We start from the raw sequence: 442,895 nt of genomic DNA, 5'->3' as shown, positions 1-442,895 counted from the left end.
CCCCCCCCCCCCCCCCCCCCCCCCCCCCCCCCCCCCCCCCCCCCCCCCCCCCCCCCCCCCCCCCCCCCCCCCCCCCCGCCCCCCGAAGGGGCCCCAGAGGAGGCTTGGGTCGCTGGTGTGGCGCCCGGCAAGGCTGTCTACCAGCCGCCCCGCTCGGCTCGCAAGGCGAATGCCACTGACCTCAATAGCGCTTTTTCAAGAACCCGTAGGAGTCACTTTAGTCGTGAAACGTGACTCTACTCAAGTCTTGCCGCGCTCGCTCAAAAACGATGCAGAAATACTATAGTCAAGGGAATACGCAGGTGCAAGTGCTGGAGCGATATTGATCCGAGCAGGCGCAGATGACCACCGTGCTCGCAGGTCCTCGGCCTTATCCGATGGCGTCAACCCCGGCGTGGCCGACCGCCAGCCAGTCATTTACGAATATAGAGGAGTTCCTGTCGCTGAGACGGCGCAGGCGCGTAAAGTAAAAATGAGCAACACAGATAATATGGGAGCAAAGTCTCCCCTTGAGAAAATCAAGGCAAAATATCCAAATCTTCATTATCAGATTGCTGATAGTCAGATGAAGGCAATGGACTATGCCAATAAGCGTATTGCGCAGATAAAGCTGGGTGGGAAGGTTCGCTTCCTCGATAGAACGGATCGTCAACTGGCGTTCTACTCGTTCCACGATATGGCAACGATCCTCGCTCACGAGACTGTTTTGATCGTCGGCTGGGAAGTCAACGAAGGCAAGAAGGTCCCGGTCGCCAAGCCGGTGCCGCTGTTCCGGTGGTGGGCCTGTCAGTCCGACCGTCGTCAGTACAGCGAGAAGGTGTTCCTGCCGTACCGGCCCAGCGGTCAAGCTGTTGGACTGCCGGATGGCGCCTTCAACACTTTCCAGGGGTTCGCCTACAAGCCCGCTTTCTCCAGCGGCTACGACTTGTTCAAGGAGCACGTCAACGAGAACCTCGCCGGTGGTGATCCTGTCCTGGCGGCGTGGCTTTGGGATTTCATGGCCGACATCTTCAAGAACCCCACGAAGCGTCCGCCTGTTATGCTGATTCTGCGTGGATCAAAAGGCTCCGGAAAGTCCACCTTCTCCAACGTCCTGGCGAAGCTGATCGGCGAGCGTTACTGCCCCGTCATCGATTCCGCCGTGGGCCTGACCGGACGCTTCGCAGGCGAAACCTTCGCTCACGCCATGCTTCTGGTCGTGGAGGAGGCGTACTTTGCCGGTGATCTGGCGTCGGAGGCGCGGCTCAAGTCTCTGGTGACGTCGCCGCGTTTGCCCGTCGAAGAGAAGCATGGCGCCACCACCATGCAGCCCGCGTACTTCCGACTGGTGATGACCGCTAACGCCGAGCACGTAGTGCCCTCCGGCCCCGGCGAACGGCGGTTCGTCGTCGCCGACGTCGCCGACCACCGTAAGGGAGACTCGAAGTTTTTCGCCGACATGTGGGCGGAACTGGAGGCGGGCGGCTTCAAGACGTTGCTCGCCGATCTCTGCGCCCGCGATCTGCGCAACCGAGACTGGTCGAAGCCGCCCAAGACTGCGGCCCTGGCGGATCAAGTCCGCCTGTCGCTGAAGTCGGACGAACGGTGGTGGGCGTCCATCTTGACCACCGGTGTTGTACCTTACGAACGCCTGCCTGAAGGAGCCGTGGCCGACGCTGACGCGGAATGGTCGCTCGATGCGCCGCTGGTCATCGCGCGCGCCCACCTGCTGGCTAGCTATCAACAGAACTGCCGCGCCTACGGCGGTTCGCTGTCGCCCGAGAGCCTAGGCCGCTTCCTGCGCAAGGTCGTGGGTGACAGCCTGAGTTCGGTCAAGGCGACCTTTCCGTTCCGTGGCCGCGTGAACTGTTACCGACTGCCGAGCCGTCGCGAGGCACTGGCGTCCATGCAGGGCGCTTACCCCGGTCTTATGTTGTCGCCGGAAGCCGACGCTGAGGATCTCGATGCGGCTATGCCTCGGGAGGCTCCGGCGCTTTCTGCTGAAATGTACGACGTCGCTGTCCACCGCGCCCCGACCTAGGCAGCCCGGCCGATCCGAAGCAAAAGTGTCCAGGTTCGAATTCTGCCGGACCTGGACACCGGTCTGGGTGTCCTGGCTGTGTCCCGGTTCGGCACCAGCTACGGAGACGCCGCAAACCACTGCCACCACACACATTCCTGTCCAGAGTCCCAGAGTCCAGGTTCTTTCCTGCTTTTCTAGAGAAGAGAGAAATAGAGGTGAAGATGCCGTGACCTCTGAAGAGTGGTGGGAATCGGGTGAGTAAATGTAGGGGTCAGCCAAAATGGTTGGAGAACCTGGACTCCTGGAGTTTAGGTTGGGCGCAGTCGCACTGGTTTCGTCTGTTATGAAGCGTCCTCCCAAAGCGGGCGTGGCTGAAGCCATCACGGAGCAGGAATAGTCCGAAATATAGTACAGTAAGTGTTACGGTTAAGGTGAGTCCGCCTGGACCGCTCGCGTCCAGAGGCGCACCTGAACAACGACACTTGACGACCGACGATTTTCTTGGCCGCCATCAGCCGATGGCAGGCCCCAAAAAGCACCACCGAGTTCCTAAGTCGTATCTGGCCCAGTTCACCGGAGGCGATGACAGGCTTTGGGTTTACGATCCCACGTCTGACGGGCCGCGTAGTAGCCGTCCGCTCAATGAAGCGGTCGAAACCGACCTCTACAGCGTGGTTGCCGCAGACGGGACCCGTGATACGCGCGTGGAGAGCGTCTTAGCGGTGCTAGAGAGCTGCGGCGTCCCTGTCCTTAAGGCGGTCGCGTCGGGCGCTCTCAGTCTCGCCGATCTGTCGGATGAAGACCGGCTCGCCTTCGCAGCCTTGGTCGCGTCGGTCTACCTTCGATCCGATACCTCGCGGCAGCGCTTCGCCGAATTCGAGGGCCGCCTCCTTACCCGCGCCGCTGATTTGCTGCTTGGTCACGACGGGGCGTGGGAGACGTTCGCCCGGCGGCAGGCCGAGGCGGGTAAACCCATTTCGCCAGAGGAACGCGCCCACACGCGCGAATTCATGGCGAACCCATCGCGCTACGAACTGCACATGAGGAAGGACGCCACGATGGCGCCGCTGGCGAACCTCGATACCGCGTCTAAGCTGATGTTTCAGATGCACTGGACACTCATCGCGGCTGCGCCGGGCGAGGTGTTCGTGACCAGTGATAATCCGGTCACTCTGGTCATCGCGAATGCCAGGCCTGGATTCATGCGCGGCGGGCTTGGAAGCCGGGACGCGGAGGTTACGTTGCCGCTGTCGCCATCGGTCGCGCTCTTGATGCACTGGCACCCCGACATGTCTGACTGCATCAAAGCCAACCGCGAGACCACCCGCCACCTGAATCGGATGCGCGCCGGGTTCGCAGAACGATGCATCTACGCAGACCGTCGGTCGGATGGCATATGGCGTCTGGCCAGTAAACACGTCGGAGAGGCAATCGACCGATCCGAAAATGAAGGCGAGGCTCCGGTGAAACTGATCCGACCGGGCAAGTGGCGCGACTGACCGTCTCGCTTGGGTATACCCGGATGGGCTGTCTCGCTGTCCAACCCAACAGCCGCAGTCTCGCGTCTCATAATATGTCTTGAAACCCTGCAAATCAGGGCATAGACCTTTTGAGACAGTGCCGTTCTGGCGCAACGGAGGATCAGATGGCTTTGGTGGGTTACGCGCGTGCGTCCAGTATCTCGCAAGATACTCAGATTCAGATTGAGGCTTTGAAGGCGGCAGGCGTCGAGGACGACCACCTGTTCGTCGAGAAACGTTCGGGGGCTACGACAGAGGGCCGTGACGAACTAGCCGCCTGTCTGAAACACGCGCGGCGCGGCGATACCGTTCTTGTGACTAAACTGGACCGGCTTGGCCGTTCGGTGAACGACCTCAGCCGCATCGTCGCCGACCTTGAGTCGCGCGCCATCGGCTTCCGGGTTCTGGATCAGCATGGGATCGACACGACGACGACAACGGGGAAACTGCTGTTTAACATGCTGTCGGCATTCGCCGAATTCGAGACGGCGTTGCGCGCCGAACGCCAGCGCGCTGGGATCGAAAAGGCCAAGGCCGAGGGGCGCTATACTGGCCGCCCGGCGAAGATCGATCCTATCGAGATTGCTCGCCTCAGAGCTGAAGGCCTGGGCGCAACAGAGATAGCGCGACGGCTGCGCGTGGGGCGCGCGTCTGTTTACCGGGTTATGGGCGGATTAGAAGCGGCGAGATAATCCGGCTTCGATCTTAGCCACCAAGGAATGACAGACGGGGGGGACCCGTCGGCCCCCCTTAACAATCTGTTAAGGTGCCGGCGCCTGGGGCAACGCCAATAAATTGACCGTACGCAGACCACTTTTGTCGTTGCGAAGCTGTTCTTCGTAACAACATCGCCTCAGGAATCCATCTAGGCGTTTCGATTCCAAGATTCGGTTTTCTGAAAAATTTTGAATCGATATTTCGCAGGCGGAGCCATCTCAGTGCGCGGTGACGATGACGTCCTGGACATGGCTCTTCCAGCATGCAATATGGATTGCATGCGACCAATCTGTATTGATCTTTTTGCTGGTTGTGGCGGCCTGTCGCTGGGTCTTGGGGCTGCCGGGTTCTCGACGCTGTTCGCAGTCGAAGCCCATGCGGACGCCTTCGCCACCTACAAAGCCAATCTGCTCGAAAATTCCGAGCGGCAGCACCAGTGGCCGGAGTGGCTCGAACAGCGCGCATGGCAGGCCCAAGACGTCCTCGCGAACCACAAGGGTCAGCTCGTTGAACTACGGGGCAAAGTCGATCTAATTGCTGGCGGCCCCCCTTGCCAAGGCTTCAGCATGAATGGCCTCCGCAAGCCTGATGATCCTCGCAGCCAGATGGTGGAGGTCTATCTGGATTACGTCGATCTTGTTCGGCCGAAACTAGTCCTGCTCGAAAACGTCGTTGGCTTCCGCTCGATGAAGCATCGCACAGGCGGTACCTACAGCGAATACGTCGAACGCAAGTTGCAGGAAATGGGCTACGAGACGTGGGCGGGCGTTCTGCGTGCAGCCGATTGGGGCGTTCCACAACGCAGGCCCCGCTTTGTGCTTGTGGCCGCACGTAAAGGTACCCTGCCTGGTATTGATCCGCTGCAACGCCTGCGGGTCGCAAGAAAGGCCTTCTTGTCGAATCGCGGGCTGGGTCCTGGCCACACCAGCGCCCGCGATGCGATCTCAGATTTCGAATCTGATGAAACAGGACTGTCTTTTGATGAAGACTGGGCCCACCTAGGCTTCAGAAAGCTGGCGCGCTCGCCTGCCGCAAAATCTCGCTATCAAGAGCTGATGAGGGCTGAGAGCAGCGTCGAACCTGGCGACCTAAGACTTCCCCGCCACGCCCCGATGTTGGTCAAACGTATGCAAGACATCTTAGACAACTGCGAAAGGGGAGTGTGCCTTCGGCCCGCCGATCGGGATCGGCTAGGCATCAAGAAGCGTTCGACGACGCCATTGGACCCGAATGCCCCATCTCCAACGATCAGCACGTTGCCGGACGATTTCGTACACTATTCGAAACCACGAGCTATGACCGTTCGGGAACACGCACGACTGCAATCCTTCCCCGACTGGTTTGCGTTTAGTGGTCCCTACACCAGTGGCGGAAGCCGCAGACGCGATGCTTGTCCAAAATTCACGCAAGTTGGTAATGCTGTGCCTCCGCTTCTCGCCGAGGCGCTTGGGGAAATGCTAGTCGGTCTGTTGACCGTCCAGCAGAGTGACCAGACGCATCATATCCCTGAGCGCATCGATATGAGCCGCGAACGTTCGACGGATGTCGGCGAAGTCGCCGATATTGATGTCGTCGCTGCCTTGTAGAACCCAACCGTTCTCGCCTTTTACTTCGACAACGTGCCCGAGAATGTTGCGTTTCGCGAGAACGTTCTGATCGTATTGGGCGCTGGCCTTACGCAACTCACGCAGGCGATCGACCTGTTCCGCACTCAGACCAAACGCTTCCGGCGAGGTTGCCGCAATCTTAGTGAGCCTCCGAAAGTGCTTGAACAACTTGGCACTATCGACAGCTCGCGTTTCCAGTCGCGCTACCAGATCGCCGAGCACGGCCGCTTCGTAGGCATGTTTGACGTCCGCCATGAACTGCAAGACATCCTCGTCTAGATCGGAGGACTTTCCTTCACAGGCTGAGTCACGGGCCGCCATCGACATCACGGCGACCCTCATCAGTTCGTCGCACTCTGCGACCACCCTCATCGCCAACCCTCGCATCCCAGATAGCCTATCGAGCGATCGGGCTGTCTGGTCGATAAGCGCACCTGCCCGGTCGATAAAGCGTTCGCGAGCGCTGCAATATACGCCCTCCACTTCCTTGTCGGCGATCTTACGGCGCAGCTCTCCCTCCTGCGCGCTGCCGGAATAGAAGAGGATCGTCGTCGATGGGAAAAGCCCACGAATTTTGGGCGCGAGCTCATCGCCGTTTTCGTCTTTGAGGCGATAGTCGAGCAAGATTAGATCGTAGAGATGGTACAGTTGATGCCCGCGTGCGAGGGCCTCTATGCCCTCGCTATTGGGTATTGTCTCGATGCGGGCTACAAAACCCGCTTCCTGTACTCTGCGACGCAGAGCTTCTTCTTCCTGTTCGCTGAATGAGTCCTCGATCCATAGGATGCCGAGATCAAGGTTCATGCGTCATCTCCGGGGATCACGATCTCGAAATCCGCGCGCGTACCATCGCCAACCAGCTCGATCGTTGCGTCCATGCCCTCAAGAATTTGGCGCACGCTGTACAGACCGAGTCCCGTGCCGTTGCTCGAACCGCTATAACCCCGTTCGAAAATTTTGGAGGAATCGACCTTTCGGTCATCGATGCCAACACCGTCATCGCTGACCTTGATTAGGACAGAACCCTGTCCCTTGCGGCTCGCCACGAACTCGACTTTCCTCGCCTTTGCCTTCCTGGCGTTATCCAGCAGATTGTCTACGAGCACGGCGATATCAACGGGCGAAAATTCTCGCTCAAGGGTCTGTCCCGCTGCGTCGAATGAGGAGAGGGGCATACCCGGCACGCCTGAAAGACGTACTTCAAAATATTCGGTGAGGAATTGGAGCAAGTCCCCATGAACCTTGTCAGTCTGCAAATCGACACGAATGTTCGGCGCGAACGACAGGACCGTGCGCAGGCGATCGCCAGAAAGGCTCGCTCCGGCGATGGACGCCGAGACACGGCGCGCGGATTGGCGGATGGATGCGAGCACATCCTCTACATCGTCCAGGTCATCCAATCCTTCCGGAAGGACCGCAGCATCGAGAACGTTACGCGCCTCGTGCGCCGCGTTTGCGATCGCCGATCGGACGTGGCCCAGATGGATTGCGGCCTGGTGCATAAGCAATTGAACGCGTTCTACATCGACGTCACGACTGCTCCCGAGGAAGGCTGCCTGCTGTTCGAGCCTGGCGATCCGGGCATCAGCCTGCGCTCTCTCTTCTATCGCGCGCTTGGCGTCTTCGCGGGCTTCCTCGCGAGATGCCTTAAGTTCCTCAACGCGTTGCCTCGCCTCCTCGACTTGCCGGAGCAGTGACGTATCGCCACGACTCTCAGCCAGATCGGATACAGCCTTGAGTGCAGCATCAGTGACCTGATCAGGATCGTCCGAGACGCGGACTATCTCTTTGTCATAGTAGAGGACTTCCACGTCCTTTGAGCGCGCGAGCGCACCCACGATACCAAGAATGCGGTCGCGGGCCCGGTCGGTTTCCAGGCCTTCGGAAGTGTCGCGATCCTGATCGCGCTTGTCCTTCCAGTTGACACCAACGACATAGCGTTCAAGGCGGAAAATCATGTGTCGCCGGATCGCTTCGTACAGCGCACGTGTCCGGGCATCCTCGACAAGTCCTGAGTCTCGGCTGGATACCTCGCGGAACATTTTTGGTCGCGCCGTCACATCCACCCGGCCGATGATGTCACGCGTACCGAGATAGCGCGATTGTCCTTGTTGCTTTCTTCGGTTCAGCCCCAGCGTGTCGTCAAGCTCGTCTCCGATTGGGAATATTCGGAAGCGGTTCAGGAAAAGGAATACGCTTCCGAACTCGACCGGGCGCACCCCCATACGCAGCGTGAAAGTCTGCTTGGCCGATCTGTTTAGGAAATAGACTTGCCCCTCGACTAGGCAGTCAGCAAGTTCTTCATACGGTGAAGGCTCTCTGATCGTATAAATCTTCCGACCCCGATCGAAGAGGGTCGTCTCGATGAAGCCGCCTTCGATCGCGACCTCAATGCGACTTGTCTTCTCGCGCAAGAGGTCTGAAATCTCGTTGCCTACGGGACCATCGACGCCCTCTATCCTCTGGGTCGATCCGTCCAGAAACCATGTGCAGACAGCGACATGACTCGTGGTGCCGAAGGGATCGATCAGCTTAGCGAGGTCGCGCCGCAGTCGGCGTACCGCGTCCTCGTCCCATTCTTGCCGCGTATCCCGAATAACGAGCACAGTCCCGTGGGCTTCGGGCTCATTGGCGTTGTGCACGATTGGGAACGCCGACGCCGAGCCGAGCTTCACATCAACTTCTTGAAACTCTTCGATGCTGTCCCTTTCGAATAGGGTCCAGTCGATATCCAACTTCTCGATCGAGTCCGAACCCTGAGCGCGGCTGTATAGCTCAAGGCGTTTCCCCAGCGTGTCGCATGCGAACCGGCCGATGCCTTTGCTACCTGCAAACTGACCCGCTGGTCTTATCTTGTCGCGATAGTTGTCTGGCGTTGCGAGCGCCTTCTCCGAGTAGGCCACGAACAGCCATTTGTCGCGTATGTCGGATGACGTCATGCCGCGACCGTCATCGACGATCTTTATCGACCTCTCACTTGGGTCGAACTCGATATCGACGCGCGTAGCCCCGGCGTCGAAGGAGTTTTTAACGAGTTCGAAGATCGCGACGAACTCGTTCGTCACCAGGTCTCGCCCGATGATGTCCTTGAGGTGGGAGCTGACTCGGAAGGATTCGGAAGTCGTCATCGCTATCGCATACCGCACTTTCCGGTGGCCACGAACAATCGTCGATTTTCACCAGTCATTCATAAGCGCGCCACGTTTGCTGCTGGAGCCGGGCGGCCGTTTTGGATTTTTGGCAGGTTCGGCCGTCACGGCTTCAGGTCGGGGCGTCGGGCAGAAACGCGTTCCAAATCTCAGCTATTCGCGCGGCAGGAACCACCCGTTCGAGAACCAACGCGGTCGCCAGCGCCGTCACACGATCAAGTGGTATTGCTTCGCTCAAGGCTGCCCCGGAGGCTGCGAACTTAGCGTCGTCGTCTTTCGACCAGCCTCCATCAGGTCCAGCTCGATTTTCGTCGTGAAAGGGAATCTTGTCGGCAGCGGCGTTCTTCCCGAGTGCCTGCTGGATGAACTGCTGTTCGGTGAGGATTACGCCTGACCGATCGGTCAACCGCCCCGCTGCAAATAGGGCCACTTCAACCGCGTACCCAGCGACAGCTATCAGCCTGCGCTCTTGTTGTGAGCTGACACCAGAAATACGATTCCGTCCGTGAAGGGTTGGCTGTTCGATGATCTCCATGAACTCAGGCGCGACCTGAAACACTAGAGATGCTGCTGCGTGCCCGGCCTCGTGCATGGCGACAGAAGCTTCCGAGGGCGGGATAAACTGAATCAAATGCGGGATGGAGGTGGTCATTTAACAACCGTAGCGGGCTTGGCGAGGTCGGGGTAGCGCTTGTCTGTAGCCCGGAAGAACGCGGGGGCATAAAGGGGCATCGGCCGCGTGTAGGCTCGCATTCGCGTTGCAGCTAAAGCATTGTAATTGAACCAATTCAGCCCCACCGGCGTGGGTGCATACCTGAATCGGCTCGCACCCGTCGCCGCCTACCAAACAAAAAGGCCGCCGGATCGCTCCGGCGGCCTTTCGTGTTTCTGGCGCTCGCTTTCGATCAGAAGCGGAAGCTGGCTCGCAGCAGCAGCGAGTATCGGACGTAGTCTTCCAGCAGTTCGGCGTCGCCGGTGACCGACAGCATGCCTAGTTCGTTGCCGAAGTTCAGACGGAAGCCCAGGATCGGTCCGCCGCCCTCGACGGCGTCCGGCGACAGGATGAAGTCGGGGCCGCCGCTGGCGAAGCGGGCGATGGTCTCGCCGGCGTCCACGGAGATGTTCTGGCGATAGCCTATGCGCAGTTCGGGACGGACCCAGCCGTTACGACCGAAGCCGTAGCCGATGTTCATGGCGGCCACCGCCGAGAAGATGTGGCTGTCGCGCGAATCGATGTCGAGGTCGAAGCCGTCGCCGCCGCCGGTCTCGCTGCGGGCGCCTTCGGACAGGCTGAAATACTCGCCGTAGATTTCGGGGCGAACGTTCAGGCGACCGAAGTTGCGCTCATACGAAGCGCCGCCGGCGACCGCCGCTGTCCAGCCATGCCAGTCGGACTTGTTGTTCAGATAGACGCCGCTGGCGACCAGAGAGCGGTCTGCGGTGAAGGAGGCGTAACCGCCGGCTGCACGAGCCCAGGTCGTCCAGTACTGACCTTGGGCGCGCCAGTAGAGGCCCAGTTCCAGCAGGTTGGCCGACAGCACCTCTTCGGCCTCGGCCTCGGGGTCCTTGATGTCGGACGAGGTGAAGGCGGCCGTGATGCCGAAAGCGCCCAGGCTGGAGCCTTTCTCCACACCGCCCGCGACGCCGAAGCCTTCCGAGCGGAAGCCGTAAGAATCGGTCTTGTCCTTGTCGGCGTAGAAGTTGATCTCCTGCACCCAGGCGCTGGTTTCGCCGGGCGCAGCGACGGCGTTGCGACCCGTGAGGGCGCGGGTGACCGCGTCCACGCCGGCCGACAGCGACATCAGCGGACCGCCGGAATGGTCGGGCAGCATCTGCTCATAGGCGTCAACGAAGCCATCGCGCGAGGTCTGCGACAGGAAGAGGTTGCGAAGCGTCTCGTTGGACCCCAGCGCGCCGTACACGGCGTCGTAGGCGGAGGCTTCGACTTGGATCAGGCCGGCTTCCGTTGCGGTGCGGCGGCGCGCATCGACATAGACGGTGTTGCCCGCAACGCCGCCTTCCACAACATAAAGATAAGGCGAGTTGTCGGACAGTAGGGTCTGGTTGATCTGGCCCACATTCAGTGTGCCGGCGGTGATGATGTTGAATCGTTCGGGCCCATCAATGAGCGACGCGAAGCGAACGCCAAGGGTCGAGCCGGTCGCCAGGGTCGCATTGCCGCTGACATTGAAGCCGCCGGCGCGGTCATTCGCTGGGTCCAGATTCACCAGCAAAGTGCCTTCTGCGCCGATGTTCAGGTTGGAGATGGCCGTCGCGCCCGTCTGGGTGGCGGCCAGCGTGCCCTTGGACACGTTGATGTCCAACAGGCCGTCAGCGTTCCCGATGGCGCCCGAGACGACAGCGCCGCCGCTGATGTTCAGACGGTCCGCGCCGGCCCCGAAATCGATATCACCATTGACGACGCCGTTTTCGATGTTGAGCGTATCTGCGCCCGAGCCGAGCTTGATCGCGCCCACGATGGCCGGTTCGGTGGCGTCCGGCACGCCGTCCTTGTCCGTATCGACCGCCGTGCTGTCCGAGGCGGCGAGGACGCCGTACTGGCGCAGCGTGATCCCGGTCGTGTTGGCGGACAGGTCGATCGCCGTGACTGTCCCATCGACGGCGGTCGTGTCCGTGCTGTTAGCCGTCAGTGAGCCGATGATCGATCCGGCGTTGTTGAGCTGGGTCAGCGAACCCGATTGGTCGCGGATGACAGTGGCCGAGCCATGGTTGCCGCCGAACGAGGCCACGAGGTTGCCGGTGTTGGTCAGCGATCCGACGTTCGCGCCGGCGCCGATCAGAATGGCCGTGGCGTTCTCGGTCTTGCTGCCCGAGGCGACGGCCTGGATGGCGCCCGAGTTGTTGATCGTGGGAGCGGTGACACCCGATCCAATCCACACGCCGGTGGAGTTGGCGTCTACGGCGGTCGATGAGATGCCGCCTTCGTTGCGGACACCGCCGACCACGTTGACCGCTTGGCCGCCTGTTACGCCGAGTTGAACCGCGCGGGATTCGACGCCGGAATACAGTCCGGAACCGATGATGGTGCCACGGTTGATCAGGCCATACGCCGCGTCGCCCGTGCCGACGGCGCCCAGGGTCACGGCATTGGTGGTGGAGCCGATCAGCAGGGCCGGCGCGCCGCCCAGCGAGGTGATCGAGGCAGCGGTTTCGCTGGCGTCCGGGATGCCGTCGCCGTCACGGTCCGTGTCGTCGCGGTTCTTGACGCCGTCGCCGTCATCGTCCTCGTCGCCGTTCTTGACGCCGTCCTTGTCGTCGTCGCCCTCGATGCCCGCGTCGGAATAGGCCAGAGCCTTGTCTAGCAGGACGCCGCCGGCGACGTTAGCGCCCACGCGCACGGCCGGCCCGCCTTGGAGCAAGTCATCCGCGTCCAGTTCGTCGAGGAATAGGGTCGTTGCGTTGTCGAAGGTGCCCGTGGTGGGGCGTACGGACGGAGGGGTCGTGTAGCGGTAGCCCGTAGCGACGACCGAAGAATGGATCTTCAGCGCCCCGCCAACGTCGCCCTCGATGGAGACGCCGGTGGCATTGGCGCCGAGCGCCGAAATGGAGCCGGCGAGATCGACATTGCCGGAGACCGGGCCGGTCGTTCGGATGGCGGTGCTGTCATTGCCGGTCGCGCGTACCGTGCCCAGGCTCTGCAGCTTACCGCTCACCGCAGATTCGACCGACAGGCCGTAGGAGTTGTTGCCCTCGACCGCGATCGCTCCAGTGCCTTCAACCAGGATGTTGCCGGTGAAGGGTGACGCGCCGGTCACTCGCACGCCATATCGGTTGGTTCCGGTCGCGAAGGGACCGTCCAGGTCGCCGTCGCCGTCCGTATCCTTGATGTCGGCCGTTTCCTGCGTGTCGTTGACGGTGATGGTTCCGCCGACGATGACCGAGCCGGTGTTGCCGCCGTTGACCAGGATGCCCGTCGAACCGTCGGCCGACTTGTCCATGGTGATCGAGCTGCCGCTGTCCAGATCGACCGTGTTGTTCGAGTTCAAGGTCACTGCCGCGCCGGAGGCGACGGCGACGCTGCCGCCGCTGGCGATGCGGATGTTATCGGCGGCCGTGCCGGTCGCATTGGAGGTCTGGATCGGCGTCGTCCGCGCGGTCGAGATGACGATCTCGGCCTGAGCTCCGGCGGCGGCCATCAAGGGGGCGATCGCTACGGCGGTCGCGAGCAGAATACGCATTCGGTAGAAACCCCTGGTGGTCACGCATCACGGTACGGTCGATCCCTTAGCAGGGTCCGCGCCAGCCTTCCAAGTTTATCGAATTTGAGGCGAATACAAGGCCGCAGTTGCTGGCGACCCTGCCTATGAACGGACCCGTGTTCTGCGGTTCGCGAGCGTTGCGGGGGATACGGAGCGTTTTGCAACGCGTCGCTCTTGAGCTTTGCCGCGACCGGGTTTACGGCCGTCACGAGGTCTAAAGGCCGCGTCCCGGCGACGCATCCAACGAACCCCTTCGGCGTTCGACAGCCCAGACCAGGCGAGAACACCCCATGAGCATGACAGACCTCGACGTTCAGGAAAGCGAACTCCGACTGATTCCGGGGCTGGACGTGGAAGTCGCCGATACCTTGCGGGCCTTGAAGGCGGCGGCGATGGACGAGCGGCCGCGCCTGGTGGACACCACCATGCTGTATGCGCCGCGCTCGGGCGGGGTGAAACGCTACATCCTGTCGAAGAAGACCTGGATCGAATCAAACCGGCCCGGCGTCAGCCATTCGCTGATCGTGCCCGGCGCCCGGCACAAGGCGCGCGCCGACGGCATCGTGCAACTGCGGGCGACCAAGCTGCCGTTCGGGGACGGCTATCGCTGGCCCAGCTCGGTCAAGCGTTGGAGCGCATGGGTGGCGGCGATGAAGCCGTCGATCATCGAGGCGGGCGATCCTTATACGCCAGGGCAGGGCGCCCTGGAGGCCGGCCAGCGGGTCGGATGCCCCGTCGTCGGTTTCTGCCACTCCGATCCTGCGGGTCTGGCGGCTCTGCACTTCGGCGAATGGGCCAAGAAGCCGGTCGAGAAGCGCTGGGCCAAACTGTTTTCGCAGTTCGACCGGGTGGTGTCGCCCAGCCGGTTCATCGCGCGACGGCTTGAGGAGGCCGGGGTCGACAATATCGTCATCCGTCCCTTGGGCGTGGAGATCGACACCTTCCGGCCGGAACGCCGGGACCGCCAATGGCTGCTGAACAAGCTGGGCCTAGGCGAGGACGCCCGGTTGCTTTGCTTCGCCGGACGGCCCGCGAAGGAAAAGAACGTCGATGTGCTGATCGAGGCGGTCCAGAAGCTGGGCGCGCCCTACTATCTGGTGCTGGTCGGCGCGGGCGCCGGGATGCCGGAGGAAGATCGCGTCATCTCCATGCCTTATGAGAGCGATCCCAAGGCGGTCGCCAAGATCATCGCGAGCTGCGACGCCTTCGTCCACGCCAACGACAAGGAGCCGTTCGGCCTGATCGTGCTGGAGGCCATGGCGTGCGGGCGACCCGTGGTGGGGGTCAACGCGGGCGGTGTCGCCGAGACGGTGGACGAGACTGTCGGTCAGTTGGCCGTCAGCGCCGACGCCGACGACTATGCCCAGGCGGTTGAGGCCCTGTTCGCCCGCGACATTGAAGCCATCGGTCGGGCGGCGCGCGAGAAGGCGGTCAGCCAGTTCGCCTGGAACCGCGTGTTCGAGGACCTGTGCATGGTATACGGCGAGCTGACGGGCGAGGCGGCCTTCGTGAACCCGGATACGGCGCTGCCGCTGCATTGACGGGGGGCGTGCAGACGCACGGCGATCAGCGATTGAATTAAGGCGCGTTCCGAAACGGGGGCGCGCCACTTCTTTTTGCAATGTCTGGAAAAGAAGTGGCGCGAGTGACGGGGCTCGAACCCGCGACCTCCGGCGTGACAGGCCGGCACTCTAACCAACTGAGCTACACCCGCGTTTCCCGGCCGAAGCGGCTGTGCGCCCCGGCGAGGGGCGTCGTTTAGGCGGGCTGGCACATCGCGTCAAGCGACCTTTTCGGAGAAACGCGACCCTCAACGCGACGGGGCTGTGGACGGGGTGACGATCGCCGCCTGGGGCGGGCTGTGCGGGCCCGCCAGGCCGCCGCTCAACGGCTCCTGAGCGGCCACGGCCGGGGCGGGCGGCTCATAGTGGACGCCGACGCCCGGCCCCAGCGGCAGGTCGAAGGCGACCCAGGCCGCCACCATGGCGAGGCCTGCGACCAGAAAGGCCCCGGCATAGGGCAGCATGGTCGCCATCAGCGATCCCAGGCCGAATCGCGGATCCCAACGCTGGGCGAAGGTCAGGATCAGCGGGAAGTAGCTCATCAGGGGCGTAGCGATATTGGTGACCGAATCGCCCATCCGATAGGCGGCCGTCGTCATCTCGGGCGAAATGCCCAGCAGCATGAACATGGGCACGACGATGGGCGCCAGGGCCGACCATTTGGCCGAGGCCGAGCCGATGAACAGGTCGAAGAAGCATGAGACGAAGACGACGCAGATCAGCAGCAGCGGAGCGGGCAGGGCCAGGGTCTTCAGTCCGGCGGCCGCGTTCACCGCCAGGATCGGTCCCAGGCCCGACCAGTTGAACATGGCCACGAAGTGGGCGGCGAAGAAGGCCAGCACGATATAGGGCGCCAGCTGGGCGATGCCGTCGCGCATCATCGTCACCATGTCGCGGTGCGACTTGATCGTCCCGGACCCGGCGCCATAGGCCCCACCGGCGACGAAGAAGGTGATTGCGAAGAAGGCGACCAGGGACTTGTAGAGCGGATTGAACTTCTGCTCCGGATCGACCTCGGGATCGACGAACGGCGAGCCGGGCAGGAAGGTCAGCGTGGCCCACAGGGCGATCATGCCCAGAACCGCCAGGCCGGCGAACCGCAGGCCGCGCTTCTCGGCGGCGGTCAGGGGCTGTTTTTCCGTGGCGTTGGGGGCGGCGACGCCCTCAGCCGGCTTCCAGACGCCTAGGCGCGGCTCGATCACGCGATCCGTCAGGAACCAGACGATGGGGGTGAAGACGAACACCACGCCCACGATGAAGAACCAGTTGCCGGCGATGTTCACCGAATAGGACGGGTCGATCAGTTGAGCGGCGGGCTCCGTAATGCCCAGGATCAGCGCATCGCTGGCCCCAGGAAACAGATTGCCGGCGTATCCGCCCGAGACGGCGGCGAAACCGGCTGCGAGGCCGGCCAGTGGGTTGCGGCCCGCCGCGGCGAAGATGACGGCCGCCAGGGGAATGACGACCACATAGGACGCGTCCGACGCGTGGTGGGACACCATGCCGGTGACGACGACGATCGGCGTCAGTATGGCGCGCGGCGCGTTCAGCAGGGCGCCGCGAATGGCCGTGGCGAACAGGCCCGTCCGCTCGGCGACCGATGCGCCATAGATAATGGTGATGACGATCCCCAGCGGCGGGAAGTCGGCCAGGGTGCGCGGCATGCCAATAATCAGCTGGCCCAGGTTCTCAGGCGACAGCAGGCTCTTGGCGACCAACTGATCGCCGGTCACCGGATTGACGGCGGACCACCCCAGGCCCGCGCCGACCATGCTGAGGACGATGAGTCCGGCAATCAGCCAAAGGAACAGGAAGACGGGATCGGGCAGGCGATTCCCGATCCGCTCCACGGCGTTCAGGGCGCGGCTGGCTGCGCTCATTCGGATGACTTTCGGTTACACGATCAGGCCCGCAATAGGGCTTTGCGGACGCCAGCCGCGCAAGCGTCGGGCCTGCGACATATGGCGCAGAAACTTGCGATCCATTCTCAATGAAAAGCCAATGTCCGCAGGGGTTTGAACGGCGACGTTCTTGGGTCTAAGAAGCGCCGAATCCCGCCTCTCCCCGGCGGACGAGGTTCTTCGAATGAACGCATTCCTTCTCGAATATCTTCCGGTGGTCATCTTCGCGGGCGTCGCCGGCCTGATCAGCATCCTGTTCATCGCGCTGCCGCTGCTGCTGGCGCCGAAGAATCCGGATTCCGAAAAGCTTTCGGCCTATGAGTGCGGGTTCAACGCCTTCGACGATGCGCGCATGAAGTTCGACATCCGCTTCTATCTGGTGTCGATCCTGTTCATCATCTTCGACCTGGAAGTCGCCTTCCTGTTCCCGTGGGCGGTGTCGATGTTCGACCTGTCGCACGGCAGCATGATCTTCGCCTTCTGGTCGATGATGGTCTTCCTGAGCGTGCTGACCATCGGCTTTATCTACGAGTGGAAGAAGGGAGCCCTGGAATGGGAGTAGTCGCCACTTCCACGCCGACGACCCTGGTCACGGCTTCCGGCGCGCCGCTGGTTCCGGCCGGCGCCGCCGCGCGTTCGACCGTCGAGGGCTATGACCCCAAGGTCCACGACAAGTTCTTCGAGGCCGTGAACATGGAACTCGGCGAGCGGGGCTATCTGGTCGCCGCCGCCGACGACGTCATCAACTGGGCCCGCACCGGCTCGTTGATGTGGATGACCTTCGGCCTGGCCTGCTGCGCCGTCGAGATGATCCAGATGTCGATGCCGCGTTTCGACGTCGAGCGCTTCGGCATGGCGCCCCGCGCCAGCCCGCGTCAGTCGGACCTGATGATCGTCGCCGGCACCCTGACCAACAAGATGGCCCCGGCCATTCGCAAGGTCTACGACCAGATGCCCGACCCGCGTTACGTCGTGTCGATGGGCAGCTGCGCCAACGGCGGCGGCTACTACCACTATAGTTACAGCGTCGTTCGCGGTTGCGACCGCGTCGTGCCGGTGGACGTCTATGTGCCCGGCTGCCCGCCGACGGCGGAAGCGCTGCTTTACGGCCTACTGCAACTGCAGAAGAAGATCCGTCGCACGGGGACGATCGACCGATGACGTCTCTGGCTGTTCAAGCGCAACACGAAGCCGCCCTGACGCCGCTGGGCGCGGAGATGGTCGGCGCCTTGGGTGTTGAGGCGCAGATCGCATTCGGCGAGCTGACGCTGGTCGCGCCGCGCGAGCGGATCGTCGAGGTGCTGACCGCGCTGCGCGATCAGTTCGGTTTCCAGCAGCTGCTGGACCTCTGCGGCGTGGACTACCCGGATCGCAAGGAGCGGTTCGAGGTCGTCTATCATCTGCTGTCGATGACGCGGAACGCGCGCCTGCGCGTCAAGGTGTCCACCGATGAGAACCAGCCGGTGCCCTCGGTCATTTCGGCCTATCCGGCCGCCAACTGGTTCGAGCGCGAAGCCTACGACATGTACGGCATGCTGTTCTCGGGCCACCCGGATATGCGTCGCCTGCTGACGGACTACGGCTTCGAGGGGCATCCCCTTCGCAAGGACTTCCCGATGACGGGCTATGTCGAGGTCCGCTACGACGAGGAACAGCGCCGCGTGGTCTATGAGCCGGTCAAGCTGACGCAAGAGTTTCGCACGTTCGACTTCCTGTCGCCCTGGGAAGGCGCCGAATACCCCGCGCCGGTCCTGCCGGGCGACGAGAAGGCGGGAGGCCAGGCGTAATGGCTGACGGAAACCCCACCCTGCCGCTGGGCGTCGATGTGTTCGAGGACGAACTCGACACGCGCACCGCCCACGCGCGCGACATGGAAGACCGCAAGTTCACCATCAACTTCGGTCCGCAACACCCGGCCGCGCACGGCGTGCTGCGTCTGGTGCTGGAGCTGGACGGCGAGATCGTCGAACGCGTCGATCCGCACATCGGCCTGCTGCACCGCGGCACCGAGAAGCTGATGGAGGCGCGCACCTATCTGCAGAACGTGCCGTATCTGGATCGCCTCGACTACGTCGCGCCGATGAACCAGGAGCATGCCTTCTGCCTGGCCATCGAAAAGCTGCTGGGCATCGAGGTGCCTTACCGGGCGCAACTGATCCGCGTCCTGTATTCGGAAATCGGCCGCATCCTGTCGCACATGCTGAACGTGACGACCCAGGCCATGGACGTCGGCGCCCTGACGCCGCCGCTCTGGGGCTTCGAGGAGCGCGAAAAGCTGATGGTGTTCTACGAGCGCGCCTGCGGCGCCCGTCTGCACGCCAACTACTTCCGTCCCGGCGGCGTCCACCAGGACCTGCCGATGGACCTGATCGACGACATCGGCCGCTGGTGCCACGAGTTCCCCCCGGCGCTGAAGGACATCGAAAGCCTGGTCACCGAGAACCGCATCTTCAAGCAGCGCAACGTCGACATCGGCGTGGTGTCCAAGCAGCAGGCCCTGGAGTGGGGCTTCACCGGCGTGATGCTGCGTGGGTCGAACATCGCCTGGGACCTGCGCAAGTCGCAGCCGTACGAGTGCTATGCCGAGCTGGAGTTCGACGTCGTCGTCGGCAAGAACGGCGACTGCTGGGACCGCTATCTGGTGCGCATCGAAGAGATGAAGCAGTCGGTGCGGATCATGGAGCAATGCATCCATAAACTGCGCAACTGCCCCGGCGAGCCGGTGATGATCGAGGACAACAAGATCGTTCCGCCGCGCCGTGGCGAGATGAAGCGGTCGATGGAATCTTTGATCCATCACTTCAAGCTGTACACCGAGGGCTTCAAGACGCCCGAGGGCGAGGTCTACGCCTCGGTCGAAGCGCCCAAGGGCGAGTTCGGCATCTATCTGGTGTCGGACGGCACCAACAAACCCTATCGCGTGAAGATCTCGGCGCCGGGCTTCCGCTCGCTGCAGGCGATGGACTGGATGAACCGCGGTCACCAGCTGGCCGACGTGTCCGCCATCCTGGGCTCGCTCGACATCGTTTTCGGAGAAGTGGACCGATGAGCGTTCGTCGTCTCGCCAAGGAACAGCCGGCCTCGTTCTCCTTTTCGGCCGACACGACGGCCAAGGCCGAGTGGTGGATCAGGAAATACCCGGAAAGCCGTCGCCAGTCGGCGGTGATTCCGATCCTGTGGCTGGTGCAGAAGCAGGAAGGCTGGGTCTCCGAACCCGCCATCCGCGCCGTCGGCGAACTGCTGGGCATGCCCTTCATCCGGGTGCTGGAGGTCGCGACCTTCTACACCATGTTCATGCTGGAGCCGGTCGGCAAAACGGCGCTGATCCAGGTGTGCGGCACCACGCCGTGCATGCTGCGCGGCGCCAATGAGCTGATGAAGGTCTGCAAGGACAAGATCGGTCCCAAGGATCACCTGTCCGCCGACGGCCGCTTCACCTGGCAGGAAGTCGAATGCCTGGGCGCATGTTCGAACGCGCCGATGGCCCAGATCAACGACTACTATTTCGAAGACCTGACGCCCGAGACGATCGGCCAGATCATCGACGATTTCGCCGCCGGCAAGACGCCGAAGCCGGGTTCCTATGCCGGTCGCGTCACGTCGGAACCGGCGGGCGGCGCCAAGACGCTGCTGGACGCCAAACTCTATGACGGCTCGGCCGCCAAGCCGATCAAGAAGCTGCCGAACAGCGACCCGGCGCCGGTTGAGAGGGCGCCGGCCTGATGGCGCCGCCTGATCTGAGCACCGACGAAGGCCGTGCGGCCTATCGCAAGGAACTGCGCAATGTCGGGCGTCCGCTGCGCGCGGGCGGACTGGCCATGGTCGTCGGCGCCGCCGTGCTGATCCTGATGTCGCGTCAGGGCGCGGTCGGGCCGTGGGCGGTCAATCTCTCCTACTTCATGCTGGCGGCGGGCTGGGTGATGGTCATCGCGGCCATCTGGATGCGCACCCGCCACCACAAGCGCCGTCTGGCGGAAGGACTCTGAGGGCCATGATCGGCATTCTCGAAGACAAGGATCGCATCTTCACCAACCTGTACGGCTTCCAGGACTGGACGCTGGACGGGGCGAAGAATCGCGGCGCGTGGAACGCCACCAAGGACATGCTGGACCTTGGCCGCGACTGGATCATCAACAACGTCAAGGCCTCGGGTCTGCGCGGCCGTGGCGGCGCGGGCTTCTCGACGGGCCTGAAGTGGTCGTTCATGCCCAAGGAAGTGAAGGACCGTCCTCACTACCTGGTCATCAACGCCGACGAATCCGAGCCCGCGACCTGCAAGGACCGCGAGATCATGCGTCATGATCCGCACCTGCTGATCGAAGGCGCGCTAATCGCCAGCTTCGCGATGCAGGCCCATGCCTGCTACATCTACCTGCGCGGCGAATACGTGCTGGAGCGCGAGCGGATGGAAGCCGCCGTCAAGCAGGCCTACGAAGGCAAGCTGATCGGCAAGGACAACGTCCACGGCTGGGACTTCGACGTCTATATCCACCACGGCGCCGGCGCCTATATCTGCGGCGAAGAGACGGCCCTGCTGGAATCGCTGGAAGGCAAGAAGGGCCAACCGCGTCTGAAGCCGCCGTTCCCGGCCGGTGCGGGCCTGTACGGCTGCCCCACCACGGTGAACAACGTCGAGTCCATTGCCGTCGTCGGCACCATCCTGCGTCGCGGCGCCGACTGGTTCGCCAGCTTCGGTCGTCCGAACAACACCGGCACCAAGCTGATGTCACTGTCGGGGCACGTGAACACGCCGTGTGTCGTCGAAGAGGCCATGTCGATCCCGCTGCGTCAGCTGATCGAGGATCACGGCGGCGGCGTTCGCGGCGGCTGGGGCAATCTGAAAGCCATCATCCCTGGCGGCGCGTCCTGCCCGGTCATCACGCGCGAGCAGGCCGAGACGGTCCTGATGGACTTCGATTCCATGCGCGAGGTTCGCTCATCGCTGGGAACGGCCGGCGTCACCGTCATGGACGAGTCGACCGACATCGTGAAGGCGATCGCCCGCATCAGCTACTTCTTCAAGCACGAGAGCTGCGGCCAGTGCACGCCGTGCCGTGAAGGCACCGGCTGGATGTGGCGCGTGCTGGAGCGGATGGCCGTGGGCGAGGCCGATCCGTCGGAGATCGACCTGCTGCTGGACGTCGCCAGCCAGGTCGAGGGCCATACCATCTGCGCCCTGGGCGACGCCGCCGCCTGGCCGGTGCAGGGCCTGATCCGTCACTTCCGTCACGAGATCGAAGACCGCATCGCCAACTACCGCAGCCGCCGCGCGAACTTCGCCGGCCATGCGATCGCCGCGGAGTAGGAATGCGCCTTTCGCCCGCCATCGTGATCGGAGCCTTCGCTCTCGCCGCCTGCGGCGAGCGTGAAGCTGCGCCCACGCCTGCGGAAAAGGTGTCGGCCGAGGTCAAGGCTTCGGACGCCGTGCAGACGGCGCCCAAGGTTCTGACCGTCGGCGAACTGCGCCGCGTGTGCCAGGCCGGTCTGGCCCAGGTGCATGGCCAGGAGCCGTCGGCGGTCGCCGTCGACGGCGTCGAGAACGGCGTGGTCCACGCCTCGTGGCGCGCGCCGGTCGATGGCGGGCGAATGCGCGCCGACTGCCGTGTGGAAAACGATCTGATCGTGTGGAAACCGCTCGATCTGCCCGATGCAACGCTCGTTCGCTGGATGAACCAGTCGGGCGACCCGGTGATCCGTTACGTCATGGACGGCGACACGATCACCATCACACAGACGCTCCCGGATGGGACCACGGAACAGGCCGAACTGGCCGTTCCCGCTGAAGAAGAGGCCCGCTGATGCCAGTCGCCAAGGTCAACGGCGTCGAAACCGAGTTCGAGCCCGGCATGACCGTGCTCCAGGTCGCCGAGCGCGCGGGACAAGAGATTCCGCGCTTCTGCTACCACGAACGCCTGTCCATCGCCGGCAACTGCCGCATGTGCCTGGTCGAGGTGAAGCCCGGACCGCCGAAGCCGCAGGCGTCGTGCGCGCTTCCGGCCGCCGAGGGCCAAGAAATCTTCACCGACACGCCGATGGTCAAGAAGGCCCGCGAAGGGGTGATGGAGTTCCTGCTCATCAACCACCCGCTGGATTGCCCGATCTGCGACCAGGGCGGCGAGTGCGACCTGCAGGACCAGGCCATGGGCTATGGCCGCGACGGCTCTCGCTATGCCGAGAACAAGCGCGCCGTCGAAGAAAAGGTCATGGGTCCGACCATCAAGACCTTCATGACGCGCTGCATCCAGTGCACGCGCTGCGTCCGCTTCATCACCGAAGTCGCCGGCGTGCCGGACATCGGCATGATCTCGCGCGGCGAGGATGCTGAGATCACGACCTATCTGGAGAAGTCGGTCGCCTCGGAACTGTCGGGCAACGTCAACGACCTGTGCCCGGTCGGCGCCCTGACGCACCGTCCGTGGCAGTACCACTATCGTCCGTGGGAACTGAAGAAGACCGAGACCATCGACGTCATGGACGCCCTGGGCTCGAACATCCGCGCCGACTTCCGTGGCTCCGAGGTGATGCGCGTGCTGCCGCGGGTCAACGAGGGCATCAACGAGGAGTGGCTGTCGGACAAGAGCCGCTATGTCGTCGACGGCCTGACCGCGCGCCGCCTGGACCGCCCGTGGATTCGTGAGAACGGCAAGCTGCGCGCCGCCTCATGGAACGAGGCGCTGGACGCCGTCGCCGCCAAGCTGAAGGCGGCCCCGGCCGACCGGATCGGCGTGATCGCCGGCGACCTGCAGGACGCCGAGTCGATGAAGGCGACGCTGGACCTGTTCCGCGCCCTGGGTTCGAACAACACCGACTGCCGCCAGGACGGCGCCGCCCTGGGCTATGGTCCGCGTGAGGGCTGGCTGTTCAACACCGGCCTGGAAGGCATTGAAAAGGCTGACGCCATCCTGATCGTGGGTGTGAACCCGCGCATCGAGGCGCCGTTGCTGAACGCCCGTCTGCGCAAGAGCTGGATCAAGGGCGACGTCGAGATCGGCCTGATCGGCGAACAGGCCGATCTGACCTTCGACTACGCCTATCTGGGCGCCGGTTCGCAGACCCTGGGCAAGCTGCCCAAGTCGGCGATGGACTTCCTGACCAAGGCCGAGCGTCCGGCGATCATCGTCGGATCCGGCGCGCTGAACGGGGAGGGCGGCCCGGCCGTCCTGAACGCTCTGGGCGCACTGGCCAAGAAGGTCGGCGTCGTGACCGACAGCTGGAACGGCTTCAACGTCCTGCACCACGCCGCATCGCGCGTCGCCGGTCTGGACATGGGCTTTGTGCCGGCTGAAGGCGGCCTGACGGTCGCCGAGATGCTGAAGCCGGGCGCGCTGGACGTGCTGTTCCTGCTGGGCGCCGACGAGGTCGATCCGACCGGTTCGAACGCCTTCCGCGTCTATCTGGGCAGCCACGGCGACCGTGGGGCGCACGGCGCCGATGTGATCCTGCCGGGGGCGGCCTATACCGAAAAGTCGGGCCTGTATGTGAATACCGAGGGCCGGGTGCAGATGGCCGAACGCGTCGTCTTCCCCAAGGGCGAGGCCAAGGAAGACTGGGCCATCATCCGCGCCCTGTCGGCTCGCGTCGATCAGACCCTGCCTTACGACACGCTGGAGCAGCTGCGCGCCAAGCTGATGGGCGATCATCCGACCTTCGGCCGGATCGACTATCTGCCCGCGCCGGCGGCGTTCGACGTGGCGACCCTGGGCGCCAAGGGCGACCTGGGCGACCGGATCTTCGCCTCGGCGATCACCGATCCCTATCTTTCCAATCCGATAGCGCGCGCCAGCGCGACGATGGCCGAGCTGTCCGCCCTGCGGATCGCCCCGGTCGCAATGGCGGCGGAGTAAGCCATGGACCCCGTTTCCTTCTGGGCCACGCCTCTGGGCTGGACGCTGATCACCGTCGGTCAGGTTCTGCTGATCACGGTCGGCGTGCTGATCGCCGTCGCCTTCCTGCTGCTGGCCGACCGCAAGGTCTGGGCGGGCGTGCAGATGCGCAAGGGTCCGAACGTCGTCGGTCCCTTCGGCCTGCTTCAGTCCTTCGCGGACATGATCAAGTTCGTGCTGAAGGAGGTCGTGATCCCGGCCGGTGCGGACAAGGCGGTCTTCATCATCGCCCCGATCATCACCGTCATCCTGGCCTTCATGGCCTGGGCGGTCATTCCGTTCGCGCCCGGCTGGGTGGTGTCGGACCTGAACGTCGGCATCCTGTACATCTTCGCGGTCTCGTCGCTGGGCGTTTACGGCATCATCATGGGCGGCTGGGCTTCGAACTCGAAGTATCCGTTCCTGGGCTCGCTGCGTTCGGCGGCCCAGATGGTGTCCTATGAAGTCTCGCTGGGCCTGATCATCATCAATGTGATCCTGCTGGCCGGCACCATGAACCTGTCGGCCATCGTCGACAGCCAGAAGGGCATGTTCTGGAACTGGTACGGCTTCGGCGGCGGCGCCGACACCTGGCCGCTGGTCGTGATCCTGTTCCCGATGTCGATCATCTTCTTCATCTCGGCCCTGGCCGAGACCAACCGCCCGCCGTTCGACCTGCCCGAGGCCGAGTCCGAACTGGTCGCCGGTTATCAGGTTGAATACAGCTCGACCCCGTACCTGCTGTTCATGATGGGCGAGTACGTCAACATCGTCTTCATGTCGGCGATGATCAGCCTGCTGTTCTTCGGCGGCTGGAACCCCGGCGTGCCGCAGGCCTGGATGGATGGGCTGCCGGCCTGGATCGCCTATGCGATCTATCTGCTGACCTTCATGATCAAGACGGTCTTCTGGTTCGTCTGTATCTCGATGGTGAAGGCCTTTGTGCCGCGCTATCGCTATGACCAACTGATGCGCCTGGGCTGGAAGATCTTCCTGCCGACGTCTCTGGTCGCAGTCGTGATCGTCTCGGCCTGGCGCGTCTTCGTGGTGGGGTCGTGATGAAGGGTCTTGTCATCGCTTTCGGCCTGCTGACGCTGACCGCCGCCTGCGCGCCCGACAATACGCGCATGCCCGAGTCGAGCTATCAGTGGCAGCAACGCCAGGACCGCATCGAACAGGACTGGCGCGCCAGCCAGACCGCCCCCCAGACCGCCCCCAAGACGACGCCCGCCCCCAAGGATAAGCCCTGATGTTCACCCGTATCGTCCAGGCGACCAAGGGCGCGATGATGCTGGACGTCATCGGCGCCATCGGTCTGTCGCTGAAATACATGGCCCGTCCCAAGATGACGGTGAACTACCCGTTCGAGCGCAATCCGCAGTCGCCCCGCTTCCGCGGCGAGCACGCGTTGCGTCGCTATGCGAACGGGGAGGAACGCTGCATCGCCTGCAAGCTGTGCGAGGCCATCTGCCCGGCCCAGGCCATCACCATCGAGGCCGAACCGCGCGCCGACGGCAGCCGCCGCACGACCCGTTACGACATCGACATGGTCAAATGCATCTACTGCGGCCTGTGTCAGGAGGCCTGCCCGGTGGACGCCATCGTCGAGGGGCCCAACTCCGAATTCGCCGTCGAGACGCGCGAGGAGCTGCTCTACGACAAGCAACGTCTGCTCGATAACGGCGACCGCTGGGAACGGCAGATCGCCAAGAATCTGGAACTCGACGCGCCTTACCGCTAAGGCGCATCTCGCTTGAACGGGCCGACGATTCCAAAAAGGGGTCGCGGCCGATACGAAAGGGGCTTCGTCCCGACATGCTGCAAGGCATAGCCTTCTATCTGCTGGCGGCGGTCGCCACGGTTTCCGGCCTTCTGGTCGTGACCGCGCGCAACCCTGTGCACAGCGTGCTGTGGTTGATCCTGGCCTTCTTCTCGTCGGCCGGTCTGTTCGTCCTGCTGGGCGCCGAGTTCCTGGCGATGCTGCTGGTCGTCGTCTATGTCGGCGCGGTCGCGGTGCTGTTCCTGTTCGTCGTCATGATGCTGGACGTGGACTTCCTGAAGCTGCGCGAAGGTTACGCGCGCTATCTGCCGCTGGGGGCGATCATCGCCGCCGTGCTGCTGGTGGAAATGATCATCGTCTCGGTCGCCGTGGTCCAGGGCGGCGCTGCCGCCGGTCTTCCGGCTCCCGGCGCGCCGGACGCCAGCGTCACCAATGTCGAGGCCATCGGTCGCGTGCTCTACACGGACTACGTCTACTTCTTCCAGGCGGCCGGGATCGTGCTGCTGATCGCGATGATCGGCGCCATCACCCTGACGCTGCGCCACAAGCCGCACATCAAACGCCAGAACCCCGGCGATCAGGTGAACCGCGACCGTCGCAAGTCGGTCGAGATCAAGCCTGCCGCGACGGGCGAGGGCGTGAGCGCCGAGGAGCTTCTTTGATGGACATCGGTCTGACCCACTATCTGACGGTCGCCGCGATCCTGTTCACCATCGGGGTGTTCGGCATCTTCGTGAACCGCAAGAACGTCATCATCATCCTGATGTCGATCGAGCTTATCCTGCTGGCGGTGAACATCAACTTCGTCGCCTTCTCGACCTATCTGAACGACATCAGCGGGCAGATCATGGCGATGTTCGTACTGACCGTTGCCGCAGCCGAGGCCGCAGTTGGCCTGGCCATTCTGGTGACCTTCTTCCGTAACCGCGGCGACATCGCCGTCGACGACGCCTCCGTGATGAAGGGTTGAGCGTGACTTTCCATACCCTCGTCATTCTCGGGATCTTCGCCCCGCTGCTGGGTGCGGCCATCGCCGGCTTCTTCGGACGCCGCATAGGCAACATCCCGTCGCAGGCCGTCACGACCGGCCTGCTGTTCTTCTCGTGCGCCGTCGCCTGGACGGTGTTCGGGCAATGGACCTGGGGCCATATGGAACCCTTCACCATTCGCCTGGCGCCCTTCATCAATGTCGGCGACTTCCAGTCGGCCTGGTCGATCCGCATCGACGCCCTGTCGGCGACCATGCTGATCGTGGTCACCAGCGTCTCGTCGCTGGTCCACCTCTATTCCTGGGGCTATATGGCCGAGGACGACAGCCGGCCGCGCTTCTTCGCCTATCTGTCGCTGTTCACCTTCATGATGCTGGCGCTGGTGACGGCCGCAGACTTCATGCAGATCTTCTTCGGCTGGGAAGGCGTGGGTCTGGCGTCCTATCTGCTGATCGGTTTCTGGTTCAAGAAGCCGACGGCCAGCGCCGCCGCCATCAAGGCCTTCGTCGTCAACCGCGTCGGCGACTTCGGCTTCGTCCTGGGGATCATGACGATCTTCTGGATGTACGGCACGATCGAGTTCGCTGAACTGTTCCCGATGATCGCCACCAAGGCGAACACGACGTGGGAGTTCCTGGGCGTCCAATGGTCCGCCCTGGATCTGGCCGGGTTCCTGCTGTTCATCGGCGCCATGGGCAAGTCGGCCCAGTTCTTCCTGCACACTTGGCTGCCGGACGCGATGGAAGGCCCGACGCCCGTGTCGGCCCTGATCCATGCCGCCACCATGGTGACCGCGGGCGTCTACATGGTCTGCCTGCTGTCGCCGATCTATGAGTATGCGCCGGGCGCGTCGCAGATCATCGCCATCATCGGCGCGATCACGGCCCTGTTCGCCGCGACCGTCGGCCTGACCCAGAACGACATCAAGCGAGTCATCGCCTATTCGACCTGTTCGCAGCTGGGCTACATGTTCTTCGCGGCGGGCGTCGGCGCCTATCAGGCCGCCATGTTCCACCTGTTCACGCACGCCTTCTTCAAGGCCCTGCTGTTCCTGGGCGCCGGTTCGGTGATCCACGGCATGCATCACGAGCAGGACATGCGGAAGATGGGCGGACTGTGGAAGCTGCTGCCGGTCACTTATGCGGTGATGACCATCGGCACCATCGCCATCACCGGCCTGGGCATCCCCGGCGTCGGCGGCTTCGCCGGCTTCTATTCCAAGGACTCGATCATCGAGAGCGCCTACGCCTCGGCGGCCTCGGGTCATTCGGCCATCGGTCTGTTCGCCTTCTTCGTCGGCATCATCGCCGCCGGTCTGACGGCCTACTATTCGTGGCGCCTGGTCTTCATGACCTTCCACAACAAGCCGGTGTGGAAGGAAGAGGGCGCGCACCACGCCGACGATCACGCCACGGACGCGCAACTGGAGACGCACTCTGAGCCGCTGCCCGACGCGGACGATCACGGCCACGCCGTCGCGCACGGCGCGCATGACGATCACGCCCACGACGACCACGGTCATCATGGCCCGTTGAAGCCGCACGAGAGCCCGTGGGTGATGCTGGTTCCGCTGATCCTGCTGTCGGTCGGCGCCGTCGCCGCCGGCTTCGTCTTCGCGCCGCACTTCATCGGCCACCACGAGGTCGAGTTCTGGCGCGGAGCGATCTTCACCGGAGAAAACAACCACGTCCTGCACGAGAGCCACGACGTCCCGACCTGGGTGAAGTGGTCGCCGCTGATCCTGACCCTGACCGGCACGGCCTTCGCCTACTGGATCTATGTCGCTCGCGAAGGCATGGGCCGACGCATGGCCGAGCGGAACGGCGTCATCTACCGCTTCCTCTACAACAAGTGGTATTTCGACGAGCTGTACGACTTCGTCTTCGTGCGCGGCTTCAAGGCCATCGGCGACGTCTTCTGGAAGATCTTCGACATGAAGATCATCGATGGTCTCGGTCCGAACGGCGCTGCCTGGGTGTCGCTGAAATCCGCCGCTCGACTGGCCAAGATCCAGTCCGGCTATGTCTATCATTATGCCTTCGTGATGCTGCTGGGGGTCGCCGGTCTGCTCACCTTCGCCATCCTCGCGTGGGGAGCCTGATCTCGTGCCCTACATCCTGAGCCTCGTTACATTCCTGCCCCTGATCGGGGCCCTGGCGCTCTTCGTCGCCCGGCTGACCTTCAAGTCGGCCGACGCCGCCGCTCCGGCCGCGCGCTGGATCGCCCTGGTCACCACCCTGGTCACCCTGGCCGTTTCGGTCGTGCTGGTCGCCAGCTTCGATCCGTCGAACACCGGCTATCAGTTCGTGGAGTTCGTCCCGTGGTTCGCGGGCGCGAGCTATCACCTGGGCGTCGATGGAATCTCGATCCTGTTCGTGATGCTGACCGCCTTCCTGATGCCGATCTGCATCCTGGCCAGCTGGAAGTCGATCGATACGCGTGTCGTCGAATATATGATCGCCTTCCTTGTGCTGGAGACGCTGGTCATCGGCGTGTTCACGTCGCTGGACCTGTTCCTGTTCTACATCTTCTTCGAAGGCACGCTGGTGCCGATGTTCCTGATCATCGGCATCTGGGGCGGGGCGAACCGGATCTACGCCGCCTACAAGTTCTTCCTCTACACCCTGCTGGGGTCCGTCCTGATGCTGCTGGCCATGCTGTGGATGGCCCACGAAGCCGGCACCACCAGCATCCCCGAGCTGAAGCAATACGCCTTCGACCCGGCGGTTCAGCCGCTGCTATGGCTGGCCTTCTTCGCCTCGTTCTCGGTCAAGATGCCGATGTGGCCGGTCCACACCTGGCTTCCCGACGCCCACGTCCAGGCGCCGACGGCGGGCTCGGTTATCCTGGCCGGCATCCTGCTGAAGTTGGGCGGCTACGGCTTCATCCTGTTCAACGTGCCGATGTTCCCGGTTGCGTCCGAGATGTTCCGCCCGCTGGTCTTCACCCTGTCGGTGATCGCCATCGTCTACACCTCGCTGGTCGCCTGGCGTCAGACGGACATCAAGAAGCTGATCGCCTATTCGTCGGTTGCCCACATGGGCTTCGTCACTCTGGGCATCTTCTCGGGCAATGACGTCGGCATGCAGGGCGCCATCTTCCAGATGATCAGCCATGGTCTGATCTCGGGCGCGCTGTTCCTGTGCGTCGGCGTCGTCTACGACCGGATGCACACCCGCGAGATCGCCTTCTACGGCGGCCTGACGTCACGGATGCCCTGGTATGCGGCCATCTTCCTAATGTTCACCATGGCCAACGTCGGCCTGCCGGGCACCTCGGGCTTCGTCGGCGAAGTGCTGACCATGACGGGCGCCTATCAGGCCTCGACCTGGGCGGCTCTGGTGGCGGCCTCGGGTGTGATCTTCTCTGCGGTCTATGCGCTGACCCTTTACCGGGCGGTCATGTTCGGCGAGATCACCAATCCGAAGCTTGAGACCATCACCGACATCGACAAGCGCGAACTGCTGCTGTTCGTGCCCTTGATCATCGGCACCATCTGGCTGGGGGTCTATCCGGCCGCTGTCCTCGATTACACCGGGCCTGCCGTCGAGGCCCTGACCAGCGCCTATCGCGCCGCGATCGGCGGGTGAGACCATAATGCCTGATTTGTCCTCCGCCCTGCATCTCGCCGCCTCGGAAGTCACCCTCGCGGTCGGCGCCCTGGTCCTGCTGATGGTGGGCGCCTTCATCGGCGACAAGAGCGCCCGCCTGGTCTCGATCCTGTCGGTCCTGTTGCTGATCGCCGCGTCGGTCATCGCCATCGTCGGCCCGTGGGGCGTCGCCTTCAACGGCGCCTATGTCGCCGATCCGCTGGCCATCTACGCCAAGAGCCTGATCTATCTGTCGGCCGCCGTGGCGGTCGTGCTGGGTGATGGCTGGATGAAGCGCACGCGCATCGCCAAGTTCGAATATCCGGTCCTGATCGTGCTGGCCTCGGTCGGCATGGGGATGATGGCGTCCTCGGGCGACCTGATCTCCATGTATGTGGGGATCGAGCTGCATTCGTTGGCGCTCTATGTGCTGGCCGCCTTCCACCGCAACGACGTCAAGGCGTCGGAAGCGGGCCTGAAGTATTTCGTTCTGGGCGCCCTGTCGTCGGGCCTGCTGCTCTACGGCTCCAGCCTGATCTATGGCTTCGCCGGTTCGATGCGGTTCGAGGACATCGCCGCCTTTGCCCAGGACAACCCCGGTCCCGGCCTGGTCTTCGGCCTGGTCTTCCTGATCTGCGGTCTGGCGTTCAAGGTTTCGGCTGCGCCGTTCCACATGTGGACGCCCGACGTCTATGAGGGCGCGCCGACGCCCGTCGTGGCCCTGTTCGCCACGGCCCCCAAGGTCGCCGCCATGGTCCTGATCGCGCGCGCGCTGGAGCACGGCTTCGGCGACGCCCACGCCCAATGGTCGCAGGTCCTGATCGCCATCTCCCTGATCAGCTTCGTCGTCGGCGCCTTCGGCGGCCTGGCGCAGAAGGACATCCAGCGTCTGCTGGCCTATTCGTCGATCGCCAACATCGGCTACGCACTGCTGGGCATTGCGGCAGGCACGGCCGAAGGCCTGCAGGCCATGCTGATGTTCATGACCCTGTATGTCATCGACCAACTGGGCTTCTTCGCCATCCTGCTGAGCTTGTCCAAGTCGGGCCGTCCGATCCGTCGCATCGCCGACCTCGCCGGTCTGAAGAAGGATCGTCCCCTGACGGCCGTGGCCCTGACCATCCTGTCGCTGTCGGTTCTGGGCATGCCGCCATTCTCGGGCTTCTGGGGCAAGTACTATGTGTTCGGCGCCGCCGCGGATGCGGGTCTGTGGCCTGTCGCGGCCGCGGGTCTGGTCGCCTCGGTCGTCGCCGCCTTCTACTATCTGCGCATCCTCAAGCTGATGTGGTTCGATGCGCCGCTGGACGACATCGCGACGGATGCCGCGCCGGTCGAGGCCAAGTGGATCGGCTGGGCCTGCGCCGCCTTCGCCTTCCCGCTGGTGATCGTCGGCCTGACCTGGCTGGAGCCGCTGACCAAGGTTGCGAGCGCCGGCTTCGGGAACGGGTAGGGCGTTGTCGCCCGTCCCTCTGGTCATTCTCGACGAGGTCGATTCGACGCTGTCGGAAGCCCGACGGCTGGCTGAGGCCGGCGAGGTCGGCCCCAAGTGGATCATCGCCCGTCGTCAGACGGCGGGTCGGGGGCGCCGTGGACGAGGCTGGATCGACAAGCCGGGTAATCTGGCGGCGACCCTGCTGATCAGGGTTCATGCGACGCCGCGGGAGGCCGCTCAGGCGACCTTCATCGCCGCCCTGGCCGTCGCTGACCTGCTTGACGTCTTCGTTTCGCCCGCTCTGGTCTCGATCAAATGGCCGAACGACGTCCTGCTGGATGGCCGCAAGGCGTGCGGCATCCTGGTCGAAAGCGGAGCGCATGCGTCAGGCGGGCTCTGGCTGGCCATCGGCATCGGCGTGAACCTGACCCACGCGCCCGAGGGCACCGCAAAAGCCTCGGCGGCGATCGCGGAAAAACTGCGAGACGACCTCGCCTTCGCCCCGCCCATCGAGGCCGCCGCCGAGATTCTGGCCGAGACCTTCGCCGTCTGGTGGGGTCGTTGGCAGACGATGGGCTTCGAGCCGGTGCTGGACGCCTGGACCAGCCGCCTGACCGGGCTGAACGGCCCCTGTGTCGCGCGTCTGGACAACGAAACCATCGAGGGCCTGGCCGAGGGCGTGGAGCCGGATGGGGCGCTGCGCCTGCGTCTGGCCGACGGTTCGGTGCGTCTCATCTCCGCCGGCGACGTGTTTTTCGGCCCAGATTCTAAGAACGGCGCCGCCTGATGCTGCTGGCGATCGAGCAGGGCAACACCAATACGCTGTTCGCGGTTCACGACGGCTCGGACTGGATTGCCCAATGGCGCGCCGCGACCGAGGCCAGCCGCACGGCCGACGAGTACGCCGTCTGGCTGAACCAGTTGATGGTCATGAAGGGGCTGGAGTTCGACGCCCTGAGCGGCTGCATCATCTCCAGCGTCGTGCCGCAATCCATCTTCAACCTGCGCAATCTGGCGCGGCGCTACCTGAACATCGAACCGCTGGTGATCGGCGAGAATGCCGAACTGGGCATCGAGGTGCGGATCGCCAAGCCCAGCGAGGCCGGCGCCGACCGGCTGGTCAATGCGGTCGGGGCGTCGCTGATGTATCCCGGCGACCTGCTGCTGATCGACAGCGGCACGGCGACGACCTTCGACATCGTGTCCGCTGACGGCGCCTTCGAAGGCGGTCTGATCGCGCCCGGCATCAATCTGTCGCTGCAGGCGCTTCACGAAGCGGCGGCCAAACTGCCCCGCATCGCCATCCAGAAACCCGAACACGTCATCGGCAAGGGCACGGTCGAGGCCATGCAGTCCGGCGTCTTCTGGGGCTATATTTCGTTGATCGAAGGCCTGGTCCAGCGCATCAAGGCAGAGTGGGCGCGGCCCATGACCGTCATCGGCACCGGCGGCGTCGCCAGCCTGTTCGAAGGCGCGACCGACAGCATCGATCACTTCGATCCCGATTTAACTATTCGCGGCCTCCTCGAAATCTGGCGTCGTAACGCCCATTTGACTGATTGAATGAAAAAGCAAAACCAAGACGAACTCGTTTTCCTGCCTCTGGGCGGCTCCGACGAAGTCGGTATGAACCTCAACGCCTATGGCTTCGGCCCGGCGGATAATCGTGAATGGCTGATCGTCGATGTCGGCGTCACCTTCGGTGACCTGTCCACGCCCGGCGTCGACGTGATCGTGCCCGATCCCGCCTTCCTGGAAGGCGAGAACATCAAGGGCATCATGCTGACCCACGCGCACGAGGATCACATCGGCGCTTTGGGCTGGCTGTGGCCACGCATCAAGGCGCCGGTCTATGCCACCCCCTTCACCGCCTATCTGATCAAGGACAAGCTGCGCGAGCGCGGCATCTTTGACGAGGTTCAGGTGATCGAGGTACCTCTGGGCGGAACTGTGGACGTCGGTTCGTTCGGCGTGACCTTCGTCAACATGAGCCACTCGATCGCCGAGCCCAGCGGCCTGGCCATCGACACCCCCCTGGGCATGGTGTTCCATACCGGCGACTGGAAGATCGACGACCAGCCGATCATCGGCGAAAAGACCGACGCCCCCGCCATCCGCGCCTTGGGCGACGAAGGCGTGCTGGCCATGGTCTGCGACTCGACCAATGTCTTCGTACCGGGCGTCGCCGGGTCCGAAGGCGATGTGGCCGTCGCCATCTCCAAACTGATCGGCAGCCTCAAGGGCCGGGTCGCCGTGGGCTGTTTCGCCTCCAATGTCGCCCGGATGGACAGCGTAATCCGGGCCGCCGAGGCCTGCGGACGTCGCGTGTCGCTGGCCGGTCGCTCGATGCACAAGATCACGGCGGCCGCCAAACACGTCGGCATGTTGCAGGACGTGAAACCCTTCCTGTCGGACGAAGAGGCCCGCGTCTGGCCCGCCGACCAGATCCTGTTTCTGTGCACCGGCAGCCAGGGCGAGGCTAGAGCGGCCCTGTCGCGCGTCGCCGACGGCACCCACCCGGTCGTCAAACTGGGCCTTGGCGACCACTGCATCTTCTCGTCGCGCCAGATCCCCGGCAACGAGCTGGCCATCGGCAATCTGCAGGACCGTCTCGCGGACCGGGGCGTGCGCCTCTACACCGAGAAGGATCACCCCGGTATCCACGTCTCGGGCCACCCGTGCCGGGACGAGCTGAAGCAAATGTATGACTGGGTCCGGCCGCAGATCGCCGTCCCGACCCACGGCGTGCGCCGCTTCCTGCTGGAACACGCCAACCTGGCCAAGGACATCGGCATCAAGGAGACCGTCACGCCTCGCAACGGCGACATGGTCCGCCTGGCGCCCGGACCGGCCAAGATCATCGACGAGGTGCCGAGCGGCCGCCTCTACGTCGACGGCGGCATGCTTGTGACCGAACAGGGCGAGGCCCTGAAGGAGCGTCGCCACGCCTCGACCAACGGCGTGCTGATCGTCAGCTTCGCCCTGGACAAGCGCGGCCGCATCGCCAGCGACATCGACATCCGCAGCGTCGGCCTGCCCGGCGACACCGGAACGCCCCTGGGCGATGCGCTGGACAAGCTGGCCGAGCGGGTCGAACAGGTGATCAAGGGTCTGAAGGGCGACGCCCTGGACGACGAGATGGTCATCGAACAGGCTGTGGCGCGCGTGCTGAAGAAGGCCAGCCAACAGATTTGGGATCGCCGCCCCATCGTCGAGACCGTCGTCCTGCGGGTCTGATGCAACCTTGACCGTTCGGGCGCATTTCCTGCGCCTGAATGGTCGGGGGAACCCATGTCTGACAAACCCACCCGCGCGCGCCACCTGTTGGAACGGGTGCGTCATGCCCGCCATCCGCTGCACGGCTGGCGGCGCTGGGCGGTGATCGTGGGGCAGGGGATGGTCGGCTTCGTCGCCCTGTTCGCCGCCGTCAATCTGGTCCTCAGCCTGTCGACGTTTCGCGGCGAGGATCCGCTGTCCCGCACGGTTCACGAACTGCGCGTATTGTGGTTCAGTCCGCCGGACGGCGCGGCCATGTCGCCGACCGCCTTTCCCACGGTCTATGGCCGCGACCTGGGACCGGCGCCCGACACTGTCGCCATCCACGCCTTCCTGGAGCGCGAGGCCGAGGACGGCGTCTTCCTGCTCGACCATGTGATGGTGGATCGGATCCTGAAGCTGAATGGCCGGATCGATGCGCGCAGCGTGCCGAGCGGCGTCTATGTCGGCGCCCACGCCTTGGGGCCGGACGATATGCCTCTGGTGCCGGTGACCAAGTTCATGGCCCACTATCTACTGTTTCCGCGCCACGCCTATATTCTGGTGGTGCCCGAGAGCGGGCCGGCCATCGCCTTTTCCGCCAGCCAGAACGCCAAGTTCGGCATCGACACCCACCCCGAACGCCTGTCGGCCGAGATCGCGCCGTTCGATCCGAACGCCTATGACTTCCCCAGTTCGGGCGAGGCGCTGCACGAGATGACCCGCATCACCAACGACCCCGCCAGCGTCGCCACGGCCGTCGAAATGCTGAAGGGCGCACAGGCACGACTGGCGGCCGAGGGGCTGACCTATGGTCTCTTGGCGCCGAACTCCAACACGGCCGTCGGGTGCGTGCTGCAGGGGTCGGGGGCGATCACCCAGCAGGCGCGATCGTCCATCCTGTTGGCCCTTCGTGCGCCGGGGTTCGGGGCGGAATGCGAATAGCGGTCGCGACAATCGGCTCAACTCGGATATATCCACGCAAATGGCCGAGCGACTTTTCCTGTTGAACCCCGACTGGCACGACGACCAGGGTGGACCGTGGTTTTGCCCGCCCGGCGCCTATATCGAGGGCGTGCTGGCCTTCTATCCTCAGCTTCGCGACGTGCTGGAGGTCGTCTATCTCGACCACCCCCGTCCGCGTCAGCCGGTCATCGACCAGGTCGGCGAGACACATCAAAGCTGCCCCATCCTGATCCTGGACGATACGCTCGACTGGCCTGACGCACAGGTCAGCGAAACGACCGGCCGTCGCTTCCTTCAGGATCACGCCATCGCCCCCTATCTGGCCGCCCGCTACGGCGTCGGCCGGCCCCATCCCTAGAGGTTCGTCATGCCCATCGGCGTCTTCACCATGGTCGGCATCTACATCATCGCCTGGTGGACGGTGCTGTTCGCCGTGCTGCCGCTGGGCACGTCGCGCGAGACGCACGAGCCGCCGACCGACGGCACGCAATGGGGCGCGCCCACGACCCCGAACCTGAAGAAGAAGTTCCTGACCACCACCTGGGTCTCGGCCCTGGTGTGGGTGTTCGTCATGGTGCTGATCTTCACCGGCTGGCTGCCCTTGCCGAACTTCGCCAACGGCCCGGCCGTCTAAACCGCAACCCGGCCTAGCTTTCGCCCCGGTCCAGCGGCTAAAGCCTTGTTCCGTCTCTACGCCTAGGATTCCCATCATGCGCCTGTCGCGCTTTTTCCTGCCCACGCTGAAGGAAGCCCCTTCGGACGCCCAGATCGTCTCGCACCAGCTGATGCTGCGCGCCGGCATGATCAAGCAGGAGGCCGCCGGCATCTACGCCTGGCTGCCGCTGGGCCTGCGGGTGCTGCGCAAGGTCGAGCAGATCGTCCGTGAGGAGCAGCAGCGGGCCGGGGCGGTCGAACTGCTGATGCCGACCCTGCAACTGGCCGACCTGTGGCGCGAGAGCGGCCGCTACGACGCCTATGGCCCCGAGATGCTGCGCATCACCGACCGGCACGAGCGCGAGCTGCTGTACGGACCGACCAATGAGGAGATGATCACCGACATCTTCCGGGCCTATGTGAAGTCCTACAAGTCGCTGCCCCTGAACCTGTTTCACATCCAGTGGAAGTTCCGCGACGAGCGCCGCCCTCGCTTCGGCGTCATGCGCGGTCGCGAGTTCCTGATGAAGGACGCCTATTCCTTCGACGTGGACGAGGCCTCGGCCCGCAAGGCCTACAACCGCATGTTCGTGGCCTATCTGAACACCTTCGCCCGCATGGGTCTGAAGGCCGTGCCGATGCGCGCCGACACCGGCCCGATCGGCGGCGACCTGAGCCACGAGTTTATTGTTCTGGCCGAGACCGGCGAGAGCGCGGTCTTCTGCGACAAGGCCCTGGTCGAAATGCCGGCGCCCGGCGCGGACGTAGACTGGGACGATCTCCAATCCATCGTCGATGAGCGCACCGCGCTCTATGCCGCGACCGAGGAAATGCATGACGCGGCCCAGTTCGAGACCCAGACTGCCGAGGGCGACCGCCTGTCGGCGCGCGGCATCGAGGTCGGTCACATCTTCTATTTCGGCACGAAATACTCCGCCCCGATGAAGGCCAAGGTCGCAGGACCTGACGGCCAGGACGCCGAGGTCCACATGGGCAGCTATGGCGTGGGCGTATCGCGTCTGCTGGGCGCCATCATCGAGGCGAGCCATGACGCCGGCGGCATCATCTGGCCCGACGCCGTGGCCCCGTTCGACGTGGTCGTGATCAATCTGCGCGCCAATGACGCCGCCGTCTCGGCCGCCTGCGAGGATGCGGTCGCCCAGCTGGAAAAACTCGGCAAGGACGTGCTTTACGACGACACCGACGAACGTCCGGGCGGCAAGTTCGCCACCGCCGACCTGATCGGCGTGCCGTGGCAGCTGACCATCGGTCCCAAGGGCTTGGCCGACGGCGTGGTCGAGCTGAAGCGTCGCGCCACCGGCGAAAAGGTCTCCGTGCCGCTCGCCGAAGCCATCGAAAGGCTGACCGCTTGAGCCTGCCGTCCCGTCCTTCCGGCGCCTTCTCCTCGTGGGAGATAGGCCTGGCCCTTCGCTACCTGCGCGCAAAGCGCAAGGAGGGCGGGGTCGCCACCATCGCCGTCATCAGCTTCATCGGCATCATGCTGGCCGTCGCCGTGCTGATCAGCGTCATGAGCATCATGTCCGGCTTCCGCAGCGAACTGCTGGGCCGGATGCTGGCCTTCAACGGGCACATGTATGTGCAAGGTCCGGTGTTGACCTCGCCGGATCGTGACGCGGTCCTGGCCAAGATCGAGGCGATCCCCGGCGTCTACAGCGTCAACCCGCTGAACGAGGCCCAGAGCCTGATCCGTGTCGGCGGCTATACGACTGGTGTAATGGTAAAGGGCATCCGCCCGCAGGATCTCGCCAAGACGCAATATGTCTTCGATAGCCTGACTCCGCAGGAACGCGCTTCCTTCGGTCAAGGCGCCTATGGCGGGGACCGTGTGTTGATCGGCGCTGCGTTGGCGACTTCGATGGGTTTGCGTGTCGGCGATCCGATCACCGTCTACTCTCCGACTGGCGCTGACAGCGCATTCGGCAATCTGGGCGGATTAGAGAAGACCTATTTCGTCGGAGGTCTGTTCCGCTCGGGAGCAGCCGATTACGACCGCGCCTTCATGTTTATGCCGCTGGAGCAGCAGCAGCTCTTCTTTGGCAAGGAAGGCGTGTGGGACGCCATCGAGATCAAGGTCGACGATCCAGATCAGGTCGGCGCCCTGACCGCCGCCATCCGCGATGCGGCCGGCCCCGGCGCGGTCGTCAGCGACTGGCGCGAGCGCCTCGCCGCCTTCTATGGCGCGCTGAAGGTCGAGCGGGTGGCGATGAGCATCATCCTGGGCCTCGTCGTCGCCATCGCCGCCATGAACATCATCTCGGGCATCGTCATGCTGGTGAAGAACAAGGGCCGCGACATCGCCATCCTGCGCACCATCGGCGCCAGTCCGTCGTCCATCCTGCGCGTCTTCTTCATGGCAGGCGCCATGATCGGCGTGGCGGGCACCATCGCGGGGTTGGTGCTGGGACTGCTGTTCTGCTGGAACATCGGCTCGATCCAGCACTTCCTGGAGTTCGTGCTGCAGACCAAACTGTTCGATTCCGACGTCTATATGCTGGACGCCATTCCGGCGCTGGTCGATCCGATGGATGTGACCTGGGTGGCCTTCTGGTCGCTGTTGATGAGCTGTATCGCCAGCCTGCCGCCGTCCTGGAACGCGTCTCGCATCGATCCCGTGGAGGCGCTCCGCTATGAGTAAGGCTCCGATCCTGTCGGTGCGCGGCCTGACCCGGACCTATGACACCGCCCAGGGCGGTCTGACCGTGCTGAAAGGCGTCGATCTGGACGTGTTTCCGGGCGAACTGGTCGGGCTGATCGGCCCGTCGGGCTCGGGCAAGTCGTCCCTGCTGCACGCCGCAGGCCTGTTGGAAAAGCCGACCAGCGGCACGGTCGCCATCGACGGCGAACAGGTGGGAAATCTGGACGAGCGCGCGCGCACGCGCCTGCGTCTGGGCCGGATCGGCTTCGTCTATCAGTTCCACCATCTGCTGCCCGAGTTCGATGCGCGCGACAACGTCGCCCTGCCGATGCGGATCGCGGGGCTGCCACAGGACGAAGCCCGAAAACGCGCCGAGGTCACCCTGACGGCCCTGGGCCTGGGCGAACGCCTGACGCACCAGCCGGCTCAGTTGTCAGGCGGGGAACAGCAGCGGGTCGCCATAGGCCGGGCCCTGGCCAATGGGCCGCGTCTGCTGCTGGCCGACGAACCGACCGGCAATCTGGATCCGACCACTAGCCAGTCCGTGTTCGAAGCCCTGCGCGACCTGGCCAAGAACACAGGCGTCGCCGCCCTGATCGCCACCCACAATATGGAGCTGGCCGGCCATATGGACCGCGTCTTCGCCCTGAAGGACGGCCATCTGGAAGAGCGCGCGGCCCAAAGCCACGCATATTGAGCCAGGCGTACTGAAATCAGCTGACGGCGGCGTCGCCCCAGATCGCCCTCAGGCGTTCGGGGCGGCGGCAACCGACCCGATAGGCCTGATAGCTGGCGGCGTGTCGCTTGGCATAGTCCTGATGTTCCGCCCCCGCCGGCCAGAAGCGCTGAACGCCGACGACCGGCGTGGTGAAGCTCTTTCTCAAGATACGCATGGCCGCATCGCGTGAGGCGACGGCGTCTGCGCGCTGGGCGCCCGTGGCGAAAACGGCGGCCCGATAGGACGGCCCCTGATCGCAGAACTGACCGTTGGGATCGGTCGGATCGATGGTGCGCCAGTAGCGATCGACCAGGGCGCGATAGCTGACGACCTGCGGATCGAACGTGACCTGCACGGCTTCCATATGACCCGTGCGGCCTCGCACCACCTGTTCGTAGGTCGGATTGGCGGTATGGCCGCCGACGAAGCCGGACACCGCTGAACGCACGCCGGGCAGGTCGTCGAACGCCTTTTCCTCGGACCAGAAACAGCCGCCCGCGAAGATGGCTGTTTGAAGCGCCGGCGTCGTCTGGGCCTCGGCCGGGCGGGGCAGGGGTGCGCCGAGCGCCAGCACCCCGATGGTCAGGGATGCGAGCGCGGCGAGCGTGGTGCGATTAGACATCAGTCGATCTCCCTTTCCACTCACTACGACGGCGTCGGTCGAATGGTTTCAAACACGATTGTTGACGAGAACAAAAAGCCAACATAGAACATTAGCGGAACATATCGGATTGGTGGGAGACAATGTCATGCCGCGTTTGATGAGAGATATGCTGTCGCTGGCGTCGTGCGGGGGCTTCGTGCTGATGGTCTGGACCGTAGCGATCAACGTCACCGGCGCCTGAGGTCAGACGAATTAGACGGATTAGACGGTGTTTTTGCCGATGACCGTCTGAAGTCAGTGATCCACAGCCCATCCGCCCGAGAGCGGGTTTGCGATGGTTGATCGCCGCCCGATATGAGAGTCAGGGCGGACTAGGCCGCGAATGAGCGGGCCGGCGGTCGGAGAAGGCATTGAGCGAGCCGGTGAACAGTCAGGGTTTCGTCCATCTGCGGGTCCGCTCGGCCTATTCGCTGCTGGAGGGCGCGATCAAGGCCGCCAAGGTCGGCAAGCTGGCCGCCGATGCGGGCATGCCGGCGGTCGGGGTTGCGGATCGGGCCAATCTGTTTGGCGCGCTGGAGTTCAGCCAGACGGCCAAGGAGGCGGGCGTCCAGCCTCTCGTGGCGTGCGCCCTGCCGGTGTTCGGCATCGGCGGCCAGATCAAGGCCCGCTGGGCCAAGGTTCCGACCGTGGTGGTGCTGGCTCAGAATGCCGCCGGGTGGCTGAACCTTTGTGCGCTGTCGTCGTCAGCCTATCTGGATGCGGGCGAGATGGCCGAGCCGGGCGTGTCCTGGGAACAGGTCGTCGCGCGTTCCGAAGGATTGATCCTGCTGTCCGGCGGCCCGGACGGCCCGGTCGATCCGCTGTTCGCACAAGGCAACAAGGCTGAAGGCGCCGCGACCCTGGCGACCATGAAGGCGGCCTTCGGCGACCGCTTCTACGTCGAGCTTCAACGCCACGGGCTCGATGACGAGAAGCGGGCCGAGCCGGGCCTGGTCGAATGGGCCTATGCCAACGACACGCCCTTGGTCGCCACCAACGACGTCTATTACGCCAAGGCGGCGCAGGCGAAGTCGCATGACGCTCTTCTGTGCATCGCCGACGGCGCCTTCACCGGCCAGGAGGATCGGCGCCGCATAACCGGTGAGCACTGGTTCAAGCCGGCCGCCGTCATGCGTGAACTGTTCGCCGACCTGCCCGAGGCCTGCGACAACACCATCGACATCGCGCGCCGTTGCGCCTTCCTGGTCAACACCCATGCGCCCATCCTGCCGCGGTTCGACACCGGGGCAGGGCGCTCCGAAGCCGACGAACTGGCGCACCAGGCGCGCGAGGGGCTGAAGGTCCGCCTGACCGAGGTCGCGCCGGCCTTTCCCGAGGCGGAATACTGGAGCCGTCTGGAATGGGAGGTCGGGATCATCCAGCAGATGGGGTTCCCGGGCTACTTCCTCATCGTGGCGGACTTCATCAAATGGGCCAAGACCCACGGCATCCCCGTGGGGCCTGGGCGGGGCTCCGGCGCCGGCTCTTTGGTCGCGTGGTCCCTGACCATCACCGATCTCGACCCTCTGCGGTTCGGCCTGCTGTTCGAGCGGTTCTTGAACCCCGAACGGGTCTCCATGCCCGACTTCGACATCGACTTCTGCCAGGAGCGGCGCGAGGAGGTGATCGACTACGTCCAGGACCGTTACGGCAAGGACCGGGTGGCCCAGATCATCACCTTCGGCACCCTGCAGGCGCGGGCCGTGCTGCGCGACGTGGGCCGGGTGCTGCAGATGCCGCTGGGTCAGGTGGACCGGCTCTGCAAGATGGTGCCGAACAACCCGGCCGCGCCCGTCACCCTGGCCCAGGCCATCGAGCTTGAGCCGCGCCTGAAGGAGGCGAGGGATGCCGAGCCGGCGGTTCGCACCCTGCTGGAAACGGCGCTGGAGCTGGAGGGGCTGTACCGCAACGCCTCGACCCACGCCGCCGGCATCGTCATCGGCGACCGGCCGCTGACGGAGCTGGTGCCGCTGTATCAGGATCCGCGCTCCACCATCCCGGCGTCCCAGTTCAACATGAAATGGGTCGAACCGGCCGGCCTTGTGAAGTTCGACTTCCTGGGCCTGAAGACCCTGACCGTGCTGGACCGTGCGCGCGCCTATCTGGAACGGCGCGGCGCCGCGCGGGATTGGAATACCCTGCCGCTGGACGACGCGCGCACCTATGAGTTGATGGCCTCGGGCCAGACGGTCGGGGTGTTCCAGCTGGAATCCCAGGGCATGCGCGACACCCTGCGCAAGATGCGCTGCGGCTCCATCGAAGAGATCACCGCCCTGATCTCGCTCTATCGGCCGGGGCCGATGGAGATGATCGACACCTATATCGACCGCAAGTTCGGTCGGGCTGAGGTGGATTATCTGCACCCCAGCCTGAAGGAGGTGCTGACCGAGACCTACGGCGTCATCATCTACCAGGAACAGGTGATGAAGATCGCCCAGATCCTGGCGGGCTACAGCCTGGGCGAGGCCGACCTGCTGCGGCGCGCCATGGGCAAGAAGAAGAAGGAGGAGATGGACTTCCAGCGGGCGCGCTTCATCGCAGGTGCGCTTGAAAAGACGGTGCCCGATGCGCAGTCCGGCTCCATCTTCGATCTGGTGGCCAAGTTCGCCGGCTATGGCTTCAACAAGTCGCACGCCGCCGCCTATGCGCTGATCTCCTTCCAAACGGGGTGGCTGAAGGCCAACCAGCCGGTGGAGTTCTTCGCCGCCTCGATGAGCTTGGACCTGTCGAACACCGACAAGCTGGCGGTCTTCTATCAGGACGCGCGACGGTTCGAGGTGCCGGTGCTTTCGCCCGACATCAACCGCTCGTCGGCCGACTTCGACGTGGCCTTCGACGACGACAAGGGGGCGGTGCTCTACGCCTTGGGCGCGATCCGCAACGTCGGCCTGGAGGCGATGAAACACGTCATTGAGGTGCGCGAGAGCGGCGGACGTTTCGCCGACATCTTCGACTTCCTGGAACGCGTCGATCCGCGCAGCGTCAACAAGCGTGCGCTGGAAGGCCTGGCCAAGGCCGGGGCCTTCGACAGCATCCATTCCAACCGTCGCCAACTGGTCGAACAGGCGGATGTGTTGATGGCGTATTGCCAGAGCGTGGCCGCCGAACGCGCCTCGTCGCAGGTCTCGCTATTCGGGGGGGATCAAGCGCACGCCGGCCGTCCGCGCCTGAAGACCGTCGAGCCCTGGGTCGGGCCGGAACGGCTTGATCACGAACTGTCGGCCGTCGGCTTCTATCTGTCCGGCCACCCGCTGGACGAGATGACCTCGGCCCTGAAACGCAAGCGCGTCACCTTCGTCGCCGAGGCCATTCCCCTGGCCGAAGCCGGCCACGAGGCCTTCCAGATGGCGGGCGTCGTGCGTCGCAAACAGGAGCGGGCCAGCGCGCGCACGGGCGAGAAGTTCGCCTTCGTGACCTTCTCGGATCCGACGGGCGAGTTCGAATGCCTGTTCCCGCCCGAACAACTGCGCAAATGCCGCGAAGTGCTGGAGCCCGGCGCGTCGGTCATGGTGCGGGTCCGCGCCAAGTCGTCGGAAGGGGAGGTGCGCTTCTTCGGCGACGACGCCTCGCGAATGGACAACCTTCTGGACGACGCCAACATCGGTCTGCGCATCCACGTTTCGGCGCGCAGCGCGGATGCCGAAGCGCTGAAGGCCCGGCTGGAGCGCGCCCGCTCCGGCGCCATTGGCAAGGGTGGCGAAATCTCCCTGGTCGCCTCGTTGGAAGGCCGCCAGGAGGTCGAGGTCAAACTGCCCGGCCGCTACCGTCTGGACGGCGCCCTGCGCGGCGCGCTGAAGTCCGCGCCGGGCGTAGTGATGCTGGAGGACGCCTAGGTCGCGACAGGCTTTGGTATGGTCAAGCTATTGATATTTCGGAACCTCACGGGGGCGTGATGGGTTTGGTCAGTCCATAGGGAGACTGTTCCAATGAAATATCTCGCCATCGCCAGTGTCGCCTCGCTGGCCCTTCTTGCCGCCTGCAACCAGGGTGGCGACAGCGCCGCCCAGAACACCAGCGAAGCCGTCAACGCGACCCAGGACGCCACCTCCGGCGTCGTCGGCCAGACCTCGGCCATGACCATGGGCGCCAATACGGTCGACGGCTTCGTCACCGGCCTGGGCGCCAGCAACATGTATGAGCTTGAAGCCGCCAAGATCGCCGCCGCCAAATCGACCAACGCCGACGTCAAGGCCCTGGCCGCCATGATCACCAAGGATCACACGGCTGCGGGTGAGAAGCTTGGAACGGCCGCCGCTGCCGCTGCGCCCAACGTCGCCATCCCGACCGCTCTGGACGAGCGTCGCAAGGGTCTGATCGACAATCTGAACGCCGCCACGCCGGGCGATTTCGACAAGGTCTATCTGGACCAGCAGGTCGCCGCTCACAACGAGACCCTGACCCTGCTCAACGGCTTTGACGACAACACAGACGCCCCCGCGCTCGCGACCTTGGCTCGCGAACTGATCGCGCCCGTCACGGCCCATCGTGACCGCGCCCAAGCGCTGCTTGATGCGATGAACTAGCGAAAGCTGTCTATCGATCTTGGAAAGGCGGTCCCGAAAGGGCCGCCTTTCTTGCGTTCGGGAGGGCGACGCTTGCTATTGCGGCCCATCCGGCCTACACGGCCCCCGCATTTCGCAACGCGGGTGAGGCGTGTCTTGGGGAGAAATCCTGAGACGCACCATTCCGAGGGTCGTCAGACCTTTAATCCTCCGCGCCACGTTTGATCGGAAAAAGGACTGAACGATCATGGCTTTGCCAGAATTCTCGATGCGCACCCTGCTTGAAGCAGGCGCTCACTTCGGCCACCAGACGCACCGCTGGAACCCGAAGATGGACCGCTACATCTTCGGCTCACGCTCGAACATCCACATCATCGACTTGTCGCAGACGATGCCGCTGTTCCACCAGGCGCTGGTGGCCGTGCGCGAAGTCGCCGCCAAGGGCGGTCGCGTCCTGTTCGTCGGCACCAAGCGCCAGGCCGCAGAGCCGGTCGCCGAAGCCGCCAAGCGCTGCGCCCAGTACTACATGAACAACCGTTGGCTCGGCGGCACGCTGACCAACTGGCGCACCGTCTCGGGCTCGATCGCTCGTCTGCGCGAACTGGAAGGCATCCTTGAGAACGGCGGCGAAGGCCGCGTCAAGAAGGAGCTGCTGAACCTGGAGCGTGAGAAGGACAAGCTGGAACTGTCGCTGGGCGGCATCAAGGACATGGGTTCGATTCCGGACATCATGTTCGTGATCGACACCAACAAGGAAGCGATCGCGATCCAGGAAGCCCGCAAGCTGAACATCCCGATCATCGCCATCCTGGACACCAACTCGGATCCGGACGGCATCACCTATCCGGTCCCCGGCAACGACGACGCCGCCCGCGCCATCCAGACCTATTGCGACCTGATCGCCGACGCCGTCCTGGACGGCCTGGCCGCCGGCGCTTCGGCCTCGGGCGTGGACCTGGGCGCTGCGATCAATCCGGAAGAGCCCATGCTGCGTGAAGCCTCGACCCCGGTCGAAGCCGACGCCGCTCCGGCCGGTACGGAAGCTGTCGCTGCCGAGCTGGAAGCCGCTGCTGAACCGGCCGTCGCCGATGAAGCCGCCAAGGCCGCCACTTCGGAAGCGAACGACGCCGTCGAAACCGAGAAGGCCGCAGTCTGAGACTGTCCTTGGCCTTCCCGCGTTAAGGTGAAGGCCGTGCGTTGAACTGACACACGGCCGGGCTAAGTCAGCCCGGCCGTTCCCACATACGAAATCCCCCAAGGAGAAGAACATGGCCGAGATCACTGCCGCCCTCGTGAAGGAACTTCGCGAGCGTTCGGGCGTCGGCATGATGGACTGCAAGAAGGCGCTGGTCGAAAACGACGGCAACATCGAAGCATCGATCGACTGGCTGCGCGCCAAGGGCCTGTCCAAGGCCGCCAAGAAGGCCGACCGCGTCGCCGCTGAAGGCCTGGTCGCCGTGGCGTCCAAGGAAGACGGCAAGGGCGAAGTCGCCGCCGCCATCGAGTTCAACGCGGAAACCGACTTCGTCGCCCGCAACGAGCTGTTCCAGAACGCCGCCAAGTCGTTCGCCCAACTGGGTCTGGACCATCACTCGGTCGAAGCCCTGCACGGCGCAGAACTGGAAGCCGGCAAGACGGTCCAGGACGAAGTGACCAACATGATCGCCACCATCGGCGAGAACATGCAACTGCGCCGCGCCGCCCGCCTGTCGGTGTCGGAAGGCGTCGTCTCGACCTACGTCCACAACGCGGTTTCGCCGGGCGTGGGCCGTATCGGCGTGCTGGTGGCTCTGGAAGGCGAGGGCGACAAGACTGCGCTTCGCGAACTGGGCCGCAAGATCGCCATGCACGTTGCAGCGACCGCTCCGCTGTCGCTGAACACCGACGACCTGGACCCGGCCGCGATCGAGAAGGAACGCACCGTTCTGACCGAAAAGGCCAAGGAAGAAGGTCGACCGGAAGCCATGATCGCCAAGATCGTGGAAGGCCAGATCAACAAGTTCCAGAAGGATGTGGTGCTGTCCAAGCAGCCGTTCGTCATGGATCCGGACGTGACCATCGAACAACTGGTCGCCAACTCGGCCAAGGAACTGGGCTCCTCCAACCTGCACCTGGCCGGTTTCGTCCGCCTGGCGCTGGGTGAAGGCGTCGAGAAGGTCGAAGGCCCCGACTTCGCGTCGGAAGTCGCCTCCATGATGGGCGGCAACTAAGAAATCTTCCCCTCATTCGTGAGGGTTTTGTATCAGAAGGGCGCGTTCGGCTTTGATGGCCGGCGCGCCTTTCGTCTATAAGAAGTCGCCTGATTCAATGGCGCCGCAGTCAAACGGACCTTCCCGCATGCCCGACGCCACCTCGACCTTCCGCTACAAACGCGTCCTGCTGAAGGTTTCCGGCGAGGTGCTGATGGGCGATCAGTCGTTCGGCGTCGACATGAAGACGGTCGATGCGGTCGCCAAGGCCGTCGCGGACGTGGCGGCGGAAGGCGTCGAGATCTGCCTGGTGATCGGCGGCGGCAACATCTTCCGCGGCCTGTCAAAGGCGGCGGCGGGCATGGAACGCTCACAGGCCGACTATATGGGCATGCTGGCGACCATTATGAACGCCCTGGCGATGCAGTCGGCGCTGGAGAAGATCGGCGTTTCGACCCGCGTACAGAGCGCAATTCCCATGGCCGCCATCGCCGAACCCTACATCCGCCGGCGCGCCCTGCGTCATCTGGAAAAGGGCCGTGTCGTGATCTTCGCCGCCGGCGTCGGCGCACCCTTCTTCACCACGGACTCGGGTGCGGCCCTTCGCGCCGCCGAAATGGGCTGCGACGCCTTGCTGAAGGGCACCAGCGTGGACGGCGTCTACACCGCCGACCCCAAGAAAGACCCGACCGCCACCCGCTATGAAACCCTGACCTATCAGGACGTCCTGGCCAAGGACCTGCGGGTCATGGATGCCTCGGCCATCGCCATGATGCGCGACACGGGCATCCCGATCGTGGTCTTCTCCATTCGGGAAGAAAACTCGCTGCGCCGGACCCTGACTGGCGAAGGCACGTTCACGGTCATTCAGGACGTCGCTTGAACGTCTGCGTGACCAGGAAAGACAAGAGAGACCAAGACCATGGCAAAGCCTGAACTGAAGACCTATCGCGACCGCATGGAGCGGTCGGTCACCGCCCTGAAGGAAGAGTTCAGCGGCCTGCGCACCGGCCGCGCCAACGCCGGCCTGCTGGAGCCTGTGCGGGTCGAGGCCTATGGCTCCGCTTCGCCGCTGAGCGCCGTCGCCGCCATCAGCGTGCCCGAGCCGCGGATGATCAGCGTCAATGTCTGGGACAAGGGCATGGTCGTCGCCGTCGAAAAGGCGATCCGCAACGCCAACCTGGGCCTGAACCCCATCGTCGATGGCCAGACGCTGCGCATCCCCGTGCCGCCCCTGACCGAGGAACGCCGCAAGGATCTGGTCAAGCTGGCCGGAAAATACACCGAGCAGCAGAAGATTTCGGTCCGCAACGTCCGCCGCGACGCCAACGACGACCTGAAGAAGGCCGAGAAGGCCGGCGAGATCAGCCAGGACGAACAGAAGAAGATGGAGACCGAGGTCCAGAAGGAAACCGACGCGGCCATCAAGCGCATCGACGAGGCCTTGAAGACCAAGGAACAAGAGATCATGCAGGTCTAGGCGAAACGGCTTGGCCCTGAAGGGATCACACCACAGATGACGGCAGACAGCGCCGCGCCTTCAGGCCAAAGCCCAAAGGAACGGGGCCCGGATGGGCCGCGCCATGTCGCCATCATCATGGACGGCAATGGACGCTGGGCGCAGGCGCGCGGCCTGCCGCGGGCGCTGGGCCACCGTGAGGGCGTGCAGGCCTTGAAGCGCACGATCCAGGCGGCGCCGGACCTGGGCATAGACTGTCTGACCGTCTTCGGTTTCTCGACCGAGAACTGGAGCCGACCGGAAGACGAGGTGTCGGACCTGATGGGGCTGGTGCGGACCTATGTCGCCAGCGATCTGGCGCGCCTGACCAAGGCGGGTGTGCGCCTGAAGATCCTGGGCCGTCGCGAAGGCCTGCCTGCAGACATCGCCGCCATCATCGAAAAGGCCGAAAGCCAGACGGCGCATAACGACCGCTTCCTGCTGCAGGTCGCCTTCAACTATGGCGGTCGGGCCGATCTGGTGGACGCCGCCCGTCGCCACATGGAGCGGATTCTGGCCGGCGAAACGGTCGAGCCGATCACCGAGGCGGTGTTGACCTCGGGGCTTGCGACGGCGGGTTCGCCGCCGCTGGACCTGATCGTCCGCACGTCCGGCGAGCAGCGCCTGTCGAACTTCCTCTTGTGGGAAGCCGCCTACGCGGAACTGGTGTTCCAGGACATCCTGTGGCCCGACTATGGACCCAAGGCGCTGGCCGAGGCGATCTCGGCCTTCGGTCAACGCGACCGTCGCTATGGCGGCCGTGTGGTCGCGCCTGAGCGCGCGACGGCCTGATGGCGGTCAAGGGGCGTGACATCGCGTTGAGGGCCGCTTCCGCCGCCGTGCTGGCGCCGGCTGCTGTCGCTGCGACCTGGTTTGGAGGCGTTTGGTTCCTGGCGCTGGTCGTCGCCGCCGCCGTCGTTCTCGCTTTCGAATGGGGCGCAATGAGCGCGCCTAAAGCGCCGCGGCCGATCGGCTTGGCCGTTGCTCTTGCGGTCGTAGCCTCCGTCGTCAGCGCCTACTTCGGCGTCATGTCGGTGGCTTTTGTCACCTTGGTATTTGGCGCCGCGGCCGCAGGCCTCCTCGCCCGCAAGCGTGGACAACAGGCGGTCGATGCCGCCTACGGCGTGCTTTATCTCGGCTGGCCTTCAATCCTGCTGATCTGGCTCCGGGACGGCGAAAGCCCGGTGGGCCTGCACTGGACGGCGCTGGTCTTCGCTGTGACTTGGTCGGCGGACATTTTAGCCTATCTGGCAGGTTCGACGTTCGGCGGTCCCAAGCTTTGGCCGCGCTATTCGCCCAACAAGACTTGGTCGGGCTTCATCGGCGGTATCCTGGCGGGGGCGGTGGCCGGCGCAGCCATGACCGCTTGGTTCGACATGGGCCGGCTGACCATATTCTGGGGTGCGATTCTGGGGCTGGCGGCGGCGCTGGCGACCATGGGCGGCGACCTGTGGGAATCGGGCCTGAAGCGTCGGTTTGGGGTCAAGGACGCGGGCAACACCATTCCCGGCCACGGCGGCCTGTTGGACCGTGTCGACGGCCTCATGTTCGCGGTCGTCATTGTCGCGGCGGGGCGGCTGGTCGTTCTGATGCTGGAGCGCGGCGCGTGATCCGGCGTCGCGTCACGGTCCTTGGCTCGACCGGCTCGGTCGGCGCCTCGACGCTGGACCTCATGGCTCAGGCCGTAGCGACGGGCACGGGCGTTTTCGAGGTCGAGGCGCTGACGGGCGGGGCGAACATCGCCAAACTAGCTGAACAGGCGCGACGCTGGCGTCCGAAAGTGGCGGTCACGGCCGATCCGGCGCGGTTGAGCGAGTTGCGCGACGCCTTGGCCGGCACCGACATCGCGGTCGCCGCCGGCGACGCCGCCATCGTCGAGGCTGCGACGCGACCGGTCGATTGGATCATGGCCGCCATCGTGGGTGCAGCGGGACTGAAGTCAGCCTGGGCGGCTGCGGCCACCGGCGCGACCCTGGCGCTGGCCAACAAGGAAAGCCTAGTCTGCTGCGGCCCTGCGCTGATCGAGCGGGTCAAGCGGGCAGGGGGGCGACTGATCCCGGTCGATTCCGAGCACTCGGCCATCTTCCAGGTCTTTCCCGCCGATGCTCCTGAACGGGTATCCAGGCTGATCTTGACCGCATCGGGCGGGCCTTTCCGGCAAACCCCGCGCGACCAGATGACAGGCATCACGCCCGAACAGGCGGTGGCCCATCCGAACTGGAGCATGGGGGCCAAGATTTCGGTCGATAGCGCCACCATGGCCAACAAGGGCCTGGAGATGATCGAGGCGGCCTATCTGTTCGATATGCCGCAGAACCAAATCGATGTGGTGGTGCACCCCGAATCGATTATCCACAGCCTTGTGGAATATGTGGATGGTTCGACGCTGGCCCAGATGGGGCCGCCGGACATGCGTACGCCCATCGCCTGCGCCCTGGCCTGGCCTGACCGGATCGCCTGGCCGGCGCCCAAGCTGGACCTTGCAGCCCTGGGGCGGCTGACGTTTGAGGCGCCCGACCTGGCGCGTTTCCCGGCCCTGGATCTGGCCCGTCAGGCCTTGAAGGCGGGGGGCGCGACGCCCGCCGTGTTCAATGCGGCGAATGAGGTCGCGGCCTTCGCATTTCTTGACCGCAAGCTGGCCTTTCTCAATATTGCCGCAGTCGTCGCCGAAACCCTTGAGCGTGCGACGAAAGCGGGGATGGCTTTCGGTTCTGGAGACGCCTGCGGCGCGGCCCTGTCGGTCGATGCCGAAACGCGTCGAATGGCCGAAACCGTCATCGCCGGTCTTGCGAACGCGGCCTGATAGCAGGCCAGGGGAGACGATTTTCGAATGCTGGGCGTCCTGGGTCAGGTCCTGATCTCAATCGCCTCGTTCCTGTTGGTGCTGACGTTCATCGTCACCATCCATGAACTGGGTCACTTCCTCGTCGCGCGCGCCTTTGGCGTGAAGGTGGATCGTTTCGCGGTCGGCTTCGGCAAGGCCGTGTTCAGCCGCACCGATCTCCACGGCATCGAATGGCGGCTGGGTTGGCTGCCGCTTGGCGGATATGTGAAGTTCTCCGGCGACCTGGACGCGTCCAGCGTGCCGGACAGGGCAGGGCTGGACGAACTGCGCCAGCGTGTGGTCGCCGAGCGCGGGCCGGGCGCCGAGCGCGATTATTTCCACTTCAAGCCCGTGTGGCAGCGCGCCTTGATCGTCGCCGCCGGACCCATCGCCAACTTCATCCTGGCCATCACCATCTTTGCGGTCGTCTTCATGGCCGTGGGGGTTTCGTTGCGCCCCGCCCGCGTGGCTCAGGTTCAGGCGGGATCGCCCGCCGCCGCCGCGGGCTTCCAGGTCGGCGACCTGATCACCGATGTGAACGGCAAGCCCATCAAGGACGGCAGCGCGGTGACGCGCACCGTCATGCTGTCTACCGGCGATCCCGTGCGCTTCACCGTCGAGCGCGCTGGGCGGCCCGTCGAACTGGTCGCGACGCCCGAACGCCGCGAAGAAAACGATCCTATCGCGGGACGCGTCAAGGTCGGCCGCATTGGCTTGGGCCTTGGGTCATCGGCCGGCGATGTGCGCCATGTCCGCTATGGCCCGGTCGGCGCCGTGGTCGAGGGCGTGCGCCAGACCGGCGACGTGATCGGCTCGACCCTGACCTATCTCGGGCGTCTGGTGACAGGTCGCGAGTCGGGCGATCAGTTCAGCGGACCGTTGGGCATCGCCAAGGCGACAGGGTCGCTAACGACCGCTGCGGTCGAGGCTAATCCGGCGCCGAGCGCCATCGCGATTAACCTCGTGCTGACGCTGACAACCTTGGCCGCCATACTTTCGATCGGAATCGGCTTTCTAAACCTTCTTCCCATCCCGATCCTCGACGGCGGGCATCTGCTTTTCTACGGTTATGAAGCTGTGGCACGGCAGCCTGTGTCGGCGCGGTTCCAGGAGATGGGCTATCGTGCAGGCCTTGCGCTTTTGGCGGGATTTATGTTGTTCGCGACGTGGAACGACCTACAGAAGCTCAACCTCTTCCAATTCCTCGGCGGGCTCGTCTCGTGAGCCGACGCCAGCCCCCGATGGTTTCCCGAATGAATGACATGACCTCTCGCGCCGCCGTTCGACTCAGCGCCCGTTCCAGCCTGCTGGCTCTGGCCGTCGCCGCCGGCCTCGGCGCGCCTGCCCTGGCTCAGACTGCGCCCGCGACGGCCCCCGCTACTCCGGCCCCAGCGCCCGCTCAGACCGCGACGCCTCAAACCTCCGCCGCCGCCGCCGAGCCACGCGTCGAGATCGCTGCGCCGCAGACGATCACGATCAACCGCATCATCGTGCAGGGCGCCCAGCGGATCGACCAGACGACGGTCCTGTCCTATCTGCCGATCCGACCCGGCGACGCGGTGGATGCCTCGGTGCTGGACGTCGCCGTGCGCACCCTGTCGCGCACCGGCCTGTTCGCCGACGTTCAGCTGGGTATCCAGAACGGCGACCTGATCGTGCAGATCGTCGAAAATCCGATCATCAACCAGGTGGTGTTCGAGGGGAACAAGGCGCTTTCCCAGGACAAGCTGACCAAGGAAGTCACCTTGGCGCCGCGCGGCATCTATACCCGCGCCAAGGTGCAGGAAGACGTCGGCGCCATCGTCGAGCTGTATCGCCTGCAAGGCCGGATTTCCGCGACCGTAACGCCCAAGCTGGTTCAGCTTGAGCAAAACCGCGTCGATGTGATCTTCGAGATCAACGAAGGCCCGCAGACCGGCATCAGCGCGATCAACGTCCTGGGCAACGACGCCTTCTCGGATCGCGACGTGCGCGGCGTGATGGTCACTGAGAAGTCCACATGGTGGAAGTTCTTCTCCAACAACGACAACTACGACCCCAACCGCCTGGAATACGATCAGGAGCAATTGCGGAAGTTCTACACCAACCGCGGCTTCTACGATTTCCGTGTCGTCTCGTCGGTCGCCGAGCTGCAGCCGGACGATCAGGCGTTCCAGCTGACGCTGACGTTGAATGAAGGCGACAAATACAACTTCGGCGAGGTCAAGGTCGTCACCCAAAACGACCGTCTGAACGCGGACTTCCTGCAACGTCTGATCCCGATCCGCTCGGGCGATCTGTACGAGAGCGACAAGATCGAGCAGGCGGTCGACGCCCTGACCTTCGCCGCCGGTTCGGCGGGCTACGCCTTCGTCGAGATCAACCCGACCTACAAGGCCAATCCCGAGACGGACACGGTGGACGTGACCTTCAATGTGTCGGAAGGACAGCGGGTCTATATCGACCGCATCAATGTGGTGGGCAACACCCGCACCATCGACCCGGTCATCCGTCGCGAACTGCTGCTGACTGAGGGCGACGCCTTCAACCGCGCCTTGATGGAGCGTTCGCGCAATAATCTGCGCGCGCTGGGCTTCTTCAAGGACGTGACGGTCGAGGAAACGCGCGGCAGCGCGCCGGACCGCTCTGTCATCAATGTCAACGTCCAGGAACAGCCGACCGGTGAACTGTCCGTCGGCGCGGGCTTCAGCTCGGTCGACAGCTTCACCGTCAACCTGGGTATTTCCGAGCGTAACTTCCGGGGACGCGGCCAGAACGTCGTCGCGCGCCTGGAATGGGGTTCGCTGCGCCAGCAGGTGGACTTCCGCTTCACAGAGCCCAAGTTCCTGGGCCGTGACCTGCGGGCCGGTTTCGACGTATTCCACTCGCGTTACGACCTCAGCGAATATTCATCGTACGACTATCGCTCCACCGGCGCGGGCCTGCGTTTGTCCTATCCGCTGAACGGCAATATGCTGCTCAGCACGCGCTACTTCCTGAAGTCGGACGAGATCATCGTGCCGACCGGCTATTGTGACGGCGCGGGTCAGGGGTCGTCGGCGCTGTGCGATCAGGTCGGGAGCTACATCAACTCGTCGGCCGGCTACACGCTGCAGGTTAACTACACCAACGACCCGGTCCGCCCGACGCGCGGCTGGGCGGGCTCGCTGCGTCAGGATCTGGCGGGTCTTGGCGGCGACGTGAACTATGTGAAGACCGAGGCCGACGCCAGCTGGTACTATGGCTTTACGCCGGCCTGGATTGTCAGCGTTCAGGGCTCGACCGGTTATGTCAGCGGCTGGAACGGCGACCCAATCCGCATCAACGACCGCTTCTTCAAGGGCGGCAACAGCTTCCGTGGTTTCGAGACGGCCGGTATGGGGCCGCGCGACCTGACCACGACCGACGCTCTGGGCGGCAACTTCTACGCCATCGGCACGGTCGAGCTGACCCTGCCGAACTATCTGCCCGAGCAGTACGGTATCAAGACCTCGCTGTTCGCGGATGTGGGCACGCTGGGCGTGTTGGACGACCGTTACAAGCTGACGTCTACGGGCACCGTGAACACCAATATCGCCGACGAGCTGTCGTTGCGTGCGTCGGCGGGCATCAGCATTCACTGGAGATCGCCGATGGGGCCGATCCGCTTCGACATCTCCAAGGTTCTGTCCAAGGAAGACTACGACAAGACGGAATCCTTCCGCTTCTCGACCTCCACCCAGTTCTAATCGCGGCTTTTTCGACCGCACGAGGAAACCCTATGAAAACTCTGATCATCGCGGCGACCGCCGCCGCTTCGCTTCTCGCCACCGCCGCTTCGGCGCAACAGGCGCCCGCCAATCCCGGCCCGGTCATCCCCGGCGTCTGCGTCTATTACAACGCCCGTCTGCTGGCCCAGTCGTCGGCCGGTCAGGCTGTCGAAGCCCGCATGCAGCAGCTGGCTCAAGAAGTTCAAGGCGAACTGCAACCTTACGCCACGCAGATCCAGACCGAGGCTCAGCAGCTTCAGACGTCGGGCTCCAGCCTGCCGGCCGACCAGTTGCAACAGCGCCGTCAGGCCTTGCAGCAGCGCGCTCAAGAGGCCCAGCAGCTGGAATCCACTCGCGAAAACGAACTGCGCTACACCCTGGGCATGCAGCGCCAGGCCATCACCGAAGCCGTCTCACCGATCCTGACCGCGCTTTACCAAGAAAAGGGCTGCGGTCTGCTGCTCGACCGCGAGAGCGTCTTCATGATGAACCCGGCCATGGACGTCACCGACCTGGCCATTCAGCGTCTGAACACCGCCCTGCCGACCCTGAGCTTCAACCGCATGCCGGTGCCGGCTCAGACGCAAGCTCAACCGGCGGCCGCCAACTAAGCCGCCGATGCCGGATCCTCGCTTCTTCGAAACCCTGTCGCCCCTCAGCGTCGCCGAACTGGCGGCCCAGACCGGCGGCGAGGTCGAGCGGGGCGGGGATCGCATGATCGCCTCCGTCGCGCCCCTGTCCTCTGCGGACCGGGGCGCGATCGCGTTTTTGAGCGATCGCAAGTTCGCCTCTGCCCTGGCGGCGACGAAGGCCGGCTGCGTGATCGTGCCGGCCGAGGCCAAGGGCGCGACGCCAGTAGACGCCGCCGTGATCGTTTCGCGAACGCCTCAGGCCGCCTGGGCCAAGGCGTCGCTTCTGCTGCACCGTGCTGTTTCGTTCGATACGGCGATCACGCCTGACGACGCGGCCGAGGACGACAGCGTCGTGGTCGAACCGGGCGCGATCCTGGGCAAGGGCGTACGTATCGGTCGCGGGTCCCGCATCGGCGCCAACAGCGTCATTGCGCCCGGCGTGCAGATCGGCCGGGATTGCGTCATCGGCTCGAACGTCACCGTGGGCTTCGCCCTGATCGGCGACCGGGTGAAGCTGTACGCCGGCGCACGTATCGGCGAGGCGGGTTTCGGCGCCACCGGTACGGCCGCCGGCGCCATGGATATTCCCCAACTGGGCCGCGTCATTCTGCAGGACGGCGTTACGGTCGGAGCCAACTCCTGCATCGATCGCGGCGCCTACGACGACACGGTCATCGGCGAGAACACCAAGATCGATAATCTGGTCATGGTGGGCCACAACTGTGTCATCGGCCGCAACAATCTGATGGCCGCCAACACGGGGATTTCCGGGTCGGTCACTAGCGGCGACAACGTCATCTTCGGCGGCAAGGCGGGGATCGGCGACCACATCACCATCGGCGAAGGCGCGCGGGTTGCAGCCGGGGCGGGGGTGCTGGCGAACATTCCGGCCGGCGAGACCTGGTCCGGTTATCCGGCCCGTCCGATCCGACAGTTCTTGCGCGAAACCATCTGGCTCGCCAAACAGGCCTCTTCAAAGAAGGCCCCGAAGGAATCATAGGGATGAGCGAAGACGGCAAGATCGATTACGCCGAGGTGATGCGGCGGCTGCCGCACCGCTATCCCTTCCTGCTGGTGGACAAGGCCGAGGCCTTCGTGCCCCGCACCTCCATCGTCGGCATCAAGAACGTCAGCCACAACGAACCCTTCTTCCAGGGCCATTTCCCGATCGACCCCGTCATGCCCGGCGTGCTGATCGTCGAGGCTATGGCCCAGACCGGGGCTCTGCTGATGTCCAAGACCCTGGACGTGGCCGTGGCGGACAAGGTCATCATGTTCATGTCCATCGACGGCGTGCGGTTCAGGAAGCCCGCACGGCCTGGCGACCAGCTGCGTATGGAGGTCAAGGTGATCAAGGCGCGCGGCGACGCCTACAAGTTCCGCGGCGAGACCTTCATCGACGGCAAGCTGGCGGCCGAGGCGGAGTTCATGGCTATGGTCGTGACCGTGCCCGTTCCAGCGCCAGAGCCCGCCGCTTGATGACCATCCACCCGACCGCCCTGATCGACGCCACGGCGACCCTGGCCGACGGGGTCCAGGTCGGGCCCTGGTGCACCGTGGGGCCGAACGTGGTGCTGGCCGAGGGCGTTCGGCTGGTCAGCCATGTGGTGGTCCAGCAGGATACGACGGTGGGCGCGGGGACGGTAATCCATCCGTTCGCCGTGATCGGCGGCGACCCGCAGCACAACGGCTACAAGGGCGAGCCGGTGCGGCTGGAAATCGGTGAGAACAATCTGATCCGCGAACACTGCACCTTCAACCGGGGCACGCCGCAGGGGACGGGCGTGACCGTGGTCGGGTCCAACAACCTGTTCATGACGGGCGCCCACGTGGGCCATGACTGCGTGGTCGGGAACAATGTCATCATGGCCAACAACGCCACCCTTGGCGGCCATGCCAACGTCGGGGACAAGGTCTTCCTGGGCGGGCTTTGCGCGGTGCACCAGAACGGGCGTGTAGGGCAGGGGGCGATCATCGGCGGTCTGGCGGCCGTGACCCGTGACGTCATCCCCTACGGCTCGGCCTGGGGCAATCATGCGCGGCTTCGCGGGCTGAACCTGATCGGGTTGAAGCGCAAAGGTTACGGTAAAGACCAGGTGCGGCGGTTGCTGGCGGCCTATCGCGACCTGTTTGAAGGCCAGGGCGAGTTTGCGGGTCGGATCGACGGCGTGGCCAAGATCTATACCGACCTGCCGGAGATCATGGAGATCATCGCCTTCATCCGCGACGGCGGACGGCGTCCGCTGTGCCTGCCGAACGCGGAATGAGCACTTCCGGAAAGCTGGGCCTGATCGCCGGCGGCGGCGACCTGCCGGCGACGGTGGCGGCGCGGTGCGATGCGAAGGGGCGGCCTGTCTTCCTGATCCGCTTAGCCGGGTTCGCCGATCCCAACCTGACGCGCTGGCCTGGCGCCGAGTTCGGCATGGCGCAGATCGGGGCGATCCTGAAGGCCCTGAAGGCCGAGGCCTGCACGACCGTCTGTCTGGCGGGCATCGTCAACCGACCCGACTTCAAGACGTTGAAGCCCGATTTCAAGGGCGCGACCCTGCTGCCCGGCATCGTGGCGGCGGCGGCCAAGGGCGACGACGCCCTGTTGCGCAAAATCCTGTCGGTGTTCGAGGCCGAAGGCTTCGCCGTCGAGGGCGCCGACGACATTTTGGGCGGAGAAATGCTGGCTGCTGGGGCGCTGGGCACAGTGTCGCCGACGCCGGAGCAGCTGGCCGACCTGAAGAAGGCGCTCCATGTTGCGGAAAAATCAGGCGAACTGGACATCGGGCAGGGCGCGGTCGTGTGTCACGGACTTGTGTTGGCGGTCGAGGCGCAGGAGGGGACCGACGCCATGCTGGGCCGGGTCGCGGGGCTGCCGGCCGATCTGCGCGGCTCGGCCGGTGATCGCAAGGGCGCGCTGGGCAAGGCGCCCAAGCCGATCCAGGACCTGCGGGTGGACATGCCGGTGATCGGGCCGCGCACCGTCGAGATGGCGGCGGCGGCGGGCCTGGCCGGTATCGGCGGGGTGGCGGGACGGCTGATCCTGATCGACCGTGCGGCCATCATCGCGGCGGCGGACCGGCTGGGCCTGTTCGTGTGGGGCGAAGCGCGATGAGCCGCCCCTTGAAGATCATGCTGGTGGCGGCCGAGGCCTCGGGCGATGCGCTCGGCGCCGGTCTGGCCAGGGCGTTGAAAGCGCGGCTGGGTGCGGACGTCACTTTCGTCGGCGTCGGCGGTCCCCGGATGGCGGTAGAAGGCGTGGTCAGCCCGTTCGACATCGCTGAACTGTCGATCCTGGGCTGGATCGAGGGCCTGCGCGCCTATGGCAAGGTCAAGCGCCGCGTCGAGGAGACTGCAGCGCTGGCCGAGCGAGAAAAGCCCGACGCCGTGGTCCTGATTGACAGCTGGGGCTTCACCATCCGGGTCGCCAAGGCCATCCGCGCCGCGCGGCCGGATCTGCCTCTGATCAAATACGTTGGGCCGCAGGTGTGGGCGTCCCGGCCGGGCCGGGCAAGGACGCTGGCGGGGGCGGTGGATCACCTGCTGGCGCTCTACAGCTTCGACGCCCCCTGGTTCGAGCGGGAAGGTCTGCCGACGACCGTGGTCGGCTCGTCCGCCTTGCATGTCGATATGGCCGGCGCCGACGGCGCAGCCTTCCGTGCGCGACGCGGCATCGCCGCCGACGCCAAGCTGCTGCTGGTGCTTCCGGGCAGCCGCCCCAGCGAGATCACGCGAATGACGCCGGTCTATGAGGCGGCGATCGGCAAGTTGAAGGCCATCGATCCGGCGCTAGAAATCGCCGTCGTCGCCGCCGGGACCGTGGCCAAGGACGTCGCGGGACGGGTCGCCGCCTGGCCGTTCCGGGCGCATCTGGTGGACGAGGCCGAGAAGTACGACGCTATGCGCGCCGCGACGGTCGCCCTGGCCACAAGCGGCACGGTTTCGACAGAGCTGGCCCTGGCCGGCGCGCCGATGGTCATCGCCTACGGGATCGACGGGCTGAGCTATCAGCTGATGAAGCGGATGGTGACGGCGAAACACGTCACCCTGTTCAACGTCGCCGCCGACGACAGGATCGCACCGGAGTTCATCCAGCACGAGGCGACGCCCGCCATCCTGGCGGCGGCGGTCGGTCGGTTGCTGTCCGATCCGGCCATGGCGGACGAACAGGCGCAACGTCAGACAGCGGCCCTAGACTTGATGGGGCGCGGCGGAGCGGACCCGTCGGAGTTGGCGGCGGACGCCGTGTTGAAGGTCATCGCCGCCAAACGGAAGGCCTGACGATGGGGCGGGCCCTCAGTCCTCGGCGCGCCGCCGAGGTTCGGGCCGCGTTGCAGATGGCGGTCGGCGCCATGGCCGCCCTATATCTCGCCACATGGCTGAACCTGCCGCATCCCTACTGGAGCGTGATCTCCGCCATCGTCGTCATCCAGGCCAGCGTCGGGGGCGGGGTGCTGACCGTCGCGCGGGATCGGGCCATCGGCACGGTGACGGGCGCGTTGGTCGGTGCGGTCTTCGCCTTCCTGCGTCCGCCCGGCATGGAAAGCATGGCGCTCAGCATCGCCGCATCCACGGCCTTGCTGGCGTTTTTCGGAACCGGGCGCCCCTGGCTGAAGATCGCGCCGGTGACGGCGACCATCGTCATCGCCGGAGGGACGGGCGCTGAGGGGCCGGCGTCGCTGGCCCTGGATCGCGTGATGGAAATCCTGGTCGGCAGCGGCGTCGGTGTGATGGCGATCTTGGCGCTGTTCCCCCGTCATGCCCATCAGTCGTTTAAGCTGCAGGCGCGCGAGGCGGCGGGGGAGGCGGCGGCGCTGTTGGCCGTGATATCCCAAGGCGATCCGGCGGACGCGTCCGAAATCACCCGACGCCATGCTGATCTGAAACGACGGCTGGATGCGCTGGGTCAAGCGGCGAAGAATGTGATCGATCTGCCGGGGCCCCAGCGCGAGACCGCAGACCGCGCCGCCCTGGCGCGCGCCTTCTGGCGGGTGCGTAGCGACATCGTGATTCTGGGGCGTGGTTTTCAGGCCGAAAGGGCAGGCGCGAGGCTGGATCCCTGGTCACAGGACGCGGCGCGTGCGGTGGAGCGGCTGGAAGCCCTTTCCCAAGGTAAGGCTGCCGCGCCGATGGGACCGATCGACCAGAGCCTGGCACTGTCCATGGCTGTGGAGGGCGACGACATGGCGTTGGGCGCCGCAGCTATCGGCGTGGCCCACATGCACCGCGATTTGGACGATCTGGCCGCGCGGTTCGCCGATCTGCAGCTGGTCTGACGGCAAAGAAAAACGCCGGGGATGGCTCCCCGGCGTTCTGCATTTTCAGACGTGAAGCCGTCGATCAGCCGCGTTGTTCGATCGGCACGTAATCGCGCTCGGTCGGGCCCGTGTAGAGCTGACGCGGGCGGCCGATCTTCTGCGAGGGATCAGCCATCATTTCCTGCCACTGGGCGATCCAGCCCACGGTGCGGGCCAGGGCGAACAGGACGGTGAACATGCTGGTCGGGAAGCCCATCGCCGACAGGGTGATGCCCGAATAGAAGTCGACGTTCGGGAACAGCTTGCGCGAGGTGAAATATTCGTCCGACAGGGCGACCTTCTCCAGTTCCTTGGCGACCAGGAACAGCGGGTCGTTCTCGCGGCCCGTGGCGGCCAGGACTTCATAGGCCGACTGTTGCATGACTTTGGCGCGCGGATCGTAGTTCTTGTACACGCGATGGCCGAAGCCCATCAGCTTGTACTTGCGGTCCTTCACGCCCTGGATGAACTCCGGGATCTTGTCCGGGGTGCCGATTTCCTTGAGCATGGTCAGCGCCTCTTCGTTGGCGCCGCCGTGCGACGGGCCCCACAGGCAGGCGATGCCGGCGGCGATACAGGCGAACGGATTGGCGCCCGACGAGCCAGCCAGGCGCACGGTCGAAGTCGAGGCGTTCTGTTCGTGGTCGGCGTGCAAGGTGAAGATGCGATCCATGGCGCGAACCAGGGCCGGATCGACGTGATAGTCCTCGGCCGGCACGGCGAAGCACATGCGCAGGAAGTTCTCTGCATAGGACAGGTCGTTGCGCGGCGACACGAACGGCTGGCCGATGTGATATTTATAGGCGCGAGCCGCGATGGTCGGCATCTTGGCGATCAGGCGGATGGCCGAGATGTCGCGCTGGACCGGATCATGGATGTCCAGGCTGTCGTGATAGAAGGCCGACAGGGCGCCGACCGTGCCGACCATGATCGCCATCGGGTGGGCGTCGCGGCGGAAACCCTCGAAGAACCGGTCGAACTGGCTGTGCAGCATCGTGTGCATGGTGATGCTGTCTTCGAACTTCTCGAACTGCTCGGCCGTCGGCAGTTCGCCGTGCAGCAGCAGGTGGCAGACTTCGACGAAGTTCGACTTCGACGCCAGCTGATCGATCGGATAGCCGCGGTGCAGCAGCACGCCGGCGTCGCCGTCGATATAGGTCAGGGCCGATTCGCACGCCGCCGTGGAGGTAAAGCCCGGATCGAAGGTGAAGGCGCCCGTTCCCGCATAGAGCTTGCGGATGTCGATGACGTCCGGGCCGGTGGAGCCCGAAAGGACCGGCAACTCGATCGTCTTGTCCTCGAAGGACAGGGTCGCCGAGGTGGCGGTTTTGGCTTGTTCAGTCATGAATGCCCCTTTGCATCACACGTCCAGGCGCGGGGAGGCGTCGGCCGCTTTTTGGTTTGTGGGTGATCACTTAGTCTGTTGCAGCGCATCATCCAAGCGCCCGAGACTTTCGTCGCGCCCAAGAGCCGACAAAGTTCGTGCAATATCGGGTGATGTTGACCCTGCGGTAAGCGCCGCGCGCATCGGCGGACCGATCTTGCCGAAGCCGACGCCCTCGGATTCGGCGAAGGCTTTGAGCTCGGCTTCCAGCGCGAAAACGTCCCAGGACTGGAAAAGGGCCAGCCGGTCACGCAGGCGACCAAGGCGCTCCAGCGTCTCACCGGTCAGCAGGGCCTGGGCCTTTTCGTCGAGGCTTAGTGGACGCGTCTTCAGCACGAAGGTGGTCTGATCGGCCAGCTCCAGCACCGTCTTGGCGCGGTCCTTCACGAAGGGCATTGCGCGTTGAAGCCGAGCCTCGTCCGCCTCCGCAAGAACGTGGCCCTTTTGCAGATGCGCATCCAGCGTCAGCTTGGCTAGGCGCTCGTCGTCGGCGAGACGCAGCCAGTGCGAATTGACGTGAGCCAGCTTGTCGAAGTCCAGACGGGCCGGCGCCTTGCCGATGCCGGCGAGGTCAAACCATTCCACCGCCTGGGCGTCGCTGAACAATTCGTCGTCGCCGTGGGCCCAGCCCAGCCGGGCCAGGTAGTTGCGCATGGCCTCGGGCAGATATCCCATCTCGGCATATTCATGCACCGCCTGGGCCCCGTGCCGTTTCGACAGTTTTGCGCCGTCGGGACCGTGGATCAGGGGGATGTGGGCGAAGGTCGGCCGGGTCCAGCCCAGGGCGTCGTAGATCAGGCTCTGACGGGCGGCGTTGTTCAGATGGTCATCGCCGCGAATGACGTGGGTCACGCCCATGTCGTGGTCGTCCACGACGACGGCGAGATTATAGGTCGGCGCGCCGTCCGAGCGCAGCAGCACCAGGTCGTCGAGATCTTCGGTGGACCAATTGACCGAACCCTGAACCTCGTCGGCGACGGTGACGGTCGTCGCCTTGGGGCGGCGGAAGCGCACGACGTGGGGCAGGGCCAGGTCGTCGACCGTGGGCTCTCGGTCGCGCCAAGGCGATTCGAAGGTGCGTTTCTCGGCCTTGGCTTCGTCGCGCAGACGGCCGGTGTCTTCAGCAGAGGTGAAGTCGCGGTAGGCGTGGCCCGTTTCGAGCAGTTGATCGACCACCTCGCGGTGGCGGTCGGCGCGGCTGTACTGGAACACCGGCTCTTCGTCGGCGAACAGTTCCAGCCAGCTCAGACCGTCGAAGATGGCCTTCACCGCCTCGTCGGTCGAGCGTTCGCGGTCGGTGTCCTCGACCCGGATCAGGAAACGCCCAGCGTGTCTCTTGGCGTACAGCCAGTTGAACAAAGCGGTTCTCGCTCCGCCGATATGCAGATAGCCTGTCGGCGAGGGGGCGAAGCGGGTGACGACAGTCGAGGAGGGTGAGGTCATAGGCGATGGGTCCGTAAGCGAGGCCCTTATACGCCCCGACGCGGCAAAGCCTACCCCCGCCGCGCGATTGCGCGCGTGGTTGGACGAGGAGGTCGCGGCGCAGACGCTGCGATGGCGGTTATGGGCGCCGGTCGCGTTCGGCGCCGGCGCCGCGGTCTATTTCGCCCTGCGGATCGAGCCGCCGTTGTGGCCTCTATTGCTGGGCGCAGTCGTCGCCTTTGCGGCCTGGATCGCGGCGAGGCGGCGGGGATGGGCGCGGCGCCTGACTTGGCCGCTGTTGATGATGGCCTGTGTCGCCGGCGGTTTGGCGGCCGCCAAGGTCCGCACCGAAATGGTCGCCGCACCAATCGCGCCCGTAATGAGCGAGCCGACCGTGATCGAGGCCTGGGTCGTGGACGTCGACAGTCCTGGCCAGAGGGGCGCGCGGATCGTGATCGCGCCGGTCTGGATACGCGGGCTGACGCCCGAACAGACGCCCGTGCGTTTGCGGGCGACGGTGCGGGGCGAACCGCCCCGACCCGGCGAGGCGATCCGACTGTTCGGCATCCTTAATCCGCCACCGGCGCCGCCAGCCCCGGCGCCTATGATTTCGGCCGCAACGCCTTCTTCCAAGGTATGGGCGGTGTGGCCTTCGCCTTGGGTGAGACACGGCTGGCCGATCTCGCGCCGCCCCCATGGCGGCTTCGGTTGGCGATGGCCGTAAATGGCGCGCGTTATGCCTTGGCGGAGCGGATCGTGGCGCGCCTGGGCGAGCGGACGGGCGGAATCGCCGCCGCCATGACCACCAGCCACGAAACCTGGATCAGTCAGGAGGACATGGACGTCATGCGGGATTCCGGCTTGGCGCTCATCCTGTCGGTGTCCGGGCTGCACATGGCCATCGTCGGCGGTTTCGTCTTCTTCGCCGTGCGGCTGGGCGTGGCGGCCTGGCCTTGGTTGGCCCTGCGGGTTCACGGCAAGAAGGTCGCGGCGGTGGCCGGGCTGACGGCGGTGGGCGTCTATCTGGTGGTGTCGGGTGCGCCGCCGCCGGCCGAGCGAGCGGCCATCACTGCCTCTATCGCCTTTCTGGCCATCCTGCTGGATCGGCAGGCGGTGACGATGCACGGCCTGGCCGTCGCGGCCTTCATCGTCCTGGCCATCCAGCCGGAAGCCATCGTCACTCCGGGCTTCCAGATGTCGTTCGCGGCGACCGCCGCCTTGGTCGCCCTGGTTGAGGCCTGGCCCAAGCGGACGCGAGAGATTTCCGCCCCGTGGCCGATCCTGGCGATCCAGCGGTTCGGCGGATGGCTGACGGCGGCCGTCGCGGCCAGCGTCGTGGCGGGGCTAGCAACCGGGCCGTTCGCCATGCAGCATTTCAATCGCACGGCCATGTACGGGCTGTTGGCGAACCTGGGCACTTCGCCAGTCGCAGACTTCATCCTGATGCCGGCCCTGGCCATCGGCGCGGCGCTGGAGCCGATGGGATTGGGCGGGCCGTTCCTGGCGATTGCGGGATGGGGCGTCGATCTGATGCTGGCGATCGGAACCTGGACGGCGGGGCTGCCGGGGGCGGTGAGGACTGTCGCCAGCGCGCCGGACTATGTCCTTCCGATTGCGTTCCTGGGAGTGCTGTTCGTCTGTCTGTGGCAGGGACGATTGAGGTGGTTGGGCCTGCCGCTGGCGGCGGCCATTCTGGTCTGGCCGCGCGCCCCGACGCCGGATCTGTGGATCGGAGACGGGGGGACAAACGCCGCATTTCACCGCGAGAAGGAGGCGGTTGTCGTCAGGCCAGGCGTCCGAGAGTTCGCCGTCGATCTGTGGTCGCGGCGGCGCGGCCTGACCATGACGGATCGGTCTGAGGCGGGCTGGGTCTGCGAGCGCTTTTCTTGTCGGCCAGAAGCTGAGCGGGTCGGTCCGGTCGCGATCTGGTGGGGACGCAAGGCTCCTGGTCCGGACCAGATGGAGGCCCTATGCCGCGCGGCGCCCGTCATCAGCGTGCGCGCGGCCGTCACATCGATTCCAAGCGCTTGTCAGGAACGCCTGGTGCTCGACGGCGTCGATTTCGCCAGAGGCGGCGCGGTCGAGTTATGGCGTGTCAGTCCGCCTGAAACGGGCCGATGGCGCGCCGTCTGGACGGCCGACGTGCGGGGCGACCGCCCCTGGGCACGCCAGCCGAACCCGGACGTCAGTGATAGCGGCGCATGAGGCCGACCAGCTTGCCCTGAACGGCGACCTGATCCGACCCGTAGATCTTGGTTTCGTAGTTGCGGTTGGCGGGCTCAAGCGCGATGGAGGCGCCCTTCTTGCGAAGCCGCTTCAGCGTCGCGTGTTCGCCTTCGACTAGCGCCACGACGATCTCGCCCGAGGAGGCGTTGTCGGTCGATTTGATGACCACCATGTCGCCGTTCAGAATACCCGCCTCGATCATCGAATCGCCTTCGATTTCCAGCAGATAATGTTCGCCCGAACCCAACATGGATTCCGGGACGGGATAGCGCGCCGTCTCGTGCTCTATGGCGTCGATGGGCGTGCCTGCGGCGATCTTGCCCATCAACGGTAGCTCCCGGGTGTCATTGGCTGCGAGCGGCGCCAGGGTGCGGCCGCCGCCACCTTCGATGACATCAGGTTTGAACCCGGCCCGGCCGCGCGGCGCGCCGGCCGTGGCCTGTTCGGGCAGTTTGGTGACTTCCAGGGCGCGGGCGCGGTGGGCGAGGCGGCGGATGAAGCCGCGTTCTTCCAGCGCCGTGATCAGCCGGTGAATGCCCGACTTGGACGCCAGATCCAGCGCCTCCTTCATCTCGTCGAACGAGGGAGACACGCCGGTCTCCTGGATCCGTTCGTGGATGAACATCAGCAGTTCGTGCTGTTTGCGCGTGAGCATCGCCAGGCCCTCATGCGCCCGCCGACGAATCGGAACGGGCCGTGAACATTTGTCGATGTTCTGTAAGTGTTCCTTCCTAATGTCAACTTAACAGCGCCCTTGGGACACCGCGTGACGCGAGGAAGGCGATCAGGCCGCCAGCAGTTGCCGCGTCGCCGCCTCGACATCCGCCTGACGCATCAGGCTCTCCCCGACCAGAATGGCCTGCGCATGGGCGGCCGAGACGCGCTCGACGTCCTCGGGCGTGAAGATGCCGCTTTCGGCGACCAGCAGGGCGCGGACAGGGCTGAGCATCGACAGGCGCTCGGTCACTTCCAGATCGACCTCGAAGGTGCGCAGCGACCGATTATTGACCCCGACCAGATCGCCCCCGAGCGCACAGGCGCGGGCCATCTCTTCTTCGTCATGGGTTTCGATCAGGGCGTCCATGCCGAAGCGTTCGGCCTCGGACAGCAGTTCTGCAGCCAGCCGATCATCGACCATGGCCAGGATGATCAGGATGCAGTCGGCGCCCAAAGCGCGGCTCTCGGCGACCTGCCAGGGATCGACCAGGAAATCCTTGCGCAGGCAGGGCAGGGCGACCGCATCACGAGCCTGGCCCAGGTAGGCGTCATCGCCCTGGAAACTGGGGTCGTCGGTCAGTACCGAGAGGCACGCCGCGCCGCCCGCCTGGTAAGCACGCGCCAGGGCCGGCGGGTCGAAGTCGGGCCGGATCAGCCCTTTGGACGGACTGGCCTTCTTGATCTCGGCGATCAGGGCGGGACGGCCGGTTTCTTCTACCACACGCTCAAGGGCGGCGCGGAAACCACGCGGAGCCGAAGCGGTGCGGGCCAACGCCTCGATCGCGTCCTGCGAGGTCGCGGCCATGCGGGCGGCGACGTCTTGGCGCTTGTAGGCGGCGATACGGTCCAGAACGTCGGTCATGCGGGATCTTGGCTTTCCAGCGGCGTGGAGGTGATGCGGGCCAGACGCTCCAGCGCCTGGGCAGCCCGGCCGTCGTCTATGGCGGCGGCGGCGAGGATAGCGCCTTGGGCAAGGTCGGTCGCCCGGTCCGATACCACGAGGGCGGCGGCGGCGTTCAGCAGCACGATGTCGCGGTACGGACCGGCCGCGCCCGCCAGCAGGGCGCGCAGGGCGACGGCGTTCTCCTCGGCGTCGCCGCCACGGATGTCTTCGATGGAGGCGCGGGGCAGGCCGGCGTCCTCGGGCGTGACCTGGAAACGGTGAACCGCGCCGTCCTTCCATTCCGCGACTTCGGTCGATCCAGAGGTCGCCAGTTCGTCCAGGCCCTGGCCGTGAACGGTCCAGGCTCGCGTCGCGCCAAGGCGGCCCAGCACCTCGGCCAGAGGCTCCAGCAGGCGGGGATCATAGACACCCATGACCTGGCGTTTTGCAGCCGCCGGATTTGAAAGCGGCCCCAAAAGATTGAAAACGGTGCGGAAACCGATCTCGGCCCGCACGGGGCCGACATGCCGCATGGCCCCGTGGTAGGCGGGGGCGAAGAGGAAGCAGATGCCGGCTTCGTCCAGCGCTTTCCTCTGTTGAGCCTGATCCGCCATCAGGTTCACGCCCAGGATCGATAGAACGTCGGAAGACCCTGATTTCGAAGACATCGCCCGGTTGCCGTGCTTGGCGACCTTCAGGCCCGCGCCGGCCAGAACGAGGGCGGCGGCCGTGGAAATGTTGTAGGTGTGCTGACCGTCGCCGCCGGTGCCGCAGGTGTCGATCACCTCGTACGGATGATCCAGCGTCAGCGCCGCCTCCCGCATGGCGCCGGCGAAGGCGGCGATTTCGTCCACCGTCTCGCCGCGCATCCGCATGGCGGTGACGGCGGCGGCGACTTGCGACGGGGTCGGCTCGCCGCGCAGGCAGGCGGCGAAGAAGTCGTGCGCCTGTTGCGATGTCAGCGGATGGCCCTCGACCAGTCGGGCGAGGATCGGCTTGAATCCGTCCCCCACCGTCAGGCGGCCGCGAGGCGTTTCACGCCGGCGATCTCCAGGAAGTTGGCCAGCATGTCGTGACCGTGTTCGGTGGCGATGGATTCCGGGTGGAACTGCACGCCGTGGATAGGGCGGGTGCGATGCTGCAGGCCCATGATCTCGCGATCGGCGGTCCAGGACGTGACCTCCAGACAGTCGGGCAGGGTCTCGCGCTTCACGGCCAGCGAATGATAGCGGGTGGCGGTGAAGGGCGAGGGCAGGCCGGCGAAGACGCTCTGGCCCTCGTGCAGGATCGGCGAGGTCTTGCCGTGCATCAGGGTTTTGGCGCGGATCACGTCGCCGCCGAAGGCCTGGCCTATCGCCTGATGGCCCAGGCAGACGCCCAGGATCGGCATCGACGCCGGCGCGGTCTCGATCAGCGGCAGGCAGATGCCGGCCTGGTCCGGCGCACAGGGGCCGGGCGACAACAGCACGGCGGCGGGGTTCAGCGCCCACGCTTCGTCCACCGTCAGGTCGTCGTTGCGCACCACATGCGTCGGCGCGCCCAACTCCGCGAGGTAGTGGACGAGGTTGTAGGTGAAGCTGTCGTAGTTATCGACGACGAGGATCATGGCTTGGCTTCTAGGCTCGACGGGCGTCCGCGCCAAGCGGGCGCGGCGGTAAAGCGCATTTTAACCCGACCCGGAGATAAATGCGGCTGTGAAACTCGCTGCTGAAAAAGATATCGCCGCCAAGATCGCCGCCGCCAAGGCGAAGCTGGTCGTGGTCGAGACGAAGCCCAACCCGGTCGCCGCCCTCGGCGCCGCTGCATTCGCCGCGACGGCGGCCGTGCTGATGGCGGGCGTTGTCATCGTCGGCCCTGGCGTTCACTTCGACGATCCGACGATGACCGTTACGCGCTAACGATTGCCGGTGCGGAAGCGCCAGGCGTCATCGGCCGCCCGCATCGGCGCGCGTGCCTTGTGCTGGGTTTCGGCATATTCGGCCGCAGGATCGCTGTCTGCGACCACGCCCGCGCCGGCCTGGACGAAAATCCGGTCGTCGGCGAACAGGGCGGTGCGCAGAGTGATGCAGATGTCCGCCTCGCCGCCTGCCGAGATATATCCGACGCCGCCGCCGTAGCCGACGCCGCGCTTTTCGCTCTCCAGCTCGTCGATGACCTCCATGGCCCGAACCTTTGGCGCGCCCGACAGGGTGCCGGCGGGAAGGGCCGCCAGCAGGGTGTCGACGGCGTCCAGCTTCGGATCGGCCTTGCCGCGCACGTTGGAGACGATGTGCATGACCTGGCTGTAGCGTTCGACGACGAAGCTCTCGGTCACCTCGACCGTGCCGGGTGCGGCGACGCGACCGACATCGTTGCGGCCTAGGTCCAGCAGCATCAGATGCTCGGCCCGTTCCTTGGGATCGGCCAGCAGTTCGACTTCCAGCGCCTTGTCCGCCTCTGGCGTCGCGCCCCGCATGCGGGTGCCGGCAAGCGGGCGGATGGTGACCTCGCCGTCCTTCAGCCGAACCAGAATCTCGGGGCTGGAACCGGCCAGCTGAAAGCCCTCGAAGTTCAGATAGAACAGATAGGGCGAGGGGTTCTGGCGACGCAGGGACCGATAGAAGGCGAACGGATCCTCGGTCCAGGGCGCTGAAAACCGGTGGCTGAGCACGACCTGGAAGATGTCGCCCGCGCCGATGTAGTCCTTGGCCTTAGCGACCATCTCGCCGAATGCGGCTTCGTCCACGGCTGAGGTGAAGGTCGGCGCCCGCGTTTCCTGCGGCGCGGCGCGGACGGGCAGGGGCTCGCGCAGCGCGGTTTCGAAGGCGTCCAGTCGCGCGACGGCGGCGTCGAAAGCCTCGCGCACTGCGATGCCGGCGTCGGGATAGGCGGCGGAGACCAGAACGATCTCGTGGCGCACGGAATCGAAGATGGCGACCAGCGACGGACGGGTCAGAACGGCGTCCGGCAGATCCAGCTGATCGGGGTTGGGCGCGCCCAGCGGCTCCAGCAGGCGAACCATGTCGTAACCGAAGACACCGAACAGGCCGGCGGCCATGGGCGGCAGGCCATCGGGCAGGTCGAACTTCGACGCCGCGATAAGCGCGCGCAGCGATTGCAGCGTCGGCAGGGCTTCAGCCGTGAACCGGCCTTCGGCGATGGCCGGCCCGCGCGACAGTTCCGCCGCGTTCGAACGACAGCGCCAGACCACGTCCGGGTCCAAGGTCAGGATCGAATAGCGACCCTTGACCGCGCCGCCTTCGACCGATTCCAGCAGACAGGCGTAGGGCCGGTCGCGACCCAGTTTCAGATAGGCCGAGACGGGTGTTTCCAGGTCGTCGATGATCCGGCGCACCACTACCTGCGGCCGACCCGCCGAAAGGCCGGCGGCGAAGGCGGTGAAGTCTGCTTGCCCAGACGCAGCCTCGGTCATTGCGCCGGGGCTGCGGGCGTCGCGTCGGCCGAGAGGCCCAGGGCCGAGCGCGCCTGAACCGGGTCGTTCTTGGCCTTGGAGCGCTGGGCGCCGGCGGCGAAGGACGTCTCGACCATGGCCTGGACCAGTTCCTGCGTCAGGCGCGGACGAACCTGTTCGGCCAGCGGGCCTGCCACGGCGGGATTGGCGGCAAGGACGTTATCGACGCGACCAACGACGTAGGCGGTCTGCGACGCGGGTTGCGAGAAGGCCTGGCCCTTGGACTGGCCGAACAGACCTTGCAGCACGCCCTGACCCAGCGAGTCCTGCGTCGCCTGGTTGCGAACGACGCCGGTGCGGACCGTCAGGGGCGCATTGACCGAGCGGGCGACTGCGGCGATGTCCTCGCCGTTGCGGACGCGGGTGGTCAGTTCTTCCGCCTTGGTCGAAAGACGAAGCATCGTCTCGCGCTGGATCCATTGGGCCGTCAGGGGCTCGCGCACCTCGGCCAAGGTCGGCAGGGCCGACGGACGGATGTCGTTCACGCGCACGGCGAAATACTGGCCCTGGCCGGCGTCGATCACGTCGCTTTCGCCGCCCTTGGTCAGGCCCCAGGCCGTCTCGAAGATTTGCGGCGGGGCGTTCAGCGCCTGACCGTTCGGCAGCTTGCCGTCCTTGGTGAAGGGCGGCAGATCGACCACGCGACCGCCGGCTTCGCGGGCGGCGTCGGCCAGGTTCTTGCCGGCCGTGCGGGCGGCTTCGTACTTCTCGACCTTGGCGTAGGTCTGGGTCTTCACGTCTTCGGTGCGCAGTTCCTGGATCAGTTCTTCACGTGCGCTCTCCAGCGTCGCAGGCGCTGCGGGCTGGATGGCGGTGACCTTGGCCACGGCGAAGCCGACGCCGGCCTGGACCGGGTCGGAAACCTGGTTGGCTTGCAGACCGAAGACGGCGCCGGCCGTCGCGGCGTCGCCGATGGCCGAACGCGGAGTGGCGTCGAACGTTGCGGGCGTGACGTTGTTGGCGCGACCGGCGTCGACCGGCGACTGGCCGGCGCGCAGGGCGGCGGCGATCTTCTGGGCCGTTTCGCGGTTCGGCGCCGTCAGGGTGACGAAGGTGCGGGTCTCGGGCTTGCCCAGAGTGTCCTTCTTGAACTCGAAACGCTCGCGGACGCGATCGTCCGAAATCGGCGTTGCGGCCGAGGCTTCAGGCGTGAACAGGACGACGGAGACCATGCGGAACTCCGGCGCACGCAGGCGTTCGGCGTTTTCCTGGATGAAGGCGTTCAGCTGGGCGTCGGTCGGCGCGGGGACCTGGCCCGCCATTGCAGACGTGACCTCGAACCAGCGACCGTCGCGGCTTTCGAAGGCCGAGCCGGCCAGCAGCGCGCCATAGATGCGCGGAACGCGGGCGCCGGCGAAGACGGCCGCGCCGAAATGTTCGGTGACGTATTGGTCGCGCAGGTCCTGTTCCAGCATGGCCGGGGTCAGGTTCTGCTGGGCCAGGGCGGCCTCATAGGCCTGTTGGTCGAACTGGCCGGTGACCGAGTTGAAGAAGGCCGGGATTTGGCGGATCTGCTTGACGATCAGTTCCTTGCCGGGGCGGATGCCCGCGTTCCAGGCCCAGTTCAGGAAGCCCAGCTGCTGGGTCTGCTCGGTCAGGAACCGGGTGTGGATGTTCTCTGCGACCAGTTCCTCGTTAGTCAGAGGACGGCCGACCTGCTGCTGCAGGCGTTCACGCACCTGATCGAAGGCCGTGCGGAACTCCAACTCGTTCATCGAACGATCCCCCGCGTCGATGACGTGCTTGGGACCCAGGTTCGAGAACACGTCCATCCGCGCGCCGACGATCACGAAGCTGATCGCGATCAAGACAAGGAGGGCGGCCGCCCATTTGGATCGAGAGAAGGCGCGGAAGGCGGTGAGCATTCGAAAACCCGAGACTGGCCGAGATTGGGGCCGATGTTGGCGTCAGTGGTCGCGTATAGTCGGGCCGGGCACGCTGCTGCAAGGACGGCATCGTGTTCGGATTGCGGCGGCCCCCCTTGGCTTCGCGGTTTTCGCCTTCTAGAGAGGCGGCCATGAAACAATCCGTGAAGTTGATCGTCGGCAATTGGAAGATGAACGGCCTGTCGGCCGCCCTGGCGCAGGCTGAAATGATAAAAGACGCCGTCAGCGCAGCAGGGCAGGGGGCCAGGGTCGTCCTGTGCCCGCCGGCCACGCTGATTGACCGGATGCGTACGGCGCTGGCCGACAGCGGCGTCGCCGTGGGCGGTCAGGACTGCCATGAAAAGCCGGTCGGCGCCTTCACCGGCTCGGTATCGGCGGAAATGCTGGCCGATGCGGGCGCGACCGTCGTGATTCTTGGGCATTCGGAACGCCGCGCCGCCTTTGGCGAGACCGATGCGGATGTCGCCGCCAAGGTCGAGGCTGCCATCGCTGCGGGGCTGGAGCCCATCGTCTGCGTCGGCGAAACCCTGGAGCAACGCGAGGCGGGCAAGGCTGTCGCCGTGGTGTCCGCACAGGTCGAGGCTTCCTTGCCGACGGGCCTGTCCGAGCGCGACTTCGCCGTGGCCTATGAGCCGGTATGGGCCATCGGGACCGGTCTGACGCCGACGCTGGAACAGATCGCCGAAGTCCATGCCGCCATCCGTGCCGCCATGATCAAGCGGCTGGGCGACAGCGCGCGAACCGCGCCGATCCTTTACGGCGGCTCGGTGAAGCCCGAAAACGCCCGAGACATTCTGGCCACGCCGGAAGTCGGCGGCGCCCTGGTCGGCGGGGCGTCGCTGAAGGCCGAAGATTTCATGCCTATCGTCAAAGCGGCCGCCTGACGTTTGCTCCGGGCCGGCTTCGATGATAGAGGCCGCCGCTTGATCGGCGCAGATCCGCGCCCACATGAATGACGCCATGCTCCAGACCATCCTGCTCGTCGCCATCATCATCATCGCCGTGTCCCTGACGGGCGTGGTGCTGCTTCAACGTTCCGAGGGCGGCGCCCTGGGCATGGGCGGCGGACCGTCGGGCTTCATGACGGCGCGTGGCGCAGGCAACCTTCTGACGAAGGTGACCTGGATCCTGGCCTTCCTGCTGTTCGGCCTGACCATCGTCCTGACCGTCGTCGGCAACATGGACCGCGCTTCGGTCTCGGTGATCGACGCCGACGCCGTCGGCTCGCTGGCCACCACGCCGCAGACGCAGCAGCAGGCGCCCGCCCAGCAACAGCCCGCCGCTCCGGCCCAGCCGACGGCTCCGTCACTGGACGATCTGGAAGCCAGCCTGCCGTCGGCGACGACGGCGCCGGCCCAGCAGCCCGCCCAGTAACGGTCAGGCCAACGATCCGACTTCCCGAAAGCGCGCCGCAGGGCGCGCTTTCTTCTTTTGATCAACAGTTCGATTCGCAGCGGGCGATGCGCCGCACGCGAATCATGGAGTAAGGTGTCCGCCCATGGCTCGCTATGTGTTCATCACCGGCGGCGTGGTTTCCTCGCTAGGAAAAGGCCTCGCCTCCGCCGCTCTCGGCGCTCTTCTGCAGGCGCGTGGTTACAAGGTCCGTCTGCGCAAGCTGGACCCCTATCTGAACGTCGATCCGGGCACGATGAGCCCGTACCAGCACGGCGAGGTCTTCGTGACCGACGACGGCGCCGAGACCGACCTGGACCTGGGCCACTACGAGCGGTTCACCGGCGTATCGGCGGCCAAGTCCGACAACATCACCACCGGCCGGATCTATTCGACCATCCTGGAGAAGGAACGGCGCGGCGACTATCTGGGCGCGACCGTCCAGGTCATTCCGCACGTCACCGATCAGATCAAATCCTTCTGCCTGACCAAGGCCCTTACCGATGACGGTGAAGAGGTCGATTTCGTCCTGGTCGAGATCGGCGGCACGGTCGGCGACATCGAGGGCCTGCCCTTCTTCGAAGCCATCCGTCAGCTGGGCCAGGATCTGCCGCGCGGTCAGTCGTGCTTCGTCCACCTGACGCTGCTGCCCTTCATCAAGACCGCCGGCGAGATGAAGACCAAGCCGACGCAGCACTCGGTCAAAGAGCTTCGCTCGATCGGCATCCAGCCGGACATCCTGCTGTGCCGGTGTGAGTTCCCGATCCCGGCGGAAGAGAAGCGCAAGATCGGTCTGTTCTGCAACGTCCGCGAAAGCGGCGTGATTCAGGCGATGGACTCGGCCGACATCTACGCCGTGCCGCTGGATTACCACCGCGAAGGTCTGGACCGCGAAGTCCTGGCCCATTTCGGCATCGACGACGCACCTGAGCCCGACCTGACGATGTGGCAGGAGATCGCGCGCCGACGCCTGCATCCCGACGGCGAAGTCACCATCGCCGTGGTCGGCAAATATACTGTGCTCAAAGACGCATATAAGTCCCTGATCGAGGCCCTGCATCACGGCGGGGTGGCCAACAACGTCAAGGTCAACATCGACTGGGTCGAGGCCGACACCTTCGAAGGCGACCCCGAGGCCTGCGAACAGCGGCTGCAAGGCGCCCACGCCGTTCTGGTGCCGGGCGGATTCGGCGAGCGTGGCTCGGAAGGCAAGATCGAAGCGGCGCGGTTCGCCCGCGAACGCAACATTCCCTATTTCGGCATCTGCTTCGGCATGCAGATGGCGGTGATCGAGGCGGCGCGAAACCTGGCCGGCTATCCCAAGGCCTCGTCCACCGAGTTCGGTCCGACCGCCGAGCCGGTTGTCGGCCTGATGACCGAATGGACCCAGGGCAACCAGCGGGTCCTGCGTCAGCAGGGCGGCGACCTGGGCGGCACCATGCGCCTGGGCGCCTATGATTCGACCTTGATGGCCGGGTCGAAGATCGCCGAGATTTATGGCTCCACCGCCATCAGCGAGCGTCACCGCCACCGCTACGAGGTCAACATCAACTATCGCGAGGCGATCGAGCAGAAGGGCGGGCTTGTCTTCGCCGGCCTGTCGCCCGACGGCGTCCTGCCCGAAACGGTCGAACGCCCGGACCATCCCTGGTTCATCGGCGTCCAGTATCACCCGGAGCTGAAGAGCCGACCGTTCGCGCCTCACCCGCTGTTCGCCAGCTTCATCGGCGCGGCCGTGGTGCAAAGCCGCCTCGTCTGACGGAACGCCGTTCACGGACTCGGTCAGGTCTGCGTTATGCAGTATGATGCCCAGAACGGATCGATTTGACCCAATCCGGGATGTGGCGGGACCGTCGATGATCGGCGAGTTGCTTTATCACCTGCACCAGCATGTCCGCCTGGTGCTGATCGCCGGCGGGCTGATGCTCGTCCTTGGCGTGATTTTGCTCGGCTATGAGGCCGTGCGGCATAGGGGCGAGCCGCCGGCCCGCCCGGCCGAAGCCGGGCAGGCCTGAGCCGTCAGTCGATCTTCAGCCTCATGAAGATCATCGCCCCATCAGGATCGCCGCCGTAAAGCGGCTCCAGAGCCGTCGGCACACGGTTCATTGCATAGAGACCACCGAGGCCGAACCGGACGTGTTCGGCGATCCGCCAGTCACGCACCACGCCGACCGACGCCTTGCCAACCGTGTAGAGCGGACCGTGGCCGCCGCCGACGCCGGGAACCAGCTCATCCGTCTCGATCCGTTCGGCGCGGGCGAAGACCGTCCAGCGGTCGTTGGGGTGGACGGCGGACTCCAGCAGCCAGCCGTCTTTCGACTCGTCGTGATCGTTGGTCTTGCGGCCCCAGGCCAAGGTCGAGGACCACCAGCCGGTCTCGCCCAGTCGCCGGGTATGGATGGCGCTGGCCGACCATTTGGTCTCGTCCTCGTCCGGCTCCAGCTGTTCCGGCGCGGACACATCGGCGTAGGAGGCCTGGAGCGACCATTCGTCGGTCGGGTTCCAGGCCGCCCGCACGGACCAGCTGTCCAGCCGTGGCGAATCGATGCCCCAGCGTTCCTCGTCCGGTTCGCGTCCCTTGAAGGCCGAGGTCTCGATCTTAAACCGATCATGCGCCCAGCCCAGGGTCGTCACGCCGAAGACGATATGGGTCGAGTCCAGCCAGTGGTGGGTGATCGGCGCCTCGGGGCTGTCCATCGCGCTCATGCGGTGCATGAAGGCGGGTGGCCCAAAGGCGGGCTCGCCCGGCAGGCCGATGTAGCCATAGACGCTGTCCTTGTCTGACAGACGCTTCGAATAGCTGGCCGACAGCTCCATGAAGAGATCGTGCGGATGCTGGCGATCGACCAGCGGACTGACCCCGTCCGCCGTCTCGCCTGCCGCAAGCAGCAGCGGATAGCCGGACTTGCCCATCACCGGGTCGGGGCTGAGCATGGCGCGCAGGTTCAGCGTCGAACCGTCGTTGAAGTCGCGCCGCGCCGAGGTCATCAGCATGCCGGAGACGAAGGTCTTGTCGCCCCCGCGCGGGCCGGACTGGGTGTCATAGACCAGGTTGAACATGGCGTGGCTCATCACCATCCAGTCGCCTCGGACGCTGTGTATGCCGCCATGTTCGCCGGCGTCGGGTTGCCAGCCGGTGCCCGAGGCGTCGCGGCTCATGGGCCAGGGGCCATAGGGGCTGGTCATCGCATGACCCATGCTGGCGTGATCAACTGGCGTCGCATCTGACATCGGCATGGGCATGTCGTGGCCAGCGTGCGGGTCCGCCGACGGTGCGGTCGTGGTTGGTTGAGCGTGTTGGGAGTGATCCTGCGCCGCCGCAGCCTGAGCCAGCGCGAGCAGGGATACGCCGGCGCAGGCGCCGACGAGAATGCGGATAGCCATTCAAGGCCTCCTCTGATGATCGTGACGGAATGCGCCCTCGTAAGGCGCGAGCGGTGTCAGACGATCAGGAGGCGTGGCGGGCCGGGTTCGGGCGACAGAAGCCGACCGACAGGCATGTCGATCAGTCCGGCGGCGAGACGCGCGGGTGAGACCTTCAAGCCGGACAGGGGCGCGGGATCCAGTGTCGGCGTCGCCACGCAGGCGACGCAGCAGACCATCGCCTTCATGGCCTTGGGGGCGTGACCGGGGGCCTCGCCCGGCATGGGCTGGCCTGTTTCATGGCAAGGCGCTGCCGCAGCAGGGGACGCGGACTCGCCGACCGTGCCGAGCGCCAGCACCGCCAGGGCGCCGATCAGCAGCAACAGGGATTGAAGGATCTTCACCGCGTCAGGATAGGCGTCGGGGCGATGCGCCGCAATGCGTCAACGGGCCGGCTTCTTGTCCACCAGCGGCAGGCCGGGGGCGTCGGGGGCCGCCGAACCACCTTCGCCCAGCGCCCGCTGCATGAAGACGACATCGCGCCAGTCGTCATGCTTCCATCCTGCGGCCTTGAACAGACCCGCGTCGGTGAAGCCGCGCGTGCGATGCAGGGCGATAGACCCTGTGTTCTCGGAATCGCCGATCACCGCCACCATCTGACGAAGCCCCATCGCCTCGCAGCGCGCGATCAGCGCATCCAGCAGGGCGCCGGCGACGCCGCGTCCCCTGGCCCAGGGCGCGACATAGATCGAGTCCTCGACCATGTAACGATAGGCCTGACGCGTTCGGAAAGGCCCGGCATAGGCGTAGCCTGCGACCGCGCCCTCGATCTCGACCACAAGTCGCGGCAGGACCAAAGCCTCGACCCCGGCCAGCCGCGACGCCATTTCGATCTCGTCAGGCGCCTCCAGCTCGAAAGTCCCGCGACCATTGGCGACGCTCTCGGCGTAGATGGCCGTTATCGCGGCGATGTCGTCGGGACGGGCGTCGCGAACCGTCGGTGCGCTCACGCCTTCTCCCAGCCCTTGTCGATGGCCCAGACGGCGAAGGCGTAGTCGTGGGCGACTTCCTTCAGATAGTCGAACCGGCCGGCGGCGCCGCCGTGTCCGGCCTCCATATTGATCTTCAGCAGCACCGGCTTGCCTGAGGTGGTCGCGGGTCTCAGCTTGGCGACCCACTTCTCCGGCTCCCAATAGGTGACGCGCGGATCGGACAGGCCACCTGTGGCAAGCACCGCCGGATAGGCCTTGGGCTCGACCTGATCGTAGGGGCTGTAGCTCATCATGTAATCGTAGGCGGCCGGGTCTTCGATAGGGTTGCCCCACTCGGGCCATTCCGGCGGCGTCAGCGGCAGGGAGGTGTCGCTCATGGTGTTGATCACATCGACGAAAGGCACCTGGCCGATGATGCCGGCCCACAGGTCGGGACGCATGTTGTTGACCGCGCCCATCAGCAGGCCGCCGGCCGATCCGCCTTGGGCCACGATGTTTCCGGCTGCGGCGTATTTGCGACCGATCAGATGTTCGGCGGCGGCGATGAAGTCGGTGAAGGTGTTCTTCTTCGTCATCTTCCTCGCGTCGAGGAACCAGCCCCAGCCCTTGTCGGACCCGCCGCGAATATGAGCGATGGCGTAGATCCAGCCGCGATCCACCAGCGACAGACGGTTTGTCGAGAAGCTGGCGGGCATCGGGATGCCGTAGGAGCCGTAGCCGTAGAGCAGCAGGGGCGCGGAGCCATCCACCGGGGTGGATTTGCGGCGCAGCACCGTCACCGGCACCAGCTGTCCGTCCGAAGCGGGGGCGTTCAGCCGCTCGACCACATAGTCTCCGATATTGTGGCCCGACGGAATCTCCTGCGTCTTGCGCAGGGTCCGCTCGCGCGTCGCCATGTCGTAGTCGAAGGTCTGGGTCGGGGTTGACGGCGAGTTGTAGGCGTAGCGGGTGGTCGTCGTCTCAAACTCGGATGCGCCGGCCAGCGACAGGGCGAAGGCGGGTTCGTCGACGGCGATCTCGTGCTCGGCGCCGGAGCGGTCGCGGATGATGATGCGCGTGTTGGCGTCGGCGCGTTCCTGGCGCGCCAGGTGGTCGTTCGTCAGGTCCAGGCCTTCGATGAAACGACCGGGCGTGTGGGGGACCAGGTCGGTCCAGTTCGCCTTGGACGGCGTTGCAGTCGGGGCCTGGACGATCTTGAAGTCTATGGCGTCGTCGGCGTTGGTGCGGATCACCCAGCGGTCGCCCCAGTGATCGACATCGTAGCGGATGGCGACCACGCGCGGCTCCAGCACCACGGGTTCGGCCGTCGGCGTGGCGGCGGGGATGTAACGCGCCTCCGACGTTTCCTGGTTCTGGATGCCGATGACGATGAACTGGTCGTCGGCCGTTCGGCCCACACCGATGAACATGCCGTCGTCGGCCTCTTCATAGACCAGAGTGGTCTCGCCGCCCTTGGCCGGACGGCGGAAGATCTTGTCGGGACGGCCGTTGTCGTCGCGGTTGGTCCAGAAGATCCACTGGCTGTCCGGCGAGAAGACGAAGTCGCCGGTGGCGCTGTCGATCACGTCGGGCAGGATCTCGCCGGTCGCCAGATCCTTGACGTAGATCTTGTGGACCTCGGAGCCCTGCGCGTCCTCGGCATAGGCGAACAGGGTGTGATCGGGGCTGTGGCTCGCGGCCGAGACTTCGGAATAGGCCTTGCCCTTGGCCAGTTCGTTGGCGTCCAGCAGCAGTTGGGGCGTGGGGGCCATGACGAAGTTCTTCGTCACCGGCTGACCATCCATCATCCATGTGCCCTGGCGCTCTACGCGCATGTATCGAGGATGCTGATCGCCTGTCTGGTATTCGACGTAGTAGTTCCAGCCGCCATCCGGCGCGGGGACGGAGCTGTCGTCTTCCTTGATGCGACCGCGCATCTCCGCAAACATTGTCTGCTGCAGCGGCAGGGTGGAGGCCATCATGGCCTCGCGATAGGCGTTCTCGGCCGTCAGATGCTCCTTGACCTCGGCCTTGATCAGGGTCGGGTCGCGCAGCACGGCCTGCCAGTTGTCGTCCTTCATCCACTGATAGTCGTCGGTCCGGGTGCGGCCCAGCTGCTCGATGACTACGGGAATCTTCTTGGCGACGGGCGGTTGAGGCATGGGAGATCCGGTGGACTGGCGGGCGAGCGCGGGGGAGGCCGAGGCGGCGACCGCCGTCGCAGCGGTGGACATGATCAGTTGCCGACGATTCATCGGTCGCTCCCCTTGATAGCCGAAGGCGAAGTTTGGGCGCGGCGGGCGTCGAACGTCAAATGAAGAAACGCTGCGGCGCGTCAGCCCGCCAGCGCGTCCACCGTCATCCGTTGCAGCAGTTCGCCCCCTTGGCCGATGGCCGCCAGGCGGCTGGTGACATGGCCCAGCACATTGGCGGCATAGACTTCGTAGAGGTCCAGCTTGCCTTGCAGCCAGGCCGGATCTCCGTCCTGCGCATCCAGCTTCGCCTTGGCCGCCAGCGCGCCCTTGGCCAGCATCCAGCCGCCGACGACGTCGCCCAGCAGTTTCAGATAGGCGTCCGCCGCCGCCAGCACGTCTGCCGCTGCATTCGGATCGGCCTTCTGATCCAGCAGCCAGAGCGTGGCGTCCTGAACCGCCTCGATGGCCGTCGCGAACCGTTCGACAGGCTTGCCGCTGTAAAGGGCGCCGAGATCGATCAGGGTGGCCTTCATGTCCGCGATCAGAGCCTTGGCCGATTCGCCGCCGTCCATCGACAGCTTGCGCCCGACCAGGTCCATCGCCTGGATGCCGTTGGTGCCCTCGTAGATCGGAGCGATGCGTGCGTCGCGATAGTATTGAGCCGCGCCGGTCTCCTCGATGAAGCCCATGCCGCCGTGGATTTGGATCCCCATCGAGGAGACCTCGCAGCCGACATCGGTGGACCAGGCCTTGGCGATGGGGGTGAACAGGTCCTCGCGGCCCTTCCAGCGACGACGCTCTTCTTCGGTCCCGGCGTGCTTGGCCAGATCGGCGGCGACGCCGGTGGCCAGGCAGATGCCGCGCGCGGCCGAAGTCTTGGCCTTCATAACGCTCAACATCCGGCGCACGTCGGGATGGTCGAAGATCGGGGCGTTGGCTTCGCCGGTCCAGACCGAACGGCCCTGGCGGCGGTCCAGCGCATAGGCGAGGGCGTGCTGGTAGGCGCGTTCGGCGATGCCGACGCCCTCGACGCCGACGGCCAGGCGTGCGGCGTTCATCATCACGAACATATGGGCCAGGCCCTGGTTCGGCTGACCGACCAGTTCGGCGGTCGCGCCTTCATAGCTCATGACGCAGGTGGGGGAGGCGTGGATGCCCAGCTTGTGCTCGACCCCGACTGGGCGGAAGGCGTTGCGGTCCCCCAGGGTCCCGTCGTCATTGACCGCGAATTTGGGCGTAAGGAACAGGCTGATGCCCTTGGGGCCCTTGGGCGCATCGGGCAGACGGGCCAGCACCAGATGCACGATATTGTCGGTGGCGTCGTGATCGCCCCAGGTGATGTAGATTTTCTGGCCGTTCAAAGCGTAGGTGCCGTCGCCGTTCGGGGTCGCCGTGGTGATCAGAGAGCCCAGATCGGAGCCAGCACCGGGCTCCGTCAGCACCATGGCCCCGGTCCATTCGCCGCTGACCAGTTTGGTCAGATATTTGGCCTTCTGCTCTTCCGTTCCAACCTGTTCCAGCGCCTCGATGGAGGCCAGGGACAGCATGGGGCAAAGGCCGAAGGCCATATTGGCGGCATGGACGGTCTCGTAAGCCGCGAGTTCAAGCGCCTTGGGCAGGGCCTGACCGCCGGCCTCTGTCGGGGCGGACAAGCCGGTCCATCCCCCAGCCGCAAACTGGCGATAGGCGTCGGCGAAGCCCGGCGCGGCGGTGACCGAGCCGTTGGCGTAGGTCGAACCTTTCTGGTCGCCGATCCGGTTCAACGGCGCCAGCACCTCTTCGGAGAACTGGCCCGCCGCTTCCAGCACGGCAAAAGCGACATCGGCGTCATAGTCGGGAAAGGCGCCGGTCGCCGCCACATCGGCCATGCCGGCCACCGCCTCCAGGGTGAAGGCCAGGTCTCGAACGGGGGCGCGGTAGGTCATGGGTTTCCTCAATCGTCGTTGCGGCCTAAGTGCCGCGTCGGGGCCGGTCGCTGCAAGCGTCTTGGCGACGCGCCCCATCTGAGTGCAAGGTGACGTAGTGCCGTCACGGAAGGGAAGACATGGGCGAGCCCCGCAATCGATATTCGACCGTTTCCCTGCTGTTTCACTGGGGCATCGCCCTGGCGGTTCTGCTCCAGGTGCTGCTGATCACGGCGCATGAGAATACGGAAGGGCCGATTTCGGGCCAGTTCGTGATGCTGCACAAGTCGCTGGGCCTGACGATCCTGACGCTGACCCTGGCGCGGATCGGCTGGCGGCTGGCCCATCCGGCCATCCCTCTGCCGTCCGGTCTGCCGAGCTGGCAACGGATTGCCGCGCGGGTCAGCCATGTGCTGTTCTACCTCGCGCTGATCGTAATCCCCATGACCGGTTGGCTGGCGTCGTCGGCTGGCGGGCGCGCGATCGAATGGTTCGGCCTGTTCGCCTGGCCGCTGCTGCCCATCGGCGGCGGACGCGACGCGGCGCGCAGCCTGATGGGTCTGCATGAGCTGGCGGTGAAGGGCCTCTACGTCCTGATCGCCCTGCATGTCCTGGCGGCGCTGAAGCATCAGTTCATCGACCGGGACAATGTGCTGCACCGGATGATCCCGATCATCCCCCGCCGACCGTGAGCGAGACCCCGGATCAGGCGGCGCAGGCGCTGGCGAACGGCGATCTGATCCTGATGCCGACCGAGACGGTCTATGGGCTGGGCGCCGATGCGGGCAATGCCCAGGCGGTCGCGGCTATCTTCTCCGCCAAGGGAAGACCTAGGTTCAACCCGCTGATTTCCCACGTCGTCGACGCGGATGCGGCGGCGGCCATCGGAGCATTCGGTCCGGCGGCACGCGCATTGGCCGAGGGCTTCTGGCCCGGTCCGTTGACCTTGGTTGTGCCGGTGCGCGATGCGGCGCGGGTCTGCGATCTCGCTCGCGCCGGGTTGGACAGCGTCGCGATCCGGGTGCCGGCCCATCCTTTGGCGAGGAAAGTGCTGTCGGCGTTCGGCGGGCCCGTCGTGGCGCCGTCGGCCAATCGCTCGGGACGGCCAAGCCCCACGACGTTGGTCGATGCGGTGGACGAGACGGGCTTTGCGGTCACCGCCGCCGTCGATGGTGGCCCTTGCCAAGTCGGCCTGGAGAGCACGGTCGTGTCGGTGCTGGACGGACGTGTCGCCCTGCTGCGGCCGGGCGCCGTCACCCGGGTCGAGATCGAGGCGCTCGTCGGCCCGCTGGCGGACAGCGGAGAAGGACATCGGTCGCCCGGGCGGTTGGCTCTGCACTACGCACCGGACGCTCCGGTCAGGATCGAGGCGCTTGGGGTGAAGAGTGGCGAAGTGCTGCTGGGGTTTGGCCCCGGCGTCGGTGATCCGCGCTGGAGTTTGAGCCCGTCTGGCGACCTGCGAGAGGCGGCGGCCAATCTGTTTCGGCTTCTGCGCGAGGCGGACCGGACGCATCCAGTCGGAATCGCCGTTTCGCCGATCCCGATGACCGGATTGGGCGAGGCCATCAATGATCGGTTGAAACGAGCCGCAGGCTTCGTCGGTTAGCCGAACCGGGCCTGGAGATCGACGCTGGACTGACGGCCGACACTGGGCAAGCAGGTCGTGAGCCAGTCGTCCGCAGCGGCGCGACCGCGCGCCTTCAGGTCATTGAGGAAGCCCCATTCGGTATTGAACTTTGACCGCAGCGACAGGTCCGATAGCCAGCCGTCCGCTTCAATGGCGTGCAGGCGGACGTGGCGATAGGGGCCTGATCCGCCGCCCTTCAGCTGGCCTTGGGCGATCAGCTCGCCGGCCAAGGCGATGGCGCGCAGTTCGGCGACCAGCGGCGCGTTGAAGACGATCTCGTTCAGTCGATCCACAATGTCGCCGGCGCTGCGGGGCGTCTCGTCGCGCGCCAGGGGGTTCAGCGTCACCAGCAGCACGTCGTCGGGCGTGTCATCGCCGGTCAGGGGCCAAAGCGGCGGATTGGTCAGATAGCCGCCGTCCCAATAGAGCTCGCCGTCGATCTCGACCGCCTGGAACAGATGGGGCAGGCAGGCGGAGGCCATCAGGACATCGGCATTGATCTCGTGCGTCTCGAAAAGCCGGGTCTTGCCTTGGCGCACGGCCGTGGCGGCGACGAAGAGCTTTATGTCCGAGGCCTGGACCGCGCCGAAATCGACGGCCGCCTTCAGAACCCGGTTCAGAGGATTGTGGTTCAGAGGATTGAATTCATAGGGGCTCATGGACATCGCCAGCGTTTCGCCGGCGCGCCAGAACGGGTTGTCCTTGATCCAGTCGGGTGGTTGGGCGGCGTTCCACATGGCGCTGTCGCCGAAGACGTTTCGACCACCGGACTGGTTCACCTCGCGCCACAGCTTGTCCAGCGCCGCACGGGCGTCGCCGGTCGCGAGGCCGGATACTAGGGCCGCGCCGTTCATGGCCCCGGCCGAGACGCCGGACACCGCGCGGACATCCAGCCGGTCGTCTTCCAGCAGCCGGTCGAGCACGCCCCACTGAAAGGCGCCGTGCGCGCCGCCGCCCTGAAGCGCGAGACAGACGGGGCGACGCCCCGTGGGAGCGGGCAGATCTTCCGCCGGTTGGGCGGTCTTGCGTTTGAAGATCGCCATGTTCGCCCCAGTCTGAATTTATTGAGCGGTCCAACCGCCATCGATGGAGAAACTGGCCCCGTTCGCCGAGGCGCCGAGATCGCTGACCAGATAGAGGAAGATCCCGGTCAGTTCGTCCGTGGTCACGAATCGCTTGGTCGGCTGGGCGGCCAAAATGACGTCGGTCAGCACCTGCTCCTCGGTCATGTTGCGGGTGCGGGCCTGGTCCGCGATCTGTTTCGTCACGATCGGCGTCTCTACAAAGCCGGGGCAGATGGCGTTGCAGGTGATGTTGTCCCGCGCCAGTTCCAGCGCCACCGTCTTGGTGAAGCCGATGACGCCGTGCTTTGCTGCGACATAGGCGGACTTGAACGGACTGGCGACCAGCCCGTGGGCCGAGGCCATGTTGACGATCCGGCCGCGCCCTTGCGCCTTCATGATCGGGATCGCGGCGCGGGTGGCGTAAAAGGCCGAGGACAGGTTGATGGCGATGATCTTCTCCCACTGGTCGGTGGGGAATTTCTCGACCGATTCGACGTGCTGGATGCCGGCGTTGTTGACCAGAATGTCCAGGCGGCCGAGTTCGTTCTGGGCGAAGGCGACCATGTCCGCGATCTCTTCGCCGCGTGTCATGTCGGCGGGATGATAACGCACGCGAACCCCGGACCAGGCCTCCAGGTCGGCGCGCGTGCGCTCGATCTCGGCTGGATCGCCCAGGCCGTTCAGGACGACGTCGCCGCCGCCCGCCGCCACGGCCCGCGCCAAGGCCAGGCCGATGCCGGAGGTCGATCCCGTCACGATCGCAACCTGGCCCTTCAGATCGCCGATCATGCGCAGCGCGGGCGTTTCGCCTTTGACGTCAGAGGATGTTTCGGGCCGTTGCGACATGGATCCGCCTTGGGTTCTTTTGCGGGAGACTAACGGCAGGACAGGGCAGGGATCAAGAATTTCCCGATCTGATGAATATCCATTCGCTTTCGGTCGAGGCGGCCTTGTCGAACTTGTAGCCGTCGCGGTCGAAAGCCTTCAGGTCCGCCACCCGTTCCACGCGCTCGTCGATGGCGAAGCGAGCCATGGCGCCGCGCGCCTTCTTGGCGAAGAAGGAAACGATGCGGCTCTCGCCGTTCTTCTCTTCGCGGAACTGCGGCGTGACGACCGGCAGCTTCAGCGCCTTGGCGTCCACCGCGCCGAAATATTCCTGGCTGGCCAGGTTCACCAGGGTGGGATCGGTCTGGCCTTCGGCGTCTTCGTTCAGTTGTTTGGAAATCCGCTCGCCCCAGAAGTCGTACAGGCTGGTCCCGCGCCGGGTCTTCAAGCGCGTGCCCATTTCCAGGCGATAGGGCTGAATCCGGTCCAGCGGACGCAGCAGGCCATAGAAGCCCGACAGGATGCGCAGATGGTCCTGGGCATAAGCCAATGACTTGGCGTCGAGTTCTCGCGCTTTCAGCCCCTCATAGACGTCGCCGGCGAAGGCGAAGGCGGCTTGGACGCCATCCGTCGATTCATCGTCAAACGCCTTGAAGCGCGCGACGTTCAGGGTCGCCAGGTCGTCTGAAATCCCCATCAGGCGGCGAAGATCGGCCTTGGTCTGACGCCGCGCGGTCGTCGCCAGGCTGGCGGTATCCTCGACGAATCGACGTTCAGTGCCGGGAATCGCTGGATCGGCCTCGGTGAAGTCGAGCCGTTTGGCGGGAGAAAGGACGATCAGCAAAAGACGCAACTCCGTGGTGTGCCCGCCCACATAGGATGCTTCGATGACGATTTGAACCGGTGCGGAGACGCCAGGCCTTACGCCTCCAAGCGCGACCAGCCCAGCTTGCCGAGCACTTCCATCGGGCGGAAGTCGGCCTTGTAGTCCATCTTGGCCGAGCCCTGGACCCAATAGCCCAGATAGACGAAGGGCAGACACACCAGCGCGGCCTGGCGGATGTGGTCCAGGATGGCGAACCGGCCCAGGCTGCGGCGCTCCATCGTCGGGTCGTAGAAGCTGTAGACCATCGACAACCCGTCCTTGAGCAGGTCGGTCAGGGTGACGGCGACCAGATCGCCAGGCCCGCCGTCGGTCGAGGGCAGGCGATATTCGATCAGATGGGTGCGGACGGCCGTGTCCTCGACCATGGCGACATAGTCGAGCCAGCCCATGTCGCTCATGCCGCCGGTCGGGTGGCGGGTGGTCAGATAGCGGCGCAGAAGCTGGAACTGTTCGGTCGTGGCTTCGGCCTCGACCAGGCTGCGCGACAGGTCTTCGTTGCGGGCCAGAACCTTGCGCTGCGAACGGCTGAAGGCGAACTCCGGCACGGGCAGACGCACGGACACACAGGCGTCGCAGGCCTCGCAGGCCGGGCGATAGGCGATGTTCTGGCTACGGCGGAAGCCGGCGATGGTCAGTTCGTCGTTGACGTGGGCGCCGTCGGAGAAGGGCAGATTGGCGAAGACCTTTCGCTCGGTCTTGCCCGGCAGATAGGGGCAGGGCGCGACCGAGGTCATGAAGAAGCGGAGCTGTCGGGTCGGTACGTGCTGGGTCACGGCCTCAGGTCCGCATCCGATCTTGCCAATATTGCGACAGGTGAACGCCCATCGCGCAATTTGGCGTCATTCGTGGCCGGGCTGCAAGCGTGTTCGCGTCGCAGCCGAGCGGGGATCACAGAGAGGTGTCCATCGGCAGGACAGGCGCCTCGCGCAGCAGGACAATGGCGATGCGGCGGTTGCCGGCCAGGGTGGGATCGTCGGGATAGAGGGGATCGGACCCCGCCTTGCCCGCCACCGAATAGACCCGATCAGGATCGACGCCTGCACCCTGAAGCACCAGGCGCGAGCCGTTGGCGCGCTCGGACGACAGGCTCCAGTCCGCAGGCGCGCTGGCGCGGTTGGAACCAGCCGTCGCGCTGGTGTGCCCGGTGATGGAGATGCGGTTCGGCAGTTGGTTGATAACCTTGGACACCGCGCGCAGCAGCACCTGGGCGCGCGCGTTCGGTCGTGACGAGTTGTTGTCGAACATCGACCGGCCTTCCTGATCGACCAGCTGGATGCGCAGGCCCTCGGGCGTCTGATCGACGATCAGCTGTTTCGACAGTTCGGCCAGCTCAGGCATCGACTGCATGGCCTGACGCAGGGATTCGGCGGCGCTGGCGAACTCGGCGGCTTCGCGCTTCTGGATTTCGGCCTGAAGGGCGGCGTCGCTGGCGGACGACAGGCTGGACCCGGTCTGGTCAGTGGCCGGAGCCTCGGGCGCGAGTTCCTCCAGCACCGATTGCGAGCCCGAACTCTTGGGACCGTCGTCGCCCAGAGAGGTGCCGCCCAGGATGCCGCCAGAACCCGATGTCGTCTCGGACACGCTGGCAGGGGCGAAATATTCGGCGATACCGCGCTTCTGCTCGGGGTCGGTCGTGTTGATCAGCCACATCAGCAGGAAGAAGGCCATCATCGCGGTCACGAAGTCCGCATAGGCCACCTTCCACGCGCCGCCATGGTGGCCTCCGCCGGAGACCTTCTTGACCTTTTTGATGAGGATCGGACGATCGCTCACGGACATGGAATCTGATCCCCAGGAATGGTGCCCCATTGTGGGCTCGCCAAGGTTAACCGGGCGTTGACCTTGAACGACGTCGCGACCCGGCCTAGTCCGGCGCGGATATCAAGGAGCCAGTCATGAAGATCGCATTCGCCGGCTTGGGCGTCATGGGCGCCCCGATGGCGCGTCATCTGGTCGAGGCGGGCCACGACGTGACCGGCTTCAATCGCACCACGGCGAAGGCCCAGGCCTGGGCGACGGCGACGGGGGCCAAGACGGCGACGACCGTGGCGGAGGCGGCGCAGGGCGTCGAACTGTTCATCCTTTGCGTCGGCAATGACGACGACGTGCGCGCCGTGGTGACCGAGGCCTTGCCGCGTCTGGCCGAAGCTGCGGTTATCGTGGACCACACCACGACCTCGGCCAAGGTGGCGCGCGAACTGGCGGAACTGGCGCATGGGCAGGGGCGGCAGTTCGTCGACGCGCCGGTGTCAGGCGGTCAGGCCGGGGCCGAGAACGGGCAACTCAGCGTCATGGCCGGCGGGCATGCCGCCGCCCTGGCGACGGCGGAGCCGGCGCTGAAAGCCTATTCCAAGGCGATCAAGCACATGGGACCGGCAGGATCGGGCCAACTGACCAAGATGGTCAACCAGATCGCCATCGCCGGCGTGGTGCAGGGCTTGGCCGAGGCCGTGCATTTCGCCCAGGTCGCAGGCCTGGACACCGACGCCGCCTATGAGGCCGTGTCGAAAGGCGCGGCGCAAAGCTGGCAGATGGACAATCGCTGGAAGACGGCGGCTAAGGGCGAGTTCGAGTTCGGCTTCGCCGTCGATTGGATGCGCAAGGACCTGGGGCTTGTTCTTGACGAGGCGCGGTCGAACGGCGCGCGCCTCAGCCTGACGGCCCTGGTCGATCAGTTCTACGCCGAGGTTCAGGCCATGGGCGGCAACCGCTGGGACACGTCCAGCCTGGCCGCGCGGCTTCAATCGCGCGACTGACGCCTAAAGCGTGCGGTGCATGATGTGCAGGCCGACAAGGCCGTGGGCCGGGTGATCGAAGGCCTCGGGGACCGTGCCGACGATCTCGAAACCCAGCTTGCGCCACAGGCCGACGGCGACGGTGTTGGTCTCCACGACGGCATTGAACTGCATCGACCTGAAACCGGCGTCGCGCGCGAAGCCCAGCGCGGCCTCGCCCAGCGCGCGGGCCACGCCTCGACCGCGCGCAGCGGGGGCGACCATGAAGCCGCCGTTTGCGACGTGGGCCCCGTTTCCTTGCTGGTTCGGGATGATCTTGGCGGCGCCCAGCACCTGGCCGTCTTCAATCGCGACCAGGGTTCCGCCGGGCGCGGGCGGCATCCACATCGTGCGGGCCTGCGCCTCTGTCATGTCCAGCGGATAGGTATAGGTCTCGCCTGCGCGCGTGACGGCCTCGATGATCGGCCAGAGACCGGGCCAGTCGGCGTCGGTGATCGGCCGGATCTCGACGACCATCAGCCCAGCAGCCGAGCGGCCTGGGGCGCGAAATAGGTCAGCACGCCCGCACAGCCGGCGCGTTTGAACCCGTGCAGGGTCTCAAGGATCGCGCGGTCCTGATCCAGCCAGCCATTGGTGATGGAGGCCTGCATCATCGAATATTCGCCCGACACCTGATAGGCGAAGGTCGGAACACGGAAGGTCTCGGAAACGCGACGCACGATGTCGAGATAGGGCATGCCCGGCTTGACCATGACCGCGTCGGCGCCTTCCGACAGGTCCATGGCGACCTCCTTCAGGGCCTCGTCGGAGTTGGCGTAGTCCATTTGATAGGTCTTCTTGTCGCCCTTCAGCATGGCTGAGGAGCCGACGGCGTCGCGGTAGGGGCCGTAGAAGGCCGAGGCGAACTTGGCCGCATAGGACAGGATCAGGGTGTCATGGAAGCCGTTGGCCTCCAGCGCCTCGCGCACCGCCTGGATGCGGCCGTCCATCATGTCGGACGGGGCGACCACGTCGGCGCCAGCGTGGGCGTGGATGAAGGCCTGTTCAGCCAGACGGTCCAGCGAGGCGTCGTTGGCGATCCGGTCGCCCTCCATGACCCCGTCGTGACCATGGTCGGTATAGCAGTCCAGCGCCACGTCGGTCATGACGCCGATCTCGGGCGCGGCGTCCTTGATGGCCTTGATGCATTCGGGGATCAGGCCGTCGGGATCGGTCGCGCCGGTGCCGACCGCGTCCTTGATCGCGCCATCGACATTGGGGAACAGGGCGATCATCGGAATGCCCAGGTCGCGGGCCTCGACGGCGGCCTTGGCGGCTTCCTTGGGCGACAGGCGGAAGACGCCGGGCATGGAGGCGACGGGGACGCGTTCCTCGGCGCCGTCGTGAACGATCAGCGGCCAGATCAGATCGGCCGGCCTCAGCGTCGTTTCCGCCACCAGGCGCCGCACCCACGGGCTGGACCGCAGGCGACGCGGACGGGCGAGCGGGAAGGGGGCGGGCTGATAGGGAAGCATGACGAAACCTTCGAAACTTGGGGTCGGACTAGCGCCGCAGCGACCGGGGCGCAAATCGCGTGATGCGTCGGATCGTTTCGCGTGTGATGACGGCTTGCGCGGATCGGCGAAATGCGAGCCTATCGCCGAGAATCCTAGGAGATGACGATGATCAAGCGATTGGCGACCGGCGCGGCGGTTCTGGCTCTGGCGACGGGTCTTTCGGCCTGCATCATCGTGTCTTCCGACGGCGGGGAACGGACCGTGGTCGCCGGCGAGAACGCCGCCATGGCTTCGCCGTCCTACGTCTCGCTCTATACTGATGCGGTCGCCGATCCGAAGCGTCCGGCCGAAGAAGTGGCCCGCGATCCGCTGCGTCATCCGGCCGAGATCCTGGCCTTCGCTCAGGTCGCGCCGGGCGACAAGGTCGCCGACATCCGTCCCGGCGCGGGCTATTTCACCCGACTGTTCTCGGACGTGGTCGGGCCGACCGGCCGCGTCTATGCCTTCGTGCCCGAGCGGACGATGGCGCGCGAGAATGCAGGAGCCGATGCGCTTGCCGCCGCCTATTCCAATGTCACGCGGGTCAACGGCCTGCTGGATTCGATGACCTACGCCGAGCCGCTGGACATGATCTTCATGAGCCAGGAATACCACGACTTCCACATCCCCGGCTTCAACACCGACGTGGCGAAGATGAATGCGGCCGTGTTCGCGGCGTTGAAGCCAGGCGGTCGCTACATCCTGATCGACCATGAGGCGGCGCCCGGCACGGGCATCTCGGCCGTCCAGACCCTGCACCGCATCGAAGGCGACTATATGAAGCGCGAGGTCGAGGCGGCGGGCTTCGTCTATGAGGGAGAAAGCACGGCCGTTGCAAATCCAGACGACGACCACAGCCTGAACGTCTTCGATGAGAAGATTCGCGGCAAGACCGATCAGTTCGTTTATCGCTTCCGCAAGCCGGGCTGACGCTAAGCAATACTGAGAACCGTTATCAATTAAGGGTTTGGGTCGTTTTGTCCATGTGGGGCGCATGGACAAGCCCGCGCCGGGGGAGCAAATAACGCAAAGACATCGCCATAAGCGAAAGAACGCGTAGTTTGTTCGACTATAAGGCCGCCTTTAAAAGCTCCGTGGAGCAGGTTCGCAGCGAGGGACGTTACCGCGTCTTCGCCGATCTGAAACGCGTGCGCGGACAGTTCCCGCTGGCGGTGCGTCGTCGCGACGACGGCACGCAGCAGGACGTCGTGATCTGGTGCTCCAACGACTATCTGGGCATGGGGCAGCACCCTGTCGTGCTTGACGCCATGCATGAAGAGATCGATGCGGTCGGCGCCGGCGCCGGCGGCACACGCAATATTTCCGGCACGACGCGTTCGGCCGTCGATCTCGAAGCTGAACTGGCCGACTGGCACCAGAAGGAAGCGGCGCTGCTGTTCACCTCGGGCTATGTCGGCAACGAGGCGACCCTGTCGACGTTGCAGAAGATCCTGCCCGGCCTGATCACCTTCTCCGATTCGCTGAACCATGCCTCGATGATCGCCGGCATTCGTCACGGTGGCGGCGAGCGCCACGTCTTCATGCACAACGACCTGGCGCATCTGGAGGCCCTGCTGGCCGCCGCGCCGGTCGAGGCCCCCAAGCTGATCGCCTTCGAGAGCGTCTATTCGATGGACGGCGACATCGCCGACCTGGCCGGCACCATCGCTCTGGCCAAGAAATACGGCGCCCTGACCTATCTGGACGAGGTCCATGCGGTCGGCCTGTACGGCGATACCGGCGCAGGCGTCGCCGAACGCGACGGTGTGCTGGACCAGATCGACATCATCGAATGCACCTTGGGCAAGGCCATCGGCGTGATGGGCGGATATATCGCCGCCGACGCGATGATTATCGACGCGGTGCGCAGCTGGGCTTCGGGCTTCATCTTCACCACCTCGTTGCCGCCGGCATTGACGGCGGGGGCGCTGGCCTCTGTGCGACACCTGAAGGCCCACCCCGAACTGCGCGTCCAGCACCAGGAACGCGCCGCGACGCTGAAGTTGCGTTTCGCGGCGGCCGGCATCCCCGTGATGGAAAGCGTGAGCCACATCGTGCCGGTGCACGTCGGCGATCCGATCCACTGCAAGATGATCTCGGACATGCTGCTGGACGAATACGGCGTCTATGTTCAGCCGATCAACTATCCGACCGTGCCCAAGGGGACAGAGCGCCTGCGCTTCACCCCCTCGCCGAACCACACCGACGCCATGATGGATCACCTGGTCCAGGCGATGGACAAGCTGTTCGCCCACTGCAACGTGGCGCGCCGCCCGGTCGCAGCCTGAGGCTCGGTGATGGCGGACGACGATCTGGGTGAAGTGATCGTCGAATTCACGCGCAACGGCCCCTACGTCAAATGCTCCGCCATCCACGTCGCTACCGGCCGCGAGGTCAGCGCCATGGGGCCGGTCAACGAGCCGAAGTCCGTCGAGCGCGTGGCGATCGCCAAGTTGAGGCGGGCTTTGGCATCAGGCTGACCACAAGATGTTGTGGTCGGGCGCTGTGGGGACTAGATAGGCGGCCTTCTGATTTTCGGGGATTCCAGCGTGACGGCCTTCACCCACGACGCCTATTTCACCAAGACGCTCGCTGACGCCGATCCGGACGTCTTCAAGGCCATTCAGGGCGAGATGGGGCGGCAGAAGGAGCAGATCGAACTGATCGCGTCCGAGAACATCGTCTCTCAGGCGGTGCTGGATGCGCAAGGCTCGGTGCTGACGAACAAATACGCCGAGGGCTATCCGGGGCGTCGTTATTACGGCGGCTGCGAGTTCGTCGATATCACCGAGGATCTGGCGCGCGAACGGGCGAAAAAGCTGTTCGGCGCGGCCTTCGCCAACGTCCAGCCTCACTCGGGCGCCCAGGCCAACCAGGCGGTCTTCTTCACCCTGCTGCAACCCGGCGACACCTTCCTGGGCATGGACCTGGCCTGCGGCGGGCACCTGACGCACGGCTCGCCGGCGAACCAGTCGGGCAAGTGGTTCCGGCCCGTGACCTACAAGGTCAGTGAAGACACCCATCTGATCGACTACGACCACGTCGCCGAAATGGCCGAGCGCGAGAAGCCCAAGCTGATCCTGGCCGGCGCCTCGGCCTACAGCCGCCACATTGATTTCAAGCGTTTCCGCGAGATCGCCGACAGCGTCGGCGCCTATCTGATGGTGGACATGGCCCACTATGCCGGCCTGATCGCCGGCGGCGCCTATCCCGATCCGATCCCCCACGCCCACGTCGTGACGACCACGACGCACAAGACGCTGCGCGGGCCTCGCGGCGGCATGATCCTGTCCAACGACGTGGACCTGGGCAAGAAGATCAACTCGGCCGTCTTCCCCGGGCTGCAGGGCGGACCGCTGGAGCATGTGATCGCGGCGAAGGCCGTGGCCTTCGGCGAGGCGCTGCAACCCGAGTTCAAGCTGTATGCGCAACAGGTGGTCAAGAACGCCCAGGCCCTGTCCGGCGTGCTGATCGAGCGCGGCCTGGCCATCGTATCGGGCGGCACCGACAGCCACCTGGCCCTGGTCGATCTGCGGCCCAAGGGCGTGACCGGCAAGGCGACCGAGCACGAGCTCGAAAAGGCGCTGATGACCTGCAACAAGAACGGCGTGCCGTTCGACACCGCGCCCTTCACCGTCACCTCGGGCGTCCGCCTGGGGACCCCGGCAGGGACCACGCGCGGCTTCGGCGAGGACGAGTTCAAGCAGATCGGTCACTGGATCGCCGACGTCGTCTCGTCGATGAACGGCGGCGACGAGGCGGATCCCGCCGTGGTCGCGGGCGTGGCGGCCCAGGTGCGGGAGCTGACGAACCGCTTCCCGATCTACGGATAACTCACTGATGAAGTGCCCATTTTGCGGTCATCAGGACACCCAGGTGAAGGACAGCCGGCCGTCAGACGACGGCTCGGCCATCCGACGCCGTCGATCCTGCCCCAACTGCAATGGGCGCTTCACGACCTTCGAGCGGGTGCAACTGCGTGAGCTGGTGATCCTGAAGCGCAACGGGCGACGCACGCCGTTCGAACGCGACAAGCTGGAACGGTCGCTGGGCGTGGCCCTGCGCAAACGCCCGGTCCAGGCCGATCAGGTCGAACAGATGGTCAATCGGATCGTCCGTCAGCTGGAAAGCCTGGGCGAAACCGAAATCCAGTCCAGCACGGTTGGCGACTTCATCATGAAGGCGCTGAAGGGCGTGGATGAGGTCGCCTATGTCCGCTACGCCTCGGTTTACAAGGATTTCCGCCACACGGGCGACTTCGCCAAATTCCTGGGCGACGAAGGGTTCGACGAACCGTCCGGCAAGGCCTGATGCGGGTCACCCTGAAACTGGCGACCTCGCTGGATGGACGTATCGCCACGGCGTCGGGTGAAAGCCAGTGGATCACCGGCGAGGCGGCGCGGCTGGAAGGCCACCGTTTGCGCGCGGCGCATGACGCCATTCTGGTCGGCGTCGAGACGGTTCTGCACGACGACCCCGAACTGACCGCCCGCCTGCCGGGGCGCAGCGTGGACCAGCCGCTTCGGGTCGTGCTGGACAGTCGCTTGCGGACGCCGCAGACGGCGAAACTGGCGCGTGAGAACACCCTGATCCTGACCGTCGCCGAGCCACACCCGGTTGGTGCGGCCGAAGTTAAACGGGTCGAGGCAGACGACGGGCGGCCGGCGATCCCGGCGGTTCTGCAAGCTTTGAAGGCGGCGGGCGCCAAGTCGGTGCTGATCGAAGGCGGGGGGCAGGTCGCGGCGTCTTTCCTGCGCGCCGGCTTGGTGGACGCGCTGGAATGGTTCAGAGCCCCCATTCTGCTGGGCGGTGACGGCAGGCCCTGCGTGGCGTCCCTGGCTCTTGCAAAGCTGGCCGACGCACCCAAGTTCCGTCGCCTGGGCGTCGAGCCTGTCGGGGACGACCTATGGGAACGCTACGCGCGTTTCTGACGGGGTCGATTTCAGACGATTAGACTATTCAGACTGTGTTTTTCGGGTCCGAAAGGGGCCAGCGTCCAATGTTCACCGGCATCGTCACCGACATCGGCCGCGTCCGCGAGGTCCGCGAGACGGATCGCGACCGCCGCTACGAGATCGAAACCGTCTGGGACACCGACGGCATCGACCTGGGGGCCTCGATCAGCCATGCGGGCTGCTGCCTGACGGTGACGGAAAAGGGCCCCGGTTGGTTCGCCGTCGAAGTGTCGAACGAGACCCTGTCAAAGACCACCCTGGGCGCTTGGAAGGCCGGCGACGGCGTCAATCTGGAGCGCGCCGCCAAACTGGGCGACGAGATGGGCGGCCATGTGGTGTCGGGCCATGTCGATGGTCTGGGGCGGATCGTCTCGATCACGCCAGAGGGCGGATCGCACCAGGTCGAGGTCGAGGCGCCCGAGCCCCTGCACCGCTATATCGCCGCCAAGGGATCGATCACTGTCGATGGCGTGTCCCTGACGGTGAACGCCGTCGAGGGGCAGATATTCTCGCTGAACATCATCCCGCATACGTGGGAGGTGACGACCTTGGGTCGTCTGAAAGTCGGTGATCCGGTCAATCTGGAGATCGACATGCTGGCGCGATACCTCGCACGGTGGCAGGAGACCGCCTGAATGCAACTGGCCGCAAACATGAACGATAGTCCGATCAGTCCCATCGAGGACATCCTGGAGGACGCCCGCAACGGCCGTCCCTACATTCTGGTGGACGCCGAGGATCGTGAGAACGAGGGGGACATCATCATCCCCGCCCAGTTCGCGACCCCCGACCAGATCAACTTCATGATCCGCCAGGCGCGCGGCCTGGTCTGCCTGGCCATCACGGCGGAGCGCGCGAACCAGTTGCGCTTGCCGCCGATGGCCGCCGACAACCGCGAGAGCATGAAGACCGCCTTCACCGTCTCGATCGAGGCCAAGGACGGCGTGACTACCGGCATTTCCGCCGCCGACCGGTCGCGCACCATCCATGTGGCGACCGACGCGTCGAAGGGCATGGACGACATCGTCTCGCCCGGCCACATCTTCCCTCTGGTGGCGCGCGACGGCGGGGTTCTGGTCCGCGCCGGCCATACCGAGGCGGCGGTGGACATCAGCCGCATGGCGGGCCTGACCCCGGCAGGTGTGATCTGCGAGATCATCAAGGACGACGGGGAGATGGCGCGGATGCCCGATCTGGTCGCCTTCGCCCAACTTCATGGGCTGAAGATCGGCACCATCGCCGACCTGATCGCCTATCGCCGCCGCACCGAACGGTTTGTCGAGCGGATCATGGATACGCCGTTCGAGAGCGTCCACGGCGGTCCGTTCCGGCTGATGCTCTACAAGAACACCATCGAAGGCGCCGAGCACGTCGCCCTGGTCAAGGGCCGCATCGACCCGACCAAGCCGACCCTGGTGCGGATGCACCAGGTGGATTTCGCCTGCGATCTGCTGGGCCATGTCGAGGAGCGCCAGGACTATGTGCCCACCGCCCTGAAGCAGATCACCGAACACGACGGCCCCGGCGTCGTCGTCTTCCTGCGCGATCCGTCGCTGACCTCGCTGGCCGAGCGGCTGGCGGGCGTGGACAAACCGGCGGCGATGGATCGGTCGCTGCGTGCCTATGGCGTCGGGGCTCAGATCCTGCTGGACCTGGGCGTCAAGGACATGATCGTGATGAGTTCGACGCGACCCGAACCGACGGCGCTTGAAGGCTATGGCCTGCGCATCGTCGGCTGGCGCGACATGGATGGAGAAGACAAGGCGTGACTGACGCACCCCGTATTCTGATCGTCGAGGCGCGCTTCTACGACGACCTGGCCGACGCCCTGCTGGAAGGCGCCAAGGAGACGCTGAAGGCGCGTGGCGCCGACTTCGACGTCATCACCGTGCCCGGCGCGCTTGAAGTGCCGCCGGCCATCGCCCTGGCCGAGGAGGCCGGGCGTTTCCCGACCGCGCCTCGCTATGACGGCTATGTGGCCCTGGGCACGATCATCCGCGGCGAGACCTATCATTTCGAGATCGTTTCCGACCAATCGGCGGCCGGCATCATGGCCCTGGGCGTCAAGGGCGTGATCATCGGCAACGGCATCCTGACGACCGAAGACGAGGATCAGGCCTGGTATCGGGCCCGTCTTTCGGAAGGGGATAAGGGCGGCGGCGCGGCCAAGGCCTGCCTCGACCTCATTGCATTGAAGAAGCGGTTGCGTCATGGCGTCGGTGCATGACTGAACCGAACAGCGTCAAAGCCGTCCTCGAACAACTCGCCGAAGCCGAAAAGCAGCGCGCCGAGCCGAATCTGAGCTCGAAACAGCGTCGCGCCCGCACCGTATCGCGCCTGGCCGCCGTCCAGGCCCTGTATCAGATGGAACTGGCGGGCGAAGGCGTGGAGACGGTGATCACCGAATTCTCCAACTTCCGCTTCGACACCGATATCGAAGGCGAGGCCCTAGCCGAGGCCGACGAGGCCTATTTCGCCGACATCGTACGCGGTGTGATCGAAAGCCAGCGCGACATCGACGCGGCCATCAAGGCCCGCCTGGCCTCGAACTGGAAGCTGGAGCGGCTCGACGCCACCCTGCGCGCCCTGCTGCGCTCGGGCGCGTGGGAGCTGATCAAACACCCGGAGACGCCGCGCGAGGTCGTGATCGACGAATATGTCGAACTGGCGAAGGCCTTCTTCGACGATTCCGAGGCGCGCTTCGTCAATGCGGCTCTGGACGGCGTGTCCAGAGACACGCGCAAATAATGCCGGCGCTCGACGTCGCGGGCGAGTTCGAGACGATCGAGAGGCTGCTGCGGCCCCTGGCCCATCCCGAATGGGGCAGGGGGCTTGCCGACGATGTGGCGGTCCTGCCGTCGCGTCCCGGCTATGATCTGGTCCTGACCAAGGACGCCCTCGTCGAGGGCGTGCATTTTCTGCCGGACGATCCGCTGGACACGGTGGCGAAGAAGCTGCTGCGGGTGAACCTTTCGGATCTGGCGGCCAAGGGGGCCGAGCCATTCGGCTATCTGATGGCCTGCTGCTGGTCCGAACGCTGCGGCTGGCCGGAGCGCGAGGCCTTTGCGGCCGGTCTGGCCGAGGATCAGGCGGAGTTCGGCGTCTTTCTGCTGGGTGGGGACACCGTGAAGACGCCCGGCCCGGCGACGTTCTCGCTGACGGCCTTGGGATGGGTTCCGACGGGTGCGTCCGTGTCGCGTGCAGGCGCCCAGGCCGGGGATCTGGTGTTCGTGACCGGCGCAATCGGCGACGGCCTGCTGGGTTTGAAGGCGGCCCGGGGCGAGCTGTCGCTGGCGCCTGAACGCCTCGCGGCCCTGGCGACCCACTACCGCACTCCGACGCCGCGCGTGGATTTCGCCGATGTCGTGCGGGATTTCGCGACGGCCTCGGTCGATGTCTCGGACGGCCTGGCCGCCGATCTGGCCCATGTCGCCAAAGCGAGCCGGGTAGGCGTCTCATTGAACCTGAACGTCCTGCCTCTGTCGGCGGCGGCCCAGGCCTGGTTTGCGGACCGGGTTGATCCGCAGCTGTCGCTGGAAGACCTGGCAAGCGGCGGCGACGACTATGAGATCGCTTTCACCGCCCACCCGCGCCACGAAGAAACCCTGCGTCGCGAGGCTGAACGCCGACTGTTGCGTCTGACCCGAATTGGCGAGGTGACCGCTGGATCAGGCCTGACCGTCACCTATGACGGCCTGCCCATCGTCATGGCGCGCGGCGGTTGGACCCACGGTTGAGGTGGCAAGGGAATCCTAACGGCCTTGCGTCATAAGCGACGGATGAACCGTCGCTCCCTGATCACCGCCGGAACCGCCGCTCTCGCCGGGGCGGCCGCCACATCCGCAACCGCATCGAGCAGCAGCGACGCGCCCGCCGCGCCGGCCGCGCTGAGCATCGCCGGCCTGGGCCTGCCCGTGATCGAGGGCGGCCGACTGAGGAACTACGTCTTCGTGGCGCTGCGCCTTCAATTGGGGCGAGGTAAGACGGTCGAACAGATGCGGCCCAAGGAAGCGTTCTTCCGTGACGCTCTGGTCAAGGCCGCGCATCGGACGCCGTTCACCGTCGCGGGCGATTGGACGCGTCTGAACGAACAGACGCTGTCCGCCGCCGTCTTGGCGGCTGCAAACGCGATCTCCGGGCGAGGCTCGATCACTGGCGTCGAAATCGTGTCGCAAAGCCCAAGACGCCGCACGGGCATACCGACGACGCGTTGACGGCTCGTCGATCACGGTTGCGCGACCTGTAAGGCCATGACACGCTCCTCTTGCAAATCCCAAAGGACGCACTGACGCGTCCGCCGCGTGCGGGGGGACCGGAAGGCGGACAGAGGCGATAACGCCCGACCGCGCCAAGGCCTGCGCGCCTGTTTGCAAGGGCATGGAAACGCCAATGACGAACTCACTTACGCTGGTCTTCGCGGCCGGTGTGCTGGCGGTGCTGTATGGCGCCGCTCAGACCGCCGTGCTGATGAAGGCGAGCACCGGCAACGACAAGATGCGAGAGATCGCCGCCGCCATCCAGGAAGGCGCCTCCGCCTATCTGAAGCGGCAATATCTGACCATCGGCATCGTCGGGATCGTGATCCTGATCGCCGCCTATTTCCTGATCGGCATCTACGCCGCGATCGGCTTCCTGATCGGGTCCGTCCTGTCCGGCGCGGCCGGCTATGCCGGGATGCTGATCTCGGTGCGGGCCAATGTGCGCACGGCGCAAGCGGCGTCCGAAAGCCTGTCCAAGGGGCTGAACCTGGCGTTTCGCTCGGGCGCCATCACCGGCATGTTCGTCGCGGGCGGGGCCCTGATTGGCGTGTCGGGCTACTACATTGTCCTGACCCAACATCTGGGCCTGGCGTCGACCGGACGTGAGGTGATCGACGGGCTGGTGGCGCTGGGCTTCGGCGCCTCGCTGATCTCGATCTTCGCGCGTCTGGGCGGGGGAATTTTCACCAAGGGCGCCGACGTGGGCGGCGACATGGTGGGCAAGGTCGAGGCCGGCATCCCAGAGGATGATCCTCGCAATGCCGCGACCATCGCCGACAACGTCGGCGACAACGTCGGCGACTGTGCCGGCATGGCCGCCGACCTGTTCGAGACCTATGCGGTGACGACCGTCGCGACCATGGTGTTGGCGGCGATCTTCTTTCGGGGTCAGCCCTATGTCGATCTGATGATGGTCCTGCCTCTGGCGATCTGCGCGGTGTGCATCGTCACCTCCATCGTCGGCAGCTTCTTCGTGCGGCTGGGCAAGAGCCAGAACATCATGGGAGCCCTGTATCAGGGCCTGATCGTGACCGGCGTCCTGTCCATCGGCGCGGTGTGGTGGGTGATAAACCAGATGGTGACGGGGCCGATCGTGACGGCCAGCGGCCTTGAGATTCAGCCGATGGCGCTGTTCTGGTCCGGCATGGTCGGTCTGGCGGTGACGGCGGCGATCGTGGTGGTGACCGAATATTACACCGGCTCGAACTTCCGGCCTGTACAGTCCGTGGCCAACGCCTCGGTCTCGGGACACGGCACCAATGTGATCCAGGGGCTGGCGGTGTCGCTGGAATCCACCGCGCTTCCGGCCCTGACGATCATCGTCGGCATCGTCGCCAGCTTCCAGCTGGCGGGCCTGTTCGGCATCGCCATCGCCACCACCACCATGCTGGGCGTGGCGGGAATGATCGTGGCGCTGGACGCCTTCGGGCCAGTCACCGACAACGCCGGGGGCATCGCCGAAATGGCGGGCCTGCCCAGCGATGTGCGTCATTCCACGGATGCGCTGGACGCCGTGGGCAACACCACCAAGGCGGTGACCAAGGGATACGCCATCGGTTCGGCGGGCCTCGGCGCGCTGGTGCTGTTCGCCGCCTACACGTCGGACCTGCAGTATTTCTCGGCCAATCCGGCGGACTATCCGTTCTTTGCCGACATGGGGCCGATCGCCTTCGATCTGACCAACCCCTATGTCGTCGTCGGTCTGCTGTTCGGGGGGCTGTTGCCCTTCCTGTTCGGCGGGATGTCGATGATGGCGGTGGGACGTGCGGCCGAGGCTGTGGTCGCCGAGGTACGGCGTCAGTTCCGCGAGAACCCCGGCATCATGACCTATGAGGTCAAGCCGGAGTACGGCCGGGCCGTCGACATCCTGACCAAGGCGGCGATCCGCGAGATGATCGTGCCGTCGCTGTTGCCGGTGCTGTCGCCCATCGTTCTGTTCGTCGCCATCCTGGGCATCTCGGACAAGGCCAACGCCTTTGCGGCCCTGGGCGCCATGCTGATGGGCGTGATCGTCACCGGTCTGTTCGTGGCCATCTCCATGACCTCGGGCGGCGGCGCCTGGGACAACGCCAAGAAGGTGATCGAGGAGGGCTTCACCGACAAGAACGGCGTCGTCCACGGCAAGGGCTCCGAAGCCCACAAGGCGGCCGTGACCGGCGATACGGTCGGCGATCCCTACAAGGACACGTCCGGCCCGGCGGTGAATCCGATGATCAAGATCACCAACATCGTCGCCCTGCTTCTGCTGGCGGTGCTGGCGAGCGGCAATATCGGCTAGGTCGTCAGACTGCGGATACGAAAACGCCCCGGAGAACGATCTCCGGGGCGTCTTTGTTTGGGAAGAAGGTCGCCTTAGTCGGGGCGGCGTTGGCCCGGCGTGTCTTCGTCGGTTCGGGGCAGCTGGCCGCGACCGACGTTGCCCAGCAGTTGTTCCAGCACCGTCAGCTCGCGGCCGCGTGTCGGGGTCTCGTTGCGGTTCATGGCGATCTGCTCGCCGTCCGTCAGGCCCAGGGTGCGGACCGACGCGACCTGGTCGCCTTGAGGAACGAAGGTGATCTCCGTGACCGTGCGGGTGGAGACCTTGGGCAGGTTGTAGGTGTATTTCTCGGTCGTCTGGCTGATGTAGTACCAGACCTGATCAGGCTCGAAGGTCGAGGTCGTCGAGGGCGAACCCAGCTTGGCCAGGACCGTTTCCTTGGTGTCGGTGCCGGCGACCACGTCCTGCGGCTTGGCGTCGATGGCCTGGAAGCCGTTGGAGCCGATGGTCGGAGCACAGGCGGCGGACAGGCCGGCCAGCGAAACGGCGACGAAAAGCGGGACGAAACGGGACATGGTCGGGCGCCTGCGAGAGAACAAGGTCTTTGACCTAGACGGACCTGCGTCCTAGTTCAACGGCGCGGCGGAAAAGGGGCCGTTGAAACCCATGCTCAAAAACCTGTTCAAAGCCCGACCCGGCGTCCAAATCGGCGACGATCTGTATGCCAAGGCCGTCGGCCAAGCGCGCAATCCGGCCTTCTATACGCGGCTGGGAGTCGCCGACCGCATCGACGCCCGATTCGAGCTTTATACGTTGCACGTGCTGCTGTTGGTGCTGCGGCTGCGCGACGAGAATACGGCCCAGGGCCAGGATGCGGCCCAGGATGTGTTCGACGTCTATGTCTCCGCGCTTGATCATGCCCTGCGTGAGGAAGGCGTCGGCGATGTTGCGGTCGGCAAGAAGATGCGCAAGCTGGGCGAGGCCCTGTATGGTCGGATGAACGCCTATGAGCAGCCGCTGCGCGCCGGTGACGCGGGCGGGCTGGCCGAGGCGATGGCGAAGAACGTCTATGCGGAGCCGGATGCGGCGCACTCGGAGACCTTGGCGCGCTATGCGCTGACCACACGCGCAGCCTTGGCGGCGCAGGATTTCAACAAGGTGCTGGCGACGCCGGCCTGGGCGGAAGTTTAAGACAGATGAGCGTGACGCTCCCCTACAGCGAGACGGTGCGGGTCAATCAGATCGGGGCCGGACTGAACCGGAAGCTCGAACCGGATGCGGACACGCGCAAGCGAATCGCCCGCGCCCTGGATCTGCAAGGCCTCGAAGACTTCGTCGTGGATTTCGACGTGACGCCGACACCGTCCACCAGCGAGTGGACCCTGAAAGGGCGTATCACGGCCCATGCCGTTCAGTCCTGCGGCCTGACGCTGGAGCCCTTGCCCGTCGATGTGGATCGCCGCTTTTCGATCCAGCTGGTCCAGGCCAAGCCTCAGGAGACTGAGGAGATCGAGGTCACGCTGGACGAGGAAGACGCCGACGTGATCGAGGACGGCAAGATCGACCTGGGTCAGTACGCCGTCGAACAACTGCTGCTGTCCCTGGATCCTTTCCCGCGCAAGCCGGGCGCGGAATTCGTGCAACCGGAGGAGCCGGGCGAGATTTCACCCTTCGCCGCCTTGAAGGCGCTTAAATCTCAGGACGATAAAGGCTGAGGTTGACGCAGGGGCCGGGTGGTTGCATCCCCCGGCTTCGGCGCTATCGTTCAGCGCATACTGCCAAGCGTCGCGCGACAAGACGACGCGGCCAAACGAGGTCCATTTGCCAGCCCCAGTTACGATCTCGCTTGACGCCATGGGCGGCGATCACGGGCCATCCGTCGTCGTTCCCGGCATCCGCAGCTACATCCGCGCCCATGACGGCGAAGGTGTTCGCTTCCTCCTGCACGGCGACGAGGCCAAGATCGCCCCCGAACTGGCGCGCTGCGGCCTGGCGGCGGACATCTGCGAAATCCGTCACACCGACAAGGTCGTGGCCATGGACGAGAAGCCGGCCCAAGCCATGCGGCGCGGCAAGGGCTCCAGTCTGTGGAACGCCATCGAGGCGGCGAAGACGGGACAGGCAGGCGGGGTCGTCTCGGCCGGCAACACCGGCGCCCTGATGGCGATCTCGAAACTGATTCTGCGCATGTCCGCGCCGGGGCTGGAGCGGCCGGCCATCGTCGCCAGTTGGCCGACCTTCAAGGGCCATACCGCGGTTCTGGATGTGGGCGCCAATATCGGCAGCGACGCCGAGCAACTGGTCGAGTTCGCCATCATGGGCGAGGCCTTCCAGTCGGCGGTGCGCGGCATCGCGCGCCCGACGATCGGCCTGCTGAACGTCGGGTCCGAGGACATGAAGGGCAATGAACAGGTCAAGGAGGCTCACGCCATCCTGCGCGACGGCCCGTTCGACCTGAACTATCACGGTTTCGTCGAGGGCGACGACATCGCCAAGGGCACGGTGGACGTGGTCGTCACGGATGGCTTCACCGGCAATATCGCGCTGAAGACCGCCGAAGGCACGGCGCGCTATATCTCGGCCCTGCTGAAAGAGGCCCTGACTTCGAACCTGCAGTCGAAACTGGGCGCCGTCATCGCCATGCCGGCGCTGAAGAAAATGCGCCAGAAGATCGATCCCAGCACCATCAATGGCGGGCCGCTGCTGGGTCTCAACGGTATTGTCGTGAAGAGCCACGGCGGCGCCGACGCCAAGGGATTCGGCAATGCGATCCGCATCGCTGTCGATCTGGCCCGCAGTGACTATATGAGCAAGGTGGGGGACAACCTGGGCAAGCTGGACGCGGTGTTCGATCATGCCGCCAAGCCCGCCGCATCCGTGGGAGAACCCCTTCAGTGAGCGTCACCCGCAGCGCCGTGACCGGCGTCGGCTCCTATCTGCCGGAGCAGATCGTCACCAACGCTGACCTGGCCAAGTTCGTCGATACGTCCGACGAATGGATCCAGGAGCGCACCGGCATCAAACAGCGCCACAAGGCGCGCGACGACCAGCCGACCAGCGACCTGGCGGTCGAAGCCGCAAAGAAGGCGCTGGCCGACGCCGGCAAGACAGCGGCGGACGTCGATCTGATCATCGTCGCCACCACCACGCCCGACATGACCTTTCCGGCCGTCGCCTCGATCGTTCAGGCCAAGCTGGGCGCGGGCGTCGGCATCGCCTTCGACGTGCAGGCGGTCTGCTCGGGCTTCGTCTATGCCTTGAGCGTCGCCGACGGTTTCGTGGCCCGTGGCCTGTCGAAATGCGCCCTGGTGATCGGGGCCGAAGAAATGACGAAGCTGATGGATTGGACCGACCGGACCACCTGCGTCCTGTTCGGCGACGGCGCCGGCGCCGTGGTGCTGGAACCGCGCGAAGGGCAGGGGACGTCCGACGATCAGGGCATGCTGGGCTTCGCCTTGCGCGCCGACGGCTCCAAGACCGATCTGCTGTATGTCGATGGCGGCCCGTCTACGACCGGAACCGTCGGTCATCTGCGCATGGCCGGCAATCAGGTGTTCCGTCACGCCGTGGTGAATATCGCCGAGGGCATCACCGCCGCCTGCGCCGCCGCGAACATCGAGATCGCGGACGTGGACTGGTTCGTGCCGCATCAGGCCAACCAGCGCATCATCAAGGGCGTAGGCGACCGCTTGGGCCTGGATGAGAACAAGGTCATCTCGACTGTCGCGACCCATGCCAACACCTCGGCCGCCTCCATCCCCTTGGCGCTTGACGCCGCGATCCAGGACGGACGGATCAAGAAGGGCGACATGATCCTGTTGGAAGCCATGGGCGGCGGTCTGACCTGGGGCGCCTGCGCCCTGCGGCTCTGAGGTGGCGACTTTAAATCGGGCATAGGCATTGATTTTTCGGGGCCTTTGCGGCCCTATGAATGCGAGCGGATCGCATGAGCGGGGATATGATGGCAGGCCAACAGACCGTGACGCGCGCTGACCTGTGCGAAGCCGTACACAATGAGGTCGGCCTGTCCCGTCAGGAGTGCTCAAGCCTGGTCGAGCGCACCCTCGAATTGATCGTCGAATCGTTGGAACGCGGCGAGACGGTGAAGCTGTCCGGCTTCGGCGTCTTTCAGGTTCGCGAGAAGCGCGCCCGAATGGGCCGCAATCCCAAGACCGGCGAACCGGCGGCGATCAATCCGCGCCGTGTCATCAGCTTCCGCGCCTCGCAGATCATGAAGAGCCGGGTTCACGACGCCGTCGTCGAGGATTGACGCGCGTGGCCAAGAGCGCCGATGCCTTTCGCACCATTTCCGAAGCGGCCGAAGAGGTCGGCGCGCCCCAGCATGTACTGCGCTTCTGGGAAACCAAGTTCGCCTTCGTGACGCCGGTGAAACGCGCAGGCGGGCGGCGCTTCTATCGTCCTCAGGACATCGCTGTGCTCAAGGCGGTCAAGCGGCTGCTGCACGATGACGGCCTGACGATTCGCGGCGTCCAGCGTCTGCACACGGAACAGGGGCTTAAAAAGCTGATCGGGGCTGAAGCCGCCGCCTTGATCGAGGACGGCGACGTTGCGATCAGTTCCGCCAAATCCGGCGCGGGGCGGCTCGAAACCTCGAATTTGCATCAGGTTCTCGCCGATCTGGAGCAGGCGAAGGCCCGTCTGGACGCCGTTCTTTCACGGTAGGTGGAAAAGTCGTTTTAGCGTTTGCGGACGACGATCCCCCCGTCTATAGGGAGCGCCTTCGGAGCGTGGCGCAGCCTGGTAGCGCACTTGACTGGGGGTCAAGGGGTCGCAGGTTCGAATCCTGTCGCTCCGACCATTCTTGCAAAAGAATGATGTTGATGGGGTCGTCCTTGCGGGCGGCCCCATCGTCGTATCTGGGCCTATCCGCGCTCGGCCCACTTCAGCAGCGGAATGAGCGGCAGGCCCCAGGCGGTGCCGCCGATGCCGAAGAACAGGAAATCGATCCACTGCGACGCAGGCAGCATTCCGCGCAGGGCGATCAGGCCCCAGACCCAGAAGATCAGGAAGGCCAGCACGCCGATCGCGGCGACGAAGCGACGCAGTCGCGGGTGCATCAGCGCTTGTTCCTGAACAGGAAGAAGGCGACCAGGCAGAACCCCGATCCGACCAGGGCCCACGGCACCCAGACCCAGCTGTCCATGGTGCTGATGGCGAAAACGCGCACGGCCAAGAACCAGCCACAGGCCAGGCCGACGCCGGACACCAGGCTGGTGCCGCCGAAGCCGCGACGGCCCGTCAGAAGGTCCGCGATCCAGGCCAGCAGCAGGCCGCCCACAACGGCGGCGGCGATATCGGCGTATTGCAACCCTGATCTCCTGCGGCGTCAGCGCCGTTAACTCAATCCGACTCGATCTTGTCGCTCCGGGCGGGCATACCGCACCGGTCGCGATTTGGTCATCGTCGAGCGCGACACCATATCCGGGTCAGTGTCGGGCGTCGAATGAACCGTTTCGGAAATCCAGATCGCAATCGCGCCGTCGCCGTTTGGCTGTTCGCCACGGCGGCCATCGTCTTTCTGATGGTGGTTGTCGGCGGCATCACGCGTCTGACGGGCTCGGGCCTGTCGATCACGGAATGGCAGCCCATCATGGGCGCGATCCCGCCCCTGAACGACGCCCAGTGGGCCGAGGCCTTCGACAAATACAAGCAGATCCCCCAATACGCGCAGGTCAACGCCGGCATGAGCCTGGGCGAGTTTCAGGGCATCTTCTGGTGGGAATGGCTGCACCGGCTGATCGGCCGTTTGATCGGCCTGGTGTTCGCCCTGCCGCTGATCTTCTTCCTGCTGTGCCGTGTGGCGCCGCCGCGTTCGCTGTTCCGCCAATGGGCCATGCCGGACCGGCTGATCTGGCGTTGTGTCTTGTTGCTGGCTTTGGGCGGGCTGCAGGGTCTGATCGGTTGGTGGATGGTGTCCAGCGGCCTGTCCGAGCGGGTCAGCGTCGCGCCGGAGCGTTTGGCGACGCACCTGGGCCTGGCCTTCATCCTGTTCGCGGCGCTCATCTGGACAGCGCTGGAGGCGTGGCACGGCGAGGACCACGGACGGCCGCCGTCTGGTTGGGCGCGGGGCGCCGGTTTCCTGTTGGGCGCTGTCTTCGCGCAGTGCTTGCTGGGCGCCCTGGTCGCGGGCGGGCACGCAGGTCTGGTCTACACCGACTGGCCTTTGATGAACGGCGCGGTGCTGCCGCCGGCGGACTGGAGCCTGGGGGCGAGCGCCTTCCTGCACGACCAGGCCCTGACGCAGTTCAATCACCGGCTGGTGGCCTATGGCCTGCTGATCGCGGTCAGCATCTACGCCTTCCAAGCCTGGCGCTGGCGCGTGGCCGAGGGAATGGGCTTGGCCGCCTTCGTCTTGGCGGGCGTGGTCTGGTTCCAGGCCGTGCTGGGCATCGTCACCCTGATTCACGCCGTGCCGGTGTGGCTGGGTGTGCTGCACCAGGCCGGGGCCGCCGTCGTCCTGGCTGTGGCGACGGCGAACCTGTGGCTGGTGCTGCGGGCTCAGCCCCGGATCTTCATGTCCGGACCGAGGACCATGGGCCTCTGATCGCCAGGGTCATTCCCGGATACATGATGTTGACGAACAGCACCTCTCCGTCCGGCGAGAAACAGGCGCCGGCGAACTCGGAGTTGCCGGTGAAGACATTGCGTCCGATCGTGTAGACCTTGCCGTCCGGGGTGACCCCTTTCAGGTGGTTACGCACGTCGGAGGAATAGTTGTCCTCGCACAGGATCAGGTGGCCCCACGGCGCGATGGTGATGTTGTCGGCCATGTTCATGGTTTTCAGGTCCGTGCTTTCGACGAACAGCTGGAGACGGTCGGCCGTGCCGTTCAGGCCGGGAACCAGTCGCATGACCTGGCCGCGCCGGATCGGTCCACCCGAGGTGGCGGTGAAATACATCTCGTCGTCGCCCCACCAGACGCCTTCGCCGCGCGCCACCAGGGCGGCGCCTGCCGCATGGCCGCGTTTGGCCAGGTCGCCGTTGGGGGATTCGACGTCGTCCATGTCGATCCATTCGATCTCGCGCCAGTCGCCGACGGCCCAGGTGCGGGCGTCCTGGTTGCGGGTGTCGGCGGCGGGCACGCCTTTCCAGGCCATGGCCTGAAGCCGCCCGCCCTCGGCCAGCTTGCCCGGGACATTGGGGATGAAACGGTAGAACAGGCCGGTGTTGTCGTCTTCGGTCTGATAGACGATGCCAGTGCGGGGATCGACGCAGACGGCCTCGTGGTCGAAACGCCCCATGGCCTTCAGCGGCACGGGATCGACGGGGCCGGTCGCCGTCGCCGGCACCTCGAACACCCAGCCGTGGTTCTTGGTCACATCGGCGTCGGCCGGCGTCTCCAGCGTTTCCTCGCAGGTCAGCCAACTGCCCCAGGGCGTCGGGCCGCCGCAGCAGTTGGTCGAGGTGCCGGCCAGGGTCAGATGCTGGCTGACCATCTGACGCGCCGCCAGATCGTAGATGATGGTGGAACAACCGCCGGGCAGGGGGCGGCCGTCCTTGTAGGTGTCATAGGCCTTGGCGGCGTCCAGCAGGCCGAGCCGCTCCTCTCGCAGACCGCCGGGGCCGAGGTTGCGGTGCAGGCCGGACGAGCCCTTGAGCTCGTGATTGATCACCAGGGCGACGCGCGAGCCTTCGAGCGGGAAACAGGCCATGCCGTCCGGTTGTCCCGGCGCGAACAGGCCGTCGGCCATGGTGTCGCCGCTCTGGGCTACGACCTGGTAGGAAAAGCCCTCGGGCAGGTCGAGCAGCCGGTTCGTGTCGCGCACCAGCGGACCGTAGCCATGAACCTCGTTGACGTAGGTTTCTTCGCCGGCGGCTTGGGCGGAGGCGTGGCGCGCCAGACCGGCGAAGGCGGCGGCGGCGCTGGAGGCGATCAGGCCGCGACGGTGAAGGATCATGAGAAGGCTCCGAAGGTGTCGGCCCCCGATGCCTCGGAATGATCATGGTTTGATGACGATTTTTGTTATTTTGTAACGCCAAATGGCAGCACGGCGTCGGGTATTTTAATACCGTATTTAGAAAATGACATGAAAACAAAGCGGTATGGTGAATACGTTGCGTTTGTGTGCGTTGACGCGACCAATCGTCTCCTGTATCAGCGCGCCTTCATTCGGTTCCTTCAGGGGCCGGACCCGATTTTCGTCTCCAGGAACCCTCTCAATGCTGAAGAGCACTACGGCTTCGTTGAAGCCGGCCGAGGTCGAGAAGAAGTGGATCCACATCGACGCCGAAGGCGTCGTGGTGGGCCGCCTCGCGACCTTCATCGCCAACCGTCTGCGCGGCAAGCACCGCGGCGACTACACCCCGCACGTCGATTGCGGCGACTATGTCGTCGTGACCAACGTCGACAAGGTCGTGTTCACCGGCAAGAAGTCGACCGACAAGGTCTATTACCGCCACACCGGCCACCCTGGCGGCGTCAAGTCGACGACCCCTGAGAAGGTTCTGGGCGGCCGCTTCCCCGAGCGCGTGCTTGAGAAGGCCGTCGAGCGCATGCTGCCGAAAGAAAGCCCGCTGGCCCGCAAGCAGATGACGCACCTGCGTCTGTTCGCCGGCGGCGCACACGAACACGAAGCCCAGCAACCGGAAACGATCGACTTCAAGTCGGCGTCGCCCAAGAACACCCGGAGCGCCTGAGCATGACTGACGCGACGCAAGACACCGCCGCCACCGGCTTCGACGCCCTGAAGGGCCTGAGCTCCTCGGTCGAGAACGACGCCCCCGTCTATGTCCAGAAGCTGGACGCCCAGGGCCGCGCCTATTCGACCGGCAAGCGCAAGAACGCGATCGCCCGCGTCTGGGTGAAGCCAGGCACCGGCAAGATCACCGTCAACGGCAAGGACCAGGAGCAATATTTCGCTCGTCCCGTGCTGCGCATGATGATCGCCCAGCCGCTGACCGTTTCGGACCGCGCCACGCAATATGACGTGATCTGCACCGTCGAAGGTTCGGGTCTGTCGGGCCAGGCCGGCGCCATCCGCCACGGCCTGTCGCACGCCCTGACGCACTTCGAACCGGAACTGCGCAAGGTCCTGAAGCCGCACGGCTTCCTGACCCGCGACAGCCGCGTCGTCGAGCGCAAGAAGTACGGCCGCGCCAAGGCTCGCCGTTCCTTCCAGTTCTCGAAGCGCTAATCGCGTTCACGCGGTTTGGATTTGGGGCGCTTCGGGGACACCCGGAGCGCCCTTTTTCTTGTCTATCTTCTCCCGCAAGGGAGGAGGGTCAGGAGCAGCCTATGACCCACACCATCTTCATTGACGGCGAGGCCGGCACCACGGGGCTGGAGATCCGCGAGCGGCTGGAAGCGCGCCCGGATCTGGAGCTGATTCTGTTGGGCGATCGGCGTCGCGATGTGGATGCGCGGCGCGAGGCGCTGAACGGCGCCGATGCGGTGATCCTGTGCCTGCCGGATGATGCGGCGCGGGAAGCCGTGGCCATGATCGTGAACCCTTCGGTCAAGGTGATCGACGCCTCGACCGCTTATCGGGTCGCACCAGGCTGGGCCTATGGCTTCCCTGAGATGGACGCAGGTCAGCGTGATCGGATCGCGCGGTCGTCGTTCGTGTCGAACCCCGGTTGCTATCCCACCGGCTTCATCGGGCTGATGCGACCGCTGGTGAAGGCGGGGCTGGTGCCTACGACCTATCCGGTCACGGTCAATGCAGTGTCGGGCTATTCCGGGGGCGGCAAGGCCATGATCGCCGAATTCGAAGCCGAAGGCGCCGCGACCGCTTATCGGGCCTACGGCTTGTCGCTGAAGCACAAACATGTGCCGGAGATGACGAAACACACGGGGCTGAGCCGTGACGTGCTGTTCGCTCCAGCTGTCGGAAACTATCGGCAGGGCATGCTGGTGGAGGTTCCGCTGCATCTGGCCGCCTTGCCGGAGACGCCATCCGTCGAACGCCTGCACGGCGCACTGGTCGAAGCCTATGACGGACAGCATTTCGTCGAGGTCGCCGATCTGGAAGACACCGAGGTCCTGTCGGGTCTGGAACCCGAAGGCCTGAACGGCACCAACCGCCTGCGTCTGCACGTCTTCGGCGACCGCAATGGCGAGCAGGCACGACTGGTGGCCCTGCTCGACAACCTGGGAAAGGGTGCGTCAGGTGCGGCGGTGCAGAACCTGAACATCATGCTGGGGCTGGACGAGACGATCGGCTTGATCTGAGCGGCTGAAACCATTTCGCCGCGCTCTTCGTATGAAGGACATGACCCAGTCCCTGATCGTGCATCGCCGGGGCCTTCTGATGGGCGCCGGCGCGCTTGCCTTGTCCGCCTGTTCTCCCCAACCCTCCGAGGCGGGGGAGGGGCAGTATGCGACCTCGCCCTATCGGCGCGTCTCCGATGCCGACTGGCGACGCCGACTGGGCGATGCCTCATGGCGCGTGATGCGGCACGAGGGGACGGAGCGGCCCTATTCCAGTCCCTTGAACGACCAGCACGGGCGCGGGAACTTCGTCTGCAAGGGCTGCGACCTGCCGCTGTTTCGGTCGCAGTGGAAGTTCGATTCCCACACCGGCTGGCCCAGCTTCTATGACGTGATCGCCGCCAACATCGGCAGACAGCGCGATCTGGCCATCGGCATTCCACGCACGGAATATCACTGCGCCCGTTGCCTGGGGCATCAGGGACATGTGTTCAACGACGGCCCTCGTCCGACCGGCCTGCGCTACTGCAACAACGGCGTGGCGCTGAAGTTCGTCGCGGCCTAGCCGCGCCGCGCCCGAATGGCGGAATCGACGGTCAGGCCGAAGATGACCGAGGCGATGATCACCAGCAGCCCATAATCGTGACCCGCAAAGAAGACCGGCGCGCACGCCATGCCGATGACGATCAGAGGAAACAGGCCGGCCCATACCGCCGTGCCGGGCGTGTCGAGGTGGATCATCGGCTGAACCGCCGGGCGCTTCATAGCCTTGGCCATACGTCCGTTCAGCAGGACGAAGGCGGCCGAGCAGATCACGGCCGAGATGATGTATTTCACCGTATTTCCGGTCTCGCCGAAGACGCTGGCCGTCATGATCAGCAGGATCAGCGCCACCCCCGTGCTGATCGCGAGCAGGGCGTTGGGTTCGATACGGTTCAAGACTTCACTTTCACATAGCTGCCGGGGGCCGGCTCGATGGGCTTTAGGGGCCCCTTTTCAGGATCGCGGGCGGGGATTTGCTTTCCGGCACGCTTGGCCAACCATGCAGACCAATGGTCCCACCAACTGCCGGGATGCTCTAACGCGTCAGCCTGCCATTCGGCCAGGGTCGGGGGCAGGGCGGCATTGGTCCAGTGCTGGTATTTCTTGGCCGCAGGGGCGTTGATGACGCCGGCGATATGGCCCGATCCCGCCAGGGTGAAGGTGACGTCATTGCCCCCGAACAGCTTGGCGGACCGATAGACCGAGTTCATCGGCGCGATGTGATCCTCGCGGCTGGCCTGGAAATAGAGCGGGATCGAGACCTTCGACAGGTCCGCCGTCAGTCCGCCGATCTGGAAGGCGCCCTGGGCCAGGGCGTTGGCCCCATACATCTGGCGCAGATAGTCGAGATGCAGCGCCTTGGGCATCCGTGTCTGGTCGGCGTTCCAGAACAGCAGGTCGAAGGCCGGCGGATCCTTGCCCAGCAGATAGTTGCTGATGAAGAAGGACCAGATCAGGTCATTGGAGCGCAGGGCGTTGAAGGTCTCGGCCATGGCCGCGCCGGGCAGGACGCCGCCTGCCGCATCCATCTGACGCTCGATCTCGGCGATCCAGTGCTCATCGGTGAACAGCAGCAGGTCGCCCGCCTCGGCGAAGTCGTGCTGGGCGGCGAAGAAGGTAGCGGCGGCGACCCGCTTGTCGCCCTTGGCCGCCATGTGCGCGAGGCCGGCGCCCAGCAGGGTGCCGCCGATGCAATAGCCGACGGCATTCAACTGCTTCGCGCCCGCCTGTTCCAGCGTCTTCTCGACCGCGCGATAGATGCCTTTTTCCAGATACTGGTCGAAGCCGAAACCGGCCTTGTCCTTGTCCGGATTGACCCAGGAACAGACGAACACCGTAAAGCCCTGGGCCGACAGCCAGCGGATCAGCGAGTTCGCCGGCTGGAGGTCCATGATGTAGAATTTGTTGATCCACGGCGGGAAGATCAGCAGCGGGATCTCGTGCTGGCTCTCGGTCGTCGGCGCATACTGGATCAGTTCGAACAGCTCATCGCGCCAGACGACCTGGCCCGGTGCGGTGGCGACGTTCTCGCCGACGACGAACTTGCCGTAGTCGGCCTGGCTGATGCGGAGCGACCCGCCGCCGCGTTCCAGATCGGCGGCGAAGTTCTGCATCCCCTTGACCAGCGATTCACCGCTGGTTTCCGCCAGGGCCTTCAGCGCGACGGGATTCGACGCCAGGAAGTTCGACGGCGAGAAGGCGTCGGTCAGCAGGCGGGTGAAGAACTGGGCGCGGCGTTTCAGCGTCGGATCGACATCCTCCACCCCCGCGATCAGGCCGTTCATCCAGTCCGACGTCAGCAGATAGGACCGCCGCATCATGTCGAACATGGGATTTTCGGACCAGGCCGGGTCCTTGAACCGCTTGTCGACGGGGACCGGATCGGGCGCCTCGCCCGCCGCCTGTCGGGCGGTCGAGGACCAGAGCTGCATATAGCGACCGAACAGATCGGCCTGCGCCTGCATCATCTTGTCGGGCTGTGCAGCCAGGCTGGTCATGACCGAAGTCATCGCGGGGGCGACATTGAACGGATCAGGTGACAGGGCGGCGGGGCGGTCGGCCTGGGTCAGGGCAGCTTCCGCAATCGCGCTCTGAGCCATCATGGCCGCCTTGGCCAGGTTCATCGACAGGGTCTCGATCATCTCGGCCTGTGCGGCGCCGGGGAAGGCCGTTTCGGTCGCGGCCTCGGCGACGGTTTCAGCCGGCGCGTCCTGCGCTTCGGCAGGCTTCGGTTTGGGCTGGCGCGGGGGGCGGGGCTTGGCCGAAGTGGGGCGTCCGGCCTTGCGCGCGGGGCGTTCGGCGGCGTCTGTCGGCGTCTTTGGGAGCTTGGCCATGATCGTCCTTCGCGCTTCCTGCATCGGAGGCCGGTTCATCCGCCCTTCCGCGCGTGGCGATGATGGCATAAGACCAGCCAGGAAATGAACGCGCTGAATTCGAAAAAGATGATCCTGATCGCCGCAGTCGCGATCTCAGCGCCGCTGGCCGGCTGCATCAGCGGTTCTGCGTCCAAGACCGAGCCCGTCTCGCCGTTGGCGCCGCGTGTTCAGGAACTGGTCGACGCCAATCGCCACTATCCCCGCTGGGAGGATTTTCCGGCCGCGCCCACCGACCTGCCGCCCGTCGCCCAGGTCGCCGCCAATGCTCAGCGCCTGCAGAATGACAGCGCGACGCTGAACAGCGAGATCGCGCGGATCGACTGGACCCTGACCGATCCCGAGGCTCTTGCCGCCGAGACGGCGGCTGCGGTCCAGTCCGTGCCGGTCTCGCCGGACGCCGCCCGCACCCAGGCGGACATCGAAGCCTTCGCCCAAAGCCTGCGTGATCGCGCCAAGGCGCCGCCGCCGCTCGATCGCCGCCCGACGCAATGACCGGTCGCCGGGGATGCAGAATCCCGCGATGATGTGCTGATGGCGGATGACGGCGGCGCAAAGACACTGAATGCATTTCTGGGCGTGTCCCGGTCTCTCTCAGGGCGCGCCTGGCGTCAGCGACCCGCGGATGCGGCGACGACCCGCGCCCACATGCAAGGCCTCGGGCTGGACGAGCTCCTGGCCCGCGCCCTGGCGTCGCGTGGCATATCGGCGGATCAGGGGGCCGATTTCCTGACCCCGACCCTGCGCGCCCTTTTTCCCGATCCGTCCAGCTTCATGGACATGGATGCGGCGGCTGATGCGATCCTCAACGCTCTTCAGGTCAAGGCGAACATCCACGTCTTCGCCGACTATGATGTGGACGGGGCGTCCAGTGCGGCGCTTCTGGTGCGCTGGTTCCGGGCGATGGGCCATGAGTTGTCGATCTACGTCCCCGACCGGCTGACCGAAGGCTATGGCCCTAGCGCCAAGGCGTTCGACACGCTGAAGGCCTCGGGCGCCGATCTGGTGATCACGGTGGACTGCGGCGCAGCAGCGAACGAAGCACTCGCGCATGCAGCCGCCATCGCCCTGAACGTCGTGGTCATCGACCACCATTTGATGCGTAGCGAGCCGCCGACGGCGCTGGCGGTCGTCAATCCGAATCGGCCGGGTTGCAACTCGGGTCAGGGCAATCTGGCGGCGGCGGGCGTGGTGTTCGTGCTTCTGGCGGCCCTGAACCGCGAGGGGCGGCGACGTGGGCTGTTCGCCGAGCGAGCAGAGCCGGACATTCGCCAATGGCTGGACCTCGCTGCCCTGGGGGCCATCTGTGACGTGACGGGTTTGACCGGGTTCAACCGGGCTCTGACCGGCTTGGGTCTCAAGGTCATGAGCGAGTGGCGCAATCCGGGTCTGCGCGCCCTGCTGGCGGCAGCGGGCGCGGAACAGGGCCCGGCAAAGAGCAATCATGCGGGCTTCATCCTGGGCCCCCGCATCAACGCCGGCGGTCGGATCGGGCGGTCCGACCTGGGCGCGCGGCTATTGTCCACCGACGATCCGGCCGAAGCCGAATCGCTGGCGGCCGAACTGGATGCGCTGAACCTGTCGCGGCGCGATGTCGAGCGATCCGTCACCGACGCCGCCGTCCGCCGTGTCGAGGCGACCGGCGTTCATGCCGACGATACCGCTGTCGTCGTTGTCGCGGGCGAGGACTGGCACCCCGGCGTCGTGGGTATCGTCGCGGGGCGGCTGCGCGAGCGCTGGCGCAAGCCCGTCATCGTCATCGGCGTTGATCCCGCTACCGGCCTGGGCAAGGGGTCGGGACGATCCCAGCCCGGCATGAACCTGGGTCGTGCGATCCAGGCGGCGTGGGAGAGCGGCATCCTTATGGCGGGGGGCGGTCACGCCATGGCAGCAGGCCTGACGATGGACAGCGCGCGAGTCGCAGAACTGACAGCCTTCCTGAACGCGCGGCTGGCCTCCGAACGGGTCGAGGCTGTGGCGCAGGACGTGCTGGAGATCGACGCCCTGATCGATCCCGGCGCGGCGACGCGCGACCTGTTCGAATCGTTCGAGCAGTTGGCGCCCTTTGGTCCCGCCAATCCCGAGCCGAGCTTTGCCCTGAGCGGCGTTCAGGCCCGCGAACCGGTCGCGATGAACGGCGGCCATGTCCGTTGTCGCCTTGTCGGCGCGGACGGCGCATCGGTGAAGGCCATCGCCTGGCGGTGCGCCGATCTGCCGGCTGGCCAGGCCTTGCTGTCGGGGCAGGGCGGGTTGAACGTCGTCGGTCGGCTGAAGGCCGACGACTGGAACGGCCGCAGGGGCGTGCAGTTCGAGATCGAGGATGTCGCTGACCCTCGAATGATCTGACTGCCGCCCAAAAAACTCGAAATCCAAGCTTGCACCGTCCCGAGGGCGCGGCTATATCGCCGGCTCTCCCGCGCAGCGGTCCCTTCGTCTATCGGTTAGGACGTCAGGTTTTCAACCTGAAAAGAGGGGTTCGACTCCCCTAGGGACTGCCACGCGGGCAGGCCTCCGGTAGAGCCTAAGGCTCCCAGAAACAGAAAAAAACCTTACATTTCAGACGACGCGAAAGCGCAGCCGCTGATCGTGTTGCGTCTGCATCTTCAGTCCTCCAAGGCCCACACTTCGCCCCGCACGTGCATTTTCCGCTTTTCAAACTTTCGCGGAACAGTGTTAAACATAAAGACGAGTCCGCTGGAGGCGCGGGCGGGGGTTCTTAAGTGTCTGAATATAGCGAGACGGAAACGGCGCAGACCGTTCGCGTCACTGGGCGCGTGAAGTGGTTCGATGCGACGAAGGGTTATGGCTTCATCGTGCCGGACGACCCGACGCTGACCGAAATGCGAGACGTCCTGTTGCACATCAGCAGCCTGCGCGACCTTGGCCGCGTCGCCGCCGACGAGGGCGCGCCCATTACCTGCGACTGCGTCAAACGCTCGAAGGGCTGGCAGACGTTCGAAATTCACGACCTGGGGGACGGCAAAACGGTCCAGGTCGCGCGTAGCCCCGCTGCTGTGACCGCGCCTCGTTCACCCGTTGAGTCCGACGAAGAGCTGGAGACAGCCCTGGTCAAATGGTTCAATCGCACCAAGGGCTATGGATTCGTCGTGCGTGATCGCGAACCCGGCGATATCTTCGTCCATATAGAGACCCTGCGTCGCTGCGGCCTGGAAGATCTGATTCCCGGCGATGCGGTGCGGGTGCGATTCGCCAACGGCCCGAAAGGCCTGGTGGTCGCGGACATCAGAACGGGCGACTGATCCGGCGCCCAGGAGAGGCGTATGATCAAGGCGACGAGACGTTTTCTGATGGCGGGCCTGCTGATGCTCGCCGTCGCCGGTTGCGCCGCCAAGGCGCCGCTTGGCCCCAATGGCGAACCGCTGCAGAAGCTGGCCGTCGTAACCACATCAGGTGAACACCAGTTCTGGGTTGAGATCGCCGACGAAGAGCCCGAGCGGCAGCGCGGCCTGATGTTCCGCCCGCCGCTGGAAGACGACCGCGGCATGCTGTTCCAATGGCCGGGCGAAGGGCCGCGCGAGCAGAGCTTCTGGATGCGCAACACGCCCAGTTCCCTGGACATCCTCTACATCGACCCTCAGGGACGAATCGTGTCCATCGCATCGCACGCCACGCCCTTCTCGGAAGCGCCCATTCCATCGAACGGCGCTGCCAACGGCGTGCTGGAACTGCGCGCCGGGCGGGCGGCGGAGATCAATGCCAAGCCCGGCGACGAAGTTTTACATCCTTATTTCAAGCCTTGATTGCGGATCGCTTCGTGAAGTGCCAATAGAGCGCTCCGTTCGGTCCGGGGTGTAGCGCAGCCTGGTAGCGCATCTGGTTTGGGACCAGAGGGTCGGAGGTTCGAATCCTCTCGCCCCGACCAACGGAAGGCTGCTGGATCATACGTCCAGCGCGCGTTATGGCAGGGCCAGAGGCCCCGCCGTCACTGAGGATTTCGCCATGCTGGCTCGCATTTACCGCCCGGCCAAAACCGCGATGCAGTCGGGCAAGGCCAAGAGCCGCGACTGGCGTCTGGAATTCGAACCGGCCTCCGCGCGCACCATCGACCCGCTGATGGGCTGGACCAGCTCCAGCGACATGAACGGTCAGGTCCGCCTGACCTTCGAGTCGAAGGAAGAGGCTGTCGAATACGCCGAACGCCACGGCATCGCCTTCCGCCTGCATGAGCCGAACGATCCGCCGATGATCATCAAGGCCTATGCCGACAACTTCGCCACCAACCGCAAGCAGTCCTGGACGCACTGACGCCTGACGTCTTGCAAGAGCGCCCATAGCTCAACCGGATAGAGCACCCGCCTTCTAAGCGGGATGTTGCAGGTTCGAGTCCTGCTGGGCGCGCCATCCCCGGCGCCTTCGAGGGGCCTGATCCATGACCGACGTTCAGACCTCGCCCCAACACGCCGTCCGTGTCGCGGCCCTTTATCGTTTCGCCCCCGTCGCCGATCCCGGCGCCGTCCGTGACGCGCTTCAGGCCGTTTGCGACGCCGGGGAGGTGAGGGGGACGCTGTTGGTCGCGCCCGAGGGGCTGAACGGCACCATCGCCGGCTCGGAGCCGGCCGTTGAGGCTGTGCTGTCGACGATCCACGCCATGCCCGGGTTCGAGACGCTGGAGCTCAAATACGCCTGGACGGACGCCTTGCCGTTTCACCGTATGAAGGTGCGCGTCAAACGCGAGATCGTCACCATGGGCCAGCCGGACCTGGACCCGGCGCGACAGGCGGGCGTCTATGTGGCGCCGACGGACTGGAACGCGCTGATCGCCGATCCAGAGACCTTGGTCATCGACACGCGCAACGATTACGAGGGCGAGATCGGCGCTTTCGAGGGAGCGATCCAGCCCAATACCCGCAGATTCCGCGACTTTCCCGACTGGTTCCGCACCGAGGGTCGCGCCCTGCTGGAGCAGACCGGCGCAAAGCGGGTGGTCATGTACTGCACCGGCGGCATCCGCTGCGAAAAATCGACGGCCTTCCTGAAGGCGGAGGGCGTCGAGAACGTCCACCACCTGGAAGGCGGCATCCTGCGCTACCTTGAGACGGTGGATGAGGATGAGAGCCTATGGCGCGGCGAATGCTTCGTCTTCGACGAACGGGTGTCGGTCGGGCACGGGCTGAGCCAGGGGCCGCACACGCTTTGCAGGGGGTGTCGTTTGCCGGTGGGCGATGCCGGTCGGGCCTCGCCTCACTATGTCGAGGGCGTCTGCTGCGAGCGTTGCTACGACACGCGCGACGACGCGCAGCGAGAACGCTATGCCGAGCGCCACAGGCAGATGGAAATCGCGCGCAAGCGCGGGGACATTCACCTTGGGACCGCCCGCAAGGACTGAGGTCGGTTCAGCGACGCGGCGGGCGAGGGAAGAAGGCGCTGGTGCGGGCGGCATAGGCGTCGAACGCCTTGGGTCGCGAGCGCCGCATATGCTCTTCCAGCAAGGGCACGCCGGAGACCTGGGTCAGTAGCCAATACATATAGGCCGGCCCCGTCAGCGCCAGCCAGCCCCACGGCCATTCGCCGCTCAGATTGATGGCGAACAGGGGCCAGGCGCACCAGCCCAGCCATTCGAAGAAATAGTTCGGATGACGTGACCAGGCCCACAGGCCGACATCGCAGACCTTTCCCTTGTTGTCGGGATTGCGCTTGAAAGCCGCCAGTTGCCGATCCGAGATGGCCTCGCCAAGAAGCGCACCCACGAAGACCAGCGTCGCGAGTCCGTCCTGCAGGGTCAGTCCAGGCGTCGGATTGCGCGCGCCCGCCATGACGCTGAGCGCCAGGAAGGCGGCGGCCCCAGCTTGAAGCATCAGGAAGCCGAACATCTTGGCCTGAAACCCGGCGCCCCAGTCCTGACGCAGCCGGGCATAGCGGGCGTCTTCGCCCTCATGGGCGGCGCGGGCGGCGATGTGGGCGCCTAACCGCAGTCCCCACAGACCAATCAGCAGCGCCGCCAGATATTGCCGCAAGGACGGCGCCGCGCCGTCGATCGGAAATAGCGCGACACCAACGCCTGCCGCGCCCAGGCCCAGCGACCAAAAGGCGTCGGCCCAGCCGCCCTGGCCTGTGCGTTTCTGCACCAGCCAGGCCGCCGACATCACGATGACGAGAAACAGGGCCGCAACGCCCCACAGCGCCGCCCAGCCAGTCACAGGCGAACGAACGGTTGAATCAGCTTGCCTATCCAGCCGTCCAGCTGGATCTGGCCATCCAGCGCCACGACGCAAAGGCAGGCTTCGTCTGACACGACGCGCGGCTGGTGCAGCACTTCCGGATCGGCCTCTTCGAAGTCGCCCACGTCGAATCGTTCGGTCTCCGTCGCATAGGCGCCGGAGATGACGCAGGTCAGTTCGATGCCGCCGTGCGTGTGTTTGGGGGTCTCCCGGCCTGATTCGATCTTCAGCAGGATCACGCGACAATCGCCATCGCGTGGTGCATACACATCGCGCACCCGCATGCCCGGCCCGACCCAACGCCAAGGGCTGAGCGCATAGCGCCGCAGCGGCTCAGGCAGTTCGGGCATGTCGTTCAGCGGGGTCAGAGCCTTCACCTCGCCTGCGTCCGTCTCGATCCGCGCCATGGCCAGGGCGAGCGCATCCTGCGACAGGGGCGACGGCGTCGCCTCGTCGAGAAATTCGCCGCCTACGGCCTGAAGATCACGCACCCAGGCGTCGTTCGCCGGCCGCATCGCCAGATGCGCGGCCATCACGACGGCCTCAGGCGGGCTCAGCGTGCCGGCGGCATAGGCCAGCAGCCGTTCTTCGGAAGGATTGCGTTGCGGGTTCATCGCGCGGCCTCCTCTGACGGCGCAAGGATCAGGCGGAGTTTAGTCATGGCGTTACGAATACGGGATTTGACGGTGCCGAGCGGCAGGTCGAGGTGTTTGGCGATTTCGGAATGGGAGCTGTCCATGAAGAAGGCGAGGCGCAGGACCTCGACATGATCGGGGCTTAGACGAGACAGGGCGTCACGAACCCGGTCTGCGTCCTGCGACATCGACAGCAGTTCGTCGGGGCGGCGCACATCCTCGCCCGCCAGTTCGATCTCCGGCGTCGGCAGAGGACGCGCGTCTCGGCGCAACATATCGAGGCGACGATTGCGGGCGATGGTGAAGATCCAGGTCGCGGCGCGGGCCTTTGAGGAGTCGAACAGGTCGGCCTTGCGCCATATGGTCAGCATCGCATCCTGGGCGAAATCTTCGGCGGCGCCGGGCGTCGCCCCAGACTTGATCAGCCAGGCTTTCAGGCGCGGCGCGAAATAGGCGAACAGGGTTGCAAAGGCCTCCCGGTCCCGACGCAACGCAATCGCCTCGATCAAGCGATCATGCAGGAGGGGGTCTGAAGGATTGTCGAGTGTCTTCATGCGCGGGGACCGGCATGGATTCGACGTGAAGGGCAGTGTCTCGACATGCATGAACCCTAATACGCCTGACGGAAATGTCTGGATCAATCGCGATCCGATCATGACGGCGACCCGTAATCCGTTCATGCCTAGGCTTGCGCCAGCGGGCGTGTATTCGGAGTTTCCATGTCCCTGTCGCCCGCGAATCCTTCTGCCGATCGTCTGAAGATCGCCGTCATCGGCTCCGGCGTCGCGGCCCTGTCGTCGGCTTGGCTGCTGTCCCAGCGGCATCAGGTGACGATCTACGAGAAGGCCGACCGGCTGGGTGGGCATTCCAACACCGTGACGGCGGGCGTTTCGTCTGGCGACATCGCCGTCGATACCGGTTTCATCTGCTTCAATGACGCGACCTATCCCAACCTGATCGCCCTGTTTGAACACCTGGGCATCGCGACCCGCGCCACCGACATGTCGTTCGCCGTCTCTCTGGACGACGGCCGGTTCGAATATGCGGCGCCCGGCCTGTTCGCCCAGCGTCGCAATGCGCTGCGGCCCCGGTTCTGGTCGATGCTGAGCGAAATCCTGCGCTTCTATCGCGATGCGCCCAAGGATCTGTCGGGTATGACCGATTCGTCGTTGACCCTGGGCGACTACCTGAAGCGCGAGGGTTTCAGCGAAGCGTTCCGCGACGACCACCTGCTGCCCATGGCCGCAGCCATCTGGTCGTCTCCCGCGCATACGCTGATGGATTATCCGGCCGAGTCCTTCATCCGCTTCTGCGGCAATCACGGCCTACTGAAATTGGTCGGCCGTCCCCTGTGGCGCACTGTCGAGGGCGGCAGCCGCGTCTATGTCGAACACCTGGCCCGCGCCATCGACGACGTGCGCCTGGATCGCGGCGTGACATCTGTGCGGCGCACGGAGGAGGGCGTCTTCGTCCATGACAGCCAGGGGGGCGTCGAGCGTTTCGACCAGGTGGTGATCGGCGCCCACGCCGATCAGGCCCTGTCCATGCTGGCCGAACCCACGGCCGAGGAAAAAGCACTGCTGGGCGCCTTCCGCTACAGCCGCAATCTGACCGTCCTGCATACGGACGCCAGCCTGATGCCGCGCCGTCGTCGCGCCTGGGCAAGCTGGAACTATATCGGCGCGGACGACGGCCTGTGCGTCACCTATTGGATGAACAAGCTTCAGGGCCTGCCGGGCGACGACCTGTTCGTGACCTTGAACCCGCCGCGCCCGCCGCGTGCCGACACCCTGTTGCGCAGCGAACTGTACGAACACCCCGTCTTCGATCCCGCCGCCATTGAGGCGCAGAAGCAGTTATGGAGCCTTCAAGGGCAGGGCGGCGTCTGGTTCTGCGGCGCCCACTTCGGCGCCGGCTTCCATGAGGACGGCCTGCAATCCGGTCTGGCGGTTGCAGAGCAGCTCGGCGGCGTCCGTCGCCCGTGGTCGGTCCAGAACGAGAGTGGCCGCATCCATCTGTCGCCGCTGCCGACCCCGATATTCGAGCAGGCCGCGTGACCCAAACCTCGGCCCTCTATCGTGGCCGGGTCATGCACCGACGCCTGCGCCCCAAGACCCACCAGCTGAACTACCGCGTCTTCTGGCTGCTGCTTGACCTGGCCGAGATCGACGATCTGGATAGAGGCCTGCGGTTGTTTTCTCGCAATCGCTTCAACCTGCTGTCCTTCCACGACGGCGATTATGGCGATGGCTCCGGCGCCTTGCGGCCTCAGGTCGAGGCGTGGATGTACCTCGCGGGCATCGATCTCGACGGCGGCCCCATCCGTCTGCTGACCATGCCGCGCGTGCTCGGCTACGTCTTCAATCCGATCAGCCTCTACTATTGCCACCACCCCGACGGCCGACTGGCGGCGATGGTGTACGAGGTGACCAGCACCTTCGGCATCCGCCACGCCTACGTCATTCCCGTGCCAGCCGAAGACCAGAGGCCCGGCCTGATCCGACAGGGCGCCGCCAAGGCGCTGTACGTGTCGCCGTTCATGGGGATGGAGATGGACTATCGGTTCCGAGGACACGCGCCAGGCGAACGGCTCGACATGACGATCGACGGCCTGGACGCCGCCGGCGTGCTGATCACGGCGTCCATGGCGGCCGAACGGCAGGAACTAGACGACCGCCATATCGCGGCAGCCACAGCGGCGATCCCGCTAATGACCTTCAAGGTGGTCGCCGCCATCCATTACGAGGCGCTTAAGCTCTGGCTGAAGGGCGTCAGACTGACGCGACAGCCGCCGCGAGCGAAGGCTTCAGTGACGATCCAGAAGCAGGCGCAGGGCAGCCAACTCGGGCGCTAGGCTGCGCAAGTGTCAGATTATCGCCTAAGATATATTATGTGAAATATTTGACAGACCTCAGATGGATCGGCATAACAGCGGCTCAGCCTTTCCATAAAGACGCCAGCACCTTGGGCAAAACATCGCTCAGGTCGTCAGAGGTTAATCCCGGTCCAAAACGTTCCGCAGCATCGGAATGGATCCAGACCGCCGCGCATGCCGCATCGAAACTGTCCATCCGCTGGGCCGCCAGTCCGCCGATCATCCCGGCCAGGACATCGCCGGTTCCAGCCGTCGCCAGCCAAGCCGAGCCGTTCTCATTGCGGCGAATGCGGCCGTCTGGTGATGCGATGATCGTCGGGGCGCCTTTCAGCACGATGGTCGCCTGGGCCAGGCGCGCGGCTTCGATGGCGGCGGCTTCTCGGCCTTGGGTCAGCAGGCCTGGGAACAGCCGTTCGAACTCGCCCTCGTGCGGCGTCAGGATGTCGTCGCGGTCCAGAACGGCGAACAGTTCGGCGGTTCGGCCCTTGAAGACCGACAGGCCATCGGCGTCGATTACCAGAACAGCGCCGCTCAACGCTAAGGCCTGGATGTTGGCGATCGTCGCGTCCTCCAGTCCGGCGGCCGGTCCGATCACGATGGCGTCGCTTCCTGCGGCCTCTCGGCCTAAGACTTCAGGTGAAGAGAACGGCGTCAGCATGATCGCCTGGACGGCGGGCGCGATGACGGCGACGGCGTCTGGCGGGCACAGGATTCGCACCACGCCTGCGCCCATTCGCAGTCCCGCGTGCGCCGCAAGCCGTGCGGCGCCCGTCTGATGGGCTTTTCCCGACACGACTGCCAATCGGCCCCGCGTATGCTTGTGCGTTTCCGCGCTCGGCCAAGGCAGAAAATTGCGCCAGATCGCCGGGTCGTTGGTTTCTATCATCCGCGTTCCGATTATCCGTGGCTTTTCTGCGAAAATCGCTTGCTTTGAACGCCCTTGCTGTGTCCCATTTGGGCCCGAGCGCCGCTGCATTCCGTGCGCCGCTCAGGGGTCGCCATGAAGAAAATCGAAGCCATCATCAAGCCTTTCAAGCTGGATGACGTCAAAGAGGCGCTCCAGGACGTGGGCGTGCAAGGCATGACTGTGCTGGAGGCCAAGGGATATGGCCGCCAGAAGGGTCATTCCGAACTGTATCGCGGCGCCGAATACGTCATCGACTTCCTGCCCAAGATCAAGATCGAGGTGGTCGTCGCCGACGACCTCGCGCCAGCCGTCGTCGAGGCCATCCAGACCTCGGCCCGCACGGGCAAGATCGGCGACGGCAAGATCTTCGTGTCCGACGTCGCCGAGGTGATCCGTATCCGCACCGGCGAGACCGGAGCCCAGGCCGTCTAAGCTCGACCACCCTCCCCGGCCCTCGGCCCCTCGGGTCGCTTGCCGGTTTCCTCCCCAAACGCCTAGAAACAGGACTTCCGAGAATGAGCGCCAGCAAGATCCTCAAAGAGATCAAGGATGAGGAGGTCCAGTATGTGGACGTCCGCTTCACCGACACGCGCGGCCGTCTGCAGCACGTCACCTTCGACGTCGACCTGGTCGACGAGGACTTCCTGAACGAAGGCACGATGTTCGACGGCTCGTCCATCGCGGGCTGGAAGGCCATCAACGAGTCCGACATGCTGCTGAAGCCGGACCTGACCACGGCCTATATCGACCCGTTCTACCAGCAGAAGACGATGTTCCTGTTCTGCGACGTGCTGAATCCCGACACCAACGAGCCGTACAACCGCGACAGCCGCTCGATGGCCAAGAAGGCGCTGTCCTACGTGCAATCGTCGGGCGTGGGCGACGTGGTCTATTTCGGCCCGGAAGCCGAGTTCTTCATCTTCGACGACGTGCGCTGGTCGACCCAGCCGCACAACACGTCGTATTCGTATGACTCGATCGAACTGCCGGCCAACACCAACGCCGAATACACCGAAGGCAATATGGGCCACCGCCCCGGCGCCAAGGGCGGCTATTTCCCCGTCAACCCGGTCGATTCGGGCCAGGACCTGCGCGGCGAAATGCTGGGCGTGATGCGCGACCTGGGCCTGCAGCCCGAGAAGCACCACCACGAGGTGGCCCCGGCCCAGCACGAGCTTGGTCTGAAGTTCTCGGACCTGCTGACCATGGCCGACCGGCTGCAGCTGTATAAGTACGTGATCCACAACGTCGCCGCCGCCTATGGCAAGTCGGCGACCTTCATGGCCAAGCCCATGTTCGCGGACAACGGCTCGGGCATGCACGTCCACATGTCGATCTGGAAAGACGGCAAGCCCCAGTTCGCCGGCGACCAGTACGCCGGCCTGTCGCAGGAATGCCTGTGGTACATCGGCGGCATCATCAAACACGCCAAGGCCATCAACGCCTTCGCCAACTCGACGACCAACAGCTACAAGCGTCTGGTCCCCGGCTACGAAGCCCCGGTGAAACTGGCCTATTCGGCCCGCAACCGCTCGGCCTCGATCCGCATCCCGCACGTCTCGTCGCCGAAGGCCAAGCGTCTGGAAGCCCGCTTCCCCGACCCGATGGGCAACCCCTATCTGACCTTCGTCGCCCTGCTGATGGCCGGTCTGGACGGGATCGAGAACCGCATCGATCCGGGCGCGCCCGCCGACAAGAACCTCTACGACCTGCCGCCGGAAGAGCGCGGCTCGATCCCCGAGGTCTGCGGCTCTCTGCGTGAAGCCCTCGAAAACCTCGACAAGGACCGCGCCTTCCTCAAGAAGGGCGGCGTGATGGATGACGACTTCATCGACAGCTACATCGAGCTGAAGATGGAAGAGGTGATGCGCCTGCAACTGCACCCGCACCCGGTCGAGTTCGACATGTACTACAGCTGCTGATCGTCAGATCGGCCGCAGATCGGGCCGTCGGCGGGAAACCGTCGGCGCCCTTGTCAATTCAGGCGGCGGCGCCCTGTTCCGCAGCGGGGATCAGGCTTTGATCCAGCAGGGCGTGCAGCGCGTCCACATGGCCGTCCCGCGCGGCGACCGGCGTAGGGTCCGACGTCATCACGACCGTAAGCCTCAGGTCCGGCACGACGAACACCATCTGGCCGCCGTACCCCCAGGCGAAAAAGACCTCATGGCGGCCGGAGCGCCGGATCCACCAGCCGTAGCCATAGGGATTGCCGCTCCAGCGCGACGTGCCCCTGCCCCGCCACGACTGCTGGACCCAGCCCTCCGGCAAGATGCGCCGACCATCGTGCAGACCGTCGTTGCGGTACAACTCCCCGAACTTCAGCAGCGCCAGCGGCGACAGCCGCATATCATTGCCGCCGAAATAGATGCCTTGCGGATCGGCCGGCCAGGTCGGGACTTCGATCTCCAGGGGGTCGCCCAGCCATTCCCGCGTCAAGGCCAGGGTCGAACGCCCGCTGGCCCGCGTCAGACAGGCCGACGTCAGGTGGGACGTGCCCGTCGAATAGACCATTCGTCCGCCGGGATCGGCCTCGAAAGGCCGGGCCAAGGCATGGCGCACCCAGTTTCCGCTCGACACCCAGGCTCCGTAGTCCGCGCCGGACGTGGACCCCAGTCCGGCCTGCATCGACAGCAAGTCGCCGATGGTCAACTGGCTTAAGCGCGGATCGGGATCGCTCGGAAAGCTTTCGGACAGGAAGGTCGAGATCGGCTGATCGACGCCGGAGAACAGGCCCTGGCTTATGGCGATGCCGCCGAGGGCCGCGATCACGGACTTGGACGCGGATTTGATGTTGACCGGCGTTTCCAGCGACGAGCCGCGAAACACGCGCTCGAACAAACGCTGGCCGTCACGAGCCACGATCATCGCTTGAAGTTTGGGCAAGGCCGCGCCGGCAGTTTCGGCCTGGGCCATCAGTCCGGCAGCCAGGCCTTGGGTGCGAGCAACGGGCGGCGGGATCTCGGCGGCTTCGCTACAGCCATAGCTGAACGGCAAGGCCAGTCCAGCGGCGATCAGGGTTCGACGGTTCATCGCCGATCTAATCGATCAAAGGGCCGCTGGTTTCCCCCTGCGACGACGCGACGCCTATGGCGAACGTCAGGCCGCCTCGGCTTCCAGGTCGTCGGCCTTCTTTCTGCGCAGTTCGATCAGCCGCACGCACCAGATCGAAACTTCGTAGAGAATCACCAGCGGGATCGCCAACATCAGCTGGCTGATCGGGTCCGGCGGCGTGACCACGGCGGCGACCACCACCACGGCGACGATGGCGTAGCGGCGGCCCGCGGCCATGACCTTGGAATTGATCAGCCCGGCCAGGCCCAGCAGGGTCGTGACGACCGGCAACTGGAAGCATAGGCCGAACGCCAGCAACAGCGAGGTCACCAGGCTGAGGTAGTCGGAAATCTTGGTCGTCTGGGCCACTGAAATGCCGTCGCTGGCCACCTGCTGGCTCAGCGAGAACAGCATCACGAAAGGCAGCATGACGTAATAGACGAGGGCCCCGCCCAGGCAGAACATGACCGGCGCGGCGATCAGGAAAGGCAAGAAGGCGCCGCGTTCATTACGATATAGGCCCGGCGCCACGAAGCGGTACATCTGCCAGGCCATGACGGGGAAGGTCAGGACGGCGGCGCCGAAGGCCGCGATCTTCATCTTGGTGAACAGCTGCTCCAGCGGCGCCGTCGCGATCAGCTGCACGACGGCCGCGCTGCCGGGTGGATAGGGCTTCAACCCCGTCATCACTGCGATCAGTTCGATGGGGTTGGCGTGACCGCCGCTCGCCATGGCTGCCGCATGGACCGCGACCGCCGCCTGATAGGGTTTGATCAGCGCGATCTGGATCTGATTCGCGAAGGCGAAGCAGAGGATGAAGGCCAGGAAGAAGGCCACGACGCAGATCAGCAGCCGCCCACGCAGCTCGATCAGGTGATCCATCAAGGGCGCGCGCGACGCCTCGATCTCGGCCTCGTCACGATCGGGAGACGTCACAGGTCAGCGGCCTTCTTGCGCGGAGTCTTGGGCTTGGCGGTCGCCGACTTTGTCTTGGCGGCCGGGGGCGCCGCCTTGGGCTTTGCTGCGGCGCGCGGCTTCGTCGTCGAGGCCTTGGCCGTCGTCGCCGGCTTCGCCTTCGCAACTGCCCGTTTGGGTTTCGTCTCCACGACGGGCTCGACGGGCGTCGGCGTGTCCGGCCATTCGTCGGCGGCCGGCTTCATGACCGGAACCTCCGGCTCGGGCGCAGGCAGTGCGGCCGAGGGCGTCGGCGCCGTCAGTCCTGCATTGATGTCCTTGAAGGCGGCGTCCGCCTCGGCGCCCAGGGGATACATGGTCCCTTGCCCCGTCCGCAGCGCCTCGACCTCCTTGCGCAGGTCGTCCAACTCGGACTGGCGCGCCATCTCGTCGAAACTGCTGCGGAACTCGTTGGCCATGGCGCGCGCCTTGGCGACCATCTGGCCGACGCGACGCATCAGAACAGGCAAGTCCTTTGGCCCCACCACAAGCAGGGCCACCAGACCGATCACCACTAATTCGAAGCCCCCGATACCGGGGCCGAGCCCGCCCATGCGTCAGCCCTTACAGACGACGACTAGCGCTTCAGCTCTTCCTTTTCCGCCTCGGTGCGCGGCAGCGAGCTGACGCCGTCGTGCGGACCGTCTTTCTTGTCGTCTTCCTTCAGGCCGTCCTTGAAGGCGCGGATGCCCTTGGCGGCGTCGCCCATGATGCCCGACAGCTTGCCCCGGCCGCCGAACAGCAGCGCGATGACGACAATGACGATGGCCCAGTGCCAGATGCTCATGGAGCCCATGGCTAATCTCCTCGCGAGGACCGGTGATCCGATCCCATCCACTATTCTTCGATGCGCATATAGGCGCAGTGATGGCCCCACGCCAAGGGACGCTGTAGGTCTGCGCGACCATGAGTCCCTCCGATCACGTCATCATCCACACCGACGGCGCCTGCAAGGGCAATCCCGGCCCCGGCGGCTGGGGCGCCCTGCTCCAAACAGGCGGCGGTCACGAAAAGGAATTGTGGGGCGGCGAAGCCAACACCACCAACAACCGCATGGAGCTGATGGCCGCCATCATGGCGCTGGAGGCGCTGAAGCGGCCCTGCAAGGTCGAACTGCACACAGACAGCAAATACGTCATGCAGGGAATCACCGAGTGGATGCGCGGCTGGAAGACGCGGGGCTGGCTGACCGCCGACAAGAAACCGGTCAAGAACGCCGACCTGTGGCAGCGCCTGGACGCCGCCCGCCTGCGCCACGACGTCAAATGGCGCTGGGTGAAGGGGCATGCGGGCCATGAGCTGAACGAGCGCGCGGACCAGCTGGCGAATCGCGGCGTCGCCGATCTGAAGAGACGCTAGACCGCCTCGACTTCCTTTTCCGGCTCGGCCGGACGGCGCTGCACGCGCGATCCGCTCATGACCGCGCCGAACAGGGCCGTAACTGCGGCGATCTGGAAGCCATGCGCGACACCATTGATCGGCGCGGTCGATAGTAGGAAGGCGACGACCACCGCGCCCAGCGACTGGCCAACCACGCGCGCCATTCCCAATGTGCCGCCCGCCGCCCCAGCCCGTTCTTTCGGCGCCTCAGACAGCATGGCGCGGTTATTGGGTGACTGGAAGAAGCCAAACCCGGCGCCGCAGACTGCCATCCGCCACACGATGTCGAAATGGGTCGAATCGGCGTTCAGGAAGCTCAAGGCCATCAAGCCGCAGGCGAAGACGCTCAGCCCGATGGCGCCCAATACACCCGCCGAATATCGATCCGACAGATAGCCGGCCAGGGGCGCCGCGATCATCGTCGCCAACGGCCAGGGCGTCATCAACAGGCCCGTCTCGACCGGCGTCAGTCGCAACGATCCCTGAAGGAAGAACGGCAAGGCCACGAAGGCCATCATCTGCGCCGTGAAGGAAATGATGGAGGTCGCCACCGACAGGCTGAACATCGGCCGCGCCAACAGGTCCAGCGGGATCAAGGGCGACGCCCGCAGCCGCTCGTGGCGAATCAGCAGGACGCCCGCCGCCAGCCCTGCTCCTGTCAGGCCGAACCCCAACACGGCCGCCTCGCCATGCGCCAAGGACTGCAAGCCCGTGATGACCAGGCCGAACGCCGCCGCATTCAGCGCAGCCCCGGTCCAGTTCAACTTTCGCTTCTGCAACAGGTTATGCGGCAGGGTGAACCCAGCGAGCGACACGGCCAGCAGCCCAATGGGCACGTTCAGCGCAAACAGCCAGCGCCAGTGCCCCACGGCCAGGATGGCGCTGGCGATGGTCGGCCCTGCCGCCGCCGCCAGCGAAACGATCACGGCATTTATGCCGACCGCGCGGCCGAGAAGTCTCTGCGGATAGGTGAAGCGCACCAGGGCGCCGTTGACGCTCATGATGCCTGCTGCGCCGAAACCCTGGATCACGCGCGCCAGGCTCAGCGCCTCGATGGAGTTGGCGAAGACGCAGGCGATGGACGCCAGGGTGAAGACGGCCAGCCCCGCCTGCGACACTCTGCGATAGCCGACGATCTCGCCCAGCGACGCGAGAGGCAGCAGGGCGACGACGATGGCGATCTGATAGGCGTTGACGATCCAGATCGACGCCGCCGATGACGCCTGCAAATCCTGCGCGATGGACGGCAAGGCGACGTTGGCGATGGCCCCGTCCAGAACGGCAAGGGTGATCCCCAGGCCGATGGACGCGATGGCCCAATACCGCCGGGGCGTGGGCAGACCGTCCAAGGCGGCGTTCTGGCTGGCTGTCATTCCTGACGAACGCTTCTTAGGCCGCGTCGTTTCAGACGGGCGACTGAACCGTCAGCAAAGATCCCGTGATCCGCATCACCACCACATCCTGCCCTTCCACCGGCGGTTCCCCCTCGATCTCGGCTGGCCATTCGGCGCCCGAGATGAAGACGCGCCCGCGCCCGGAAACGAACGCTTCCACGACCCTGGCCCGCTGGCCGATCAGGCGGCTGTCGCGGTCGTTGATGTCGGGACCGGCAGGGTTGGCTTTGGAGATCAATCGACGAGACAAAAGCGTAGCGATCACCGTGAGAACGGCGAAGACGGCGACCTCGCCCGGCAGACCCAGCCGCACGCCCGCCGCTGTCATCACCGCGACGACGCCGGCCGAAACGGCGGGCCACAGCAGCCATTCGGTCGAGAACATCGCCTCGACAGCCAACAGCAGAACTCCAACAGCCAGCCAGATCCAGAACGGCTGGGCGACATAGAGATCAGCGAGCGACAGCATCGTTCAGCCTCCTACGATCAGGCCGATGGTGGGACTGCGCCGCCTGCAGGGCGACGCGGCGGTGCGGGACGGACCGGCGGTGTCGAAGCGGCGCCGGAGTTCTGCTCCTTGGCCAGACCGACCATCTCGCCGATGCCGGCGATGGTGCCGACCAGGGCGCCCATTTCGGCGGGCACGATGACGGTGCGCTGCTGCGGGCTGCGCGCCAGTTCGGCGAAGGCTTCGACATACTTCTGGGCGATGAAGTAGTTGATGGCGTTCACGTCGCCGCGCGCGATGGCTTCCGACACCATTGCGGTGGCTTTCGCCTCCGCCTGGGCTTCGCGTTCGCGAGCCTCTGCGTCGCGGAAAGCGGCTTCCTTGCGGCCTTCGGCCTGAAGAATAGCGGCCTGTTTGGCGCCTTCGGCGCGCGCGATTGCGGACTGTTTTTCGCCCTCGGCTTCGGTGATGATTGCGCGCTTTTCACGCTCTGCCTTCATCTGGCGAGCCATGGCGTTCGTGATGTCTACGGGCGGGGTCAGGTCCTTGATCTCGATCCTGTTGACTTTGACGCCCCAGGGTTCAGTCGCAGCGTCGATGACCGTCAACAACCGCGTGTTGATCGAGTCTCGTTGAAAAAGAACCTCGTCCAGTTCCATCGAACCGACGACCGTTCGCAGGTTGGTCATGCAGAGCTGGGTGATGGCATAGGGAAGGTTCTCGACGCGGTAAGCGCCGGCCGAGGCGTTCATCACCTGAATGAACACGATCGCGTCGACCTTCACCATGGCGTTGTCCTTGGTGATGACCTCCTGGGTCGGGACGTCCAGGACCTGCTCCATCATGTTCATGCGGCGCCCGACGCGCTCCACGAACGGCGTCAGGAAGCCGATGCCGGGGCTCAGCGTCTTGGTGTATTTGCCGAAACGTTCGACTGTGTATTCACGGCCTTGCGGTACGATCTTGATGACACTGATCAAGAGCACGATAGCCAGCAGAAGCACTACGCCGGCGAATATGGTGGTGACGTCCATTCAGATCCTCCCTGAGGCGATCAGCCTACGCGCTGGACGCGAGCGGCGCCATAGAAACCGGACGAACTGATCGACGCTAAAGGCCGCGCTTGGCCCGCCATGCCGCCAGCCGGACGCTGACGTCACGCTCGATGTCGCCATAGAACAGGTTGTAGGGCACGATCTTGCGCCGATCCGCCCAGCTTCCGCCGGCGGTCAGGAAGTCCGCATCGGGCGCGCTGTGCCACAGCAGCCCGCCACGACATTCGGTCGAAATCAGTCGCCCGGTCAGGGCCGGACGCGCGCCCCACTCCAGCCCCGTCGCATTGGTCGCCCCGCTATGTTGCCGGGCCTCGGCGCGCGGCTGTTGCGTCGAGCCGGTCACCGGATTGACGCACATCGGCGCGGTCGTCAGCCCCACCAGCTCGCCCCGGTCATTCCAGTCCAGCGCCCGCCGCAGCTTGCGCCGCGCCGCCGGTTCATCGCCGTCCTCGACCGATGACCAGGCGACGATACAGCCTGTCTCGTTCGACGCGTCGCAGGGCGTGACCCTCTGCTGGAACATCTCGCGACTGACCAGGGTCTCGATCAGATAGGCCGCAACCAGCCGGTCCTTGAGCTTCGGATCGGTGCTAAGCGCGTCGCGCACCAGCAGCGCCGACAGTTCGCCGCCCTGCTCCACCCCCGCGATCACGATCGGTCCGGTCGGATGATTGCGAAGCCACAGGGTGAAGGCCGCCTTCACGTCCTCATAGGCGAAGGCCCGCGCCTCACGCGCATCGTCGCGCAGGGTCAGCCGCGTATAGAGGCTGGCCTGGCGATAAAGCGGCGCGCTGACCTTGCCCTCCCGCGCAAACGGCGAAGCATAGTTCGGCAGGACGACGCGGCGCAGATAGGCGTTCGCCCGTGCATCGTCGATCGGCCCGTTCCACTCCGCGCCGCCGTCGAAGGTGGTCGGCATGACGAAGAAGACCGACGCGCGGTCCGGCGCGCCTTCGTCCATCAACGCCCATGACGACGCCGACCGATAATCCGGCGCGGGCGGCGGCTTGTAGGTCTGGAACGGCACCTGGGGATCCAACCCCGCCCGCAGGATATCTCCGCTCCAGACCGCCACGGCGGCGGTCAGGATCAAGACGGCGCCGAACCCCGCATAGCCGACCCACTGCCTGAAGGTCAGCCGGCGCATCAGCGATACGGATCAGCGGTGGACAGGAAGTCCTGCACGTAACGCCGCACGCCCTCTTCCAGCGGCGTGGACTGGCCCTCGAAACCGGCGGCCCGTATCCGGTCCATCCGGGCTTCGGTGAAATACTGGTACCGGTCGCGGATCACCTCGGGCATGTCGACATACTGGATTGAGGCTTCCTTCCCGGCGGCGGCGAAGGTGGCCTTGGCCAGATCGTCGAACGACCGCGCCTGGCCGGACCCGGCGTTGAAGATGCCGGACACCTCCGGCGACTGCAGCAGGAACTCGATGATGTCCACGACGTCGTCGACATAGACGAAGTCGCGCAGCTGGCCGCCATCCGGGTAGTTCGGATTGTGCGACCGGAACAGGCTGACCGCCTCGCCCGCCTCGACCTTGGGCCAGATCTGGGCCACGACCGACTTCATTCCGCCCTTGTGGCCCTCGTTCGGTCCATAGACGTTGAAGAATTTCAGCCCGGCCCACTGGCGCGGCGCCTGGCCGCGATCCGCCTGACGCACGGCATGCTGATCGAACAGCATTTTCGAGTAACCATAGGCATTTAGCGGCCGAAGCTTCAACAAAGACTCCGCATCATCATCGTCGTTGAAGCCCCCCTCACCGTCGCCATAGGTGGCTGCCGAGGACGCGTAGATCATCCTGACGTCTCGGATCGTGCACCAGTCCCACAGGTCGCGCGACAGGGTGAAGTTGGTGCGCAGGATCAGGTCGGCGTCCGGCTCGGTTGTGGATGAGATGGCGCCCATATGCACCACGGCCTCAATCCGTTCGGCATGCCGCTCCAGCTGTTCGAACAGTTCCTCGGGCGACCAGAAGTCGGCGATGGCGTGCTTGGCGATGTTTTTCCACTTGGCGAGGTCGGCGGTCTCCAGCCGATCGCAGACCACGACGTCATAGGCCGTCTCGGCCGTCAGCCGCGCCACGATGTTGGAGCCGATGAAGCCGGCGCCGCCTGTCACCACGATCATCCTGGGCGTCATCACTCTTGTCCTGTCGCTGGCGCTTGAGCACCAGTCGTCATCTTCTCGATCGTGCGCGTGGTGGAGAACCCGTCCTTGAAATCCGCCAGCCTGACCTCGCCGCCCCAGCTCTCGACCAGATCGCCGCCGACCACGCCCTCACGCGTATAGTCCGAGCCCTTGATCAGCACATCGGGCCGCAGCCGTTCGATCAGGGCGACCGGCGTCGGATCATCGAAACTGGTCACGCGGTCCACACTGGCCAAGCCGCCGATGACGACCGCCCGACTGTCCAGATCGTTGACCGGCCGGCCCTCGCCCTTTAGCCGCCGAACCGAGGCGTCGGTGTTCAGCGCCACCACCAGCCGGTCGCACCAGCTGCGCGCCTGGGCCAGATAGGCGACATGCCCACGGTGCAGGATGTCGAAACAGCCGTTGGTGAAACCGACCTTCAGCCCCTGACGCCGCCAGGCCTCGACCTCGGCCGCCAGCTCGTCCAGCGGCGTCACCTTGGCGACGGCGGCGGTGGCATGCTGGCTCAGTTCGGCCTCGATCAGTTCAGAGGGTGTCACCACGGCCGTCCCGGCCTTTCCGACCACTACGCCGGAAGCCAGAATAGCGAACTCGACCGCCGTCTTTAGCGAAGCCCCGGCGCCCAGGGCCAGGCCGATGGCCGCCAGACAGGTGTCGCCGGCGCCCGAGACATCGAACACCTCGCGCGCCCGGCCGGGGAAATGCTTCACCGGCTGACCGCGCCGGGCCAGGCTCATCCCCTTGCCCGCGCGCGTGACGATCACGGCCTTTGTGGTCGTGGCGGCCAACAAGGCGTCCAGCGCCGCCTCGACTTCGGCGTCTGTTCCGACCGGCAAGCCCGTCGCCCCGGCCAATTCAGAGGCGTTGGGCTTGATTACATCGACCGCTCCATAGCGGGCGAAGTCGCGGCCTTTGGGATCGACCACGACCGGCGCGCCCGACGCCTTCGCCGCAGCCAAGGCCGAACCGATCAGCGCGTCGCCGACCACGCCCTTGGCATAGTCAGACAAAAGATAGACGGAAGCACCCGTAAACGCGTCGGAATTGTCGATCTGCACGGGCGCCGTTTCGTCATCCAGCCGCAATAGCTGCTGCCCCGCCGAAACGAAGCGCGTCTTCACAATAGTCGCTGCCTCGCCAGGACGAGCCAGTGCGTCCTCGATGCGGGGCTCGGCGGCGATCAGAGCAGTCAGTTCAGCGCCCGCCGCATCATCCCCGACCACGGCGCCCAAACGGGCCACACCGCCCAAGGCCGCAATATTGCGCGCCACATTGCCGACGCCGCCGGGCATGGCGACGATGCGGGTCGCGCGCAGCACCGGGATCGGCGCCTCGGGCGAGATGCGGCTGACCTCGCCATAGACGTAGCGGTCCAGCATCAGGTCGCCGACGCAGGCGATCTTCAGGCCGCGCACGCGCTCCAGCAGGCTTTGCAGGGCGCCCAGGTCCAGGATGTCAGACATGGGTCCGACCTAGAGGATTCAGGCGGCCTGCGCCACCGGCGCCTTGGCCCCGATCTTGATGGCCAGGTCGTCGAAGGCGATCAGTTGCGCGGCAAGGGCCTCGAACTGGTCCAGCGGCACCATGTTGGGGCCGTCTGACGGGGCATTGTCCGGGTCCGGGTGGGTTTCCACGAAGACCGCGTCCACGCCGACCGAGACGGCGGCGCGCGCCAGAACCGGCACGAACTCGCGCTGACCGCCCGAGGACGTGCCCTGCCCGCCCGGCTGCTGAACGCTGTGGGTCGCGTCGAACACGACGGGGCATCCGATTTCGCGCAGCACCGGAAGCGCCCGCATGTCGCTGACCAGGGTGTTGTAGCCGAAGCTGGCGCCCCGCTCGCAGGCCATGACGTTGGGATTGCCCGCGCCGACCACCTTGGCGATGACGTTCTTCATGTCCCAGGGGGCCAGGAACTGGCCCTTCTTGATATTGATCGCCTTGCCGGTCGCAGCGGCGGCCAGCAGCAGGTCGGTCTGACGGCTGAGGAAGGCCGGGATCTGCAGCACATCGACCACCTCGCCCACCGGGCCGCACTGGGCCTCGGAGTGGACGTCGGTCAGGGTCGGCAGGCCTGTGACCTCGCGGATTTCTGCAAAGATCGGCATGGCGTCCTTCAGCCCGATCCCGCGCGCCGCGCTCGCGCTGGTGCGGTTCGCCTTGTCGAAACTGGTCTTGTAGATGATGCTTACATTCAGCCGTTCGCCGATTTCCTTCAGCGCATGGGCCGTTTCCAGCGCGTGCTGGCGGCTTTCCATCTGGCAGGGACCGGCGATAAAGGCGATTCTGGCGCCGCCGCCGATGACGACAGGCGTCCGAAGACCTTCGGACAACGTAATGACTGCGTTGGGTCGGCTCACGAGGCGGCTCTTTCGAAGTTCGAGTGTTGTAGAGGCGGCGTTTGCCGCAGCTATTGGGCCATCAGGTGGCGCTCTGAACGGTTGAGTGCAAGTTATCACGGAGTTCGCCCGCGTGGCCACCAAGCCTGTCATCCTCTGGTTCCGCCGCGACCTGCGCCTGCACGACAACCCCGCCCTGAACCATGCCGCCGAGACGGGACGGCCGATCCTGCCGGTCTTCATCCTGGATCGAAATCCGGATCGCCAGACCGGCGCGGCGTCGCTGTGGTGGCTCGACAAGTCGCTCCGGGCGCTCGACGCGTCGCTACAGGCGCGGGGTTCGCGGTTGATTTTGCGAAGCGGCGATTCGCTGACGCAACTTCAGAAGCTGATCCAGGAGACCAATGCCGACGCCGTCTTCATGAACCGGCTGTTCGAACCGCAGGCGTTTGAGCGCGACGCCGAGATCGCCCATGCGCTGAAAGCCGACGCCGTCGATTGCCGAGGCTTCAACGGATCGCTGCTGTGTCGCCCCGGCGCGATGCTGAACGGCACGGGCGGCCCCTATAAGGTCTTCACGCCGTTCCTGAAGGCACTGCTGGCCCAGGCCGAACCGCCCGCCCACACGACAGGCCCGCGCGCGATCGACACCCCGATTGCCATCGAGAGCGAGTCGATCAACGACTGGAAACTGCATCCGACGGAGCCGGACTGGTCCAAAGGCTTCGACTGGACGCCGGGCGAAGACGGCGCCTCGACCGCTCTGTCCGACTTCCTTGCCCACGGGCTGAAGGCTTACGCGGTCGGCCGCGACCATCCTGACCGTCCCGCAACCAGCCGCCTCTCACCGCACCTGCATTGGGGCGAGATCAGTCCATGGCGCGCCGTCGAACGTGCGCGTGATGCGGCCGCAGCAGGCAAGGTCCCCGCCGCCGAGGCGGAAAAGTTCGTCGCCGAGATCGGTTGGCGCGATTTTTCCGCCCACCTGCTCCACCATTTCCCGACCATGCCCGACCGCGCCTTCCGGCCCGAATTCGACGCCATGCCCTGGCGTGACGATCCCAAGGGGCTGGAGGCCTGGAAGCGCGGCCGAACCGGCTACCCCCTGGTCGATGCCGGGATGCGCCAACTCTGGGCGACCGGCTGGATGCACAATCGCGTGCGGATGGTGGTCGCCTCCTTCCTGGTCAAACATCTGTTGATCGACTGGCGCGAGGGCGAGGCCTGGTTCTGGGACACGCTGGTCGACGCCGATCTGGCCAGCAATGTGCAGAACTGGCAGTGGGTCGCCGGGTCCGGGGCCGACGCCGCCCCTTATTTCCGCATCTTCAATCCCATCGCCCAAGGCGAGAAGTTCGACGCCAAGGGCGGCTATGTCCGCCGCTGGGTTCCCGAACTGCGCGCTCTGCCCGACCGCTGGCTTCATGCGCCCTGGACCGCCCCGGTCGAGGTGTTGCGCGACGCCGGCGTCAGGCTTGGCAAAGACTATCCCCACCCCATCTTGGATCATGGCCAAGCCCGTGCTCGCGCCCTCGACGCCCTCAAGACGGTGTCGGGACGCGGCGACGACACGACCGACCGTGATTGACGCAAAGAAAGGTTCATCATGAGTCTCGCCACGACCGATCTGGAGGCCGCCGCCGCCCGCACGCCCCGCGTCTTTGCGATGCTGCTGCGCCTGCTCGCCTCCAACTGGACCTACGGACGCCTGACCGTGCATCTGCCGAATGGCGAGGCCCATGTGGTGGAAGGCGAACAGCCCGGCCCCAGCGGCGTGATGCACGTCAAGGATTACAGCTTCGCGCGCCGTGTCCTGGCCGCCGGCGACATCGGGTTCGCCGAGGGCTATATGGCCGGCGAATGGGACAGCCCGCATCTGGCCGCCCTGCTGGAGACCCTGGTCGACAACTACGACCATATCCGCCGCCTGTTCGACGGCAACTGGCTGATGATGGCCGTCAACTGGCTGGCGCATCGCAGCAACCGCAACAGCCGCACGGGCTCCAGGAAGAACATCCACGCCCACTACGACCTGGGCAACGCCTTCTATCTGAACTGGCTGGACGCCTCGATGACCTATTCGTCGGCGCGCTTCAGTCGCGAGGACGAGACGCTGGAGGCCGGGCAGCGCGAGAAATACGCCAGCCTGGCCCGGATGATGGACCTGAAACCCGGCATGTCGGTCCTGGAAATCGGCTGCGGCTGGGGCGGTTTCGCCGAGTTTGCGGCGCGCGAGATCGGCGCGAACGTCACCGGCATCACCATCTCCAAGGAGCAGCACGACTTCGCCCAGCAAAGGCTTTTCAATGCGGGGCTAACCGAAAAAGCCAGGGTCGAGTTGGTCGACTATCGCGACGTCCAGGGCCAGTTCGACCGCGTCGCCTCCATCGAGATGTTCGAGGCGGTCGGAAAGGAATACTGGCCCGCCTATTTCGACAAGGTCCGCGATGTCCTCAAGCCGGGCGGCGTGGCGGGGCTGCAGATCATCACAATTCAAGACGCCCTGTTTGAGGAATACAACGCCCGCACCGACTTCATTCAGAAGTACGTCTTCCCCGGCGGCATGCTGCCGTCGGAGGAGCGATTGGCGCCCGTCACCACGGCGGCGGGCCTGTCATGGCAGGCCGTCGAAAGGTTCGGTCTCGACTACGCCTCCACCCTGAAACGGTGGGACGAGCGCTTCCAGGCGAGTTGGTCCGAGATCAGCAGGATTCCCGGTTTCGACGAGCGTTTCCGGCGACTATGGCGCTTCTATCTGGCCTATTGCGAGGCCGGCTTCCGCTCCGGCCGCACCGATGTCATCCAACTGGCCCTGTCCCGACCATGAGCTTTCTGATCTCCACCGAAGATTTGGCTGCCCGCCTCGGGGAACCCGGCCTGCGCATCGTGGACGGCAGCTGGCATCTGGACGGCCGGGACGCCCGCTCTGAGTTCGAACAGGCCCATATCCCCGGCGCCGTCTTCTTCGATCTGGACGCCGTGTCCGACCGCGACAGCCTCCTGCCCCACATGATGCCGTCGCCGCGATCGTTCGCAGCGTCGGTCGGCGCCCTCGGCATCGGGACCGACGACCGGATCGTCGTCTATGACACGACCGGCCTGTTCTCGGCGGCTCGCGTCTGGTGGATGTTGACGATCATGGGCGCCAAACACTTTCAGGTGCTCGACGGCGGCCTTCCGCGTTGGCTGGCGGAGGGCCTCTCTGTGCAGACTGGCGAAGCGGAAGCCGTCGCGACCCACTTCGAAGCCGCGGATCCTGGCGAGGCAGTCGCCTCGATTGATGACGTCCGCGGCGCCTTGGCCCAAGGCGTGCAGGTCGTCGATGCGCGTGGCGCCGCTCGGTTCAATGGCCAGGCGGCCGAACCCCGGCCCGGCGTGCGCAGCGGTCATATGCCGGGCGCGCTCAACCTGCCCTACGGTCGCCTGCTGAACGAGGACGGCACGATGAAGCGCGGTTCGGCGCTGGAGCAGACCTTCACCGACGCCGGCGTGGACATAGACCGGCCCATCGTCACCACCTGTGGCTCCGGGGTCACCGCCGCCATCCTGACCCTGGGCCTGGCCGAGCTGGGTCGCTCGTCACGCCTCTACGACGGGTCCTGGTCCGAATGGGGCGCCCGCGAGGACACCCCGGTCGAGACAGGCTGAACCTCAGGCCGGCGGCGCGACCGGCACGGCATCGGCTTCGTCGGCTTCGACAGCGTCGTCCTCTTCGCCACGCGACACCACGGTCGCCAGCACCAGGTCGCCGGTGACGTTCAGCGTCGTGCGGCACATGTCCAGGAAGCGATCCACGCCCAGGATCAGGCCGATCCCTTCGGGCGGCACCTTCACCATCACCAGGATCATCGCCACGACCGGCAGAGAACCGGCCGGCACGCCAGCCGTGCCGATCCCGCCCAGTATGCAGACCAGCATGACGATGACCTGCTGGGTGATCGTCAGATCGACGCCGAAGAACTGGGCCAGGAACAGGACCGTCACCCCTTCGAACAGGGCCGTGCCGTTCTGGTTGGCGGTGGCGCCGACCGTCAGCACGAAACGCGCGATCTTGCGCGGCAGCTTCAGCTCTTCCTCTGCCGCCTTCAGCGACACCGGCAGCGACGCGTTGGACGAAGCGGTCGAGAAGGCCACCACCATCGGCTCGCGCACGCCCTTGAAGAAGACGATGGGCGAACGGCCGCCCAGGATCCAGATCACCAGCGGATAGACGACGAACATGTGGATCGCCATGGCGCCCACGGCGACGCCCACATAGGCCGCCAGCCGCACCAGCAGGTCCCAGCCGAACAGGGCCGCAAGGTTGAACATCAGGCAGGCGATGGCGATCGGGGCCAGTTTGATGAACAGGTTGATCAGCTTCATCGTGACTTCGAACAGGCCCTCGATGACCTGCTGCAACCGGTCGGTCGCGGGCGACTTGGCCATGACCAGACCGACGCCGAAGAACAGGGCGAACACCATCACCGGCAGGATCTGGTTCTCGGCCGCCGCCGTGAAGACGTTCGACGGGATCAGCTCAAGGAAGAAGTCGCCCAGCTGGATGGTCTCAGGCGCCCCGCGCACGATGCCGGCCGCGCCGTCACGACCTTGTTCCAGCAGCTGTTGCGCCAGCAGGGGATCGACGCCCCGTCCCGGCTGGAACACATTGACCATGACCAGGCCGATGACCACGGCGATGCTGGACACCAGTATGGTCAGCACCAGGGTCTTGATCCCGGCGCGTCCCAGCGAGCTGAGATCGCCCATTTCGGCCACCCCGACCACCAGGGCCGAGAACAGCAGGGGGATGACCATCATGAACAGCAGGCGCAGGAAAATCTGACCCAGCGGCCCTGTGACGTTGTCCGTCAGCCAGACGACCCAGCCCGTGTCGGCGCCCAACGTCAGATTGACGATGAGACCGCCGCCCAGACCGACGGCGAAACCGATCAGCATCAGCCAGTGCAGCGCGAGGCCGCCACGTTTCGTCTCGGTCATCTATCCCCCAGGAAGCGATACAAACGTCGGCGCTTATCGGATCGGCAGACCATAGATCAAGCCGGCCGGGCGCGCGTTCCATTGTGCGTTCAAACCGCGGGCCAGGTCGAGCGCCGATTGCGACCCCAGATTCCGCTCGAAGATCTCGCCATAGTTACCGACCGCGCCGACGGCGTCCTTGGCCCAGGCGTTCGACAGCCCCAGCATGGGTCCGAACTCGCCCTCGGCGCCGAGCAAACGGCGCACGCGCGGGTCTGTCGCGGCCTTGGACTGCTCTTCCACACTGGCCTTTGTCACCCCCAGCTCCTCGGCCAGCATCAGGGCGTTCAGGGTCCAGCGAACGGTCGAGGCCCAACGCTCGTCCCCCGCCTTGACGACCGGCCCTAGCGGCTCCTTGGACGCCACATCCGACAGGATCACATGTTCGTTGGGGCTTGTCAGAACGGTCCGGGCGGCGGCCAAAGCGGAGATGTCGGCGCTGAAGGCGTCGCAATCCTCGCGGCCATAGGCGTCGCGCGCCGCCTCTTCGGTTTCGAAGACGACAGGCCGATATTCAATGCCACGCGAGCGGAAATAGTCGGCGGCGTTGACTTGCGAGGTTGAGCCGGACTGAACGCAGACCCGCGCGCCGTTCAGCTCGGTCGCGCTGTTCAGGTTCAGCGATCGCCGCACCAGGAAGCCCTGGCCGTCGTAATAGTTGATGCCGGCGAAGACAAACCCCTCGCCCGCGTCACGGCTCATGGTCCAGGACGAGTTGCGCCACAGCACGTCGATCCGGCCGTCGTTCAGCGCCGCAAACCGATCCGACGCTGACAAGGGCACGAACCGCACGGCATTGGCGTCGCCCAGCACGGCCGCCGCCGTAGCGCGGCAGAAGTCCACGTCGAACCCACGCCACTGACCGCGATTGTCGGTATAGGCGAACCCGACCAGTCCCTGATGCACGCCGCAGTTCAGGCGTCCGCGCCGTTTGATCGCCGCCAGGGTCGGGCTTTCGGGAACGGCGCTGGGCGTAGTCGTGGTCGGCGCGACATCGGTCGTCTCCGGCGTCGGACCGGCGTCCTGTCGTCCGCACGCGGCCGTCAGCAGCACCACCGCCATCGTTCCGATCATCCAGCACCGCATCGCGTTCCAATCCCTCGCCGCTTGCGCCCCGCTGGCTTTAGAGGCCTTTAGGGCCCGATCCGCAACCATCGGAAACGCCATGTCGCCGCATTCGGACCGCACCCGCCTGATCGCCGCCGCCACACATCGGGGTCAGGGTCGTCGTGGCGTCAACCCACCCATTGAGCGCGCTTCGACCATGCTCAGCGATACCGCCGCGGTCATGCGCGACGAAACGGGCGGCCCGAGCTATGGGCTCAGCGGAACCAGTGCGGCGCGCGATCTCCGACGGGCTCTGGCCGATCTGGAGGGCGCGAAGGACGCCTTTCTGGTCCCGTCCGGCCTGGCGGCCGTCACCGTTCCCCTGCTGGCCCTGCTACGGCCGGGCGACGAGGTGATCACCACGGACGCCGTCTATGGCCCTACGCGCCGTTTTCTCAGCCGCTATCAGGCCGCTCGGGGCGTCACGACCCGGTTCCTGCCCGCCGACGCCGACGCGTCCTCCATCCTCGCCGCCTTGGGTGACCGGACGCGATTGGTGCTGATGGAGTCGCCGTCGTCCCTGACGTTCGAAATGGTCGATGTCGCCGCCGTGACCCAGGCCTGCCGCGCGCGAGGCGTCCTGACGGTGGTCGACAATACCTGGGCCGCCGGCCTAGCCTATCGCCCGCTGGCCCATGAGGTGGATGTCAGCGTACAGGCCGTCACCAAATATGTCGGCGGTCATTCCGACGTGCTGATGGGCAGTATCGCTTCGAACCATCCCGCTTGCCTGCGCGCCATCGGCGACACCATCGAGGATTTAGGGTGGCATGTGTCGCCCGATGACGCCTGGCTGGCGCTGCGCGGTTTGCGGACCCTGCCGTTGCGCTATGCGGAACAGGCCAGGTCTGGCCTGATCGTCGCGGAATGGCTGCAAGCGCAGCCCGAGGTTTCCCGCGTCTTCTACCCGCCCCTGCCCGGCTCGACCGGCCATGATCTGTGGCGGCGGGACTTCACCGGCGCGGCGTCCCTGATGGGCGTGGTGATGAAGGGCGGCGACAAGGCGGCGGGCGAGGCCTTGCTGAACGCCCTCAGCCTGTTCGGTCTCGGCTATTCCTGGGGCGGGTTCGAAAGCCTGATCACCCACGAGACGCATCAGATGGCCTATCGCGACCATCCGCCCGTGCTGGAGGGCGAACTGATCCGCATCCATATCGGTCTGGAAGACCCCGCCGACCTGATCGCCGATCTGGAACGTGGCCTCGCCGCCTTCACCGCCGCACTCACGGTTTCTTAAGCGACGCAAAGGACTGTGCGCCCGTGCGCGAACCGCTCGTTCAGACCCCGGATGATTCGCCGCCGCTGTGGGAACAGTGGGCGGCCGGTTTCGTCGTCTTCATGCTGACCGGCGCCCTGATCGCCCCTGTCATCGCGCCGACCCAGGTCGAGACGCCGATCCTGCGGTTCATCTGGTTGCCCGTCTATGCCGTCATCGCCGGCCTGATCGTGTTTCGCTTCGACAAGGTCATTCGGGCTTGGCCGGCCTGGCTGATGATGTTCGGCTTGGTCGCCCTGTGTTTCGTGTCGAAATACTGGTCCATCGATCCCGGCGTGACAGAGCGCCGGGTGATCGCCATGGCCATTAACAGCGCCTTCGCCATCTATCTGGGCGCCCGCTTCCGCGACGACGCCCTGCCGCGCGTCCTGATGTACACCGGCCTGGTGATGGCTGTCGGCAGCCTTCTTATGGTGTTCGGCTATCCCCAGGTGGGCGTGCACCAGTTCGACAACGCCGGCCTTTGGCGCGGCCTCTGGTACGAGAAGAACCAGATGGGGCTGGTCATGGTGGTCGGCGCCGTTTCGGCCGCAGCAACCCTGGCCGCCGATCATATCGCCGGACGCAGCAACCGTTTCTGGGTCTGCCTGCTGACCCTCGGCCTGACCACGCTCCTGGTGCTCGCCACCCAATCGAAGACATCGCTGCTGTGCTGGGGCCTTGGTCTGGGCATGGTCGGCGGCTGGTGGACGTTGAAACAGGGCGGCGCCGTGATCACGGTCGCCGGGATCTGGCTGGGCGTCATCACGGCTGCGGCGGCCACCTGGCTGTGGAACTCCGATTCGGCCGCCATACTGGAAGCGCTGGGCAAGGACCCGTCCCTGACCGGCCGCACCCTGATCTGGGAAGCCCTGATGCGAAAGGTCGCCGAGCGTCCCTGGACCGGCTACGGCTTCAGCGCCTTCTGGGGCGTGGATTCCATTCCCGCTCGCGAAATCCGCATCGAGACCCAGTGGCCCGTACCGTCGGCCCACAACGGCTGGATCGACCTGCTGGTCCAGCTGGGCTGGCCCGGCGCGGTGGCGGTCGGCGCCGTCATGGCGATCTCGGCGATCCTGATCGTCGCGCGGCTGAATGGGCTGGGCGCGCGCGAAGGCTACTGGAGCATCGCCTATCTGACCGTGTTCACGGCGCTGAGCCTGTCGGAGAGCGTCCTGCTGACCCACGCCAACCTGCCGTGGATCCTGATGCTGGCGATCATGGCCCGCGCCGTGACCTTCGATCCGGCCCCTGTTCGCGCGCCGCTTGCTCGACCGGCCTCACGGGCCTACCAGACCCGCTCCCGAATCGCCTCAGACTATGTGAATGGCCGCCGACCTCTTCGCTTTTGACGACGAACCCGAAGCTCGCAAACCCGAGCCTCCTAAACCTGTGTCGGTGAAACCGCCCGAGGCGCCGCACGCTCCTGCGTCATCTCCTGCCCCGACCGCAGCCGCTGCGCCGACGGCCGGCAGCACCAACGCCTATTCGGCCTCCTCGATCGAGGTGCTGGAGGGGCTGGAGCCCGTCCGCAAACGTCCCGGCATGTATATCGGCGGCACCGACGAGCGCGCCCTGCACCACCTGTTCGCCGAAGTCCTGGACAATGCCATGGACGAGGCGGTGGCCAAACACGCCAAACTGATCACCGTGGATCTGGATGCCGAAGGCTATCTGTCGGTCCGCGACGACGGCCGCGGCATCCCCGTCGATCCCCACCCCAAACACCCCGGCAAGTCGGCGCTGGAAGTCGTCATGACCGTCCTACACTCGGGCGGCAAGTTCTCGGGCAAAGCCTATGAAACTTCAGGCGGTTTGCACGGCGTCGGCGTCTCGGTCGTCAATGCGCTGAGCGAAAGCGTCGAGGTCACCGTCTGGCGCGACGGCTTCGAGTGGAAACAGGCGTTCAGCCGCGGCGCCGTCCTGGCTCCGATCCAGCAGATCGGCCCGTCTAAGAAACGCGGCACCCTGATCCGCTTCAAGCCGGACGACGAGATCTTCGGCATGGGCGCCGCCTTCAAGCCCGCGCGCCTGTTCCGCATGGCCCGCTCCAAGGCCTATCTGTTCCGAGGCGTGGAAATCCGGTGGACCTGCGCGCCCGAGCGCATCACCGACGCCACCCCGACCCAGGCCAGCCTGCACTTCCCTGGCGGTCTGGCCGACGCTCTGGTGGACCGGATCGGCGAACTGGACACCGTCACCCCGACCTTCGCCGGCCGCGCCGAGCGCCAGGGCGAGGCGGGGGCCTTCGAATGGGCTGTCACCTGGTCGCCTATCGGCTTTGGCGAATCCGACGGCTTCATCCAGTCCTACTGCAACACCGTCTCTACCCCCGACGGCGGCACGCACGAGGCCGGCTTCCGCGCCGCCCTGGTCAAGGGTCTGAAATCCTACGGTGAGCTGACCAACGAGAAGCGCGCCGCCATCATCACGGCCGAGGACGTCATCGCCAACGCCGGCGCCCTGATCAGCGTCTTCATCCGTAATCCCGAGTTCCAGGGCCAGACCAAAGACCGCCTGTCCTCGCCCGAGGGCACGCGCATCGTGGAGCAACTGCTCCGCGACCCGCTGGACCACTGGCTGACCGAGAGCCCCAAACAGGCCAACGCCCTGCTCGGCTTCGTCATCGACCGCGCCGAAGACCGCCTGCGCCGTCGCAAGGACAAGGAGGTCCAACGCGCCGCCGCCACCCGCAAGCTGCGCCTGCCCGGCAAGCTGTCGGACTGCAGCCGCCAATCAGCCCAGGGCACCGAACTCTTCATCGTCGAAGGCGATTCGGCCGGCGGCTCAGCCAAACAGGCGCGTGACCGCACGACCCAGGCCATCCTGCCCCTGCGCGGCAAGATTCTGAACGTCGCCTCCGCGACGGCGGACAAGCTGCGCCAGAATATCGAACTGTCCGACTTGGCCCTGGCCATGGGCGTTCAGCCCGGCAACCGCTTCAACATTGACGACCTGCGCTACGAGCGGATCGTCATCATGACCGACGCCGACGTGGACGGCGCCCACATCGCGGCCCTGCTGATCACGTTCTTCTATCGCGTCATGCCCGAGACCATCCGCCAGGGCCGGGTCTTCATGGCCCTGCCGCCGCTCTATCGCATCAGCGCCGGCCCCTTGAGCGAATACGCCCGCGACGACGCCCACCGCGACGAACTTCTGGCCACCGTCTTCAAGGGTAAGAAGACCGAGATCGGCCGGTTCAAGGGCCTGGGCGAGATGATGGCCTCCCAGCTGAAGGAGACCACCATGGACCCCAAGAAGCGGACCCTGGCCCGGATCACCGTGCCGGACGCCGAGACCGACATTGAGGACTTGGTAGAACGCCTGATGGGCAAGCGCGCCGACGCCCGCTTCCAGTTCATCCAGGAAAATGCGCAGTTCGTGAAAGAAGAACTCGACGTCTGAGGCCCTCGCGGCCCTTCCACCGAACGACGACGCCTGACAAAAGGGGGCATGCAGACGCCCGCCCCCTCCTCCGCCGTTCTCGATGAATTGAAGGCCGCGCTGGGTCCGGGCGGCTGGACCCAGGATCCCGACGTCATCGCTCCGTCCCTGACCGAATGGCGCAATCGCTGGACCGGCAACACGCCGATCCTTCTGACCCCGCGTTCGACCGAGGAGACGGCGAAGGCGGTTGCCATCTGCGCCCGCGAAGGCGTCGCCATAACCCCCCAGGGCGGCGGCACCGGTCTGGTCGGCGGCCAGATCCCCTTCGGCGAGGTCCTGCTGTCCACCCGCAAGATGCGCGCGGTGCGCGACGTCACTCCCCTGGACGACGCCATGACGGTCGAGGCCGGTCTGACCCTGCTGGAGGCGCAGCAGGCGGCGACGGCCGCCGGCCGCTATTTCCCGCTCAGCCTCGCGGCCGAAGGATCGGCCACCATCGGCGGCGTCATCTCCACCAACGCTGGCGGCACCCAGGTGCTCCGTTACGGCATGATGCGCGACCTGGTGCTGGGCCTTGAGGCGGTCATGCCCAATGGCGAGATCTTCCGCGGCCTGAAGCGCCTGCGCAAGGACAACACCGGCTACGACCTGAAACAGCTGCTGATCGGCGCCGAGGGCACCCTGGGCGTCGTCACCGCCGCAACCCTGAAACTCTTCCCCATCATGCGCTCGCGCGCCGTGGCCGTCGTCGGCCTGGAGACGGCCGCCGCCTCGGTCGAACTCCTCGCCCGCGCCAAGGCCGAGACCGGCGGTGGGGTCGAGGCCTTCGAGCTGATGAAGCGGCTGGGCATGGAACTGGTGCTCAAGAACATCCCCGACACCCGCGAACCGCTGGACTCGACCCCCGACTGGTACGTCCTGATCGAGATCGCGTCGGGCACGCCGGGCGGCGCCGAGGCCCAGATGGAGGCCCTGCTGGAAGTCGCCTTCGAACAAGGCCTGATCACCGACGCCGCCATCGCCCAGAATGACGCCCAGCGCGCCGCCTTCTGGCGTCTGCGCGAGGAGCATTCGGCAGCCCTCAAGCCCGAGGGCGGCGGCTGGAAACACGATGTCTCCGTCCCCATCAGCCGTATCGCCGAATTCATCGACGAAGCCTCGGCCGCCGTCGAACGCTTCCACCCCGGCGCCCGCATCTCGGTCTTCGGCCATGTCGGCGACGGCAATCTGCACTACGACATCCTGCCGGGCGTGGGTCAGGACATCCCCGCCTTCATCGCGCGCTGGAAGGAAGGCTCGCAAGTCGTTCACGACATTGTCGGAACCTATGACGGCTCCATCTCCGCCGAACACGGCCTGGGCCGCCTGAAGACCGAAGAGGTCAAACGCTACAAGTCGCCTCTGGAGATCGAGACCATGGCCGCCATCCGTCGCGCCATCGATCCGAAGAGGATCATGAACCCGGCCGTTCTGTTCTGACCTAGGACCGCCGGGTGATGTTCGCAGCCAACGCGGCTTTGAGATGATCTGCACGGGCTTGGGAGAGACGCCCCTGCATACCCCGTGTCACCTCTGGAAGATGTGCGCCCGGCGTCTCGCCTGCGTCGAACACGAAAGCCTCGAACATGCTGCGCCAGACCTCGCGCTGCTCGGGCGGCAGATCGCGCACGCTGAGCATGGCGTGGATCAACGCTTCCATCGGACGTAGTTCGGACGAGGCTTCGTTCCACCAGTAGTTCACCAGCATCGCGAAGGGATCGAAAGACTGCACGTGATGCCACCACATGTAGGGAATGTAGATCGCGTCGCCGGGGCCTAGGTCAGCAACCTCCGCTTGCTCCCAGGCCAGATGAAAGTTCGGGAATCGCTCGTGATCCGGCGCATCCAGCCGGACCATGCTGGTCAGCGGGCCCGCCAATGTTCGCTCGAACGGGCCGACATAGAGATTGCCAGTCTGGCTGGGTGGAAAGAAGATGAACCGCCGTCGACCCGCGACCGCACAGGCCACATTGGCGTTCATGTCGTGGTGGGTCTGAACGACGGCGGCGTTGCCGATCCAAAGCCGCGCCACGGCACCTCGCACCGCCACAGGTGGTGGGTTTGCTGCACTGAAGCCTGGAGCCGCCGCCGGTTCCGGCATGGATTGCGCCGCCAGGGAAGGCGGATGCTCCGTACCATCCAAATCCAATAGACGCTTGAACAGAGCGGTGAGCGGCATCCGAAGCGTTTCGAAATTGGTCCCCGTCAACGCCTCATCATAGAAGAACAGCCCTGCCTGATCGTGTGGGGTTCGAAGGACCGGCGCAGGTTCAGCCCTTGTGAAGGGCGACAGGTAGGCAGCCAGTGCTTCTCCCCCTGCTTTTCCAGCCCTCACCGCTGGCCAATGATCGACCAGCCCCCGCATCACCACGGGTCGATCGCCAACCACGATCTCGCGTTCAAAGATGTCCGCATCGACATCATGAAGCTCGCGAGTTCGTCGTTCGGGCGAAGGTATCTTCATCCCTAATGGCTTAGTATGCCGACCGAAGATCGCAAAGCCGTCTCACCTGAACTTCCTCAAGCCACGCGGCCCCTGGCGACCGGCGCTGGCGCGTTTGCCCAGCCAGTCCTTCCAGTCGGGCCAGTTGCGACGCCGCCCGCCGCCGTCTGCCCACTCGGGGCCCTGTTCGGCGTTGAACACGGTCACGTCGGCCAGGCCGCCCTGTTTGAAGTTTTGTAGGCGCACGCCCTTGCCGCGCCCCATCTCGGGCAGTTCGGCCAGAGGGAAGATCAGCGTCTTGATGTTCTCGCCGATCGTCGCCACGTGGTCGGCGGCCGGAGTTTGCGGGATACGCAACATGGCCAGCAGGTCACCGTTCAGCACCTGTTTGCCGCCCCGCTTCTGGGCGAGGGTCTCGTCTTCCGGGGCGATGAAGCCGTAGCCGGCCTTGGAGGCGATCAGAAGTTTCCCGCCCGGCTGATGCGCCAGGACGTTGATGATCTCGGCCTTCTCGTCCAGGTCGATCATCAGGCGCAGCGGCTCGCCATGCCCGCGGCCCGACGCCAGCTTGTCGGCCCCGATGGTGAAGATGCGCCCGTCCGACGCCGCCACCAGCAGCTTGTCGGTCGTATAGGCCGGCACGAGGTAGGCCAGCTGGTCGCCTTCCTTGAACTTCAGCTCCGACGGATCTTCGACCTTGCCCTTGGCGGCGCGGATCCAGCCACGTTCCGACAGGATGACGGTGATCGCCTCGCGCGGAATGAAGGCCTCGGGCGCGACGAAGGCCGAGCTGTCGACGGCCTCGGCGATGGTCGTCCGGCGCGGCGAGATCAGCGCCTTGCGCACCGCCTCCAGTTCCTTGGACACGGCCTTCCACTGCTTGCCTTCGGACGACGTCAGCGCTTTGAGATGCGCAAGTTCTTCCGACAGAGCATTGAATTCCTTCTCGATCGCCATTTCCTCGATCCGCGCCAACTGACGCAGACGGGTGTCGAGAATATAGTCGGACTGGGCTTCGGTAAGGCCGAAGCGGGCGATCAGCACCGCCTTGGGCTGCTCCTCCTCGCGGACGATGCGGATCACCTCGTCCAGGTTCAGGAAGACGATGCGCAGGCCTTCCAGCAGGTGCAGCCGCTTCTCGACCCGCTCGATCCGCCACTGCGAACGCCGGTTCAGCACCACGCGACGGTGATCCAGGAAGGCGCGCAGACACTCCTTCAGCCCCATGACGCGCGGCGTGCCGGTGGCGTCCAGCACGTTCATGTTGATCGGGAAGCGGACTTCCAGATCGGACAGTTTGAACAGACTTTCCATCAGCATTTCAGGCTCAATGGTGCGGTTCTTGGGCTCCAGAATCAGGCGAATGTCCTCGGCCGACTCGTCGCGCACATCGCCCAGCAGCGGCGCCTTCTTGTGTTCGATCAAGTCCGCCAGCGCCTCGATCAGGCGCGACTTCTGCACTTGGTACGGCATCTCGGTGACGATGATCCGCCACACGCCACGCCCCAGGTCCTCGGTCTCCCAACGCGCGCGCAAACGCACCCCGCCCCGGCCCGTCTCATAGGCGTCCAGGATGGAGGCTTGGCCTTCGACAACCACGCCGCCGGTCGGGAAGTCAGGGCCCGGCACCAGTTGCACCAGTTCGGCCGTCGTCGTCTCGGGCCGCTCCAGCAGCATCTGACAGGCGTCGATCAGTTCGCCGACATTGTGCGGCGGGATCGAGGTCGCCATGCCCACGGCGATGCCTGACGATCCGTTGGCCAGCAGATTGGGGAAGCCGGCCGGCAGGACGATCGGCTCCTCGTCCTGATCGTCATAGGTGGCGCGGAAATCGACCGAGTCCTGATCGATGCCGTCCAGCAGCAGCACGGCGGCAGGCGTCAGCTTGCACTCGGTGTAGCGCATGGCCGCCGCGCTATCGCCGTCGATATTGCCGAAGTTGCCCTGACCGTCGACCAGCGGATAACGCTGGGCGAAATCCTGGGCCAGGCGCACCAGAGCCTCGTAGATCGAGGCGTCGCCGTGCGGGTGGTATCCCCCCATGACCTCGCCGACGACCTTGGCGCATTTGCGCGCCGCCGCCTGCGGGTTCAGCCGCATCTGGTGCATGGCGTACAGGATGCGGCGGTGCACGGGCTTGAACCCGTCGCGCACGTCCGGCAGGGCGCGGTTGGTGATGGTCGACAGGGCGTAGGCCAGATAGCGGCGGCTGAGCGCCGTCTCCATCGGCTCGTCGATGATACGACCGCCTTCCGGCGGTGGGGCGTGGATCGTCATGGCTCTGCGAATCGAGGATCGGAAGCCCGAAGTCTAGCCCGAAGCCGCGCGTAAGTCGGGGATAGTTGGCGCGAGACCAGACGATGCGTGGGTGTTCGTCAGGAAGGTCCGCTCTTTCGCGGGGCCTCAACGGCGCCTAACTGCAAAGGCGACCAAGGAGCGCATCGTGAACAGCCGACTGACGGAAACCATCGGCCTGGACTATCCGATCATCCAGGCGCCGATGGCGGGAACCTCGACGCCTGCGCTGGCCGCCGCCGTCTCAAATGCGGGGGCGCTCGGCTCAATCGCCATCGGGGCCCTGGACGCTGAGGAAGCTCGGCGTCAAATTCAGGCGACCCGCGCTCTCACCGACCGACCGTTCAACGTCAACGTCTTCTGCCATGCCACCGCTGCGCCGGATCCGGCTGGGGACCAGGCGTGGATCAACCGCCTGCGCCCCCTGTTCGCACCGTTCGACGCCCAGCCGCCGGAGCAGTTGCGCGACATCTATCCCAGCTTCCTCGACGACGACGCTCAGTTGGCGGTCCTGCTGGACGAACGCCCGGCCGTGGTCAGCTTTCATTTCGGCCTGCCGAAACCGAAGCAGATCGCCGCGCTGGAGGCCGCTGGCGTCCTCCTGCTTGCGACTGCCACCTCGCCAGCCGAGGGGCAAGCCGTTCAGAACGCCGGCATCGACATGGTCGTCGCCCAGGGTTGGGAGGCCGGAGGCCATCGCGGCGTGTTCGACCCCGCCTATGACCTGCGGTTCGCAACCCTGCCGTTGACCCGACTGCTGGCCAGCCGGCTGACCATTCCCGTCATTGCGGCAGGCGGGATCATGGACGGCGCAGGCATTTTGGCGGCGATGACGCTGGGCGCGGCCGGGGCCCAGATGGGCACGGCCTTTGTCTCCTGCCCCGAATCCTCGGCCGACACTGCCTATCGACGGGCGATGGCGGGTCGGGAGGCGCAACGGACCCGCGTATCCGCCGTGCTGTCCGGGCGGCCCGCCAGAGGGATTGAGAACGCCTTCATGCGCCAGGCCGAACCCGACGCTATCGCCGCCTATCCCCGCGCCTACGACATCGGCAAGGCGCTGAACACAACTGCCAAGGCCGCCGGCGACGACGGCTACGCCGCCCAATGGGCCGGACAGGGCGCGCCGCTGGCCCGCGTGATGCCGGCGGATCAACTCGTGCGGACGCTGGCCGAAGAATTCCGACACGCCGCGAACATTTTCCGCAGCGATGAAACCAACCGGCCCGTCGGTTCGAACGTAGGGAAGAACCACCTTCCCCGTCAGGCCGCGCCATGATCCTGTTCCTGCTGTCCTACCTCGCCGGCGTCCTGACCATCGTCAGCCCCTGCATTCTGCCCGTCCTTCCGTTCGTCTTCGCCCGCGCCGGTCGCCCCTTCCTGCGCAACGGCTTTCCTCTGCTGGTCGGCATGGCGGTGACATTCGCGGGCGTGGCGACCCTGGCGGCGCTGGGCGGAGGCTGGGCGGTTCGCGCCAACGAAGTCGGACGGTGGATCGCCCTGGCGGTCATGGCCGTGCTGGGCCTCAGCCTGTTGTTCCCCGCCTTGGGCGACCGCCTGATGCGGCCGTTCGTCGCCGCCGGATCCTGGCTGACGGACCGTGCGGAACGTCACAGTGGCGATCAGGGCGAGGTGCGGGCCTCTCTGCTGCTCGGCGTTGCGACGGGTCTGCTGTGGGCGCCGTGCGCCGGGCCGATCCTGGGCGTGATCCTGACGGGCGCAGCGCTTCAGGGCGCGGGCGTCGGCACGACGGTGTTGCTGCTGGCCTATGCGGCCGGTGCAGCGACGTCCCTGGGCCTGGCCCTGCTGATCGGCGGTCGTGTGTTCAAGGCCATGAAGGGTGCGCTGGGCGTCGGGGAATGGGTCCGTCGCGGGCTGGGCGTGCTGGTGCTGATCGGCGTGGTCATCATCGGCCTGGGCGCCGACACAGGCTTGCTGACCCGCATCTCGGCAGCAAGCACCGGCCGTATCGAACAGGCGCTGCTGGGCAGTATCGGTCGCGGCATGCCGACGAACGAAGCCCCGACCGACCTTGCCAACCTGCCGGTCGAGGGCATGATGCCGCCACTGAACGGCGCGACGACCTGGATCAACACGCCGCCCCTGACGACGGAGCAACTGCGCGGCAAGGTGGTGGTGGTCGATTTCTGGACCTACTCCTGCATCAACTGCATCCGCTCCATCCCCTACGTCCGCGCCTGGGCCGAGAAGTACAAGGATCAGGGTCTGGTGGTGATCGGCGTCCACACGCCAGAGTTCGCTTTCGAAAAATCCGAGGCCAACGTCCGCCAGAACATTCAGCGGCTGGGCATCACCTATCCGGTCGCCATGGACAACGAATTCGCCATCTGGCGTGCGTTCAAGAACCAATACTGGCCCGCCCACTACTTCATCGACGCCAAGGGCCAGATCCGCCACCACCACTTCGGCGAGGGCGACTATGACGGCTCCGAACGCGTCATTCAGCAGCTTTTGAAAGAGGCCGGCGCGGCGAACGTCGCCCGCGACGTGGTCGACGTTCAGGCCCAGGGCGCAGAGGCCGCCGCCGACATGTCGCAGGTCGAATCGCCGGAAACCTATGTGGGCTATGCGCGCGCCGAGAACTTCCGTTCTCCCGGCGGCTTGGCCAACGATGTCATCAAGGACTACGTCGCCGCCCCGCTGCAACTGAACGGCTGGACCCTGTCCGGCCGCTGGAGGGTCACCCGCGAACACGCCGACCTTCAGACTGCTGGAGGGCGTGTCGCCTTCCGCTTCAAGGCGCGCGACCTGCATCTGGTGATGGGCCCGAGCAAGACCGGCGAACAGCCGCGTTTCCGCGTCCTTGTCGATGGCGCCGCACCCGGCCCGAACGCAGGCAGCGACATCGACGCGCAAGGCATGGGCCGCATCGACGGCGAGCGGCTTTATCAACTGGTTCGCCAGACTGGTGCGGTGCGCGAGCGGACGTTCGAGATCGAGTTCCTCGATCCCGGCGTTCAGGTCTTCGCCTTCACCTTCGGCTAGAGGCGGCCGGCGTCGGCCAGTTTGTCCAGCATCCAGACGCGCGCGGGCGGCAGGGGCTTGTTCTGCGGGTGAAACACGAACTGTTCAAGGAAATGCCCGGTCAGGTCGAACCCCGCCTTCACGTCGCCCTCGATCAACCCCGCCTGCGCGCCCAGCATGAAGGGCGGCAGCGTCAGCATCTTGTCGGCATAGGGTGCGCCCGCGTCGCGGCTGACCGCCCGGCCGGTGCGGGGGCTGACATAGATCAGGTCGTCGGCCGTGCCCATCGCTGCGCATTTCGACAGATCGAGGCCAAAGCCCAGGTCTTCCAGCAGCCCCGCCTCGAACCGCACGAAAATGGCGGGCCAGACATCCGGCAGGGCAAAGGCCGTCATCAGCGCCTCGAAGGCGAGAAAGACGCCGGGATGCGGCTCGCGCTCGGGCAAGGCCCCTTGCGCCACACCGGCCGCCGCCGCCAACCCGGTCAGCGCCAGGGCGTCGTCGAACAGGGCGCTGGGCCCCTCGCCCACCGGCTCCAGCCGCGCGGCGCCCAGATGATCCGAAGTTCGCGCGCGGTAATCCGCCACGACCCGCGCCCCGGCTTGCAGGAACGGCTTCATCTTGCGCGACGCCCCTCCCGCCACATAGGCGGACCGGCGGCCATGGTTCTCGGTCAACAGATCCACCACAGACCCGGTGTCGCCATGGCTGCGCGCCGACAGGACGAACGCCTCTTCGTGAAAGTCCATCAGTCGGCCGAACCTTCGGCGATCAATCCGACCACGCTCTTGGCCTTGTCGTTCGGCACCGTGAAGCTGAGGACATATTGCTCGATCTTCCAGCCCTCGTCGGTCAGACGCAGCACTCCCGATCCCCGCGTCAGCCCATAGGCGTCGTTGTCGAGCAGTTCGTCGAACCAGACGATGCAGCGGCAGTCGCCCGGCGCCAAGGTCGCCACCCGGTCATGCGGGCGATAGGTCCAGCCCTTGCCGCGCGAGAAAAACGGCGTCGCATAGGCGCGAAACTCGGCCAGCGACCAGCGCTCGGTCGCATCCGTGCCGACGAACCGGGCGTCGGGGGTGAAGAGGTCGAAATAGGCGTCGCCGTCAGCGCGCGACGCGGCCTCATGCATCCGGTCCAGAACGACGCCTGCGGCGACGGCGGAGTCATCCGAAGCCTGCATCGGAAACGCGGACAGGGCGAGGGCGGCGAAAAGGGCGATCATGCGTCCGTTCTAGTCCTGTTCTCCCCATTGGGAAACCAGGCGGATGGCTCAGCGCGCCAGCGTGGTCGGAAACTCGCGCGCCAGGGCTTCGGCCATCGCCTGCTGGCTGATCAGGAAGACCTGGTCGCGCAGATGATAGTTGTTGGACAGCACGATCACCGTCACATCGGCCTCGGGCTGATAAAGCATCAGGTTGCGGAACCCGCCCCAACTGCCGGTGTGATAGATCTGGCGGTCCTGGAAACTGGGCCGGACCTGATCGCCCAGACGGTTCGAGAAGATGCCGAAGCCCCAGTCCCGACGCGGATGGCTGCGCTCGTTCGGCTTGGTGTCCGCCGGCGCATGGTCAGCCAGCATCTGCTGGTAACTGCTCGGCTTCAGCAGCGCGCCGCGATGCAGCGCCCTTTGCCAGACCAGCAGGTCGTCCAGCGTCGAATAGACCGCACCCGCCCCCGCAACGATGGAGGTATTGGCGTTCGGCTGGGCCGCCAGCCCGCCGGGGAAGTTGGCGTAGCCCATGATGACGTCGTGGTCGCCGCCGTCCAGATCCAGCCCGCTGTCCTTCATGCCCAGGGGCTTGAAGAAGGCGTTACGCATATAGGCGTCATAAGGCTGACCGCTGGCCTTTTCGACGATGGCGGCGGCCAGGTTGAACCCGGCGTTGTCGTAGCGAACCTTCGTTCCCGGCTCGAACTGCAGGCCGAACTGCTTCGAGTCCTCGGTCAGTTCGTTCAGCGTCGCCGGGGTCGTGCGGCGCATGCCCCAGCCGGGCCGCGCCATCAGATCGGGAATGCCCGAGGTGTGCGACAGTAGATGGCTGATCCGCACCGACGCCCAAGCCTGCGGACAGGGCTGTAACCATTTGCAGACAGGGTCGGAGACGTTCAGCTTGCCCTCGTCCTGAAGCTTCAGGATCGCCGTCGCCGTGAACTGTTTCGAGATCGAGGCCAGGCGGAAGCGCGAGTCCAGCGCCAGCGGCTCGTCCCGCTCGTAATTGCCCTTGCCATAGACCTGGCGGAACAGCACCTGGTCGCCCTTGGCCACCAGAACCGCCCCCATGAACCGGCCTGCCGCCGCCTCGCGATCCATCCGCGCAGCCAGTTGCGGCAAATCCTGAACCACGACCAAGGGCGGACGCGGCGGGGCATCGGCCCGCTCTGTCACCAAGGCTGCATCGGTCTTGGGTGGGACGGCCGTGGCGATGCCGCCCCAGACCGCGCCGCCGAGGATCAGCGCCCCAAGGACGCCCAGAACGAGCCGGGGATGGCCCCCGGCAGTACGCGGCACTTCAAACACAGGAACTCAGACGTCGAAATCCAGGCCGAACTGGGCGTATAGCGCCCTCGAGTCCTGCCATTTCGGATCGACCTTGACGGTCAGGAACAGGTGGACCTGGCGACCGAGCAGCTCGTTCAGCTCCTCGCGCGACTTCTGACCGATCCATTTCAGCGTCTGACCGCCCTTGCCCAGGACGATGGGCCGCTGGCTCTCACGCTCGACATAGATGGTCTGTTCGATCCGGGCCGAGCCGTCGGCGCGCTCCTCGAAACTGGTGGTCTCCACGGCCGCCGAATAGGGCAGCTCTTCATGGACGCGCAGATAGACCTTCTCGCGGGTGATCTCCGCCGCCAGAACCCGCACCGGCACGTCCGCCGCCTGGTCCTCGGGATAGAGCCACGGCCCCTTGGGCATGGACAGGGCCAGACGCTGCTTCAGGTCTTCCACGCCGTCGCCGTTGGCGGCCGAGATCATATAGACCTCGGAATAGACGCCGCTCTCGAACATCTTCTGCGACAGAGCCAGAAGGGTGTCGCGGCGCATGCCGTCGATCTTGTTCAGCGCCAGCACCACCTTGGTTCCGGTCGACTGCAGATTGGCGATAATGGTCTCGGTGTCCTCGGCCGAGCGGCGATCCGCCGCCGTACCTTCGCGGCCTTCCGAGTTGATGTGCGACTGGGCGTCGATCAGGTGGACGACGATGTCCGCGTCCTGGGCCCCGCCCCAGGCCGAGGCGACCATGGCCCGGTCCAGACGACGACGCGGGGTGAAGATGCCGGGCGTGTCCACCAACACGATCTGGGCGTCGCCTTCCATCGCGATGCCGCGCACGGGAAAGCGCGTCGTCTGCACCTTTTGCGTAACGATCGAGACCTTGGACCCGGTCAGCCGGTTCACCAGCGTGGACTTGCCGGCGTTCGGCGCGCCGATTATGGCGGCGAAGCCCGCGCGCTGGTTTTCGAAATCGGTCAAATGACGCCTTCACGTTTGAGGAGAGCCGTTGCGGCCGCCTTCTCCGCCTCCTGACGCGAACGCCCTTGCGCGGTCAAGGGCTGCACGTCCTGCACGGAAACTTCGACGGTGAATGTGGGTGCATGATCCGAACCCGTCCGTTCGGCCACGCGATAGGTCGGCAGCGGCCTGCCCTTGCCTTGCGCCCATTCCTGAAGCGCCGACTTGGGATTCGTCACCGTGCGCGACGGCGGGGCAGACAGTTCGTCGGCCCAGGCGGCGTCGAAGAAGGTCCGCGCCGCATCAAGGCCGCCGTCCAGGTAGACCGCCGCCAGGATCGCCTCGACCGCATCGGCGATAACGCCCGCCTTGCGACGGCCGCCGGTCTTGGTCTCACCCGGCGACAACCGTAGAGCTGGGCCGACGCCCAGCGCCTCGCCGACGCGGGCGCAGGCGGTCTTGTCGACCAGGGCATGCAGACTGGACGAAAGCTGACCTTCGTCGGCCGTCGGAAACTCTGCCGACAACCGCTCGGCGACCAGCAGTCCCAGCACCCGGTCGCCCAGGAACTCCAGCCGCTCGTTGTCGCGCGGACCATGGATCCCGACCGGCGCCCCCTCGCCCACGCTGGCGTGGGTCAGGGCGCGCTCCAGCAGGGCCTTGTCCTTGAACGTGTGTCCCAGACGCGTTTCCAGCGCCGCGACGGATTCAGCTCGCGTATTCCCCATTACTTCAAGACGTTGAAGAACCGGTCGAGCCGCACATTGAACCAGCTGACGGGGTTCCACAGCGACGAACCGGGCTTCCAGGAGAACAGGATGATCTGCGCCTTGCCGACCAGGTTCTCGGCCGGGACCATGCCCACGCCGCTGGACTGTTCGACGCGGCTGTCGATCGAGTTGTCGCGGTTGTCGCCCATCATGAAGTAATGGCCGGCCGGGACTGCATAGACCGGGGTGTCGTCCAGATCGTTTCCGGGACCGAAGTCCTGGGTCATGAAGCTCCTGCCTTCCGGCAGGGTCTCGCGCACCTCGGTCACCGGACGCGGGCCGAAGATGTCGTTGATCTCCTGCTCGCTGACCACGACGTCCTGAACCGGCTTGTCGTTGATATACAGCTTGTTGGCGATCATCTGGATGCGGTCGCCGGGCAGGCCGATCACGCGCTTGATGAAGTCCGTCTTGTTGTCACGCGGCAGTTTGAACACGACGACGTCGCCGCGCTTGGGCGCCGAGCCCATGATCCGGCCGTCGAACAGCGGCGGGCTGAACGGGATCGAGTGTTTCGAGAAGCCGTACGACCACTTCGACACGACGATATAGTCGCCTTCGTAGAGGTTGGGCTCCATCGAGGCCGACGGAATGGTGAAGGGCTGGAACAGGAATATCCGCAGCACCATCGCGATCAGCAGGGCGAAGATGACGGTCTTGAAGATCTCGCCGGTCTCGCTGGCGGCCGACGGCGTCTTGTCACGACCGCCGGGCTTTTGCGCGTAGACCTTTTGGTTCGACGTGGTCGGCTCTTGCACCGACTTGACCGGAGCGTCCGCCTCCGAAGCCGCAAATCGCTCTTCGGGAGTGGCGTCGCGTTTGGCGTCGTCGGGCTTTTGGTCTTCGCTCATGCGATCAGGCATCCTCGCCGCGTCTGCGCGGTCATCGCGCACGCCTATAACCTGATTACGACTGCGGCAAGGCTTCGATCACCACGAAGGCGAGCGCATAGGGATGTTCGTCGCTCAGAGTCAGGTGGATTTTCGCCTCGTGTCCGGCCGGCGTCAGCCGCGCCAGATGCTCGGCGGCATGCCCCGTCAGCGCCATGGTCGGCTGGCCGGAACGCAGGTTCACCACCCCCATATCGCGCCAATAGACATCGGCCCGCATTCCCGTGCCCAGCGCCTTGGCGCAGGCCTCCTTGGCCGCGAAACGCTTGGCGTAGCTCCACGCCGGATCAGGCTTGCGGTCGGACCGCGTGCGTTCCAGTTCGGTGAAGCAGCGGGTCTTGAAGCGATCACCGAACCGATCCAGCGAGGCCTGGATGCGGCGGATGTCCGACAGATCCGCGCCCACGCCGATGATCATTTCGCTGCATCCATCGCGGCCCGCATCCGGCGGATCGCGCCGTCCAGACCGATGAAGATCGAATCGCCGATCAGGAAATGCCCGATATTCAGCTCGCGAACTTCGGGGATCGCCAGCATGCGGGGCGCCGTGTCGTAATCCAGTCCATGACCCGCATGAACCTCCATCCCCAGGATGTCGGCCTGGGCGGCGGCGGCGGCCAGGCGTTCGAACTCGACCTCCCGCTCGCCGGGATCGGTCAGATGGCAATAGCGGCCGGTGTGGAACTCCACCACCTGAGCGCCTACGGCGGCCGCAGCCTCGACCTGCGCCTCGGCAGGTTCGATGAACAGAGAGACGCGGATGCCGGCATCCGTCAGCGCCTTCACCACAGGGGCGATGCGCGCCTCGTGACCCGCGACCGCCAGACCGCCCTCGGTCGTGACCTCCTCGCGCCGTTCGGGCACAAGACAGGCCGCATGGGGCCGATGACGCATGGCGATGGCCAGCATCTCCTCCGTCACCGCCATCTCGAAGTTCAACGGCTTTCCCGCCCGCGCGCACAGGGCGCTCAGCACGTCGATGTCTGCGTCGGTTATGTGGCGGCGGTCTTCGCGCAGATGGGCGGTGATGCCGTCCGCGCCCGCCGCGAGGGCCGCCTCGGCCGCGCGGGCCGGATCGGGATGCGTCCCGCCTCGCGCATTTCGCACCGTAGCGACGTGGTCGATGTTGACGCCCAGCCTGACCCGTTCGCGCATGGCTCTACTTCGACAATCTGCGGCTGCCAGGATCTTCCACCGGAAGCGCGGCCAGTTCCGGCGGGAGGGCGTCAGCCGCATAGGCCGGCACCTCCAGCGAGGCCAAGGCGATCAGCGGCACGCCCACGTCCACCTTGCCGCCCGAACGATCGACGATGCAGGCGGCGGCGACCACCTCGCCCCCGGCCGCCTGGATGGCGGCGATGCATTCACGCGACGACAGGCCGGTCGTGACGATGTCCTCGACCATGACGACCTTTTCGCCCGGCTCGACCGAGAAACCGCGACGCAGCTTGAACTGGCCGCCTTCGCGCTCGACGTACATCGAGCGGACCTTCAGGTGTTTGGCGGTCTCATAGCCGGGGATGATGCCGCCCACAGCCGGCGAGATGGCGACATCGACCGGGCCGACCGTGGCGACGATCTTGTCGGCCAACGCCTTGCACAGCCGCTCGCAGCGCGCGCCGTCCATGAAGACCAGGTTCTTCTGCAGGAAGACCGGGCTGTGCAGGCCCGACGACAGGACGAAATGGCCTTCGCGCAGGGCGCCAGCGTCGCGAAACTCGTTGAGTACGTCTTGGGTGTTCATGAAGGGGTTCTAGACCCGGATCGCGCGCGGATGAACCCTCCGGCGACGCTTCATTCGATGTTTTCGTTCGGGCGCAGTCCGCGCGCCAGCAGTTCGGCCCAGACGCCCTCGGCGTCCTCGGCGAAACCGATCAGGTCCAGGTCCGATGGCGCGATCATCCCGTGCTCGACCAGGACGTCGAAACCGATGACCGAAGTCCAGTAGGCCTTGTCCACAAGCACGACCGGCACAGGCGGCGCCTTCTTCGTCTGGCGCAGGGTCAGCATCTCGAACATCTCGTCGAAGGTGCCGAATCCGCCCGGGAAGACCACAAGCGCATTGGCTCGCATCGCCAGGTGCATCTTCCGCATCGCGAAATAATGGAACAGGAAGGTCAGTTCCGGCGTCGAATAGGCGTTCGGCTCCTGCTCGTGCGGCAGGATGATGTTGAACCCGACGGAGGGCGCACCGGCGTCCACGGCCCCACGATTGGCCGCCTCCATGATGCCCGGTCCGCCGCCGGTGGCGATGACGTTGTCGCGCGGCTCGCCCACGGAACCCCGAAACGCCCCGCCCCGCTCGGACGCCAGCCGACCGAAGGCGCGCGCCTCTTCGTACCAGCGATGACCCTCGCGGATACGGGCGCTGCCGAAGACGACGATGGTGGAGCGCACGCCCCAGGCCCTCAGCGCCTCATCCGGCTTGGCGTATTCCATCAGGAAGCGGACGCCGCGCATGGAATCGCCCAGCAGGAAGTCCTGATCCATCGCTGCCATGCGATAGGACGCCGACGCCATCTGGGCCGCGTTCGGCTTGACCGGCTCGCTCATTCGCCCCGCGCGCGTTCGACCGAGTCGACCGACGGATTGGCCCGCAGCGCCGCCATGATCATGGTCGCGTGCTTGGCGTCCTCGACCTCGACGTCCACGTCCACGTCGAAGAAGTCCTGCTGGCGGTGCGCCATCGACAGGTTGATGATGTTGCCGCCGGCCTCGCCGATCAGGGTCGTGACCTGGCCCAGCACGCCGGGCGCATTGCGGATCGTCGCGCGAATGCGGGCGGCGGCGACGGCGTCGGTCTCGGCCTGGGGCGTCCATTGCAGGTCGTGCCAGACGGAATCGTCGTCCGCGAAGGCGGCCAGGGTCTGGCAATCGATGGTGTGCACCGTCAGGCCGGATTCAGGCTCCAGAATACCCACGATCCGGTCGCCCGGCACCGGGGTGCAGCACTGGCCGAAATGCACCGTCACGCCGGGCGTCAGCCCGCCGCCGCGCACGAACAGCCGCGCCTTGTCGCCCTCGATCCGCTGCTTCTCCGGCCCGGCCTTCAGCCGCCCCTTCAGTGCGGGGAACAGGATTTCGGCGGCGGTCGTCGGCGACAGCCGGCCCCGGCCCAGCCCCTCGAACAGATCCTCGTCGTTGGCGACCGCCAGCATCTCCAGCACCGGCTTCAGCGACACGTCGGTCAGGGATTTCTCCACGCGCCCCAGCGTCTGATCCAGCGCCACGCGGCCCAGCTTGATGAACTCTTCCCGCTCTGACGTGCGGATATGGCGACGGATGGCCGAGCGCGCACGGCCGGTGACGGTCAGGCTGCGCCAGTCGGCAGGCACTTCGCGCTTGGAGCCCCGAATGATCTCGATCACGTCGCCGTTCTGAAGCGGTGTCCGCATCGGCTTCAACTCGCCGTTGACCTTGACCCCGACCGCCGTGTCCCCGACCTCGGTGTGGACGGCATAGGCGAAGTCCAGAGGCATGCCGCCGCGCGGCAGCGTCACCAACTGACCCTTAGGCGTGAAGACGAACACCTGATCCAGGTACATTTCGAGCTTGGCGTGCTCGACCCAGTCCTCGCCGCCCTCGCCGTGCTCGATCACCTGCACCAGATGGCGCAGGTTCTGCAGGGGATCGCGGCCCCCGCCCTGTTCCATCGCCTCGCGGTCGAAGCCATAGGACTTGTTCTTATAGCGCCAGTGGGCGGCGACCCCGTCCTCGGCGATCCGGTCCATCTCCTCGGTGCGGATCTGCATCTCGATGCGCAGGCCGCGCGGCCCGACGACGGTCGTGTGCAGCGAGCGGTAATTATTCGACTTGGGCGTCGAGATGAAATCCTTGAACCGCTCGGGCACCATCGGCCATTCGCGGTGGATGACGCCCAGCGCGCGATAGCAGTCGTCTTCGGCCTCGACGATGACGCGGAAGCCATAGATGTCGGACAGGGACGAGAACCCGACCGACTTGCGCTGCAGCTTGCGCCAGATCGAATAGGGCGTCTTCTGGCGACCATAGACATTGGCCGTCAGGCCGGCCTCCGACAGCACGCGCTCGACCTCGCCTGCGACGCCTTCGATGGCGCGCCCGTGTTCCAGCTTCAACGCCTCCAGCCGCCGCTCGATGGCGGTCTTGGCGGTCGGATTCAGGTGGGTGAAGGCCAGCTCTTCCAGCTCGGAGGCGATGGAGTGGATGCCGATCGACCTGCCGAGCGGCGCATAGACTTCGAGCGTCTCGCGGCTGATCCGCTCGCGCTTCTCGGGCTTCACATATTGAAGCGTGCGCATGTTGTGCAGGCGGTCGGCCAGCTTGACCAGCAGCACCCGCACGTCCCGGCTGATGGCCAGGATGAACTTGCGCAGGTTCTCGGCCTGGCGCGTGTGCTCGGCCTGAAGCTCCAGCCGGCTCAGCTTGGTCACGCCCTCGACCAGGACCGCGACCTCCTCGCCGAACATGCCGGCGATGTCGTCGCGCGTCGCCGAGGTGTCCTCGACCACGTCGTGCAACAGGGCGGTGACGATTGTGGCGGTATCGAGCTTGTAATCGGTCAGGATGCCCGCGACCTGGATCGGGTGGGCGAAATAGGGATCGCCCGAAGCCCGCAACTGCGAGCCATGCATCTTCATCGCATAGACGTAGGCGCGGTTCAGAAGCGCTTCGTCGGCTGTCGGATCATAAGCCTTTACGGCCTCGATCAGCTCGAATTGGCGCAGGATCGGCGCACGCTTGATCGGCCGCCCGGGATCGGCGGCGACCGATTTAAGGTCGTTTTTGTTTGCAGCTTGGGGCGCCGGCGGAACCGTTTCGGTCCGCGCCGGCAGGATAGTGACGCCAGGGGCTCCCTCGGGCGTCAGTACCGCTCCTCCTGACCGCCGTCGCGGTCGCTTTGCAGGGCGCGGATCAGTTCCGCCTCGGCCATGTTCATGTGCTGCGGTGCGGCCAGCAGGGCGACCGTCTCCGCCTCGTCTTCGGCTTCCGTACGCTCATCGACGCGTTGCAGCGTGGTGATGATGGTCTCAAGCAGTTCGTCCGGAACGACGGTGTCGTCGGCGATCTCACGCAGGGCGACGACCGGGTTCTTGTCGTTGTCGCGGTCGATCGTCAGGGCGGAGCCATTGGCGATGCTACGAGCACGGTGGCCGGCAATCAGAACCAGACCAAAGCGGTTCGGAACCTTCTCGATGCAGTCTTCGACGGTGACGCGGGCCATGAAATTCCTCGAACGCGGGGGAGAACCGCGTCAAATACAGATGGGGACTGACTTTTGCAACGCCACAGGGGCGAAAGTGCGGCGTCAGTCGGTCCGACGCGCCAGAGGATAGGCGATGATCAGCACCAGATCGTCCTCGCCGACCTGCTGGATGCCGACATTGCCGCCGTCATACAGATAGGCCGTGTCACCGACCTTCATCCGGGTGGTGACGCCGTCCGTGGTCACGTCCCCTTCCCCGCTGACCACATGATAGACCTCGTCGTGGGCGATGACGTGCAGGCCGATGGACGATCCCGGATGCATGACCCGCTTTCTGAACTCCATCGATCGGTTCGGCGCCACGCCCGAGATGCGATAGGCGGTGCTCATTCCCGTTCCGTTATGGGGCGGCGGCTGGCGGACCATCGTATCCGCCTCATGGATCACCAGCCCGACTCCCGCAGGCGGCGAGGCAGGTACAGGATGCGATTCCTGCACCACCCCGGCAGCGAGCAGGATGGCCATAGAAAGGACGAGCATGAATGTCTCCCGGTGTCAGGAGAGAGAGATCAGCTCACGAACCGCGTCCTACTTCAAGGGATGGGCGTCGCGACCGACCGACGCGGTCTCGACCAATTCGCTCGCCGTCCCACCCTGCGTCGGATGCAGCCAGCGCGGCGCGATCTCGACGATCGGCCCCATGACAAACCGTCGCTCGGCCGCACGGGGGTGAGGCAGGATCAACCCGTCCAGATCACCGCTCAGTCGCCCGTAGGCGATCAGGTCTAGATCCAGCGTCCGCGGCGCATTGCGAACCGACCTTTCGCGACCGAAAGCGTCCTCGATCCGTCCCAGGGCAGTCATCAGTTCGTGCGGATCATGGGCGGTGCGCACCATGACGACGCCGTTCAGGAAGGGAGGATCCTGCGGATCGGGCCAGGCCAGCGACGACCACCACGACGACCGGGCCACGACATCGATCCCCTCGCTGCGAAATAGCGCGAGCGCCGCCTCCAGCGCTTCGCGGCACGATGCCCATGCCCCCTTGTCATTGCAGCCCAGCGCCACGATGACTGCATCATTCAGGTCGAACCCGTCGTCGATTCCGACATCGACGCCTGGCGCGGCCGCGGAGTCCGATTTTTCATCTCTTTCGACGGCATCGACCATGTTTCATCCCACCGACCGGCTGGCGATCTTCATCGACGGCTCGAACCTTTATTCCGCCGCGCGCGCCTTGCAGCACGACATGGACTTCCGGCGGATGCTGGACTGGTTCCGCGAGAAATCCATCCTTACGCGCGCCTATTACTATACGGCCGTGGTCGAGGGCGAAGAATTCTCACCCGTGAAACCGCTGGTCGACTGGCTGGACTACAACGGCTTTTCGGTCGTGACCAAGCCGGTGAAGCGTTTTACCGACGGTCAGGGCCACAGCCGGATCAAGGGCAATATGGACATCGAGATTGCGGTGGACATGCTGGAGTTGGCTCCACACATCGACCACGCCGTGCTGTTTTCCGGGGACGGAGATTTTCGGCGGGCGGTTCAGGCGGTTCAGGCGCGTGGCGTGCGCGTCACCGTCGTCTCGACCCAGAAGACCCAACCGCCGCACATCGCCGACGAACTGCGTCGCCAGGCCGACGCCTTCCTGGATTTGAACGACATGATGGCCGAGTTCGGCCGTCCCAAGAGCGCCCAATAATGCTGACGCCCGAACCGCCCCGCGACTGTCCGCTTTGCCCGCGCCTGGTCGCCTATCGCCAGGAGAATGCGCGCCAGAACCCAGACTGGTGGAACGGTCCCGCCGCCTCGTTCGGGGATCCGAACGCGCGCCTGCTGATCGCGGGCCTCGCGCCCGGCCGCACCGGCGCCAACCGTACCGGCCGCCCCTTCACCGGCGATCATGCCGGCTGGCTGCTCTACGACACCCTCAAGAAGACGGGCTTCGCGCACGGTCACTATGATCCGAACGGCGACGACGACCTGACGCTGACGGACTGCATGATCACCAATGCGGTGCGCTGCGCCCCGCCCGGCAACAAGCCTCTGCCGATCGAGGAAACCACTTGCCGGCCCTTCTTGATCGACCGGCTGGCCCTGCTGCCCAATCTGAAGGTGATCGTGACCCTGGGCGACGTGTCGCGCCGCAATATCCTGAAGGCGTTCGGCCGTCCCGCCTCCGCCATGCCCGCAGGCCATGGCTCCCAAGGCGAGGCGGGCGGCTATGTCATCCTGAACAGCTATCACTGCTCACGGCTGAACACGAACACCGGCCGCCTGACGCCTCAGATGTTCGAGGACATCTTCGACCGCGTCCGCACCCTGATCGACGCCTGAAGCTCAGCCCTTGTCCCGCATCAGGCGGGCCTTGTCGCGCTGCCAGTCCCGTTCGGCCGAGGCTTCGCGCTTGTCGTGCAGCTTCTTGCCCTTGGCCAGGGCGATCTCCAGCTTCGCCTTGCCTGCGTCGTTCAGATAAAGCTTCAGCGGAATGATCGTCTGACCGTCGCGCTGGACAGCCCCGATCAGGCGGTCGATCTGCTTTCTGTGCAGCAGCAGCTTACGGGGCCGGCGCGGTTCGTGGTTGAAGCGGTTGGCCTGTTTATAGGGCGGGATGTCGGCGTTGATCAGCACGATCTCGCGCCCCTCCACCGCCGCATAGCTTTCGGCGATATTGGCTCGCCCGTCACGCAGCGCCTTGATCTCGGTGCCCAGCAACTGAATGCCCGCCTCGATATTCTCTTCAAGGAAATAGTCGAACCTTGCGCGGCGGTTCTCGGCGATGACCTTGGATTTGGACTGGGGTTGCGGCGCCATCAGCCGACGCCCGCATCCGCCATAGCGCGATCGATGAGCGGCTTGACCGCATCCGACGTCGGCGACAGCGGCAGACGCGCCTCTTCGTTGCACAACCCCAGCCTGGCCAAGGCGTATTTGGTCGGCGCCGGCGAGTTGTCGAGGAACAGCGCCTTGCACAGGCCGATCAGCCGGTCCTGCCAATCGCGAGCCGTGGCGTAGTCGCCGGCCGTCATCGCGTTATGCAGGGCGACCATGGCCTCGGGCGCGACGTTGGACGCCACGGAGATCAGCCCGGCCCCTCCATGGGCGTGATAGCCCAGATAGCTCGGATCATCGCCCGAGATCAGGTCGAACTGGCCGCCGATATTGGTCCGCATCCAGCTGACCCGGCTCATGTCGCCGGTGGCGTCCTTGATGCCGACGATGTTCGGATGGGCCGCCAGGCGCGCCACCGTCTCGTTCGCCAGATCAACCCCGGTGCGCCCCGGCACGTTATAGAGCAGGATCGGCAGTTGGACCGCGTCCGCGATGGCCTCGAAATGCGCCGCCATGCCCGCCTGCGACGGGCGGATGTAATAGGGCGTCACGATCAGCGCCCCATCCGCACCCACCGTCTTGGCGTGCCGTGTCAGGTCGATGGCTTCCTTGGTGTAGGGCGAGCCCGTACCGGCGATGACGCTGACGCGCCCGGCCGCCAGCCGCACGCACAGTTCGATCACATGCTTGTGCTCGTCCAGATCCATGCTGGCGCCCTCGCCCGTCGTGCCCATCGGCACGACGCCGTGGACCCCTGCGGCGATCTGGCGCTCCAGCAATCTGGCGAATGCGGCTTCGTCCACGTTTCCGTCACGAAGTGGTGTGATCAGGGCGGTGATCACGCCCTTGAACAAGGGGGCGGTCATGGGACTAAACTTGGCCTGCGTGGGGAGGGACGATGGACGGATGTTCATCGCCTTTGCAATGAGTGCGGGACGTTAGGTCGCCAGCGGCTCCGCCGCAACCGGATTGAATGAGAACAGGACAGATCATGATAGCGACCAGTCTGGCGGCGGCCCTCGCCGTTCTTGCGCCGAACCCGCAGGACGTCCTGCCGACCCAGCCGGTTCCCTATGCGTCGGCGTCGTCGTCCGTGCCCGGCTATTCCGCGACCTATCAGGGCCGCGTGCTGAACGATCAGGACACGGCGCTGTTTCGCCAGGGCCTCGCCGCCGCCCGCGCCCGCGACGTCTTCGGCGCCCAGTCCGCCATGTCCCAGATCCGCGACGCCTCGGCGCGCAAACTGGTCGAATGGGCGCTGATCGACACCTCGGGCGAACAACTGTCCTATGCGGACCTCGCGCGCGGTCAGAGCGATCTCGCCGGCTGGCCACGCAACGAATCACGCCGCGCCGCCGCCGAAAAGGTTCTCGACCGTTCCGGCATGGGCGCCGATGCGGCCCTGGCCTTGATGTCCGACGGCAAGCCCACGACGGTGGAAGGCGCCATCGCCTATGCCTCGGCCCTCGAACAACGCGGTCGTCAGGACGAAGCCCGCGCTCTGGTCCGCCACTGGTGGCGCACCCGCTCGTTCGACGATGCGCCCCAGTCGCGCATCCTCGGCCAGTGGGGATCCTGGCTGACGCCCGCCGATCACGAGGCGCGGCTGAACATGCTGTTACTCGGCCCGCATGGCCCGGCGACTCGCAGCATGGTCAATCTGGTCTCGCCCGACCGGGCCGCCATCGCCAACACGGTCATGACCCTGCGCTCGGCCTACAGCCCCGACGCCGTCATCGCCAATCTGACGCCTACCCAGGCCGCCGATCCCGCCGTCGTTCTGGAACGCGTCCGCCTGCTGCGTTCGCAGAACCGCCAGTCCGAGGGTTTCGCCCTGCTGGCCAACCTGCCGCCCGCCCCCGCCCACACGGCGGGCGACAACACCCTGTGGAGCGAGCGTCGCAACTACTTCCTCGACGCCTTGCAACAGGGCAACTGGCGCGCCGCCTATGAAGCCATGAACGGTCACGGCTTCACCTCAGGCGACCGGATGGTGGATGCGGAGTTCTTCGCCGGCTGGGTCGCCCTGACCAAGCTGAACCAGCCCGAGGTCGCCGCCCGCCACTTCGAGGCCCTGCGCACCGCCTCCTCCACCCCGATCACCCAGGGCCGCGCCTTCTACTGGCTGGGCCGGGCCGCCGAGGCGCGCGGCGAGCGCGACGCCGCCCTCGCCTATTATCGCAACGGCGCCCAGCACTGGCAGACCTTCTATGGTCAGTTATCCGCCGAGAAGGCGGGCATGACCACGCTTCAGCTGCCGGGCGAACCCGTCCCGTCCCAGTCGGATATCGCCCGCTTCGAAGGCAACGAAATCGTCCGCGCGACACGTATCCTGGGCGAGACCGGCGAGACCAGCCTGCTGCGTGTCTTCGCCTATCAGCTCGACAATGATCTGCCGACCATCGAGGATCTGGCCCTGCTGATGGACCTGTCGCGCGGCTATGGCGAAGGCTTCACCGCCATGATGGTCGGTCGCGCCGCCAGCCAGCGCGGCTTCGTCATGCCCGAGCGCATGTATCCCATCCGCATCCCGCCCCAGGTCGGCGGCGCCGCCCCGCTGGAGTTCACCCAGGCCATCACCCGCCAGGAATCCAGCTTCGACCCTCGCGCCCGTTCCGGCGCCGATGCGCGCGGCATGATGCAGTTCCTGCCGTCCACCGCCTCGGGCGTCGCGCGCCGCCTGGGCATGAGCTATTCGGCCGAGCAGTTGTGGGATCCCGATTACAACATGACCCTGGGCAGCTATCACCTGGGCGAGCTGATGGCTTCGAACAGCGGCTCCATGCTGCTGGCGACGGTGGGTTATAACGCCGGACCGGCGCGATCTGGCCAGTGGGTGTCGCGATGCGGCGATCCGCGCGGCGACGCCACCGCCGCCATCGACTTCATCGAGTGCGCGCCCTTCACCGAGACGCGCAACTACATGATGCGGGTGATGGAGAACATGGCGGTTTACAAGGCGCGACTGAACGGCGGCACGGCGCCGCTGACGCCGTCGGCCGACATTTCGCGCGGTTCGGCGACCGGTCCTCGCCCCTACGCCGCCTACTGAGCCCGGCGGGCCGCCAACAGCGGCCCGTTCGGCCCCTTGATCCAGCCGCCGTCCAGCCCGAACACTTCGCGCACGACAGCGGCCGACAGGGCCTGGATCGGCGCATCGTCGGCGACGACCCTACCCTGATCCAGCACCACGACACGATCCGCCGTCGTCGCGGCCAGCGTCAGATCGTGCAGGCTGACCAGCACCCCCGCCCCGCCATCGGCCCGCGCCCTCAGCCGCTCCAGCACCAGCCGCTGCGCATCCGGGTCCAGCCCCGCAATCGGCTCGTCGGCCAGCAGCAGCGGCGCGTCGACCACCAGGGCCCGCGCCAACAGCACACGCGCCCGCTCTCCCCCCGACATCTCCGCTACGCCGCGGTCGGCCAGATGACCGGCGCCCACCTCGTCCAGCGTCACCCTGGCCCGCGCCAGCGCCTCCGCACCCGACAGGAAGGGCGCGCCCAGGGCCGCCACCTCGACCGCCGGCAGGTTCCAGGCGATTCGCCGCTCCTGAGGCAGATAGGCCGCCCGTTCCGCCCTCTGACGATGGGACAGGTCTGCGATCTGCGTCCCGCCCAGCCTGACCTGACCGCCGGTGGTATCAAGCAGGCCGACGGCCGCACGAATGACGCTGCTTTTGCCCGCCCCGTTCGGCCCGCACAGGGCGACGACCTCGCCGGCCGCAACCGACAGGTCCACGCCATCAAGCACGACACCCATGCCCAGCCGCGCCTGCACCCGTTCCAGGGACAACAAACTCACAGCCGCCACTCCCGCGCCGCACGCCAGGCGATCAGGGCGAACAGCGGCGCGCCGATCAGGGCGGTGAACACGCCCAGCTTCAGCTCCTGATCCGTCGGCGTCAGCCGCGCCAACAGGTCCGCCAAAATCAGCATCAGCCCGCCCGCCAGCGCCGACGGCGCCAATATCCGCTTGGCGTCGCCTCGCACCGCCGCCCGTACAAGATGCGGCGCCGCCAAGCCCACGAAACCGATGACACCCGCCACCGCGACCGCCGCCCCGGTCGCCACCGCCGCCGCGATCAGGGCGAACAATCGAACTCGCCCCATGTTCAATCCTGACGTCGCCGCCCCCTCGTCGCCCAGGGTCAGCATCCGCAAGCCCGATCCCGACAGACCGGCGAACACCGCCGCGACGATCACCGCAGGCGTCACCCAGGCCACATCGACCCAGCTTCGGCTCTGCACCGATCCCAAGAGCCACGACATCACCTCAGCCGACGCGATCGGCGACGGCGACAGGTTGAAGATCAGGGCGGTCGCAGCACCCGCGAAGCTGGATAGCGCCACCCCGAACAGGATCAGCGCCTCGGGCGCCCGCATGGCCCTGGACGCAACGATCAGCAGTCCGCCAGCCAGCGCCGCACCCGCCAGCGCGGAAACCTCGACCAATCCCGGCAAGGCCGCCGCGCCCAGCACGATGGCCAGGGCTGCACCCAGGGCCGCCGTTGCCGACACGCCCAGCACGCCGGGATCGGCCAGCGGATTGCGCAGCAGACCCTGCATCACTGCACCCGCGAGCCCGAGGGCCGCGCCGACGACCAGGGCGCAGACCGCGCGCGGCGCCCGCACCTGCCAAAGTACTTCGGCCGGTCCCGACTTCGGATCGCCGAACGCGGCGGCATACTGCGCTCCGCTGAACGCCGTCTCACCCGCCAGGATCGCCAGCGCCAAGGACGCCACGATCAACAGTCCCAGGATCAGACACAGTCGCACCGTCGCGATCACGGCCGGCCCTCAGCCATCATCTCCACAGCATCGGCCGCGAACCACGCCGGACAGGTCAGGCTGGCCGCCGGTAACCGCGCCGCCGTCTGTCCCTCGGCCGCCCGGCGAACGACCGGATGGCGACCGGGGCCGCGCAGGTCAGCCCGCAACTGATCGAAAAAGCCCAGAATGAACCGCGCCGGCGGGTTCAGGGCGATCTGCTCCACGCTGATGGCGCCGAAGCCGGGGGCCGTGGTCAGGTTGCGAAATCCTGCCGCGCGCATCATCGCATCCATCAGCGTGCCCGGCCCGGAGGTGAAGCCCCCCGAGGTCAGATAGACCGCCCCCGGCGCCTTCGCCGTCTGGCTGACCGGCGCCGTCCGCGCCAGCTTGGCGTCCATCCGCTGCTCCAGCCGGCGTCCCCGCTCGACTTGGCCCAGATCGCGCGCCGCCGTGCGGATATTCTCACGCACACCATTGAGATCGACCGCGTCATTGATCGCGATCACCTTGACCCCGCGCTGTTCAAGCGCCGTCAACAGCCGGAGTTCTCCACCCCAGTAGCGGACCACCACATCCGGCCTGAAACCGACCGCCGCCTCCAGAGTCGGCCGCAACCGCCTATGTCCGGCCGCCTCGCGCCGCAACCAGGCGTCGGGATCGTCGGCGCGGGGCGACAGCGCCAGTTCCGCATCCGGCGCAAGCGCCAGAACATATTGATCCGCACACTGATCAAGCGCCATGACCCGCAACGGCCTCGCCTGGGTCGCGCCTGCGCCGGCGATCAAGATCAGGGCCGCGAACGCACCCAGGATCCGCTTCATGGCCGGGGCAGACCCGCGAACAGGGCGTCCAACATCGTATCGACCAGCGCCTGACGATCCGCCCACGGAAAATACGGCTTGGTGATCATCAACGACACCACCCCATGCGCCGTCGCCCATATGGCTTGGGCAAGGACGCTCGGGTCGCCTTTCAGCTCGCCCGCCGCCACCGCGTCGGCCACCGTCGCTTCCAGCGTCGTGAACAGACCGCCGCCCAGTTCGCGCGCCATGTCCTGGGCGCCCTCGCGCGCCTCGACCGGCCGCGTCAGATAGATCAGGCGATAGGCGTTTGGATGGGCGAAACCGAAATCGACATAGCCGTCGATCATCCGCCGCAACCGGCGTATCGGGGGCGCGTCCTCGTCCGCCACCGCCGCATTGGCGGCGATCAAGCGCGCAAAGGCGTCGCGGCAGATCTCCTGCAGGATCGCACCCTTGTCGGAGAAATGCATGTAGAGCGCGGTGGACGACAGGCCGACCTCGTCCGCGATCTTGCGAATCGTCGCGCCCTCATAACCATGCTCGACGAAGATTCGCTCGGCCGCCGTCAGGATTTCGCCGCGCCGCGAATGGCCTTCGCCCTTGGGCTTTCGGGTCGTGCGCGAAGAGTTCGAAACGTCAGACAAGCGGCTGCTCCGGGTGAGGCGCCCTGAATAGCGACAATCCGTCCCAGACGCCAACCAGCTTGCCGAACACAGTTGTTTCAAATAGCCATTAGCGGTTGTGGAGGTGCGGGGGGCGGCGACATGGAGGTCTGGACACATCCGGGGATCACGCCTCGCAGAAACGGCGCCGCACGGCGCGTGCCCAGCGGCTTCCAGATCACGGCGATGATCCTGCTGGCCCTGGGCTCTTCCGCCGCTCTGGTCCGTTGGCCTCAAGCCGCTTTCCTGACGCTGCTCATTCTGTTCCAGGCCGCCTTCGTCGTCTCCGCGATCTGGAAGACCGTCATCGCCATCGCCAGCCTGCGCCGCCCCAAACCCTGCGCCCGACCCATCGTATGGCCGCGCTACACCATATTGGCGGCGCTGCATGACGAGGCGGCGGTGACGCCGCAACTGATCGCCAACCTGGCTCGCATCGATTATCCGCCCGATCGGCTCGAAGCCTTCATCGTCCTCGAAACCCACGACCACGCCACCCTCGCCGCCGCCCAGGCCACGCCGCGCCCAGCCTGGATCAAGATCCTGGTCGTCCCGCCCGGATCGCCCCTGACCAAGCCGCGCGCGCTGAACCACGCGCTGAGACAGGCCTCCGGCGACCTGGTCACGATCTACGACGCGGAAGACCGACCGCATCCGCAACAGCTGCGTCAGGCGGCGGCGCGTTTCGTCGCCCAACCTCGGCTGGGATGCCTCCAGGCGCCGCTGCGTATCCGCCCCTCGGGTAGGCCCGGTTCCGCTTTCCTGGATCGACAGTTCGCCTTCGAATACGGCGCCCTGTTCGAGGTGACGCTGCCGGGCATGGCGCGGCTCGGCCTGCCCTTCCCGCTGGGCGGCACCAGCAATCACATCCGAATGACCGCCTTGCGCGCCGCCGGAGGATGGGACGCGCACAATGTGACAGAGGACGCCGACCTGGGCTTTCGGCTGTGGTCGCTGGGCTGGAGGCTGGACGTCATCGACTGCCCGACCTGGGAGACCCCGCCCGGCGCCTTGGACCGCTGGCTGCCTCAGCGGACGCGCTGGCTGAAGGGCTATATGCAGACCTGGGGCGTCCACACTCGACGCCCGCTGGGCCTGGGGCGACGCGGCCTGCTGTCCCTGGTCATGACGCTGGGCGCCGGCATCCTGTCGGCCGCGGCCCATGCCCCGACCCTGGCCTGGCTGGCGTCGGCGCTGATGGTCGGGCTCCACGCCGGAATCGCGCCGGCGACGCCTGTGGGGTCCTTGGGCGTGCTGGCCCTGGGCATCATTGCGGCCTGGATGGGCTGCGCCGTCGGCGCCAAGCGCGCCGGGCTGGACTATCGGCTCGGCGACATGCTCGCCGCCCCCGCCTATTGGTCGCTGCTCAGCCTCGCCTTCGTGCATGCCACCTGGCGCCTGATCGTCGAGCCTCACGTCTGGGACAAGACCCCGCACGATGGCGACGCCCAGACGGCGGAATTGACCGTCGTGGCGCAGGAGTCTGGACGCGAGGCCGCCTGAGCGCCTATCAGCCCGACGATGGCGCCCGTCCTTTCAAAAACTCCCGAAACGCTCGTGACGTCTGGCTGGTCCGACTACGCCCTGCTGGACTCCGGCGACGGCAAGAAGCTGGAACGCTACGGCCGCTACACCGTGGTCCGGCCCGAGCCGCAATGTTTCTGGTCGCCACGCGATCCGGCAGCCTTCGAAAACGCCACCGCCACCTTCGACCCCCAGCAGGAGGAGGAAGATAGCGGCCGCTGGAAGTTCGACCGCCACGGCCCCATCGACGCCTTCGCCCTCAAATGGCGCGACGTGAAGTTCACCGGCCGATTCACGCCTTTCCGCCACCTCGCCTTCTTCCCCGAGCAGGCCGCCAACTGGGAATGGCTGGACAACCGGGTGCGGAATTTCTCACGCGAAGCCGGCAGAGCGCCGAAGATTCTCAACCTGTTCGGCTACACCGGCGTCGCCAGTCTGGCCGCCGCCGCCGCCGGTGCTGAAGTCACCCACGTCGATGCGTCCAAGAAGTCGGTCGCCTACGCCCGCGAGAACGCCGAACAGTCGGGCCTGTCCCAGCATCCGATCCGCTGGATCGTGGAGGACGCCCGTAAATACGTCGCCCGCGAGGTCCGTCGCGGCTCGAAATACGACGGCATTATCCTTGATCCGCCCAAATACGGACGCGGCCCCACCGGCGAAGTCTGGCGCCTGTTTGAGGACATGCCGGCCCTGTTGAAGGACTGCGCCGCCCTTCTGGCCGATGACGCCGACTTCCTGTTGCTGAACGCCTATGCCGCCCGCGTTTCGGGCCTGTCACTGGCCCATCTGATGGTCGAGGCGACGCCCGATCGCGGCGGCCGCATCGACTGGGGCGAACTGGCCCTGTCGGAAGACGGCCCGGACGCCCGCGCCATCGGCCTGTCCTTTTTCGCGCGGTGGAGCAAATGACGGAACGCGTTATCACCTCCCTGAACAACGACACGGTCAAGGCCGTTCGCGCCCTGCACATGCGCAAGGAACGCGACCTGACCGGGACCTTCCTGGCCGAAGGTCTGAAGTTCATCGGCGAAGCGCTGGAACAGGGCCGCGCGCCAAAGATGCTGCTGGTCGGCGAGGAGGCCCGCCCCCATCCCCTGCTGGACCGCGCCAAGACCGAGACGCGCAAGGCCGGCGGCGACATCATCATCGTCACCCACGCCATCCTTGAAAAGATCAGCCGCCGCGACAATCCCCAGACCGTGCTGGGCGTGTTCGACCAGGCCTATGCCCCGCTGGACAGCCTGGACCCGGCCTCCGCCGTCTGCTGGGTGGCCCTGGAGCAGGTGCGCGATCCCGGCAATCTGGGCACCATCATCCGCACCGCCGACGCGGCCGGCTGCGGCGGCGTCATCCTGATCGGCGACTGCGTCGATCCCTATTCGGTCGAGGCCGTCCGCGCGACCATGGGCTCGGTCTTCGCCGTCTCGATCACCAAGACCGACCCCGAGGCCTTCCTGGCCTGGCGCAAGACCTGGCCCGGCAGCGTCGTCGGCACCCGCCTGGACGCCAAGGTCAGCCATCGCTCGGCGGTCATGAAACAGCCGTCGCTGATCCTGATGGGCAATGAACAGGCCGGCCTGACCGACGACCTGGCCGCCGTCTGCGACGTCAACGTCAAGATCCCGATGCGCGGCCGGGCCGACAGCCTGAACCTGGCCATCGCTACCGGCATCATGGTCTATGCCGCGACCGAAGAGGCCTAACGCTGCTCTTCGGGCGCCACCCGTCCCATGCCCCACAGGGCGACGATGGTGACCAGGGCCGAAATCACAAGATAGCCGCCCACGGCCCCCGGCCCGAACCGCTCGGCCAGTTTCAACGCGATATAGGGCGCCAGCGACGCCCCCAGAATGCCCGCCAGGTTGAACGCCATGGACGCGCCGGTATAGCGCACCGCCGTCGGGAACGGCCGCGCCATGGCAGCACCGATGGGGCCATAGGTGCAGCCCATCAGGGCGAACCCCAGCGCAAAGAAGATCAGCAGCCCCGTCAGGCCGCCCCCGAACAGCGGCGCGAACAGGAAACCGAACAGGCCGATCCCCACCGAGGACCAGATCAGCACCTTCACCTGCCCGTATCGGTCCGCCAGCAGCGCCGTCACCGGAATACAGGCGGCGAAGAACAGCACGCCGATCAGCTGGATCGGCAGGACATCGGCCCGCGCCAGCCCCATCCCCGTCGTCGCCCACCCCAGGGCGAACACCGTCATCAGATAGAACAGGGTGAAGGTCGTAACGCCGCTGAACGTGCCCAGCACCAGCGCCGCCTTGTGATGGGCGAACAGGGTCACGGCAGGGGCCTTGACCCGCTCGTCGCGATCCACGGCCTTCTGGAACTCGGGCGTTTCGCTGATCTTCAGCCGCACCCACAGGCCGACGAACACCAGGATGGCGCTGGCCAGGAACGGAATACGCCAGCCCCAGCTCTCGAACGCGCTCTCGCTCATAGTCGAGGTCAGCACGATGAAGGATGTCGTCGACAGGATGAAGCCGATGGGCGCGCCCAGCTGCGGGAACATGCCGAACCAGGCCTTCTTTCCCGGCGGCGCATTCTCGGTCGCCAGCAGCACCGCCCCGCCCCACTCCCCGCCCAGACCCAACCCCTGACCGAACCGACACAGGGCCAGCAGCAGGGGCGCCAGCAGGCCGACCTGCTGGTGCGTCGGCAACAGGCCGATGGCCACGGTCGACAGCCCCATGGTCATCAAGGCCGCGACCAGCGTCGCCTTGCGCCCCACCCGATCCCCGAAATGCCCGAACGCCAGGGCCCCGATGGGTCGCGCGAAGAAGGCGATGGAGAAGGTGGCGAACGACGACAGCAGCGCCGTGCCCGGATCTTCGCCGGGGAAGAACAGCACCGGAAACACCAGCACGGCGGCGGTGGCGTAGATGTAGAAGTCGAAGAACTCGATCGTCGTGCCGATCAGGCTGGCGAACAGCACGCGGGCGGTGGAGTTCTTCGGCAGGACGGCGTCGGACATCATGGGCTCCCAGTTGCCCTCAGCGATGCCCGTTTCCCTGCCGTGGCGTCAAGGCGATCAGGTCCCTCGCGGCTTCACCCGGTTCGTCGGTTGCGCCTCTGCCGGGTTCTCGGGCCAGGGGTGGCGGGGATAGCGCCCGCGCATCTCGGCCCGCACCGCCGCCCACGAGCCCGCCCAGAAGCGCGGCAGATCCTTGGTCACCTGCACCGGCCGTCGCGCCGGCGACAAAAGGGCCAGGGTCAACGGCACGCCGCCGACGTTTGGATGCGTCGTCACGCCGAACAGCTCCTGCACGCGAATGTCCACGCGGGGCCCGCCCTCGGCGCCGTAATCGATGGCCGCCGATCCCAGCGGCGTGACCAGACGCGTGGGCGCCAGGTCGTCCAGCTTGCGCTGCAACTCCCAGGGAATGAGACCGCGCAGGGCCTCAGACAGCCGACCGTCCCCGATCCCTTCCAGCGACTTGGCCCCGTCCAGCAAGGGCCACAGCCAGTCTTCGCGCGCCGCCAGCAGGGCGTCGTCCGATACGTCGGGCCAAGTCGGGTCGCGGTCGTGCAGGAAGGCCAGCCGGGCGCGCAGGCCCGACGCCTGCTCACCCCATTTCAGCGCGCCAAGTCCGTCCGCCTCGACCTCGGTTCTCAGCGCGGCGGCCAAGGCCTTCGCATCCGGCACGCCGACGATCTTTTCGTCCAGCACGATGGCCCCGATTCGCCGCGACCGGCGGATCACCGAACGCCCCGACGGCTCGCGCACCAAACGGTCCTCGACAGAGATCAGCCGCGCCAGATCGGTCTCGATCCGGTCCGCATCCAGCACCGCCGCCAGCCTCACACGATCGCGGGCATCGCCCCCGCCCAGTTCCGCCACCGCCAGCCAAGGTTCGCGCGCCAGATGATCGGTCGCCTCCAGCACCGCCCCGCGCCCGCTGGCCAGCAACAGCTCGCCCGCCTTGCCCCGCGCCTTGGCGATCCGCTCCGGGAAGGCTTCCGCCAGCAGAAAGCCCGGATCGATCGTCCTACCCGACCCGCCGCCCGCCGCCTTCGCCCAGCGATCCGCCAGCTTCATAGCGTCGCGCGCCCTGGGCGACCGATCTCGCTCCAGCCCGATCAGGCGATCCGCCAGATCGACGCCCGATCCGCCCAGCCCTGGTTCGCTCAGCACCGCCGCGATCCGCGCCCCCGTCATCGCATCGCCCCCGTCCGACGCCACGGCGACCATATGCGCCAGACGCGGCGACAACGGGATTCGCGTCAGTCTCAGCCCATGTTTCGAAAGCCCCCCTTCCGCATCCAGCGCCCCCAGCCGCGTCAGCACCTTGCGCGCCTCGGCCATCGCCCCAGCCGGCGGCGGGTCCAGCAGCGCCAGCCCTTCGACAGACCGCGCGCCCCATCGCGCAAGGTCAAGCGCCAGACCTGTCAGGTCCGCCTCCTGGATTTCCGGCCGTTGATGCGGGACCAGACCGCGCGTCTGTTCCTCGTCCCACAGGCGATAGCAGACCCCCGGCTCGGTGCGTCCGGCCCGGCCGCGTCGTTGCTCGGCCGAAGACCGACTGACCTTGACCGTCGCCAGTCGGGTCAGGCCGCTGGACGGCTCGAAGCGCGGAACCCGCGACAGGCCGCCGTCGATCACCACCCGCACGCCTTCGATCGTCAGGCTGGTTTCCGCCACCGAGGTCGCCAGCACCAGCTTGCGCCGCCCTGGCGCCGCCGGTTCGATCGCCCGATCCTGCTCGCCCCTATCCAGACCGCCATAAAGCCGCACGACATCGACGTTCGGCAGTCGCAGCCGGTCGTTCACCAGCCGTGCGACCCGGTGGATCTCGCCCTGCCCCGGCAGGAAGACCAGCACCGACCCCGTCTCTTCGCCCAGAGCGTTCAGACAGGCCCGCGCCACGGCCTCCTCGAACCGCTCCGACGGATTGCGGCCCAGATACCGGGTCTCGACCGGCCAAGCCCGCCCCTCCGCCTCGATGACCGGCGCACCATTGAGCAGTCGCGACACGCCCACGACGTCCAGCGTCGCCGACATGACGAGCAGCCGCAGATCCTCGCGCAGCAGGCCTTGCGTCTCCCGCGCCAGGGCCAGCCCCAGATCCGCGTCCAGGCTGCGTTCGTGAAACTCGTCGAACAGGACCGCGCCCACGCCCTCCAGACCCGGATCGTCCAGAATCATCCGCGTGAAGACGCCCTCGGTGATCACCTCGATCCGCGTCTTTGGCCCGATGCGGCTTTGCAACCGGGTGCGATACCCCACGGTCCCGCCCGCCTGTTCGCTCAGCGTCGTGGCCATCCGGTCGGCCGCCGCCCGTGCGGCCAGGCGTCGCGGCTCCAGCACCAGCACCTTGCCCTCCAGCCACGGCTGATCCAGCAGGGCCAGGGGTACGACCGTCGTTTTTCCGGCCCCCGGAGGCGCGGCCAGCACCGCCGTATTGCCGCTCGCAAGGGCGGCTTTCAGCGGTTCCAGAACGGCATGGATGGGCAGCATGCCCCGCCTCTAGCCCGATGCACCCTGATCACGAAAGCGTCGTCACGCCTTAACCCCCTCGTCATGCGCGTTGCGCGCCGCCTCATCCGTCGCTAGCGTCCGCCTCAAGCAGCCGAGGGGCTGTATCAAAACCGTGGGGGTATTTTATGTGGCGCGTTAAGTCGCTCGACGCGATCCTTGCCACGGCCGAGAAGAAATCTCTTCATCGGTCGCTTGGTCCTATTCAACTGACGCTTCTGGGGATCGGGGCCATTATCGGCACCGGGATCTTCGTCCTGACGGCCGCGGCTTCGCAAAAAGCCGGGCCGGGCATGATGGTCAGCTTCGTCATCGCCGGCGCCGTCTGCGCCGTCGCGGCGCTCTGCTACTCCGAACTGGCGGCCATGGCCCCGGTCTCGGGCTCGGCCTACACCTATACCTATGCCGTGATGGGCGAACTGCTGGCCTGGACGGTCGGCTGGGCGCTGATCCTGGAATATGCGGTCGCAGCGTCCGCCGTGTCGGTCGGCTGGTCAGGCTATGTCCTGGGGTTGATAGAACAGGGGCTAGGGTTCGACTTCCCTGACCTCCTATCCGCCGGCCCCGCCTGGGCCATGAACGGCTTCATTCCCACGCCCGACTTCTCGGTCGGCATCGTCAACATCCCGGCCATCATCGTGGCCCTGCTGGTCACCGGCCTGCTGATGCTGGGGACGACCGAATCGGCGCGCGTCAACGCCGTGCTGGTTCTGATCAAGGTGGCCGCCCTGGCGGTCTTCATCGTCATCACCCTGCCGGCGATCAAGACGGCGAACCTGTCGCCCTTCGCGCCAAACGGCCTGTTCGGCGAGTTTTCGGGCATGGGCATCGTCGGCGCCGCCGCCTCGATCTTCTTCGCCTATGTCGGCTTCGACGCCGTTTCGACGGCGGCCGAAGAGACCAAGAACCCGCAACGCAACGTGCCGATCGGCCTGATCGGTTCCCTGGCCATCTGCACCGTCTTCTATCTGCTGGTCGCCCTGGGTGCAGCCGGCGCCATCGGCGCACAGCCGGTGCTCGGCGCGGCAGGCCAAGCGGTGCAACCCGGCTCGCCGGCCTTCATCGCCGCCTGCGCCCTGCCGGCCAACGCCGAGGCTCTGGTCTGCTCCAACGAGGCCCTGGCCCACGTCCTGCGCGTGATCGGTCATCCGCAGATCGGCAACGCCCTGGGCACCGCCGCCCTGCTGGCCCTGCCCTCGGTCATCCTGATGATGATCTACGGCCAGACCCGCATCTTCTTCGTGATGGCGCGCGACGGCCTGCTGCCAGAAGGCCTGACCAAGATCCACCCCAAGTGGAAGACGCCCTATATCGTGACGGCCGCAACCGGCATCGCGGTGGCCATCGGCGGCGCCCTGTTCCCGGTCGGTCAGTTGGCCGACATCTCGAACTCCGGCACCCTGTTCGCCTTCTTCATGGTGTCGCTGGCCGTGCTGATCCTTCGGGTCAAGGAACCGAACCGCAAGCGGCCGTTCCGCACGCCGTTCATCTGGGTCTTCGCGCCCCTGTCGGCCTTCGGCTGCGCCTTCCTGTTCTGGAACCTGCCGCACGACGCCAAGATGGTGCTGCCGATCTGGGGCGGCATCGGCCTGGTGATCTACTTCCTGTATGGCTATCGCAAGAGCCACCTGGGTCGCGGCCTGATCGAGGTCCACGAGACCGACAGCGACCTGCCGCCGCCGCCCGTCCCGCCGATCCTCTAGGCGAAAGTTCCGGGGCCTATTGCGCAGGTGCGATAGCCCCGGAACACGCCCTCAAGTCGCGCGCAGGAGCGAGGCCCCGAAGACCGGCCTCAAGCAGCCCGAAGGGCGGTAGGACCAACAATAAAGAAAAGGCCCCGGATCGCTCCGGGGCCTTTTTGCTTTGGTGCGGATGAGAGGACTCGAACCTCCACGCCTCTCGGCGCTAGAACCTAAATCTAGTGCGTCTACCAGTTCCGCCACATCCGCATGGGCAGGCCGTCGCCTCTAGAGGGTGACGACGGTCAGAGCAAGACCTCAGCGGCGCCCGGCGACCAGTTCGTTGCGGATAGACCGCCCCAGCGGATCGCGCGCCTGCCAGGTGTCGCCGACATCGGCCTCGACCACACGACTACAGAAGCGTGGTAAGATCTGACGCGGGCTGAAGCCGCTTAGGCAGATCCTGTCCCCCTCGGCCGACCACCGCGCCGCTAGCCGCCGCCCGTCCGAAAACTGCGAGGTGTAGCGCCCGTCCGGCTCAAAGAAATGCTTCACCCACTGCCCGTTTGGATAGTGGGAAATGATCGTATTGCCGAACGCCTTGGACATGTCAGCGGAAGCCGGCGAGGCTGCCAGCGCGCTCACCATCGCCAGTCCGCAGATTACCAAACCCTGCCTCACACGCCTCTCCTGCGCCGTCTCTGCATCGACTATCGACGATACATAAGACGGCGCAAGCGAAGCGGTTCCTCGATCAGACGTTTCCGCGACGACCCGATTCGAACAGGAACCAGACGCGCTTCTCGCTCTCGTCGATCCAGTTCTCCAGCAGGCTGGCGGTGGCGATGTCATTATGCTCGTCGCAGAGGTCGTGAATCTCGCGCATCCGAGCGATCAGCTCGCCGTTGTCGTCGCGAAGCTCGGCCAGCATGTCCAGCGGATCGACGTAGTCGGCGTCATTGTCCGCGACGCGTGATTCCTTGGCGATCTGACCGATGGAGCGCAACGTCGTGCCGCCGATCTTGCGCGCGCGCTCGGCCATCGGGTCGGTCATGGCCAGGATTTCCGCCGACTGCTCGTCCAGCAACAGGTGATAATCGCGGAAATGCGGCCCCGACACGTGCCAGTGGAAGTTCTTGGTCTTGATATAGAGGGCGAACGTATCGGCTAGCAGCGTGGTCAGCGCGGCCGAAATATCGCGTGTCGCCTCCTCCGACAGGCCAGTCGGCGTTCTCAGCGGCGCAAGGCGCTTCTCACGAGCGGTCACCATCGTCGTTCTCCTCAACAGTCTGCAGTCAAGCTAGGAAGCCGGGCAACCGAACGGAAGCCCTGATGCAGATCATAATGCTGAAGCTGTGAAGTGGTTCGGCGGCGCCGACCTTTGTCGGCGGATGGCTGGGGAACTAGGACTCGAACCTAGAATGACGGTACCAAAAACCGTAGTGTTACCATTACACCATTCCCCAGCAGGACCGGCGTTTCCGAAGCACTCTGTGCGGCGGAGGCGGTCAGATACGCCAAGCTGTTTTGGGATGCAACACCCTCTTTCAGGACTATTTTCATGCACCGGGAAGATGGGGTGAAATGGACGCTTGCGGCCTCCTGAACCCATGGCTATAAGCCGCGTCCTCACTTCGGGGCGACGCCGCCAGGCCAGCCCCCACGGTCGGAGTGTGGCTCAGCCTGGTAGAGCACTGCGTTCGGGACGCAGGGGTCGGAGGTTCGAATCCTCTCACTCCGACCATCTTCTCTTTAGAAAAGTAGACGGCGCGCCGGCGGGTTTTCACCCGCCGCCTATGCTTTTCTCATCATCGTCGTTCGCCGCCGTCTCCATCGCCTGACGCGCCACGGCGTTCAGATGCGCCCCCACCGATTCGATGGTCCGCAGCCCCAGCGCCTTTCGCCGCCCCAGCAGATCCGGCGACCCGGCGTCGTAATCCGCCATCAGCCGGCGTACGAACGCTCCTCCCTGAACCTCGGCCAGCACCTGATCCATCGCTTCGCGCGACGCGGCGTTGATGATGCGCGGGCCCGTCAGATAGGCGCCGTATTCCGCCGTGTTGGAAATCTTGGCGAAGGCCCCGGCGATTCCGCGTTCGTACATCAGGTCGGTCACCAGCTTGGTCTCGTAGAAACATTCGAACCAGGCGACCTCGGGCGGATAACCGGCGTCCACCAGCTTCATGAAGGCAGAATCGATCAGTTCGGCGATCCCGCCGCACAGCACCACCTGTTCGCCGAACAGGTCGCTTTCGCACTCGTCCCGCATCGTCGTTTCCAGAATGCCCTTGCGTCCACACCCCAGCGCCGCCGCATAGGACAGGCCCAGGGCGTGTGCGCCGCCCGACGCGTCCTGATGGACCCCGAACAGGCAGAAGACCCCCTCCCCGGCCTCGTACAGGTCGCGGATGCGCGGCCCGATCCCCTTGGGAGACGCCAGGATGACGTCCAGGTCGTTGCGCGGCTGGACCAGGCCGAACCGCACCGACAGGCCGTGGGCGAACACCAGGGCCGCGCCCGGCCGCACATTGGGCTCCAGTTCGTCGCGCCACAGGTCGCGATGCGCCTCGTCCGAGGTCATGACCGCGATCACGTCGGCCCGGGCGGCGGCCTCGGCGGCCGTCATCACCGCGAACCCATCCGCGCGCGCCAGCTCACGAGTCTTGGACCCGGCCTTCAGACCTACGACGATGTCCGCCACCGACGAATCGCGCAGGTTCAGCGCATGGGTCCGCCCCTGACTGCCGTAACCGATCATGGCCACGCGCTTGCCGCGAATGATCGAAAGGTCGCAGTCGCGGTCATGGAAGACGGGCAGCGGATTGGATAAGGTCTGGGTCATGACCGTCTTCATAACCCCTTCCTCCGTCGTCGCCTTCTGGAAAGAGGCCGGTCCCGAAAAGTGGTTCGCGAAGGACGAGGCGTTCGACGCCGATTTCCGCGACCGTGGCCGCGCGGTCCATTGGGCGGCGGCGCGCCGCGAACTGGACGACTGGATGGAGACGCCGCACGGGGCCCTGGCCCTGCTGATCCTGCTGGACCAGTATCCCCGCAACAGCTTTCGCGGCACGGCGCATCAGTTCGCGACCGACCCCCTGGCCCTGATGTTCACCAATCAGGCGGTGGCGCGCGACCTTCATCTTCAGGTCGAACCCGAGCTGAAGAACTTCCTCCTGCTGCCCTTCGAACATTCCGAACGGATCGAAGATCAGGACCGCTACATGACCCTGATCGCCGGCGACGAAGAGCTGGAGAAATGGGGCAAGCTCCACCGTGACATCATCGTCCGCTTCGGCCGCTTCCCCCACCGCAACGCCGCCCTGGGCCGCGAGACGACCGCAGAAGAACAGGCCTTTCTGGACGAAGGCGGTTTCGGCGGCTGAAGCGCACCGCCTCCTCCCAAAGTCCCACAGGCGCCTCTCCCTCCCCTTCATGGGGAGGGACGATCGCGCAGCGATCCGGGTGGGGCCGTAAGGGCAGCGGAGACGCTTCATACTGCCCCACCCCGGCTACGCTCCGCTTCGCCGCCCCTCCCCATGAAGGGGAGGGAGAACGCGCTCAGCCATCACAATGACGCTGGTTCATTCGCAGCGAATCCAATCGCTTGCCGATTTATGTCCCCGTTCTCCCATCCCCCCCTTCGAAACCGGCGTATGCTAAACCCGTCCCGTTGCATGGAGGGCTCGCTTGGCCTGCGACCTTGCGGCGGCGGGAGCGGATGGAACGGGAGCCGGGGTGAAATCCCTCCGCGCTGACATCGACTCATGGAGCGGTGTCGGAGGGTCGAGGGGGATACTCGATCGCACTCGGGACGGGGTTTCGCAGACCCCGCCGACCCGTCGCAGGCTTATGGGGTTAGGCGATAAGACCGCCACCGCTCGACGCCTCGAGCTTGCAGGCCAACCAGCCGCGCGGAGCGTCAACCCTTCGTCGAAACGGTACTTACAAACTCACACTCCGGGCGAAGGCCCGGCGCTCCGTCCAGCCCTCCACCAACTTCGCAGCGAAAGCGCGAGGCCGATCACCCCTGTCCGAGCGAATCAATTCCTGTGGACGACGCCGATTTGCCGCGACCCCGAATCAAATTCTGAGGCACCTTGAAACCATGACCGTTCAGATGATCCACGCCACGCTTCAGGCCGACGTCCAGGCCCGCATCGCCGCCGCGCCCGCCGATCATCCCGAGCGGCAGTATCTGAACCTGCTGCGCGACATCCTGGACAATGGGGTGCGTCGCGACGACCGCACCGGTACGGGCACCCTGGGCGTCTTCGGCCGCCAGATGCGCTTCGACCTGTCCAAGGGTTTTCCCGTCCTGACGACCAAGAAGCTGCACCTGCGCTCGATCATCGTCGAACTGCTGTGGTTCCTGCGCGGCGAGACGAACATCGGCTGGCTCAAGGACAACGGCGTCCGCATCTGGGACGAATGGGCCGACGCCGACGGCGAACTGGGTCCGGTCTATGGCAAACAGTGGCGCTCGTGGACCGCCCCCGACGGCCGCGTCATCGACCAGATCGAGAAACTGGTCCACGGGCTGAAGACCAACCCCAACAGCCGCCGCCACATCGTCACCGCCTGGAACCCGGCCGATGTCGACGACATGGCCCTGCCGCCCTGCCACTGCCTGTTCCAGTTCTTCGTGGCGGATGGAAAACTGAGCTGCCAACTGTATCAGCGCAGCGCCGATGTCTTTCTGGGCGTGCCGTTCAACATCGCCTCCTACGCCCTGCTGACGATGATGCTGGCCCAGGTCGTGGGGCTGGAGCCCGGCGACTTCGTCCACACCTTCGGCGACGCCCACCTGTATCTGAACCATCTGGACCAGGCCGAGCTCCAGCTGACCCGCGAGCCCCTGCCATTGCCGGTTATGCACATCGCCCCCAAGACCGACCTGTTCGCCTTCGACCTGTCCGACTTCACCCTCGACGGCTACGAAGCCTGGCCGCACATCAAGGCGGCCGTGGCCGTCTGATCGCCCATCGTTCCGGACATTTCCATGCTGATCCGTGCCGCCTTGACCAGTCTCGTCATTCTGGCTGCGCCAACAGCGTCGGCCTTCGCGTTGCCGATCTCATCCGTCATCACAACGCCCGAGATCACCCCAACTCAAGCCAGAGTCCCAGCACCGGACGGTCGTGCGATCCCGATCAGCATGTGGACCGCGCCGGACGAGCGCGGCGTGGTGGTCTTCAGCCACGGCTACAACGGTTCTCCCACCGCCTACCAGCAGCTGCTGTCGGCCTGGGCCGCTCATGGGTTTACGGTAATCGCGCCGCTGCACGTCGATTCCCTGCGCCATCCCGAACAGGCGAAATACGATAACCGCGCAGCCTTCTCGACGAGGTTGTTGGACCTGGGAATAGCGCGCGCTCTGGCGAGACACGCCCACCCGGGCAAGCCGCTAATCGTGGCAGGCCATTCCTTCGGCTCGCTGATGTCCCTGATCGAGGGCGGGGCGGTGACTGTCGCAGGCCCCATGGGCGATCCGGCTGTGAAGGGTGTGATCGCCTTTTCCTCGGCCGGGAACATTCCCAATGTCGTGACGCCTGACACCTATCGCACTCTTGACGGTCCGCTGTTGATGATCACCGGCGACCGGGATCTGGTTCCGGGTTTCGCCGACGACTGGCGGGATCATCGCGCCGCCTTCGACGCCAGTCCCGCCGGAGACAAGACCCTGCTGATCTTCTCCGGGGCGGACCATCAACTACCCGGAACGGCGGACGGCGAGCGGTTCGATCAGATCATCCAGGCGACCGAGGATTTTCTCGACGCCTATGCCCTGAACGACGCCGCCGCTCGCGCGCGGCTCCAGACCTTCGCCGCAGAGGGCGTCACGGTGGAGCGGCGCTGAAGACATGGACCTGAAAGACCTGACCGCTTCGGTCCTGCGCATCTCCGACATCTACGCCGCCGAACACAGCATCGACCGCGACCGGGATTGGGCGCTGCTGAAACTTCAGGAGGAGCTGGGCGAACTGACGGCCGAGCATCTGCGCCTGACCGGCCGCGCGCGGGGCACGCCCGACGCTCAGGCGCTGGGCGACGAGGCGGCGGACGTGTTGGGTATGCTGCTGATCTACTGCGCTCGGGCCGGTGTCGACCTGGATCAGGCCATGCAGCGCAAATGGCTGAAGTGGCTGGAACCGCAAACCGATGTCGCGGCCGGGGCCTAAGCCTCCGGCGCGATCATGATCATGGGCTTCAGACGCTGGATCAGAGCGTCGTCGCTCTGAATGCGTTCGACCACGATCCGGTTCTTCATCATGCCCATCTGCATCGTGGCGCGGAAGGCGATCACGTCGCCGGGCGCGGCGATGAAACCCTCCAGCGTCGGCTTATTCTGCTTTCCGGCCAGACCGCCGAACGCCATCGACAGCTGGTGGCCGCCCGGCGCGACCGAAATGGCGGTGAAGCGCGGGCTCTTCAACTGGGCGACAAACAGATCATCCACCGACAGATCCATGCCCGCCGCCTTGCCCACGAAGCCTTCGCGATAAACGATCAGCAGCGCCTGATCATGGAACTGCGGCCGGAAATCCAGCACGGCCTGCTTCTGCTCCGGCGTTGCGGCCTTGCCCAGCTTGGTCCCGGCCAGATTGGCCATGATATAGGCCGTGAACACACCCAGGAAGGCCCCGACCATCATCGGCAGATAGCCGGCGTCTGCGCCCGCTGACGAAAAGAAGAAGGCCAAGCCCCCGCTGACAAGGACCGCAACCAGGAAACCGACGACGATGGCTGGGATGTACTTGCTCATGACAGGGCTCGCGTCCATGGGATGGGCCACTTCAACGCATCGATACGGTCAAGGTTCTTGCCCCAGCCCATCATTTCCCTGGTCGTCGCTCGCGGAAGCAACGGCGTCATCGGCCGCGACGGCGACCTGCCCTGGCGGCTGCGCTCGGACCTGCAGCGGTTCAAGGCCATCACCGTGGGCAAGCCCTGCCTGATGGGCCGCAAGACCTGGGAGAGCCTGCCGCTCAAACCCCTGCCCGGTCGGCTCAACATGGTGCTGACGCGAGACGAGTCCTACGAAACCGACGGCATGTCCAAGGGCGCCCTGGTCTGCGCCACCCTGGACGAAGCCATCGAGATCGGGCGCGAGACGGCCGAGGAGGACGGCGTGGACGAGATCTGCATCATCGGCGGCACCGCCCTGTTCGAGGCCGCCCTGCCCCGCGCCAAACGCCTCTACATCACCGAAGTCGATGCCTCGCCCGACGGCGACGCCGTCTTCCCGGCATTCGACGAAACGGCCTGGGTCGAGGTATCTTCGGAATCCCATCCGGCAGGCGAGAAGGACGATCACGCCTTCACATTCCGCGTGCTGGAACGCCGCTAGGAGAGACAGATGTACGTCACGACCACCAACGACCTGCCCGGCTTCCGCGTCACTCGCCATATCGGCCTGGTGCGCGGCGTGACGGTGCGGTCGCGCAACGCCATCTCCGACGCCATCGGCGGGGTCCAGTCGATGCTGGGCGGTCGCGTCGGCGCCTATGTGAAACTGGCCGAAGCCGGGCGTCAGGAAGCTTATGACGAACTGGTCAAACACGCGACCGAGCACGGCGCCAACGCCATCCTGGCCGTCCGCTATGACGCCACCGAAATCATGCCCGGCGTGACCGAGGTGCTGTGCTACGGCACGGGCGTGATCGTCGAGCCGGCCTGAACCGGCTCGACCGATCGGGTCAGGACAGGGTCATCAGGTCCGCGCGATCGAAGTTGCGCAGTTCGTCCGAACGGCCGTCGCGGATCTTGTTGACCCATTGAGGGTCGGCCAGCAGGGCGCGGCCTACGGCGACCAGATCGAATTCCTCGTTCTCCAGTCGACGCAGCAGACCGTCCAGTGATGCGGGCTTGGAGCCTTCGCCGCCGAAGGCTGCGATGAACTCGCCGTCCAGGCCCACGGATCCGACGGTGATCGTCGGCTTGCCCATCAGCTTCTTGGTCCAGCCGGCGAAGTTCAGGTCCGAACCTTCGAACTCCGGCTCCCAGAAACGGCGCTGCGAACAGTGGAAGACATCCACCCCGGCGTCCGATAGCGGCGTCAGCCATTCGACCATCTGGTCCGGCGTTTCGGCTATGCGGGCGGTGTAATCCTGCAGCTTCCACTGTGACAGACGCAGGATGACGGGGATGTCGTCGCCGACGCCCTCGCGCACCGCCTTGACCACCTCGGCGCCGAATCGGGCGCGGTCGGCGATGGTCGGGCCGCCCCAGCGGTCTTCACGGGCATTCAGGCCGCCCCAGAAGAATTGATCGATCAGATAGCCGTGGGCGCCGTGGATCTCGACGGCGTCGAATCCGAGTTCACGGGCGGCACGGGCCGAACGTCCGAAGGCGGCGATGGTGTCGGCGACGTCCTCTTCGGTCATCGGCTCGAACTTGGCCTTGCCCGGCGCGGTCATGCCCGACGGGCTGTCGACCTTGCCCAGCGGCGTCCAGTCGTCGCCGCGTCCCCGCGCCGATCCCACGTGCCAGATTTGCGGCGCGATCAGGCCGCCGGCCGCATGGACCTCGTCCACCACCGACTTCCATTCCGGCAGGGCCTCGCCGTGGAAGACCGGGACTGCGGCGTCATTGCGCGCCGCCGGTCGTTCGACGACCGTCCCCTCAGTCACGATCAGACCCACCCCGCCCTCGGCGCGACGGCGATAGTAGGCGGCGACGTCCGAGGTCGGGATGCCGTTCGGCGAAAAAGACCGCGTCATGGGCGCCATGACGATGCGGTTGGGCAGTGCCAGCCCCTTGATGGTGAATGGGCTGAACAGGGCGTCGACGCTCATCGGATCTCCTTGGATATCGGCAAGACCCAAGGTGGCGAATAGAGTTGCGTTTGAAAACCCCGCCCTCGCAGATATTTTCTAAAGGTCGAGAGCAGTTGCGATACGGTCGGCGATCGTACCGAACTGACTGGCGATTTCGCCCGACGGATCAACCGAAACCGGAGGCCGGCCTGCGTCACCACCTTCGCGCAGAGCGGCGTCTAGCGGCAGATCGCCTAGGAACGGGATCGACAGCCGCTCGGCCTCGGCCTTGGCTCCGCCCTGACCGAACACCGCACCGCTCATGTTCTCGATCAGGCCCAGCGTCGGCACATTGACCCGCTGGAACAGCGTGTGCGCCCGACGGGCGTCGGCCAGCGCCACTTCCTGCGGCGTCGAGACGATGACGGCGCCGTCCAGCGGCGTCTTCTGGATCAGGGTCAGTTGCACGTCGCCGGTGCCGGGCGGCAGATCGACCACCAGAACATCCAGCGGCGCCTCGGCCGTGCCCCAACGGGTCTGGGTCAACATCTGGGTGATGGCCTGGGACGCCATCGGCCCGCGCCAGATCATGGCGTCGTCCATCTTGGTCAACAGGCCGACCGACATGGCCTTCAATCCATGGGCGACGTGCGGCACGATGGCGCCGTCCTCATAGGCCGGCTGCCCGCTGATCCCCAGCATGGTCGGCAGCGACGGCCCATAGACATCCGCGTCAAGAATCCCGACCGACAGCCCGCGCGCCGCCAGCGCTGCGGCGAGATTGACGGCGACCGTGGACTTGCCCACCCCGCCCTTGCCGCTGGCGATGGCCAGGACACGGCGCACATGCGCCGGGCGATCGGTCGGAACCGGGGCCTTGGCCCGGCCCTGGTCGGCCGCCGCCTTGGACAGACCGGCGGTGCGCGGCGCGGCGGCGGGCTTTGCCTCGGCGGTCAGGATGACGGACACGCGCGCCATGCCGGGCAGCGCCTTCAGCGCCGCCTCCGCCGCATCGCGAACGGGGGCATAGGCGGCGGCCTGGCTGCGATCAACCTCAAGCGCGAAGCCTGCGCGGTCGTCGGCCACCACAAGCCCCTGAACCAGACCGGCGGCCACGAGACCCCGGCCTGAAACCGGATCGATGATCGCGTCCAGGGCGGCGATGACGGCGGTGCGTTCGACCAAGGCGGTCTCCAGAAGACTTGCAGGCGATGATGCGCGCGTTCTATCGCCCTCGAACCCGTCCCGCGAGCCACGATTTGTCCCAACCGCCCTCAATCACCCTGATCGCCGGCCCCACCGCCTCGGGCAAGTCGGCGCTCGCGCTTAAGATGGCGCGTGAAACCGGCGCGGTGATCATCAATGCCGACAGCCAGCAGCTTTACGCCGACCTGCGAATCCTGACGGCGCGGCCGTCCGTTGAGGACGAGGCTCAGGCCGATCATCGCCTTTACGGCGTCGCCGACGCGGCCGACGCCTGGTCGGTCGGGCGCTGGAGCCGCGCGGCTTTGGACATACTCGACGAACTTCGCGCGGATGGACGTTCGGCGATCCTCGTCGGAGGCACCGGCCTGTATTTCATGAGTCTCACTCGGGGCTTGGCGGACATTCCCCCCGTCCCCCTGGCGACGCGTGACGCAATCGAGGCGGAATATGCGATCGAGGGCGAGACGGCCTTCCGTGCGCGACTGGCCCAAGCCGATCCCGACGCTGCGCGCGCCATCGAACGGGGCGACCGGCAAAGATTGGTGCGCGCCATGAGCGTCTTCGCCGCCAGCGGTCGATCGCTCAGCGACTGGAAGGCCGATACGAAACCCCTGCTGCCATACGGGTCTTGGACTGGACAGGTGGTCGAGCCTGACCGGCAGCGCCTCTATCAGAACTGTGACGCTCGTGTGGACCTGATGCTTGAACAGGGAGCGGTGGAAGAAGTCGCCGCCTTGGTCGCGCGTGGTCTATCTGGCAGCCTGCCCGCCATGAAAGCCGTCGGCGTGCGCGAACTGGCTGACTATCTGACTGGAGCACTCAAGCGTGACGACGCCGTCGCCGCTTTGAAACAGGCCACCCGGAACTACGCCAAACGCCAGTTGACCTGGTTTCGTCAACAGACGCCGGACTGGCCGCGCGTCTGACTTGAAAGCGGCGCTTGGAATGCATCCAGTCAGCGCCTATATTGGCCGTGTCCGGTTTCGGCCGGACTATAGCGATAAACGCGCTTGTAATAAGCGGACCGGACCCGGGTGCGATTCCCGGCGGCTCCACCAACTTTCTCCCCGCGTTATCGGCGGAGGCAGCATGGGGCCGACTAGCATCGACGGACGTGTAAAGAGGATTGCTTTCGCTCGTCCTGGCCCACCGTATCGGGCCATTTTCTAACTGCGAACGATAACTTCGCTGGAGAAGTCGCTCTCGCCGCGTAATGCGGTTCGGGTGATTTCGAATCTTAAGTCCTAGGGGTTCAGATCCTTGGGCGGGGCCTGTCGGGAGCCTGGCAACAGAATCCCGGCGCTTTTCCAAATCATCGGTATGGCGACAAATCGGTTCGCTTAACCCTCAAGGCATCTTTCGCCATCGCATCCGCACGTCTATCAGTCGCGCTCTATTGCGAGGTGACGATGAGCGACCAGGCCCCTCCGGTCGATGAGATGCATTACGAGCAGCTGGCGCAAGAGGCGCTGCGCGGCGTCATGCGCGCGGCGCTGGAACGTGTGCTGGCCGAAGGCCTGCCCGGCGCGCATCACTTCTACATCACCTTCAAGACCCGAGCCGTCGGCGTCAGCGTCGCGCCCGACATCCTGGCGAAATACCCGGAGGAGATGACGGTAGTCCTGCAGCACCAGTACGACGATCTGCGCGTCGAGCCCGAACGTTTTTCGGTCAAGCTGCGGTTCGGCGGCATGCCCAAGAGCCTGGTGATTCCTTATTCGGCAGTCACGCGGTTCTACGACCCCAGCGTCCAGTTCCTGCTGCAGTTCGAGGATCCGCAGCTTCTGGAAGAGGTCGAGGAAGAGCCGATCCCGCCACAGGACACCGACCCATCCTCGGAAGGTCCCAAGGTCGTCTCGCTGGACCAGTTCCGCAAAAAATAGCCGTCTTCAGTCCCGTCGCGGATAGGAGCGGATCGTGATCCGCTCTCTTTCGCCTTCGCGCCGTTCGACCAGCAACCGCGCGACCTGGGCGTCGTCGTGGAACAGATAGCCCTTGATGGAATCAAGCAGGGCCTTGGCCAGGTTGTCCAGATCCATCCACGGCGGCTCGCCGACATGCTCCATGCGGATCTCGACGACATGGTCGCCCCATGACGGCCGCGCGCCGCGCCATTCCTTGCGCATGAACTCATAGACCAACGGCTTGTAATATTTGGCCTGGGTGGTCAGACCGTCGATGACGATCTCGACGGCGTCGCCATCCTCGCGGGCCCGAACCTTGCTGGTCCCGATCCAGCCGGCGGTCAAGGTCGCGCGCTCGCCGTGCAGACGGCCGGCGAAGGATCCAGCAGCCGGGCTGAGCGAATGGCCACAGGGGGCGTCAATTTTTCGTCGGCGTCTGCCTGCATCCCCTGAATGCGGCGCGCGACGTCCAGCCCTTCGATCACCGAACCGAAAGCGGCGAACCCCTGGCCGTCTGGGTTGCGGGCGCCGCCGTAGTCCAGGCTCGGAGTGTCCTGGGTGACGATAAAGAAGCTGGACGTGGCGGTATCGGGTCCATCACGCGCCATGGAAACGGTTCCCGCCAAATGGCGAAGCCCCGTGTCGCGCGTTGGCTCCAGCGCAATGGGCGGCCGTGAGGCGTCGTCGCTGCCGCGCGGGGTCGCCGCCTGAATCACGTCTATTGGATTTGGGTTGGCGGTATTGGTCGCCCGGACGACGGTGCGAAAGAAGCTGCCGCCGTCATAGTCGCCGAACACGACATAGCCGATGAAGTTGCAAGTGCTGATGGGCGCACTGGCCGGGTCCAGCGCCACTACAATTCGGCCGGCGGATGTGTCCAGCGCCACGCGGGGATGCTGCGGATCGGGCGCAGTCGTCGCGCAGCATGCGAGCGTCAGCAGCGCCGCCGTCGCGATCATTCCCGCCTTCATTGTCGTGTCCTTCGCCTTGCCCTGCATGCGTCCCGTGCTACACCGCCGCGCAACCCATCGCCACGCCTGAGAGACGAGATTCCGCGCATGAGCAACGTCCGCACAGAGACCGACACCTTCGGCCCCATCGAAGTGGCCGCAGATCGCTACTGGGGCGCCCAGGCGCAGCGGTCGCTGGGGAACTTCAAGATCGGCTGGGAGAAACAGCCCCTGCCGGTCGTGCGCGCCCTGGGCATCGTCAAGCGCGCCGCCGCCGAGACCAACCGCGACCTGGGCAAGCTGGATCCGGCCCTGACCGACGCCATCGTCAAGGCCGCCAATGAGGTCATCGAAGGCAAGCTGAACGATCACTTCCCACTGGTCGTCTGGCAGACGGGTTCGGGCACCCAGTCGAACATGAACGCCAATGAGGTGATCTCGAACCGCGCCATCGAAATTCTGGGCGGCGAGATGGGCTCCAAGAAGCCGGTCCACCCCAACGACCACGTCAACATGAGCCAGTCGTCGAACGACACCTATCCGACCGCCATGCACGTGGCCTGCGCCGAACAGGTGGTCAACGACCTAATCCCGTCGCTGAAGCACCTGCACGCCGCCCTGGAAGCCAAGGCCACGGCCTGGGCCCACATCATCAAGATCGGCCGCACCCACACCCAGGACGCCACCCCCCTGACCCTGGGTCAGGAGTTCGGCGGCTATGCGCAACAGGTCGCTAACGGCATCGAGCGCATCGAACAGACCCTGCCCAAGCTTATGGAACTGGCCCAAGGCGGCACCGCCGTCGGCACCGGCCTGAACGCCCCCGTCGGCTTCGCCGAAAAGGTCGCGGCCCAGATCGCCGAGATCACCGGCCTGCCGTTCACCACGGCGCCGAACAAGTTCGAGGCCCTGGCCGCGCACGACGCCATGGTCTTCTCCCACGGCGCGATCAACACGGTCGCCGCATCTCTGTTCAAGATCGCCAACGACATCCGCTTCCTGGGCTCCGGCCCGCGTTCGGGCCTGGGCGAACTGGCCCTGCCGGAAAACGAGCCCGGATCGTCGATCATGCCGGGCAAGGTCAATCCGACCCAGTGCGAGGCCCTGACCCAGGTCTGCGTCCAGGTGTTCGGCAACAACGCCGCCATCACCTTCGCCGGCTCTCAGGGGCATTTCGAGCTGAACGTCTATAACCCGGTTATGGCCTACAACTTCCTGCAGTCGGTGCGCCTGGTCGCTGACGCGGCCATCAGCTTCACCGACAACTGCGTGGTCGGCATCGAAGCGCGCGAGGACAATATCGCACGCGGCCTGAACAACTCGCTGATGCTGGTCACGGCCCTGAACGGCAAGCTGGGCTATGATACCTGCGCCAAGATCGCCAAGACCGCGCACAAGAACGGCACCACCCTGCGCGAGGAAGCCGTGGGCGGCGGCTATCTGACCGACGCGGAGTTCGACGAGGCGGTGCGTCCCGAGAAGATGATCTCGCCGGGCTGACATCATGACCGCGCTGGAGCGTCCCTACTGGATCGAAGCCATCTTCGAGCGCCGAGACGGCTGGGACGCCGAGGCCTATCCCTTCAATCTGCCCGCCGTGCGCAGCCTGGATCGGCTGGCCTTCCACCCCAGCGTCACCTTTCTGGTCGGCGAGAACGGGTCTGGAAAGTCCACACTGATTGAGGCGCTAGCGGTGGCGTGGGGCTTCAACGCCGAGGGCGGCGGCCGGGAGCATCGGTTCCAGACGCGCAGATCCCATTCGCCGCTGCACCAGTTCGTGCGTCCGGTGCGGTCGCCGCAGCGTGTTCAGGACGGCTTTTTCCTGAGGGCCGAGAGCTTCTTCACCACGGCCAGCTATCTGGAAGATCACAAAGCCGAGCGGTTTGGTGACCGATCCCTGCACGAACAGTCGCATGGCGAGAGCTTCTTCGCCCTGTTCGACAACCGTTTCATCGGCGACGGCCTCTATATCCTCGACGAGCCGGAGGCGGCCCTGTCGCCCAGCCGCCAGCTGTCCTTCCTCAGCCGACTACACGAGCTGGTGAACGCCCGTTCGCAGCTGATCATCGCCACCCACTCTCCCATCCTGCTCGGCTATCCCAACGCCTGGATTTATCAGGCGTCGGAACACGGGCTTGAGCGGGTCGAGTACGAAGACACCGATCATTATCAGGTCACGCGCAACTTCCTGACGCGGCGCGAGATGATGCTGGACATCCTGATGGACCTCGATTGACCGTCAGGCCTTGTCCCGGATGGTGCGGCCGACCGGGGCCAGCGCCAGCTTGGCCAGTTCCAGATCCTTCAGGGCGAAGGGAATGCCGATGATGGAGACGAACTCCACGACGGCGATCAGCAGATGCGTCAGGGCGATGTACCAGCCGGCGACGACGAACCAGACGATGTTCAGCACGACGCCCAGGCAGCCCGCCACCGGATGCGCATCCTGCCACACGACCTCGCGGCCGAAAGGCCAGAACGAATAGCTGGCGATGCGCCACGCCGCAAACGTCCACGGCAGACCGACGACGGTCAGCGCCAGAATGGCTCCACCGAACAACCACAGCAGGCCGGAAATCCAGCCGCCGAAGATGAGCCAGAGGATATTCAGGATCAGGCGGATCAAGGTCGAAGCTCCAGCACCGCCTCATGCGACGCCTCCTAGATAGCGATAAGGCCCCGCTTGTGCAGCGGGGCCTTAGATGAATTCGCGTTAAGTCGCCGTGATCAGTGCGGCTTTTCCGACCAGCGCGCCTTGGCGTCTTCTTGGGTCAGGTTCAGGTGGACGTGCTTGTCATCGACCTTCTCGACCCAGCTGACCGGGATCAGGTGGTGTTTGAAGCCGCCGGCGAAATCCAGCTTCGCCAGCTCGATCTGGTCGCCCAGGACGTGGTCGACACGTCCCACGTGGCCGCCGTCCGAGCCTACGACTTCGAGGTGTTCCTTGATGAGCGAAACGTCGACCATGTCTGTCTCCAACAGTGCGGTTTGTCCTGCCGGTGAGAACACGTAGCGTCAGGGCGGGTTTCAAACCGCGACGCTTGTTTTCTGATGTGATGACAGGCGCCGCCCCGGCGCGGTAAGGAGTTTTCCTCCAGACAAGGTTGGAAACAAGCGTATGCGGCGGATCGGATCGGGCTTGTTCGGCATCGTCATGGCCCTGGCGCTCGGGGCGTGCGGCACGCTTGATCGGCCGACTGGACCGCTCAGGATCACCGACGGCACTCTGGTCAAGGCCGAGGATCCCCGCATTCGCACCAACGACAGCGCACGCTTGCAGGCCTTCACCCGTGAAATCGGCGAACGGTTGCGACCCGATCATCCGACCTCGATCCTGGCCCTGTCCGGCGGCGGGGCCAACGGCGCCTATGGCGCCGGGCTTCTGGTCGGCTGGACCGAGCATGGGGATCGTCCGGTGTTCGACGTGGTGACCGGCGTCAGCACCGGCGCCCTCGCCGCCCCCTTCGCCTTCCTGGGCTCGGAATGGGATGACGAGCTTCAGCACGCCTACACCAGCGGCGGAGCGAACAATTTGCTGAGCTGGCGCAGTTTCGCCGCCTTCCTGAACCCCAGCCTGTTCTCGTCGCAGGCGCTGCGAAACCTGGTGGACGAGAACGTCACGCCCGAACTGATGCAGGCCGTCGCCCGCGAGAACGCCAAGGGCCGTCGGCTGCTGGTCGCCACGACGGACCTGGACAGCGAGGAGACCGTCATCTGGGACATGGGCCTGCTGGCCGCCCAGGGCGACGACAACGCCCGCGAACTGTTCAAGGAGGTTCTGGTCGCGTCCGCCAGCATCCCCGGCGTCTTTCCGCCCGTGCTGATCGCGGGGCTTCAGGATGACGACAAGGTCGTGCTGGAAATGCACGTCGACGGCGGGGTCAACACGCCCTTCCTCGCCATACCGGAAGACCTGATGCTCTGGACCCGGCCCGAGGACGAGGGGCGTGTCGGCGCCCTCTATGTCATCGTCAACGGTCAGGTCGGTCGCAACGACGGCGTCACGCCGGGCCGTCTGTCCGGCATCCTGGCGCGGACCTATGACAGCATGAGCAAGTCGTCGCTGCGCATCCATCTAGCGGTGACGGCGGCCTTCGCGCGGCGCAACGGCCTCGACATGGCCCTGTCGGCCATTCCCGACAATGTCGCCGCCTCAAGCCTCAAGTTCGACCAGGAGACCATGACCGCCATGTTCGAATTGGGTCGCCAGCGCGGGCTCGGCCCTGACGCCTGGACCCGGCTGGGCGAGCGTCCGGCGAACCAGCCCTTCATCCCCCAGACGACCATCTCGGACTCGCAGGTGCCGGCGGTGCTGGCGCCGCCGCCCACGCCCGCAGAAACGCCGGCAGAGCCGCCGAAGAACTGATCATGGGCGAGATCGTCAATTTGAACCGGGCGCGAAAGACGCGCGCCAAGGCAGTGGACAAAGCCCAAACCGCCGCCAATCGCGTCGTCCACGGTCGAACCAAGGCCGACAAGACGCTGACCGCTCTGGAACGTCATCGGGCAGACAAGCTGCTGGACGGTCAGAAGCGCGATCCGAAGTCGGACGACTGACGCCTCAGGTCTTGGGCGCACGGATCAGCATCACCTGCCCCGCCAGCACCAGCGCCAGTCCGATCAGTGCGCTCCATCCAAAACGCGCACCTTCAAAAAACACCGACACCAGCATGGCGATGGGCGGCGTCAGCGCCGAGATGTAGCTGGCCAGGGCATAGCCACGCTGACGCGCGATGGTGAAATACAGGCCGAACGCGATCACCGACCCGAACAGCGACAGATAGAGCAGCGACAGCACATAGTGCGGCGTCGGCTCGATCCGCCACGTCACGCCGGTCGCCAGGCCATACAGCGCCAGCATCGCCGTGCCATAGGCCATGGCCCAGGACGTGGCGGCCATAACCGGCGCGCCGGCCTGCTGTCCCTTCCAGGCGAACCAGTTGCCGAAGGCCGACGCCAGGACGGCGGTCAGGGCGAAGATGACCCCCAGCCCGGGATTAAGGCCTGCGCCGGCCGCCGTGATCTGACCGTACGACAGCACCCCCACACCCATGACGCCCAGAGCCGCGCCGATCCACGCGGCGGGCGCCGCCTTCTGTCCGCCCATCAGCCGGAACAGGATCAGGTTGACGAAGGCCAGGGCGGCGAAGATCACCGCGACTACGGCCGACGCGACCTGCCCCTCGGCCGCATAGACGAAGCCATAGCTGACCGCGAAGACGAAGGCGCCTTGCCCGATGGCCGCCAGATGCTGGGGCCGGGTCAGGCGCAACGGCCGTCGCGTCACGGCGCAGAAGGCGAACAGGACCGCCGACGCCAGACCGAACCGCCAGACGATGGACACGATCGAATCGACCGGCCCCAGTTGCAGGGTGATCGCATACCAGGTCGTGCCCCAGATCAGGGCGCAGATGGCGATGGCGGCGATCGTGAAAGGGCGGCTCAAGGTCGATCTCCGGCGGCGGACAGTTCGCTTATCATCGCAAAGCCGGCGGCGCCGCTCACGTCTTGCGCCGGAGTGTGACACACTGTCTCCCACAAAGGAGATCGTCATGCGAAACGCCCCCCTGATCCTGCCCGCCGCCCTGGTTCTGGCCGCCTGCGCGACCGCACCGGACATGACGACGGGAACGACCGTCGTGAACGTGACCGCCACCTATCGCGAGCGGATCATGCTGCCGCCCGGCCATGTCCTGACGGTTAAGGTCGAGGATGTCAGCCTGGCCGACGCCCCGGCGCAGGTGCTCGCCGAAACCAGCGAGCCACTGACCGGCGCCCCGCCCTATCGCGTCACCCTGGGCTTCCCGACGTCTCAGATCGATCCCCGTCGCACCTATGCCGCGCGGGCCGAATTCCGCGACGCGGCCGGCGCTCTTGTCTTCGTCACAGACACCCGCCACGCCATTCTAACCAATGGCGCACCGGCCTCGGCCGAGATCGTGTTGAAGTCCGCGCGTTGAGCAGCCTGAGCAAACGCTCGGTCGCCCTGGCGGGTCATGCGACCTCGGTCGCGCTGGAGCCCGAGTTCTGGGCCGTTCTGGACCGGATCGCCGCCGCACGTGAACTCAGCAAGGCTCAGCTTCTGGCCGAGATCGACGCCAATCGCGGCCGCCGCCCCCTCGCCTCCGCCTGTCGCCTGCTGGCGCTGGACTGGGTGGCGGGTCATGGACGACAGGCGTAGCGTCAGCCGAATGGAGACCGCGTCATGACCGACAATCGTCTGATCCCCGCCGCCGTCGTAGGCGGCCTTTTGGCCCTGGGCTTCATCGGCGCCGGCGCCCTGATCGGTCAGGGCGTCATCCATGCGCGTGCAGGCGACCGCACGGTGACGGTGCGCGGCTTGTCCGAACGCAATGTGAAGGCCGATCTCGCCGTCCTGCCGCTGCGCTTTACGGCCTCGGGGGATGTCCTGTCCGAAGTTCAGACCAAGATCGACGGCGACCTTGCGCTTGTACGGCGCTTCCTGGCCGCCCAGGGCTATCCTGCCGAGACCATCGAACTGGGCCGGCTGGAGGTCGCGGACACGCGGTCGCGCGAATACGCCGCGCAGAATGGCGGTCCCCGCTTCATCCTGGCCCAGACGGTGATCGTCCGAACCAACGATGTGGCGCGGGTTCAGGCCACGACGCGGTTGTTGAACGACCTCGTGCGTCAGGATGTGGTGCTGCAGGACTTCCAGGGACCGTCCTACATCTTCACCAAGCTGAACGATGTCCGCCCGCAGATGATCGCCGAGGGCACGGCGGCGGCGCGCACCGGCGCGGAACAGTTCGCCAAGGACAGCGGCACGCCGCTGGGTCCGATCCGTCAGGCCACCCAGGGCTCGTTCGAAATCCTGCCGCGTGACGGCGCAGGCGGCGACGAGGCGGCCTCGATCGACAAGAAGGTCCGGGTCGTCACGACCATCACCTATAGTCTGAATTAGTCTCGTGAGATCCCGCATCGGCGGATTGCGGTTGCCCGATGAATTCGACGTCGGCATGCGGGTCCTGGCCCATTTCGACCAGGGCGACCCACACCGCCATGATCACGAACATCCCGGCCATGCCCAGAACGAAGGCCAGCCAACCGGCCTTCTTGCCCTGCCGTTTGCGGTCTGACGCCGCCTTACTCTTGTCCGTGTTTCGCTGCATCGCACCTAGGAACCTGCCGTCGCCCTGCCGGTTCCGAGGTTTCATTGTGGCGTGGCCCTGACATTGCCGCGCGGTCCCCTTATGTTCTGGTTTCGAATCTGACTGACGGATATTTCTGCGCCTGTGACCGATCTCCCCGCCCCCCGCATTTCCGACCTGGCGCGCGCCCGCGCGCCCGAGGACGAGGTGCCGCGCGACTATCTGAAGGGGCTGAACCCCGAACAGCGTGAAGCGGTCGAGACGACCGAAGGGCCCGTCCTGGTTCTCGCCGGCGCCGGCACCGGCAAGACCCGGGTCCTGACCACGCGGTTGGCCCACATCCTGGCCACCGGCCGGGCCAAGCCCTGGGAACTGCTGACCGTCACCTTCACCAACAAGGCCGCGCGCGAGATGCGCGAGCGGATCACCCATCTGATCGGTCCGTCGGCCGAGGGCCTGCGCTGGTTGGGCACCTTCCACTCGGTCGCCGCCCAGATCCTGCGTCGGCATGCCGAACTGGTCGGGCTGAAATCCAGCTTCACCATCCTGGACACGGACGACCAGGAACGGGTGCTGAAACAACTGCTGGAGGCGGCGAACATCGACACCAAGCGTTGGACGCCCAAGTCGCTCAGCGGCCTGATCGACCACTGGAAGAACCGCGGTTGGACGCCCGAGAAGCTGCCGCCCGGCGAGGATTTCGCCAACGGCAAGGGCCAGGACCTGTACGCCGCCTATCAGGCGCGGCTGCGCAGCCTGAACGCCTGCGACTTCGGCGACTTGCTGCTGCACAACATCACCATCCTGTCGCAGCACGCGGATTTAGCCGAGGAATACCGCCGCCGCTTCCGTTACATCCTGGTCGACGAATATCAAGACACCAATGTCGCCCAATATTTGTGGCTGCGGCTGCTGACGGCCTCGACCGGCAATGTCTGCTGCGTCGGTGACGACGACCAGTCGATCTATGGCTGGCGCGGGGCCGAGGTGGATAACATCCTGCGCTTCGAGCGCGACTTCCCCGGCGCCAAGATCGTCAAGCTGGAGCGCAACTATCGCTCGACGAGCCACATCCTGGGCGCAGCCTCAGGCCTGATCGCCGCCAATCGCGACCGTCTGGGCAAGACCCTTTGGACCGAGGACGACAGCGGCGACAAGGTGCGGGTGCGCGGCGTCTGGGACGGCGAGGCCGAGGCCCGGCTGATCGCTGACGAGATCGAGACCGCCCGCCGTCCCCACGCGGGCGAACCGGGCCTGAAATACAAGGACATGGCCATCCTGGTCCGCGCCTCGTTCCAGATGCGGGCGTTTGAAGAGCGGCTGGTCATGCTGGCCATCCCCTATGCCGTCATCGGCGGCCCGCGCTTCTTCGAACGCGCCGAAATCCGCGACGCCCATGCCTATATGCGGCTGATCCAGTCCGAGGACGACGATCTGGCCTTCGAGCGGATCGTCAATGTGCCCAAGCGCGGCATCGGCGACACCAGCGTACAGAAGGTTCTGCAACTCGCCCGCCAGCACGGCCTGTCCGCCCTGACCGCCGTGCGCGGACTGATCAACACCGACGAGCTTCAGGCCCGCACCCGCACCGCCTTGTCCAACTTCGTGCGTGACATCGACCGCTGGCGCGCCCTGTCCGAGACTACGCCCCACTGGCAGGTCATGGAGACGGTGCTGGAGGAGAGCGGCTACACCGACATGCAGAAGGCCGACCGGACCAGCGGCCAGACCCGGTTGGACAACCTCAAGGAACTGACTCAGTCGATGCAGCAGTTCGAGACGCTGCAGGCCTATCTGGAACACGTCTCCCTGGTCATGGATCTGGAACGCGCGACCAGTGACGATCCCAATGGCGACGGCGCCGTCCAGATCATGACCCTGCACGGCGCCAAGGGGCTGGAGTTCCCGCTGGTCTTCCTGCCCGGCTGGGAGGAAGGCGTCTTTCCCAGCCAGCGCAGCATCGACGAGAAGGGCGAGAAGGGCCTCGAGGAGGAACGCCGCCTGGCCTATGTCGGCGTCACCCGCGCCAAGCAGGACGCCCGCATCTCCTTCGCCGCCAACCGCCTCGTCTATGGCCGCTGGACCTCGCAACTGCCCAGCCGCTTCGTCGATGAACTGCCCATCGCCCACGTCGATCCACAATCCGACACCGGCTACTACGGCGCCTCGACCGGCATGAAGGAGGCCAAGAGCCGCTGGGACGACGCGCCCAGCTTCGGCAGCGGCTATTCCTCCCCCGGCTGGAAACGCGCTCAAAGCTTCACCGCCGCCCAGACGCCGAACAAGATTCCGGCCCGCAAAGCCGTGATCGAGGGGGACGGCCGCCTGATCGCCACGGGCGATCCCAAGTCGAGTTCCAGCTGGAAAAAGGGCGAACGCGTCTTCCATCAGAAGTTCGGCTACGGCAACGTCCGCATCATCGAGGGCAACAAACTGCTGGTCGATTTCGAAAAGGCCGGCGAAAAGCGGGTGATCGACAGCTTCGTCGAGAAGGCTTGACGTTGTCAGGCGACTGACCCAGATTGTTCCTGCAATGTTCTGAATGGACGCCACGCCATGGCCGACGGCTCCCTGACTCTCAAGCTCGACGACTACACCACTGCCAAGATTTCGGAACGCGCACGAACCATGGGTATGCCGGCGGAGGCGCTGGCGGCCATGGTGTTGGACGCCCGTTTCTTCGACTATGACGACTTCACCTGGATCAACGGCGACCCGCGCGACGACCAGGCGTCACTGAACGAAGTGCACGAGGAGGGCCGACCGTGGAGCGAGGCGAGGTCTGATTTCCTGGCGCTGATCGACAAGACGTTCGGCAAGCCTGAATGAAGATGATCCTGTCGCCGAGGGCCGAACTCGACTTCGAGGCCCAGGTGCGATGGCTCCAACTCCATTCTCCCGTTGCGGGCCGGGCAGTGGCCTTGCGCATCGTGCAGACGATTGATCTACTGGCGAACTTTCCAGACCTTGGCATGGTCGTCTGCGGAGATGTACGCGAAAAGGCGGTTCAGTTCGGTAGGGAAGGATTTGTGATCCGCTACCGGCGCTTAAGCCAGACCTTGATCGTGCTCCGTATCTTCCACAGCCGCCAGAACAGACTAGGATGATCAGTTGAACGTTGCTCGCCCCCTTGGGCGCTAGCGGCTAGGACTAATCCGACAGGGTAAGTGGATGGCACGGCCCTTTATCAAACGGAACCAGCCATGGCAGGCCTCAAGGACAAGCGCGGCTTCATCGACAAGGAACGCATAGACCTGTCTGAGCGGCAGTCGGTAGAATATTTCATGAAACGCTGGGGCGTTACACGCGACCAGATCACCGCCGCCCACCGCAAGGTCGGTCGCATGACCAAGGACATTGCGGCGGAGCTGGGCAAGAAACGCTGAGCCACCCCCTTGACCAAAAACGGCCCCGGATCGTTCCGGGGCCGTTTCAGTCTCTGGTTCAGATGTGGATCACTCGCCCGTAGGCGTCCAGCGCCGCTTCGTGCATGGCCTCCGACATGGTCGGGTGCGGATAGACGATGCCGTGGATGTCTTCTTCCGTCGCCTCCATGGTGATGGCCGTGACATAGCCCTGGATCATCTCGGTCACTTCGTGGCCGATCATGTGAGCGCCGATCAGGGCGCCGGTCTTGGCGTCGAAGATCACCTTGACGAAGCCGTCAGTGTCGCCCGAGGCGATGGCCTTGCCGTTCACGCGGAACGGGAAGCGGCCGATCTTGACCTCGCGCTTCTCGGCGCGGGCGGCCTGTTCGGTGACGCCGACCGAGGCGACCTGCGGCTGGGCGTAGGTGCAGCCGGCGATCGGCGAATGGACGTTGGGCGTCTTGAACCCGGCGATGAACTCGGCGGCGTGGATGCCTTCGTGCGAGGCCTTGTGCGCCAGCCAGGGCGCGCCGGCGCAGTCGCCGATGGCGTACAGGCCCTTGACGTTGGTCTGACAGTGCCCGTCGATCTTGACGTGGCCGCGGTCCATTTCCAGACCCAGGGCCTCCAGGCCGATGCCGTCGGTGTTGGCGGAGATGCCGACCGCCGAGATGCAGACCTCGGCCTCAAGCGTCTCGGCCTTGCCGCCGACCTCGACGGCGACCTTCACGCCCTTGGCGTCCTTGCTCACCTTTGTGACCTTGGCGTCCAGCTTGAACTTCATGCCGCGCTTCTCGAACGACTTCTGGGCGGCCTTGGAGACCTCCTCGTCCTCGACCGGCATGACGCGATCCACGGCCTCGACCACGGTCACGTCGCAGCCCAGGGCGCGATAGAAGCTGCCGAACTCGATGCCGATGGCGCCCGAGCCGATGACGACGATCGACTTGGGCAGGAACTTCGGCGCCATGGCCTCGCGGTAGGCCCAAATCCGGTCGCCGTCGGCTTCCAGACCGATCTGCGGCAAGGCGCGGGCGCGGGCGCCGACGGCCAGCATGACCGACTTGGCCTCCAGGGTGCGCGAACCGCCCGCCTTCAGGTCAACGACGACCTTGGGCGCGGCGGCACCCTTCTCCAGCTTGGCCGAGCCCTCGATCACCTCGATCTTGTTCTTCTTCATCAGGAAGCCGACGCCCTGATTCAGCTGTTTGGCCACCCCGCGCGAGCGCTGGATGATGGCGTCGAAGTCGAACGACGCGCCCGATGCGGACAGGCCGTATTCCTTCAGATGGCTCAGGCTCTCGAACTTCTCGCCAGACTTCAGCAGCGCCTTGGTCGGGATACAGCCCCAGTTCAGGCAGATGCCGCCCAGGTTTTCGCGCTCTATGATCGCGACCTTGAGGCCCAGTTGGCTGGCGCGGATGGCCGCGACGTAACCGCCGGGGCCCGAGCCGATGACGACGAGATCGAATTCAGCAGCCATGATCAGATCAACTTCTCGATGTCGGCCTTGATGGCCTCGGGTTCTGTTTGCGGAGCATAGCGGGCGACCACCCTGCCCTCGCGGTTGGTCAGGAACTTGGTGAAGTTCCACTTGATGGCCTTAGAGCCAAGGAAGCCACGCTTCTGCTGCGTCAGCCAGGCGTACAGCGGATGCCGGTTCGGCCCGTTGACCTCCACCTTGTCGAACAGGGGGAAGGTCACGTCGAAACTGGTGGCGCAGAAGGCGGCGATCTCCGCCGCCCGTCCCGGCTCCTGGTCGCCGAACTGGTTGCAGGGAAAGCCCAGCACCTCGAACGGCCGGTCGGCGAACGTCCGGTGCAACTTCTCCAGCCCATCGTACTGGCCGGTGAAACCGCACTTGGACGCCGTATTGACGATCAGCAGCGCCTGACCGCGAAAACGATCCAGCGAAACCTCCGTGCCGTCGATGGCGCGGGCGGAGAAGTCATAGACCGAGGTCATGACCTCACCCTCCCCTTACGCCAGCATCGCGACGGGATCTTCGATCATCGGCTTGAACGCCTGCAGGAAGCGGGCGCCGGTCGCGCCGTCCACCACGCGGTGATCGCAGGTCAGGGTCACGGTCATGACCGTGGCCGCCACGATCTGACCGTCCTTGACGACGGCCCGTTGTTCACCAGCGCCCACGCTCATGATGCAGCCCTGGGGCTCATTGATGATCGAGGTGAACTGCTTGATACCGAACATGCCGAGGTTGGACACCGAGAAGGTGCCGCCCTGGAACTCTTCCGGCTTCAGCTTGCGTTCGCGGGCGCGCTTGGCCAGGTCCTTGGACTCGGTCGCGATCTGCGCGAGGCCCTTGGTCTCGGCCTTCTTGATGATCGGGGTGATCAGGCCGCCGTCGATCGCCACGGCCATGGAGACGTCGGCGTTGTGGTGCATGGCGATGCCTTCGGGGGTGTAGGAGGCGTTCGCCTCCGGCACCATCTTCAAGGCCAGGGCCGCAGCCTTGATGACGAAGTCGTTGACCGAAACCTTGACGCCCTGCGGCTCCAGCATCTTGTTCACCTTGGCGCGAACCGCCATCAGCTGGTCGATCTCGACGTCGATGAACAGCGGGAAGTGCGGCACGTTCTGGACGCTGTCGACCATGCGACGCGCCACGGCCTTCTTCATCCCGTCGAGCGGGATCAGGTCGTAGCTGCCGTCCGGGATCCCCATCTGGGCCAGCGACTGCGCCTTGCGCGGCTCAATCCCCGAGATCGCGGCGGCGGCGGTCGCCGTCGAGGCGGCGGCCGGTTGAGCGGCGCCCTTCGGCGCGCCCTCGACGTCACGCTTGACGATGCGGCCGTGGGGGCCCGTGCCCTTGATCGATTTCAGATCAACGCCGTTCTGGGCGGCGATGCGACGCGCCAGGGGCGAAGAGAAGATGCGCTCGCCGTTTTCCGATTTCGGGGCGGCGGGCGCCGGAGCGGCAGCAGCAGCCTTGGGCGTTTCAGCGGCGGGAGCGGCTTCGGCCTTCGGCGATTCCTCGGCCTTGGCGGCGGGCTTTTCCGCAGCCTTGGGCGCGGCGGTTGCGCCTTCATCCTTCAGGCGGGCGATGGGCGTATTGACCTTCACGCCTTCCGAGCCTTCGTCGACCAGGATTTCGGTGATCTCGCCCTCATCGACGGCCTCGACTTCCATCGTGGCCTTATCCGTCTCGATCTCGGCGATCACGTCGCCGGCCGAGACGACGTCTCCGACCTTGACGTGCCACTTGGCCAGAACGCCCTCCTCCATCGTCGGAGACAAGGCCGGCATCAGGATATCGGTCATCAGGCGTTCCCCCCGGTATTGGTGGTCGGCTCCGCGACGGTTCGGACGTTCGCCGCCTTCACCACTTCGCTGACGCCTTCGAGGATGCGGTTGTAGGCCGCAGTTTCATCATGGTTGTGACGAACGGCATAGCCGTGCGCCATATGGCGCGCGGCATAGGCCAGCATGTGGCCGAACTGGAGCGGGTCGTTGAAGGCGGGCTTCACCGACATCACCGGTTCGTTCTTCGACCACCACATACGCAGCACTTCGATCGCATCGGGATCAGCGGCGACGCTCTCGGGCGTCACCAGCATGAATTCCGAGGCTTCGGTCATGCCATCACCTGCTTCACGGCCGCGACGATCTTGTCCACGCCCGGAAGCGACAAGACTTCCAGGTTGGCGGCATAAGGCAGCGGCACGTCTTCCTGGTGCACGCGCAGCGGTGGGGCGTCTAGATAGTCGAAGGCGTGTTCGATGACACGGGCCACCACCTCGGCGCCGACACCCATCGGACCCCAGCCCTCTTCGGCCGAGACCAGACGGCTGGTCTTCTTGACGCTCTCGACGATGGTGTCGGTGTCCAGCGGACGCAGGGTGCGAAGATCGACGACCTCGCACTCGATGCCTTCCTCGGCCAGCTTCTCGGCGGCCTGGAGGGCGAAGCCGACCATGCGGCTGTGGGCCGTGATGGTCACATCCTTGCCTTCGCGACGGACCTTGGCCTTGCCGATCGGCAGGACATAGTCCTCGACGTCCGGCACATCGAACTCCAGGCCGTACATCATCTCGTGTTCGAGGAAGACGACAGGGTTCGGGTCGCGGATGGCGGCTTTCAGCAGTCCCTTGGCGTCGGCGGCGTCATAGGGCGCGATCACCTTCAGGCCCGGTACCTGGGCGTACCAGGCGGAATAGTCCTGGCTGTGCTGGGCGCCGACGCGCGAAGCGGCGCCGTTCGGGCCGCGGAACACGATAGGTGCGCGGATCTGACCGCCCGACATATACAGGGTCTTGGCGGCCGAGTTGATGATGTGGTCGATCGCCTGCATGGCGAAGTTGAACGTCATGAACTCGACGATCGGCTTGAGGCCCGACATGGCGGCCCCGACGCCCAGGCCGGCGAAACCGTGCTCGGTGATCGGGGTGTCGACGACGCGCTGGTCGCCGAACTCCTGCAGCAGGTCGCGGCTGACCTTGTAGGCGCCCTGGTACTGGGCGACTTCCTCGCCGATCAGGAAGACGCGATCATCGCGACGCATCTCTTCAGCCATGGCGTCGCGCAGGGCGTCGCGCACCGTCGTCTTGACCAGTTTGGCGTCGGCCGGGATTTCCGGGTCGCGCAGTTCGACCTTGGGGGTCGAGGTCTGGGCCGGAGCCTTTTCGGGATCGCCGGTCTTGCCTTCGGCAGTCGCCTTGGGCGCATCGGCCTGAGCCTTGTCGGATTCAGCCTTGGGCGCAGGCGCCGCTGCGCCGTCTTCGCCGGCCAGACGCGCGATCGGCGTATTGACCTTTACGTTCTCCGAACCTTCGGCGACCAGGATTTCCATCACTTCGCCTTCATCCACGGCCTCGACTTCCATCGTCGCCTTGTCGGTTTCGATCTCGGCGATCACCTGGCCAGCCGACACGGTGTCGCCTGCCTTGATGTGCCATTTGGTCAGCGTGCCCTCTTCCATCGTGGGGGACAGCGCCGGCATCAGAATGTCGGTCACGGATCAGGCCTCCACGTAGACGTCGGTGTAGAGCTCGGACGGATCGGGTTCCGGGCTCTCTTGAGCGAATTGAACAGCTTCGGCGACGATCGCCTTGATTTCGGTGTCGATGGCCTTGAGCTCGTCCTCGGTCGCATTGGCGGCCGACAGCAGCATCTTCAGGTGATCGATCGGGTCACGGGTCTTCTTGACCTCGTCCACCTCTTCCTTGGTCCGGTATTTCGCCGGGTCGGACATCGAGTGACCGCGATAGCGATAGGTCTTCACTTCCAGGATGAAGGGACCGCCGCCTTCACGGGCGCGCTTCACCGCACGGGCCGTAGCGTCACGCACGGCCAGCACGTCCATGCCGTCAACCTGTTCGCCCGGAATGCCGAAGCTGGCCCCGCGCTGGTACAACTCGGTCGTGGAGGACGAGCGTTCGATGCTCGTGCCCATGGCGTACTGATTGTTCTCGATAATGTAGATGGCGGGCAGCTTCCACAGCTGCGCCATGTTGAAGCTCTCGTAGACCTGACCCTGGTTCGAGGCGCCGTCGCCGAAATAGACGAAGGCCACCGAATCGTCGCCGCGATATTTGCCGGCGAAGGCCAGTCCGGTGCCCAGCGCCACCTGGGCGCCGACGATGCCGTGACCGCCGTAGAAGCCGGTCGGCACGTCGAACATGTGCATCGAGCCGCCCTTGCCCTTGGACGAGCCGCCGCTGCGGCCGGTCAGCTCGGCCATGACTTCCTTGGGATCCATGCCGGCGGCCAGCATGTGGCCGTGGTCACGGTAGCCGGTGATGATCTTGTCGTGGCCCTGTTTGACGCTCTCCTGAACGCCGACGGCCACGGCTTCCTGGCCGATGTACAGGTGGCAGAAGCCGCCGATCAGACCCATGCCGTAGAGCTGACCTGCACGCTCTTCGAAGCGGCGGATCAGGACCATCTCGCGATAGAAGCGAAGGAGGTCCTCCTTGGACGCCGTCGGCGTGTTGGGCAGTTTGTCAGGCGAAGTCGTCTGAGCGGATTTGGCTGGGGCTTTCGCCATCCGGTATCTCCCGGCTAGGCGTCGAGAACCGGCGCCTTCTTATCGTTACGGAAAGGGGCTTTAGCAGCCTTCCTTCCCGGAACGCAAAGGGGTGGGAGCCGCCCTGTAACAATAGTTCAAGTGGCGAGGGTTTTCACCCTTGAACGGCGGGGCTCTGCACGCGGATCACATAGTCGCGGGGGTCGGAGAAGCCCAAGACGGCGCGCGCACGCTCTTCCAGAAGATCACGGGACAGACTGTCGGTGCGAAGATAGCGAACGCGCGTCTCAAGGTCGCGACGCTGTTCGGTCAGATGCGCCAACTGGTCCTCACGCTGCCCCAGCAGGGCATCGCGGGAAGAGCCGCTCAACAAGCCGCGCTCGCCCGTCAGCGCCTGCACCCCAAGATAGGCAAGCAACAACAACAGGGCGAAGGACAGGCGGTAAGGTTTCATCCGTTCGGGCACTTAAAACGCTCCTTCTGAGCGCGAAAACACAGTTCAGGAACCGTGCCCGAAAATGCCTAACGAAATGTAGCTTGACCGTAAGATAGTCGGCGGAGAACACTGATTCTCCGCCGACAATTCCGTTCTTACTTCAGCAGCATGCCGTCGCCGAAATAGATGCCCTGGTCACCCAGCATCTCTTCGATGCGCAGCAGCTGGTTGTATTTCGCCACCCGGTCCGAACGCGCCAGCGAGCCGGTCTTGATCTGCCCGCAGTTGGTGGCGACAGCCAAGTCTGCGATGGTGTAGTCCTCGGTCTCGCCCGAGCGGTGGCTCATGACGGCGGTGTAGCCTGCGCGGTGAGCCATATCGACGGCGTCCAGCGTCTCGGACAGGGTGCCGATCTGGTTGACCTTGATCAGGATGGAGTTGGCCAGGCCTTCGCCGATACCGGCGGCCAACCGCGCCGGATTAGTCACGAACAGGTCGTCGCCGACCAGTTGGACCCGGTCGCCCAGCCGTTCGGTCAGCAGGCGCCAGCCGTCGAAGTCGTCCTCGGCCATGCCGTCCTCGATCGAGACGATCGGGAAACGCTCGCACAAATCGACCAGATAGGCGGCCATACCGTCGGAATCGACGGTCTTGCCCTCGCCGGTCATGATGTATTTGCCGTCCTTGAAGAACTCGGTCGAGGCGACGTCCAGGCCCAGGTGGAAGTCTTCACCGGCCAGATAACCGGCCGCCTGCCCCGCCTTGGTGATAAAGCTCAGGGCTTCGTCGGCCGAGGCTAGGTTCGGGGCGAAGCCGCCCTCGTCGCCGACGTTGGTGTTGTGACCGGCGTCCTTCAGCTGCTTCTTCAGGGCATGGAAGATTTCAGCGCCCATGCGCACCGCGTCCGAGAAGGTCTCGGCGCCGGTCGGCAGAATCATGAACTCCTGAATGTCGATGGGATTATCGGCGTGAGCGCCGCCGTTGATGATGTTCATCATCGGGGTCGGCAGGACACGGGCCGAAACGCCGCCGAGGTAGCGATACAGTTCCTGATTGGCCGACAGGGCGCTGGCCTTGGCGACGGCCAAGGACACGCCAAGGATGGCGTTGGCGCCGAGACGCGCCTTGTTGGGCGTGCCGTCCAGATCGATCATCGCCTCGTCGATGCGGCGCTGCTGCTCGGCGTCCATGCCGGACAGGGCGTCGAAGATCTCGCCGTTGACGGCGTCGACCGCCTTCTGCACGCCCTTGCCGCCCCACATGTCCTTGTCGCCGTCACGCAGTTCGACGGCTTCGTGCGCGCCGGTCGAGGCGCCCGATGGGACGGCGGCGCGGCCAAAGGAGCCGTCTTCCAGCGTGACATCGACTTCCACCGTCGGATTGCCCCGGCTGTCGAGGATCTGGCGGGCGACGATGTCGGCGATGTCGGTCATGGCTCGGCTCTTTGGCTCAAGGGGCAAGGGAGGTCCGACGGTTTAGCCGCCTCCCCGCAAAACGCCAATGCCGACATCGTCGCCTGGCGTCAGGAACAGCCCTCGACCAGTTGGATCGATGGATCGCCGGCGTGAACCATCATCACGTTGCCGTCGCTGCCGATTTCGTAGCGCGCGCCTCGCGCCGCCGGATCGGTGACATAGGACGTCGAGCCACCACGCGACCAGACGAACAGATCTTCGGCTGGCGCATCCTGGTACTTGTGCGGTTGGGCGAAAAGGGCGCCGCCGTAAGCCTGTTTGATCGCCATGGCGGCGTCGCCGACGCCAAATCCACGATCGGTCTTGGTCGTCGCACCGCGCGCCAGAGTGATTCGCGTCAGGACGCCGTTCTGGATCATGACCCGCACGTCCGCCGGCGCATTGGCCGGATGGAACTCGTCGCAGGTCTCAGGGTCAGCGCCGCCGACGGCGTTCGGCTGAGAATCATCGCCCCAAGCCGTCACCAGCTCGGCGCGCGTCATGCCGATTCGCACGGGGCCCAGCCCTTCGGCCGTCAGGGCGTTGGGGTCTACAGCCGGCGCTGCGGGCGTCTCCACAGCCGGCGCAGCGGTCACTGGAGCCGGAGCAGCGGGCTGTTCCTGGCGGTCACAGGCGGCGAGCGTCAGCAGCGCGCAGGCGCTGACGGCGGTGAAACGAATCATCATGCGGCGTCTCCAGAGGAAGCTTCACCGCATTGAACGCACGAAAACGGCGCGCGGGTCACCGCGCGCCGTTAAAATCGTCATCCGGCCGTAGCCGGACGCCAGTCGAAGACTAGTCTTCCTTCGGCGTGATGACCTGGCGACCGCGATAGGTGCCGGTCTTCAGGTCGATGTGGTGCGGGCGCTTCAGCTCGCCGGTGTCCTTGTCCTCGACATAGACGTTCGAGGTCAGGGCGTCGTGGGCGCGGCGCATGTTGCGACGCGAGGGGGATACTTTCCGCTTCGGAACGGCCATGTCCGTCTCAATCTTCTAAGTCGGGCGCCGCCCAGAGCCGAAGCCTGATCAAGCGCGAAAACGATAGCGGCGGCCCTGAACCCTTCAAAGGAAGAACGGGGGACCGCCACGCGAGGCGCGGCTTATGCATGAACCCCGCGACGATTTCAAGGCGTTTAAGCAGGTGTGAGGCGACGCACGATCTTCGCCGGATTCCCGACCACCACGACATCCGACGGCACATCCTTGGTCACCACCGAACCGGCCCCGATCACCGATCGATCCCCGACGGTGACGCCGGCCAGAATGATGGCGCCGCCGCCGATCCAGACGTCGTCGCCGATGACGATGGGCCGCGCCGTCTCCTCGCCGCGACGCGCAACGGCGTCCAGCGGATGCTCCGGCGTCAGAAGCTGCACCCCAGGCCCCGCCTGAAAGTTGTCGCCGATGCGGATTTCGGCGCAGTCCAGGAACACGCAGTTAGCGTTCGCGAAGGCCCGCGCTCCCATATGGATGTTGACGCCATAGTCACAAAAGAAGCCCGGCATGATCACCGCCTTGCCGTCGGCGGCGTTCACCAGCTCATTGACCAGGGCGCCGCGCCGCTCGCGATCCGGCTCGGCGTTGATGGCGACGGTCAGGCCGACCGCTCGGGCGCGACCGTCCCGCAAGTCCTGATCGCCCGGATCATAGGGCAGGCCCGCCAGCATCTTCTCGCGTTCAGTCATGCGGTCTCCGTGAGAGCAGCAGCCACGGCCTCGCCTATGGCCAGGGAGCTGGTCAGGCCAGGGCTCTCGATGCCGAACAGCGCCATCAGGCCGTCTATGCCGTGATGCTCGCGTCCGTGCAGTTGAAAGTCCGGCTGCGGCTCGCCCGGTCCATGCAGCTTGGGGCGGATGCCGGCGTAGTCCGGCGTCAGGGCGCCGTCGGGCAGGCCGGGCCAGAACCGGCGGATATAGGCGGCGAAAACCTCGGCCTTGGCCGGATCGACCGAATAGTCCTCGGTCTCGACATAGGCCAGGTCGGGGCCAAACACGGCCTGCCCGCCCAGATCCTTGCGATAATGGGTGCCGAGAGCGCCGGGAATGGGCGGCGGATAGATCAATCGGTCGAACGGCGCCTTTCCGACCAGCCGGAAGTAGATCCCCTTGCCGAAATGGCCCGCCGGAATGTCGCTGGCCGGATAGCCGTCAATGGCCGCCGCCACGGCCTGGGCCGAGAGACCGGGGGCCGTGACCAGCAGGCGGCTGGTGATCTCCATCGCCCCCTCCCCGCCTACACGGATGCGAAACCCGCCGTCCGGCAGGGGTTCGGCACCTTCGAACGGCGCCGAAACCACGACCGAGCCGCCCGCATCCTCGATTTCGCCCTGCAGGGCCAGCATATAGCCATGGCTGTCGAACAGGCCGCTCTCGGGCGACAGGATGGCGGCATAAGCATTCAGTTCGGGCTCCAGCGCCCGCGCCTGGGCGCCGGTCAGATGCGCCAGCCCCTCGACCCCGTTGGCCGTCGCCTGTTCGAAGATGGCCTCGATCCGTTCGACCTCGGCCTCTTGCGTGGCCACGACCAGCTTGCCGCATTTGCGATGGTCGATCTTACGACTGGCCAGGAAGTCATAAAGCGCCCGCCGCCCCTCGACGCAGAACTGCGCCTTTCGCGATCCGGTCGGATAATAGAGGCCGCCGTGAATCACCTCGGAATTGCGCGACGAGACGCCCTGGCCGATGTGGCCTTCCTTCTCAAGCACCAGCACCGTCAGGCCGCGTTTCGACAACGCCCGACCGCAGGCCAGGCCCACAGCCCCGGCGCCCACGACGGTCGCGTCGAAATCGAAGACGTTCAGCAAAACTCAGCCATCTTCATGCTCAAGAACAACCACAGCGGCCACAAGGGCAGGATCGCAAAGCCCCACCATGCGCGTGGTTCGTTACGAACAATGAAAGCTCTCCACCCATTTATCAGCACGCCGAGGATGGCTATCGGCAAGGTCACGCCCCCGATCACGAAAAGACGAGCTGGCCATCCCGCGCAAGAATCACTCCCCATCCCTGACATGGCGGCGAACATCAGCAACATGGGGGACGCCAAGACGAAAGCGCAGGTCGATATAACAAGAACGACCAGCAGAACCCAGCTGCGACGCCTGTACAATACAGGTCTCTGTTCCGACATCGTGCGCCCTCATCGAAACCGTCTAGCTGCTTCGCTTTCAAAGCATCCGATCAGCTTTTCCACCGCGCGGTCGAAGTTGGCCGACAGCATCAGGTCCAGCATCTTCGATTTGAAGGCGAAGTCGATCATGAACTCCAGCCGCGCCCCGTCGGGGTGCGGAAAGAACTCCCACCGATTCTTCAGGTGCTTGAACGGCCCGCGCAGCAGGCCGACCTCGACCTTGGGCGCGTTCCGGTCATGCCGGACCCAGGTGGAGAATCGCTCCTTCAGGAAGGAGAAGCCGACCCCCGCCTCAGCGTCCAGCACAGTGACGCCCTCGCCCTCGGCCCGCTCGTTCCAGACGCGCATCGACGTGACCCAGGGCACGAAGTCGGGATAGGCGCGCACGTCGGCGACCAGATCGGCAAGCTGTTCGGGCGCATAGGGAAGGATGCGCGTGACGCGGTGGACGGCCATGCGGGACTTAGCGACGCAGCTGCGCCTCGCGCGCCGCCTTCAGCCGAGCGAAATCGTCGCCGGCGTGGTGCGACGAACGCGTCAGCGGACTGGACGACACCATCAGGAAGCCCTTGGCCCGGGCGATCGCCTCATAGGCCTTGAACTCTTCCGGCGTGACGAAACGGTCGATGGCGGCGTGTTTGCGCGTCGGCTGCAGGTACTGCCCGATGGTGATGAAGTCGACGCCGGCGGACCGCATGTCGTCCATCACCTGCATGACCTCTTCCTTGGTCTCGCCCAGGCCGACCATGATGCCGGACTTGGTGAACTGCTCCGGGTCGCGCTCCTTGACCATCTGCAGCAGGCGCAGGCTGTGGAAGTAGCGGGCGCCGGGCCGGATTTTCAGATACAGGCGCGGCACGGTTTCCAGGTTGTGGTTGAAGACATCCGGCTTGGCTTCGATCATCACGGCGGCCGCCCCGTCCTTGCGCAGGAAGTCAGGCGTCAGGATCTCGATGGTGGTGCCCGGCGCCTGGATGCGGATCTGGCGCACCACCTCGGCGAAGTGGGCCGCGCCGCCGTCCGACACGTCGTCGCGATCGACCGAGGTGATCACCACGTGGTTCAGGCCCATCTGCTGAACCGCCAGCCCGACCTTGCCCGCCTCTTCAGGGTCCAGCGGCTGGGGCAGGCCCGTCTTGACGTTGCAGAAGGCGCAGGCCCGCGTGCAGGTGTCGCCCATGATCATCAGGGTGGCGTGCTTCTGGCTCCAGCACTCGCCGATGTTCGGGCAGGCCGCCTCCTCGCAGACCGTCACCAGCCCCTTGGAGCGCACGATCTCCTTGGTCGCATTGTACTGACCCGAGCCGGGCGCCTTGACCCTCAGCCAGTCGGGCTTTTTCAGAACGACCGACTCGGGCCGGTTCTGCTTTTCGGGGTGACGCAGCTCGGAAGGCTTGCGCTGAAGGGTGTCGATCAGGGTGACCATTCCCGGTATTTCGGACTTTGAAGGCGTTAAGGCAAGGCACACCGGGTAACAGACTTGCCGCAGGCGTGACCGCGCGGCGGAACTCACGCGACGTTACGCATCTTTTCAAGATGACGCGGCGTCATTAATGACAGTCGCCCGAACAACAGAGAGGGCCGTCCGCGCCCTCCGTAGGAGACGCGCTTGCGCCAGGCCCTGGATCCCTCGCTTTACGACTCGTCCCTGATCGACGCCCTGATCGATGCGCGGGCGCGGTTCGGCGACAAGGAAATTCTGGAGGACCAGGATCGCCACCCCCTCACCTACACCGGCCTGATCCGCGCCGCCTTCGTGCTGGGCCGCAAGATCGCGCACATGACCGATCTCGGCGAGCGGGTCGCCATCCTGCTGCCGTCGTCGATGGGGGTCGTCGTCACCTTCTTCGGGCTGCACGCCCACGGCCGCGTGCCGGTGATGCTGAACTTCACCGCCGGCGAGGCCAATCTGAAGGCCGCGATCAAGGCCTCGGGCGTCAAGAAGGTGCTGACCGCCCGGCGCTTCATCGAACAGGCCAAGCTGGACGACCTGATCGCGGACCTGAAGACGGTGGCCGAGATCGTCTGGCTGGACGACGTGCGCAAAACCATCGGCCTGGCCGACAAGCTCTATGGCCTCGCCGCCGGCGCCGCGCCCAAGCGTTTCCGCGTCAAGACCGACCCGGACGCGCCGGGCGTGGTCCTGTTCACCTCCGGCAGTTTCGGCACGCCAAAGGGCGTGGTGCTGAGCCAGAAGAATCTGGTCGCCAACGCCCGCCAGGTGGCGGCCCATATCGACCTGCTGCCGGAATGGGTGATGTTCAATCCCCTGCCGACCTTCCACTGTTTCGGCCTGACCGGCGGCGTCATCCTGCCGCTGCTGCAAGGATTGAAGGCGTTCCAGTATCCGTCGCCGCTGCATGCCAAACAGATCACCGACCTGCTGCCCCAGGTGAACGCCTCGATCCTGTTTGCCACCGACACCTTCCTGAACCAGTACGGCCGCGTCGCCGAGCCGAACGACTTCTCGACCCTGAAGTTCGTGGTCGCCGGCGCCGAGAAGGTGCGGCCCGAAACTCGCGCCCTGTTCGACGAAAAGTTCGGCGGCGTCGTACTGCTGGAAGGCTATGGCGCGACCGAGGCGTCGCCGGTCATCGCCGTGAACCATCCCGCGCGCAATGCGCCCGGCACCGTGGGCCAGGTCCTGCCCGGCATCGACTGGACGCTGGAGCCGGTCGAGGGCATCGACGCGGGCGGCCGTCTGATGCTGCGCGGACCCAACGTCATGAGCGGCTATGTCACCTCGGCCGAACCCCTGGCCTGGGATCCGATCGGCGACACCTGGCTGGACACCGGCGACATCGTCGATGTGGATGACGAGGGCTATGTCACCATCCGGGGCCGCGCCAAGCGCTTTGCCAAGATCGGCGGCGAAATGGTCTCCCTGACCGCCGTGGAAGGCATCGCCGGCGCCGTCTGGCCGGATCAGCGCCACGCCGTCGTGTCCATCCCCGACAGCCGCAAGGGCGAGAAACTGGTTCTGGTCACCGACCACGCCGAGGCCGAGGTCGCGCCCCTGGCCGAATGGGCCCGCACCAACGGCGCGCCCGAGCTGATCGTGCCCAAGAAGATCGTCAAGGTCGCCGAAGTGCCGGTCCTGGGCACCGGCAAGACGGACTATGTCTCGATCCAGAAGATGGTCGAGCCCGAAAAGTCGGCCTGATCAGCCGATCCTGACGCCGGTCATCGAGATCGAGCCGCCGTCGATACGGTCGTTGAAGAAGCTGACCGCCTCGCCCGGCTCCTGCTGGGCGGCGATATAAAGCACCGGCAGATAGTGTTCGTCCGTCGGCACGCTCAGCTGGGCGTCCTCGGCCAGGCCGACCCAGTCGATCAGGGCGTCGTGGTCGCCCTTTTCGAACGCCGTCTTCACCGCCTCGTTGAACCCGGTCGCCCAGGCGTAGGGTTCGGCCCTGTCCTCGCGCTTCCAGGTCCGCAGATTGTGGACGAAGTCGCCCGAGCCGGCGATGACGATTCCTTCCTCCCGCAGCGGCTTCAGAGCCTTGGCCAGATCGTAATGCTGCCGCGCCGTCAGCTCGCGATTCAGGGACAGCTGCACCACCGGCACGTCGGCGTCCGGCCAGACATGGCACAGCACCGACCAGGTCCCATGATCCAGACCCCATTGCTGCGTCTGCATCGCGCCCGTCAGTTCCGCGACCCGCGCCGCCAGTTCAGGCGACCCGGGCGCGGGATATTGCATCTCGTGAAGTTCACGCGGAAAGTTACCAAAATCATGAAGGGTTTCAGGTCGTTCCTGCGCGGTGACGCACAGCCCGCGCGTCTCCCAGTGGGCGGAGATCATCACCACCCCCTTGGGCTTGCCTATGGCCTCGCCCAGCGCGCGCCACGCAGCCCCGTAGGGACCGCCAAGCGCGTTCATGGGCGAACCGTGACCGAAGAAGACGGCGGGCTGGCGCATCGGATCAGCCGTGCAGTTTCTTGGCCAGTTCGGCGATGTGCTTGCCCTGGAACCTGGCGCCGCCCAGTTCGATCTCGCTGGGCTGACGCGAACCGTCGCCGCCAGTGATGGTCGTCGCACCATAGGGCGAACCGCCCTCGACCGAGTCCAGCGTCATCATCGCCTGATACGAATAGGGCAGGCCCACGACCGGCATGCCGTGGTGCATGAAGAAGTTGTGCAAGCCCTGGAAGGTGGTTTCCTGGCCGCCGTGCTGGGTCGCCGTCGCGGTGAAGGCGCCGCCGATCTTGCCGATCAGGGCGCCGCTGAACCACAGGCCGCCGGCCTGGTCCAGGAAGGCGCGCATCTGCGAGGCGGCCGAGCCGAAGCGGGTGCCGGCGCCGATGATGATGGCGTCATAGTCCTTCAGGTCGTCGATCTTGGCGATCGGCGCCTTCTGGTCGAGCTTGTAATGCGAGGCCTTGGCCAAGTCTTCCGGCACGGTTTCCGGCACGCGCTTGATGTCCACCACCGCGCCTTCGACCTCGCGCGCGCCCTCGGCGACGGCTTCGGCCATGGTTTCGAGGTGGCCATAGGTCGAGTGATACAGGACGAGGATCTTGGGCATTGGGGAGGCTCCGTTGAATGACCGGCCGTCATTCGCAACAACGACCGTTGCTAACTTGGCGTGTCCGTTCGGTCCATGCAAGCCCCCGACAGGTTTTCAACACACGAAAGGACAGACCGCATCATAGAAGGCCGCGCTGCCCGGCGCCCTGCCTCCGCGCATTCTATGGAAACGATGTTCCATCACCATCGCCTGCTGCTCGATGTTCAGCGAGTCCCAACGGCAGTCCGGATCGGCGGAATAGGCATAGGCGGCCGCATCGTCTCCCGCCTTCAGCTTGGCGAACAACAGGTTCACCCCCTGCTGCGCCTGCCAGACATGGGTCAGCTCATGCACCAGCACGCCCTGCAGATGCAGCGAGGCCGAGGCGAAGTCACCGACCATCGCCCTGTGCGGCCAGACGATCCAGTCACGCCCGAACCAGCGCCCGGCGACGAAGGCGCGGCGTAACGGCCAGCCGATCAGACGCACGGTCTCCAGGCGCAAGGCCGCCCCGAACGCCTCGCGCCCCAGGGCCGCCTCCCCCTCGGTCAGGGCGCGAACGAAGGATCCCACGGCCGTACATACTCCCAATGCCAGGGCTCATAGACGTAGGGCGTAAACCCGAACCGTCCAGCGTTCGCCACCAGCCAACGATAGGTCGCCGTCCGCGCCATATGTTCGCGGCTTGCCGGCGAAGTGGAATCGACGCCCTGCCCCGGCGCCTGGCCGACATAGAGATCGACCGCTGTCCCGGTCCTGTGCGGCGAACAGACGGCGCGGCGCAGTCCGTCGCAATTGCCCTGCTGGGCGCAGCGGGCGGCGTCCGCCTCCGGATCGCGGAAGCCGGAGAATATCTGCAACAGCTCGGGATTGGACGCCACCTCGGGAACCTCGGCGCGGGCGGCGGCCACCAACCGGCGATAGGCGTCCAGCACGTCGCGCCGCAACAGTCGCGTCAGACGGTCCGCATGTTCCTCGGAAGCGACCAGATAACCCAGCTGGTTGATCGGCGGCGGCTCGGGACAGGCCCCACCGACCCGCGCCATCACGAATGGCCGCCGCTCCTGCCACAGCCCCCTGAACACCTGAAACGTCGCGGCGTCGAACAGGCCTGTGGGCGCCAGGCCGTGGGTCTGCTGGAACCCCGCCAGTTGCGACGCGAAGATCGGCGTGCCGGGGCCGCAGGGCGTATGCAGCTCGTGCTGAATCAGCGGCAGATAGGCCTGCCATCCCCACTCCATCGCCCCGAACGGCGCCCACTCCATCCCATAGGCCGAGGCCGCATTCGCCAGTCCCTGCGCCTGCCAACCGTCGGCATTGGTATGGCAGGGACCGGCCGCACGCGCGCCGCTGGCGAAGACCAACGCAAAGCAGAGGGACAGAAACGCAAGAAGACTTCGCCACATGGCGCACAGGAAGCCTCAAGCCGGTCGATCTCACAAGTGCATGCTTCGCCGATCGCTGGCATGGTGACGCGCGGCCGACTCGCGCCGCGCCTTTCGGACCGACGCATGTCCACCGCCGCGCCGACCGCGCCCCGCCGCTCCAATGCGGTGCTCGCCGCCTTTTCAGGCCCATGCCTGCCTCTGGCGGCCTTCGGCGTGGCCTTGCCCGTCACCCTGCCTGAGTTCTACGCTACCCATGTGGGTCTGGAGCTGGGCGTCGTCGCCGCCGTCTTCATGGCGGTGCGCCTGATCGACATCGTCTTCGACCCCTTCATCGGCTGGGGCATGGACAAGACCAGGACGCGACTGGGCCGCTATCGCCCGTGGATGGCGATCTCGACGCCGATCCTGATGCTGTCGGCCTTCATGATGTTCGTCGTGGTCCAGCCGGGCGCCGGGCCCGCCTATCTGTTCGGCTGGCTGCTGGTCCTCTATCTCGGATTCTCGATCGGCACCCTGGGTCAGCTCGGCTGGGCCGCCGTGCTCGCCCCCCAGTATGACCAGCGCAGCCGGGTCTATGGCTGGTGGCAGGTATTCAACATCATCGGGGTGATCCTGATCCTGATCCTGCCGACGGTGGTGGTCCAGACCGGCATCGGAACCTATGCCGACGGCGTGCGGATCATGGGTTGGGCCATCCTGATCGCCTTGCCCCTGACCATAGGCCTGGCAATGGTCGCCGTGCCCGAGCCGGTCAATGCGGGCGACCAGCCCCACGGCGGCGCCGGTGCCTATCTGGCCCTGTTGAAGATGCCGACGGTGCGCAAGCTGCTGATCGCCGACCTGCTGCTGGGCGTCGCCCCCGGAATCACCGGCTCGCTGCTGTTCTTCTTCTTCGGCCAGATCAAGGGCTACGATCACAGCCAGGCCGGCCTGTTCATGCTGTTCTATTTCGTCGCGGGTCTTTGCGGCGCGCCGATCTGGGCCTGGCTGGCCACCCGCATCGGCAAGGACAAGGCGCTGGCGGTGGCCAGCCTGATCTTCGCCGGCCTCTATATCGCCGCCACCCTGGTCCCCGGCGGAAACTTTATGCTGACGGCGGCGGCCATGTTCATCGCCGGCCTGCCCTATGCCGCAGGCCTGTTCCTGTTGCGGGCCATGATGGCGGATGCGGGCGACGAGGTGCGGCTGGAGACGGGCGTGGACCGGACCGGCCTGATGTTCTCAGTCCTGTCGGCGACGACCAAGATCGGCCATGTCGTGGCCCTGATCCCCTACCTGATCCTGCAATGGGTGGGCTTCAAGGCGATTCCGGAGGCAGGCGGAAACAGCGAGTTCTCCCTACTGACGCTCCAGATCCTGTTCATCCTGGTTCCCGGCCTGCTGCTGGCCGCCGCCGCCTGGGTGCTGAAGGGCTATCCCCTCACGCCGAAGCGTCACGACGAAATCCGCCTCGCCTTGGAAGCCCGCGACGGAGCCCGAAATTGAGACCCATCGACCGCCTGCTCGGCGTCATGGAGCGGTTGCGCGACCCGAATGGCGGCTGCCCCTGGGACGTGGAGCAGACCTTCGCCACCATCGCCCCCTATACGATCGAAGAGGCCTACGAGGTCGCCGACGCCATCGAACGCAACGATCTGAACGAGCTGAAGGGCGAACTGGGCGACCTGCTCTTCCAGGTCGTCTTCCACGCCCGCATGGCCGAGGAACAGGGGCTGTTCGCCTTCGACGACGTGGTCACCGCCATCGCCGACAAGCTGGAACGCCGCCACCCCCACGTCTTCGGAGACGAAGCCCAACGGTCTTCCCTGGAACAGACCGTCGCCTGGGAAGCCATCAAGGCCGCCGAGCGCAAGGACCGCAAGAAGCCCGGCGTGCTCGACGATGTCCCAGTCGGCCTGCCCGCCCTGACCCGCGCCGCCAAGCTGACCAAACGCGCCGGCCGCGTCGGCTTCGACTGGCCCTCGACCGACGAGGTGTTCGACAAGCTGGCCGAAGAGGTCGCGGAACTCCGCGTCGAGATCGCCGCCGGCGACATGGCCAAGGCGCGCGAGGAGCTGGGCGACCTGCTATTCGTCGTCGCCAACCTGGCCCGCAAGCTGGATGTCGAGCCGGAAGACGCTCTGCGCGCCACCAACGCCAAGTTCGTCCGTCGGTTCGGCTTCATTGAGGCCGAACTGGCCAAGGATGGACGCACCCCTGATCAGTCGACACTGGAGGAGATGGACCGCCTCTGGGACGCCGCAAAGGTCGCGGAGAAGGCCGCTCCCGCGAACTGAGCCGCCCATGACCTACGACCTGATCATCTTCGACTACGACGGCGTCGTGGCCGACAGCGAGGTGCTGAACAGCACCGTCATGGCCGAACAGCTGACCGCCATCGGCCTGCCCACCAGCCTGGACGATGTCCTCGCCGCCTATACGGGCAAGCGCTGGCGCGACAACCGGCCGGCGGTCGAAGCCGCCCTGGGTCGCGCCTGTCCCGATGACTTCCACACCACCTGGTTCGCCACCTGCCGCGCCCGCGCGCCGATCCATCTGAAGCCCGTGCCCGGCATGATCGACTTCGTCGCCGCCCGGTCCGAGGCCCGGTGCATCGCCTCGTCCAGCGGCCCCGACTGGATCGGCGTCGGTCTGGATCTGTTCGGCCTGACCGATCATTTCGACGGCGCCGTCTTCACCGGCCTGGTGGTCGAGCGCGGCAAGCCGCACCCCGACATCTTTCTGCACGCTGCCGAAAACATGGGCGTCGATCCGGCCCGCGTCCTGGTGATCGAAGACAGCGAGGCGGGCGTCACCGCCGGGGTCGCCGCCGGCATGACCGTGGTCGGCCTGACCGCCGGCGGCCATATCCGAGACGGACATGCCGAGCGCCTGCTCGCCCGCGGCGCCCACCATATCGCCGACAGCTACGCGGCGGTCGCAGCCTTCATGGACCGCTGACGCCTACAGATACCGCAGCTCCTGCAGATCCACTTCTCGGATCATCTTCTTCGCCGTCACCTCGTCCAGTTGTCTGACGCGCGCCAGACGAACCAGTTCGTCACGCTCGGCCGCCAGTCCCGCCAGCCACAGCCGCCGCTCCACATGATCGATCTTGCGTGACAGGACCGCGTCGTCCTCGTCCGAGCGTGTGTGGGTCTCGATCCGCTGGCGATAGATCTCCATGATCCGGCTGGCGATATCGGAATAGAGGTCCGGGTTCGGCTTGCCCTCGGCCATGGCGTGCGACACGTCTTCGATGGCGCGCAGGGCGGCCGAGGCGGCGGCCACACGACCGCGATCTTCCTCGCGCTCGTGCGAGGGCTCGGGCGGCAACTCCACACCTTTCAACAGGCGCGGCAGGGCGAAGGTGGCGACCAGCAGCGACACGATGATGACCCCCGCCGCCAGGAAGATCGCCAGGCTGCGCGACGGCATTGGCGACCCGTCAGCCAGCACGAACGGCAAGGTCAGAATACCGGCCAGGGTGATCGCGCCCCGCACCCCCGCCAACGACATCACCATCGTCAGCCGCAAACCAACCTTGGCCGGCGGCTCGCGATGGCGGCGACGGAACAGCGTCAGCTTCAGTGAGGTCCAGACCCAGACGAAACGCAGCGTCGCCAAGGCGGCGACGATGCCGAACACATAGACGGCCAGCCACCAGACCTCCGGCCGGCTGGTGCCGGCCACCACCTCGGCCGCGCGCGACATGATCGACGGCATCTGCTCGCCCAGGATCACGAAGATGATGCCGTTGGCGACGAACTGAACCGTGTCCCAGACCACGCCCCGCCGGATGCGCGTCACGGCCATCGACTGCCCGGCGAACAGACTGCGTTCGGTGAAGCTCATGGTCACGCCGGCCGCCACCGCCGCGAGAATGCCCGAGGCATTCAGTTCTTCCGCCACCAGATAGGCCGCGAAGGGGATCAGCAGGCTGACCAAAATTTGCGCGCCGACATCCTCGCCCCACCGCTGACTGACGAAGCCTTTCGCATAGCTGATCCCCATCGTGATCAGCACGCCGACCGCCACCCCGACCAGGGCCAGCCAGGCGAAGGTCCCGATGGCGCTGCCAATGGAGAAGGCGCCCGTGGTCGCCGCGATCACCGCGATCCGCATACAGGTCAGGCCGGTCGCGTCGTTGAGCAGCGACTCGCCTTCCAGGATGTGCATCAGCCGCTTGGGGATCGGCGCGCGCGAGGCGATGGCCTGGACCGCGATGGGATCGGTCGGCGACAGGATGGCGGCCAGGGCGAAGGCCACCGGCAGTGGCATCTCCGGGATCATCCACCAGATCATGAAGCCCAGGCCGACGACGGTGAACAGCACCAGCCCCAAGGCCAGTTCCAGGATCACCGCCCGGTCACGGAACAGGGCTTCCTTGGGAATGCGCCATCCGTCGAGGAACAGAAGCGGCGGCAGGAACAGCAGGAAGAAGATGTCTGGTTCGAGATCGACCGTGGACCCGGTGATCAGCACGATCGCCGCACCCAGTGCGATCTGCACCAGAGGCAGGGCGATGCGCGTGATCCGCGCAATCGAACCCGACACCACCACGGCCAGAAGCAGAAGCAGGACGGTTTCGATCAGATGCATGGAATGTCAGTCGGCCAGGTCAGGATACAGGCGTTCGAATCGCCCCAGCGCCGCAGGGTGCAGTCGTACAGTGACCTCAGTACGGCCAAGCTCGTCCGTATTGCGCGAAATCACACGGCCATGCTCATACAGCCAGGCCATGGCCTCGCCGTGTTCCGGCTCCAGGGTCAACTGAGTCTCGGGGTCGTCGTCGATCAGGCCGGCGATGATCTGGCGCAGGGGTTCGATCCCCTCGCCCGTCCAGGCCGAGACGGCCACAGCCTCGCCTTCCTTGGCCAGACGTTCGGCCTGGCCCAGCACGGCCTCGCGCGCCTCGTCGTCCAGCAGGTCGATCTTGTTCCAGACCTCCAGCACCCGACGGGTCTTGCCCTCCGGCGTCTCGATCTGTTTCAGCACCGCCTCGACATCCTTGGCCTGGGCGTCGCTGTCGGCCGAGGCGATGTCGCGGACGTGCAGGATCAGGTCGGCCTCGCCAACCTCTTCCAGGGTCGCACGGAAGCTCTCGACCAGTTCGTGCGGCAGGTCAGAGATGAAGCCCACCGTGTCCGCCACGATGGCCGGACGGCCCTGCGGCAGACGGATGGTGCGCTGGGTCGTGTCCAGTGTGGCGAACAGCAGGTCCTTGGCGAAGACCTCGGAGCCCGTCAGCCGGTTGAACAAGGTCGACTTGCCGGCATTGGTGTAACCGACGAGGGCGATCGTCGGGAACGGCGCCTTCTGGCGTTGTTTCCGGTGCAGACCACGCGTCCGGCGCACGTCCTCCAGCTCGGCCTTCAGCTTGACGATCCGGTCGGCGATCAGGCGGCGGTCGAGCTCGATCTGCGTTTCGCCGGGACCGCCGGTCGAGCCGGTGCCGCCGCGTTGCCGCTCAAGGTGGGTCCAGGTTCGCACCAGCCGCGACTTCTCATAGTCCAGACGCGCCAGTTCGACCTGCAACCGGCCCTCCTTGGTGCGCGCACGGCGTCCGAAGATTTCCAGGATCAGGCCGGTGCGGTCGATGACCTTCACCTCCCATTCCTTCTCCAGATTGCGTTGCTGCACCGGCGTCAGGGCGTCGTCGATGATGACCGCCTCGGCGTCTGCGGCGCGGACCAGGGCAGCCAATTCCTCGACCTTGCCGCTGCCGAACAGGGTGGCAGGCGTCGTTCCACGCAGTCGCACGATCTCTTCGGCGCGCACGTCAAGGTCCAGCGCGCGGGCCAGGCCCACGGCTTCTTCAAGGCGCTCGCTCGCCAGCCGAGGGCTGTCTGAGCGTCGGTCGGGATGGATGACGACCGCCCGGATCAGCGGGACGGAATGGTCGATAAGCTTGCTCAAATGGTCTCTACTTTTGGGACCACCTCCGCCGTCACCCTCGGGCTTGACCCGAGGGCCGGAGGTTCCGCCGTCGGTGCGGTGGTCGTTGTTTCTACGCCCTATATAGGCGCGCTCGACAGTCTTTCCGCACCACACCCGGCCCTCAGGACAAGCCCGAGGGTTGACGCGATGCGTCAATCTTCTTCGGCGTCGGGCTCGTACAGTTGCACGGGCGCGGACGGCATGATGGTGGAGATGGCGTGCTTGTACACCAGTTGGGACTGGCCATCGCGGCGCAGCAACACACAGAAGTTGTCGAACCAGGTCACGATGCCCTGCAGCTTGACCCCATTGACCAGGAAGATGGTCAGCGGCGTCTTGGTCTTGCGGACCGAGTTGAGGAAGGTGTCCTGAAGGTTCTGACGTTTGTCTTGCGACATGGCAGGTTTTTCCTGTTCTTCGTTGTTCGTCGCCGTGGGAGCGGCGTGGCCGGTGCGACCGGCTTCGACAATAACCGCCGCCTCCCCGCTCGGGCAACGCCCTAAATGGCGTCTCGGCGCGCCTGATCAAGATAGACCTCACGCAGGCGGGTCGCGATCGGCCCAGGCTTGCCGTCGCCGATCTTCACGCCGTCCAGCGAAACCAGCGGCATGACGAAGGAACTGGCGGCGGTGACGAACACCTCGCGCGCCCGCTTGGCCTCCTCGACCGAGAAGGGTCGCTCGTCCAGTTCGATGTCCTCGGCCTCGACCAGTTTCAGGATCGCCTCGCGCGTGACGCCACGCAGAATGTTGGCTTGCGTATCGCGCGTCCGCAGCCTGCCGTGCTCATCCACGATCCAGGCATTGGTGGACGCCCCCTCGGTGATCAGACCCATCTCGTCATACATCAGGCACTCATAGGCGCCGCGTTCGCGCGCCGCCTGTTTGGCCAGCACGTTCGGCAGCAGGCCCACCGTCTTGATGTCGCAACGTCCCCAGCGGATGTCGGGTCGGGTCACGCCGGCCGCGCCCTTGGCCGCCATCGCCTGGCCCTTGGCCAGGTCGAGCCGTTTGGCGGTCACGATGACGCTGGGCGCGACGTCCGTTGGAAAGGCGTGATCGCGCGACGCCGTCCCGCGCGTGACCTGCAGATAGACCAGCCCATCGCGGACCCGGTTGCGCCGGATGGTCTCGCGCAGCACCACGCCCAACGATCCCGTACTCATGGGGATGTCGATCTTCAGCGCGTTCAGGCTGCGGTGCAGGCGGGTCATGTGGCCTTCGAAATCAGCCAGCCTGCCGTCGAATACCGACCAGACCTCATAGACGCCGTCCGCGAACTGGAAGCCCCGGTCCTCGATATGGACCACGGCCTCGCCGTGCGCGCTGTAGGCGCCGTTCACATAGGCGACGCGAGACATCAGGCTGGCTCTTCGTCGTCGCCGCCGCGCGCGGGCGATACGCCCAACGACTTCAGCTTTCTATGCAGGGCCGACCGCTCCATACCGATGAAGGCGGCGGTGCGCGAGATATTGCCCCCGAACCGCATGATCTGCGCGGCCAGATATTCGCGTTCGAACACCTCGCGCGCCTCTCTCAAAGGCAGCGCGATCGTGCGCTCGCCGCCCAGCGACGAAGGCCCGCCGTTGGATGTCGCCACCTCCTGCGGCAGCATGTCGGCCGTGATCGTCTCGGCCGGATCGCCGGTCGCCAGGATCAGCAGCCGTTCGATGTTGTTGCGCAACTGCCGGATATTGCCCGGCCATGGATGAACTTGCAGCACCGCCACCGCGTCGTCGCCGATGATCCGCCTGGGCAAACCCTGCGAGGCGCTGATCGTCTCGACGAAATATTCAACCAGTTCGGTGATGTCCTCGCGCCGTTCCGACAGGGCCGGCACGCGGATCGGCACCACGTTCAGGCGGTGGAACAGGTCCTCGCGGAAACGCCCCTCTGCGATCTCGGTCTTCAGGTCGCGAGAGGTGGAGGTCACGACGCGCACATCGACCTGAACGTCCTGCTCGCCGCCGACCCGGCGGAACCGTTGATCGACCAGGACACGCAGGATGCGGCTCTGGCTCTCGCGCGGCATGTCGCTGATCTCGTCCAGATAAAGCGTGCCGTTGTGGGCGCGTTCGAACACGCCGATCTTGCGCGGCCGGCCGTCCTGGCCCTCCTCCCCAAACAGTTCAAGATCCAGCCGTTCGGGCGTCATACCCGCAGCCGAGATGGCGACGAACTCAGCGCGAGCGCGGGGGCTGGCCTCATGGATCTGGCGCGCCACCAGCTCCTTGCCGGACCCGGCCGGTCCGGAAATCAGGACCCGGCTGTTGGCCTGGGCCACCTTGGCGATGGTGCTGCGCAGCGCCTGCGCCGCCTGCGACCGGCCGATCAGGCCCGACGGCGTCATGGTCTGCACGCGCAGTCGACGGTTCTCGCGCCTCAGGGTCGCCGCCTCGATGGCCCTCTCGACCACGACCACCAACCGGTCCGACTTGAACGGCTTTTCGATGAAGTCGTAGGCGCCGCGCTTCAACGCCGTCACCGCCGTCTCGATATTGCCGTGGCCCGAGATCATCACCACCGGCAGGTCGGGGTCCAGTTCCTTAACCACCTCCAGCAGTTCCAGCCCGTCCAGACCGCCGCCCTGCATCCAGATGTCAAGGATCGCCAGCGACGGCTTCCTGGCCCGGATCGCGGCCAGGGCCTCGTCGGAGTTGGCGGCGACGCGCACGGCGTGCCCCTCGTCCTCCAGCAGGCCGGACACCAGGTCGCGGATGTCGGCCTCGTCATCGACGACGAGAATGTCGGAACCGGTTGGTCGCATCTTGCCTCGCTATTCGGCGGCCAGGGTCTGGAGCCTGCGCTCCGCACCGTCGCCGCTTTTGCCGTGGGGTTTCAGGGGGAAGATCATGCACACGCGCGCGCCGCGAAGCGTTTCTGCGTCGGCCAGCTTCAGCTCGCCGCCGTGGTCCTCGCAAATGCGTTTGACGATGGCCAGGCCAAGGCCTGTGCCCTTCTCGCGCGTGGTGACATAGGGTTCGGTCAGGCGGTCGCGATCTCGCGCCGGCAGGCCGACGCCGTCGTCCTCGACGACGAAGGTGGCGACGCCGTCCTCGACCGTCAGGGAGGCGATCACGCCCGCATTGTCCGACGCCGCCGCCTCTCCGGCCGTCAGACGACGCGCCGCGACGGACTCGCCGGCGTTCTTCAGGATGTTGATCAGCGCCTGCCCCACCATGCGGCCGTCGGCCTGCAAGGTCGCCTTGGGCAGGGGTTCGGTGATGTCCACCACGATATCCGGAGCCGCCACCCGCTGGGCGAACACCGCCTCGCGCAACATCTCCGCCGGGTCTTCGGGGGCGAAGCGTGGCGCCGGCATCCGCGCGAAGGACGAGAACTCGTCCACCATCCGGCCGATGTCCCCGACCTGTCGAATGATGGTGTCGGTACAGCGATCGAAGATCTCGACGTCTTCGCCGATCCGCGAACGATACTTCCGCTTCAGCCGCTCGGCCGACAGCTGGATGGGCGTCAACGGATTCTTGATCTCATGGGCGATGCGGCGGGCCACGTCCCGCCAGGCCGCATTCCTCTGCGCCGTCACCAGACGGGTGATGTCGTCGAAGGTCAGCACCATCTCGCCGCCCAGCCCGCCCTCGATGCGGACCCGTAGACGGCTGGTATCCCCGCCGCGACCGACGTCGATGTCTTCCTCGATATGGGCCTCGGCGCGGCGCACCAGATCGCTGAGTTCGGGCGAAAGGGCCGCCAGTTCGTGCCCCAACACCTCGGCGTCTTCGATGTGCAGCAGTTGCAGGGCGCTTTCGTTAATTGCAGAAACCCGCCCGCGCTTGTCCAGGCCGATGACGCCCGCGCTGACGCCGGACAGGACGGTTTCGATGAACCGGCTCCGGTCGTGCGCCTCGTCGCTGGCCGCCTTCAGCGCCGCCTGCTGCGCCTGAAGATCGCCGGTCATGCGGTTGAAGGCATCCGACAGGGTGGCGATCTCGGCCGGGGCGCCGTCGCTGTCCACCCGTGCGGTGAAGTCGCCGCCCGCCACCTGCCCCGCCGCCTTCACCAGCCGGCCGATGGGCGCCGAGATGCTGCTCGCCGCCGACATCCCCAGCCAAACCGCCCCCACCAGCACCAGCAGCGCCGTCTCCAGATAGCTGAGGATGAAGGCCGACTGAATCCGCGCACGGCTGTCCTGCGCCTCGCGATAGGCCTGGATCGACTGATCCGAAGCGTTCATCCGCGCGATCAATCCATCCTGAAGGGGCCGCACCAGATAGAGGTAGGCATCGCCATAAGCCGGCAAGGCGATGATCGAGCGTACAGTGTCAGGATTTTGCGTGACATCTGTGGGCGGTTTGCCGCCCTGACCTGCAGCTTCGATGTAGCTGCGAGGCGGCGCCAAATAAGGCGGTGCGCCAGGCTGTTCGGCTCGCGCCAGAACTTCGCCATTCCCATTGACGATATAAATGGCCGGGTATTGGAAGATATCGCCAACCTGCGCCAATGCAGCGTTGAATTGAATCCGGTCGTCAAAAAGTCCGCGCGCGCTATCCAACTGATCCGAGATCGTCACCAGATCCGCATCCATCGAAGCGGCGACATCTCGGACATAGGCGCGGCCGATGATGGCGCCATTATCGACCGAGGATTTGACGTTCTCGCTGAACCACTGGTCCACGCCGCGGTTGACCAGCACACCGAACACCAGGGCGATCAGCACCGACGGGATCAGCGCCACCATCGAGAACAGGGCGACGAACCGTAGATGCAGGCGTGACCCTGCCTCTTCCTTGCTGCGGGCCAGCGTTAGGACACGCCTTCCGACGATGAAGGCCAGACCGGAAATCAGGACCAGATTGCCGGCCAACACGATCAGCGCGATCTGACTGCTCGATCCACGCGCCGCGCCCGATGTAGCGCCAGGGGCCACAGCGACCAGCCAGATCGCCGCCGCCGTGATCGCGACGGCCAGGAAAAACGCCAACCCGAACCCGGTCCGCGCCCGCTCCGTATCGACCCACCCCCAGAACGACCCGTCATCCGACGCGAGGTCGGTCGGAGAGGTCTTCGTTAAAGGCGTATCCGTCATGCCACAGCAGTCTCCAACACCTGTGGCGCATTTTCAACAACAGACTTGCGGATTTGCGGCAAATCCGGCCGCCACAGGCCCTGCATAGCCGCCTCAACGGCCTGAGGTTCGTCCAGTCGGCAAATTCTTGCCTTGGCCTCGCGTCGGTGTTGCGGATCGGCCGGCCAGGGCGCCTGTTCGACATACCAACCCAGATGCTTGCGGAACATCTTCAGCCCCAGCGGCAGGCCATAGAATTCGACCGACGCCCGCAGATGTTCGATCACGATGGCCAGCCGTTCCTCCTGCCCCGGCTCGTCCAGCGCTACACCGTCGATCAGCGCCCGTTCCAGATGGGCCGCCAGCCACGGCCGGCCATAGACGCCACGCCCCAGCATCAGCCCGTCGGCGCCCGACCGCGCCAGCGCCTCGCGCGCCTCATCGGCCGTGATGATGTCGCCGTTGACGATGACGGGAATGCCCACCGCCGCCTTGACCGCCCCGACCGCATCCCAATCCGCCCGGCCGGTATAAAACTGCTTGCGCGTGCGGCCGTGCACCGTAACCGCCTTGACGCCGATCTGCTCGGCGCGCTTGGCCAGTTCGGCGGCGTTCTTGCACTCGTCATCCCAGCCCAGCCGCATCTTGACCGTCACCGGCCGGCTGGTCGCCTGAACCGCCGCTTCCATGATCCGACAGGCCAGATCCGGCGTCCGCATCAAGGCCGAACCGGCGGTCGAGCCCGTGACCTCCTTAGCGGGACAGCCGAAGTTCAGATCCACGATGTCCGCCCCGGCCTTTTCGGCCATGCGCGCGCCCTCGCCCATCTGTTTGGGATCGCGCCCGACCAGCTGGATCACCGTCAGCGGCAGGCCTGCCCCCACCGCCGCACGCCGCACCACGTCGGGCCGCGCGCGCGCCAGTTCCTTGGCCGCCACCATCTCGGTCGCGACATAGGCGGCGCCCAGCCGCGAGGCGAGCACGCGGAACGGCAGGTCCGTGATACCGGTCATCGGCGCCATCAGCACCTGGCCGTGCACGGTCACGTCGCCGATCTGTAAGGTCTTGGCCATAGGCGTCTTTCGCAGCATCCCAGCCCCCTTCGTCAAGCATGACCGCGGCCGATTGATGGTTTCGCCCCGTCGCGGCGCGCACTATCAAGGCGGCCATGACATTCTCGGGCATCATCGTCGCGGCCGGTTCCGGCTCGCGCGCCGGCGGCGACAAACAGTGGCGCACCCTGGGCGGCAAGCCCGTCCTGCGCTGGTCGGCCGAGGCTCTGCTAAACGCGGGCGCCGACGAACTGATCGTCGTGGTCGCCCCCGACGCCCTGGATCGCGTGGCGGACCTGCTGTCCGACCTGCCCCGCTGGCGCGCCGTCGCAGGGGGAGACGCTCGCGCCGATTCCGTCCGCGCCGGTCTGGCGGCTCTGACCTGCGCGCCAGATCAGCCGGTGTTGATCCACGACGCCGCCCGCCCCCTGCTGGACCGCGCCGTCATCGAGCGCCTGCTGTCCGCCCTCGAAACCGCCGACGGCGCCCTGCCCGTCCTGCCTGTCGCCGACAGCCTGCGCCGTGGCGAGGCCCAGGTAATGACCGACGTGGTGGAACGCGACGGCCTGTGGCGCGCCCAGACGCCCCAGGCCTTCCGCCGTCGCGTGATCGAGGCCGCCTACGCCGCCTGGACCGATGTCGCCGCCCCGGCCGACGAAGCCGTGGTCGTCCAGCGCAATGGCGGCAAAGTCGCCCTGGTCCAGGGCGATCCCCGCCTGCTGAAACTGACCTATCCCGAGGATTTCGCCATGGCCGAGGCCCTGCTGCCCCGTCAGACCCGCATCGGCTCCGGCTACGATGTCCATCGCTGGGGACCGGGCGGTTCGGTCTGGCTGTGCGGGATCGAGGTGCCTCACGATCAGACCCTGATCGGTCACTCCGACGCCGACGCCGGTCTTCACGCCCTGACCGACGCCATCCTGGGCGCCATCGCGGCGGGCGACATCGGCGATCACTTCTCGCCCACCGATCCGAAATGGAAAGGCGCCTCGTCGGATCAGTTCCTGATCCACGCCGCCGAACTGGTCGCAGAGCGTGGCGGGCGCATCGTCAACGTCGATGTCACCCTGATCTGCGAGCGCCCCAAGGTGAAGCCGCATCGCCAGGCCATGCGCGACCGCATCGCCGCCCTGCTGGACCTCCCGCTCGACGCCGTCAGCGTCAAGGCGACCACGACCGAAGGGCTTGGCTTCACCGGACGCGGCGAAGGCCTGGCCGCCCAGGCCGTGGCGACCGTCGAACTGCCAGCGCCCTAACGCGCCGCCATCTCCATCTGCCGGACCAGAGAGCCGAACAGATTGACGTAATCATCCGTCCACGGACGAACCGTTGTTGGCGACAGTTTGCGCCAGCGCCCATCCTCGCTGAAACCCTCCAGCGACGCCTGGCTCTTGCCGATCAGCAAGGCTTCGGTCGACGCCTCGGCCATGTCCCCCTGACCTGACTGCTCGATATAGACCTGATGCAGATGCGGGACCTTCAGCGCCTGCGCGGCCGCCTCGGCCGGCAGGGTGATCTCCAGGTTCCGGTTTGAAAGGTGCAGCACCATGACCCCATCCGGCGCAAGCAGTCGCAGATAGCCCTGGATCGCCTCGACCGTCAGCAGGTGCGTCGGAACGGCATCGGACGAGAAGGCGTCGATGACCAGCAGGTCGTAGGATCCCGCCGGCTCGCGATCCATCGTCAGCCGCGCATCCCCAATCACCGTCCGCACCGGCCCGTCCGCACACCCGTTGATGAAGCTGAACCATTCGGGATCGCGCGACAGCCGGTCCACCATCGGGTCGATCTCGAAGAAGGTCAGCTGGTCCTGCGCCCGCTTGTAGGCCGCCATGGCTCCCGATCCCTGGCCCACTACCCCGACCCGCGCACCGTCCAGACGCCGCGCCTGCATCTGCAGCATCGCCTGCCCCAAGGGTGTGGAGGTCGCGTAATAGAGGGTGGGCTGACACAGGTTCTGCGCCCCTTGTGCCTGCGCCCCGTGAAGGGTCGTGCCGTGCATCAGGACGTGGACCGGCCCGCCCATCAGCGGATCGTCGATCTTGGCCACCCGCATCACGCCGAAGAAGCTGCGCTCCGACAGGGCCCAGTCATAGCCGCGCGCGAGGTGGTAACCGGACCAGACGATCGAGGCCAGAACCACTGTGAACAGCACCGCCCGATCCCGCACCAGAAAGGCGAACAGGGTCGCGATGCCCAGTACGCCCTGCGCGATTCGCACCAGTTGCGCATCCGGGATCGCTACACGCACGTCGGGCGCATAGCGCACCGCCTCCATCGACAGCGGCCCCAGGAAGGCGATGACCACGCCCGCGACGCAGCAGATGATCTCCCACGGGCGGATCTCGCGCCGGCTCCAGGGCCGAAGCAGCCCCGCCGCGACCAGAACCAGCGGATACTCCCACACCATGTTGAACACGGCCGGCGCGATCAGGCCGTTGAAGACCCCGCCGACGACACCGCCCAGCGACAGCAGCAGATAGAATTCCGTCAGCCGATCCGGCGCCGGCCGCCGCGCCGCCAGCCGCTGGTGACACATCAGGGCCGTGAAGAAGAAGGCCGCGAGATTGACCGTGAAGACCAGCAGCCACTCGCCGGTTCGGAACGCGATCAAGGCCGCGCACGCGGCCCCCGCCGCGGCCTGCAGCGCCAGCCCCAGGGGCGGCGGAATGGCCGGTCGCGTCTGGAAGGCGATCACGAAGGTCAGCAGATACAGCGCTAGCGGTATGACCCAAAGGAAGGGCGCAGAGGCCACATCGGTGGTCAGATGCGCCGTGACCCCCAGCATCAGGCTGGACGGCGCGGCGGCCAGCAGAACCAGCATCCCTTTCTCGCGCCAGGCGATGGGCGGGCTGATCGTGAGCGGCGCCGGATCGGCGGTCCCGAGCTCGCGCCGCCGCCACACCTGCACCCCGAGTATCACCACCATCAGCACGAACAGGCCATAGCCGAGGCTCCAGCCGATCCGCTGGTCCGACAGACTGGCCAGCGGCTCGATCAGAACCGGATAGGCCAGGAGCGCCAGGAAACTGCCCAGGTTGGACGCGGCATAAAGCACATAGGGGTTCTTGCCGTCCGCATGGCCCGCGCGCACTCGCGCATACCAGGCCTGCAGCAAGGGCGCGGTTGCCGACAGCACCGCGAACGGCGCGCCGACCGACAGGGTCAGGGTCGCCAGCAGCCATAGCGTCGGCTGCGACGGATCGGGATCGCCCAGCAGGCCGCTGATCTGCAACGGCAGGAAAAGCGCCGCCAGGATCAACAGCCCAAGATGCACCCCCACCTGCACCCGCATCGTCGGGATGCGCTGCAACAGGTGCGCATAGGCGTAGCCCGCCAGAAGCGCGGTCTGGAAGAAGACCATCGAGGCGTTCCACACCGACGGCGATCCGCCCAGCGTCGGCAGCACCAGCTTCGTCACCATCGGCTGGACGACGAAGACCAGACAGGCCGAGGTGAAGATAGCGACGGCGAACAGGATCGGCTGGGTGCGATCCCATGTCTTGGCGGCAGGGCGCAGCGGATCGACAGCCTCGGTCATGGCTCTGGTTAGAGCGGGACTCGCAGCCTATGAAAAGGCCATGTTTGCCCAAGACATCCAGCGCAAGGCGCAACAGATCGTCGCAACCTCGACCGAAAGCGGCCTGATGCTGGCCACGGCCGAAAGCTGCACCGGAGGCCTGGTCGCGGCGGCCCTGACGGCCATTCCCGGCTCATCTTCCGCGCTGGACAGGGGTTTCGTCACCTACAGCAACGACGCCAAGATGCAGATGCTGGACGTGCCGGAGGCGACCCTGGCCGCCCACGGGGCAGTGTCCGAGGCGACCGCCCGCGCCATGGCCCTAGGCGCCGTCGCCCGGTCGCGCGCCGCCGTCTCGGTCTCGATCACCGGCGTCGCCGGTCCCGGCGGCGGGTCGAACGAGAAACCGGTCGGCCTGGTGCATTTCTCGGCCTGCGGTCCCGCCGGCCAGATCCACCGCGAGGAGCGATTCGGCGACATCGGCCGCGACGCCGTCCGCCTGGCCAGCGTCAGCATCGCTCTGGACATGCTGGCGGACCGATTGGCGTGAGCGATCCTGTAGTCGTCGACGCAAAGGGCCACCGCTGCCCCGTGCCCAGTCTCAAACTGATGAAGGCGATGAACGGCGCCCCGCCAGGATCACGGTTCGTGCTCCTGGCCACCGACCCGATGGCACGCATCGATGTGCTCTTCCTGATGTCTCAGAAAAACGGCCGGATGATCGCGGTCGAAGAAACGGACGGCCTGCTGCGCCTTACGGTCGAGACCGGCGAATGGCGCGACGCTCCGACAGATTGACCACGCTGGCCGGTTCCTGGTCGGCCACAGCCCGAGCCCTGGCCGCCAGTTCCATCTCGGTCGCGAAGGCCCCGCCGTAGAAGATGGCGTTGACGTTCCACGACAGCCAGATCAGCAGCACCACCACGGCGCCGACCGATCCATAGGTAGCCCCCAACGGCGCGATCTGCTCGACATAGATGGCGCACAGCCACGACGACACGACCGACATCAGCGTCGCCACCAGACCGCCGACGGTCGCCGGCAGCCAGGCCACAGGCGTTCGGTGGCTCATGGCGTAGCGATAGAGCAGCGTCAGCCCGATCACGAGACCGATGGCAGGCAGGAAGGCGTCCAGCGGCGCAATACCGCTGCGCATCGGCGATCCCGCCGCCGCCGACGCGTGGGCCAGGATCCGCACCGTCACGACCGCGCCGGACACCACGGTGAACAGCGCAAAGGCGAAGATGGCGACAAAGAAGGCCAGCAGGTTGAACTTGAAGAACCCATGCGGCTCGGTCTCGTCATGAATCAGGTTCAGTCCCGCCAACAAGGCCTTGAATCCCCTGTGCGCCGCATAGGCGCCGACGAACAGCGCAAAGGCGCTCTGGGCCGAGACCGTCCGTGCCGAGGCGTTGCTCAGCCGCGTGATCTCACCCTGGAAGATGTTCTGCGCGGCCTTCGGCAGCAGATCCGACAGAGCGGCCGCCTGGGCGCTGACCTCGCTGATCGACAGGCCCAATTTGTAGAAGCCGATCAGGATGGCGATGGCCGGAAACACCGCAAGCAGGGCGAAGAACGACACACCGCCCGTATAGAGCATAACGTCGCGTCCCCAGCTGCGGGCGAAGGCCCGCACGGCCAGTCCGCCCCAGAATCCGGGCGCCTTTAGGACCGATCGTGTCAGCTGTTCGCTCAAGCCGGTCCCCACAACCGTTGCAACAAGCGGCGGAACCTAGCGGATTTCGTCGGTCGCGAAAGTCTCATCCGCGTGAGGACGGACTTTCTCGTGGACGCCTTGGTTCCGCCCGCCGTGACATTGCATCCTTAACACCCTCGTCGCTATGGTCTGCGCGTCGCCGGCTGGCTATGGGCGCGGCGACTTACGGAGACGACCGGCTTGGCTTTCGACGCGCGTGTATTGATCCTGGCGGCTGACGACGGCCGGATCGGGCCGCTCGCTGCAGGGCTGGACGCACTGGGCTGGCGCACCGTCACGGCCCGCGACCTCGTCTCTGCCGAGATGACGCTTAAGGACTTTCCGCTGGAAGCCGCCGTTATCGACATCGCTGCCTTCGGCCTGGACGTGGCGACCCGCCTGCGCGCCGCCGCCGAGCCGCGCCGTCTGCCGATCATGGTCATCGGCGCCCGCCCCGATTCGATCAAGGGTGCGGACCTGACCATGTCCGCCCCGCCCCATCCGGCACAGGCCGCCCTGCGGCTGGAGCAACTAGGTCGCGCCGCCATCGCCGAGGAAGAGTTTCACCTGCGGGTGGCCACCTTTGCGAAGCAGGACATAAAGCTGGATGTCCGTTTCGATGATGATGGGCCGCTGCGGGTTCTGGCCGCAGGCGTCGCGGATCGCCGCTTCCTGGCCCTGTCCAACGCCCTGACCGCTGCGGGCGTCGAGGTCGTCGCCGCCCCCACCCCCTACACCGCCTTCGACTATCTGCACGAAAGCCCGTTCGACGCCGCCGTGCTGTGGGGCGCCGAGGATCATGCGCCGGCCCTGTCCATCGCGGCGGGCATGAAGCGCAACACCCGCCTCTATCACATCCCGCTGATGCTCTATCTGCGCGGCAAGAACGAGATCAGCCTGTCGGAACTGTTCAACCGCGGCTTCGCCGACGTCGCCTCGGCCGATACGCCGGAGGGCGAGACGGCCGAACGTATCCTGGCCCTGGCCGGCGCCCACCGCACCCACCTCGGCATCCGCAAGACTTTGGACTCTGTGCGCAGCCTGGAGCTGATGGACCCTGCGACGGGCCTCTTCACGCCCGAACTGTTCGCCAGCCATCTGGGCCGCGTCGCCGAGGCATCTCGCGCGCGCAAGCGTCCGCTGTCGGTCTGCGTGCTGCGCGTTCGCGAAACCGAATCCGTCACCTGGGCGCGTCAGGGCGGCTGGCTGGACCGCGCCATGCCCCAGATCGGGGCCATGGTCTCGCGTCTGGTCCGCGTCGAGGACACGCCTGCCCGCCTGGCCAAGGAAGTCTTCGCCCTAGCCTTGCCCGCCACCCACGCCGAGCCGGCGCGTCTGGCCGCAGAGCGGATCGCCGCCGTCATCGGCTGCACCGCATTCGACGCCGGCCCCGACCGCTCGCCCTTCGTGGCCGAGTTCGACGTCGGCGCCGCCGAGATGCAGCCGAACGAAAGTGCCGCCGCCCTTCTGGAACGCGCCTCCGCCGACCTGTTCGAAAAGACGCGCTGAGGGCTTACGCCCCCGCCACCCGCGCCAGGTCGGCGGTGATTCGCTCCGCCACCTTCAGCCGCTCCTCCGCCGTCGGCCAGTCGCCGGACACCACGATCTTCTGATCCGGCCGGATTTTCCAGAACGCCTGGTTCTTCTGGATCAGGCCCACCAGACCCATCGGGTTCGGGAAGCTGTTGTCGCGCAGTGTCAGCACCGCGCCGCGCGGCCCGATGTCGATCTTCTCGATACAGGCGCGGCGGCAGTTCGACTTGATGCCGACGATCTTCAGCAGTTGCTGCGCCTCGTCCGGCAGGGGCCCGAACCGGTCGATCAGTTCGGCGGCCAAGGCTTCGCGATCCTCGGCCTGTTCGGCGTCGGACAGGCGGCGATACAGGCTGAGACGGACGTTCAGGTCCGGGACATATTCCTCTGGAATCAGGACGGAAGCCCCGACGTTGATCGACGGCGACCAGCCGCGATGCACATTGGCTCCCTCGCCCTTCTCGCGCAGCTCGGCGACCGCGTCCTCCAGCATCTGCTGGTACAGTTCGACGCCCACCTCGCGGATATGGCCCGACTGTTCGTCGCCCAGAAGATTGCCGCCGCCGCGCTGGTCCAGGTCGTGGCTGGCCAGCTGGAAGCCGGCGCCCAGATTGTCCAGCGACTGAAGCACCTGCAACCGCCGCTCGGCCGACAGGGTCATCGGCTTGACCGCGTCCGTGGTCAAATAGGCGAAGGCACGCGCCTTGGACCGGCCGACCCGGCCCCGGATCTGATACAGCTGCGCCAGGCCGAACATGTCGGCGCGGTGCACGACCAGGGTGTTGGCGGTCGGGATGTCCAGTCCGCTTTCGACGATGGTGGTCGAGACCAGCACGTCGTACTCGCCGTCGTAGAAGGCGCTCATCACCTCCTCCAGCTGGGTCGCCGACATCTGGCCGTGACCGACCACGAACTTCACCTCGGGCACCTGCTCGCGCAGGAATTTCTCGATGGCCGGCAGGTCCTTCAGGCGCGGCGCGACATAATAGGCCTGACCCCCGCGATATTTCTCGCGCAGCAGGGCCTCGCGCACCAGCACCGGATCCCACGGCGTCACATAGGTCCGCACCGCCAGGCGATCGACCGGCGGGGTGGCGATGATCGACATCTCACGAATGCCCGACAGCGCCATCTGCAGGGTGCGCGGGATCGGCGTGGCGGTCAGGGTCAGCAGGTGGACGTCGGCGCGCAGCGACTTCAGCTTCTCCTTGTGCTTGACGCCGAAATGCTGCTCCTCGTCGACGATGACCAGGCCCAGGTCGCGGAAACCGACCTGTTCCGACAGCACCGCATGGGTGCCGACGACGATCTCGACCGAACCGTCCTTCAGCCCCGCCCGCGTCTCTGACGCCTCCTTGGCCCCCACCATCCGCGACAGTTGGCGCACCTTGACCGGCCAGCCGGCGAACCGCTCTGTGAAGGTCTTGTAGTGTTGCCGCGCCAGCAGGGTGGTCGGCGCCACGATGGCCACCTGCTGCCCCGTCATGGCCACCACGAAGGCGGCCCGCAGCGCCACCTCGGTCTTGCCGAAGCCGACGTCGCCGCAGATCAGGCGATCCATCGGCGTGCCCTTGCCCAGATCCTCCAGCACGTCGCCGATGGCGTTCAGCTGGTCGTCCGTCTCCTCGTAGGGGAAGCGGGCGCAGAACTCGGCGAACAGGCCCGGCGGCGGCACGACCGCATCGGTCTCGCGCAGCGCCCGCTTGGCGGCGAGCGCGATCAACCCCTCGGCCATGGCGCGCAGGCGCTCCTTGGCCTTGGACTTGCGCGCCTGCCAGCCGGCTCCGCCCAGCCGGTCCAGCTGCGTGCCTTCTGAATCCGACCCATAACGAGTCAGAAGATCAATGTTTTCAACAGGCAGATAGAGTTTGCTGTCACCGGCATACAACAGCTCCAGGCAGTCGTGCGGCGCCTGCTGGATCTCCAGCGTCTTCAGCCCCTCGTAACGCCCGATACCGTGGTCCAGGTGGACGACCAGATCGCCGGTCGTCAGGGCCGAAGCCTCGGCCAGGAAGTTCGACGCCCGCCGCTTCTTGCGCGGCCGCGCCAGACGGTCGCCCAGGATGTCGGTCTCGGAGATGACCGCGACCTCGTCCGTCGCAAACCCATGCTCGACAGGCAGGACGCCGCGCAGATACAGGTCTTTCGGCGCCGCTAGGACATCGGCCCAGTCGCGCACGGCGACGATATGATCCAGGCCGTGATCGGCCAGCATTGTCGCCAGACGCTCCGAAGAGCCCTCGGTCCACGAGGCGAACAGCACCCGCTTGCCGTCGGCCTTCAGCGCCGCAGCATGGGCCGCCACCGCCTCGAACAGGTTGACGCTGTCCTGCGCCCGCTCGGCCGCAAACGTCCGACCCAACCGGCCGCCCGCATCTTCTCCACCGCCGGAAAACGGCGTGAACCGTCGCACGGCGCGACCCGCCAGGGCCTGGTTCCAGTCGCCGGCGTCCAGATACAGCGATCGCGGCGGCAGCGCGCGATTGGCGGCCGCATGACCCTTGGTCTTGGCGGCTTCGGCCCGGCCCTCATAGGCGTCGGCGATCAAGTCCCACCGCTCGGCCCGCGCGCTCTCGGCCTGATTGTCCAGAAAGATCTGCGCCTGGTCGGGCAGATAGTCGAACAGCGAATCCAGCGTCTCGTAGAACAGCGGCAACCACTGCTCCATCCCCTGACGCCGCGCGCCCTCGCTGATGGTCGCATACAGCGGGTCGTCGCCGGGCGCGCCGAACAGGTTCAGATAGCCGGTGCGGAACCGCGAGATGGCCGCCGCGTCCAGCAAGGCCTCCGACACGGGCGCCAGCGACACCGCCGTCATCTGCCCCGTCGACCGCTGGGTCTCAGGGTCGAAGGTGCGGATCGATTCCAGCTCGGACCCGAACATGTCCAGCCGCACCGGCTCCTCGAAGCCCGGCGGATAGACGTCCACCACCCCGCCCCGCACGGCGAACTCGCCCCGCTCCGACACGGTGGAGGCCCGGACATAGCCATTGGCGGCGAAATACCGCTCCAGCGCCTGAATGTCGAGATCACTCCCGACCTTGGTCTCGAACCCCGCCTGGGTCGTCACCGACTTGGGCGGGGTGCGTTGCATGGCCGCCGACACCGTCGTGACCACCAGGACCGGGTTGTCGTCGGGCTTGCGCAGGGCCAGACGGGTCAGGGTCGCCATCCGCTGGGCGGCGATGCCCGCCGTGGGGCTCAGCCGGTCATAGGGCAGACAGTCCCAGGCCGGATATTCCAGGATCTCAATCTCTTGAGAAAAGAATCGGAACGCCTGAACGAAACCGCCCGACCGCTGATAGTCGCGCGCCACGAACACGCCGACGCCGCCATCCTTTGCGATCCGCTCGGCGACAAGCAAGGCGTCCAGCCCCTCCGGCGCCCCTCCCAGATCGGCGTCGGTGCGGTGCTGCACAGTGACCTGTTGATCCATCAGCCGATGCCCTTGCCGACCTCTGCGGCCACATGCTCGCGCATGAAGGCGCGAACCTTGGCCATCACGGGCGTCTCGAACTCGGGCGGGGTCGGGTCACGTTCGATGATCCAGCCGTAGAGCCACTGGTCCTCCTCGTCGATCAGCAGTTCGAGCTGATCCAGTTCGGCGTCGGTCAGGGTCGGCGCCACCTGGTCCGAAAACGGGCCCAGCACCATGTCGGCCTCGCGGAAACCGCGCCGCCAGGACCGGAACTGGATACGGCCCAGCCGCTGCTTGCGCTCCAGGGCCGTTTGGTCGCCACTGTCGTCTTGGGGGATTTCGGTCACAAGCAATCCTGGCCCGGCAAGGTTGAAGGAGGTTCAAGCCGCGATCCACCGCGTGGCGAACCTTAGCGTCCTAAAATGGAAGAAGCGCAGATAGCGCTCCTTCGCCCACTTCGCCACCCGTCATGGTCACGCTATGTTCCCGGCGATGCGTCCGCAGATTCTCTTTCCCCTGTTCGCCGAGGTCTCCAGCCTGAAGGGCGTGGGTCCCCGTGTCCTGCCCCTGGTGCAAAAGGTGGCGGGGCCGCTGGTGCGCGACCTGGCCTTCCTCAGCCCCTCCGGCGTCATCGTCCGTCGTCCGATGGAGGCGGCGACCGCCGTGGACGGCGAGGTCGGGATCTTCGAGATCGTCATCGACCGCCTGTTCGTCCCCAGCCGCCCCGGCGCCCCGCTGAAGGTGCGCGCCAGCGACCCGACCGGTTTCGTCCATCTGGTCTGGTTCGGCGGCTCGCCCCAGCATATCGACCGGTTGCTGCCGCGCGGCGAGACCCGGCTGGTCTCGGGCAAGGTCGAACGCTTCAACGGCGAGGTCCAGATCGTTCACCCGGACATCGTCACGCCCGACAAGGCCGCCGACATCCCGGCCTCCGAAGCCGTCTATCCGGCGACGCAAGGCCTGACCTCGCGCCAGTTGCGCAAACTGGTCCAGGCCGCCCTGCCCGCCGCCCCCGACCTGCCGGAATGGCAGGACCCCGCCTGGCTGAAGAAGCAGAACTGGCTGGGCTGGCGCGCCGCCCTCGACGCCCTGCACGCCCCGACGGGCGAGCTCGACCTGACGCCCGACGCCCCCGCCCGCCAGCGCCTGGCCTATGACGAATTCCTGGCCCACCAGCTGGCCCTGGCCCGACGTCGCCGCGCTCGCGAGATCAAGCCCTCGCCGGTCATCGTCCCCGGCCCCGCCTCCGACCACCTGCTCCAGGCCCTGCCCTTCACCCTGACCAACGCCCAGGCCCAGGCCGTCGCCGAAATCCGTCGCGACCTGGTTTCGGGCAAACAGATGGGCCGCCTGCTTCAGGGCGACGTGGGTTCGGGCAAGACCGCCGTCGCCGCCCTGGCCCTGGCTGACGCGGCCTCCAGCGGCTTCCAGTCCGCCCTGATGGCCCCGACTGAAATCCTGGCCCGCCAGCATTACGAAAAGCTCGGCCCCTTGCTGGAGGCGGCCGGCGTCGCCTCCGTCCTGCTCATCGGCCGCGACACCAACGGCCAGAGGCGCGAGAAACTGGCCGCCCTGGCCTCCGGTCACGCCCAGGTCGCCATCGGCACCCACGCCCTGTTCCAGGACGCCGTCCGCTTCGACCGCCTGGCCCTGGCTGTCATCGACGAACAGCACCGCTTCGGCGTCAGCGAACGCCAGCGGCTGCAAGCAAAAGGCGATCCGCGCATCGGCGCCGTCCACCTGCTGACCATGTCGGCCACCCCCATCCCCCGCACCCTGGAACTGACCCAGTACGGCGAGCTGGAAGTCAGCCGTCTGATGGAGAAACCGCCGGGCCGCACCCCCGTCACCACCGCCGTCGTTCCCCTCGCGCGGATCGGCGAGGTCGCCGCCCGGTTGAAGACGGCCCTCGACGCCGGCGCCCAGGCCTATTGGATCTGCCCCCTGGTCGCCGAATCCGAGGCCATCGACTTAGCCGCCGCCGTCGACCGCGCCGACGACCTGCGCCGCCTGCTGGGCGTCGAGGTCGGCCTGGCTCATGGCCAGATGCCGGGCGCCGAGCGTGAAGCCGTCATGGCCGACTTCGCCGACGGCCGCATTCCCCTACTGGTCGCCACCACTGTGGTCGAGGTCGGGGTGGATGTGCCCAACGCCTCCATCATGGTCATCGAACACGCGGACCGCTTCGGCCTGGCCCAGTTGCACCAGCTGCGCGGCCGCGTCGGTCGGGGCTCAAAGGCCAGTTCCTGCATCCTGCTGTACGGCGGCCAGGACGGCGCCCTCGGTGAAACCGCAAAAGAACGCCTCGAAACCCTGCGCCGCACCGAGGACGGCTTCGTCATCGCGGAAGAAGACTTCCGCCTGCGCGGCGGCGGCGACCCCCTGGGCCTGAAACAGAGCGGCTTCCCCGCCTACCGCTTCGCCGACCCGATCCGCCATCGCGCCCTGATGCTGGCCGCCGCCGACGACGCTCGCCTGATCCTGAACCGCGACCCCGACCTGGCGTCCGAGCGCGGTCAGGCGGTTCAGGTGCTGGAGGAGTTGTTCGACTGGAAAGGGCATAAGGCGGGGGCGGATTGAAGGGCGCCGCGCCCACGTCCGTCATCGTGGGCCTTGTGCCTAGGATCCAAAGACTTGAGCGGCTAGAACGCCCCGGATGTTGCGCCTGTCAGAACTCAAGCTGCCCCTCGACCACCCGCCGGAGGCCCTGCCCGCCGCGATCGCCGCCCGCTTGGGCGTGCCGCCGCACGATCTTATGTCTTGGTCGATATGGAAGCGGGCGCACGACGCCCGCAGGAAATCCGCGATTCTGAAAGTCTACATCCTCGACGTCGAGGTGAGGGATGAAACGGCGGTGCTGGCCCGCCTTGCGGAAGACGTGCACGTGGCGCCGACGCCGGACGTCGCCTATCACCCTGTCGCTGTTGCGCCCAAGACCGAGCGCCTTCGGCCGCTCGTGATCGGCGCCGGGCCGTGCGGCTTGTTCGCCGGGCTGATCCTGGCCGAGATGGGGTTCAAGCCGATCATCCTCGACCGCGGCAAGGTGGTGCGCGAGCGGACCAAGGACACTTGGGAACTTTGGCGCAAGGGAAAGCTGCACCCGGAGTCCAACGTCCAGTATGGCGAGGGCGGCGCGGGCACCTTCTCCGACGGCAAGCTCTACAGCCAGATCAAGGATCCGCGCTTCCTGGCCCGCAAGGTGCTGACCGAATTCGTCGCGGCCGGGGCGCCGGAGGAGATCCTGACCGAGGCCCATCCGCACATCGGCACCTTCCGTCTGGTGACCATGGTCGAGGCCATGCGCGAGAAGATCGAGGCTCTGGGCGGCGAATACTGGTTCGAGCAACGGGTCACGGACATCGATCTCGACAAGGGCGCCATCCGGGGCGTGCGCCTGCACACGGGCGAGACGCTGGAGGCCGATCACGTGGTCTTCGCCATCGGCCATTCGTCGCGCGACACCTTCCAGACCCTCTACGAGCGCGGCGTCCATATCGAGGCCAAGCCGTTCTCGATCGGTTTCCGCATCGAGCATCCGCAGTCGTGGATCGATCGGGCGATGTTCGGTCCTTGCGCTGGCCACCCCGATCTGGGCGCGGCGGCCTATACGCTTTCGCACCATTGCAGCAACGGTCGCACCGTCTACAGCTTCTGCATGTGCCCGGGCGGCACCGTGGTCGCGGCCACCAGCGAGCCGGGCCGCGTCGTGACCAACGGCATGAGCCAATATTCGCGCAACGAGCGGAACGCCAACTCCGGCTTCGTGGTCGGGATCTCGCCGGAAGATTACGGGAGCGACCACCCGCTGGCGGGCATCGAACTGCAACGGGAGCTGGAGACCCGCGCCTATGCGGCCGGCGGCGGCGACTATTTCGCGCCGGGCCAGCTGGTCGGCGACTTCCTGGCGGGCCGCGCCTCGACCGCGCTGGGCGAGGTCGTCCCCAGCTACAAGCCGGGTGTGCGCCCGACCGACCTGGCGCCCCTAATGCCCGACTATGTGATCGCCGCCATGCGCGAGGCTCTGCCCGTCTTCGGCCGCAAGATCGCCCGCTACGACGACGCCCAGGCGGTTCTGACGGGCGTCGAAACCCGGAGTTCATCCCCGATCCGAATGACGCGCGGCGCCGACTTTCAGAGCCTGAACGTGCGCGGCCTGTTCCCTGCCGGCGAAGGCGCCGGCTATGCCGGCGGCATCCTGTCGGCCGCCGTTGACGGCATCAAGGTGGCCGAAGCCGTCGCCCGGTCGATGGTTGCGAAGGTGGCGGCGTAGACAAGAGGTGGCGCATCGGCTGCGCTGTCCGCCCCGCCAAACCTGCCAACCTCAGCCAATCATCCGGCTCCAGCCGTCGAACCCGACCTCGACGTTGGCAGGAACAATCGCCGACAGTGCGTTGTAATCCATGTCGATATGCAGGTTCGTCAGCACCGCGCGCTCCACGTCCGCGGCGGCGATCCATTCCAGCGCCCGGTCCAGATGCGCATGGGTCGGATGCGGCGCGTAACGCAGGGCGTCCACGATCCATATCTTGCACCCGGCCACGGCCGCCAGCGCCGCCTCGTCCAGATCGGATACGTCGCTGGAATAGGCCATGTCGCCCAGCCGATACCCCACCGACCGGATCGGCCCGTGCGCCTGGTCGAAAGTCGTGATCGGGATCGCCCCGCCCGGCCCCTCCACCGACCAGGCTGCCCCGTGGGCCGGAATGAGCCGCCCATCCAGCAGCGCCGGATAACCGAACTTGCTCTCGAAGATATAATCGAACCGATGCGTCAGCGAGCCATGCGTCGCCTCATCCATCCAGGCCGGAATTCGCTTCCTCGACCGCGCGGCGAAGGTGCGCAGATCGTCGATCCCGTGGGTCTGGTCCGCATGATCGTGGGTATAGAGGACAGCGTCCACATGCCGGGTCCCGCTGGCCAGCATCTGTTCGCGCAGGTCCGGCGAGGTGTCGATCAGGACATTGGTCGTCCCCTCCGGCCCGGTCTTCCTCGCCAGCATCGAGCAACGCGTCCGCCGGTTCCTCGGCTCGGCCGGGTCGCAGACGCCCCAGTCGCCATCGCCCCGCGGCACCCCGCCAGAGGATCCGCTGCCCAGGATGACGACTTCGAAACTCATACAGGTCTCGGTATCCGGTCAAAGAGGCCGAAGAAGGCCTCGGTCGTTCTCTGGTCCGCCTCCTCGGCGCTCCAGCCCCGGATTTCGGCCAGCTTGTCCAGCACATGGCCGACATAGGCCGGCTCGTTGCGCCGCCCCCGATGCGGGATAGGCGCCAGATAGGGGCAGTCGGTCTCGACGATTATACGGTCGCCGGGCATGTCGCGGATCACCGCCCGGACATCCTCGGCCGCCTTGAAGGTGGCGATGCCCGAGACCGAGAACCAGGCCCCCAGTTCCGCTGCGATTCCCGCCAGTTCCGCCCCGCTAGTGTAGCAGTGCATCAGCATCTTGAACGGCCCGGCGGCGTGCTCCTCCTTCAGGATCGCCCCCATGACCTCGTCCGCTTCGCGGGTATGGATCACCAGCGGCAGACCGGTCTCCCGCGCCGCCGCCACATGCTGGCGGAACACCGCCGCCTGGATCTCGCGCGGGCTGAAGTCATAGTGGAAGTCCAGGCCGCACTCGCCGATCCCGACCACCTTGGGCCGCTGCGCCAGATCGATCAGGGTCGCCGCCGTCAGATCCGCCGCATCCTTGGCCTCGTGCGGATGGACCCCGACCGTGCACCAGATGTCGTCGTGCGCCATGGCGATCCCATGGGTCGCCTCGAAGGTCGTCAGCTTGTCGGAGATCTCGACCATCAGCCTGACCCCCGCCTCGCGCGCCCGGGCGATCACGTCATCCCGGTCCTCGTCGAACTGGGGCGCATGCAGGTTCACATGGCTGTCGATCAGCATCAGCCCATCCGCTCCTGCTGGGCCTGAACCCGTTTCAGGTCCGCCAGCGCGCCGGCCAGCACATCGGCCTTGTCGAGGTTCAGCCCCGCCGCCCGCTCCGGCAAGGGCTGCAGCCGCTCCCACAGCTCGGCCCAGCGGTTGCCTGCGCCGGCCGGGCTGCTCAGGGCCCGCATCCGCACCGCCGCGATCAGCCGGTCCATCAGGGTCTCGAACCGCTCCTGCCCCTCCGCGCCCCGGAACTTGTCGGCGATGGCCAGGGCTTCGGCCCAGTCCACATCGCCTTCGACCCAACGTCGCGCCAACTGGTCCATCTCGAAGGTCGCCCCCCACGCCAGGGCCAGTGCCGCGCCCGGCGACCCGCCCGCCATGATCGCCGCATGTTCGGCGTCCTCCGGCTCGGCCCCCGTGCGATTGCGCACCAGGGTCTCCAGCCGATCCGGCGTCCAGATCGGAAAGCTCAGCCGCCGACAGCGCGACCGGATCGTGGCCAGCAGCCGACCCGGCGCGTGAGTCACCAGGAACAACACGCCGCGCTCAGGCGGCTCTTCAAGAACCTTCAGCAAGGCATTGGCGGCGTTGATGTTAAGGTCGTCGGCCGCATCGATGATCGCCACCCGATACTGGGCCTGCGACGGGCTCTTGGAAAAGAACTCGGGCAGTTCGCGCGACTGATCGACCGAGATCGACTTCTTGGTCTTGCCGCCCTCGACTAACCGTTCCAGCACCAGCAGGTCCGGATGCGACTGGGCCGAGATCAAGCGACTGACCGGATCATCGCGCCGCGCGCCCAGCGGACCACGCGCCGGATCGGCCGCCGCCCCCAGCAACCGCCGCGCCGCGCGATAGGCGAAGGTCGCCTTGCCGGTCCCCTCGACCCCGCACAACAGCCAGGCGTGGTGCAGACGCCCCCGTTCCCAGGCATCCAGAAAGGCCGCTTCCGCCGCAGCATCAGGGACCAGGTCGAACCGATCGCGAGGATGGTCCTCGCTCACAGCAGCCGGCCCTGAACCGCCCGCCAGACCCGCGCCTCGACCTCGTCCAGCGATCCCACAGCATCGATCAGCACGCACCGCTGGGGATTGGCCTCGACGATGCGCAGGAAGCCCTCGCGCAGTCGCTGGTGGAACTCCACCCCCTTGGACTCGAACCGCGTCTCGAACAGGCCGCGCCCGAACGCCCGCTCCAGCCCCACCTCGACTGGCAGGTCGAACACCAGGGTCAGGTTCGGCTGGTCGTCCCCGACCACGCCTGCGTCGATCTGTTCGATGAAACTCTGGGCCACGCCGCCGCCCGCGCCCTGGTAGGCGCGACTACTGTCGGCGAACCGGTCGCACACCACCCAGTCGCCGGCCGCCAACGCCGGGCGAATGGTCCGCTCCAGATGGTCCGAGCGCGAGGCGTACATCAGCAGGGTCTCGGTCATGGCCGACCAGGGCTCGGCGTCATTGGCCACCACTAGGTTGCGTATCACCTCCGCCCCCTTCGATCCGCCCGGCTCGCGGGTGCGCACCACCTTGCGCTCGCCCAGCACGGGCTCCAGCCGCGCGACCAGCCGCCCGACCTGGGTCGACTTGCCGGCGCCCTCGCCGCCTTCGAAGCTTATGAATTGTCCACGGGTCACGCGCCTTCATGGCGCGCGGGCGCCACCCGGCGCAAGCCCGTGCGCGCGATCAGTTGCCGGATATCAACAGGGCGCCCGCATAACCCCGCGCCACGACCGACTGTCGGGCGGCTTCGGCCGCATTGGCGCTGTCCCACGGCCCCACCACGACGTTGAACCGTCCGCCGTTCAGATCGGCCCTTACCCAGCCGCTCAGGCTGTCGGCGATTCGTCGGGCCTCGCCCTGGTCGGAGAAGGTCCCCGCCTGCACCCAATAGATCGAGACCTCCTCGACCGCTGGCGCGACCTGCGCGGCGGCGACCGGCACGGGCCGGCTCACGGGCGCGCTGACCGGTGCCGAGACGCGCGGCGCGGGCGCCGACGCCCTCAACAGCGTGCCCCCGCCCTGCTGCGGCGCCCGGCCCAGATAGCGCACTCGCACCCGCCCAACGCCCTGCGACAGCATCCCCAGTTCATTCGCCGCCTCGCGTGACAGGTCGATGATCCGGCTGTCCACGAACGGCCCCCGGTCGTTGATCCGCACCACCAGCCGCCGCCCATTGTCCAGGTTCGTCACCTCGACCAGACCGGGCAGAGGCAGGGTCTTGTGCGCCGCCGTCAGGGCATGCATGTCGAACCGCTCGCCGGTCGAGGTCGGCCGCCCGTTGAAGGCGTCGCCGTACCAGGACGCCATCCCGACCTCTTCGTAATCCGGCTGTTCCTTGGGCGTGTACCAGCGTCCGCGCACCTGATACGGCCGCATTGTCCCCGACACGATCGGCGCCGGGTCCTTGACCACAGGCAGGCGCGCCTCGCCGCGCGTCCCGCCCACGCCTGCGCCGCCCGCCGTCGAACAGGCGGCCAGCAGCGAGAACAGCCCCAGGATCAGGGCGCCGCGCACCCATTTTCCACACGTCATCGATCCGCCTCGTCAAAAATACGAAAACAGGATGATCGAAGACATTTCCGCTTTGGTTAATGACCCGTTCGCCTGCTATGGCGTCCGCCTCCGCTCCGACGGCAAGGAAGTGTGGCCGAGTGGTTTAAGGCACTGGTCTTGAAAACCAGCGACGGTGAGAGCCGTCCGTGGGTTCGAATCCCACCGCTTCCGCCATTTCCATTGATTTTATTGAAGAAATCGGACAGTTGCGCTGACACCCGCCTATACACCCGCCTATCCGGCGACCGATTGGGACGGTGTTCCAGACCGTTTCATCTGTGTTCATTTTGCCCATTCGCGCGCACCAGCGACGGCTGACGATCTGGCGAACGCTTTAGAATGCGCCCCGCGATGAGACCGATAAGCGTAGCGCAGGCACGACCATGGACCTGACCCGTCTCGGACTTTCCCGGTTTCGTAACGGGCGATTTCCGTGGCGAGAGACTCCTCGCACCCCATTGCGTCTGATGGCCTGATCAATCCGCAAGAGCGGATTATCAGCCAGCTATGGGTGGCGGAACACACCTGCTAGATTGTGGGATTGCGCGCTAGGGGTGCAAACGATAATGTCAAGGCCGAGCTGGTCTGACGGCTCGCTCTAGCGGGGACCTAAGGGCCGGCGGTTCCGCAAACGCCCCGGCCCATCACAACCGACGCTTGACGGAACGGCACACTTCGAGGTCCCCATGCAGAAGGCGCTCGTGATTTGGTACGTCGAAAGCGACTGGCCGGAATGGTTGAAGATCGATCCGAACTTCCTCCCGACATACGCGGAGTGGCTTGCTCGCACCCAGGCCGAACTCCCAAAATATAGAGACGGGGGCCTAACCCCTGAGCCCGTCACCGTGCGAGTGAAAGATTTCAAGCGTTGGGCGGCCGCCAACAACAAGCCAAGACGTCAGGAAAGCGTTTCCGCCTACGTCATGGACCAGGTCAACCGCGACACCGGCGCTCAATACAGGCGAACCTGACGGGCTCAGGCCTGCTTGATCGCTCCGGCGGGACCTGTTCAGCCAGAGCCCTCAGATCATATTCAATCTTCAGACCGGAACGGCCTTGATACGGCGGAGAAGATCAACAACGTGTTTTCCGATTGGGCCTCGACCGCGTTGCTGGACGTGGCGGTACCGACCTCTCGGTCTGCTCATTTCGGTCAGCGCCCGTAGGAACACACAAATATCCAATGTGGCGCTTGATGGAGATGCGAACGGCGTCCGCATGTGCTTAGGTTCCTGCCATGCCAATGCGTCACGACAATGGAAGCCCGCTATGGGGCGCGCCTGAACCGAGGTGGTCGGGCAAGGTGCGGGTGGTGGCCCTGGTCGCCGCCAGCCTCGCCGCTTGGGCCGTTATCGCCGGCAGCGTCTTCCTGATCACGCGATGGGCGGCGGGGTAGGCTCGCCTGCCGTCAATACGGCCGACACATGACGGCATTTGAATAATCTCGGGGTGGAAAGCCTGCACCTCGGACGAAAGACACCTTCGCCCGTCCCGTCGGCCCATGTCCGCAATCCTATTCGATCCCTGTGCCCACACGAGACAGGCCCTGCTACAGGTCCCGCCATCGAGGACGAGCGCGCTTCCGGATCGCCCATCTCGACGGCCTGAACTTGAGCCGCGGCTGGTGCTGGCGGGCCATCGCGGCAGCCCTTTCATCTTTGGCCCCGCTTCAGGCCGCTGCCGCAACCGCAGCCGAACGCCACCTCGACGCCGCCCTACCCCACAGCACTGGCGACTATATGGGCGAGCACTGGCTGCCCAGCTTCGCGCTTCTGGCGCTCATGCCGCCCACCCCGGATAAACGACTGAGTCCGTTACTGTAACTCGGGAGCCGATGACCAAGCGCGCCTTTGCCCGCGATTGCGGTACATAGCGCTGAGACCCGACGCGCACTGGCGCGCCCGCCAGCACGGATCGACATAGCCGCGCAGGCGACGTTTGGCGTCTACTGAGCTCAAGTTGCGGCGTTATGGGCGCGCTTCCGTTGTGCGACTTCATGGGTGTACTGAGCGGATCCGGCGTCGGGCACACGCTCGTCGTGACGGCTGCCGATCCGATCCCACAGGCTTTCGATCTGGCTCGCGCAATCCGCATGGTCGCCCACATAGACGCCCTGCGTCATGGTGATATGCGCCTGCTCAAACGCGCCGGAACCCGCCAGCAGGATCGTCCGCGTCGGCGCGTTCGCGCTGGCAAGCGCCACCACGCCCGGACTGACGAGATCGGTTGAAAGCCCTTTCAGGTCTTCCTCGGAATAGAGACCCTGGGTCATCTGCGTGGCGGCGCTGGGGGCAAGACAGTTGACCCGGATGTCGAATTTTTGACCTTCGAGCGCCAAGGTCTGCATCAGGCCGACCAGGGCCATCTTCGCTGCGCCGTAGTTCGACTGGCCGAAGTTTCCGTACAGGCCGGAGGACGAGGTGGTGAAGATCACTCGCCCGTAGCCCTTGTCGCGCATGTGCGCCCAGGCGGCCTTCGTCAGATTGACCGAGCCCATCAGATGAACGTCGAGCACCAGGGCGAAGTCATCCAGGTCCATCTTGGCGAAGGTCCGATCCCTTAGAATGCCGGCGTTGTTGACTAGGATGTCGACCCCGCCCCATTGGGCGATCACACCTTCGACCATGGCCGCCACGGCGTCCCGGTCGGTCACGCTGCAGGTCCAGGGCAGCGCCTCGCCGCCGACCGCGCGAATCTCTGCGGCCACGCCTTCGCACGCCGCCGACGCGAGGTCGTTGACCACTACCCGCGCCCCGTGACGCGCCAAAGCCAGCGCGTGGCTCCGCCCCAGGCCGCCGCCGGCGCCGGTGACGATGGCCACGCGGCCCGTGAGATCGATGGTCATGATTGTCTCCCCTGCAGCGGACGTTGCCGCGATCGCCCTGTGTGAACCGCAGCACTTTGGCGATCCCGACCAAAAGGTCAATCTTCACTAGCCGACGAGTGAGGATTGACGAAGCCGGCGATCGGTGAGACGGTCACCCCATGGCGCCGTCAGAGCGCCGAGGAAACATCGAGGGAGGAAGACCATGGGGCGCAAGCTCTGGCTGACCACATCCGCCGCCGTCCTGCTGTGGGCCGGAGCCGCCCAGGCTCAGGATCCCGCGCCGCGACAGACTGACGATCAGCAGGCCGCATCGGTGAGCGATGTCGTGGTGACCGCCGAACGCCGGACCACCAACCTGCAGGAGACCGCCGTCGCCGCGACCGTCCTGTCCGGCGACAGCCTAGACGACCGGGGCGTCTTCTCGCTGGAGCAACTCCAGTTCGTAGCCCCGTCCACGACGGTCCAGAACTTCGGCCAGGGCAACTTTTTCAACGTACGCGGCATCGGCAAGTCGGAGCCCACCACCGCCATCGGCGTGGGGGTGACCACCTATCGCGATGGCGTTCCGGTCTTCCCCGGCTATTTCCAGGCTGAACCTTACTACGACATCGGCAGCGTCGAACTCCTTCGGGGGCCGCAGGGCACCTTCGCCGGCACCAACGCCACAGGCGGTGCGGTTTTCATCACCTCGCGCAATCCCGACTTCACGAGCGTGAACGGCTATGTGATGGGCCAGGTCGGCAACTACGACAATCTCAAGTTCCAGGGCGCTGTGAACGTCCCGTTGACCGACACCCTGGCGGTTCGCCTGGCTGCGAACAGCGAGCGGCGCAGCAGCTTCCACGACATCACCGGCCCCTATAGCGGCGATCCGGGCGACATTGAGATGAACAGCGTCCGGGCCAGTGTCTTGTGGGCGCCGACGCCGGCCCTGCGGGTTCTGCTGAAGGGCGACTACAACAACCAGGACTTCGGCGGCTACCCCGCCGATCCGGCGCTGGCGACCAACGATCCGTTCAAGATCACCGCCAACGGCCCGCACTCAGGCAAGGACGAGACCGCCCGCCTGTCGCTGAACGTCAGCTATGTCTTCGACAACGGGATCACCCTGCGTTCGATCACCGGTTACCAGGACGGGATCAGCGAGTTCTCGACCGATCTGGACGGCACCAGCGCGCTCAACAACACCTTCTATGACCGGGTCGAAGAGACCGTCTGGTCCCAGGAGATCAACCTGGTCTCGCCGGACAACCAGCGCCTGACCTGGCTGCTGGGGGCCTTCTGGCAGCAGGACGACGTGACCTTCCCCGTCACGACCTTCCCGCAAGGCGCCTATCACATCGGTTTCCCCGAAGGGGTCTTCGACTACTATATCTTCGGCGAGACGCCGAAGGAGACGACCGCCGTCTTCGGCCAGATCAGCTATGACCTTTCGGATCGGCTTCAGATCCAGGTCGGCGCGCGTTGGTCCGAGAGCAGCTCGCGCAACGAGAACGTCTATACGACCTATCCTGCGCTCGGCCTGCAGCTGCTCCAGAACGACGAGGTCACCGCTGACAAGACCACTGGCAAGGTCAGCATCAACTACAAGGTTGACGACAACAACTTCCTCTACGGTTTCGTCGCGACCGGCTTCAAGATGGGGGGTCTGAACGCACCCAACTTCTACGTCCCGGCCAGTTCGTTCGGCCCCGAGGACGTGGTCGACTATGAGCTCGGCTGGAAGTCGACGATGCTCGGCGGTCGGGTCCGCACCCAGCTGGGCGCCTATTACATGACCTACGAAGGCTTCCAGGTCGTGGTCGGCGATCCGGCCGTTCCGCTGTTCAGCTCCATCGTCAACGTGGCGGACGAAACGGTGCTGATGGGCCTCGAAGCGTCGGCCCAGGTGCGGCTCGACGCCTGGACTGTGGACGTCGGCGCAGAGGTCTCCAACTCCGAGCTGGGCGAATTCTACGCCGCCGATCCGCGCATCGCGCGCAGCGGCACGTGCAACGCCGCCACCGGCCCAGCCACGGCCAACTGCCTGAACCTGGACGGAAACACCCAAGGGTACGCCCCGGAGCTGACGTTCAACATCGGCGTCCAATACGACGTCCAACTGCCCAACGGCGCGACCCTGTCGCCTCGGATTGACTACGCCCACATCGGCGAAGCCTGGACCAGCATTTTCAACAACGAAGCGCTCGGCGATCGGCTGGAAGCCCGAAACCTGATCAACCTGCTGCTGAGCTACAAGACGAATGACTGGACCCTGGCCGCCTATGCGCTGAACGCCACCGACCAGACCTATATCGCCGCCATCAACTCGGGCCTGCGCTACGCCGGACCGCCGCGACAGTTCGGCGTGAACCTGACGAAGACCTTCTGAACCCAATCGGGGACGATGGCCTGACGGCTGTCGTCCCCGCGCCCTCGCCGGTCCGCCGGCATCGACAACAGTCTGGACCTCTGCCCGGTATGATCGGCTCGCCCCCCGGCTCCATGCAAGACTATGCGCTGACCGTGGATCGCTTCCTGGATCACGGCGCCAAATGGCATGGCGAGGCGCGGGTCGTCACGGCAGGCGAAGACGGTCGCGATACCCTGATCGGCTATGCTGCGCTCCGCGGCCGCGCGAACCGCCTGTCCGGCGCCCTTCTCGATCTTGGCTTGGCGCCCGGCGACCGGATCGCCACCCTGGCCTGGAACACCCAGCATCACGTCGAAATCTGGTACGCCGCCATGGGCGTCGGCCTTGTCTGCCACACGCTGAACCCGCGCCTGACCGTCGCGCACCTGGCCGCCATGATCAACCAGGCCGAGGATCGGGTGCTGGCGGTCGGCGCCGGCCTGCGCGACATGGCCGAGGCCCTGTTGGCCGCCTGTCCACGCCTTGAACGTTTGATCCTGCTGGACAAGGTCGAACCTGAGACGGCGCATGCCGATCTGGAAACCCTGCTCGAAACACGCGGCCGGCCCGTGGCCTGGGGTCGGTTCGAAGAGACCGCGCTGGCGGGTCTGTGCTTCACCTCGGGCACCACCGGCGCGCCCAAGGGCGTGGCCTATACCCACCGGTCCAACTATCTGCATACCCTGCGCGCGCTGCAGGCGGACTCCATCGCGCTGACGGCCGCCGACGCCGTGCTGGTCGCCGTGCCGATGTTCCATGCCAATGCCTGGGGCCTGCCGTTCGCGGCGCCGGCGGTCGGGGCGGATCTTGTCCTGCCCAGTCGCGTCACGGACGGAGCGAGCCTGGCCCGGCTGATCGACCACCATCAGGTCACGGTGGCTGTCGGCGTGCCAACAGTCTGGCTGGGTCTTCTTGACCATCTCGACGCCGTCGGACGCCAGACCGACAGCCTGGAGCGGATCATCATCGGCGGCTCCAGCTGCCCCGACAGCCTGCTGCGGCGCATGGAAGACCGGTTCGGCGCCACGGTGCAGACGAGCTGGGGGATGACCGAGCTGTCGCCGCTGGGCGCCATATCCCCCCGCAGCCCGCAGGCCGGCGCCGCGCGAGGTTCGGGTCGACCACCTATGGGGCTGGACCTGCTGCTGACCGACGGCGACGGCGCACCCCTGCCTGAACAACGCAATGCGGTGGGTCACCTGAAGGTCAAGGGTCAGAGCGTCATCGAACGTTATTTCGACGCCGCCGAGACCGCCCTCGACGCCGACGGCTGGTTCGACACGGGCGACCTGGCCGTTCTCGATGACGCGGGAAATCTGACGCTGGCGGGCCGGTCCAAGGATCTCATCAAGTCCGGCGGCGAGTGGATCAATCCCGTCGAGATCGAAGAAATCGTCGGCGCCCTGCCCTCCATCGGCCTGGTCGCGGTGATCGGCCGGGCGGACCCCAAATGGGGCGAAAGGCCCCTGATGGTGGTCGAGCCGGCGCGGGGGCAGGACATCGACGACGCAGCGTTGAAGGCGACGCTGAAGGGGCGGGTCGCCGACTGGTGGATTCCCGATCGCATCGTTCGGGTCGAGACCATGCCGCTGGCCGCCACGGGCAAGATCAACAAGACCCTGCTTCGCGCCACCTATGGAGGCGCTTAGGATGGACGCCATCTCCAACATCGAGTCGGCGTTTCACCCTCAAGGCGCGCCGGACCGTCTTGAGGTTCTGGCCATGACCACCCCGTCTCCGAAACCGCGTCGCAAGGCCGAACAACGCGCCGAAAGCCTGGAGCAACTTCTTGATGCGGCGGAGGAACTGTTCTCTCAGCACGGCTTCTACGGGGTGACGATCAAGGACATCGCCGAAAAGGTCGGCGTGCATAAGTCGCTGGTCCACTACTATTTCACCGACAAGCAGGAGGTGTTCGACCGGGTCATGGCGCGGCGCGCGCCCATCACCAGCGGACGCCGCATGGAGGCCCTCGACGCCTACGAAAAGGCCGTGGACGGAAAGCCGACGGTCGAAGGCGCCCTGCGCGCCTTTCTGGACACCGACCTGGACACCTATTCGACCGGAGGCGACGGCTGGCGGCATTTCGGCGCCCTCAGCGCCCAGATCAACAACACCCCCGCCTGGGGCGCCGAGGTCATGGACCGGCTGTATGATCCTGTCGTGCTGCGGCTCATCGCCCTGCTCAAACAGGCGATGCCCGACGCCGCCGAGGAAGACATCTTCTGGGGCTATCACTTCGTCACGGGCGCCCTGACGTTGAGCCTGGCGCGCACGGGCCGGATCGATCACCTGTCCGGCGGCAAATGCCGGTCTGACGACTTCGAGGCGATCAAGGAGCGGATGGCGGCCTTCATGGCCCACGGCTTCATCGGCGTCTTCCGCGACCGTGCGGACGAGCGGCGGCGGAGCGCGCACGAATGACCCTCGGCGGCCTTCCTTTCGCGCCTTCGCCCGAGATGCTGGGTTTCGACGCTGACCGCCTGGGCGCGCTAGACGGCTATATGTCGGGCATGGTCGAGGCCGCTCTGGTGGCGGGTACGTCGACCCTGCTGATGCGCCACGGACAGGTCGCCGCCTTCAACACCTTCGGCAAGGCGCGTCTCGGCGACGAGGCCGCGCTGGCGCACGACGCCCTCTTCCGCATCTATTCGATGACGAAACCGATCACCGGCGTCGCCATGATGATCCTGTTCGAGGAAGGCCGCTGGCGTCTCGACGATCCGATCACCGATGTCCTGCCCGAACTGACCGGCCAGAAGGTCTTCGCCGGCCTGGCGCCGGACGGAACGATGCTGAATCAGGACGCCATTCGCCCACCGACGATGCGCGAACTGATGAGCCACACGGCCGGCCTCGGCTATGGCCTGTTCGACGTCCACCCGATCGAGCGCGCCTATCGCGAGGCCGGCGTCATGATGGCGAACAGCCATGATGATCTGGTCCGACGCGCCGCCGCGATCCCGCTGATGTTCCAGCCGGGAACCGAGTGGTTCTATTCCATCGCCACGGACCTTCAGGCCCTGGTGATCGAGCGCCTGTCGGGCCAGACGTTCGGCGATTTCCTGAAGACCCGCATCTTCGAGCCGCTGGGCATGGTCGACACCGGCTTCCACGTCCCGCCCGATCAGGTTCACCGGCTGACAGAGATGTACAGCGACGATGGCAAGGGCGGGCTGAAGGCCGCAACCGAGGCCTTCGACATGCCGATCAACGACTACACTCGCCCGCCCCGGTTCGAGAGCGGCGGCGGGGGGCTGGTCTCCACGGCGATCGACTACGCCCGGTTCTGTCAGATGATCCTCAACAAGGGCGAGCTGGACGGGGCGCGCATCCTGTCGTCCGCCAGCACCGACCTGATGGCAACCAATGTCATACCCGACGCCGTGCTGAACACGGCCAATCCCCTGCGTTTGCTGCCGTTCAACCCCGCCTTCGGCTTCGGACTGGACTTCGCGGTCTTGATCGATCCCCAGGCGCTCGATGCGGTCGAGGGCAAGGGCACGCTGAGCTGGGGCGGCGGGGGCGGAACCTGGTTCTGGATCGATCCCGAGAACGACCTGATCTTCGTCGGCATGATTCAGCGGATGGCCGATCCGGTCAGCAGCGAGTTCCGCGCCAGGGCCCGCGCCCTCACCTACGCCGCACTGACCCACCCCGAAAAATAGACCGGCCAGCAGGCCCGCACCCTGAGGAAACGACCCATGAGCGCGACGCCGATCGAACCCGCAGACCCGCCCGCCACCGCCAGACCCTCGGTGGGAAAGAACGCCTGGGTCGCCTTGGGCGTCCTGTGGTTCATCTATGTGCTGAACTTCCTTGATCGGCAGCTGCTGTCGATCCTGGCCAAGCCCATCCAGGACGCCCTGAACATCACCGACGGACAGCTGGGCCTGCTGGGCGGGCTGTATTTCGCGTTCTTCTACTGTTTCATCGCCATCCCCGTCGGCTGGCTGGCCGACCGGACGAACCGGGTCATGGTCGTATCGATAGCCTGCGGCATCTGGAGTGCGGCGACCATCGCCTGCGGCCTGTCACGCCACTTCGGTCAGTTGGCCGTGTCGAGGATGACCGTCGGCTTCGGCGAGGCCGGCGGCGTGCCCCCGTCCTACGCGATCATCACCGACTATTTCCCCCCGGGCCGTCGCGGCATGGCACTGGGCATCTTCAACCTCGGTCCGCCGGTCGGCGCTGCGCTCGGCATCGCCTTCGGAGCCTCGGTGGCGGCGGCCTTCAGCTGGCGCGACGCCTTCATCGCCATCGGCGTCGTCGGCCTTGTCGTCGCCGTGGTGACGCCCCTCCTGGTCAAGGAGCCTCGCCGAGGCGGCCTCGATATGGCCGCCGGCGCCTCGCCCGCCGCCGCTCCGGTCCGGGCCGGCTTCTGGGATACGGTCAAGATGTTCTTCTCCAACCCGGTCCTGGTGCTGGCGTCCTTGGGCAGCGGCGTGACACAGATCGTCACCTATGGCCTGGGCAATTTCGCCGTCCTGTTCCTGATGCGTGAAAAGGGGATGGAGCTCGGCGACGTGGCGCTTTGGTACGCCCTGGTCGTGGCCATCGGCATGGGGGGCGGCATCTTCGCCTCCGGCTGGCTGATCGACAAATACACCAAGCGTACGCGCAAGGCCTACGCCTTGTTGCCGGCCATCTCCTTGACCCTCGCCCTGCCCTTCTACGTCGCCTTCGTCTGGGCGCCGTCGTGGCCGCTGGCCCTTGCGCTGATGCTGGGGCCGAACTTCCTGAACTACTTCTACCTATCGTCGTCGGTGGCGCTGGTGCAGGAAGAGGTAAAGCCGAACCAACGCGTCATGTCGGGCGCCCTGCTGCTGCTGGTGATGAACTTCATCGGCATGGGCGTGGGCCCCACCTACGTCGGCGCCGCCAGCGACTTCTTCCGCGCGGCCCATCCCGAAAACTCGCTGCAGATCGCGCTCTACACCCTTATCCCGGTCTATCTCGTCGCCATCGGCCTGTTCCTGTGGCTGGCGCGGGTGCTGGGACGCAAGACCTTGAAAGCTGGAGCCGCCTGATGCGCCGTTTCGTCCCTTCCTTCGCCGCCGCTGGCGCCGCCCTGGCCTTTATGGCCTGCGCCTCCGCGCCGTCAGCCCAGACCGCACCCGTCGTCACTGCGCCCGCAGGCGCAGTGCGCGGCCAGGCCGATGGCGACATCCTCAGCTTCAAAGGCCTTCCGTACGCCGCCCCACCGGTTGGCGAGAGGCGCTGGCGCCCGCCTGCTCCCGCCGCCAGGTGGAACGGTGTCCGTGACGCCACCGCCTTCGGGCCCGCCTGCGTCCAGCCCACGCCGGTTATCCAGTCGATCTATTCCGCCGACCTGGGTCGAACCAGCGAAGACTGCCTGACCCTGAACGTCTGGACGCCGTCAACCGCCGGCAAGGCGCCGGTGATGGTCTGGATCCACGGCGGAGCCCTGGTCACAGGATCCAGCAAGGAAACCCTGTATGACGGCGCCCGGATGGCCCGCGAGGGCGTGGTCGTGGTGTCGATCAACTATCGCCTGGGCGTGCTGGGCTGGCTGGCCCATCCGGACCTCAGCGCGGAGTCGTCCGCCGGCATCTCGGGCAACTACGGCCTGATGGACCAGGTCGCGGCGCTGGAATGGCTCAAGCGCAACATTGCGTCCTTCGGCGGCGACCCGGACCAGGTGACCATCGCCGGCGAGTCCGCCGGCGGGCTCAGCGTCCTTTATCTCATGACCTCCCCGCTGGCTCAGGGTCTGTTCGACCGGGCCATCGCCCAGAGCGCCTATATGATTTCAACGCCGGAGTTGAAGACCTCCCGCTTTGGCGCGCCCTCTGCGGAAGACGCGGGCGCCGGACTGTCCAGAACCTTGCAAGCGCCCAGCCTGCGCGTGCTGCGCGGCATGGATCCGCAAACCTTGACGGACCGCGCGGCCATCGGCGGCTTCTCGCCGTTCGGTGCGATCGACGGCAAGGTGCTGCCAGCCCAACTGATCAATGTCTTCGATCAGGGGCGACAGGCGAAGGTTCCGGTTCTGGCCGGCTTCAACAGCGGTGAGATCCGCTCGCTGCGGATGCTGGCGCCGCCGACGCCGGCCAGCGCCGCAGATTACGAGCGGACCATCCGAGACCGCTACGGCGATCTCGCAGACGCCTTCCTGCGCCTCTATCCGTCCTCGGACATGGCCGAGAGCATCCTGGCGAACAGTCGTGACGCCCTCTACGGCTGGACGTCGGAGCGGCTGGTGCGGTCGCAGACGGCGGCGGGCCAACCGTCCTTTCTCTATCTGTTCGACCACGGCTATCCGGCGGCGGACGACGCCAATCTCCACGCCTTCCACGCCGCAGAACTGCCCTACATGTTTGGGACACTGGATCGCACGCCGCTACGCTGGCCGCGCATCCCACAGACCGACCGCGAAACCCGTCTGTCAGACGCCATGGTCAGCTACTGGGCGGGCTTCGTTCGCGACGCACAGCCTCGGGCAGATGCGGCGCCGGTTTGGGAGCCCTACGGTTCCGAAGCCATATTCATGCGCTTCGCAGATATGGCCACTCCCCAGCACGACCTGTTTGTCGGTATGGTCGATTTGCACGAAGAAGCCGTCCGCCGACGCGCCGCCGCCAACCAGCCCTGGAACTGGAACACAGGTTTGGCGTCGCCGCCGCTTCCTGCCCCTTCAGAGTAAGGGTTAGAGCAGGCTCCCAAGCCCGTAGACAAACGTTCTTGAGGAAGCCACCACGCGCGTATCAGCTCGCGAACGCGCAAGAAACGGTCATCAGCCACCTTCCCCAAACGCGTCGGCGTGCGCCTGAAAATCGTCTCTTCATTCAGAAGTCTAATTCCGGCCCCGCCCGCTACGGACGATCACGCTATCATCCCCGACGAGACTCCTGCGATGTTGATCAGACACGCCCTTTTGTTGAAGGCTGTGTCTCGCAGAAAGATTCATGAGAGCCATTATGGACGATTTTCCGCAGGGCGTTGTCCACAAAGCAGGCTCCGACCTTGAAGCCGCCATCTGCTCGAACCCTGAAGTCCTCAACTTGTGGACGGACCTCACCGCGCTCGCGCGAAACGAGTTCATCTGTTGGGTGGACAACGCCAAGCAGGCGACGACGCGGTTGCGTAGGATAGAAAGAACGTCCGAGGAATTGTTGGAAGGCAAAAGGCGACCCTGCTGCTGGGCGGGATGCATACACCGGACTGACAAGGCTCCCAGTCGCTGGCAGCAGGCTGTTTTGATCGGCCAAAAGACCGGGTCCTCCGACGAAGGCGGCTAACTATTTGTGGGATCAAGTGCGCCGGACCCGGTAACAGTGCTTGTGCCCCTCTCCCCTCCTACCCCGTATTTGGGTGGGTTAGCGGATGACGCGGTCGCCGCAATGGCCATCAGGATGCCGCCTCGAAGCTGACCGCGACTTAACGCGGGTCGGAAGCGAAACCACGGGTGGGCGGCTGGCGGCGCAATGACCCGGCGGAGCCGTTACGCGGGCGGCCGCTGGAAAGCGGGAGCCATGACGGCCCCAAGGTCCAACCGAAATAGGATGAGCCCGCCTTCGTCAGAAACGGTCATCGAAACTTCTTCTTCGACCCAGAACTGCGACCCGTCTTCGCTGAGTAACTCGCCGAGTGTTTGGATCGCTTGGATCTGCGCATCCCGAACGGTCGCAAGCTCTGTGGACCAGCTTTGGCGCCCATGGACGCCAGCGTCACTTTCGAAGCGAAAAATCATTCCCTGATTACGACCGGTCTGAAGTTCGGTTCCGGGCAAAAGCCACCCATTCCAAGAGATGGGGCAGCGCGGGCTGCGCGAGGTCTGAGAAAGGACAGCGCTTTTTCGGTCGGGAGGCCGAAGTCTGCATCCGGCCCAAAGGCGCCTGACTGAAACCGACCACAGCCAACCTTGTTGAGTTGGTCGTTTGCGCTACTGTAAGATCGTCGAAAAAGGCAGATCGGTGTGGTTAGCCCGGTCCTCGCGAAAGCGGGTCTGTCCGTCGCTACCTGCGGCGAGTCCCCCGACCTTCAACGCGGCTTGCATGGTGCAGGCTGCGAGCAAAGGACGTGGACCATGCAACAGCAGATTTCGGTCATCACTCTGAGCGTCGCCGACCTGGCGCGATCCAAACGATTTTACGTGGATGGATATGGCTGGTCGCCCATCTTCGAGAACGAAGAGATCGTCTTCTATCAAATGAACGGCATGATGCTGGGGACTTGGCTTGATGGCGGCCTTGAACGCGACATGCAGCGGCAGGGGTTGAAGCGCCCAGGCGCCTTCAGCCTCGCTCATAACGTCCGTGAACAAGAAGACGTCGCCCCCTTGATGGATCGGCTCGCAAGCTTGGGCGGTCGAGTTCTTCGGCAAGCCGATGCGCCCCCCCAAGGAGGATTTAGGGGCTACGTCGCTGATCCCGATGACCACTCTTGGGAGATCGCGTTCAACCCGGCATGGCGGATCGACGACCAAGGCATGGTGACCTTCGGCTTGTAAGCCGTGGTGGGGCGGGCCTCGTCGGAGGTCCGCTTTCCCCCCGCTGACGTTGAGACAGTCCGCTCTCAGGTGACTCCCCAAAGCCGGCTCACCGTGCGAGCGTCGCGCCATGTGCAACCTCTATCGCCAGCGCTCCGGTCCTCAGGCGATCATCGACATCGCCAAAGCCATGCGCTCGACCGTCGGCAACCTGGCGCCGGGTGACGTCTATCCCGACTACGCCGCCCCGATTGTCAGGACGGCCGCCGATGGGATGCGCGAACTCGCGCTGTCGCGCTGGGGCATGCCGTCGTCATCGAGGGCGATCTATGAGGCTGCGACCAAACGCGCGGACAAGCTGAGGGCCAAGGCGACCGAGTTCGACTTCCAGGATCTGCTGAAGAACGAGCCGGATAGCGGTACGACCAACGTCCGCAACACGGCCTCGACCCACTGGAAGCGCTGGCTGGAGCCGTCGCACCGCTGCCTCGTTCCATTTACCGCCTTCAGCGAACCCGGCCGCGACGACGCGGGCAAGTATCGGCCGGTGTGGTTCAAGCTGGCGGGCGACGACCCCGACCCCCTGGCCTTCTTCGCCGGCATCCACCTCCCGGCCTGGGAGGGCGTGCGCAAGATCAAGAAGGGCTGGGAGCAGGCCGACCTGTTCGCGTTTCTCACGACCGATCCCAGCGAGCCGGTGAAGTCGGTCCACCCCAAGGCCATGCCGGTGATCCTCACCAAGCCGGATGACATCGAAGCCTGGATGACCGCACCATGGTCGGAAGCCAGCGCCCTGCAGCGCGCGCTACCAGACGGCGCGCTGGCGACGCTCTGAACGATTCGGCCTAGAAGCTGCGCTCATGACGCCTGACGAACTGAACGACGCCCTCGACGCGATGCAGACAGCGGCCGGCGAAGACTCCGACAGACGACCCGGTCTCATCGAAGTCCGATCCGACGAGTGGGTCAATGGACTGGCGGACATGCCGGTCGCAAAACCCAAGACCATCGTCGACGGTATCCGTATTCGCGACATCAAGGTCGCGGTGAGCGCGGGCGTTGTCTCCAGGGTCTTGCCCCGCGCGGAGGCGGGCGAGCGAGGCCAACCGTATCGCGATCTGGCGTCTCGGACCTAGGCTGTCTCGGCCGCCGTCGATTGCGGCGACGCGACCTGGTGACCCGCTCTAAAAGATCCCATGGACGGAGGGGCCCCGGATCAGCGACCCCGGGATGAAGGCGCTGATGATCGCGGTCGGGATCGACAGCCGGAACCGATGTGACGAAGCCCGCTAGAAGCCGAAGTCCGTCTGAGCAGGATCCGGATCCCGCGACCGGCGTCGCGCAATCCGCGCCGGGGCGACGGGCGGCGGAAGCGGCGGCGAAACCGACCGCATCGGCGGCGGGGCGGTCGGCAGCGCCCGCGTCGATCGCGGCATGCCGGGCAACCGCGGCGCGCTCGGCGGGTTGAAACGCCGCCCCTCGCCCGGCGGCCGGACGATCACCGGCTCGGCGGATCGTCTCTCCTGCTTCCAGGCGTTCAACTCGCTTTCCCACCATCCGACCCTTCCCGGGGACACGGGGACAGGCCCCGGAAACAGTCCTGCCCGCTGCATGCGCCAGGCGGTCGTCCGACTGAAGCCGACGAGTTTGCGTACCTCGGGCCAGGGCAGAAGCCGGTCCTCCGGACCGCCGGGCTCAAGGCCCCAGCTGTGTGACCGGATTGCAGTCGTCCGCCCTCTCGAAGGCCGGACCGGCGTCGGCGCCTCAACGCGCTCCAGGATCACCCCTGTGACGATGCGCCCCCTCGCCGCCTCCGGGATGCCGGCGAAGAGGTCCGGGACGTCGGATCGGTCCGGCCGTCGATCAGCCACGGCGTCGGCCCTGCGCTGCGGCCGGGGCGCCGGTGCGAAGCTCCGACACCTGGCTCGCCGCCCAGGCTTCGAGCAGATTGCGCGGATAGAGCGGTTTGGACCGGACGTGGCGGCACGGCGGGCCGTCGGACCGGGTCGACCATAGCCGCGCCAGCGTGGCCGGCTTGAGCCGGATGCCGCGCTGCGCCAGGAAGGCGGAGGCCTCCGCGCGCGTCAGGAGCGCGCCCTCCTCCAGGGCCGAGCCAGGGGGTTCCGTCGTCATAGTGCGCCGCCCTGAGGCCGGCATTGGCGAACGGTGAACACCCTGCGTCCCGCCGCCAGGGCGAGGTAGCAGTCCAGAACGTTCGCGACGTACTGGCGGGTCTCGGCGATGTCGGGGATCCGTCCGACCCGCGCGACCCGGGCGGGACCGGCGTTATAGGCGGCCAGGGCCAGCCGCACGTCGCCGAACCGGACCAGCTGCTGGGCCAGATAGGCGGCGCCGCCGCGCAGGTTTTCCTCCGGCGCAAAACGATCCCGGACCTGAAGGTCGGCGGCCGTCCTCGGCATCAGCTGGGTCAGGCCGCAGGCGCCGGCGACCGAGCAGGCCTCGGGCCGATAGGCGCTTTCCACAATGACGACCGCGTGGAGAAGCTTCTCGTCCAGGCCATGACGCCGCGCCGCCGCCTCGACAGCCGCATGATACGGCTGGCGGAGCGCGGGGACCCTGTCGCCATGTCCTCCCAGTCCGGCGACAGCGTCCGCGTCGTCCGGCGCGACGCCGAACAGGCCGCCGCCGGCGGCGGACCAGTCGACGACCTGGGCCCGCGCCGCGCCAACGTCCGAAACCAGGATGACAAACGACAGGACGAAAGCCGCGCCGATGGCCCGCCTCACCACAGCACCGCCTCCCGATACACGCCGGTCACGCGCCCTCGGTCGACCGGCCCGAAATACCGGCTGTCGAAGCTCTCCGCCGTGTCCCCCAACAGAAAGAGCTCGCCGCCCTCAAGCACACGACAACCCCGCCACTGCGGCAAGGCCGCACCGTTGCGGTCCACAAGGCTTGCGACCACGGTCTTTTCAGCCGTGACGACCCGCCCTGCCGTCCGGCAGACGCGATCCCCTTCGCGCGCGGCCACCCGCTTGATGAGCAGGACGGTCGCAGGCATGCCCCGACCGCCGAGATAGGCGCGCGCCACATCCGGCTGAGGGATGGCGACGATCGCGCCCGGCGACGGTTGTCCGCGGAAATCCCGCACGTAAAGGCCGCGCGGCAGGCTGGGACTCTCGTTGATCAGGGCTATGTCCGCCGGGTAATGGGCAGCCAGACCCAAGCCGACAACCAGACCGACCCAGGCCGACGGCGCCGCCCAAGGCCGCACAACAGCGGATGGCGCGCTCATGGCTGGTACGGCTCCAGAACCAGGTCGCGGGTGATCATCACCCGCACAGGAGCCCCCGCGTCCAGCCGGATGCTCGGGCGGACGCTCAGCTCGCGGTCCACGAGCCGGCCGCCGACCTGCGCGCCCTCGATCGCCGCCGCATCTCCGGCGTCGCCCAGCAGACCGCCGCCGCGATCGCCGTCCCGCGCCGCCTGCCCGAGTGCGGTGATCGCCCCGCCGAACAAGGTGCCGAGCGCGAGGGGGAAGAGCCTGCGATCGACCCGTCCGCGGATCCCGACGGCGCCCTGGGCGTCGACGCCCGCCTCGTCCTCCAGCAACAGGCTCTTGCCATTGGGGAGGATGATCCTCTCCCAGGCGATGAAGGCCCGCCGGTCGCCGTACCGGCTCTCGCCTTCCGCCGCGCCGATCAGACGCGTCCCTTGGGGCAGGAGGAGATATCGTCCCGAGATCGTGTCGAAGACATTCTGAGTCACCGTCGCCACGACGGGGCCAGGCCGCGCGGTGTCGATCGCGGTCAGCAGCACAGCCGGCACCGTGGCGCCCGCCTTCAGCTCGTAAGGGGAGACCGGCGCCGTCAGCCGGTGAGGATTGTAGGCGGCGTTGACGCCGGGCCGCTCCGGAGGGCCTAAGGCAGCGGTCACCGGCTCGGGCGCCGCCGCGGCCGATCGTCGGCTCTCGCCCCCGCCCGCCGGTTCGGCGAAGAAGAGGCTGGACTGGGCGGCGAGCGCCCGGGGGCTCGGCGCCGAGGCGGCCGGTCGCGCGTCGTAACGCACGGCCCTTGGCGCAGCCTCAGGCAGAGGCGTTTCAGCCGACGCAGCCGGGTCGTGGGCCTGCGCCGTGCGGGGAGGCGGCAGTCGATCATAGGAGGCGGGCTGGTCGGCGACCGCATCCGCCGGCCGGACGTTTCGGCGCGCCTCATCACGCTGGTGTTCGGCCGCCCTGTCCCGCGCCGCGAGGCGCAGATCCGGCTGGACGACAAAAGCCCAGGCCAGTGCGCCCGACACGAGCACCACACCGCCGACCATCACCAGCCTGACCACGGAACCGCGCAGCCGCACGGCCCTGGGTCGAGGCGCGCGCGCGGACAGGCCCGGCGGGGGCTCCTTGTCGCGAACAAGCGGTTCGGGAGCAGACTGCGGGTTCGGGTTCGTATCGCTCATGTCGGCGCTCCCGGCATCCGGCGGAGTACGACCACCTGAGGCCGGCGGTCTCCGAGACGCAGCTCGGCCCGGTCGAACACGCGATCCACGACGAAGAGTCCGAACTGCTCCCTGGGCAGATGCGCCATGGCCGCCCGCACATAGGCCTGGAGCGCGCTCCAGGAGGTGATGACCGGGCGACGGCAAGCCTCGACCCGGACAAGCCGCACGGCCAGTTCGCGCAGAACCTTCAGGTCGGACAAGGCGGCGGGCCCCATCAGGAACCGCCGCATCAACTCTGACGGGTCCGCCGCCGCCACGGCGCCCAGGGTGCCGAAACGCGCGAGGAGGTCGACTGCCAACTGATCCGGATCGCCTTGGGACCGGCCCAAAATCAGCGCGAGGAGACTGTGATCGTCCCGGGTTTCGCAGTCGGGTATCGAGATCGAGAGGGCTTCGCCTGCGACGTCGCGACGACGACGAGCGGATGCCGGATCGAGCGTGAGGGTCATGGCGGTGTCCTTTGCCGCTCCACCACGGAGCGCCCGCCGCCACCCTTCCTTTCTCCTTCACCTGGTTCGACGCGCCTCCCTTTGGCGGTCCGCTGGCCGATCGCGATCGGTGCGGATCACCCGCCGGTCGAAACCTCCTCCAGGCCGGGGCGTCCGATCTATCGCAACTGGCTGTCCTTGCTCCCCCGGCGATTGATCGCCGAGTGCGCGATGCGGCCATCGCGACCGGATTGACAGTGCACGCAGGTCGTCGCGCCGGGCATCGCCTTGCGTCGGGCCTCGGGAATTTCGTCCCCGCATTCGACGCAGCCCAGAGTGCCTTCGCCGATCGGGATGCGGGCCCGCGCATTGAGAACGCCGTCGAGCACCGTGTCCTCGATCTGATCGAGAACCGCTCCATCCCGCGTCCAACCGCCAGCCATTGGCCCTCTCCCAGTCCATCAGGTCTTCACCTGCTTCGGAAAAGCCTCAGGCCGACGTCGAGGTTCCACCCGGTGGGCCTGGCTGGCCTTGGAGATCGGGCTTACCGACGCCGCGAGATCATCGGCCTGCCTAGGCCCCGATCCTGGAAAATGAACTCCCCCGTCTCCGGAGGCGGCCGTCTGGGTCGCGCGACACGAGAGGGTCGTTCGAACCGGTCCCGACTCCACAATCGCATAACGCCGTGTCAGGCTCTGGTTCGGGAGGACTGGACCATGGGAATACGCAAGACCCTCGTCAAATCGCGCGCCGGCGTGAAGCTGCTGCGCGTCGAACATTTGGCCGGCCGGCAGAAAGGCATCCAATCGTCGTGGCGCCTTCTCACCCTGCGGACGAACGCGCCGCGCGCCTTCGCCGACGAGATGGAGGCCGAGGACGCCTTCGACATGGAGGTGATCGCGTCCCTGACCGACCCCACGATCATCGCCATGCAACGGCGGGGCCTCATCGACTGAGATGGCGCCGAAACTCAAGGTCTTCACCTGGTCGGACGGCTTTCATGCCTTCACCGTGGCCGCCAGTTCCCGGCCCAAGGCGCTGGACGCCTGGGGGTCGAAACAGGATTTGTTCGCCACGGGCCTGGCCAGCCAGCTTAGCGATGGACCGGACTATGAGGCGGCCCTCGCCTCGCCCGGCGACGTCATCACCCGCGGCCTCGCCATCGACGTGGGCAAGATCGGCAAGGCGCGGCCGAAAGAGACCGTGGGTCTCTCCAAGACCAAGCGCGCCAAAATCGAAACCCTGCAGGCGGCGCTCGCCGAGTTGGATGAAACGCATCAGTCTGCGCTCGCCGACCTCGACGCGCGCCAGGCGGCCCTGGAGACCGAAAGGCGACGTGTTGAGACCGATCACGAGCGGAGCCGAACGGCCCTTGCCGCAGAGCTGAAAAAGGCCCGGGCCTGACGGGCGAACGCCGTCGCCCGCGTTGCGGACTTCAAGCCTTAGGGCCAGGCTGAACGCCATGCGCTCGACAGCGGACGACTCGCCTTGTCCATTTGAGCCTGTCTCGCCGTTCTGAGATCCGCGGCTCGCAAAACCCGCTTTGGGCGTCCGGCCGGGTGCGCGCCAGTCGCGTCGACCCGATGATCGTCAGGCGAAAGTCTCACCAAAATCGTCATCTGCGGCGCACCCGCTGAACCCTCGGCGCGACCTGCTGACGTCGCAAGAGAACTTGGCGTCCCTCTAGCTTCTCGGGGAGGGAGACAGGGTCAGATCGCAGTGTCTGGCCGTCGTGAGCGCGACGTCGACGCGCCCCGATTCCCGGATCGGTTTTGCCTCTCGCCGCAACCTTCCCAACAGCCCTCCGTTGTCCCAGCCCTCCCTGATCGTGGCGCGCGCCGCAATCACTGTTCCACACGAAAAGTCCGAAGGATCGCCATGTCCGTCATCGTCATTACCGGTGCTAGCGCCGGCGTCGGATTGGCGGTCGCGGAGCGCTTCGCCAAGGCGGACTGGCAAGTCGTGGTCGTCGCCAGACAGGCCGAGCGTCTCGCCAGCGCCGTGAGTCTGCTGACACGTTCGGGCGGCCGCGCCATGGGCCTGGCGGGCGACGTCTCGGATCCTGAGTTCGTCGCGCGCGTGGGCCACGAGGTCACCCAAGCGTTCGGTGGAATCGACGTCTGGGTGAATAATGCGATGTCGACGGTGATCGGCCGTGACGAGGACCTGACCGACGCCGACTATCGTCGTGTCACCGAAACCACCTACCTGTCGCAAGTCTACGGCACGCGGGCGGCGCTCGACGCCATGCGCCCGGTGGATCGGGGCGCGATCATCCAGATGTCTTCGGGCCTCGCGCTCCGACCGGCGCCCTTGCAGGCCGCCTACTGCGGCGCCAAGGCGGCCGTTGACGGCTTCACCGAGGCGCTTCGCGCCGAACTCATCGCCGCCGCTTCGAAGATCACCTTGACGACCGTCTACCTCCCTGCGGTCAATACGCCCCAGCCCCTGTGGGCGCGCAATCGCACCGATCGGGCGCAAGTCATCCCTGACCCCTTGTTCGATCCCCGTCTCTGCGCGGAAGCCGTGTGGTCGGCCGTCCGGAGGCCCAGCCGCAAAATCTTCGTCGGACGGTCCACCTGGCTGATGGGTCTGGCCCAGACCCTGACGCCGGCGTTGGCCGACCGAAAGGCGGCAGGCATGATCGCGGCGCAACAGGGCGACGCTCAACTGCCCCGCCTGGGCAATCTCGACCAACCGGAGGAAGGACCAGCCGCGATTGACGGGCCGGACACGGCGCGGGTGGTGAAACCCTGGATCGGCTTCGTCTCCAGTCGCCAGGTCGCCGCCCTCAAGTGGGCGGTTTGCGGCACGCTGGCGAGCCTCGCCGTGGCGACAGGCTTCGCGATCGGATCCTCCAAACGATGATCACGACGGCCTTTACGCCCCACCCCGGCCGTTCCTCGGAAGCGCTCCGCCCCGATGGATACGCCGCGCTCGAAGACTATGGGGTTCTGGGCGAAGGCCGAACGGTGGCCCTGTCCGCGCTGGACGGGAGCATCGACTGGTGGTGCGTGCCGGCGATCGACGCGCCGCCGCTTTTCGACCGCCTCCTTGACCCCGACGGCGGGCGGTTCTCGATCTCGCCGATTGGGCCGTTCACGGCCACGCGCCGCTACCGCCCCGACAGCAATGTGCTCGAAACCGAATTCACCACATCCTCGGGTCGGGCCCGCCTGACCGAGAGTCTCAACAGCGGAACCGCCGGGCGACTGCCTTGGTGCGAACTCGCCCGCCGCATCGAGGGCCTCGAGGGCCAAACGACCTTCGCCCTGGAGATGCGTCCCGGGCGCCGAGGCGACACCGCCAACCCCTATCATTCCAAGATCGGCGACCACACCGTCTTCCATGTCGAGCGCGTCCTTGGCCTGTTCATCCATGATCCCCGCATCGCGTGCGAATGGTCCGATGAAGGCATCGTCGGAACGATCGCGGTCAGCGCGGGGGAGCGGCGCACGGTGGCCATCGTCGCGGGCCGCGACGAGCCGCTGGTCGCGCCGTCCATCGCGGAGATCGACGCCCGGATCGATCTGTCGGATCAGGAATGGCGGGACTGGGCGGCGCGACTGAACTGTCCCGGCCTCTATCGCGACGACTTCATCCGCAGCGCCCTGGCCTTGAAGCTTCTGCTCTACTCTCCGTCCGGCGCCATCGCCGCCGCCGCCACCACCTCCCTGCCCGAGCGTCTGGGCGGCGAAAAGAACTGGGACTACCGCTACGCCTGGCTGCGCGATGCCGGCTATACGATCGAGGCCTTCCTGGCGGCCGGAGCCCAGGCGGAGGCCAAAGCCGCCTTCAGCTGGCTGTTGATGCAGTTGAAGCGTCACGGCGCCAAGGTCTGCTACAGTCTGGACGGCGAGATCGTGCCGCCGGAAACCCATTGGGACATGCCGGGCTACCAAGGCTCGCGTCCCGTCGTCACCGGCAACCGGGCTGCGGATCAGGCCCAGCATGGCGTGTTCGGCGACATCTTCGAAACGGCGTCGCGTTTCGTCGGCTGCGGCAACATCCTCGACAGCGCCAGCGCCCAGCAGCTTTCCGAACTGGCGGACCGGTGCGCGGACGCCTGGCGTCAGCCCGACGCCGGCATGTGGGAGCTGGAGGACGAGCAGCACTACACCATGTCCAAGATCAGCTGCTGGCAGGCTCTGGCTCGCGCGGTCGAGCTGGCCGACGCTGGACAGCTGCCGACGACCTGCCGGGACCGCTGGTCCCGGGAGCGGGACCGGATCTTCGCTTGGGTCGAGGACAACTGCTGGTCAGAACCCCTCCAGGCCTTCGTCATGTATCCGGGCAGCGACAAGCTGGACGCCGCCCTGGCCCTGGCCGTCCGGTTCAGGTTCGACGGGGCGGACCGGCTGCGGTCCACCCTGGAGGCGCTCGACCAGCGACTGGGCGCCGGCGTCTTCCACTATCGCTACACCGGCATGGAGGCCGAGGAAGGTTGTTTCATCGCCTGCTCCTTCTGGATCGCCGAGGCCTGGGCGACGCTGGGCGAGCCGGACAAGGCGCGCGCCCGCATCGACGGCCTGCGCGAAGCCTTGGGCGGCCGTTGGGGCATGCTGACGGAAATGATCGACCCGAAAACCGGGGGCTACCTTGGCAATATGCCACAGGGCCTCAGCCACCTCGCCCACCTGACCGCGCTGACCGCGGTCGGCAAGGCGCAGACCCCCTCCCCCACCCCCGAAACGGAGACCTTCCATGACTGACCGCCTGACGCTGCAGGATCCGCGCGACCAGTATCCGAAGCCGCCCTTCCCCCGCCAACCCCAACCGGTTCCGGGCGAGGCCCGCGCCATGGACCCCAAACCGGATCATGGCGAGGAGAGCTATCAGGGCGCTGGAAAGCTCAAGGGCCGCAAGGCCCTGATCACCGGCGCCGATAGCGGCATCGGCCGTGCGGCCGCCATCGCCTATGCGCGTGAAGGCGCCGATGTGGCCCTGTCCTATCTGCCGTCCGAGCGCCGGGACGCCGCCGAAGTCATCGCCCTGATCGAGGCCGAGGGCCGCAAGGCCATCGACCTGCCGGGCGACATCACCGACGAAGGCTGGTGCCGACAGATGGTCGAACAGGCCGTGTCGGAACTCGGCGGACTGGACATTCTGGTGATCAACGCCGGGCGCCAACAGTACCGCGAGGACATCTCCCAGGTCACGTCCGAGGACTTCGACAAGACGTTGAAGACCAATCTGTACGCCATGCACTGGATCGCCCAGGCGGCGGTTCCGCACCTTCCGGCGGGCGCCTCCGTGATCACCACGGCCTCAATCCAGGCCTATGAACCGTCCGCCATTCTGCTGGACTACGCCACCACCAAGGCCGGGATCGTCGCCTACACCAAGGCCCTGGCCAAGCAGCTGATCGAGAAGGGCATCCGCGCCAACGTCGTGGCGCCGGGTCCGTTCTGGACGCCGCTGCAGTCGTCGGGCGGCCAGCCGCAGGAGGCTGTGATGAAGTTCGGCGAACAGGTGCCGTTGGGCCGCCCTGGCCAGCCGGTCGAGATCGCCCCGGTCTATGTCCTGCTGGCGTCCCAGGAAGGCAGCTACATCACCGGCGAAGTCTTCGGCGTCACCGGCGGCATGGGCGTCGCCTGATCAAGACATCGGCGGCGGGACAATCCCGCCGCCGATCTGTTTCTTCTTCGCCTGATCAGCCGGCGATGGTGGCGACCGACCCTGAGTCGACCCGAAGACCCGCGCCATTGATGAAGCTGGCGCGCTCGGAACACAGAAAGGCGACGGCGGCCGCAACCTCTTCAGCCTTGCCTCGGCGATCCAGGGTCATGCCGGGGCGCTCTTCCTTCAAGAAGCTCTTGATCGCCGCCTCGAAGGTTTCGCCCCGTTCTTCCGCGCGCTTCTTCATCATGGCGTCGGTCATCGGCGTCGCGATGAAGGCGGGTGACACGGTGTTCACCAGGACATTGTCGCCGCCGTAGGCCTTGGACAGCCCCTTGGCGAGGCTGAGGATCCCGGCCTTGGAGGCGCAATAGGCCAGTTCGTCGACATAGGGCTGCACCGCGTCTTCGGAGGCGAACAGGACGATGCGCCCCCACCCTGCGCGGCGCATCGCCGGGATGGCCTGCCGGCACATCCGCACGGCGCCCATCAGGTTGATATCCAGCGTCTCCAGCCAACCGGCGTCGTCCACTTCGAGAAAGTCTCCCGTCGCCCCTGTCACACCCGCGGCGTTGACGTAGATGTCGGGATCGCCGAGGCGGTCCCGGACCTCCGCCCAGATGCGCAAGACCTCTTCGGCCTTGGTGACATCGCCGGTCACGCCGATGCATTCTCCCAGGGGAGAGAGCTCCGTGATGGCCTCGTCCAATGTGCCATCCGGCTTGTCGGTCAGCGCGACCCGAACGCCGGCCTCCAGCAGAAGACGAGCGGTCTCCTTGCCCATGCCGGAATCGGCGCCGGAAATGAGGGCGATCCGCCCCTTGATCCCAAGGTCCATCAGAAATCTCCTGTTCGTGCGCGGTCAAGGAAATGGTCGGCCGTCCCCATCGTCACCACAATGAGGGTCAGGGGCCGCATTGGCCGAAAAGGCGCTCGGAAAACCAGGCGCCGAAGCGATCGGCGCCCGGTTCGGCGTCTTGGCGGAGAAATGCCCGAGAGGCCTGATGTGCTTCTGGAGCGCGCCGTCGGGAATGCATCCTAGTTCAAGGTCGGATTGATCAGGACCTTCTCGCCGGTCGCCTTGCGCTCATAGGCCTGGAGAACCTCAGGCTTGAGCGCCTCCGCCAGACCAATCGTGCGGGTGTAGCGCGTGGCGAAGGTGGTCGTCAGCTCATCGAAGACGCGCTTGCGCAGGCGCGCCGTGGTCTCGGCTCCGACCTTTTGCAGGAAGGGTGTCAGGAGCCAACCGGAGACGCTCCACTGGAAGCCGAAGGCGAGCCGGTCCAGGACCATAGGCGACGCATCGAGCGCGCCGTACACATAGAGCTGTTTGAACTGTGTGGAGCCGTATCGGCTGTACTCCGTCATCCGGTTGACCGCGCCCTTCTCCATCGCCCGCATGATCTCGCCGCCAAGCCCACCGCCGCCGATGGCGTCGAAGGCGATCGTCGCCCCGGTCTCGGTGACGGCGTCGACCAGCTGCGTTCGGAAATCCTCGTCCCGGCTGTTCAGGACATGGGTCGCCCCCATGTCCCTCAGCAGACGGACCTGATCGCCAGAGCGCACAATGTTGACGAGCGGCACGCCGTCGCGCGCGCAGATCCTTTGGAGCATCTGGCCGAGACTGGACGCCGCAGCCGTATGAACGATGGCGGAATGCCCCTCGGCGCGGGCGGTTTCGACGAAGCCGAGCGCCGTCATCGGATTGACGGTCAGGGCTGCGCCCTGGGCGGCCGTCACGCCTTCGGGGATCGGCAGCGCGTCGCGCGTCCTGATCTTCTTCAGATCGGCGTACATGCCGCCGCCGATCATGCCGACCAGAAGCCCGATCCAATCCTTCGCCTGGTCACCGGCGGCGACGACCGTACCCGCCCCTTCGTTCCCCACGGCGAGCGACTGGCCGATCCGGCCCGCGACCCCGCCGCGACGCGTGTCGGGGATGTCAAACCGAAGGCGAGGCCGACCCTCGGAACCTTCCGCACGGACCGACGCCGCGTCCGCCGGGCCGAGCAGCAAACCAAGGTCGCTGGGATTGATCGGCGCCGCCTCGATCCGGACAACGATCTCGTCGGGGGCGGGATCGTCCAGGACGACGTCCTCGAGCGTCAGCGTCAAGCCGCCGTCCTCATCCACTGTCGATCGCAATTCCCGGGCGGTGAGCGTCATGGCGAAGGGTCCTTGTCGAGGCCAAAAAATGAAGGGCGCTGACGGCGTCGCCGTCTGTTGCGCCCATCGGCGAGCCGCCATGATCTGGGCGCCCACGCGCCCGTTGCAACACCCCGAGCGCCATTCGCTGGAACGGACCCTGGATCAGCTCGACATCTTGCAACGCCCCCACGACATCGCCCACGGTCGTGGCAAAGCGTTCCAACGCGATGCTCACCTGCCGACCGTGACATCGGCACCGCCTGGTCAGCCCGGGTGATAAGGGTGACGACGCCCCGGACTTCCAACCCCCTGGAACGTCGCGGTCCGGTCTCCGTTAGCTGTCGCAGTCACAAGGAGATCCGCCATGACCGACCTCTCACAGATCAAAGCCCATATGGACGTCATCGGCGCAGACGGCGTCCACCTCGGCACGGTCGACAAGGTCGAAGGCGACCGCATCAAGCTCACCAAGGCCGACAGCGGATCACACAGCGATCACCACCATTATCTCTCCGGCGGTCTGGTCGCCGAAATCGAAGGCAACCAAGTCCGGCTGTCCGCCAACGCTGCTAACGCCGCCCTTCTTGAAGAGGAAGAGGCCGGCGAGGCGATCGCCGACCTGAAATAGCACCCCATGAGCACTGACAACGCGGCAGTCGCCGCCCGACTTCACGCGATCCGCGAGGACCTCCAGACCCAGGTCTGGCCGACGGCGGTCGAGGCGGCGAACTCGGGCGATCACGAACGCATTCGCGACCTGGTCAAGCTGAAGGTCGACATCGAAGCCATCGATTTCGCCCTGGGACATCGACCCACAGGATCCGCTGAGGACGGCGACACATGATCGACCTCAACACGGCGACCGCCGAGGAGTTTGACGGCGTCGAGGAGTTGCGCGGTCATGGCTTCGAGATCGTTCGCTATCGCGAGGAACGGGGCCGCTTCACCAGCCTTCGCCAACTGGACGAAGTGCCCGGCCTGGCCGGCAAGACCGACGGGGTCGGCGCCCAGGTTTCGGTCGAACCGGGCTGATACAGCTCACGCCGCAGCGACGATCGCTGCGGCGGATGCCGCCTCTCGGTCCGGACCTGAAGACGCGTCCTCGATCTATCCTGATCCGTCATCCGGCATCGTCTGCGCGATGCACCATAGTCAAAGCGCCGCGAATGATGGTCCGCGTGATGCCATGATATCCCGAGGGCGTCTTCACGCTCAGGACAGGCTTAAAACCTCGATGCGCTCGCTCCGTCCTCGAACGGCCGTGAGTGCTTAGACGCGGCTTGCCCCCATCGTCGCGGCCGATGCGTTACGGATCGAAACGGAGGCTTCGCTTGATCAGCGACGGGGCATCATTCGTCCCGTGTGTCTGTAACCGCGCAGAACCCACGGCGTTTTTCGGAGTTGGTGCACGGCAGTTTCGGACCATTCATGACCCAGACCTCGACGCCCATCGCCGGCCCCCTCCCGCTCGTCGACGGTCCGGCGCCTGCCCCCGACGACAAGGCGCCCGCGCGCAAGACCCCGCCGGCCGCCGTGGCGGCGAGGCTCGTGGCGGCCTGGAGCCAGGAGGCCGGCGCAGACCTGATCTTCGTCGCCGCAAGCGAGCGTCGCGCCGACGAAATCGCCCGCGCACTGGAGGCCATGGCCGCGCCCGCGGGTCCAGTCGTCCTCGTCTTCCCGCCGTGGGATTGCCTGCCCTATGACCGGGCCGCGCCGTCACGCGAAAGCATGGGGCGGCGGATGGCGGTCCTGCATCATGCGACCGTTCCCGGCAGGGCGGGACGGCTGGTGATCACCTCCCCCGAGGCCATGCTGCAGCGGACGCCGCCCCAAGGCGTCGCGACGGCCCGCTTTTCCCTGACGACCGGCGACCCATTGGATCGTGAGGCGATCGAAGCCTTCGCCCGACGGACCGGCTATATGCCGGACGAGCGCGTCGACGAGCCTGGCGAAATCGCCATCCTGGCCGAGGTCATCGACGTCTACCCGCCGTCGGCGGTGACGCCCTATCGGCTCGTCATCGATCCGGATGGGACAGTGGCCGACATCAAGGCGTTCGATCCCGTGACCCAGCGTTCCCTCGACAGCGTCGCCAGCCTGACCCTGACGGCGGCGTCCGAGCTCGTTTTGGCCGAGACCGGCGACAGCGACCGGGCGGCCCAAGACCCCCATGCCCTTTCGCGCTTCTATGACGCGCCCCTCGGCACGCTGTTCGACGCCTTCCCTGAGGCCCGCCTCCTGCGCGACGACGATGTGGAGGCTCGCCTTTCGCGCGTCTGGGACCAGATCGCCGAGGCCTATGAGTCCCGTCGTGGGTTCGGCGAGACCGACGGCGCGGCGGCGCCGGCTCCGGATCGCCTCTATCTCTCGCCGGCGGAGGCGACGCGCGCGCTCCGGGCCGCGACTGCGCTCGACCTGGAGGGCGTCAGCCCGACGCCCGGCTTCGCGACAGAGCGGAGCCCCGGCGCGGCGCTCAAACACTATATTCAGGATCAGCAATCCCAAGGCCGATCGGTCGTCCTGGCCGGATTGGCCCATGAGCATCGCGTCATGGCCCGGCTCCTGAAGCGAAACGGTCTCGTTCCGCCGGCGCCCTCCCCGTCATGGAACCCGCTCGCCGGGAACGACTCCAGCGGGCTGACGGCGGTCCTCGCGGACCTTGACGGCGGCTACGAGGACGCCCGCTCGGGCCTGACCGTCCTGACCCCGACCGATATCACTGGCGGTCGGATCGCAAGGGCGTCCGGCGCCCCGAATCCGGGCCTGGGCGAAACGGACATCCGTCCAGGCGATGTCATCATTCATGAGGATCACGGTCTGGGCGTGCTGACGGCGATCGAGGAATTCGAGGCCGACGGCGTGGTGCGCGACGTCGTGCGGCTGGAATATCATAACGGCGCCACCCTCCTGGCGCCGGTCGAAGAGTTCAACCGGATCTGGCGCTACAGCTCGGAGCCCGCCAGCGTCAGCCTGGATCGGTTGAACACCCAGGGCTGGGCCAAGCGCCGCGCGGAGGTCAGCGCCCAGATCGATGCGACCGCGACCCGGATGGTCGAACTCGCGCGCGCCCGGGAAGCGAGGCGAACCCCTGCCGTCGTCCCGCCCCGAACCGCCTATGCGCGGTTCACGGCCCGGTTCCCGTTTCCGGAGTCCGTCGATCAGCTGTCCGCCATCGACGCCGTCCTGGCCGATCTCGCCTCCGGTCGTCCGATGAACCGGTTGGTCTGCGGCGATGTCGGGTTCGGCAAGACGGAGGTTGCGCTCCGCGCCGCCGCCGCCGTCGCCCTGTCGGGCCGGCAGGTCATGATCGCCGCCCCCACGACGGTGTTGGCCCGCCAGCATTACGAAACCTTCCGTCGCCGGTTCGAGGGCTCGGACATAACCGTCGCGGCGCTCTCCCGACTCGTCGATTCCGCCGAGGCGCGGCGCGTCCGCGACGGCCTGGCCGATGGGACGATCGGCATCGTCGTCGGCACCCAGGCCCTGGCGCAGGAGACTCTGAACTTCGCCGATCTGGCCCTCGTCGTCATCGACGAAGAGCATCGGTTCGGCGCGACCTTGAAGACGGATCTGGCGGCGCGCGGGGACCATCTCCTGATGATGTCGGCCACGCCGATCCCGCGCACCCTCCAGAGCGCCATGGTCGGGATTCAGGACGTCAGCCTCATCGCCAGTCCGCCCGCCCGACGCCGGCCGATCCGCACCTTCCTGACCGCGTTCGACGAAGGGTCCGTCCGCACCGTCCTGTTGCGCGAGAAGGGCCGTGGCGGCCAGAGTTTCGTCGTCGTGCCGCGGATCGAGGATCTTGAGCCGCTCTCAGAGCGACTGGCCCGGCTCGTTCCTGAGCTCTCCGTCGCCGTTGCGCATGGCAAGCTGTCGGCCGAAGCCCTGGAAGCGGTCATGACCGACTTCGCCGAGGGGCGGGGCGACGTTCTTTTGACCACCAACATCATCGAGAACGGCCTAGACGTGCCGCGGGCCAACACCCTTCTGGTCTGGCGTCCCGATCGCTTTGGGCTGGCGCAACTGCACCAGTTGCGCGGCCGGGTCGGACGCGGACGGCGTCAGGGCTTCGCCTATCTCCTCAGCGACCCGGAGGCGCCTCTGGCCGAAACGACGCGTACGCGTCTCCAGACCCTTGAAGCCCTGGATCGGCTTGGCGCCGGGTTCGCCATCAGCGCTCGCGACCTCGACCTGCGCGGCGGCGGCGATCTCGTCGGCGACGAACAGGCCGGGCACATCCATCTGATCGGCGCCAGCCTCTATCAAAGCGTGCTCGCGCGGGCGCTGCGGGCCGCCCGAGGCGAGGCGGCGGTCGACCCCCGCCCCCCCGTCGTGAACTTTGGGACCACGGGGCGGATTCCGCCGGACTATGTCCCGGACCCCACTGTGAGACTCTCGCTGTATGCGCGGCTCTTGCAGATGACCGCCGTCGAGGCGATCGACGCCCTTCAGGAGGAGATCGAGGATCGGTTCGGGCCGCTTCCCGAGGCGGCCGAAACCCTGTTGAGCACGCACAGGCTGACCGCGCTCGCCGCGTCCGCCGGCGTCACGGAGATCAGCTGCGGTCCCAAGGCCACGGCCTTCCGCTTCGACGCCGAGCGGGCGAAGGGTCTTTCGTCCACTCTGTCTTCCTCGCCGGATCGTCGTTGGTCGCGAGAGCGGCTGATCGTCGACACCGCCGCTGAGGCGCCTCACACCCCCGCCGATCTTGAGGCCTTGCTGGAAACCTTGGCGGCGGCCTGATCGGCGGTCCTTCCTCACCGGGGCGAGAAGGCGCGTTCGCGCCCGGCGTCGCCGCTAGAAGACCGCGCTCGAAGGCCGCTTGGCGGCGGCGAGCTCCTCGGCCGTGGGCGGCCTCAAGACCCGCAGGTCGTCCGATGTCCAGTCGATCAGGCCCATCGCCCGCATGTCGGCGAGCCAGCCGTCCATCGGCCAGACCCCCCAGCGGTGATGGAAGGTGCGGGCGTTGGCCACCAGGGCGGCGAAGTGCTGAAGCGGCGGGTCATAGGCGTCGTGATGCTGGTGATAGACCGCGCCGTCGCCCGTGAAGACCATGGGCACGCCCGCCTTGGCGACCCTGAACCCAAGATCGGTGTCTTCCGCCCCATAGCCGACAAAGGCTTCGTCGAAGCCGCCGACGGCGAAGAAGGTCGAGCGACGCATGCCGAAGGCCAGGGACCAGAGCAGGCCGGGATTTATTTCGATCCGCGCGCCCTGCGCGGGAAACCGTCGCACCGGATGCGCCACGCCCGCCTGATCGAGGTCCGCTTGCGTCCAGGCCGCACGCGCCGCGCCGGACAGCAGGTAAAGGACCTTCGGACAGGCCACGACATCCTCGGCCTCCAGCAGGCCGGCGACAACGCCGCAGGTCGCGGCCGCCGGGATACAGTCGACGTCCAGGAACAGCAGCTGTTCGCCTTGAGCCAAGGCGGCGCTCCTGTTGCGCGCCGCCGCCAGAGGCAGCCTCTCCCCTGGAAGGCGCTCGATGCGGATCGGAAAGCCCGCCTTCGGCGTCGAAATGGGCCGATCGCTCATGTCGATGATGATCAGCTCGGCCGGCGCCGTGACGCTGCGATCAAGACCGGCGATCAGCTGGTCGAGGTGGGCTTGGCGATTGCGGACCAGGGTCAGGACGCTCAGGGTCATGGTCGTCTCCACAGATCGAGCCGATAGCCCGGCTGACGCGCGTCGAGAGACACGCTGAGGATGTCTTCCAGGTCGCGCCAAAGCGTCGTCACGGCGCCGTCCCCGGTCTGCGGATAGTCGGTCTCCCCCGTCCAGTGCACCAGAAGGACCATCCCCCCGGGCCCGAGATGGGCGCGGACGAACGCCGCTGCGGCCGCCAGATCCTGGTCGCTCCAGTAGTAGGCGACTTCGGACAGGACGATCAGGTCGAAGGGGCCGGCGAGCGCCACGTCATGGGGAAAGGCGGCCTGGCGAAACACGAGCTGGGGACGATGTCCCAGTCGACGCCGGGCCCGATCCAGGGCGGTCCGGCTGATGTCGAGCGCCACCAGCGCCTCGCATCGGTCCGCCAGCCGCGCCGTCAGGGCGCCGCCGGCGCATCCGACCTCAAGGCCGCGCCGGAACCTTCGGTCGCCCAGGCTCGCGACCGTTCGGGCGTGTTTCTCGGCTTCGTAGGGGCGGCTGTCCAACCCCCAGGGGTCGGGATCGCCCGCGAAGACGTCCTCAAAATAGTCCGCGCCGAGGGAGGGATCAGCCATGGGGCGCCTTTCGCAGATAAAGTCGGTCGCAAGCGGCCGAGAGCCGATCCGGCGTCTCCAAACGGAATCCCGGGCCCATCATCGGCGTGCGTTGGCTCCGATGCGCGGCAAGCGCCAGGGCTCTTCGGCCGGCCGCCAAAGGCCGGGTCGCCAACTGAAGATCGCCCTGCGCCGCCGGCCGCGCCCAGACGCCATATTCGAACAGGGCGACCGGCCGCCGGGCCAGACTGACGACCCGACGCGCCAACCGTCCTGCGGCTTCGTGATCGCAATGGGGTTCGGACACCGCCGTGACGGCGACCGCGTCGATGCGGAGGCGGCGACAGAGCCAGGCGAGACGGCGCGCGCTCGCCTCGAACCGGGCGTCGCCCACGACCGGCGGCGCAGCGTCCGGCCAATCAAGGAAGATCGGCTGCGCGGTCGCGCGCCCTGTCAGCCGGTGGATCGCTCGGCGCGCCTCCACTCTGCGGATCGCGACCAGGCGGCGGCGCGCGCGATCGTCGGCATGGGGATGGGAGGCGCCGCCGTCCGTCACGATGACCACGCCGCCGAGACGTCCCTCTCCCGCCGCCTGCTGGATCAGGGCGCCGGCGCCAAGCGTCTCGTCATCGGCATGCGGGGCCAGGACGAGCCATCGCGCCCGGGCCCAGCGCGACCGGGCCAGCGGCGCGGCGCCGACCGGCCCAAGCTTGGCGCTCACCACAGGGCGTCTCCCGCGCCCCAGAGATCGTGATCCAGCCAGGTCTTGGCCGCCTCGTCGCGCGCATGGTCCGGTCCGGCCTGGCGAAGATAGAGGCTGAGATCGCGGATGATCTTGTCCAGCCGTTCGCCGTCGAAGGCGCTGCGGGTTCCCGTCGCCCGGGCCGCCAGCTCCATCACATCCAGCGCGCTTCGCTCGACGACGCCGCGGGTCGCCCGCGCAAAATCCGCTGCGTCGGTGGCTTCCGTCGCGGCCCGCTCGGCAGCTTCGCGAACCCACAGATAGGCGGTGCGGGCGGCGACGACCGCCTCGGCGAATTTGGCGCGCTGCAACGGATCGCGACGCGCCGGTTCGGACAGGGCCGCGCGCATCGCCAGGACGAGGCCCTCGACGCCGCCGAGCTGGACCGCCGTGAAGCGCCAGGCGCCGGCGGTGAAGCGGGGTTCGCGGTCGTAGTCGCCCGGCTCCCCCAAAAGGTTCAGGTCCGTCACCGGCAGATCGGTGACGTCATATCGACCGCTCAGGGTCGCCCGCATGCCGCGGACGCGCCATCCCGTGAGATCGGCCCGCTCGCCGCAATCCGCCGGCACCACGGCCAGACGACGCGGTCCCTCGCCGGGCTGAACGGTGACGACGGCATAGGCGAGTCCGCCCGCCCCAGTGGCGAACATCTTGGCGCCCGACAGCCGGCCCTCCCGAAGCTGGACGCCCGGCTGGGGTTCCGTGGCCCAGACCCCGAACCAGCCGCCGGCGGCGAGTACATCCGCCAGCCAGAGCTTCTGCTCGGGCGCGCCATACCAGTCGAACAGGGCCAGCACATTGACATGGCCCTCGAAGAGACGGCCCACGCTCAGGTCCGCGCGCCCCACCCGGCGCAGATCGTCCAGGAGGGCCAGGGCTTTCAGGGCCGGCGTGGCGAAGGCTTCGCCGCCGCTGGCTGCCGGGGCGTAGCGCCGGTGCAGGCCGAGCGTCCGGAGCAGCGCCAGGCTGTCGACCGGAAAGCGCGGCGAGGCGTCGTAGCGCTCGCCGAGCGCCGCCAGGGCGTCGTGAACGTCGTCCGCCGACACGTCCGGGACGGCTGCAGGCGCGTCAGGCATCATTATCCTCTCGTCTTCGATCCGCCAGTTCGACCAGCCAACGGCCGGCGGCCTCGACGCCCTCCCCGCGCAGATCGTGTCGGGCCTGCGGGTCAAGGCTCCGCGCCGAAGCAATAATCCCCGGCCAAGCCTTAGGTTCGGGCCATGCGACCAAGACGACGGCCGCGCCGGCCTGGGCAAGCCCTGCAGCCTTGGCCGCCTGCTCCTCATAGGGTCGAGGTTCCGGCAGGCAGACGAACGGACGATCCGCTCCGAGAACGGCGTCGACAAGGCCGTCGCCCGCCGCTCCGACAACGACGCCGGCCTTCTGGATTTCCGAGTTCACATCCTCAATCCAGCCCTTCAACGCCAAATTTGGCGGCGCGTGACACGGCGGCGTCACAGGCCCGATCACCGTCCATTGCAGGTTCGGCGTCGCGGAGGCGGCTGCGGCCAGTCGGTCCCCGTCGATCGGCGCGCCGCCTCGCCCGTGAACGACCAGGACCGCGTCGTGATCGCCCGAACCGACCTCTGCGCGTCGCGACGGCGCAAAGTAACGGGTCCGCGCCCGCACCCAGTCTGGCGTATCGGGATGCTCCAGCCTTGGATGCCAGGGCGCGAGCAGAGCCTCTGCACCCCGGAAGGCCTCCAGATGGGCCGTATCCGTTCGCGCGCCGGACAGCCGCACATAGACGACCGGCGTCGACGCCAGCCTGGCCAGCAGCGCCACCTCGACCGACACATCCACCACGACGAGGGCCGGGGCGGCCGTCGCGATCCATGTCGACAGGTCGCCGACCCGCCGGCGCAATCCCGCGACGCCATAGGGCGCATAATGAAGCGCCTTGGGCAGATTCGGTCCGCCGTCCGCGCCGAACCCCGTGGCGGCGTCCACTCGGTCGTCGGGTAGATCAAGCACGGCGACCTCGCCGCCACGACCCGCGAGCCCGGTCCCCAGAAGGACGAACCGCGTCGGCGCGGCGGCCGCGACCTGAAGGGCGCGTTGACGATGCCCCTCCCCCTGATGGTGGACATAGTAGCCGATCGGACGGGTCATGGCGCGATGCCGTCGGGTTGAGGCCTGCCATTCAGCTCCAGCGCATAGTCCAGCGGCATGGGCGGCAGATGCGGCTCTGCCTCCGCGATCCGCTGCGCGCCGTCGGGCAGACGGCGAAGGTCGCGGCGCCACAAGGCGCGGGCCCGCCAATGGGAAAAGGCGGGCGCCCTCATGGGCTCCTGTCCCGCCGTCTGGCGCGCCAGGCGGGCCATGGCCTGGGCCATGCCGTCCTGCGCCCGGCCGTGCGCGCGCGCGGAGACGCGGGTCCATACGCTGAGTGGATGAACCAGTCTGGCGCCGGCGCGCTGGGCCGCCAGCACCAGGGCGCGATCCTCGCCGGTGGGCAAAAGCGGCGTCCCGCCTGCCGCCCTGTAGGCCGCAGCGGTGATGGCGAGACTGGCGCCGGTGTGGTCGCCGTGGCGGGGAGCCGGATCCCAGGGGACCGGGTCCAGGGCGTCCTCGATCGCCCTCACCTCCCGCCAGTAATCGCGCCAGACGGCCCAACCGCTTTGGAGCGCCTGGCTCTCCGGTTCGTCCTCGTCCAGCGACAGGGCGCCCCCGACGAGATCGGCTCCCCCAGAGACGGCGGCGAGATTGGCTGAGACCCAGTCCGTCGGCGGCCGGGCGTCGGCGTCGGTCGAAAGAAGGACCCCTTCCCCGTCCAGGAGCTCCAGGCCCAGGTTCATGGCCGCCGCCCGGGCGCTGCCCGCATGGGCGTGTTCCTGCGGAAACGTGTGTTCGACCACGGACAGCGTCAGTGTGGCGCGATGGGCGGCGGCGACCCCCTCGGCATGCCGCCGGCTCCCGTCGGTCGTATTGTTGATGCAGAGCGCCACGCGCACCCGGCCCACGCCGGTCTGGCGCGCGAGCGCATCGAGCAGGCGCGGAAGGCGGTCAGCCTCGTTCCGCGCGGGCACGCAGACACAGAAGGGGATGACGCTCACGCGGTGAGCCGGTCGGCAGGGCTGTCATTGGCGACGGCCAGCCGTTCCGCCGTCAGATCGCGATAGAGCGCCTCGTATCGCCGCACCATCTCACGGGCGTCACAGGCCTGCTCGGCCCGAGCCCGGCAGGCGCGGCGCGACAGTCCGACGGCAACGCGGGCGGCGCGGGCGAGGTCGGCGGGATCGTCCGGCGACGCCAGCACGCCGCAGGCCGGCGTGAGGATTTCCGGTATGGCGCCCCGCGCGAAGGCCGCGACCGGCGTGCCGCTCGCCAGGGCTTCGGCGACAACGAGGCCGTAGGGCTCGTCCCAGCAGGGCGTGCACAGCGCAGCGGCGGCGCACCCGATCTCTCGCGCCAGAGCGCGGTGGTCGAGGTGGCCGAGATACAGGGTGTCGGACGACAGCCGCGGCAGGATCTCGCGGCGATGATAGTCCGGGTCGGCGATCGGCCCGGCGAACCGGAGCGGCAGTCCGGCCAGGCGAGCGGCGTCCAAGGCGTGGTGCAGCCCCTTTTCCGGAACGATCCGCCCGTACCAGATCAGATGCGGCGGTCCGGACGCCTCGGCGTGAAACGGGAAGCTACCGAGGTCGATCCCGTTCAGGATGACATGATCCAGCGGCACGACGTCCTGCCAGCTCGCCCTGATGGATTCCGAGACGCCGACATACCGGATGTTTCCGCCCCGGCTCTCGCGCACCCCGCTTTCCAGCCAACAGAACGGCGGGGTGTGAAGCGTGGTCACGACGGGCATGGGCAGGGTGTCGGCCATCGATACCGGCAGATAGTGCAGGCTGTTGTTGTGGATCACGTCGAAGCCGCTGCGACGCAGCCGGGTCATCAGGGACAGATAGGCATGATGCTCGCGGAAAAAGGCGACGTCGCCCGCTTCAGCGGTCCCGACCTTCGCCATCTCCGTCTGTTCGCAGATCGCCTCAAGGCCAAGCGCAGGATCGGATCGCGTCGCCGCAAAGAGGGTGACGTCATGGCCGTGCCGCCGCAGCAGACGACATAGCAGATGGGTGTGCATCTCCAGCCCGCCGGCGAACGGCTCGGCGATGGGATATTTAAGATGTGCGATGACGCCGATTCGCATCAAGTTCCGGCCCTGCCCCAAACCGAGCCCTATTGGGCCCGTCCAACGTTTTACACCTGACGACGTAAGACGAACCGTGGCCGATCGGTTCCTGTGTGCGGTTTCGCGCTCCGCCATGTCACGTTTGATGGGAGGGTTGGCAGTAGGTTGCAGTCGATATCCTGGCCCAGAACCAACGAATACGCACGTCCTTCTTGGCGCGTGGCGAAGACGTTCAACTTTCTTGGACCCTGAGACGCGGACGCGCGTTCCCGGCTTTGAGCAACCCGAGAGGAAACCTATGACCGCACCGATCACATCAACCTTCGCAACGCGTCGAGACGCCGAGATGGTGGTCGAACGCCTTGTTCAGACCCATGGGGTCTCCCGGGACGCCATCCGGGTCGCTCCCGATGGACAAGAGAATACGGTGGGCGACAGGGCGTCCGGCGGCGATCTGGAAGCCGCAGATCCCAGCGTCGAGGCGAGATCGGACGCGCCGGTGGAAGGCCGGATCGCGGTCTCGGTCACGCCAGGCTCAACGGACGACGCCGAAATCTTCCGGGCCGCGTTCCGAGAGTTCAACGGCGAGGCTGAGCCGAATGCTTCCGCGTCCGTCTAGACCCGCGACGACGCTTTCGCGTGCCGCATCCGCCGACAGAGGCAGGAGCGAGCGCCCGTTTCGCCCGCCATGCCGACCCGTTCCTGTCCCAGGCAGCTGAGCCCGACCGTTCAACGAAAAGGAGGCCCTCGACCATGTCCGAACCCCTCTCAACCGACGCCGACGTTCAGTCGCCGGCGTTCAACGACAAGGATGAAGTGGAGGGCGCCTATGACGCCACCAGCATCCGCGCCGTCATGATCAACCGGCCGCGTCAGGCGCTGTATGACTATTGGCGCGACTTCCGGAACCTGCCCAGCTTCATGGAGAATGTGAAGTCGGTCGATGTGCTGGACGACGCCCGGTCCAGTTGGACCGTCGCCGGTCCGGCGGGCGCGGAAATCGAACTGGTCAGCGAGATCACCGACGACCGTCCCGGCGAATATATCGCCTGGCGTTCCACCGAGGACAGCGACGTCGATCACGAGGGCTGGATCGCGTTCCGCGACAACGCCTTCGGCCGAGGCACCGAGGTCCGCGTTCTGATCAGCTACGACCCGCCTGCGGGCGCCGTCGGCAAACTGGTCGCGAAGGTGATGCAGCGAGAGCCCCGGGTTCAGGCCCGGCGCGAACTGCGGCGCTTCAAGCAACTGATGGAAACGGGCGAGGTCCCGACGTCCAAGGCCCCCGATGCGGCGCCGCGCGCCGATCGTCATTTCTGATCCCGGAAGGAAGTCCCATGCGCGCCCTGACCTGGCACGGCAAACATAATGTTCAGGTGGATACGGTCCCCGATCCTCAGATCATCAACCCCCGCGATGCGATCATCAAGATCACGGCCACGGCCATCTGCGGCTCGGATCTGCACCTCTACGACAGCGTCATCCCCGGCATGTCCAATGGCGACATCCTCGGCCATGAGTTCATGGGCGAGGTCGTCGAGATCGGCCGGGGCGACACCAGCCTTCAGGTCGGTCAGAAGGTGGTCGTGCCCTTCGTGATCGCCTGCGGCTCCTGCTTCCATTGCGGCAAACAGCAGTTTTCGGCCTGCGACAACTCCAATCCGGCCGACAAGTCCGACGCGTCCGAGATCGCCTACGGCTATCCGGCCGCCGGCCTGTTCGGCTATTCCCACCTGACCGGCGGCTATGCGGGCGGCCAGGCGGAATATGTCCGCGTCCCCTATTCCGACATCGGCCCGATCGTCGTGCCCGACGGGATCGAGGACGAGCGGGTGCTGTTCCTGTCCGACATCTTCCCCACCGGCTGGATGGCGGCCGAGAACGCCGGGATCGAGCCGGGCGACACGGTGGCGATCTGGGGCTGCGGTCCGGTCGGCCTGTTCGCGATAAAGAGCGCGAAATTGATGGGCGCCGGACGCATCATCGCCATCGACCATCACCCCCGCCGGCTTGAGCTGGCCAAGGCCAACGGGGCGGAGGTCCTCAACTATCACGAGGTCAAGATCCGCGAAGCCCTGATGGAGATGACCGCCGGCATCGGTCCGGACGCCTGTATCGACGCCGTCGGCATGGAGGCGCACGGGTTTTCACCCGACAACGTCATCGACGCCGTCAAGCAGGAGACCAGGCTTGGCACCGACCGTCCGCATGTGCTGCGGGAAACCCTCATGGCCTGCCGGAAAGGCGGCCGGATCTCGATCCCGGGCGTCTATGGCGGACTCGGCGACAAGCTGCCGATCGGCGCGCTCATGCAAAAGGGCCTGACCATCAAGACCGGCCAGACGCATGTGCAGAAATATCTGCCCCAACTGCTGGACCTTGTCCTGGACGGCAAGATCGACACCACGGACCTCATCAGCCACCGCCTGCCGCTGGAGCAGGCCCCCGAGGCCTACAAAAACTTCCACGACAATCCGAACGAGTGGACGAAGGTCGTGCTCAAACCCCACTGATCGCGCCCGGCAGGCGGCCCCACAGTCCGAGGGGCGGCCTGCCGAAGACGCCCTCTGGGCGTCCGTCCCCGGTTCGGCGCGACCCGGCGCCCGGAACAACCGCCCCGACCGGAAGGTTTCAACCCCAAGGGCCCGTCACAAGGCGGGCGCCACAGCGAGGACCTTTTCATGACCGAGCGTCTCTACACCTTGAGAATAGGCCAGACCGGCGGCCGCGAGCGCAGCGTCCAGGTCCGGTCGGAAACGGATGTTCAGGCGGCCGACGCCGCCGCCCCTCTGCTCTCGGAGGGCGAGACCATCCTGTCGATTTCGGAAATCCCGGACGACGGCGCGGTCGTTGCGGACGCGCCCGCGCCCCAGTCACAGGCCGCCGAGCTCGCTCCCGTGACGCCTGGCGTCGCGGCCGCGCCACAAGACATCCGTTAGCCGGGGGTCGCCGACGAGGACGCGGAGGTCACGTCCGACCGGGACCCTGCGGCTGCGAAAAAATATAGACACCCGCCGCGACAAGGCGCTCGTGCAGGCCCGGATCGATCCCCTCAAAATCCTCGGTCGGCGGCGGCTCACATTCGACGACCAGACGACCGTCGCGCCAGACGGCGACCGGCGCCTTCAGCGCAAAGGCCCGGCGCCGGGCTTGGCGGAGGGCGTCCGCGACATCGCCCGCAATGAGCGTTTCCGGCTCTCCTCCCTGACGGAAGCGCAATTGATAGCCCAGCACGGGCGTCCTCGGTCTCATGACGCCCCCTCCCGGCCAGGCCGAGCCGCACTCTGCGAAGTCACGTCGAGCCTGATCATCGCCGCCTCACGGCCGCGACAGGACAGCGCGCTCAGCGCCGTGCTCCGCGCGCAGATGAACAGGTCGGCCTTCCAGCCAAAGGCGCTCCACCGTTATCGCCTTCCATCCCTCAGGGAGGACCACGGGCCGGGCGGGCCAGTCGGCGGGCGCGCCGCGCGCTTCCAGTCCGGTCAATCCGTAGACAAGGCCGAGCAGCAGCCCCCCGAGGTTGGCGAAGAAGGGTCCCGCCGCAGTCTCGCTGTCCGGGTGGTCGGCCCGATATTCCAGACACTGGTGGAATCGTCCGGCGTCGTAGGCTGCGTATCCCTCCTCGAACAGCGTCAGCGCCAAGGCGCGATCGCCGGCAAGCGCCGCCCAGGCGGCATACAGCGCCGGAAACATCGGCGAACCCACATAGGCTTTCCAATGCGCCAGATAGAAGTCGAGCGTGGCCTTCGCCACATCGGGTCCGGCCGGATATCCGCCCGGAAACAGGCCGGCCAGGGGTGATGGCGTGGCCCCCTTGGGCTCGTCGATCCGGAAGTCGTCATGGGCGGCGATCACCCCATCTGCGCGGATATGCAGGTAGAGCTCGTCGCGGACCTGACGCCAGGCCTCCGGCGAAGGCCTGCCCAGGGCCTCTGCGGCGGCCGTGGCGCGCGTCAAGACATCCCGGGCGAACATCAGGGTGAAGGCGTCGTTGTCCGGCGGAACCGGCACTTCGGCCGGACCGGTGGCCCGCTTCAACTCATAGCCGCGAGCGGTTCGGACCATCCGGCTGACGATCCAGTCCGCCACCCCGCTGAGGACGGGCCACGCCTCCTCGCGCAGGAAGGCCGCGTCGCCCGTCGCATCGGCATAGAGGCTGAAGGCGCGTGCGACATGCAACGATCCGTGGTCCTCGTGCGCCGCGCCCGATCCGCCGCCGGGCGTCGCCTCCTGCCCGGTCGAGGGCGCCGCCTCCCAGGGGAACTGCAGCCCCTGACGTCCCGACAGGCGGGCGTTGGCGCCCGCAGCGGCCAGGCCGCGACTGCGGAAGTCCAGCAGGGCGCGCGCGGCGTCGGGTTGGCTGAGGATCAGGGGTGGGACGCAGAAGGCGTCGATGTCCCACATCACATGGCCGTAGTAGTAGGAATAGTCATGCCAGGTCGCCAGCCCGAAGATCGAGGTCGCGGCCGGCGAGGCGGCATGGACGGAGCTGTTGAGATAGAAGAAGGCCGCGTCGATCAGGGCCTGATGCTCTGGCCGGGCGCCCTCGACCACGATCCGGCCCCGCCAAAGGGCCCGCCAGGCCTCGCGGTTTCGGGTGCGCAAGGTCTCGAATCCGGTCTCGGCCGCACGCGCGACGCGGCGCACCGCCTCCTCGTCCGGCCGGGCGTGCACCAGCGAGGGGACCAGCGCCGCCATCTGTCGCAGGCGGGCGCCCGGTTTGCCGACGCGCCCGAAGTCGTAGGCCGTCTGAAGCGGCCCGGACGCATCCCAGGCAGCGACGCTCCGCGCCGCAGCCGGACGGGTCTCGGTCCAAAGGGCGAGCCCGCAGGTCGAGAGGTCGCCCTCGGTGGTCCAGAGCAGCGATCCGTCGCAGGCGGGCTCGGCTTCGCCCGGCGTATCGGTGCGGCGTCGCGTCACCCGCCCCCTCAGACCGGCGGTCGCCACGACGGCGCGGAGCTGGAGCGCGCATGCCCTGTCGGGTCGCACAAAGACCTCTTGCAGCACCACGGTCGGGGCCGTGCGGCTTGCAAAGGTGACCACCTCGAACTGCGCCGTCACCTCCCCGAGGCGGGCGGTCCAGCGACTGGTCAGCTCACCGGTGGCGAAGTCGTAGTCCTGAACCAGGTCGGTGACGCACCAGGGCTGGTCCGACAGCCAGACGCCTTCGATGCAGACGTCGGCCGCCAAAGGATAGGGCACGGGCGCGGCCGCCTCGATCCGTCGCTCCGGATGTTCGCCGGCGACGCCGTTCACGAGGGTCATGCCGGGGGCGAGCGCCATTTCACGGACGCGCAGACCGATCAGGCCGTTTGACACATAGGCCGGCAGGGCGCCGTTGCGCGCGCCATGCGCCGGCGGCGGGCTGATCGGGCGCCAGGCGTTTCCCTCACCGCCAGCCATCGAGCACCTCGGCGCATTCGGCGGTTTCGACCTGCTGGGCGAACCGGTCATGATAAAGGGCCAGCAGATTGTCGTGAGGGTCATCGGCGGAACTGCAGACCGCGTCGGTGACGACCACGATCCGGTATCCCAGATCGATGGCGCCCAGAACCGCCGCCAGAACGCAGACGTCGGTTTCCGCGCCGGTGACCACCAGGGTGTCGACGCCGTGGGCGCGCAGTTCAGCGTCCAGGCCCGTGCCCAGCCAAGGCGAATAGGCCCTCTTGTCGATTAAGCGGCCGGGCGGCGTGAACCTCTGCAGCGGGCTGGCGAGATCGATCATTGAAGGCCCCATCGCCTCCAGGGTCATCGAGGCCCAGCGGCGCCAGTAGTCGCGCCAGGTGCCCTGCCCTTCCCCCACGCGAGCCGCCGGGATGAAACGGGTGAAGATCGTCCGGTCGGCCTTGGCCTCGCAGAGCTTGACGAGGACGGGCATGACCCGCTCGGCCCAGGGGGTGCGCCATTCGGTGTCCTCGACGAACATCCGCTGCATGTCGACGCACAGGTGAACGGTCGTGGTCGGCAGGGGCGCATGCAGACCGGCCACGGTCAGATCTCCTCTGGCTTGCGGGCTTCAAGACGCGCGTGGGTCGCCGTCTCGCCGGTATGATGTTCGATGCGCCCGCTTTCGACCTCCGCCCGGGAAAAGACTTCCTCCTGGCCCGAGTCCAACAGTTCAGTCCCGGCTCCGCCCAGGCCGCCCTGGGCCAGGCCGGAGCGGGCGTCAGCGGCCTGCTTCCGGTTCGGCGACCGCCGAGGATCACCCTCTTCCGCACCCACGGTCATCGTGCTCTCCCTGTCCATGTCAATCGCATAGGCCGGGGCGTTCGTTCCCTCCCGCCGGGCCAAACCCTCCCTGTGTCCATGATCGGCCGCGACTGCGCCGGGTTCGTCCCCGGCGACCTTGGCGTCCGACTTTGGATCGCCGTCGCGGAAGCGCCACTTCATGACCAGCACCCCTGAGGCCATGATCAAAGCGCAGCTGTTCGCGACGGTGACGGGCCAGGCCTGGGTCATGACGCCATAGACCACCCAGAGGATGAAGCAGGACACCGTGAGCGAATAGGTCTTGAGACTGACGGCGGAGGCGTCCCGCTCCTTCCAGATCTTGATCCCCTGGGGCGCGAAACTGGTCACGGAGCAGATGGCTGCGGCCGATCCCACGAGATTGGCGAAGGTCTCATTCATAAGCCCGCAACGTGGGCCTGCGCCCCTCTGTTCCTATGCGCGAAAGCGCTCAGTCGTCTGCCGGGCCGCCCTGAGCTGGCACGAACGTCCATCAATCCCGGAGCGGCTCGGCTCAGCTTGGCCGCAGCCGCAAGCCGTCTTCGTCCGGGCCGCGCCCGTCCTGATCCTTCACAGCACATCCGGCCCCTTCTGGGCCTTTTCCACCAGGTCCGCCGTCTGGCGGTCGGGACCCAGAGCCCATCGGGCGAGTGCGGCGTCAAAGACGCCAGGCTCGGGCGAGACCTGGGCGAACAGGGTCATGGACGACCGGAACTTCAGATCGTCCGGCGATCCGAACAGGCGATGCAGCGAGGCGGCCGGCGCCGTCGTGGCGGCCTCCGCAGCGCGGGCAAGCCGGTCGCCCAGGATCGGATGCGCCAGATAGGCCCGGGCCTCGGCCAGGGACGCGATCCCGTAGAAGACGGCCGTGGGCGACCGGCCCAGCGATCGGGCCTGAGGAAAGACGAACCACATCCAGTGGCTCGCCTTGCGACCGGCGGCGAGCTCGGCCATCGCGGTGTCGAACACTCCGTCCTGCGCCGTCACGAACCGTTCCAGGTCGGCGGTCATGCGTCGCCCCCGTCCAGCGCGGCGAACCAGTCCGCATAGAGGGTGTTGCGCGCCATGCGCCGGTTGAGGTCCGGCGCCCCGTCGTCCCACCAGACCGGACCGCGCTCGCCCAGGGCGATCTTGGCCGTGTCGACGGCGCGACGCGCGGCGGCCAGGGCGTCTTCATCCGCCACAGCCAGGGCCGCACGGACGGATCGACGCGCTGACATCAGGTCCTGGACGAGGCCCTCGCGCGTCTCTGCGGCGAGCGTCGGATCGGCGCAGCGCCACAGGCGGCCGCGCACCACGAAATAGCGGCCGTCGGGCGTGGTGGGATGAGGCGAAGGCGCAGGCATGGACGCACAACGCCCGACCCGCGAGATGGCGCCGCCCACAGACCGCTCCACAGAGGCTTGCCTTCGCGCCTTGACTCCCGTGACGTTCGATAAGAACAAATACGGAACATTGAACGGTTCGCCCAGTTCAGGAGATCATGTCCGTCGTCCCGTCCCCGTTTCAGGCCCTGCGTTCCGAGATCGCCCGCATCGAGGCGTCCCGACGCACGCCGCGCGGCGTCCTGCCGTTCGGCCTGGACGCCCTCGACCGTCGGCTGCCCGCCGGCGGCCTGGCGCTGGGCGCGCTGCATGAGGTGGCCGGCGGCGGAGACGGCGCCGTGGACGGGGCGGTCGCCGCCCTCTTCGCTGCGGGCGTCGCCGCCCGCACCCAGGGTCCGGTGCTTTGGTGCGTGACCCGGCCGGATCTGTTCGCCCCGGCCCTGGAACAGGCCGGCCTCTCGTCCAACCGGGTGATCTATGTGGAGGCCGGCGACGAGGCCGGCGTGCTGGCCGCCTTCGAGGACGGCCTGCGCCACGGCGGCTTCGGCGCGGTCGTCGGCGAGGTGGCCCGCCTGTCCATGACCGCGTCCCGGCGGCTGCAACTGGTCGCCGAGGACAGCGGATCCCTCGGCCTGGCGGTGCGACGATGGCGTCGCCAGGCCGAGGCGGCGGACTTCGGCCAGCCCACGGCCGCCGCCACGAGGTGGCGGGTCACCGCCCTGCCCTCCGCCCCCCTGCCCGTCGCCGGCGTCGGACGCCCGCGCTGGTTCGTCGAACTGATCCGCTGCCGCGCCGGAGCCTGCGCGGATTTCGAACTGGAAGCCTGCGATGAGACGGGTCGTCTCGCTCTACCTGCCTACCTGGCCGACCGACCGATTGCGGCGCCGGCTTGGACCGGACGCGCCGTCGCCTGACACGCCCCTGGTCCTGGTCGGACGCCAGGGGCGCAAACGGCTGGTCCTGGCCGCCGACCCCGCCGCCCTCGCCCATCGTCTCCATCCCGGCATGGCGGCGACCCAGGCCCGCGCGCTCTTGGGCGATCTGGTCGTCCACCCCTTCGATCCCGCGGGAGACGCCGCGGCCCTGGATCAGCTCGCCCTGTGGGCGCTGCGCCGCTACGCGCCCATCGTCGCCGCCGACCCGCCGGACGGACTGGTGCTCGACGTCACCGGCGCCGGCCACCGCTATGGCGGCGACCAGGGTCTGCTCGACGATCTGATCGCCCAGACGGCCAGCGTCGGCCTCGACGCTCGGGCCGCCCTCGCCGACACCTGGGGCGCCGCCCACGCCCTCGCCCGCCAGGTCGCCCGACCCACCACGGCGGTCGAACGCGGCGGCCCCGCGATCCGCCATCTTTCGGTGCGCGCCCTGCGCCTTCCCGCCGACATGGTCGAAGGCCTGGAGCGTCTGGGGATCGACACCATCGGCGAGCTGGAGGCCAAGCCCCGTGCGCCCCTGGCCCTGCGGTTCGGCCCCGAGCTGACCCGTCGGCTGGACCAGGCCTATGGACGCGCCCCCGAGCCGATCACCCCCATCGACGCCCCACAGCTGATTCAGGTCCGACGCCTGTTCCCCGAACCGATCGGCGCCCCCGAGACCCTGGCCCGCTATACGCTCAAACTGGTCGAAGTCCTGAGCGCCACCCTTGAAGGCCAAGGCCTTGGCGCGACACGGCTCGATCTGCGCTTCGAGCGGATCGACAACCGGACCGAGGCCATCCGCGTGGGCCTAGCCCGCCCCGTCCGCGACGTCGGACGGCTCGCACGCCTGCTCTGCGACCGGATCGAGACCATCGACCCCGGCCTCGGCGTCGAAGCCATGGTCCTGGCCGCTCCGGTCGTCCTGCCGCTGGACTGGTCGCCGACCTCCGGCGACCTGACCGGTCAGGCCACGCCCGACATCGGCGACCTCGTCGATCTTCTGGCCAATCGTCTCGGCCCGCAAAACCTGTATCGCCTCGCGCCCGCCCAGAGCGACGTCCCCGAACGCGCGACCCGTAAACTCCCCCCCACCGCCCCGCCGGTGACGGAGACCTGGGCCCGACGCTGGCCGCGCCCGTCGCGGCTCCTCGCCCGCCCCGAGGCGATCGAGGCCGTCGCCCTCCTGCCGGATCAGCCGCCGGTCGCCTTCCGCTGGCGCGGCGTTCGCCATCGGGTCAAAAGGGCTGACGGCCCCGAGCGGATCTTCGGCGAATGGTGGCGGCGCGACGGCGAACGCGACGCCGTGAGGGATTATTTCCAGCTGGAGGACGAGGCCGGGGCCCGCTTCTGGGTCTATCGGCGCGGCGACGGCGAGCAGGCGCAGACGGGCGACCTCAGCTGGTGGCTCCACGGCCTGTTCGGCTGACGCCGGCCCAGCCTCACCCCATGTCAGCCTTGGCCTTCAGCGCCGCGATGCGCAGCCCGCACAGGTCAGCGACCAAATCACGAAGCCGGCGGGCGCGCGCCATCAGCCACTCCAGATCCTCGACCGAAGCATCGTACTGATCGCTGTAGCGCGCCTCCACATAGGCCCGCTTCAGCAGTTCGAACCGACGGCGATCAAACCGGCTCTCACGCGGCCAGGCCTCGACCAGACCCGTGTCCACATCCTCCGCCAAAGACCGCAGGAACTTGATGTTGTGAGAACGCGGGAAATAGAAGGTGTGAACCAACAGGAAGCAGGCGTAGGCAGTTTCAACGGCTTGGTGGAGGTTGAAGGCCGCTTTCTTGGGCCATTCGCCAGACCGGCCCTTGGCTAGGGCGACATCTGCCAGCTCCAGCCATTCCTCGATGGAGGTCGATAGTTTTGCGAAGTCGCTGGCTGCACTTGCGTGAGCCTCTGCGGCCGTCATCGGCTGCGGCGTTGCGAATGGATGGCCAGGGATCTCGTAGAGGGCGATGCCGTCCCGAACGATGTCGGTCCAGAAGTACTCCCCGCGCCGCAGCGCGGCGTTCACCTCCTGAAGGTCGTGGACGATCAGATTGACCGTGCGGCCGATGGCGGGGTCACGAAGGATCTGATCTTCCGAGTTCCACCAGTAGTCGGCGATGTTGGTCAGCTTCTCGTGGTTGACCACAACCAGCAAATCGAAATCAGAGAGGTAGCCGTTCTCAGGCTCATCGACCCAATCCGTACGGGCGTAGGAACCGAAGAGGATGATCTTGAGGACCTGGCCAGCACGGCGCCAGCCGGAGTTCGCCCCGCCGCCGCTGTGCTTGGCCGATTCGAAACCCGCAAGCAGGATATCGCGAACTCGCTGGAGTTCACGCTGCTGGCGCTCAGGAAGATGGTCGAGGTCGGACCGCATCGGACGATTCTAACCGAAAACGACACGAACGCATCTCCGAACGGCAGAGCTAAGTAAAATATACGTTCGGGGATACGGATCTCGTCGGCCGTCGTCGCGATCCGGCGTCAGCTATGCGCCACCAGCGGATCTTGGCTCTCGTGCGAACATGCGATGTTCAGATCGGACCCGCATCGCCTCGACGATCCGCGCGCCCGACTTAACGATCTGCTAGCCCTGCGCCGCGACGCTCAGACTCACTATTAGTCGTTAACGCCACCGCCGCCAGCAAAGCGTTGCTTGAAGCCCTCAAACCAAGCCTCGACCATAGCCGAGTATGGTTCTTTCGCGTCCTTAAGCGCTTTAATCTGGGCGAGGGCCTCATCGCGGCCGGCACGCGCGGCGGCGGCTGCGTCTCCCGTCTCGACCTTTGCGAAACTGATTGCTGTGTTCCCAAGGAACTCTAGTTGGCGCAGCAATCGCGTCCGATCTTCGACCAGCCGCTGACGGTTCAAGCCATAAATTTGGATGGAAGCCGCTCCACGCTCTCTTTGAGCGACATCCCCGATGGGCATGAGGAGGCTGGCGGGATGTTTGGGGTCGAGGGCGTAGGCTAGGCTCTCTGCAGGGTTATCAACGCACGGATTGAGCAGTAGGGGCATTTCGGCGCTGAAGTCTTTGGCTTCGGCGACAGCCCGCACGCCAGCTGCGGCGAGCGGAAAGCTGTCTTTCTTGCCGGCATTGACCTTTGGGGGGCGGGTGGTGCGAGCGAGCACCTCTAGGCTGGAAGAGATCTCAACTAGGACCTGTCCGCGCATGCGATTGCAGTCGATACAGCTGGGAAGAAGGTTTTCCCACGCCATGGCGATCCACCAATATCCCCCATGACCAAGGTCGTCAGCGACCTTACCTTTTGGTCGGTAGTGATCGACATCCATTGGGGCTGACGCCGCGTAAAATGTCTCGCAGTAGGCGCATTTGCCGTGGAACAATCCCTCCAACGTCTCTTCGACGTCGTCTTCTTTGTAGGCCTTGTATTTGAATGGATCGCGCTTCTTCTTTCCAGCTGGGATAGGAGGGGGATTGTTGTGATACTCCCTTGCGTTAACCAACTCGTCATCCCCCACCCCGCCGGGCATGAGCGATCCGGGCGTTGCGACAGCGCCTTTGTCGACGAAACGCATTCAGAGGCCTTCCAGCACGCGAAGAATTTCCGCCTTGGTGGTGTCCTTCAGATCGCGCAGGGTCTGACTGCTCGCATCGCGCCGCTTCTCTAAGAACTCTGCCACCGCCTCCTGCACAAGCCGATGAACCTCCGTGGAGCCGACTGGCAGGGCGCTTGAGATATCCGCCTCGAAATCGTTCAGGACCTTAGCGTCGCCTCGGGCAAGTCCGCCCCGAGTTCGCGCCGCCATGAGGTCGGCGATGTGCGCCAAGCGCCGATCCGCCGCGGCGTCATCGGTCGAATTGAGCTGGAAGAAATCACTGGTCAGAAGCTGCTCGACGCGGAGGTCTGACGCTCGCGGCAAATCCTGCATCTGCTCGACCACCATCGGCATCTCGCTATCCACCCCCGCATCGCTCGAGGCGACGCGTTGCAGGACAACGACTTCGTGGTCGCCCATGCCTCGAAGACACAAAGGATCGTGGGTCGTGACCACAAACGTCATGCCCGGCAGGGCCGCACGCAGGCTGGCCATGACCTGCATTTTCCAACGGGGGTGAAGGTGGGCTTCTATCTCGTCGATAAGCACCACTCCCTGCGCGGTCTCAAAGCCGTCGAAGGCTTCATAGATCTGTCGGTCCAATAGACCTTTCATGATGTCGCACACCATCGCCAGCATGGAGCGGTATCCGGAGGAGACGGCCTTGAAGGGTGTCCAACTGAACCGCATTTCCCCGGAGGGCTCGGGAACGGCCGTCACCATGTACAGACGCCGGCTCCCTGGCTTTCTGCGGATGACGTCGAAATCGCCCTCGATCGAGAGGAGATCGCGCAAGGTCCGCACGACCATATCGAACTGATGAGCCGGTAGCTTTTTAAGCCACGGCTCAGGATTAGCCAGGTGATGGGCATCGAACAGATTGCGGATATGCCGGTCGTGAGCCGTCTGCCGCGAACCCGTCGAGAAGCGGCGGAAGGCGCCGTAGGCGAAGACGGGCACCCGGTGATTGCCGAGCTCGCCTGACAGATTTGGATCAGCCCCTTGCTCGATCGACATGCGAACGAACTGCCCGGTGGCAAACTCGATCTCCACGCGAGCGCGTCGAGCTGCGGGACCGTCGGCGCTGCCAAGCTGAGCGGGGTCCAGAAGGAAATCCTCCCAGTCCAGGTCCAACGCGACATGCGCTTGTCGGGAGGCCAAACTCAACGCGATCGCTTCGAGAATTGAGCTCTTGCCGGTCGCGTTTTCGCCAAGGATCATTAGTGACGCCGCTTTGGAAGATGCTCCCTCCTCCCCTTTGGTCGCATTACCGAACTCCAAGGCCAACCGCTCGATCGACTTGAAATCCGTGATCTGCACGCGCTTCATTGGGGTCCGCGCCGTATAGACCGCCCCCGACGCCCAACGGCCACCCCTTAAGCTCTGATCTTCGCGGCGAAGCGCGGCGAGAGCGGAGGCGAACGTGCTGGAAGCGCCCCCCGCCCCCCCGAGCCGTTCAAAGAACACTCGAACGTTTGACCTTGTCACGCTTCGCTGCAGCCGCTGTTCAAGCGCGATCCATCGCGCAATTCGACGCAAGAGGAGGAACCACGTCCCGCCAAACTCCTGAGACGAAAAATCGAAGAGGGCCCACCAGCCTTTATCGCCCTTGGGCGAGACCTCTTGGTTGAGCAGCGCCTGCAGCTCGTCAATCCGATCCTGGTAGACTTGATAACGCTCATTGCGCCGCTCTGCCCGGTTCAGATCAAAGATGGCGATCGTCAGTTCGCCGCGCCGTGAATCACCGATGAGTTCGCCGTCGAGTTTGGCCGTCAAATGCCTTTCGAACCGCTGGCCGGAGCATGGATCTAGCAGCATCGCGACTTCCTTAGGCGGATAGGCCCGCCACAGGCCGTCGTTGCGCTCGACATAACCCTCGACCTGCCGGAGCGAGGGCAGATTGGCCCGCGGGCCGTCGACTGGGAATTGGGCCTCAACCGGAACGCAGGTTTCGCAGATGGGTAGGAGGTTCTGCCACGCATCAGCGAGCCAGAGATAATACAGGTGCGGGTCTGCTCGATCGGCGAGCGGCAGGGCGTTCCCGGATGGCCGGAAGCGGTGCACGACGAGAGACCCTCGGGCTTCACAGAACGCACATCGTCCGCCGCTCATCGCTGAGACGGCTTTCACGAGTTGCGGATCATCGCTGGGCACGCCAAGGCGCGGGGGACTGGTCTGAGAACGACGTTTACGGTCAAGGGACCAGAACTCGAGCAGACGCCGTCGCGACGCCACGGCCACTCTCTGGCCGAGCACGGCGGGCGGCTCGCTAGGACGGTTAATCGACTGCATGAGAACTCGCGCGGGGGGCGCCACTGGTCGCTACGCGGTTCGCCAGTTTCGCGACCTGTAGAACGGTCCAGCTTGGCAGATCCGCCTCCGCCTCTGCGCGTCTGCGGGCTTTGGTGCCCAGATAGTTTTTGTATTGCGGGTCGGGGTGGGCGTCCGCCAGCTCCCGGATCGCTTCATAAGCAAGTTGACCGGGCAGTTCGGACAGCAGGCCGAGCAGGCGCTCTCTCGCGTCTTGAGCGTCATCGCGGGCCGTCGGTGAATAGACCCCGGTGTTCGCACGATGGAGATCGTCAGCAACACGGATCTGTTGATGTGTCAGAAGGTAAAAATCCTTCAGAGCAGTCGGCGTGCGGAACGTCCAAAATAGCGGGCTGGCCGTCCGGAAGCGACCGAGGAGCGCGACGCAGAGCGCCGTACAGAAGGCCTCAGGGTCCGAGATCTCCCCACGGTCAAGGCGTCCTCTGAGGTCTGGCAAACCGCTCGCCTGATCTGCGTCGATCCAAAGCGCCTGCCACGTCGGTCGATGCGCTTCCGGCGTCGTTGCGTTCGCAAGCTTGGTCTTCGCAAGATTAGCGATGACCGATGGCTCGCTTGCGCCGCCCATCACGATCGCCCGGCAATGGTCCAAAGCCTCGAGGGTCGCGGGTTCATGTCCCTGCAGCCACGTCAGCACGGCCGAAGCGAGCTCCTTATGGAGCCACGGGGCGTAGTAAACGATGCGCGATAGGACGTAATGGAGGGACTGATCCGGCTGCGTGTTCTCAAGTTCCCACCGAAGTTCGTTCCAGAGAAACTCACGCGCGGCATTGGGCTTCGATCGGTAGAGCGGCTCGAACCATTTCGGAAAGCCGTTAAGCTCACGCAGAGCGTATCGGAAGGCGCGCTGAGCGAGCTTTGGCGTGAGCGCCTGGAGTGCGGCCGGGTCTTGAAGTTCAAAGCTCAACCCGGCCATGGCGAAGATCAAGACGTAGGGCGTGCTGTTCCCGTCCCAATCGTCCGACCGCAGGCCGGGATTGTACGCTCTCCACGCATCCATGGCGCCGTCACGATAAGCTGTTGCGACGTCAATTCCGAAATCGGGGATCAGACGTCGCCAGTTGGCTCCGTCACTCCATGTGGAACTCATCCCGTCGCCCTCCAGGACGCGCATGAGATTGTACTGATCCACGCCCAGCTTGCCGGCCTCAAGACCCGGAGGACGCCGAACCGCTGCAGGATCGGCGACGAGACGAGCGTGGAACTCAGCCCGCAGGCGCGCATCCTCATCGTCGCGCTCGCGTTTCTTGCGAAGGCGGTCCCGCTCATAGCGCTCATATTTCTCAGAGGAAGAAGATGGCGGGGGGTTGAGTCTCTGCTCGAGCGCAGTCTCCAGCGCAGGGCTCCCAGCCACTTCGGCTTGGAGGGCGGTCAGATTGCTGGCTTGCTTGCCACCCTCCACATAGGTCCTCACGGAACGTGAAAGCGCGACCATCTGATCGTCGCCGGAACGGCTTGCGACCCAAGACAGCGTGCGTGACAAGCTATCCTGCTCAAAGGCCCAAAAGTGGTCCATCCACGTGACGGGCCAGTCGTCCACCAGCGGCTCCGACGACGCCCGTCGTCGATGACCAACTGTCCACCAGAAGAGCGCATCATTGAGCTCGACCCACTGCGGCACAGTCTTGCCGAGGGTGGAACTGCGCTCCCCATAGCGCTCATTTTTCCAGAACCGCAGGCTCGCTGCGCCTGCGAGAACCGCTAAGACTGCAGGGTTGAGCGCGGTGGGATGTCGTGCATCCACCAGCCTCTCAGCGACGTGCAAAGCAGGCCCGACAAGCCATGCATGCTCTTCGGAGATCTCGCAATCCTTCGGCTCCACGTGAGGCGCGCGCGTGAGAAAGCCGGCCAGGCCCATGATCAGCCCTGTGACCGGGTCTGCGGCGGAGGTGGTCGGGGCGGGCAGACGTTCGATAAATCCCGTGAACCCTTGCCTCAAGCCGGTGACCTCGAACTCCTTGTGGGGTTCGAGCCGGTCGATCGACGCCAAGATCAGGTCAACTGCTTCAGCGGTTCCAGGAGCATGATCGAGCAGCTCTGCAAGCAGTCGTCTTGGCAAGAGATCGCCGCGAGCGATCAGGTCGCGCCACAACGCGAGTAGAGTAGTCGATTGCGCGACACTGCCAACGGCTCGGATCGCTACCAGACGGGTATAGATCCCTCTGTGCACATCCGACGCAATTTCGACCATCAACGGCACACAGATCGCCAGTTGCCCCTGCCAGACGAGACGTGCGAGCACGAACAAGGCGTCGTCGTTCGTCCGGTGCTCGACGATGAGCTTTAGGACCTCGCTGGCGATATCCGTTTGGGCGATGCGCGCCACTTCGCTGTTGTCGAGACCGTTCACCATCGATGCAGGCTCGATAAGACGGTAGATCAACGCCGACAGCATGGTCCGTCTCACGTCGAGCTTTAGGCTGGCGGGGTCCCCGCCCTCAACCGCGACTTCCGGGTATTCGCTCAGGACCACTTCACACACGCCATCGTCCAGCAGGATGAGCCACGGCAGGATCGGGCGGAGCCGGCGGGCCAGGCTGGTTTGCCCGAATTGGCTCCGGTAGATGAGGCTGTCGAGATGGTCACGCGCGTTGGGATCGTCCATCCGAGCGGCGAACCAGCTTGCGGCCAGGAGCTCCCTGATTTCTCTGTGGCGAAACCGAACCTCTCCATAGACGGGCTCACTGAACAGCCCGGTTCCCAGCAAACCGGTGATCTCGGGATCAGACCAACCGGTAAGCAGGTCATCAACTTGGATCGCTGTCGCGCCACCGCCGCCTGGTAGGCGGAAGCTCGATTTACCGGTCAGAACAGCGGCGACCGCAAGCTCTTCAGCCGCCGTCCTTGCCTTGACGAGCGAAGTCCCTTTGAGCGCCCCAAGATGGTGGCCAATGCTCGTTTGCAAGACCTCCAGCCGAGACCCAAACACCCCTCGCGCCGTCCAGCTTTCGACGAGTTCCTGAAGATCGAATGGCCTCTGCGCCAACGGCATGAGCGCGCCGCGCTTCACAGCTTCCAAAAACGGCCCAGTATCCGGGACGCCCCTATGCTCAGAGAACAGACTGATGTCCGCGTCGTTGAGCGGGGCGAGGAAGTAGAGTTCGACGGGCGTGCCGTCTTCGGATTTGACCTGCGAGACAGTCACAGTAGCGCCCTCTTCGCTGTCGTCGCCGGTCTCGGCTTTTGTATCGCTGGATGCGAAGGGAAGAACCTCCTCGATCAGCGCGCGATCCAAGGCGCTTCGCCACGCGTAAGGCCGGCTCGATATGACCACATGGGCCCGCTGGCGAGCGTCACGAATCTTCGCGCCGAATGCCCGGATAGCGTCTTCAAACGCGCGAGGGTTTCCCAGCCGAACCTCATCGACGGAATCGAGGAAAAACCAGGCTTCTTCAGAGCCGGCCAGCCAATCGCGAAAGGCGGCCTCGTCGCCGGTTTCGAACGCGTTTTCGAAGTTTGCGTGGATGTCTTCGATCCGGATGAAAAAGGCCGGGCAGCCCTCCTCGCTCAGCTTCCGAGCGGCGGCCATAAGCTCATAAGTCTTTCCCGCACCAGCCTCCGCCAGGATCACGACGCGGAACTGGGCCAAGAGATCGCGCCAGCCTTTTCGCTCCCCGCCAGCGAGCGACTGCCAAGCCTCACCGAGCGCTAAATCCTCAGTTTGGTAGGCCCGAGAGATGGACACGAACTGACGTGATAGGGGAACGGCGGTGGACATCAGGGTCTCGAACTTGGCCGACTGTTGCGGCTGGAATCGACGGCTTCATCCGCCGCCCGTGGTGCAACTGTGCCGAGAAGGACGCCCTAAGCCAAGCTTCGAAACACTCGGTCGATTCTCCACGTCGCCACTCCTCCGCTCCCTTAACTAAGTCAGGTCACGACCGCCGCCCTGCTGAGCCCGTAACTGAACACCGATTTTCACTACTCACCTCTAACGAGATTCGCGTGCCCGCGATTCCGGCGTCTGAATCATTCAGGATCGAATATGAACCGACCTTCATAAAGTCTGAACCAGCTCCGACGGCCCGCAGAGCGGACCTTCCGCGTTCGGCAGCTAATCAACGTCTTTCCCGAGAGCAGACGTCGCCAAATCCCGCTTTGAGTCAGTGTCAGTCATTGGCCGATGTCGCCAATGCGCCGCCAGTTGCGGAAATTCGCTCGGCACCCGGGAATAGACATTCAGGAAGCGGAAACGCGATGATTTCTGACACCAACGAGCTGTGATTTAAACCTTCCGAGACCAAGGGGTCCCAAGGCCCTTATGAATGTCAGGCTCAGCTATGAGCCTCTTCTCGTGCCCATAGATTGGGCCGCTGGGTCGTTGCTTCCGTAAAGCCAAAAAAAGTGCGACCGTCAGAGAACAGATCAGACACGGATACTGCAGCGGTGATTACTTTAGAGCGAACAAGCGCGGGAGATCTCGAAACGCGATTGATCAGGGCGCTTGCGACCCGCAGCGTCGCCGTTCCCACCACCGACCGGGACGATGTTCACATTCAGACCGCGGTGGCGACGAGCTGGCGGCGGACGAGCGAGGCGGCAGGCGACGTCGAAGAAGCCCTTGCCGACCTTCGGACGAAGTTTCGGGCCGGTGAAACCTTCCAGCCACGTGCGCTCCAGGTAGCAATGAAAAGGTTCATCTACGAGGCGGCGGAAACATTTGAGCTGTACGGCAAACGGCTCGGCTTCAGACTATCGCTCGGGAGGTCGAAGCCTGACTTGGCGTACATAAAGCACTACCTCGAAACAGCCAAGCGGTTGGGCGCGCCGACTGCGATCGTCTGCAACCACATGAAGCATAAGGATCGTGAGCTGAACACCGGGGTCTTTGTGTCGGAAAGAACCGGAGACACGGCTGTCGTCTATCGTGTCACCGCTCAATACGCCGAGGGCCAGGCTTCAGATCGCGCAATCCACAAAGACGGTCCCGTCACATCGTACTCGAAGTCTCTGCATGAAATCCTGCATCGGCTGCTTCGGGTCGACCACGCTGCTGGCGAAGTGATCATCCGCCTGTCAGAAAACAGTCCAGCCGGGGTCACCTCCGCATCGTCGACTCTAGGTCTTGCCCGCGCTATCGAAAAGTTGGCGACCGCTCCCCTCTCACTGGCAAGCTCCGAGTCAACTCAGTTCGACGGACTGGAAATCCAACGAGAAACGATCACTCTCGCTCGCATCGGAGGTCAGCGTGTGTCCGAGCCGACTCGGCGCACGATGAGCTCAACGGTGGACCCCGTATCGCGCAGCATTCAACTCATGATCTAATCGCTCAGCAAGGGACTGGGGGCGCCGGTACTGCGCCATACCAGAACTCGGCTTCCTCCCCATTCCTGGACGGAACTGCCATTTTTGCAGTCCGTAGAGCAATAAATCACGTCGTCGTTAGGAAATATGGAGGCGTTGTTGAGCAGGCGTGCGGCGTTGAACGAGGACCAATACATCGTCAACCCAGAGGTGACGGCGCTCGTCGAAGATTTGGTGAGCCAGGCGAAAGCGGCATTCTCGGATCGACAATATGCACTGCACGGTGGGGAGGTTAGGCTTCTGTGGGCGGCCCAGCGGGCCTTCAGGGCTGACGCAGGCATTGGGCCCACAGGAAGTCACGAAATCACCATCAGCTACGGAGCGGGAAGCGAGATCTACCGAGACGCTTTCGTGCTAACGGAGTTCTGCGCTCACCACTTTAACGACTCTCGATACGACGAAATCTACGACGCGCTTGACTATGATGGCCGGCGCGACGTCCTCCCGGATGGTCTCAGCGTTGAGGCCGCGAAGATAAACATTATGCGCACGACGCTGCATTGGCTTTATCTGCACGAACAAGCGCACCTGTTTCAGGGGCACGGCAATGTCGCCGAAGCTGTCGGCGCAGGCACGCTGCTCGGCGACAACCTAACCATCATGGAGATGGCCGTTGCAGGTGCGGCACCGCTTGAAGGCCGCGATGCCGCTGTCCGCCACGCCTTTGAATTGGCGGCCGACCACGAGGCGACAAACCTGATGATCGCCAGCCTAGCTACCACGCCCGGGCCGCTCGCCATCAGGGACCTCTGGTGCTTTACGGTCGGAGCGATGTGCTTATTTTTCCTATTCGATGACGAATCTGGCACGCCGATTGGCTCAGCGGCGAAAGGAACGCACCCCCCGCCAGCGATGCGTATGCGCCTTTTGATCCGTCAGATCCTTTGGTTCGTCCAGAACACCAGCGTGCGGGCGCATGTGGGTCCGCTCCATGACCTTGAATTCGCAGCCAAGGTCATGGAGCACGCGACGGTCACGGCCACCATGTACTGGCAAATTCGCTATCTCGAGCAGCGCGACGGACTGCCGACATTTCTTGAATCGACTACCCATCCCCAGTCGGTGCCCGAACCCTACCGCCAACAGATCTTCGAAATCTGGAAGGAACTCCGCCCACTGATCGTAGCGGAGCACCTAGGATGGGGTGAGGCATCCATTTTGGAGATCGAAACACCCGACAGTCTGGCATAGCAGCGCGCGCGCCCCGCCCGAGGCCAGACGTTCTTAAAGTCCGCAACGAGTCATTCTGCGACATTGGCGCCGCTCGCTGTTCGGCGGCCCGTCTCAAGCCCCTCAATTGTTGATCCGGTCTGAAATCTACAGCGCGCCGCCCGCACTTGCGCGGAGCCGCCACCTGGCCTGCAATGATATCGGCCCATGTGACGGTCGCGTCCGGGAAATCGGTGCTGCCGCCATATCAGATGTGCCGCCCATCAAAGCGCGTCCCTCCAGGACGCCTGCGACCTTCAGGACTCGGCGTGACCGAAGTCGGACCGCTGTCGGCCGGGCCCCGTCCTCGCCCCATTGCGAAGCGCCGTCTGGATGCGATCGATCAGCTCGGCCGGCTTGTAGGGCTTGCCGAGCACGTCCATCGCTTCGGCCTGAGGGCCTTCCAGCGCCATCTGATCGTTGTAGCCGGTCGTCATCAGAATGGGCGTGGCGGGGCTGAGCCGGCGGATTTCCTGCGCCAGGGCCACGCCGTTCATCTCGCCGGGCATGACGACGTCGGAAAACACCAGATCAAATCCGCCCGTTTCCAGAGCGGCCTTGAAGATCCCCAGCGCGCGGTCGGCGTTGTGGGCCACGGTCACCCGATAGCCGAGATCGCCGAGAATCTCCGAAGACATGGCCGCGATCTGCTCCTCATCTTCCACCAGAAGCACCCGAGGCGGCGTCGTCAAACTGACCGGGCGTGCGTGGAAGTTGGAAGGTTCGGCCTCAAGACCGTCTCGGGGGTCGAGCGCGGGCAGGAGCAGGCGGACCGTCGTGCCCTGGCCCTCATCGCTGTCGATCTCAAGCAAGCCGCCGGATTGAGACGCGAACCCGTGCGCCATGGCCAGACCCAAGCCGGTCCCCTTGCCGGTGGGCTTGGTCGTGAAGAAGGGTTCGACCGCCCGGTCCCTGACATGCGCAGGCATGCCGGGACCCTGATCACTCACCTCGATCGATACATAGTCGCCGGGGGCAAGGCCGCCACGACCACCGTCGGCAAGGTTCAGCTTCCGGGCCGCGACCGTGATCTCCCCCTCCCCGCCCAAGGCGTCGCGCGCATTGATCACAAGGTTCAGGAGCGCCGTCTCCAGCACCACCGGATCGACCTTGACCGAGGGAAGCCGGCGCTGAAGGTTCAGTTGCAGGGTGCAGGCCGTTCCCGTCGTGCTGTCGAGCAGCTCCGCAAACCCGTTGATCAGGGCGGCCACCTCCACCGCCTTCGGCTCAAGCCGGCTGCGCCGCGCGAAGGCCAGAAGCTGTCGCGTCAGTGACGCGCCGCGCTGGGCCGCCGTTCGCGCGGCATTGAGGAAGCGGTCGAGGACAGCGGGTTGGTCGCGCCGGGAATCGATCCGCTCCAGGCTGCCGTCGATGATCTGCAGGATATTGTTGAAGTCGTGAGCCAGGCCGGCTGTCAGCTGGCCGATCGCCTCCATCTTCTGGGACTGGGCCGTCTGCTGCTGCGCTTCGCGTCGGGCCGTGACATCCAGCTGACTGGCGAAGAAATAGAGCAGTTCCTGGTCCTGGCCATAGACCGGGCCGATGAAGACCGCATTCCAGAACGCCGAGCCGTCGCGTCGGTAGTTCAGGATCTCGATGGCGATCGCCTCGCGGTCGGCCACCGCGCGTCGCAGCGCCGAGACCGTCTCGTCGTCGGTCTCGGAGCCCTGGAGAAAGCGGCAGTTGCGGCCGAGGATTTCCCCCAGCTCATAGCCGGTCAGATCCAGAAAGGCGTTGTTGGCGAACACGACCGGATTGTCGTCCTGGCGGGGGTCCGTCAGGATCATCGGCATTCGCGTCATCTCCAAGGCCGCAAAGAAGACCCCGCCCCGGTCGTCGAGGCCGTCATGGTCGATGACGCTCTGCTTCCAGTGCCTCTTGCCGACGCGCCCCATCAGGCTTTCGTTCGGGCTTTCCATTTCGCCATCCGCAGGCTGGCCTGACGCCCGTTCATCCTGCATGGCTTTCGTATTCCGTCGTCCGATCTCAGAGCCGCATGGAAAGCATGTGAATCTCCAGTCGTCCAGCGGGCAAACGCGCGCAGATGCGGCTAAGATACTGGACTCCTTGAAAATCGGCGCGGATAAGCGTTGCTGTCAGCGCACCTGCGTCTGTGGAGCCTCATGCATCACGACATTTTTCGAGCCCCGATCTGGCGCGGCTACGCCTTGGCGATCCTGGCCTGGCTGGTCGCCTTTGCGCTGCGTTACGCCCTGGCGCACTCGTTCCCGCCCGGCTTTCCCTATCTGACCTTCTTCCCGGCGGTCGTCCTCGTCGCCTATTACGCGGGCCTTCGCCCCGCCATCCTCACCGCCACCTTGTCGGGCCTGTCGGCCTGGTGGTTCTGGATCGGTCCGACCGGCTTCGATCTCGGGGTCGCGACCCTGGTCGCCGTGGGGTTCTACGTTTTCGTCGTGGCCGTCGACATCTTCTTCATCGTCGGCATGGACGGCGCCTCGCGCCGATTGGCCCGCGAAGTCGAGCGCAACGCCGCCCTGGCGGCCAGCCGCGACCTCTTGCTGAAGGAGGTGCAACATCGCGTCTCCAACAACATCCAGGTCGTCAGCGCCCTGCTGAGCATCGAGGCGCGCGGCGCCGCCGACCCCGGCGCACGCAAGGCCCTCAGCAACGCCTCCGCCCGCACGGCTCTGGTTGCGCGCATCCAGCGGAACCTCGCGGAGGCCGAACACCAGACGGCCGCCTTCAACGCCCTTGCCCGCGAGGTCGCCGACGACGCGCTCACGGCGGCGGCCCGTGACGACGTCTCGGTGACGATTTCCGGGGACGGCGTCATCTTGTCCGCCGAAGAGGCCACGCCGGTCGTGCTCATCATGCTGGAGTGCGTGAACAATGCGCTCGAACACGCCTTTCCCGCGCGACCCGGCCGGATCGCCATCAGCCTGTCGGACGACGGCGCGCACCGGACCTTGTGCGTCGCCGACGATGGGGTCGGGGCATCCATCCCCTCCAGCCCCGAGCCAGCCAGTCTGGGCCTCAAGATCGTCCACGGGCTCGCACGGCAGCTTGGCGGGGACTGGTCACTGTCGCCCGCCGAGAAGGGTTCGGTCGCGACGCTCACCTGGCCCCGACCCGGTGATCTTTAGGCTCGGAGCCAAGGACACGCCTCGGGTCGATCGGATCGTGAAACGCCGCAGGGCCGGTCGCGCGTTCAGCCGAGACAAGGGGCCAGATCGGGGTTGGAGGGCTTTTTCTGCGGTGACGCTCGAACTGTAAGCCGACCCAGCGATTGGGACGCAATGCCTTTCGCCGCCCGCGTCCTCAAAGAAGAAGCGATGAAGTATCGGAGACTTAGCCGATACATCACCGACGCACGCACCCTGGACGTCCTGGACGCCATGGCGGCCGACCTCGAGGCCAAGGCCGCCGTCATCGAAGGCTTGGCTGCCGGTCAGGTTAGTGGGGGAGACCGGGAGGGCTGACACGGACCGACCGTCGAAACCGCTAGGCCGCCGTCGTCGCGGCTCGCCCGGAACACGTCCGGCGGCCTGCTCGGGCGAAGACGTCATCGGCCGGGTCGCCGACGCGCAGCAGGCGAAGGCTGTCTGCACGCGCAACGGCGGCGCTTGTCGTCCAGATCTCTGACGGCGTGCAGACTGGCGGTGGCGACTCTGGAATCTCAGCCCCGATTGATCGGCGAAGTTGAAGTCGGAGCGGGACGACGAAAGGGCGGCCACACGGTCTCGTGCCCGAAGAGCCCGACGGCTCAAAACAAGGCTTTGCCAAGGTGCTCATCAGACCCCCTATTCGGGGTATGGCGCCCGTCACCGCTGGAGGTCTCGACGCGGCTGACGGAATGGATCAGTTTGAGCGGGTCGAACAACCGCAATGATGCTCGCCATGCGCCTTTTCGCCCTGCTTCCCATCCTTCTGCTCGCCGCATGCGCCCATGCACCGGCATCGGATCCGCGCGCTGAAGCGACCGCGGCGTGCCTGGGCATCGCGGCGAGAAACGGCGTCGCGATCGGCGGCGCTCCCGCTCAAGACACCGTCGTCATGGGGCCGGACTATGTGGTGGGAGAGAAGACCTGGCCGGCGACCTCGGGCCGGGGCGAGGTGCTGTGCACGCTCCACGACGACCAGGTCCAGTCGGTGGCGGTCGGGGGCAAAGACGTCTGGCGTCGTCGTTGAGCCGCTAGGATAGACGCAACCGGCCGATCCGTGCGGAATGCCGAGGGGCGACCGGCGTCAAGCCGCAAGCGCGCGCCGGGGTTGACCGCAGGATGCCGGCCGCCAAGTCTCGATGCCGAGGACGCCCGCCCCCTCGCGGGGGCGGGTCTGGGGTCACCAGTTCTCGGGAAGGGTCGGACCGTTGCCGCCGCACACATAGATCGGCGTCGCGTCATAATAGGGCGAAGGCACATTCGCCCTCAGGACGTAGCTGTAGCTGCCGGAGCGTCCGCAGCCGCGATCGGAGATCTCGCCGAGGTATTCGGTCTTCGCGGCGTCGGCGTAATAGACGTAGTGGTAGGCGGTCAGGTCGGTCTGAGCGACGGCCGAAGTGACGCCGGCGGCGGCGACCAGGGCGGCGCCGACAAGCATGGCTTTAACGCGGATTTTCATCGGGTTGTCTCCATGTGCACGCCCCATCGCGTGCTCAGGCAGAGCACACCGACGACGCGCTGGAAGCCACTCTCGCACGCGTCACAAACCACGTTCCCGTTGTGAAGCTTGAGGGGTCAGAGGAAACGCGCGCGCCCGACCAGCCGCTTGAAAAGGCTGTCAGCGCCGACGAGGAGGAGGCCCAGCAGGTTCATCGGTCGCACATGCCGCCACTCTGGCGACCCGGTCACCATAAGGATTGGTAATCACCCTGCCAGGCTTACGACCAACCGATATCCAAATAGCGGAATAGGTCGCCGGCCTCAGGCCAGGCCGAGCTCGGCTGTGTCGGGATCGTCATTGCCGTTCGTCGCTGGCGCCGGTCCCAGGCCTCAGCGGGCGGCGTCACGGCCTCTTCGGCCAGGCGCCCTGCCCTTCGCGGAACGAGAGCCGCGCCCGACGCCTTATCACAGGAAACGAGACCGCCATGCCCTGCCCTCCCCGCCTTGCCAGCCCCGCCCTCGTGACGGGCCCTATCCGGGTCTTCCTCTGAGCGGCCGCCGCGGCGCGGCTGCGGAGCGCGTCGTCACCCTGTTGGGCGACTCCCTCACCGCCGGCTACGGCCTGAAACCCGCCGAGAGCCTCCCGCGTCAGTTGGCCAAACGGCTCGAAGGCGGCGCGCCACCCATCCGGATTGTCGGCGCCGGCGTGTCCGGCGACACCACCGCCGACGGCCTGCGGCGGGTCGACCGGGACGTGCCGGCCCAGACCGACCTCTGCGTCCTCGCCCTGGGCGCCAACGACATGATGCAGCTGGTCCCCGCCGACCGGGTGAGGACCAATCTCCTGGCCATCATCGACCGACTGCAACGCCGCGGCGTCTCCGTCCTCGTCTGCGGCATGCGCGCCCCGCCCTGGTTCGGCGCCTATGCCTGGGCCTTCGACGCCGTCTATCCCGAGGTCGCCCGGGCGTCCGGCGCGCCCCTCATGCCCTTTCTAATGGAGGGGGTGGCGCTCCATCCCGCCTATGTCCTGCCGGACCGGATCCATCCCAACGCCCTCGGCGTGGGCCGCATGGCCGACGCCCTCGCCCCCCATGTGCGCGCCGCCCTCGATGCCCTTGCGGCTCCAGCGTCGCGGTGACCGGAATGCGGATCGCCACCTTCAACATCAATGGCGTCAATCCTCGGCTGCCCAACCTCCTCGCCTGGCTCGAACAGGCCCAGCCCGAGGTGGTCTGCCTGCAGGAGTTGAAGGCGACCGACAGCCAGTTTCCCACTGCCGAGATCGAGGCGGCCGGCTATGCGGCGGTCTGGGCCGGCGAGCATCGCTGGAACGGCGTCGCCATCCTGAGCCGGGTCGGCGAGCCCGTCGTGACCCGACGCCGGCTGCCGGGCGAGGCCGACGACCGCCAGGCCCGCTATATCGAGGCGGCGGTGAACGGCGTGCTGATCGGCTGCCTCTATCTGCCCAACGGCAACCCCAGGCCGGGCCCCAAGTTCGCCTACAAGCTCGCCTGGGCCGACCGGCTCATCACCCATGCGGCCTCGCTCTATCCCACGGCGGCGCCGGTCGTCCTGGCCGGAGATTACAATGTCGTGCCGACAGACGCCGACATCTACAACACCCGCTCGTGGAAGACCGACGCCCTGCTCCAGCCCGAGAGCCGGGCGGCCTTCCAGAGCCTGCTCGACCAGGGCTGGACCGACGCCCTGCGCGAACGCTTCCCGCACGATCCGCCGCCGTGGACCTTCTGGTCGTATTTCCGGGAGGCCTGGCCCCGCGACGCGGGCCTGCGGATCGACCATCTGCTGCTCAACGGCCCCGCCGCCGAACGCCTGAGCGACGCCGGGGTCGACCGCGCGGTAAGAGGCGCCGAGGGCGCCAGCGACCATGCGCCGGTCTGGATCGACCTCGCCTGACCCGACCGCTCCGGGACGCCCGACAACAGCCGGCCGCCCCATCGATCGTCAGTCGGCCAGGGTTCGGAAGGTGACGGAATAGCGCAAGGCCGTCATCGGCGTGATCGAATGCTCCCAGGCCGCCCGCGCCTCCCCCGACAATCGATAGGCCGAGCCGCACGCCAGCGGCGCATTTCGCCGCAGAAAGCCCGCCCCCTCGCGGCGGCGCAGCCGCATCACGCAGGGCGCCAGCAAGGACAGGCCCAATATCTCGCCATAGACAGGGCGGTCGCGATGCCAGCCGATGCCGGCGCCCGGCGGATATTCATTGACCAGGACCTGGACGAAGGCCGCGCCGTCCAGATCAAGACGATCCGCCAGCCGTGCCATCAAGGTCGAAAGACACGCCGGCCATCCCGCGCCGTCGCCCTCGCGGTCGAAGGCGGCGATCCGCCGATGGCCGAGATAGCCCAGATGCTCATAGGGCTTGAACGCCAGGGTCTGGAGCGCCTCCACAAGCGCATCCTGTCCGGGCGCCGACAGGACGTCGGCCCAATAGTCGAACCCTGCAACGACCGGCGCAAATACAGGCGCCTCTCCGAACAGGTCGATCTGCGCCGATCCGGTCACGACAGGGCCAGTTGTTTCGCCGCCGCCGCCGTCGTCTCCAGATTGGACAGGCTGACCCCGACGAGCCGCACGCCCCGGGTCGGCGGATAAAGGGAGCGGACCAGCAGCCGACTGACGTCGCGCAAGGCCTCGCGGGAGGCGACGGGCTCGGACAGGGACCGGCTGCGGGTCGACTGCTGGAAGTCCGCCCATTTGACCTTGACGGTGACGGTCCGTCCGCGACTGCCCGCCGTCTCGCACCAGGCCCAGACCTCGTCCGCCATCGCTGCCACCCCGGCCTCGATCGCCTCGGCCTCGGTGAGATCGGAGGCGAAGGTGGTTTCCGAGCCGCTCGACTTGCGGGTCCGGTCCGGATTGACCGGCCGGTCGTCCTCGCCGCGGGCGATGGCGTAATACCAGGGCCCGGACTTGCCGAAATGATGCTGGAGAAAGGCCAGGGTCTGGCGGCGCAGATCCGCGCCGGTGCGGATCCCCAGCCGCTCCATCTTGGCGGCGGTCACCGGCCCCACGCCGTGAAACCGCTGGACCGGCAAGGTTTCGACGAAGGCCTCACCCCGGCCCGGCGCCACCACGAACTGGCCGTTGGGCTTTCTCTGGTCGGACGCCAGCTTGGCCAGGAATTTGTTGTAAGAAATCCCGGCCGAGGCGGTCAGGCCTGTCTCCTCCAGGATCCGCCGCCGGACCGCCTCCGCCGTCGCCGAGGCGGTCCCCAGGCCCCGCCGATCCCCAGTCACGTCGAGATAGGCCTCGTCCAGAGACAGGGGCTCGATCAGGTCGGTGTAGTCGGCGAAGATCGCATGGATCTGCGCCGAGACCGCGCGATAGACCTCGAAGCGTGGCGGGGCGAAGACGAGGTCCGGGCATTTGCGCAGGGCGGTCGTCGAGGGCATGGCCGAGCGCACACCGAACCGCCGCGCCTCATAGCTGGCGGCGGCGACCACGCCGCGCGCCGCCGCATGGCCCACCGCGACCGGCCGCCCGCGCAGGGCCGGATCGTCCCTCTGTTCGACGGAGGCGAAGAAGGCGTCCATGTCCACATGGACGATCTTGCGGATGGCCGATCCCTGCATGACGGCCTGCATATCAAGACGAGAACAAAAAGGAAACATTTCTCAAAGGCGACGCTTGCCTTCCGCCTCCTGCGCGCGCTTTCGAGGACGCCGAAACACCGCGCGAACCCGCATGCCCTACGTCGAGCTTCAAGCCACCTCGCACTTCTCCTTCCTGCGCGGCGCCAGCAGTTGCGAGCTGCTGTTCGAACAGGCGCGGCTGTGCGGGCTGGAGGCCCTCGCCATCGTCGACCGCAACTCCCTGGCCGGGATCGTGCGCGCCCATGAGGCGGCCAAGGCCTCGGGCGTGCGCCTGATCGTCGGCTGCCGCCTGGACCTGATCGATGGGACCGGCCTGCTGGTCTATCCGACCGACCGCCCCGCCTATTCCCGCCTCACCCGCCTGCTGTCCCTGGGCAAGCGCCGCGCCGGCAAGGCCAGATGCCATCTCGACTGGGCGGACCTGAAGGACTGGTCGCAAGGTCTGATCGCCGTCCTCGTCCCCGACGAGGCGGACGACGCCTGCGCCGCCCGGCTGCGAAAACTCAAGGCGACCTTCCCGACCGGCGCCTATCTGGCCCTGACGCTGCGCCGCCGCCCCGGCGATGCGCTGCGCCTGCACGACCTGTCCACCCTGGCCGCCCAATCCGGCGTGCCGACCGTCGTGACCAATGACGTCCTCTTCCATCATCCGGACCAGAGACTGCTGCAGGATGTCGTCACCTGCGTGCGTCACGGCTGCACCATCGACGAACTGGGGTTTCGGCGCGAACGCCATGCGGACCGCTATCTGAAGCCGCCCGGCGAGATGCACCGCCTGTTCAAAACCTATCCCGAGGCCCTGGCCCGCTCGGTCGAGATCGCCGACCGGTGCCGCTTCTCCCTCGATGAACTGGCCTATCAGTATCCCGACGAGGTCTCGACGCCGGGCATGACGCCGCAGCAGACCCTCGAACAGCTGACCTGGGCCGGCGCCGCCGACCGCTATCCGGAAGGTCTGCCGGACAGCGTGCGCCGGACCCTGCGCCACGAGCTCGATCTGATCGGCAAGCTGGACTATGCGCCCTATTTCCTGACCGTCCATTCGATCGTCCGCTTCGCCCGCAGCCGCGACATCCTGTGCCAGGGACGCGGCTCGGCCGCCAACTCCGCCGTCTGCTATGTCCTGGGCATCACCTCGATCGACCCCGGCCGCAACGACCTCCTGTTCGAGCGCTTCGTCAGCCAGGAGCGCAAGGAGCCCCCCGACATCGATGTCGACTTCGAGCATGAGCGGCGCGAGATCGTCATGCAGTGGATCTTCGAGACCTATGGGCGCAACCACGCCGCCCTGTGCTCGGTCGTCACCCGCTATCGGTCGCGGGGCGCCCTGCGCGACGTCGGCAAGGCGCTCGGCCTCAGCGAGGACCTGATCAAGACCCTGTCGTCCCAGGTCTGGAGCTATTCCAGCGAAGGGGTCGAGGACAAGCACGTCGAGGGGCTGAACCTCAATCTGGAGGACCGCCGGCTTCGGCTGGCGCTTGACCTGTCACGTCAGCTGATCGGCGCCCCGCGCCACCTCAGCCAGCATCCCGGCGGCTTCGTCCTGACCCGGGACCGCCTGGACGATCTGGTCCCGATCGAGCCGGCGGCGATGAAGGACCGCCAGGTCATCGAATGGGACAAGGACGACATCGACGTCCTCAAGTTCATGAAGGTCGATGTTCTGGCGCTCGGCATGCTCAGCTGCATGAAGCGCGGCTTCGACCTGCTGGCCGAGCACAAGGGGATCGCGCTCGACCTGGCGACCATTCCGGCCGAGGACCCCAGGACCTATGCGATGATCCGCAAGGCTGACACCCTCGGCGTCTTCCAGATCGAGAGCCGGGCCCAGATGGCCATGCTGCCGCGGATCAAGCCGCGGACCTTCTATGATCTGGTCATCGAGGTCGCCATCGTCCGCCCCGGCCCGATCCAGGGCGACATGGTCCACCCCTATCTGCGACGGCGCGAGGGCAAGGAGGCGGTCGTCTATCCCAAGCCCGAGCTGGAGAAGGTGCTCGGTAAGACCCTGGGCGTGCCCCTGTTCCAGGAACAGGCCATGCGGGTCGCCATCGAATGCGCGGGCTTCACGGCCTCGGAGGCCGACCAGCTCCGTCGGGCCATGGCGACGTTCAAGTTCACCGGCGGGGTCAGCCATTTCAAGGACAAGCTGATCAACGGCATGGTCGAGCGGGGCTACAAGGCCGAGTTCGCCGAAAAGACCTTCAGCCAGCTCGAAGGCTTCGGCTCCTATGGCTTCCCCGAAAGCCACGCCGCCTCCTTCGCCCTGATCGCCTACGCCTCCTCCTGGCTCAAATGCCACCACCCGGACGTCTTCTGCGCCGCCCTGCTCAACGCCCAGCCCATGGGCTTCTACGCCCCGGCCCAGATCGTCCGCGACGCCCAGCAGCATCAGGTCGAGATCCGCCCGGTCTGCGTGAACGCCAGCCGCTGGGACTGCACCCTGGAGCCCTCCGGCCCAAATGAGCGCCTCGCCGTCCGCCTGGGCTTCCGGATGGTGCGGGGACTGGCGAACGCCGACGCCGCCCGTATCCTGGCGGCCCGCTCTGACGGGGCCTTCCGCTCGGTCGATGACCTGTGGCGACGCGCCGGCGCCCAGGTCGCCAGCCTCGTTCGACTGGCCGAAGCCGACGCCTTCCGCCCGGCCCTTTCCCTCGACCGCCGCGACGCGCTGTGGGCCATCAAGGCTTTGCGCGATGAGCCCCTGCCCCTCTTCGCCGCCGCCGACGCCCGCGATCCGCACCCCGAAATTCAAGAACCCGACGCCGACCTCAAACCCATGACGCCGGGCCGCGAGGTGGTCGAGGACTACAGCCATATCGGCCTGACTCTGCGCGACCATCCGCTGAGCTTCCTGCGGGATGATCTTCATTCCCGTCACGTCATGACCTGCGCCGACGCGACAGCAATGCGCGACGGGCGACTGACGCGGATCGCAGGCCTGGTGCTGGTCCGTCAGAAGCCCGGCAGCGCCAAGGGGGTGATGTTCATCACCATCGAGGACGAGACCGGGGTCGCCAACCTCGTGATCTGGCCCAGCCTCTACGAACAGCAACGCCGCATCGTCCTGTCGGCGACCATGCTCGTCGTCGATGGCAAGGTGCAGCGCGAGGGCGAAGTTGTCCATATCGTCGCCACCAAACTTCACGACGCGTCCGGCCTGCTCGCCTCGGTCGGCGACCGGGGCTCGGCCTTCCCCCTGCCCCACGGCCGCGGCGACGAATTCCATCGTGGCGGCTCGCCCGACGCCCGCGACGCCCCGCCCCGAACGGTCAGGGCGAGAGACATCTACATCCCCGATCTGCACCTCGACACGATCCGGCCCAGGACACGGGATTTTCGGTAGCGAGGGCCACCCTCCCTCGTCAGCGCGGGACTGGCGATGCGCCTTGAAGCACGGGCTCCGCCGCCAAAAATGTGAAGATTATCAACCTTGGCCGTCGGAACGAACGCAGGCGGCGGTCCCTTTTGGTGGCTCACCCTGAAAGGAAAACCTCATGTTGAAAGCCGCCCTCGCCGTGTCTGCGACCGCCGTCCTGCTGACGGCCTGCGGAAATAACGAACGCAGCGAAGCGCCTGTCGAAGGCCCGGCCGTTTCCTCCGCCGAAGCGCCGATGAACCCTGCCGTCGACACCCAGGAGACGTCTGAACAGGCGGCTCTCACGCCCGGCGCCAACTCCTTCACCGAAGGTCAGGCCAAGGCGGCCATCGAGAAGCAAGGCTATGTCGTCTCCGGCCCGCTCACCCAGGACGAGCAAGGCATCTGGAAGGGCCAGGCCACGCGTGCGGGCGGCGACCCGATGACCGTGGGGGTCGATTACAAGGGCGTCGTGACGCCCCAATAATCGCAGCCTGATTTTCCACCTCTCTCAAACATTCCCAAGGACTCTATCATGGCCACCGTCACTCGGCTGTTCGACAGCCACACCGAAGCTCTGGACGCCGTCTCGAAGCTCGAATCCTCCGGCGTTCATCACGACAAGATCAGCATCGTTTCGAACAATGCCGACAACTGGCATTCCGGATCCCGCGATCACAAGGCCGGCCCTCTTGGCGACCGTAACGGCGACGGCGAAAACGATGTCGCCGACGGCGCCGGCAAGGGCGCGACCACGGGCGGTCTGCTCGGCGCCGGCGCGGGCGTCCTCGCCGGTCTCGGCATGCTGGCCATTCCAGGCCTCGGCCCGGTCGTCGCCGCCGGCTGGCTCGCCTCGACGGCGGTCGGCGCAGCGGTCGGCGCCGCAGCCGGCGGCGCGACGGGCGGCCTGCTCGGCGCCCTGAAGGAATCCGGTCACAGCGACGAAGAAGCGAACGTCTATTCGGAAGGCGTCCGTCGTGGCGGCACGCTCGTCAGCGTCAAGGCCGACGGCGACGAGGCGCAGCGAATTCAAGCGATCCTGGACGGCAGCCGCGGCTATGACGCGACCGCGCGCGGCGAAGCCTATCGCCAATCGGGATGGTCCGGTTTCGACGCCGAAGCCAAGCCGTACACCTCGGATCAGATCCTCGAAGAACGCGCCCGCTATCGATAAGGCGGACGCCTATCTCTGACTTCAGCGGCCCGACGTCATCGACGTCGGGCCGTTTGACGTCTTGTATCCACGCTCAACGCCCGCAGATAGCCTGCGCCTACTCTTCGAAAACAGCGGTCTACGCCGCGTAGCTTAGGACGGCTGGAAGAGGCGGGCTGGATCGAGGTCATGCCAGCTGAAACCGGACGGAAGCGAAAGCGCAAATACCGGGCTCTGCCCCCTGGGCGCGACGAACTCGCGCGCTGGGCCGAGGGTCAGGGTTCCCTCTCAGCGCGCGGACGGGACCCAGGCGGCGGGCTCGCACATCCCATAGCTGACATTGCGCAAGCTTAACTTGCGACGTCGGATTAAGCGAAAGCACATATCGCAACCGCCATGTCGGCGGCGCAGCCTCTGAGGAAGCATGATGCGTGCTGGCGCAATGTTAGCGATAGGTATGTGGCTGGCGGCAAGTCCGACAACGGCGCAGTCGAACCATACTGAGTCGGCAATCGCGGCTGCCGCCTCTTTGGAGGCTCAAGCACCTGGACTGCTCACACGACTGAACATGGCGAGCCTCTCAGTCGCGGTTCTTGAGGAGGGGCGCGTGGCTTACACCCAGGCTTGGGGACAAGCCTCGCCCGGCCAGGCTGCGACTCCGAATACGCTCTACAACGTCGCGTCCTTGGCAAAACCGGTCAGTGCGGAAGTTGCTATGCGGCTCGTTGCGACGGGGCGTATCGGGCTCGACGAAGCCATGTCCCCCTACTGGGTCGATCCGGACCTCGCGGAAGATCCCCGGGCCTCTCGGCTGACGCCCCGCCTTGTGATGAGCCACAGGACGGGATTGCCGAACTGGCGAGCAGACGATGGGGGCGTCCTCAAGTTTGATCGCGAACCGGGAGAGAGCTTTGGCTACTCAGGGGAAGGTTTTGAATGGCTCGCGCGGTTCATCGAACGCAAAACCGGCAAGCCTTTCGAAGAATTGGCGCAAGCGCTCGTCTTCGCCCCCAGCGGCATGAACGATACGGCTTACACTCGGCGTCCCTGGTTTAGCGGGCGTCTAGCCGCGCCCTACGATGCGGATGTGACGGCCTTAACTCCGCAGATCGCTGAGAAATATGTGGCCTCTGACGACCTGATCACGACACCCACCGACTACGCGCAGTTCATGATCGGGATACTGAACCAGCAGGGTCTGACGCCGGCGCTGTACCGAGAACGTCAGAAGATTCAGACGGCGCGCCCGAAGCCGGCGTGCGCGACTGACGCTACTATAGCTTGCGCGTCCGAGGACGGCTTTGGCCTAGGTTGGGAAAGCGTCTTAATCGATGGTCGGCGGTTCTTGATGCACACCGGTATGGATGAGGGAACCTTCACCTTCGCCTATTTTGAGCTCGATACGGGCAAGGGACTGGTCCTGTTCACAAACAGCAGCAATGGATGGAAGGCTGTATTGCCCGTCCTTCAACTGACGAACGCAGACGAGGGATTTGTCCAACACCTTCGACGAGCCATCTCGTAAGTCTTGACCGGCTGGGTCGGGAACGTGGCAGTCGTCTGCCGCATCGCCACCGTCAGGTTACGATAGGCCCGACCATCGTCACGGGCGCCGCGCGCTGGGTGCAGGCATGGCGGACAGCGCCTGGTCGATGACGGCCAGTTCTTTCAGCGCCGCCTGAGACGCCGCCAAAGACGGCGACCGGAGAGAGAAAGACGACTCCCATAGACGATGACCCCGGAGCGGATCCCACGGAGACTGTGGATATCCCGAACAGGCCGCTCCTGATTCTTAGCGGCCTTCGGCAACGTCCGCTTCCCTGCAGGCCGTCGATCAGGTGTCACATGCATCAGCATCCATACGCTGGAAGGGATCTGTGATGCTGACTATGATCAAGCCCTTCGAAGACCCGAGACGCGAATTCTGATGGCGTTGTCGGGAAAGGGCAAAAGCATGATGGTGCGGATTGGGCTCGGCGCTTGCCTTCTGCTGCTGGTGGCGTCCGCGCCGCTTGCGAAGGCGCCGCTTGATGGCGCCGAGGCCTTCACGCGACATGATTTCGGCGCTGTGAACTTTAGGGCCTTGGACACTGTAGCCGTGCCTTGGAAGCTGGTCGCGGCGGCCCTGGTTCTCGACGATCCACACAGGGGCGACGTCAGCCAGGCGCATCTCAAGGCGCGATTGCAGACCTTCGGCTTCCTATGGCCGGAGCGGATCGAGGGCGCCGGTGTGCCGATCACGCCCAGTCGCGATCATCCGCTTGGAATCAGCGTCGGCTCGGTTACGCCGGGGCTTCCTCCGGTCAAGGTGACGGTCGCCAATCTGGGCTGCGCCTCTTGTCATGCCGGACCGGCCTACGCCGCCGACGGTGCGCCGCGACCCACGACCGCGTGGCTGGGATCGCCTAACACCAGTCTGGATCTGGAGGCCTATACCCGCGCCGTAACTCAGGCGCTCAAACGCCAGAGCCACGACAAGCCCCGCCTCCTCGCCGCCGTTCGAACACTCTTCCCCGAAACAGATCGGTGGGAGATGGCCAGCCTGCGCTGGGCCGTCATTCCACTGGCGCAACGCCGGTTGTCCCAGGTACCAGACGGGGGAAGCCCCTTAAAGTTCTCGAACGGCTCGCCCGGTCTGACGAACGGGATCGCCGCGTTGAAACTGCAGGGCCACACCCTGTCCAGCGCTGAGGAGGCGGGTTTCACCTCCATCCCAGATCTTGCCGATCGCAGTTTCCGTTCGACCCTGCTGTACGACGGGGCCTATGCGCCGCAAGGCCAGCCGCGCTGGCGGTCGATTAGGCGCGAGGACCTGACGCCGGAGCATCGCGACCGGCTGGCGGCCATCACCAGCTTCTTCACCGTGCCCAGCATGGGTCAGTCGCCTCGCGGCGCCCATCGCCAGATTCCGGCTGCGGAACGCGCCTTCGCCTGGCTGGAGACGCGTCGCCCCCAAGCCTTTCCGGGTCCGGTCGATCGGGCCACCGCGGCGAGAGGGGCATTGGTTTATGCCCGCGCCTGTTCGTCTTGCCATGGCATCTACACGGGTCCGGTGGACCGCCCCCGTCTTGAGCGTTTTTCAAACTGGCATGGCCGCGTGGGGTCCGACCCAGCGCGGGCGGCGGCCTTTAACAACGACCTGACGCGCTATGCCGCCAACGGCGGATATGACAAAATTCTGGACGCGCGCCCGACCGGCGAATACGCCGCCACCCTGCTGTCCGGCCTTTGGGCGACCGCGCCGTATATGCACAATGGGTCGGTGCCGACGCTGGCGCAGTTCCTGTTGCTCGAACCGCGATCCGAACGGTTTCTCGTCGGCGGTCATCGGCTGGACTTCGCGGCCGTCGGCATCGCGGGACAGGATCAGGGCGGGGTCCGTGTCTATCCGCCAGGCTATACGCCGTGGTCGCAGACGGCCGTGTTCGATACCCGCATGCCCGGCCGATCCAATCGCGGTCATGAAGCCGAGGTCGAGGGCCTGACCGTCGCCGAGCGCTGGGACCTGATCGAATATCTGAAGGGGCTCTAAGTCAGACGATCAGGGCGTCCAGCCCGAGGCGGGGCTTGGGCGCCAGATCGCGAGCCGGCGCGATCCCCAGCCGGAAGGCGGTGATCAGGCGACGATCACTGCCGATATCGAAATCCGCTTTCACGCACGCGCGCGCATCGACATCATCCGCCAGCACCGCCATCGGCGCAGCCGACAGTCCGGCCTGGGTGAAGCCGAGCCAGGCGCGATGAAACCTGCGTCCTGTATCGAACGGCGCCTCGTTCGCGGGGCGATGAAACAGGGCGATGGCCGAGGCGCTGCGCACCACCGCCGCCTCGGCGACCAGGGCACCGGACAGACCGACCCGGTCCAGCGTCTCGAACACGCCGGGCCTCAGCACGACTCCGGCCCCGGCGGCCTCGATCCCGGACATTTCCATGGCCTCGGCGTTCAGCCCATCGAGGGACCAGGACGGATGGCGTCGCGACAGCCGCATCCACGACAGCAGTTCCGCCCGATAGGCGGCGTTGCGGAACCAGCGCAGGCTGGCCTCATCGTAAAGGCGGGCCAGTTCGGCGACGGGCTGCGGGGTTTGGAGGACGATCAGGTCATCGCTGCGCTCCAGTCGGGCCAGTGCGGCGTGAGCGGCCTGACCGCCTTCGAACTTTCCGCGATAGGTTCGCCGCTCCGTCAGATGCGCCGCCAGCGGATCGGAAACCTCGCCAGGGCGAACGGTCAGTTCCGCGACATTACTTCCGTCACGCCCGACATCGACGGTCAGGCCGCGCCGTTCGGCGGCGAGGCAGAACCCCTCCACCGCCGAGCCATGGCTGATGTTCAGGTCGCGGCCTTCTGGATCGCCAACGGGCAGCCTGCGGCTTTCGTCCTCCAGCACCTGCACCCGGCCGTCGCGCGTCAATCGCCACCGCGTCGGCTGGGTATTGTGCACGCTGGGCGAAAGGGCGGCCTCGGCCACCAGCGCCCGGAACATCTCGGCATCCAGCGTCATCGCAGGTCTTTCCTGAACAGATTCAGCCGCTGAAGTCGCCGCGCGCCCAGCTTCTCCATCTGGCGCAGCGAGGCGGTGTTGTCGTCGGCGATCCAGGTCACGCCGCATTGCCTGTAGCCGCCTGAGAACAGGGCCTTGATCACCTGGTGCAGCATGGCGCCGTTCAAACCCTGTCCGTGCAAGGCGCGCTTCACCGAATAGAAGATGATCACCGCGCGTCGGCGCCTCAGCCGCTCCCGGATGAAATGGACCAGGGTCATCGGACCCATCCGACCGCGAGTCGCCTTCTGGAACGGGTTCAGGTCGGGGATGCAGATCACCACGCCTGCGGGCTCGCCCCTGTAGTGGACGACGCAGGCGATGCGGGGATCGACGATCCACATCATCTCCCCTGCCTGGAAGTCGAACTCGGCCGGGGTCAGGGACACGAACATCGGATTGTCGCTGAAGCCGTCGTTGAGGCATTGCCGGGCCTCCTCGAACCGGGTCTTGAAGGCGCTGCGGCTGATGGGCTTCCACGTCCAGTCGGGGTCCGACAGCACCGCGCGCTGCTTGTCTCCCAACAGGGCGTCGGCGGTCTTCGGCCCGACATCGAACTCGAAGGTCGACATCGGAAACACGGGCGCATAGCCGCAAGATTCCAGCAGGCGCGGCAGATGCGGGGCGCCCCAGACCATGTCGGTATAGGGCTGGTTCTCGAAGCCCTCGATCAGGACGCCGGCCTGCTGCATGGCCGTCAGGTTGAAGGCGCCGACCAACTCATCGCAGCCTTCGGCTCGGGCGAAGGTCTCGGCCGCGTCGAACAACGCTCGCGCGGTTTCGACACGGTTCTCGCAGTCGAAATAGCCGAATTGACAGCGCCGCGTGCTGTAGCGCGCATTCGAGGACGGATGGGTATGGGCCGTCAGCCGTCCGACCGGACGCCCGTCGCGCCAGGCGGTGAAGAAGGTCAGGCGGCCGCCGTCGTCGCGCATCAGAGGATTGCGCGCCGGATCCAGATACCGCTCCAGATCGGCGCGCATCGGCGTCACATAGGGGCTGTCGGGGGGATAGATCTCGAACGGAACCTGGAAGAAGCCTTCCAGATCACCCTCGCGAAGCTCCACAGTCGGGGCGGTCATGGGCGTTTATCCGTCGTCAGCCGCGCCATCCGAAAGGCGAGACCCAGATCGATCTCGGCCTCGGTGTTGCGCAACAGATCCGGCAAACGAACGAGGCCGATCCGAACCGGCGAACGGCCCAACAGGCCGACGTGGGTGGCGTCCGATCGGGCCAGAAGATCCAGCAGCGGCTCGCGCTCGGCCTCGTCGACCGCCCCCGCACCGGCCTGCAGGGCGGCGGCGCTCCACAGAGGCTGGCGATCCAGCGTCTGCGCCATCGCCTCGGGGCGATAGTCGGCAAGATCGTGTTCGGACAGCACCGCCAAATCCTTCAGCATCAGCTCCTTGGTCAGGTCGCCCAGGAATCTGTCGAGAGATTCGGTGTCCGCCGAGGCCATGCGCTGGCGCAGGCTGGTGCGTCGTCCGGCGGCGCCGAACGGCTGGATGCGGACCACCAGGGTCATGGTGATCAGGGCCGCGCCGATCAGGGCGAACAGGCGAACCCGGTCGTCTAGCGCGCCGACATCCAGTTGTTCGATCAGGCCACAGGTCAGGGCCAGGGTTGTCACCAGGATCACGGCGACGTCGATCCAGACATCGCGCGCATCGCTGACCCCGTTCGACAGAGCCACCAGGACGATCACGAGGGCGGCGATGGGGCTGAAACCGATGGGCGCGGCCACCAGTTCGGAAAAGTCCGTGCCGATCAACGGAATGACGATGGCCAGGCCGACGGCGAGACGGCGAACGGCACCGTTCTCTGCGCGGGACAGGGCCTTGCGATCCCTCGCCCACAACAGGATCAGAATGGCGACCAAGGACGAAAGTATGATGACGGCCAGTGCACTACGGGAGCCGAAGGCGACATGGCTGGTCGTAAACAGGGCGAAACCCAGACCCAGGGCGGACGCTGCGAAGACGGCGATCTTCATCGCGCGCGGTGCATGACGGCGAAGCAGTCCTTCGGCCAGCAGCAGGGCCGCGAGGGGGGCGAGCGATATGGCGGCGTATGTCGCGCCCTCGAAGATCGGCAAGCCCGTTCGGACGGCCAGGCTGCGTACGCCATAGAACACCGACATGACCCCGAACAGGAACACCAGTCGCGGCGTCAACGGACCGTCGGCGCGCCGCACGAGCAGGGCGACGACATAGGCGGCCAGACCCGCCGCCGCAAAGCCGTCGAGCAGCGCCTGGGTCTCGACGCGGATCATGCGGCGCCCCTTAGCAGCCGGGCCATGAAGGCGCGCACGATCAGGCCCTTTATGGCGGCGACGGGCACCCACAACGGCCGTTCGGTTCGGCCCGCGAAGGCGTTGAGGAACCAGCCTCGGCAATCGGTCCTAGATCGGCGGCCCATCAGCAGCCACAGCGCCTCATAGGCCATCAGGCAGCCGGTCGAGATCACCATCGGCGCAAAGGACATCCGCTTGGCGGTTCCGGCGGCGAGCGCCGCTGCGGCGTCCAGATCGACATGATGGGCCGAGGACGAATGGACCATGACGTATTCGAGTTCCTTCATGAAGCTGGCTCGCAGATCCTCGGGCTGGATCGCGTCCAGCGCCTTGTCGCGCGTCGGATACTTCAGACGCTCCTCCGGGCGCGGGTCGGACGGTCGCACCACGATCACCGAGGGCAAGGGAGAGGCATAGGCGTCGATCACGGTCGCGCCCGCCGTCTTGGCGGCGCGATAAAGGGCGATGCCTGCGGCGATGTCGTCGGTTCCGTTGACGATCACCGGATAGCGCGCGGCCAAGTCCGCGACCTGATCGACCCACTCCGCGCCCAAACGCTCGATCTCGACCTCGGGGTTGATGCGCCGCGCCGCCGCGCAGGCGACCTCGGCCTTGTCCTGTCCGACGGTGTCGGTGAAGGCGAAGACCTGGCGGTTCATGTTGGAGGTTTCGAAAACGTCGATGTCGCAGACGGCGAACCGCCCGACGCCCGCGCGGACCAAGGCCAGGAAACAGGCGCCGCCCATCCCACCGACTCCCGCAACGAACACGGCGCCGCCCTTCAGGGCCGCCTGTTCCGCCTCGGTGACGAAGCCCAGATTGCGGGTGGTGAACTCGGCGTAGTCGAAGGCGGTCACGTCTTCCATGCGCGCAAACTTCCCCAGGGTTGAGTGTGATCGAGCCAATGCACCAGCGGCAGCAGGGCCGCCTGGATCGTCAGCAGGGCGAACCGGCCGAGCAGGCCCGGAATAGTGTCGGGAGGGGCCACCTTGGCAAGATACCGGCTGGCGGCGCGCATATCGATCTGACCGATCTGAAGCAGGTCGTCGCCCCGGCCATAGTCCAGCTCTGCAGCGCAGAGATCGTTGTAGATCGCGTCGCGATGTTTGGCGGCGCTTTCGAAGGTCTTCTTCAGCTCGTCCGAACCGCCGGTATAGGCGTCGGTGATTACGAAGCGATCCGCGTCGAAGCCGGCCTCGTCGCCGACCCCGAAGGCGTGACGCCAGTCATCCATAATCTGGCGGGCCAATCGCTCGTGTTGGAAGGAGCGTCGGGCCGTCGGCCTGCCGGGATAGACGTCGGAAAAGGTCTCGGCGACCATGCCCACGACGGCCGGAACCTGGGTCACACTGGACACCCAGGCTGCCCGGCATTGCCGACGCACGAACAGCAGGACGCAGGTCAGGCCATAAAGCGTGGCGGACAGCCCGCTTCCGCGCACATCTGGACGCACCATGACCAGACCCAGGTGCAGAATCTCCACCGACCGGCCGCCCAGATCGGCGTCCAGAATGGCCAGGGCGTTGAAGGCGACCGGTCGTCCGCCCCGCTGCTCGTAGACCACCGTCAGCACAGTCCGGGACAGCGTCTCCGGATCGCCGGAGAATATCCCGTAGGTCAGATCGCGGTCGCCCAGAACGCTGCGCGCGATCGACCTGACATCCTTGACCAGACTCGCGAGATCGTCCGGCTCCAGTCCCAAGCCCGGCCGTTCGACGATTCGCGACCGCAGCCCCGGACCGGCGCCCACCGTCGTGTCCAGTAGTCGTGGGGTCTGTAGCGTGCTCATATAGGCTGGCCTCGCTTCCGAAATGCACTGTTAAGCACTTGGCGCTTTTACCTTTATGAAAATCGACCGAACGATCGACAGGCGATGAGCCTGATCTCAGTATCGTGTTTCCGGCGACAGCGGAAAGACAATCCCGGGCGCTACGCAGCGGTAAGAAAGGCTGAATGAGGCATCCAGATTTCGCGGGTTCCCTGCCTGTGTCCCTACCGGTCGGTCAAGCTTCTAAGTGTGACCCGGGAAGCCTCTCGACAGGCTCGTCAGAAGGAGACATCTCGCCATAGCCTTGGCCCGTTGACTTCAGCTACGACGCCAGGATGATCACTGCGTTTGTCCTCGCCATCACCCTGCAGTCCGCCACGCCTGCCGCCCCTTTGATCGGGCGAGCCACGGTCATCGACGGCGACACCCTGGAGATCGGCGGCCAACGCGTGCGGCTATGGGGCGTCGATGCGCCCGAAGGCCGCCAGTCCTGTCAGCGCGACGGCGAGACCTATCGCTGTGGCACAGAGGCCGCCCGCCACCTCGATCGGCTGATCAACGACCGGCCGGTGACCTGCACGCCGCAGGGTCGACCGGATCGGTATCGACGGATCGTGGCGCGCTGCACAGTCACGGCCGACTGCGAGCCAACCGAGGCCTGCAAGACTTTCCGTAGGGATCTCGGGAGTTGGATGGTCGCCGCCGGCTGGGCGCTGGATTATCCGCGCTACAGCGAGAGCGAGCACTCTGAGCAGCAACACGACGCCGAACAAGGCCGGAAAGGGCTGTGGGCGGGGACGTTCATCAGCCCGTGGGACTGGCGCGCCGGCAAACGCTAGCCATCCGCAAAAGAACCGGAAGGCTTGGAAAGAGAAGGCCGAAGAAGGCGCATCACCTCCAAATCGCCGAGAACCGCCTTAACCTGACGCCTGAAAGGTAGCGGTCGCAGGCCGTCGGCCGATCGTCGCCGCCTAGAATTTGCGGCTCATCCCCACCGACGCCACCCAGGGATCGAGTTCGACGCTGGATTTCAGCGCGCCATCGTTGATGCTGGCGTCGGTGTTGAACCAAACCTTCTTGACGTCCAGATTCACGCTCCAGCGTCCCTGGATGCCGATGTCGGCGCCCGCCTGTAAGGCGTAGCCGAAGCCGTCTTTCAGATCGACCTTGAAGCTGTTTTTGTCCTTGCCGTTGTAGAACAGCATGTAGTTCACGCCTGCGCCGACATAGGGGCTGAAGCGGCCTTGGGTCAGCGGGCGGTATTGCAGGGTCACCACCGGCGGCAGCACCCAGGTCTCGTTCACGGCGACATCGGTGGCCCCGCCCTGGGCGCGAATCTCGTGCCGGGTCGTGCCCAGGATGGCCTCGACCGCCAGATGGTCGGTCAGGAAATAGGTGAAGCCCAGGGTGGGCATGACGCTGTCGCCCACATCCACCTTCAGGTCGGCATCGGTGCCGGCGGCCGTGGTGATCACGTTGTCCGCTTGGGAGAATACGTCGGTGACGCGACCCGTCAGGAGCAGATCGCCCTTCTTGGGCGCCTCCCAGGCGACGAGAGCCACACTCTCGGTCTGGGCCAGAGCCAGGGTCGGCGCGGCGAAGGCGGCGAACGCGACGGCGGCGAGGAACAGGGTCTTGGTTTTCATCTTCTCATCCCCGACGCCCGGGCCGCCGCGTGCGGCCTTCGTCAGGCGTCGGAGAGGGGTGTGCGCCTAGCCTGACCCCACGACCTTGATCCATCGCAAACCCTGACGGGCGTGGACAAACTGTCCTGTCAGACCACCCGCGCACGCCGCTGGCGAATGTCGGCAGCGTCGGGATCGAAGGCCGCGCACACCGCCCGCACGAAGGGCTGCCCCACGGTCTTCACTGCCACCACCGTTCCATCCAGCCAGACCAGGCCGTCCTGCGCGAACCGATCCAGCAGGGACCAAGCGCTCGCAACCTCGGACAGGTCGCGGCCTCGGCGAAGCGCGATGGGCGCGACATCGACGACGAAGTCGCACATCAGCCGCTCGATGATCTCGCCGACGAAGGCGGCCTGCTCGGTCAGGGCGACGCCTCGGGCGACCGGCAAGTTCCCTGCGGCCACCGCCTGACGCCAGTCGCGTTCCTGCGTGTGGTTCTGGACGAAACCCCTGGACGTGCGGCTGATGGAGGAGGCGCCCAGGCCGATCAGCACCTCGGCCGCGTCGGTGGTGTAGCCCTGGAAGTTGCGATGCAGGCGCCCGGCGCGATCCGCCACCGCCAGCCCATCGTGCGGCAGGGCGAAATGGTCCAGGCCGATCGCCTGCCAGCCCTTGCCGGTCAGATAGCGCGCCGCCGCCTGGCTCTGAACGAAGCGCGCCTCGGCGTCGGGCAGGTCGGCGTCGTTGATCAGCCGCTGGTGCGGCTTCATCCACGGCACATGGGCATAGCCGAACAGGGCGATCCGATCTGGCCTCAGCGTAGTCACCTGACCCAGGGTGGTGATGACGTTCTCCACCGCCTGGAGCGGCAGCCCGTACATCAGGTCCAGATTGAGCGAGGTCACGCCCTGCCCTCGCAAGGCCTCGGCCGCCCGGCAGATGGTCTCGAAGCTTTCTGGACGGTTCACCGCCGCCTGGACACGCGGCGACAGGTCCTGAACCCCCAGGCTGGCGCGGCTCAGACCAATCCGTGCGGCGGCTTCGACCCATTCCGACGTCAGAACCTCGGGGTCCAGTTCGGCGGCGATCTCGAAACAGTCGCTCAGGTCGAACCGCGCCGAAAGGCCGGCGAACAGCCGCTCCAAATCGTCCGGCGACAACATATTGGGCGTGCCGCCGCCCAGATGGATCGATCCCACACGGACCGGATGCCCAATTTGGGCCAGGACCAGATCGGCCTCGTGCAGCATCAGATCGACATAGCTGGAGATGACGCCTGCCCGGTTCACCGCCCGCGTGTTGCAGCCGCAGTACCAGCACAACCGCTTGCAGAAGGGAAAATGCAGATAGAGCGAAACCGACTGATCAATCGGGACGCCCTTCAGCCACGCGGCCCAATCCCCGGGGCCGACGGCGGGCGTGAACTGCGCCGCCGTCGGATAGGAGGTGTAGCGCGGCGCATGGGCGTCGTAGCGTTCGATCAGGTCGCGAACGGAAAGACGCGCGGAGCTAGAGGGGAACATCGCCCTCTTTCGACGCATCGATCGACAGGCCTTCATCGCCCTCGTCGAACAGGTGGAACTCGTGCCACAGGCCGTTCAGAACGCCGAAGCCGACCGCCAGACCCAGGCCGAGAATCCATGAAAAATACCACATCGCTATAAGCTCCTATGGCTCAGTAAAGGTCGGGGTTGGTCTTGAGGGCGGCGGTCGAGGTCCGGCCCCACAGCACCGAGTAGACCCAGGTCGTGTAGATCAGGATCAGCGGCAGGAAGATCGCCGTCACGATCAGCATGATGAACAGGGTCAGATGGCTGGACGACGCGTTCCACACCGTCAGGCTGGACTGCGGATCGATCGAACTGGGCAGGATGAAGGGGAACATCGACAGGCCGACGGTCGAGATGATCCCGACCGTGGACGCAGACGAGCCGCCGAACGCCAGGGGCGCAGACCGCCGCCACATCCCGACCAGACCGGCCAGGGCGCCGACGAAGCCGAGCGCCGGGGCGACCATCATCCAGGGATAGCGGCCATAGTTGTCCAGCCAGGCGCCGGGTGCGGCCTGAACCGTCGTGCGCAACGGGTTGGAGAAGCCGTTGACGTCCAGCATGCCGGTGATCCGATAGCCCAGACCGCCATAGGCGACATACAGACCCCCGACCGCGAACAGCACCAGGGCCAGAACGCCGGCGACCGTGCCGATCAGACGCGCGCGCTCCAGCACCGGCCCCTGCTCGGCCTTGACCGACAGCCAGGCCGCGCCGTGCAGCACCAGCATGGCGACCGACAACAGGCCCGCGATCAGGCTGAACGGCGTGAACAGGCCCAGCAGACTGCCGTCGTAGAAGGACCGAAGATCGCTATCGAGATGGAAGGGCGCGCCCAGCATGACATTGCCGACCGCCACGCCGAACACCAGGGCCGGAACGAAGCCGCCGACGAACAGGCCCCAGTCCCAGAAAGTCCGCCACCGGGGCGAGGCCCGCTTGGAGCGATATTTGAACGACACCGGCCGCAGGATCAGGGCGGACAACACCAGGAACATGGCCAGATAGAAGCCCGAGAAGCTGACGGCGTAGACGAAGGGCCAGGCGGCGAAGATCGCGCCGCCGCCCAGGATGAACCACACCTGGTTGCCTTCCCAGGTCGCGCCGACGGTGTTGATCACCATGCGGCGCTCCTCGTCCGTCTTGGCGACGAAGGGCAGAAGGGCGCCGACCCCCAGGTCGAACCCGTCGGTCAGGGCGAAGGCGATCAGCAGCACGCCCAGCAGCCCCCACCAGATCAGGCGCAGGGTGGCGAAGTCGATTGGAAGATCCATGGTCGGATGTCCTAAGAGATCTGGGTCAGGCCACGGCGGGCGCGAGCGGGCGCACATCCGGGGCTTCTGGGGTCGGTTCGCCGAACATCTCCTGTTCGTGGAAGGGGCCCTTCTTGATGGCGTGGAGCATCAACCGCACCTCCACCACGGCCAGGGCGCCGTACAGCAGGGTGAAGCCGACGATGGTGGCCCACAGTTGCGGCACGCTCAGCGACGAGGCGCCCAGGAAGGTCGGCAGCACGCCTTCCACCGCCCAGGGCTGACGCCCGAACTCGGCCAGGATCCAGCCGAACTCGATGGCGACCCACGGCAGGGGGATGGCCAGGACCGCGATCCTCAGGAACCAGCGGGTGTCGTGTTTGCGCAGGGTGCAAAGGACGAAGGCCGTGCCGAACAGGGCGATCATGAACATCCCCACGCCGGCCATGATGCGGAAGCTCCAGAACAGGGCCGGCACGTTCGGCACCGTGTCCCACGCCGTCTGCTTGATCAGCTCGGGCGAGGCCATGCGCGGATCGGCGACGTGGCGCTTCAGCAGCAGGCCATAGCCCAGGTCGCGTCGGTGGGTCTCGAACAGGGCGCGCGCGGCGGGATCGGCCGGATCGGCCTTGACCTTCTCCAGCGCGTCATAGGCGATGACGCCGGATTCGATCCGCGTCTCGGCCGTGGCGACCAGTTCGAAGATGCCCTCGACCGGCTTGTCGATGGTGCGGGTGGCGATCAGGCCCATGACCCACGGCACATGGACGCCGTAGTGGGTCTCGCGATCCTTCATGCTGGGGATGCCGATCAGGGTCAGGCCGGCGGGAGCGGGCTCGGTGCGCCACATGGCTTCGAGCGCGGCGAGCTTCATCTTCTGATTGTCCGTCAGGGCATAGCCGGACTGATCTCCCAGGACGACGACCGACAGCGACGCCGCCAGACCGAAGGCCGAGGCCACGGTCATCGACCGCTTGGCGAAGCCGACATGTTTGCCGCGAAGCAGGTAGAAGGCCGACACGCCCAGCACGAAGACCGAGGCGCAGACATAGCCGGCCGAGACGGTGTGGACGAACTTGGCCTGGGCCACCGGATTGAACAGCACGGCCATGAAGTCCGTGACCTCCATCCGCATGGTGTCGGGATTGAAGGCGCCGCCGACCGGGTTCTGCATCCAGCCGTTGGCGATCAGGATCCACAGGGCCGACAGATTGGTGCCCAGGGCGACCATGAAGGTGACGAACAGGTGGGCCGACGGCTTCAGCTTGTCCCAGCCGAAGAACATCAGCCCTACGAAGGTCGCTTCCAGGAAGAAGGCCATCAGCCCTTCGATGGCCAACGGCGCGCCAAAAATATCCCCGACATAGTGGCTGTAGTAGCTCCAGTTCATGCCGAACTGGAACTCCATGGTGATGCCGGTCGCCACGCCCAGGGCGAAGTTGATGCCGAAGCAGACGCCCCAGAAACGGGTGATGGTCCGCCAGATCGGCCGGCGGGTCATCACATAGATCGACTCCATGATGACCAGCATGAACGCCAGCCCCAGCGTCAGGGGCACGAACAGGAAGTGGTAGAGGGCCGTCAGCGCGAACTGCAGCCGGGACAGGTCGACGACCGCGAGGTCGATCATGGCGTTGCTCCGAGAAATCGGTCTGCACGACCGACGTTTCGCTGGCCGTAGAAGCTTGACGGGTATGCCGCCTTGATCTCGATCAAAGCGCTCGCGAACGCCGGCTCCTATTGGACGGTCGGTCCTTGGACGTTTGGTCCAACGACGTTTTGTCCAGTGGCGCGCGGTCGCGGCCGGGTGCTGGAGTCCGCCGATGAGCGCCGTGCCGATCGCCCCCGTCTCCGCAGCCGCGTGGCTCAAGCAGGTCGGCCAGCCATGGCGTCTGCTGACGCTGCTGGCCGGCCTGCTGACCGTCTCCGACGTCGTTCCAGCCATCGGGTTCGCAGCGGGCCTGGCCCTGACGATCGCCAACCTGACCGTCTCGCTCGCCGCCGCCGCGCCCTGGCTGGCTCTGGCGGTGTTAAGCCTGGTCGCACGCGGCCTGATCGGCCAGGCGGCCGTGACCGTCGGCGCGCGCCTGGGCCGGGCGATCAAGACCGATGTGCGCGGGCGCCTGCTGGCGGACCTGTTCGGACGGGGACGGCGATCCGGCGACCGGCTGACGGCCCTGGTCGAGGGCGTCGGCGCGCTGGACGGCTACTATTCACGGTTTGCGCCTTTGCGCCTCGCCGCCGGCGCGTCGCCGCTGCTGATCATCGCCGCCGCCGCGATCGCCAGCCCGGTGTCGGCGGGCGTCCTGCTGTTCACCCTGTTCCCCTTCATCGTCGGCATGGCCCTGGCGGGCACGGCCGCCGCCGGCGAGAGCCGTCGTCAGTTCCAGGCCCTGGAGCGGCTGTCCGGCCTGTTCATCGACCGTATCCGCACCCTGCCCGCCATCCTTGCCTTCGACGCCGTGGGCCGCACGACCGCCCGGATCGCCCAAGCCTCGGACGAGCTGGAGCGCCGGACCGCCCGCGTCATGCGCGTCGCCTTCCTGTCGTCGGGAGTGCTGGAGTTCTTTTCGGCCCTGTCGGTCGCGCTGATCGCCGTCTATTGCGGCTTCAACCTGTTGCGGCTGCTGCCCTTTCCGGTTCCCGAGACCCTGGACCTGTCGCGCGCCTTCTTCGTCCTGGCCCTGGCGCCCGAGGTCTATGCGCCCCTGCGCCGGCTCGCCGCCGCCTATCATGATCGCCAGGCCGCCGAGGCCGCCGCACCGTCCATGATCACGCCAGACCCGCGCCCGGCCCTGCGTCCGGTTCTGCGCGCGCCCCTCGGCGACCTGGCGCCCGCCATCCATTTCCGGGACGTCGCCATCGCCTATGACGACGCCGCGCCGGTGATCGACGGGTTCGACCTCGACGTCGCGCCGGGCCAGATCGTCGCCGTGATGGGCGCCAGCGGCGCGGGCAAGTCCAGCCTTCTGCATCTGCTGCTCGGCCTCGCGCCCCTGACGCGCGGCGAGATCGAGGTGGGCGGCGCGCGGCTCAGCCTTTGCGGCGACATCGCCGGGCGCGTCGCCTGGGCCAGCCAGCACCCGATCGTGGCCCCCGGAACCCTGGCCGAGAACATCGCCCTGGCGGATCGCACCGCCTGCCCCGGCCGCATCGTCATGGCGGCGCGCACGGCCGGCCTGTCCGGCGATCTGGATCGACGCATCGACGAGCGCGGCGGCGGCCTGTCGGGCGGCGAACGCCGTCGCCTGGGCCTGGCTCGCGCCATCCTGAAGCGCGCCCCGCTGCTGCTGCTGGACGAGCCGACCGCCAATCTGGACCCGGCCGCCGAACGCGCCATGCTGGACGTCATCCGCCAGGCTGCACGTGGCCGCACCACCCTGATCGCCACCCATTCCCCGGCGGTCGCTGCCCTGGCCGACCGCGTGGTGCGGCTGTGAGCGCCCCGTCGCGCATTGCTGGCCTGATCGGCGCCCAGGCTCAGGCTCAGCGCGCCCGGCTTCGGCTGGCAGCGGCGGCTGGCGCTGTCGTATCGGTTTCGGCCGTCTGCCTGCTGGGTCTGTCGGGATGGTTCATCACCGGCGCGGCCTTCGCGGGCCTGGCGGGCGCGGCGGCGGCCCAGAGCTTCAACTATATGATGCCCAGCGCCGTCATCCGCCTGTTGGCCATCGTCCGCACAGGCGGGCGCTACGTCGAGCGTGTCGCCGGCCACGAGGCGGCGCTGAAGGCCCTGGCCCGCCTTCGCCCCCAACTGTTCGACGCCATGGCCGCCGGCCCGGCTGAGCGCGCGTTGAGCCTGTCGTCCGGCGAGGTCTCCGCCCGCCTGGTTCAGGACGTGGACGCGGTCCAGACCCTGTTCGTACGCCGCTCCGTACCCTGGAGCCTGGGCGCGGGCGCGGCTTCCGCCGTCCTGCTGGCCAGCCTCGCCTCGCCTCTGGCGGGCCTGGCCCTGTCGTGCGCCATGGCCGCAGCCTGCATCGGGGGCGTCCTTGTCGCCCGTCGCCTCGCCGATCCCGCGGGTCGCGCCGCCCAGATCGGCGTGGGCGTGCTCAAGGACCGCCTCGCCGCGCTGGAGGCGGCCGCTCCCGAACTCAAGGCCTATGGGCTGAACGACTGGGCCGTCGCCCAGGTCGCTGCGGTCGCCGCCGACCACGATCAGGCCCAGATGGCGCTGGGCCGATCCGGGGGCTGGATGGCCGCATGGCAAGCAGTTGCGACCGCCCTGGCCGTGGGTGCCGTCGTCCCCGCCGCTTACGGCGCCGACCTGCCCCTGATCGCCCTGGCGGCCCTGGCGGCGGTCATGGGCGTGGAATCCGCCGGCGGGCTGGTCGCCGCCCTGCACCAGAACGGGGCCGCCCGCCAGGCTCTGTCGCGACTGGAGGCCGCCGTGCCGGCGCCGCCCGCTGCTGCACGCCGTGGACCCTACGGCGCCGCCCTGGGCCTCGACGCGCTCGACGCGGACCTGACGCCGCCATTCCGTCTCGGCCTGTTCGGCCCGTCCGGGGCCGGAAAGACCACCCTGATCGAACGCCTGATCGGGCTCCGGACGCCCATCGCCGGGGAGATGCGTCTGGACGGCGTAGACGCCGCCGAGATCGCGCCAGAGGATCGCCGCGCCCTGTTCGCCTATGCCGCCCAGGACGTGCGGCTGCTGAACGGATCGGTGCGCGACAACCTGCTGCTTGCCGGTCCTGCGGACGACGCAGCCCTATGGGAGGCGCTGGACGACGCGGCGCTGGGCGACCGAATCCGAGCTGAGCCCCTGGGCCTCGACACACCCACCGGACCGAACGGCGAGCGCTTGTCGGGCGGCGAACGGCGTCGCCTGGGCCTCGCCCGCGCCTATTTGCGCGACGCGCCCTGGCTGGTGCTGGACGAACCCACCGAAGGCCTGGACGCCGCGACCGAGGCCCGCGTCCTGGAGGCGCTTCGACGACGCCTTGCGGCGCGCGTCCAGGGCCTCATTCTCGTCAGCCATCGCATGCCGCCGATGGCGATGTGCGAGCGATCGATCCGCGTGGATGGACGCGATATCGACGGACGCATCGCCTTCAAGCCCCGTCGCGATCACGCCGCTTAGGGGCCCCATCCGCCAACGCCCGAAGCCGGTCAGGCTGCTCGATCCGGATGTCATGCAACGACAGGGCGTGAATGACGCCAGCCGTCTTCAGCCGGGTCAACTCCCGACTGACAGTTTCGATCGTCAATCCCAGATAATCGGCGATCTCGGACCGTGTCATCGACAACCGCACGACATTGGCCGCTGACGGATGCACCGGATCGCGGTCAACCATCGTCACCAGGAAGCTGGCAAGCCGCTCTCGTGCGGTTTTGCGCCCCAGGAGAAGCATCTGCCCCTGCGCCGCGGCCAATTCATGCATCGCCCGCCCCAGCAGCGCCGCTTCAAGGCTCGGTTTTTCGCGCGCCAGCCCATGGTAGTCGGCCGTGCGGAAACGACACAGGGTCGTGTCCTCGATCGCTTCGGCGGAGAAGCCGTAGGCGGAGCCCGCAGCCAGTCCGATAAAATCCCCGGCGAACAGAAATCCGGTGATCTGGCGTCGACCATCAGGCAGCAACTTGTAAATCCGCACCGAGCCGGAGGTGATGTTGAACACGCTCACCGCTGGGTCGTCTTCCCTTGTCAGCACGTCGCCGGCCGCCAGGGACATCCGCTCGGCGATAGCGTCCAGCCGCGCGAGATCTTCCGGCGCCAAGCTGTCGCAGACGCTGAACGCACGCGCGCCGCAGCCCAAGCAATCGGCGGTCTCGCGCCTCTCGGCGCAGGCGGCGGATAAGGAGCGGAGTTCGACCATTCAGCCTCGCTGTCTCACCATGACTAGACGTGCCACTCAGATCTCGCAATCACTGGCCTTCAAACTGTTCTTTCGGCAGTCCGAAACCCGCCGGAGAGCCTCAACCTTCTTTAACGCCTGCTCAAAAGTGGTTCCTGCCGAGCCTGGCGCGGGAACCTGCGGAGCCCTGGAGACCCCTCAGCGACCCAGACCGCAGAACGCCGCCCAGTCATTCATCAAGACGACTCGGCGCTCAAACAGGTCGCCTCGACGATAGGCGGCTTCGACCTTGCTCCCCACCGCGTGGGCGAGGGCCATCTCCGCTAACTCGTTCGCATGGTCGGTTCGCTCTGCCGCCCAATCGCGGAATGTGGACCGAAATCCGTGAGGAACTGCGTCCACCTTCATGTCGCGCAGCACCTTGGTCAGGGTCATGTCCGAAAGTGTGCCGCGGTTTGCCGAGGGAAAGACCAGGTCATCGGGTTTACCTGGAACGCCCAGGAGACTTAGCGCGGCGTTGGAGAGCGCGACGCGATGCAGCCGACCACCTTTCATCCGTTCTGCAGGCAAGGTCCAAGCCCCGCGAGCCAGATCGATCTCGCCCCATGTGGCGCCCCTTGTCTCACCGGAGCGGGCAGCGGTGAGAATTCCAAACATAAGGGCGCGACCACCCATTCCGCCAACTTTCGAAAGTCGAGCGATGAACTCAGGCATATCGTCGATGGGCAAGGCGCGATGGTGTCGGACCCGTGACACCTTCCCTGGATCGGCCAGCAGCTTGTCCAGATGGCCCTTCCACCGTGCAGGATTAGGGCCAGAGCGAAGCTCCCGGGTTGTAGCCCAGTCCAGAACCGCTTCCAGCCGGCCTCGCACGCGCTTGGCCGTTTCCGTTTTGGAGGTCCAGATCGGGGTGAGAATTTCCAGGACCTGAGGGACGCCAATCCGGTCAATGCTCAGGTCGCCGATGACGGGGTAGGCATAGGTTCCGAGGCTCGATGACCACTGGGCTCTATGCTTGACGTTCTTCCACGCCGCCTCATGCGTGGCGACATAGGTCTCGCTCGCCTGCCGGAACGTCCAGCCGGCGTTGACGGATTTCACGGCCAGGGACGCCCTGGCTTCCCTGGATCTGCTAATCGGATCGATGCCCGAGCGGATCAGATCTCGCGCCGCGCGCGCCGCTTCTCTCGCGCTTGAAAGCGTCACGCTCGGGTAACCGCCCAGACCCATTTCCCGACGACGCCCCCCAATCGCCGCCCGGAGTATCCAAGTTCGCCCGCCTGCAGGGAGGACCTGAAGATAGAGACCAGTGACCCCGCCCACGGCATGGTAGCCGGGAACGGTCAGACGACTGACTGCGAGAGCGCCCAACTCAGCAGCTTGGCGTGGCATGAAACCCTGCGACATTTCTGCAATAGCGTTTTCCGTCCGCCATTCTAATACACCCACCCACACACCCGCCATAAAATTTGCGACTGGGCGCGACTGTGTGAAAAGTGTTGAAATGGCCGACATCGGCGGATGTTGTGAATTTCCTCCGCCGAAAACAGGCTGCACCGTCGTGAAACGCGATGAATCGGACACCGCTTCCGCCATTTTTTATGGATTATTGAATCCCCTCTGGGCAACTCGTCCCACTTAGACGCCCGCAACCTGTCTGGTTGGTGTGGGCGCGCTGTCGGCATCCTGTCGTGTCGGACCTTCGAAATTCGCCATAGCTAGACGAGCATCGAAGGAGGAAACATGACCAACAAAATGCACAGATTATCGCCGAAGCTTCTAGGATTTTGGGTGCGATGCATCCGCACGGCCTCGAAATGGTCGCAGGAAGCCCTTGCCGAAAGTTCCGGCTTGGACCCTCGCACCATACAGCGGATGGAAGCCGGTCAACCTGCGAGCGTGACGACCCGTCGAAGTCTGGCGCGGGGCCTTGGATATGAGAACCCCGACGTGTTCGATGATCCGGCGTTCGTGGCGGAAGTTCACAAGCTGCTAGAGACGGTTTCCGATTACGGGGAGAAAGAGCGTTACCCGGATCATCTGAAACTGCCCGCCGAACCCGTGCGAACCGGCGACGCCTTGGGGCGATTGATCGGCGCATCGTCCGCGTATGTGTTCAACTGCGACGACGAACTGCCCGACGAAGTGGAGTACCAAGCCGCCGCGCTGTTCGACTTGTTGCAGGACTATGGGGACGCTTGGTCGGACTTAACCCACGGCGACCGCCTGTCGGCGAGCCGCAGCTTCGATCAAAACCTAGCGGAGTTCGAACAGCATGGCGTGCGGCTCTACTCCGCAACGCGCTCGACAACGATCGTCGGTTCGATGTGGACGGACAAGACACCGCTTCCCATAACCATAGGATATGTGACTGTAGTTCCGAAGGATCGCGAAATCGGGCACATCATGGTTCCGAAGGGGATTTGAAGCTGTGTCGGACGATATTGAATACATCAAGAACTACACACCCAATAAGCTCTACATTGATCCCGCACGGGCTGGAGCCTTCGCCAAGATCGCGGGCGTGAGCGAAGAGTTCGTCGGTGAAATCGACGTGACCGATAGGTGCAAGATCGCCGTGTCCGCCTTCTACGTCAGGGATCGGAAAGATTTCGACACATTCAAGCTAACGAAGTTGAAATGGCACAAGCTGCGGGGTTGGGAACTCGACGGACACATGCAGGTCAACCGGTTCCAACTTTCGCAGATCGGGCAGTTTCTTGGGATCATTCAAAGCTTAGATTTGAGTGACGCAAACACTTCTCGCCTATCACTCGATGCGATCAACCTTGGCGCACTTGGCGAACTTATCGGAAGTAACAAGGGTGCTGACCTACTTCGGAAACTTGCGGAGACGCCGGAACTCCATCAGGACATCTACGCGGTCGCATCGAAGCGACAGGCGCTCGCGGACTTCGAAGCAAAGATCGGCACGGGCGCGTCCGAAGGGGTTTGGCAGGCCTTCTTTGAGGCAAACCCTTGGATATTTGGACACGGCCTCAACTATATAGCTTTGGACAAGGTGGGTGAGAAGCTGGAAGCCGTCACCACCGGCGCTGCGTTCGACCAACCCGGCAAAAAACCGACGCACTGGTGCGGACGCGCGCCGAGGTCAGTCAGTATGTGTTGGTCGAAATCAAGAAGGACTGGACCGCCCTACTGCGAAGCCAACCTTATCGGACCGGTTGTTGGGGCGTGTCCGACGAAGTTTCACGCAGTCACACAGATACAGAAAACGACCTTCGAATTCGCCCGACGCCGTTTGCGGGACAACCTGAAAGATGATGAAGGCAACGACACCGGCGAAGCCGCATACGCGATTGAACCGCGAAGCTACTTGGTTGTGGGCAACACGTCGGAGCTAAAGGGGAACGAGGACAAGATCGCGTGCTTCGAACTCTATCGACGCAATATCCGGTCGCCCGAAATCCTGACGTTTGACGAACTGCTATATCGCGCCCGCTATATCGTTCAGAACATAAGCCGGGAAGTCTCGGAAGCCTAACGATGACGGCCCGTTGGCGCTACATCGACCTCTATACGTAAAGTTGAAGCACGATCGCGTAGTCATCGGCGTTTTCTCATGCGCCCGCATTAGCCCTTGCTATTGCCCCGCCTGACGCTAGGAACCCGGCTCCCCTGCCTGGAGCCCTGCCATGACGGCGACGAAACCGATGACGATCGGGATCGATTTCGGCACGACCAATACGGTCGTCGCCCTGACCGATGCGGACGGGCTCGCCCGGCTTGTGACCTTCGATGCGTTGGAGGGCCAGACGACCACCTTCCGCTCGGCGCTCAGCTTCCAGATTCATCAGGGCGTGGACGGCCAGCCGCCCGAGCGCGTGGTCGAGGCCGGTCCCTGGGCCATCGCCGCCTATGTCGAGGACCCGCTGGAGACCCGCTTCATCCAGTCGTTCAAGACCTTCGCCGCCAGCGCCGCCTTCACCGAGACCCGTATCGACAACCGTCGCTATGCGTTCGAGGATCTGCTGGCCGCCTTCCTCTTGCGGCTGCGCCACCATGCGGGCGACGAACTGGCGAACACCCCGCCCGCCGTCATCGTCGGCCGCCCCGTCACCTTCGCGGGCGGCAATCCCGACGAGACCCTGGCCCTGTCACGCTATCAGACGGCGTTCGAACGGCTGGGCTTCACCGACATTCGCTATGCGCACGAGCCGGTCGGCGCCGCCTTCTATTTCGCGCGCACGCTGAAGCAGGACGCCACGGTTCTGGTCGCCGACTTCGGCGGCGGCACCAGCGACTTCTCCATCATCCGGTTCGAGCGGACCGACGACGGCCTGCGTTCGACGCCGCTGGCGCGGTCGGGCGTCGGCGTGGCGGGCGACGCCTTCGACTATCGGATCATCGACCAGCTGGTCTCGCCCGAACTGGGCAAGGGCGGCCTCTACAGCTCGGTCGGCAAGCAGTTGCCGATCCCCCAGCGGTATTATTCCGCCTTCGCGCGCTGGGACCAGCTGGCCCTGCTGCGCGCATCGCGGGACATGCGCGACATCCGATCCCTGGCCCGCACGGCGCTGGAGCCGGAGAAGATCGAACGCCTGATCGAGGTGCTGGACGACAACCACGGCCATGACCTGTACCGCGCCGTGTCCACGTTGAAGATGGCCCTTTCGGCCGAGGAGACGGCGACCTTCCTGTTCGAGGCCGGCGGCGTCCATATCGAAAAGCCGGTCGCCCGCGCCGATTTCGAACGGTGGATCGCGCCGGAACTGGCCGCCATCGAAGGCGCCGTGGACGAGGCCATGGCTCGCAGCGGCCTGGGCACAGACGCCATCGACCGGGTCTTCCTGACCGGCGGCACCTCCTTCGTGCCGGCCGTGCGCGCCATCTTCCAGAGCCGTTTCGGCTCCGAGCGGATCGAGACCGGCGGCGAGTTCGAATCCATCGCCGCCGGCCTAGCCCTGATCGGCCGCGAGCCGGATTTGGACCTGTGGAGCGAGAAGGCGGGTTAGCGGAACACAGTCGCCAGGGATAAAATCGCGTCCGACTTCAAACGCTCGTCACCCTCGGGCTTGTCCCGAGGGCCTACGGTCAGGCGCACTTAGCGGTCAGAGTTTTTCAAACTGCAGCCTGCCCCGTCCACGACTGCGTTCGACCAACCGTAGGCCCTCGGGACAAGCCCGAGGGTGACGGTCTATAATTTAGGCGAGCCTAGAACCCCTGCACCCGCGCCACCCGTTCGGCGTGGAACCCGGCGTCGCCCAGCAGTTCGTTCAGCACCCGCACCCGCTTCATGAACAGGCCCACGTCGTATTCGTCGGTCATGCCGACGCCGCCGTGCATCTGGACCGCCTCCTGCACCGCCAGTTCGGCGACGCGCCCCGCCTTGGCCTTGGCGATGGAGGCCGCCAGAGACGCCCCCTCGCGCCCCTCGTCGATGGCGATCTGGGCGCCGATCGTCGCCGCGCGGGCCAGCTCCAGCTCGGAGAAGAGGTGCGCGGCCCGGTGCTGCAACGCCTGGAACTCGCCGATCAGCTTGCCGAACTGTTTGCGGGTCCGCAGATAGTCCAGCGTCGTCTTGAACGCCTGATCGCCCGCGCCCGTCAGGCTGGAGGCCGCACAGGCCCGCCCCAGGCTCAGCGCGCCGTCCAGCAACGCCTCCCCGCCCCCGACCGCGCCGATCACCGCGTCCGCATCGACCGCGACGTCGATCAGCGTGACCCGCGCGGCGTTGTGCGCGTCCACCATCATCGTGCGCTCGATCTCGATACCCGCCGTCGCCGGATCGACCAGGAACAGTGTCGTCCCCTCCTCTGCCGTCGCGGCCACGATCAGGGCGTCCGCCACATGGCCGTCCAGCACGAAGGTCTTGGCCCCGTTGAGCTTGAAGCCGTTTCCGGCCCGCTCGGCCCGCGTCGTGATGCGCGACGGCGCGTGCTTGGCGCCCTCGTCCACCGCCAGGGCCAGGATCGCCTCGCCCGCAGCCACCTTGGGCAGCCACGCCTGCTGCGCCTGCGACCCGCCCTCGATCAGCACCTTGGCCGACAGAATGGACGACCCCAGATAGGGCGACGGCGTCAGGGTGCGCCCCAGGCTCTCGGCGATCACCCCGGCCTCGACGGCGCCCAGCCCCATGCCGCCCAGCGCCTCGGGAATGATGACCCCGGCGAAACCCATCTCGCCGAACGCCCGCCACAGGTCGCGCGACACCCCGTCGGCGTCGCGCCCGTCCCGCAGCTTGCGCATATGCGCGATCGGCGCCTGTTCGTTCAGGAAGCCGTCGGCAGCATCCTGCAACATCGTCTGTTCTTCGGTCAGGATCAGCGGCATCGTCTCACGCTCCCGGCAGTTGCAACAGGTGTTTGGCGATGATGTTCAACTGAACCTCGCTGGTGCCGCCCTCGATGGAATTGGCCTTGGTCCGCAGCCAGTCGCGGGCCGTCTTGCCGTCGTGCGACCGCTCGCCTTCCCACTCCAGCGCGTCGGACCCGCCCGCCGCCATCAGCAGTTCGTGGCGCCGCTTGTTCAGCTCGGACCCATAGTATTTCAGCATGGAGGCGATGGCCGGATGCGCCTGTTTGGCCTTCACCTGATCGCCCACCCGCTCCATCGCTAGGCGGAAGGCGGCGGCGTCGATCTCCAGATCCGCGATCCGGGCGCGCAGCATCGGTTCGTCCAGCCGCCCGGCCTCGTCCGCCCCGATGGCGTCCAGCGCCACCTGCCCCACGGGCCGCCCGCCGCCGACCTCGCCCATGGCGCCTATCATCGTCCGCTCGTGCGCCAACAGATATTTGGCCACGTCCCAGCCCCGGTTCAGCGTCCCGACCAGGTTCTCCTTCTCCACCCTCACATCATCGAAGAAGGTCTCGCAGAAGGGCGACTTGCCGCTGATCAGGGTGATGGGCCGCGTCGTCACACCCGGCGTCTTCATGTCGAACAGCACGAAGCTGATGCCCAAATGTTTGGGCGCATCCGGGTCCGTCCGCACCAGGCAGAAGATCCAGTCGGCCTTGTCGGCATAGGAGGTCCAGATCTTCTGGCCGTTGATGATCCAGTGATCGCCCCGATCCTCGGCCCGCGTCTGGATGGCGGCCAGGTCCGACCCGGCCCCCGGCTCGGAATAGCCCTGGCACCAGCGGATTTCGCCGCGCACGATCTCGGGCAGGAAACGTTTCTTCTGTTCCTCGGTCCCGAAGGCCAGCAGCGCCGGGCCCAGCATCCAAACGCCGAAACTGGCCAGGGCCGGCTGCGCCTTGATGCGCCGCAGCTCGGAGGCCAGCACCTTGGCCTCCTCGCGGCTGAGGCCTCCTCCGCCGTATTCCTTGGGCCATTCCGGCGCCGTCCAGCCCCGCGCGCCCATCCGCTGCAGCCACAACTTGTGCGCCGACGTCTTGAACGTGGCGTCGCGCCCGCCCCAGATCATCTCGTCGTCGGCCATCGGCCCGCGACATTCGGCCGGGCAGTTCGCCTCCAGCCAGTCGCGCGTCTCGGCGCGAAATCGCTCCAGATCGGTCATCCATCGTCTCCCATGGCGTGCGTCGCTGACCGGCCTGAGCCGATGCGAAACATCTTTGGAAGAGAGCTTATCCGCGAAATCGCCGCCTTAGGAAGCGAAACCTGAATGCCGATCACTTAGCTGACGTAACGTCAGATCAGCCCATGACCCTTGGGCAGTTCGGCGTATCGGTGGACCCGCGTCGCCATCACCAGGCCGAACCCGATCATGACGGTCAGCATGACGGTGCCGCCATAGGACAGCAGCGGCATCGGCACGCCCACCACGGGCGCCAGCCCCATCACCATCGCCCCGTTGATCAGCACATACAGCGCGAACGTCGCCGTCACCCCCGACGCCGCCAATCGCCCGAAGTGGCTGTGCGACAATGAGGCGATCCTCAACGAGATCAGGATGATGGCCGCATAACAGGCCAGCAGGGTGAAGGTGCCGATAAAGCCGAACTCCTCGGCGAAGGCGGCGAAGATGAAGTCGGTCTGGCGCTCGGGCAGGAACTCCAGCTGGCTCTGGCTGCCCAAGCCGAATCCGCGCCCCAGCGGCCCGCCCGATCCCATGGCGATCTTGGACTGCACGATCTGATAGCCCTTGTCCGACATGTCGGCCTCGGGGTTCAGGAAGGTCAGCACCCGATGGCGCTGATAGTCGTGCATGCCGAACATGACATAGGGCGGCACCAACACGGCCGCGGCGACGATCAGAGGCAGGATGATCCGCCAGCTCAGGCCTGCGACGAACATGATGGCAGCCCCGGTCATGCCGATCAGCATGGCCGAGCCCAGATCGGGCTGGTGCGCGACCAGCAGGAACGGCAGGCCGATGATCCCGACCGGGAAGATCAGCTTCCAGTGAAGGCTCGCCTCCTTGGCTGATGCGCCGTGATACCAGCGCGCCAAGGCCAGCACGACGCCGATCTTCATGATCTCGGACGGCTGAAGACGTATGAAGCCCAGATCCAGCCATCGCGTGGCGCCCAAGGCCGTATAGCCCAGCGGCGTCTCCACCAGCGCCAGCATGAATAGCGCCATGCCGTAGATGGGATAGGCCAGGGCGAACCAGTAGCGGATGTTGATCATCGACAGCGCTAGCATCAGCGCCAGACACATGCCGAACCGGATCAGATGCTTCGCCGCCCACGGCGACCACGAACCGCCCGCCACCGAATAGAGCATCAGGGCGCCGGTGCCGGACACGACGCACAGAAGCGCCGTCAGCCGCCAGTCGATCTGGCCGATCTTGGTCGAGACGCGTTCGCGCTCGCCGGGACGTGACAGGGCGGATGCGGTCAACGACGCGGCTCGGACAGATAGGGGCGCGGGCCGCTGGTCGTCGTAGGCGCAGCTCGGGGGGCTTGAGGCGTCGCGACCACATCCGGCTCGGGCGCAGCGCCGACCACGCCGTCCTCGACGATGGCGGCCCCCGTCGGTTCGGGCGGCAGCGGCCGCTCGATCCGCGCACGCATGTCGGGATCCTTCAACAGGACCGTACGCATCACTTCGCGGGCGCGCGGCGCGCCGGCGGTCGCTCCACCCTTGCCGCCGTGCTCCACGATGATGGCGACGGCGTATCTCGGCGCATCGACCGGCGCGAAGGCCACGAACAGGTTGTGGTCCTTCAGCGCCCAGATCTCGCTCTTGCGTGAGCCGGTGCCATAGTTGCGGACCTGGGCCGTGCCGGTTTTGCCCGCCATCTGGATGTCGCCAAGCCCCAGCTGGCTCTGACGATAGGCCGTGCCGGAGCGGTCGTTGGCCACGGCGATCATGCCTTGGCGCACATATTCGACGTGGGCGGGATCGAACGGCAAGTCCGGCGCCTCTGCCCCGCTGGGCTGTTCGACGCCGCCGATCGACTTGATCAGCCGCGGCTGCAGTTGTTTCTTGCCGTTCGCCAAGCGCGAGGTCATGACCGCCAGCTGCAGGGCGTTGACGGTGATGGCCCCCTGCCCGATGGCGACCGACGTCGTCTCGCCCGGATGCCAGACGGGATCACGCGGGAAGGTCCGGGCCTTCCATTCCGTGGACGGCAACAGGCCCTTGCGCTGGTTGCCGACGCCGATGTCGAACTCATGCTCGAAGCCCAGGGCCAGGCCCGCCTTGCGGATATTGTCGACGCCCGCGCGATTGCACATGGCGTAGAAATAGACGTCGCAGGAGTTCTTGATCGCGTCGTGCATGTTCTGGGTGCCGTGCCGGCCCCAGCAGCGCTGCGTCCGGTTGCCGGTACGATACGAACCCGAGCAGAACACCGTCAGGTTCGGATCGACGCCCGCCTCCAGCAAGGCCAGCGCCGTCGTCGGCTTGAAGGTCGATCCCGGCGGGAAGGTGCCGTTCAGCGTCTTGTCGAGCAAGGGCTTGCGCTCGTAATCCGCCAAGGCGCGATAGGTCTTGGTCGGCACCCCGCCGACGAACAGGTTAGGATCGAACGACGGCGCCGACATCATGCACAGGATGTCGCCGTTGCGGACGTCCATGACGACACAGGCCCCGGACTCGTCGCCAAACACCTCAAGCGCCCGGTTCTGCACGTCGGCGTCCAGCGTCAGGATGACTTCCTTGCCGGGCACCGCTGGCCGCGAGCCGCCGATGTCTTCGGCGACCACCCGCCCGCGAGCATCAACCTCGACCCGGTTGCCGCCCGGCTCGCCGCGCAGCGACAGGTCCAGCGCCTTTTCGACGCCCTGGCGACCGATACGGAAGCTGGGGTTGAACAACAGGGCCGGCGGCTGCTCGCCCTTGTCGCGGATTGCCTTGACGTCCCGGTCCGACACCTTGGCCACATAGCCGATGGCATGGGCGAACGCTCCGCCGAACGGATAGTAACGCGCCTCGTTCATATCGACCATCACGCCCGGCAGTTCGTTGGCGTACTGGTTGACCTTGGCGAACTCTTCCCAGGTCAGGTCGCTCTTGACCGGCACGGGATTGAACTTGGACGCCGCATTGACGTCGCGGATGATGGCCCGTCGCCGCTCCAGCGTATCGGGCAGCAACCGCCCCAGCAGGTCCAGCGTCTGATCCAGATCCTTGGTCTCGTCGCGCACGACCAGCACCCGGAAACTGGGGCGGTTGCCGGCGATGACGACGCCGTTTCGGTCCTTGATCAGGCCGCGAGGCGGCGGCACCATGCGGAAGTTGAACTGGTTCTGCGACGACAGGGTCGCATACTCCTGGGCCTGAACGACCTGCAACTGGCCCAGCCGCCCGATCAGGGCCGTGATGCCCAGCGCCGATACCCCGCCCAGCACGAAGGTCCGCCGCAGGAACGACCCCTGACGCTCGTTCACGTCCGCAAAGAAGATGGAGGGTTCGCCGCTCATCTGAACCGAATATCCCCGTCGTCGAACCGCTCAAGCATCCAGTTGGCGATCGGAAACAGCAGCAGCGTCGGCAAGACCTGACCGATCAGCGGCAACAGCGCCGGCGCATTCGCCGCCCGCATCGTCACAACCAGATAGGCCAACAAAAAGGCGCCCAGGGTGCAGGCGGCATAGGCGCCGAACCGAACAAGTCCCTCATGGCCCGCCAGCAGGTTACGCGACAGCAGCACCGTCCCATAGACCGCCATCAGGCACAGCGCCCAAAGACCGAGAGGCGCATTCCAGAACAGGTCGAGGAAAAGCCCGACCAGAAACAGAACCGCCGGCGCCGTCATCGACGGACGGATCAGAGGCCAGGCGAAGGCAAGAATCATCGGGATCACCGGCTCCGGCAGATGCAGGCCGAACATCTGGATCGGCGTTCCCAGGACGACGGTGGCGGCGAGGACGACCAGGGCCGGATAGACAATCCACTGCAGAGGTCCGACGACACGGACCGCGACCGGCCGTCTCACGCCGCGCCCCCCGGAGCATCTGTGGGGACCGTCGGAGCCGCGACTGCCGCAGGCGGCGGCGTCGCAACGGCGGGTCTCGGCGCCGTCGTCGCAGGCCGTGCGGCGTTTGGCGTCGTCGAAGGCCCGGCAGCAGGAATGACCGGAGCCGCCGCAGCAGCGCGAGCGCGCTCCGCCTGGGCCTGCTGCGCCGTCTGACGGCGAGCGGCGGCGTCGCGAATCGCCCCGGCCTCGGCGGCGTTCGGCTCAGGCGCCGTGTCCAGCCCCGCCAGCGGCGGCGCATTCAGGGCATCCGGGCTGACCAGTTGGCCGAAGGTCTGGAACAACAGCACACGGACATAATCCACCGCGCCGTGATCGCTGAACAGTTTGACGCGCCAGGCGCCGTCGACGCCCTTGGCCGCCACCCCGACCGGCAGACCGCGCGGCAAACCGCCGCCGTCGCCCGAGCTAAGGATGCGGTCGCCCGCCTGGATCGACCCTGCGCCGCGAATGAACTCAAGCCGGGGACTGTCGCCGCCGTCGCCGGTCAGCATGGCGCGCGCATCGGTGCGCTCGATCATGACCGGCGTGCGCGAGGCCACGTCGGTCAGCAGGACCACGCGACTGACGCCGCTGGTCACGCCGGATATGCGACCGACCAATCCGTGTTCGGTAACGACCGGATTGCCGATGCGCACGCCCTTGGCCGAGCCGACATCGATCAGCTTGGCGCGGTTGAACGGTCCACGCGCGTCCGAGATCGCCCGCCCCGTCGCCATGGCGACCGCCGGCTCGGTGCGCAGACCCAGCAAGGCTTCATACCGACCATTGATATTCTTCTGTGCGATCGCTTCGTCGCGCCAGCCGCGCAGTTCAGCGATCTCGGCCTTCAGGCGGCGGTTCTCGCCGATCGCAAAGAAATAGCCGCCGACATAGTCTCTGGCGGCGCCGCCCCAGCGCACCGGCGCGGCGAAAACGCCGCCCACCGGCCCCGCCGCCGCTTCGAATCCGCCGCGCGCGGCGCCCATGCTGGATCCGCCCTCGGGCGTCGTCCGGTCGCCCAGCAACAGGAAAATCGCCCCGATGACGGCCACGACAACGACCACCGCAGCGGTCCACGCCAGCGGCACCTTGATGTTTTCAAAAGGGCCGTCGCGAAACGCCACGGGCGACCTTCCACTCAAAGGGTTGGAATCGGCAGGACGCCCCCTGCCGCTAGGCCTGCCTATCGCAGGATCAAGGCCGGAATGGAACCGTGATCACGCAGGCCTGACAAGGATTTGCGGCCAAGCTCTCACTTGGCCGCAACGATAATCATCAGAGCGCGGAGTCGAGGATGCCCTTCATCCAGCGCGGGTGTTCCAGAACGCGGCCGCAACCGATAGCGACGCACGACAGCGGATCGTCAGCCACCGAGACCGGCAGGCCGGTGTGATCACGGATTTCGATGTCCAGGCCGCGCAGCAGAGCGCCGCCGCCGGTCAGCATGATGCCCTTGTCGGCGATGTCGGCAGCCAGTTCCGGCGGGGTGGCTTCCAGCGCGACCTTCACGGCCTCGATGATCTGGGTGACCGGCTCGGCCAAGGCTTCGGCGGCCTGGCGTTCCGAGATACGGACTTCGCGCGGCACGCCCTGCATCAGGTCGCGACCCTTGACCTCGATCGACAGGCCTTCGCCGTCGGCCGGGATACGGGCGGTGCCGATGTCCTTCTTGATGCGTTCGGCGGTCGTTTCGCCGATCAGAAGGTTATGGTTGCGACGCATGTAGCTGATGATGCTGTCGTCCATCTTGTCGCCGCCGACGCGGACCGAACGCGAATAGACGATGCCCGACAGAGACAGCACGGCGACTTCCGTCGTGCCGCCGCCGATGTCGACGACCATCGAGCCGGTCGGCTCGTGAATCGGCAGGCCGGCGCCGATCGCGGCGGCCATCGGCTCGTCGATCAGGCCCACGCGGCGGGCCGAGGCGTTCAGGCAGCTGTCGTTGATGGCGCGACGCTCGACCGCCGTGGCGCCGGACGGCACGCAGACGATGATCTTGGGGTTCACGAAGCCCTTGCGGTTATGAACCTTGCGGATGAAGTGTTTGATCATCTCTTCGGCGACTTCGAAGTCGGCGATGACGCCGTCGCGCATGGGGCGGATCGCCTCCATGTGACCGGGGGTGCGGCCCAGCATCTGCTTGGCCTCTATGCCCACGGCGTGGACGACCTTGCGGCCGCCGACGTTTCTCAGCGCCACGACCGACGGCTCGTTCAGGACGATGCCCTTGCCCTTCATGTAGATCAGGGTGTTGGCGGTGCCCAGGTCCATCGCGATGTCATTCGAGATCGCGCCGAAAAGGGAAAAACTCATGGGAATCGATACCGTTGTTAGCTGGCAGGGCGTCTGGTTATCTCAGTCGACCTGGCGACGCCCCAACTGCCCTGACATCCCCACGCCGGACAGTTCCTGATCGTCTTCGCCACGCCTACTAGCGGCGGGTGTGCCTGTATGAAACCGGGATTACAAGCCCTGATGACGGTCTCGTCATATGGGGTTCGCATCTGATGTGGATGCAGGGCTCAGACCGAACCGGCGTCCTCGTCCCGCGATGGTGCCGATCGTGCGTCCGCCGCCTCCATCGCCGGATAAAGGGTGTCGTCCTCGCGCTCGACCCGGTGCGCCAGGGCGCCGATCAGCCCCTTGGTCGCCACAGCGAACCGGCTCCGATCCGACAGGATGCGGGCCTGCGACCACTCGCCGAAATAATGCGCCCAGGCGCCGCTGATCGCGCCCATGTCATCGACATAATGCTCCGCCAGCTGACGAACCGACGCATCATCCGCCTTCATCAGCACAGGATAGAGTTCGCCGTCTTCGATCGCGAGGTGTTCGATCAAGGCCGCGTTCAGCGCGGTCATCAGCTCTCGCGCACGAGAAGCGTCGTCCTGCGTCTTCAGGGTTTCGGCCAAGCCGCCCAATGCGCTGGCCAGGCGAATGATCCGGCGGTGCTGCGCCTTCAGTATCTCGACGTCCATCGCGATACCTCCCAACCGGCATGCTGCAACCTTTGGGTGAACCACTTCTAAATGGCTTACTAGGCGAATTCCCTCAGTCGCCCCGCGCGGTCTCGCGCCGCTTCACCACTTCGCGCACCACCAGCATCAGGATCAGCCACGCCAGAGCCACGCCCGCCAGTATGGCCGAGGTCCAGATCCCGTCCCCACTGACCGCCGTCATGAAGGATCCGCCGAAGAAGGCGACCAGCGCCGTCTTGGGCAGCACCCCAAGTGCGCACCCGGCCAGGAACGCCGGAAACGACGTCCGCGCGGCGCCGAAAGCCATATTGACGACGATGAAGGGCGCGGACGGCACATTGCGGATCATGAAGCTGGCGTAGAAGCCGTTCTTGCCGACGAACCGGGTCAGCCGCCCGACGGTGCGCCCGCCGTGGCGCTCCAGCAGCCGCGCCGTCGGTCCCCGCCCCAGCCAATAGGTCACGCCCGCCGACACCACGGTCGCGATCCAGCTGTACAGAAACCCGAACCACGGCCCGAACGCCACGACGCAGGCGGCGATCAGGATGAACTGCGGCGCACCGAAAAAGGCCGAGACCGTGAACACCACGATGGCCGCGACCAGCCCCCACGGCCCCTGCCGGAACCCGGCTAGCCAGTCCTCCAGCCGCCCCTCGGCGTCCAGCCCCAGCTGGCTCTTGCCCACGGCGAACAGGGCGATCATCGCGCCCAGCAACAGGGCCGTCGCCAGCACGGCGCGCCAGCGACGCGCCTCCATGTTCGACAGGAAATCGATGATCCAGCGCATCAGAGGCGCCGCTTAACACCCCGCCCGCGCATTGGCGAGCTTCAGCGCATTGTCCCGCGCCGCGACCGCGCGTAAACAACCCCGCCCTCCCCAGGCAAGAATCTTCCAAAACCCACGGGATAGTCATGTCCAGCCTGCAATCTTCCGCCCTCGCCCGCGTCAAGCCTTCGGCCACCATCGCCGTGACCGCCCAGGCGCGAAAGCTTAAAGCCGAAGGTCGCGACGTGATTGGGCTGGGCGCCGGAGAACCCGACTTCGACACCCCCGAGAACATCAAACAGGCCGCCATCGACGCGATCCACCGCGGCGAGACCAAATACACCGACGCCGACGGCATGCCCGAGCTGAAGGCCGCCATTGTCGCCAAGTTCAAGCGCGAGAACGGCCTGGACTATACGGCCGCGAACATCCACGTCGCGCCGGGCGGCAAGCCCGTCATCTTCAACGCCCTGGTCGCCACCCTGAACCCCGGCGACGAAGTCATCGTGCCCGCCCCCTACTGGGTCAGCTATCCCGACATGGTCCTGCTGGCGGGCGGCGAACCCGTCACCGTGGTCGGCGAGGGGAAGGACGGCTTCAAGCTGCTGCCTGCCGTGCTGGAGGCCGCGATCACGCCGAAGACGAAGTGGCTGATCCTGAACAGCCCGTCCAACCCGACCGGCGCCGCCTACACCAAGGCCGAGCTGCTGGCCCTTGCCGATGTGCTTCGCCGCCACCCCCATGTCTGGGTTCTGACCGACGACATGTACGAGCACCTCGTCTATGGCGACTTCGAATACACCACCATCGCCCAGGTGGCGCCCGACCTGACCGACCGTACACTGACGGTCAACGGCGTCTCCAAGGCCTATGCCATGACCGGCTGGCGCATCGGCTATGCGGGCGGCCCCAAGCCGCTGATCGACCTGATGCGCAAGGTGGCCAGCCAGACGACCTCAAACCCCGCCAGCATCAGCCAGTGGGCGGCCGTCGAGGCCCTGAACGGAACCCAGGACTTCATCCCCGAGCGCAAGGCCGCCTTCGAGAAGCGCCGCGACCTGGTCGTCTCGATGCTGAACCAGGCGACGGGGATCACCTGCGCAACGCCGGAAGGCGCCTTCTACGTTTATCCGTCCATCGCCGGCCTGATCGGCAAGACGACGGACAACGGCGTGGTCATCGACGGTGATTCCACCTTCGCCGCCGAACTTCTGAACGCCGAGGGTGTCGCCGTGGTCCAGGGCGAGGCCTTCGGCCTGTCGCCCTATTTCCGCATCAGCTACGCCACCTCGGACGCCGTGCTGGAAGAAGCCTGCACCCGCATCCAGCGCTTCGCCGCCTCGCTGCGCTGAGGACAGATACGTGGGCCCGAAAAAACCGAATTCGGGCCCGCACTTCCTAAGTCTCCTCGGCAGAACAAGGATTGAGCCGTACTTCTGGTGGACATGTCTGTTCCACCTCGTCGTCGTCCCAGCGGGATTATTTTATCTCCTTCTGACGTCGCTGGGTAATCGAGATTACGAAGGCCCCTTAATTGGAATACCGGGCGTTCCCGAAATCCTTCTAATCGGCGCCTTCTGCATTTGGCTTCTGATCGCCATGACTACGCGACGATTGCGGGATGCCGGCTTCTGGCCTTGGCTATCCCTTGCGATCTTAATTCCGGGGCTAGGCCAAGCGCTGATTATCACGCTCTGGTTTTCTCCAACCAAGGAGCTGCGGTGTGCTTGGCGCGGTATCGACTGAGTTCGTACCAGCCCCGGCCTTTAGGTGCTCGGCTGCGTATAGACGACCCGGCAATCGCCATCGATGGTGGTGTAGCGATTGTTCGCCGCATCCACGAACGAGATCCGGCCGCCGTCGTCATATTCGACCTTGCCGGTCGAGCGCCCCTTGAAGTTCTCCACCCCATAGGTCCAGCAGGTGATGTCCGCCGGCTTGTCGCCCCAAGTGGCGTCATTACGCGCGCGCTTGCTGTCGGTGCAGGCGGACAGGGCGCCGGTCAGGGCGATGGCGGTGACGGTGATGGCGAGAGCTTTCATAAGCCTAGCCTTGCATGGACGGCGCCCAAGGAAAAGGCCGCCCAAGCGATGCAAGGGCGGCCTGATTTCTTCGATGGCGCCCGACCTACGGCCGGCTGGCCATGCCCAGCTTGATCGGCTTGGCGTCGTCGGCCAGCGTGCCGCGCTTGACGCCCCACAGCAGGATGATCGGCGCGCCGACATAGATCGACGAATAGGTGCCGATGATGATGCCGAACATCAGGGCGATGGAGAAGCCGAACAGGGCCTCGCCGCCGAAAACGGCCAGCGCCGCCAGCACCATGACGGCGGTCACGCCGGTGATGATGGTTCGCGACAGGGTCTCGTTCAGCGACAGGTCAATCACCTCGCGTAGCGGCATGGTCTTGTATTTGCGCAGGTTCTCGCGAAGACGGTCGAACACCACCACGGTGTCGTTCATCGAATAGCCGATGACGGTCAGGATCGCGGCCACCATGTTCAGGCTGAACTCCAGCTTGAACAGCACGATCAGCCCGAACGTCAGGATCACGTCGTGCAGCAGGCCGATCACGGCGCCGAAGCCGAACTGCGGCTCGAACCGGAACCAGATGTAGAGGAACATCAGCCCGATCGCGACGGCGAGCGCCAGCAGGCCCGAGGTGAACAGTTCACCCGACACCTTGGAGCCGACGACGCTGACGCCCGAATACTGGACCGCGCCGACGGTCTGGCTGATCGTGCTCTCGACCTGATTGACCACCTGGGTCTGGTCGCGGCCTTCCGGCACCTGGAAGCGCAGGATAGCGGTCGAGCCGTCATCCGCGTTGGTGTCGCGGCGCGCGATGCCCTGCACCTGGACGTCGCCCAGGTTCAGGCCGTTCACGGCCTCGCGCACGCGATCCAGTTCGATCACCTGACCGGCGGGCTTGGACACCTCCATCGAGGCGCCGCCCCGGAAGTCGATGCCCATGTTCAGGCCCGGATAGAAGCAGGCGATGATCGAGGCGACGCACAGAACCACCGACAGTACGCCCGCGGCTCGGGCGTATTTGACGAAATGAAAGTTCGTCTTCTGCGGCAGAAGTTTGATGAAGGGCCATCCACGCATCGCCATCACTCCGCGATCGGCAGTTTTTTGGGCTTGGCGGTCTTGAGCCAGTAGGCCAGCAGCACCTGGGCCACCAGAACCGACGAGAACACCGAGGTGAAGACGCCGATGCTCAGCGTCCAGGCGAAGCCGCGCACCGGGCCGGCGCCGAAGATGAACATGATCCCCGCCGCCACCAGGGTGGTGACGTTGGCGTCCAGGATCGTGCCCCAGGCCTTGTTGAACCCGGCGTCCATGCTGGCGATCACGCTGCGGCCCGACCGGGCCTCGTCGCGCATCCGCTCATAGATCAGCACATTGGCGTCCACGGCGACAGCGAAGGTCAGGATCAGACCAGCGATGCCCGGCAATGTCAGTGTGGCCTGGGTCAGCGACATGGCCGCCACGATCAGCACACCGTTCAGCACCAAGCCGATCACGGACACGCCGCCGAACAGGAAGCCGTAGGCCAGGATCATGAACAGGACGATGATGCCGAAGCCCACAGCCGTCGACAAGGCGCCGGCCTGCACCGCATCGGCGCCCAGCTCGGCCGTCACGGTCCGACGTTCCTCGACGTTCAGCGGCGCCGGCAGGGCCCCGCCGTTCAGCAGGTTCACCAGGGTCGCCGCTTCCTGAATGGAGAAGGTGCCGGTGATCTGACCCGAGCCGCTGGTGATCGCGCTCTGGATCGTCGGGGCCGAGATGACCTTGCCGTCCAGAATGATGGCGAAGGGCTTGCCCAGGTTTGCCGCGGTCGCTTCGCCGAACCGGCGTGCGCCGGCCCCGTCGAAGCGGAAGTCGATGGCCGGACGGCCGCTCTGGTCCGAACCGACGCCTGCACGGGTCAGGTTCTCGCCCGACACCAGCACGCGTTTCTTGACCAGATAGGGGGTGCCGTCCTCGCCGACCAGCAGCTCGGAATCCGGCGGGACGCGGCCCGCCTGGGCCTCGGTGACCGAGTTTTCGACATCCACCATCTGGAACGTCAGCTGGGCCGTCTGGCCGATGACTTCTTCCAGCTTGGACGGATCGCTCTCGCCTGGCGCCTGGACCACGATGCGGTCGGCGCCCTGACGAGTGATGGAGGGTTCGCGCGTGCCCAGGCTGTCGATCCGGCGGCGCACCACCTCGATCGACTGGTCCACGGCCGTCGCGCCCATGCCGTTCAGCGCGGCGTCGGTATAGGCGAAGCGGATACGGTTATTGCCCAGGCGCGTCGCTGCGCGTTCGACCTGACCGCCCGCCCCGGCCTGGCCGGCCAGCTGCTGCAGCGCCGTAAAGGCCGCATCGTTCTGGGCCGGATTGGCCAGGGTGACGACCACGCCGCCGGCTTCACGCTGGAAGCCGTTGGTGGCGATGCCTGCGCCGCTCAGCGTGACCCGAACGTCTTCGATCAGGTTGGTGATGCGCTTCTCGCGCATCGCCGGCACATCGACTTCCAGCAGCAGATACGACCCGCCCTGAAGATCCAGCCCCAGGTTCAGCTTGTTCTTGGGCACAAAGCCCGGCAGCGCCTCGCGTTGGGCATCCGACAGCACGTTCGGGAATGCGAACAGGCAACCGAAGACGGCCGCAGCGACGACGAGTATGACTTTCCAGCGCGACAGCTGAATCATGAGGGCGGTCTCGGTTCAGCGATACGCGAGCGTATCAGGCCTTGGAATCGTTGGCGGCGATGGCGGTGCGGTTGCGCACCTCGGCGATCATGGACTTGACCACGCGCACGTTGACGCTGGGCGCGATCTCGACATTGACCTCGGCCTCTTCGACGCGGGTGACCTTGCCGATCATGCCGCTGCCCAGGACGACGGTGTCGCCACGCTTGACCGCGCCGATGGCGGTCGCGTGTTCCTTGGCGCGCTTCTGCTGCGGACGGATCAGCAGGAAGTAGAACAGGATGAAGATGCCGATGATGGGCGCGAAGCCGATCAGTTGCGCCATCAAGCCGCCGTCAGCCGCTCCGCCCATGGGTAGTCTCCGAACATAGAAGGGGCAGCCCTCGTCGGCGCCCCATTAAAACGAGGCGCGGAACCTAGGGCCGCGCCTCGCGGATTGCAACGCGACTAAATCGATCAGCGCGGCAATACCGTCAGGGGATCGACCGCGACGGGGTCGTCGCCTCGCATCTGGCGGGTCTCAAAGTGGATAGAGGGGCGTCCGTCGCCGGCCGTCAGACCCACGGTGCCGATCTGCTGACCCGCCCGCACGTCCTCGCCGTCACGCACCGTCGCCGAACCCAGATGGCCATAGACCGTGCGCCAGCCGTTGGCGTGAACGATCAGCACCGTCAGCCCCTGCCCCACCAGATCGTCGCCGACATAGGCCACGCGCCCGGCCGCCGAGGCGCTGACCGCCGCGCCCGCAGACGCGCCGATGTTCACGCCGTTGTTGCGCTCCCCCATCCCGACCGGGCCGAACCGCCGCACGATGTCGCCCCGCACGGGCCACAGCAGGTTCGGCTGTCCGGCGGCGACAGGCCCTTGGGCGGCCGGCGCCTGGGCCGATCCCGACGTAAAGGGTTGGGTCGCTGGTCGCGTCTGCACCGGCAGGGCCGCATTGCCCGAGGGCGGCGGCGGCGGCGGCGGGACCACGCCATTGTTCGGCACCAGAACCCCGACGGGCGAAGGCCCGGTCGCGTAAGGATCGTTTCCGGTGTCCACCGCCGCTTCCGGCAGGATGATTCGCTGGCCCGTCGTGATGGCCCCGCGCGGACCCAGACCGTTCAGGTCGATCAGCGTCTGCACCGGCGTCTGGAACCGCCGCCCGACGCCCGAAATCGTGTCGCCCGGCTGGATCACATAGGCCGCGCCCGGACGAACCGGCGCGGACGACGACGGATAGGGCGCCGGCGTATAGGCGGGCGGCTGAGCGGTCGGCGGCTGATAGGCCGGCTGGCTCGGCCCCACGCTGACGGTCGGCGGCAAGGCCCCGCCCTCCACCTGACCGATGGGCGCCGTCGCAGGCGGCGGCGACTCATAGGGCGCCGGTTGATTGGGCTGGCCTTGCGGTGCGTTAGGATAGGCCGGCTGCTGCGGATAGGCGCCCTGTCCTTGCGCCGGCGCCGGATTCGCATGCGTCGAATAGCGCGGCTCGGACGGATAGCTGATGCAGGCCGCCGTGCTCAGCGACGCCCCCGCCACCAGAACCGCTCTCATCCAGCCCGAAATCACCGCCACCGGCTGCTCCTCACATGGTTAAACTCGCCCGCCCGGTGTGCCCGCTCGCGCCCCATAAGCCAACCCCGCAATCGTCGCGGAATTGGGGCGCGAAGGTTAACGGGGCTGCATCCGCATATCGATCCCCACCCTGCGGTTCATCCAATAGGATACGCCGTCGGCAGTCGGTCTCATGAGATTTGTCTCGCCATACGCCGTCGTCTCGACGTCCCGAGCATGAACGCCCAATCGAATGAAGGCGTCCGTGACAGCGTCGATCCTACGCCGGCTCAGCGCCAGATTGACCTCCGGCGATCCTGCCGTGTCAGTAAAGCCATGCAATACGACCCGCATTCCAGGCTGGTAGGTCGCGGCGTAGACCCTCAAAGCCGACATCGCCTTTGGGTCAACCACAGCACTGCCGCTATCGAAGAAAACGGGATAGTAGTGCCATGTTCTCAAAGACGGCGGCCGGCCGGCTTCAAGCCGTCTGACAGATATCGAAACACAGTGTGGCTCCGCGCTTTCATAGGGTTTCAGGATTTCAATCGCGGGTGAGAAGCCAGCGTGAATGACTTCCAGATGGACGACAGTCAGGCGTTCTTTCGCGGCTGGATCAGCTTCATCGTAACCGGGTTGCGCATAGAGCGTAACCGTCGAAGCCCATTCAGGCCCCTGCTCGTAGGCTTCACGCGCTTCTCGAAGGGCGCGATATCCTTCCGGCGTAAGTATGGCTCCGTCCTCGAAACAAACCGGCCATGTCTGCGCCCCGACAGTCGTCGTTGAAAACAGAAAGATGGCGGCGGCGAGCGATGAGCGGACCATCGGCGAACCATGCAGGCTCAACCCACGGCTGTCACCCCTCCTTCGCCGTCCCCTCGACCAAGGGCACGAACCGAACCTCCGTCAGGCTCTCGCGATGGAACGACCCGTCGCCCTGACCGACATAGCGGTGCAGCATCTGCACCGACGTGCGTCCGACCGGCGCGACCAGCACCCCGTTCGGCTTCAGCTGTTTCAGCAGCTCGGTCGGCTCCGTCGGCGACGCGGCCGTGACCATGATCCGGTCGAACGGCGCCTGCTCGGCCCAGCCCAGGCCGCCGTCGCCGTGCCGGGTGATGACATTGTCGATCTGAAGCGTGCGCAGTTTCGCCTCCGCCTCGACCAGCAGGCTGCGATACCGCTCCACCGAATAGACATAGCGCGCCAGCCGGCTCAGCACCGCGCACTGATATCCGCTGCCCGTGCCGATCTCCAGCACCCGGTGCCGCGCCTGCACCTCCAGCGCCTGGGTCATCAGGCCGACGATATAGGGCTGGCTGATGGTCTGGGCGCAGTCGATCGGCAGGGCCTGATCTTCCCACGCCTGATCCAGGAATTTCTCGTGCACGAAGACCGCGCGGTCGATGCTCTCCATCGCCGTCAGCACGCGCGGGTCCGTCACCCCCTGCTGCCTCAGCGACAGGATCAGCCGGCCGGCCCGGTCGTCGTGCAGATTCATGCAGCCGTCACCACAGTTTTAGGCGGCGCCCCGCCCAGCACCTTCTTCAGGTCATGCACGCTGGTCATGTGCGTCAGGTCGATATGCAGCGGCGTGACCGAGATCCGCCCCTCCTCGATGGCCCGCAGGTCCGTGCCCTCGGCATGCTCCTGCTTCTCGCCGCGGAAGCTCATCCAGTAATAGTCGCGCCCACGCAGGTCGACGCGCCGCACCGCATGCATCTCGCCCACATTGCGGAAGCCCTGCGTCGTCACCTCGACCTGCTCCACCGCTTCCGGCGGGCGGTTGGGGAAGTTCAGGTTCATCACCACCCCATTCGCCCATTTCTGCTCCAGCAGGCGGCTGATGATCGCCGGCGCGAACGCCTCGGCCGTCTCCCAGTGCGCCACGACCTCGTCGTGGAACCGCTCCAGGCTCTGACTCAGGGCGATGGAGCGGATGCCGAACGCCATCCCCTGCAAGGCGCCCGCGACCGTGCCGGAATAGCTGACGTCCTCGCCGATATTGTGCCCCCGGTTGACCCCCGACAGCACCAGGTCCGGCTTGTCCGGCATCAGGTCGTTGACCGCCAGCACGACGCAGTCGGTCGGCGTCCCCGTCACCGCAAACCGCTTCTCGCCCAGGTTCAGCACCCGCAGCGGCTCGGTCAGGGTGATCCCCCGCCCCTTGCCCGACTGCTCGACGGCGGGCGCGCACACCCACACGTCGTCGCTCAGCGTGCGCGCGATCCGCTCAAGACAGGCCAGGCCTTCGGCCTCGATCCCGTCGTCGTTGGTCAGCAGGATTCTCATCGCGCGCCATCCCTACCCTCTCCCAGAGGGAGAGGGCTTGAGCGCACGGCGGCGAAGCCGTCGTCCTTGCGCGAAAGGGTGAGGGGTAAGCGGCCAACCGGCGAGGGCAGTCCCCTCACCCTTTCGGCCAAGGCGCATCGCTGCGCTCTGCGGGCCTCAAGCCCTCTCCCTCTGGGAGAGGGACTCACTTGGCGCCCCCCACATGCGTCAGACCGCCCATATACGGCTGCAACACCGCCGGCACCGCGATCCGCCCGTCTTCCTGCTGATAGTTCTCCATGATCGCCACCAGCGTGCGCCCGACCGCCAGCCCCGACCCGTTCAGCGTATGCACGAACTCGGTCTTCTTCTCGCCGGCGCGCTTGAACCGGGCATCCATGCGCCGCGCCTGGAAATCCCCGCAGTTCGAGCAGCTGCTGATCTCGCGATAGGTCCCCTGGCTGGGCAGCCAGACCTCCAGGTCGAAGGTCTTCTGGGCAGAAAAGCCCATGTCGCCCTTGCACAGCAGCATGCGCCGGAACGGCAGCTCCAGCGCCTTCAGCACCGCCTCGGCGCAGGCCGTCATCCGCTCGTGCTCGGCGTCGGAGTCCTCGGGCCGCGCGATCGACACCATCTCAACCTTGGAGAACTGGTGCTGGCGGATCAGCCCGCGCGTATCCCGCCCCGCCGACCCCGCCTCGGCCCGGAAGCACGGCGTCAGCGCCGTCATCCGCATCGGCGTGGCGAGGTCATCCTCGGACAGGATGGTGTCGCGCACGAGATTGGTCAGGGAGACCTCGGCGGTGGGGATGAGGTAGCGAACGGCGTCGACGACTTCGGTATCATCACCCGCGACCGTCACTAGATCTGCGTCCTGATCCCAAGTCAGCCGCGCGTCGGCCTTCAGCATGACCCCAGTCGCCTGGCGTCCTGTTGCGTCCCAATCCTCGCCCCACGGCATGACGGATGAGGCGAAGAACAAGTCTTCACGAAACTTCGGCAACTGCCCGGTCCCAAACATCGCCTCATCCCGCACCAGCAGCGGCGGGTTCACTTCCAGATAGCCGTGCAAGTCGCCGCCTTCCGGCGTCGAAGTCTGCATATCCAGCATGAACTGGCCCACGGCCCGTTCCAGCCGCGCCAGCTGGCCCTTGATCACCGCGAACCGCGCGCCCGACATCTTCGCCGCCGCCTCGAAGTCCAGCATGCCCAGGGCCTCGCCCAGGTCGGCGTGATCCTTGGCCGGACCGGTGCGACGCGGTTCGCCCCACACCGAGACCTCGACGTTGCCCGCCTCGTCCTCGCCGTCCGGCACATCCTCCGCCGCCAGGTTCTTCAGCCCCGCCAGCAGGTCGCGCAGTTCCTTGCCGACGCGCGCCTCGACCTCGGCCGCCGCCGCGATGTCGCCCTTCAGCGCCTCGACCTCGGCCTTCAGCCGGTCGGCCTCGGCCATGTCCTTACGCCCCATGGCGGCGCCGATCAGCTTGGACGCCGCGTTGCGCTTGGCCAGGGCGTCCTGGCCCGTGGTCTGGGCATGACGCAGTTCGCCGTCCAGCCGCAGAATATCGGCCACCAGGCCGTCGGCCTCGTCCACCCCGCGCGACGACCAGCCCGCCACGTAAACCTGGGGGTTCTCGCGAATGGCTCTGATGTCGTGCATGGTCTGAAACTTCGGCTGGGCGGGAGAAGCCGAACGCTCTACCCGCCCACGCGGTGTCGGGCAACGCGGGAAGGCAGATGCATCGTCTCCTATCCATACAATCGGGGGGCCTCAAAGTCCCACAGGCGCCTCTCCCTCCCCTTCATGGGGAGGGACGATCGCGCAGCGATCCGGGTGGGGCCGTAAGAGCGGGCGCAGCGCTTCACACGCCCCCACCCCGGCTGCGCTCCGCTTCGCCGCCCCTCCCCATGAAGGGGAGGGAGAAGCACGCCCCAGCCATCACAATGACGCTGGTTCATTCGCAGCAATTCCAATCGCTTGCGGATTTATGTCCCCCGCCTCCCATCCCCCCTCCGAAACCGGGGTATTCTACACCCGTCCCGTCGCATGGAGGGCTCGCTTGGCCTGCGACCTTGCGGCGGCGGGAGCGGATGGAACGGGAGCGGGTCTGGAACGGCTCGCGCTGACATCGACTCATGGAGCGGTGTCGGAGGGTCGAGGGGGATACTCGATCGCACTCGGGACAGTCCTCGCAGGGACTGCCGACCCGTCGCAGGCTTATGGGGTTAGGCGATAAGACCGCCACCGCTCGACGCCCCGAGCTTGCAGGCCAATCAACCGCGCGGAGCGTCAACCCTTCGTCGAAACGGTAATCTCTAATCACACTCCGGGCGAAGGCCCGGCGCTCCGCCCAGCCCTCCACCACCTTCGCAGCGAAAGCGCGAGGCCGCACTCGCACGCCCAAACACCCGTTCACCCGCCACAGAATCTCGCCTACAACCCCATCATGGCCACGCTTCGTCCCGACACGCTGGCGGCATCGCTCGCGCGCATCTTCGAAGGCCGGATGATCGACCGGGCCAGTTGGTTCGCCCTGACCGGCGGCGAGCCGCTGTTCTCGGAAGGCGATCCCTCCGACACCCTGTATCTGGTCCGCTCGGGCCGTCTCGGGGTCTTCCGGCTGGACGCGGATCAGCCGCCGCACATGCTTGGCGTGGTCAAGACGGGCGAGCCGGTGGGCGAAATGGCCATGCTGGCCGGCACCCCCCACACCGCCACCGTCGTCGCCCTGCGTGACAGCGAGATCCTGGCCCTGCCGCGCGAAGCCTTCTTCGAGGCCGCCCGCACCGAGCCGGACCTGATGGTCGAGCTGTCGCGCCTGATGATCCACCGCGCCCGAGAGCGCACCGCCGGCGCATCGGAACCCAGCGTCTTCGGCTTCGTCTCGGCCCGTCCCCGCCCGATCCGCGCCTTCGTCGAGCGCATCGGCGCCGCCATCCAGGCCATGGGCTTCACCTGCCAGGTCATCGACCAGTCGGCCCTGACCTCGGCCGCCGAATGGTTCAGCCGCGTCGAGGGCGACCACGATTACGTCCTCTATGTCGCCGAACAGGATCAGCCGGCCTGGGCCAATCTTTGCGCCCGCCAGGTGGACCGGATGTTCATCGTCGGCAGCGGCCTTCTAGCGCCGCCCGCCGCCCTGCCGCGCCGCATGGGCTTCGGCGACGGGCGGCGGCTGACCGACCTGATCCTGCTGCGCGATCCGCGCATGCATCAACCCGCCAACACACGCGTCTGGCTGGACGCGCTCCAGCCCGACCGCTGGTTCCACTGCGTCGAGGGCCAGGCCGGCGACGCCGAACGCATCGCCCGCGTCGTCACCGGCACGGCCGTCGGCCTGGTCCTGTCGGGCGGCGGGGCGCGGGCCTATTGCCACATCGGCGCGATCAAGGCGCTGGAGGAGGCCAGGGTCCCCATCGACTTCGCCGGCGGATCATCCATGGGCGCCGTTGTAGCCGCCGGTCCCGCCCTGGGCTGGAGTTCCGAACGGCTGGATTTCGAAATCCGCCGCGCCTTCGTCGATTCCGATCCGCTGTCTGACCTGGCGGTGCCGATCATCGCCATGTCGCGCGCCCGCAAGGTCGCCGGCCTTCTGGAGCGCGCCTATGGCGACATCGACCTGGCCGACCTGGCGCTGCCCTTCTTCGCCGTCTCGTCCAACCTGACCTCGGGCCGGATCGAGGCGCACCGCACCGGCCTGATGCGCCGCGCCATGCGCGCCTCCATCGCAATTCCCGGCGTCCTGCCGCCCGTCGTAATCGACGGTCAGGTGCTGGTGGACGGCGCTGTGCTGAAGAACTTCCCCACCAGCGTCATGCGCCAACTCAACAGCGGCCCCATCGTCGGCGTGGACATGTCCCAGACGCGCGGCGTCGATCCCCAGTCGCTGGAGAACCCGCCGTCCTGGTGGAAATGGATCCTGTCGGGCGCGTGGAAGGCCGGCCCGCCCATCGTCTCGATCCTGATGCGGTCGGCCACCATCACCACCGACACCGAGATGAAACAGTCGCGCGCCGACGCCGACGTGCTGGTCCTGCCCCGGCTCGACAGCACCGACATCCGCGACTGGAAGACCTACGACGGCCCCGTCGCCACGGGCTACGAGGCCACCAAAGCGGCGCTCGCCGACCTGCCCTGCCCCGTCACCCAGATCCGACACTGTCCGACCGAAAAACCCAAACCGTCAGCAGAAGCGGAGGTCTAAAGGGGCGCGCACGCCCGTTCCAGCCAGGCCCGCACCTCGCCGTCCACCAGCGGCCCGACCTTGGCCAGGGTCTCGGCGTGATAGGCGTCCACATAGGCCCGCTCGTCCGGCGTCAGCATCCCGACGTCGATCAGCTTGCGGTCGATGGGCGCGAACGTCAGCTGCTCAAACCCGTGCATCGGCCGCTCGCCGCCTTCCGGGACCACCGCCGGCGTCACCACCTGCAGCGTCTCGATGCGGATGCCCCAGTGCCCTTCGCGGTAATAGCCGGGCTCGTTGGACAGGATCATCCCCTCCAGCAGCGGCTGGGCCGTGCCCCATTTGGCGATCCGCTGCGGCCCCTCGTGGACCCCCAGATACGAACCGACGCCGTGGCCGGTGCCATGATCGTAATCCAGCCCCGCCGCCCACATCGGCGCCCGCGCGATGGCGTCCAGGGCCATGCCGCTTGTCCCCGCCGGGAAGCGGATCGTCGCCATGGCGATGTGCGCCTTCAGCACCAGGGTGAACTTGTGACGCTGATCGTCCGTCGGTTCGCCGACGGCCATGGTGCGGGTCACGTCGGTCGTGCCGTCCAGATACTGGCCGCCGCCGTCCACCAGCAGCAGCGAGCCCTTCTCGACGTTGCGGATCGTGGCGCCGACCGGCTTGTAATGCGGCAGCGCCCCGTTCGGCCCGGCCCCGGCGATGGTGTCGAAGCTCAAATCCTTCAGCGCCCCGGTCTCCTCGCGGAACCGCTCCAGCGCCTCGACCACCTCGCGCTCGTTCGGCAGGGTTTCCTGAACCACCGTATCGACCCAGTGCAGGAACCGGCTCAGCGCCGCCCCGTCGCGGATATGCGCCTGACGGCTGCCTTCGATCTCGACCGCATTCTTGGCTGCGCGGGGAATGGCGCAGGGATCCATCGCCCGCACCGCCGTCGCACCCGCCGCTTCCAGCCGGTCGAAATACCAGGCCGAGGACAGGGACGGATCGATCATGATCTTCTGACCCGACAGCCCGTCCAGCGCGTCCGCCAACTGCTCGGTCGCCTCGATCCGCACGTCGTCTCCCAGCCAGCCGGGCAGCGCGTTCGTCACCTTGGCCGGGTCCAGGAACAGCCGCGCCTTGCCGTCCGCCGCCAGGATGGCCTGACCGACCGGCAACGGCGAACGGATCACGTCCCCGCCGCGCACATTGAACAGCCAGGCGATCGACATCGGCGCCGTCAGCACCACGGCGTCGGCGCCGGCCTCGGCCACGGCCCTGCCGATCCGCGCCCGTTTCGCCGCATGGCTTTCGCCGGAATAGACATCTTCATGCGGCACGACCGGCGCCGTCGGCTGGGCCGGGCGATCCGCGCCCCAGGCCAGGTCCAGCGGATTGACGTCCACGGGCTTCAGCGTCGCCCCCGCCTTCTGCGCCGCCGCCTTGAAGGCGACCAGGGCGTCGGGGCTATGCAGACGCGGATCGTAACCGATCACCGCCCCCTTCGCCGCCGTCTCCAGATAGGCGGCGACCTCCGTCAGATCGCGGCGCTCGAACAGAGCCGGATCGGTCTGGGCCTTCACCTGAACCGTATAGCGGCCGTCGGTGAACATGCTGGCCCGATCCTGGAACACCACCGCCGCCCCGGCCGAGCCGGTGAAGCCCGTCGCCCAGGCCAGCCGCTCGTTGGCGTCCGGCAGATACTCGTTCTGGTGCTCGTCCTCGTGCGGAATCAGAAAGCCGTCCAGCCCCTGCTTGCCCATCTCGGCGCGCAACAGCGGCAGGTGCTTGGCCCCGAAGGACGGATCGGTCGTTTCATCGAAGGTCTGGCGCATGATCGTCTTTGTCTCTCAGCCCTTGCGCAGTTGCAGCGCGCTCCAGGCGTCATGATGGATGGTCTGTTCGACCACGAAGCCCAGCGGCAGATAGGCCTCCAGCACCCGCTCCTCCTGCGTGCGCAGCAGGCCCGACAGGATCGCGACCCCGCCCGTCTTCAGCGCGGCGCCGATCTCAGGCGCCAGTTCGACCAGGGGCGCGGCCAGGATGTTGGCGAACACCAGATCGTACGGCAGGTGCTGGGCGATGCGCGGATCGCTCAAACCGTCGGCGAAATAGAAGTCGCACTTGGCCTCGTTGATCTCGGCGTTCTCGTTGGCGATCCGCGCAGAGGGCTCGTCGATGTCGGTGCCGACGGCGATGGGCGTGCCGGTCTTGGCCGCCGCGATCGCCAGCACGCCGGTGCCGCAGCCGACATCCAGCACCTTCTCGAAGGTTTCGGTCTTCAGCAGGTTGTCAAACGCCTCCAGGCAGCCGACCGTCGTGCCGTGGTGACCGGTGCCGAAGGCGGCGCCCGCGTCGATCTTCAGCGTGACCCGACCCTCGGGCACCTTGCCCTGATCGTGCGCGCCATAGACGAAGAAACGTCCAGCCTCGACCGGCGGCAAACCCGACAGCGACATGGCCAGCCAGTCGGCGTCTGCCAGCTTCTCGACCAGGACCGTGACCGGATGATCGGCCAGCACAGCCTTCAGCCCCTCGACCTCATCGTCGGTCGTCGGGAAGGCGTCGATGCGCCAGACGCCCTTGTCCTCGTCCTCTTCCAGAATGGAATAGGTCGCGCCTTCCAGCCGGGGATCGGCGTCGATGGCCTCTGCGGCGACTTCTGCGGCGGCGCGGGGACCGCGAGCGATTATCTGAAGAGCGGACTCGGACATTTCTCAAACACCGGTAATATGGCGAATCGTAGCGATCCGGCGCTGTCTGCCCGTCGCCGCCGCGTTTTTATCAAACCGAGGGGTCGGGGAATACATGGCCAAGTCACCGTCTACGTCTAAACCTGCGTCGCCAAAGCCGGCGACCGCCGCTTCCAAGCCTAAAGCCGCGCCGAAGTCGAGCGCCGTGAAGCCCGTCGCCGCGAAAACCCCTGCGCCCAAGGCTGCAACTCCCAAGCCCGCCGCCGCGAAAGCCGTAGCCCCGAAGGCCGCCGCCAAGCCGAAGGCCGCACCGGCCCCCAAGGCTCCGGTCGCCGCCAAGGCAGCGGCGCCGAAAGCCGCCGCGAAGACCGCCGCACCGAAGGCTGCTGCTCCGAAAGCCGTTACGCCTAAGGCCGTCGCTCCGAAAGCTACCGCGCCCAAGGCAGCCCCGAAACCGGCTGCAGCGCCCAAGGCCGCTCCGGTCGCCAAGCCCGCCGCCGTCGCAGCGCCCAAGCCCGCAGAACCGGTCGCCGCGCCAAAGCCGGTGACCGCACCCGCAGCCGCTGCTCCGTCGCCCAAGCCGGTCGAAGCCCCCAAGCCTGCGGCCGCACCAGCCGCCGCCAAGTCCGAGGAAAAGGGCTTCTTCGCCAAGCTGGGCGACATCATCTTCGGCAAGCGCTGATCGCACCTCACGTCTGATCTTGCAGATCGCCGGACGGTTCGCCCGTCCGGCGATTTTCGTTTGAGGCCGTCTCAGCGCAGTCGTTCGGCCAGATAGTCGACGAACACCCGCACCCGCGCCGGCATGTTTGCGCCGCCGACGAAGACGGCGTGGATCGGCTCGCGGTCCCCAGGATTGAAATCCTCCAGCAGCGGGACCAGCCGCCCCTCGGCGATGGCGTTGCCCACGCTGAAATGCCCCACTCGTGTCACCCCCACGCCAGCCAGCGCCAACTGCGTCAGGGTCTCGCCATTGTTCGCCTCCACCGATCCGCGCACCGTCAGCGCATAGTCGCGCCCGTCCCGACGAAACGGCCAGACCGGCTCCTGACGCCGAAAGTTGAAGTTCAGGCAGTCGTGATCATGCAGATCCTCGGGCACGCGCGGCACGCCTCGCCGCGCCAGATAGTCTGGCGAGGCAACGATGGTCCGCCCCGTGTCGCCCAGTCGCCGCGCGGTCAGGGGGCTGTCGGCCAACGCCCCGAACCGGATCGCCACATCCGCCTGCCCCGCCGCCACATCAACCACGACGTCCGTCAGATTGATATCGACCAGGATATGCGGATAGCGGCGCACGAACTCGCCCAGCAGCGGCACCACCTGCTGACGGCCATGGGCCAGAGAGGCGCTGACCCTCAACCGCCCGCGCGGCGCGCCTTGGTCGGCGATAGCCTGTTCGGCGTCGTCCAGCTCGGTCAAAATCCGTCGCGCCGCGCCCAGATAGGCCTGGCCTTCGGGCGTCAACGTCAGCACGCGCGTAGTGCGCAACATCAGCCGCACGCCCAGCCGCGCCTCGATCCGGTCGATGGTCCGACTGATGGCGGAAGGCGTCAGGCCCAGCGTCCGCCCCGCCGCCGAGAAGTTGCCGCTCTGGATCACGGCGACGAAGACTTCCATCTCGCGCGCCCGATCCACCCCGATCATCTGCATCTTTGCGTCCAGATCAAAAATGTTTGGCCTGACGCCTGCCTACCGCCGCCGCACGCCGGCGTCCATCTGTGCCTCCGAACAAGAACACGGTCACGAGGGCAGTCATGGAATATCGTTAACTTGGAGCATCGGGCCTGCGGGTGCCGGTCCTCAGCTTCGGCACGGGCACCTTCGGCGGCTCGGGCCCCCTGTTCGGTGCCTGGGGCGCCGCCGACGTCGCCGAGGCGCGGCGGCTGGTCGACATCTGCCTGGAGGCCGGGGTAAACCTGTTCGACACCGCCGACGTCTATTCCGACGGCGCCTCGGAAGACGTGCTGGGCCAGGCCATCAAGGGCCGCCGCGATCAGGTGCTGATCTCGACCAAGACCGGCCTGCCGGCCGGCGACGGTCCGGGCGACTGGGGCGTGTCGCGCGGCCGGCTGATCCGAGCGGTCGAGAACGCCCTACGCCGCCTGGACACCGACCATATCGACCTGCTGCAACTGCACGCCTTCGACGCTTCGACCCCGGCGGACGAACTGCTGGCCACGCTGGATACGCTCGTGACCTCGGGCAAGGTCCGCTACACCGGCGTCTCCAACTATCCAGGCTGGGCGCTGATGAAGGCGCAAGGCATCGCCGAGCGTGACGCCCGCCCCCGCTTCGTCGCCGACCAGGTCTATTACTCCCTGATCGGCCGCGCCTATGAGGCCGACCTGATGCCGCTGGCTGCGGACCAGGGCGTCGGCGCTCTGGTCTGGAGTCCGCTGGGCTGGGGCCGCCTGACCGGCAAGATCCGCCGCGACGCCCCGATCCCCGAGGGCAGCCGCCTGCACCAGACGGCCGCCTTCGCGCCGCCCGTCGAGAACGACCACCTGTATCGCGTCGTCGATGCCCTCGACCTCGTTGCGGCCGAGACCGGAAAGACCGTGCCCCAGATCGCCATCAACTGGCTGCTGCGACGCCCGACCGTCTCCTCGGTCATCATCGGCGCCCGCAACGAGGAACAGCTGCGCCAGAACCTAGGCGCCGTCGGCTGGAGCCTGACACCCGACCAGATCGCCGCGCTCGACGCCGCCAGCGACGTCCTGCCGCCCTATCCCCACACGCCCTATCGCCAGCAGGAAGGGTTCGCTCGCCTGAACCCGCCGCTGGTCTGAGTCTCGAAAGTCTCCTCCTCAATGAAACTCAATCCTCCCCTCCTGGCCCTCGCGGCGGGCGCCTTCGGCATCGGCGTGACCGAGTTTGCGCCCATGGGCCTGTTGCCCATCATCGCTGCGGACCTGGGCGTCTCTATTCCCACGGCCGGCCTGTTGATCAGCGCCTATGCCCTGGGCGTCATGCTGGGCGCGCCGCTGATGACCCTGACCACTGGCCGCGTGCCGCGTCGGACGCTGCTGATCGGACTGGCGGCCATCTTCACCGTCGGCAATCTGCTGTCGGCGATCTCGACTGACTATTCGGTGCTGTTGATCGCGCGGGTCATCACTTCGCTGAACCACGGCGCCTTCTTCGGCGTCGGCTCCATCGTGGCCACCAGCCTGGTTGCGCCGAACCATCAGTCGGGCGCCGTCGCCGCCATGTTCATGGGCCTGACCATCGCCAATGTCGTCGGCGTACCCTTGGCGACCTGGGCCGGCGACGCTCTGGGCTGGCGCGCCAGCTTCTGGGGCATCGCCGGGATCGGCGTTCTGGTCATGGCCGCCCTGCGCTTCACCCTGCCTAATCTTCCCGCACCGACCGGCGGCAACATCGCCGCGGAACTGCGTGTCCTGGGTCGCGGCCCAGTGCTGGCGGCCCTGGCCCTGACGGTGATCGGCTCCAGCGCCATGTTCACCGTCTTCACCTATATCGCTCCGATCCTGCGTGAGCAGACCCACGCTTCGCTCGGCTTCGTCACCGCCATGCTCGTCACCTATGGCCTGGGTTTGACCCTGGGCAACTGGCTGGGCGGCAGGTTCGCGGACAGGTCCGTCGATCGCACCCTGATCGTCACCTTGGCCTCGCTGTCGGCCATCCTGGTCGCCTTCGCCTTCGCCATGCCGTTCGCGGTTCCCACCTCGATCCTGGTCTTCCTGTGGGGGATCGCCAGCTTCGCCCTGGTGCCGCCGCTGCAGGTGCGGGTCATGGCCGCCGCCGGCGACGCGCCCAACCTGGCCTCGGCCATGAACATCGGCGCCTTCAACCTGGGCAACGCCATCGGCGCGGCCGTTGGCGGGGCAGTCATCGCCGGCGGCCTGGGCTATCCGGCCGTCTCCATCGCCGGCGCCATCGCGTCGGGCCTGGGCTTGCTGCTGGTCCTGTTCCTGACCCGCAAGCGTGCGTCCGCGACGGTCCCCGCCATCGGCTGAACCCGCCTCAGTGAAAATCGCGCGACCCCGGCAGAATGCGGACGTCGCGCGGATGCCGGCCGGTCGGGCTGCGTGGACCTTGCGGATATTTCACCGCATCCGCCCGCGACAGCTCGACCTGCAGGTCATAATCCTCGGACAGCCGGCTCAGTTCGGCCGAACGGTCCACCACCTTGCGCACCATGATGTGCAGCACGCCCTCGACGCTCTTCTCGACCGTGCCCTCCACCTCCATCAGACGGGCGGCCATCACCTCGCGCCGGAAGGTCTCGAACAGCCGCGCCCAGATCAGCGCGTTCACCACCCCCGTTTCGTCCTCCATGGTCACGAAGATGGCGTTGCCCGTGCCCGGCCGCTGGCGAACCAGCACCACGCCCGCCGTGCGCACCAGCCGCCCATGCTTCTGGGCCATGACCTCGGCCGCGCTCAGCACGCCTTCCTCCCGGAACACCGGCCGCAGGATCTGCATCGGATGTCCCTTCAGCGACAGTCGCGTCGTCTGATAGTCGGTGGCGATATGTTCCTTCAGCGGCATCAGCGGCAGGTTCGCCGCCGCCTCGGCGCCCAGTTCCCGCGCCCGCGCGGCCTGGAACAGCGGCAGAGGTTCGTCGTCCGGCAACCGCCTGACCGCCCACAGCCCCTCGCGCCGGTCCAGCCCGATCGACCGGAACGCATCCGCATCCGCCAGTTTCCGCATCGCCCCCGCCTCCAGCCCCGTTCGCCGCGCCATCTCCTCGACATCGGTGAAGGGAGCGTCGCGCGCTTCGACCAACTTCGAGGCCCACCCCTCCTTGAACCCGTCAATCTGACGCAGCCCCAAGCGCAAGGCCGGAAATTCCTTGCCGCGATCCGTAGGCTCCAGCGTGTTGTCCCAAACGCTGTGATTCACATCGATCGCCCGCACCTCGACCTTCTGCGGACTCTCCTGCGCATCCCGCACCAGTTGCGCCGGCGCATAGAACCCCATCGGCTGGCTGTTCAGCAGCGCACAAGCGAACACCGCCGGATGATGGCATTTGATCCAGGACGAGATGTAGACCAGCCTAGCGAACGAAATAGCGTGGCTCTCGGGAAAGCCATAGGAGCCGAAGCCCTTGATTTGCTCGAAACAGCGTTGAGAGAAAGCCGGGTCGTACCCCCGTTCGATCATTCGAGAGACCATCCGCTCTTCAAACTGCCACAGGGTTCCGTCGCCCCGGAAGGTTCCCATGGCTTTGCGCAGCCGATTGGCCTCGCTGGGTGAAAACTCCGCCGCCACCATGGCGACCTTCATCGCTTGCTCCTGAAACAACGGCACGCCCAAGGTCTTTTCGAGCACCTTCTTCAACTCGTCCGGGTCGTGCGAAGGACCAGGTTTGGCGTAGTCCGGTAGCTCTAGTTTCTGACGCCGACGCAGATAGGGATGCACCATGTCGCCCTGGATCGGCCCTGGCCTAACGATCGCCACCTGAATCGCCAGATCGTAGAAGGTCTCGGGTTTCAACCTCGGTAACATGTTGATCTGCGCCCGGCTCTCCACCTGAAAGATGCCGATGGACCGACCTTCCTGCAGCATTTCGTAAACCGCCGCGTCCTTGTCAGGGACTGTGTCCAGTTGCAGGTCCGCCTCACCCTGCAACCGCATCAGGTCGAATGCCTTGGCGATGCAGGTCAGCATACCCAGCGCCAGCACATCGACCTTCATCAGGCCCAAAGCGTCGATGTCATCCTTGTCCCATTCGATGAAGGTCCGGTCAGGCATAGCCGCATTGCCGATGGGAACCACCTCGTCCAACCGATCCTGCGTCAGCACGAAACCCCCGACATGCTGTGACAGATGACGCGGGAACCCCAGCAAGCGTCGGGTCATCGCCACGGCGCGTTCGATCTGGGGATTGGAGATTTCCAGCCCCGCCTGGGTCACATGGCGCTCGGTCATGTCGCTGCCAAAACTGCCCCACTGGCTACTCGCCAGACGCGCTGTCACATCCTCGGTCAGACCCAGCACCTTGCCCACCTCGCGAATGGCGCTTCTTGGCCGATAACGGATGACCGTCGCCGCTATGCCCGCACGATGACGGCCATAGCGTTCGTAAATGTGCTGCATGATTTCTTCACGCCGGGCATGTTCGAAATCGACGTCGATGTCAGGCGGCTCTTTGCGATCAGCCGACAGGAAGCGTTCGAACAACAGGTCGTGCTGTTCAGGATCGACCGAGGTGATTCCCAGTACATAGCAGACAGCGGAATTCGCCGCCGACCCCCGTCCTTGACATAGGATGCCCTTGTTTCGGGACACCTGCACGATGTCGTGGATGGTCAGGAAATAAGGCGCCAGCTCCCGCTCGCCGATGTAGGTGAGTTCCTTGGCGAGGTCGTCTTGCACCTTCTTTGGCGCACCTTGCGGATATTTCTGGTCGAGGTTTCTCTCGATCAGATGTTCCAACCACTCTTGGGGTTCCCAACCCGGAGGGATCGGTTCTTCTGGATAGTTGTAACGAATATCGCCGAGGTCAAACGCCACGCGCGTCAGGAAATCCTGCGTCTCCGCCACCGCCTCGGGCGCATCACCGAACAGGCGCGCCATTTCCTCCGAAGGTTTCAGATGACGTTCGGCGTTTTGGTCCAGCCGCCGCCCCGCCGTCTCAAGCGTCGTTCCCTGACGGATGCAGGTCAGCACGTCCTGCAGGTCTCGCTGTCCGGCCTCGTGATAGAGGACGTCGTTGACCGCCAGCAACGGCGTCTCTGTCCGTGCACTCAGCACCTTCAATCGCGCCAGCCGTCTTCGGTCATCTCCCGCCCGCAGCATTGATGCAGCCAGCCAGACCGCGCCCGACGCCGCATCGTTCACGCGTTCCAGCAAGGCCTCCAGACCCTCCAGACGAGGCGGAGGCATGACGATCAGCAACAACCCCTCCGGTGCGGCGCACAGGTCTCGCAGGCCGATTTCGCACTTGCCCTTGTTCGCCCGGCTGTTGCCCAGCGTCAGCAGGCGACACAGCCGCGCCCAGCCCTGTCGGTCTTCGGGATAGGCCAGAATATCGGGCGTCCCGTCATTGAACCGGAGGCGCGAGCCCAGAATCAGCTTGAAGGATTGGGCGCGCTGCCTGACCAAGCCCTGCAAGGCTGGATCGTTCATCGGATCCTCGATCCAGCCGACCTCGCCAGGACTGCCGCCCTCGCTCACCTTTTCGGCCGGCGAGAGACCTTCTTCCCTCAGTTCCTTCAGTGCGCTCCACGCCCGCACCACACCGGCCAGGGTGTTGCGATCAGCCAGCCCCAGGCCCGTGTGGCCGCGCAGGATGGCGCTCAACACCAGATGCTTCGGATGCGACGCTCCCTCCAAAAAGGAGAAATTGCTGCGTGTCGCCAACTCGGCATAGGCGGTCATGCGAAGACGCCGTGCACGAACCAGCGGGGCGCCCGTTCCTCGCCATAGAAGCCCGAACGGAACAGCCAGAACCGCCGACCCTCCTGATCCTCTACGCGGTAATAGTCGCGCGTGGGCTCCAGCGGCCTCCGCAGCCTGCGCCACCATTCGGGCGCGATGCGTTCGGGACCTTCGACCCGGACCAGGCGGTGATCCACCCGCCGCCAGATGAAGCGGTTCGGCGGGTGGTCGGGCACCTCCGCCGTGGCCAGGATCGGTTGGGGCGGGTCGAACATCTGCAGGGGCCGCAATGGCGGGTCGGCGGGATCGGGTTCGGGCCAGCCGTCGTCGGCGCTCGCCGGCATGGCGACGGGCGCCAAAGCTGCCGGTATGAGCCGCACGGCGCGTTCGGGCCGGTGCGACGCCACCGGCTCGAACCGGCTGATCGCCTCAGGTCCCAGCCGCGCGGTCAAGCGATCCACAAGCCGGCCCAAGTCCTCGGCGCCCGGCGGCGTCCGGTCGAAGCCCCGCTGCTTGGACGCCAGACGATCGGCGACCGGCACGGACAGCCGCAACTGGTCGAAGCCGAAACCGGAATCCAGCGGCCGCGCCAAGGCCGCCAGCCGTTCGCGGAACAGGCGCAACACTCCAACGACATCCCGGCTGGGCCGACCGGTGCGAACCGTGATGTGGCGCACCTCTCCATCCAGACGGAAGAAGGCGGTCTGGAAGGCCCGACCGCCCTGACCGCGCAGGTCGAGCTGATCCATGGCCTCGACCAGCAGATCGCCGATAACCGCCTCAATGTCGGTCGTCTCCGTGATCGGCTCGACCAGAATGCGATTGACGCAAATGACCAGCACAGGCCGTTCGGGCCGGATCCGAGCGTCCTCACGCCCCATCACCCGGTTCAGCCGCGTCGCCGCCGCCACGCCGAAGCGCGCGGCGATGGGCGCGGTGGGACGGTCGGCCAGATGAGCCAGGGTCTTCAGTCCCGCCCGCGACAGGGCCTGCGTCTCCTTGTCCGACAGCTCCAGCGCCGCGACAGGCAGGTGGCGCAGCGCCTGGCTCTGCCCCTCACCCTCGTAAATTCCACCACGCCCGAACCGCGCCAGGGCGCGCGCCGTCTCGGGCGTGCCGGCCAGGGCCAGACGAACCGCCAACCCGACACCTCGCGCCCTAGCCACGACCGACCGGACCAGACCTTCTTCGCCCCCGAACAGATGGGAGCAGCCCGTCACGTCCAGCGTCAGCCCGTCCGCACCGTCGGTCGCCGCCATCGGCGTGAACCGGCCGAAATCCAGCAACACCCTTTTCAGCAGGGCCGCGTCCGCCTCGGGCCGGTGCGCGACCACCCAGATGTCCGGCGCCCGCGCCCGAGCATCGGCCAGGGTCATGCCGGGCGAAAGGCCCAGCGCCAGCGCCTGCACATTCGCGGCCGCCAGACGCAGCGCGCCCTTCACCTTTTCCACCAAGACGGTCGCCGGCTCAGCCGAAGAGTCGGCTTGTCCCTCCTCGCGCCGCAACCGATCCGTCGGCAACAGGGGAAACCAGATCGCCAGATATCGCCGCTCGTTCCGAGTATTCATGTCCGCCTTTCTGGAAGACTTCGCGCTCACGATCCCACTCCATGATCCAGGTGTTAGGCTGCGCGCCCAGCCGATGCCGCAGTAGTTCAACCGCATAGGTCGGATGACCGGGCGCCTCGGCTTCCAGCGCGCGCGACAAAGCCCCCCTGACCCGCCACCGGGTCTCGGCAGCGCTCGGCTGGGGTTGGGCCGCCAAGCGCGTCAGAATCGCCGTCGCTCGTCCCTGCCCCGCCGCCATCGACAACCGCCGCGTCGCCGTCAGACTCAACATCTTGCTCTCGCCCCAGGTGGTCAGCAGCACCGCCCCCACGGCGCCGCAAGTCAGCGCCTCTTCTCCCGCCGTCAGCAGGTCCTTCGTCTCCTTGACTCGCACCAGCACCACCCGGCCGGGATCCAGCCCCATCTCGCGCAAGCCCGGCCCATGGATCTGCCCCGTCTCCAGCCCTGCCATGGCCTGCACGCCCCAGACCACGGGCCGGTCGCCCGCCGCCCGCTGAACAAGCCCCAGGGCGAACCCCAAGGCCGCCGTCGTATCCGGCGTGGTCGGGGCGTAGATCTCGTGCAGGGCATGGATCGCCAGCCCGCCTAGATGCCGGTCCGCCTCCTCATGCCCCAGGTTGAAGCGTGCATCGTCGGTCGGAGATGCGTCCGTTTCCATCGCTTTCAAACGTTCGCGCAGGACTTCGATATCGTGATCGGGCCGCACCACTGTTCTCCTTTTGTTCTCTTATATGCATCCTTCAGGGGACAAGGAGTCAAGCAGAGTTCCAGCTTGACCGTGGGAATTTATTCCGCACAGTCCGCTCGGACGACATATCGTGAATACTTGACTTTGGCGCAGGGACTTCTATATCGCCCCCAGCCTCGGGACAGGTCTGCGAAACGCGCCGCCCGCTCGCCCAAAGAGGGGCGGTTCCGTCGCTGCTATGCACGCAGACGCTTTCTCTCCCAAGGATTCATGACAGAATTTTCCCAACTGGGCCTTTCGCCCACGACTCTTAAGGCCGTTGCCGACACCGGCTACACGACCGCCACCCCCATCCAGGAACAGGCCATCCCGGTCGCTCTCGCCGGCCGCGACGTCCTGGGCATCGCCCAGACCGGCACCGGCAAGACGGCCGCCTTCACCCTGCCGCTGGTCGATCGCCTGTCCACCGGCCGCGCCCGCGCCCGGATGCCACGCGCCATCGTTCTGGCTCCGACCCGGGAGCTGGCCGACCAGGTCGCCGAGAGCTTCGCCAAATACGCTAAGGGCACCAAGCTGACCTGGGTGCTGCTGATCGGCGGCGTCTCCATGGGCGACCAGGTCGCGGCCCTGAACAAGGGCGTCGATGTCCTGATCGCCACGCCGGGCCGCCTTCTGGACCTGTTCGAACGCGGCAAGATGATGCTGAACGGCGTCGAGATCATGGTCGTGGACGAGGCCGACCGCATGCTCGACATGGGCTTCATCCCCGACATCGAGAAGATCTTCAAACTCACGCCGCCGCGTCGCCAGACCTTGTTCTTCTCGGCCACAATGCCGCCCGAGATCACGCGCCTGACGGCCGCCTTCCTTAAGGATCCGACCCGGATCGAGGCCTCGCGTCCGGCGATGACCGCCGACACCATCACCCAGTACGTCGTCCGCATCCCCACCTCGGACCCCAAGGCCAAGCGCACCGCCCTGCGCGCCTTGGTCGGCCGTGAGGACGTGCGCAACGGCATCGTCTTCTGCAATCGCAAATCGGAAGTCGACATTGTCGCCAAGTCACTGAAGCAGCACGGCTTCGACGCCGCGCCGATCCACGGCGACCTGGACCAGTCGCAACGCACCAAGACCCTGGCGGACTTCCGTTCGGGCGCGCTGAAGATTCTGGTGGCCTCCGACGTCGCCGCGCGCGGCCTGGACATCCCGGACGTCAGCCACGTCTTCAACTACGACGTCTCGCACCACGCCGACGACTACGTCCACCGCATCGGCCGCACGGGTCGCGCGGGCAAGCTGGGTCAGGCCTTCATGATCGTGACCCCGGCCGACGACAAGTCGCTGGATAAGGTGTTGAAGCTGATCAAGATGGACCCGCAGGAGCTGGTTCTGGACGGCATCGACTTCGCCGCCATCAAGGACGGCCCCGCCCGCGACGACAAACGCTCCGGCGGGCGTGAGCGTTCGGGAGAGCGCAGCCGCAGCCGGTCGCGCAGCAGCGCCGCCCCCGCCGCCGAGCCGACCGAAGTCGTCGCCGTCGCTGCACCCCAGGCTGCTCAGGCTCAGGCTCAGGAAATCGAAGCCCCCCGCAGCCGCAGTCGGCGCAAGGCCCGCCCGGAAGCCGCCGCAGTAGAAGTGGCCGCCCCTGCCCCGGTCGTGGTCGAAGCCGTCGAAGCGGTCGAAACACCCCGCGCCCCGCGCCCAGAACGTGCAGAGCGTCCCGACCGCGCGGACCGCGAGCCTCACCTGCTGCAATCCGACCGCCGCGGCGACCGCAAGGCCGCCAAGGACGACACTCAGCGTCAGGGCGTGCGCGGCTTCGGCGACGACATCCCGGCCTTCCTGCGCCGTCCGGTCATCGTGCGCGCCTAAATTCGCACATAACGGCGCGGTGGAATCCCGCGCCGTTTACCCTGCATTACGGAACACTCCTTAGTGTCCGCCCCGAGATGGCTCCAGAACAGGAGTCAAAGGGGAAGAAGAATGTCCAAACAGGTCGAGACGTCGCTCCGGGGTCCACAAGCCTACGCCCTGGCGCGTGATGTCATCGCCGAAATGGAAAAGGCAGGCGTCTGGCCGACGCCGCTGAACTTCGAACTCTGGCTGCACTATCTCAGCGATCCTGACGGCGCCCTGGCTCAAGAAATCCGACGCCTTCTCGCACAGTCCACGGTCATCACCGACAAGACGTCGGAGATGCTGGCCGCCGAGTTCCTGCCGCGCGGGCGTCTGCCGGATCAGATCCGTGACGTGGGCGCCGTGCTCGACCGCGAACTGGCCAGCGTCGCCAGCGCCATCGCCATGGCCCACAAGACCCAGCACGACTATGGCGAGACCCTCGCCGACGCCTCACACTCCATGGAAACCGTCGAGGATCCATCCTCGCTGAAGGATCTGGTCGGCGGCCTGTCGACCGCGACCAACCGCGTGCGCCGCGAGACCGCGATCCTGGAAAAACGCCTGGAGAAGTCCAACAAGGAAGTCATCCGCCTTCGCGAGAACCTGGAACAGGTGCGCCGCGACGCGATGACGGATGCCCTGACCAATCTGGCCAACCGCAAGGCCTTCGACGAACGGCTGGAGGCCGCCTGCGCCGAAGACGACGGATCGCCGCTCAGCCTCGCCATCCTCGACATCGACCATTTCAAGCGGTTCAACGACACCTGGGGCCACCAGACCGGCGATCAGGTGCTGCGCTATGTCTCCACCGTCCTGTCCAACATCTGCGGCAAGACCCGATTTGCGGCCCGGTTCGGCGGCGAGGAGTTCGCGATCATCTTCCCCGGCGAAGGCGCGGGCGTCGTCATGGCGGCGCTGGAAAGCATCCGCAACGACGTGGCCTCGCGCGCATTGCGCCGGCGCTCGACCAATGACGACCTGGGTTCGGTGACGCTTTCGTCCGGCTTCGCCCAGCGTCAGAGGGGCGAAACCGCCGCCAGCCTGCTGGAGCGCGCCGATGCCGCCCTCTACGAATCCAAGCGCGCCGGTCGAAACTGCGTCACTGCCGCGGCCGCGCTGGAAAAAGCGGCTTAGAGCCTGACAAGGCCAAGCTTTCTGCCATAGTCGCCCGATGCGCAGCTTCGCCTTCAATGTCGCCTACTGGATCCTGTCGATCAGCTATGGACTGACGGCGGCCTTTGCGGCGCTCGCGCCCGGTCGCGGTCCCGCCAGCTGGGTCATCCGCCGCTATGTGAAGCGCATGGTCCAGGCCATGGCGATCTTCGCCGGCATTCGGCTCGACGTGCGCGGCAAGGAGCGGCTGCCCGAGGGCGCCTTCATCATCGCCTCGAAGCACCAGAGCTGGGGCGACGGCTTCGCCACCTACGACCAGTTCGACGATATCGCCTTCGTCACCGGCGACCATCTGGAGAAGTTTCCCCTGCTGGGCGGGGTGCTGAAGAAGCTGAGCGCCATCGTCGTCAACAGCTGCGGCGGCCATGAAGCCCGCAAGGCCCTGGCCATGCGCGCCGCCGAGGCCCGCGCCGAGAACCGCAAGATCCTGATCTATCCCGAGGGTCACCTCGCGCCCGTCGGCCGGAAGTTCAGATATCGGTCCGGCGTCTGGCACATGTACCGCGATTTCGAAATGCCGGTCGTGCCGCTCGCCACCAACCTCGGCGTTTTCTGGCCCGAGGAGAAATACGAGAAGCATCCCGGCGTCGCCACCCTGGAGTTCCTCGACCCCATTCCCGTCGGCCTGCCTAAGGACGAGTTTCTGGCCCGCCTGGAAGCCGTCATCGAGACCCGCACCGCCGAACTCGTCGCCCAGGCGACGGGTCAGTCGGTGACGCCTGCCGAGTTGATCGATACGCCCACCTGAACAAAAAGGCCGGGGAGGTCGCCCTCCCCGGCCCAATTCTTGGCGATCGATAGCCCGATCAGGCGGCGCCGTCGGCCTTTTTCTTCGACACTTCGGAATAGATCAGCAGGGGCTGAGCCTTGCCTTCGATGACCTCGGCATTGACCACAACCTCTTCGACGCCTTCGAAGGTCGGCAGTTCGAACATGGTCTCCAGAAGTATGCCTTCCAGGATCGAACGCAGGCCGCGCGCGCCCGTCTTGCGGGTGATCGCCTTCTTGGCGACGGCGATCAGCGCGTCGTCGGTGAAGGTCAGCTCGACATTCTCCATCTCGAACAGGCGCTTGTACTGTTTCACCAGCGCGTTCTTCGGCTCGGTCAGGATGGTGACCAGCGCCGCTTCGTCCAGGTCTTCCAGCGTCGCCAGAACGGGCAGACGGCCGATGAACTCTGGGATCAGGCCGAAACGCATCAGGTCGTCAGGCTCGACGCCCTTCAGGATGTCACCGGTGCGACGCTCGTCGATTTCCTTGACCTTGGCGCCGAAACCGATCGAGGCGCCGGCTCCGCGCGCCGCGATCACCTTCTCCAGGCCAGCGAAGGCGCCGCCGACGATGAACAGGATGTTGGCGGTGTCGACCTGCAGGAACTCCTGCTGCGGATGCTTGCGGCCGCCTTGCGGAGGCACGGAGGCGACGGTGCCTTCCATGATCTTCAGCAGGGCCTGCTGCACGCCCTCGCCCGAGACGTCGCGGGTGATCGAGGGATTGTCCGACTTGCGCGAAATCTTGTCGATTTCATCGATGTAGACGATGCCGCGCTGGGCCCGTTCGACGTTGTAGTCGGAGGCCTGGAGCAGTTTCAGGATGATGTTCTCGACATCCTCGCCCACATAACCGGCTTCGGTCAGGGTCGTGGCGTCGGCCATGGTGAAGGGCACGTCGATGATGCGCGCCAGCGTCTGGGCCAGCAGCGTCTTGCCCGAACCGGTCGGCCCGATCAGCATGATGTTCGACTTGGCCAACTCGACGTCGTTGTTCTTCGTCGCGTGGTTCAGGCGCTTGTAGTGGTTGTGAACGGCGACCGAGAGCACCTTCTTGGCGTGCGACTGGCCGATGACGTAGTCGTCCAGGACGTCGCGGATCTCCTTGGGCGTGGGAACCCCGTCGGTCGTCTTCTTGAAGCCGATCTTGTGCTCTTCGCGGATGATGTCCATGCACAGTTCGACGCATTCATCGCAGATGAAGACGGTCGGGCCCGCAATCAATTTGCGGACCTCGTGCTGGCTCTTTCCGCAGAACGAGCAGTACAGAGTGCTTTTGGCGTCTGAGCCGGCTGCTTTGGTCATAGACCCTTATCTCACTCCCGCGGGGCGAACCGAAATGGCCCGAAACGCGCTTCCCTCACATTGATGCCAGTACTCTGGCTGCGAAGGTCTTCAAAAAATGACAATTACCCATCCCACGTGCGACGACAACCCCGAAGGCGGCAAGGGATTGTTGCAGTGCGTGGATGGATCAGTGTCGGCGGGTATCAAGGCGAATGTCTGACATGGGGATCGTGCAGGATTTGCGCCAGTCCAACACTAAGGGGCGTCCCATTGTCGCGTTCGATTTCGATGGGACACTGACGATTCGCGACAGCTTCACCGAATTCCTGCGCTGGCGCGCCGGTCCCGGCGCCTGGGCCCTGGGTCTGGTCAAGCTGGCGCCCGCCGTGGCGGCCTATGCCAGGGACCGCGACCGGGGTCGGATCAAGGCGGCGTCGGTGAAGGAGTTCCTGCAAGGCGTCGATCGTCAGACGCTGGAAGCTGAGGCCGAGCAGTTCGCGCAGGGCGTCTGGCCGCGCTTCATGCGGCCCGATGCCATTGCGGTCTGGAACGACTGGGGCCAGCGCGGCGCCCATCGCGTGATCGTGACCGCCTCCCCCACCACCACGGTCGCGCCGTTTGCCCGAAAGCTGGGCGCGGAAGCTCTGCTGGGCACCGAGTTCGTGTTCGACGCCGACGACCGAATCACGGGCGCCTTTGCGGGTCCGAACTGTCGGGGAGAAGAGAAGGTGCGCCGGCTCAAGGCCGCCTATGGCGACGACATGATGCTGGTCGCCGCCTATGGCGACACCTCGGGCGACACCGAAATGCTGGCGATGGCGCAGGACCCGGGCTTCAGGGTGTTTCGCCAGAAGCCGTGAGGGCCTTCAGTTGCCGTCGGCGTCCACGTCGAACACGACGGCCTTGCCGCGTGAGGCCGGATCCCATCCCGCTGCGATCGCCGAGGTGATGGCAGTGCGCACCGCATCGACGTTGACCCGCTGCTTTTCCACATCCGGCCGGCCGTTGGGCCGCAGCGGCGGGGGGAACTGTACGATGGCCTCACGCTTGAAATCGACGTGGCGCAGGGACACGGCCATGCCCTCCCAGACATTGCCGCCCTTGGGCTGGGGCTGGCGACGAAGCTCCCAGGCGTAGGTTTCGCCGTCGACCTCGACCGTGCCGCTTGGATCTCGTGTGAACTGCATGGCGGTTCCGATAGCACAAAATGAAAAGGGCGCGCCGCGTCGGCGCGCCCTTTCGTCGTTTGTCGGGAGACTTAGCTGCCGGGCGTCTTCACGCCGTCGGCGTCGGCCTGTTCGCGGCGATCATAGACGTGGTCCACGATGCCCCAGGCCTTGGCTTCCTCGGCCGACATGAAGTGGTCGCGGTCCAGCGTCTTTTCCACTTCCTCGTACGTCCGGCCCGTGTGGTGGACGTAGATCTCGTTCAAACGCTTCTTGGTGTAGCGGATGTCGGCGGCGTGCAGTTCGATGTCCGACGCCTGACCACGGAAACCGCCCGAAGGCTGGTGAACCATGATGCGCGCGTTCGGCAGGGCGATCCGCTGCCCAGCCGCGCCGGCCGTCAGGATCAGCGAGCCGGCCGAGGCCGCCATGCCCATGACTACGGTCGAAACCGGGCTCTTGATGTACTGCATGGTGTCGTAGATCGCGAGCGCCGAAGACACCTGTCCGCCGGGGCTGTTGATATACATGCTGATTTCCTTCTTCGGGTTCTCCGACTCAAGGAACAGCAGTTGGGCGCAGATCAGCGACGCCATGCCGTCCTCGAACGGCCCCGTCAGGAAGATGATCCGCTCGCGCAGCAGGCGCGAGAAGATGTCGAAGGAGCGCTCGCCACGGCTGGATTGCTCCACCACCATCGGCACCAGGTTCATGTTCATCAGTTCAATCGGATCGCGCATATAGCCTTCTCGGGAATGCTGGGGACGCGCGACTCAAAAACCGCACGTCTTGTTACTCTGCATATCGGTCATGAAGGCCGCCTTACAAGGCCGTGGCCAGACATGAAAAAGGCGGAGGCCCTATGACCTCCGCCTTTGGATCATTTGGAAGCGAGGGCGATCAGCCCTCGTCTTCGTCTTCCTTCAGCAGCTCTTCCTTCGTGATCGGCGTGTCGGTCACGTCGGCGACGCCCACGATCAGGTCGACCACCTTCTCCTCGTAGATCGGCGCGCGCATCTGGGCGGCGGCGTTGGGGTTCTGGCGGTAGAAGTTCAGGACGGCCTGTTCCTGGCCCGGATAGTTGCGGGCTTCCTGCAGGATGGCGGCGTTCAGCTCCTGGTCGGTGACCTGGACGTTGTTGGCGCGACCGATCTCGGCCAGCACCAGGCCCAGGCGCACGCGGCGCTCGGCGATCTTGCGGTACTCGGCCTTCAGGTCCTCGTCGGACTTGGCGGCGTCTTCTTCAGGCAGACGGCCGGCGGTCTTGTCGGCCTCAACCTGTTGCCAGATGCCGTCGAACTCGGCGTCCACCATCTTCGGCGGCAGCGGGAAGTCGTGGGCTTCGTCCAGTTGGTCCAGCAGGGCGCGCTTCAGCTTGAAGCGGGCGGCGCCGGCGTATTGCTGGTTCAGGTTCTGGCTCAGCAGTTCCTTCAGCTTGTCCAGTGACTCCAGACCGATACGCTTGGCGAAGTCCTCGTCGACCTTGGCTTCGACCTCGGCCTTGATGGCCTTCACCTTGACGTCGAAGGTGGCCAGCTTGCCGGCCAGGTGGGCGGCCTGATAGTTCTCGGGGAAGGTGACCTCGATGGTCTTCTCTTCACCGACCTTGGCGCCCGTCAGCTGCTCTTCGAAGCCGGGGATGAAGCGGCCCGAGCCGATCACCAGGTCCGCGTCCTCGGCCGTGCCGCCGTCGAAAGGCTCGCCGTCCAGCTTGCCCAGGAAGTCGATCGTCAGCTGGTCGCCCTCGGCGGCCTTGACGGTCTTGCCCTTCTTGTCCTCGTAGGACTTGGCTTGGCCGGCCAGTTCGGTCAGGGCCTCGTCGAGATCGGCGTCCGAGGCTTCGTAGGTCGGGCGATCCAGCTTCAGGGTCTTGGGATCGATCGGGGTGAAGTCCGGCATGATCTCCAGAGCCATCTCATAGGAGAGGTCTTCCTCGCCCTTGATGACCTTGTCCATGTCGGAGATCAGCTTCATCTCGGCCGGGGCGGCCGGACGGATCTTGGCTTCTTCCAGCGCCTTCTGGCTGGTTTCGTTCAGCTCGGCGTTGATGATCTCGCCCATGAACTCACGGCCGAAGGTCTTCTTGACGTGGGCGACCGGCACCTTGCCCGGACGGAAGCCCTTCAGCTTCACCTGCGGGGCGACTTCCTTGACGCGGGCTTCGAGCTTGGCGTTCAGCTCCGCAACGGGAATGGTCACCGCGATCACGCGGCTGAGGCCTTCGTTCGACTTTTCGACGACTTGCATGGTCGGGATTCTGACGCTCTGTGGCGCATGGGCCTTAAGGACGGCCGGCGCGGAATGGATAAAGCAAGAAGGCCGCCCTGCCCCAGGTCTTGGGAAGGAGCGGCGCCTCGAAGCCCGCCCTTATGTCGAGAAGGGCCCCAAAGGTCAACGCGGGCGTGATTGCGGCCGGTGGTTTCGCGCATCAGGCAGGGTTATGTTGGCCACATGAGCCAGCCCGCCTCCCCCATCGGCGTCTTCGTCACGCCAGTCACCCCGCTTCAGCAGAACTGTACCACCGTCTGGTGCACCGCCACCAACAAGGCGGCAGTCATTGATCCGGGTGGATCGGTGGATGTCGTTCTGGGCGAGGTTCGGCGGCGCGGCCTGACGCTAGACCAGATCTGGATCACCCACGGCCATCTGGACCACGCAGGCGGCGCGGCCGAGATGAAGGAGAAGACCGGCGTCCAGATCACCGGCCCTCAGAAGGCGGATCAGTTCTGGATCGACCGAATCGTCGAGAGCGGACGGATGTATGGCCTGCCCGACGCTCGCCCCTTCACGCCTGATCGCTGGCTTGAGGATGGCGACACGGTCACCTTGGGCGAAACCACCTGGGAGGTGCGTCACTGTCCCGGCCATACGCCGGGCCACGTCATCTTCTTCAATCGCGCGGCGCGTTTTGCTCAGGTCGGAGACGTCTTGTTCAAGGGATCGGTCGGCCGCACTGACTTTCCGATGAGCGATCCGCCGGCCTTGATCCGCTCGGTGATCGAAAAGCTCTGGCCGCTGGGCGACGACGTCACCTTCGTGCCGGGGCACGGACCGATCTCGACCTTTGGCGAGGAACGCCGCACCAATCCCTTCGTGTCGGACGCCGCAATGAGACAGGCCCCGATCCAGCGTGAGCCGGCGGGGCCTGCCTAAAGCTCTCGCCTGGATCAGCGGCGCAGGATCATGCCGATGATCACGCCGATGCCCAGCGCATACAGGGTCGCCTTCATCGGGCTGTCCTGAATATCTTCCTGGACGCGATGCACGCGACCCGAAATCTTCTCGCGCACCAGGCCTACGTCTTCGCGCACGGCCTGGCGAATGGAGGCGGTTTCGCCGAAGGTGCGGCGTTCGCCACCGGCAAGAATGGCGTCGGCTTCGCGGTCCAGACGCTGCGTCAGATCGTCATCGTCCAGAACGATGTCGTCTGGCGAGGGCGAAGTAATGGGTGTGTTGGTCATGTCGATCTCCGGGTTCGCACAACAAACCGACCGGGCGACCAGTGGTTCCTTTGAACGTCAATGGCGGGGTCGCGTTGGTTACGGGCAAGGAGAAGATCATCATGACCTACATCGAACCCACCCCCACGACACCCCAGCCGGAAATCCAGCCCGAGACCACGCCTCAACCGGAAATTCAGCCGTCCGACACGCCTGACGAAGTTCCACCGATGGAACCCGATGGCGGGGGCGAAGGTGATTCCAGGCCTTATGGAGCCGGATGAAGTCAAACCACGAAGACGCTCAGGGGTGTGACAGTAAAACAGGGTTCCGAACGGAACCGTCACCGAGTCACAGGGTTCACTTCAGCAAGCGCAACGGCAGCACTGAAAGGACCCCGATGGACAGCCAGCCCTCACGACCCTCCGGCGTTTCCAAGAGAGGTTTCGCCTCCATGGATCCAGAACGTCAGCGCGAAATCGCGCGCAAAGGGGGCGCCAGCGTCCCCAGCGAAAAACGAAGCTTCTCCCAGGATCGCAGCCTCGCCGCACAGGCCGGCCGTAAGGGTGGTGAAGCGTCGCACGGAACCAAGAAAGACGCGGACGCCGCAGACGGCGAATAACCCGCTGAGACCTATAAAATAGGGCGGCCCGTCTATCGACGCGCCGCCCTTTTTCTTTGTGTTTGGGGCGTCGCTCTGTGCGACGCCCCAAAGCCGATTCAGGCCCGAAGCAGAGCCAGGGCCACGCTGGGTTCGGGCGACACGTCGATGCGCACCACGGACCAGCCGGACGCCTTCGCCATGGCTTCGACGGTCTCGGGCGTGAACTTGCGTGAGCTTTCTGTGTGGATCGTCTCTCCGCTCATGAAGCGGAACGACTGATCGCCGATGCGGACCGTCGTCGGAGTGACGGTCTGCAGATGCATTTCCATCCGCGACGCCTCGGAGTTCCAAACCGCCCGGTGCGTAAAGGCGTCCAGATCGAAATCGGCGTCCAGTTCGGCGTTGGCGCGAACCAGCAGGTTACGGTTGAAGGCGGCGGTGACGCCTTGGCTGTCATCATAGGCGGCGACCAAGATCGCGGGATCCTTGACCAGATCGACGCCCAGAATGAACAGCGCCCCCTCACCCAGCATGCGTCGCGCCGCCTCCAGGAAACGCTCGGCCTCGTCCGGCTGCAGATTGCCGATGGTCGAGCCGGGGAAGAAACCGATGCGGCGTCCCCGCGGCAAATCGTCCGGCAGAGGCGCCAGATGTTCGAAGTCGCCCAGCACCGGCTGAACCCTCAGGCCAGGATAGTCCGCCCGAATGCGGGTCGCGGCGTCCAGCAGGGCCGTCTCGCTGATGTCCAGCGGCACATAGGCCCCCAGGTCGGGCACGGCGTCCAGCAGGATGCGGGTCTTCTCGCTGGCCCCGGATCCGAACTCCACCAGCACGGCGTCCGGCCCGAAATCGGCGGTCAGGGCCGCCGCGCTGTCGCGCAGCAGGGCCGTCTCCTGCCGCGTCGGATAGTATTCCGGCAGGGCCGTGATCTCTTCGAACAGGCGCGAACCTTCGGCGTCATAGAACCATTTGGGCGGCACGGCCTTCTGGTCGCGCGACAGGCCCTCGACCATGTCGCGCCGGAATCCTGCGGTCTGGGCGTCGTCCGGCGGCACGGCGTGCCTGTGCGGGGCGTCTTCGGCTAGTCTCAGACCCATGAAGGCCCACCTCTGTTGCGGGTAGAAGAAGTTCCGATACGTCACACGGGCATGATCGGACGGCGTGGCGAAGGCGCCGCCGCGCATAACCATCTGATTGGCCATGAACTTGCCGTTGTATTCGGCAGCCGTGCCGGACGTCGGCTGGAAGCCGGGGTAAGGCGCATAGGCGCTGGACGTCCATTGCCAGACCTCGCCAGACAAGTTCGAGAAATCCTCAGGGGCGGTCGTCGCCGCATGTTCCCATTCCGCCTCGGACGGCAATCGCTTGCCGGCCCATCGCGCACAGGCGTCCGCCTCGTAGAAGCTGACATGACGTACGGGCGCGGCGGGATCGACCGGGGTGCGCCCGGTCAGACCCATGACTGTCCAGTCGCCGCCGTCGCAACGCCAGTATAGCGGCGCGGTCCAGCCCTGGGCCTTAACCGTCGCCCAGCCGTCCGAAAGCCAAAGGTCCGAGCGGGTGTAGCCCCCGTCCTCGATAAACCGGATCCAGTCGCCGTTGGTCACCAGATCGGCGGCCAGCGCGAACGGCTCCAGCCAGACCCGATGCGCCGGGCCTTCGTTGTCGAAGGCGAAGCCGGCTCGGCCATGACCGATCGACACCAGGCCCGCGTCGAACGCGACCACGCCGCCGCGTGTCTTCTCGACCGGCCGGTCACGCGGTTCGACCTCATAGGCGGCGGGGTCGAGCGGCGACCGCGACATCAGGTTCAACAGATCCATCAGGAACAGTTCCTGATGCTGCTGGTCGTGATGCAGACCCAGCTCGAACAGATACCGCTCAAGCCCGCTCGACGGCCCCTGCGCCAGCCAGGTGGCCATGCGTCGATCGATCTCGCGGCGATACGCCAGGACCTCATCAACCGACGGGCGGGTCATCAGGCCGCGTTCGGCGCGCGGCACCCGCTCGCCCAACGCCTCATAGTAGGAGTTGAATAGTTGCTGGAAGCGCGGGTCGACAGGCCGATAATCAGGATCAGACGCCAGGATCAGCGCTTCGAAGAACCAGCTGGTGTGGGCCAGGTGCCATTTGCCGGGGCTGCAATCGGCCATCGACTGCGCCGACAGATCTTCAGACGACAGTCCCTGGGCCAGGGCGGGCATCGCCGCCCGAACACTCCGGAAGCGCGCCACGTCCGACGCCGCCCGCGTATCGGGCTCGAATCGAGCATTCATGTCAGCCGTTCCGTCCCGCGCCAGTCCCGCTGCCCGGACCGGGCGTCGCGTCGTTCAAGCAGATCGAACGTCACGCCACGGTCGGGGTTCCCAGGTGAGTGGTCAGGGATTTGGGAAGTCTGGCTGCAAATTCAACGCACCGGCCTGCCGCCGTGCTTGGCGTATTCCAGACGGGCTATGGTGCGGTTGTGAACCTCGTCAGGACCGTCGGCGATCCGCAGGGTGCGCACCGTCGCATAGAGTTCGGCCAGGGGTGTGTCTCCCGACACGCCGGCCCCGCCGAACGCCTGGATGGCGTCGTCGATGACCTGAAGCGCCATGCGCGGCGCCGCGACCTTGATCTGGGCGATCTCGGAGCGGGCGTTCTTGGCCCCTGCCTGATCCATCATCCAGGCGGCCTTCAGCACTAGCAGGCGACACATCTCGATATTGGTGCGGGCGTCGGCGACCCGCTGTTCCCACACCGAATGTTCGGCCAGTTGCTTCTTGAACGCCGTCCGGTTCAGCAGGCGCACGACCATCAGTTCCAGCGCCCTTTCCGCCGCCCCGATCACCCGCATGCAGTGGTGGATACGGCCCGGACCAAGCCGCCCTTGGGCGATCTCGAACCCCCGGCCCTCGCCGGCGATCAGATTCTCGACCGGGACGCGGACGTTTTCCAGCACCACCTCGGCATGGCCGATGGGCCGTTCGTCATAGCCGAACACCGTCAGCATCCGTTCGACGCGGAAGCCGGGCGTGTCGACGGGCACGATCACCTGCGACTGCTGCGCATGGCTGGCGGCGTCGAAGTCGGTCTTGCCCATGACGATGGTCATGGCGACGTTCGGATGGCCCATATTGGTCGACCACCATTTGCGGCCGTTAATGACGTAATGGTCGCCGTCACGCTCGATCCGCGTCTGGATATTGGTCGCGTCGGACGAGGCGACCTCGGGCTCGGTCATCAGGAAGGCCGAGCGGATTTCGCCCGCCATCAGCGGCTTCAGCCAGCGATCCTGCTGGGCGGCGTCGCCGTACATGTGCAGCACTTCCATGTTGCCGGTGTCGGGGGCGTTGCAGTTGAACACCTCCGACGACCACAGATGGGCGCCCATCATCTCGGCCAGCGGCGCATAATCGAGGTTGGTCAGGCCTGCACCGTGTTCGCCCGGCAGGAACATGTTCCATAGCCCGGCCTCACGCGCGGCGGCCTTCATCGCTTCCATGACCGGCGGCTGGCGGGTCGAATCCTCGCGCACTTGGGCGAAATACTCGGCTTCGCGCGGGATTACCTGTTCGTCTAGGAAGCGGCGCACGCGGGCATGCCAGTCCAGGGCGCGGTCGGAATGTCTGAAGTCCATGGCGTTATCCTCTTCCCGTTCGCGCCTCTGCCGGGCGCTCGATACGAAAACGGCGCGGCCCCGATCAGGAGCCGCGCCGCCATAACTGGTCGTTCAGACCGGCATCAGCGCTTCAGCAGCGGAGCCAGCTTCTGGGCGATCATCATGTCGCCGGCGATCTTAAGCTTGCCCTGCATGAAGGCCATCATCGGATCCAGCTTGCCTTCCGACAGGGCCATGAAGTCGTCCCACTTGATCGAGACCGTAGCGTCGGCGGGCTTGTCTTCGTTGGTGACGGTGTTCGGCACCGAGGCGCCGTCGATGTAGATCTTGCCCTCGTCGCCGAGGTCGAGCTTCACGGTCTTGCCGAGACCGGAGTTGTCGCCGACGGCGCCGCGGATGTGTTCGGTGACTTGTGCGAGATCGGGCATTGGGGGCGTCTCCCTAAAAGGACGTTGTGAACTACGGGTTAGCCCGCATCGGCGAAGGCGCCAAGATCACGTCGGGTAAAGCTCGCATCACTTCTGCGGATCGCCATCCCGAAACCGCCATTTCATCGCCAGCACGCCCGACGCCATCACCAGGGCGCAGGCGTTCGCCACCGTCACCGGCCACGCCTGCGTCATCACGCCATAGACCACCCACAGGACAAAACAGGTCACCGTCAGCGAATAGGTCTTCAGGCTGACCGAGGACGCGTCGCGCTCCTTCCAGATTTTGATCGCCTGGGGCGCGAAACTGGTGATCGAGCAGACAGCCGCCGCCGAACCGACGATGTTGGCGATCAGGTCGCTCACGCTATGATCCGCCGCTGAAAGTGAGAGTCGCCGTTGCTCATGCCGCAATCCCTCGCGGCCACCCCGAACCGATGTCAGGGACGAACGACAGGCGGCGGCCGCCGCGCCTGGGTCACCTGTTCCAAGGCGTAACCCAGCGAAAGGATGCGTGCGTCCTCCCACTTCCCACCAAGGAAGCTCAAGCCCACCGGCATCCCCCGATCAAAGCCCATCGGCACGGTCAGGTGCGGATAGCCGGCGACGGCGGCCAATTGGCTGGCCGAGCCCTCCATGTCGTCCTCATCCTTGGGATCGTTGGTCCAGGCCCGCGAAGTCGTCGGGGCGATCAGGGCGATCAGGGCATTGTCTCGCATCAGCCGGTCGATCCCCTCCGGTCCCGCCAGCCGCAGCGAAATCGCGCGCGCCTCCAGATAGTCAGCCTCCGTCAGATCGCCCATCGCCTGAGCGCGCTCGAAGATGTCCTGACCGAACAGCACCGTCTCGCGCGGCTCGGCGGCGTTGAAAGCGATCACGTCGGCCAAAGTTCGGGTGTGGACCTGTTTCGGGTCGGTCGAGGCCAGATAGGCGTTCAGGTCGTGCTTCAGTTCGTACAGCAGCACCTTGAACTCGGCCGTTCCGATGACCCGACCGTCCGGCCCCTCCGGCAGATCGACCAGCACGGCGCCTGCATCGCGCAGGGCCTGCAGGTTCTGTTCGAACACCGCCTGGGTCTCGGCCGAATACCCCTTCAGGAACCGCATCACCCCGATCCGCGCGCCGCGCAGGGAACCGGCGTCCAGCCCGGCGGCATAGTCCACCTTTCGCGCGTCAGCCTCGACCGTGGCGGGATCGGCCGGATCGGACCCGGCGATGACCGTCAGCACCTTGGCGGCATCCCGGACCGTCGTCGCCATCGGCCCGGCCGTATCCTGAGAATGGCTGATCGGCACGATATGGGTCCGCGACACCAGGCCGACGGTGGGCTTGAACCCGACTACGCCGTTGACCGAGGCCGGACAGGTGATCGACCCGTCTGTCTCCGTCCCGATCGCGACCGGCGTCAGGCCCAGCGCCACCGCCGCACCGCTGCCTGACGATGATCCGCACGGCGTACGCGCGGGATCATAGGGGTTCAGCGTCTGCCCCCCGACCGCGCTCCAACCGCTGATCGAGTCCGAAGACCGGATGTTGGCCCATTCCGACAAATTGGTCTTGCCGACGATGACCGCGCCCCCGGCCCGCAGCCGGGCGACCAGAGGGGCGTCGCGGCCCGGCGCATTGTTCGCCAAAGCCAGCGACCCGGCCGTGGTGGGCATGTCCGCCGTCTCGATATTGTCCTTCAGCAGGATCGGCATGCCGGACACGGCGGACGCGCCGCCGCTAGTCGGTGAAGAGTCGCTCCAGCGCAGGACGGCGTGGGCGCTGTCGTTCAGGCGGCCGGCCGCGACCACCGCCAACGCGGGCGGATAATCCCCCTCCTGACCGCCCGCCCCGGCCGCGCAGCCCGCCAGGGACAGCGCGACCGCAGCCGCGAGGATCAGTCGGCGGCCGGTTCCGCGCGCTTGCCGATCGTGCGGTCCAGGAAGTCGAGATAGGTGCGCCATTGCTGCAGTTGCCTCGGTTCGCCGCGGACGCCGTGTCTCTGGCCGGGATAGAGCATCATCTCGAACGGCATGCTCTTGGCCTGAAGGGCGTCGATCACGCGGGTGGCGTTGCCGAAAATGACATTGTCGTCGGCCATGCCGTGCAGGATCAGCAGGCGGCCGGTCAGATCATCCAGGCGCGGCAGAACGTCGGTGGCGGCATAGCCTTCCGGATTGTCCTGGGGCGTGGACATGTAGCGTTCGGTGTAATGGGTGTCGTACAGGCTCCATTCCGTCGGGGCGGCGCCGGCGAGAGCCGAGGCCAGACCGGCATCGGGCTCAGTCACGGCCAGCAGGCTGAGGAAGCCGCCGAAGCTCCAGCCCATCATGGCGATCCGGTCCGCATCGACATAGGGCAGGGTCTTCAACCATTTGGCGGCTAAAGTCTGATCCTCGACCGCCGGAATGCCCAGGCGGCGATAGATGCTGGTCTCGAACGCCTGCGACCGATCCCCCTCGCCGCGATTATCGACGCGGAAGACGATGTAGCCCGCCTCGGTCAGCAACTGGTTGGTCAGCGGCTGCCAGCTCTTCTGCACGCCCGCGCCGGTACCGGGGCCGCCATAGACCTGCATCACCACCGGATATTTCTTGGACGGGTCGAAATCCGGCGGGGTGGTCATGCGCCAGACCAGGCTCTGGCCGTGGCTCTGCATTGTGCCGAATTCGGGCGCGCGCAGGCGCGAGACATAGGGGGTGAAGGGGTGTGCGGCGTCGAGCTTGTTCTCCTCGATCCAGCGCACGCGCGTGCCGTCGATCCGATACAGGGCCGATTGCGGCGGGGTGGCGGGATCCGAATAGTTGCCGACATAGGCCGTCGCCGGCCCGTTGACCGACACGCTCCACCAGCCGCCGCCCGGCGTCACTGCCACGGGATCGACCGTGCGGTTCAGACTGGCGCGGAACATCTGCTGCTCGATCGGCAGTTCCTCGCCGTCGCGCATCGAGGCGGTGAAATAGACCTCGCCGGTCTGTGCGTTGACGCCGTCCAGATGTTTGACCGGATAGTCGCCCCGCGTGATGGCGCGTAGCTGACGGCCGTTACGGTCGTACAGATACAGGTGGCGCCAGCCGCTGTCCTCGTTCGACCAGATGAAGCGGCCGTCCGGCAGGACGTGGAAGTCATTGTTCAGATCGACCCAGGCCGAGGCCTTCTGGCTGAGGATCACGCGCGACGCGCCCGTGGTCGGATCGACGCTCAGCAGGTCCAGCGTCTTCTGGTCGCGCGACTGGAGCTGGACATACAGGGTCTTGCCGTCGCCGGCCCAATCGACCCGCGCCAGATAGATGTCGGTGTTGGCGCCCAGGTCCACCTTGACCCGTCCCCCGCCCTGCAGGTCGCGCACATACAGTTCGACCACCGCATTGGGACGGCCGGCGCGGGGATAGCGCTGCTCGACCATGGTCGCGCCTGCGCCGGTGATCTCGAACCGGGGCACAATGTCCACCGGGCTTTCGTCCACGCGGGTCAGGGCGATGTAGCGTTCGTCGGGGCTCCACCAGTATCCGGTATCGCGGTCCATCTCCTCCTGGGCGATGAACTCGGCCATGGCCCAGGTGATCAGGCCCGCGCCGTCGTCGGTGATCGGCGTCTCCTGGCCGCTGGCCAGATCATAGACGACCAGGTTCTGATCACGGACCCAGGAAACATAGCTGCCCTTGGGCGAAACCTTGGCGTCGATCTCGTCGGCCGGCGTCTCGGTCAGGCGCCGCACCTTGCCGTCGGCCCGATTGGCCAGGAAGATGTCGCCTTCCAGCGGCGCCAGGATGTAGCGGCCCTGCTGGTCCCACGAATATTCGACCACGCCGCGCGCGCTGATCCGCATCCTCTCGCGCCGCGCCTTTTCGGCCTCCGACAATTCTCCGGCGTCTGGAACCAGCGCCTGGGCATCGATCAGCTTGTAGGGTTCGCCCTCGCCCGTCGGGGCGGCCCACAGGTCCTGGACATCCACATTGTCCTCGCGCGAGCGCAGGAAGGCCACCAGTTGCCCATCCGGCGACAGGCTGACCCCCTTGGCCACCGGGCCGTTCAGGCTGGGGCTGGAGAAGACCCGCTCCGGCGTCAGGATGTTGGAGGGCGTCTCTTGGGCGAGTGCGGAACCCGCCGACAAGAGGATGGTCGAAGCAAGAAGGACTGTGCGCATGGGGCCGGACGCTAGCGGCCCTTCTGCAAGCCGTCACGAGGAAAAGTCGCCGTCTGACGAAAGGCTTTTTCTTCCCTGCGAGCGGGTCTCAGATTAGAGAGACCGCACCATGACCGACGCCGCCCTCTCCCCCGCCCCCGTGAAAGCCAGCCCGTTCAATGAACTGGAGGTTCTGTGGGTCCGCCATTGGACCGACAGCCTGTTCAGCTTCGGCGTGAAACGGCCCGAGGATTTCCGCTTCCGCTCGGGCGAGTTCGTGATGATCGGCCTTCCGGGCGAAGGCGGCGGCAAACCCGTCCTGCGCGCCTACTCCATCGCCAGCCCCTGCTGGGCCGAGGAGCTGGAGTTCTTCTCGATCAAGGTCGCCGACGGCCCCCTGACCTCGCGCCTGCAGAAGATCGTCGCCGGCGACACGGTCCTGATGGGTAAGAAGCCCACCGGCACCCTGGTGCTGGACGCCCTGACCGGCGGCGAGCGGCTGTTCCTGATCGGCACGGGCACGGGCCTGGCCCCCTGGCTTAGCGTCGCCCGCGACCCCGACACCTATTCCCGCTTCGGCCATGTCTATGTAATTCACACGGTGCGCAGCGTCGCAGACCTGGCCTATCGCGACTTCTTCACCCGGGAGATCCATGACGACCCGCTGATCGGCGACGAGGCCAAGGCGCAGCTGACCTATTATCCGACGGTCACGCGCGAAGAATTCGAAACCCCCGGCCGTATCACCGACCGCATCAAGTCCGGCGACTTCTTCCGCGACCTGGGCTTGCCCGACGGTTTCGATCCCGCCCGCGACCGCGTCATGCTGTGCGGCTCCATGGCCATGATCAAGGAAGCCGGCGAACTGCTGGAGACCTATGGGCTGAAGGAAGGCTCAAACGCCGAGCCCGCCGACTATGTGCTGGAACGCGCCTTCGTCGGCTGACGTCTTGGCTTGCGCGGCCTGAGCGGCTAACCCCACCGCCATGCACCACCCTGCCCTTGTCGCCGTCGACGCTCGTGTCGATCCCGCCGAATGCCAGTCGATGTCCGACGTCCGCCAGGGCGTCGATGCCCTAGACCGCGCCCTGGTCGCCCTGCTGGCCGAACGTCAGCGCTATATGGAGGCGGCCGCCCGCATCAAGCCCGACCGCGACGCCGTCTTCGACCAGGCCCGCATCGACGACGTGGTGGCCAAGGTTCTGGTCGCCGCCGAGGCGCACCACTTGTCGCCCGACATCGCCGAACCCGTCTGGCGCCTGCTCATCGACCGCTGCATCGCCCACGAGTTCGCGACGTACGACCGGACTCGCAGCTAGGTCGATAAAATGGTAACTTTCGGTCATGGCTCGACCGGAAACCTCCATCTTCAACGATCACGACGCAGAGGCGGACGCGCATTCGCTTGCAGAGGCTGAGGCCGACATTGTGGCCGGTCGCGTCGTCCCGCATGAAGACGTGGTCGAGTGGCTGAAGACCTGGGGGACGCCGCAAGAAGGTCCGCCTCCGGCCAAATGGAATATCGATGGCTGAGGTCATCTGGACGGCGAAAGCCATTCGGAACGTCGAAGCCATCCGAACATACATTGCTCAGTTCAGTCCGCTGGCCAGTCAGCGCATGGCCCTACGCCTCATGTCAGCCGGCGCAAGCCTGGCTGAACATCCCGAAAGAGGCGCACCCATCCCCGGCGGCCGTCGTCAACTGACCCACATCCCCCCCTACTTGCTTCGGTACAAGGTCGTCGGCGCGCGCGTCTTCATTCTGGACGTCCGGCATGCTGCAGAGAATGCATCGTAGCCCAACGGCCTCAGACGCTTCAGCCATCCTATTTTCGGAAGCGTGATCGTTTGATTTCAGCCTCTTAAATGCGAGCAGCGTCAATCGACCTACCGCTCCCTCCGGGCGCCGTATAATGGCCGTTCGGTATTTGACATCGCTGCGCGCTTAACCAGCCGAAATTGCACTTTCTTGCATTTTGCACGCGTTTTCGGAGTGCAGTGCAATTTAGCACATCCGTCGAAGTTGGACTCACTTGGACACTTGGACCGTTTTTTCCCCGAGTCCAACTTCCACCCCTACAGCCTCAGGCCTTAAGGCCCCGAAGCATCAGCTCATGGCGATAGGCCGCGACGTCCGCCAGCGCCGCCTCAAGGGCATCGCGGACCCGCTCCAGAGCCGGCGCGGCCAGGGTCTGGTTCGCGCCCTCCGCCTCGGCGCAGATCGCCGCCAGGTCTCGCGCCCCGATGCCCGCCGCTGCGCCCCGGATCGTGTGGACCCCATCGCGCCAGCCCTCGGACTTGGGGTCCAGCATGACGGACCACAGACCGGCCTGCTGGACGAACAGGCCCAGCACCTCCTCGTTGATGGCGTCGTCGCCGCCCGTCATGCCGTTCAGCACGGCGAAATCGACCGCGCCGGTCAGATCGCGCAACGCCATCAGGCCGCCGTCTCCTCGCCCTTGGCTAGGCGCGAGTTCTTGGACGACCAAAGCAGATATATCGCTACGCCGATCACGTTCCAGATCAAGAAGCCGATCTGCGTCACCGGCTTCAGGCTCAGGAAGAAGACGATGCAGCCGATCACGCTGACGGCTCCGACCAACGGCCACAGCGGCGCCTTGAACACCCGCCGGCGACCCGGCTCGCGGATACGCAGCACAATCAGGCAGACACCGACCGAGCAGAAGGCCGCCAGCGTCCCGGCGTTCGCCAGCGACGCCAGCTCGTCCAGCGGCAGAAGCCCCGCCAGGATCGCCACGACCACAGCCGTAAAGACCGTCACTACAGCCGGCACGCCCCGGCTAGACACCTTGGCCAGACGACGCGGCAGCAGGCCGTCGCGCGCCATTCCCAGGAAGATGCGGCTCTGGCCGAACAGGAAGGCCAGCAGCACGGTCGGCAGGGCGATCACCGCCGCCGCCGCGATCCACTGGGCCGCCGTCCCCTGGCCCATCTCACGCAGGATCAAAGCCAAAGGCTCTGGGCTGCTGGCGAAGCTCGCCACCGGCCGCGCGCCGATGGCGGCGGCCGCTACCACCAGATACAGCGCCGTGCAGATCAGCATGGACCCGACGATGCCGATGGCCAGGTCGCGCTCGGGCTTCTTGGTCTCTTCCGCCGCCGTCGAGATGGCGTCGAACCCATAGAAGGCGAAGAAGATAATCGCCGCCGCCGCCATCACCCCCGTCTGGACGAAGGGCGCGCCGAAGCCGTTGGGCATGAAGGGCGTGAAATGCTCGGGCTTGAACGCCGGCAGGGCGATGGCCACGAACACCACCAGCGCCGCGATCTTGATCAACACCAGAACCGCGTTCAGCGTCGCGCTCTCCTTGGTGCCCAGCAGCAGCAGGCCCGTCACCACCCCGATGATGGCTACCGCCGGCAGGTTAATGATCCCGCCCGCATGCGGCCCAGCCACCAGCGCCAGCGGCAGATCGACGCCCAGCCCGCTCAGGAAACCGACGGCATAGCCGGACCAGCCCACAGCCACGGCCGAGACCACCAGCGAATATTCCAGGATCAGGCTCCACCCCACGACCCAGGCGATCATCTCGCCCAGCACGGCATAGGAATAGGTGTAGGCGCTGCCCGCGGTCGGCATCATGGTCGACAGCTCGGCATAGGCCAGGGCCGCGCAGGCGCAGACCAGTCCCGCCAGGCCGAAGCTGATCATCACCGCCGGCCCCGCCAGGCCCGCCCCCACGCCGATCAGCGTCAGGATGCCGGTGCCGACGATGGCGCCCACGCCCAGGGCCAGCAGATGCGGCCAGCTCAGCGTCGGCTTCAGCCGCGGTCCATCGTGCGGCGCCATCATGACATCGATTGATCGACGCCGGTTCCAGAAGGCCATGAAGCTCGCTCCCCCGCCGCTTGCCGCGGCTGATTCCGTGCGGACCATAACCCGCCGAAGAAAGTTTGCGAAAGCGCTTGCCAACCCCCGAACCGCTGGGTAGTAGGAGCGCCCTTCGGCAAGGCCTCTCGCCCCCGAAGACGCAGACGATCGGTCGGGTGATTAGCTCAGTTGGTAGAGCAGCTGACTCTTAATCAGCGGGTCGTAGGTTCGAACCCTACATCACCCACCATCGTCTTCCCAAGCCATTGAAATCCTGCCAATCCCTTATTGGGGTTGACTTTGCGCGCCTAAAAGACCCTCCAATTACCCTCCAAAAAAAGGAGCGGTTATATGGCCAAGGGACTGACGCGCGACGGGCCGGGTTGCGTCTGGATCGCGCGGAAGGCAGTCCCGGCGAATGTGCGTGACATCGTGAACGCCCTACCTGCCGATGACCCCCGGCGCGCCGTCTTCATCGGGCCTACAGGCCGCGCTCGCGCCGAACTCTGGCAGTCCACGGGCCATGTGGACTTGGGCGAGGCCCAGGCCCAAGGCCGGAACATCCATGAACGATGGAACCGCGCAATTGCTGGCCTGCGCAAGCGCGGCAACCCCCAGGACGTGGCCCATGCCCTCGACATGATCGAGGCGTGGCGGTCGAACAAGGTCGCTTGGGCTTTAGGGTTCGGGGCTATGATTGATTTGTTCGGCGCCGAGGGCGGCAAGGTCGGGATTAACCTGGGCGGCGCTCGCCTTGAGGTGAAGCATCTCGACCTTGCCGCTCCCCTGTCAATCGAGACGCCCGGCCTGACCACCGGCGCCGTTAATTGGGCGGCGGCCTATTTCGCCGCCGCACCAGAACTCGACCGAGGACTGACGATCCCTCCGGCAACGCACCGTCTAATCCGACTACTACGGGAGGCCGAGACGGCACCGGAGCGCTGGCGTGACATCGACGGCTTTGACGTCCGTCTTCAAGAGGTCGTCGGCTCGCTGGATACCAAGGTCCGGGCGGCAGTCCGCCCCACCTTCGCCAAGGCGTGGCGAGAGGTGGCTGAAGCCGAAGAAGCCGAGCGCCGTTTCGCCGCCACCCTTGCGCTGGTCACGGCGAACGCCAGCGCTCCGGTTGTTGCAGCGACGCCCGCTTTCGTCCCCACCATCACCGACAAGACGCTGGGCGATCTGCTGGACGCCTACGAAGCGGATTTCGCCGCGACCCACAACGCGACTAAGGACTTGGTGGCCCCTGTCCGCGCCCTCAAGGAATTCTTCGGCGAGGGCCGGTTCGTCCGGTCAATAGAGAACGAAGACGCGCGGGCCTTCGCCGCGTTCTGCGAGAAAATCCCCTCCAACGCTGGAAAAATCTACAAGGACGCCCCGCTCGTCGATGCCATCGAACGCGCCCAGGCGGACGGAAAACCAACGGTCTCTCGCAACACGGCCCGCCGCTACATTACGTTCGCCTCAATGATCTGGAACTGGGCAGGCAAAAACGACTTCGCCGACCGCAATCCATTCCGAGGCCGCGCGGGTGCCCGAAGGGCTAGCGTGAGGCGCGAGGGCTTCACAGACGCCGAACTGGCGGCATTCTTCGCCGCCCTCCAGCCCTACAAGGCGGACGGCAAGGCGCTGTTCTTCGTGCCCGCCCTGGGCCTCAACGGAGCGAGAATTAGCGAACTGCTCCAACTGAGGGTCGGGGACGTGAAGGAATTTGAAGGGACGCCTTACCTGGACCTGTCGCCCTTCGACGAGACCGGCCGCCGGGATGACGACAAGAGCCATAAGAACGCTGGAAGCGAGCGGCTGGCGCCCATTCATCCATTGGCAATCGAAGCAGGGATCATGGACCTTGTGGCGCGCAGGAAGGCCGAAGGCGCCACGCGCCTCTTCCCCGAGATCAAACCGCGCATCCAAAAGGGCGGCAAGGTGGATTGGGCGCACTACTACTCGAAACGCATCAATAAAATTCTCGATGATGCGGTAACAGACGCGCCTCGACTCGTCGGTGGTCACGGATTTCGCCACACTTTACGTGAGAGATATAGAAAGCACGACATCCTTGAGGAAGTCCTGGACGCAATTGGCGGATGGTCTCAACAGACTGTAGGACGCCGTTACGGTCGCAACGAAGTGAAGATGCTTGCAGATAACTTAGCAAAAATCAATTTCGGCCAACTCAAAATCTAATTACTGGAGCGCTCTTCTGCTCGTCCGGCTCCGACCACGCCTAGCGTACCAGACCTTGGCAGAAACGTGAAAATGATCGGCCCCCGCCCGCGCCGCCCTACATGACTCTAAACAGTAAGTAATTGTCGATTTGATCTAACTAAAATCGATTTTATAACAACATTTGTATAATACACCAATTAAAACTGAACATCTCGCATAAACTAATTGACATTTCTGTCGATTTTGTTTAAACAGAGATACGAGGTAGCGGCGGGGCGTCGCGCTGATGCGTACAATCGAGACCGGCTCTCCTCCGATATTCGCGCATCCACCTCGACCACCACCACATCTCTGGAGCGCACCGCCTTGAGCGGACGAAACCTCTATCTATGCTGAATCCAATTCCGATCACGCCTGCCGACCTCGCCCGCCGCCACGGCATCGAGAACGCCATTCACGTTCTCGCCCCCATCCTTGGCCTTGCGGGGCCGACCGTCGTCCTGGACCTGGCGGCCCGCGCCCTTCATGCAGGCGCAGAGGTGTCCAGCGTCGGCGTACGTATGCCGGACGGCCGTTCGCTGGAACGCTATCTGCTAGAACTGAAAAGTGATCCGGAGGCGGCTCATTTCTGGCGTCGCAAGCCTGAGGCGAAGCCCGCCCAGACGAAGCCGAACTTTGATGCCACTCCGATCCGCCGTCGCGCCACCGCCAAACTGGATTCGGTGAATGGCTCCGATATGGAGACCCGCCTGTGACCGGCCCCACGCCCGCCGTCTCATTGGTCGCCTGGGATGATTTCAGTGACCGCCTGCCGGTGCGAATGACCCGCAGACAGTGGCAGGCCCTCCGCCCTCAGCCGATTCCATACCTCAAGCTTGGAAGCCGCCGCCTCTATAGTGCAGCGGCGGTTGATGCCTGGATCAAGCAGGCCGAAGCATTGACGCCCGGCCTGTCGGAGGTGGCGCAATGACCGCCTCGACCCGCACGGGCTTGATGCGCCGCCGCAACGAGCCCACCCCGACGCCGCTGGACGCCACCACCCGCTTCGCCCACCGACTGGAAAACGAAGTCCACCTTCAACATCATGCCTACATTCCCGGCGTCGGCGCCTTGTCTGGCCGCCTGACGGGTTCGCCCGGCAGATCAATCCCGAAGCGCCTTTCGCTGTTGGTAGATCGTCACATCTTTTTCAGTCTCCAACGCGTCACAAGAGACTTCTCGATCCATCTCGACTACGACGACGACGGTCCCGCCGACACCCCACCGACCGCCATCGTCATGCAACGGCTAGACGACACCGCGACGATCGCATTGGGCTGGACGCGCAGCCGCCTGAGCGTCGGCGCCACCGTCGTGAACTTTAACGCCGCGACCGCTGGCGAGGACCTCGTAGAAGCGATCTGCGTTCAGGTCGCCACCTACTTCGTGAGCGGGCGATAACATGTGTCATCGCCCCGCCGATCCCACCCCGGTCCCCCGCCGACGCCGCTTCCCTGGCCCAGCGCGGTGGGCGTTCCCCCTAGCGCCGTGCGGCGCCCCCCGACGCCTCCCGCCCGCCCGTCCTATCGAACCCGAATTCGATGGGGAACCGGGCGACTGGGTCCAAATGACTGCGGCGGCGCAGTTGTGGTGACGTTCGCGCCGTTGCCCCGCCCGGTCTGGACCCCGCCGCCTGTCCTGCCGAACGCCTCTTCCGACGATCCATTTGAGGTTGCCGCCGCCTTCTTGGGGCTTGGAGGAGTCAAGGTGTTTCCGGGTACCCGGCTGGCTAAAAATGGGCGCAGGAAGACGTTCAAGGACATCCAACGCCTCCCCGATTTTCGGCGCCAACGACCAGATGCAGTTTTTGGAATCCGGCTCGGCGGCGGGGTGGTCGCCATCGAAACCCCCGCCGGGGGTAAAGCCGACCGCCTCCTTGACGCCATCTCCGAACGTCACGGCGACCTACCGCGCACTGTCACCCTGGCGGCGGGAGGGTGTAGCTGGCGGCTGTATCGCACGGCCGAGACGCCACAGGGACGCGTCGCTCTGGGCGACGGCGCGGTCGTCCTGGGCTGTGGGTGCGGCCTCCCCCTGCCGCCGTCGCCTTCAACTTGGTTGGCAGGCGCGGCGCCGGGTGAGATCGCCCTGGCAATGCTACCCGGTGGCTGGGAGTCGCTCTGGACGCCCAAAGTGACTGCGACAACCGCACGGTGGTTTTGAGCATCTATTAGAGTCACATTTCGTATGAAACGTGACTCTACTTATGCCCTTCTCCGGACGCGATTTTTCGCGGCAAAAATGCAATACACAACTGCGATGCCTGAAGCAAATCCGAGTAATCTGTTGCGTGTTGTGGGTCTTGGTGACCACGTCAGATCACAGGTCCCCGGCCTTCTCCGGTGGCGATAACCCCGGCGTGGCCTGCCGCCCGCCAAGTCTGAACGTAACGCAAAGGTACCCGCCCTAAGACAATAGGGGCGGCTATAGACAGATGACATACAATAAACCTGACACGATGGATGCCATCGTGAAAGAAAACGGGTGCGGCATCGCACTGATCAAATTCAGCACATCAAAAAGCCCTAGCGCAAAGAACCCCACATGGGTGCCGCAGACTCTGACGTGGGACGGTTTCACTGAATATCTGAAGGCCGAGTCCGAAATCGACGCCGACCGCGTCCCCGGCATGGCGTTCGTCCCCGCTGTGCTGGCAGGTGCCCAGCGACGGAAGACCGCAGTCACTGAAATTGGTGTCGCGGTGGTCGAGATCGAAGGCGTCAACCTCGACGAAGTCAGCAGTCGTATCGAGGAAAAGAACTGGACGGCGGTGCTGGTCTCGACCTCGGAGAACGGCAGGACGGAAACGATGCTGCCGCGCGACCACGTGCTGAAGTGGTTGGACAAGAACTACCTTGCCAACTACGGCGGGCGGGAAATCAACGCCACGTCGGTCGCCTACTATTTGGGCGACGCGCTGGGCTGGCTCGACACCTCTGCCACCGTCGAGATCGTCGATGAAAACCGGGCGACCGCTGATGGCGCGATGATTGCCATTCACCATGAACCACTGCCAGCCTTCATCGTCGCGGTTCCGCTGTCGCCGGCGTATCATCCGGCGGCCGCCTCGACGCAGACGACAGGAATCCAGATGTGGGGTGAAGTGATCTCGTGTGTTTCACACGGGCTGTCGTCGCGCTTCGTTCTGCCGCGCGCCGTGCGTGATCCCGCCGCGATGATCCGCGTGCCGCGCTGCCGTCCGACCGAAGCGCCTATCTATAAGCTGTTCCGTGGCAAGCCGCTGGACTGGCGTGACCTGGGTGTCGATGAGCCTTTGGAAAAGGAACCTGCGCCACCTGCGCGCGCCAAGAAGCCGAAGCGCGATGGCGGCGACGAGTGGATGAACCGTCTGGTCCTGACGGACAAAGGCCGCATCATTTCGAGCCTGCCCAACATCCATCTGATCCTGACGAACGATCCGCGCACGGTCGGGGTTATGGCGTTTAACGACTTCACCGGGGAGGCAGTGTTGCGTGCGACGCCGGGCCGGAAGTCGGACGCGGTGGTTCAGTTGGACGGCACCGATTGGACCGTGCGCGACCCCATCAACGGCGACCTCTGGGCCGACGGCCACGATAACGCCTTGCGCGCCCTACTGGAGTCGTCCGAGGAGGACGGTGGCTATGATCTCCGCATTTCTGATCGCGACATGACGGCGGCGATCAACCTGACGGCCAAGTCGAACGCGTTCCATCCGGTGCGTGACTATCTGAACAAGTTGGCCTGGGACCAGAAGCCCCGCGTCGCGGGGTTGTTCATCGACTACCTGGGCGCCCCCAACGACGCATACCACATCGAGGTTGCCAAGCTGATGATGACCGGAGCGGTTGCGCGAGCATTCGAGCCCGGCACGAAGATCGACGAGTCTGTGATCCTGGAAGGGCTGCAAGGCAAGCGGAAGTCCACCTTCATCGAGACCCTAGCCGTTCACTGGTTTGGTGAACTTGACGCGTCGATGGATGACGAAAAGGGAACTGTCGAACAGATGCAGGGCGTCTGGATCGCCGAGATGGCTGAACTGACAGGGATGGCAAAGGCTGACGTGCGCAAGACGAAGGCGTTCCTGAGCCGCCATACTGATAAGGCGCGGTTGGCGTATGCACGCCGCGCCCGCCTCTTCCCTCGCGGTTACATCTGCCTGGGGACCACGAACGATAGCGCCTACTTGAAGGATTCTACGGGCGGGCGCCGCTTCTTGCCCATAGCGTGCAAGGTCGAAGACAATATCGACATCGAGCGTCTGCGCGCGGAGATCGGCCAACTGTGGGCTGAAGCCGTCCACCTCTACAAAGCTATGCGCAAGGCCCAGTCGGTTGGGCGTTTGCCGCTCTGGCTGTCGGACGAAGCCGCACGCACCACCGCCCGCACGCTGCAATCGTCGCGCACCATCGATACCGCCGACGACATGCTGACAGGGAAGGTTGAGGCGTGGCTGGAGGAGAAGCAGAAGGACAAGACCTGCCTGCCCTTGATCTGGGTCGAGGCCCTGGGCCGCGACCTCGATGCTTACAACAACGCCTGGGCCGCCAGCCTGGGCCAGATCATGCGTACCCTGCCGGGATGGGAGGCGACCGGAACTCGTGAAACGTTCAAGGACTACGGCCAGCAACGCGTGTTCCAAAAGGTCGAGGCGGCGCCGAAGGGTGCAGGCGCCGCCGCCGACAATGGCGAGCCCAGCGCAGCGTAGACAGGTTCGAGGCTGTCTTGGGGCCGTCTAGGGGCTGTCTACGGGCAACCCCTTGTTTCCATTGATTATCTATCTCAACTAGACAGTTAGACAGGTATAAAGGGGTAAAGGCAGGGCAGCCGCTATCGCCCGGCGCGGGGGATCAGAGGTGAACGTTCGGAGCCGTCGATCAGTGTTAAGGATCGCAAATTAGCTGTCTAGCTGTCTAACGCCGTTCAGGTGGCGGCGGCACCTTGACGGTCTCGGATTTCAACACCTCCGAACTTGACGCCGCCAGTTTCCCCGAGAACGGCCAGCCCACCGCGCCGCCCGGGGCGGCGTCTCGCAGAAGCGTTATACGGTCACAACCTCTGTTGCGGATATTGGGCCGTCCAATTGTGGTAGAGGTGCGACAGTGCGTTGGAGTCAGCTGGTCAAGGCAGCCTAAGGCTCACGCTCACGCTCGCCCAGGCCGCCACCAGGGTGGTCTCCGCACCGAGACCCAGGCCGACGTTGCCGGGGTCGCGGTCGCCGTGCAGGGCGTCGCCGCTATCGTATCGGAATCGACCGATTCCGAGCCGTCTTCGACGGCTGTATCTAAAACTAGCTTGACTCGATTATAGATACGTTCTCTAAATCGATACAGGTTTTAGATATGGAAGAATATCATGTCATCACGCACCTTCGTCTATGCCCGCGTCTCGACCCTAGGCCAGACGACCGACAACCAAATCCAAGAGATTAAGGCGGCGGGCTTCTCCGTCGAAGAGAAGCGGATCGTGACGGAGACCATATCCGGCTCGACGTCGGCGATGGAGCGGCCCGCGTTCGCCGCCCTGGTCGCCCACAAGCTGGAAGCAGGGGACGTCTTGCTGGTCACGAAGTTGGACCGGCTGGGCCGTAACGCCATGGACGTGCGGGCGACCGTCGACTCGTTGGCGGCCATGGGGGTCAAGGTTCACTGCCTGGCTTTGGGGGGTGCCGATCTGACTAGCGCCGCCGGTCGTATGACCATGGGCGTCCTCGCCGCCGTGGCCGAGTTCGAGCGCGACCTTCTCATTGAGCGGACGCAAGCCGGGCTTGTACGCGCCAAGGGCGAAGGAAAGACCTTGGGCCGCCCTGCGCTGTTCTCGGAGGCCCAGCGCCGCGAGATCGCGCAGCGCCGCCAATCGGGCGAAACGCTCGGCACCCTAGCAGCCGAATACAAGGTTGATCGCTCGGCGATCCAGCGCGCTGTCAAGTCCGTGACCGGTGATCTAGGCACGGTGATCTTTGTGTGACCCGCCTCCTCAATCTCGTGTTTGCGTTCGCCGTCATCCTGATATTCATCTAGCTGCGGCTCCTCTGATGGCCAGACCGGGGGACGGGCCCGGCGCCGTAAAGGTTAACATCCGGCCCGAGGGGGCTCCAAGCCGCCCACACCTTAGATTGTTATTAATGCGCGCCAAGCGGGCGCGGACCCGATTGCTGATCGAGGTCCACAAGTCGATTTTAGAACTTCGCCCTCACGAAATCCGGTCGGGCGTTTCGATTCCGAAATCTCGTTTTCTGAAATTTTGTTGAATCGTTTTCTGGCGTTCTCCTTCGCGGACCCGAGATTTGCGATAAGTTTGCGTAAGACGGCCATTCGCCGCTTCGGAGTGAATGATGGCTGACTGCTATCGCGAAAAGTACGTCGCCTTCATCGACATGCTGGGGTTCAGCGCTCTTGTAGCGACGACGGCTGACGACCCGTCGTTGCGTCCCAACATCGCCGAGGCGATGGCCGTAATGCGGTCCTCCACCGCGCAGAATGAGAAGCTGGGCCTCAACTTCACGCAGTTCTCCGACTGCATCGTCATCTCCAGCGATCCTACAGAGCACGGCCTTTTCGAGATTCTCGAAAGCATCCGAACGATTGCCGAAAATCTGCTGCAACTGGACATTCTCATCAGGGGCGGTCTGACGCGCGGCAACATCCACCACGACGCTGACCTCATGTTCGGGCCTGCGATGTTGGAAGCCTACGGCATGGAGCGTGACGCGACGAAGCACCCGACGGTGATGATCTCCGCAGCAGTGAAAGAGGACTGCGACTCATATCAGTGGGGCTCGTACTGTGTAATCCGCGACATCGGTGAACCCGAGCGGTGGTATGTGCACTACCTGCGCAACTTCCATGACTACGACCCGACGCCGGTCGCGGGAAAGGTTGTCATGGACAAGCCCGCGCTGCTGATCAGGCACTACATTGCGCGACGGCTTGCGAACACGACCGGCAAGGTCCGGGATAAGGCCTTATGGCTTGAAACCTACTGGAATGACACGGCCGGTGCGGGCGTGTTGGGGCGCGTCGATCCGGTCGGTGACCTCGCCGTACGGACGTTTCTAGACTCGGGATACAGGACAGTTCGTCGTCAGCTTGTTGGCTGACGTTCATAACGGCTACGGCTCACAACCGGCGACTTGATAGGTGCGGATGATGACGGAGCAGCGGATCAACGCCTTGCTGGAGGTCGAACGGATCGACCTGATCCACAACGACCTTTCGTCGGCCGCCTTTCATCTGAAAACGCGGATCGACAAAGCCCTTGCACCTGACGGCGATAGGGACGGCGTCGGCCTCGATATGATGGCGGGCATCACCATGTTGGCGTTCACCTTTGAGGCCTACCTGAACTTCATCGGCGATCTGAAGGTCCAGAACTGGAATGAGCGCGCCAGCGGCAAGGAAAAGCGGGAAGCCGTATGGAACACGCTTGGGCTATCGTGGGAGCCTGCTGCGCGACCGGCTTCAACAATCCTTCGCCTTATCAAGGCCCGGGACATGATGGCCCACGGCAAGCCGGTCAAAGTGAAGAAGGAATGGGTTGCCCAGGGAACCGATGGCGAACTGCAAAACCTACTGAGAGCGTATCAGACGGAGTTTGATGCTCTCATTACCCCCGAGTTCTTCGCCACCGCATACGACGACGTCGAGGCCATCTGGAAGGAAATGCTAGGTGCCGGTAACATTCAAGTTCACGAGACCTTCGACAAGGGAATGAGCGGCATAACGTTCATCAGTGCCGCCGAGTAAGCTTGCGCGACTCCTGCAATCCACGTGATCTGGCTGCCGCCCCGCACCTATCGCCAGCCGTTGGCCTGATAATCCGCTTGGACAGCGACGATGGCGTCAAGGATCGGCGCAAACTGGCTGAAGTCCACGGTACCTGGCGGCTGTTTGGCGACGTAGTCAGCCAGAGCGGCCTTTCCAAAATGGGTATTGGGATTCAGGCCGGTGTTAGGCTTGTGGAACCGCTTGCCGTTCAAGACCACGCCGGTGACAGCAGGTCTAAGGAACGACTCGATGTCGGTCTTGGCTCCCCCCTGTAGGGGCAAGGGCACAACATACAGGTTGCCGAAGATATGGTAGAACTGGGCGGTGCCATCGATTGGGGTGACAGCCTTCTTAACAGTCCGGATGACGCTGAATACGGGGCGCGCCCCGGAGTCATTATCAACCAGGATGATGGCGGGGGCGGTCGGCCGTGGCGCAGAAAATCCTAGGGTAGACGGCTGATACCGAGGGATCAGCGTCTGTAGTTCGCCGGTTCCACCGCCAAGTTCTTGAACGACACGTGTGGTTTCGTTGCGCTTGAATAAGTGGGGGATCAGCGTGATTTTTCCGTCAGCTATTGTCGCTAGGCTGGGATAGCCCACGCCCAGAGCCCGGATCGCCGCGCGCAGGTAGACATTGTCTGTCTTGCCCTCCGCCAGGATTGTTGGTCTCTGGATGCCGTAAAAGTATTTGAAATCTAAAAATTGCCTGTACATCCGGTAAATTCCGGGCGGAGTCCCAGTTTTCCATTCTACAGAATGACGATCTCCATCGTCATTCTTAGGAAACTTGACGTTAAATATGTAAGAAATTCTTCCGTGCAGTGGTTCCAGCACCCGTCCGAGGCTGGGGACCTTGGTCCCGTAGGAGTAATCATACGAACCAGTGCGGAAAAGTTTGTCGCACATAGCACGAGTATTCTTGTAATACTCTTTCGGGACGTTAACAACATGGTTGACGACAAGGCCGGTGACCATTTGTCTGGAGTTGCGGATCGACATCCGAGTCTTCACGGGGTTCAGTGCGAAACCGGCCCGTCGAATGCGCGATTCCAACTCAGGTCCGGCCTTCCAACCCCCTGAACCGCTGGGGTCAGGAGTCGCGATCGCGCGAGGAAAATCCTTCAGATTTGTCGAGAAGCTGAGATCATCCGCGTAACGCGTGTAAGTACATCCGTTACGCGACGCCAAACGGGCGAGGTGAACGTCGAGTATATTGCCAATTAGATTTGATATAATCGGCGAACATGGACCTCCTTGTGGTAATGCACCGTTCCTGCAAGCGATTTGAGCGATTATAGTTGCAACTTTAACCGGAAGACGGAAATCCCGGTTCTGGATAAAATACCCTCGAACACGCCCAAAATTGATGGAGGGAAAAAATTCAGACAAATCCGTATTGAAAACGTACCGACGATTTCGGTGTCGTTTTGCATTACTGACTATAGAGAAACCTTTTCGGAACCCATGAGATAAAACACAATTATCTTCTACTTCATTATTATTTGTTATCTCTTGCAAGCAGAGTGAAAGATGGGCCGAAAGGCGCTTTTGGACTAGCTTTAGTTCGTCAATCGGGGCGTGTATTATCCGAGTTCCACCGCTACGCTTTGGTATTGGAAATTCATAATACTTTGCGTCATCATCGATCTTGTAGAGAATGTATGACAAACCTGACGGTTTAACACCCAGCAAAAGCGCTACATCAGCTAAAGTACTGCATCGCCTCAGACGCTCTAACGCAGTCATTCATAGCCCTGGACAGATTGGCTTGCGGATACTCGTTGGCAAACCAGAGGTTTACATGGAAAGCGTATCGTCGCGTAGGGGCATTCAGTCGAACATCCCGATCAACTGCCCCGAAACAAGGCAGCAAAATCTATCCGCAAGCCGTGGCTACCGTAGCCGGTGATTCTGCCCGCGTCACCTGGGGGAGGGCTAGAACCTAGCCTGAGGCATCGGCGTGAAATCGACCTTGGTGCATGGCCCCGTGAGCAAATCACTGGTCAGAATCCCGGTCGTCCTATTCACAACCATCGCCGGTCTCGCGAGGCCGTTGCGGAACTCGGCAGGAAGCAATTCCAGTTCGGCCGCGTCCACTCGGACAAGAGGAACGGTGCGGTCCTCATGGCAAGTGTTTGTTTCCTCGCTAACGCCGCACCAGACGCCCCTGTTTAGATCGAGGCTGTAGCGGTTGGAGTAGTGGACGGTCGTTCCCAACGCGTTCAGTTCGCAACGCAGGCCGAACTGCTGTGGTGTCGGCTCTGCTGCGCCTATCAGAAACACGGCGGCGATGGCGGCGACAAGCTTCATTAGCGGTTTCTCCCGAACGCATTTACTAGCATCGGACATTGGAGATTCCGAGGGTCGGCCAATACCGAGGCGCGCGAACAGGGCGGCGGCGACGCGGCCGATCATCTTGGAAAGGTGCTTATGACCATCTGGACAACTGCCAATCCGGACCAGGCCGTAGCGCGAACGGATGCGCTTCCATGACAAACGTCGTGCTCGATGTCGCAGCTTGGCGCCCAGCAACGCGCGACGAATTCAAAGCGATGCTGGATAAGAGGCGTGGGCAGACTTCGGCACCCAGAAAGAAGCGCGCCAAGCCCACCGGCAGCAGCCTTGCAGTCAGGACCCACCTGACGACCCTCGACATGTATTCCTACCTCAAGGCTAAATTCGGCCCGCCAAATGGGCTTCAGAGCATGATGCGCTCCGACGATAGCGACAACATCTTCCACTGGGATTGGAATCTAAAAGCGGGTGACACCGACGTCTACATTCTGGGGATGTCGCGAGAGACGCACTTCCAAATAGGCGCGGTGCTGACAGACCACGATTGGAAGTCGCTAATCATCGCCATCAAGCAGGACTTTGGCCGAATAGGTCGAGATAAAAGTGAAGCATCGAAATCTTTGGAGAAATGGCTAGTTTTTCCAAACAAATATGTCGCGATTTCGAATTTGTGTGAGGACAAGCACGACAGGATTACTGACCAGATGGGGAAATTTGCCGAGTTTGCCCCTGCCTCTCGTAGGGCTATCAACAAAAAAGGCCTAAAAGACGCCCAGGACGCCTCGAAACGGGCCAGCAGCCTAACAGGCGATATTCTAGAACTCAGAATTCTGACGCCGATACTTGTTGAGGCATTTCTGAATATGATGATCCTAATCCTGTGCAAGCCGGAAGTGCGACAGGATAAACGTCAGTATCAGGCCTTCATTCGTTCTGAAATTGACATCAAAGTTTCAGACCTGTTCTACAAGTGCCGCGCCTTTCAGGTCGCCCCGAATTCGGCACATCCCGAGTTTGTTGCCTTCCACAAGGTTATGCAAAAACGAAATTACGAAATTCACGGCAACATAGACCCGGACCGCGATACATTTGAAACGGTTTATTTTGACGGCACCATCCCCACCTATCCGGTGCCTGGAGATCACATATCGACATTCTACGCCAACCTTGAACGTCAATATGATCCTATCAGCGCTGTGGCAGACTATGAGGCTGTGCACCTCTTTATTGCCTATCTGATCGACTGCCTTGAACCACAATATCAGGAGCAGTTCCGGCTGCTCGTTGATGATCCCTACCCCGGCTGGAACGAGGTCAAGCAAACGACCGGAGTGTTATTCCCGGGGCGTACTGTTTCCGCCTACTTCAAAACTAGGTTTGACGATGAATTAAAAGTCGATTGGTCATAGCCTCGGCTGTTGCTTCACCAAAGACCTTCTCTTCGGGACCATGTGCCCCCGGATCAGCCCCCCACCCTACCCTCCAAAGACCCTCCAAGATTGCGAGGGCATTTCGTATCTAACTTGTTGTTTTACAACAAACCCGTTCGTGCCCTACATCACCCACCATCGTCTTTAACATCAGATCGCTCGTTACGCTGTCGATCCCCGGCGCAACGTTCGGTAGTTCCAGCCCTCGTAAACTCAAAGCGACGCCATTGCTGGGTTGAGAATGCGGCGAAAACGCCGCTGGATGAGCGACGTGTCGCCGTCAGAGCTTTTGGCATGCGGGTGGATCGAACGCGTTGCGCAGCACGCGTCCCTTCGATCTCCACCACCACGTCATCAACCCATCTCGGTAGATCGACGCGACAGCGTCCATCCGCCCGACCCGCATTGGTGCTCCTGTTCCGTCTGTGGTGATTTACCGCGTCGGGCAGACGGCGTCGCCCTCGTTGGAGGCGAGGCGGATGTCTTCGACGGTGACGGCGAAGTCGGCGGCGGTGCGCAGGCCCCAGGGCTGGTCGACGGCGGCGAGGTCGGTGCCGCTGTCGCGCAGGCACGACAGCCGCACCTTCAGCGTGCGCCATTCGCCGACGGGGGCGGCGTTGAGCAGGCTGGTGATGTCCACCGATCCGGCGCCCAGCGTCAGGAAGACGGGGCCTTGCGCACGGGCGTCGACGCGGTAGCGGAAGGCGATGGCCATCTCGCCGTTCGACTGACGGATCAGATCGACCGGCTGAGCCGCGATCAGGGCCTGTCCGCCGCCCTGCGAGAAGGTCAGGGCGCGGGCCGATTCCTGGCCCGCGCCGTCGGTGGAGCGCACGGACACGCCGCTGCGCGGGCTGGCGCCGCTCTTTTCGGCGCCCAGGCGGAACTCGCCGCCGGCGTCGCGCAGCATCAGCGACCAGGGGGCGATGAAGCGGCCGTCGACGAAGTAGCGGTCCAGGCTGCTGCCCGCGCTGACCACGCCGCTCTCTTCCGACAGGGCGCCGACGCGGGCGCCGCGCGCATAGGTCAGGCCGTAGCCATAGGCGAACTGCGGGTCATAGCCGGGCTGGCCGACGTTCAGCGGCTCGCCCTTGGCGTCCTTTGGCCAGCTGAACGACAGCGTGCCGTGGAAGTCGTTGCGCGGCTTGCCGGCCGCATCGCCGATCAGCACGTCGGCGATGCCTGCGCCTTCGGTGCCCGGCAGCCAGGCGGCGACGAAGGCGTCGGACTGGTTGATCTCGGGATTGGTCCACATCGGTCGGCCTGACAGGAAGACCGACACGGTGGGAATGCCCGCCGCCTTCAGCCGCTTCAGCGTCTCCAGCGGTTCGGTCGGCAGGAAGTCCAGCGTATCGACGTCGCCCTGGAACTCGGCATAGGGGGTCTCGCCGAAGACGACGATGGCCACATCCGGCTTTTGGGTGAACGCGCCGTCGGCGCTGAGGGTCGCCTGGCCGCCGCCGGCCGCGACGGCTTCCTGAATGCCGCCCCAGATCGACTGGCCGTTGGGGAAGTCGGCGTTGGCGTTGCCCGTGCCCTGCCACGTCAGGGTCCAGCCGCCCGAGGCTTGGCCGATGTCGTCGGCGTGACCGGCGACCAGCACGCGCGCCCCCGAACGGATCGGCAGGACCGAGCCCTCGTTCTTCAACAGCACCAACGACTTGCGCACCGCCTCGCGCGCCAGGGCGCGGTGGGCGGGCGAGCCCAGCTCGTTCAGATGACCCTCGACCGGGCGGCTGTCGTTGAACAGGCCGGTCTTGACCTTGACCCGCAGGATGCGCCGCACGGCCTCGTCCAGACGCGCCATCGGAATCTCGCCCGACTTGGCCTGGGCCAGGGTGCTTTCGTACAGCGGCTTCCAGCTGTCGGGGGCCATGAACATGTCGATGCCGGCGTTGAAGGCCAGGGCGCAGCTTTCGTTGGAGCAGCCCGGCAGCTGGCCGTGGGCGTTCCAGTCCGACACCACGAAGCCGTCGAAGCCCAGCGGGCCGCGCAGCACGTCCGTCAGTATGGTTTCGTTGCCCGAATGTTTGACGCCGTTCCAGCTGGAGAAGCTGGCCATGATCGACAGCACCCCGGCGTCGATCGCCTGGGGATAGCCCGACAGGTGGGTGCGGATCAGCTCCTGCTCGGACCCGGCGTAGTCGCCCTGGTCCTTGCCGCCCGTGGTGCCGCCGTCGGCCAGGAAGTGTTTCGCCGAACCGGCGATGTGGCCCGCCGTCAGCGGATGATCGGCTGACAGCGTCCCCTGCAGGCCCAGGGTCATCGGCCCGGCATAGCTCTGGGCCACCTCCGGGTTCTCGGCATAGCCTTCATAGGCGCGGCCCCAGCGGTCGTCACGGGGCACGGCCAGGGTCGGGCCGAAGGTCCAGTCTGCGCCGGTCACCGCGACTTCCAGCGCCGTCGCCTCGCCGATGCGGCGGATCAGGTCGGGATCGCGCGCGGCGCCCAGGCCGATGTTGTGCGGGAAGATGGTGGCGCCGACGATGTTGTTGTGACCGTGGACGGCGTCGATGCCGTAGATCATCGGAATGGTGGCGCCCGGGCGCTGGGCGATGGCGCGGCGATAGGCCTGGGCCAGCTCGACCCACTTCTGCGCCGAGGCGCGCTCGTCGCCGCCGGGCGAGGAGTTGCCGCCCGCCAGGATCGACCCCAGCGGATAGGTCAGCAGGTCTTGCGGTGTGATCGAGGCGATGTCCGCCTGGATCGTCTGACCCACCTTCTCCTCCAGCGTCATCCGGCTCATCAGTTCGGTGACGAAGGCCTCAGTCGCCGCATCCGTCATCGCCGCCGGCGAGGCCGCACGAGGCCATAGCGCCGGATGCGCACGCGCCGCGTCAGTCACGATGGAGGCCTGGGCCGTCACCGCCTGAACAGCCGCTTGGCGGGTCGAACCCGTCGCGGCGCACGCGCCGGTCGCGAGCGCGACGCCCAAGGCGAGAGCGGAAACAGCGCTGCGGCGCGCGTTCGGGATACGCAGGGTCATGTCAGGTCCGTTAGGCTGTCGGCGAAAACGATGCGGCGAAAAACCCGGCGCGACCATGCAGGTCGCACCGGAAGTTCGCTCAGGGTCTGCAAAAATCCAGGCGTCGCGCGACGCGCCGACAGCGGCGAAATCCGTTGAACCCGAGGTTCGCTCCCGATACGTCGTTGACCGACGCCTGATTTTTACAGACGCAACTTGATGCACCTATGACAATGATGTCAACTGTTCACGTTAGCGCTAACATCGAGAGACGACTTAACGTCTCCGACCCAGGGAGAGACGGCGACATGACGACAGGTGTGACACGACGCACGGCCGGCCTGTTGGCCCTGTCCGTCAGCGGGCTGGCGGCGACCGCCAGGTCGCAGGCGCGAGACGCCGCCCCTTACGGCTGGCGCAATGTCGTGGTCGGCGCGGGCGGCTTCATTCCCGGCATCGTCTTCAGTCGCGTAGAACGCGGTCTGGCCTATGCGCGCTCGGACATGGGGGCCGCGTATCGGTTCGATGCCGCCGTAGGACAATGGAAGCCGCTGATGGATTCCAGTCCCCGGTCGGGCGACTTCGGCATCGAAAGCATCGCCGCCGATCCCATCGACGCTGATATCGTCCACGCGGCGGTCGGGGTCCACAAGGCAGACCCCGGCGCCATGCTGCGATCTTCCGACCGGGGCGAGACCTGGCGGCGGACCGAAGTCCCCTTCCGCATGGGCGGCAACGAGGACGGGCGAGGCCTGGGCGAACGGCTGGCGATAGACCCGAACGACAACCGCATCCTCTATTTCGGATCGCGCCACGACGGTCTGCAACGCTCGACCGACGGCGGCGAAAGCTGGCGCAAGGTCGAGGCTTTTCCGCTGAAGGGGCTGGGCACGCCCACCGACCGCAGCACCCACGGCGGGCTCAGCTTCGTGGTCTTCGATCCCCGCAGCGGCCGGCGCGGACAGGCGTCGCGGACGCTGTTCGTCGGCGTCGCCGATCGTCACGAACATGCCCTTTATCGCTCGGACGACGCCGGGCAAAGCTGGCGGCCGGTCGAGGGCGGGCCGCGCGCCGAACTGTCGGCGGCCAAGGCGGAGCTGGACGACCGGGGGATCCTCTATGTCACGTGCACTCTTGGCATCGGCCCGAACGGCGTCACTGACGGCGCGGTCTGGCGGCTGGACACCAACACCGACGCCTGGACCGACATCACCCCGCCGAGACCTCTGGGTGGCTTCATGGGGGTGGCGCTGGACCGGAAACGGCCAGGCGTGATCATGGTTTCGACCCTGAACCGCTGGCAGCCCGGCGACACGATCTGGCGTAGTACTGACGACGGACGAAGCTGGACCAGCCTGCGCGAGGCGGCCCGCCACGACGTCAGCGCCACCCCCTATCTGAACTGGGGCAACGACAAGCCGGACTTCGGCTGGTGGATCGCGGCCTTGGCGCTGGATCCGTTCGACAGCGACCGGCTGGTCTACGCCACTGGGGCCACCGTCTATGAGACGCGCAACCTGTCCGCCGCCGATCACGGGGAGCCGACCGACTGGGCCCCTTGGGTCGAGGGGATCGAACAGACGGCCGTCATCACCCTGGTCAGTCCGCCCAAGGGACCGCATCTGCTGACCGGGTTCGGCGACATATCAGGCTTTGCTCATGAGGATCTGGACCGCTCGCCGCAGCGCCAGTTCATCACCCCGGTCTTCGCCAACACCAACCAGATCGACTATGCGGGCGCCGCGCCCGACATCGTGGTGCGCAGCGGTACGCCGCACGAGGGCGTCGCCTCGGAAGGTCACGACAGTTCTACCCTGGCCTGGTCAGACGATGCGGGGCTGAGCTGGAAGCCGCTGGGCCGCCCTCGACCGGCCTCGGGCGAGACCGCGGCAGTTGCCGACAATCCGCGTATGGACCTGTATCGCGACGCGCCGATCACGGTGTCGGCCGATGGATCGACCTTTGTGCTGGCCACGCCCCAGGTCGTCTGGTCGCGGGATCGCGGCGCGACGTGGAAGGCCTGCGCCGGTCTGCCGATGCTGTTGAGACCTGTGGCGGATCGCAAGGATCCAATGCTGTTCTACGCCTTGGATTTCCGCACCGGCGCCTGGTACGTCAGCGTGGATGGGGCCGAGAGTTTCGCCGCCGTGTCGTCGCGCGGCTTGCCCGCGACCAGCGCCGAGGACCGGCCGACCTGGCGCGAGGTCGCCTTCCCGCTGAAGGCGACGTCCGACCACGAGGGCGATCTGTGGTTCGTGTCGCACAGCGGCCTCTACAACAGCCGCGACGGCGGTCAGCGGTTCGACAGGATCGACGGGGGCTTGAGCGTCGAGATGCTGGACTTCGGCAAGCCGCCCGCCGGTTCGACCTACCCTGCCCTGTTCGCCATCGGCACGCAGTCCAAAGCGGGGGGCGAGGTGCGTGGCGTCTTTCGTTCCGACGACCGGGGCCGATCCTGGATCCGGGTCAACGACGACCTTCATGAGTATGGTCGCCGCTATCGCGCCATTGCCGGCGATCCCCGGGTCTTCGGCCGCGTCTATGTGGCCACCGACGGGCGCGGCGTCGTCTATGGAGAACCGGCATGACCCTGTCGCGACGCGGACTTCTCGGCGCCGGCGCCTCGGCTTCAATGCTGGGAGCGTGCGCCACGACGCCGGGCGCCACGACGGCGACCGGTCCGTTCAAGCCGACCTGGGACAGCCTGGCCGCAGGCTACAGGACGCCCGACTGGTTCCGGGACGCCAAGTTCGGCATCTGGTCGCACTGGGGGCCGCAATGCGTGCCGGAGTTCGGCGACTGGTACGGCCGCCAGATGTATATTCAGGGCAACCCCGTCTACGACCACCATGTCGTGAACTACGACCATCCCAGCCGCTTCGGCTTCATGGAGTTCATCGACCAGTGGAAGGCGGACCAGTGGGACCCCGAGGGGCTGCTGGACCTCTATCAGGCGGCGGGCGCCCGCTACATCATGTCGATGGCCAACCATCACGACAATCTGGACCTGTTCGACAGCGCCCATCACGACTGGAACGTGATGCGGGTCGGGCCGAAGCGCGACATCGTCGGCACCTGGGAAAAGGCGGTGCGGGCGCGGGGCCTCAGGTTCGCCGTGTCGAACCATGCGGCCCACGCCTGGCACTGGTGGCAGACGGCCTATGGCTATGACGCCGAGGGGCCGCTGAAGGGCGTGCGTTATGACGCGGCGCGCCTGACGAAGGCCGACGGCGCCGGCAAGTGGTGGGAGGGGCTGGACCCGCAGGAACTCTACACCGGCCCGACCTTCGCCCCGCCGGAGGGGATCGGCTCCATCGCCGAGATGAACGCCTGGCACGATGCGCGCGACGGTCAGTGGATCGAGACGCCGCCCGCGAACAACCCGGCCTTCGTGCGGTCCTGGGTGGCGCGGCAGCGCGACCTGATCACCAAATACAAGCCGGACATGGTCTATTTCGACAACTACGGCCTGCCGCTGGGGCGCTACGGCCTGGAGGCGACGGCCGAGTTCTACAACGCCTCCTTGGCCTGGCGGGGCGAGCTGCCGGTCGTGAACGGCAAGCGGCTGGACGAGCGTCAGCGCAAGGGCATCACTGAAACCATCGAGCGCGGCTTCTCCGACAGCCTGAAGCCCGAGCCGTGGCAGACCGACACCTGTATCGGCGACTGGCACTACAACCGCGCCCGTTATACCCGGCACTCCTACGTCCCGGCCAACAGCGTGGTGCAGCGGCTGGTGGATGTCGTCTCCAAGAACGGCAATCTGATGCTGAACATCCCCCAGCGCGGGGACGGCTCGATCGACAGCGACGAGCGTCAGATCCTGACGGATATCGCCGCCTGGATGAAGGTCAACGGCGAGGCCATCTTCGACACCCGTCCCTGGCGCATCTATGGCGAGGGGCCGACGGCGGTCGTGGGCGGCATGCACGGCGAGGGCGCGGCGCGGCCCTGGACCGGTCAGGACATCCGCTTCACCACCAAGGGCCAGACGCTCTACGCCTTCGCGCTGGACTGGCCCGAGGACGGACGGATGGTGGTGCGCGCCCTGGCCCCGCAGTCGGGTCGCGTCGAGGCGGTCGAACTGCTGGGCGGCGGTGCCCTGCCCTTCCGCCAGACGGTCGAGGGCCTGGTCATCGACCTGCCGGCCGAGCGGCCGGTGACGGTCGCGCCGGCCGTGCGGTTGAGGGGCGCAGGCCTGGCCTGAGGCCCTAGCGGATCTCGGCCTCGAACGGGACCGCTGGAAGACCGGCGGGGCCGTAGAGGTTGCAGACCGGGCTGTCGGCCCAGCAGAACCGGACCTTGAGGTCGGTCGCCGTCGCCGAGGTCAGCACCACGTCATCGCCCGCCAGGGCCGCATCGACGAAGCGGCAGGCGTTGTCGACCCCGCACAGCTCGAACCCGACCGGGCGGTTGGAGCCATGGGCGACCAGCTGGGCCGAGGCGGCATAGCGGATGTGGACGCCGTCGGCGGCGCGGGTCACAGCGACCGGCTGGGGCGAGACCGGCTGGGCCTGGCCGTCGAGGCGACGGGCCTCCAACGCCAGGCGACGACCGACCTCCAGCTTGTTGGTCGGATGGATGTCGTAGCGGTCGCCGATGTCGATGGCGACGGCGAGCCCTGCCAGAGGATCTGCGTTGACCACTGTGCGCTGGCTCTCACGCAAGGCGGCCCAATAAGAGTTGGTCGGCTGGCTGGCGGCGGGTCCGAAGTTCGCGAGTTGCACCACCAGCATCCGTATCTCGGGGTTCTCGAACTGCGCCCGCCAGTCGGCGAACAGAGCCGGTAGCAGGCGGCGATAGCCGACATAGTCGCCGATGTTCGACTCGCCCTGATACCAGGCCATGCCCTTCAGGCCGTAGGCCCCCAAGGGCGCGATCATGCCGTTGTAGAGGGTGGTCGTGCCGCTGCCGCCGATCCAGGGCGTGCGCGGCGGATTGGGCAGGTCGCCCAGGGGCGCGGCGACGCGGTGACGCCAGCCCGAAGACAGGGCGACGGCCGTGCCGTCCGCCAGCACCAGCCGCTTGTTCGCCGCCGGTCCCCAGGCCCCGCCGCCGCCGTTGGTGTCCAGCACCCCGACCGCAATCAGGTTGCGGCCCGCTTTCAGCGTCTCGGCGGGGACGGCGTAGGTGCGGGGCGTGTCCCAGCCCTGCTGGCCGCCGACATATTGGCCGTTGACCCAGGTCACATCGGCGTCGTCCACCGGACCCAGCTCAAGCGTGGCGGCCTGGCGCGCCTGGGCGGCGGTCAGCTCGACCTCTTTTCTTAGCCAGACGATGCCGTCGAAGGTGGCCAGACCCGGCACGGTGGATTCCCAGAACCCTTCGGGGGGGATGGGCGCCCAGTCGGCGTCATTGGTGCGCGGTAGATGCCAGCCCTGCTTCGTGCCGGGGTCGTTGGCGGTCCACCAGGCCTGCGTGACCTGTCGCCAGATGGCGTCGCCCTGAGACGGATCGCGGGCATAGGCGTCCAGCGCGTTCAGCGCCTCTTGATGGCCGCCCAGTTTTTCCACCGCGCTGCGGCTCAGCCAGTCCTCGATGATCGACCCGCCCCAGGAGGCGGCGATCAGGCCGACGGGGACATCCTCGGTGCGGCGCAGGTCGCGAGCCATGAAATAGCAGGCGGCCGAGAAGTCGCGCACGCTTTGCGGGCTGGTGATGCGCCACTGGCCGACCGAATGCGGGGTCGATGACGGGGCCGGCAGGCTGGAGCGGCCGACCAGGAACAGACGGATCTTGGCGTCGTTGGCGTTGGCGATCTCGCTCTCGGCATTGCTCGCCTGTCGAACGGCGAACTCCATGTTCGACTGGCCCGAGCACAGCCAGACGTCGCCGACCATGACGTCCGAAAGTGTCTGGGTCGCGCCGCCCGACTGTGCCGTCAGGACATAGGGACCGCCGGCGGTCAGGGTCGGCAGAGCGGCGCGCCAGGCGCCGTCGGCGCTGGCAGTCGCCTCGACCTGGGTCTGGCCGAGGCTGACCGAGACGGCGGCGCCGGGGGCCGCCCTGCCCCACACATTGACGGGGCGACCGCGTTGCAGGACGGCGTGGTCTTGGAACATGGCGTCGAACAGGGGGGCGGAAGCCGGCGCCTGCATCTGCGCTTCGGCCTGGGCCAACGCAGGGACGGCTGTGGCGAGGACGCCCATGGCGACGGCGGTGAGCAAGAACGAGCGCATAGGCGCCTCCTGATGTTCCGCCTCGGGCGGAGGGTCCAAATTGCACTGCACCCCGAAACCGAGTGCAAAGTACAAGAAAGTGCAATTTGGTTCGTGGGACGCTGCGATGTCAAAGACCGGACCGCCAGTATAGGGCCGTTCCGAACCCTGTATGGTCGATCGCCTGCGTCTCGCACAAATCCCATTCAAGACAAGGTGTTGAGGATCGACATCGTGTCAATGTCGATCCTCGCATATCCCCTAGCGGCGAACCTCGACCGCCTGTCCGTCGTACTGGATCGTCCTGGCCGGCGCGGCGTCGAAATCGCCGACATCGGCGCCCGGTCCGCTGACGAAGCGCACATTGATGGTGCGGTTCGCCGGCATGGTCGGATACGAACCTGTCCGCGCGCCGATGGTCAGGACGCCGGTCGCATCGTTCCACGTCATGGGGATGTTGGAAAACTCGCCACGCTCGTAGGCATAGGTCGTGCCTTGATCCTCATAGAGAGAGAAGCTGCCGTTCGCGCCGGTGTAGATCACCAGGGTCAGCGGGCCGTCCAGCTTCTCGGACGTGTACTGGATCGCCGGGCCGGTGGGCAGGATGGAGCCGGCGCGGACGAAGACCGGGATCTTGTCGACCGCCGCCTGGACCGTGACCGAACGGCCGCCTGCGTATTTCTGGCCCGTCAGCATGTCGTACCAGTCGGCGCCTTGCGGGAAATAGACCGAGCGGCTGCGCGCCTTGTATTGCGTCACCGGCGCGACAAGCAGGGCGCGGCCGAACAGATACTGGTCGTTGATGTCGCGCGCCTTCAAATCGGACGGGAAGTCCATGACAAGGCCGCGCATGATGGTGCCGTCGCGCTGATAGACGTCGCCGGCCAGGCTGTAGATGTAGGGCATCAGCCGGTAGCGGGTGCGCAACTGCTCGGCATAGGCGTCGTACATCGGCGTGCCGGGCTGGGCCAGATTATAGACCTCGCGCAGCGGGAACTCGCCGTGCGAGCGGAAGACGGGAGAGAAGGCGCCGAACTGGAACCAGCGCAGGTTCAGCTCGTCCCACTCGGCCTTGTCCTCGGGCTTCATGCCGGCGGGGTTGGAATAGCGGCTCTCGACCGAGAAGCCGCCGATGTCGTGGGTCCAGTTGGCCAGGCCCGACAGGCCGGTGTTCACGCCCGCCGAAATCTGGTCCTTCAGATTGTCCCACCGCGCCACCACGTCGCCCGACCACAGGGTCGAGCCGGTGCGTTGCAGGCCGCCCCAGGCCGAGCGGGTCAGGATGTAGGTGCGCTGGTCGCCCTTTTCGCGCCGGAAGTTGTTGTAGACGTTCTCGGCGTTGATCAGCGGATAGGAGTTGAAGACATAGGCGCCCGGGCCGATGGCCGTCGGTCCCATGCGCAGCGTCCGCTCGGGGATGTCCAGGTTGGAGTGCATGTCCGGTTCCACCGAATCCAGCCACCAGCCGTCGAAGCCCATGCCCTTGAAACTGTCGGACATCTGCTTCCAGTACAGGTCGCGGGCGGCGGGCAGATAGGGGTCATAGAAGCTGTTGGCGTAGCCGGGTCCGACCCAGTCGCGCGCGCCGACGTCGACGTTGCGGGTGTACATGCCGCCGATGGCGTCTAGCTGCTTGTAGTGGTCGGTGGTCGGATAGAATTTCGGCCAGACCGAGATGATGATGTTGGCGTTCATGTCGTGAACGTCCTTGACCATCTGGGTCGGGTTCGGGAAGCGCGCGGGGTCGAACTGGTGCGAGCCCCAGGCGTTCTCGGGCCAGTAGAACCAGTCTTGAACCACGTTGTCGATCGGCAGGCCCAGCTCGCGATAGCGGCGCACCGTGTCCACCACCTCGGCCTGATTGTTGTAGCGCTGGCGGCTCTGCCAGAAGCCATAGGCCCAGCGGGGCAGCATCACCGACTTGCCGGTCAGGCCGCGGTAGTTGGAGATGACGCCGTCGAGGTTATCGCCGCCGATATAGTAGTAGTCGATGGCCGTGCCGACTTCCGAGGCCAGGCTGAGCGCGCCCTGATCGGCGGCGGGTAGCGGGTCCTGGTGGCGCAGCGAGATATAGCCGTCCTCGGGGATCCATTCGATCTTGATCGGCACGCGGGCGTTTGCGGCCATCTGGACTTGGAAGTCGTGGTCGAACGGGTTCCAGTTCTGGCGCCAGTTATCCTCGACCATCTGGCCGTCAATCCAGACCTTCACATAGCCAGACGAATAGAGGCGGAACTTGTGCAGGCCGGCGGTCGCGGTCTCAAGCGTGCCTTCCCAGACGACCTTGACGCCGGCCTGGCCGGGCTTGCCCATGTCGCCGGTCTGGACCGGCTGGCCCGGTTGCGACTTGAAGCCCTCGGGCCAGCGCGACCATTCGCGGATGAACTCGTAGTTCACCTCGGTCTCCTGCCGCTGAACCTTGAGCTGGTCATTCTGATAGTAGCTGGCGGTCAGTCCGCCGAACCGGCCCGTGGCGTCGCGCACGATGAACTGGTCGGCGATCATGCCGTAGGGGCGCGGGTCGCCGAAACGGGTGATCGAGTTGTTGTCCCACAGGACGCCGTAGTTGCGGCTGGACACGACCAGCGGAATGCCGACGTCGATATTGTGCTGGGCCAGCTGAACGTCGTGGCCCTTGTAGTTCATCACGCCCTGCTGATGCTGACCCAAGCCGTAGAAGGCCTCGTCGGCCGGGCTTTCCCAGACCTGGCGCGTGGCCAGGAAGCGGTGATCGCCCTTCTGGTCCTCGACCGTGACGGGGCTCAGTTCGCGGCTGCCGGGGCGCTCCTTCAGCACCTCCTGGCCGTTCTCGTCGAGGAAGCGGACGGCGCCGGTCTCGCGCGAGACCTCGGCCGTGGCCTCGGCGGTCTTCAGCAGCACCACATCGCCGCGCGTGTCGACCTCGAACGGGGTGGTGGTCGAGGGCTGGGCCGTGACCATCAGGCTGGCGGGCAGGTTCAGGTCGGCGTTCTCGGTCGCGGTGACGCGGATGGTCTCGGGGCCATAGACCTCCAAACGCACGCGGCGGGCGGCGCCCTCGGCCGGGGTGACGACGATGCCGCTGGCGGTGCGTTCGAACGCCGCCTGTTGGATGGCGCCGGCGGATGCGCCGTTCATCAGCCCCTGACCTGCGCAGGCGGCCAGAGGCGCGGTCATCAGGGCGGCCAGGAACAGGCGGCGGGCGAGGATCGGGATCATGGCGGGCGCTCGCTTTTTACTTTTCAGGGGTTCAGTAGGTGGCGGTGACGACGCGCAGCAGGCGCGGTCGATCGGTGAAATTCAGGCCGTAATCGACCTGGTCTCCGTTCCAGATGCGTTCGAAGACCCATTTTCCAGCGTCGTCGAAACGGCCTTCCTCGTAGCGCACGACCATGCGGCGCTTGCCGTCGGTCGAGGGCTTGGCGTCGAAATCGACGCGGGCGTGCAGGCCGCTGACGAAGAACACATTGGGATCGTCGAGCTGGGCGACGACGACGCCGCCGTTGGGATTTTCGGTGCCGGACGCCGGCCCCTGTTCGCCCAGCCAGGTCCATTCCGGCAGTCCGAACTGCCACAGGCGATAGCGGACGCGGGCGGTCCAGTCGCCGAGGTCGATCTTCTGCTCAGACCGGTCGTCCGGTTCGGACACGCCCCAGACGCGGCCTTCCCAGGCGGCGCGCGCCCAGACATGGGCCCAGGGCCGCACCACGGCGTAGGCGGTCTTGAGCGGCGTCAGGGTTTCGGGCGTCACCGTCTTGGCGCCCAGCGGCCAGTTGGCGTAGCCGGTGTAATCGATGCCGAAGGCGGAATAGCCTACTCCGCCGCGTCCCAGCGTCGAGAAGAGGAAGCGTCCGAACGAAGGATCATTGCCGGTTTCGGCGACGAACAGGGCGTTGTCCGGTCGCGCGTATCGACCCAGCGTGCCTTCGTAGCTGACGGAGCCGCGATCGTAGATGTCAGGCGCCAACAGGTCGATGGATGGCGCCGCCGCCTTCCAGACGTCGATCACTGGCCAGACGGGGCCGCCGGACGCATAGTTGGTCGGCGAAACGCGCGTGATTGGGTCCGTCAGCGCCGCATTGACGTACATCGGCAGCGGATATTCGCGCTTGCCGGCCTCGGTCACCGTGTTGACGTAGGTGGCGATGGACCACGCATGGAAGAACTCGTCCGCCTCGCCGCCGAAGACGGCGGACCAGGTTCCGGGCGCCTTGCCCGTGCGGTCCAGCAGGGCCTGAGGCACGGGGCCGTCGAAGGCGGCCTGGGCGGCGGGGGAATAGTCGCGCACCGAGCCGTAGGTGCCGACCTCGTTCTCGGGCTGGACCATGATGACGGTGCGTTGGCGCTCGTCGATCTGGCGGATGTGGCGCATCAGGGCGGCGAAGGCGCGGGCGTCGGCGGCCAACGTCTCGGCGCCATAGGGCGACATGGCGTAGGATTCCGAGCCGTCCTTCTGAATCAGGTGCGGGAACCGCGCGGGGTTCAGCTTGACCCAGGCCGGGGCGTATTTGGGCGCGGTGTTCTTCCAGGTGGCGAACCACAGGATGACTAGGCGCACGTCGTTGCGACGGGCCTCCTGAACCAGATGATCGACGAAGGAGAAGTCGAACTGGCCCTCGACCGGTTCGAGCTGTTCCCAGGCGATGGGCACCTGAACGGTATTGGCGCCGATGTGGTGGATCGCAGGCCAGGCCTCGGCCAGGGGCGCGGGGTAGTTGGAGGAGTTGTTGACCTGAGCGCCGAGGATGGTGAAGGGCGCGCCATCGACCATCAAGGCATGACGGCCGTTCTGCTCGACCAGATGAGGGATCGGCGACTGCGCCAGGGCCGGCGCCGAGGTCACGGCTGCCAGAGCGGCGATGCCCAAGGCAAGGTTAAATCCGCGTGCGAAAAAGCCCATCGCCGCCTCCCAACGTCGATAAGAAAAACGATTGGGGCGCCGACGACTGCCGACGCCCCGTCAGGTCAGACTGAGATCAGAAGGCGGCGCGAAGCACCACTGCGATCCGGCGATCGGTATCCACCCAGTTGTACGGCGGCTTGCGGGTCTCGTTGCCCACCTTCAGCACGGTCCGTTCGTTCAGGATATTGGTCGATTGGATGCCGATCTTCACTTCCGAGGTCAGGTTGTAGAAGATCGAGCCGTCCAGCTGGCCATAGTCGCTGGCCCACACGGGCGCGTTCACGTTCGCGGCCGAGGTGGTCATCAGATACTCCTCGCGCCAGTTGTAGGCGAGGCGCGCCGAGATGCCGTATTTCTCATACAGAAGCGCGGCGTTGTAGCTGGTCCGCGACAGGCCTTCGAGGGGCAGTTCCGCGCCGGCCGCACCGTTCTGGATCGGGTCCAGAATGTCCTGGCTGGTGTTGCGACCGCCGCTGCTGTCGACGTAGGTGAAGTTGGCCTGGACGCCGAACCCGCTGAGGGGACCCGGCAGGAAGTCGTAGAACTGCTGATAGGCCAGCTCGAAGCCGTCGATCTTGCCCTTGTCGCCATTGGTGTAGCGTGTGATCAGGAAGTCGTTGGTCACGCCGCCGTTGGTGAAGGTCTCGGTCGAACTGCCCGAGAAGATATAGTCCTTCAGATCCTTGTGGAAGGCGGCGAAGGTGATGCTGCCGGTCGGGGCGAAATACCATTCCAGGCTGAAGTCGTAGTTGGTGGCCTTCAACGGCTCCAGGTTCGGATTGCCGCCCGTGCCCGTATAGGGCGTTGTCGGGTTCAGGGTGACGCCGTCGGGCTGGAAGTTGATCGCCAGGTTGGTGAACGGCTGAAGCTGATACATTTCCGGGCGCAGGATGGCGCGCGACACGGCGAAGCGGGCCTGAAGCGTATCCGTTAGGAAGGCTCGCAGGTTCAGGCTGGGCAGGACGTTGGTGTATTCCTTGCTGATGTCGGCGCCGTCCAGCGGGCCGCCATTGGCGAACTGGACCGCGCGGTTGAAGGCGGTGCAGTCGGTGCCGGGATTGGTCGCCGGCGGGCATGACGTTGTGATCGACGGCAGGGTGATGACCTGGTTGGAATCCGTATTTGTCTTGACGACGCGCAGGCCGATGTTGCCGTCCAGACCGCGACCGAAGAAGGCCGTATCGTTGCCGAAGCGGGTGTAGACATAGGCCGCCTCGGTCTTCTCCTGCAGTTCGGTGACGCCGCCGGCGCCGCTGCCCAGACGATAGCTGTCGAAGTCGTTGGAAAGCGGGGTCCAGCCCCAGCCCGAGCTCTGGGTGTTCTTCAGGATGTCATAGGCGTGAGCCGTGCCCTGGTTGAGCAGGCCGGCGGTCGGGAACCAGGCGACCCCCGGAACGACCGTGTCGCCACGGAAGAAGTTGTCGAAGCGATATAGGGTAGAGGACTCCACCAGACGCGGATCCTGAACGCCGCCGGGGAAGCCGGTGTCGTCCAGATAGACCACGGCGCCGCCGCCGTTGCCCCAATACTGGTTGGACAGCAGGCCCCAGTTATAGCCGGTCTGGCGGTTGGTGTAGTTCTTGTCGGTGGCGCGGACGCCGAACTCGATCGAGCGGAAGAAGCTGTTGTTCTGGAAGTCGTAGCGGGCGTCCAGGCGACCGGCCAGTTCGTCGGCCTCGTTGTCCTCGATGTGGTCCATCGCGGCGGCCCACCAGTATTGCGACTTATCTTCCATCGCCCCGCCGGTGGAGGTGATGGTGGGCAGGTCGCCGTCGATGGTGATCCGCATGTCAGGACGATCCTGCAACTGCGTGAAGGCGGTCATCGAATAGATTTCGGCCGTCGACTTCACATATTGCAGGTCGCCGCTGAACGACCAGGCGCCGCCCGGCGTGTATTTGAAGTTCAGCGCGACGTCGCCGGTCTTCTTGGTGTCGTCGCCGATCCGGGTGTCGGTGTTGTAGTTGGCGTCGAAGATGTTCCCGGACTTGAAGACGTTGTCCTCGTCATAGGAATAGGTCGAGTTGGGCGAGGCGATCGTCTCGGTGCCCATGGCGTATTCGACATTATAGGTGTCGGCCTGCGAGCCCAGGGCCTGCAGGGTGAACAGCCACTGGTCGTTGGGGCGCCATTGGGCGGCCAGCGCCACGGCGGTGCGCTTTTGCTCCCAGTCGATGGTGCGCCAGCCCATGTTCTTGGGAACATAGACGGTCTCGCCCGCCGCGCCGGTGCCGTCCGCGCTGGCGTTGCCGGCATCCAGCACGATCGGGTCGTAACGGTCGGTGGAAATGCTGTCGGTGCGGTTGCCGACGTTGGAGACGCTGACGTTGGCCAAGAGGCCGAACTCGCCGAAACGGGTATCCCAACGATCGGAACCGATCACGCTACCGGACCAGAAACCCTTCTCGGACAGGTCGCCGTAGTTGTAGTCGGCGTTGACCGCCAACAGGCGGTCGGCGTTGTCGAACGGCACGCGGGTGCGCAGGTTGATCGTACCGGCGATGCCGCCCTCGATCATGTTGGCGGCGACGTTCTTGTAGACATCCACGCCCGACAGCAGGTCGGCCGAGACATCCTCGAAGCTGAGACCGCGGCCCGAGGCGGCGGAGAAGATGTCGCGACCGTTGGTTTCGGAACGAACGCCCGATAGGCCGCGCACGAAGACGCCGCCGCCTTCGGCCGCCAGACGGGCGGGGTCGCGGGCGGAGTTGGTGCGTTGCAGGGTGATGCCGGGAATGCGTTGCAGCGCCTCGGACACCGAACGGTCCGGCAGGGCGCCGATGTCCACAGCGGTCACCGAATCGACGATGACCTCGGAATTCTTCTTGATGGCCTGGGCCGAGCGAAGCTGGGCGCGAATGCCGGTGACGACCACTTCATCGACCGTGGTGGCGTCGTCCGACTGGGCCGGATCCTGCTGGGCCAGCGCGCCCGTCGGCAGTGCTGCGGCCACCGTAAGCAAGGACGCTCCACACAACAGAGCGACACGACGCACGTGATTTTGACGAGACATGTGTCTCAGAACCTTCCTGCTGGTCGCGCCCGCCGCTTATTGGCGACGTGGAACGACATCCCTCCCGAAGTGAAGCCGCGCATCGTCCGATGTCACCGCCACCTTTCAAGGATGCACAAGTTTTCATGCATTGAAAAGTGTTTTCTGATAGCGCTACCAACGTGGCGCTTTGGCCGTATTCGGCTAGGCTTCAGGCAAGCATGATCGGCGAAAAGCCGGCGTCGGGGAGAACAGGAATGACCGAGCAGACAGGAGAAATGACCGAGCAGACAGGAGAGGTGCGCCACGTCGCCATCGTCGGCGGCGGGACGGCGGGATGGATGGCCGCAGCGGCGCTGGGCCGGGCGTTCACGCGTCCCTTGGGCCTGGCGCTGAAGATCACCCTGATCGAGTCGGAAGCCATCGGCACGGTCGGCGTGGGCGAGGCCACGATCCCGCCCATCCGTCAGTTCGTGCAGATGGTGGGCCTGTCCGAAGAGGACTTCATCCGCTCGACGGCCGCGACCGCCAAACTGGGCATCGCCTTCAAGGACTGGACTGCGCCGGGTTCGGAATATTTCCACGGCTTCGGCGACTATGGCCCCACCGTCGCCGGACAGGCCTGGCGGCAATATCTGTTTCGCCTGAAGGCCGCTGGCCGAATCGACAGCCTGGACGCCTGGTCCATGCCCACCGCCATGGCCCGCGCCGGCAAGTTCGCCCCGCCGGTCGAGGACAGCCGTTCGGTGCTGTCCCACTATTCATACGCGTACCAGTTCGACGCCGGCCTGTTCGCGCGGCGGCTGAGGACGCTGGCGGAGACGCTGGGGGTCGTTCGGCGCGAGCGACGGATCACGGGCGTGGATCGCGACGGCGAGACCGGCCTGGTGCGGGCCGTGAAGCTGGAAGACGGCGGCGAGGTCGAGGCGGACCTGTTCATCGACTGCTCGGGCTTCCGAGGTCTGCTGATCGAACAGACGATGCAGGCAGGATACGAGGAATGGACGCACTGGCTGCCGTGCGACCGCGCCGTCGCCGTGCCGTGCAACTCCACCGTGGCGCCCGAGCCTATCACGACCGCCCGCGCCCGCGAGGCCGGCTGGCAATGGCGCATTCCGCTGCAGCACCGGGTGGGCAACGGCTATGTCTATTCCAGCGACCATGTGGACGACCAGACGGCGCTGGACGACCTGTTGGGCCAGATCGAGTCGGAACCTCTGGCCGAGCCCAATCGTCTGCGCTTCGTCACCGGCAGACGGCGCGAGGCCTGGAAAGGCAATGTGGTGTCGCTGGGCCTGGCGTCGGGATTCGTCGAGCCGCTGGAATCGACCAGCATCAACCTGATCCAGACCGGCATCGGGCGGCTACTGCAGATGTTCCCCGACCGCAGTTTCGATCCGGCCCTGATCCGCGAATACAATCGGCGCTCGGCCCAGGAGTTCGAGCGCATCCGCGACTTCATCATCCTGCACTATCACCTGGCGGGGCGTGCCGGGGCGATGTGGGATCGCTGCCGCGAGACAACGCCGCCCGATACGCTGATGGACAAGATCGAACTGTTCCGGGCGCGCGGCGAGATCGGGCTGCTGGAAGACGAATCCTTCCGCGAGGACAGTTGGGCCGCCGTCTTCACCGGCCTGGGGACATGGCCGAAACAGGCGTCGCCCCTGGTCTGTCTCGACGATCTGGACGGGGTCGATCGCCAGGCGCGGCAGTTCGCCCAGCTGATCGAACGCGCCGCCACCGCCCTGCCCGCCCATTCCCACTATTTCACAGGTTACGCCCGATGACCCCCGCCCCGCTGAAGCGCATCCTGATCGTCGGCGGCGGCACGGCCGGCTGGATGGCCGCCGCCGCCCTGTCGCATGTGACGCGCGGCACGGTGAAGGTCGAGTTGGTCGAGTCCGAAGCCATCGGCACCGTCGGCGTCGGCGAGGCGACCATCCCGCCGATCCTGCTGTTCAACCAGTTGCTGGGCATCGACGAGGATGAATTCGTCCGCGCCACCCAGGCGACCTACAAACTGGGCATCCAGTTCCATGACTGGTTCCAGAAGGGTCAGAGCTATTTCCATCCGTTCGGCGTCTATGGGACGCGCATCGATGCGGCGTCGTTCCATCAATACTGGCTGCGGCTGAACAAGGCGGGGCTGGACGATGACCTGGGCGCCTATTCGGTCACGACCGTGGCGTCGCAGATGGGGCGTTTCACCCGGCCCGACAGCGATCCGCGCGGCGTGGCGTCGCAAATGACCTACGCCTTTCATTTCGACGCCGGCCTGTACGCCAAGTTCCTGCGTCAGCGCGCCGAGGCGCAAGGCGTTGTGCGCCATGAAGGCAAGATCGCCGACGTGGTGCTGCGCGACGGCGACGGCTTCATCCAGTCGG

General features: G+C 65.8%; 422 protein-coding genes, 10 tRNA genes, 1 other RNA gene and 1 pseudogene (1 of these 434 only partly in view). 225 read left to right on the top strand and 209 right to left on the bottom strand.

Features of this window, described 5'->3' with window-relative positions; genetic code table 11:
• Window positions 1-472: 472 nt before the first annotated feature.
• The 4 genes from ACP693_RS11920 (at window position 473) to ACP693_RS11905 (ending at window position 5,825) form a co-directional block, all read left to right on the top strand.
• Window positions 473-2,020, top strand: a complete 1,548-nt coding sequence (locus ACP693_RS11920) for a primase-helicase family protein (protein ID WP_426016642.1) — start codon at window positions 473-475, stop codon at window positions 2,018-2,020.
• A 464-nt stretch (window positions 2,021-2,484) separates the two neighbouring features.
• Window positions 2,485-3,501 (top strand): DUF4238 domain-containing protein, encoded by a 1,017-nt coding sequence (locus tag ACP693_RS11915; RefSeq protein WP_426016643.1) that lies wholly within the window; start codon window positions 2,485-2,487, stop codon window positions 3,499-3,501.
• 146 nt (window positions 3,502-3,647) lie between these two features.
• Window positions 3,648-4,214, top strand: coding sequence for a recombinase family protein (locus tag ACP693_RS11910; RefSeq protein WP_426016644.1), 567 nt, complete (start codon window positions 3,648-3,650; stop codon window positions 4,212-4,214).
• Between the two features lie 246 nt (window positions 4,215-4,460).
• Window positions 4,461-5,825, top strand: a complete 1,365-nt coding sequence (locus tag ACP693_RS11905; RefSeq protein ID WP_426016646.1) for a DNA cytosine methyltransferase — start codon at window positions 4,461-4,463, stop codon at window positions 5,823-5,825.
• An 821-nt stretch (window positions 5,826-6,646) separates the two neighbouring features.
• Here ACP693_RS11905 and ACP693_RS11900 read toward each other — a convergent pair.
• The 3 genes from ACP693_RS11900 to ACP693_RS11890 all read right to left on the bottom strand — a co-directional run bounded on the left by ACP693_RS11900 (window position 6,647) and on the right by ACP693_RS11890 (window position 13,194).
• Window positions 6,647-8,974: a sensor histidine kinase gene (locus ACP693_RS11900; protein ID WP_426016648.1), complete on the bottom strand. Its 2,328-nt coding sequence runs from the start codon at window positions 8,972-8,974 to the stop codon at window positions 6,647-6,649.
• A 133-nt stretch (window positions 8,975-9,107) separates the two neighbouring features.
• The gene (locus ACP693_RS11895; RefSeq protein ID WP_426016649.1) at window positions 9,108-9,647 is read right to left on the bottom strand and encodes a hypothetical protein; all 540 of its coding nucleotides are present in this window, start codon (window positions 9,645-9,647) and stop codon (window positions 9,108-9,110) included.
• A 253-nt stretch (window positions 9,648-9,900) separates the two neighbouring features.
• The gene (locus ACP693_RS11890; RefSeq protein ID WP_426016651.1) at window positions 9,901-13,194 is read right to left on the bottom strand and encodes an autotransporter outer membrane beta-barrel domain-containing protein; all 3,294 of its coding nucleotides are present in this window, start codon (window positions 13,192-13,194) and stop codon (window positions 9,901-9,903) included.
• A 311-nt stretch (window positions 13,195-13,505) separates the two neighbouring features.
• Between ACP693_RS11890 and ACP693_RS11885 the strand changes: the two genes are divergently transcribed.
• Entirely contained in the window at window positions 13,506-14,756 is a 1,251-nt protein-coding gene (locus ACP693_RS11885) for a glycosyltransferase (protein ID WP_426016653.1), read from the top strand.
• A gap of 96 nt (window positions 14,757-14,852) precedes the next feature.
• Here the strand turns inward: ACP693_RS11885 and ACP693_RS11880 are convergent.
• Together ACP693_RS11880 and ACP693_RS11875 are read right to left on the bottom strand one after the other, a co-directional pair.
• Window positions 14,853-14,929 (bottom strand) — tRNA-Asp (locus tag ACP693_RS11880).
• Between the two features lie 96 nt (window positions 14,930-15,025).
• The gene (locus ACP693_RS11875; RefSeq protein ID WP_426016654.1) at window positions 15,026-16,657 is read right to left on the bottom strand and encodes an AbgT family transporter; all 1,632 of its coding nucleotides are present in this window, start codon (window positions 16,655-16,657) and stop codon (window positions 15,026-15,028) included.
• Between the two features lie 205 nt (window positions 16,658-16,862).
• Between ACP693_RS11875 and ACP693_RS11870 the strand changes: the two genes are divergently transcribed.
• The 26 genes from ACP693_RS11870 (at window position 16,863) to ACP693_RS11745 (ending at window position 40,559) form a co-directional block, all read left to right on the top strand.
• Window positions 16,863-17,240, top strand: a complete 378-nt coding sequence (locus tag ACP693_RS11870) for an NADH-quinone oxidoreductase subunit A (protein ID WP_426016656.1) — start codon at window positions 16,863-16,865, stop codon at window positions 17,238-17,240.
• Window positions 17,210-17,839 carry a NuoB/complex I 20 kDa subunit family protein gene (locus ACP693_RS11865; RefSeq protein ID WP_159851101.1) on the top strand — a complete coding sequence of 210 codons (630 nt, stop codon included), beginning with the start codon at window positions 17,210-17,212 and terminating at the stop codon, window positions 17,837-17,839. Before ACP693_RS11870 ends, ACP693_RS11865 begins: the two co-directional genes overlap by 31 nt.
• Window positions 17,836-18,465 carry an NADH-quinone oxidoreductase subunit C gene (locus tag ACP693_RS11860; RefSeq protein WP_426016658.1) on the top strand — a complete coding sequence of 210 codons (630 nt, stop codon included), beginning with the start codon at window positions 17,836-17,838 and terminating at the stop codon, window positions 18,463-18,465. Before ACP693_RS11865 ends, ACP693_RS11860 begins: the two co-directional genes overlap by 4 nt.
• A gap of 83 nt (window positions 18,466-18,548) precedes the next feature.
• On the top strand, window positions 18,549-19,727 hold the full coding sequence (locus tag ACP693_RS11855; RefSeq protein ID WP_346495527.1) for an NADH-quinone oxidoreductase subunit D: 1,179 nt from the start codon (window positions 18,549-18,551) through the stop codon (window positions 19,725-19,727).
• Window positions 19,724-20,401, top strand: a complete 678-nt coding sequence (gene nuoE, locus ACP693_RS11850; protein WP_426016660.1) for an NADH-quinone oxidoreductase subunit NuoE — start codon at window positions 19,724-19,726, stop codon at window positions 20,399-20,401. Before ACP693_RS11855 ends, nuoE begins: the two co-directional genes overlap by 4 nt.
• Window positions 20,401-20,664, top strand: a complete 264-nt coding sequence (locus ACP693_RS11845; protein WP_426016662.1) for a hypothetical protein — start codon at window positions 20,401-20,403, stop codon at window positions 20,662-20,664. The genes nuoE and ACP693_RS11845 overlap by 1 nt, the downstream gene beginning before the upstream one ends.
• 5 nt (window positions 20,665-20,669) lie before the next feature.
• Window positions 20,670-21,983 (top strand): NADH-quinone oxidoreductase subunit NuoF, encoded by a 1,314-nt coding sequence (gene nuoF, locus ACP693_RS11840; protein ID WP_159851109.1) that lies wholly within the window; start codon window positions 20,670-20,672, stop codon window positions 21,981-21,983.
• 2 nt (window positions 21,984-21,985) lie between these two features.
• Complete coding sequence (locus ACP693_RS11835) at window positions 21,986-22,477, top strand: hypothetical protein (RefSeq protein ID WP_426016664.1); 492 nt, start codon at window positions 21,986-21,988, stop codon at window positions 22,475-22,477.
• Entirely contained in the window at window positions 22,477-24,522 is a 2,046-nt protein-coding gene (gene nuoG / locus ACP693_RS11830) for an NADH-quinone oxidoreductase subunit NuoG (RefSeq protein WP_426016665.1), read from the top strand. The genes ACP693_RS11835 and nuoG overlap by 1 nt, the downstream gene beginning before the upstream one ends.
• Window positions 24,523-24,525: 3 nt before the next feature.
• On the top strand, window positions 24,526-25,599 hold the full coding sequence (nuoH, locus tag ACP693_RS11825) for an NADH-quinone oxidoreductase subunit NuoH (RefSeq protein WP_426016666.1): 1,074 nt from the start codon (window positions 24,526-24,528) through the stop codon (window positions 25,597-25,599).
• On the top strand, window positions 25,599-25,790 hold the full coding sequence (locus ACP693_RS11820; RefSeq protein WP_426016668.1) for a hypothetical protein: 192 nt from the start codon (window positions 25,599-25,601) through the stop codon (window positions 25,788-25,790). Before nuoH ends, ACP693_RS11820 begins: the two co-directional genes overlap by 1 nt.
• Complete coding sequence (gene nuoI / locus ACP693_RS11815) at window positions 25,790-26,281, top strand: NADH-quinone oxidoreductase subunit NuoI (protein WP_017503987.1); 492 nt, start codon at window positions 25,790-25,792, stop codon at window positions 26,279-26,281. Before ACP693_RS11820 ends, nuoI begins: the two co-directional genes overlap by 1 nt.
• A gap of 74 nt (window positions 26,282-26,355) precedes the next feature.
• On the top strand, window positions 26,356-26,982 hold the full coding sequence (locus ACP693_RS11810; RefSeq protein WP_426016670.1) for an NADH-quinone oxidoreductase subunit J: 627 nt from the start codon (window positions 26,356-26,358) through the stop codon (window positions 26,980-26,982).
• Entirely contained in the window at window positions 26,982-27,290 is a 309-nt protein-coding gene (gene nuoK / locus ACP693_RS11805) for an NADH-quinone oxidoreductase subunit NuoK (RefSeq protein ID WP_135195887.1), read from the top strand. The genes ACP693_RS11810 and nuoK overlap by 1 nt, the downstream gene beginning before the upstream one ends.
• Window positions 27,291-27,292: 2 nt before the next feature.
• The gene (gene nuoL / locus ACP693_RS11800) at window positions 27,293-29,410 is read left to right on the top strand and encodes an NADH-quinone oxidoreductase subunit L (RefSeq protein WP_426016672.1); all 2,118 of its coding nucleotides are present in this window, start codon (window positions 27,293-27,295) and stop codon (window positions 29,408-29,410) included.
• Window positions 29,411-29,414: 4 nt separating this feature from the next.
• Entirely contained in the window at window positions 29,415-30,899 is a 1,485-nt protein-coding gene (locus ACP693_RS11795; RefSeq protein WP_426016674.1) for an NADH-quinone oxidoreductase subunit M, read from the top strand.
• A gap of 7 nt (window positions 30,900-30,906) precedes the next feature.
• Window positions 30,907-32,349 (top strand): NADH-quinone oxidoreductase subunit NuoN, encoded by a 1,443-nt coding sequence (nuoN, locus tag ACP693_RS11790; RefSeq protein WP_426016676.1) that lies wholly within the window; start codon window positions 30,907-30,909, stop codon window positions 32,347-32,349.
• Window positions 32,350-32,353: 4 nt separating this feature from the next.
• The gene (locus tag ACP693_RS11785) at window positions 32,354-33,118 is read left to right on the top strand and encodes a biotin--[acetyl-CoA-carboxylase] ligase (RefSeq protein ID WP_426016678.1); all 765 of its coding nucleotides are present in this window, start codon (window positions 32,354-32,356) and stop codon (window positions 33,116-33,118) included.
• A complete protein-coding gene (locus tag ACP693_RS11780; RefSeq protein ID WP_426019566.1) occupies window positions 33,115-33,894 on the top strand; it encodes a type III pantothenate kinase in 780 nt (259 codons plus the stop codon). Before ACP693_RS11785 ends, ACP693_RS11780 begins: the two co-directional genes overlap by 4 nt.
• Window positions 33,895-35,568, top strand: coding sequence for a ribonuclease J (locus ACP693_RS11775; RefSeq protein ID WP_426016680.1), 1,674 nt, complete (start codon window positions 33,895-33,897; stop codon window positions 35,566-35,568).
• Window positions 35,569-35,622: 54 nt separating this feature from the next.
• Window positions 35,623-36,531: a hypothetical protein gene (locus ACP693_RS11770; RefSeq protein ID WP_426016682.1), complete on the top strand. Its 909-nt coding sequence runs from the start codon at window positions 35,623-35,625 to the stop codon at window positions 36,529-36,531.
• 40 nt (window positions 36,532-36,571) lie between these two features.
• Complete coding sequence (locus tag ACP693_RS11765) at window positions 36,572-36,910, top strand: DUF3088 family protein (RefSeq protein ID WP_425984016.1); 339 nt, start codon at window positions 36,572-36,574, stop codon at window positions 36,908-36,910.
• A 9-nt stretch (window positions 36,911-36,919) separates the two neighbouring features.
• A complete protein-coding gene (locus ACP693_RS11760) occupies window positions 36,920-37,186 on the top strand; it encodes a DUF1467 family protein (RefSeq protein WP_426016683.1) in 267 nt (88 codons plus the stop codon).
• Window positions 37,187-37,262: 76 nt separating this feature from the next.
• Window positions 37,263-38,579, top strand: a complete 1,317-nt coding sequence (proS, locus tag ACP693_RS11755; RefSeq protein WP_426016685.1) for a proline--tRNA ligase — start codon at window positions 37,263-37,265, stop codon at window positions 38,577-38,579.
• Entirely contained in the window at window positions 38,576-39,862 is a 1,287-nt protein-coding gene (locus ACP693_RS11750) for a lipoprotein-releasing ABC transporter permease subunit (RefSeq protein ID WP_426016687.1), read from the top strand. Before proS ends, ACP693_RS11750 begins: the two co-directional genes overlap by 4 nt.
• Window positions 39,855-40,559, top strand: a complete 705-nt coding sequence (locus ACP693_RS11745; protein ID WP_426016689.1) for an ABC transporter ATP-binding protein — start codon at window positions 39,855-39,857, stop codon at window positions 40,557-40,559. The genes ACP693_RS11750 and ACP693_RS11745 overlap by 8 nt, the downstream gene beginning before the upstream one ends.
• 16 nt (window positions 40,560-40,575) lie before the next feature.
• On the opposite strand, the gene msrA is transcribed toward ACP693_RS11745, so the two are convergent.
• Complete coding sequence (gene msrA / locus ACP693_RS11740; RefSeq protein ID WP_426016690.1) at window positions 40,576-41,202, bottom strand: peptide-methionine (S)-S-oxide reductase MsrA; 627 nt, start codon at window positions 41,200-41,202, stop codon at window positions 40,576-40,578.
• Window positions 41,203-41,594: 392 nt separating this feature from the next.
• Here msrA and dnaE point away from each other — a divergent pair, with 392 nt between their 5' ends.
• The 18 genes from dnaE (at window position 41,595) to ACP693_RS11650 (ending at window position 61,860) form a co-directional block, all read left to right on the top strand.
• Complete coding sequence (gene dnaE, locus ACP693_RS11735; protein WP_426016692.1) at window positions 41,595-45,056, top strand: DNA polymerase III subunit alpha; 3,462 nt, start codon at window positions 41,595-41,597, stop codon at window positions 45,054-45,056.
• 93 nt (window positions 45,057-45,149) lie between these two features.
• The gene (locus ACP693_RS11730; RefSeq protein ID WP_426016694.1) at window positions 45,150-45,746 is read left to right on the top strand and encodes a DUF4142 domain-containing protein; all 597 of its coding nucleotides are present in this window, start codon (window positions 45,150-45,152) and stop codon (window positions 45,744-45,746) included.
• 226 nt (window positions 45,747-45,972) lie between these two features.
• Window positions 45,973-46,881, top strand: a complete 909-nt coding sequence (gene rpsB, locus ACP693_RS11725) for a 30S ribosomal protein S2 (RefSeq protein WP_346495296.1) — start codon at window positions 45,973-45,975, stop codon at window positions 46,879-46,881.
• A 112-nt stretch (window positions 46,882-46,993) separates the two neighbouring features.
• Entirely contained in the window at window positions 46,994-47,935 is a 942-nt protein-coding gene (gene tsf, locus ACP693_RS11720) for a translation elongation factor Ts (protein ID WP_135195904.1), read from the top strand.
• Window positions 47,936-48,062: 127 nt separating this feature from the next.
• Window positions 48,063-48,797, top strand: coding sequence for a UMP kinase (pyrH, locus tag ACP693_RS11715; RefSeq protein ID WP_135195905.1), 735 nt, complete (start codon window positions 48,063-48,065; stop codon window positions 48,795-48,797).
• A 39-nt stretch (window positions 48,798-48,836) separates the two neighbouring features.
• Window positions 48,837-49,394 carry a ribosome recycling factor gene (gene frr / locus ACP693_RS11710; RefSeq protein WP_135195906.1) on the top strand — a complete coding sequence of 186 codons (558 nt, stop codon included), beginning with the start codon at window positions 48,837-48,839 and terminating at the stop codon, window positions 49,392-49,394.
• A 36-nt stretch (window positions 49,395-49,430) separates the two neighbouring features.
• Window positions 49,431-50,204 (top strand): polyprenyl diphosphate synthase, encoded by a 774-nt coding sequence (gene uppS / locus ACP693_RS11705; RefSeq protein WP_426016695.1) that lies wholly within the window; start codon window positions 49,431-49,433, stop codon window positions 50,202-50,204.
• Window positions 50,204-51,022 carry a phosphatidate cytidylyltransferase gene (locus ACP693_RS11700; protein WP_426016696.1) on the top strand — a complete coding sequence of 273 codons (819 nt, stop codon included), beginning with the start codon at window positions 50,204-50,206 and terminating at the stop codon, window positions 51,020-51,022. Before uppS ends, ACP693_RS11700 begins: the two co-directional genes overlap by 1 nt.
• Window positions 51,019-52,215 (top strand): 1-deoxy-D-xylulose-5-phosphate reductoisomerase, encoded by a 1,197-nt coding sequence (gene dxr, locus ACP693_RS11695; RefSeq protein WP_426016697.1) that lies wholly within the window; start codon window positions 51,019-51,021, stop codon window positions 52,213-52,215. The genes ACP693_RS11700 and dxr overlap by 4 nt, the downstream gene beginning before the upstream one ends.
• 27 nt (window positions 52,216-52,242) lie before the next feature.
• Complete coding sequence (locus ACP693_RS11690; protein WP_426016699.1) at window positions 52,243-53,460, top strand: M50 family metallopeptidase; 1,218 nt, start codon at window positions 52,243-52,245, stop codon at window positions 53,458-53,460.
• Window positions 53,461-53,489: 29 nt separating this feature from the next.
• Complete coding sequence (gene bamA, locus ACP693_RS11685; protein WP_426016701.1) at window positions 53,490-55,943, top strand: outer membrane protein assembly factor BamA; 2,454 nt, start codon at window positions 53,490-53,492, stop codon at window positions 55,941-55,943.
• A gap of 32 nt (window positions 55,944-55,975) precedes the next feature.
• Complete coding sequence (locus ACP693_RS11680) at window positions 55,976-56,575, top strand: OmpH family outer membrane protein (RefSeq protein ID WP_135195912.1); 600 nt, start codon at window positions 55,976-55,978, stop codon at window positions 56,573-56,575.
• A gap of 7 nt (window positions 56,576-56,582) precedes the next feature.
• The gene (gene lpxD, locus ACP693_RS11675; protein ID WP_426016702.1) at window positions 56,583-57,596 is read left to right on the top strand and encodes a UDP-3-O-(3-hydroxymyristoyl)glucosamine N-acyltransferase; all 1,014 of its coding nucleotides are present in this window, start codon (window positions 56,583-56,585) and stop codon (window positions 57,594-57,596) included.
• Window positions 57,597-57,598: 2 nt separating this feature from the next.
• Window positions 57,599-58,075, top strand: a complete 477-nt coding sequence (gene fabZ / locus ACP693_RS11670) for a 3-hydroxyacyl-ACP dehydratase FabZ (RefSeq protein ID WP_426016704.1) — start codon at window positions 57,599-57,601, stop codon at window positions 58,073-58,075.
• Window positions 58,075-58,863 carry an acyl-ACP--UDP-N-acetylglucosamine O-acyltransferase gene (gene lpxA, locus ACP693_RS11665; RefSeq protein WP_426019567.1) on the top strand — a complete coding sequence of 263 codons (789 nt, stop codon included), beginning with the start codon at window positions 58,075-58,077 and terminating at the stop codon, window positions 58,861-58,863. Before fabZ ends, lpxA begins: the two co-directional genes overlap by 1 nt.
• Window positions 58,860-59,699, top strand: a complete 840-nt coding sequence (lpxI, locus tag ACP693_RS11660; protein WP_426016705.1) for a UDP-2,3-diacylglucosamine diphosphatase — start codon at window positions 58,860-58,862, stop codon at window positions 59,697-59,699. Before lpxA ends, lpxI begins: the two co-directional genes overlap by 4 nt.
• Window positions 59,696-60,865, top strand: coding sequence for a lipid-A-disaccharide synthase (lpxB, locus tag ACP693_RS11655; protein ID WP_426016707.1), 1,170 nt, complete (start codon window positions 59,696-59,698; stop codon window positions 60,863-60,865). The genes lpxI and lpxB overlap by 4 nt, the downstream gene beginning before the upstream one ends.
• Before the next feature lie 2 nt (window positions 60,866-60,867).
• On the top strand, window positions 60,868-61,860 hold the full coding sequence (locus tag ACP693_RS11650; RefSeq protein WP_426016709.1) for an FUSC family protein: 993 nt from the start codon (window positions 60,868-60,870) through the stop codon (window positions 61,858-61,860).
• A gap of 64 nt (window positions 61,861-61,924) precedes the next feature.
• Here ACP693_RS11650 and gltA read toward each other — a convergent pair whose 3' ends face one another.
• Entirely contained in the window at window positions 61,925-63,226 is a 1,302-nt protein-coding gene (gltA, locus tag ACP693_RS11645; RefSeq protein WP_426016711.1) for a citrate synthase, read from the bottom strand.
• A 66-nt stretch (window positions 63,227-63,292) separates the two neighbouring features.
• Complete coding sequence (gltX, locus tag ACP693_RS11640; RefSeq protein WP_426016713.1) at window positions 63,293-64,708, bottom strand: glutamate--tRNA ligase; 1,416 nt, start codon at window positions 64,706-64,708, stop codon at window positions 63,293-63,295.
• Window positions 64,709-64,787: 79 nt separating this feature from the next.
• On the opposite strand from gltX, the gene ACP693_RS11635 reads away from it, so the two are divergent.
• Window positions 64,788-65,411, top strand: coding sequence for a DUF4131 domain-containing protein (locus ACP693_RS11635; protein WP_426016715.1), 624 nt, complete (start codon window positions 64,788-64,790; stop codon window positions 65,409-65,411).
• Window positions 65,402-66,892: a ComEC/Rec2 family competence protein gene (locus tag ACP693_RS11630; protein WP_426019569.1), complete on the top strand. Its 1,491-nt coding sequence runs from the start codon at window positions 65,402-65,404 to the stop codon at window positions 66,890-66,892. The genes ACP693_RS11635 and ACP693_RS11630 overlap by 10 nt, the downstream gene beginning before the upstream one ends.
• Here ACP693_RS11630 and lexA read toward each other — a convergent pair.
• The 4 genes from lexA to ACP693_RS11610 all read right to left on the bottom strand — a co-directional run bounded on the left by lexA (window position 66,873) and on the right by ACP693_RS11610 (window position 70,119).
• The gene (lexA, locus tag ACP693_RS11625; protein WP_426016717.1) at window positions 66,873-67,568 is read right to left on the bottom strand and encodes a transcriptional repressor LexA; all 696 of its coding nucleotides are present in this window, start codon (window positions 67,566-67,568) and stop codon (window positions 66,873-66,875) included. The two genes, ACP693_RS11630 and lexA, sit on opposite strands and share 20 nt — an antisense overlap.
• Window positions 67,569-67,697: 129 nt before the next feature.
• Window positions 67,698-68,492, bottom strand: a complete 795-nt coding sequence (gene trpC, locus ACP693_RS11620; protein ID WP_426016718.1) for an indole-3-glycerol phosphate synthase TrpC — start codon at window positions 68,490-68,492, stop codon at window positions 67,698-67,700.
• Window positions 68,489-69,526: an anthranilate phosphoribosyltransferase gene (gene trpD / locus ACP693_RS11615; RefSeq protein WP_426016719.1), complete on the bottom strand. Its 1,038-nt coding sequence runs from the start codon at window positions 69,524-69,526 to the stop codon at window positions 68,489-68,491. The genes trpC and trpD overlap by 4 nt, the downstream gene beginning before the upstream one ends.
• Window positions 69,527-69,528: 2 nt before the next feature.
• The gene (locus ACP693_RS11610) at window positions 69,529-70,119 is read right to left on the bottom strand and encodes an anthranilate synthase component II (protein ID WP_426016721.1); all 591 of its coding nucleotides are present in this window, start codon (window positions 70,117-70,119) and stop codon (window positions 69,529-69,531) included.
• 88 nt (window positions 70,120-70,207) lie between these two features.
• Here ACP693_RS11610 and ACP693_RS11605 point away from each other — a divergent pair, with 88 nt between their 5' ends.
• Complete coding sequence (locus ACP693_RS11605) at window positions 70,208-70,411, top strand: peptidoglycan-binding protein (RefSeq protein WP_425983967.1); 204 nt, start codon at window positions 70,208-70,210, stop codon at window positions 70,409-70,411.
• Here ACP693_RS11605 and trpE read toward each other — a convergent pair.
• A complete protein-coding gene (gene trpE, locus ACP693_RS11600) occupies window positions 70,408-71,925 on the bottom strand; it encodes an anthranilate synthase component I (RefSeq protein ID WP_426016722.1) in 1,518 nt (505 codons plus the stop codon). The two genes, ACP693_RS11605 and trpE, sit on opposite strands and share 4 nt — an antisense overlap.
• A complete protein-coding gene (locus ACP693_RS11595) occupies window positions 71,922-73,829 on the bottom strand; it encodes a peptidyl-prolyl cis-trans isomerase (RefSeq protein ID WP_426016723.1) in 1,908 nt (635 codons plus the stop codon). Before ACP693_RS11595 ends, trpE begins: the two co-directional genes overlap by 4 nt.
• Window positions 73,830-73,981: 152 nt before the next feature.
• On the opposite strand from ACP693_RS11595, the gene tpiA reads away from it, so the two are divergent.
• From tpiA to ACP693_RS11575, 4 genes are all read left to right on the top strand, one after another.
• Window positions 73,982-74,734 (top strand): triose-phosphate isomerase, encoded by a 753-nt coding sequence (gene tpiA / locus ACP693_RS11590; protein ID WP_426016725.1) that lies wholly within the window; start codon window positions 73,982-73,984, stop codon window positions 74,732-74,734.
• 64 nt (window positions 74,735-74,798) lie between these two features.
• Window positions 74,799-75,224, top strand: coding sequence for a preprotein translocase subunit SecG (gene secG / locus ACP693_RS11585; RefSeq protein ID WP_346495273.1), 426 nt, complete (start codon window positions 74,799-74,801; stop codon window positions 75,222-75,224).
• Window positions 75,225-75,348: 124 nt separating this feature from the next.
• The gene (locus tag ACP693_RS11580; RefSeq protein WP_426016727.1) at window positions 75,349-77,001 is read left to right on the top strand and encodes a CTP synthase; all 1,653 of its coding nucleotides are present in this window, start codon (window positions 75,349-75,351) and stop codon (window positions 76,999-77,001) included.
• Window positions 77,002-77,098: 97 nt separating this feature from the next.
• The gene (locus ACP693_RS11575) at window positions 77,099-77,257 is read left to right on the top strand and encodes a hypothetical protein (RefSeq protein WP_426016729.1); all 159 of its coding nucleotides are present in this window, start codon (window positions 77,099-77,101) and stop codon (window positions 77,255-77,257) included.
• A 4-nt stretch (window positions 77,258-77,261) separates the two neighbouring features.
• Here the strand turns inward: ACP693_RS11575 and ACP693_RS11570 are convergent, their stop codons facing one another.
• The 5 genes from ACP693_RS11570 to ACP693_RS11550 form a co-directional block, all read right to left on the bottom strand.
• Window positions 77,262-78,626: a hypothetical protein gene (locus ACP693_RS11570; protein ID WP_426016730.1), complete on the bottom strand. Its 1,365-nt coding sequence runs from the start codon at window positions 78,624-78,626 to the stop codon at window positions 77,262-77,264.
• Window positions 78,627-78,682: 56 nt separating this feature from the next.
• Window positions 78,683-79,009, bottom strand: a complete 327-nt coding sequence (locus ACP693_RS11565; RefSeq protein ID WP_426016732.1) for a hypothetical protein — start codon at window positions 79,007-79,009, stop codon at window positions 78,683-78,685.
• 39 nt (window positions 79,010-79,048) lie between these two features.
• Entirely contained in the window at window positions 79,049-79,615 is a 567-nt protein-coding gene (locus ACP693_RS11560) for a GNAT family N-acetyltransferase (RefSeq protein ID WP_426016733.1), read from the bottom strand.
• Window positions 79,612-81,831: a S9 family peptidase gene (locus ACP693_RS11555; protein WP_426016734.1), complete on the bottom strand. Its 2,220-nt coding sequence runs from the start codon at window positions 81,829-81,831 to the stop codon at window positions 79,612-79,614. The genes ACP693_RS11560 and ACP693_RS11555 overlap by 4 nt, the downstream gene beginning before the upstream one ends.
• 80 nt (window positions 81,832-81,911) lie before the next feature.
• Window positions 81,912-83,696: an acyl-CoA dehydrogenase gene (locus ACP693_RS11550; RefSeq protein ID WP_426016735.1), complete on the bottom strand. Its 1,785-nt coding sequence runs from the start codon at window positions 83,694-83,696 to the stop codon at window positions 81,912-81,914.
• Window positions 83,697-83,815: 119 nt separating this feature from the next.
• Between ACP693_RS11550 and ACP693_RS11545 the strand changes: the two genes are divergently transcribed.
• Both ACP693_RS11545 and ACP693_RS11540 read left to right on the top strand, forming a co-directional pair.
• Window positions 83,816-84,367, top strand: a complete 552-nt coding sequence (locus tag ACP693_RS11545; RefSeq protein ID WP_426016737.1) for a cytochrome b — start codon at window positions 83,816-83,818, stop codon at window positions 84,365-84,367.
• The gene (locus ACP693_RS11540) at window positions 84,364-85,281 is read left to right on the top strand and encodes an L-threonylcarbamoyladenylate synthase (RefSeq protein WP_426016739.1); all 918 of its coding nucleotides are present in this window, start codon (window positions 84,364-84,366) and stop codon (window positions 85,279-85,281) included. The genes ACP693_RS11545 and ACP693_RS11540 overlap by 4 nt, the downstream gene beginning before the upstream one ends.
• Here the strand turns inward: ACP693_RS11540 and ACP693_RS11535 are convergent.
• From ACP693_RS11535 to ACP693_RS11515, 5 genes are all read right to left on the bottom strand, one after another.
• A complete protein-coding gene (locus ACP693_RS11535; RefSeq protein ID WP_426016741.1) occupies window positions 85,278-86,345 on the bottom strand; it encodes a patatin-like phospholipase family protein in 1,068 nt (355 codons plus the stop codon). The genes ACP693_RS11540 and ACP693_RS11535 overlap by 4 nt on opposite strands.
• Before the next feature lie 18 nt (window positions 86,346-86,363).
• Window positions 86,364-87,155: a 3-hydroxybutyrate dehydrogenase gene (locus ACP693_RS11530; protein WP_426019570.1), complete on the bottom strand. Its 792-nt coding sequence runs from the start codon at window positions 87,153-87,155 to the stop codon at window positions 86,364-86,366.
• Window positions 87,156-87,264: 109 nt separating this feature from the next.
• Window positions 87,265-88,035 (bottom strand): peroxide stress protein YaaA, encoded by a 771-nt coding sequence (gene yaaA, locus ACP693_RS11525; protein WP_426016743.1) that lies wholly within the window; start codon window positions 88,033-88,035, stop codon window positions 87,265-87,267.
• A 77-nt stretch (window positions 88,036-88,112) separates the two neighbouring features.
• A complete protein-coding gene (locus ACP693_RS11520) occupies window positions 88,113-88,850 on the bottom strand; it encodes an arginyltransferase (protein WP_426016745.1) in 738 nt (245 codons plus the stop codon).
• A gap of 115 nt (window positions 88,851-88,965) precedes the next feature.
• Window positions 88,966-89,856 carry a flagellar motor protein MotB gene (locus ACP693_RS11515; RefSeq protein WP_426016747.1) on the bottom strand — a complete coding sequence of 297 codons (891 nt, stop codon included), beginning with the start codon at window positions 89,854-89,856 and terminating at the stop codon, window positions 88,966-88,968.
• A 116-nt stretch (window positions 89,857-89,972) separates the two neighbouring features.
• Between ACP693_RS11515 and ACP693_RS11510 the strand changes: the two genes are divergently transcribed.
• Window positions 89,973-90,833, top strand: coding sequence for an NAD(P)-dependent oxidoreductase (locus tag ACP693_RS11510; RefSeq protein WP_426016749.1), 861 nt, complete (start codon window positions 89,973-89,975; stop codon window positions 90,831-90,833).
• A gap of 3 nt (window positions 90,834-90,836) precedes the next feature.
• Here ACP693_RS11510 and ACP693_RS11505 read toward each other — a convergent pair whose 3' ends face one another.
• Window positions 90,837-91,328 carry a GNAT family N-acetyltransferase gene (locus tag ACP693_RS11505; protein WP_426016751.1) on the bottom strand — a complete coding sequence of 164 codons (492 nt, stop codon included), beginning with the start codon at window positions 91,326-91,328 and terminating at the stop codon, window positions 90,837-90,839.
• Window positions 91,328-92,326 carry a porphobilinogen synthase gene (gene hemB, locus ACP693_RS11500; RefSeq protein ID WP_426016752.1) on the bottom strand — a complete coding sequence of 333 codons (999 nt, stop codon included), beginning with the start codon at window positions 92,324-92,326 and terminating at the stop codon, window positions 91,328-91,330. The genes ACP693_RS11505 and hemB overlap by 1 nt, the downstream gene beginning before the upstream one ends.
• 147 nt (window positions 92,327-92,473) lie before the next feature.
• Between hemB and ACP693_RS11495 the strand changes: the two genes are divergently transcribed.
• The 13 genes from ACP693_RS11495 (at window position 92,474) to ACP693_RS11435 (ending at window position 103,839) form a co-directional block, all read left to right on the top strand.
• Window positions 92,474-93,277 (top strand): class I SAM-dependent methyltransferase, encoded by an 804-nt coding sequence (locus ACP693_RS11495; protein ID WP_426016754.1) that lies wholly within the window; start codon window positions 92,474-92,476, stop codon window positions 93,275-93,277.
• Window positions 93,278-93,408: 131 nt separating this feature from the next.
• Complete coding sequence (gene hemA / locus ACP693_RS11490) at window positions 93,409-94,635, top strand: 5-aminolevulinate synthase (protein WP_426016756.1); 1,227 nt, start codon at window positions 93,409-93,411, stop codon at window positions 94,633-94,635.
• A 9-nt stretch (window positions 94,636-94,644) separates the two neighbouring features.
• Entirely contained in the window at window positions 94,645-94,827 is a 183-nt protein-coding gene (locus ACP693_RS11485) for a DUF6898 family protein (protein WP_426016757.1), read from the top strand.
• Window positions 94,828-94,896: 69 nt separating this feature from the next.
• Window positions 94,897-96,180 (top strand): serine hydroxymethyltransferase, encoded by a 1,284-nt coding sequence (gene glyA / locus ACP693_RS11480; RefSeq protein WP_426016758.1) that lies wholly within the window; start codon window positions 94,897-94,899, stop codon window positions 96,178-96,180.
• A 7-nt stretch (window positions 96,181-96,187) separates the two neighbouring features.
• Window positions 96,188-96,658: a transcriptional regulator NrdR gene (gene nrdR, locus ACP693_RS11475; protein WP_346496778.1), complete on the top strand. Its 471-nt coding sequence runs from the start codon at window positions 96,188-96,190 to the stop codon at window positions 96,656-96,658.
• Window positions 96,658-97,278: a RibD family protein gene (locus tag ACP693_RS11470; RefSeq protein ID WP_426016759.1), complete on the top strand. Its 621-nt coding sequence runs from the start codon at window positions 96,658-96,660 to the stop codon at window positions 97,276-97,278. The genes nrdR and ACP693_RS11470 overlap by 1 nt, the downstream gene beginning before the upstream one ends.
• Before the next feature lie 68 nt (window positions 97,279-97,346).
• The gene (locus tag ACP693_RS11465) at window positions 97,347-97,937 is read left to right on the top strand and encodes a riboflavin synthase (protein ID WP_426016760.1); all 591 of its coding nucleotides are present in this window, start codon (window positions 97,347-97,349) and stop codon (window positions 97,935-97,937) included.
• Window positions 97,938-99,071, top strand: a complete 1,134-nt coding sequence (ribB, locus tag ACP693_RS11460) for a 3,4-dihydroxy-2-butanone-4-phosphate synthase (RefSeq protein ID WP_426016761.1) — start codon at window positions 97,938-97,940, stop codon at window positions 99,069-99,071. It abuts the gene before it with no gap.
• Complete coding sequence (ribH, locus tag ACP693_RS11455) at window positions 99,068-99,529, top strand: 6,7-dimethyl-8-ribityllumazine synthase (RefSeq protein WP_426016762.1); 462 nt, start codon at window positions 99,068-99,070, stop codon at window positions 99,527-99,529. The genes ribB and ribH overlap by 4 nt, the downstream gene beginning before the upstream one ends.
• Window positions 99,526-100,050: a transcription antitermination factor NusB gene (gene nusB, locus ACP693_RS11450; RefSeq protein ID WP_409717916.1), complete on the top strand. Its 525-nt coding sequence runs from the start codon at window positions 99,526-99,528 to the stop codon at window positions 100,048-100,050. The genes ribH and nusB overlap by 4 nt, the downstream gene beginning before the upstream one ends.
• Window positions 100,050-101,039, top strand: a complete 990-nt coding sequence (gene thiL, locus ACP693_RS11445; RefSeq protein ID WP_426016763.1) for a thiamine-phosphate kinase — start codon at window positions 100,050-100,052, stop codon at window positions 101,037-101,039. Before nusB ends, thiL begins: the two co-directional genes overlap by 1 nt.
• A 42-nt stretch (window positions 101,040-101,081) precedes the next feature.
• Window positions 101,082-101,516, top strand: a complete 435-nt coding sequence (locus tag ACP693_RS11440; protein ID WP_426016765.1) for a hypothetical protein — start codon at window positions 101,082-101,084, stop codon at window positions 101,514-101,516.
• A 175-nt stretch (window positions 101,517-101,691) separates the two neighbouring features.
• Window positions 101,692-103,839 (top strand): sodium-translocating pyrophosphatase, encoded by a 2,148-nt coding sequence (locus ACP693_RS11435; protein WP_426016766.1) that lies wholly within the window; start codon window positions 101,692-101,694, stop codon window positions 103,837-103,839.
• Window positions 103,840-103,913: 74 nt separating this feature from the next.
• Here the strand turns inward: ACP693_RS11435 and ACP693_RS11430 are convergent, their stop codons facing one another.
• On the bottom strand, window positions 103,914-104,393 hold the full coding sequence (locus ACP693_RS11430) for an outer membrane protein assembly factor BamE (protein WP_409717904.1): 480 nt from the start codon (window positions 104,391-104,393) through the stop codon (window positions 103,914-103,916).
• A 91-nt stretch (window positions 104,394-104,484) separates the two neighbouring features.
• Between ACP693_RS11430 and ACP693_RS11425 the strand changes: the two genes are divergently transcribed.
• The 7 genes from ACP693_RS11425 (at window position 104,485) to ACP693_RS11395 (ending at window position 108,637) form a co-directional block, all read left to right on the top strand.
• Entirely contained in the window at window positions 104,485-105,009 is a 525-nt protein-coding gene (locus ACP693_RS11425) for a ubiquinol-cytochrome C chaperone family protein (protein WP_426019571.1), read from the top strand.
• A gap of 5 nt (window positions 105,010-105,014) precedes the next feature.
• Complete coding sequence (locus ACP693_RS11420; protein WP_426016768.1) at window positions 105,015-105,533, top strand: YceD family protein; 519 nt, start codon at window positions 105,015-105,017, stop codon at window positions 105,531-105,533.
• Between the two features lie 106 nt (window positions 105,534-105,639).
• Entirely contained in the window at window positions 105,640-106,716 is a 1,077-nt protein-coding gene (gene plsX, locus ACP693_RS11415) for a phosphate acyltransferase PlsX (RefSeq protein WP_425983900.1), read from the top strand.
• Window positions 106,713-107,690: a beta-ketoacyl-ACP synthase III gene (locus ACP693_RS11410; protein ID WP_425983898.1), complete on the top strand. Its 978-nt coding sequence runs from the start codon at window positions 106,713-106,715 to the stop codon at window positions 107,688-107,690. Before plsX ends, ACP693_RS11410 begins: the two co-directional genes overlap by 4 nt.
• Before the next feature lie 89 nt (window positions 107,691-107,779).
• A complete protein-coding gene (locus tag ACP693_RS11405; protein ID WP_135196090.1) occupies window positions 107,780-108,088 on the top strand; it encodes an integration host factor subunit alpha in 309 nt (102 codons plus the stop codon).
• A 5-nt stretch (window positions 108,089-108,093) separates the two neighbouring features.
• The gene (locus ACP693_RS11400; protein WP_426016769.1) at window positions 108,094-108,501 is read left to right on the top strand and encodes a MerR family transcriptional regulator; all 408 of its coding nucleotides are present in this window, start codon (window positions 108,094-108,096) and stop codon (window positions 108,499-108,501) included.
• A gap of 59 nt (window positions 108,502-108,560) precedes the next feature.
• Window positions 108,561-108,637, top strand: a tRNA-Pro gene (locus ACP693_RS11395).
• Window positions 108,638-108,701: 64 nt separating this feature from the next.
• On the opposite strand, the gene ACP693_RS11390 is transcribed toward ACP693_RS11395, so the two are convergent.
• Both ACP693_RS11390 and ACP693_RS11385 read right to left on the bottom strand, forming a co-directional pair.
• Window positions 108,702-108,896: a DUF2842 domain-containing protein gene (locus ACP693_RS11390; RefSeq protein ID WP_135195977.1), complete on the bottom strand. Its 195-nt coding sequence runs from the start codon at window positions 108,894-108,896 to the stop codon at window positions 108,702-108,704.
• The gene (locus ACP693_RS11385) at window positions 108,896-109,147 is read right to left on the bottom strand and encodes a transglycosylase (protein ID WP_426016771.1); all 252 of its coding nucleotides are present in this window, start codon (window positions 109,145-109,147) and stop codon (window positions 108,896-108,898) included. Before ACP693_RS11385 ends, ACP693_RS11390 begins: the two co-directional genes overlap by 1 nt.
• A gap of 135 nt (window positions 109,148-109,282) precedes the next feature.
• On the opposite strand from ACP693_RS11385, the gene ACP693_RS11380 reads away from it, so the two are divergent.
• Complete coding sequence (locus ACP693_RS11380) at window positions 109,283-110,383, top strand: COX15/CtaA family protein (RefSeq protein WP_426016772.1); 1,101 nt, start codon at window positions 109,283-109,285, stop codon at window positions 110,381-110,383.
• On the opposite strand, the gene ACP693_RS11375 is transcribed toward ACP693_RS11380, so the two are convergent.
• On the bottom strand, window positions 110,352-111,737 hold the full coding sequence (locus ACP693_RS11375) for an alkaline phosphatase PhoX (RefSeq protein WP_426016774.1): 1,386 nt from the start codon (window positions 111,735-111,737) through the stop codon (window positions 110,352-110,354). The two genes, ACP693_RS11380 and ACP693_RS11375, sit on opposite strands and share 32 nt — an antisense overlap.
• A gap of 265 nt (window positions 111,738-112,002) precedes the next feature.
• On the opposite strand from ACP693_RS11375, the gene rplM reads away from it, so the two are divergent.
• The 4 genes from rplM to msrB all read left to right on the top strand — a co-directional run bounded on the left by rplM (window position 112,003) and on the right by msrB (window position 114,554).
• Entirely contained in the window at window positions 112,003-112,476 is a 474-nt protein-coding gene (gene rplM, locus ACP693_RS11370; RefSeq protein WP_135196089.1) for a 50S ribosomal protein L13, read from the top strand.
• Window positions 112,477-112,478: 2 nt separating this feature from the next.
• A complete protein-coding gene (gene rpsI / locus ACP693_RS11365) occupies window positions 112,479-112,973 on the top strand; it encodes a 30S ribosomal protein S9 (RefSeq protein ID WP_135195973.1) in 495 nt (164 codons plus the stop codon).
• A gap of 101 nt (window positions 112,974-113,074) precedes the next feature.
• The gene (argC, locus tag ACP693_RS11360) at window positions 113,075-114,010 is read left to right on the top strand and encodes an N-acetyl-gamma-glutamyl-phosphate reductase (protein WP_426016775.1); all 936 of its coding nucleotides are present in this window, start codon (window positions 113,075-113,077) and stop codon (window positions 114,008-114,010) included.
• Window positions 114,011-114,050: 40 nt separating this feature from the next.
• Window positions 114,051-114,554 (top strand): peptide-methionine (R)-S-oxide reductase MsrB, encoded by a 504-nt coding sequence (msrB, locus tag ACP693_RS11355; protein WP_426016776.1) that lies wholly within the window; start codon window positions 114,051-114,053, stop codon window positions 114,552-114,554.
• Here the strand turns inward: msrB and ACP693_RS11350 are convergent.
• Window positions 114,551-114,928 carry a hypothetical protein gene (locus tag ACP693_RS11350; RefSeq protein WP_426016778.1) on the bottom strand — a complete coding sequence of 126 codons (378 nt, stop codon included), beginning with the start codon at window positions 114,926-114,928 and terminating at the stop codon, window positions 114,551-114,553. The genes msrB and ACP693_RS11350 overlap by 4 nt on opposite strands.
• Window positions 114,925-116,865, bottom strand: a complete 1,941-nt coding sequence (gene phaC / locus ACP693_RS11345; protein ID WP_426016780.1) for a class I poly(R)-hydroxyalkanoic acid synthase — start codon at window positions 116,863-116,865, stop codon at window positions 114,925-114,927. Before phaC ends, ACP693_RS11350 begins: the two co-directional genes overlap by 4 nt.
• Before the next feature lie 108 nt (window positions 116,866-116,973).
• Between phaC and ACP693_RS11340 the strand changes: the two genes are divergently transcribed.
• The 9 genes from ACP693_RS11340 to ACP693_RS11300 all read left to right on the top strand — a co-directional run bounded on the left by ACP693_RS11340 (window position 116,974) and on the right by ACP693_RS11300 (window position 122,251).
• The gene (locus tag ACP693_RS11340; RefSeq protein ID WP_426016782.1) at window positions 116,974-117,399 is read left to right on the top strand and encodes a hypothetical protein; all 426 of its coding nucleotides are present in this window, start codon (window positions 116,974-116,976) and stop codon (window positions 117,397-117,399) included.
• Between the two features lie 39 nt (window positions 117,400-117,438).
• Window positions 117,439-119,250, top strand: a complete 1,812-nt coding sequence (gene recJ, locus ACP693_RS11335; protein WP_426016784.1) for a single-stranded-DNA-specific exonuclease RecJ — start codon at window positions 117,439-117,441, stop codon at window positions 119,248-119,250.
• A gap of 77 nt (window positions 119,251-119,327) precedes the next feature.
• Window positions 119,328-119,402: transfer RNA gene (locus ACP693_RS11330), tRNA-Glu, on the top strand.
• 222 nt (window positions 119,403-119,624) lie between these two features.
• Complete coding sequence (locus tag ACP693_RS11325) at window positions 119,625-120,164, top strand: cold-shock protein (protein ID WP_426016786.1); 540 nt, start codon at window positions 119,625-119,627, stop codon at window positions 120,162-120,164.
• Window positions 120,165-120,185: 21 nt separating this feature from the next.
• Entirely contained in the window at window positions 120,186-120,665 is a 480-nt protein-coding gene (locus tag ACP693_RS11320) for a DUF192 domain-containing protein (protein WP_426016788.1), read from the top strand.
• A 45-nt stretch (window positions 120,666-120,710) separates the two neighbouring features.
• Window positions 120,711-120,787: transfer RNA gene (locus ACP693_RS11315), tRNA-Pro, on the top strand.
• A 77-nt stretch (window positions 120,788-120,864) separates the two neighbouring features.
• Window positions 120,865-121,170: an ETC complex I subunit gene (locus ACP693_RS11310; RefSeq protein WP_135195966.1), complete on the top strand. Its 306-nt coding sequence runs from the start codon at window positions 120,865-120,867 to the stop codon at window positions 121,168-121,170.
• Between the two features lie 19 nt (window positions 121,171-121,189).
• Window positions 121,190-121,266, top strand: a tRNA-Arg gene (locus tag ACP693_RS11305).
• A 28-nt stretch (window positions 121,267-121,294) separates the two neighbouring features.
• A complete protein-coding gene (locus tag ACP693_RS11300) occupies window positions 121,295-122,251 on the top strand; it encodes a rhodanese-related sulfurtransferase (RefSeq protein WP_426016790.1) in 957 nt (318 codons plus the stop codon).
• Window positions 122,252-122,258: 7 nt separating this feature from the next.
• Here ACP693_RS11300 and ACP693_RS11295 read toward each other — a convergent pair whose 3' ends face one another.
• Genes ACP693_RS11295 through ACP693_RS11285 form a run of 3 tightly spaced genes read right to left on the bottom strand, consistent with a single transcriptional unit; the run spans window position 122,259 to window position 124,272 of the window.
• Entirely contained in the window at window positions 122,259-123,062 is an 804-nt protein-coding gene (locus ACP693_RS11295; RefSeq protein ID WP_426016792.1) for a DUF1295 domain-containing protein, read from the bottom strand.
• Entirely contained in the window at window positions 123,059-123,697 is a 639-nt protein-coding gene (locus ACP693_RS11290; protein ID WP_426016794.1) for a ChrR family anti-sigma-E factor, read from the bottom strand. The genes ACP693_RS11295 and ACP693_RS11290 overlap by 4 nt, the downstream gene beginning before the upstream one ends.
• The gene (locus ACP693_RS11285) at window positions 123,694-124,272 is read right to left on the bottom strand and encodes a sigma-70 family RNA polymerase sigma factor (RefSeq protein ID WP_426016796.1); all 579 of its coding nucleotides are present in this window, start codon (window positions 124,270-124,272) and stop codon (window positions 123,694-123,696) included. The genes ACP693_RS11290 and ACP693_RS11285 overlap by 4 nt, the downstream gene beginning before the upstream one ends.
• A gap of 165 nt (window positions 124,273-124,437) precedes the next feature.
• On the opposite strand from ACP693_RS11285, the gene ACP693_RS11280 reads away from it, so the two are divergent.
• Window positions 124,438-125,775: an NAD(P)/FAD-dependent oxidoreductase gene (locus tag ACP693_RS11280; RefSeq protein ID WP_426016797.1), complete on the top strand. Its 1,338-nt coding sequence runs from the start codon at window positions 124,438-124,440 to the stop codon at window positions 125,773-125,775.
• Complete coding sequence (locus ACP693_RS11275; protein WP_426016799.1) at window positions 125,772-126,572, top strand: DUF1365 domain-containing protein; 801 nt, start codon at window positions 125,772-125,774, stop codon at window positions 126,570-126,572. The genes ACP693_RS11280 and ACP693_RS11275 overlap by 4 nt, the downstream gene beginning before the upstream one ends.
• Before the next feature lie 82 nt (window positions 126,573-126,654).
• Here the strand turns inward: ACP693_RS11275 and ACP693_RS11270 are convergent, their stop codons facing one another.
• Window positions 126,655-127,479, bottom strand: a complete 825-nt coding sequence (locus ACP693_RS11270; protein ID WP_426016801.1) for an NAD(P)H-hydrate dehydratase — start codon at window positions 127,477-127,479, stop codon at window positions 126,655-126,657.
• A gap of 114 nt (window positions 127,480-127,593) precedes the next feature.
• Between ACP693_RS11270 and ACP693_RS11265 the strand changes: the two genes are divergently transcribed.
• Together ACP693_RS11265 and glnA are read left to right on the top strand one after the other, a co-directional pair.
• A complete protein-coding gene (locus ACP693_RS11265; RefSeq protein ID WP_008261682.1) occupies window positions 127,594-127,932 on the top strand; it encodes a P-II family nitrogen regulator in 339 nt (112 codons plus the stop codon).
• A gap of 83 nt (window positions 127,933-128,015) precedes the next feature.
• A complete protein-coding gene (glnA, locus tag ACP693_RS11260; protein WP_425983859.1) occupies window positions 128,016-129,422 on the top strand; it encodes a type I glutamate--ammonia ligase in 1,407 nt (468 codons plus the stop codon).
• Window positions 129,423-129,480: 58 nt separating this feature from the next.
• Here glnA and ACP693_RS11255 read toward each other — a convergent pair whose 3' ends face one another.
• The 4 genes from ACP693_RS11255 to ACP693_RS11240 form a co-directional block, all read right to left on the bottom strand.
• Entirely contained in the window at window positions 129,481-130,530 is a 1,050-nt protein-coding gene (locus ACP693_RS11255; protein WP_426016803.1) for a serine hydrolase domain-containing protein, read from the bottom strand.
• Window positions 130,531-130,596: 66 nt separating this feature from the next.
• Window positions 130,597-131,487, bottom strand: coding sequence for a twin-arginine translocase subunit TatC (tatC, locus tag ACP693_RS11250; protein WP_135195956.1), 891 nt, complete (start codon window positions 131,485-131,487; stop codon window positions 130,597-130,599).
• A complete protein-coding gene (gene tatB, locus ACP693_RS11245) occupies window positions 131,484-132,059 on the bottom strand; it encodes a Sec-independent protein translocase protein TatB (protein ID WP_426016805.1) in 576 nt (191 codons plus the stop codon). The genes tatC and tatB overlap by 4 nt, the downstream gene beginning before the upstream one ends.
• 23 nt (window positions 132,060-132,082) lie before the next feature.
• Complete coding sequence (locus ACP693_RS11240) at window positions 132,083-132,301, bottom strand: twin-arginine translocase TatA/TatE family subunit (RefSeq protein ID WP_425983853.1); 219 nt, start codon at window positions 132,299-132,301, stop codon at window positions 132,083-132,085.
• A 110-nt stretch (window positions 132,302-132,411) separates the two neighbouring features.
• Here ACP693_RS11240 and rnhA point away from each other — a divergent pair, with 110 nt between their 5' ends.
• Window positions 132,412-132,864: a ribonuclease HI gene (rnhA, locus tag ACP693_RS11235; RefSeq protein ID WP_426016807.1), complete on the top strand. Its 453-nt coding sequence runs from the start codon at window positions 132,412-132,414 to the stop codon at window positions 132,862-132,864.
• Here the strand turns inward: rnhA and ACP693_RS11230 are convergent.
• The 7 genes from ACP693_RS11230 to kdsA form a co-directional block, all read right to left on the bottom strand.
• Window positions 132,861-134,258, bottom strand: a complete 1,398-nt coding sequence (locus ACP693_RS11230) for an MFS transporter (RefSeq protein WP_426016808.1) — start codon at window positions 134,256-134,258, stop codon at window positions 132,861-132,863. The genes rnhA and ACP693_RS11230 overlap by 4 nt on opposite strands.
• 31 nt (window positions 134,259-134,289) lie before the next feature.
• On the bottom strand, window positions 134,290-134,748 hold the full coding sequence (locus tag ACP693_RS11225; protein WP_135195951.1) for an NfeD family protein: 459 nt from the start codon (window positions 134,746-134,748) through the stop codon (window positions 134,290-134,292).
• Between the two features lie 17 nt (window positions 134,749-134,765).
• Complete coding sequence (locus ACP693_RS11220; RefSeq protein ID WP_346495249.1) at window positions 134,766-135,761, bottom strand: SPFH domain-containing protein; 996 nt, start codon at window positions 135,759-135,761, stop codon at window positions 134,766-134,768.
• Between the two features lie 76 nt (window positions 135,762-135,837).
• Complete coding sequence (locus ACP693_RS11215) at window positions 135,838-136,929, bottom strand: DUF3089 domain-containing protein (protein ID WP_426016811.1); 1,092 nt, start codon at window positions 136,927-136,929, stop codon at window positions 135,838-135,840.
• Window positions 136,929-137,930 carry an ADP-glyceromanno-heptose 6-epimerase gene (rfaD, locus tag ACP693_RS11210; protein WP_426016813.1) on the bottom strand — a complete coding sequence of 334 codons (1,002 nt, stop codon included), beginning with the start codon at window positions 137,928-137,930 and terminating at the stop codon, window positions 136,929-136,931. The genes ACP693_RS11215 and rfaD overlap by 1 nt, the downstream gene beginning before the upstream one ends.
• On the bottom strand, window positions 137,930-139,405 hold the full coding sequence (gene rfaE2, locus ACP693_RS11205; RefSeq protein ID WP_426016814.1) for a D-glycero-beta-D-manno-heptose 1-phosphate adenylyltransferase: 1,476 nt from the start codon (window positions 139,403-139,405) through the stop codon (window positions 137,930-137,932). The genes rfaD and rfaE2 overlap by 1 nt, the downstream gene beginning before the upstream one ends.
• A gap of 18 nt (window positions 139,406-139,423) precedes the next feature.
• Complete coding sequence (kdsA, locus tag ACP693_RS11200) at window positions 139,424-140,302, bottom strand: 3-deoxy-8-phosphooctulonate synthase (RefSeq protein WP_426016816.1); 879 nt, start codon at window positions 140,300-140,302, stop codon at window positions 139,424-139,426.
• Between the two features lie 112 nt (window positions 140,303-140,414).
• Between kdsA and ACP693_RS11195 the strand changes: the two genes are divergently transcribed.
• Genes ACP693_RS11195 through sseA form a run of 3 tightly spaced genes read left to right on the top strand, consistent with a single transcriptional unit; the run spans window position 140,415 to window position 143,929 of the window.
• Window positions 140,415-141,869 (top strand): cryptochrome/photolyase family protein, encoded by a 1,455-nt coding sequence (locus tag ACP693_RS11195; protein WP_426016818.1) that lies wholly within the window; start codon window positions 140,415-140,417, stop codon window positions 141,867-141,869.
• Window positions 141,870-141,887: 18 nt separating this feature from the next.
• Window positions 141,888-143,108, top strand: coding sequence for a class I SAM-dependent methyltransferase (locus ACP693_RS11190; RefSeq protein ID WP_426016820.1), 1,221 nt, complete (start codon window positions 141,888-141,890; stop codon window positions 143,106-143,108).
• The gene (gene sseA / locus ACP693_RS11185; RefSeq protein ID WP_426016821.1) at window positions 143,105-143,929 is read left to right on the top strand and encodes a 3-mercaptopyruvate sulfurtransferase; all 825 of its coding nucleotides are present in this window, start codon (window positions 143,105-143,107) and stop codon (window positions 143,927-143,929) included. The genes ACP693_RS11190 and sseA overlap by 4 nt, the downstream gene beginning before the upstream one ends.
• 3 nt (window positions 143,930-143,932) lie before the next feature.
• Here sseA and ACP693_RS11180 read toward each other — a convergent pair whose 3' ends face one another.
• Both ACP693_RS11180 and ACP693_RS11175 read right to left on the bottom strand, forming a co-directional pair.
• Complete coding sequence (locus tag ACP693_RS11180; protein ID WP_426016823.1) at window positions 143,933-145,261, bottom strand: dicarboxylate/amino acid:cation symporter; 1,329 nt, start codon at window positions 145,259-145,261, stop codon at window positions 143,933-143,935.
• A 33-nt stretch (window positions 145,262-145,294) separates the two neighbouring features.
• On the bottom strand, window positions 145,295-146,374 hold the full coding sequence (locus tag ACP693_RS11175) for an amino acid ABC transporter substrate-binding protein (protein WP_426029321.1): 1,080 nt from the start codon (window positions 146,372-146,374) through the stop codon (window positions 145,295-145,297).
• A gap of 91 nt (window positions 146,375-146,465) precedes the next feature.
• Between ACP693_RS11175 and metC the strand changes: the two genes are divergently transcribed.
• The 4 genes from metC to ACP693_RS11155 are packed head-to-tail and all read left to right on the top strand — an operon-like array spanning window position 146,466 to window position 152,531.
• On the top strand, window positions 146,466-147,644 hold the full coding sequence (gene metC, locus ACP693_RS11170; protein ID WP_426016827.1) for a cystathionine beta-lyase: 1,179 nt from the start codon (window positions 146,466-146,468) through the stop codon (window positions 147,642-147,644).
• 23 nt (window positions 147,645-147,667) lie between these two features.
• Window positions 147,668-149,014 (top strand): O-antigen ligase family protein, encoded by a 1,347-nt coding sequence (locus tag ACP693_RS11165; RefSeq protein ID WP_426016829.1) that lies wholly within the window; start codon window positions 147,668-147,670, stop codon window positions 149,012-149,014.
• Window positions 148,989-151,070 carry a DNA topoisomerase IV subunit B gene (locus tag ACP693_RS11160; protein WP_426016831.1) on the top strand — a complete coding sequence of 694 codons (2,082 nt, stop codon included), beginning with the start codon at window positions 148,989-148,991 and terminating at the stop codon, window positions 151,068-151,070. The genes ACP693_RS11165 and ACP693_RS11160 overlap by 26 nt, the downstream gene beginning before the upstream one ends.
• 48 nt (window positions 151,071-151,118) lie before the next feature.
• Window positions 151,119-152,531: an FAD-binding oxidoreductase gene (locus tag ACP693_RS11155; RefSeq protein WP_426016833.1), complete on the top strand. Its 1,413-nt coding sequence runs from the start codon at window positions 151,119-151,121 to the stop codon at window positions 152,529-152,531.
• Between the two features lies 1 nt (window position 152,532).
• Here the strand turns inward: ACP693_RS11155 and ACP693_RS11150 are convergent, their stop codons facing one another.
• Both ACP693_RS11150 and parC read right to left on the bottom strand, forming a co-directional pair.
• On the bottom strand, window positions 152,533-153,555 hold the full coding sequence (locus ACP693_RS11150) for a cupin-like domain-containing protein (RefSeq protein WP_426016835.1): 1,023 nt from the start codon (window positions 153,553-153,555) through the stop codon (window positions 152,533-152,535).
• Window positions 153,556-153,597: 42 nt separating this feature from the next.
• A complete protein-coding gene (parC, locus tag ACP693_RS11145; protein WP_426016837.1) occupies window positions 153,598-155,811 on the bottom strand; it encodes a DNA topoisomerase IV subunit A in 2,214 nt (737 codons plus the stop codon).
• A 166-nt stretch (window positions 155,812-155,977) separates the two neighbouring features.
• Between parC and ACP693_RS11140 the strand changes: the two genes are divergently transcribed.
• Both ACP693_RS11140 and ACP693_RS11135 read left to right on the top strand, forming a co-directional pair.
• The gene (locus ACP693_RS11140; RefSeq protein WP_426016839.1) at window positions 155,978-157,108 is read left to right on the top strand and encodes an NAD(P)H-dependent flavin oxidoreductase; all 1,131 of its coding nucleotides are present in this window, start codon (window positions 155,978-155,980) and stop codon (window positions 157,106-157,108) included.
• Window positions 157,105-158,835, top strand: a complete 1,731-nt coding sequence (locus ACP693_RS11135) for a cytochrome c biogenesis protein DipZ (protein WP_426016841.1) — start codon at window positions 157,105-157,107, stop codon at window positions 158,833-158,835. The genes ACP693_RS11140 and ACP693_RS11135 overlap by 4 nt, the downstream gene beginning before the upstream one ends.
• Here ACP693_RS11135 and recO read toward each other — a convergent pair.
• The 14 genes from recO to folK form a co-directional block, all read right to left on the bottom strand.
• Window positions 158,832-159,563, bottom strand: a complete 732-nt coding sequence (recO, locus tag ACP693_RS11130; protein WP_426016843.1) for a DNA repair protein RecO — start codon at window positions 159,561-159,563, stop codon at window positions 158,832-158,834. The genes ACP693_RS11135 and recO overlap by 4 nt on opposite strands.
• Window positions 159,563-160,039: a nuclear transport factor 2 family protein gene (locus ACP693_RS11125; RefSeq protein ID WP_426016845.1), complete on the bottom strand. Its 477-nt coding sequence runs from the start codon at window positions 160,037-160,039 to the stop codon at window positions 159,563-159,565. The genes recO and ACP693_RS11125 overlap by 1 nt, the downstream gene beginning before the upstream one ends.
• Window positions 160,040-160,087: 48 nt before the next feature.
• On the bottom strand, window positions 160,088-161,326 hold the full coding sequence (locus ACP693_RS11120) for a serine hydrolase domain-containing protein (protein ID WP_426016846.1): 1,239 nt from the start codon (window positions 161,324-161,326) through the stop codon (window positions 160,088-160,090).
• Window positions 161,327-161,341: 15 nt separating this feature from the next.
• The gene (gene era, locus ACP693_RS11115) at window positions 161,342-162,289 is read right to left on the bottom strand and encodes a GTPase Era (protein ID WP_135196008.1); all 948 of its coding nucleotides are present in this window, start codon (window positions 162,287-162,289) and stop codon (window positions 161,342-161,344) included.
• Window positions 162,286-162,996 (bottom strand): ribonuclease III, encoded by a 711-nt coding sequence (gene rnc, locus ACP693_RS11110; RefSeq protein WP_426016847.1) that lies wholly within the window; start codon window positions 162,994-162,996, stop codon window positions 162,286-162,288. Before rnc ends, era begins: the two co-directional genes overlap by 4 nt.
• Window positions 162,996-163,889 (bottom strand): signal peptidase I, encoded by an 894-nt coding sequence (gene lepB / locus ACP693_RS11105; RefSeq protein ID WP_426016849.1) that lies wholly within the window; start codon window positions 163,887-163,889, stop codon window positions 162,996-162,998. The genes rnc and lepB overlap by 1 nt, the downstream gene beginning before the upstream one ends.
• 55 nt (window positions 163,890-163,944) lie before the next feature.
• Window positions 163,945-164,346 carry a holo-ACP synthase gene (gene acpS, locus ACP693_RS11100; protein ID WP_055809927.1) on the bottom strand — a complete coding sequence of 134 codons (402 nt, stop codon included), beginning with the start codon at window positions 164,344-164,346 and terminating at the stop codon, window positions 163,945-163,947.
• Complete coding sequence (locus tag ACP693_RS11095; protein ID WP_426016850.1) at window positions 164,343-165,083, bottom strand: pyridoxine 5'-phosphate synthase; 741 nt, start codon at window positions 165,081-165,083, stop codon at window positions 164,343-164,345. Before ACP693_RS11095 ends, acpS begins: the two co-directional genes overlap by 4 nt.
• Window positions 165,084-165,087: 4 nt before the next feature.
• Entirely contained in the window at window positions 165,088-165,672 is a 585-nt protein-coding gene (pyrE, locus tag ACP693_RS11090; protein ID WP_346495372.1) for an orotate phosphoribosyltransferase, read from the bottom strand.
• Window positions 165,673-165,722: 50 nt separating this feature from the next.
• The gene (locus tag ACP693_RS11085; RefSeq protein WP_426016852.1) at window positions 165,723-166,481 is read right to left on the bottom strand and encodes a TIGR00730 family Rossman fold protein; all 759 of its coding nucleotides are present in this window, start codon (window positions 166,479-166,481) and stop codon (window positions 165,723-165,725) included.
• Entirely contained in the window at window positions 166,478-168,547 is a 2,070-nt protein-coding gene (locus ACP693_RS11080; RefSeq protein WP_426016854.1) for a RelA/SpoT family protein, read from the bottom strand. The genes ACP693_RS11085 and ACP693_RS11080 overlap by 4 nt, the downstream gene beginning before the upstream one ends.
• Before the next feature lie 224 nt (window positions 168,548-168,771).
• A complete protein-coding gene (gene rpoZ / locus ACP693_RS11075) occupies window positions 168,772-169,131 on the bottom strand; it encodes a DNA-directed RNA polymerase subunit omega (RefSeq protein ID WP_135196016.1) in 360 nt (119 codons plus the stop codon).
• 84 nt (window positions 169,132-169,215) lie between these two features.
• Window positions 169,216-169,653, bottom strand: a complete 438-nt coding sequence (locus ACP693_RS11070; protein ID WP_426016856.1) for a cupin domain-containing protein — start codon at window positions 169,651-169,653, stop codon at window positions 169,216-169,218.
• A gap of 48 nt (window positions 169,654-169,701) precedes the next feature.
• Window positions 169,702-170,283, bottom strand: a complete 582-nt coding sequence (gene folK, locus ACP693_RS11065) for a 2-amino-4-hydroxy-6-hydroxymethyldihydropteridine diphosphokinase (RefSeq protein ID WP_426016858.1) — start codon at window positions 170,281-170,283, stop codon at window positions 169,702-169,704.
• Here folK and ACP693_RS11060 point away from each other — a divergent pair.
• Window positions 170,282-170,818 (top strand): NYN domain-containing protein, encoded by a 537-nt coding sequence (locus ACP693_RS11060; protein ID WP_426016859.1) that lies wholly within the window; start codon window positions 170,282-170,284, stop codon window positions 170,816-170,818. The two genes, folK and ACP693_RS11060, sit on opposite strands and share 2 nt — an antisense overlap.
• Window positions 170,818-171,453, top strand: a complete 636-nt coding sequence (locus ACP693_RS11055; RefSeq protein ID WP_426016861.1) for a uracil-DNA glycosylase — start codon at window positions 170,818-170,820, stop codon at window positions 171,451-171,453. Before ACP693_RS11060 ends, ACP693_RS11055 begins: the two co-directional genes overlap by 1 nt.
• A 3-nt stretch (window positions 171,454-171,456) precedes the next feature.
• On the opposite strand, the gene smpB is transcribed toward ACP693_RS11055, so the two are convergent.
• Both smpB and dapA read right to left on the bottom strand, forming a co-directional pair.
• A complete protein-coding gene (gene smpB / locus ACP693_RS11050; RefSeq protein WP_159851251.1) occupies window positions 171,457-171,930 on the bottom strand; it encodes an SsrA-binding protein SmpB in 474 nt (157 codons plus the stop codon).
• Window positions 171,930-172,814, bottom strand: coding sequence for a 4-hydroxy-tetrahydrodipicolinate synthase (gene dapA, locus ACP693_RS11045; protein WP_426016863.1), 885 nt, complete (start codon window positions 172,812-172,814; stop codon window positions 171,930-171,932). The genes smpB and dapA overlap by 1 nt, the downstream gene beginning before the upstream one ends.
• 125 nt (window positions 172,815-172,939) lie before the next feature.
• Here dapA and ACP693_RS11040 point away from each other — a divergent pair, with 125 nt between their 5' ends.
• On the top strand, window positions 172,940-175,000 hold the full coding sequence (locus tag ACP693_RS11040) for a transglycosylase SLT domain-containing protein (RefSeq protein ID WP_426016865.1): 2,061 nt from the start codon (window positions 172,940-172,942) through the stop codon (window positions 174,998-175,000).
• Here ACP693_RS11040 and ACP693_RS11035 read toward each other — a convergent pair.
• The 4 genes from ACP693_RS11035 to ACP693_RS11020 are packed head-to-tail and all read right to left on the bottom strand — an operon-like array spanning window position 174,994 to window position 178,164.
• Window positions 174,994-175,749 (bottom strand): ABC transporter ATP-binding protein, encoded by a 756-nt coding sequence (locus ACP693_RS11035; RefSeq protein ID WP_426016867.1) that lies wholly within the window; start codon window positions 175,747-175,749, stop codon window positions 174,994-174,996. The genes ACP693_RS11040 and ACP693_RS11035 overlap by 7 nt on opposite strands.
• Window positions 175,746-176,732 (bottom strand): FecCD family ABC transporter permease, encoded by a 987-nt coding sequence (locus ACP693_RS11030; RefSeq protein ID WP_426019573.1) that lies wholly within the window; start codon window positions 176,730-176,732, stop codon window positions 175,746-175,748. Before ACP693_RS11030 ends, ACP693_RS11035 begins: the two co-directional genes overlap by 4 nt.
• A complete protein-coding gene (locus ACP693_RS11025; protein ID WP_426016868.1) occupies window positions 176,732-177,538 on the bottom strand; it encodes an ABC transporter substrate-binding protein in 807 nt (268 codons plus the stop codon). The genes ACP693_RS11030 and ACP693_RS11025 overlap by 1 nt, the downstream gene beginning before the upstream one ends.
• Window positions 177,535-178,164 carry a TetR/AcrR family transcriptional regulator gene (locus ACP693_RS11020; protein WP_426016870.1) on the bottom strand — a complete coding sequence of 210 codons (630 nt, stop codon included), beginning with the start codon at window positions 178,162-178,164 and terminating at the stop codon, window positions 177,535-177,537. The genes ACP693_RS11025 and ACP693_RS11020 overlap by 4 nt, the downstream gene beginning before the upstream one ends.
• Window positions 178,165-178,284: 120 nt before the next feature.
• Here ACP693_RS11020 and ACP693_RS11015 point away from each other — a divergent pair, with 120 nt between their 5' ends.
• From ACP693_RS11015 to ACP693_RS11005, 3 genes are read left to right on the top strand one after another with little or no spacing between them, the layout of a single operon-like run.
• Entirely contained in the window at window positions 178,285-179,685 is a 1,401-nt protein-coding gene (locus ACP693_RS11015; protein ID WP_426016872.1) for a glycosyltransferase, read from the top strand.
• 18 nt (window positions 179,686-179,703) lie between these two features.
• Window positions 179,704-180,615, top strand: coding sequence for a class I SAM-dependent methyltransferase (locus ACP693_RS11010; protein ID WP_426016874.1), 912 nt, complete (start codon window positions 179,704-179,706; stop codon window positions 180,613-180,615).
• Window positions 180,612-181,409 (top strand): TrmH family RNA methyltransferase, encoded by a 798-nt coding sequence (locus ACP693_RS11005; RefSeq protein ID WP_426016876.1) that lies wholly within the window; start codon window positions 180,612-180,614, stop codon window positions 181,407-181,409. Before ACP693_RS11010 ends, ACP693_RS11005 begins: the two co-directional genes overlap by 4 nt.
• Here ACP693_RS11005 and ACP693_RS11000 read toward each other — a convergent pair.
• Window positions 181,406-182,686, bottom strand: coding sequence for an MFS transporter (locus ACP693_RS11000; RefSeq protein ID WP_426016878.1), 1,281 nt, complete (start codon window positions 182,684-182,686; stop codon window positions 181,406-181,408). The two genes, ACP693_RS11005 and ACP693_RS11000, sit on opposite strands and share 4 nt — an antisense overlap.
• Window positions 182,687-182,743: 57 nt before the next feature.
• The gene (gene hrpB, locus ACP693_RS10995) at window positions 182,744-185,170 is read right to left on the bottom strand and encodes an ATP-dependent helicase HrpB (RefSeq protein ID WP_426016880.1); all 2,427 of its coding nucleotides are present in this window, start codon (window positions 185,168-185,170) and stop codon (window positions 182,744-182,746) included.
• Window positions 185,171-185,316: 146 nt separating this feature from the next.
• Between hrpB and ACP693_RS10990 the strand changes: the two genes are divergently transcribed.
• On the top strand, window positions 185,317-186,891 hold the full coding sequence (locus ACP693_RS10990) for an amino acid permease (RefSeq protein WP_426016882.1): 1,575 nt from the start codon (window positions 185,317-185,319) through the stop codon (window positions 186,889-186,891).
• A gap of 161 nt (window positions 186,892-187,052) precedes the next feature.
• Here ACP693_RS10990 and ACP693_RS10985 read toward each other — a convergent pair.
• The 4 genes from ACP693_RS10985 to ACP693_RS10970 all read right to left on the bottom strand — a co-directional run bounded on the left by ACP693_RS10985 (window position 187,053) and on the right by ACP693_RS10970 (window position 188,333).
• Window positions 187,053-187,137 (bottom strand) — tRNA-Leu (locus ACP693_RS10985).
• A 48-nt stretch (window positions 187,138-187,185) separates the two neighbouring features.
• On the bottom strand, window positions 187,186-187,548 hold the full coding sequence (locus ACP693_RS10980) for a hypothetical protein (RefSeq protein WP_426016884.1): 363 nt from the start codon (window positions 187,546-187,548) through the stop codon (window positions 187,186-187,188).
• Window positions 187,549-187,621: 73 nt separating this feature from the next.
• Complete coding sequence (locus ACP693_RS10975) at window positions 187,622-188,137, bottom strand: Dps family protein (protein WP_426016885.1); 516 nt, start codon at window positions 188,135-188,137, stop codon at window positions 187,622-187,624.
• A 122-nt stretch (window positions 188,138-188,259) separates the two neighbouring features.
• Window positions 188,260-188,333, bottom strand: a tRNA-Gln gene (locus ACP693_RS10970).
• A gap of 201 nt (window positions 188,334-188,534) precedes the next feature.
• On the opposite strand from ACP693_RS10970, the gene ACP693_RS10965 reads away from it, so the two are divergent.
• Window positions 188,535-188,611 (top strand) — tRNA-Pro (locus ACP693_RS10965).
• A 39-nt stretch (window positions 188,612-188,650) separates the two neighbouring features.
• Here the strand turns inward: ACP693_RS10965 and ilvC are convergent.
• Window positions 188,651-189,709 carry a ketol-acid reductoisomerase gene (ilvC, locus tag ACP693_RS10960; protein ID WP_426016887.1) on the bottom strand — a complete coding sequence of 353 codons (1,059 nt, stop codon included), beginning with the start codon at window positions 189,707-189,709 and terminating at the stop codon, window positions 188,651-188,653.
• Here ilvC and ACP693_RS10955 point away from each other — a divergent pair.
• From ACP693_RS10955 to ACP693_RS10940, 4 genes are all read left to right on the top strand, one after another.
• Window positions 189,708-190,250 carry a DUF924 family protein gene (locus ACP693_RS10955; RefSeq protein ID WP_426016889.1) on the top strand — a complete coding sequence of 181 codons (543 nt, stop codon included), beginning with the start codon at window positions 189,708-189,710 and terminating at the stop codon, window positions 190,248-190,250. The two genes, ilvC and ACP693_RS10955, sit on opposite strands and share 2 nt — an antisense overlap.
• Before the next feature lie 734 nt (window positions 190,251-190,984).
• Entirely contained in the window at window positions 190,985-191,842 is an 858-nt protein-coding gene (locus ACP693_RS10950) for a thymidylate synthase (protein ID WP_426019574.1), read from the top strand.
• A 24-nt stretch (window positions 191,843-191,866) separates the two neighbouring features.
• The gene (locus ACP693_RS10945) at window positions 191,867-192,724 is read left to right on the top strand and encodes an alpha/beta hydrolase family protein (RefSeq protein WP_426016891.1); all 858 of its coding nucleotides are present in this window, start codon (window positions 191,867-191,869) and stop codon (window positions 192,722-192,724) included.
• Between the two features lie 4 nt (window positions 192,725-192,728).
• Complete coding sequence (locus ACP693_RS10940) at window positions 192,729-193,046, top strand: phosphoribosyl-ATP pyrophosphohydrolase (protein WP_426016893.1); 318 nt, start codon at window positions 192,729-192,731, stop codon at window positions 193,044-193,046.
• Here ACP693_RS10940 and ACP693_RS10935 read toward each other — a convergent pair.
• On the bottom strand, window positions 193,043-193,630 hold the full coding sequence (locus ACP693_RS10935; RefSeq protein WP_426016895.1) for a hypothetical protein: 588 nt from the start codon (window positions 193,628-193,630) through the stop codon (window positions 193,043-193,045). The genes ACP693_RS10940 and ACP693_RS10935 overlap by 4 nt on opposite strands.
• Before the next feature lie 57 nt (window positions 193,631-193,687).
• Here ACP693_RS10935 and ACP693_RS10930 point away from each other — a divergent pair, with 57 nt between their 5' ends.
• Complete coding sequence (locus tag ACP693_RS10930) at window positions 193,688-194,215, top strand: dihydrofolate reductase (RefSeq protein ID WP_426016897.1); 528 nt, start codon at window positions 193,688-193,690, stop codon at window positions 194,213-194,215.
• Between the two features lie 9 nt (window positions 194,216-194,224).
• A complete protein-coding gene (locus tag ACP693_RS10925) occupies window positions 194,225-194,545 on the top strand; it encodes a YbjQ family protein (RefSeq protein ID WP_409716096.1) in 321 nt (106 codons plus the stop codon).
• Window positions 194,546-194,564: 19 nt separating this feature from the next.
• Here ACP693_RS10925 and ACP693_RS10920 read toward each other — a convergent pair whose 3' ends face one another.
• Both ACP693_RS10920 and ACP693_RS10915 read right to left on the bottom strand, forming a co-directional pair.
• Window positions 194,565-195,662 (bottom strand): NADH:flavin oxidoreductase, encoded by a 1,098-nt coding sequence (locus ACP693_RS10920; RefSeq protein WP_426016898.1) that lies wholly within the window; start codon window positions 195,660-195,662, stop codon window positions 194,565-194,567.
• A 78-nt stretch (window positions 195,663-195,740) separates the two neighbouring features.
• On the bottom strand, window positions 195,741-196,808 hold the full coding sequence (locus tag ACP693_RS10915) for an Mrp/NBP35 family ATP-binding protein (RefSeq protein ID WP_426016900.1): 1,068 nt from the start codon (window positions 196,806-196,808) through the stop codon (window positions 195,741-195,743).
• Between the two features lie 74 nt (window positions 196,809-196,882).
• Here ACP693_RS10915 and miaA point away from each other — a divergent pair, with 74 nt between their 5' ends.
• From miaA to ACP693_RS10900, 3 genes are all read left to right on the top strand, one after another.
• The gene (gene miaA, locus ACP693_RS10910) at window positions 196,883-197,755 is read left to right on the top strand and encodes a tRNA (adenosine(37)-N6)-dimethylallyltransferase MiaA (protein ID WP_426016902.1); all 873 of its coding nucleotides are present in this window, start codon (window positions 196,883-196,885) and stop codon (window positions 197,753-197,755) included.
• A gap of 10 nt (window positions 197,756-197,765) precedes the next feature.
• Window positions 197,766-198,133: a transfer-messenger RNA gene (ssrA, locus tag ACP693_RS10905) on the top strand.
• 105 nt (window positions 198,134-198,238) lie between these two features.
• Window positions 198,239-198,712, top strand: a complete 474-nt coding sequence (locus tag ACP693_RS10900; protein WP_425983737.1) for an SspB family protein — start codon at window positions 198,239-198,241, stop codon at window positions 198,710-198,712.
• 6 nt (window positions 198,713-198,718) lie between these two features.
• Here the strand turns inward: ACP693_RS10900 and ACP693_RS10895 are convergent, their stop codons facing one another.
• Window positions 198,719-199,099, bottom strand: a complete 381-nt coding sequence (locus tag ACP693_RS10895) for a RusA family crossover junction endodeoxyribonuclease (protein WP_426029325.1) — start codon at window positions 199,097-199,099, stop codon at window positions 198,719-198,721.
• Window positions 199,075-199,704 carry a peptidylprolyl isomerase gene (locus ACP693_RS10890; protein ID WP_426016905.1) on the bottom strand — a complete coding sequence of 210 codons (630 nt, stop codon included), beginning with the start codon at window positions 199,702-199,704 and terminating at the stop codon, window positions 199,075-199,077. Before ACP693_RS10890 ends, ACP693_RS10895 begins: the two co-directional genes overlap by 25 nt.
• An 87-nt stretch (window positions 199,705-199,791) precedes the next feature.
• Between ACP693_RS10890 and fumC the strand changes: the two genes are divergently transcribed.
• Complete coding sequence (gene fumC / locus ACP693_RS10885) at window positions 199,792-201,183, top strand: class II fumarate hydratase (protein ID WP_426016907.1); 1,392 nt, start codon at window positions 199,792-199,794, stop codon at window positions 201,181-201,183.
• 4 nt (window positions 201,184-201,187) lie between these two features.
• A complete protein-coding gene (locus ACP693_RS10880) occupies window positions 201,188-201,919 on the top strand; it encodes an AAA family ATPase (protein ID WP_426016908.1) in 732 nt (243 codons plus the stop codon).
• Between the two features lie 3 nt (window positions 201,920-201,922).
• Here ACP693_RS10880 and ACP693_RS10875 read toward each other — a convergent pair whose 3' ends face one another.
• Window positions 201,923-202,309 carry a YccF domain-containing protein gene (locus ACP693_RS10875; protein WP_426016909.1) on the bottom strand — a complete coding sequence of 129 codons (387 nt, stop codon included), beginning with the start codon at window positions 202,307-202,309 and terminating at the stop codon, window positions 201,923-201,925.
• 101 nt (window positions 202,310-202,410) lie between these two features.
• A complete protein-coding gene (locus ACP693_RS10870) occupies window positions 202,411-202,650 on the bottom strand; it encodes a DUF2171 domain-containing protein (protein ID WP_425983728.1) in 240 nt (79 codons plus the stop codon).
• Between the two features lie 151 nt (window positions 202,651-202,801).
• Here ACP693_RS10870 and ACP693_RS10865 point away from each other — a divergent pair, with 151 nt between their 5' ends.
• Together ACP693_RS10865 and ACP693_RS10860 are read left to right on the top strand one after the other, a co-directional pair.
• The gene (locus tag ACP693_RS10865; RefSeq protein ID WP_426016911.1) at window positions 202,802-204,049 is read left to right on the top strand and encodes a patatin-like phospholipase family protein; all 1,248 of its coding nucleotides are present in this window, start codon (window positions 202,802-202,804) and stop codon (window positions 204,047-204,049) included.
• Window positions 204,050-204,051: 2 nt separating this feature from the next.
• Window positions 204,052-204,240, top strand: a complete 189-nt coding sequence (locus ACP693_RS10860; protein ID WP_426016913.1) for a DUF4169 family protein — start codon at window positions 204,052-204,054, stop codon at window positions 204,238-204,240.
• 4 nt (window positions 204,241-204,244) lie between these two features.
• On the opposite strand, the gene ACP693_RS10855 is transcribed toward ACP693_RS10860, so the two are convergent.
• Entirely contained in the window at window positions 204,245-205,129 is an 885-nt protein-coding gene (locus ACP693_RS10855; protein ID WP_426016914.1) for a DMT family transporter, read from the bottom strand.
• 106 nt (window positions 205,130-205,235) lie between these two features.
• Here ACP693_RS10855 and ACP693_RS10850 point away from each other — a divergent pair, with 106 nt between their 5' ends.
• The 8 genes from ACP693_RS10850 to ACP693_RS10815 all read left to right on the top strand — a co-directional run bounded on the left by ACP693_RS10850 (window position 205,236) and on the right by ACP693_RS10815 (window position 210,181).
• Window positions 205,236-205,643, top strand: coding sequence for a YbaY family lipoprotein (locus ACP693_RS10850; protein WP_426016916.1), 408 nt, complete (start codon window positions 205,236-205,238; stop codon window positions 205,641-205,643).
• Window positions 205,640-205,864 carry a ribbon-helix-helix domain-containing protein gene (locus tag ACP693_RS10845; protein WP_426016917.1) on the top strand — a complete coding sequence of 75 codons (225 nt, stop codon included), beginning with the start codon at window positions 205,640-205,642 and terminating at the stop codon, window positions 205,862-205,864. Before ACP693_RS10850 ends, ACP693_RS10845 begins: the two co-directional genes overlap by 4 nt.
• 24 nt (window positions 205,865-205,888) lie before the next feature.
• A complete protein-coding gene (locus ACP693_RS10840; RefSeq protein ID WP_426016919.1) occupies window positions 205,889-206,608 on the top strand; it encodes an SIMPL domain-containing protein in 720 nt (239 codons plus the stop codon).
• A gap of 31 nt (window positions 206,609-206,639) precedes the next feature.
• A complete protein-coding gene (locus tag ACP693_RS10835) occupies window positions 206,640-206,783 on the top strand; it encodes a hypothetical protein (RefSeq protein ID WP_426016921.1) in 144 nt (47 codons plus the stop codon).
• A gap of 156 nt (window positions 206,784-206,939) precedes the next feature.
• Complete coding sequence (locus ACP693_RS10830) at window positions 206,940-209,294, top strand: ATP-dependent helicase (protein ID WP_426016923.1); 2,355 nt, start codon at window positions 206,940-206,942, stop codon at window positions 209,292-209,294.
• Window positions 209,295-209,351: 57 nt separating this feature from the next.
• Window positions 209,352-209,624 (top strand): hypothetical protein, encoded by a 273-nt coding sequence (locus tag ACP693_RS10825; RefSeq protein WP_426016925.1) that lies wholly within the window; start codon window positions 209,352-209,354, stop codon window positions 209,622-209,624.
• A complete protein-coding gene (locus ACP693_RS10820) occupies window positions 209,621-209,902 on the top strand; it encodes a type II toxin-antitoxin system RelE/ParE family toxin (protein WP_426016927.1) in 282 nt (93 codons plus the stop codon). Before ACP693_RS10825 ends, ACP693_RS10820 begins: the two co-directional genes overlap by 4 nt.
• A gap of 96 nt (window positions 209,903-209,998) precedes the next feature.
• Window positions 209,999-210,181, top strand: coding sequence for a DUF3606 domain-containing protein (locus ACP693_RS10815; protein WP_135195518.1), 183 nt, complete (start codon window positions 209,999-210,001; stop codon window positions 210,179-210,181).
• Between the two features lie 58 nt (window positions 210,182-210,239).
• On the opposite strand, the gene lpdA is transcribed toward ACP693_RS10815, so the two are convergent.
• From lpdA to lipA, 15 genes are all read right to left on the bottom strand, one after another.
• Entirely contained in the window at window positions 210,240-211,646 is a 1,407-nt protein-coding gene (gene lpdA, locus ACP693_RS10810) for a dihydrolipoyl dehydrogenase (RefSeq protein ID WP_426016929.1), read from the bottom strand.
• 2 nt (window positions 211,647-211,648) lie between these two features.
• Window positions 211,649-212,128: a glutathione peroxidase gene (locus ACP693_RS10805; RefSeq protein ID WP_426016930.1), complete on the bottom strand. Its 480-nt coding sequence runs from the start codon at window positions 212,126-212,128 to the stop codon at window positions 211,649-211,651.
• 15 nt (window positions 212,129-212,143) lie between these two features.
• On the bottom strand, window positions 212,144-213,445 hold the full coding sequence (locus ACP693_RS10800) for a pyruvate dehydrogenase complex dihydrolipoamide acetyltransferase (protein WP_426016932.1): 1,302 nt from the start codon (window positions 213,443-213,445) through the stop codon (window positions 212,144-212,146).
• Window positions 213,445-213,762, bottom strand: a complete 318-nt coding sequence (locus tag ACP693_RS10795) for a DUF5076 domain-containing protein (RefSeq protein WP_426016934.1) — start codon at window positions 213,760-213,762, stop codon at window positions 213,445-213,447. The genes ACP693_RS10800 and ACP693_RS10795 overlap by 1 nt, the downstream gene beginning before the upstream one ends.
• Window positions 213,759-215,138 (bottom strand): pyruvate dehydrogenase complex E1 component subunit beta, encoded by a 1,380-nt coding sequence (locus ACP693_RS10790; RefSeq protein ID WP_426016935.1) that lies wholly within the window; start codon window positions 215,136-215,138, stop codon window positions 213,759-213,761. The genes ACP693_RS10795 and ACP693_RS10790 overlap by 4 nt, the downstream gene beginning before the upstream one ends.
• A gap of 3 nt (window positions 215,139-215,141) precedes the next feature.
• Window positions 215,142-216,170 (bottom strand): pyruvate dehydrogenase (acetyl-transferring) E1 component subunit alpha, encoded by a 1,029-nt coding sequence (gene pdhA / locus ACP693_RS10785; RefSeq protein WP_135195511.1) that lies wholly within the window; start codon window positions 216,168-216,170, stop codon window positions 215,142-215,144.
• A gap of 133 nt (window positions 216,171-216,303) precedes the next feature.
• Window positions 216,304-216,603 carry an FtsB family cell division protein gene (locus tag ACP693_RS10780; protein ID WP_426019576.1) on the bottom strand — a complete coding sequence of 100 codons (300 nt, stop codon included), beginning with the start codon at window positions 216,601-216,603 and terminating at the stop codon, window positions 216,304-216,306.
• A gap of 137 nt (window positions 216,604-216,740) precedes the next feature.
• Window positions 216,741-218,018 (bottom strand): phosphopyruvate hydratase, encoded by a 1,278-nt coding sequence (gene eno / locus ACP693_RS10775; RefSeq protein ID WP_426016937.1) that lies wholly within the window; start codon window positions 218,016-218,018, stop codon window positions 216,741-216,743.
• Between the two features lie 89 nt (window positions 218,019-218,107).
• Window positions 218,108-218,725, bottom strand: coding sequence for a hypothetical protein (locus tag ACP693_RS10770; RefSeq protein ID WP_426016939.1), 618 nt, complete (start codon window positions 218,723-218,725; stop codon window positions 218,108-218,110).
• A gap of 109 nt (window positions 218,726-218,834) precedes the next feature.
• Window positions 218,835-219,017, bottom strand: a complete 183-nt coding sequence (rpmF, locus tag ACP693_RS10765) for a 50S ribosomal protein L32 (RefSeq protein ID WP_026108365.1) — start codon at window positions 219,015-219,017, stop codon at window positions 218,835-218,837.
• Between the two features lie 155 nt (window positions 219,018-219,172).
• Window positions 219,173-219,724 (bottom strand): sugar O-acetyltransferase, encoded by a 552-nt coding sequence (locus ACP693_RS10760; RefSeq protein ID WP_426016940.1) that lies wholly within the window; start codon window positions 219,722-219,724, stop codon window positions 219,173-219,175.
• Entirely contained in the window at window positions 219,721-220,839 is a 1,119-nt protein-coding gene (locus ACP693_RS10755; protein WP_426019578.1) for an NAD(P)/FAD-dependent oxidoreductase, read from the bottom strand. The genes ACP693_RS10760 and ACP693_RS10755 overlap by 4 nt, the downstream gene beginning before the upstream one ends.
• Window positions 220,836-221,072 (bottom strand): hypothetical protein, encoded by a 237-nt coding sequence (locus ACP693_RS10750; RefSeq protein ID WP_426016941.1) that lies wholly within the window; start codon window positions 221,070-221,072, stop codon window positions 220,836-220,838. The genes ACP693_RS10755 and ACP693_RS10750 overlap by 4 nt, the downstream gene beginning before the upstream one ends.
• Before the next feature lie 105 nt (window positions 221,073-221,177).
• Window positions 221,178-221,624, bottom strand: coding sequence for a type II toxin-antitoxin system RatA family toxin (locus ACP693_RS10745; protein ID WP_426016943.1), 447 nt, complete (start codon window positions 221,622-221,624; stop codon window positions 221,178-221,180).
• 7 nt (window positions 221,625-221,631) lie between these two features.
• Complete coding sequence (gene lipA, locus ACP693_RS10740; protein WP_426016945.1) at window positions 221,632-222,594, bottom strand: lipoyl synthase; 963 nt, start codon at window positions 222,592-222,594, stop codon at window positions 221,632-221,634.
• A 183-nt stretch (window positions 222,595-222,777) separates the two neighbouring features.
• On the opposite strand from lipA, the gene ACP693_RS10735 reads away from it, so the two are divergent.
• The gene (locus tag ACP693_RS10735; protein WP_426016947.1) at window positions 222,778-224,331 is read left to right on the top strand and encodes an AMP-binding protein; all 1,554 of its coding nucleotides are present in this window, start codon (window positions 222,778-222,780) and stop codon (window positions 224,329-224,331) included.
• On the opposite strand, the gene ygiD is transcribed toward ACP693_RS10735, so the two are convergent.
• The 4 genes from ygiD to ACP693_RS10715 form a co-directional block, all read right to left on the bottom strand.
• Complete coding sequence (gene ygiD, locus ACP693_RS10730) at window positions 224,332-225,090, bottom strand: 4,5-DOPA dioxygenase extradiol (protein ID WP_426016949.1); 759 nt, start codon at window positions 225,088-225,090, stop codon at window positions 224,332-224,334.
• A 4-nt stretch (window positions 225,091-225,094) separates the two neighbouring features.
• Window positions 225,095-225,697 (bottom strand): NAD(P)H:quinone oxidoreductase, encoded by a 603-nt coding sequence (gene wrbA, locus ACP693_RS10725; protein ID WP_409716184.1) that lies wholly within the window; start codon window positions 225,695-225,697, stop codon window positions 225,095-225,097.
• Between the two features lie 96 nt (window positions 225,698-225,793).
• Complete coding sequence (locus tag ACP693_RS10720; protein ID WP_426016951.1) at window positions 225,794-226,252, bottom strand: hypothetical protein; 459 nt, start codon at window positions 226,250-226,252, stop codon at window positions 225,794-225,796.
• The gene (locus ACP693_RS10715; RefSeq protein WP_426016952.1) at window positions 226,228-227,043 is read right to left on the bottom strand and encodes a D-alanyl-D-alanine carboxypeptidase family protein; all 816 of its coding nucleotides are present in this window, start codon (window positions 227,041-227,043) and stop codon (window positions 226,228-226,230) included. The genes ACP693_RS10720 and ACP693_RS10715 overlap by 25 nt, the downstream gene beginning before the upstream one ends.
• Window positions 227,044-227,190: 147 nt before the next feature.
• Between ACP693_RS10715 and ACP693_RS10710 the strand changes: the two genes are divergently transcribed.
• Genes ACP693_RS10710 through ACP693_RS10700 form a run of 3 tightly spaced genes read left to right on the top strand, consistent with a single transcriptional unit; the run spans window position 227,191 to window position 230,007 of the window.
• Window positions 227,191-228,552, top strand: coding sequence for an MFS transporter (locus tag ACP693_RS10710; protein WP_426016954.1), 1,362 nt, complete (start codon window positions 227,191-227,193; stop codon window positions 228,550-228,552).
• Window positions 228,549-229,343: a nucleoside triphosphate pyrophosphohydrolase gene (gene mazG, locus ACP693_RS10705; protein WP_426016955.1), complete on the top strand. Its 795-nt coding sequence runs from the start codon at window positions 228,549-228,551 to the stop codon at window positions 229,341-229,343. Before ACP693_RS10710 ends, mazG begins: the two co-directional genes overlap by 4 nt.
• 7 nt (window positions 229,344-229,350) lie before the next feature.
• The gene (locus tag ACP693_RS10700) at window positions 229,351-230,007 is read left to right on the top strand and encodes an HAD family hydrolase (RefSeq protein ID WP_426016957.1); all 657 of its coding nucleotides are present in this window, start codon (window positions 229,351-229,353) and stop codon (window positions 230,005-230,007) included.
• A gap of 3 nt (window positions 230,008-230,010) precedes the next feature.
• Here ACP693_RS10700 and ACP693_RS10695 read toward each other — a convergent pair whose 3' ends face one another.
• From ACP693_RS10695 to dusB, 7 genes are all read right to left on the bottom strand, one after another.
• The gene (locus ACP693_RS10695) at window positions 230,011-231,648 is read right to left on the bottom strand and encodes a Na+/H+ antiporter (RefSeq protein ID WP_426016958.1); all 1,638 of its coding nucleotides are present in this window, start codon (window positions 231,646-231,648) and stop codon (window positions 230,011-230,013) included.
• A 6-nt stretch (window positions 231,649-231,654) separates the two neighbouring features.
• Window positions 231,655-232,965 (bottom strand): GTPase HflX, encoded by a 1,311-nt coding sequence (gene hflX, locus ACP693_RS10690; protein ID WP_426016960.1) that lies wholly within the window; start codon window positions 232,963-232,965, stop codon window positions 231,655-231,657.
• A gap of 173 nt (window positions 232,966-233,138) precedes the next feature.
• Entirely contained in the window at window positions 233,139-233,384 is a 246-nt protein-coding gene (gene hfq / locus ACP693_RS10685) for an RNA chaperone Hfq (protein ID WP_003164861.1), read from the bottom strand.
• Window positions 233,385-233,485: 101 nt separating this feature from the next.
• A complete protein-coding gene (locus ACP693_RS10680) occupies window positions 233,486-234,346 on the bottom strand; it encodes a D-amino-acid transaminase (protein WP_426016962.1) in 861 nt (286 codons plus the stop codon).
• Window positions 234,346-235,752, bottom strand: coding sequence for a sigma-54-dependent transcriptional regulator (locus tag ACP693_RS10675; protein WP_426016964.1), 1,407 nt, complete (start codon window positions 235,750-235,752; stop codon window positions 234,346-234,348). Before ACP693_RS10675 ends, ACP693_RS10680 begins: the two co-directional genes overlap by 1 nt.
• A 9-nt stretch (window positions 235,753-235,761) precedes the next feature.
• On the bottom strand, window positions 235,762-238,032 hold the full coding sequence (locus tag ACP693_RS10670; protein ID WP_426016966.1) for an ATP-binding protein: 2,271 nt from the start codon (window positions 238,030-238,032) through the stop codon (window positions 235,762-235,764).
• The gene (gene dusB, locus ACP693_RS10665) at window positions 238,029-239,084 is read right to left on the bottom strand and encodes a tRNA dihydrouridine synthase DusB (protein ID WP_426016968.1); all 1,056 of its coding nucleotides are present in this window, start codon (window positions 239,082-239,084) and stop codon (window positions 238,029-238,031) included. Before dusB ends, ACP693_RS10670 begins: the two co-directional genes overlap by 4 nt.
• Before the next feature lie 95 nt (window positions 239,085-239,179).
• Between dusB and ACP693_RS10660 the strand changes: the two genes are divergently transcribed.
• Window positions 239,180-240,319 (top strand): bifunctional 2-C-methyl-D-erythritol 4-phosphate cytidylyltransferase/2-C-methyl-D-erythritol 2,4-cyclodiphosphate synthase, encoded by a 1,140-nt coding sequence (locus ACP693_RS10660; RefSeq protein WP_426016970.1) that lies wholly within the window; start codon window positions 239,180-239,182, stop codon window positions 240,317-240,319.
• On the opposite strand, the gene ACP693_RS10655 is transcribed toward ACP693_RS10660, so the two are convergent.
• Window positions 240,316-242,604: a spermidine synthase gene (locus ACP693_RS10655; protein ID WP_426016972.1), complete on the bottom strand. Its 2,289-nt coding sequence runs from the start codon at window positions 242,602-242,604 to the stop codon at window positions 240,316-240,318. The genes ACP693_RS10660 and ACP693_RS10655 overlap by 4 nt on opposite strands.
• Before the next feature lie 40 nt (window positions 242,605-242,644).
• Here ACP693_RS10655 and ACP693_RS10650 point away from each other — a divergent pair, with 40 nt between their 5' ends.
• Window positions 242,645-243,133: a CinA family protein gene (locus tag ACP693_RS10650; protein WP_426016974.1), complete on the top strand. Its 489-nt coding sequence runs from the start codon at window positions 242,645-242,647 to the stop codon at window positions 243,131-243,133.
• A 59-nt stretch (window positions 243,134-243,192) separates the two neighbouring features.
• Complete coding sequence (locus ACP693_RS10645) at window positions 243,193-243,381, top strand: sulfurtransferase TusA family protein (protein WP_426050119.1); 189 nt, start codon at window positions 243,193-243,195, stop codon at window positions 243,379-243,381.
• Here the strand turns inward: ACP693_RS10645 and ACP693_RS10640 are convergent.
• On the bottom strand, window positions 243,338-244,183 hold the full coding sequence (locus ACP693_RS10640; protein WP_426019581.1) for a YihY/virulence factor BrkB family protein: 846 nt from the start codon (window positions 244,181-244,183) through the stop codon (window positions 243,338-243,340). The genes ACP693_RS10645 and ACP693_RS10640 overlap by 44 nt on opposite strands.
• A 297-nt stretch (window positions 244,184-244,480) precedes the next feature.
• Between ACP693_RS10640 and ACP693_RS10635 the strand changes: the two genes are divergently transcribed.
• Window positions 244,481-245,788 (top strand): diguanylate cyclase domain-containing protein, encoded by a 1,308-nt coding sequence (locus tag ACP693_RS10635; protein ID WP_426016975.1) that lies wholly within the window; start codon window positions 244,481-244,483, stop codon window positions 245,786-245,788.
• Window positions 245,789-245,792: 4 nt separating this feature from the next.
• On the opposite strand, the gene mfd is transcribed toward ACP693_RS10635, so the two are convergent.
• Window positions 245,793-249,248, bottom strand: a complete 3,456-nt coding sequence (mfd, locus tag ACP693_RS10630) for a transcription-repair coupling factor (RefSeq protein WP_426016977.1) — start codon at window positions 249,246-249,248, stop codon at window positions 245,793-245,795.
• Entirely contained in the window at window positions 249,248-249,577 is a 330-nt protein-coding gene (locus tag ACP693_RS10625) for a succinate dehydrogenase assembly factor 2 (RefSeq protein WP_271166269.1), read from the bottom strand. The genes mfd and ACP693_RS10625 overlap by 1 nt, the downstream gene beginning before the upstream one ends.
• 145 nt (window positions 249,578-249,722) lie before the next feature.
• Here ACP693_RS10625 and recG point away from each other — a divergent pair, with 145 nt between their 5' ends.
• Both recG and ACP693_RS10615 read left to right on the top strand, forming a co-directional pair.
• Entirely contained in the window at window positions 249,723-251,810 is a 2,088-nt protein-coding gene (gene recG / locus ACP693_RS10620; protein WP_426016978.1) for an ATP-dependent DNA helicase RecG, read from the top strand.
• Between the two features lie 76 nt (window positions 251,811-251,886).
• A complete protein-coding gene (locus ACP693_RS10615) occupies window positions 251,887-253,500 on the top strand; it encodes an NAD(P)/FAD-dependent oxidoreductase (protein ID WP_426016980.1) in 1,614 nt (537 codons plus the stop codon).
• Between the two features lie 51 nt (window positions 253,501-253,551).
• Here the strand turns inward: ACP693_RS10615 and ACP693_RS10610 are convergent, their stop codons facing one another.
• From ACP693_RS10610 to ACP693_RS10590, 5 genes are read right to left on the bottom strand one after another with little or no spacing between them, the layout of a single operon-like run.
• Window positions 253,552-254,346, bottom strand: a complete 795-nt coding sequence (locus tag ACP693_RS10610; RefSeq protein ID WP_426016981.1) for an MBL fold metallo-hydrolase — start codon at window positions 254,344-254,346, stop codon at window positions 253,552-253,554.
• Window positions 254,343-255,125 (bottom strand): TatD family hydrolase, encoded by a 783-nt coding sequence (locus ACP693_RS10605; protein WP_426016983.1) that lies wholly within the window; start codon window positions 255,123-255,125, stop codon window positions 254,343-254,345. Before ACP693_RS10605 ends, ACP693_RS10610 begins: the two co-directional genes overlap by 4 nt.
• On the bottom strand, window positions 255,125-256,117 hold the full coding sequence (locus tag ACP693_RS10600) for a DNA polymerase III subunit delta' (RefSeq protein WP_426016985.1): 993 nt from the start codon (window positions 256,115-256,117) through the stop codon (window positions 255,125-255,127). The genes ACP693_RS10605 and ACP693_RS10600 overlap by 1 nt, the downstream gene beginning before the upstream one ends.
• A complete protein-coding gene (gene tmk, locus ACP693_RS10595; RefSeq protein WP_426016986.1) occupies window positions 256,114-256,746 on the bottom strand; it encodes a dTMP kinase in 633 nt (210 codons plus the stop codon). Before tmk ends, ACP693_RS10600 begins: the two co-directional genes overlap by 4 nt.
• 49 nt (window positions 256,747-256,795) lie before the next feature.
• On the bottom strand, window positions 256,796-257,644 hold the full coding sequence (locus ACP693_RS10590; protein ID WP_426016987.1) for a septal ring lytic transglycosylase RlpA family protein: 849 nt from the start codon (window positions 257,642-257,644) through the stop codon (window positions 256,796-256,798).
• A gap of 105 nt (window positions 257,645-257,749) precedes the next feature.
• Between ACP693_RS10590 and ACP693_RS10585 the strand changes: the two genes are divergently transcribed.
• From ACP693_RS10585 to ACP693_RS10570, 4 genes are all read left to right on the top strand, one after another.
• Window positions 257,750-257,839 (top strand) — tRNA-Ser (locus ACP693_RS10585).
• 512 nt (window positions 257,840-258,351) lie between these two features.
• Complete coding sequence (locus ACP693_RS10580) at window positions 258,352-258,636, top strand: hypothetical protein (RefSeq protein WP_426016988.1); 285 nt, start codon at window positions 258,352-258,354, stop codon at window positions 258,634-258,636.
• A gap of 266 nt (window positions 258,637-258,902) precedes the next feature.
• On the top strand, window positions 258,903-259,061 hold the full coding sequence (locus ACP693_RS10575; RefSeq protein ID WP_426016990.1) for a hypothetical protein: 159 nt from the start codon (window positions 258,903-258,905) through the stop codon (window positions 259,059-259,061).
• A 130-nt stretch (window positions 259,062-259,191) separates the two neighbouring features.
• Window positions 259,192-259,488, top strand: coding sequence for a DUF2891 family protein (locus tag ACP693_RS10570; RefSeq protein WP_426016991.1), 297 nt, complete (start codon window positions 259,192-259,194; stop codon window positions 259,486-259,488).
• A gap of 131 nt (window positions 259,489-259,619) precedes the next feature.
• Here the strand turns inward: ACP693_RS10570 and ACP693_RS10565 are convergent, their stop codons facing one another.
• Window positions 259,620-260,510, bottom strand: a complete 891-nt coding sequence (locus tag ACP693_RS10565; RefSeq protein WP_426016993.1) for an SDR family NAD(P)-dependent oxidoreductase — start codon at window positions 260,508-260,510, stop codon at window positions 259,620-259,622.
• Between the two features lie 184 nt (window positions 260,511-260,694).
• Here ACP693_RS10565 and ACP693_RS10560 point away from each other — a divergent pair, with 184 nt between their 5' ends.
• The 7 genes from ACP693_RS10560 (at window position 260,695) to ACP693_RS10530 (ending at window position 270,146) form a co-directional block, all read left to right on the top strand.
• Window positions 260,695-262,863, top strand: a complete 2,169-nt coding sequence (locus ACP693_RS10560) for a TonB-dependent receptor (protein ID WP_426016995.1) — start codon at window positions 260,695-260,697, stop codon at window positions 262,861-262,863.
• Window positions 262,864-262,952: 89 nt separating this feature from the next.
• Window positions 262,953-264,533, top strand: a complete 1,581-nt coding sequence (locus tag ACP693_RS10555) for an AMP-binding protein (RefSeq protein ID WP_426016997.1) — start codon at window positions 262,953-262,955, stop codon at window positions 264,531-264,533.
• 73 nt (window positions 264,534-264,606) lie between these two features.
• Window positions 264,607-265,308, top strand: coding sequence for a TetR/AcrR family transcriptional regulator (locus ACP693_RS10550; protein WP_426019583.1), 702 nt, complete (start codon window positions 264,607-264,609; stop codon window positions 265,306-265,308).
• Window positions 265,305-266,552, top strand: a complete 1,248-nt coding sequence (locus ACP693_RS10545) for a serine hydrolase domain-containing protein (protein ID WP_426016999.1) — start codon at window positions 265,305-265,307, stop codon at window positions 266,550-266,552. Before ACP693_RS10550 ends, ACP693_RS10545 begins: the two co-directional genes overlap by 4 nt.
• Before the next feature lie 36 nt (window positions 266,553-266,588).
• Window positions 266,589-267,914, top strand: coding sequence for a spinster family MFS transporter (locus tag ACP693_RS10540; protein WP_426017001.1), 1,326 nt, complete (start codon window positions 266,589-266,591; stop codon window positions 267,912-267,914).
• On the top strand, window positions 267,914-269,551 hold the full coding sequence (locus ACP693_RS10535) for a carboxylesterase/lipase family protein (protein ID WP_426017003.1): 1,638 nt from the start codon (window positions 267,914-267,916) through the stop codon (window positions 269,549-269,551). Before ACP693_RS10540 ends, ACP693_RS10535 begins: the two co-directional genes overlap by 1 nt.
• A 262-nt stretch (window positions 269,552-269,813) precedes the next feature.
• The gene (locus ACP693_RS10530; protein ID WP_426029318.1) at window positions 269,814-270,146 is read left to right on the top strand and encodes a YdeI/OmpD-associated family protein; all 333 of its coding nucleotides are present in this window, start codon (window positions 269,814-269,816) and stop codon (window positions 270,144-270,146) included.
• Window positions 270,147-270,349: 203 nt separating this feature from the next.
• On the opposite strand, the gene ACP693_RS10525 is transcribed toward ACP693_RS10530, so the two are convergent.
• Window positions 270,350-270,598, bottom strand: a complete 249-nt coding sequence (locus ACP693_RS10525) for a DUF6894 family protein (RefSeq protein ID WP_426019585.1) — start codon at window positions 270,596-270,598, stop codon at window positions 270,350-270,352.
• Window positions 270,599-270,934: 336 nt separating this feature from the next.
• On the opposite strand from ACP693_RS10525, the gene ACP693_RS10520 reads away from it, so the two are divergent.
• From ACP693_RS10520 to ACP693_RS10510, 3 genes are all read left to right on the top strand, one after another.
• A complete protein-coding gene (locus tag ACP693_RS10520; protein ID WP_426017006.1) occupies window positions 270,935-271,357 on the top strand; it encodes a VOC family protein in 423 nt (140 codons plus the stop codon).
• A 109-nt stretch (window positions 271,358-271,466) separates the two neighbouring features.
• The gene (locus tag ACP693_RS10515) at window positions 271,467-272,171 is read left to right on the top strand and encodes an SOS response-associated peptidase (protein ID WP_426017007.1); all 705 of its coding nucleotides are present in this window, start codon (window positions 271,467-271,469) and stop codon (window positions 272,169-272,171) included.
• A gap of 25 nt (window positions 272,172-272,196) precedes the next feature.
• Window positions 272,197-272,472: a hypothetical protein gene (locus ACP693_RS10510; RefSeq protein ID WP_426017009.1), complete on the top strand. Its 276-nt coding sequence runs from the start codon at window positions 272,197-272,199 to the stop codon at window positions 272,470-272,472.
• Between the two features lie 153 nt (window positions 272,473-272,625).
• Here ACP693_RS10510 and ACP693_RS10505 read toward each other — a convergent pair whose 3' ends face one another.
• The 7 genes from ACP693_RS10505 to ACP693_RS10475 all read right to left on the bottom strand — a co-directional run bounded on the left by ACP693_RS10505 (window position 272,626) and on the right by ACP693_RS10475 (window position 276,665).
• Complete coding sequence (locus ACP693_RS10505) at window positions 272,626-273,120, bottom strand: helix-turn-helix transcriptional regulator (protein WP_426029324.1); 495 nt, start codon at window positions 273,118-273,120, stop codon at window positions 272,626-272,628.
• Window positions 273,121-273,199: 79 nt separating this feature from the next.
• Complete coding sequence (locus ACP693_RS10500; protein ID WP_159851504.1) at window positions 273,200-273,469, bottom strand: hypothetical protein; 270 nt, start codon at window positions 273,467-273,469, stop codon at window positions 273,200-273,202.
• Window positions 273,466-274,083 carry a lytic transglycosylase domain-containing protein gene (locus ACP693_RS10495; RefSeq protein ID WP_426017013.1) on the bottom strand — a complete coding sequence of 206 codons (618 nt, stop codon included), beginning with the start codon at window positions 274,081-274,083 and terminating at the stop codon, window positions 273,466-273,468. Before ACP693_RS10495 ends, ACP693_RS10500 begins: the two co-directional genes overlap by 4 nt.
• The gene (locus ACP693_RS10490; protein WP_426017014.1) at window positions 274,080-274,592 is read right to left on the bottom strand and encodes a S26 family signal peptidase; all 513 of its coding nucleotides are present in this window, start codon (window positions 274,590-274,592) and stop codon (window positions 274,080-274,082) included. Before ACP693_RS10490 ends, ACP693_RS10495 begins: the two co-directional genes overlap by 4 nt.
• Window positions 274,589-275,752: a TrbI/VirB10 family protein gene (locus ACP693_RS10485; RefSeq protein ID WP_426017016.1), complete on the bottom strand. Its 1,164-nt coding sequence runs from the start codon at window positions 275,750-275,752 to the stop codon at window positions 274,589-274,591. The genes ACP693_RS10490 and ACP693_RS10485 overlap by 4 nt, the downstream gene beginning before the upstream one ends.
• Entirely contained in the window at window positions 275,749-276,243 is a 495-nt protein-coding gene (locus tag ACP693_RS10480; protein ID WP_426017017.1) for a hypothetical protein, read from the bottom strand. The genes ACP693_RS10485 and ACP693_RS10480 overlap by 4 nt, the downstream gene beginning before the upstream one ends.
• Window positions 276,244-276,401: 158 nt before the next feature.
• Entirely contained in the window at window positions 276,402-276,665 is a 264-nt protein-coding gene (locus ACP693_RS10475) for a DksA/TraR family C4-type zinc finger protein (protein ID WP_426017019.1), read from the bottom strand.
• Window positions 276,666-276,938: 273 nt separating this feature from the next.
• Between ACP693_RS10475 and ACP693_RS10470 the strand changes: the two genes are divergently transcribed.
• The 5 genes from ACP693_RS10470 (at window position 276,939) to ACP693_RS10450 (ending at window position 281,820) form a co-directional block, all read left to right on the top strand.
• Window positions 276,939-277,178, top strand: coding sequence for a hypothetical protein (locus ACP693_RS10470; RefSeq protein WP_426017020.1), 240 nt, complete (start codon window positions 276,939-276,941; stop codon window positions 277,176-277,178).
• A gap of 1 nt (window position 277,179) precedes the next feature.
• Window positions 277,180-277,626 carry a hypothetical protein gene (locus ACP693_RS10465; RefSeq protein ID WP_426017021.1) on the top strand — a complete coding sequence of 149 codons (447 nt, stop codon included), beginning with the start codon at window positions 277,180-277,182 and terminating at the stop codon, window positions 277,624-277,626.
• Between the two features lie 474 nt (window positions 277,627-278,100).
• Entirely contained in the window at window positions 278,101-279,090 is a 990-nt protein-coding gene (locus tag ACP693_RS10460) for an SDR family oxidoreductase (RefSeq protein ID WP_426017023.1), read from the top strand.
• Window positions 279,087-280,934: a glycoside hydrolase family 15 protein gene (locus ACP693_RS10455; protein ID WP_426017024.1), complete on the top strand. Its 1,848-nt coding sequence runs from the start codon at window positions 279,087-279,089 to the stop codon at window positions 280,932-280,934. Before ACP693_RS10460 ends, ACP693_RS10455 begins: the two co-directional genes overlap by 4 nt.
• The gene (locus tag ACP693_RS10450) at window positions 280,927-281,820 is read left to right on the top strand and encodes an SDR family oxidoreductase (RefSeq protein WP_426017026.1); all 894 of its coding nucleotides are present in this window, start codon (window positions 280,927-280,929) and stop codon (window positions 281,818-281,820) included. Before ACP693_RS10455 ends, ACP693_RS10450 begins: the two co-directional genes overlap by 8 nt.
• Window positions 281,821-281,875: 55 nt before the next feature.
• Here the strand turns inward: ACP693_RS10450 and ACP693_RS10445 are convergent, their stop codons facing one another.
• Window positions 281,876-282,679: an SDR family NAD(P)-dependent oxidoreductase gene (locus ACP693_RS10445; protein ID WP_426017028.1), complete on the bottom strand. Its 804-nt coding sequence runs from the start codon at window positions 282,677-282,679 to the stop codon at window positions 281,876-281,878.
• Window positions 282,680-282,879: 200 nt separating this feature from the next.
• Window positions 282,880-284,007 carry an NADH oxidase gene (locus ACP693_RS10440; protein WP_426017029.1) on the bottom strand — a complete coding sequence of 376 codons (1,128 nt, stop codon included), beginning with the start codon at window positions 284,005-284,007 and terminating at the stop codon, window positions 282,880-282,882.
• A gap of 346 nt (window positions 284,008-284,353) precedes the next feature.
• Here ACP693_RS10440 and ACP693_RS10435 point away from each other — a divergent pair, with 346 nt between their 5' ends.
• The 4 genes from ACP693_RS10435 to ACP693_RS10420 all read left to right on the top strand — a co-directional run bounded on the left by ACP693_RS10435 (window position 284,354) and on the right by ACP693_RS10420 (window position 288,735).
• Window positions 284,354-284,617, top strand: coding sequence for a DUF2171 domain-containing protein (locus ACP693_RS10435; protein ID WP_426017031.1), 264 nt, complete (start codon window positions 284,354-284,356; stop codon window positions 284,615-284,617).
• 6 nt (window positions 284,618-284,623) lie between these two features.
• Window positions 284,624-284,833 (top strand): hypothetical protein, encoded by a 210-nt coding sequence (locus ACP693_RS10430; RefSeq protein WP_426017033.1) that lies wholly within the window; start codon window positions 284,624-284,626, stop codon window positions 284,831-284,833.
• On the top strand, window positions 284,830-285,021 hold the full coding sequence (locus ACP693_RS10425) for a ComEA family DNA-binding protein (protein WP_426017035.1): 192 nt from the start codon (window positions 284,830-284,832) through the stop codon (window positions 285,019-285,021). The genes ACP693_RS10430 and ACP693_RS10425 overlap by 4 nt, the downstream gene beginning before the upstream one ends.
• A 396-nt stretch (window positions 285,022-285,417) precedes the next feature.
• Window positions 285,418-288,735: a DEAD/DEAH box helicase gene (locus tag ACP693_RS10420; protein WP_426017037.1), complete on the top strand. Its 3,318-nt coding sequence runs from the start codon at window positions 285,418-285,420 to the stop codon at window positions 288,733-288,735.
• A gap of 54 nt (window positions 288,736-288,789) precedes the next feature.
• Here the strand turns inward: ACP693_RS10420 and ACP693_RS10415 are convergent, their stop codons facing one another.
• Genes ACP693_RS10415 through ACP693_RS10385 form a run of 7 tightly spaced genes read right to left on the bottom strand, consistent with a single transcriptional unit; the run spans window position 288,790 to window position 295,087 of the window.
• A complete protein-coding gene (locus tag ACP693_RS10415; RefSeq protein ID WP_426017038.1) occupies window positions 288,790-289,638 on the bottom strand; it encodes a glycosyltransferase family 2 protein in 849 nt (282 codons plus the stop codon).
• Complete coding sequence (locus ACP693_RS10410) at window positions 289,635-290,216, bottom strand: class I SAM-dependent DNA methyltransferase (RefSeq protein ID WP_426017039.1); 582 nt, start codon at window positions 290,214-290,216, stop codon at window positions 289,635-289,637. The genes ACP693_RS10415 and ACP693_RS10410 overlap by 4 nt, the downstream gene beginning before the upstream one ends.
• Complete coding sequence (locus ACP693_RS10405; RefSeq protein ID WP_426017041.1) at window positions 290,209-290,916, bottom strand: PIG-L deacetylase family protein; 708 nt, start codon at window positions 290,914-290,916, stop codon at window positions 290,209-290,211. The genes ACP693_RS10410 and ACP693_RS10405 overlap by 8 nt, the downstream gene beginning before the upstream one ends.
• Complete coding sequence (locus ACP693_RS10400) at window positions 290,913-292,013, bottom strand: acyl-CoA dehydrogenase (protein WP_426017043.1); 1,101 nt, start codon at window positions 292,011-292,013, stop codon at window positions 290,913-290,915. The genes ACP693_RS10405 and ACP693_RS10400 overlap by 4 nt, the downstream gene beginning before the upstream one ends.
• Window positions 292,006-293,049, bottom strand: a complete 1,044-nt coding sequence (locus ACP693_RS10395; protein WP_426017044.1) for a glycosyltransferase — start codon at window positions 293,047-293,049, stop codon at window positions 292,006-292,008. Before ACP693_RS10395 ends, ACP693_RS10400 begins: the two co-directional genes overlap by 8 nt.
• Window positions 293,046-293,993: a glycosyltransferase gene (locus ACP693_RS10390; RefSeq protein ID WP_426017046.1), complete on the bottom strand. Its 948-nt coding sequence runs from the start codon at window positions 293,991-293,993 to the stop codon at window positions 293,046-293,048. The genes ACP693_RS10395 and ACP693_RS10390 overlap by 4 nt, the downstream gene beginning before the upstream one ends.
• On the bottom strand, window positions 293,990-295,087 hold the full coding sequence (locus ACP693_RS10385; RefSeq protein WP_426017048.1) for a glycosyltransferase: 1,098 nt from the start codon (window positions 295,085-295,087) through the stop codon (window positions 293,990-293,992). Before ACP693_RS10385 ends, ACP693_RS10390 begins: the two co-directional genes overlap by 4 nt.
• 280 nt (window positions 295,088-295,367) lie before the next feature.
• On the opposite strand from ACP693_RS10385, the gene ACP693_RS10380 reads away from it, so the two are divergent.
• The 4 genes from ACP693_RS10380 (at window position 295,368) to ACP693_RS10365 (ending at window position 298,008) form a co-directional block, all read left to right on the top strand.
• On the top strand, window positions 295,368-295,688 hold the full coding sequence (locus ACP693_RS10380) for a hypothetical protein (RefSeq protein WP_426017050.1): 321 nt from the start codon (window positions 295,368-295,370) through the stop codon (window positions 295,686-295,688).
• A 134-nt stretch (window positions 295,689-295,822) separates the two neighbouring features.
• Entirely contained in the window at window positions 295,823-296,389 is a 567-nt protein-coding gene (locus ACP693_RS10375) for an SRPBCC family protein (protein ID WP_346497139.1), read from the top strand.
• 17 nt (window positions 296,390-296,406) lie between these two features.
• Window positions 296,407-297,582, top strand: coding sequence for a zinc-dependent alcohol dehydrogenase (locus ACP693_RS10370; protein ID WP_426017052.1), 1,176 nt, complete (start codon window positions 296,407-296,409; stop codon window positions 297,580-297,582).
• 168 nt (window positions 297,583-297,750) lie between these two features.
• Window positions 297,751-298,008, top strand: a complete 258-nt coding sequence (locus ACP693_RS10365; RefSeq protein WP_426017054.1) for a hypothetical protein — start codon at window positions 297,751-297,753, stop codon at window positions 298,006-298,008.
• A gap of 28 nt (window positions 298,009-298,036) precedes the next feature.
• Here ACP693_RS10365 and ACP693_RS10360 read toward each other — a convergent pair whose 3' ends face one another.
• The 6 genes and pseudogenes from ACP693_RS10360 to ACP693_RS10335 form a co-directional block, all read right to left on the bottom strand.
• Complete coding sequence (locus ACP693_RS10360) at window positions 298,037-298,321, bottom strand: hypothetical protein (protein ID WP_426017056.1); 285 nt, start codon at window positions 298,319-298,321, stop codon at window positions 298,037-298,039.
• 66 nt (window positions 298,322-298,387) lie between these two features.
• Window positions 298,388-300,472, bottom strand: a complete 2,085-nt coding sequence (locus tag ACP693_RS10355; RefSeq protein ID WP_426017057.1) for a glycoside hydrolase family 65 protein — start codon at window positions 300,470-300,472, stop codon at window positions 298,388-298,390.
• Window positions 300,459-301,058, bottom strand: a complete 600-nt coding sequence (locus ACP693_RS10350; protein ID WP_426017059.1) for a cysteine hydrolase family protein — start codon at window positions 301,056-301,058, stop codon at window positions 300,459-300,461. Before ACP693_RS10350 ends, ACP693_RS10355 begins: the two co-directional genes overlap by 14 nt.
• 368 nt (window positions 301,059-301,426) lie before the next feature.
• Window positions 301,427-301,699, bottom strand: a pseudogene (locus ACP693_RS10345) (SemiSWEET family sugar transporter); the annotation flags it as partial.
• A gap of 168 nt (window positions 301,700-301,867) precedes the next feature.
• Window positions 301,868-302,308: a DUF1810 domain-containing protein gene (locus tag ACP693_RS10340; RefSeq protein ID WP_426017060.1), complete on the bottom strand. Its 441-nt coding sequence runs from the start codon at window positions 302,306-302,308 to the stop codon at window positions 301,868-301,870.
• Window positions 302,305-302,682: a hypothetical protein gene (locus tag ACP693_RS10335; RefSeq protein ID WP_426017061.1), complete on the bottom strand. Its 378-nt coding sequence runs from the start codon at window positions 302,680-302,682 to the stop codon at window positions 302,305-302,307. The genes ACP693_RS10340 and ACP693_RS10335 overlap by 4 nt, the downstream gene beginning before the upstream one ends.
• Window positions 302,683-302,780: 98 nt before the next feature.
• On the opposite strand from ACP693_RS10335, the gene ACP693_RS10330 reads away from it, so the two are divergent.
• Entirely contained in the window at window positions 302,781-303,536 is a 756-nt protein-coding gene (locus tag ACP693_RS10330; protein WP_426017062.1) for an ImuA family protein, read from the top strand.
• Window positions 303,451-304,968, top strand: coding sequence for a Y-family DNA polymerase (locus ACP693_RS10325; RefSeq protein ID WP_426017063.1), 1,518 nt, complete (start codon window positions 303,451-303,453; stop codon window positions 304,966-304,968). The genes ACP693_RS10330 and ACP693_RS10325 overlap by 86 nt, the downstream gene beginning before the upstream one ends.
• A gap of 13 nt (window positions 304,969-304,981) precedes the next feature.
• Here the strand turns inward: ACP693_RS10325 and ACP693_RS10320 are convergent, their stop codons facing one another.
• The 4 genes from ACP693_RS10320 to ACP693_RS10305 form a co-directional block, all read right to left on the bottom strand.
• Complete coding sequence (locus ACP693_RS10320; protein WP_426017064.1) at window positions 304,982-305,911, bottom strand: HEPN domain-containing protein; 930 nt, start codon at window positions 305,909-305,911, stop codon at window positions 304,982-304,984.
• A 242-nt stretch (window positions 305,912-306,153) separates the two neighbouring features.
• Window positions 306,154-307,074, bottom strand: a complete 921-nt coding sequence (locus ACP693_RS10315; RefSeq protein ID WP_426017065.1) for an HNH endonuclease — start codon at window positions 307,072-307,074, stop codon at window positions 306,154-306,156.
• Window positions 307,075-309,387 (bottom strand): AAA family ATPase, encoded by a 2,313-nt coding sequence (locus tag ACP693_RS10310; protein ID WP_426017066.1) that lies wholly within the window; start codon window positions 309,385-309,387, stop codon window positions 307,075-307,077.
• On the bottom strand, window positions 309,374-313,141 hold the full coding sequence (locus tag ACP693_RS10305; protein ID WP_426017068.1) for an NACHT domain-containing protein: 3,768 nt from the start codon (window positions 313,139-313,141) through the stop codon (window positions 309,374-309,376). The genes ACP693_RS10310 and ACP693_RS10305 overlap by 14 nt, the downstream gene beginning before the upstream one ends.
• Before the next feature lie 713 nt (window positions 313,142-313,854).
• Here ACP693_RS10305 and ACP693_RS10300 point away from each other — a divergent pair.
• Together ACP693_RS10300 and ACP693_RS10295 are read left to right on the top strand one after the other, a co-directional pair.
• The gene (locus tag ACP693_RS10300) at window positions 313,855-314,688 is read left to right on the top strand and encodes a hypothetical protein (protein WP_426017070.1); all 834 of its coding nucleotides are present in this window, start codon (window positions 313,855-313,857) and stop codon (window positions 314,686-314,688) included.
• A gap of 156 nt (window positions 314,689-314,844) precedes the next feature.
• Window positions 314,845-315,918: a hypothetical protein gene (locus ACP693_RS10295; RefSeq protein WP_426017071.1), complete on the top strand. Its 1,074-nt coding sequence runs from the start codon at window positions 314,845-314,847 to the stop codon at window positions 315,916-315,918.
• 275 nt (window positions 315,919-316,193) lie between these two features.
• Here the strand turns inward: ACP693_RS10295 and ACP693_RS10290 are convergent, their stop codons facing one another.
• On the bottom strand, window positions 316,194-317,855 hold the full coding sequence (locus ACP693_RS10290; RefSeq protein ID WP_426017073.1) for a response regulator: 1,662 nt from the start codon (window positions 317,853-317,855) through the stop codon (window positions 316,194-316,196).
• A gap of 204 nt (window positions 317,856-318,059) precedes the next feature.
• On the opposite strand from ACP693_RS10290, the gene ACP693_RS10285 reads away from it, so the two are divergent.
• The 3 genes from ACP693_RS10285 (at window position 318,060) to ACP693_RS10275 (ending at window position 320,085) form a co-directional block, all read left to right on the top strand.
• Window positions 318,060-319,040 carry a sensor histidine kinase gene (locus ACP693_RS10285; protein ID WP_426017075.1) on the top strand — a complete coding sequence of 327 codons (981 nt, stop codon included), beginning with the start codon at window positions 318,060-318,062 and terminating at the stop codon, window positions 319,038-319,040.
• A 189-nt stretch (window positions 319,041-319,229) separates the two neighbouring features.
• Window positions 319,230-319,376, top strand: coding sequence for a hypothetical protein (locus ACP693_RS10280; protein ID WP_426017076.1), 147 nt, complete (start codon window positions 319,230-319,232; stop codon window positions 319,374-319,376).
• Between the two features lie 418 nt (window positions 319,377-319,794).
• On the top strand, window positions 319,795-320,085 hold the full coding sequence (locus ACP693_RS10275; protein ID WP_426017078.1) for a hypothetical protein: 291 nt from the start codon (window positions 319,795-319,797) through the stop codon (window positions 320,083-320,085).
• 153 nt (window positions 320,086-320,238) lie between these two features.
• On the opposite strand, the gene ACP693_RS10270 is transcribed toward ACP693_RS10275, so the two are convergent.
• Window positions 320,239-320,517 carry a hypothetical protein gene (locus ACP693_RS10270; protein WP_312598743.1) on the bottom strand — a complete coding sequence of 93 codons (279 nt, stop codon included), beginning with the start codon at window positions 320,515-320,517 and terminating at the stop codon, window positions 320,239-320,241.
• A 573-nt stretch (window positions 320,518-321,090) separates the two neighbouring features.
• On the opposite strand from ACP693_RS10270, the gene ACP693_RS10265 reads away from it, so the two are divergent.
• On the top strand, window positions 321,091-321,639 hold the full coding sequence (locus ACP693_RS10265) for an arylesterase (RefSeq protein WP_426017079.1): 549 nt from the start codon (window positions 321,091-321,093) through the stop codon (window positions 321,637-321,639).
• 5 nt (window positions 321,640-321,644) lie between these two features.
• Window positions 321,645-322,418 (top strand): exodeoxyribonuclease III, encoded by a 774-nt coding sequence (locus ACP693_RS10260; protein WP_426017081.1) that lies wholly within the window; start codon window positions 321,645-321,647, stop codon window positions 322,416-322,418.
• Between the two features lie 48 nt (window positions 322,419-322,466).
• Here the strand turns inward: ACP693_RS10260 and ACP693_RS10255 are convergent, their stop codons facing one another.
• Both ACP693_RS10255 and dinB read right to left on the bottom strand, forming a co-directional pair.
• Window positions 322,467-323,027: an alpha-ketoglutarate-dependent dioxygenase AlkB gene (locus ACP693_RS10255; protein ID WP_426017083.1), complete on the bottom strand. Its 561-nt coding sequence runs from the start codon at window positions 323,025-323,027 to the stop codon at window positions 322,467-322,469.
• Window positions 323,024-324,097, bottom strand: coding sequence for a DNA polymerase IV (gene dinB / locus ACP693_RS10250; protein ID WP_426017085.1), 1,074 nt, complete (start codon window positions 324,095-324,097; stop codon window positions 323,024-323,026). The genes ACP693_RS10255 and dinB overlap by 4 nt, the downstream gene beginning before the upstream one ends.
• A gap of 112 nt (window positions 324,098-324,209) precedes the next feature.
• On the opposite strand from dinB, the gene ACP693_RS10245 reads away from it, so the two are divergent.
• The 5 genes from ACP693_RS10245 to ACP693_RS10225 all read left to right on the top strand — a co-directional run bounded on the left by ACP693_RS10245 (window position 324,210) and on the right by ACP693_RS10225 (window position 332,161).
• On the top strand, window positions 324,210-327,464 hold the full coding sequence (locus ACP693_RS10245) for an error-prone DNA polymerase (RefSeq protein ID WP_426017086.1): 3,255 nt from the start codon (window positions 324,210-324,212) through the stop codon (window positions 327,462-327,464).
• A 151-nt stretch (window positions 327,465-327,615) separates the two neighbouring features.
• Window positions 327,616-327,963, top strand: a complete 348-nt coding sequence (locus ACP693_RS10240; protein ID WP_426017088.1) for a hypothetical protein — start codon at window positions 327,616-327,618, stop codon at window positions 327,961-327,963.
• 48 nt (window positions 327,964-328,011) lie between these two features.
• A complete protein-coding gene (locus ACP693_RS10235; RefSeq protein ID WP_426017089.1) occupies window positions 328,012-328,650 on the top strand; it encodes a hypothetical protein in 639 nt (212 codons plus the stop codon).
• 403 nt (window positions 328,651-329,053) lie between these two features.
• Window positions 329,054-330,154 (top strand): serine hydrolase domain-containing protein, encoded by a 1,101-nt coding sequence (locus ACP693_RS10230; protein ID WP_426029317.1) that lies wholly within the window; start codon window positions 329,054-329,056, stop codon window positions 330,152-330,154.
• Window positions 330,155-330,583: 429 nt separating this feature from the next.
• Entirely contained in the window at window positions 330,584-332,161 is a 1,578-nt protein-coding gene (locus ACP693_RS10225) for a hypothetical protein (protein ID WP_426050118.1), read from the top strand.
• 1 nt (window position 332,162) lies between these two features.
• On the opposite strand, the gene ACP693_RS10220 is transcribed toward ACP693_RS10225, so the two are convergent.
• From ACP693_RS10220 to ACP693_RS10200, 5 genes are read right to left on the bottom strand one after another with little or no spacing between them, the layout of a single operon-like run.
• Entirely contained in the window at window positions 332,163-333,131 is a 969-nt protein-coding gene (locus ACP693_RS10220; RefSeq protein ID WP_426017092.1) for a hypothetical protein, read from the bottom strand.
• The gene (locus ACP693_RS10215) at window positions 333,128-334,252 is read right to left on the bottom strand and encodes a GNAT family N-acetyltransferase (RefSeq protein ID WP_426017094.1); all 1,125 of its coding nucleotides are present in this window, start codon (window positions 334,250-334,252) and stop codon (window positions 333,128-333,130) included. The genes ACP693_RS10220 and ACP693_RS10215 overlap by 4 nt, the downstream gene beginning before the upstream one ends.
• Window positions 334,249-335,442 carry a hypothetical protein gene (locus ACP693_RS10210; protein ID WP_426017095.1) on the bottom strand — a complete coding sequence of 398 codons (1,194 nt, stop codon included), beginning with the start codon at window positions 335,440-335,442 and terminating at the stop codon, window positions 334,249-334,251. The genes ACP693_RS10215 and ACP693_RS10210 overlap by 4 nt, the downstream gene beginning before the upstream one ends.
• Window positions 335,439-336,329, bottom strand: a complete 891-nt coding sequence (locus tag ACP693_RS10205; protein ID WP_426017097.1) for a HesA/MoeB/ThiF family protein — start codon at window positions 336,327-336,329, stop codon at window positions 335,439-335,441. Before ACP693_RS10205 ends, ACP693_RS10210 begins: the two co-directional genes overlap by 4 nt.
• Window positions 336,317-337,252 carry a hypothetical protein gene (locus ACP693_RS10200; RefSeq protein ID WP_426017098.1) on the bottom strand — a complete coding sequence of 312 codons (936 nt, stop codon included), beginning with the start codon at window positions 337,250-337,252 and terminating at the stop codon, window positions 336,317-336,319. The genes ACP693_RS10205 and ACP693_RS10200 overlap by 13 nt, the downstream gene beginning before the upstream one ends.
• A gap of 314 nt (window positions 337,253-337,566) precedes the next feature.
• On the opposite strand from ACP693_RS10200, the gene ACP693_RS10195 reads away from it, so the two are divergent.
• Window positions 337,567-338,070, top strand: coding sequence for a thermonuclease family protein (locus ACP693_RS10195; RefSeq protein ID WP_426017100.1), 504 nt, complete (start codon window positions 337,567-337,569; stop codon window positions 338,068-338,070).
• A 132-nt stretch (window positions 338,071-338,202) separates the two neighbouring features.
• Here the strand turns inward: ACP693_RS10195 and ACP693_RS10190 are convergent, their stop codons facing one another.
• The 5 genes from ACP693_RS10190 to ACP693_RS10170 all read right to left on the bottom strand — a co-directional run bounded on the left by ACP693_RS10190 (window position 338,203) and on the right by ACP693_RS10170 (window position 343,289).
• A complete protein-coding gene (locus ACP693_RS10190; protein ID WP_426017102.1) occupies window positions 338,203-338,877 on the bottom strand; it encodes an OmpW/AlkL family protein in 675 nt (224 codons plus the stop codon).
• Window positions 338,878-339,005: 128 nt separating this feature from the next.
• Window positions 339,006-340,382 (bottom strand): oxygen-independent coproporphyrinogen III oxidase, encoded by a 1,377-nt coding sequence (hemN, locus tag ACP693_RS10185; protein WP_426017103.1) that lies wholly within the window; start codon window positions 340,380-340,382, stop codon window positions 339,006-339,008.
• Window positions 340,369-340,515, bottom strand: coding sequence for a cytochrome bd-I oxidase subunit CydX (gene cydX / locus ACP693_RS10180; RefSeq protein ID WP_426017104.1), 147 nt, complete (start codon window positions 340,513-340,515; stop codon window positions 340,369-340,371). Before cydX ends, hemN begins: the two co-directional genes overlap by 14 nt.
• Before the next feature lie 19 nt (window positions 340,516-340,534).
• A complete protein-coding gene (gene cydB / locus ACP693_RS10175) occupies window positions 340,535-341,683 on the bottom strand; it encodes a cytochrome d ubiquinol oxidase subunit II (RefSeq protein WP_426017106.1) in 1,149 nt (382 codons plus the stop codon).
• 25 nt (window positions 341,684-341,708) lie between these two features.
• A complete protein-coding gene (locus tag ACP693_RS10170) occupies window positions 341,709-343,289 on the bottom strand; it encodes a cytochrome ubiquinol oxidase subunit I (RefSeq protein ID WP_426019588.1) in 1,581 nt (526 codons plus the stop codon).
• Window positions 343,290-343,485: 196 nt separating this feature from the next.
• Here ACP693_RS10170 and cydD point away from each other — a divergent pair, with 196 nt between their 5' ends.
• A complete protein-coding gene (gene cydD / locus ACP693_RS10165; RefSeq protein WP_426017108.1) occupies window positions 343,486-345,102 on the top strand; it encodes a thiol reductant ABC exporter subunit CydD in 1,617 nt (538 codons plus the stop codon).
• The gene (locus ACP693_RS10160; protein ID WP_426017110.1) at window positions 345,099-346,742 is read left to right on the top strand and encodes an amino acid ABC transporter ATP-binding/permease protein; all 1,644 of its coding nucleotides are present in this window, start codon (window positions 345,099-345,101) and stop codon (window positions 346,740-346,742) included. The genes cydD and ACP693_RS10160 overlap by 4 nt, the downstream gene beginning before the upstream one ends.
• On the opposite strand, the gene ACP693_RS10155 is transcribed toward ACP693_RS10160, so the two are convergent.
• Together ACP693_RS10155 and ACP693_RS10150 are read right to left on the bottom strand one after the other, a co-directional pair.
• Window positions 346,714-347,475, bottom strand: coding sequence for a Crp/Fnr family transcriptional regulator (locus tag ACP693_RS10155; protein ID WP_426017112.1), 762 nt, complete (start codon window positions 347,473-347,475; stop codon window positions 346,714-346,716). The two genes, ACP693_RS10160 and ACP693_RS10155, sit on opposite strands and share 29 nt — an antisense overlap.
• 177 nt (window positions 347,476-347,652) lie before the next feature.
• Complete coding sequence (locus ACP693_RS10150; RefSeq protein WP_426017114.1) at window positions 347,653-349,050, bottom strand: tyrosine-type recombinase/integrase; 1,398 nt, start codon at window positions 349,048-349,050, stop codon at window positions 347,653-347,655.
• Window positions 349,051-349,197: 147 nt separating this feature from the next.
• Here ACP693_RS10150 and ACP693_RS10145 point away from each other — a divergent pair, with 147 nt between their 5' ends.
• The 3 genes from ACP693_RS10145 to ACP693_RS10135 all read left to right on the top strand — a co-directional run bounded on the left by ACP693_RS10145 (window position 349,198) and on the right by ACP693_RS10135 (window position 352,430).
• Window positions 349,198-349,881, top strand: coding sequence for a helix-turn-helix domain-containing protein (locus ACP693_RS10145; RefSeq protein WP_426017116.1), 684 nt, complete (start codon window positions 349,198-349,200; stop codon window positions 349,879-349,881).
• A 4-nt stretch (window positions 349,882-349,885) separates the two neighbouring features.
• Window positions 349,886-350,959 carry a Shedu anti-phage system protein SduA domain-containing protein gene (locus ACP693_RS10140; protein WP_426017117.1) on the top strand — a complete coding sequence of 358 codons (1,074 nt, stop codon included), beginning with the start codon at window positions 349,886-349,888 and terminating at the stop codon, window positions 350,957-350,959.
• 151 nt (window positions 350,960-351,110) lie between these two features.
• Window positions 351,111-352,430: an Hsp70 family protein gene (locus tag ACP693_RS10135; protein ID WP_426017119.1), complete on the top strand. Its 1,320-nt coding sequence runs from the start codon at window positions 351,111-351,113 to the stop codon at window positions 352,428-352,430.
• A 199-nt stretch (window positions 352,431-352,629) separates the two neighbouring features.
• Here ACP693_RS10135 and ACP693_RS10130 read toward each other — a convergent pair whose 3' ends face one another.
• The 9 genes from ACP693_RS10130 to ACP693_RS10090 form a co-directional block, all read right to left on the bottom strand.
• Window positions 352,630-353,748: an acyl-CoA dehydrogenase family protein gene (locus tag ACP693_RS10130; RefSeq protein ID WP_426017121.1), complete on the bottom strand. Its 1,119-nt coding sequence runs from the start codon at window positions 353,746-353,748 to the stop codon at window positions 352,630-352,632.
• Window positions 353,749-353,752: 4 nt separating this feature from the next.
• Window positions 353,753-354,934, bottom strand: coding sequence for an acyl-CoA dehydrogenase family protein (locus ACP693_RS10125; protein ID WP_426017122.1), 1,182 nt, complete (start codon window positions 354,932-354,934; stop codon window positions 353,753-353,755).
• A 131-nt stretch (window positions 354,935-355,065) separates the two neighbouring features.
• Window positions 355,066-356,220 (bottom strand): rod shape-determining protein RodA, encoded by a 1,155-nt coding sequence (rodA, locus tag ACP693_RS10120; protein ID WP_426017124.1) that lies wholly within the window; start codon window positions 356,218-356,220, stop codon window positions 355,066-355,068.
• Window positions 356,217-358,247: a penicillin-binding protein 2 gene (mrdA, locus tag ACP693_RS10115; protein ID WP_426017126.1), complete on the bottom strand. Its 2,031-nt coding sequence runs from the start codon at window positions 358,245-358,247 to the stop codon at window positions 356,217-356,219. Before mrdA ends, rodA begins: the two co-directional genes overlap by 4 nt.
• A complete protein-coding gene (locus ACP693_RS10110; RefSeq protein ID WP_426017128.1) occupies window positions 358,244-358,762 on the bottom strand; it encodes a hypothetical protein in 519 nt (172 codons plus the stop codon). Before ACP693_RS10110 ends, mrdA begins: the two co-directional genes overlap by 4 nt.
• Complete coding sequence (mreC, locus tag ACP693_RS10105; protein WP_426017129.1) at window positions 358,759-359,907, bottom strand: rod shape-determining protein MreC; 1,149 nt, start codon at window positions 359,905-359,907, stop codon at window positions 358,759-358,761. Before mreC ends, ACP693_RS10110 begins: the two co-directional genes overlap by 4 nt.
• Before the next feature lie 151 nt (window positions 359,908-360,058).
• Window positions 360,059-361,099, bottom strand: coding sequence for a rod shape-determining protein (locus ACP693_RS10100; protein WP_135195469.1), 1,041 nt, complete (start codon window positions 361,097-361,099; stop codon window positions 360,059-360,061).
• Window positions 361,100-361,308: 209 nt separating this feature from the next.
• Window positions 361,309-361,764, bottom strand: a complete 456-nt coding sequence (locus ACP693_RS10095; RefSeq protein ID WP_426017131.1) for a hemerythrin domain-containing protein — start codon at window positions 361,762-361,764, stop codon at window positions 361,309-361,311.
• A gap of 73 nt (window positions 361,765-361,837) precedes the next feature.
• Complete coding sequence (locus ACP693_RS10090) at window positions 361,838-362,551, bottom strand: TVP38/TMEM64 family protein (RefSeq protein WP_426017133.1); 714 nt, start codon at window positions 362,549-362,551, stop codon at window positions 361,838-361,840.
• A gap of 125 nt (window positions 362,552-362,676) precedes the next feature.
• Between ACP693_RS10090 and ACP693_RS10085 the strand changes: the two genes are divergently transcribed.
• On the top strand, window positions 362,677-363,882 hold the full coding sequence (locus tag ACP693_RS10085) for a pyridoxal phosphate-dependent aminotransferase (RefSeq protein ID WP_426017135.1): 1,206 nt from the start codon (window positions 362,677-362,679) through the stop codon (window positions 363,880-363,882).
• Window positions 363,883-363,892: 10 nt separating this feature from the next.
• Window positions 363,893-364,276 (top strand): DUF805 domain-containing protein, encoded by a 384-nt coding sequence (locus ACP693_RS10080; protein ID WP_426017137.1) that lies wholly within the window; start codon window positions 363,893-363,895, stop codon window positions 364,274-364,276.
• 20 nt (window positions 364,277-364,296) lie between these two features.
• Here the strand turns inward: ACP693_RS10080 and ACP693_RS10075 are convergent, their stop codons facing one another.
• The 9 genes from ACP693_RS10075 to serS form a co-directional block, all read right to left on the bottom strand.
• Complete coding sequence (locus tag ACP693_RS10075) at window positions 364,297-364,572, bottom strand: hypothetical protein (protein WP_135195465.1); 276 nt, start codon at window positions 364,570-364,572, stop codon at window positions 364,297-364,299.
• An 85-nt stretch (window positions 364,573-364,657) separates the two neighbouring features.
• Entirely contained in the window at window positions 364,658-365,647 is a 990-nt protein-coding gene (gene secF, locus ACP693_RS10070; RefSeq protein WP_409716267.1) for a protein translocase subunit SecF, read from the bottom strand.
• A complete protein-coding gene (gene secD / locus ACP693_RS10065) occupies window positions 365,647-367,239 on the bottom strand; it encodes a protein translocase subunit SecD (protein ID WP_426017140.1) in 1,593 nt (530 codons plus the stop codon). The genes secF and secD overlap by 1 nt, the downstream gene beginning before the upstream one ends.
• Window positions 367,240-367,273: 34 nt before the next feature.
• Window positions 367,274-367,591 carry a preprotein translocase subunit YajC gene (gene yajC, locus ACP693_RS10060; protein ID WP_135195462.1) on the bottom strand — a complete coding sequence of 106 codons (318 nt, stop codon included), beginning with the start codon at window positions 367,589-367,591 and terminating at the stop codon, window positions 367,274-367,276.
• A 104-nt stretch (window positions 367,592-367,695) separates the two neighbouring features.
• Complete coding sequence (locus ACP693_RS10055) at window positions 367,696-368,799, bottom strand: peptidoglycan DD-metalloendopeptidase family protein (protein WP_426017142.1); 1,104 nt, start codon at window positions 368,797-368,799, stop codon at window positions 367,696-367,698.
• A gap of 96 nt (window positions 368,800-368,895) precedes the next feature.
• Complete coding sequence (locus ACP693_RS10050) at window positions 368,896-369,624, bottom strand: OmpA family protein (RefSeq protein WP_426017144.1); 729 nt, start codon at window positions 369,622-369,624, stop codon at window positions 368,896-368,898.
• A 10-nt stretch (window positions 369,625-369,634) separates the two neighbouring features.
• The gene (locus ACP693_RS10045; RefSeq protein ID WP_426017146.1) at window positions 369,635-370,279 is read right to left on the bottom strand and encodes a protein-L-isoaspartate(D-aspartate) O-methyltransferase; all 645 of its coding nucleotides are present in this window, start codon (window positions 370,277-370,279) and stop codon (window positions 369,635-369,637) included.
• Window positions 370,276-371,070: a 5'/3'-nucleotidase SurE gene (surE, locus tag ACP693_RS10040; protein ID WP_426017148.1), complete on the bottom strand. Its 795-nt coding sequence runs from the start codon at window positions 371,068-371,070 to the stop codon at window positions 370,276-370,278. Before surE ends, ACP693_RS10045 begins: the two co-directional genes overlap by 4 nt.
• A 184-nt stretch (window positions 371,071-371,254) precedes the next feature.
• Window positions 371,255-372,709 (bottom strand): serine--tRNA ligase, encoded by a 1,455-nt coding sequence (gene serS / locus ACP693_RS10035; RefSeq protein WP_426017149.1) that lies wholly within the window; start codon window positions 372,707-372,709, stop codon window positions 371,255-371,257.
• A gap of 787 nt (window positions 372,710-373,496) precedes the next feature.
• On the opposite strand from serS, the gene ACP693_RS10030 reads away from it, so the two are divergent.
• Window positions 373,497-375,254, top strand: coding sequence for a patatin-like phospholipase family protein (locus tag ACP693_RS10030; RefSeq protein ID WP_426017151.1), 1,758 nt, complete (start codon window positions 373,497-373,499; stop codon window positions 375,252-375,254).
• Here ACP693_RS10030 and ACP693_RS10025 read toward each other — a convergent pair.
• Together ACP693_RS10025 and ACP693_RS10020 are read right to left on the bottom strand one after the other, a co-directional pair.
• Window positions 375,251-377,056, bottom strand: a complete 1,806-nt coding sequence (locus tag ACP693_RS10025; RefSeq protein ID WP_426017153.1) for an aminopeptidase P family protein — start codon at window positions 377,054-377,056, stop codon at window positions 375,251-375,253. The genes ACP693_RS10030 and ACP693_RS10025 overlap by 4 nt on opposite strands.
• 15 nt (window positions 377,057-377,071) lie before the next feature.
• Window positions 377,072-377,935, bottom strand: coding sequence for a 50S ribosomal protein L11 methyltransferase (locus ACP693_RS10020; protein WP_426017155.1), 864 nt, complete (start codon window positions 377,933-377,935; stop codon window positions 377,072-377,074).
• A gap of 184 nt (window positions 377,936-378,119) precedes the next feature.
• On the opposite strand from ACP693_RS10020, the gene ACP693_RS10015 reads away from it, so the two are divergent.
• Window positions 378,120-378,596 carry a hypothetical protein gene (locus ACP693_RS10015; protein WP_426017157.1) on the top strand — a complete coding sequence of 159 codons (477 nt, stop codon included), beginning with the start codon at window positions 378,120-378,122 and terminating at the stop codon, window positions 378,594-378,596.
• Between the two features lie 71 nt (window positions 378,597-378,667).
• Here the strand turns inward: ACP693_RS10015 and ACP693_RS10010 are convergent, their stop codons facing one another.
• A complete protein-coding gene (locus ACP693_RS10010) occupies window positions 378,668-379,564 on the bottom strand; it encodes a LysR family transcriptional regulator (protein WP_426017159.1) in 897 nt (298 codons plus the stop codon).
• A gap of 140 nt (window positions 379,565-379,704) precedes the next feature.
• On the opposite strand from ACP693_RS10010, the gene ACP693_RS10005 reads away from it, so the two are divergent.
• Both ACP693_RS10005 and ACP693_RS10000 read left to right on the top strand, forming a co-directional pair.
• Window positions 379,705-380,703, top strand: a complete 999-nt coding sequence (locus tag ACP693_RS10005; RefSeq protein WP_426017160.1) for an aldo/keto reductase — start codon at window positions 379,705-379,707, stop codon at window positions 380,701-380,703.
• Window positions 380,704-380,724: 21 nt separating this feature from the next.
• Window positions 380,725-381,894 (top strand): MFS transporter, encoded by a 1,170-nt coding sequence (locus tag ACP693_RS10000; RefSeq protein WP_426017162.1) that lies wholly within the window; start codon window positions 380,725-380,727, stop codon window positions 381,892-381,894.
• Window positions 381,895-381,901: 7 nt separating this feature from the next.
• On the opposite strand, the gene ACP693_RS09995 is transcribed toward ACP693_RS10000, so the two are convergent.
• From ACP693_RS09995 to ACP693_RS09985, 3 genes are read right to left on the bottom strand one after another with little or no spacing between them, the layout of a single operon-like run.
• The gene (locus ACP693_RS09995; protein WP_426017163.1) at window positions 381,902-385,264 is read right to left on the bottom strand and encodes an error-prone DNA polymerase; all 3,363 of its coding nucleotides are present in this window, start codon (window positions 385,262-385,264) and stop codon (window positions 381,902-381,904) included.
• Window positions 385,261-386,832, bottom strand: coding sequence for a Y-family DNA polymerase (locus ACP693_RS09990; RefSeq protein ID WP_426017165.1), 1,572 nt, complete (start codon window positions 386,830-386,832; stop codon window positions 385,261-385,263). Before ACP693_RS09990 ends, ACP693_RS09995 begins: the two co-directional genes overlap by 4 nt.
• Window positions 386,732-387,538 (bottom strand): ImuA family protein, encoded by an 807-nt coding sequence (locus ACP693_RS09985; protein WP_426017167.1) that lies wholly within the window; start codon window positions 387,536-387,538, stop codon window positions 386,732-386,734. The genes ACP693_RS09990 and ACP693_RS09985 overlap by 101 nt, the downstream gene beginning before the upstream one ends.
• Window positions 387,539-387,790: 252 nt before the next feature.
• Here ACP693_RS09985 and ACP693_RS09980 point away from each other — a divergent pair, with 252 nt between their 5' ends.
• The 3 genes from ACP693_RS09980 (at window position 387,791) to ACP693_RS09970 (ending at window position 391,340) form a co-directional block, all read left to right on the top strand.
• Window positions 387,791-389,392 carry a DEAD/DEAH box helicase gene (locus ACP693_RS09980; protein ID WP_426017169.1) on the top strand — a complete coding sequence of 534 codons (1,602 nt, stop codon included), beginning with the start codon at window positions 387,791-387,793 and terminating at the stop codon, window positions 389,390-389,392.
• Window positions 389,393-389,503: 111 nt separating this feature from the next.
• Window positions 389,504-390,553, top strand: a complete 1,050-nt coding sequence (locus ACP693_RS09975) for a GGDEF domain-containing protein (RefSeq protein WP_409716288.1) — start codon at window positions 389,504-389,506, stop codon at window positions 390,551-390,553.
• 37 nt (window positions 390,554-390,590) lie between these two features.
• A complete protein-coding gene (locus ACP693_RS09970) occupies window positions 390,591-391,340 on the top strand; it encodes a lysophospholipid acyltransferase family protein (protein ID WP_426017171.1) in 750 nt (249 codons plus the stop codon).
• Between the two features lie 58 nt (window positions 391,341-391,398).
• Here ACP693_RS09970 and clpX read toward each other — a convergent pair whose 3' ends face one another.
• On the bottom strand, window positions 391,399-392,667 hold the full coding sequence (clpX, locus tag ACP693_RS09965) for an ATP-dependent Clp protease ATP-binding subunit ClpX (protein WP_135195870.1): 1,269 nt from the start codon (window positions 392,665-392,667) through the stop codon (window positions 391,399-391,401).
• A 203-nt stretch (window positions 392,668-392,870) separates the two neighbouring features.
• On the opposite strand from clpX, the gene ACP693_RS09960 reads away from it, so the two are divergent.
• Window positions 392,871-393,509: an HAD-IB family hydrolase gene (locus ACP693_RS09960; protein ID WP_426017173.1), complete on the top strand. Its 639-nt coding sequence runs from the start codon at window positions 392,871-392,873 to the stop codon at window positions 393,507-393,509.
• 6 nt (window positions 393,510-393,515) lie between these two features.
• Here the strand turns inward: ACP693_RS09960 and ACP693_RS09955 are convergent, their stop codons facing one another.
• The 3 genes from ACP693_RS09955 to tig form a co-directional block, all read right to left on the bottom strand.
• Window positions 393,516-393,836, bottom strand: coding sequence for a hypothetical protein (locus ACP693_RS09955; protein ID WP_346495330.1), 321 nt, complete (start codon window positions 393,834-393,836; stop codon window positions 393,516-393,518).
• 71 nt (window positions 393,837-393,907) lie between these two features.
• Complete coding sequence (locus ACP693_RS09950; protein ID WP_426017175.1) at window positions 393,908-394,555, bottom strand: ATP-dependent Clp protease proteolytic subunit; 648 nt, start codon at window positions 394,553-394,555, stop codon at window positions 393,908-393,910.
• 160 nt (window positions 394,556-394,715) lie between these two features.
• Entirely contained in the window at window positions 394,716-396,062 is a 1,347-nt protein-coding gene (tig, locus tag ACP693_RS09945) for a trigger factor (protein WP_426017176.1), read from the bottom strand.
• Between the two features lie 204 nt (window positions 396,063-396,266).
• Here tig and ACP693_RS09940 point away from each other — a divergent pair, with 204 nt between their 5' ends.
• A complete protein-coding gene (locus ACP693_RS09940) occupies window positions 396,267-396,968 on the top strand; it encodes an MBL fold metallo-hydrolase (RefSeq protein ID WP_426017177.1) in 702 nt (233 codons plus the stop codon).
• A gap of 14 nt (window positions 396,969-396,982) precedes the next feature.
• Here ACP693_RS09940 and ACP693_RS09935 read toward each other — a convergent pair whose 3' ends face one another.
• Entirely contained in the window at window positions 396,983-397,276 is a 294-nt protein-coding gene (locus ACP693_RS09935) for a hypothetical protein (RefSeq protein ID WP_346495334.1), read from the bottom strand.
• Window positions 397,277-397,377: 101 nt separating this feature from the next.
• Between ACP693_RS09935 and ACP693_RS09930 the strand changes: the two genes are divergently transcribed.
• Together ACP693_RS09930 and ACP693_RS09925 are read left to right on the top strand one after the other, a co-directional pair.
• Complete coding sequence (locus ACP693_RS09930; protein WP_167762589.1) at window positions 397,378-397,539, top strand: hypothetical protein; 162 nt, start codon at window positions 397,378-397,380, stop codon at window positions 397,537-397,539.
• Between the two features lie 116 nt (window positions 397,540-397,655).
• On the top strand, window positions 397,656-397,877 hold the full coding sequence (locus ACP693_RS09925) for a general stress protein (protein WP_135195863.1): 222 nt from the start codon (window positions 397,656-397,658) through the stop codon (window positions 397,875-397,877).
• A 98-nt stretch (window positions 397,878-397,975) separates the two neighbouring features.
• Here ACP693_RS09925 and egtB read toward each other — a convergent pair whose 3' ends face one another.
• From egtB to ACP693_RS09895, 6 genes are all read right to left on the bottom strand, one after another.
• The gene (gene egtB / locus ACP693_RS09920; RefSeq protein ID WP_426017180.1) at window positions 397,976-400,135 is read right to left on the bottom strand and encodes an ergothioneine biosynthesis protein EgtB; all 2,160 of its coding nucleotides are present in this window, start codon (window positions 400,133-400,135) and stop codon (window positions 397,976-397,978) included.
• Between the two features lie 131 nt (window positions 400,136-400,266).
• Window positions 400,267-401,478: an acyl-CoA dehydrogenase family protein gene (locus ACP693_RS09915; RefSeq protein WP_426017182.1), complete on the bottom strand. Its 1,212-nt coding sequence runs from the start codon at window positions 401,476-401,478 to the stop codon at window positions 400,267-400,269.
• Between the two features lie 104 nt (window positions 401,479-401,582).
• Window positions 401,583-401,888: an SCP2 sterol-binding domain-containing protein gene (locus ACP693_RS09910; RefSeq protein ID WP_426017184.1), complete on the bottom strand. Its 306-nt coding sequence runs from the start codon at window positions 401,886-401,888 to the stop codon at window positions 401,583-401,585.
• 87 nt (window positions 401,889-401,975) lie between these two features.
• The gene (locus ACP693_RS09905; RefSeq protein ID WP_426017186.1) at window positions 401,976-402,254 is read right to left on the bottom strand and encodes a SemiSWEET family sugar transporter; all 279 of its coding nucleotides are present in this window, start codon (window positions 402,252-402,254) and stop codon (window positions 401,976-401,978) included.
• A gap of 74 nt (window positions 402,255-402,328) precedes the next feature.
• Window positions 402,329-403,837, bottom strand: a complete 1,509-nt coding sequence (locus ACP693_RS09900) for an amidase (protein ID WP_426017188.1) — start codon at window positions 403,835-403,837, stop codon at window positions 402,329-402,331.
• Window positions 403,771-406,020 carry a DPP IV N-terminal domain-containing protein gene (locus tag ACP693_RS09895; protein WP_426017190.1) on the bottom strand — a complete coding sequence of 750 codons (2,250 nt, stop codon included), beginning with the start codon at window positions 406,018-406,020 and terminating at the stop codon, window positions 403,771-403,773. The genes ACP693_RS09900 and ACP693_RS09895 overlap by 67 nt, the downstream gene beginning before the upstream one ends.
• A gap of 109 nt (window positions 406,021-406,129) precedes the next feature.
• Between ACP693_RS09895 and ACP693_RS09890 the strand changes: the two genes are divergently transcribed.
• Genes ACP693_RS09890 through ACP693_RS09875 form a run of 4 tightly spaced genes read left to right on the top strand, consistent with a single transcriptional unit; the run spans window position 406,130 to window position 407,797 of the window.
• Window positions 406,130-406,945 (top strand): ferredoxin--NADP reductase, encoded by an 816-nt coding sequence (locus ACP693_RS09890; RefSeq protein ID WP_426017191.1) that lies wholly within the window; start codon window positions 406,130-406,132, stop codon window positions 406,943-406,945.
• 40 nt (window positions 406,946-406,985) lie between these two features.
• Complete coding sequence (locus tag ACP693_RS09885) at window positions 406,986-407,318, top strand: chorismate mutase (RefSeq protein ID WP_426017193.1); 333 nt, start codon at window positions 406,986-406,988, stop codon at window positions 407,316-407,318.
• Window positions 407,319-407,343: 25 nt separating this feature from the next.
• The gene (locus ACP693_RS09880) at window positions 407,344-407,532 is read left to right on the top strand and encodes an antitoxin (protein ID WP_426017195.1); all 189 of its coding nucleotides are present in this window, start codon (window positions 407,344-407,346) and stop codon (window positions 407,530-407,532) included.
• Window positions 407,525-407,797, top strand: a complete 273-nt coding sequence (locus ACP693_RS09875) for a type II toxin-antitoxin system RelE/ParE family toxin (RefSeq protein ID WP_409716319.1) — start codon at window positions 407,525-407,527, stop codon at window positions 407,795-407,797. Before ACP693_RS09880 ends, ACP693_RS09875 begins: the two co-directional genes overlap by 8 nt.
• A 286-nt stretch (window positions 407,798-408,083) precedes the next feature.
• Here ACP693_RS09875 and ACP693_RS09870 read toward each other — a convergent pair whose 3' ends face one another.
• The gene (locus tag ACP693_RS09870) at window positions 408,084-408,437 is read right to left on the bottom strand and encodes an Hpt domain-containing protein (protein ID WP_426017197.1); all 354 of its coding nucleotides are present in this window, start codon (window positions 408,435-408,437) and stop codon (window positions 408,084-408,086) included.
• Window positions 408,437-409,849, bottom strand: a complete 1,413-nt coding sequence (locus ACP693_RS09865) for an amino acid permease (RefSeq protein ID WP_426017198.1) — start codon at window positions 409,847-409,849, stop codon at window positions 408,437-408,439. The genes ACP693_RS09870 and ACP693_RS09865 overlap by 1 nt, the downstream gene beginning before the upstream one ends.
• 156 nt (window positions 409,850-410,005) lie before the next feature.
• On the opposite strand from ACP693_RS09865, the gene ACP693_RS09860 reads away from it, so the two are divergent.
• The 10 genes from ACP693_RS09860 (at window position 410,006) to ACP693_RS09815 (ending at window position 419,763) form a co-directional block, all read left to right on the top strand.
• Window positions 410,006-410,081, top strand: a tRNA-Lys gene (locus tag ACP693_RS09860).
• 101 nt (window positions 410,082-410,182) lie between these two features.
• Window positions 410,183-412,018, top strand: a complete 1,836-nt coding sequence (locus ACP693_RS09855) for a hypothetical protein (protein ID WP_426017200.1) — start codon at window positions 410,183-410,185, stop codon at window positions 412,016-412,018.
• A gap of 371 nt (window positions 412,019-412,389) precedes the next feature.
• Window positions 412,390-412,755 (top strand): hypothetical protein, encoded by a 366-nt coding sequence (locus ACP693_RS09850; RefSeq protein ID WP_426017201.1) that lies wholly within the window; start codon window positions 412,390-412,392, stop codon window positions 412,753-412,755.
• On the top strand, window positions 412,752-412,970 hold the full coding sequence (locus tag ACP693_RS09845) for a hypothetical protein (protein WP_426017203.1): 219 nt from the start codon (window positions 412,752-412,754) through the stop codon (window positions 412,968-412,970). Before ACP693_RS09850 ends, ACP693_RS09845 begins: the two co-directional genes overlap by 4 nt.
• Window positions 412,967-413,440, top strand: coding sequence for a hypothetical protein (locus tag ACP693_RS09840; protein WP_426017204.1), 474 nt, complete (start codon window positions 412,967-412,969; stop codon window positions 413,438-413,440). Before ACP693_RS09845 ends, ACP693_RS09840 begins: the two co-directional genes overlap by 4 nt.
• Window positions 413,441-413,443: 3 nt before the next feature.
• Window positions 413,444-414,202, top strand: coding sequence for a bifunctional DNA primase/polymerase (locus tag ACP693_RS09835; RefSeq protein WP_426029315.1), 759 nt, complete (start codon window positions 413,444-413,446; stop codon window positions 414,200-414,202).
• Window positions 414,203-414,497: 295 nt separating this feature from the next.
• Window positions 414,498-416,726 carry a VapE domain-containing protein gene (locus tag ACP693_RS09830; protein WP_426017205.1) on the top strand — a complete coding sequence of 743 codons (2,229 nt, stop codon included), beginning with the start codon at window positions 414,498-414,500 and terminating at the stop codon, window positions 416,724-416,726.
• Window positions 416,727-417,373: 647 nt separating this feature from the next.
• Window positions 417,374-417,985, top strand: coding sequence for a recombinase family protein (locus ACP693_RS09825; protein ID WP_426017207.1), 612 nt, complete (start codon window positions 417,374-417,376; stop codon window positions 417,983-417,985).
• Window positions 417,986-418,352: 367 nt separating this feature from the next.
• The gene (locus ACP693_RS09820; RefSeq protein WP_426017209.1) at window positions 418,353-419,117 is read left to right on the top strand and encodes a hypothetical protein; all 765 of its coding nucleotides are present in this window, start codon (window positions 418,353-418,355) and stop codon (window positions 419,115-419,117) included.
• 46 nt (window positions 419,118-419,163) lie between these two features.
• Window positions 419,164-419,763 carry a hypothetical protein gene (locus ACP693_RS09815; protein ID WP_426017211.1) on the top strand — a complete coding sequence of 200 codons (600 nt, stop codon included), beginning with the start codon at window positions 419,164-419,166 and terminating at the stop codon, window positions 419,761-419,763.
• A 47-nt stretch (window positions 419,764-419,810) separates the two neighbouring features.
• Here ACP693_RS09815 and ACP693_RS09810 read toward each other — a convergent pair whose 3' ends face one another.
• Together ACP693_RS09810 and ACP693_RS09805 are read right to left on the bottom strand one after the other, a co-directional pair.
• Complete coding sequence (locus ACP693_RS09810; protein ID WP_426017213.1) at window positions 419,811-421,532, bottom strand: retron Ec67 family RNA-directed DNA polymerase/endonuclease; 1,722 nt, start codon at window positions 421,530-421,532, stop codon at window positions 419,811-419,813.
• A 189-nt stretch (window positions 421,533-421,721) separates the two neighbouring features.
• The gene (locus ACP693_RS09805; protein WP_426017215.1) at window positions 421,722-422,096 is read right to left on the bottom strand and encodes a hypothetical protein; all 375 of its coding nucleotides are present in this window, start codon (window positions 422,094-422,096) and stop codon (window positions 421,722-421,724) included.
• A gap of 179 nt (window positions 422,097-422,275) precedes the next feature.
• Here ACP693_RS09805 and ACP693_RS09800 point away from each other — a divergent pair, with 179 nt between their 5' ends.
• Window positions 422,276-423,490: a hypothetical protein gene (locus ACP693_RS09800; protein WP_426017216.1), complete on the top strand. Its 1,215-nt coding sequence runs from the start codon at window positions 422,276-422,278 to the stop codon at window positions 423,488-423,490.
• A 454-nt stretch (window positions 423,491-423,944) separates the two neighbouring features.
• Here ACP693_RS09800 and ACP693_RS09795 read toward each other — a convergent pair whose 3' ends face one another.
• The gene (locus tag ACP693_RS09795) at window positions 423,945-426,497 is read right to left on the bottom strand and encodes a glycoside hydrolase family 3 protein (protein WP_426017218.1); all 2,553 of its coding nucleotides are present in this window, start codon (window positions 426,495-426,497) and stop codon (window positions 423,945-423,947) included.
• A gap of 287 nt (window positions 426,498-426,784) precedes the next feature.
• Between ACP693_RS09795 and ACP693_RS09790 the strand changes: the two genes are divergently transcribed.
• Both ACP693_RS09790 and ACP693_RS09785 read left to right on the top strand, forming a co-directional pair.
• Window positions 426,785-429,064 (top strand): xyloglucanase, encoded by a 2,280-nt coding sequence (locus ACP693_RS09790; RefSeq protein ID WP_426017219.1) that lies wholly within the window; start codon window positions 426,785-426,787, stop codon window positions 429,062-429,064.
• Window positions 429,061-430,683, top strand: coding sequence for an alpha-L-fucosidase (locus ACP693_RS09785; protein ID WP_426017221.1), 1,623 nt, complete (start codon window positions 429,061-429,063; stop codon window positions 430,681-430,683). Before ACP693_RS09790 ends, ACP693_RS09785 begins: the two co-directional genes overlap by 4 nt.
• A 4-nt stretch (window positions 430,684-430,687) precedes the next feature.
• Here ACP693_RS09785 and ACP693_RS09780 read toward each other — a convergent pair whose 3' ends face one another.
• The 4 genes from ACP693_RS09780 to ACP693_RS09765 form a co-directional block, all read right to left on the bottom strand.
• Window positions 430,688-432,655 (bottom strand): sialate O-acetylesterase, encoded by a 1,968-nt coding sequence (locus ACP693_RS09780; RefSeq protein ID WP_426017223.1) that lies wholly within the window; start codon window positions 432,653-432,655, stop codon window positions 430,688-430,690.
• 240 nt (window positions 432,656-432,895) lie between these two features.
• A complete protein-coding gene (locus ACP693_RS09775) occupies window positions 432,896-435,832 on the bottom strand; it encodes a TIM-barrel domain-containing protein (protein ID WP_426017225.1) in 2,937 nt (978 codons plus the stop codon).
• A gap of 31 nt (window positions 435,833-435,863) precedes the next feature.
• Window positions 435,864-437,513, bottom strand: coding sequence for a DUF5597 domain-containing protein (locus tag ACP693_RS09770; protein WP_426017227.1), 1,650 nt, complete (start codon window positions 437,511-437,513; stop codon window positions 435,864-435,866).
• Between the two features lie 76 nt (window positions 437,514-437,589).
• Window positions 437,590-440,469 carry a TonB-dependent receptor gene (locus ACP693_RS09765; protein ID WP_426017228.1) on the bottom strand — a complete coding sequence of 960 codons (2,880 nt, stop codon included), beginning with the start codon at window positions 440,467-440,469 and terminating at the stop codon, window positions 437,590-437,592.
• Between the two features lie 296 nt (window positions 440,470-440,765).
• On the opposite strand from ACP693_RS09765, the gene ACP693_RS09760 reads away from it, so the two are divergent.
• Together ACP693_RS09760 and ACP693_RS09755 are read left to right on the top strand one after the other, a co-directional pair.
• Window positions 440,766-442,298, top strand: coding sequence for a tryptophan halogenase family protein (locus tag ACP693_RS09760; protein ID WP_426017229.1), 1,533 nt, complete (start codon window positions 440,766-440,768; stop codon window positions 442,296-442,298).
• Window positions 442,295-442,895, top strand: partial view of a tryptophan halogenase family protein gene (locus tag ACP693_RS09755; protein ID WP_426017230.1) — the start only. It continues 911 nt past the right edge of the window; only the first 601 of its 1,512 coding nucleotides appear in the window; it begins with the start codon at window positions 442,295-442,297; its stop codon lies off the right edge, out of view. Before ACP693_RS09760 ends, ACP693_RS09755 begins: the two co-directional genes overlap by 4 nt.

Source organism: Brevundimonas sp. TWP1-3 (assembly GCF_049896085.1).
In the GTDB taxonomy this organism is placed as follows: domain Bacteria; phylum Pseudomonadota; class Alphaproteobacteria; order Caulobacterales; family Caulobacteraceae; genus Brevundimonas.
This window is presented reverse-complemented; position numbering and strand designations above follow the sequence as displayed.

Excerpts from the sequence above, each read along its gene's own strand:
- ACP693_RS11920 (WP_426016642.1), top strand. The coding sequence starts at position 473 with ATGAGCAACACAGATAATATGGGAGCAAAGTCTCCCCTTGAGAAAATC.
- ACP693_RS11910 (WP_426016644.1), top strand. The coding sequence starts at position 3,648 with ATGGCTTTGGTGGGTTACGCGCGTGCGTCCAGTATCTCGCAAGATACT.
- ACP693_RS11900 (WP_426016648.1), bottom strand. The coding sequence starts at position 8,974 with ATGACGACTTCCGAATCCTTCCGAGTCAGCTCCCACCTCAAGGACATC.
- ACP693_RS11895 (WP_426016649.1), bottom strand. The coding sequence starts at position 9,647 with ATGACCACCTCCATCCCGCATTTGATTCAGTTTATCCCGCCCTCGGAA.
- ACP693_RS11890 (WP_426016651.1), bottom strand. The coding sequence starts at position 13,194 with ATGCGTATTCTGCTCGCGACCGCCGTAGCGATCGCCCCCTTGATGGCC.
- ACP693_RS11885 (WP_426016653.1), top strand. The coding sequence starts at position 13,506 with ATGAGCATGACAGACCTCGACGTTCAGGAAAGCGAACTCCGACTGATT.
- ACP693_RS11875 (WP_426016654.1), bottom strand. The coding sequence starts at position 16,657 with ATGAGCGCAGCCAGCCGCGCCCTGAACGCCGTGGAGCGGATCGGGAAT.
- ACP693_RS11870 (WP_426016656.1), top strand. The coding sequence starts at position 16,863 with ATGAACGCATTCCTTCTCGAATATCTTCCGGTGGTCATCTTCGCGGGC.
- ACP693_RS11860 (WP_426016658.1), top strand. The coding sequence starts at position 17,836 with ATGACGTCTCTGGCTGTTCAAGCGCAACACGAAGCCGCCCTGACGCCG.
- ACP693_RS11855 (WP_346495527.1), top strand. The coding sequence starts at position 18,549 with ATGGAAGACCGCAAGTTCACCATCAACTTCGGTCCGCAACACCCGGCC.
- nuoE (WP_426016660.1), top strand. The coding sequence starts at position 19,724 with ATGAGCGTTCGTCGTCTCGCCAAGGAACAGCCGGCCTCGTTCTCCTTT.
- ACP693_RS11845 (WP_426016662.1), top strand. The coding sequence starts at position 20,401 with ATGGCGCCGCCTGATCTGAGCACCGACGAAGGCCGTGCGGCCTATCGC.
- nuoF (WP_159851109.1), top strand. The coding sequence starts at position 20,670 with ATGATCGGCATTCTCGAAGACAAGGATCGCATCTTCACCAACCTGTAC.
- ACP693_RS11835 (WP_426016664.1), top strand. The coding sequence starts at position 21,986 with ATGCGCCTTTCGCCCGCCATCGTGATCGGAGCCTTCGCTCTCGCCGCC.
- nuoG (WP_426016665.1), top strand. The coding sequence starts at position 22,477 with ATGCCAGTCGCCAAGGTCAACGGCGTCGAAACCGAGTTCGAGCCCGGC.
- nuoH (WP_426016666.1), top strand. The coding sequence starts at position 24,526 with ATGGACCCCGTTTCCTTCTGGGCCACGCCTCTGGGCTGGACGCTGATC.
- ACP693_RS11820 (WP_426016668.1), top strand. The coding sequence starts at position 25,599 with ATGAAGGGTCTTGTCATCGCTTTCGGCCTGCTGACGCTGACCGCCGCC.
- nuoI (WP_017503987.1), top strand. The coding sequence starts at position 25,790 with ATGTTCACCCGTATCGTCCAGGCGACCAAGGGCGCGATGATGCTGGAC.
- ACP693_RS11810 (WP_426016670.1), top strand. The coding sequence starts at position 26,356 with ATGCTGCAAGGCATAGCCTTCTATCTGCTGGCGGCGGTCGCCACGGTT.
- nuoK (WP_135195887.1), top strand. The coding sequence starts at position 26,982 with ATGGACATCGGTCTGACCCACTATCTGACGGTCGCCGCGATCCTGTTC.
- nuoN (WP_426016676.1), top strand. The coding sequence starts at position 30,907 with ATGCCTGATTTGTCCTCCGCCCTGCATCTCGCCGCCTCGGAAGTCACC.
- ACP693_RS11775 (WP_426016680.1), top strand. The coding sequence starts at position 33,895 with ATGAAAAAGCAAAACCAAGACGAACTCGTTTTCCTGCCTCTGGGCGGC.
- ACP693_RS11770 (WP_426016682.1), top strand. The coding sequence starts at position 35,623 with ATGTCTGACAAACCCACCCGCGCGCGCCACCTGTTGGAACGGGTGCGT.
- ACP693_RS11765 (WP_425984016.1), top strand. The coding sequence starts at position 36,572 with ATGGCCGAGCGACTTTTCCTGTTGAACCCCGACTGGCACGACGACCAG.
- ACP693_RS11760 (WP_426016683.1), top strand. The coding sequence starts at position 36,920 with ATGCCCATCGGCGTCTTCACCATGGTCGGCATCTACATCATCGCCTGG.
- proS (WP_426016685.1), top strand. The coding sequence starts at position 37,263 with ATGCGCCTGTCGCGCTTTTTCCTGCCCACGCTGAAGGAAGCCCCTTCG.
- ACP693_RS11745 (WP_426016689.1), top strand. The coding sequence starts at position 39,855 with ATGAGTAAGGCTCCGATCCTGTCGGTGCGCGGCCTGACCCGGACCTAT.
- msrA (WP_426016690.1), bottom strand. The coding sequence starts at position 41,202 with ATGTCTAATCGCACCACGCTCGCCGCGCTCGCATCCCTGACCATCGGG.
- ACP693_RS11730 (WP_426016694.1), top strand. The coding sequence starts at position 45,150 with ATGAAATATCTCGCCATCGCCAGTGTCGCCTCGCTGGCCCTTCTTGCC.
- rpsB (WP_346495296.1), top strand. The coding sequence starts at position 45,973 with ATGGCTTTGCCAGAATTCTCGATGCGCACCCTGCTTGAAGCAGGCGCT.
- tsf (WP_135195904.1), top strand. The coding sequence starts at position 46,994 with ATGGCCGAGATCACTGCCGCCCTCGTGAAGGAACTTCGCGAGCGTTCG.
- pyrH (WP_135195905.1), top strand. The coding sequence starts at position 48,063 with ATGCCCGACGCCACCTCGACCTTCCGCTACAAACGCGTCCTGCTGAAG.
- frr (WP_135195906.1), top strand. The coding sequence starts at position 48,837 with ATGGCAAAGCCTGAACTGAAGACCTATCGCGACCGCATGGAGCGGTCG.
- uppS (WP_426016695.1), top strand. The coding sequence starts at position 49,431 with ATGACGGCAGACAGCGCCGCGCCTTCAGGCCAAAGCCCAAAGGAACGG.
- ACP693_RS11700 (WP_426016696.1), top strand. The coding sequence starts at position 50,204 with ATGGCGGTCAAGGGGCGTGACATCGCGTTGAGGGCCGCTTCCGCCGCC.
- ACP693_RS11690 (WP_426016699.1), top strand. The coding sequence starts at position 52,243 with ATGCTGGGCGTCCTGGGTCAGGTCCTGATCTCAATCGCCTCGTTCCTG.
- bamA (WP_426016701.1), top strand. The coding sequence starts at position 53,490 with ATGAATGACATGACCTCTCGCGCCGCCGTTCGACTCAGCGCCCGTTCC.
- ACP693_RS11680 (WP_135195912.1), top strand. The coding sequence starts at position 55,976 with ATGAAAACTCTGATCATCGCGGCGACCGCCGCCGCTTCGCTTCTCGCC.
- lpxD (WP_426016702.1), top strand. The coding sequence starts at position 56,583 with ATGCCGGATCCTCGCTTCTTCGAAACCCTGTCGCCCCTCAGCGTCGCC.
- fabZ (WP_426016704.1), top strand. The coding sequence starts at position 57,599 with ATGAGCGAAGACGGCAAGATCGATTACGCCGAGGTGATGCGGCGGCTG.
- lpxA (WP_426019567.1), top strand. The coding sequence starts at position 58,075 with ATGACCATCCACCCGACCGCCCTGATCGACGCCACGGCGACCCTGGCC.
- lpxI (WP_426016705.1), top strand. The coding sequence starts at position 58,860 with ATGAGCACTTCCGGAAAGCTGGGCCTGATCGCCGGCGGCGGCGACCTG.
- lpxB (WP_426016707.1), top strand. The coding sequence starts at position 59,696 with ATGAGCCGCCCCTTGAAGATCATGCTGGTGGCGGCCGAGGCCTCGGGC.
- ACP693_RS11650 (WP_426016709.1), top strand. The coding sequence starts at position 60,868 with ATGGGGCGGGCCCTCAGTCCTCGGCGCGCCGCCGAGGTTCGGGCCGCG.
- gltA (WP_426016711.1), bottom strand. The coding sequence starts at position 63,226 with ATGACTGAACAAGCCAAAACCGCCACCTCGGCGACCCTGTCCTTCGAG.
- gltX (WP_426016713.1), bottom strand. The coding sequence starts at position 64,708 with ATGACCTCACCCTCCTCGACTGTCGTCACCCGCTTCGCCCCCTCGCCG.
- ACP693_RS11630 (WP_426019569.1), top strand. The coding sequence starts at position 65,402 with ATGGCCGTAAATGGCGCGCGTTATGCCTTGGCGGAGCGGATCGTGGCG.
- lexA (WP_426016717.1), bottom strand. The coding sequence starts at position 67,568 with ATGCTCACGCGCAAACAGCACGAACTGCTGATGTTCATCCACGAACGG.
- trpC (WP_426016718.1), bottom strand. The coding sequence starts at position 68,492 with ATGACCGACGTTCTGGACCGTATCGCCGCCTACAAGCGCCAAGACGTC.
- ACP693_RS11610 (WP_426016721.1), bottom strand. The coding sequence starts at position 70,119 with ATGATCCTCGTCGTCGATAACTACGACAGCTTCACCTACAACCTCGTC.
- trpE (WP_426016722.1), bottom strand. The coding sequence starts at position 71,925 with ATGACCGAGGCTGCGTCTGGGCAAGCAGACTTCACCGCCTTCGCCGCC.
- ACP693_RS11595 (WP_426016723.1), bottom strand. The coding sequence starts at position 73,829 with ATGCTCACCGCCTTCCGCGCCTTCTCTCGATCCAAATGGGCGGCCGCC.
- tpiA (WP_426016725.1), top strand. The coding sequence starts at position 73,982 with ATGAAACAATCCGTGAAGTTGATCGTCGGCAATTGGAAGATGAACGGC.
- secG (WP_346495273.1), top strand. The coding sequence starts at position 74,799 with ATGAATGACGCCATGCTCCAGACCATCCTGCTCGTCGCCATCATCATC.
- ACP693_RS11580 (WP_426016727.1), top strand. The coding sequence starts at position 75,349 with ATGGCTCGCTATGTGTTCATCACCGGCGGCGTGGTTTCCTCGCTAGGA.
- ACP693_RS11575 (WP_426016729.1), top strand. The coding sequence starts at position 77,099 with ATGATCGGCGAGTTGCTTTATCACCTGCACCAGCATGTCCGCCTGGTG.
- ACP693_RS11570 (WP_426016730.1), bottom strand. The coding sequence starts at position 78,626 with ATGGCTATCCGCATTCTCGTCGGCGCCTGCGCCGGCGTATCCCTGCTC.
- ACP693_RS11555 (WP_426016734.1), bottom strand. The coding sequence starts at position 81,831 with ATGAATCGTCGGCAACTGATCATGTCCACCGCTGCGACGGCGGTCGCC.
- ACP693_RS11550 (WP_426016735.1), bottom strand. The coding sequence starts at position 83,696 with ATGACCTACCGCGCCCCCGTTCGAGACCTGGCCTTCACCCTGGAGGCG.
- ACP693_RS11545 (WP_426016737.1), top strand. The coding sequence starts at position 83,816 with ATGGGCGAGCCCCGCAATCGATATTCGACCGTTTCCCTGCTGTTTCAC.
- ACP693_RS11535 (WP_426016741.1), bottom strand. The coding sequence starts at position 86,345 with ATGGCGATCTTCAAACGCAAGACCGCCCAACCGGCGGAAGATCTGCCC.
- ACP693_RS11530 (WP_426019570.1), bottom strand. The coding sequence starts at position 87,155 with ATGATCGGCGATCTGAAGGGCCAGGTTGCGATCGTGACGGGATCGACC.
- ACP693_RS11515 (WP_426016747.1), bottom strand. The coding sequence starts at position 89,856 with ATGTCCGTGAGCGATCGTCCGATCCTCATCAAAAAGGTCAAGAAGGTC.
- ACP693_RS11510 (WP_426016749.1), top strand. The coding sequence starts at position 89,973 with ATGAAGATCGCATTCGCCGGCTTGGGCGTCATGGGCGCCCCGATGGCG.
- ACP693_RS11505 (WP_426016751.1), bottom strand. The coding sequence starts at position 91,328 with ATGGTCGTCGAGATCCGGCCGATCACCGACGCCGACTGGCCCGGTCTC.
- hemB (WP_426016752.1), bottom strand. The coding sequence starts at position 92,326 with ATGCTTCCCTATCAGCCCGCCCCCTTCCCGCTCGCCCGTCCGCGTCGC.
- ACP693_RS11495 (WP_426016754.1), top strand. The coding sequence starts at position 92,474 with ATGATCAAGCGATTGGCGACCGGCGCGGCGGTTCTGGCTCTGGCGACG.
- ACP693_RS11485 (WP_426016757.1), top strand. The coding sequence starts at position 94,645 with ATGGCGGACGACGATCTGGGTGAAGTGATCGTCGAATTCACGCGCAAC.
- nrdR (WP_346496778.1), top strand. The coding sequence starts at position 96,188 with ATGAAGTGCCCATTTTGCGGTCATCAGGACACCCAGGTGAAGGACAGC.
- ACP693_RS11470 (WP_426016759.1), top strand. The coding sequence starts at position 96,658 with ATGCGGGTCACCCTGAAACTGGCGACCTCGCTGGATGGACGTATCGCC.
- ACP693_RS11465 (WP_426016760.1), top strand. The coding sequence starts at position 97,347 with ATGTTCACCGGCATCGTCACCGACATCGGCCGCGTCCGCGAGGTCCGC.
- ribB (WP_426016761.1), top strand. The coding sequence starts at position 97,938 with ATGCAACTGGCCGCAAACATGAACGATAGTCCGATCAGTCCCATCGAG.
- nusB (WP_409717916.1), top strand. The coding sequence starts at position 99,526 with ATGACTGAACCGAACAGCGTCAAAGCCGTCCTCGAACAACTCGCCGAA.
- thiL (WP_426016763.1), top strand. The coding sequence starts at position 100,050 with ATGCCGGCGCTCGACGTCGCGGGCGAGTTCGAGACGATCGAGAGGCTG.
- ACP693_RS11440 (WP_426016765.1), top strand. The coding sequence starts at position 101,082 with ATGAACCGTCGCTCCCTGATCACCGCCGGAACCGCCGCTCTCGCCGGG.
- ACP693_RS11435 (WP_426016766.1), top strand. The coding sequence starts at position 101,692 with ATGACGAACTCACTTACGCTGGTCTTCGCGGCCGGTGTGCTGGCGGTG.
- ACP693_RS11430 (WP_409717904.1), bottom strand. The coding sequence starts at position 104,393 with ATGTCCCGTTTCGTCCCGCTTTTCGTCGCCGTTTCGCTGGCCGGCCTG.
- ACP693_RS11425 (WP_426019571.1), top strand. The coding sequence starts at position 104,485 with ATGCTCAAAAACCTGTTCAAAGCCCGACCCGGCGTCCAAATCGGCGAC.
- ACP693_RS11420 (WP_426016768.1), top strand. The coding sequence starts at position 105,015 with ATGAGCGTGACGCTCCCCTACAGCGAGACGGTGCGGGTCAATCAGATC.
- ACP693_RS11405 (WP_135196090.1), top strand. The coding sequence starts at position 107,780 with ATGGCAGGCCAACAGACCGTGACGCGCGCTGACCTGTGCGAAGCCGTA.
- ACP693_RS11390 (WP_135195977.1), bottom strand. The coding sequence starts at position 108,896 with ATGCACCCGCGACTGCGTCGCTTCGTCGCCGCGATCGGCGTGCTGGCC.
- ACP693_RS11380 (WP_426016772.1), top strand. The coding sequence starts at position 109,283 with ATGAACCGTTTCGGAAATCCAGATCGCAATCGCGCCGTCGCCGTTTGG.
- ACP693_RS11375 (WP_426016774.1), bottom strand. The coding sequence starts at position 111,737 with ATGATCCTTCACCGTCGCGGCCTGATCGCCTCCAGCGCCGCCGCCGCC.
- rpsI (WP_135195973.1), top strand. The coding sequence starts at position 112,479 with ATGACTGACGCGACGCAAGACACCGCCGCCACCGGCTTCGACGCCCTG.
- argC (WP_426016775.1), top strand. The coding sequence starts at position 113,075 with ATGACCCACACCATCTTCATTGACGGCGAGGCCGGCACCACGGGGCTG.
- msrB (WP_426016776.1), top strand. The coding sequence starts at position 114,051 with ATGACCCAGTCCCTGATCGTGCATCGCCGGGGCCTTCTGATGGGCGCC.
- phaC (WP_426016780.1), bottom strand. The coding sequence starts at position 116,865 with ATGGCCAAGCTCCCAAAGACGCCGACAGACGCCGCCGAACGCCCCGCG.
- ACP693_RS11340 (WP_426016782.1), top strand. The coding sequence starts at position 116,974 with ATGATCCTGATCGCCGCAGTCGCGATCTCAGCGCCGCTGGCCGGCTGC.
- recJ (WP_426016784.1), top strand. The coding sequence starts at position 117,439 with ATGGCGGATGACGGCGGCGCAAAGACACTGAATGCATTTCTGGGCGTG.
- ACP693_RS11320 (WP_426016788.1), top strand. The coding sequence starts at position 120,186 with ATGATCAAGGCGACGAGACGTTTTCTGATGGCGGGCCTGCTGATGCTC.
- ACP693_RS11310 (WP_135195966.1), top strand. The coding sequence starts at position 120,865 with ATGCTGGCTCGCATTTACCGCCCGGCCAAAACCGCGATGCAGTCGGGC.
- ACP693_RS11300 (WP_426016790.1), top strand. The coding sequence starts at position 121,295 with ATGACCGACGTTCAGACCTCGCCCCAACACGCCGTCCGTGTCGCGGCC.
- ACP693_RS11290 (WP_426016794.1), bottom strand. The coding sequence starts at position 123,697 with ATGAACCCGCAACGCAATCCTTCCGAAGAACGGCTGCTGGCCTATGCC.
- ACP693_RS11285 (WP_426016796.1), bottom strand. The coding sequence starts at position 124,272 with ATGAAGACACTCGACAATCCTTCAGACCCCCTCCTGCATGATCGCTTG.
- ACP693_RS11280 (WP_426016797.1), top strand. The coding sequence starts at position 124,438 with ATGTCCCTGTCGCCCGCGAATCCTTCTGCCGATCGTCTGAAGATCGCC.
- ACP693_RS11270 (WP_426016801.1), bottom strand. The coding sequence starts at position 127,479 with ATGATAGAAACCAACGACCCGGCGATCTGGCGCAATTTTCTGCCTTGG.
- ACP693_RS11265 (WP_008261682.1), top strand. The coding sequence starts at position 127,594 with ATGAAGAAAATCGAAGCCATCATCAAGCCTTTCAAGCTGGATGACGTC.
- glnA (WP_425983859.1), top strand. The coding sequence starts at position 128,016 with ATGAGCGCCAGCAAGATCCTCAAAGAGATCAAGGATGAGGAGGTCCAG.
- ACP693_RS11255 (WP_426016803.1), bottom strand. The coding sequence starts at position 130,530 with ATGAACCGTCGAACCCTGATCGCCGCTGGACTGGCCTTGCCGTTCAGC.
- tatB (WP_426016805.1), bottom strand. The coding sequence starts at position 132,059 with ATGGGCGGGCTCGGCCCCGGTATCGGGGGCTTCGAATTAGTGGTGATC.
- ACP693_RS11240 (WP_425983853.1), bottom strand. The coding sequence starts at position 132,301 with ATGGGCTCCATGAGCATCTGGCACTGGGCCATCGTCATTGTCGTCATC.
- rnhA (WP_426016807.1), top strand. The coding sequence starts at position 132,412 with ATGAGTCCCTCCGATCACGTCATCATCCACACCGACGGCGCCTGCAAG.
- ACP693_RS11230 (WP_426016808.1), bottom strand. The coding sequence starts at position 134,258 with ATGACAGCCAGCCAGAACGCCGCCTTGGACGGTCTGCCCACGCCCCGG.
- ACP693_RS11225 (WP_135195951.1), bottom strand. The coding sequence starts at position 134,748 with ATGCTGTCGCTCGCTGATCTCTATGTCGCCCAGCCGTTCTGGATCTGG.
- ACP693_RS11220 (WP_346495249.1), bottom strand. The coding sequence starts at position 135,761 with ATGGACGTCACCACCATATTCGCCGGCGTAGTGCTTCTGCTGGCTATC.
- ACP693_RS11215 (WP_426016811.1), bottom strand. The coding sequence starts at position 136,929 with ATGCGCCGGCTGACCTTCAGGCAGTGGGTCGGCTATGCGGGGTTCGGC.
- rfaD (WP_426016813.1), bottom strand. The coding sequence starts at position 137,930 with ATGACGCCCAGGATGATCGTGGTGACAGGCGGCGCCGGCTTCATCGGC.
- rfaE2 (WP_426016814.1), bottom strand. The coding sequence starts at position 139,405 with ATGTCTGACATCCTGGACCTGGGCGCCCTGCAAAGCCTGCTGGAGCGC.
- ACP693_RS11190 (WP_426016820.1), top strand. The coding sequence starts at position 141,888 with ATGAGTCTCGCCACGACCGATCTGGAGGCCGCCGCCGCCCGCACGCCC.
- sseA (WP_426016821.1), top strand. The coding sequence starts at position 143,105 with ATGAGCTTTCTGATCTCCACCGAAGATTTGGCTGCCCGCCTCGGGGAA.
- ACP693_RS11180 (WP_426016823.1), bottom strand. The coding sequence starts at position 145,261 with ATGACCGAGACGAAACGTGGCGGCCTCGCGCTGCACTGGCTGATGCTG.
- ACP693_RS11175 (WP_426029321.1), bottom strand. The coding sequence starts at position 146,374 with ATGATCGGAACGATGGCGGTGGTGCTGCTGACGGCCGCGTGCGGACGA.
- metC (WP_426016827.1), top strand. The coding sequence starts at position 146,466 with ATGTCGCCGCATTCGGACCGCACCCGCCTGATCGCCGCCGCCACACAT.
- ACP693_RS11160 (WP_426016831.1), top strand. The coding sequence starts at position 148,989 with ATGGCCGCCGACCTCTTCGCTTTTGACGACGAACCCGAAGCTCGCAAA.
- ACP693_RS11155 (WP_426016833.1), top strand. The coding sequence starts at position 151,119 with ATGCAGACGCCCGCCCCCTCCTCCGCCGTTCTCGATGAATTGAAGGCC.
- ACP693_RS11150 (WP_426016835.1), bottom strand. The coding sequence starts at position 153,555 with ATGAAGATACCTTCGCCCGAACGACGAACTCGCGAGCTTCATGATGTC.
- parC (WP_426016837.1), bottom strand. The coding sequence starts at position 155,811 with ATGACGATCCACGCCCCACCGCCGGAAGGCGGTCGTATCATCGACGAG.
- ACP693_RS11135 (WP_426016841.1), top strand. The coding sequence starts at position 157,105 with ATGATCCTGTTCCTGCTGTCCTACCTCGCCGGCGTCCTGACCATCGTC.
- recO (WP_426016843.1), bottom strand. The coding sequence starts at position 159,563 with ATGGACTTTCACGAAGAGGCGTTCGTCCTGTCGGCGCGCAGCCATGGC.
- ACP693_RS11125 (WP_426016845.1), bottom strand. The coding sequence starts at position 160,039 with ATGATCGCCCTTTTCGCCGCCCTCGCCCTGTCCGCGTTTCCGATGCAG.
- rnc (WP_426016847.1), bottom strand. The coding sequence starts at position 162,996 with ATGGGGAATACGCGAGCTGAATCCGTCGCGGCGCTGGAAACGCGTCTG.
- lepB (WP_426016849.1), bottom strand. The coding sequence starts at position 163,889 with ATGAGCGAAGACCAAAAGCCCGACGACGCCAAACGCGACGCCACTCCC.
- acpS (WP_055809927.1), bottom strand. The coding sequence starts at position 164,346 with ATGATCATCGGCGTGGGCGCGGATCTGTCGGACATCCGCCGCATCCAG.
- ACP693_RS11095 (WP_426016850.1), bottom strand. The coding sequence starts at position 165,083 with ATGCGCGAACGGGTCAGGCTGGGCGTCAACATCGACCACGTCGCTACG.
- pyrE (WP_346495372.1), bottom strand. The coding sequence starts at position 165,672 with ATGAACACCCAAGACGTACTCAACGAGTTTCGCGACGCTGGCGCCCTG.
- ACP693_RS11085 (WP_426016852.1), bottom strand. The coding sequence starts at position 166,481 with ATGAGCGAGCCGGTCAAGCCGAACGCGGCCCAGATGGCGTCGGCGTCC.
- ACP693_RS11080 (WP_426016854.1), bottom strand. The coding sequence starts at position 168,547 with ATGAAGATGCATGGCTCGCAGTTGCGGGCTTCGGGCGATCCCTATTTC.
- rpoZ (WP_135196016.1), bottom strand. The coding sequence starts at position 169,131 with ATGGCCCGCGTCACCGTCGAAGACTGCATCGAGAAGGTTCCGAACCGC.
- ACP693_RS11070 (WP_426016856.1), bottom strand. The coding sequence starts at position 169,653 with ATGCTCGTCCTTTCTATGGCCATCCTGCTCGCTGCCGGGGTGGTGCAG.
- ACP693_RS11060 (WP_426016859.1), top strand. The coding sequence starts at position 170,282 with ATGTTTCATCCCACCGACCGGCTGGCGATCTTCATCGACGGCTCGAAC.
- folK (WP_426016858.1), bottom strand. The coding sequence starts at position 170,283 with ATGGTCGATGCCGTCGAAAGAGATGAAAAATCGGACTCCGCGGCCGCG.
- ACP693_RS11055 (WP_426016861.1), top strand. The coding sequence starts at position 170,818 with ATGCTGACGCCCGAACCGCCCCGCGACTGTCCGCTTTGCCCGCGCCTG.
- smpB (WP_159851251.1), bottom strand. The coding sequence starts at position 171,930 with ATGGCGCCGCAACCCCAGTCCAAATCCAAGGTCATCGCCGAGAACCGC.
- dapA (WP_426016863.1), bottom strand. The coding sequence starts at position 172,814 with ATGACCGCCCCCTTGTTCAAGGGCGTGATCACCGCCCTGATCACACCA.
- ACP693_RS11040 (WP_426016865.1), top strand. The coding sequence starts at position 172,940 with ATGATAGCGACCAGTCTGGCGGCGGCCCTCGCCGTTCTTGCGCCGAAC.
- ACP693_RS11025 (WP_426016868.1), bottom strand. The coding sequence starts at position 177,538 with ATGAAGCGGATCCTGGGTGCGTTCGCGGCCCTGATCTTGATCGCCGGC.
- ACP693_RS11015 (WP_426016872.1), top strand. The coding sequence starts at position 178,285 with ATGGAGGTCTGGACACATCCGGGGATCACGCCTCGCAGAAACGGCGCC.
- ACP693_RS11010 (WP_426016874.1), top strand. The coding sequence starts at position 179,704 with ATGGCGCCCGTCCTTTCAAAAACTCCCGAAACGCTCGTGACGTCTGGC.
- ACP693_RS11005 (WP_426016876.1), top strand. The coding sequence starts at position 180,612 with ATGACGGAACGCGTTATCACCTCCCTGAACAACGACACGGTCAAGGCC.
- ACP693_RS11000 (WP_426016878.1), bottom strand. The coding sequence starts at position 182,686 with ATGTCCGACGCCGTCCTGCCGAAGAACTCCACCGCCCGCGTGCTGTTC.
- hrpB (WP_426016880.1), bottom strand. The coding sequence starts at position 185,170 with ATGCTGCCCATCCATGCCGTTCTGGAACCGCTGAAAGCCGCCCTTGCG.
- ACP693_RS10990 (WP_426016882.1), top strand. The coding sequence starts at position 185,317 with ATGTGGCGCGTTAAGTCGCTCGACGCGATCCTTGCCACGGCCGAGAAG.
- ACP693_RS10975 (WP_426016885.1), bottom strand. The coding sequence starts at position 188,137 with ATGGTGACCGCTCGTGAGAAGCGCCTTGCGCCGCTGAGAACGCCGACT.
- ACP693_RS10955 (WP_426016889.1), top strand. The coding sequence starts at position 189,708 with ATGACCGTCTTCATAACCCCTTCCTCCGTCGTCGCCTTCTGGAAAGAG.
- ilvC (WP_426016887.1), bottom strand. The coding sequence starts at position 189,709 with ATGACCCAGACCTTATCCAATCCGCTGCCCGTCTTCCATGACCGCGAC.
- ACP693_RS10950 (WP_426019574.1), top strand. The coding sequence starts at position 190,985 with ATGATCCACGCCACGCTTCAGGCCGACGTCCAGGCCCGCATCGCCGCC.
- ACP693_RS10945 (WP_426016891.1), top strand. The coding sequence starts at position 191,867 with ATGCTGATCCGTGCCGCCTTGACCAGTCTCGTCATTCTGGCTGCGCCA.
- ACP693_RS10940 (WP_426016893.1), top strand. The coding sequence starts at position 192,729 with ATGGACCTGAAAGACCTGACCGCTTCGGTCCTGCGCATCTCCGACATC.
- ACP693_RS10935 (WP_426016895.1), bottom strand. The coding sequence starts at position 193,630 with ATGAGCAAGTACATCCCAGCCATCGTCGTCGGTTTCCTGGTTGCGGTC.
- ACP693_RS10925 (WP_409716096.1), top strand. The coding sequence starts at position 194,225 with ATGTACGTCACGACCACCAACGACCTGCCCGGCTTCCGCGTCACTCGC.
- ACP693_RS10920 (WP_426016898.1), bottom strand. The coding sequence starts at position 195,662 with ATGAGCGTCGACGCCCTGTTCAGCCCATTCACCATCAAGGGGCTGGCA.
- ACP693_RS10900 (WP_425983737.1), top strand. The coding sequence starts at position 198,239 with ATGAGCGACCAGGCCCCTCCGGTCGATGAGATGCATTACGAGCAGCTG.
- ACP693_RS10890 (WP_426016905.1), bottom strand. The coding sequence starts at position 199,704 with ATGAAGGCGGGAATGATCGCGACGGCGGCGCTGCTGACGCTCGCATGC.
- fumC (WP_426016907.1), top strand. The coding sequence starts at position 199,792 with ATGAGCAACGTCCGCACAGAGACCGACACCTTCGGCCCCATCGAAGTG.
- ACP693_RS10880 (WP_426016908.1), top strand. The coding sequence starts at position 201,188 with ATGACCGCGCTGGAGCGTCCCTACTGGATCGAAGCCATCTTCGAGCGC.
- ACP693_RS10870 (WP_425983728.1), bottom strand. The coding sequence starts at position 202,650 with ATGGTCGACGTTTCGCTCATCAAGGAACACCTCGAAGTCGTAGGCTCG.
- ACP693_RS10865 (WP_426016911.1), top strand. The coding sequence starts at position 202,802 with ATGCGGCGGATCGGATCGGGCTTGTTCGGCATCGTCATGGCCCTGGCG.
- ACP693_RS10860 (WP_426016913.1), top strand. The coding sequence starts at position 204,052 with ATGGGCGAGATCGTCAATTTGAACCGGGCGCGAAAGACGCGCGCCAAG.
- ACP693_RS10850 (WP_426016916.1), top strand. The coding sequence starts at position 205,236 with ATGCGAAACGCCCCCCTGATCCTGCCCGCCGCCCTGGTTCTGGCCGCC.
- ACP693_RS10840 (WP_426016919.1), top strand. The coding sequence starts at position 205,889 with ATGACCGACAATCGTCTGATCCCCGCCGCCGTCGTAGGCGGCCTTTTG.
- ACP693_RS10825 (WP_426016925.1), top strand. The coding sequence starts at position 209,352 with ATGGCCGACGGCTCCCTGACTCTCAAGCTCGACGACTACACCACTGCC.
- ACP693_RS10820 (WP_426016927.1), top strand. The coding sequence starts at position 209,621 with ATGAAGATGATCCTGTCGCCGAGGGCCGAACTCGACTTCGAGGCCCAG.
- ACP693_RS10815 (WP_135195518.1), top strand. The coding sequence starts at position 209,999 with ATGGCAGGCCTCAAGGACAAGCGCGGCTTCATCGACAAGGAACGCATA.
- lpdA (WP_426016929.1), bottom strand. The coding sequence starts at position 211,646 with ATGGCTGCTGAATTCGATCTCGTCGTCATCGGCTCGGGCCCCGGCGGT.
- ACP693_RS10805 (WP_426016930.1), bottom strand. The coding sequence starts at position 212,128 with ATGACCTCGGTCTATGACTTCTCCGCCCGCGCCATCGACGGCACGGAG.
- ACP693_RS10800 (WP_426016932.1), bottom strand. The coding sequence starts at position 213,445 with ATGACCGATATCCTGATGCCGGCCTTGTCTCCGACGATGGAGGAGGGC.
- ACP693_RS10795 (WP_426016934.1), bottom strand. The coding sequence starts at position 213,762 with ATGACCGAAGCCTCGGAATTCATGCTGGTGACGCCCGAGAGCGTCGCC.
- pdhA (WP_135195511.1), bottom strand. The coding sequence starts at position 216,170 with ATGGCGAAAGCCCCAGCCAAATCCGCTCAGACGACTTCGCCTGACAAA.
- ACP693_RS10780 (WP_426019576.1), bottom strand. The coding sequence starts at position 216,603 with ATGAAACCTTACCGCCTGTCCTTCGCCCTGTTGTTGTTGCTTGCCTAT.
- eno (WP_426016937.1), bottom strand. The coding sequence starts at position 218,018 with ATGACCGACATCGCCGACATCGTCGCCCGCCAGATCCTCGACAGCCGG.
- ACP693_RS10770 (WP_426016939.1), bottom strand. The coding sequence starts at position 218,725 with ATGATGATTCGTTTCACCGCCGTCAGCGCCTGCGCGCTGCTGACGCTC.
- rpmF (WP_026108365.1), bottom strand. The coding sequence starts at position 219,017 with ATGGCCGTTCCGAAGCGGAAAGTATCCCCCTCGCGTCGCAACATGCGC.
- ACP693_RS10760 (WP_426016940.1), bottom strand. The coding sequence starts at position 219,724 with ATGACTGAACGCGAGAAGATGCTGGCGGGCCTGCCCTATGATCCGGGC.
- ACP693_RS10750 (WP_426016941.1), bottom strand. The coding sequence starts at position 221,072 with ATGTTGCTGATGTTCGCCGCCATGTCAGGGATGGGGAGTGATTCTTGC.
- ACP693_RS10745 (WP_426016943.1), bottom strand. The coding sequence starts at position 221,624 with ATGGCCGTCCACCGCGTCACGCGCATCCTTCCCTATGCGCCCGAACAG.
- lipA (WP_426016945.1), bottom strand. The coding sequence starts at position 222,594 with ATGGTCACCCTGATCGACACCCTTCAGCGCAAGCCTTCCGAGCTGCGT.
- ygiD (WP_426016949.1), bottom strand. The coding sequence starts at position 225,090 with ATGCGCCAGCCCGCCGTCTTCTTCGGTCACGGTTCGCCCATGAACGCG.
- wrbA (WP_409716184.1), bottom strand. The coding sequence starts at position 225,697 with ATGCCCAAGATCCTCGTCCTGTATCACTCGACCTATGGCCACCTCGAA.
- ACP693_RS10710 (WP_426016954.1), top strand. The coding sequence starts at position 227,191 with ATGTCCACCGCCGCGCCGACCGCGCCCCGCCGCTCCAATGCGGTGCTC.
- ACP693_RS10700 (WP_426016957.1), top strand. The coding sequence starts at position 229,351 with ATGACCTACGACCTGATCATCTTCGACTACGACGGCGTCGTGGCCGAC.
- ACP693_RS10695 (WP_426016958.1), bottom strand. The coding sequence starts at position 231,648 with ATGCATCTGATCGAAACCGTCCTGCTTCTGCTTCTGGCCGTGGTGGTG.
- hfq (WP_003164861.1), bottom strand. The coding sequence starts at position 233,384 with ATGTCGCAAGACAAACGTCAGAACCTTCAGGACACCTTCCTCAACTCG.
- ACP693_RS10680 (WP_426016962.1), bottom strand. The coding sequence starts at position 234,346 with ATGTCTCGCGTCGCCTATGTGAACGGCGCCTACAGCGCGCACGGCGAG.
- ACP693_RS10675 (WP_426016964.1), bottom strand. The coding sequence starts at position 235,752 with ATGCGACCAACCGGTTCCGACATTCTCGTCGTCGATGACGAGGCCGAC.
- ACP693_RS10670 (WP_426016966.1), bottom strand. The coding sequence starts at position 238,032 with ATGACGGATACGCCTTTAACGAAGACCTCTCCGACCGACCTCGCGTCG.
- dusB (WP_426016968.1), bottom strand. The coding sequence starts at position 239,084 with ATGGCCAAGACCTTACAGATCGGCGACGTGACCGTGCACGGCCAGGTG.
- ACP693_RS10660 (WP_426016970.1), top strand. The coding sequence starts at position 239,180 with ATGACATTCTCGGGCATCATCGTCGCGGCCGGTTCCGGCTCGCGCGCC.
- ACP693_RS10655 (WP_426016972.1), bottom strand. The coding sequence starts at position 242,604 with ATGACCGAGGCTGTCGATCCGCTGCGCCCTGCCGCCAAGACATGGGAT.
- ACP693_RS10650 (WP_426016974.1), top strand. The coding sequence starts at position 242,645 with ATGTTTGCCCAAGACATCCAGCGCAAGGCGCAACAGATCGTCGCAACC.
- ACP693_RS10645 (WP_426050119.1), top strand. The coding sequence starts at position 243,193 with ATGAAGGCGATGAACGGCGCCCCGCCAGGATCACGGTTCGTGCTCCTG.
- ACP693_RS10640 (WP_426019581.1), bottom strand. The coding sequence starts at position 244,183 with ATGCTCTATACGGGCGGTGTGTCGTTCTTCGCCCTGCTTGCGGTGTTT.
- mfd (WP_426016977.1), bottom strand. The coding sequence starts at position 249,248 with ATGGATCAACAGGTCACTGTGCAGCACCGCACCGACGCCGATCTGGGA.
- recG (WP_426016978.1), top strand. The coding sequence starts at position 249,723 with ATGCGTCCGCAGATTCTCTTTCCCCTGTTCGCCGAGGTCTCCAGCCTG.
- ACP693_RS10615 (WP_426016980.1), top strand. The coding sequence starts at position 251,887 with ATGTTGCGCCTGTCAGAACTCAAGCTGCCCCTCGACCACCCGCCGGAG.
- ACP693_RS10610 (WP_426016981.1), bottom strand. The coding sequence starts at position 254,346 with ATGAGTTTCGAAGTCGTCATCCTGGGCAGCGGATCCTCTGGCGGGGTG.
- ACP693_RS10605 (WP_426016983.1), bottom strand. The coding sequence starts at position 255,125 with ATGCTGATCGACAGCCATGTGAACCTGCATGCGCCCCAGTTCGACGAG.
- ACP693_RS10590 (WP_426016987.1), bottom strand. The coding sequence starts at position 257,644 with ATGACGTGTGGAAAATGGGTGCGCGGCGCCCTGATCCTGGGGCTGTTC.
- ACP693_RS10580 (WP_426016988.1), top strand. The coding sequence starts at position 258,352 with ATGCAGAAGGCGCTCGTGATTTGGTACGTCGAAAGCGACTGGCCGGAA.
- ACP693_RS10575 (WP_426016990.1), top strand. The coding sequence starts at position 258,903 with ATGCCAATGCGTCACGACAATGGAAGCCCGCTATGGGGCGCGCCTGAA.
- ACP693_RS10565 (WP_426016993.1), bottom strand. The coding sequence starts at position 260,510 with ATGACCATCGATCTCACGGGCCGCGTGGCCATCGTCACCGGCGCCGGC.
- ACP693_RS10560 (WP_426016995.1), top strand. The coding sequence starts at position 260,695 with ATGGGGCGCAAGCTCTGGCTGACCACATCCGCCGCCGTCCTGCTGTGG.
- ACP693_RS10555 (WP_426016997.1), top strand. The coding sequence starts at position 262,953 with ATGATCGGCTCGCCCCCCGGCTCCATGCAAGACTATGCGCTGACCGTG.
- ACP693_RS10550 (WP_426019583.1), top strand. The coding sequence starts at position 264,607 with ATGACCACCCCGTCTCCGAAACCGCGTCGCAAGGCCGAACAACGCGCC.
- ACP693_RS10545 (WP_426016999.1), top strand. The coding sequence starts at position 265,305 with ATGACCCTCGGCGGCCTTCCTTTCGCGCCTTCGCCCGAGATGCTGGGT.
- ACP693_RS10540 (WP_426017001.1), top strand. The coding sequence starts at position 266,589 with ATGAGCGCGACGCCGATCGAACCCGCAGACCCGCCCGCCACCGCCAGA.
- ACP693_RS10535 (WP_426017003.1), top strand. The coding sequence starts at position 267,914 with ATGCGCCGTTTCGTCCCTTCCTTCGCCGCCGCTGGCGCCGCCCTGGCC.
- ACP693_RS10530 (WP_426029318.1), top strand. The coding sequence starts at position 269,814 with ATGAGAGCCATTATGGACGATTTTCCGCAGGGCGTTGTCCACAAAGCA.
- ACP693_RS10525 (WP_426019585.1), bottom strand. The coding sequence starts at position 270,598 with ATGATTTTTCGCTTCGAAAGTGACGCTGGCGTCCATGGGCGCCAAAGC.
- ACP693_RS10520 (WP_426017006.1), top strand. The coding sequence starts at position 270,935 with ATGCAACAGCAGATTTCGGTCATCACTCTGAGCGTCGCCGACCTGGCG.
- ACP693_RS10515 (WP_426017007.1), top strand. The coding sequence starts at position 271,467 with ATGTGCAACCTCTATCGCCAGCGCTCCGGTCCTCAGGCGATCATCGAC.
- ACP693_RS10510 (WP_426017009.1), top strand. The coding sequence starts at position 272,197 with ATGACGCCTGACGAACTGAACGACGCCCTCGACGCGATGCAGACAGCG.
- ACP693_RS10500 (WP_159851504.1), bottom strand. The coding sequence starts at position 273,469 with ATGACGACGGAACCCCCTGGCTCGGCCCTGGAGGAGGGCGCGCTCCTG.
- ACP693_RS10490 (WP_426017014.1), bottom strand. The coding sequence starts at position 274,592 with ATGAGCGCGCCATCCGCTGTTGTGCGGCCTTGGGCGGCGCCGTCGGCC.
- ACP693_RS10485 (WP_426017016.1), bottom strand. The coding sequence starts at position 275,752 with ATGAGCGATACGAACCCGAACCCGCAGTCTGCTCCCGAACCGCTTGTT.
- ACP693_RS10480 (WP_426017017.1), bottom strand. The coding sequence starts at position 276,243 with ATGACCCTCACGCTCGATCCGGCATCCGCTCGTCGTCGTCGCGACGTC.
- ACP693_RS10475 (WP_426017019.1), bottom strand. The coding sequence starts at position 276,665 with ATGGCTGGCGGTTGGACGCGGGATGGAGCGGTTCTCGATCAGATCGAG.
- ACP693_RS10470 (WP_426017020.1), top strand. The coding sequence starts at position 276,939 with ATGGGAATACGCAAGACCCTCGTCAAATCGCGCGCCGGCGTGAAGCTG.
- ACP693_RS10465 (WP_426017021.1), top strand. The coding sequence starts at position 277,180 with ATGGCGCCGAAACTCAAGGTCTTCACCTGGTCGGACGGCTTTCATGCC.
- ACP693_RS10460 (WP_426017023.1), top strand. The coding sequence starts at position 278,101 with ATGTCCGTCATCGTCATTACCGGTGCTAGCGCCGGCGTCGGATTGGCG.
- ACP693_RS10455 (WP_426017024.1), top strand. The coding sequence starts at position 279,087 with ATGATCACGACGGCCTTTACGCCCCACCCCGGCCGTTCCTCGGAAGCG.
- ACP693_RS10450 (WP_426017026.1), top strand. The coding sequence starts at position 280,927 with ATGACTGACCGCCTGACGCTGCAGGATCCGCGCGACCAGTATCCGAAG.
- ACP693_RS10445 (WP_426017028.1), bottom strand. The coding sequence starts at position 282,679 with ATGGACCTTGGGATCAAGGGGCGGATCGCCCTCATTTCCGGCGCCGAT.
- ACP693_RS10440 (WP_426017029.1), bottom strand. The coding sequence starts at position 284,007 with ATGACGCTCACCGCCCGGGAATTGCGATCGACAGTGGATGAGGACGGC.
- ACP693_RS10435 (WP_426017031.1), top strand. The coding sequence starts at position 284,354 with ATGACCGACCTCTCACAGATCAAAGCCCATATGGACGTCATCGGCGCA.
- ACP693_RS10430 (WP_426017033.1), top strand. The coding sequence starts at position 284,624 with ATGAGCACTGACAACGCGGCAGTCGCCGCCCGACTTCACGCGATCCGC.
- ACP693_RS10425 (WP_426017035.1), top strand. The coding sequence starts at position 284,830 with ATGATCGACCTCAACACGGCGACCGCCGAGGAGTTTGACGGCGTCGAG.
- ACP693_RS10420 (WP_426017037.1), top strand. The coding sequence starts at position 285,418 with ATGACCCAGACCTCGACGCCCATCGCCGGCCCCCTCCCGCTCGTCGAC.
- ACP693_RS10415 (WP_426017038.1), bottom strand. The coding sequence starts at position 289,638 with ATGACCCTGAGCGTCCTGACCCTGGTCCGCAATCGCCAAGCCCACCTC.
- ACP693_RS10410 (WP_426017039.1), bottom strand. The coding sequence starts at position 290,216 with ATGGCTGATCCCTCCCTCGGCGCGGACTATTTTGAGGACGTCTTCGCG.
- ACP693_RS10400 (WP_426017043.1), bottom strand. The coding sequence starts at position 292,013 with ATGCCTGACGCGCCTGCAGCCGTCCCGGACGTGTCGGCGGACGACGTT.
- ACP693_RS10395 (WP_426017044.1), bottom strand. The coding sequence starts at position 293,049 with ATGACCCGTCCGATCGGCTACTATGTCCACCATCAGGGGGAGGGGCAT.
- ACP693_RS10385 (WP_426017048.1), bottom strand. The coding sequence starts at position 295,087 with ATGCGAATCGGCGTCATCGCACATCTTAAATATCCCATCGCCGAGCCG.
- ACP693_RS10380 (WP_426017050.1), top strand. The coding sequence starts at position 295,368 with ATGACCGCACCGATCACATCAACCTTCGCAACGCGTCGAGACGCCGAG.
- ACP693_RS10375 (WP_346497139.1), top strand. The coding sequence starts at position 295,823 with ATGTCCGAACCCCTCTCAACCGACGCCGACGTTCAGTCGCCGGCGTTC.
- ACP693_RS10370 (WP_426017052.1), top strand. The coding sequence starts at position 296,407 with ATGCGCGCCCTGACCTGGCACGGCAAACATAATGTTCAGGTGGATACG.
- ACP693_RS10365 (WP_426017054.1), top strand. The coding sequence starts at position 297,751 with ATGACCGAGCGTCTCTACACCTTGAGAATAGGCCAGACCGGCGGCCGC.
- ACP693_RS10360 (WP_426017056.1), bottom strand. The coding sequence starts at position 298,321 with ATGAGACCGAGGACGCCCGTGCTGGGCTATCAATTGCGCTTCCGTCAG.
- ACP693_RS10355 (WP_426017057.1), bottom strand. The coding sequence starts at position 300,472 with ATGGCTGGCGGTGAGGGAAACGCCTGGCGCCCGATCAGCCCGCCGCCG.
- ACP693_RS10340 (WP_426017060.1), bottom strand. The coding sequence starts at position 302,308 with ATGACCGCCGACCTGGAACGGTTCGTGACGGCGCAGGACGGAGTGTTC.
- ACP693_RS10330 (WP_426017062.1), top strand. The coding sequence starts at position 302,781 with ATGTCCGTCGTCCCGTCCCCGTTTCAGGCCCTGCGTTCCGAGATCGCC.
- ACP693_RS10325 (WP_426017063.1), top strand. The coding sequence starts at position 303,451 with ATGAGACGGGTCGTCTCGCTCTACCTGCCTACCTGGCCGACCGACCGA.
- ACP693_RS10320 (WP_426017064.1), bottom strand. The coding sequence starts at position 305,911 with ATGCGGTCCGACCTCGACCATCTTCCTGAGCGCCAGCAGCGTGAACTC.
- ACP693_RS10315 (WP_426017065.1), bottom strand. The coding sequence starts at position 307,074 with ATGCGTTTCGTCGACAAAGGCGCTGTCGCAACGCCCGGATCGCTCATG.
- ACP693_RS10310 (WP_426017066.1), bottom strand. The coding sequence starts at position 309,387 with ATGCAGTCGATTAACCGTCCTAGCGAGCCGCCCGCCGTGCTCGGCCAG.
- ACP693_RS10305 (WP_426017068.1), bottom strand. The coding sequence starts at position 313,141 with ATGTCCACCGCCGTTCCCCTATCACGTCAGTTCGTGTCCATCTCTCGG.
- ACP693_RS10290 (WP_426017073.1), bottom strand. The coding sequence starts at position 317,855 with ATGGAAAGCCCGAACGAAAGCCTGATGGGGCGCGTCGGCAAGAGGCAC.
- ACP693_RS10285 (WP_426017075.1), top strand. The coding sequence starts at position 318,060 with ATGCATCACGACATTTTTCGAGCCCCGATCTGGCGCGGCTACGCCTTG.
- ACP693_RS10280 (WP_426017076.1), top strand. The coding sequence starts at position 319,230 with ATGAAGTATCGGAGACTTAGCCGATACATCACCGACGCACGCACCCTG.
- ACP693_RS10275 (WP_426017078.1), top strand. The coding sequence starts at position 319,795 with ATGCGCCTTTTCGCCCTGCTTCCCATCCTTCTGCTCGCCGCATGCGCC.
- ACP693_RS10270 (WP_312598743.1), bottom strand. The coding sequence starts at position 320,517 with ATGAAAATCCGCGTTAAAGCCATGCTTGTCGGCGCCGCCCTGGTCGCC.
- ACP693_RS10260 (WP_426017081.1), top strand. The coding sequence starts at position 321,645 with ATGCGGATCGCCACCTTCAACATCAATGGCGTCAATCCTCGGCTGCCC.
- dinB (WP_426017085.1), bottom strand. The coding sequence starts at position 324,097 with ATGCAGGGATCGGCCATCCGCAAGATCGTCCATGTGGACATGGACGCC.
- ACP693_RS10245 (WP_426017086.1), top strand. The coding sequence starts at position 324,210 with ATGCCCTACGTCGAGCTTCAAGCCACCTCGCACTTCTCCTTCCTGCGC.
- ACP693_RS10240 (WP_426017088.1), top strand. The coding sequence starts at position 327,616 with ATGTTGAAAGCCGCCCTCGCCGTGTCTGCGACCGCCGTCCTGCTGACG.
- ACP693_RS10235 (WP_426017089.1), top strand. The coding sequence starts at position 328,012 with ATGGCCACCGTCACTCGGCTGTTCGACAGCCACACCGAAGCTCTGGAC.
- ACP693_RS10230 (WP_426029317.1), top strand. The coding sequence starts at position 329,054 with ATGATGCGTGCTGGCGCAATGTTAGCGATAGGTATGTGGCTGGCGGCA.
- ACP693_RS10225 (WP_426050118.1), top strand. The coding sequence starts at position 330,584 with ATGATGGTGCGGATTGGGCTCGGCGCTTGCCTTCTGCTGCTGGTGGCG.
- ACP693_RS10220 (WP_426017092.1), bottom strand. The coding sequence starts at position 333,131 with ATGACGCTGGATGCCGAGATGTTCCGGGCGCTGGTGGCCGAGGCCGCC.
- ACP693_RS10215 (WP_426017094.1), bottom strand. The coding sequence starts at position 334,252 with ATGACCGCCCCGACTGTGGAGCTTCGCGAGGGTGATCTGGAAGGCTTC.
- ACP693_RS10210 (WP_426017095.1), bottom strand. The coding sequence starts at position 335,442 with ATGATCCGCGTCGAGACCCAGGCGCTGCTCGACGGCTTTGCGGCGGCG.
- ACP693_RS10205 (WP_426017097.1), bottom strand. The coding sequence starts at position 336,329 with ATGGAAGACGTGACCGCCTTCGACTACGCCGAGTTCACCACCCGCAAT.
- ACP693_RS10200 (WP_426017098.1), bottom strand. The coding sequence starts at position 337,252 with ATGAGCACGCTACAGACCCCACGACTACTGGACACGACGGTGGGCGCC.
- ACP693_RS10195 (WP_426017100.1), top strand. The coding sequence starts at position 337,567 with ATGATCACTGCGTTTGTCCTCGCCATCACCCTGCAGTCCGCCACGCCT.
- ACP693_RS10190 (WP_426017102.1), bottom strand. The coding sequence starts at position 338,877 with ATGAAAACCAAGACCCTGTTCCTCGCCGCCGTCGCGTTCGCCGCCTTC.
- hemN (WP_426017103.1), bottom strand. The coding sequence starts at position 340,382 with ATGTTCCCCTCTAGCTCCGCGCGTCTTTCCGTTCGCGACCTGATCGAA.
- cydX (WP_426017104.1), bottom strand. The coding sequence starts at position 340,515 with ATGTGGTATTTTTCATGGATTCTCGGCCTGGGTCTGGCGGTCGGCTTC.
- cydB (WP_426017106.1), bottom strand. The coding sequence starts at position 341,683 with ATGGATCTTCCAATCGACTTCGCCACCCTGCGCCTGATCTGGTGGGGG.
- cydD (WP_426017108.1), top strand. The coding sequence starts at position 343,486 with ATGAGCGCCGTGCCGATCGCCCCCGTCTCCGCAGCCGCGTGGCTCAAG.
- ACP693_RS10155 (WP_426017112.1), bottom strand. The coding sequence starts at position 347,475 with ATGGTCGAACTCCGCTCCTTATCCGCCGCCTGCGCCGAGAGGCGCGAG.
- ACP693_RS10150 (WP_426017114.1), bottom strand. The coding sequence starts at position 349,050 with ATGGCGGAAGCGGTGTCCGATTCATCGCGTTTCACGACGGTGCAGCCT.
- ACP693_RS10145 (WP_426017116.1), top strand. The coding sequence starts at position 349,198 with ATGACCAACAAAATGCACAGATTATCGCCGAAGCTTCTAGGATTTTGG.
- ACP693_RS10135 (WP_426017119.1), top strand. The coding sequence starts at position 351,111 with ATGACGGCGACGAAACCGATGACGATCGGGATCGATTTCGGCACGACC.
- ACP693_RS10130 (WP_426017121.1), bottom strand. The coding sequence starts at position 353,748 with ATGCCGCTGATCCTGACCGAAGAACAGACGATGTTGCAGGATGCTGCC.
- ACP693_RS10125 (WP_426017122.1), bottom strand. The coding sequence starts at position 354,934 with ATGACCGATCTGGAGCGATTTCGCGCCGAGACGCGCGACTGGCTGGAG.
- mrdA (WP_426017126.1), bottom strand. The coding sequence starts at position 358,247 with ATGAGCGGCGAACCCTCCATCTTCTTTGCGGACGTGAACGAGCGTCAG.
- ACP693_RS10100 (WP_135195469.1), bottom strand. The coding sequence starts at position 361,099 with ATGAGTTTTTCCCTTTTCGGCGCGATCTCGAATGACATCGCGATGGAC.
- ACP693_RS10095 (WP_426017131.1), bottom strand. The coding sequence starts at position 361,764 with ATGGACGTCGAGATACTGAAGGCGCAGCACCGCCGGATCATTCGCCTG.
- ACP693_RS10090 (WP_426017133.1), bottom strand. The coding sequence starts at position 362,551 with ATGCGCTGGATCATCGATTTCCTGTCGAACATGGAGGCGCGTCGCTGG.
- ACP693_RS10085 (WP_426017135.1), top strand. The coding sequence starts at position 362,677 with ATGTCCAGCCTGCAATCTTCCGCCCTCGCCCGCGTCAAGCCTTCGGCC.
- ACP693_RS10075 (WP_135195465.1), bottom strand. The coding sequence starts at position 364,572 with ATGAAAGCTCTCGCCATCACCGTCACCGCCATCGCCCTGACCGGCGCC.
- secF (WP_409716267.1), bottom strand. The coding sequence starts at position 365,647 with ATGGCGATGCGTGGATGGCCCTTCATCAAACTTCTGCCGCAGAAGACG.
- secD (WP_426017140.1), bottom strand. The coding sequence starts at position 367,239 with ATGATTCAGCTGTCGCGCTGGAAAGTCATACTCGTCGTCGCTGCGGCC.
- yajC (WP_135195462.1), bottom strand. The coding sequence starts at position 367,591 with ATGGGCGGAGCGGCTGACGGCGGCTTGATGGCGCAACTGATCGGCTTC.
- ACP693_RS10045 (WP_426017146.1), bottom strand. The coding sequence starts at position 370,279 with ATGAATCTGCACGACGACCGGGCCGGCCGGCTGATCCTGTCGCTGAGG.
- surE (WP_426017148.1), bottom strand. The coding sequence starts at position 371,070 with ATGAGAATCCTGCTGACCAACGACGACGGGATCGAGGCCGAAGGCCTG.
- serS (WP_426017149.1), bottom strand. The coding sequence starts at position 372,709 with ATGCACGACATCAGAGCCATTCGCGAGAACCCCCAGGTTTACGTGGCG.
- ACP693_RS10030 (WP_426017151.1), top strand. The coding sequence starts at position 373,497 with ATGGCCACGCTTCGTCCCGACACGCTGGCGGCATCGCTCGCGCGCATC.
- ACP693_RS10025 (WP_426017153.1), bottom strand. The coding sequence starts at position 377,056 with ATGCGCCAGACCTTCGATGAAACGACCGATCCGTCCTTCGGGGCCAAG.
- ACP693_RS10020 (WP_426017155.1), bottom strand. The coding sequence starts at position 377,935 with ATGTCCGAGTCCGCTCTTCAGATAATCGCTCGCGGTCCCCGCGCCGCC.
- ACP693_RS10010 (WP_426017159.1), bottom strand. The coding sequence starts at position 379,564 with ATGCAGATGATCGGGGTGGATCGGGCGCGCGAGATGGAAGTCTTCGTC.
- ACP693_RS10000 (WP_426017162.1), top strand. The coding sequence starts at position 380,725 with ATGAAACTCAATCCTCCCCTCCTGGCCCTCGCGGCGGGCGCCTTCGGC.
- ACP693_RS09995 (WP_426017163.1), bottom strand. The coding sequence starts at position 385,264 with ATGACCGCCTATGCCGAGTTGGCGACACGCAGCAATTTCTCCTTTTTG.
- ACP693_RS09990 (WP_426017165.1), bottom strand. The coding sequence starts at position 386,832 with ATGAATACTCGGAACGAGCGGCGATATCTGGCGATCTGGTTTCCCCTG.
- ACP693_RS09980 (WP_426017169.1), top strand. The coding sequence starts at position 387,791 with ATGACAGAATTTTCCCAACTGGGCCTTTCGCCCACGACTCTTAAGGCC.
- ACP693_RS09975 (WP_409716288.1), top strand. The coding sequence starts at position 389,504 with ATGTCCAAACAGGTCGAGACGTCGCTCCGGGGTCCACAAGCCTACGCC.
- ACP693_RS09970 (WP_426017171.1), top strand. The coding sequence starts at position 390,591 with ATGCGCAGCTTCGCCTTCAATGTCGCCTACTGGATCCTGTCGATCAGC.
- clpX (WP_135195870.1), bottom strand. The coding sequence starts at position 392,667 with ATGACCAAAGCAGCCGGCTCAGACGCCAAAAGCACTCTGTACTGCTCG.
- ACP693_RS09960 (WP_426017173.1), top strand. The coding sequence starts at position 392,871 with ATGGGGATCGTGCAGGATTTGCGCCAGTCCAACACTAAGGGGCGTCCC.
- ACP693_RS09955 (WP_346495330.1), bottom strand. The coding sequence starts at position 393,836 with ATGCAGTTCACACGAGATCCAAGCGGCACGGTCGAGGTCGACGGCGAA.
- ACP693_RS09950 (WP_426017175.1), bottom strand. The coding sequence starts at position 394,555 with ATGCGCGATCCGATTGAACTGATGAACATGAACCTGGTGCCGATGGTG.
- tig (WP_426017176.1), bottom strand. The coding sequence starts at position 396,062 with ATGCAAGTCGTCGAAAAGTCGAACGAAGGCCTCAGCCGCGTGATCGCG.
- ACP693_RS09940 (WP_426017177.1), top strand. The coding sequence starts at position 396,267 with ATGAGCCAGCCCGCCTCCCCCATCGGCGTCTTCGTCACGCCAGTCACC.
- ACP693_RS09935 (WP_346495334.1), bottom strand. The coding sequence starts at position 397,276 with ATGACCAACACACCCATTACTTCGCCCTCGCCAGACGACATCGTTCTG.
- ACP693_RS09930 (WP_167762589.1), top strand. The coding sequence starts at position 397,378 with ATGACCTACATCGAACCCACCCCCACGACACCCCAGCCGGAAATCCAG.
- ACP693_RS09925 (WP_135195863.1), top strand. The coding sequence starts at position 397,656 with ATGGACAGCCAGCCCTCACGACCCTCCGGCGTTTCCAAGAGAGGTTTC.
- egtB (WP_426017180.1), bottom strand. The coding sequence starts at position 400,135 with ATGAATGCTCGATTCGAGCCCGATACGCGGGCGGCGTCGGACGTGGCG.
- ACP693_RS09915 (WP_426017182.1), bottom strand. The coding sequence starts at position 401,478 with ATGGACTTCAGACATTCCGACCGCGCCCTGGACTGGCATGCCCGCGTG.
- ACP693_RS09910 (WP_426017184.1), bottom strand. The coding sequence starts at position 401,888 with ATGCCCGATCTCGCACAAGTCACCGAACACATCCGCGGCGCCGTCGGC.
- ACP693_RS09900 (WP_426017188.1), bottom strand. The coding sequence starts at position 403,837 with ATGGCGCACCTATCTCGACTTCCTGGACCGCACGATCGGCAAGCGCGC.
- ACP693_RS09895 (WP_426017190.1), bottom strand. The coding sequence starts at position 406,020 with ATGCGCACAGTCCTTCTTGCTTCGACCATCCTCTTGTCGGCGGGTTCC.
- ACP693_RS09890 (WP_426017191.1), top strand. The coding sequence starts at position 406,130 with ATGACCGACGCCGCCCTCTCCCCCGCCCCCGTGAAAGCCAGCCCGTTC.
- ACP693_RS09885 (WP_426017193.1), top strand. The coding sequence starts at position 406,986 with ATGCACCACCCTGCCCTTGTCGCCGTCGACGCTCGTGTCGATCCCGCC.
- ACP693_RS09880 (WP_426017195.1), top strand. The coding sequence starts at position 407,344 with ATGGCTCGACCGGAAACCTCCATCTTCAACGATCACGACGCAGAGGCG.
- ACP693_RS09875 (WP_409716319.1), top strand. The coding sequence starts at position 407,525 with ATGGCTGAGGTCATCTGGACGGCGAAAGCCATTCGGAACGTCGAAGCC.
- ACP693_RS09870 (WP_426017197.1), bottom strand. The coding sequence starts at position 408,437 with ATGGCGTTGCGCGATCTGACCGGCGCGGTCGATTTCGCCGTGCTGAAC.
- ACP693_RS09865 (WP_426017198.1), bottom strand. The coding sequence starts at position 409,849 with ATGGCCTTCTGGAACCGGCGTCGATCAATCGATGTCATGATGGCGCCG.
- ACP693_RS09855 (WP_426017200.1), top strand. The coding sequence starts at position 410,183 with ATGGCCAAGGGACTGACGCGCGACGGGCCGGGTTGCGTCTGGATCGCG.
- ACP693_RS09850 (WP_426017201.1), top strand. The coding sequence starts at position 412,390 with ATGCTGAATCCAATTCCGATCACGCCTGCCGACCTCGCCCGCCGCCAC.
- ACP693_RS09840 (WP_426017204.1), top strand. The coding sequence starts at position 412,967 with ATGACCGCCTCGACCCGCACGGGCTTGATGCGCCGCCGCAACGAGCCC.
- ACP693_RS09830 (WP_426017205.1), top strand. The coding sequence starts at position 414,498 with ATGGATGCCATCGTGAAAGAAAACGGGTGCGGCATCGCACTGATCAAA.
- ACP693_RS09825 (WP_426017207.1), top strand. The coding sequence starts at position 417,374 with ATGTCATCACGCACCTTCGTCTATGCCCGCGTCTCGACCCTAGGCCAG.
- ACP693_RS09820 (WP_426017209.1), top strand. The coding sequence starts at position 418,353 with ATGGCTGACTGCTATCGCGAAAAGTACGTCGCCTTCATCGACATGCTG.
- ACP693_RS09815 (WP_426017211.1), top strand. The coding sequence starts at position 419,164 with ATGATGACGGAGCAGCGGATCAACGCCTTGCTGGAGGTCGAACGGATC.
- ACP693_RS09810 (WP_426017213.1), bottom strand. The coding sequence starts at position 421,532 with ATGACTGCGTTAGAGCGTCTGAGGCGATGCAGTACTTTAGCTGATGTA.
- ACP693_RS09805 (WP_426017215.1), bottom strand. The coding sequence starts at position 422,096 with ATGAAGCTTGTCGCCGCCATCGCCGCCGTGTTTCTGATAGGCGCAGCA.
- ACP693_RS09800 (WP_426017216.1), top strand. The coding sequence starts at position 422,276 with ATGACAAACGTCGTGCTCGATGTCGCAGCTTGGCGCCCAGCAACGCGC.
- ACP693_RS09795 (WP_426017218.1), bottom strand. The coding sequence starts at position 426,497 with ATGACCCTGCGTATCCCGAACGCGCGCCGCAGCGCTGTTTCCGCTCTC.
- ACP693_RS09790 (WP_426017219.1), top strand. The coding sequence starts at position 426,785 with ATGACGACAGGTGTGACACGACGCACGGCCGGCCTGTTGGCCCTGTCC.
- ACP693_RS09785 (WP_426017221.1), top strand. The coding sequence starts at position 429,061 with ATGACCCTGTCGCGACGCGGACTTCTCGGCGCCGGCGCCTCGGCTTCA.
- ACP693_RS09780 (WP_426017223.1), bottom strand. The coding sequence starts at position 432,655 with ATGCGCTCGTTCTTGCTCACCGCCGTCGCCATGGGCGTCCTCGCCACA.
- ACP693_RS09775 (WP_426017225.1), bottom strand. The coding sequence starts at position 435,832 with ATGATCCCGATCCTCGCCCGCCGCCTGTTCCTGGCCGCCCTGATGACC.
- ACP693_RS09770 (WP_426017227.1), bottom strand. The coding sequence starts at position 437,513 with ATGGGCTTTTTCGCACGCGGATTTAACCTTGCCTTGGGCATCGCCGCT.
- ACP693_RS09760 (WP_426017229.1), top strand. The coding sequence starts at position 440,766 with ATGACCGAGCAGACAGGAGAAATGACCGAGCAGACAGGAGAGGTGCGC.